A 461,373-nucleotide genomic window follows, 5' to 3' on the forward strand; every position below is an offset into this window, starting at 1 on the left:
CTTAAATATTATATGATATTTCGTCTCCAAAATCAACTGATAATAAGTATTTCGCTTTTTCTTTATCTTTATTCATTTGTTCTACTAAAGGATCTATCCCATCAAATTTAATTTCTGGTCTTAAATAATGATGCCAAAATACAGTGACACGCTCGCCATAAATATTTTCATTAAAATCAAATAAATTCACTTCTATGACTACTTGAGCTTTAGAAGGGTCATGAAATGTTGGTTTCACACCAACATTAGCCACACCTCGATAGACCTTTTTATTCGCCCCAATTTCCATACTTACCGCGTAAACACCATTTTTAGGCAAAACATAATCACCGCTAGGTTGAACATTTGCTGTTGGAAATCCAATGGTTCTTCCACGTTTTTCACCTTGCACAACTGTCCCTTTAATACGATAGAGATAATCTAATTCTTCATTAGCCTTTTGCAAGTCACCTGTTTTAAGCGATTTTCTAATTTCAGTAGTTGAAATTTTTTCAGATTCTATTTCTTGTTTACTTACCACTGTCGTATTAAATTCAGTCATTTCATTTAATATCATCATATTACCTTTACCAAATTTACCAAATGTAAAATCAAAACCAGCTACTACTTCTTTAACATTATTTTTTATAATATACTCTTCTATGAAAGTTTCAGCGGGTACATTAGCAAATTTTGAAGAAAAGTTAATAACAATACAATAATCTATGCCATAGGACTCTAATATTTCAACTTTATCTTGTATTGGTGTTAAATAATCGGTACGTTTACGTTCAGGATTTAGAACTACCGAAGGATGAGGATCAAACGTCATCACAGCTTTTTTTAAATTGGATGCTTTTGCTTTTTGCTCTAAAATATCAAATACTTTCGCGTGCCCCTTATGCATGCCATCAAAAAAACCAAAAGCCATGGCAACGTCTTCTGTTATATATTGATCTTCTTGAATTGGATGAGCTACTTCTATCACTTTCATGCGTATTTCTCCTTTAGTTAAATACCTTCTTAGGCTTAATTTCGTCAATTTTTTCAGGATGTGGCGCATAAATTGCTAAGACTTTATTGTCTGTAACATCTACCAATGCCACTATCGTATCTATTGTTTCTGTGAATTCATTTTTATAGAATTTTTGGCCATTTAAAATTTTGCTTTTTACTACTGCATCTGAAATCAAAATTTGTTTTAAACCTTTTAATCCATATTCTATAGGAAATAGCTTTTCTTGTAACGCGTCATGCTCATGTAATTCTGCAACGTCATTTAGTGTAAGACTTTCATCTACATCAAATCCACCACTTTGAATTCTAGTTAATTTTGACATATGGGCTGGAAGTCCTAAGGCTTTTCCAATATCTGTCGCTAATGTTCTGATATATGTTCCTTTGCCACATTCCACTAAAATTTCGAAATGACAACTGTTATCTTCAAAGCGTAGTTCAGATGTACGGTTAATATGCATAATATTAACTTGTCGTTCTGGTCTTTCTACTACTTCGTTATTCCTCGCATATTCATATAGTTTTTTTCCATTCACTTTTACTGATGAGTACATCGGTGGTATTTGAGTAATCGTTCCTTCAAATTGATTCAATATTTGGTCAATGTCTTGAACTGTAATTTCATCTTGCGCAATAGTTGTTCGCTCAAGAATTTCACCGGTTTGATCCTCAGTAGTTGTACTACTTCCAAGTGTAACAGTCGCTTTATAAGATTTTCCCATATCCATAATGTAATCACTGACTTTAGTTGCACCACCAATACATATAGGTAAAACGCCTGATACTTCTGGGTCTAAAGTGCCAGTATGTCCAACTTTTTTTGTTTTTAAAATTTTCCTCAATTTAAATACTACATCGTGGCTTGTTAAACCACGTTCTTTATACACAGGCAAAATACCGTTATACATCTTTACGCCACCTTTAATGCTCTTTTTTTCATTACTCTCATATTAACATGACTTAGCTTGCTTTGTGTTATGTAAAAAAGCTGAAACATAAAATCTAAAGAGATTTTGTTCCAGCTTGGTATAATAATTAATCTTTTTTGTGCAAATCTTGAATCATTCTTTCAATTTTATTTCCGTAATCAATTGATTCATCATATTCAAAATTCAATTCAGGAATAATTCGTAATCTCATTCTTGAACCTAGTTCAGATTTAATAAAACCTTTTGCCTTTTCTAACCCTTTAAAAGTATCTTCTTTTTGTTTTTCATTACCTAATACTGTTAAATAGATTGTTGCAATTGATAAATCATTTGTTAATTGCACATCTGTAATCGTTAAAAATCCGATTCTTGGGTCTTTGACTTTGTTATTAGCGATATCCATAATTTCTTGCTTCATCTGTTCGCCAACACGTTCAGCTCTCATATTCATTATATTCACCTCACACGATTTATTTGTCCGGGAAATGTTTCCTTACTTAAAGATTATATGACAGTTCATTTCATAACGTCAAACAAATTTATTATTTCAGTTGGTTATATTTTTAAAAGTTTCGTTCGAGTCCTGTACACTTTATATTGTACATTATTAACAAAAAATAAACATTTTATGACAGTTAGGCATTATTTTAATTCCTAACTGTTAACTTATGAAACATTTTTTCATTAATAGTCAATAAAATCTATTTTAAATTGCTCAAGTGTTTAATATTATGCCTAACTGTTATTTTAAGAAGATTTTTTGACATAGAAACACCTAACCTACGCTTATAAATGTTTTTTATAAAGTTTTACACATTATATAAATTGTAATGTTATACTGTAAGCCAACTTAATAATTAAGTTTATTTATTTTAGGAGTTGTGAATGATTGGAAAAACCAGAAAGACTTTTATATATTTATACCCGCTTTTTAAACGGAAAGAAACTCAATAAAGAAGAACTCGCACAGCAGCTTAACGTCAATGTTCGTTCAATTCAGCGAGATTTTAGTGATATTAACAGTTTTTTATATGAAGATAACGAATGGCATGGTATTGATGGAGAAATAATATACGATAATAACTTTGAAAAACATTGTTTAAGAATCAACAAATATAAATTTAAAAATAATAGATTACTTAACTTGTTATTTAGATTGAAAAATTTTACACCGATAATACATGAAGACACTTATAATCTTATTAGAGGGCTTAATGCAAACTCTAATTTTGCTGAAAAAATCCTGTCTAACAAGCTCTTAAGCCAGTTCAAAGTGACGTGTGAGATGAGCAAAACCACGTTAATTTTCAGACTCCAAATGGCCATTGAAAATAATAATTTTGTTGCAATACATATAAGTAATAATTTGACTATAAAAGTAATTCCAATATATACTAGATATTTTTCTAACAAATACTGGTTTACTTATTTGTATCAAGGAAAGATACACATATTAAATTTGTCTTCAATTATAAATATCGATCAACTTAATGAAGTGTTTGATAAAACTATTTTTTCAGATATTCAGTCTGTAAAGTTACTCATTAAAGATCCTCTGTGGTCAGAAATACAAAGACAGTTCATTATTATAGACAGAACTGAAAGTGATCATGGGACTATCGCACATATTATTATTTCAAAAAAAGAAAGCATACAAATTGCATATGACTATCCACAATATATTACAATTATAGAACCTCAACATTATGTAGATGAATTCAAAGCACATATCCAGACTTTGTTTAAAAACTATTACATTTAAAATTAGCCTATACTCACCTTAGATATCTTCTATGCTGAATATAGGCTTTTTATAATTAATATTTCAGTGTTGATGCTCTACATTTTTTTGCATCGCGCTAATTTTTCTATAAAAATCTGAATTACCTTTTTCTCGCTTTTCTTTTTGTTCTTTATTCCAGTTGTAATATTCTATTTTACTCAATTCTTGTTTTTTTCTTAAACGTATTTTGTGTTCTTGGTAACTTAACACATTGCATAAAGTAACATGGCGGTTTTGTTTTGAAGCAAGTACGAATAAATGATCTATTAGGTAGTCACATATTGAACTATGAGCAAAGTTCTTCAAAATCGAAATATATAATTCTTCCTCACTAACAAGATAAATGCGATGCTTATCATCGTTTAAAAGTTTCAACAACAAATTAAAACTCATTCTCTGAGAAGGTAATCCATGTTTAAATGTTAAAAAATCTTTTGGTATTCCTGCAGTATGCCCCGATTGATAAGGAAAAAAATTAAGTACCATAACTCTGTTTGGGTCAATATTAAAACGTTTTAGAGTCGAAGAAGCGTTATATAAATATTTCATAAACCATCTATGTTTATCTATATAGGGTAAAAACAGTTTCTCACCATTAAATGTTAATCTACCTTGTATATCCAATAATATTCTTTGCCGATAATCTATCACTACAGATTCTGGTATATCAGGTTCGTACATTTTAAAATCGTTTTCTGGCTGCTTTTTTAATATAACAATATCAGCTAAATCAGGGTTCCCAAAATATGGTCTAGCTATAGCAGGATTTATTTCTGCATTTTCAAATAAAATTCTTTGTCTATTTTTATCAATAATTACTTTTCCGTTTGCAAAATCTATCATTTTTTTAAATCTAGGTATTTCAGCAAAGTTATTCCCAAAATGCTCTTTAAAATATGCTAAATCCTGTGGATGTAAGAACGCTGTCGTATCATCATTTTTTATAATTTGTTCTAAAGTATTTTGATCATAAATAGAGTTATATTGCTTCAAATATTCTTGCCAAAATTCATTGATCTCCCTTAAATATTCACTCATCATTTATAACCTCCTATTTCATTTAATTGTAATTAAGTACATAGACAGCTAGTGTGAGTAAAATAGTTATCCCAAAATTTCACTATAATATTTTGACTTATTCGCAACCAAATAAATACATATGATTTACAAAACATATGCTACCCTTTTTTAATATTTAATTATTGTGAAAACTGTTTGGTTAAAGCGTTTTTATAATTTGATTTTTAAAGTAAGCTACATCATTACGAGGGGTTAAAATTTTTTGTTTCTAATTGAAGTTGTAATATTAAGTCATGTTATATTTTAATCCATAAACTAAATCGCTAGTTTTTATGTAATAATATCATTATACTTATATATTTCACTTTTGGACAGCACTTTAATATTAAAAATACAGCCATAGCATCTTTTCCAGATAAAAAGCCTCCAATAATTTGTATGCTTAAGAACGACTACATACTAATTACTATAAAGGCATTTGATTTATTTTTATATAGAAAATCATTGTTCAAATTCAGTTATATATTTTCACTACAAATATGACAATACTTTGAGCCAACTCCTGCGGCAAAGCACTAGCCAAAAACTACAGGTTGAAGCTGTGCCTGCTGAAATCGTGCATAAAAAAATGCCAACAAAGTCAGAGACTTTGTTGACACTCTGAAAGCCTCTAAATTATTGGAGGTTTTCTATCATTAAATTGGATTCATCTCCAATTATTTATCTTTTTATTTCGACCATTTCGAAAGCTTCAATAATGTCGCCTTCTTTTAAGTCATTGTATTTCTCAACTGTGATACCACATTCGTAGCCTTTAGCAACTTCTTTAGCATCATCTTTAAAACGTTTTAGAGTGTCTAATTCGCCCTCAAATTGTACAATATTATCTCTGATGACACGAACGCCAGCGTTACGCGTGATTTTACCATCTATAACATAACTACCTGCGATTGTACCAACTTTAGAAACTTTGAATGTTTGACGAACTTCTGCTTGTCCAATTATTTGTTCTTCGAATTCTGGATCTAGCATACCTTTCATCGCGAATTCAATTTCTTCTATAACACTATAAATAACACGGTGTAGACGCATATCAACGCCTTCAGTCTCAGCAGCACGTTTCGCGCCTGTATCAGGACGCACGTTAAAGCCAATAATAATACCATTTGAAGCGTTAGCTAATGTAACGTCAGATTCGTTAATTGCACCCACAGCAGTGTGAATGATACGTACATTGACGCCTTCAACGTCTATCTTCATTAGAGATGCAGCAAGTGCTTCTACTGAACCTTGCACGTCACCTTTAATAATAACATTTAAGTCTTTCATTTCACCTTGTTTCATTTGTTCAAACAAGTTATCTAATGAAACACTCTTACTTTCATGACGTTGTTGAATTACGTTCGCTTCATGACGAGATTCACCAATACGTCTTGCTTGTTTTTCATCTTTGAAAACCACAAATCGATCGCCTGCTTTTGGCACATCATGAATACCAGTAATTTCAACTGGTGTAGATGGTCCTGCAGTTTTAATACGTTGGCCTAGGTCATTGACCATAGCACGAATTCTACCATACGTATTTCCAACTACTAAAGAGTCACCAACGTTAAGTGTACCATTTTGTACTAATAATGAGGCTGATGGACCACGTGATTTATCTAATTCGGCTTCAATTACTGTACCGACAGCTTTTTTACTTGGGTTAGCTTTTAATTCTTGTACTTCAGAAGTAAGTACAATCATTTCTATTAAATCATCAATGCCATCTCCGCTTAATGCTGAGAGTGGAACAAAGATTGTATCGCCGCCCCAATCCTCAGGTACTAAACCATATTCAGTTAGTTCTTGCATTACACGATCTGGATTTGATGTTGGTTTATCAATTTTGTTAACAGCAACAATTGTAGGGACATTTGCTTCTTTAGCATGATTGATTGCTTCAATTGTTTGAGGCATAACACCATCATCTGCTGCTACAACTAAAACAGTTATATCCGTCACTTGTGCACCACGCGCACGCATTGTTGTAAACGCTGCGTGACCTGGAGTATCTAGGAACGTAATTTTTTTACCATCATTTTCAATTTGGTAAGCACCAATATGTTGTGTAATACCACCAGCTTCTGCAGCTGTTACTTTTGTATGACGAATAGAATCTAGTAACGTTGTTTTACCATGGTCAACGTGCCCCATGATTGTAACAACCGCTGGACGTTCAACAGCATCTTCATCTTCAGTTTCATCATCGAAGTAAATTGATAAATCTTCTTCATCAATAACAATTTCTTTTTCAGCTTCAACACCGTAATCATCAACGATTAACTCAAGTGTTTCTTCATCTAATGATTGATTAATATTAGCCATAATACCAAGTAAGAATAACTTTTTAACAATACCTGAAGACTCTACGTTTAATTTCTCAGCAAGTTCACCTACTGTAATACCTTCTTGATAAGTGATTTTTTCTGGAATTTCTTTAGGTTCTTCTTGTTTTATTTGTTTTGATTTTTTATTATTCTTTTTGTTGTTTTTGTTATTCGGTTTATTATTGTTTGATTTATTATTTTGGTTACCTTTGTTATTTTGATTATTCTTGTTGTTTTGGTTACCTTTATTATTTGATGATTGTTGCTTGTTTTGAGCAGTTTTTTGTTGTTTTTTCTCTGCTTCTTTTGCTTTTTCAGGTTTGTAAATTTTATCTAATGCGTGGATTTGATTATCTTCTAACGTTTGCATATGACTTGTTACCTCAACGTCCATCTTTTGCAATTCGTCGATAATATCTCTACTCTTTAATTTTAAATCTTTAGCGTATTCGTAAATTCTTTGTTTACTCATATAGTCACTCCTTACGATATTCATCAATCATTGACAATAACTTTTTAGCAAAGCCTTGATCAGTGATTCCAATGTTTACACGTTCTGCTTTACCCAAAGCCTGTCCTAATTCAGCTCTCGTTCCAAATATGCGTAATGATATATGGTAACTTTCACATTTGTTCTGCATCACTTTCATTGTGTTGTCAGAAGCATCTGTTGCAATGATTACGAGCTTTAATTTATTGTTCTTCAAATCATTTATAATGACTGATTCGCCTGTTTTCACTTTTCCTGCACGCATTGCTAATCCTAAAAAATTCACAATTTTTTCTTTTGTCATTTAGGTATCTCTTCACGATAGATAAGACGTATAATCTCTTTATAAACAGGCTCTAACGTTTCAGCATTAGATTTGAAATATCTTTCTAATGTTTCCTTTTGTTGTGCTTCTTCTACTAATTTAACATTTTTAGATACATAAGCGCCACGGCCTTGTTGTTTGCCAGTTGCATCAGCAAAAATTTGTCCGTCTTTATTAATTACAACTCTAATCATGTCATTCTTAGGGTACATTTCATTTGAAAGTATACATTTACGCATTGGAATTTTTTTCTTTTTCATAAAGTTATCACTCCAAGTTATTTTTCAGCGTCTTCTTCTTCAGTTACTGTTTCAGAAACTTCATTGACTGTTTCTTCCAAATCAACATTTTCTTCGTCAACAACATCATTAAGTTGATCTTCTGTATCTTCAACATCTACCGGATAGACACCTGCTTCTCTAGCATCTGTTTCTGATTTAATATCAATTTTCCAACCAGTTAATTTAGCAGCTAAACGGGCATTTTGTCCACGTTTACCTATAGCTAATGATAATTGATAATCTGGCACTACAACTACGGTTGATTGGTTTTCTTCATCAACAATAACTTGTAATACTTGTGATGGGCTTAAAGCATTTTTTACAAACACTTTAGGATCTTCATCCCATTGCACAATATCAATTTTCTCTCCGCCAAGTTCTTCAACAACAGCTTCAACACGACTACCTTTAGAACCTACACAAGCACCTACTGCATCGATGTCATGGTTGTCTGAGTGTACACTGATTTTTGAGCGATCGCCAGCTTCGCGAGCTACAGATTTTACTACAACTGTACCGTCAAAGATTTCTGGCACTTCTTGTTCAAATAAACGTTTTAATAAACCTGGATGGCTTCTTGAAACGTATATTTGTGGTCCTTTTGTAGTTTGTTCAACTTTGTTCACATACACTCTTATTCTTTCGTTAGGAATGTAGCTTTCATTTGGACTTCTTTCTGCTTCAGACAATACAGCTTCAGTACGCCCTAAGTTTACATATACATAACGATGATCTACTCTGTCAATAAGACCAGTCACAATATCATCTTCTTTGTCGATGAATTCATCATAAAGTATTTCACGTTCAGCATCACGTAAACGTTGCATAACAGCTTGCTTAGCTGCTTGCGCACCTACACGTCCAAAATCACTTGGTGTTACGTCTTCTTCGTAAATATCACCAATTTCATATGCTGGGTTTTTTACTAGTGCCGTACTTAAATCGATTTCTTCTCTGTTATCAAATGATTCTTCAACCACTTCTTTACGTGCGATAACATTGAATGTACCTTCATCCATATTTAATTCAACACGAACGTTTCTTGCACTTTCATAATTCTTTTTATAAGCGGTAATTAATGCCGCTTCTATAGCATCAATTAATACTTCTCTAGGAATTTTCTTTTCTTTTTCTAAGTACTCAGTAGCTAATAATAATTCATTACTTGACACGATTTATCATCCTCCTCGTCACGTTATATAATTACTGCATGACGTGCTTTAGCGATTTTACTTCTTGGTATTTCAACTTGTTTTGTTCTTGACTTATCTTTGACTTCCATAACTATTGTTTCATCATCAACTGATTGCAATATACCTAACCATTCTTTTGCGCCTTCGATTGGAGCATATAAAGAAACAAATACGGGTTTAGTCACAGCGTTGTGATAATCTTTTTCTTTTTTAATTGGTCTTTCAGCACCAGGTGAGGCAACATCTAAATAATACATCTGTTCGATAGGATCTTCTGAGTCCATTACTTCACTGATTTTTTCAGAAGCAAGCGCACAATCATTTAAATCTACGCCACCTTCTTTATCGATAGATACTCTTAAAAAATGATCGTTTCCTTCTTTTGTAAACTCAACTTCTACTAATTCAAAATTTAAGTCGTCAAGGACAGGTTGAATTATTGCTTCAACTTGCTCAGTTATTTTACTCATGCTGACCTCCTGTTTTGGCAAATAGAAAAGAGCGGGTATTATGCCCACTCTTTCTGCCTGAGTCTAATTTTTTAAGCACTGTTATTATATCATATGTTTATTTGGTAGACAAATAACTATATTTGTAAAAAGCCTATAATGACAAGTTAATTCATGCTTTTTGTTTTTTATTAAGTCTTTTCGTTCATTACATATCGAATATTGATAATTGCGCTTTATCAGGCAAATTAGGTAAAGAGCCTAATTCATCTAAGTATTCTATTACTTTTTGTGATAAACCAGCCTTTTTATTTAAATCTTCTTTAGATAAAAATGGACCTTCTTCTCGAGCTTCTACAATTCTTTGCGCAACATTTTCACCTAAACCTGGAACAGATATAAATGGTGGAATCAATGTATCGCCTTCAATAATAAACTCAAATGATTTACTTTTTTCTAAACTAATTGGCTGCATACGAAAACCACGCTGTGCCATTTCATTCATTATTTCAAGCACTGTTAAAGTATCTTTTTCTTTTTTAGCTAAATCCATATAACGTGAATACATATCATTAACAGTATTGCGAATACTTTCTTTATCTTTAATCATTGTAATTAAATCAAAGTCAGATGCACGTACCGTGAAATAACTTGCATAATAATAAAGTGGATAATGTACTTTAAAGTAAGCAATTCTTACCGCCATTAACACATAAGCTGCGGCATGGGCTTTAGGGAACATGTATTTTATTTTTCTACATGAATCTAAATACCAATCAGGTACTTCATTGTCTACCATTGCTTCAACCATATCGTCAGTCAATCCTTTACCTTTACGCACAAATTCCATTGTCTTAAAGGCAAGTGACGGCTCTAAACCGTTATACATTAAATAAACCATAATATCATCACGACAACAGATTACACTCGCTAAATCACATTTACCTGAACGTATTAAATCTTGAGCATTCCCTAACCATACATCTGTACCATGTGATAATCCTGATATTCTAACAAGCTCTGAAAATGTTGTTGGTTTCGTATCTTCTAACATTTGTCTAACAAAGCCAGTACCAAATTCTGGTACACCAAACGTGCCAGTTTTACATAAAATTTCCTCTTGTGTGACACCTAAAGGTTCAGGTGAACTAAAGATGCCCATCGTTTCTTTATCATCCACTGGAATTGTTTTAGGATCTATTCCTGATAAGTCTTGTAACATACGAATCATTGTTGGGTCATCGTGTCCAAGTATATCTAACTTCAGTACGTTATCATGAATGGAGTGGAAATCAAAATGCGTTGTCATCCAAGATGAAGACTGATCATCCGCTGGGAACTGTACAGGTGTAAAATCATATATATCCATATAATCAGGTACAACTATAATCCCACCTGGATGTTGTCCAGATGTACGTTTAACGCCTGTACAACCTTTAACAAGCCTGTCTACTTCTGCGCCACGTTTATGGATACCTTGGTCATTTAAATAACCTTTCACATAACCAAAAGCTGTTTTCTCTGCGACTGTACCAATTGTTCCAGCACGGAATACTTTATCATCACCAAATAATTCTTTTGTATAATTATGTGCATTCGGTTGATATTCTCCACTAAAGTTCAAGTCAATATCTGGTACTTTATCGCCTTTAAAGCCTAAGAATGTTTCGAAAGGAATATCTTGACCTTCTTTAATAAGGACGCTACCACAAGTTTCACATTTTTTATCTGGTAAATCAAAACCAGAGCCAACAGAGCCATCATCAAAGAATTCACTCGTTTTACATTTTGGACAAATGTAATGTGGTGGTAATGGATTAACTTCTGTGATTTCTGTCATGGTTGCTACAAAACTTGAACCTACAGAACCACGTGAACCAACGAGATACCCATCATTTAAAGACTTTTTAACAAGTCGTTGTGAAATAAGGTATATAACAGAGAAACCATTACCTATAATACTTTCTAATTCTTTTTCAAGACGATCAATTACAATTTGTGGTAAATCTTCACCATAGAGGTCTTTCGCATTAGAATAGCTCATTTCTCGAATTTCTTCATTTGCGCCTTCCATTCTCGGTGTATATAGCTCATCTTTGATTGGAACAACGCGCTCTATACGATCTGCTAGCTCATTTGTATTCTTAATGACAAGTTCATAGGCTTTTTCTTCACCCAAGAAGTGCAATTCATCTAACATTTCGTCTGTAGTTCTAAAATGCGCCTTTGGCAATGTAGAACGGTTTAATGGATTACCAGGTTGTGCAGCAATCAATATTTTACGCGCAATTGAATCATGTTCATTTAAATAGTGTGCATTGCCTGTAGCTATGACTGGAATATCGTTAACTTCACCCGCACGGATTAAACGATTATATATTTCATGTAATGTTTCATTATCACGTATCAGTTCTCTATCAATTAGGCCTTGATATAAAGCAGGTGGTTGAATTTCAATGAAATCATAGTATTGAGCTATACGTTCAACTTGAGACTGGTCTTTTTGCATTACAGCAGTAAATACTTCTCCTTCGTCACATGCAGAACCAACGAGAATACCTTCACGATATTCATCTAATAGTGAACGTGGAATTCTAGGTGTTCGATAATAATATTGAACTAAGGACGCACTTACAATCTTGAACAAGTTTTTAAGACCCTGTTGATTTTGAACAATAAGCGTGACATGGTTCGGACGTGCACGTTTGTAAGCATCTTCGTTTGATAACGATGTATTAATATCTTGGTGATTATGAACACCCAGTTCTTCTAATTGTTTAAGCATTTTAATAAACATATAAGCCGTTGCTTCCGTATCGTAAATCGCTCTATGGTGTTGAGTTAACTCTACGCCGTACTTTTTGGCTAAGAAATTCAATCCATGTTTACCGTATTCAGTATTGATTGTTCTTGATAATTCAAGTGTATCTATTACAGCGTTTGTAGACGCGCCAATACCAACATGTTCATATCCGGTATCAATAAAGCCCATATCAAAGGATGCGTTATGTGCCACGAAAATAGCGTCCCCTACCCATGCTTTAAACTCAGTAAGGACTTCTTCAATTTCTGGTGCATCAACTAACATATCATCCGTGATATGTGTCAAATTAATAATAACGTCGGATAAACGTTCATGTGGGTTACTAAAACGTTCAAACTTATCAATGATTTCTCCGTCTTTAACTTTGACTGCAGCAAGCTCGATAATTTTATCATATTGATTAGATAAACCAGTCGTCTCAACGTCAAATACAACGTATGTTGCTGTTTTCAAATCACGATCCAAAGGTTTGTATGCAATAGGAACACCATCGTCAACTAACATACCTTCCATTCCGTAAATCATTTTAATACCATTTTTTTCAGCTGCCGCATGGGCGTCTGGAAAGGCTTGAACACCATTATGGTCAGTCACTGCAATGGCTTTATGACCCCACTTTGCTGCTTGATCTACGTACGATGAAATATTTGGTATGCCATCCATTTGACTCATTGCCGTATGCAAATGGAATTCTACTCGTTTTTCTTCAGATTTATCTTGCTTCGTAGCTTTTTTAATTTCTTCAATATCTGACATCATCATCACTAAATCACGAACAAATGAATCTTCTTCTATGCGTCCTTGTGCGCGAACCCATTTACCGACGCTTAATGCCTTAAAGTTATCTAAATCATCTTTATTTTTACGAGTGAACATTTTTAATACGAGCGAATCTGTATAGTCAGTTACCTTCAACTCTACAATGTGTCGCCCACTCTTCAACTCTTTTAAGTTAATATCAAAAATAACGCCTTCAACTGCTACTTTGAATTCTTCTTCAATAATTGAATCTATCGGTTTAATATTATCAATTTGGATTGGTTTACCTATTTGACACTTAGTTACCGAACTTTCATTATTATCTTGTTGTTTTGCCTTCTCGGCTTTCATTTTTTCTAATTTTTCAGTAGCTTCACGTGCACTTTTTTCATCTTCTTCTTGAATATGTGCTTCTAATGATGCTAAGTCATCTTCGTTGCCCACACTATCCGTTTCAAAAACTATCTTACTAATATCGAATCCACACTGTTGAAAAGCTTTAACTAAACTACCATTACAGGCTTTATCAAAATGGTCTCTCTCGATATCATTTTGACAAGTTACTTTCAGTACATCCCCCGACATAATTAAGCGTTTTTGCTTTAATTGTCCTTTTACTTTAGGTGAAAGTTTTGTTTGGTCGATACAATGATTAAAATACTTTATCGCATATTCATCTTGGTTTGATTTATTATTTATCGTAATATTACATTCTACATTTGCAATTGATTTAAACTCTTCTGTAATTGCACCTGTAAAAAGCAAATAATCTTCTATTGATAGAAAGTGTGGTAATGTGATTTGAAACACCCATGTACGATCTGTTGTCTTAACATCCACACGCGTTAGTTCACTTTGCTCCAAAATTTCTGGTTCCAAATGGTTTGTTATTTTAATTTGGTCAGCTAGGATTTTAAATTTTTCCTGATTTGTCATTGCCATGACGATAACCACCTTACTATTAATTACACTGCTTTACTTGTATATGCTTACTTACATTAAATGACGGTGTATGTATTATTATTCCATTCTCTATATTATAACGGATATGTGTGAAATTCTAATAGTTAAACTTAATAACTTAAATTCATATTTTTGTGAATAACAAATGGGAGCGGAACAGAAATCAAACTTTAAAATTTGATTTCGTATTCCCGCCCCCTCTTTAAAAGTTTGAAACAAACACATTTAGAAATCAGACAACTATTGTGCGTTCTCTAATTTACACTCACTAATATAGTATGCCATATTTATGTGCCAGCCTCATGATTTTATATAAGTAACATCTACCATTTCACTTTTTAATTATATATTTGTATATAATTCATTTACATAATTAATTAAATTATCAATATGCACATCTTCACTGTCACCAGTATCGCGGCGTTTAACTTCTACAATACCTTCTGCAGCATTTTTGCCTACGACGATACGTATTGGTAGACCGATTAAATCAGCATCATTAAATTTCACACCAGCACGTTCTTTACGGTCATCATAAAGCACATCATAATTTTCTTTTAATTGCGTATATAATTGATCCGCTAATTCACGTTGATCATCTTTTTTAGGATTGATTGTGATTAAATGTAATTCAAATGGTGTGACTGATTTTGGCCAAATAATACCATTTTCGTCGTTATTCTGTTCAACGATTGCACTTAATGTTCTTGAAATACCAATGCCATAACATCCCATTAATAATGGTTGCGCTCTACCTTGGTCATTTAAGAACGTGGCGTTCATTGATTCAGAATATTTTGTTCCAAGTTTAAAGACTTGGCCTACTTCAATACCTTCTGCAAAGTGCGCTTTGTCTGAGCTATCTGCTAATAATTCACCTTCTAAAATAAATCTAAAATCTCCATAGGCTTCTACTTCAAAGTCACGACCTACATTTGCGTTTAACAAGTGATACCCATCTTCATTCGCACCAACGACAATATTATTCAAATCTTGAATGAAATTATCTGCATAAATTTTAATGTCTTTATCAAAAACTGGACCCAGTGAACCCGGTTTTGCACCTAAAATATTAATAATTTCATCTTCGGTTGCTAACTCTACATTGTCGGTACCAAAATAAGCTTTTAATTTAATATCGTTAATTTCATGGTGACCACGAATTAATACTAATATAAATTCACCATCGACATTAAATATCATAGATTTAGTAATTTCGTCTAATGGTTTATTTAAAAATGTCGCAAGCTCTTGTGCTGTATGCACATTTGGTGTTTCAATTTTTGTTAACGGTTGTGCATCTTCATGTTTTTTATTAGGATGGTAAACCACTTCAGCTTTTTCAATATTTGCAGCGTAATCACTTTGCTCACTGTACACAATCGTGTCTTCACCGATTTCGCTTAACGCCATAAACTCATGTGTATGACTACCACCAATTGCACCTGAATCAGCAACAACAGGTCTCGCGTTAATGCCTACACGATTAAAGATGCGACCATATGCATGGTACATATCTTCATACGCTTCATCTAGTGATGCTTCATCAGCATGAAAAGAATAAGCATCTTTCATTATAAATTCTCTACCACGTAATAGACCAAAACGTGGACGCTTTTCATCTCTAAATTTAGATTGTATTTGGAAAAGTGTCATTGGCAGTTGTTTATATGATTTCAATTCATCACGGACAATCGAAGTCACAACCTCTTCATGTGTTGGACCAAGCGCAAATTGACGGCCATTACGGTCTTGCAAACGCATAAGTTCTGGACCATATGCACTCCAACGTCCTGATTCTTCCCATAATTCTGATGGTTGTAATGCTGGCATTAATATTTCAACGGCATCAATACGCTCCATCTCTTCACGTACGATGGCTTCAATATTATTTAATACTCTCGCAGCAATTGGTAAGTAACTATAAATCCCACTTGTGCTTTGTTTGATTAAACCTGCTTTTAATAATAGTCGATGGCTTAATGCCTCAGCACCAGCTGGCACTTCTTTCATAGTTGGTATAAATACTTTTGATTGTTTCATTTAAATGCTTCTCTCCCTCTTATAAGAAATAACGCTGAATATCGTTCCAAGTCACTAATACCATAACGATTAATACAAATACGGCACCAATGGCGATAATTGTAGTTTCTGCTTTTTTATTTACTGGTTTTCTAAAGATTGCTTCATATATTACAAATAAAATTCGTCCACCATCTAATGCTGGTACTGGTAGTAAATTCATTAATCCTAAGTTAACACTTAGCAAAGCAGTCCATGAAATCAAGTTAATTATACCAGTTTTAACGACAGAGTCGACAGTATGATATATACCTACTGGACCATTTAACATATCAAATGAGAATTCTCCAGTGAAAATACTAGCGATCATACTTACAATTGCAGTGAAAATAATTTTACCTGCACTAAGTGTTTGTTCCACACCCGCTGCAATTGGTTTGAAAATAGTGTGTTCAGTCGTTGCACTATAACCTAATAAATATTTTGTTTCTGAGTGTGTTTTCGTTACTTTCTGTTCAATTTTTTCAGGCTTAATATCAAATGTTTGTTTGTTGCCATCACGTTCGACGACTAATTTTGTCTTATTATCTTTAATGTCTTTTACCGCTTTATCGATATCATCTTTACCATCAATATTATGGTTTCCTACTTTAACAATTGTATCTCCAGATTTAAGCCCTGCTTGTTCAGCAGGTGAATCTTTAACAACTTCATCAACTGAATTTGTTGCTGTACCTTGATAATATGCTAGACCAATAAATAATACTAATGTAAGTAAGAAATTAAACAGTGGTCCTGCGAATAAAGTTAAGAATTTTTGATAAGGTTTTTTATACGTGAATTGACGATCTCTAGGTGCAATTTGAATTAAACTACCATTCTCTACAAAGTATGATTTCTTAGCTATTGCATAGCGTTGTCTTTCTTGATCATATGATGTTACACCTTCAATGAATAAGCCATCTTTAAAATCACATTGTTTTACTTCTATTGCTTCAATTTGTTGAAATTTGTGTTGATCATCTAAAATGATGTGCGTAATTTCATCTTTGTCATTTAATTTTATTTTTACATGCATACCTGGTTGAACTGGTGGTTCTTCTAAACCATCACCAGCCATGCGTACATAACCTCCGACAGGTAATAATCTAATCGTATATAATGTTTCATTTTTTCTGAAACTAAATATTTTAGGTCCCATACCAATTGCAAATTCCGGACACATAATGCCTGCGCGTTTTGCAAAAAACATATGTCCGTACTCATGAACTGTGACAAGGACACCAAAAACGATTATAAATGAAATAATTGTTACTAGAAAACTCACTTTGCTACACCTCATATTTTCGAAATAAATTGTTTGATCATACTATATATTAATTCATACAATACACTTTCTTATGACTACTTGCTTACTTTAGATTATAAAAGTATAACACAACAATGCTGAGTGACACACGTAACTTTAATATGTCTTCAAGTCATTCACTTACATTATACTTATCATTTTGCAGTCGTAATTACACAAAGTATTTTTGCTTGTGAAAAGGAGTTAAGAAATAAAATAACTGTATTGAAGCACTCAGTTATTTTATTTCATTAACTCCTTATTTTTGTTTATATAATTGTATAGTATCACTTTGAATCGATAGTTAAGCTTGTATTAACAAGATGTTTAATAGTGGCAATACAAACATAAAACTGTCAAAGCGATCTAAAATACCACCATGGCCAGGCAAAATACGACCAGAGTCTTTCACACCAAAATGACGTTTGAAACCTGACTCAACAAGGTCACCAAGTTGTCCAAACATACTTAAAACAATCGTAACAATTAATAGTATCCACGTTGCAATATTAAAGTCTACAAACATAATCATAACAAGTGGAATAATTAAACTACAAATCAATCCGCCAACAAAACCTTCTATTGTTTTATTAGGACTAATCACAGGCCATAATTTATGTTTGCCCATTAAGCGACCAAAAATATATGCCCCTGTATCTGTTGACCATACGATTAGAAATGCAAATAGTATGTAGTGTAAGCCTTCAGACCTTGTTTCATAAAGATACATAAACCCAATACCAACATACGCAATCGTCATTAAACAAAATGCAGCGTCCATAAAACTAAATCTATTTTTAGAAAGCACTGTATAACTTAATAAAATAAAACTCATTGCTATTAATGACTTTAATTGTAAATCATTAACCCAGTTACCGGCACCTTGAGGTAACATAATAATTAAAATTCCTAGCGCACTTATGATACCTGGCACCGATAAAAACTTAATCATATTCATATTAAGCAATTCTTTTAATGCTATGAACGCTAACAAATACGAAAACAGCATTAATATAACTCCGCCCTTCAGTAAGACCGGGAGGAAAATGATAAGCGCTATGATTGCCGTCAAAGTTCTAACTTTCATACTATTCTCCTAACTACTTATAATCCCCCAAAACGCCTTTGACGAGATTGATAAATTTTAATACAGTTTATTAATTCTTCTTTATCAAAATCTGGCCATAATTTTTCATTGAATAAAAATTCACTGTAAGATACTTGCCAGATTAGGAAATTACTAATACGTTGCTCTCCTGATGTTCTAATCAAAAGATCCGGGTCAGGGTAGCAATGAGTCATTAAATGATCATTAATCATTTCTTCAGTGATTGCTTCGCTTGTTAAACCTTCAGCGGTCAATTTGTCGTAAATTGATTTCACACTGTGAACAATTTCGGCTCGTCCGCCATAATTTATAGCAAAGACCAATTTTAAGCCCGTATTATGCTTTGTTTCTTCTTTTGCTTTATCTATCGCTTTAAGTGTAGATGTTGGTAAATGCTCAATAAAACCAATCGTCTCTACTTTAACATTATTTTCTATCAACTCTGGTAGAAATGTTCTTAAAAAGTTAACTGGCAAGTTCATAATGTAATTCACTTCATTTTTAGGTCTTGTCCAATTTTCTGTAGAGAAAGTATACAATGTTAAATATTTAATTCCTAAATCACTAGCTGCTTTAGTGATTTTTTTAACAGTTTGCATACCTTGGTAGTGGCCTTTTATTCTAGGCAATTTTCTTTGTTTAGCCCAACGACCATTACCATCCATAATTATAGCAACATGTTCGGGTATATTATGTACTTCCAAATCTATATCGGATTGCTTATACTGATTTTCTTTCTTCTTTTTTAACTTTTTAAACATGGTATTTCCTCCGAGCTTGATCATCTCTGTTTATTATAATTAGATTCTAGATGCAATTAACTACCATTTTATCATAATAGATAGGTGCATTGAATAAACAAATAAAAAAACTGTACCAAAGTCTGATTTGATACAGTTCAGATAAATATATGATATACCTCTGCTTCAAGCTCTAACTATAAGTAATTATATACCTTAATGAGTGAATAGAAGTATAATCATCATTACCATGTTTATACTGACATTATATCTTTTTCTTTTTCTTCTAATAATTTATCAATTTCTTTAATTGAGTTGTCAGTTAATTTTTGTACATCATCTGTTTGTGATCTTAAATCATCTTCAGTGATATCGCCATTTTTCTCTTGTTTTTTAAGTACATCATTTGAATCACGACGAACATTTCTAACTGCTACTTTCGCATCTTCGCCAATTTTCTTAACATCTTTTACAAGCTCTTTACGGCGTTCTTCAGTTAATGCCGGAATAACAATACGTATAACTTCTCCATCACTTGAAGGATTCACACCTAAGTTAGCAGCATTGATTGCTTTTTCAATATTACCAACAGATGATTTATCATATGGTGCAATTACTAATAAACGTGCTTCTGGCACATTGATACTAGCAAGTTGTTGAACTGGTGTTGGAGCACCGTAGTAATCAACATTTACGCCATTTAATAAATTGGAATTGGCTCTTCCGGCACTAATATTAGCTAATTCTCTTGAAAGATTATCAACAGATTTTTGCATTTTTGATTTCGTATCATTAATAATGTCGCTCATTGTCATACACCTCTAATTATTTTGTTATTATTGTTCCTATTTTTTCACCCATTACTGCACGTTTAATATTACCTTCTTCAGTAATTGAGAACACATTCAACGGAATGTTGTTATCCATACAGAATGAAGATGCTGTTGAATCCATTACTTGTAAACCATCTTGTAACATTTGAATATGAGTAAGATGTTCATACTTAATAGCATTAGGGTCTACTTTTGGATCAGCAGAGTAAACGCCATCAACATTATTTTTACCCATTAAGATAACATCGGCTTCGACTTCAGCCGCACGTAAAGCTGCTGTAGTATCAGTTGAGAAGTATGGATTACCAATTCCCGCTGCAAAAATAACTACACGTTTTTTCTCTAAGTGTCTAATTGCACGACGACGAATGTATGGTTCTGCAACTTGTTTCATTTCAATTGAAGTTAAAACGCGTGTATCGCATTCTAATTGTTCAAGGCTATCTTGTAACGCTAAAGCATTCATTACCGTAGCTAACATACCCATGTAATCAGCAGTACCACGATCCATGCCTAAGTCACTACCCGTTTTACCTCTCCAAATATTGCCTCCGCCAACGATAACTGCAATTTCGCAGTCCATCTTTGCAACTTCGGCAACTTGTTCAGCCACACTTTTAATCGTAATTGGATTAATTCCAAATCCATCGTTACCTGCTAGTGCTTCGCCACTTAATTTTAAAACAACACGATCGTATTTAGAAGTTTGAGCCATTGTCTTATCCTCTCTATTGTAAAAATATGTAATTGATACAAGTAAAGAAGACACAATAGGTCTTCCAATACAAAAGTAAATCTTTCATACGGAGCACAAAGGTGTCTTCTTTCTTGTTTTAACTATGAAAAATTATTTCATTTGTCCTTTTACTTCGTCAGCAAAGTTTTCTTCACGTTTTTCCATGCCTTCGCCTACTTCATAACGTATGAAGTCAACAAGTTTTCCACCTTTTGATTTCAAGAAAGCTTCAACTGTTTGATCAGGATCTTTTACAAAGTTTTGGTCAACTGCACAAATTTCTTGTAAATATTTACGTAAACGACCTTCAACCATTTTTTCTACAATTTTCTCTGGTTTGCCTTCGTTTAGTGCTTGTTGTTTTAAAACTTCTCTTTCGTGATTAATTTCATCTTCGCTTACTTGTTCAGATGAAACATATTTAGGGTTGATTGCAGCAATGTGCATAGCTACGTCTTTAGCAGCTTGGCCATCAGTTGAACCTTCAACTACAGTTAACACACCGATACGTCCGCCCATGTGTAAATAAGAACCAAAAGCATCGTTATCTGATTTTGTTCTAATAGCAAAACGACGGATACTTAATTTTTCTCCGATAGTTGAGATAGATTCTTTAACACGTTGGTCTACTGATTTACCATCAGCTAATGTAGTTTCTAATAATGCTTCTACTGTTTCAACTTTTGTTTCTAATACTTGGTTAGCAATTTCTTTCACTAATTCTTGGAAACCTTCGTTACGAGCTACGAAGTCAGTTTCTGCATTAATTTCTACAATTGCTGCTTCATTGCCTTTTTCTTCAACATGAACTAGACCTTCTGCCGCAATACGGTCAGATTTTTTAGCAGCTTTTGCGATACCTTTTTCACGTAAGTAATCAACAGCTTTGTCGATGTCACCATCAGTTTCTGTTAACGCTTTTTTACAGTCCATCATACCTGCACCAGTTTTTTCACGTAATTCTTTTACAAGTTTAGCTGAAATTGCCATTTCATATTCCTCCATTATTTAATGAATTTTAATATATTTGTTTTTAAAAAAGGGTGATAAGCTTGAATATCTTATCACCCATTTTACATTATTCTTAGTTTGATTCAACAGAAGTGTTTTCTTCAGTTGTTCCTGCTTCAGTAGCTTCTTTTGATTCATTTAAATCAATATTTTGTTCTGCTGCTACTTCTTCATTAGATACACCTTGTTGACCTTCTAAGATCGCATCTGCCATTTTACCAGTTAATAATTTAACGGCACGAATAGCATCGTCGTTTGCTGGGATAACGTAATCAATTTCATCTGGATCACAGTTAGTATCCACAATACCAACGATAGGGATGTGTAATTTGCGTGCTTCAGCAATTGCGTTGCGCTCTTTACGAGGATCAACTACAAATAATGCTTGAGGCATTGATTTCATATCACGAATTCCGCCTAAGAATTTGATTAAACGGTCGTATTCTTTTTTAAGTTCTACAACTTCTTTTTTAGGTAATACTTCGAATAAGCCATCTTCTTCCATTTTTTCAATTTCAGAGATGCGTTTGATACGTTTAGAAATTGTTTTATAGTTAGTTAAGATTCCACCTAACCATCTTTGGTTTACATAGAATTGACCAGCACGTTCTGCTTCAGCTTTCACTGAGTCTTGTGCTTGTTTTTTCGTACCAACGAATAAAACTTTTCCGCCATCTTCTGATACTTGTTTAATGAAGTTATAAGCTTCTTCTACTTTTTTCACTGTTTTTTGTAAATCGATAATGTAAATACCGTTTCTTTCAGTGAAAATGTATCTTTTCATTTTTGGGTTCCAACGACGTGTTTGGTGACCAAAGTGAACGCCTGCTTCTAGTAATTGTTTCATTGAAATTACTGCCATAATTAAAATCCTCCTATTGGTTTATTACCTCCACAAAAAGCTCATATAAACACGATAACTAAATATCGCACCCTTTATACTTATACTTTTTATGTGCGTATTGGCTTCATAGCCGTGAATAAATATATCATATTTGTATTTATAAAGCAATACTTTCACATTACTATTTCACACATTAAAAGAACATCTAAAAGTCTTATGATTTAGACGCTCTTTTTGATGATATATTTTTAAATTCATTTACGTATTTATTATTTAATTCTTTCTAGCTCATCTAAGAATTTTTCTTTTTTCACTTTAATAAATGTACCTTTCATTCCTAAAGAACGCGATTCAATAACACCAGCACTTTCAAGTTTACGCAAAGCATTAACAATAACTGAACGTGTAATACCTACTCTATCAGCAACTTTTGATGCAATAAGTAATCCTTCTTTACCACCTAATTCTTCAAAGATATGCTCGATTGCTTCACTTTCAGAATATGATAAAGAATTAATTGCCATGCTAATAGAAGCTTTGTCTCTTGCTTCTTGTTCAACTTCACTATGTTTTTCACGTAAGATTTCCATGCCGATAACTGTAGCAGCATATTCGCCAAGAACTAAATCATTCTCAGAGAAATCTTCTTGAACACGTCCAAGGACTAAAGTACCTAATCTTTCACCGCCACCTAAAATCGGGAAAATTGTAGTTCTGCTGATTTTGAATAAATCTTTGTTTTCTGGTGGGAACACTGATAATACGTTTTCAATATCAATGTTAGATTGTGTCTCTCTAACATCCATTAGTTTATCCGTATATTCTTTAGGTATGTGTCTATTTTCAAGCATTTGTATAATACGATCATTTTTCAATAATTCATTTAAACTTGATCCTAAAATCTTTCCTTTTCTAGAAACAATAAATACATTTGTTACTGTTACACTACTTATTGTTTGTGCTACATCCTTAAAATCAACGGCAATACCTTTGTGCTTTTGCAAAAGTGTATTTAATTCTCTAGTTTTCGATAATAAGCTCATATTCCTTCTCCTTTTTATTTATATTATAAAATAAATGCACTTAAATCTTTGTTTGTTGAAATTGATTTCAACTTATCATCAACATATTGTGGTGTAATGTCTACAACCGCATTGGGCATACTTGGTGCTTCAAATGATAAATCTTCTAGCATCTTTTCAAGTATAGTATGCAAACGACGTGCGCCAATGTTATCAGTATCTTGGTTTACCTGGAAGGCAATTTCTGCCAGACGTTTAATCGCGTCATCGGTAAAGTTGACTGTCACTTCTTCTGTTTGAAGTAGCGCTTCATATTGTTTGATAAGTGATAATTTCGGTTCAGTCAAGATTCGTACAAAATCTTCTACTGAAAGACTTTCTAATTCAACACGAATTGGGAAACGACCTTGCAACTCAGGAATTAAATCACTTGGTTTAGCCACGTGGAATGCTCCAGCACCAATAAATAGCATATGTTCAGTGTTAACAGTACCATATTTCGTTTGTACCATGCTACCTTCAAGTATTGGTAAAATATCTCTCTGAACGCCTTGTCGAGACACATCTTGACCTGAATTTTGATTGTTAGTTGCAACTTTATCGATTTCATCAATAAATATAATGCCCATTTGCTCGGCAAGTTCGATTGCTTGTTGATTTGCTGATTCTTGGTCAATCAGTTCATCGGCAAATTGATCCGTTAATATTTTACGTGCTGTTTGTACAGGGACTTCTCTTTCAACTTTTTTCTTAGGCATGAGTTGTTTCATCATATCTTGCATTTGTTCATTTTGATTTGTGCCTAACATCCCCATAGCGCCTGGGTCTTGCTCTACTTTTAATCTTACTTTTTCTTCTTCCAATTCACCATTCAATAATTGTTGTTTAATTTCAGAACGCTTTGTCTTGATTTCATCTGTAGGCGTATCCTCTTCTTCTTCATTGTTTTGACCAAAGTTTGGCATCGAACCACCAAATAATGATTCTAAAGGATTATTCCCACTGTTATTCGCATTATTCGCTTTTTGCTTCATACTAGGCACTAAAAGTTTTACTAATTTTTCATTTGCTTTTTGCTTCGCTTCTTCTTCGACTAAAGCTTTCTTTTGTTCTTTAACTAGTCTAATAGCTACGTCAACTAAATCTCTTACCATGCTCTCAACATCTCGACCGACATAGCCTACTTCTGTAAATTTAGTTGCTTCTACCTTTATAAAAGGTGCACCTACAACTTTAGCCATTCTTCTTGCTATTTCCGTCTTACCTACACCTGTTGGTCCAATCATCAAAATATTTTTGGGTGCAATCTCTTGTTTAGCTTCATCAGCTAAAAGACTTCGTCTATATCTATTTCTTAATGCAATTGCTACTTTGCGTTTTGCATCATCTTGCCCAACAATGTATTCATTCAATTTTGAAACGATATCTTTTGGTGTTAATTTAATGCCAGTCGTTTCCATAAGATAAATTACCTCCGTAATTTTGATTTCAATTATTCTAAAAATTATTTTTAAATTTATTTATTATTACTATATCCTAAATTTTTACAATTATACATTTTTATTTTTCATTGCGCTTTTTTAGTTTTAACTTTTATAATTTTTCAACTACGATTTGATCATTTGTAAACACACAAATATCAGATGCAACTTTTAAACTTTCATAAGCCATTTCTTCTGCAGTTAAGTTTGTGGCATGACGTTTCAAGGCTCTTCCAGCACTCAAAGCATAATTACCACCTGAACCAATTGCTATTAAAGCATCATCTGGTGCAATCACTTCTCCTGTACCACTTACAACAAGGATTGAATCCTCATCCATAACGATTAACATTGCTTCTAGTTGACGCAGTTGTTTGTCACCTCTCCATTCCTGAGCTAATTCAACTGCGGCTCTTTCTAAATTACCACCAAATTGTTGTAGTTTAGTCTCGAACTTTTCGAATAACGTAAATGCATCTGCAACGCTTCCTGCAAATCCTGCTAAAACTTTATCGTTGTATAAGCGTCTAACCTTGCGTGCTGTTTGTTTCATAATAACTTGTTCACCAAGTGTTACTTGGCCATCACCTGCCATTGCTGAATGGCCGTTATGTTGCACTGCAAAAATCGTTGTCGCGTGAATAGATGTACTCATAATCTAATTCTCCTTTTTTGCACGAGGATGTGCGTTTAAATATACTTTTCTTAATTGTTCATTTGTAACATGTGTGTAGCGACCTGTAGTTGATAAATTCACATGCCCTAGCAATGATTGAACGGTACGTAAATCAGCGCCCTGATTAAGCATGTGTGTTGCAAATGTATGTCTTAATTTATGTGGGTGAATATCCGTGACGCCAGCTGTACGTTTTACAACATCGTTTAACACATAACGAACGCCGCGCTCTGTGATAGGCGCACCGTTCATATTTACTAATAAATAATTATGATCACTTTTGCTTTTAGGTTTAAATAATTCTAAATATCGTTCTATACTTTGTTTACAAAATTCCCCAAATGGAATAAAACGTTCTTTACCGCCTTTACCTAACACTTTTACACCAGGTGAATTCATATCTAAATCATGCTCTTTTATATGGACTAACTCCGAAACCCTTATCCCTGTTGCATAAAGGAGTTCCAAAATCACTCTATCTCTCAAACCTTTTTTCGGGTCTTTTTCAACAGTATCAAATAAAGCTTCCATTTCTTCTTCATAAAAAAAGTGTGGTAAGTATTGTTCTTTCTTGGGATGCACTAATTGAACAAATGGATTTATAACTTTTTCATCTTGCGTCATCCAATATTCATAAAAACTTCTCAGCGTAGAAATTTTACGAGAAACTGAGGTTCTTTTCAAGTTTTTCGAATATAAATAACTTAGATAGTTTCTTGCATCTTTATATTCGAATGCAGATAACTCTAAATATTCTTGACTTAAAAATACATTAAACTGTTCTAAATCATCGTGGTATGACTTTAAAGTATGCTCTGAAAACTGTCGTTCAACTTTTAGCATAAATAAATATGCCTGCTGGATTTCTTCCAATAAAAACCCCTCCATCAATATGAATTGTAGCATATTGATGAAGGGGACTGCGAAAAATAACTATTAAATTGAGTCAAACTTACAAAATTTTTAGAAAATGGTTATATCAACGAATATTTTATAAAGTTTGCTTATAATTATCTAGATATGATAACGCGCGATCTGCAAGTTTTTCATAACGTAATTTTTTATCTTTAACACGATTTTCTAAAGTTGGCAGTAAACCAAAATTCGCATTCATTGGTTGGAAATTTTTCTCGTTTTTAGCATGAGAAATATAATATGCCATACTTCCAATCATTGTTTCTCTTGGAAATACTACGCCGCCTTTACCTTTAATTTTATGCGCTACGTTGATGCCTGCTACTAAACCACTTGCTGCACTTTCAACATAACCTTCAACGCCAGTCATTTGGCCAGCAAAATGAACTTCTTCTCTACCTATCAACTCATACTTTTCCGTCAATACGTCTGGCGAGTTAATAAATGTATTTCGATGCATCACACCATATCTTACGATTTCTACATTTTCTAAACCAGGAATTAAACGTATAACGTCTTTTTGTGCTCCCCATTTTAAATGTGTTTGAAAACCTACAAGATTATATAATGTACCAGCCGCATCATCTTGTCTCAATTGTACGACTGCATATGGACGTTCGCCTGTCTTAGGATCTTCTAGACCAACTGGTTTCATAGGTCCAAACAATAAAGTTTTACGCCCACGTTCCGCCATAACTTCAAAGGGCATGCATCCTTCAAAATATTTTTCTTTCTCGAATTCATTTACTGGTGCAACTTCTGCTTCCATCAATGCATCATAAAATGTATTGAATTCTTCTTCAGTCATTGGACAGTTCAGATATGCTGCTTCACCTTTATCATAACGAGATTTCAAATATACTTTATTCATATCTATACTTTCTTTTTCAATTATTGGAGCTGCGGCATCATAAAAATACAATTGATCTTCACCAGTAGCTTCAACAATTTCAGCAGCCAATTTTTCTGTTGTTAATGGACCAGTAGCAATGATTGTATAACCTTCAGGTATGCTATTAATCTCTTCATTTAACACTGTAACATTGGGATGATTTTTTAAAGTTTCTGTAACGTAACCAGCAAAATCATGTCGATCTACTGCTAACGCACCACCAGCAGGTACTCTTGCTTTGTCTGCTGCATTAATAATAAGTGAATCAAGACGTCTCATCTCTTCCTTGAGTACACCAACTGCATTCGTTAACGCATTGCCACGTAATGAGTTTGAACAAACTAATTCAGCAAATTGATCAGTGTGATGTGCTGGTGTTTGCTTCACTGGCCTCATCTCTATTAAATTAACTTTAATCCCTCTTTGAGCTAATTGATATGCTGCTTCTGAGCCAGCTAGACCAGCCCCGATAACATTGACAGTTTGAGTCATTTAATTTCCTCCGATACATTAAAAATAGCAACTACGACATCATATCATAATTATAAATATATGCGTCTACATTATAAATATGTGTCGTTAGTTGCTTATAGAATTATTAACAATATTCGTAATGTAAGTTTGTATTACGCAATAATTAATAAATGATATGTTTGTTTATTTTTGCAGTTCTTCTTTATAATCACAGTTTGAACAAATAACCTGACTTTTACGTCCTTGTTTTTTCTCAACAAGATATTGTTCACATTTAGGACAATCACGACCTACAGGTTTATCCCATGTAACGAAGTCACACTCAGGATATTTTGAACAACCGAAGAAAATACGGTTCTTTTTAGATTTGCGTTCAACGACATCGCCCTCTTTACATTTAGGGCAAGTCACGCCAATCGTTTTGATAATGGCTTTCGTGTTACGACAGTCTGGGAAGTTAGAACATGCCATGAATTTACCATAGCGTCCCATTTTAATTACCATCGGAGATCCGCATAGTTCGCAATCTTCTCCAGCTGGTTCATCTTTAATTTCAATTTTTTCCATTTCTTCTTCTGCACGTTCAACATCTTGACTAAAGCTACTGTAAAAATCACGAATTACTTTTTTCCAAGGAATTTCGCCATCAGCTACTTTATCCAATAATGTTTCCATGTTTACAGTAAAGTCGACATCAATGATTTCAGGGAAATAATCCTTCACTTGTTCATGAACGATTTCACCTAGTTCAGTTGGAACAAATCGCTTACTTTCATTTTTTACATAATTTCTTTTTTGTATCGTATCTATTGTCGGTGCATACGTAGATGGTCGACCAATTTTCAATTCTTCCATTGTTTTTACTAAACGCGCTTCAGTATAACGCGGCGGTGGTTGTGTGTAATGTTGAGAAGGTTCGATATTAGTTGCTGTAACCATTTCGCCTTCTTCAATATTAGGTAATTTATTTTCTTTACCGCCTTCATCGTCGTCTGTAGTTTCAATGTATAGTGTCATGAAACCTTTAAACTTAATTGTTTGTCCATTCGCACGGAATTTTAAATCATTTTGTGTTAAATCCATAGCAACAGTATCAAGAATCGCAGGTGCCATTTGACTTGCGACAAAACGTTCCCAGATTAATTTATATAATCTGTGTTGATCACGCGTTAAATAATTTTTCATTTCATTTGGTGTACGCAATGTTCCAGATGGTCTGATTGCTTCATGGGCATCTTGATCGCCTTGTTGGCCTTTAGCTTTACGATTTGACGTATAGTTATTACCATACGTTTCTTCAATATAACTTTTCGCTTCAGCTTTAGCTTGATCAGATACTCTTGTTGAATCTGTACGCATATATGTGATTAAACCGACTGTACCTTGTCGTTTCAAATCAATACCTTCGTACAATTGCTGCGCAAGCATCATTGTTTTTCGTGCTTTGAAGTTCAATTTGCGCGCAGCTTCTTGTTGTAATGTTGATGTTGTAAATGGATTAGATGGATAACGTGTTTTTTCTTTTTTAGTTACTTTCGTTACCTCAAACTGGTCTCCATCTAATTGTGTTGTAATTTTTTCTACATCATCTTTATTCGTTAACTTAAATGGTTTATTTTTTAAATGAAGGAATTTGGCATTGAATTTGGATTTCTTATATCTAAATTCGCCTTCAATTTTCCAATATTCTTCTGGTTTAAAGTTTCTGATTTCATTTTCGCGATCAATAACTAATCTAAGTGCAACAGATTGGACACGTCCAGCTGATAAACCTTTTTTAACTTTTTTCCACAATACCGGCGATATATTATAACCAACTAAACGGTCTAATATACGTCTCGCTTGCTGAGCGTCAACAAGATTCATCTCTATGCCTCTAGGATGTTTAAAGCTATCTTTCACAGCATCTTTTGTTATTTCATTAAATACTACTCTATTTTCTACTGATTCTTCTAAATTTAATATGTTCGCCAAATGCCAAGCAATTGCCTCACCTTCACGGTCAGGGTCACTCGCTAAGAATATTTTTTTTGCTTTCTTAGCATGTTTTTTAAGTTCTTTAACAACTGGACCTTTGCCGCGTATCGTAATATATTTTGGCTCAAAATCATTTTCATCATCTACGCCCATTTGGCTACGTGGCAAGTCTCTAACATGCCCCATAGATGCGATAACTTTATATTTTTTACCTAAATATTTTTCAATGGTTTTAGCTTTTGCAGGCGATTCAACTATGACTAAATTTTCTGTCAAAGTAGTTACCCCCTTGCATTTCTAATTACAAAGATAAATGATAAACGGTCTATTTTGTTTTTGTCAATGTTTTTAATTTTAAGTTACCTGGATTTCTAAGAATATTGACTAAAAAAACAAAATAAATGTCATCGTAATTTCATAATTATAAAATGCCTTTTCTTTCATTAATAAACTTCCATTTAATGTCCATTAGATTCAATTAAATTTCAATTATAATCTATTAATATATCACTTGCTTTTAAAACAATTTTTGCTCCTTCTTGAGCACTTAATAAATTTCCTTCAGTCATCGGATTAAAGATAGAACCTGGTAGTATGTATACTTCTCTATTTTGTTCTAAGGCAAAATTCGTTGTAATACATGTGCCACTATTTGCTTTAGATTCTGTAATCAATACACCTTTTGACAGTCCACTTATTATTCTATTACGCTCAGGAAAATGATGCTTTTGCGGTCTTTGAAAAGGAAGGTATTCACTTACTACAAGTCCTTCGATTTCTATTCGTTTTCTAATTTCAAACGTTTCTTTTGGATAATGTTGTAAATGACCAAAACCTAGTACTGCAATTGCAGACATATTCATCGATAAAGCATGTTCGTGTGCCATTTTATCTGCGCCTTTAGCTAAGCCAGAGATTATGGTTAAGTTTTCTTTTTTAAATGAGGGAAAAAGAAAGTTCAATGCTTTTTGACTATATTCTGTCGCATGCCTTGACCCTATAATAGCAAGAGTTTGAGGAGATTGCATTAAAGATAGCTTTCCTTTATAGAAAAGAATGAGTGGCGGTTCATAGATTTCACGAAGTAATATGGGATATGTAGACTGTTCTATTGAAATGTACTTTAAATTCCATTGTTCTAACATTGTTATTATGTTTTTAACTTCTATATTTAGATATTGCTTATAAATTTCTGCTTTTCGCTTTGTTTTTAATGTACTTAAAAATTGTTTGAGTTCATGCTTTTGTTCCACTTGATCATAGTCTAAAAAACTAGGATTAGACCTTAACAGTTGATGTATTTGGTGTGTCGTTAAACCTGAAAAACGTAGTTTTAAATATTCGTGTTCTCTCATTATAATTCTCCTTTTCATCTCAATTATAATGGAAAACAGCAGTAGTTTAGATTACAAAACTACATCATTTTCTAGTGAAAAGTAACAAGATTTTAAGGAGTAATTCTCTATTTTAAATTCATTTCAAACTAGAATTTCATTATATTGTAAAGACTAAAATAAAGTTTATGTACGTATTACTTCTAACTAAGATTAGCCAAGTGCTAAAAATTTCCAATCGTTTTTCTTCTATTATAAAAGTAACTACAACAAGTGACATAAAACGATGGTTATACAACTTAAAACTTCTCTTCTGTAAATTGATTCCTTCAAATTTATAAAACTTATAAAGAAATTTTCACAACAAAAAAACGGTTGATAAGAAAAGAATATCCATGCCTATCAACCGCGAGTATTATATTACCTAAAATGTTTGAATACGTAAAATAGCACAAACTCCGACATATTTTCGGAATTTGTGCTGGGTTTGTACAATACAATTATTGTTTTACAGTTAATAATTGTTCATAGATGCCTGCTTCTTTAGCTGCATCAATTAATGTTGTACCAATTTCTGATGGTGTATCTGCAGTTTTAACACCACAATTGTTAAGTGTTTTAACTTTTTCTTCAGCAGTACCTTTACCGCCTGAAATAATCGCACCGGCATGGCCCATACGTTTACCTGGAGGGGCTGTTTGTCCTCCGACAAAGCCTACTACAGGTTTAGTCATGTTAGCTTTAATCCATTCAGCAGCTTCTTCTTCTGCTGTTCCACCGATTTCACCAATCATAACGACTGCTTTTGTTTCATCGTCTTCATTAAATGCTTTTAGCACATCAATAAAGTTTGTACCATTGACTGGATCGCCACCGATACCTACAGCTGTTGTTTGACCAATACCTTCTTCAGTTAATTGGTGTACCGCTTCATAAGTTAAAGTACCTGAACGAGATACTACGCCTACGTGACCTTTTTTATGAATGTAGCCTGGCATGATACCAATTTTAGATTCATCAGCAGTAATAACACCCGGACAGTTAGGTCCAATAACACGTGTTTCTTTACCTTCTGAGTAACGTTTAACTTTAACCATATCAATTACTGGAATATGTTCTGTAATACAGATAGCTAAATCTAATTCTGCATCTATACATTCTAAAATTGCATCTGCTGCGAATGGCGCAGGTACATAGATAACAGATACTGTAGCACCTGTTTCTTTTTGTGCTTCTTCAACTGTATTGAATACTGGTACACCTTCTACTACTTGTCCGCCTTTACCTGGTGTTACCCCAGCAACAATTTGTGTACCATATTCAAGCATCTGTTTTGTATGGAAAAGGGCAGTTGACCCTGTGATACCTTGTACAATTACTTTTGTATTTTTATCAATAAATACGCTCATGTTAGTGCTCCCATCCTTTCCTACGCTTCTTTAACAAGTTTTACGATTTTTTGTGCGCCTTCTGCCATAGTTGCAGCTGATTCAATTGCTAAGCCAGAATCTTTAAGAATTTCTTTACCTTTTTCAACATTTGTACCTTCTAAACGTACAACAAGCGGTAAAGTAAGCTCTACTTCTTTAACTGCAGCAACGATACCTTCAGCAATAATGTCACATTTCATGATTCCACCAAAGATATTAACAAAAATACCTTTTACGTTGTCATCACCTAAAATGATTTTAAATGCTTCAGTAACTTTTTCTTTAGTTGCACCGCCCCCTACATCTAGGAAGTTCGCCGGATTGCCACCAAAGTGGTTAATTGTATCCATAGTTGCCATAGCTAAACCAGCACCATTTACCATACAACCGATGTCTCCATCTAATGCAATATATGATAAATCGTACTTAGAAGCTTCGATTTCTTTTGGATCTTCTTCTTCTAAATCGCGTAATTCTAGGATATCTTTATGTTTAAATAATGCATTATCATCAAAGTTAACTTTTGCATCTAATGCCAAAACATTACCATCATTAGTTGTTACTAATGGGTTTATTTCTACAATAGAACAGTCTTTTTCGATGAAAACATTATAAAGTGAAACTAAAAATTTAGCTGCTTTATTAATTGATTCTTTTGGAATATTAATATTAAAAGCGATTCTTCTAGCTTGATATGGTGCTAAACCAACAATAGGATCAATAGTTTCTTTGAATATTTTTTCAGGTGATTCAGCAGCAACTTCTTCAATTTCAGTTCCGCCTTCTTCTGATGCCATCAAAGTAACACTGTCAGTAGCACGATCAATTACAAATCCAACATAATATTCTTTTTGAATATCGCAGCCCTCTTCTATGTAAAGGCGCTTAATTTCTTTACCTTCAGGACCAGTTTGATGTGTTACAAGCGTCTTACCTAATAATTCTTTAGCGTAAGTTTCAACTTCAGATAGTGATTTAGCGATTTTAACTCCACCTGCTTTACCTCTACCCCCAGCGTGAATCTGTGCTTTTACCACATATACTTTTGAATTTAATTCTTTTGCTTTTTCTACCGCTTCGTCAGCAGTAAACGCTACGCGTCCTTCTGGGACAGCAACGCCCATAGTACGAAATAATGCTTTACCTTGATACTCGTGGATATTCATTCTCCATCCTCCTGTTTCTTAGGTTAAGTTCATAACTAATTATATGAAATGTAAGCGCTGTTGTAAACTCATTTAGCCCAGTTATTTAAATCTTTTGTTTTTTACCATTAATTTGAAAGTGATTTAATTGGTTCAAAAGTTTTTCTGTGTTCATTTATAATGCCGTGCTGACTTATACCATTTAAATGTTGTTGAGTGCCATACCCAACATTTTTTTCGAAGCCGTAACCTGGGTGTTTAACTGCAAGTTCGCGCATATATCTATCTCTATGTTCTTTGGCTAACACACTTGCTGCTGCTATAGATACACTTTTGGCATCTCCTTTAACTAATGATGTTTGAGGAATATCTACATCTAGTGTCATCGCATCTATCAGTAAATGTGTAGGCTTAACAGATAAAGCCTCAACTGCTCTTTTCATTGCCAATTTAGTTGCTTCATAGATATTAATTTGATCAATTTCTTCAACTGTCGCCACACCATACGCGTATGCGTATACTTCTGATAATAATTGCGTTTCTAAAAAATTTCTTTTCTTTGCAGAGAGTTGTTTTGAGTCATTTAAGCCTGTGAAATGGTGATCCTTATTTAAAATGACTGCACAAGTAACAACAGGACCAGCTAACGGTCCTCTCCCCACCTCATCTATGCCACAAATTAACGCTTTGTCATCATCAGCTAGTATTTCATTTTCATAATGAGACATCACTTTATAATTTTCTAGTAATGTTTGAACTTTTTCCAATTGTTTTCTTCTAGAAACAATCGCATTTTGTACACCCTTACGATCATCGTCGTTAACAGAATGATTTTTTAAAGTTTCTAACGAGTGAATATCTTGCAACAATAATTTAATTTTTTGAATAGTTTGTTTCATAAATATTATTTACACGTCCATTTCACTAGCGATATCAAAAGTGTACGTACCGATTCTGGCATTTCTCACTTCATGTATAACTAAATCAATAACCGCTTCATAATCGACTTCATTACCACGTCTTAATAATCCACGACGACGCCCTATCGCATCAAACCACTCTAAGTTTTCTGCGTCGATTGGCACATCAACTTTGTAATGTTCTTTTAACCCTTCATAGTCATGTGCTTTCATAAATTCTAAGCCATAAATTGCTACTTCATCTAAATGCACAATACTATCTTTGATAGCTCCAGTGATACTTAATTTCTTACCAACTAATTGGTCTTCAAATTTAGGCCATAAGATACCTGGTGTATCTAACAATTGTAATGATTTCCCAACTTTAATCCATTGTTGTTGTTTCGTTACACCTGGTGTATTACCCGTTTTAGTAACAGATTTATTTGCTAATTTATTAATTAATGTTGATTTTCCAACGTTAGGGATGCCAACGATCATTGCTCTAATCGCACGTGGTTTTAATCCTTTTTGCTTTTCTTTCTCGAATTTCTCTGTTGTTGCTTTTATTGCTGCTTGCTCTACGAGTTTTAAACCCTTGCCGTGTTTTGCATCAATTGCAACAGGATAAAAGCCTTTGCCTTTAAAATAATTTTCCCATTTTACTAGCTCTTTTAAATTTGCCATATCTTTTTTATTTAAAATGACCACACGTGGTTTTTGTTGTATTACTTCATCAATCATTGGATTTCTTGAACTATACGGGATACGTGCATCTACAAGTTCAAACACTACATCTACTTTCTTTAACTCCTCGGATACTTCTCTTTTTGCTTTAGCCATATGGCCTGGATACCATTGAATTACCATATACATCACCTTTCTCTATTTACGCTCTATTTAATTAAAAGTTTTAATTATATACTTATGCTTTAATTTCGTTTTCTATTCTTTGACTTTAAAATCATAACACGTCACGTATAACGATATAAATAAAATAATGTCATTATTATCTCATTAACTTTAATTTTACAACATTATTTAGTAATATACTTCAAATTATTTTAGACACCACGTTTAAATCTCTAAAAACGATTAAAATTCGACTGTTTTTTATTTAACCTGTTTAACTTTTAAAACGCTTAAGACTTAATGAATTATATTTTTCTAAATAAATAATAGTTATTTTTATCTAAATTCATAAAATATCGTTACAATGGAATTATATTTATTACATATACAGGAGTCGTTTATGAAGCGTAAATTTTTGTACACATGTTTATTCTTATTACTGGCTGTTATTGGACACAGTTATGTTATTTATAGATTTATCCATGATGGCGTTTTATTTACAGGGCCTAATGATGGTATGGAACAAATGGTGCCAATTCAAATGTATTTATTTGATAATTGGAGTCATGGCAATTGGTTTTATGCTTCTGACTTTGGTCTGGGCGGAGACTTTTTCACTGACTTAAGTTATTACTTTTCAACAAATATTATATTTATTTTGAACGTCATTATTATTGTCTTACTTAAAATAGTCATCCCAATGGATACCTCTGATGTGATGTTTTGGATGACAAATGCCTTAGTCGTTTCTATAATTAAATCTGCTATAGCAATGATAGCAACATTTATCTATGTTCACTATATTTCACACAATCGCAAAGTGGCTGTATTAGCATCATTTATTTTTGTAATGTCACCACTTTATTTTAGATTCACTGTTTATTGGCCATTTTTTAGTGATGTTTTTATTTGGTTACCATTATTACTATGGTCAATCGAACGCTTCTTAAAAAGTGGTAAACCAGGTTTCTTTATTATTATCGTAACTATTTCTTTAATTAATAATTTTTATTTTGCCTATTATCAATTATTAACAGGACTTTTATATTTCCTAGCTCGAATGATTTTTAAACATAAAAATGATCTCGTAACTAGATTCAATGCATTTATGACATTATGTATTTCAGCATTAATTGCATTAGGTTGTAGTTTGTTTTTCTTTTTCCCAGCAATACAAAGTTACTTTAATAATAGACGCATCCCTTTTGATGGAGATGTAGACTTATTTGAACCTTTTAACCAAAACACAAATATATTTTATGACAATTATTTAATCGTCATACTTTTCTTAACACTACAAGCATTGCTATCATTCAAGTTATATAAGCATTTTTATTTCAAATTATTTTCGATTTTTACGCTGGTTTCAATTTGTGCTAGTTTTTTACCATTTGTGGATCAAGTATTTAATGGCTTTTCAGCACCACAAAAACGTTGGCACTACCTCATCGCTTTTAATTCGGCTATTTTAATAGGACTTTATGTAAAATATTTTAGAACCTTATCTTTAAAAACGTACATATTATCCTCTTTAGTCTCTTTATGTTTTGTCTTTGGAAGTGCTTGGCAATATGACAAGTTTGTTTCGTGGCTATGGTATATGCCTATAGTCAGCATGATTGGTTTACTCATACTTTTCGTTAAAGAACCTAAAATAAGAACCAAATTAACGCATTTCTTTATATTGTCTATTATGATACTTTCTGTTTTAGTGTCTGTCGTATTTATACGCAACCAAATTTATTTTGATGATCATGTTCAACGCGCAAATAGCTATTATGTAAATGCAAGTCTCTTTGACACGCCACTTCAGCAACAGTTAGTTTCTGATATAAAAAAAGGAAAATCTGAAGATGAGCGAATTGATTGGCGCGTTAATGAGCAAGATAATACACCGATGTATCAACATTTTAAAGGAATGAGTCTTTATTCAAGTATTTTTGACCACAATATACTTGATTTTTATTACGATGATTTGAAAATCAACATGAAAGAAGAATCTGTAAGTAGATACCAATCAACGAATAGCAGACAAAACATTAATAGTTTATTATCTGTTCGTTATTTAATGTTAAAAGATTACCAAAATAACGTGCCTGCACATTTCAAAAAAATTAAAAAAGATGGACAATACCAAATCTATGAAAACACTTTAAACTTGCCTTCAGTGCGTGTTTCAGATCAAGTCTTTGATGCACAAAAGCTTAAAGATCCTATAGATAGGGAACATGCAATGATTGATGGAATAATTTTAAATAATGAGGGTAAAACATACACAGATAAAGCTAAAAACTTATTAAATCAAACCGAAATCACCTATCAAAACATGAATCGTAAAACAGACAAAAAAATATATATTCCTAACAATAATAAACAGGGTCAAGTACAAATCCATGTTCCAGAAAACATTAGATCACAATATAAAGATTTTTACGTGACGCTAAAAGTTAAACGAGGCAAACCTGACAGCAATTTTTCTGTAAATATAAACGGTTATTCGAACAATCGGTTATTCAACAATTCTACTTATCGTACTGGGGTTGACACACAACTTTATAGAACACAACCAGATGAAAATGGTAATATAAACATTGCACTTAGCCCTAGTGGTAATTATGAATTTGAATTACAAAGTTTACATGGAGAAAATTATAAAAAGCTTGAAACCGCACATAGCAAACAGAACAATGTGGGTCATTATCAAGATATTAAAAATGGCATTAAAGTAACATTAGATCGCCATAAGAAAGGCATTGCTTCTATTAATATTCCTTATAGAAAAGGTATGCCTGCATACGTGGATGGTAAAAAAGTAAAACCTTTAAAAGTAAATTATATGATGACAGGTGTGCCTGTAAATAAGGATAGCAGTGAAATTACAATTAAATATAGACCACCATACTGGTATACTATGATCGCAGTTTCAGTCATAAGTTTCATCTTGAGTGTGATTTGGTGCATTCACAAAAATAAAAAACCACAGCGCAATTCAAATTAATATTTAAAAGGAGTTTGTCAGAGATGAGGTATGACTATGTTTCGTAATCTTTGGGCCCACAAAGTTACAAGATTTATTTGTATCGTTGCGCTAGGTATAGGCGTTGCTTTACTAACATTCACACCATATATCTTTCGTTATTTAACTGAAGGTATCGTATTTAGTGGGAGTGGTGATGGCTATAGGCAAATGATGCCATTTCAAATGTATTTGTATGAACATTTTAGCCAATTCAAAAGTTTTTATGATCATTCATTTGGATTAGGTGGCGATTATGTAAAAGATTTAGCTTATTATTATGCTACTTCTCCATTTACTTTGGTTAATTTTATTTTTGTTTGGCTATCAGAAGTGTTATTTAATAGTAATCCAAGTAACATAACATATTGGGCAAGTAACCAACTGATTGTTGCTTTTGTTAAAGGTGTAGTAACGTTCGTACTAGCCTTTTACTATTTTAGATATATAAAATTTAAAAACCATGCTGTTTTTCTGGCTTCTATGTTATATGGTGCCTCAACAGTAGTAATTTATTTTAATTTTACCTGGTCATATTATGGAGATTTGCTTATTTTTCTTCCACTCTCCTTATTGGCTATTGAACGATTTTATAGAGAAAAGAAAATAGGTCTATTTATTTTTGCTGTAGCTCTAACTTTATTTTCAAATTTCTATTTTAGTTATTATGAATCTCTTGTACTCTTTGCATATTACTTTTATAGATTAGTGTTCCCCCACCCGAGTGATATCGTAACTCGCAAGCAAAAATTATGGATTATTCCTGTAGCAATAGTATTAAGTACACTAGTTAGTATATGGGGATTCTATACTGGGGTTACTTCGTTTTTCAACAACGATCGAGTAAGTAATCCACATTTTAAAATAGATATGTTTACAGATTTCGCACGACAAAAGCACTTTTTTAGCAACGGCTTTTATATCACTGTTTCAATTATCGCTATGGTAGCATTGCTATCATTTAAGTTATATAGACATTATTATTATAGGTTTTTTGCAATTATGACTTGGATTATGTTAGTTGGTTCATTGACACCCTATTTTGATAGTATGTTTAATGGTTTTTCGACACCCGAACGCAGATGGGTTTACATATTTGCTTTCGCCACTGCAGCATTAATCGCGTTATTTATTCAACACATTTCAGAATTAAAACTCAAGTCTTATATCTTAGCATGTGTACCCGCCTTGCTGATTATGTCAATCATGACAATTATAGTTGAGAAAGAAAAAATGACTTGGATGCTCGCTTGTCTCATTATTATGATCTTTATTGGAATACTTTTATTTAAAAGGTCACTACTGAAAAAACGTTGGCCATTAGCCGTATTATTAGTATTATTTATCGTTCAACAAAGTATGATTCTTTCTAATCATCACTTTAATAATGTGAGGAACTATGAATCCACAAAATCAGCTATGCATGCTTCAAAATACAAAAGTCCTGCTTTATCCAAGAAAATATCTGAAATCAATCAACAGCATAATGACGATCCACTGAGTAGAATTGATTATATGTCGCAATATGGTCTTAATTCACCAATGATCTATCATTTTAATGGTATTGCTTTATATTCAAGTATTTTTGATGGTGACATATTAAAATATTATGATCAGACATTACAAATTAATATGCATACTGATAAAAATAGTACTTATCGATTATTATCAAACAGAGCGAATTTAATGGCATTATGGAACGTTAATGATCGTATACGTCGACCAGATGATTCGAATATATCTTTCGGTTTTGAACCTAAAGATACGATTCATCATTCAAAAAAAGAATCATTTATTCATTCAACAAACGAAATTAAATATCCAAGTGCTCATATAACCAACAAGGTGTATGATCCAAAAGATCTTAAATCACCGCTTGATAAAGAACAAGCAATGTTGCAAGGTGTCGTGCTCAAAGATAAAGACGCTAAACCCAACAGCCAATTTAAGGCTAATGAGAATTTATTGGGCAAAACCTCTACCTCATTAAATAATGCACATAGGGATAAAGACGGAAAGCTTATAGTGACAAAAGACAAAGGTGGCATAACTTACACCCTGCCATCCTCCATTGCAAATAAATACAAAGATATGTATATAGAAATGGATGTTGAACTATTAAGCCCTGACAAGCAACATGACGTCGGTGTGAACGAATACAATCAAGGTCGTAATGAATTGACTTATAAATATCGCCGGTTTGTCACGCCTGTTACAATGCGTGTAAAAGCAGATGAAAAACTACGAGTTAAATTGTCACAGGGTAAATATCGTTTTAATATTAAAGGCATTTACGGTGAAAACTATGAAACTTTAAATAAAGCATCTAAACAGTTAGATAATGTACAAGTGTCTGAACAACGTTCTGGTTATACAATTAAAAAAGATAAAAATGACGAAGGCTATCTTGTCTTACCGATGGCATATCGTGATGGTATGAAGGCGTATGCCAATGATAAAACACTCCCTGTAAAACAAGGCAATGGCATTATGACCGTAATTCCAGTTGAAAAAGGACAAGAAAAAATCGAACTCAAGTATACGCCACCACATACAACTATCTTGGTCGTTTTAAGTATTCTAGGTATTATATTGAGTATTGGATTCACGAAATGGATTAAACCAAAGAATTAAGCACGATAAAGGGAATGAAACAGAAATCTAATTTTTCTAACAAGATTTCGTCGTCTCACCCCGGCAAAGCTGACTGTAAAGTTGAATACAAGGGCTGAAGCACTTGCATAAGAACTACTTGTCTTCATAAATGAAGTAGTAGTTCTTTAAAAGCTTGATATAAACGCATTTTCAGTTCAGTCAGCCACTGCCAATATAATAATTGAGGCTGAGACATGTATTTTGTCTCAACCTCTTTAATGAGCTGCTTAGGTTTGCTAGAAATGTCGACTAAAATTGTATTTCTAGCAAGACAACCTAATGCAGCTTATATTATATATGTATCAAAAAAAGCGACTCCCATTGGGAATCGCTTTTTTATGTCTAATTTGCTGATTAACGAATTTCTTTAATTCTAGCAGCTTTACCACGTAATTCACGTAGGTAGTATAATTTAGCACGACGTACTTTACCACGGCGTTTAACTTCAATTTTTTCGATTTTTGGAGTGTGTAATGGGAATGTACGTTCCACACCAACACCTGAAGATATTTTACGTACAGTGAAAGATTCTGAAACTCCTCCACCACGGCGTTTAATAACTACACCTTCGAATAATTGGATACGTTCGCGAGTACCTTCAACAATACGTACGTGAACTTTTAAAGTGTCACCTGGACGGAATGAAGGTATATCTGTGCGTAATTGCGATTGAGTTACTGCTTCGATTAATTTGTGATTACTCATTATTTTTCTCTCCTTCAACCTATGTTCTTGCCTAGACAAAATATAGCAGCGGACCATAGTGATTTTCGTGTGTCGCACACTTAAAATATATTAGCATATTACTAATCTTTTTTCAATTGCTTTTTATATCTTTCTATAATTTCTTGGTCTTTTTTAGTCAGCGGATACTGTTCTAATAAATCCGGTCGTTTTTCCCATGTTCTTAAAATTTTCTGTTCATGACGCCAATGATCAATGTGGGCATGGTTGCCTGATAATAAAACGTCTGGTACATTCAAATCCTTATATATACGTGGTCGTGTATATTGTGGAAACTCTAGTAAACCATCTTGAAAGGAATCATCCATGTGAGATTGTTGATTACCTAAAACACCAGGTAAAAGTCTAACTACCGCATCTGTCATTACCATCGCTGGCAGCTCGCCACCAGTCAATACATAGTCCCCCATTGAAATTTCGTCAGTGACTAAATGTTCACGGATTCTTTCATCATAGCCTTCATAATGCCCGCAAATAAATACTAAGTGCTCTGCCTGACTGAGTTCATTAGCAATAGCTTGAGTAAATGGGCGACCTTGAGGACACATTAAAATGACCCTTGTGTCTTCTGTTCGCTCAATACTATCCATTGCATTGAATATTGGTTCCGGCTTTAACACCATCCCCTGACCGCCTCCAAATGGGTAGTCATCCACTTGATTATGCTTGTTTTCAGCAAAATGTCTAAAATCCACTGTATTTACTTGTAACAAATCCTTTTCTTGAGCGCGTTTTAAAATAGATTGATTTAAAACACCTTCAAACATACCAGGAAATAATGTTAAATAGTCGATTCTCATTAATCTAATAATCCTTCCATAGGCGTGATTTGTATACGTCTACCTTCTACATCAATTTCTTTAACCACGTCCGCGATATAAGGAATGAGGTATTCTTTGTCGCCTTTGACTACCCACACATCGTTTGCACCTGTTTCAAATATCTCAATCACACGACCAATTGGAGTATCTTCATTAAAAACGGTACAGCCAATGATATCTGAATAATAAAATTCATGTTCTCCAAGCTCTATTTCTTCATGATCACGTTCTTGTAAAAGTGTTTCACCTTTTAAGTGCTCGATATCATTAATGTTATTGATACCTTCAAACGTAAGCATATGCAGTCCTTTATGCATACGATATGAAGCAATTTTAAATTTAAGTGGTGCTTTATCTTTACGTGCTATTTCAACAATTTCCCCAGGTTGAAAACGTTTATCTGTAAAATCAGAATTAGATTTTATTTTTACTTCGCCTTTAATACCATGTGTATTAACAATTTTTCCAACTTCAACTTTCATATATGTGCCTCCGATAAATGTATCTTATAAGTGTTGTGTAATTTTTATGTATTATTTAATTATTATAACATGTATAAATCTAACATAGTAATACATTCCTCACTAGAAAATTTTCTTATTCTCAACTATTTTAAAGCACTGATTATAATATTTCTCATTAAAAAAAGAGCACCTAAAACGGTACTCTTACAAATACTATATTTGTTTAATAAGTTTAAAACTTATTTTTGGTCGTCGAATTTTTTCAAAATACCTTCTCTTGATAAGATATTGTGAACTGTATCAGTCGGTTTAGCACCGTCTTTTAACCATTTAAGTGCTAATTCTTCGTCGATTTTAACTTCTGGTGCTTTCACATTAGATGGGTTGTAAGTACCGATTTGTTCGATATTACGACCATCACGTGGTGCACGAGCATCTGCAACTACGATACGATAGAATGGATTTCTTTTTGAGCCTAAACGTGTTAAACGAATTTTAACTGCCATTTATATTCTCTCCTTTTAATTTCATAAGTATTTATTTTCTACAAGAAATAATGATACCAGTTCTTCTGATATTTGTAAAGAGGTTATCCTTTACCAATTTTAAAAAAACATTTTTTTCTCATCAATCGCCTTGTAAACTACGCGCTTTTGTCAATTTCCTCTTTTCATGCACTTTATACATCTATGATATACCTTATGTTATTTTAAGTCTCTTGACATCTATATTTAAAAACTATACATTGAGACTAAATTAAATAAACGCATGCACTAGGGGTGTTTTTAACTGAGATGAGTACAACTCAAACCCTTTGAACCTGATCTAGCTGAAACTAGCGGAGGAAAGTGTGAAAGATTTTATATCATATATTCAAGGGGCAATCTTGCCTTTTTACAATATCACTATTTTATCATTTCTAATACACAACTTTCTATAGTGAGGGTTGTGTATTTTTTTAATTTGAATTTTTTAAAATTTTAGGAGTGAAAGTTATGAATAAAACTGTTTTAGTAACAGGTAGTAGTAGAGGTTTAGGTGCAACGATTGCAAAAACATTATCGCAACAAGGGTATAATATTATAATCAATTATTACAAAAATAAATCGTTAGCAGAAGATCTTGTTTCTGATATCGGATCAGATTGTGCAATTGCTATTCAAGCTGATATCACAAATAGAGATAATATTGATCACTTAATTGAACAGGCCACTCAATATTTCGGAAAAATTGATGTCGTAATTAACAATGCACTCGTAGGTTTTAAATTTGATCCTACACAGCAAAAATCATTTAAAGATTTAACATGGGTTGATTACCAACAACAAATAGATGGTACTTTAAAAGCTGCCTTCAATGTAACACAAAGTGTCATGCCTCAATTTTTAGAAAGACAGCAAGGTACTATTATTTCTATCGGTACAAATTTATATCAAAATCCTGTTGTACCTTATCATGAATATACAACTGCAAAAGCTGGATTAATTGGTTTTACTCGTAATATTGCTGCTGAACTTGGTCAATTTGGTATTAGAGCCAACGTGGTGTCAGGAGGCCTCTTAAAAACAACTGACGCAAGTGCTACAACGACGCCTGAAGTATTTGACATGATCGCACAAACAACACCGCTTAAGCGTGTGACTTCACCACAAGACATTGCAAACATGGTTGCATACTTAGCTTCTGAACAAGCAAACGGTATAACTGGACAAAATTTCACTGTAGATGGTGGCTTAACGATGAATTAAAAAATTATAATTAGGAGGTGCTTTCTATGTCTGATAAAAATCAAAAACAACTTAATATTGGCGTTTTATTATATGCTTGTGGTCATCACCAAGCTGCGTGGCTAATGCCGAATTCTAGTGTGAATCGTATTGGTGAAATTACTTATTATCAGGAATTAGCTCAACTTGCTGAAAAAGGACTATTCGACGCAGTATTTTTCGCTGATAATCAATCTTTTCCTGCAAAATCTTCTACTGATATGCCAGCATTTTGGTTCGATCCTATCGTCAGTTTATCTGCTATTGCTCATGTGACAACGCACATTGGACTGGTCGCAACAATTTCAAGTACGTTCTCAAACCCTTTTACTGCATCTAGACAATTGCTCAGTCTAGATCATGTATCACATGGACGTATAGGTTGGAATCTTGTCACCTCTATGACAGATTTAGAAGCCTTAAATCACAGTATGGAATTGCTCCCTGATCATAATGAACGCTATGAAATTGCTGCTGAATTTGCAAAAGTGATGAATCAGTTATTCACATCTTGGGATAACGAACATTTTCTACATGATCGAAAAAACAAAAAAATTATTAATGATGATTACATTAATGCTATTAATCATCATGGTAAACATTTCAAAGTTAAAGGACCATCAACAACACCAAGCAGTCCACAAGGTCGTCCAGTAGCTATGCAAGCTGGCGCATCTTCACAAGGTATTGCCTTGGCAACTCAATATGCAGATGCAGTGTATTCAGTATCCTGGAACTTTAAACAAGCACAAGCTTTTCGAGAAAAGCTTGATCAACAATTACAATTATCACAAAACAGTAATAGATATATCAAAATTTTTCCCGGTCTAGTTACATATGTCGCTGAAACTTACGAAAAAGCCTATGCTAAGAAAGAAAAATTAGACAAAGCCTTACCTGTGGAAACTGCATTAAAACAATTAAGTTTCTTTATTCAACAAGATTGTCAAAACTGGGAGTTAGATGAATCCGTGCCTCCCCTACCTCCTGTTGAAGATTTTACAGGACCAGTTGGACGTTACGAAACAATATTGGAAATCATTCGTGATACTCATCCAACTGTACGAGAACTACTTGGTTACTTAAATGCTGGTGGTGGGCATTTCACATTGATTGGCACTCCTGAAGCTATCGTAGATCAAATGGAGTACTGGTTACTAAGTGGTGTAGCCGATGGTTTTAATTTGATGCCGCCTGTCTTTCCAGATAGTTTAGAGGATTTCGTAACATTGATTGTGCCAGAATTACAAAAAAGAAATTTATTCAGAACAACTTATAATGGTCATACTTTCCGTGATCATTTGGGGTTAGAAAAATTTTAATCATTCTACAAATAATATAGTTGACGAAAAAACCAGAACAACGATTTGGTTACAAGTCGTTGTTCTGGTTTTTTATTTATAGTTATACAAAATTTATGATTTTAGAATGGTAAATTCATACCGTTCATCATGTTTTCCATTTGTTTGCGTTTGCCTTTTTTGCCTTTGCCGCCACCGGAAAATTGTTTCATCATTTTTTTCATATCAGTGAATTGTTTCATTAATCTATTGATTTCTTGCACTGAACGTCCTGAACCTTTAGCAATACGTTTTTTACGAGAAACATTTAAAGTCTCAGGTTTGTTACGCTCATTAGGTGTCATTGATTGAATAATTGCTTTAATATGATCAATTTGTTTATCATCCATATTCATATTTTCAATGCCTTTCATTTTGTTCATGCCAGGAATCATTTTCATAATGTCATCAAGAGGCCCTAGACTTTTAACTTGATCTAATTGTTCTAGGAAATCTTCCAATGTAAACGAAGATGTACGCATTTTCTTTTCTAAGTCTTTTGCTTTATCTTCATCCACATCTGTTTGTGCTTTTTCAATTAAACTCAATACATCTCCCATACCTAATATACGAGATGCCATACGTTCAGGATGGAATGCTTCTAACCCATCTAGTTTCTCACTCATACCTACAAATTTAATCGGTTTTTGAGTAACTGATCTGATTGAAAGTGCAGCACCACCACGTGTATCACCGTCTAATTTTGTTAATGTTACGCCAGATACTTCTAATTGAGAATCAAAAGATTCTGCAACATTCACAGCATCTTGACCAGTCATTGCATCGACAACTAACATAATTTCATCTGGTTTCGTAATTTCTTTTACATCGCTTAATTCTTGCATTAACGCTTCATCAACGTGTAAACGACCAGCAGTATCAATAATAACAAAATCTAAATGCGCTTCTTTTGCATGTGCGATTGCATTTTCAACGATTTGTTGTGGCTTAACTTGATCGCCTTCACTATAAACTGGAATGTCGATTTGTTTACCTACTGTTTGCAATTGATCAATTGCCGCAGGACGATAAATATCTGCTGCTACTAATAATGGTTTTTTATTATATTGTTTACGCATTAATAATGCTAATTTACCAGCAGTGGTAGTCTTACCAGCACCTTGTAAACCAACCATCATCACTACAGTTGGCGGCTTGTTAGCCATTTTAATCGTAGCATTTTCCCCTCCCATAAGTTGGGTAAGTTCTTCTTGTACAATTTTGATGACTTGTTGCCCAGGTGTTAATGATTTCATAACATCTGAACCTAAAGCTCTATCTGATACAGTTTTGACAAATTCCTTTACCACTTTAAAGTTAACATCGGCTTCTAATAATGCTAATCTTACTTCACGCATCATCAATTTAATATCTGCTTCAGTAACTTTACCTTTGCCACGGATTTTTTGCATCGTTCCTTGCAGACGATCGGATAATCCTTCAAATGCCATATCAAATACCCTCCTTTATATACTTTTATTCTAAATCTTCAAGTGCTTGAATGTATTGTTTTATTTTTTCTGGATCATTTATGTGCTGTTTCATATGTTCATATGTTTTTTGTCTTTGTTCAAAATTTCGGTATAGCCCTAATTTTTCTTCATAATCTTCTACTAAATCGCCAGTTCTTCTTATATTATCATACACTGCTTGGCGACTCACATCAAATGTATCAGCAATCTCACTTAAAGAATAATCTTGTAAATAAAATAATTCTAAATAGTTTCTTTGTTTATTTGTTAATAATGATTGGTAAAAGTCAAACAGATAATTCATACGTATCGTTTTAATTAAATCATTTTGACTCATCTGAATTACCTTCAATTTCTACTTCATTCTGATTTGACTCAGGTGCTTCTTCGACATTTTGCTCAATCATATCAGCGAATAACCCATACACATAGCTTTCAGGATTGAATGGTTGGAGATCATCTAATTTTTCACCTAAACCTACGTATTTAACTGGAATATGAAGTTCATTACGAATTGCTAATACGATACCACCTTTAGCAGTACCATCTAATTTTGTTAATACAATACCTGTAACGTTTGTAACCTCTTTAAATGATTTTGCTTGTGACAATGCATTTTGACCTGTCGTTGCATCAAGACAAAGTAAAACTTCATGAGGTGCCTCTGGTACAGCACGTCCAATAACTCGTTTAACTTTCTCTAATTCATTCATTAAATTGGATTTATTTTGTAAACGGCCTGCAGTATCACATATTAAAATATCTACGTTTTTACTTTTAGCTGCGTTAATTGCATCATACATTACTGCAGCTGGGTCTGAACCTTCTCTTTGGCTCAACACTTCAACACCGACGCGTTCGCCCCATACTTTAAGTTGTTCAATTGCACCGGCTCTGAATGTATCTCCAGCAGCAAGCATTACTTTTTTGCCTTCAGCTTGGTAACGATGCGCTAATTTACCAATTGTTGTTGTCTTACCAACACCATTCACTCCGACCATAAGGATTACATTTAATCCTTCATTTTCTATATTCATCACTTCTGAGTTATCATCATCTTGGTGATAGATTTCAACAATTTTTTCAACAATAACTTCACGTAAATCCTCTGTTTCAGTAATATTGCGACGTTGTGCTTCTTCACGTAATTCTTCTACAAGTTGCATCACAGTATTAAATCCAACATCTGCAGTAATTAACATTTCTTCTAGTGCTTCGAAGAACTCTTCATCTACCTTACGATAACGTGCAAGTAAATTATTAAGTTGCGCTTGGAAATTCTCACGCGATTTTTCTAAACCGGCTCTAAATTTGGCACCGAGCTGTTGTGCTTCAATTTCTTCAAAATCTTCAATAGAGATTAAACCATCATCATCAAAGTCAGCTTCTTTTAATTTTTTAACTTTTTTCGCTGGTTTATCTTGAGTTTCGTCCTCTCTATCTTGTGATGCTTCACCTTGTTGTTCTGCGTCTTGTTGTTCTAATTCTTCAAGTTGTTGCTTTTGTTCTTCTGAAGGTGCTGAAAATTTATCTTTTAATCGTTTGAAAAAGCTCATGTTTGTTCCTCCTTAATCACTTCATCAATCGTATTTAAATTAACACTTACTAGTTTGGAAACTCCAGATTCTTGCATTGTTACACCATATAAGCGATCTGAGAATTCCATTGTACCTTTACGGTGTGTAATCACAATAAATTGAGTTTGGTCTGATAGATTTTTTAAATATTGTGCATAGCGTATCACATTTGCTTCATCAAGTGCCGCTTCAACCTCATCTAAGATAACAAATGGCGCCGAGCGAACTTTTAAAATCGCAAATAATAATGCAATGGCACTCAAGGCACGTTCTCCACCACTAAGTAGTGACAAATGTTGTAACTTCTTACCAGGTGGTTGCACAATGATATCTACTCCTGCAGTTAGATAGTCATCATCTGTTAAGCGGAGTTCTGCTTGGCCTCCGCCAAACAATGATTTAAATACATCTGAAAAATATCCTTGAACGGCATGAAATGTTTCTTTAAAACGATCTTTCACTTCTTGATCCATTTCTTCAATAAGTTGTTCTAAAGTTGTTTTCGCTGCTCTTAAGTCAGCACGTTGTTCATCTAAAAATGTAAAACGCGTATTAATTTCTTCAAATTGTTCAATCGCATTTAAATTAACTGGTCCTAGCTCTTCAATAGACATTTTAGTTAATTTTACTTTTTTGCGTAAAACGTCTATATCTTCATCTAAATCATATAATTCACTCGCACGCTCATATGTTAAGTGATAATCTTCGCTCAAATGATCAATCGCATAATTAATTAATACATCTAAACGGGACTGCTCTGATTTAATATCCTGATAGCGATTTTCTATAGAAAGAATATCTTGATTGGCTTCTTGAAGTTTTTGATCTGTCACTTCAATTGTATCATTCAATTCGAGTCTACGCGATTTAACGTCTTCTATGTTTTGAGATAGTTTTACTTTTTCGTCTTTACTTTGTTCCATATTATATTGAATCGTTTCAAATGCTTTTTCGCCGGTCATTTCATCTGAATTAAAGAGTTTAATTTGCTCTTCTAATTTTTGATGTTGCACAATAACATCATTGAGTTGTTTGGCAATTTTTGACTCAGTTTGTTTCTGAGTATTTAAACGTTCTTTTACAACTGCCAAATCGGATTGCTTTTGATGTAATTGTTGCTGGATTTGCGTTGTGCTTTCTTTACCTTCTTTAGAAAGTTTTGTATAAAGATTGATATCATCTTCTAATTTTTGTAGTTGTGTTTTGATTTTAGATAATCTTTGTTTTTTATCATCAAGTGTTTGCTTACTTGTTTCGCTTTGGTAACCATCATTTTTTTCAAATTCAAATTCTTCATGCTCATCTTTTAAATGCGCTTCACTTTTACGTAATCTGTCTAGTTCTAATTCATAATTATGAGCATTTTTTTTAATAGCATTATAATGTTGACTTGTATCAAAATATTTTTCGCTCAGTTGATCTGACTCATTTTTAATTTTTTGAAATTGCTTTTCAAATGCTACTGTTTGCTGTTGATAATCTTCGAGTTGAGCACGCATCGTTGATAGTTCATCTTTTTGAGCTAAAATACTTTTAGATTTACGATCTCCACCACCCGTCATGGAGCCACCAGGGTTCACGATATCCCCTTCTAAAGTCACAATACGTGTACGATAACGAATTTTACGTGCTAACTCGTTGGCGTTTTTCAATTCATCTACAATTATTGTATTACCAAGTAAATTTTGAACTACATTTTGATAATCTGATTCTACTTCAATTGCTTGTGCAGCAATATTAATAAAACCCTCACTATTTTGTGCAGTTTTCATAATTTCATTACCAATTTGGCGAGGTTGAATCACATTGAGTGGTAAAAATGTCGCTCTACCCAAACCATTTTGTTTTAGATATTGAATTGCCTGTCTACCATCTTTTTCCGAATCTACAATCACATGTTGTAGTGATGCACCAAGTGCAGTTTCGATTGCTTTAGTTAAATCGGATGGCACTTGAATTACTTCAGCAACCGCTCCACGTATCCCTGAAAGTTTATTACTTTTAGCCTTAAGTATATGTTTTACACCATTAAAGAAATAGCTATATTCTTCCTGTTGCGTGGCCAAACTATCAATACGAGATTTTAATTTATCGTTAAATCGATACGCTTGGTGCAATTTTTCTTCGTACTCAGACTGTTGCTGTTTAAGTTGTGTTAATTTTTTTTCATAATTATTGAGCTGTTGCTCAGCATTTTTCAATTCTTTTTGAGTCGTCGCGGTTTGCTTTTCAGCTTCATTAATGTCGCTTTGAATTTTCTTCAGTTGTTCAAAGGCTTCAAGTAACCTACTATCTAAACGGGATTGCTTCGTTTCATTTTCTTGAATGGTATGTTCTAAAAAGCGAATGTCATTATTTACATCGGATTGTTCAGACATAAGTTGATAATATTCATCTTTAATTGTCTCTAATTTTTCGTCATGCTGTTCATCACTGACATAGAGTTGTGATTCAAAGTATTGAATTTTTTCATTTAACTCTTTTTGTTGTTTTTTTAATTTATCTATTTGATTTTGTGCATCTATCTTTTCTTTTTTTAAGGTTTCTGTTTGTATTTTAAGACTTTCTTGTTCTTCTTCAAAACGTGCGTTCGTTTGTGATTGATTTTTCTTACGTTCTTCTAACACGTTAAGTTGTCCTGCATACTTTTCAACTTCTTCTGTCGCTTTAACAAGTTGAAAATTTAATGATTCAATATGTTCATCGAGTTGTTGTCTTTCAGATTTATATTTATTTAATGCTTGTGTATATTGTACTTTCTCTGCATCTTTTGTAGCTTGATGACTCTTTAAATTATTTAAATTATCATCAAGTTCATGAATATTTTTACTATATTGTTCAATATCATAGACCGTTACAAGTACATCACTTCTTTCCATTTCTTTGGAAAGATGTTTATATTCTTTAGCAATAGCTGCTTCTTCTCTTAATGGTTCAACTCGCCCCTCTAAATCATATAGAATATCTTGTATTCTTGAAAGATTGTCTTCTGTTTGGTCGAGCTTTTGTACGGAGGCAGCTTTGCGTTTTTTATATTTTAAAACTCCTGCAGATTCTTCTAATATTTGTCTTCTATTCACTGGTTTTGCATTTAGTATTTCATCTACACGTCCCTGCGAAATAATACTAAACGCTTCTTTTCCTAAACCTGAGTCTAGAAACAAATCAATAATATCTTTTAATCTTGCACGGTCATTATTAAGATAATACTCACTTTCACCACTTCTGTATAATCGACGTGTTACAACGATTTCTGTCGCGTCTAGTTGTAACTTGCCGGAGCTATTATCTAATTTCAATTTAACTTCTGCATAATTTTGAGCTTTTCGATGTTCTGCGCCTGAAAAAATAATATCTTCCATTTTAGCACCACGCAGTGATTTAGCTGATTGTTCACCTAGCACCCATTTTATTGCATCTGTTATGTTACTTTTCCCACTACCATTAGGTCCTACAATTGCTGTTACACCTTCATCAAATTGTACATTTGTGTGCTCCGCAAACGATTTAAACCCAAAGGCATCTATAGATTTCAAATATACCATGCTATTCTCCTTTAAAGTGTTCCTTGCTGTTTCACAGTTTAGAAATACCCATGTATTAACCTGAAGGCTAATATATTTCTTAATTAACTACATTGCTATTGCGAAGGTTTTAACAATATATGATTCACTTCTTATCATATTGTTTTATAACAAAGTTATTTAGCTTTGTTTTTCATTGATTTATATGCGCTTTCTGCTGCTTTTTGTTCGGATTCTTTTTTAGTCTTCCCTTTACCTTCCGCTACTGCAGCATTTTCTAAAATCACTTCAGAAGTAAATAAACGATGATGCGCTGGTCCTTCTTCATTAATTAAACGATAAGTGACATCACCTTTATTTTGTCTATGGACAAATTCTTGAAATTGGGTTTTAAAGTCAACAACGCCATCAAGTTCTTCATCTTCGACATACGGAAAAATAATTTGTTCTGCAAACTTCCACACAGATTCTAAACCTTGGTCTAAATATAATGCACCTACAAATGCTTCAAATGCATCTGATACGAGTGAGGGACGGGTTCTGCCACCTGTTTTCTCTTCACCTTTACCTAACAAGATAAGTTCATTGATTTGAATTTTTTTCGCAAATATTACAAGTGAAGGCTCACAAACAATTGTTGCACGCATTTTTGTTAAATTACCCTCTGGCAATTCTGGATATTTATCAAATAAATAACGTGAAACCGTCAATTCTAATACCGCATCTCCTAAAAATTCTAATCGTTCATTATGCTCTAAACGATTCATATTAAAATCATTTATAAAACTCGAATGCGAAAATGCTTGCTGATATAATTCTATTTGTTTAAAATTCAAGTCTAATTCTTGCATCTTCTGCGCAAATTTTTTTTCAAATGCTTTAACCATTTCTATTTTTTTATAATTGGTCAATCTATTTCCTCCTCAGATTTAATGCTAAAGTACTAATACCTTTATATTTTACGTGAAAATACAATAAAACTAAAGAAAAAACTGTCTACTGTATTTACCATCTATATATCTAGTAAAAATCGCTATAGCAGTATTATCTTACAATATAAATTCTGTTTAAAATCAATAAAAAATCTGAGCCGTCATCTCAACGACTCAGATATTTTTTTTATTATTTTTCGATACTATTAATAAAGTTTACTGCGTCACCAACAGTGTTGATTTTTTCAGCTTCTTCATCAGGAATTTCAGTACCAAATTCGTCTTCTAATTCCATAACTAATTCAGCAATATCAAGTGAGTCAGCGCCTAAATCATCTTTGAAAGATGCCTCTTTAGTTACTTTTTCAGCGTCAACACCTAAACGGTCAACGATGATATCTTTTACTTTGTCGAAGTTTTCCACGTCGATTCACCTCCTTTAAAAAATCTAATTATAGACTTATATATTTTCCCACTTTATCAATTGAAATACAAGTAGTATTTCGAATGATTGTACTGTATAACATTATATTAATGGATCTTATACAATCAAGTGTAGTAATGAAGTTGTGACACAATCATTTTAAATCTATACTTTATACCTTATCATAATCTCCTATGTGAGATCAGAAGTTTTATAAAACAAAATTTGTCATGCTGTGTAGCACTTACTTACATGTACATACCACCATTGACATGTATTGTTTGACCCGTAATATACTTCGCTTTGTCTGAAGCTAAAAATGCTACAGTGTGAGAAATGTCTTGATCTTTCCCAAATTTTGCTAATGGGATTTGTTCTAACATTTTTGCTTTAAGCTCATCACTTAAAGCATCCGTCATATCAGAAACAATAAAACCTGGTGCAACAGCATTTACTGTGATGTTTCTTGAAGCCAGTTCACGTGCTGCTGATTTCGTTAAACCAATTACGCCAGCTTTAGTCGCAACATAGTTTGCTTGGCCTGGATTACCCATGGCTCCAACAACACTTGATAAATTAATAATTGCACCACTCTTTTGTCTTAGCATTTGTGGTGTCACTTTTTGAATACAGTTGAAAACACCTTTTAAGTTTGTATCAATTACGTCATCCCATTCTTGCTCTTTCATACGCATAAGCAAATTATCACGGGTAATACCTGCGTTATTAACAAGGACATCAACTGAACCAAATTCGCCAACAACCGCTTTAATCATTGCTTTTACTTCATCACCATTTGCAACATTTGCTTGAATAGCAAAACTTTCAACGCCTATCGCTTTAATTTCTTCTACGACAGCATCCGCTTTTTCTTTGTTTCCCGAAAAATTCACAGCAACATTGTATCCTTCTTCTGCCAATTGAATCGCTATACTACGTCCTATACCTCTTGAAGCACCAGTTACTAATGCACTTTTAGTCATTTTCATTCCACGCTTTCATATCTTCTAATGTTTGAATTGAAGTTATTTTCACATCTCTATTTATCTTTTTAATTAAACCTGAAAGTACTTTACCAGGACCAATTTCAATAAAGTGATCTACACCTTGATCAATTAACCATTGTGTTGAATCAATGAATTGTACTGGTGAATATAATTGTTTAATCATATTATCCTTAATTACATTTGCATCTGTTTCACCTTTTGCGTGCACATTTTGAACTACAGGGAATTGCGCATCATTCCAATCAAATTGTTCAATATACTCAGCAAAATCGTCTTTGATCACTTGCATCATAGATGAATGAAATGGGCCAGACACAGCAAGTGGTAGGACGCGTTTCGCACCTAATGCTTTACCTTCTGCCACTAATTTATCTATTAATGTTTTATGTCCAGAGACAACGATTTGTCCAGGTGAATTAATATTTGCTGGTTCAATAATTTCTTCATCTGTTGAAAGTTTTTGACATATTGCATTAACATCATCAAAATCCAAACCTAATACTGCAGCCATACTTCCAACACCATCAGTAAAAGCGACGGCCATCAGTTGTCCACGCTTACGAACAATTTGAACTGCATCGTCAAATTTCAATACACCACTCGCTACTAGACTCACATATTCACCTAAACTATGACCCATTGTATAATCAGCATTTAGATTATTAAGTGCTTGTAATAAAGCTGAGCTATGTGTTAGCAACGCAGGTTGTGTATTTTCTGTTTGACCTAATTTGTTTTCTTCATCTGAAAACATTGTTTCTAAAATATCAAAATCCATTTTTGCTTGTGCTTGATTAAGAATCTTTGTTGCAGCATCATTTTGATTAAATAAATCATTTGCCATCCCGACTTTTTGTGATCCTTGGCCTGGGAAGATAATCGCAGTTTTACTCATTTACTTTACCCACCGTTTCTCTCATAGTTTCTACAATATTTTGTTCTCCAGCTATTTTAGCTTGACGGATTGCTGAATAAAAAGCTTTCGCACTAGAACTACCATGTGCTTTTACTACAATGCCATTCAATCCTAATAATACCGAACCACCATATTCTGCATAATCCATTTTTGACATCAAACCATTTAAGTCTTTACGTAATACAAGTGCGGCAATTTTATTCTTGAAACTACTTAGAAGCGTTGTTTTAAGCATTTTACCCATCGCTTTTGCAACACCTTCTAAATTTTTAAGAATCATATTACCAGTATATCCGTCTGTAACTACAACATCAGCTGCGTCATCCATTAAACCTTTTGCTTCTACGTTTCCTGTGAAATTGAAGACATTTTGTTCGTCCATCAAACTAAATGCTTTTTTAGTTAATGTGTTACCTTTAGCTGCCTCTGTACCAATATTCAACAAACCTACTGAAGGCTGTTCAACGCCCCTGATTTTTTGGGCATAAATATTGCCTAATTGGGCATATTGTAATAAGTGTTCCGGCTTGGCATCTGCATTAGCACCTACATCCATAAACACAAATCCTTTTCCAGAAATTGTTGGCAAAGTGAGGACTAATGCTGGGCGTTCAACACCCTTAATACGTCCTACTATAAATAAACCAGCAGACATCAATGCACCTGTATTTCCTGCAGATACACAACCATCTGCTTCACCAGCTTTAACCGCTTCAGCCATACGAGCCATTGAGCTATCTTTTTTACGTTTAATCGCTCTAACTGGTTCATCGTCCATCGTAATTTCTTCTGTACAATGACGTACTTCTACACGACCATGTTTGAGTGTGCATTTAGTTTGATCACCAAATAAAATTATTTCTAAATCTTTAAAATCATTCACAGCTTTTTCAACAGCTTCTAAAACGATTTCAGGTGCATCGTCTCCACCCATCATATCAATCGCTATTTTAACCATCTTGTTCATCCTCACTTGTATAATACATTTTGAATGTACCTCTAAATACCAAAGTATCTTTGACATACGAATTTACTTTTATCATATAATATTTACTTGTAATTTCAATCGCTTGTGCATCAGCACGTACTGTATCATTTAATTTCACTGTTTTTAAAAATGCTACATTACTTTCCTGAGTTAACACAACAGGTTTATGTATCAGTGCTACACACAGGGAATTCGCTTGTGCAAAAAGTACATGTCCTCTGGCAATTTTATTTCTAGTAAATACAGAATCTTCATCAATATCTATAATTGAAGTTGCGAGTTGATCAGGCTGAACATTTATTACATCGCCTATGATTTCACTACCATCAATGGATCGAATACTTTCATAATTTTTTCTTGCTACGGATTTAATTCGTTTTCTTAGTTCTGGAATATCTAAGTATGTACGATCTAACCTAATAGTTTGAATACTCACTGAAAAAAGTGTACTCAAATCTAAATCTGTAATAAAGGGGTTTTTTTCAATTTCTTTTTTAATTGCTTCGCGTCGTTCTTGTTTTTTTAACTTCATTTTATTCTAACCACCTAAATTACCTAATTTTTAGTACCAAGTCTTAAACATTCCTAACATATCATAACACTTTCTATTTCATTAGCTCAACAAAAAACATACTTCCTTAGATGTTTTTCACGTCAGATATCCAATATAAAAAATATTATAACGTTTAAAACGTTTTCCAGTCGGTTTAATTATCAAAATAAATACAAATACTAATCATTCTATATAAATATTTATTAAGATATTGAATTAAATAAAATTGAAATGTATAATTTGAATTGTTTTAAAGATGTATTATATTTATTTTTCAAAAATCATTCCATTAATTGGATACTTTATTTAGGAGGATCTAATGAAAAAAATATTATCAACTACATTACTGTCATGTTCATTATTAGCCTTCACTACAAGCTATGCTGATGCACAAGAAAGTAATAGTATTAAGCCTGAAAGTCTAGAGTCATCAAATACCCCTGCGATTAATAATGATGCAGATGTAGAACAATTTTTACAAAATAATGCACAATCTCTTGTTAATCAATCATCCAAGACTAAGCAAGAAACTATCAATAAAGAAGCTTTCAAACAATATAACGTGATAGATAAACAACAAGATAAAACTGGCGTCACACATTACGCATTGAAGCCTAAAGTAAACGACATTACATCAGACGGCACAACAATCAAAGTACATGTCAATAAAAATGGTAAAGTAACATTGATAAATGGTAATGTAGATAAACCATACATAAAAGTAGAAAATGAAGCTAAATTATCTTCTGCTAACGCTGAAAATAAAGCTTTTGAAGCAATAGGCAAAGCAAAGTCTGATGTAAAAAACATAAAAAGCTATCCTGTTGTCAGTAAAAACAATATTGATATAAATAGTGATAAGCAAAGACTTGTTTATGATATTGAACTTAATTATATTTCTCCTAAAGCAGCACATTGGAAAATCCAAATTGATGCTACTACCGGTGAAGTATTAAAAAAACAAAACGTTATTAAAAATGCAACAACTGAAGGTAAAGGGACAGGCGTTAATGGAGATGAAAAACAACCTTTAAGCGTTACAAAAGCAAATGATTCATATTCATTACTCGATACTTCTCAAGATGCAGTCATAGAAACTAAAACTGCAAATGAAACGACAAATGCCTATTCACCTATTACAAATGACAGCAATCATTTCAATAAAGAAGAACAACGCGCCGGCGTAGATGCCCATTATTATGCCAAAGAAGTCTATGACTATTTCCTCAATAAACATGATAGAAACAGTTATGATAATAACGGCGGTGACATTGATTCGGTCGTTCATTATGACAAAAACTTTAATAACGCCGCCTGGACGGGTCAATATATGATTTATGGTGACGGGGACGGCCAGACGTTTAAGGCATTGTCAGGTGCGAATGATATCGTTGCCCATGAGCTCACACATGCAGTAACAGAACGCACTGCAGGTTTAGAGTATAGTCATCAATCGGGTGCATTAAACGAATCTTTCTCTGACGTTTTTGGTTATTTTGTTGATTCAGACGATTGGTTACTCGGCGAGGATGTATATACACCGAATAAAGATGGTGATGCATTAAGAAGTTTAAAAAATCCAGAACAGTATAACCAACCTGCGCATATGGATCAATATTTACAAGGCAGCCAAGATAGCGGTGGTGTTCATACCAATAGTGGCATTCCTAACAAAGCTGCATACCTAACAATTAATGCGATTGGCAAAGAAAAAGCTGAACAAATTTATTATTTAGCACTCACACAATATTTAACGCCTAACGCTCAATTTTCTGATGCAAAGGCATCATTAAAAGAAGCTTCGAACCACCTTTATGGTACGAATAGCGAAACATCTAAAGCAATTGAAAAGGCTTGGTCTGACGTAGGCGTTAATTAACAAACATTATACATTCAATTTAAAAATGGGACCGAGACATAAATATATGTCTCAGCCCCGTTTTTTTATACTTTCTTTATTAATCAAAACTCATATATAATAAGTTTTCTTCAACAAATGTTCTCAACATTTGATATTGAGCTTCGAAAAAGACACCAGATTGAATCAATTCAGCTGCTTCATCTCTTGCTACTTCTAACATTTTATAATCTTCAACAACATTTGCGACTAAGAAGTCAGGCAAACCACTTTGTTTCACACCAAAGAAATCGCCAGGTCCTCTCATCTCTAAATCACGTTCACTTAATTCAAAACCATCTGTCGTTTGTGTCATAATATTCATGCGCTCTATACCTGTTTCTGTTTTCGGTGAAGCAATGAGTACACAATAACTTTGTTGTTCACTTCTACCTACACGCCCTCTTAACTGATGTAAAGTAGATAAACCGAAACGATCAGCATCATAAATCATCATGAACGTTGCATTAGGTACGTTCACTCCTACTTCTACAACGGTTGTAGATACTAAAACGTCTATTTCATGATTACTAAATTGCTGCATTACTCTATCTTTTTCTTCTGAATGCAACTTACCATGTAGCAATCCTACTTTTTCAGTACCATAATATATCTGTAGCGATTCATACAACTCAACAACGTTCTGCACATCTTCTAAATGCTCAGAACTTTCAATTAGAGGACAAATTACATATGCCTGCCTACCTTTTTTTAATTCCGAAGTCATTTGATTGAGTACACTTTCATAAGCTTCATGTTTGGACCATGAAGTAATAATCGGCTTTCTGCCTTTTGGTAATTGTTTAATGGATGAGACATCCATTTCACCAAAAACGGATATAGCTAATGTTCGTGGTATAGGTGTAGCTGTCATGAAAAGGACGTTAGTCATCGCACCTTTTTCTCTCAACAATTGACGTTGATTCACACCAAAACGATGTTGTTCATCTGTTATTACTAGACCTACATTATTAAATACTACATCATCTTGTATTAAGGCGTGTGTGCCGATAATACAATCAATTTCATTATTTTGTAGTTGCTCTAGTAACAACTTTCGTTTTTTACCTTTTACTGAACCTGTAAGTAAGGCCACATTCATCCTGTCGCCGAAAATTTCAACTAAACTTTCTGCATGCTGTTCTGCTAATATTTCAGTAGGCACCATCAATGCTGATTGAAATCCCGCAGTTTTCAGTGCGTACATACAGATTGCTGCTACGACAGTTTTACCTGAACCCACGTCACCTTGCAAGAGACGATGCATTCTTATTGGTGCTTTTAAGTCTCTGAATATTTCATTAACACTATGCTTTTGCGCGTCAGTGAGTTCAAAAGGAAGGCAGTCTATAAAATGTTTCACTAAATTAATATCATAATCTACTTCAATCGCTTCATCCGATGTTTTCTCTAATCGGTTTAACCATTGCATTCGTAACTCAAACATAAATAATTCTGTAAAAGCATATGTTCTACGTGCTTTAAGCAAAGATGCCTTGTCTGTGGCAAAATGCAACGCTTTAATCGTATCCTCTAATGATTCTAATTTATATTTTTGTCTCAATTCATCAGAGAGCCATTCATGTATAGTGACTTCTCCCAACGATTGTCGAATCATATCCCTCAATGGTTTTTGTTTAATGCCTTCTTTAACACGATAAACAGGTTCAAATTGTGATTTTTGAGTCTCTTGTTGATTGAAAAACATTCTACTGCCATTTATCTCTTGTTTACTTCTATTCCATTTACCTTTTACCGTAACTGTACCATGCAATTCAATTTTCTTTTTTAAATATGGTTGGTTGAAAAAAGTACATTTTACAGCAATATTATTGACCATGATATGTACGGTTAACTTAGATTTATTACGACCAAAAAAAGCGACAGTAGGCGTCGAATATACTTCTCCTACCACTGTCACTGTCGCTTGATCTTCGGCCGTATTCAAGTCAATTACTGTATTATCTTCGTAACGGGTTGGTAAATATAAAATTAAATCCTCTACAGTATGGATATTTAATTCATTTAATACGGACAACCTTTTCGGGCCCAGTCCTTTTATCTGTGATAAAGGAAAGGGACTATCTATTAAATTGACTTTTGACATTTTTAATCACCAAATATTTCTTGTTTTAGACGCTGACCTGTTGGTGTACCAGCTAAACCTCCACGACCAGTTTCACGCAATGCTGATGGCATCGTTTGGCCAATCTTGTACATTGCTTCAATCACTTCATCTGTGGGAATTCTTGAAGTTACACCTGCTAAAGCCATATCAGCAGAGACAATTGCGTTTGATGCACCTGCAGCATTTCTCTTCACACAAGGCACTTCAACTAAGCCAGCTACTGGGTCACATACTAAACCTAGCATATTCTTCAAACAAATTGCAAAAGCTTCAGCCGATTGTTGTGGCGTTCCGCCAGCAAGTTCTACGGTTGCACCTGCTGCCATCGCTGCAGCAGAACCTACTTCTGCCTGACAACCGCCTGCTGCACCTGAAATTGATGCATTGTTTGCCACTACAAAACCAAACGCACCAGAGGTAAGTAAGAAGTTCAACATATCTTTTCTTGTAGGTTCAAGGCGTGGTTTGAGTCCAAATAATACGCCTGGTACTACACCTGCAGAGCCGGCAGTAGGTGTTGCACAAATTTTACCCATTGCTGCGTTGACTTCATTTGTTGCAACTGCTTTACTCACTGCATCCAATAAAGTTGGTCCAGCTAATGATTTACCTGTCTTCAAATAATTTTTGATTAACACAGCATCTCCACCAGTTAATCCAGTAGTTGAAGTTACGCCTTCTAACCCTTCATCAAGTGCATTTTCCATCGTTTGTAAGTTTTTATCCATGCCGGCATAAATATCAGCTTCGGATAAGCCAGTTACTTCCATTTCTTGCTCTAGCATGATTTCATGAATTTTTTTATTTTCTGTTTCACATTTTTCTACTAGTTCTTTCACACTTTTAAACATGCGTTACCCTCCATTAGGCGTCGCCCATGAGTGAAACTGTCACTACACCTTCGACGTTTTTAATTTTATCTATAATTTCATCTGTCACAGATTCATCTAATTCACAAGTCATTAACGCTTGGTCGCCCTTTTCTTTTCTAGAAACTTGCATACTCCCCACATTGATACTAGAATCACCTAAAATATTTGCTACACGACCAATCGTGCCAAAAGTATCTTTGTGAAACACAAGCAGAGCTGGATAATTACCGCTTATCGCAATATTAAATCCATTAATAGCAACTACCTCAATTTTACCGCCACCTATAGAAACACCTTCAACAGAAATTTCTTTATCAGCATCTCTCATATTGATAATAGCAGTGTTAGGATGTGATCTTTCTTCAGCCATTTCTATAAAATTCACTTTCATTCCCATTTGCTCAGCTGTTTCTAAACTTGTTTGTATGCGGTCATCATCTGTATCATAACCTAGCAAACCACCAACAAGTGCTACATCTGTACCATGTCCTTTGTACGTTTCCATAAATGAACCATAAAGATAGATATCAACTTGTTTTGGCAATTGATTAAATAAATCTTTTGCTACTAATCCAATTCTTACTGCACCAGCAGTATGAGATGAAGACGGCCCCACCATTGTAGGTCCTATAATATCGAAAACTGTTTTATATTTCATAATTATACCCCACTCTTATTTTTAATGTTTCTAATGTAATGCGCTTACATTTATATGCATGCAACTCATTATAACAATTAAGCAAGACATTATAAACCAATACTGGTTGCATTATTCTCATTTAAAAGAAGAATATTGTTGTATAAGGTTTAATTAAATAAAAATGTTTACTTTCAATTTAATTATACAAATCTTTACATACAATAAAATAATTACTGTCACAAAATTTATCCTTAGTAGACTAACTCTATATTTTTTAGTTTATGAACTTTTTTCATCTAAGACGCCTGCCATGATACGAATAATCCAAAACAAATCGCAGCCTATAGGTTGAGGTCATGTCCTAGTGAAGCAAGTATGTAATATATAGTGAAGCTATAGTTCTACTCACAGAAAACGTGCACAAAAAAATTGTCAACAAAGCTTTTAGACCTTGTCGACAATTTAAAATAGCTTCCTAAAGTGGAAGCTATTCATATATACAAGTGTTCAATAAATATATTTATTCTACAGAGAATAGATATTGATATACAGGTTGTTGGCCCTCATGTTGATCTAATTCTACTTCTGGATAAGATGCTTCAAGCCAAGTTTCAATATCTGAAGTCAATGATGCATTTGCATCTTCGCCGATAATCATCGTAATGATTTCACTATCATCTTGAATCATTTCAGACAATAAACCTTTAACAGTTTCAAATTCATTTTCGTTACTCGTAACGATTTTGTCTTCAACTAAGCCCATAAACGCATCTTTTTTAATTTCAACACCATCAATTTTTGTATCTCTTACAGCATATGTCACTGAACCTGATTTCACTGCTTCAAGTGATTCAACCATGCGTGTTTTGTTAGCTTCAAGCGCATCTGATTCATCATAATTAAAGAGTGCTGCAATGCCTTGTGGTATAGATTTAGTTGGGATAACGACAGCTTCAGCACCTACGATATTTGCAGCCTGTTCGCTCGCCATCATAATATTTTTATTATTAGGTAAAATAATTGCGCGTTTACATTGTGACTGTTCAATTACTTTAACGATATCTTCAGTTGATGGATTCATTGTTTGACCACCACTAATCATATGTGTTGCACCCATTGATTTGAACAATTCAGATATACCATCTCCCATTGAAATAGCAATAACTGCCGTTTCAACTGTTTCAGGTGTTTGAGTCTCTCTTTGACCTACTTGTTCTTTTTTTACAACTTCTCGGTGTTGTTCACGCATGTTTTCTACTTTTAATTTAATAAGTTCTCCATACTGTTGACCATAATTAAACACATCACCTGGTTTTTCACTATGTACATGTACTTTAACAATTTCGTCGTCGTTTATGACTAATAATGAGTCACCATATGTACTCATATCTTCTCTGAATGTTTGTTCATCAAATACCTTTTTATTTTTCCCGAAACGTACCATCATTTCTGTACAGTAACCATAAACGATATCTTCAGTATTAATTACACCATGAAAATCATGGGCTTCATTTACTAACGAATCTTTATCTAATTTAGCTGTTTCAGCACTTACCGTTTCACCTTTTAATGCTTTAAGGAAACCAGCATAAACGACAACCAAACCTTTACCACCACTATCTACTACACCCACTTCTTTTAATACGGGTAATAAATTAGGCGTGTTTTCTAGTGAGATTTCTGCTTCTTCTAAAATATATGTCATCAATTCGATACAATCTTCAGTTTCTTCTACTTTGCGCATAGCAGCATCTGCAGCATCTCTAGCTACAGTTAATATCGTACCTTCTACAGGCTTCATAATTGCTTTATATGCAGTTTCTACACCGGCTTTGAAACTTTCTGCTAATTGCTGTGCATTAATCTCATCATACGCTTCTAAACTTTTACTAAAACCTCTAAATAGTTGCGATAAGATGACCCCAGAGTTCCCTCTAGCGCCCATTAACAAACCTTTTGAATAGGTTTTCCCTAGTTCACCGATATGCTGCGACAAGTTTTCTTCCACTGCTTCTCTTCCAGATGTCATCGTTAAATTCATATTTGTCCCTGTATCTCCATCTGGTACTGGATACACATTTAATGAATCAACCAAGTCTGCATGATTTGATAAATTTTGTGCCCCTTGTATAATCATTTCGGCAAATAATTTACCATTTATTTTGCTAACCATTCCGTATTGTCCTCCTAGTTCTTAGTGCCATTATTAACTCGAACACCTTGTACAAATATATTTATTGAATTTACTTTTACTTTTAATGTTTGCTCTAATGTGTATTTTATTGTTGACTGTAAATTGCTCGCTACTTCAGATATCTTAGTACCATAACTTACAATGATATACATATCAACATCTATAACGCCATCGCCTTCTCTTACAACAATACCTTTAGAATAATTTTCATGCCCTAATATTTCAGCAATTCCATCTCTTACTTGTTGTCTAGAAGCCATTCCTACAATCCCATAACATTCTACTGCTTTGCTACCCACAACTGAAGCTATTACTTCGTTTGAAATGTCTATACTACCATAATCATTTGTGATTTCTAATGTCATTTAAATTGGGCCTCCTAGTTTATGGTTGTTTAATTAACTATAAAATTAACAAATAATATAATTTATCTAATTAAGCAAATTTCTACATTTATCCACAGTTTATAATTATACCATAATTTGATTTTAACAAAAGTAGAATCTATGTAAATAGAAAAAATCATACTTCTTATTTACATCTATTTTTATTTGTGGTACATTATTCAAGTATGTAGTAGATGCGTGTATTTATATTTATTAAAGGAGGTACTTTCATGGGCAAACAATGTTTCGTAACAGGTCGTAAAGCTTCAACTGGAAACAATCGTTCTCACGCTTTAAATTCTTCTAAAAGAAGATGGAATGCTAACCTTCAAAAAGTTAGAATTCTTGTAGACGGAAAACCAAAAAGAGTTTGGGTTTCTGCACGTGCTTTAAAATCTGGTAAAGTAACTAGAGTTTAATAAATATAATGCACGAAAAAGACCAGTCCTTATGTGGAGGATTGGTCTTTTTTTATGCGCTCATTTAAATTAATTCATAAACTTGAGCATTATTTGTCGTTGTATTTTAATCTTTACTTCTCACCATTAATACATTACCTTCAGTAATATTCACATTACCTTCTGCTTGGTTGAGTTCGTTGGAAATCGTTAACGTAGATCCAAGTTTAAGTTGTTCCTTTTCAAGATTATATTTAAAATTATTTAACGAGATAATCGTAGGGTACGTAACTGGAATAAATGAGATATAACGATAATTGTCATTTTTCTGAATCGTATATGACCCTGTTTTTAAAAATTGAATTTCATTATTCACATCAATAAGTTTTATGACAATATTTTGCTCTGTATATTCTGGTTTTTCTAAAATTTGTAATGCACCCATAAAATGATCTAATCGACCGCCTGTAGCACCATAAACACAAATTTCTTTATAACCATTGGTCACTGCTTGATCAATACCTAAAGCTAAGTCTGTATCATTTTTTTCCGAATTAAATGGATTAATGTCAATTCTTTTTTCAACAAATGCTTTTTCTTCACTAGTAATTGAGTCAAAATCACCTACAGCGAATCGAGGTGTTATTCCTGCTTCTATCAAAAGTAACGCTCCTCGATCAACCCCAATCCAATGCGCATCTGTTTCAGTGTTTAATAAACTTTCAGGCAAATTTCTATTACCACACAATAAATTCACTTTCATTAGCTTCAGCCTTTCAATGTCTTAGTTACTACTTTGTAATCATCATGTTTGAAAAAATATGACCCCGCAACTAACATTGTAGCACCATGGTTTATAACAGTTTCAACAGTCTCATTGTTAATACCACCATCTACTTCAATTTCAAAGTCTAAATTTAATTCATCTTTGATTTTCGATAGTTGATCTAATTTATCAACAGTATCACTAATAAATGATTGACCTCCAAAACCAGGATTCACTGTCATCACTAATACAAAATCTACCATTTTTATCACTGGTAAGATTGCATCAACTGGTGTTCCAGGATTAATTACAACACCTGCTTTTACATGCTTATTCTTTATTTGTTCTATCACTCTATGAATATGAGGTGTTGCTTCTACATGCACTGAAATCATATCAGCACCGTAGTCGGCAAATAATTCGACATATTTTTCTGGTTCTTCAATCATTAAATGAACATCAATTGGCAGTTTAGTACCTTTACGTACTGCTTCAAGTATCGGTAAACCAATCGAGATATTTGGCACGAATTGGCCATCCATAACATCAAAGTGTACACCGTCTACACCTGCTTCTTCTAATGCTGTTAATTCTTCTTGTAATTTTAAAAAATCAGTTGATAATAATGATGGATAAAGTTTTGCCATTTAATATCTTTCCTTTCTATTTGCAATTTCATTAAAGAGTTGTAAGTAATGGTCATATCTAAATTGTGCAATGTTTCCTTTTTCCAACTCTATTTTCACGTTACATTTTGGTTCATTAATATGATTACAATCTCTAAATTTACATTGTTCGCCGTATTCATTGATCTCCATAAAGTAATTTTTTAATTCGTCTTTTTGGATATGTGTAAAATCTAACGCACTAAACCCAGGCGTATCAGCAATATAACCATGGCTTCGTTCAAAAAGTTCTACATGCGTTGTAGTATGGCGACCGCGGTTAAGCGCTTTTGAAATATGTTGTGTTTCAATATTCAGTTCTGGAAAATATTTATTTAATAGTGTCGATTTGCCGACACCTGATTGACCACTTAATACAGCAAGTCCTTCTCCCCAAGCAGCAAAAACAGGTTCAATATCATCATCGATACTAATAAATTGTGTTTTATAGCCCATATTTTCATAAACATTTAACAATTGTATAACTTTTTGCTGCATTTCTGCTGAGGCTAAATCTCTTTTAGTTATGAGTATACGCGGGCGCATATGATATGAATGCGCAATGACTAAAAATCTATCTAGTAATTGCGTTGAAAAATCAGGTTCTACTGCACTCATTACTAATATAAGATGATCCACATTGCTAACAAGTGGCCTTTTTAATTCATTTTTTCTATCATGAACGTATTGAATATATCCTTCGGTTATATTCTCAACTTCGAAATCAACTACATCACCAACAATCGGTGAAAATTTATTTTTTCTGAATAAACCGCGTGGTTTCGTATCGTATAGTTCCCCTTCTACATCTACACGATAAACGCCACTTAATGATTTTATAATGCGTCCTGTCTTCACTTAGACACCTCTCTTTAAAAACTATTATCTTATATATTATAGCAAAGCCTTTTTAATTTAAATATGATTTATGACTATTTCGTATAAAAATCAGTATAAATCATCTTATTACTCTCATAAAAATAATAAAACCTATAAAATAAAACACCATTTCAACAGACTTTATATCAGTTGAAATGGTGTTTACTTATATTTGTTTGACTCAAAGGTAAGTTAGCAATACTAAACTATCTTCGTTCGTTAAGTGCGAGTTCGGATCGTAAGCTTTGGCTAAAAATCATATGGAATATCTTTATCAGCGACGATTTTATCGTCAACGCGAATGGTATATCCTGCCGTCTCGCCTTTTTGAATTGTCATTGGGATTTTTACTGTTTTGTTTTCTTTTATCTTGTACGTCTGTGAAGCTGAATCGCCTTCGTCATCTTTATCTCTTACATAAACTTTGACTTCTTGGCTCTCATCATCATCACCCGTATACTGTACCTGATATGTCTCTGTATACGTCTTGTCTAGTTCATCATCTTTAGACTTAGCTTCATCTTTTTTATCAGAATCTTCTTTGTCTTTGTCCTTGTCTTCATCTTTTTCCTCAGGTGCTCCTTTAGAAACTGTGAATCCAATCGTTGAACCTTCATCAACTTCTTCACCTTTTGGTGATTGGCTGATAACGTGATCTTTTTTAACTTTGTCGTCGTCTTGCTCTTCATTAACTACAACTTTAAAGCCTTTAGCTTCTAATTCTGACTTAGCAGTTTTAAAAGATTTGTTTTCATAATCTTCGACATAAACTTGTTTTGTACCTAATGATTCAGTTAATTCGATATTACTATCATTCACTTCAACTTTATCGCCAGGTGATACGTTTTGTCCTTCGATTAATCCTTTAGCTACATTTTGGTTCGTATACGCTTGTTTTACTTTAGCGTCTTTAATGCCTAAGTCTTTCAACTTATCCATCGCTTCGGATTTAGGGATACCATAAAGACTAGGCATTTCTGCTAATTTAGGTCCTTTAGATAAAACGATATCCACCTTACTCTTCTGCTCTAAACGCTCACCTTTTTTAGGTGTTGTTTTAATAATTTTATTTTCAGAGTATTTATCGCTATATTCACGAGAAATATCACCAAGTTCTAATTTATTATCTTTTAATATTGTTTCTGCTTCTTTTTCAGTTTTACCAGATAAGTCTGGCGTCTCTAAATACTTACTCCCAAACATTCCCATAGCCATAAAACCAAATAAGCCAAATAATAAAAGAATAATTACAATAGCATAGAAAAACTTCTTTTTCTTTGAACGTTGTTTCGTTGGCATTGCATATATATGCTCTTCACTAGATTGGAATTTTTGTTGATTCACAATAGGAATTTGCATCGTTTCTTTAATATTTTTATGTTGATTTTCTGATTGTGTTTGATTAGCAATTTCTTCTTTATTTATAGGCACTGTTTTAGTGTTAGCATCATCTGAAAGATATTTCGCTTCATGCTCTCTACTTTTTGACAATGCACTATCAAGATCTTCTTGCATATCTTTAACAGTTTCATAACGTTCAGATCTATCTTTTTCTGTTGCTTTTAGCACAACATTACTTATAGCTTGTGGCACATCTGAACGATGCTCAGTAACATTGGGCATCGGGTCTTGTATATGCTTAATTGCAATACTTACTGCGGTTTCTCCTGAAAATGGAGGCTTCCCAACAAGCATTTCATACAATACTACACCGATGGAATAGATATCAGTTCCATTATCTGTAGACTCTCCTCGTGCTTGTTCTGGAGATAAATACTGTACTGTACCTAACACATGATTCGTTTCGGTCATTGTTGTTTCACTTAACGCTTTAGCAATACCAAAATCTAATATTTTTAAAGTTTTATCTTTTTCCACCAAAATGTTTTGAGGTTTTATATCACGGTGAACAATTTTAGTATCATGCGCATGCTTGATACCATCGATAATTTGTCTCGTGAAATTCAACACAGTTTCAATATCTAATGGACGATTTTCTTGAATGTATTCTGATAATGTTGGACCTTTTATGTATTCCATCACTAAAAAGAAGTTCTCTTCATTTTCTGTTACATCAAATACACTAACAATATTGTCGTGTGAAAGTTGAGTTAAGTTATGTACTTCACGCTCGAAACGTTTAATTGTTTCTTCTTTTTCACCCGATGGAATTCTAATTGCTTTAATTGCTACTTGTCGGTTGAGTATCGAGTCTTCAGCAAGATAGACAGTACTCATACCACCGCCACCAAGTTTTTTAATCACTTCATAGCGTTCATTTATTAATTTGCCTATCATACTTTATCACCTTCAATCTCAGCCAAAATTAAACTTACGTTATCATTCGTATCTTGTGATAATGCAAGTTCTATTAAATTTTGTCCCTGTGTTTCTAATTCATTATCTTGAATTAATACTTCTTGAATCATATGGTTACGAACAAAATCAGTTAGACCATCAGAATTCAACATTAAAAAGTCATAAAAATTCGTTTTTTTCACAAAAATATCTGGCGTAACTAATTTATCCGTACCCATCACTTTCGTAATAATATTGCGTTGTGGATGCGTAAACGCTTCTTCAGCGCTAATTTGGCCTATCATCATAAGATGATTCACGAATGAGTGATCGTTGGTAATTTGTTCAATATCTCTACTATTCACTAAATACGCACGTGAATCCCCAATATTTGCAACAACTACATAATTATCAAATACTAATGCACAAACACAAGTCGTACCCATACCTTGATATTTTGGATTTTCTACTGACAATTGATATAATTCACGGTTAATCGCTTTTAGTGTTGTTCTCAACCAATCTTCAGCTTGATCTGCCTCGATAAGATTTTCTTCTTCAAATCGACTTTGCAGTTCATTGGTTACAAATTGGCTTGCGACTTCACCTGCAAGATGTCCGCCCATACCATCACAGAGCACTAATAACTGTTGCTCTGTTTGATTATAAAATACGCCACCTGCATCTTCATTTTTATCACGATATTGTCCCGTGTCAGTAAAAAATTGTGCTTTTAGCATGTCTCTACCTCGTTTCTACTTTTCGTTCCTTCGCTCTTAATTGACCACACGCAGCATCTATATCTGCACCTTGTTCACGTCTAATTGTTGCATTAATACCTAAACGTTTTAATTCTTTCTCAAATTTAAATATGTCTTCTTTAGGTGTTTTAACATAATTACGTTCTGGTACGTGGTTAACAGGAATTAAATTAACATGACAATTTAAGTTTTGAATTAAATGCGCTAATTCTCTAGCATGTTCAAGTTGATCATTAACGCCACCAAACAAGCCATACTCAAACGTAATACGTCTATTTGTTGTTTCTTGATAATAATTAATAGCTTCCATTAATTTTTCAACGTTGTATGCTCTGTTAATAGGCATTAATCTAGAACGTATTTCATCATTTGCACCGTGTAAACTCACAGCAAAATTAATTTGAATGTCTTCATCTGCGAAATCATATATACGTGGAATAATACCTGAAGTTGATACCGTAATGTGACGGGCACCAATATTCAACCCATTATCGTTATTGACAATTTTTAAGAAATCCATCATTTCATCATAGTTCTCAAACGGTTCACCAATACCCATGATAACAATTTGTGATACGCGTTCTTCTGATTCATCTAGTGCTTTTTGAACAGTAAGTACTTGCGATACTATTTCACCCGCTTCTAGATTACGTTTCAATCCACCTAATGTAGATGCACAGAACGTACAACCAATACGACAACCTACTTGTGTCGTCACACATACTGAATTCCCATATTCATGTCTCATAAGAACTGTTTCAATTGTATAGCCATCTTGTAGTTCAAATAAAAATTTGATTGTACCGTCTCGGCTCTCTTGTTTAACGACTGTCGTCATAGTTGTCATTGTAAAACTTTCTTTTAAAACTTCTCTAAGTTCCTTAGATAAATTCAACATTTCGTCGATGCTATCTACGCGTTTTTCGTAAAGCCACTCAAAAATTTGTTTTGCTCTGAATTTTTGCTGACCATTTTGTATCAACCAATCTTGCATCTCGTCATATCTAATTGAATAAATGGACTGCTTTTCAAAATTGGGAAGAAACTTATTCTTTTTCTTCTTTTCTTCAGTAATCATAATTTAATTTTCCTTTCTTCTAATCCTAGTAATGAAAAAGCCATCAGAGTTGAAATCTTGAGGTAGTACTTGCATCGTTTTCACTTTTTCTCCAGTAATCGGGTGTTCAAATGTGTCAAATTCAAAATCTTTATTATCTTTTAAAAATGTATATACTACATTCTCATTTTCTAATTGTTCAATTGTGCATGTAGAATAGACTAACGTGCCACCTGGTTTTAAATTATCTTTCACATTATTTAAAATTTCCAATTGAATTTCAACTAATGATTGAATCGATTGTTGCGATTGTTCATATTTAATTTCAGGTTTGTGTCTTAGGACACCTAAGCCACTACATGGTGCATCAACTAAAATCTTATCATACACTTTACCATATTTTTCAGTCGCGTCGTGTTCAAAAGCAGAAATGTTAGACAATCGTAATTTTTTAATATTGAAATCTATCAAATCTATCTTATGTTCATAGATATCAGTTGCATCAATATGACCTGTGCCATTTAATACTTCTGCAATATGACACGCTTTTCCACCTGGCGCACTACATGCATCTAATACTTCGTCGCCCTCAGTTAATCCCATTAATTCCGCAACGAACATAGAACTTTTATCTTGGATAGAAACTAAACCATCTTTGAACATACGTGATTCGATAATTGGTTTGCCACTGATGTGCAAACATGTATCAATTTCGTTATCTTGTTCCACGATATAATCATCTTCAACTAATCTTCTAATTGCATCTTCAATTGAAATTCTTGTTAAATTTACACGTACAGTTGTCGCTACTTTTGTTAAAAATGATTCCGCGATTGCTTCAGTTTTTTCAATACCAAAGTGTGTCGACCAATGATCTACTAACCATTTTGGCAAACTGTATTCGATAGCGATTCTTTTTTTATCATCAGTGATTTCAGTGAAGTCTGGCAAATCACTGCGCATAATATTACGTAATATACCATTTACTACGTTACCGTTATGCGGTCCACCCTTACGTTTAGCAATTTCTACTGCTTCGTTTATAATTGCATGTTCAGGAACCTTGTCTAAATATACGTATTGATAAATACTCATCCATAGTAATTGTCTTACCCAACCTTTGAGCTTCGTTTGAACGAAAGGTTTTAATAGGTAATCCAGCGAAAATTTTCTTTTTAATGTGCCATAAACGAGTTCAGTAAATAATCCCTTATCTGCACGATTTAATTCATTATTAGATAAAACTTCATTAATGATGATATTGCTATAAGCTTTGTCATTTATGATGTCTTGTAAAGTTTCAAACGCTAATTGTCTTACGTTCGTGTCTATTGTCATAATAATACCTTCCCAACGAGTGGCGTTTGCACTCCACTTAAGTAATTTGCAGCAAGCATTCGTTTTTTACCTGCAACTTGTATGTCTGTTAAAGCAATAGCATCTTTGGAACCAGTCGCGACGATAATTGCTTTTTTAGTTGTTTCTATAATCGTACCTGGTTCTCCAGTTTTATCTTTTTCAATTCTAGATGCATATATTTTTAAATTTCCGTCATCCATTACTGTATAAGCAACAGGCCATGGTGACAGGCCGCGAATATGGTTATATATCTGTTCTGCTGAAAGTGTCCAATCAATTTTCTCGTCTTCACGATTAATATTAGAGGCAAATGTCGCTTCACTTTCATTTTGAGCAATACTGTCGTTCGTGCCACTTATAATAGACGGCAACGTTTCTTTCAGTAAGTTTGCACCTAAAAAACTCAATTTCTCGTGCATCGTACCTACATCATCTTGCTGTTCTATCTCGATAGCGCGTTGAGATATAATATCACCAGCATCTAATTTTTTAACCATATACATAATAGATATTCCTGTTTCCTTTTCACCATCAATAATCGCTTGATGAATTGGAGCGCCACCTCTATATTTAGGTAACAATGAGGCGTGGACATTAATCGCACCCAGTTTAGGTGATGCTAATAATGTTTCTGGTAATATTTGTCCAAAAGCTGCTGTGACGATTAGGTCTGCATTTAAATCAATAAGTACTTTTAAGTCTTCTGATTGTGCTAATTTTTCTGGCTGGTAGACCGCAATGTCATGTGCTACTGCCACTTTTTTTACAGGTGGTGGTGTAAGCGTACGTTTTCTACCAACTGGTCTATCAGGTTGCGTTACAACTGCGATTACATCATGTTCAGCAATTAGCATTTCTAAAACTTTAGTTGAAAAATCAGGTGTCCCCATAAATATTATTTTACTCATTGTCAAAATACGCCTCCATTTCAGCTTCACTTAAAAATTTACTTACGCGCTCAGTAAATAACTTACCTTCAAAATGGTCAATCATATGTAATATCATACGTGCAATATCATCATATGCGGTCATTTCAACTTCATTACCATTTTTATCATTACTTTTAACAACGATCATTTTACTTCTTGTCACTTCACCATATACGTTAGGTATACTAATAGATCCTTCTAAATCTGTAACTTTCTCATTAGATTCGCTTATTAATTGAGGATTAATCAGTTGTAACAAGCCATCTACTTCCATATCTATAATCGCTACTTTTTGCGATATACCAATTTGCGGTGCACATATAGCGGATGCACCTACGTCATACATTGTATCTTCTAAATCGAGTAACAACTCCGCTAATTGAGCGTCAAATAAAGTAACATCAGGTATTGATCTTTTTAGAATTGGGTGTTGACTCGTAACAAGCTGTTTAATTGTCATCATATTTCTCCTCACAAAAATTCATCATATCATTATAACTTATTTTGACCAAAAATGCATCATGCATTGTGCAACAGCTAATTGAAATAGCTGTACTAGCCGTTTATATTTCAATTTGAAAATATATTTCATGCGTTTCTAATACTACATATAGCTTAACAATTCCAAAGAAAAAAAAGGAAATATTTTATCGGTTTACAATAAAATATTTCCTTCGTTTTACATATACTTCGATTATATAAATTTTGATTTTCATTCTTCTAGTCCATAGACAATCTAGTTAGCTGTTTGCCAAACTCATCAAAATTATAAGGATTCAGCCATTTTTCAAACTTAATTTTATATTCATACCATTCACTTTCTATCATAGATAACCAACATGTATCTCTATTTCTATTTTTATAAATTGTATGATTTCTAAAGATACCTTCATATCTAAATCCAAGTCTTTTGGCCGCCTTAATAGAAGGTTGATTCAAAGCATCACATTTCCATTCATATCTTCTATAGCCTAATGTTTCAAATACATAATTTGCTAATAAATATTGGACCTCAGTTGCAATACGTGATTGTTTTAAAACATTTGAATAATGAATATGGCCCACTTCGATAGATGCATTTTTTTGATTTATTCTTAACAATGACAAAATACCAACCGCTTCATCCGTTTCGTTGTCAATAATTGAAAAAAAATAGGGGTCTTTCGATTTAATTTTATTATTTATGTAGACTTTAAATTGATTAAAATCTTGAGTTTGTTCATCAGGTAGATATGTCCAATTCGGCGCATCTTCTTCTACACTAAAATGATTGAATAAATCATCGATATGTTGTGTTGACAATTTTTCCAAGCGACTATATTGTCCTTTCAATGACTTTGCTTCAGGAAAACTTGGCATTTCAAAATCATTTATTATATCACCAATTGGTTGATTGTATTCATTATATACCATTGCCATATCGCCCCTTTACTCACTCGTACTATGCCGAAATTTATAGATCATTAAACACTCATTCTGATGAATTTTTAAGTCTATTTGATTCACATTAAATCTTCAGAGGTTGTATTAAAAAATTCGGCCAATATTTGTGCATCTTCATTTTTTAATTTCGTTTGCTTACTTTCTATGCGTTCAATTAATTCAGGACTTAATTTCGTATTATATAAAGATGCGATGCGATTTGATAATTCAACTATACTTAATCCTGTAGCTTCTCTCATATTCATTAAACTCATAGACAAATCCCCTTAGATATTATATTTACATGATGAAAAATACCCACCATTGTATTTTATTGTTGATTTTAAAATCTCAGACCTTTATTTTAAATAAGTTCGATATCAATTTATATTGGACTCGTTACTATTCAATATAACTGTACAAAGCATTAAATGCAAATTTTAAATTTGATATGTTTTTTATATATTAAAATTACATACATAACAATTGTTATAGACATTTTTAATTTTAAAAATAAAAAGTTAAAAAGACCTTTATAATAAATGGTAGCTCGCTATTTACTTTTAATAACATTGTTAATTTAACTTAAAGATTTAATTACATTCACTCTATGTTATTGATTTTAGTTATTCTTTTATAATATGGTTACCATATACTTTTACAAAGGATGAATAAGTTTGGATAAAGAAAACTGGTTTATAGCTATTCTAGTAATACTTATGTTTTTAGCGTATTTATTCCCCTTTATAGATGCTATTTATAATCATTAGCAATATTAATGATTTGTATTTTCCTCACAAAAACTCCTCCAATATAATATTTCACTGATGCAAATCGACGAATGCCACATATATTAACCGACATTGTAAACAATCATTCAAATATATAGCACTAAAAAAGACAAACAGTTAACTAAGACTTTAAAAACGTCTCAAGTTAAACTATTTGTCCTTTTTTGAAATTTATTTAATTATTCAAACCGCTGTAAACTTTGGATCACCTGTAGTCAATATATTCAACCAAATTACTTACATCATCATTTGGGGATTAATATCAATTTTCAATGATAGCTTGTCTTTTAAATATTGGTCATGATAATAATCATCTAAATACTTAAGCGCTTCGTGTAGCGCTGGTTCACTTTTATATTTAATTAAGATTTGGAAGCGATATTCATTATTTATCCTTGATAATGCTGCTGGTGATGGTCCTAATACTAACGCTTTGTCTGATAAATGCTGTAATAAAATTTTATGAATATGTTTCGATGCTTCCATTACTTTCTTCATATCTTTGTGTGCGATAGTGAAATTAATTAAAAAGAAGTAAGGAGGATATTTCCCTATTTTCCTATAATTCATCTCTTTGTTAAAGAAAGCTGGATAATCATTTTCTTGAACATCTTTAATCGCATAATGTTCTGGATTATAAGTTTGAATGATTACTTGTCCTTCTTTTTCGTGACGTCCTGCACGACCTGATACTTGTGTTAATAATTGGTAAGTACGTTCACTTGCTCTGAAGTCAGGAAGGTTCAACATTGTATCCGCATTGAGTACACCTACGAGTGTGATATTAGGAAAGTCTAACCCTTTCGCAATCATTTGAGTACCTAATAAAATATCACCTTTACCTGAGCCAAAATCATTTAATAATTTTTCATGCGCACCTTTACGAGATGTAGTATCAACATCCATTCGTATAATGCGTGCTTCTTGGAACACTTCTTGTAATAATTCCTCAACTCTTTGTGTACCAGTACCAACTTGTCTGATATGCTCACTTTCACAATTAGGACATTTGTTCGGTGGTGTTTCTTGATGCCCACAATAATGACACTTCAATTGATCCGAAGACTTATGATAAGTCAATGAGATATCACAATTGGGACATTGTGGTACATGACCACAATCTCTGCATAACATAAATGATGCATAGCCTCGGCGATTTAAAAACAATACAATCTGTTCTTGATTATCTAAACGAGTTTGAATGGCTTCACGTAATTGTTCTGAAAACATAGACCGGTTGCCTGAACTTAATTCAGCTCTCATATCAACGATTTCAATTTCTGGCAATGCCTGTTGATTAACTCTGTTAGGTAAAGATAATAGTTCATAAACACCCTTATCTGCGCGCGCGTAAGTTTCTAAACTTGGTGTAGCACTCCCTAATATCAATGGACACTGATGATATTGACTGCGCCACTCTGCGATATCACGTGCATGGTATCTAGGATAATCCTCTTGTTTATAAGATGATTCATGTTCTTCATCAATAATGATCATGCCTAAATTTTTAAATGGTGCAAACACACTTGACCGTGCACCAACACTTACCCGAGCTTTACCATCTCTGATTTTTTGCCATTCATCATAACGTTCACCTTTTGATAAGCCTGAATGGAGCACGGCTACTTCATCACCAAATCGTTGCTTAAACCTTAAAACCATTTGTGGGGTTAAGGCAATTTCCGGCACTAGCATCATAGCTTGTCTATCTAAATGCAAGACTTCTTCAATTGTTTGCAAATATACTTCAGTTTTTCCTGAACCAGTCACACCATGTAGTAAAAAAGTTCTCTGTTCATGTGCCTTAATATTTTTAAGTATTGCTTCAAACGCTTGCTGTTGGTCAACTGTGAGTTGTTGCTTTTCGTCTTGTTCAAATACACGCGTTTCAAAAGGATCACGTTCAACGATTGCATCGTATTTTTCCACAAAGCCTTTGCGCATCAGTGTATCAATGCTCGATTTTGAAAAGTTCATTGCTTCTAATTGTTTCAGTAATACAGTATGATGACGTTCATCAATTAAATAAGCATATAAATCATATTGCTTTTGAGACTTTTCTAAAGAACCAAGTACAGCATCATATTCAAAACCTTCTATCACTCTCACAGCACGTTGTTTCTTTTTACTGAGACTTTGAGAAAGCAATGTTACTTCACTAATATCACCTTGCTTTAACAAAGGTGATATGACAGATAAATCATCATTATATTGAGCTTCTTTATACGCATAATGCCCTTCGCTATCAAAACGACGTCGTAACTGTTCCGGAATTGCTTCATCATTTTCAATTGAAAAAACTTTTGTATATTTAGCTTTAATTGCACTCGGTAACATCACTTCTAACATAGAAATTCGCTTCGTCACAAAATAATTATTATACCAATCTGTTAACTTAATAAGTTCTTCAGTTAATTCTGGTTTAATATCTTGAATTTCTTTTATCTCTTTTAACTTAGCTATGTCTATATTTGCGTCAGGTTGTTCTGTTATTTCCATAATATAGCCTTGAATTGTTCTTGGTCCAAAAGGCACAATGACACGCATACCAACTTGTATCATAGATTGTAGTCTTGTAGGAATAATATAATCGAACGTAAAGTCCACACTTTTAGAAGGTATATCAACAATTACTTTTGCTATCATTTTATTCCCACCTTGTTTCTAAACTATCTAAGATATGCTCCGCCAATATGACTTTTTTGTGTTTTCCTAAACTAATAGGACCTCCATTTTTAAAATACATCGTATAGTCATTATCATCCGAACTAAATCCTATTGAACGATCGCCTACGTTATTAGCAATAATCACATCTGCATTTTTATGTTGCAGTTTTTTCTGAGCATATGTTTCAATATTTTGTGTTTCTGCCGCAAAGCCTACTAAGAATTGCTTTGTTTTGTGTTCACCTAGATATTTCAAAATGTCTGGCGTACGTTTAAAAGTCACAGATAATGTACCGTCTTGTTTTTTAAGTTTGTGTTCTAACATTTCAGCAGGTGCATAATCTGATACTGCTGCAGCTTTAAATATGATATCTTGTTCATTAAAGCGTGTTTTTACCGCTTCAAACATTTCCTCAGCACTTTGAATTTGAATAACATTCACATTTTCTGGAGGTGTTAGGTGTGTAGGTCCAGATACGAGTGTGACGTTCGCTCCACGCTTAGTTAGTGATTCTGCCAATGCGTAACCAATTTTTCCTGATGATCGGTTAGATAAATAACGTACTGGGTCCAACTCTTCGACGGTCGGTCCAGCAGTGATTAATGCGTTCATACCTTCAAATCGACTGTCTATCGAATAAGATGCTTGTTCGTTCTCTTTGAAAAACTGGTTTAACCTTTCAACAATTTGCAAAGGTTCTTCCATGCGGCCTTTTGCTACATAGCCACATGCTAAAAAGCCCTCACCGGGTTCAAGAAAATAATAACCATCTGAACTCAGTGTAGCGAGATTGTGCTGTGTCCGCTTATTTTCATACATATGCACATTCATCGCTGGCGCAATAAATTTAGCTGTTTCAGTAGCAAGCAATGTCGACGTCACCATATCATCTGCAATGCCATTTGCAAGTTTGGCAATGATATTTGCTGTCGCTGGTGCCACTACGATTGCGTCCGCCCAATCACCTAATGCAACATGTTGTATTTCTTCCGGATTCTGTTCTAAAAAAGTACTTGTATAAACTGGATTTCTACCAATTGCTTGAAAAGCTAATGGGGTCACAAATTCTTGTGCATGATCTGTAAGCATAACTCTAACGTCATAGTCTGCTTGCGTTAATTTACTTGTTAAATCAATTGCTTTATACGCAGCAATGCCACCTGTAACAGCAAGTAATATTCGTTTCATTGCAAATCTCCTCCAAATAATTTAAATATGACCTCTTAATAGGCTATAAATTTATGTTTATAAATAACACTAAGGTTAATTTGTTATTAAATGCTTTAAATAGATGATTAATCACCATTATACACAAAATTTTAAATTAAATAAAAAAAGGGAGCGGGATAGAAATCAAAATTTGATTTCTATTCCCGCTCCCGCAAGGCTTACTCAAAAAAGCTTGAAACAAGTACAATTAGATATCAAACAACTACTGTTCAATCTAACAATCGAGTCTGAGACATGTATTTATGTCCCAGACTCGTTTGAAAAACTTTTAATTAGCACTATGCTATTTGTTATTTATATGTTTCAAGATTAACTTTTAATTACTTAGATGGTATTTTGTAAAGTCCGTCAGGATAAACATCTCCGCCAGCGATTTCTTCTAGCGCTTTACCTACAGGTTTTTTTGCATCATATTTGCTTAACAATGCAGATTCTGGATTTTCATCTATTTCACGAGCACGTTTTGCAGCAGTAGTTGCAATTAAATATTTTGAATTAACTTTTGCTGTTAATTCGTTTAATGGTGGGTATAACATTATTTTTTTGCCTCCAATATCATTTTTCTATATTTCGCTTCAATACGTTCTCTCTTCAAATGCTCAGCTTCTACAATAGATTGAATACGTTGTTTAGCTAACTCTACTTCATCATTAACTACAACATAGTCATACAAGTTCATCATTTCTACTTCTTTACGTGCTTCATTCACACGACTTTGAATTTTTTCATCAGACTCCGTGCCACGACCGACTAAGCGTTCACGTAAATGATCTAAACTTGGCGGGGCAAGAAAAACAAACAATGCATCAGGGAATTTCTTACGCACCTGTTTCGCACCTTCTACTTCAATTTCTAAAAATACGTCATGGCCTTGTTCCATCGTATCTTTAACATATTGAACAGGCGTCCCATAGTAATTTCCTACGTATTCAGCATATTCTATAAATTCATCTTGTTTAATTAATTCTTCAAATTCTGCTTTTGCTTTGAAAAAATAATCAACGCCATCTACTTCACCTTCACGCTTACCACGTGTGGTCATTGAAATAGAATATTTATAAGATGTGGTTGGATCATCAAATATTTTTTTTCTAACTGTCCCTTTTCCTACACCAGAAGGTCCAGATAGTACAATCAATAAACCTTTCTCATTATCCATGACTTACTACCTCTCTAAGCTAATCTTCTATTATTAACATATGATACCATAAGAAACATTCAATTGTATAGCGTCCCACAACACAAACTTTGCTCATGACCTAATCTTTACGCCATGTTACAATATGTTGAATGACTAAAAATAAGGTGGCTGATAGTAATGGCATATGATGGTTTATTCACTAAAAAAATGGTGGAATCTCTACAATTTCTTGTAGGTGGTAGAATCCACAAAATAAATCAACCAGAAAACGACACACTTCTTGTCGTTGTGCGTCAAAATCGTAAAAATCATCAGCTTCTACTTTCTATCCATCCAAGTTTTACTAGAATGCATTTAACTAATAAAAAATATGACAATCCATTTGATCCTCCTATGTTTGCACGTGTGTTCCGTAAACATATTGAAGGTGGCTTTATAAAAGCAGTAAGACAAATTGGTAATGATAGACGCGTAGAAATAGATGTACAGAGTAAAGATGAAATTGGCGATACAATACATCGTACAATTATATTAGAAATTATGGGTAAACACAGTAATTTAATATTAGTAAACGAACAGCGCAAGATTATTGAAGGCTTTAAGCATTTAACACCAAACACAAATCAGTATCGTACTGTAATGCCTGGTTTTCAATATGAAGCACCACCTGCGCAAAACAAAATTAATCCATATGATATATCTGGAGAAACTGTTTTAAAATATATAGATTTTAATAGTGGGAAAATAGCTCGACAATTACTAGATCACATCGAAGGGTTTAGTCCATTAATTACTAATGAAATTGTTAGCAGAAAACAATTTATGACTGCCCAAACTTTGCCTGAAGCATTTGATACAGTAATTGAAGAAACTAAGGGCGAGCCCATACCTGTTTTCCATAAAAATCATAAAACAGGTAAAGAAGATTTTTACTTTATGAAATTAAATCAATTTTATGATGATGTTGTAGAATACGATTCACTGCATGATTTACTTGATCGCTATTATGATGCACGTGGCGAAAGAGAGCGTGTCAAACAACGTGCGAATGATTTAGTTAAATTTGTACAGCAACAACTTCATAAATATCAAAATAAATTAAGTAAATTAATTGATGAGCAAGAAGGTACCAAAGAAAAAGAATTACAGCAACTATATGGTGAGTTAATAACAGCCAATATTTATCAAATTAAGCAAGGCGATAAAGAAATTACGACGCTTAATTATTATACTGGTGAAGAAATTACAATTCCTCTTAACCCAACCAAAGCCCCTGCTGTCAATGCGCAGAATTATTATAAAAAATATAACAAGTTGAAAACAAGAGCACACGAGTTGCTCCATCAAATTGAATTAACTCAAGAGAATATTGCTTATTTTGAAAGTATTGAACAACAGCTCGCACATATCTCTGTTGATGAAATTGATGATATCCGTGATGAGCTAGCAGAACAGGGCTTTATGAAACAACGCAAACAAAACAAGAAGAAAAAGAAACAAACCATTCAATTACAAGCATATGTTTCAACTGATGGTGATACGATTCTTGTCGGTAAAAACAATAAACAAAATGATTATTTAACGAATAAAAAAGCAGCAAAAAATCATCTTTGGTTCCACACGAAAGATATACCAGGCTCTCATGTTGTGATACTTAGTGACGCACCAAGTGAAGAGACGATTAAAGAAGCGGCCATGTTATCTGGTTATTTCTCCAAAGCTGGTAATTCTGGACAAATTCCAGTAGATTACACAGAAATTAGACATGTGCACAAACCTTCAGGTGCCAAACCAGGTTTTGTAACATATGATAATCAAAAAACGCTTTTCGCTACACCAGATTATGATCACATTCAAAAAATGAAAGTAAAATAATTTGTTATTATATATTATGCTTAAGATTATCAAAACGCATAATAAAAAAGCTAGGATAAAGTCGTTTGTTTTTTCAAAAACGATTATATCCTAGCTTTTTTCATTCTCTAATTTAAATTTATTCTGGCAATGCTAGTTGAAAATTAACACCAAATTTATCTTGTATCCAAGCAAATTCTCTAAATGGTGGCATTTGTGTTTTAGGCATTAAAATAGCCCCACCACTTTTCAGATTACTGAATAAGCGTTCCATTTCTAACGCACTGTCTACAGTGACATATAATGATACGGCTGGATTCATTTCTATATCGACACCATTCATATTATCAATTGCCATAAACACTTGATCTTTCAACCTGAAAATAGCGTGTTGTACAGCACCAGTTGGTTCTTTATCACTCTCACTATATCTTACCAATGCCAATATTTCAGCATCTTCAAATGTATTAACATATAAATTAATTGCTTCTTCTGCATCTCCATTGAACATTAGAAATGTAGTTATTTTTGGTATAGCCATCATCCAACCTCCTTAATTTCTTCTTAATACTAGAATAAATGATAAATTGTAAAAAATCGAATATACAACGTTATTATAAGTAGTAAAATATTTTCAAATTCTTATTTACAAACGTTCAAAATATTGGCTTATGTTAAATTAATAAATCCACTACCTAGCACGTCACGTACATCATGTATAACTAAGAAAGCTTTGTCATCTTCTTCATTCACTAATTTTTTGACTCGCGTGACTTGAGATTGTGGCACTACAACATATAGCATACTTGTTTCTTTTTTACCGAAACCACCCTTGCCTTTAAGTAACGTTGAGCCCCTGCCTGTAAAACTGTTAATTCTATCACTAATATTTTCATTTTTATCTGAAATAATTGTAACAGCTTTTTTAGGATTAAAGCCTTCAATTATAAATGCAGTTGCACGTTCAGTAATGAATATCATAATAATCGTAAACAACACATTTTCTAACGGTAATACAAATAAGAAAGATAGCACAACTAAACCATCTAATAAAAATATGCCTTGTGACGTTTTTATATCAAAGTACTTATTCAGCATTTTAGCTACAACTGAAGTTCCTCCAATGACACCACCTGCTGCAATAACCAAGCCGATGCCCACACCTACAAACACACCACCAAAAGCAGCGTTGATTACAAAGTTATCTATACCAGTACTAAAATTTTCAGTTAAATCTAAAAATAGAGAAATTGCTGTATTTGCAATAAAAGTATATACAGCAGTTCTTGTACTTAAAAATTTCCAACCTACAATAATAACAATTGTATTAATAATTAAAGAAGTTAAAGCTGGTGACCAACCAAAAGCATATTTAAGCGCTAAAGATATACCAACTGTGCCTCCATCCCCAAGATTAGATTCTAGAATAAAGCAATTTACTGCAATTGCACTGACAAATGCGCCAATTAAACAAATAATGATATTTTTAGTATGATCACGGAATAATTGTTTCATCATTTTCATTTAAGCACCCCTTACATTTTCAAAAATTAAACCCTTTTGGTAAACGATTACGATTGGTATTTTCAATTCAGTCAGCTAAAATTAATATAACTATAGAGGCTAAGACATATATTTATGTCCCAGCCCCATAAAAATATATTATTGTAATTCTAAGTTATACATCGTATTATAAATGCAAATGTACCACAACAATAGTGGTCACACCACTTTGTATTTCTTGTAACGCTTTTAACCCATTGCATTCAAAAAATGTATAACTGTCATCTCTTTTTTAGTTGAATGACAATATCGTCTTTATTTCTTTTACTTTCTAATATTTACAGTTAGAATAAATATAAATCCAATTGGAGGTATTTCATGTCTTTTTATATTATTCCATTACTTATTGCAGCATTAGTTTTATTAGTAGGTTATATTATTATTAAAATTATGATCCGCTAATAATGACTTTACTACACAATGACACATTTTAGTTTTAAAACGGTCAGCACATATAATAAGTATTATAAATTATATTGATAAACTTTGTTATTACAAAAATAACCTTAATTTAACGAAGTTCAACAAGAAGTTTGCTATATCAAAATGATTTAATATAAAGAGGAAGGTCAAAATGAAATTCATTCTGATCTTCCTCTTTATTATGGTCTTAAATACGTCTATACATATTACATTTTATGAATTACTTAATATGTCCTTTTTGTTTAATTGTAGTCTTGGATTTCTTATATATATTTGCTTCTGATGTATTAGATAGCCATTCGTTCTTATCGTTTGAATGAGTTGGATGTCTATAATCGTCTTCTTTTTTTAAAAAATCGTTTAAATGTGCAAAGTGATTATATGCTTTTTTTGGGTTTTCTGTCATAATATCCCCTCCAACTCACATTTTAAGACAAGTTGTCTCGCCATTCAACTAATGTATCAATATCATTGTCAGAAATGTCTCCCTTTTCTTTAGCTACCTCAATTAATTCATTATAATTACTTAAAGTAAAGAAAGGTATTTGGGCTTCTTTAAATTGTTCATCCGCTTTTTTTAGACCGTACGTAAAGATAGCTACTACGCCAAGAACTTCAGCTCCTGCTTCTTTTAATGCCTCTACAGCAGTTATAGAAGATCCACCTGTTGAAATTAAATCTTCAATGACTACCACTTTTTTACCTTTGCTTAACGCACCTTCAATTTGGTTTTGTTTACCATGGCTCTTACTCTTAGAACGCACATAATTCATCGGTAAATCTAGCGCTTCAGAAACATAGGCAGCATGTGGAATGCCTGCTGTTGCAGTCCCCGAAACGATTTCGACATCCGAAAAATTATTTTTAATTAACGAACTTAAACCATCTCTAATATTACGTCGTACTGACGGATGACCTAATGTCACACGGTTATCGCAATAAATAGGTGATTTAATACCTGAACTCCATGTAAACGGATCGTTGGGCGAAAGTGAAACTGCTTTAATATCTAATAGTGATTTTGCTATTGCTTTAGCCATTCTTACTTAACCAACTCTCTTTAATTTTATGATAACTTGCGACCGGATTATCACTTTGCGTAATTGGTCGACCTACTACAATATGTGTCGAGCCTAATTGTTTCGCATCTTCCGGTGTAGTAATCCTTTTTTGATCATTTGAATGCGCATTTGCTGGTCTGATACCAGGTGTTACTTTTAAGAAGTTTTTACCGAGTTCACCTGTAAGTAATGCTGCTTCAAGCGGTGAACATACGACACCGTCTAAACCAGACGTTTTGGCTAGATACGCATAATTAAGCACTGCATCTTCTATAGAACTTTGAATGTTTTGTTCATTTCTTAACATAGATTCTGTAGTTGAAGTAAGTTGTGTAACTGCTATAATTTTAATATTTTGGTTGTGTTTTCTTAAACCTTCTAATGCGCGTGTCATCATTTCAGTTCCACCAGCAGCATGTACATTGACTAAATCAACGTTTAATTTACTTAACCCTTCCATTGCCTTACCCACAGTATTCGGTATATCATGTAATTTTAAATCTAAAAAAATATCATGCCCACGTGCTTTAATAGATTCTATAAATTGTGGTCCAGTTTGATAAAAAAGTTCCATACCCACCTTTACAAAAAGTGGCTCATCAAATTGATCTAAGAATGCATCCACCGTTTCTGATGAATCAAAGTCTAGTGCGATAATTGGTAAATTATTCATAATATGTTCTACACCTCGTATTTTAAGATCTTCTACTATATGAACTAAGATAAAATAATGTTATGCACTCGCACTGTTATTTTATCTTAGTGGTATCAAACTTAACTATTACATATTTTTCATTGTAAATGTCATGCTTTCAATCACTGACGTTAGTGCATCAGCTGTGTCTAATGAAGTGAGACAAGGTACGCCATTTTCAACTGATGTACGTCTGATTTGGAAACCATCACGTTCGAATTCCTTACCTTTCGTCATCGTATTAACTACAATTTGTACTTCACTTTGTTGAATACGCGTTAATAAATCATCTTCTTTGCCAATTTTACCAACAATTTCTGTTGGTATATGATGCTCAGCTAATTTATTCGCAGTACCTTCAGTTGCTAAAATTTTATAGCCTACTTCATTTAAACGATGTGCGATACTGACTACTTCTTCTTTATCTTTATCACTCACTGTCATCAATACAGTACCATGATCTTTTACTTCCATACCGCTGGCTGTTAATCCTTTGAATAGGGCTTTTTCCATTGTTGTATCTTTACCCATAACTTCCCCTGTTGATTTCATTTCAGGTCCGAGCGTAATATCAACATTTTTTAACTTATTAAAGCTGAACACTGGCGCTTTGACAAAAACACCTTCAGCATATGGTTGTATCCCTGCTTTATAGCCTAAGTCTACAATTTTTTCACCCATAATCGCACGCATTGCTAGCTGAGCCATCTGGATGTCCGTAATTTTACTTAAAAATGGTACCGTACGACTCGAACGTGGGTTCACTTCTAAGACGAAGACGCCATCATGAGCGATAACAAATTGGATATTAATTAATCCTATAATATTTAATCCTTTAGCTAGTCTAATCGTATAGTCTTCTAACGTATCCATTTCTTGTTGCGTTAATGTTTGTGGTGGATAGACTGCTATAGAGTCACCTGAGTGAACACCAGCTCTTTCGATATGCTCCATAATGCCAGGGATTATAACAGTTTCCCCGTCAGATATGGCATCCACTTCAATTTCTTTACCTGTCAAATAACTATCTACTAGTACCGGATGATCTGGGCTCGCTTTAACTGCTTGGTTCATGTAATCTTCTAGTTCTGCATCACTATTCACGATTTCCATCGCACGTCCACCTAATACATATGAAGGTCTTACAACAACTGGATAACCAATATTCCTTGCATTTTCTAATGCTTCTTTAGGAGACGTTGCTGTTTTACCTTTTGGTTGAGGCACATCGATTGTGTGTAATAATGCTTCAAATTCTTTACGGTCTTCAGCACGATTTAGATTTTCTAAAGATGTTCCTAAAATTTGAACGTCATGTTTAGCAAGTTTATCTGCTAAGTTGATAGCTGTTTGACCACCAAATTGTACAACCACACCCTTAGGTTGCTCTAAATCAATAATATTCATAACATCTTCTTCTGTTAATGGCTCGAAGTATAACTTATCAGAAATTGAAAAATCTGTTGATACAGTTTCTGGATTGTTATTAATGATAATTGCTTCATAACCTGCACGTTGGATTGCCCAAACTGCATGCACTGTTGCATAATCAAATTCTACACCTTGTCCTATACGAATTGGTCCTGAACCGAGTACAAGAATTTTTTCTTTATCTGTAACAATAGATTCGTTTTCGTATTCATACGTACCGTAATAATATGGCGTTGCTGATTCAAACTCTGCAGCACAAGTGTCTACCATTTTATAAACTGGCGTTATACCATTTTTTATTCTTAAATCATGAACTTCTTCTTCGGTCATATCAAAACGGTGTGCAATGACACGATCACTAAAGCCGTAATCTTTCGCAAATTTCAGATATTCGATGTCACCTTTATTAGCCTTCAAATCATGCTCAATATTAATGATGTGTTGGAATTTATTTAAGAAGAAGTAATCAATTTGTGTCATTTCATGAATTTCTTCTAATGTTGTTCCGCGACGAATCGCTTCACCTATAAAGAATAAACGTTCATCATCTTGGTCATTGATACGTGCTTTAATATAATCTAAATCATATGAATCTCCGTTAGGCAAACCAAGGTGATGTACACCATATTCTAATGAACGGATTGCTTTAAGTAATGACTCTTCGTAAGTTCTACCAATTGCCATAACTTCACCAGTTGCTTTCATTTGTGTTCCTAAAACACGTTCACCTTTTTCAAATTTATCAAATGGGAAACGTGGGATTTTCGAGATAACATAATCTAAAGTTGGTTCAAATGCCGCGTAAGATGTTTCTGTAATTGGATTTAACATTTCATCTAACGTTAAACCAACTGCAATTTTAGCTGCTAGTTTAGCAATTGGATATCCTGTTGCTTTAGAAGCTAATGCTGATGAACGGGACACACGTGGATTCACTTCAATAATATAATAATCCATAGAGTGTGGATCTAAAGCTAATTGCACGTTACAGCCGCCTTCTATTCCTAAGGCACGGATTACTTTTAATGACACGTCACGTAGCATCTGATATTCAATGTCTGACAATGTTTGGCTCGGCGCCACAACAATCGAATCACCTGTATGTATACCAACTGGATCAATATTTTCCATATTACACACAACGATTGCGTTATCGTTTTTGTCACGCATTACTTCATATTCAATTTCCTTGAAACCAGCGATTGATTTTTCAATTAAACATTGTGTTGCTGGACTATAATGTAGACCGTTCGCTACAATTTCTTTAAACTCATCATCATTATGACAAATACCACCGCCAGTGCCTCCCATTGTAAATGCTGGTCTTACGATGAGTGGATAGCCTACTTTTTCTTTAAACATAAACGCTTGTTCTACGGTGTTTACAATATCACTTTCAGGCACAGGTACCTCGAGTTCATTCATTAATGATCTGAATAATTCTCTATCTTCTGCCTGTTGGATAGATTCTAATTTAGTACCTAAAAGTTGCACATTGTTTGCTTCAAGTTCACCACTATCATGTAGTTGAATGGCCATGTTCAATCCTGTTTGTCCACCTAATGTAGGTAATAATGCGTCCGGCTGTTCTTTACGAATAATGCGAGCTATGAAATCATGTGTTAATGGTTCAATATATACTTTATCTGCAATTTCTTTGTCAGTCATAATTGTTGCTGGATTAGAGTTTACTAATATTACACGGTAGCCCTCTTCCTTTAATGCTAGACAAGCTTGTGTTCCTGCATAATCAAATTCTGCAGCTTGACCAATGATAATTGGTCCGGATCCAATAACTAAAATCGTTTCTATATCTGTACGTTTAGGCATTTGACATACGCTCCTTCGCTTTAAAATCATTCATCATATCGATAAACTCATCAAATAAGTAATTTGAATCAGATGGTCCTGGACATGCTTCAGGGTGATATTGAACTGAAAATGCTGGTAATGACTTATGTTTTAAACCTTCTACCGTTCCATCATTGATTGCAATATGTGTAATTTCTAAGTCACTATCAATTAATGAGTCTTTATCGATTGCGTAACCGTGGTTTTGACTCGTTATTGCAATTTTTCCTGTTTTGAGATCTTTTACAGGATGATTGGCACCTCTATGACCAAATTTCATTTTGAATGATGTGGCACCTTGAGATAAGGCGAAAAGTTGATGTCCTAAACATATACCAAAGAACGGAACGTGTCCTAGTATACCTTTAATCATTTCAACTGCGATTTTTACTTCTTCAGGGTCTCCTGGTCCGTTAGAAAGCATTACCCCATCTGGAGTCATTCTCATAATTGCCTCAGCTGAAGTATCATATGGTACGACGGTTACATTACAACCACGCAAATTCAATTCTCTAACGATATTCTGTTTTTTACCAAAATCGACTAATACGACACTCAAATCATAACCAGTTGAAACGTAAGGTGTTTTCGTTGATACTTCTGTCACCTCATTTTTAGGTAATTCAGTCGTTTTTAACTGTTCTACTAATGATTCAATTTCAGCTTTATTATCAGTATAAGCTGCTTTTAACACGCCGAAATTTCTGATTTTTCTGGTAATACTACGCGTATCAACACCTGAAATACCTGGAATATCATATTCTACTAATACGTCATGTAATGTCTTTTGTTTTCTGAAATTGCTTGGATGATCACTTGCTTCTTTAACAACTACACCATTTAGGGTAGGTACAAGTGATTCAAAGTCATCTCGATTTATACCATAATTTCCGATAAGTGGATATGTAAATGTAATAATTTGACCCGTGTATGACGGGTCCGATATTGTTTCTTGATAACCCGTCATTGCAGTATTAAAAACAATTTCTCCTACTGTTAATTGGTCAGAACCAAGGGGATAGCCTTCGTAATATGAACCGTCTTCTAAAACTAGATAGCGTTTCTTCAACATTATTGTTCCTCCTTAAATTTAACTTCACCTTCAACCATTGTTAATACTGGCGTACCATATACTTTATAACCTATAAATGGCGTATTACTTCCTTTAGATGCAAAATCCTCTGCTTTTATTTCACTTTCCTCATCTAGGTTAATAATTGTTAAATCTGCTAATCCGCCTTCTTCTAATGTACCATAAGGTAACTCGAAAGTCTGAGCTGGTTTAATCGTTAAATAATCTACTAACTGTTGTAACGACCAATCACCATTTTTTACAAAATGCGTATACAATAATGGGAAAGCTGTTTCGCTTCCAACAATACCAAATGGCGCTTTTGTCATAGGCTGTGCTTTTTCTTCTGTAGCGTGTGGCGCATGGTCTGTTGCAATACAGTCTATCGTACCATCTAATAGGCCTTCAATCAGTGCTTCTCTATCTTCTTTGCTTCTTAATGGAGGATTCATTTTATAAATCGCATCATCACCTGGAACATTATCTTCAGTTAATAATAAATGATGTGGTGTAACTTCTGCTGTCACATGTATCCCTGCTTTTTTAGCATCACGAATTGCTCTGACACTCTCTTTCGTAGATACATGACATACATGATAATGTGCGCCAGCCGCTTCTGCTAATAGCACATCACGTGCAATTTGTACTGCTTCACAAATATTTGGAATACCAGGAATGCCTAAAGCTTCACTGCGTTGCCCTTCATGCATAGCGCCACCATAAATTAAACTATTATCTTCACAATGTGCTACGACTGCTTTATTCACTTTTGCTGCCGCTTGCATGGCCTCATACATCATATTAGCTTGTTGAACACCAACACCATCATCTGTAAATGCAAACGCGCCGTTGTTAGCAAGTGTTTCAAAATCGACATGTTCTTTACCAGCTTGTCTCACTGTAATAGCTGCGTAAGGTAATACTCTTACTTCAGCGTTATCTTCTATTAATTGATTTAAATGATTTAAATTTTCTTCTGAATCAGGTACCGGACGTGTATTTGGCATTGGGCAGACGGTTGTAAATCCACCTCTTGCTGCTGCTTTTGTGCCCGTTGCTATTGTTTCTTTATGTTCCCCGCCTGGTTCACGTAAGTGCACATGTACATCTACTAAACCTGGAGAAACAAATTGTCCTTTAACATCTATAACTTCAGTATTTGTATCTACCTCAATTTGCGTAGCTATTTGTTTAATATGTTGTCCTTCAACTAAGATAGACACCGTTTCAAATTCACCATTTTTTAAGATTTTAGCATTCGTTAATAATTTCATTTGTTTCTGCCCCTTTCGATTGTAAAATATAATCTATAACCGCCATGCGTAAGTACATGCCATTTTCCATTTGTTTGAAAATGCGTGATTTTGATGCTTCTACAAGTGAATGTTCTATCTCCACACCTCTATTTACTGGTGCTGGATGCATCACGATTGCTTGTGATTTCAGCCTATTATATCTTTCTTGCGTTAAACCGTATTGATTATGATAGTTACTTACTTCAAATTGTGTTGTGTTCTCATCAGTATGTCTTTCGTGTTGTACTCTTAATAACATTACTATATCTACCTCATCTATAACAGTATCAATATCTTTATACGGCGCATCTAAGGAATCATCTTTCCAAGCATCTGGGCTAGAAAACATTACATTAGCACCAAGTGTTGTTAGACTTTGATAATTACTTCGAGCGACACGAGAGTTTTTAATATCACCACAAATTAAGATATTTAAGCCTTCAAAAGTTTGATATTCTTCGTAGATTGTCATGATGTCTAATAAGCTTTGTGTCGGGTGTTGCCCACTGCCATCTCCTGCGTTAATAATTGGTACGTTAAGCGATTTTAATTCGTCATAATAAGTGGTTTGTGAATGTCTTATTACCAGAACATCTGCACCTACTTGTTCTAAAGTTTTACATGTGTCATATAATGTTTCCCCTTTTTGAACAGAAGATGTATTTGTTTCAAAATCAATTAATTTCAGTCCTAATTTTTGTTCTGCTACTAAGAAACTACTTTTCGTACGTGTTGAGTTTTCAAAAAATAAATTTGCTACAAATTTATCTTCATAACGTCGAGGTTCTAGTTCACCTTTTTTTATTGCACTCGCACGTTTGACTAATTCATATATTTCATTTGTAGTTAGATGTTCCATCGACAATAAGTTATCCAATTTTTTAGCCTCCTCATAATGATCAATGCTTATTTATTCGCTGGTGTTTCCTTAGGTAAGATAAGATTGAGTATAATGCCTGCTAAAGCTGCTAATGCCATGCCTTCTATTTGCATATTGATACCGATGCCATTTAAGTTAAAGACGAGATTACCAATACCAATTACAAGGATGACTGATGCAATAACAAGATTGCGGTTACTTGCAAAATCAACTTCACTTTCGACTAGCATCCTCAGACCACTTGCTGCGATAATACCAAAAAGTAATATTGATACGCCTCCCATTACAGGTGTAGGTATAGATGAAACGAGCGCTGTAAATTTACCAACAAACCCTAAAATAATAGCAATAACTGCTGCGCCTCCGATGACGTAAACACTATAAATTTTTGTAATGGCTAAAACGCCAATATTTTCACCATAAGTCGTGCTTGGGGGGCCACCAATCAAACTTGCAAACATGGTAGAAACACCATCACCAATAATCGAACGATCTAAACCTGGATCTTTAAAAAAGTTACGCCCTACAATTTTGTTAATAACCATTTGATGACCAATGTGCTCACTTACAGTCACAAAGACAATAGGAATCAGGACAATGATTAATCCCATGTGAATGGATGGCGTATAGTCTTTAAATGGTAAATACACGTCCGGAAATTGTAACCATTTTGCTTGCGCTATTGGCGCAAAATTGACAAGTCCCATCAATGCTGAAAGGATGTAACCTGTGATAATACCAATTAATACTGGTATCAAAGATAGGAAGCCTTTGAAATAACCCTGCACTATGATTGTTACAATTAATGTGGTCATTGCTACTGCTAAATAACTTAGATTATATCCTTGCATCTCTGAGGAATTCTCAAACATTGCCATATTCACTGCCGTAGGTGCCAAACTTAACCCTATAACCATAATGACTGGTCCTACAACAACCGGCGGCAGTAAATGCATCAGCCATGCTGTTCCAGTTAATCTAATTGCTAACCCTATAAGTACATACATTACACCGCTCATAAACAACGCCATCAACATGTCACCTAAGCTATGTGAATTAAGTCCTGTAATAATGGGTGTAATAAATGCAAAGCTCGACCCTAAGTATGCTGGTATCTTCGCTTTGGTAATTAGTATGTATAACAATGTCCCTACACCAGAAGCTAATAACGCTGAAGATATAGGTAATCCTGTTAAAAATGGTACGAGTACAGTTGAACCAAACATCGCAAATAAATGTTGTGTACTCAGGAATGCCCATTGTCCTAATTTAGGTCTATCTTGCACATCTAATACTGGCTTAACTGTCCGTTCAAACATTGTTTCATTTTCCATGTCTTATGCTTCCTCTCATAAAAAAATCTCTTTACATTAAATTCATGTAAAGAGACTAAAAAGTATATATCTTGATTATTGCTAAGTTGATTTATAGCCATTGACATTTTGACTATAGATAACTCGCAATAAAACAAAGTATATGTGAAGAGGAATGTTATCAACATCGTGCATTTGACAACTATAAATGAATTGCTTACGTATCTAATGCTTAGATCGTAGCTGAAAATTTAAATCCTCTTCCCTTTTCCAGTCTCTCGTACTGAATTAAAAGGTGCTATTCAATTACTACTGCATTTCTATCATCGATTTCTTCAAGAAAAACTGCCACAGCTTCTTCCCTTGCTGTTGGTATGTTTTTACCAACAAAGTCTGCACGTATCGGTAATTCTCGATGTCCTCGATCAACTAGTGTAGCTAAGCCTATTTTCTTAGGTCTAGCGTATTGTAACACTGCATCTAAGGAAGCCCTCACCGTTCGTCCTGTATATAAAACATCATCAATGATAATTACGACTTGATTTGTAATATTAACATCAATTTCATATGCGCTTTCTTCAGCTTCGTTTATTGTCTGTTCTAAATCATCTCTAAATTGAGTGATATCAATCGTTCCAGTTGGTACAAGTTTCTCTTCTATGCGTTCAATTTTTTGTTGAATACGTCGCGCTAAAAATGCACCGCGCGTTTTAATACCTAGCAATATTAAATTATCAGTACCTTTATTATACTCTAAAATTTCATGTGCAATACGTGTCACCGTTCTTTGAATCGCTGCTTCATCCATAATAACTCGTTCTGACATTTTAGGCACCTTCCTTAATTTGATAAATATCTATCTCATTTAATACAAAGAAAACCTCATGCCTTTATTAAGACATGAGGTTTAGTTATAAGGTATCATAAACAAACAAGAGATTTATCTTCACTTAACTTAGATGCTTTCTCTACACAGGGATTTAACCGCTATGTTTCCCATTGCGCTGATAAACTTCAGCTACAACAGTGTTCATTTGTTTTCACAAACACACAATATGTTTATGTACCTTATATTAACTACATGTCTTCGAAGCCTCTCTGGACTTTCATTTAAAGACGTATGACGTTCTATTAAACTGTCACTATATTACCATGAATACAATTCACTTGCAAGCGGTCAATTAAAATTCAAGTTAATCATTAGAAGATGTTTATTTCATTCATACGGTGATTTTTCTTGCTTATAAACAAACATAAAAAAGCTACTAGGTTCTAAATATAGAATTCTAGTAGCTTGTGCTTATATATTAACTTGAAATCTTCAAAACTTTATCTTTCAAGTTCATGCTTATTATTTAGTATCACTTTTACGAATATCTTCTAATAATTGCTCAAAGTCTTCAGGGAGTGGTGTAGACTTTTCAATATATTCTTGTGTCACTGGGTGTTCAAAACCAATGATACCTGCATGTAGTGCTTGTCCACCAATATTCAGGGTTTTCTTCTGTCCATATTTTGGATCACCTACAAGAGGGAATCCAATATATTTCATATGTACACGTATTTGGTGTGTACGCCCTGTTTCTAATTCACATTCTACTAAAGTATAATTGTTAAAATGCTCTAATACATTAAAATGTGTAACAGCTTCTTTACCATCATCAACCACTGCCATTGATTGACGATCGTTTTTATTTCTACCAATTGGTGCCTCTATTGTACCGTAATCATGCGGTATATTGCCGTGAACAAGTGCTACGTATTTACGTGTCACAGTTTTCTTAACTAATTGATCCACTAAACTACGATGTGCAATATCATTTTTGGCTACCATTAATAGACCAGATGTGTCTTTATCAATACGGTGTACAATACCTGGACGTACTTCACCATTAATGCCAGATAAATTTTTCATTTGATACATTAAACCATTTACAAGTGTCCCTGTTGAATGCCCAGCTGAAGGATGCACCACAATGCCTTTAGGTTTATAGACGATTGCTACATCATCGTCTTCATAATATATATCTAAATTTAAATTTTCTGGATTGATATCTGCTTCTACAATTTCTTTTTCAGTTACTACAATATGGTCGTTTAACTTCGTCTTATAATTTGGCTTAATTAGCTTATCATTTACTTTTACAAGTGATAATTTAATCCAATCTTGGATCTGTGTACGTGACCAATCTGAATTGAATTCAGGTAATACTTTGTCGATACGCTGGCCAGCGTCATCTTTATTTTCTATTTTATACTCATGTATAGTCATGCAAAATCTCTCCTATTCTTCGTTCTTCATATCTGTTAACAAAGCGATAATAATTAACAAAACGCCTATCGTCAAACTAGAGTCAGCTACATTAAATATTGGGAAGTTATAACCAAATATATATGTGTCAATAAAGTCAACAACTTCGCCGTGCAACACGCGATCAATAAAGTTACCTAAAGCACCTGCAAATAATAAACTAATAGCGATTTGCATTAACAAACTGTGTTTTGCTTCTTTAATATAAAATACAATGAGCACTACGAGTATAATAACTGTAATTATATAGAAAAAGCCCATCTTCCCGCTCATAATACCCCAAGCGGCACCATCATTTCTGTGAGAAGTTATATTTAAAAAGTTGGGAATAACTTCAAATGTTTCTCCAACCTTCATTGAACTAGCAACAATAAATTTTGTGATTTGATCTAATATTAATATAACGATTGTTATGAATAAAGAAATACCAATATAGTACGGACGTTTCATGTCTGTACCTCCTATTCTAATCTCAGTCGCTTTTACAACATCTTTCATTATATCCTAATCAAACTTATAAAAAAAGTTACAGTTTGAATATCTGGTAAAAAAGTTACATTATTAATACTTAAAAGGCTAATATTATTCACATATACAATAAACCAATTAAAAAATCATCTACATTTAACAATCAAACGGCTCACCATGTTGCCTAGTTTTAAATGTAGATGAAATATTTTATGTTGATGTAATAACAGCATGATATAGAAGCGCCTACACCCAGCATATGTTTCAACATGAGTTGAATACTGCAAGTTGAAGTTGTGCCCGCGGAAAGCATGCACAAGTACTGTTACAAAATAAAAAACTATACAAATATATATTAAATAAATCTTGCTATTAACAACATAGACATAAGTTATCGAAAACATATTTCCTATTATTTTACTATTAAATCAAGGTAATGACTTGTGCTGACTCCTGCGGGAAAAGCAAGTGCCGAAGACTACAGGCTGAGGCTGTGCCCGCGGAAAGCATGCACAAGTATTGCCTTTAATACTATTATCTTTAAACACTTGCATTTTTCTTAGGATGGATATATTTATAATCTTTAACTTCGTCTTTCGTTATAATTCGGTTTGATATTTCAAAAGGCTTGTTATAATTCATTTCACTCACTTCTAATGAACCATTGTCATTTTGTTGTTCAATATAAGCTACATGACCATACTCACCTTCAGCAGTCTGTAAAATGCTCCCTACCTTAGGTGATTGATTTACTTTATAGTCACTTTTTTGTGCAAACGATGCCCAATACTTTGCGTCGTTCCAATTTTTCCCTATTTTCATACCATCTTCTCTTACTTTTTCAAAGACGTAGTGCGTGCATTGTCCTTTAGTATACGTATTATATTTCATTGGATCTAATGACCAAAAATGATTTGTTGGCTCAGTCATATCTTGGTTATCTAATCCTTCATATGCGGCAGCAACAATAATAATAGCACTTATCGCAAACATCGTACCAAGTCTTTTTTTCATTAATTCACACGACCTTATTATAATTAAATCGAAATTGTATACCATCTGGGCCTGTTAATAATTTGTGAGTAGTTTCAGGGTAATGAAAATCAATAATTGCTAAACCATATGTTCTATTATTTTCAATTCGTTTAATACTTGATAGCCAATTATTAACCACTAAATGTTGGTGATAACCATTAGAGGATAAGTAAAATGCGCCATCTGTTTCTAATGATGATGTTTCAAGTCCGAAATAATTATTATAGTACTGCTTTACTTTGCTTAAATCAATTGATTTTAAATTCAAATATCCAATGACGCTTTCATCTGGAATACCTTGCCATTTTTCATTTGATGTAAACGTTAATAGATTTGGCACGTTAATCGGTTGCGTTTCAAGCACTACTTTTTCATCTTCAAATAACCAGTCTTCAATTGGATTATCAACATAAAATTCTAATCCATTGCCTTCAGGGTCTTCTAAATATAATGAGGTTGTCACATCATGCTCTCCACCATGTACTGGAATACCCGCTTCACTTATTTGAACAAGCAAATCTGCAAGGTCTGTCTTTGCAGGCAACCTAATCGCCAAGTGAAATAATCCTGCTTCTGAATGTAATGGTTCTCTGCCCTGTATAACTTGATTAAAAGTCATAAAATGATTTAAATTACCAATCTCATATTGGATTGTTGAATAAGATTCATTTACTACATTCATACCTATGATGTTTTCATAAAATTGTTTCATTTCATCTTTATCTCTAACATTTAACGTAATGCCATTTACAAAATGTGCGCTTTGACTATGGAACATGTATAACACCTTTCTAAAACTCTAATAAATTCAGTATACTTGAAATCCATTTTTATACATTAAAAAAGCTCATTCAATACTATTATTCTTATTTATTTCTTCATAATTATCTTAGTAGTTCAAACATGAAAAGAGCCTGAGACAAAATACATGTCTCAGACTCAATTATTAATAATTGATGGTACTATGTTTTATACGAGTGTCTTTACAACTTCTTGACAACGCGGACATAAATCATCAAGTTCGCCAACTGAACCGAGTTCTTCACTATAATTCCAACAACGTTGACATTTTTCACCATGTGCGTGTTCAATACGGATATCACCATATTGATAAGCCACACCGTTTTCAACTGATTCCACTACTTCTGCTTGAGAAGTGATGAATAACTGCTGTAAATCAGAGAATTGTTGTAAAAATGATGTTGCATCAAAGTTCTCATTACTGCCAATTATAACTTTAGCTTCTAACGATTTACCAATTACTTTTTCACCACGTGCTGCTTCTAATGCACGGTTAACGTCATCACGTAAATTCATAAATGTATTCCATCTATCTAAAAATTCACGGTCAACTTCAGTGCGTTCTGGCATACGAGTTAAGTGAATACTTTCTTCTTCAACATGAGGAATATGAGACCACACTTCTTCAGCAGTATGCACTAAGATTGGTGCTAATAGTTTCGTCATATCCACTACAATTTGGTATAACACTGTTTGCATACTACGACGTTTATGAGAATCACGTTCTTCAATATATAAAATATCTTTACCATAATCTAAATAGAAATTACTTAGTTCTACGTTAATAAAGTTTTGAACTTCTTGATAGATGTCTAAGTAGTCATAGTTATCATAATGATCTAAAGTATTTGCTGTAAATTCACGTAGTCTATTTAATAGATATTTATCTACTTCTAATAAATCTGCTTCAGCTAATGCATCGGTAGCAGGGTTATAATCACTCACGTTCCCTAACATAAATCTTAATGTATTTCTGATTTTACGATACACATCAGAAGTTTGTTTTAAGATTTCATCTGAGATACGAACGTCAGCTAAGTAATCAACACTACTTACCCAAAGTCGTGCAATATCTGCACCTTTTTGTTTAACAATTTGATCTGGCACAATCACGTTACCTAATGATTTACTCATTTTTTTACCTGATCCGTCCATAACAAAACCGTGAGATAAGAGCATTTTATATGGTGATTTACCTCTTGTCGCAACAGAAGTTGTGATTGATGAGTTAAACCAACCACGGTATTGGTCACTACCTTCAATGTATAAATCAGCTGGATAAGATAGTTCCGGACGGCCTTCTAAAACGCCTCTGTGAGAAGAACCAGAATCAAACCAAACGTCCATAATATCTGTTTCTTTAGTAAATTCACCATTTGGACTACTTGGGTGTGTAAATCCTTCTGGTAATAAATCTTTTGCATCACGTTCAAACCAAACATTAGAACCAAATGTTTCAAATAAATCTGCAACATGATTAACAGTTTCGTTTGTCATGATGATGTCACCATTTTCAGCATAAAATACTGGTAATGGTACGCCCCATACACGTTGACGTGAAATAACCCATTCACCACGGTCACGGATCATATTGAAGATACGTGTTTTACCCCAATCTACTTTAAAATCAGTTACTTCGATTGCATCTAAGATATCTTGACGTACTTTATCAATAGAAGCAAACCATTGTGGCGTTGCTCTGAAGATAACAGGTTTTTTCGTACGCCAATCATGAGGATAACTATGTGTGATAAATTCTAAATTTAATAAAGCGTCTTTTTCTTTTAACACATCCGTAATTGCTTTATTAGCTTTGTCATAGAACATACCTTCAAATTGACCAGCTTCTTCTGTAAAGACACCTTTATCATCAACTGGGCTAATTACAGGTAATTTGTACTTCTGACCAACGATATAGTCATCTTCACCATGACCAGGCGCTGTATGAACACAACCTGTACCAGCATCAGTAGTAACATGTAAGCCATTGATAACCAATGAAACACGGTCAACAAATGGATGTTGTGTTTCCACATACTCTAATTCTCTACCTTTAAATTCTTTTTCTAATTCAAGCGTGTTTTCATCCCAGCCTAATGCTTCAACAACATCACTCGCTAAGTCTTTACCGATAATGTATTTTTTACCATTCACATTATATTGACCATAAGTTAAATCAGGATGTACTGTAATCGCTACGTTAGAAGGTAATGTCCATGGTGTTGTTGTCCAAATGATGAATTTTGCATCTGAATCTACAACGCCCTTACCATCTTTAACATCAAATGCTACGTAGATAGAAGCCGAACGTTTATCTTGATATTCTATTTCTGCTTCTGCAAGTGAAGATTCACTTGATGGTGACCAATATACAGGTTTTTTACCTTTATAAATTAATCCTTTGTCTGCCATTTCGCCAAATAAACGAATTTGCGCTGCTTCATATTCTGGTTTTAACGTGATATATGGATTGTCAAAATCACCTTTAACACCTAAACGTTTAAAATCTTTTTTCTGATTTTCAATTTGTTCTAAAGCAAATGCTTCACATTTTTTTCTGAATTCAGCAATAGATAATTCTTTACGTTTAACACCTTTTTTAGTTAGTGCTTGTTCAATAGGTAAACCGTGCGTATCCCAACCTGGGACGTAAGGTGCATAAAACCCACGCATTGATTTATATCTAATCATCATGTCTTTTAAGATTTTATTCAGTGCATGTCCCATATGCAAATTACCATTAGCATATGGTGGGCCATCATGCAAAATGTATGATGGATTCCCTTCATTTTTATCTAACACTTTTTGATAAATGTTTTGAGCTTCCCATTCTTCTTGGATCTTAGGTTCTTTATTTGGTAACCCTCCGCGCATTGGGAAATCTGTTTTTGGCATTAATAACGTTTCTTTATAATCCATTTTATACACTCCTTGTTTCGATTTTCATACTAAATTCAATTCATTCGTACAATAAAAAGAACTCTAAGTTCAATTAACAGGGACGATTAATACCGCGTTACCACCCTGATTAACTCAACTTAGAGTTCTCTCATTGTTCATATATTTTTTTAAAGTAACAGTGATATAAACATCTTACATATGAAAGGCTCTCACTGTCCCTAACTCGCTTTGATATGCAAAAAGATGCTTACGCGTCTGTTATTTATATTAATTACTATTTTTTATCTGTTTCAGTATTTGTAGCCTGAGCGTCTGCTTCTGCAGTACTATCTGCTTCTGCTTTCGCTTTCCTCGCTTTTTCTTCTTCAGTCAAATCATTTTCATGTAAATGATTAATATTCTCTTGAGTTACTTGTTCAGAATCAAGATCATAATTTAATAAATAATCCCAATCTTCGCTTTTTAGTAAATCAAGTTGAGCCTCAACTAACATACGGAAACGTGATCTAAATATTTTTGATTGGCGTTTCATGTCTTCAGTTTGGAATGAAAGACGACGTGCTTTTTCAACTGCATCATTAACGATTTTATTAGCTTCACTTTGTGCTTTAGAAACTGTTGCTTCAGCATCTTTAGTTGCAGCTAATTTTGTTTCTTCCCCAGCTTGTTTCGCATGAATTAAAGCATCACTTACAGATTGATGAACATCTTTATAAGACTGGATGTTTGTATCTTTATCTTCAATGACTTTCTCTAATTGCTTTTTGTCTTCTTTTAAACGTTCAATTTCGTTACTTAGTTGTTCTAAATAGCTTTCAACCTCAGTTGGTTCAAAACCAGTTTTTACGCGTGTAAAGTCTTTGTTTTTTATTTCATTTGGTGTAAAAGGCATGCGTTATCCTCCTTCTATAATACACTATTTTAGCACTGCTTTAAATATCTGAAATAGTGCTTTATGTCTATATTTTCTATTTTTTTATAATCATTTGTATGCATTCTTATTGATTAAAATCTAATTTGATTTGTTTATACGTTAGATAAGTATAACATTATTTGAATAAAGTTTTATACGAAATTCTTACTTTATCTTTTTTAGTTTTACCACCAATATCAGTAATCATTGCTCTACCATAACCTTGGATTGACAATAAGTCACCACTATCAAGTTGAAAATCTGTAGCGTCAATCATTGTATGATTGACCTTGACACGCTTTTTATCAATTAATTGTTTAGCAATTGTACGTGATTTGCGAATCATTTCTTTTAGGATGACATCTAAACGTAAACCACTCACAGTAGTTTCATATGTTTGCCAATGCTCTTTTGATTGTATCATATCTTTTATAGGAATAGAATTAAGTTTAACTGTAGCACCCTTAATTCTATTTAGCTCTAACATAATATAAGATTCCAATTGCTTTGTCAAAGTAAATTGAATTGAGTCATCTACAATAATATCTCCTAATTGTTCTCTTTCTATCCCTAAAGACATAATTGTTCCTAATATATGTTGATGTTGTAGCGTTACAAACTTTTGAGGATAGTCTATTTCAAGCAATACAATTTCAAACAGTTCTTCTTCTGGCACAAAATAATCAGGCGCAACAATGGCCCTTTTGCGTTCTGCATAAGGCCCACCAAAGAATGTCACTTCTAAATCACCATAGCTACCGACTATGACACTCATAATATATTGTCCACGTGGATCTAGAAATGGTGTTAGTATAGGCGCATACTGCTCATTCGCACGATTACACTTATCTATAAGTTGATCTATTAATTCATGTTCTTCTTTTCTAAAATGCTGATAAATATCGATGCTAATCACTCCACATACAAGAGAAAGCACCTCGCGTCATACAACGTTAGGTGCTTCTCATTTATTTTATACATTAGTTATAAGTAAACTTAAATTCTATTCAACGTAAATTTATTTAAGCTAAATTACTCAAAATTAGATTAAAAATACTCGCTAAACCTAATCGGAATAAGTAAAGTACAATTATTGCAACAATTGATGATATATCAATCATACCAATTGGAGGAATAATTTTACGGAACTGTTCTAAAAATGGTTCATAAATTTTAGCCAAAAATTGACCGAATTTATTTTCTCGTGCATTAGGTATCCATGACATAAAGAAATAAACAATCATTCCGTAATAATAAATTTGAACCAAGAATAAAATAAAACTAAATATACTTCCTAATAAACCTATATCCATTTATTATTACCTCTATTCACCTTGGTATTCCATATTTTCTATGTGATCTGTTATACTACCAGCTACTTCTATATTATCTGGAGTACATAAGAATATATCTGATCCTACGCGTTGAATGTCTCCACCGATTGCATAAACTGTACCGCTTAAAAAGTCGATAATACGTTTAGCAGAAACTTTATCAATACGCTGTAAATTAACTAAAGTTGCGCGACGATTTTTGAGTTCGTCTGCAATATCTTGAGTATCTGAAAAAACACGTGGTTCAAATAAACACATTTTAGAACTTTCTTCTGTAAAACCGAATTGATCTTGTTCTTGATTATTCATATTCACAACGTTCCTTGCATTATTTTTTGATGAAGTGTTATTCATTTGATACTTCCTTTCACCTGAGGATTGCTGTAATCTTGATGACTGCTTTTTGGGAACGGATTGTATGGATCTTTGTCGCTCTGTATTTTCATTATTTTTATATTCATTGAAATTCGTTTGAGACTGCGCTTGTTGCTTGTTTTGTTGTCTACCTTGTTCTTCTTCTGGTGCTTCTAATTCGTGATCTTCTTCTTCAACCACGAAAAATCCACTAAATAAATCTTTTAAAGCCACGGGGCTCACTCCTCTTTTCCTACAAGTTTAGTCCCAATTCTCACAAATGACGCACCTTCTTCAGCAGCTAAGTGGAAATCATTACTCATTCCCATCGATAACTCAGTACATGGTGCATAATTTAAATTGAGCGCTTTAATCTCATCTCTTTTATTCTTTAATGATTGAAATAAGCTTTTTATATATGACTCGTCATCAGTTAATGGAGCCATAGTCATAAGACCAACTACTTCTAAATTTTCATATTGTTCCAACGTTTCAATAAAAGTATTCACATCTTTCAATGCAACACCTTGTTTAGATTCTTCACCTGAAACATTTACTTGAACAAAACACTTTATTTTGTGTTCCGCCCTTTTGTTAATTTCTTTTGCTAATTTAAGACGATCTAATGCATGAAAGTAATCAATTTCATTAATCACTTCTTTCACCTTTCTTGTCTGTAACGAACCAATAAAGTGCATTACAATATCATCAGGTAAAGCTTCTTTTTTAAGTTGAAATCCTTCTAAACGATTCTCACCGAAATGTCTAATTCCCGCATTATAAGCATCATTAGCTCGGTCTATTGTAACATACTTTGTCACTGCAATCACGTTTGGTAACGTTGAAATATTACCTTTTTCGCAGTATGTTTTTAATTGTTTTTCAATTTGTTCTAAATTCTGTTGTACGTTCAAATCTCTACACCTCTTCATTATTGACCGATAAATGCTAACATGCGGCCAGTATTCCCTTTCTCTACTCTATATGAGAAAAATAAGGATAAATCTTCAGATGTCGCATAGTTGGTAATATAAATATTATCTTTAGGAACACCTGCATTTTCAAGTAATAAAGCATTTGCACGTTTTAAATCAATGCCATGTCTGTCATTGGCTCTTGTCTTAATGTATTCATTTATGTCTATCGGTAATGATTCAAATTTTGCTTTAATATCATCATTAATTTCATAAGTTGTAGAAGTTGCAGGTCCAATAACGATATTCAAATCATTTAAATTAAAATCGATATAGCGGATGACTTCATTCACAATTTGACCGACAGTACCCCTCCAACCAGCATGTGCTAAAGCGATGTAATGATGTTTTTCGCTATAAAAATATATAGGTACACAGTCCGCGTAACACATTGTAAGCAGAAGATCAGATTCATACGTATATAATGCATCTACACCATGTAAAGCATCCGTTAAAATATCAATATTCGTACCTCTATCTTTAGCTGTCACCTCTACAACTTTATTTTCATGCGTTTGTATAGGAAATACCCACTGTTCTCTCGGGTATTGAATTACAGCTGCAAGCTCTTCTTGGTGTTGTGTAACGTGCTGCGGATCATCGTTAATATATCTAGCCATATTAAAAGCTGATTTGGGATAGGGACTCAAACCTTCTTCTCTTGTTGTTATACCCAATTTTACATTATTTAAATGGCTATCCTCATATTTCAATATATGATTATCTTTAATAAATTTATCATGCATACTATGACCCTCCATTAATTAAAACTGCAATTTCCCGCTATGACTTCTTATAGGAGACCCGCGACAATAATTCATTCTAAAATCTCAGACAAATATATGATTAAGTTATACTCATAGATAGCAATAAAATTCAAAAAAGTCATCAGATCTTTGGACCTGATGACATCATTGTATTTATTATTGACTACTTTAAGCTTTAAGCCCTATGTACACAAGGCGAGCTAGTTCGAAAATTAACGTCTAGTTCTTCTTGAACGTCTTTCTTCTCTATTTCTGATAAAGCTTGGAATGTCATCTTCATTTGTAGTATGACTTCTGCCTTCACTAGCACTTTCTGATGGTTGAGAAGTATTTGCTGTATTTGATGCAAATGTATCTTCTTTTGTGCTGTTACTACTTGTTGCACTTGTACCGAAACCAGTATTTGAAGCTTTACGTGCTTGTGATGAAGGTTTATCTTCAAATCCAGTAGCGATAACTGTAACTACAATTTCGTCTTGTAATTCTGGATTAATTACAGTACCGAAAATCATATTTACATCTTCATCTGCTGCATCTTGTACGATATCAGCTGATTCTTGTGCTTCGAAAAGTGATAATGACTCTCCACCAGTAATATTCATAAGTACACCCTGTGCACCAACGATTGAAGTTTCTAATAATGGTGACGAAATCGCCTTTTTAGCTGCTTCTACTGCGCGGTTTTCGCCAGAAGAAACACCAATACCCATTAATGCTGAACCTTGGTTAGACATGATTGTTTTCACATCTGCAAAGTCAAGGTTTACTTCACCTGATACTGCGATTAAATCAGAAATACCTTGAACACCTTGACGTAATACGTTGTCGGCTTCTTTAAATGCTTCCATCATTGGTGTTGATTTATCAACGATATCCAATAATCTGTCGTTAGGAATAACAATTAATGTATCTACAGCTGCTTTCATTGCTTCTACACCAGCTGCTGCTTGTGTTTGACGCTTACGACCTTCAAAACCAAACGGACGTGTAACGACACCTACTGTTAATGCTCCCATTTCTTTAGCAATTTTTGCTACGACTGGTGCAGCACCAGTACCAGTACCGCCACCCATACCAGCAGTTACGAATACCATATCTGCGCCTTGGATAGCATCTTCGATCTGTTCACGAGATTCTTCTGCAGCTTTTTTACCAATGTCTGGGTTCGCTCCAGCGCCTAGACCACGTGTTAATTTTTCACCAATTTGGATTTTAGCTTCAGCTTTAGACAGGTTTAAAGCTTGTCCATCCGTATTGATTGAAATAAATTCAACATTATTCATACCATGGTCAATCATACGGTTTACAGCGTTATTACCGCCGCCCCCTACACCGATGACTTTCAACGTCGCTAAATGATTAAATCCTTGTTCAAATTCTAACATTTATATTTCCTCCTAGTTTTAATGGCCAATCAATCGAATAGAGATTTCATAAGTTTTTTGAATTTACCTTCTTCTTTGTCTTGAGGTTTACGTTCTTCATCTTGGTTGACGTCTACTTTTTCGTCGTATTCCTCAGGTGCTTCTGGTTCTTCCATTTCAGAAGCTGACGTTTGTGGCTCTTCTTGTTTGTTTGATTTTTTCTTGAACCAGTCAAATCCGCTTGATTTTGTGCTATGTTCTCTTTCATCAGATTCGATGACTTCTTCTTCGAATTCTTCACTGTCATGATTACTAATTGTAACATAATCTAACAATTCGTCGAAAGTAATGCTACTAGAAATTGTTGAAATTGCTGAAGAAAATTCAGGTTTTCTAATACCCATTTGTGATGGTGTATGAATTCTTACTTTTTCACTGACCATATCTTGTAGTAATTCTTTAACTCCTAATAAGTTTGCTGAACCACCAGTAACAACGAAACCGCCGTTAACTTTAGTAAGTCCTAGATCTTGTAATATATCAAATACATTAAAGAAGATATCTTCAACACGTGCTTCAATAATATCTGCTAAATCTTTTTGAGTAAATTGAGCTTCTTCTTCACTATCCACTTGATCCACACTAAATACATCATGATCAGAAGCAGATTCAAAGAAAGCGTGACCATATTGATGTTTAATTTTTTCTGCTGTTTCATAAGATGTGTTTAAGCCTTGCGAAATATCTTCTGTGATATCTCGACCAGCCATCTCTATTGCCTCAGCATCAACAAGCTCACCGCGTTCATAAAATGCAAGTTGTGTAATGTCTTCACCGATATCGATGATACATGTGCCTAGCTCTTTTTCAGTAGCTGATAGCACTGAACCATAGTTATACGCATCTGAATACACATCTAATACATCTACGCCACAAGATTCCACACATTTAATCATATTGATTAAAATTGATTTTTGAATTGCAATAACACCAGCTTCTACTTTCAAACCATGTCTAGCAATTAATTCTTTTGGATCTGAAACTTCATTTTCTCCATCAACAATAAATTTAATTGGGAATGCATTTATAATTTCAGTTTCTGGCACATCATTTTTTTCGCGAATACCTTCAAGCACACTTTCAATATGTGTACCATTCAATTCTGTATCTTCATGAAATTCTATTTCATTTGCTTCATCAAATACTTCAGTTCCGACTATTGGAAGTTTTAAAAATACTTCTTTAATATCAACGCCTGAAGCAATAGAGGCTTTTTTGATTGTATCTTTTATCGCTTGTTTAGCGATATCGAAATCATCAATAAGACCATTTTTAATCCCACTTGTGTAGGTCTGTCCTGTACCTATCACATTTATACCATTGTGAAATTTTTCGCCCACTATCGTTTTAACGCTTGATGAACCAATATCTATACTTACATAATAATGCTCTTCCATAGATAGGCACCTCCTGACAATAACTTATTCAAGTTCACACTATTAACAGTTTACAATACGTTTTGATGCTTGTGAACTATAAACACGTGTATTTGTCGAAATTTTTTAATTATTTTTGTCTGATTCTTTATTTATTTTGTTTAATGCGCTTTGTAACTCGTCTTTTGCAGCATCTGTTTCTGTTGTTTGTTCGTCTACATTTTTGTCACTTGCTGATTTTGTTTCATTACCACCACCATAAGGAATAAATGATGCACCTACTGATAAATCAATATATCCTGACTTTTTCAATTCGCCTGATTCATCACGTTCTAACGATTGAGACATTTGCGGATAATATTTCATTTTATTAGCAATCGTATTGAGATTACCAAGAATTTGAATGTCATCAGATGTGAATAATTTGATTTGATTTTGTAAATTTTCTTGAGGATCATATTTAATTTCTGCAATCATTCCTCTCACATTTGCTGGCATTTTTGCAAGTTCATTAATAATTTTTTCTTTCTCCTCTTTTTCAAATCCTACTAATATGGGTCCATCATCCGTTGCATTACCATCATAGTTTTTCAATTCTGTACCATTTTCTAGAATAGGCACATAATTATCTTTCTTTTTCGTCATTCCAACAATTTGATTTTCAGTGACTTCAACCGTTAATTTGTTAGGCATTTGTTTCGTAATTTTCGCGCTTTTTATCAATTTGTTGTCTTTTAATTTATCCGTCGCTTTTGAAGTGCTATATGTGTACATTCTGGAGTTGTCTTTAACATCAATCGCTTTATTGATTGCACTTTTGGAAACATTATCATTGCCTTTTATTTCCACACTGCTTATCTTACTTAAAGGCGTGAACATATATATAAGAATCAAAATGATAATAAATAACAATACACCAAATACTGAATATTGAATTTGCTTTTGTCGTTTTCGACGTTTTGCTCGTTTTTCTTTTAAGTATTCAGAGTCAAATTCACTTACTTTATTAGTCATTCATTTTCACACCCTTTAAAAAGAAGGTAAGTGCGCTTGGAAACTTTTTATAAATTTATTTCCACGCTCTTCAAAAGTATTGTATTGATCCCAACTTGCACAGGCCGGTGATAAAAGTACAACGTCATTTGGTTCTATAGCGTCTTGTATTTTATCGACTGCATCTTGTACATCAGTCGCCGTTATTACGTATTTGCCCTGACTTTCACCTAGCTTCACAAATTTACTTTGCGTTTCTCCAAATGCGACCATCACCTTGACGTTTTTCATATAAGGAATAAGTTCATCAAAATCGTTACCACGATCTAAACCACCACATAACCAAATAATCGATTGATCAAATGAATTTAATGCAAATTGTGTTGCAAGTGTATTGGTTGCTTTTGAATCATTGTAATATTTATTCGTTTTGTTCGAGCCGATATATTGTAATCTATGTTCAATACCAGAGAATGTTGTAAGACTATCAATGATTGCTCTTACTGATACACCAGCTAAAAGTGCAGCTAAAGTCGCTGCAAGTATATTTTCTAAATTATGTTCACCCGGTAAAACTAAATCATCTTTATGAATGATTCTAAATCCTTTGAACACAATAAAACCATCTTTTACATAAATACCATCAACTTCTTGTTGTGTAGAAAAGTAATAGGTTTTGGCACTTAATGATTCCGACTCAATTAAATGACGCTGGTGATAATTACAGATTAAATAATCGTCCTCTGTTTGATTTTTATAAATTTCTTTTTTAGCATTTTGATAGTTCTCTAATGATTCATGATAATCAAGATGTGCCGAGTATATATTTGTGATAATAGCAATATGCGGCTTGTATCGATCTATACCAAGTAGTTGGAATGAAGATAGTTCCGTAACTAAATAATCACTTGCTGTGACCTCTTGAGCTACTTTAGAAGCAACATATCCAATATTCCCTGATACTTTACCTGTTACTCTACTTTTTTGAAACATATCGCCAATTAATGACGTTACTGTAGTTTTACCATTTGTACCTGTGACACCAATAATAGGTGCTTCTGATATCAAATAACTCAATTCAACTTCTGTTAAGATTTTCAAGCCTTTTTCTACAGCAGCTTCAAGTAAAGGTACAGTATAGGGTATTCCAGGATTTTTAACTATAATAGGATTACTATCAAGTAAAGACAGCGGATGTTCTCCTCCAATGACTTTAATCCCTCTATTTTCTAAGTCTTTCGCATGTGAGTCTTGGCTTAAATCTTTGCCATCATTAACTATGACATTCGCGCCCAACTTATTTAACAACTTAGCTGCTTCATAACCACTTTTCGCTAAACCAATTACTAATACATTTTTATTTTCTAACCCTGTATATTTCAGCAATTTAATTCACTCCAATCCATAGGCCAATTAGTCCTGAAATCAAGCCTACTGTCCAAAATACCGTAACAACTTTCTTCTCATTCCAACCAACTAATTCGAAATGATGGTGTAATGGTGACATTTTAAAAATTCGTTTGCCTGTTAATTTATAAGATGTAACTTGAATAATTACTGATAAAGTTTCTGCAACAAACACAAAGCCAATAAAAATGAGTGATAATTCTTGGTTTAGCATAATTGAAATTGTGGCAAATATACCACCTAATGCCAAACTACCTGTATCTCCCATAAACACTTTAGCTGGGTTTAAATTGAATGGTAAGAACCCAACTAATGCAAAAATCATAATAATACAGAATAGACCGATAGATGTAGCACCTTGGAAATACGCCATAATTGCATACATAACAAATCCAATTATAGATAAGCCTGTTGCGAGTCCGTCTAAACCATCTGTTAAATTCACTGCGTTAGAGAACCCTACTTGCCAAAACACAATAAATAATACATATGCAATGGATAGTGGTATTTCTGTATTCGTAAATGGAATATGTATTCCTGTAGAAAAATCAGTTAAATTAAACGCTTGGCTCAAAATGAAGAAGATGACTGCTATCGCAATCTGTGCTAAAAATTTTTGTTTACTTGTTAATCCTTCATTGTTCTTTTTCACAACAATGATGTAATCATCTATGAAACCGATTAAGCCAAACCCTATTGTTACAAATAATAGTAAAATTATTGGGTTAGGATTTTCCATAAAAATAATTGCAAGTATCGAAGTTACAATGATACTAATCAGGAAAGTAAGTCCACCCATTGTAGGTGTGCCTGTCTTTTTCATATGACTTTGCGGGCCCTCTTCCCTGATACTTTGCCCAAATTTCATTCTTTTTAACGTTGGTATCAATACTGGGACTAATATAAAAGTGATTAAAAGTGCAATAATTGCGAGTAAATAAACCATATTATGCTCCTTTATATATTTAATTGGATTATTTCTTAGTGCTAAGTGGCTACAATATGTATAGAGGTAAGTAGCTTTACCAGTTATTTAATTAACGTCATACGCTACTAAATACTGACAAGCTACTATTTTTGAATACCTCATAATCATGAAACAAATATTCTAACATGAGTTAAAATTGAAATCAGAAGTTGTGCTAAATAAATTTATTCTTTATCTTCTTTGCTTTCTTCATTGTCTTTAGATTTTGATTCGTCATCAGCTGTTTCTCCATTTATTTCTTCAGAAGACAACGTTACTTCTATCTTATCTTTTTTACTTATCTTTTGACCTTCTGTTATAGATTGCTCAGAAACAAATCCGCTACCTTTGGTAGTTACTTTTGTATTCGTGAGCTTTTCAAATGCAATGACTTCTTCTTTAGTCCAACCGGACATATTTGGCATCGTAACATCGCCATCAGTCAATAATAGCACTCTACTATTAGGCAATACCTCTTTATCTGCAGTAACAGATTGTTTTGTGATTTTCTCACCGTCACCTATAACGATAGGTTCTAGAGATTTACTATTCACTTTGTCTTGTGCTTTTTGTGTTTCTTGACCTTCAACATCTGGCACTTTGCTGTATTTCACATCTGATTTGTCTTTAGAATTTTTATCACCAACATTCAGATATTTCAACGTGTTCTCCATAATTGGTTTAAAGGCCTTACTCACACCACTTTCATATGCTTCTTGATCATTTTTCTGAGCTAAACTCATACCAGCATAAACAACAACTTCAGGGTCATCTTTTGGTGCATCACCGATAAAGCTTACGAAATATGGATTTTCACCCTCTACGTATCCACCATTATCTGAATCCGCTACTTGTGCTGTTCCGGTTTTACCTTCTATTTCATAACCATCGATTTTATAGTTTTTAGCATTACTCTTTTCGCTGTTAACAACCTTATCCATTTCAGTACGTACTTTTTTAGCCGTATCTTTTTTGATTGGTTTACCAGCGATTTCTTTTTCACCTTTGTAGAAAGTATCATTACTTACAGGATTAGATACACTATCTATAAACCATGGTTTCAACATATTACCTTCATTATAGAACGCTGATTGCGCTTGTAACATTTGTACTGGTGTTACAGTCGTTGATTGACCAAATGCAGATGTTTTTTGTTGTGCTTCATTATCCCATGCGATGTCACCAGTAGCTTCACCATCAAACATACCGTTCGTTGATTCACCGAACCCAAATTTTTCATACCATTCTTTCATCTTATCTGAGCCAACTAAATCTTGTAAATGCATCATTAGGGTGTTTGAAGAATATGTGAAACCAAGTGACATTGGTATCTCTCCCCAACCTACTTTGTTCCAGTCGGAAATTTTCGATCCCATGACTTCTCTTGGTTCTGCCGTATATTTTTTATCTGGTTTAAATTCTCCTTCTTCAATTGCTGCCGCTAAACCAAAGTTTTTAAATGTGGAACCTGGTTCATACGTATTTTGATACAAATCATTCGCCCATTTTTTACCAAAATCTTCGCCAGTTTCTGGGTTAAACGTAGGTCGTTGACTGTATGCAAGAATTTCACCTGAGTCTGCATCCATGACTACAGCAAATAAATCTTTCGGTTTATAATGCTCAACCATTCCATCTAGTGCTTCTTCAACAAAGACTTGAATGTTGGAATCTATAGTTAAATGAACATCATCACCGCGTTGTGGTGTTTTCTCTTTTTTTGTATTTGGCGCAATGTAGCCCCAAATATCATGAATGTAAGATAACGCACCTTTTTGTCCTGATAAATAACTATCGAATATCTTTTCAACGCCCATAGCACCATTTAATTCCCCAGTATCAGGGTCTTTTTGTGCTATGCCAATAAGATGTGACGCAAAGTTACCATTAGGGTAGAAACGTTCAGTTTCTGGATAGAGCGTGACGCCAGGTAGATTCATTTTCTCTATCTTTTCTTTTTCTTGATAGGTTAAATCAGCACCTTTTTGTCCAAATTCAACTTGAAATGCTTTCTTATTATCCAGTCTTTTTTCAATATCTTCCTCAGACATATCTATCACTGTCGCTAATTTCTTCGCAGTTTCTTTTTTGTCTGTAACATGTTTCGGTTTCTCGCTGCCTTCACTCGCTTTTTTATCAACAATAGCAACGACTTTATATCTTTCTACGTCTTCTGCTAGTACTTTTCCATTACGATCATATATTTTTCCACGTTCAGGTTGCTCTTGGCTTTGGACTAAATATTTTTCGTTTGCCTTCATTATTAAATCTTCGCCGGAAGAGTGCCCTGTCAACATAATATATGAGTATCTTAAAACCAACGTAAAAAAGAGCAGTCCAAATCCGAGAACGAGTAGGACTGCCCCTATTTTACTTTGTTTAATTAGAAAGTTCGGTTTTTTAAATCTAATTTTTCGCTTCGCCATTATTACGCACTACCTTTACATTGTCGTTCTTAAGGCTCATTCCTTCGTCTTTTGCCTTATCGTAAATGCGTTCATATGAAGAGTTCTTTTTAATTTCAGATTCTATTGCGCTGTTTTCACTTGATTGTTGTTCGATTTTAGTATCTAAATCTGCAATTTTTCCTCGAGTATCATACGCATCCATTTTTAAAGATAGCATATAAATACTTATTAAAGCAATTACTGTTATAAGTCCTATGTATAACATTTTCTCAAACTTTGTAAGTTGAACTACTACTTTGCGTTTTACGGTTTTGGTTTTAGGTTGCGTTTTAGGTTGTTTCCTCGGTTGTGATTCGGGAATCTGTTGTTCTGATCCATTATAAGGTTGATAAATCTTCTCTACTGCCACTCATCATTCACTCCTTATTTCAATATTTCTGCAACACGTAACTTCGCACTACGCGCACGGTTATTTGTATCTAGATCTTCTTCAGCAGCGGTAATGGGTTTACGGTTAACGCGTTTCAATTTAGGCGTGTACGCTTCAGGTATGACTGGCAATCCCCGTGGAACATCTGGACCTTTTTCATATTCTTGAAACATCTGTTTGCATAATCTATCTTCCAATGAATGGAAAGTTATGACTGAAATTCTACCATCAATTTTTACTGCACCTATCGCTTGTTCTAGTGAATCTTCGAATGAAGATAATTCATCATTCACTGCAATTCTAATTGCTTGGAAAATCCTTTTTGCAGGATGTCCGCCTTTTCGCCTAGCTTTTGCAGGTATACCTTCTTTTATTACATCAACGAGTTCTAACGTTGTTTCGATTGGCTTTTGTTCTCTGTTCTGTTCTATACGACGCGCAATTTGTTTTGAAAATTTTTCTTCGCCATATCGATGAAAGATTCTGACTAATTTTTCAAATTGCCAATCATTTACAACTTCATAAGCTGATAACGATTGTGTTTGATCCATTCGCATGTCTAATTTGGCATCGTTATGATAACTAAACCCACGTTCAGGTACATCCAATTGTGGACTGGACACACCTAAGTCGTAGTAGATGCCATCTACTTTTTCAATATTCAAATCATTTAAAATTTCAGTTAATTCTCTAAAGTTGCTATGGACAAAGGTCACTTTATGTAAGTGTTCTTTCAAAACTTCTTTAGCATTTTCAATCGCTGTTGTATCTTGGTCGATTGCTATAAGCCTACCTTCGTCACCCAATTGATTTAATAAATAGAGGGCATGCCCTGCGCCACCTAATGTACAGTCGACATAGACACCATCTTCTTTAATATTTAAATAATCAATGGTTTCTTTAAGCATAACGCTGACATGATGAAACAAATTTAACTCCTCCTATTAAAAATCAAAATCAATCAGGTCTTCAGCAATATCTTCGAAACTATCTTCAGATTCTTCATAGAAACTGTTCCAAGTTTCTCTATCCCAAATTTCAATACGATTTGAGACACCTATTACTGTACATTCTTTGCTTAAGTTAGCGTATTGTCGCAAGTTTTGCGGAATGTTAATACGCCCTTGTTTATCTAGCTCTACTTCTACGGCTCCCGAGAAGAACATACGCATAAACTTACGTGCGTCCTTTTTAGTCATTGGTAATGTCTTCATCTTCTCTTCGATAATTTGCCATTCATCCAAAGTATAGCCAAACAAACATTTGTCGAGGCCTCGAGTGATTATAAAACGTTCATTTAAGTCATAGCGAAACTTGGAAGGCACTATCATACGTCCTTTTGTATCCAACTGATGCTCGTATTCTCCCATGAACATTTATAATCACCTCACCTTCTCATATATATAATTTACCACATCTCACCACTATCCTCCACTAATTATACAAATATAACCATAATTTCTTATTCAACGTAAAAAAACACCCGATTCATCAAAAAGATGAATCGGGTGCGCCCTTACTGTCTCTAAGGTTTTATTATAATATGATCAAAAGTGTAAGAAAGTGGTGGATAAGTGGAGGGATTGAACACATTCATCCCAAAATCATTCATAATTTGTAAAGGGTTCCATATTCTTTCTTGTAACCCTCCCATTGGATGAAGTGTACCACTTAATACTTTGAAATGTTTCATGCTAATTTCATTTTCTCGTTCAATATTTAATAAATATCTATTTATCAAATAGTCGTATTGCTTTTGATGAATTGAATTATTTTTTTCTAATAATAATGTATTATCATTGTTGCCTTTTACTTCTGCTTTTAGCGATTGATATAGTGTTTCTTGCTGTGCTTTCATTGATTCAATTTGATCAATGAATGTTTGAGATGCTTGTGCTCTAACAAATTTTTGTTTAGCATCTTCAATTCCATTTTCGATAATTTGGTTTTTATCCAGTTGATATTGTGCTATTAATTTTTCAATTCTGTGATTAATATAAGTAATTCGTAAGCGTGGTAAGACGATTGGCATTGAAACATCCAATGTTTTAAACACATCGTTTAATTCGGTCCAATACTTTATTTCACTTGGTCCACCAATAAAGGCAACAGTGTTAAATAACCATTCTTCCATAACAGGTCTTGTTACCACATTATTTGAAAACCTTTCCGGCTCTGAATCTACTATATCTAAAACCTCTTGAAGCGTCATTGTTTTATCTGATTTATTCAAATAGAATTGACCCTCTTTGAATGTCAGTAATTGTCTCATATTATCTTCGTGTAAAAACAAATGCACATTTGTATCTGTTTGAATCATTTGCTCCAAACCACTTGCTGTTGTTTGTGCTTGTGTTTTTCTAAAGGCTGCATCAACATCAAGATGGTTTTCCACAATTTTTCTGATAAACGGTTGCTCTAATCGACGTAGTTCAGGATCATTAGCGTCCAACAATAATAAACCATATGTTTTAAATACTTCATGTAGCAATGCTTTAAACATATCGGACCAACTATCATGTGCATCAATAATATTACGACACATTTCAATTAAAGGTCGTGAATGTTCAGTTTCATTCAGTTGTTGGAAAAATTGATTCAAAGTTTCCTTGAGCTCAGCTTTATCAGGATTATAATGTGAGACACTTGCTTCTGGTGGCTCCATCGTATGATATTTGACTTTATGTAACTTAGCATCTTGATTATTATATGCATAAGTATGATTTACTTCGTCAAAATCATGGTCTTCCCCTGCAATCCAAAACACAGGCACGACATGTTTATTATAATCTTTAGATAGTTGTTGACTTAGTGTAATAATAGAAAATATTTTATGGAATGTATACAAAGGTCCACCAAATAAACCTGCTTGTTGTCCGCCAACAATTACTTTTGCGCCATCACTTAATAATTTAATATTACTTTCTTGTTCCTCAGTCAAAGATAAATCACTCATATAATTTTCAATCACTTGCGTTAATGCAACTTCTCTTCCATTACTTTCACTTAGAAGTCTTTGTTTATAGTTATTCTTATCCATTGCATCTAAATGATAAAACTGAGCTAGTGTTGAATCACTTTGTTTAATTTTTGAAATAAATTGATCTTTTTCGTTAAGTTTCGTAGTCATACAATCCATTCGTAATTCTCCTTATGTTACTCTATTCCTAATCAGTATAAAGTTTATGTACTATATTGACAATTTAACGGCTTAAAATAACCTGTATTTTTTTCTTTTTAATTCAATGCACATACTATAATAAACGATTTTTGAAAAATTTTAAAAAAGTGTGTTTATGTATTTGAAATAAGCATTGTATACAGTCTACTTTAACAGTATGTTTCGTGTCGTCATTTTTGTGAAATATCATTAGAAATAAGGTATAATAAAATATAATAGTACAAAGGGGGAAGACGCTATGAGTAACGTAAAACGTCTTGATATAAATTATAAAACAGACGAATTATTCGAAGATTTTAGAAACTTCGGCAACAAAGATTTGTATATGGTTGATGAACTTCGTGGAGAAATGATAGATGCCAGTTCAGATTCACCTTTTTATGGTATTCAAATCGGAGATAGATTAGGCGCAAGAATGGCATTGTATCGTAAAGGCGATGTTGAAGAAGTCTACTTCCCTGATTTCGACGATTACAACGTATTGTGGAAATTAGAAGTATTAAACGACTTTCAGAATCGTGGTTACGGTAAAGAGTTGTTAGATTTTGCAAAAAATCAAGGACTTCCTATTAAAGTCATTGCTCGTAACCAATCTAAAGCATTCTTTATTAAACAAGGATTCAAAGATGTAAATGCAGTAAACAAAGATGGACATGATGTTCTAGTTTGGACACCATAAAAAGAGTACGAAAGATAAAACATATGTCTCAGTTGTTTTATTTTCATTAGCAGTCTGATACTAAATGCATTTGTTTTCAGCTTTAAAAAAACTACGCGTCTACCTTAATGTAGACGCGTAGTTTTTTACGACCGCTTCAACTCTTGGAATCCTGTTTTAGTTATCCGAAAAATAGCGGGGATCCGAAATCCAATTTAATTTCGTATTCCTGCCCCTTTTTTATTTCATATAAATTAATAATTCATTGAGTGATTTTATTGTATAATCTGGTTTGATATTAGTTTCATTTATTTTATTTCTAGGATTAAACCAACACGTGCCAATTTGGGCATTTTTACCACCTAAAATATCTGATGTCATAGAATCTCCGACGATTATGGCATTATCTCGTTTGTCTTCACCAATTTCCTTAAATACATAATCAAAAAATTCAGGCATTGGTTTTTGGTAACCTGTTTGTTCTGAAACAAAAACACCTTTAAATAATTGACCAAACTGTGCCTTCGCAATACGGCGCTCTTGCGTTTCTAACACACCATTCGTCACAATATATAAATCATGATTTTGTTTTAAATACTTTAAAGTTTCAACTGTGTTAGGAAAGAATTTTATTGGTGCTTTCGCTAATTCATCTCTAAATATGTGATCCGCTTCTTTACCATCCACGGTCATTTCATGTAAATCAAAATATACTTCAAATCGCTTACTTAGAACCTCTTCCTTCGTTAACTTATTAATTTGAAAAGCTTCCCAATGCGCTTGATTCACTTTCATAAAGGTTTTTAAATCGTCATGATTAGCGATCAATTTATATTTTTCTGCCATTTTGAAAAATGCATGTGATTCCGCATCATGAAAATCTACGATTGTATCATCAAAATCTATGAGTAGACTTTTAGAATTCATTTTTATTTCCCCTCTTTTTATACATATTCATTAATACAATTGAATATATTTATTGCTTTTATTCACTCAATAACAGTATACACATTTTGAACATACAAAAAAATGGCCAAGGTTATCACCTTGACCACTACTTCCTATTTTAATAATTAGAATCCAAACAATTGACCTAATAATCCGACACCGCTTGATACAATATCTACAATACTAGTCCCTAATTCTACACCATTACCTGATTGTGCTGCTTGTATAGTATTTGCGATAGCTTCTGCTAATTTAGACATAAAAATCTCTCCTCTATTTATAAGTTTTATAATTTATTTTTACTAGAATCCGAATAATTGTCCTAATAGACCTACACTGCTTGATACGATATCTACAATGCTTGCCCCTAATTTAACTCCGTCTCCTGCAATTCCTGCCTGTACTGTTTCTTTTATTGCGTTAAATAAATCTGACATATTGATTATCTCCTTTAAAGTATTATTTTTTAAAATCTACTTAGATTAAAATCCTAATGCTTGAGAAATTAATGCTGCCCCATTAGAAATGATGTCTAAAACGCCACTTCCAATTTTCATGCCATCTCCTGCAATACCAGCTTGTACTGTATTTTTAATTGCTTCAAATAAACCTTCCATTGTAAACACTCCTTATAAAATAAGATTTGCTCTGACTGAAAATTATGTTTAAAGTGATACTTATAAAATACTTTTTATTTGTGTATCACTTATTATGTATAATATAAGATAATACTTGATTATATTGTTCGAAATTCCTTACTTAATCATAAAATCGCTGTATCTGTTATTTAATTGCTAGTTTGAAACAGTTATGAATCCTTAATTGTATTTCACACAATTAAATAACTTTTCATAATGTTGGTGAATTATTAATTTTTTGTTAGAAAAGCATTGATTTTATCAGAACTTTTTAAAATTAATGTATAATCACAATTAATTTGTAGTATGCTGATATAAATAAATTCAACAGACTATCTGAATAGATTGGGAGGATCATTATGAAAGCAGTGCTTAAAATTAATAACCATCTAAGTTTAAGAGATGCTCAAGCAAGTGACATTGAAGATTATCTCTCAGTCCCTTTTAATGAAGAGCTTTTAAGAATGTATGGCTCTGAAATAAATTCAGAAACTGAAAAGCAACAATCTGGTGCTAAATTATTAATCGCGAAAATTATGGCTAACCCATATGAATGGGTTATTGACTATGACAATTTATTTATTGGACAAGCTCGTTTAACTTTAGATGAAACAAATAATAAAGCTAAGTTTGCAATAGGTATATTTAATCCACAGTTTTGGAATGGAGGAATTGGTACTCAAGTAACACATCAAATTTTGGAATATGCCTTTAATGACTTAGGTCTCCATAAAGTTTATTTAAGAGTCCTTTCATATAATTATAGAGCTATAAATTCTTACAAAAATTCAGGTTTTATAATTGAAGGTAGTGATCGTGAAGGTTCATATATAAATGGAAATTATGAAACCGACTTATATATGAGCATCTTATACGACGAATTTAAAAGTAATTTCATCAATAAAGGTAAACATTAAAAAAGAAGACTCCAAAATTGGAATCTTCTAGTAATCTCTATAAAGTCACTGTTCCTTTTCAATTTAAACCTCTTTAACAAAATTTCTATTTGCGGTTATAAATGTACCATTCATTGTTTTAAGTCGTGGCGTACCCTTTGAAGATGCCACTACTTTTTGAATAGCTACTTTTTCATTAACCTTAAGCTCTGTCAAAGCTTCACCACTAAAGTCCCTATTTTGATATTCCTTACAATCTTTTGTAATCATCACTGTTTCAGGTTTCTCATAAATATATTTATTGGCTTTACTAGTAGCAACACGATAAATAAACTTTTGATTGGCTGTTAACACTAATCCATCCACTGTGATAAGTCTTGGTGTATTCTTTTTAGTATAGCCAATGTCTTTAATTTCTATTATCTCACCTATTTCAACATTAACATCTGCGCGTTCTTTAAACTCCAGATCTTTATATAAATTGACCTTTTTCGCTATACCAATCGTTATTGGATTATAGGTGAAATATTTATTAGGCGCCTCTGTCTTTCCAGTTTTTTTATCATTCACAATAAATTCAGATTTAAAATTTTGTCTATTAAGTTTGAGCGTCTGCGTTGCGTTAGGTAAATTCATGTTAATTGTATACTTCTTATAGTTATCGTGAATTAAATTAATGTTAAAGTCAAAATTGCACTTACTTAAATCTTCAGTTTTTACGTATAATCGATGCTCATCTTCAGAGAATTCAACTTCGATTGCGTTGAGCTCATAATTAATTTCAGTAAGTAACACTTGATTAATTGTAGTTTCTGAAGCTTTATATACTCTTATAACTTCTCTTAATTCATCATCAATAAGATGCGTGCCTTCATAAACAGCGAATAGTTCTTCTTTCATTGGTAAATAATCTTTTACAGATTCAGGCATTAAAAAGTGAATTTGATTATCTTTCACATATCTATCTGCTTTTCCACCTTTTAATAGCATGCCGATAAAGTCAAAAAGTTTCTCATATTCTTTATTTATAAGCATTTGATAAATATTTTTATATTTATCACCAATGATATAATCTTCAACATTTTTATCATGTTCATTTAAAGTATCTATCATTTGTTGAAATAGACTATAGAATACATCTTTATTTTCACTTTTTACAAATCTTCTATTATTAAATAATCTAGAAACGAAATCTACTTCTACAAGTCGACTTAATGATTGAAATTCTGCTGGCTTAGGTATATCCAATTTCAACACTTCTTGTAGAACCAATAAATTAAAATGTGTTTTTTCTATAATATTTGTTTCGCCTACAAGTGATTGATTATATGAATATCTATTCACATGATAAACAGGCGTTGAATTCATAGAAGCTGTTTTACATTTAGAAATTGCATTGATAAAGAACAATTTATCTTCACCAAATTTCATATGCTTGAATTCAATATTATTATCAATAATGATATCTCTTTTAATAATTTTACCTGGTGGTCCTACAGCTCTAAAAATCTTATTAATTTCATATGGTACTAAATTATTTGCAACTTTATATGAAGTAAATCTTCCTAATTTGCTAATTGCTTTATCTGTATGTTTAATACTGTGTCCAAACGCAACATCTGAATTATTCTCTTCAGCTTGGTTTAATAGCGTCGGCAAACCAGTTGAATCTAACCAATCATCTGCATCAAGAAAAGTTATGTATTTTCCATTCGCATTTTTAATGCCTACGTTTCTAGGTTCAGCAGGACTACCCGTGTTCTCTTCTAATTTAATGAGTTTTAAAAAACTATATTTATTTTTATATCCTTCAATTATTTTTAATGAGTTATCACTAGAACAATCGTCTACAAATATCGCTTCAATTTTATCTTCATTAATATTTAATGCCCCAATTGATTCTATACATTCATTAAGAAATAATTCTTTGTTGTACACTGGTACAATGATAGACAGCAATTTTTCCAATTCCTAATTCCCCTTTTAGATGATTTAGTAATCATTATATAGTATAAATGATTACTAAAGTATTTTTTATAAAAAACAATCCCTACTTATTTCTATAAGTCGTTAAATTCTTAAATATGTATAAAAATCGTTCGTTATGTATTTATTAATATTTTAAAAACTACTACCTAAAAATAACATAAAATGGTAATACACAACACTTTAAATGGAATTATTTTAAAATACTTATCATTCAAGTATTTAATGCAATGGAAATTATAATTGAAATACGCATCCCCCTTTATATTTATAGCGTCTATTATTGTTAATTACTTTACAATATCATCTCCATAATTTGTAAAAAATCCTTTCACTCCTATTTGTTTCAAGGACTTATAGTCATTCCCACTGTTTACAGTAAATGCGTGTACTTGCATAGCATTGTTTTCAACACTTTCTATAAGCTTACGATCTATTTTTTTATGCGAAACTCCAACTGCATAACTATAACTACTTATATTTTCTAACATATTATTATCTAATTTGCTTAATTCATTATCATAAATCAATTTGACCAATGGTATGTTTTCATTCTCATTTTTAATTGTTTTCAAAGCTTTATCATCGAACGCTTGTATAACGATGTATTTAGAGTTAAATAACTTTTTATTTTTTAATTTTTCTACCGTAATATGTGCCATATTAGGATTATCTTTAGCGTTTTTTAACTCAATATAGTATTTAACATTGTTACCATATTGATCTAAAACCTCATCAAAAGTTGGAACCTCCAAATTTCGATTTTTCTTATCTCTTAACTTCAACTTTTTTAACTCTTCAATTGTATAGTCTTCTACCTTGCCTTTTCCATTTGTAGTTCTATCTATTGATTCATCATGCATAACGACTAAATTATTATCCTTAGTTATTTGTAGATCCAGTTCCAAATAGTCAATATTCATTTCATGAATCGCTTTATTATATGCTGGAAAGCTATGTTCCGGTTCATAACCACTAGCACCCCTATGAGCAATAATTAAAGGTTTCTTTTCAGTGCCTTCATACCCTTTAACTTTTGGTATGAATATTATTATAGATACTATAATAATCAGGATGATTCCAGGTAAAACATATGTATAAAATGATTCTCTCTTAATTGACATCGCCCCATTTTGTTTTAAAAAACTATAAAAAATACTTTTTTCTTAATTCTTTAATTATATTGTATTATCTATATATTTAATATACCATATCATACATTTTTACATTCATTTAGTTACATCTATAATAAATAGCCAATACAATGAGACGATTCATAAAAATTTGATTATTTATTTATATTATGGTAATTTATAGATAGAAAAAGGGCAACACACTATACGTGTATCGCCCTAGTGAGCCCGTTAAAAAGACGGTGGCTTTAAAATGATAATTTATATAAAAATAACCATTTAACCGGCCAAAGTTAGAGATGGTTATTTTTTATGTCTTAATTTAACAATTGTAATAACTAAACCTAATAAGGTAACGATGAAAGTACCGAAACCTAACATTAAGTGCAGCGCTTCTACAATTGAAACCACACAAGGCGTCTCCTTTCTAAAGATTTAAATGGCACTTTCATAAGCACCACCTCACTTTATACTGAGATTAGCCACCATCTACCCAACTCGCTCGCTCTAATTTTACTATATTTTTTATTCTACATACTATTACTTTTGTCGCCCTATAGAATTTGATTATATTTTTATATTGTGGTAATTTATAGATAGAAAAAGGGCAACACACCATACGTGTATCGCCCCAATGAGCCCGTTAAAAAGACGGTGACAGATTATTATAAGTTATTTTAAAAACAACCATCTAAACCGCCAAAGTTAGAGATGGTTATTTTTTATAGCTTAATTTAACAATTGTAATAACTAAACCTAACAAGGTAACGATGAACATACCGAAACCTAACATTAAGTGTAGCGCTTCTACAATTGAAACCACACAAGGCGTCTCCATTCTAAAGATTTTAACGGTACTTTCATAAGCACCACCTCATTTTATACTGAGATTAGCCACCATCTATCCAACTTGCTCGCTCTAATTTTACTATATTTTCTAATCACCTGACCATTACTTTTAATGACCTTTTTTCACTGCGTTATGTCAAAATATTTCAAACTGATAAGTATAGGATTAAAAAAAAACCCTGTAGCAACTATCTATTTCAACAAGTTTTATAATACCTATCTTATCGAAAGTACAAAACTTTTAGTTACTATACAAAAATCAATGTGTGATTCTAATACAGTAAGTATAAAAACTGAAAATTTATATATAGAGTCTAAAAAATACAAAAATTATCGTAAAAACTAATTGAACCCATCTATTCAATTAGGTGAGTTTAAAATGATATTTGTCTAGTCATAATAGTAAAGAAAAGCACAAAATCACCAAGGAACAACGCCATTATTATTTGTAAAAGTTATATTTTTAATATTTTTACCTTTTTCTACTAAATCAATAACTCTTTTTATACCTACATCAATTGAGTTTGCTCCCATTTGTTTAGCAGTTTCTGGGTCTAGACCTCCAAATTCCGTGGCTACCATTCCAGGATCAACTAAATCTACAGTGATATCATAGCCTTCTTTTTCTAATTCTTTTGATAATTGAATAGAATACATATTTAAAGCTGCTTTTGATGATTGATAACCAGCGACACTTGCACCATATACGATTGATTCCTTATCTAAAGCTGAATTAAGAGACCCCATCATACTAGACATATTAATGATTTTTGCTTCTTTCACTTTTTTGAGTAACGGCAATATTGCTGAAGTTACATTCATAACTCCAAAAACATTAACATCAAACTCATTTTTCACTTTAGTGACATCAAGTTTAGATGGACTTGACGCTTCTAAAGCTATACCTGCATTATTAATTAAAACATCTAAAGAGTTTATTTCTCGAGCTGCATTCTGTACAGAGTTAATATCAGTAACATCTAGTTGAACTGTAGTCACGGACAAGCCTTTTAACTTTAATTCTTTCACAATAGATTGACCATCTTGTAAACTTCTAGCACCTATGATAACATGATACCCTTTCTCCGCTAATACTTTTGAAATTTCTTTTCCCATTCCTCTAGTAGCACCTGTTACTAGTACTTTCTTTGAGTTATCCATACTTTAAAATCCCCTTTTCATATTAACGTTACAAACATTTAATAATTTCCCTTTTGAACTAAATACAAACATTATCGATTTATTGGCTTTCAGACTAAAAACTACCAACTTATTTTGTTTAGATTTGTGTATTCTTATAGTTCTCAATTTCAATGAATTTATCTTTTCTGATATTTTATTTCCACAATATCTTTCAAATTAACCTTACTTAATACTATATCTTCATAAAAATGTAATATTTGTGTGTATGCATCTACTCTGTGCATATAACCTTCTTTAGTTTAAATATAGCCATCAACAAAATATGGTAATTCTATAGATGGATCATGATACATTTTAAATATTAAAGTATCGTTTAAATCGTTCCACTGCTCATCATTTAGTATATATCTATTTTGTTTTGATCTTGTTTAAAGTGATTTAACATTTCATATTGTTCAGGCATTGTAACGAATGGTGCCCACTTAACCATGTCTTGTCCTTTGGGTATACGTGGTTTGAGATATTCTCTAGATAGATTACAGTAGTTAGATTCATATTTATATTCACCAAGTGTGTTTTGGTTCATAATCATATAAGCACCTTATGAACACAATAGAGCTTATGTTTTATTGTGTAAACAAAAATTAAACTTAATACTCTTACGATTACTATTACTTTTGCATTCGTACTTTTTCCTCCTTAAAATAAAAAGCCGACATGACTATGCCGACTTAAACAATTGATAATATTTTTGTATTGTGGTAATTTATAGATAGAAAAAGGACAACACACCATACGTGTATCGCCCAACTGAGCCCGTTAAAAAGACGGTGGCCTCTGTATCTAGTTATAGTATAACCTTCTACTGCCAGCCAAAGCGAATAGAAGGTTATTTTTTATGGCTTAATTTAACAATTGTAATAACTAAACCTAATAAGGTAACGATGAAAGTACCGAAACCTAACATTAAGTGCAGCGCTTCTACAATTGAAACCACACAAGGCGTCTCCTTTCTAAAGATTTAAATGGCACTTTCATAAGCACCACCTCACTTTATACTGAGATTAGCCACCATCTATCCAACTTGCTCGCTCTAATTTTACTATATTTTTAATCTATAGACTATTACTTTTGTCGACCTATAGAATTTGATTTAGATAAAATTTATAATTCCAGCCTTTATTTCATTATCTCGTTGCATTATTTAAAATTAAAATATACAATAAAAGTATAAAATACATTAAAATAATTAAGGAATATAAGTTGAATTAAATAGCTGGTCGTATGTTAGTTAATGAAGGACTTAATGTTGGATAAAGATAGCTACTCTTTTCATTAATAAGCAAAATCAAGTTATTAACAATACCATTGCTTTAGTCCTGTTAAATAATGCAGCATTAATTAACAAAGTCGTATTTAATAATAACACTAGAAATTGGTATCTTTTAATCCTTATTATGAGTACATCTATGTAAAAGATAATAACAACTTTAGAGTTATTGGGAGAATTGTTCTTTAATACTCAGCATATTTTATGCTTTAGTATATATTTTAGAAGCAAAGGAGCAACTTAGAATGAAACAACATCAAGAAAAAATATCTCAATCAGAATGGGAAAAATACCAAGCATTTCAGAAGTACACAGCTAGTAAAAAAAGAAAAAATTGGCTTATTGGTTGTGGAGGATCTCTAATTTTAATTGTTTTAATTATTATTGGAATTTCAGCATGTACAGCCATTTTTGTAAATAATGATGAAAAAACAACATCTAGTGATAATAGCGATAGCGATAAAAAACAAATATATAAATTAGGAGAAACTGTTAAAAATGGAAACTTAGAAGTAACAGTTAATAATGTTGAAACTGCTAAACAGGTCGGTCCTTCTATTTTACCTACAACACCTAAAGATACTTTTATCATTGTAGATGTGAAAATTAAGAATAAAGGGAATACTGCTTTAACTATTGATAGTAATATGTTTAAGTTAAAATCAGGTAAAAAATCATTAGAAGCAGATTCTCAAGCTTCTATCTCTGCCAATCAAAGCGAAGATGGATCTATACAAAATTCTTTCTTCCTTGAACAGGTAAATCCAGATAGTATCACAGAAGGAAAAGTAGTTTTTGATGTTTCTTCTGAAATTATTAAAGCTAAAAACAATAAATTAGAAGTCTCTTCTAGTTTCTTCAGTATTAAAAGCGTAATTTTTGATTTGGGTAATATTAAAGAAATCGCAATGAATAATCAAAATGAACAGGAATTAAATAATTCAGTTATGAATATATCTAATGAAAGAAATTCACTAGTCCAAACTACCAACAATAGAACCTTAGATTCTGATATAACCTCTGATAATAACTCACGTAGTCAAGTCGAAAGTCCTACCAAAAAAGAAAACAATAGTTTTAACTCAGAACTTAACTCAGAACTTAACTCACAATCAGAACAAGATAAAAATAAGACTGAAGTAGATGAACGCACAGATAATTTTTATAATCAAGAACTAGATGAAATTAACACATCATGGATTGACGAAGATACTAATTTTTATGATGATTTTCCTCAGTCGAATTATGAAAAAACAGATATGCAATCAAATGAATTAGAATAATATTTAAGGGAAGTTCTTAAATCCCTATATATTTTTATTAAAAAGCACCTAGTGATTTAAATATAAAATTAAATATGCTTGAAATATTTGATATATTATAAGTAACAATTCGTAATAACCATTCCACTTCTCACTCTATAAAGTAACTCATTTCAAATTAAATCCCACTATACCAGATGTTAATTCATCTGGTATTTTTTTGGTCATTTATCGTATCCCTATATATATATTATCTTTTTAGCTCTTTGAAAAAGAACCTAAAAAAGAACCCCGTCGCAACGGAGTTCTTTTTTGAATAATATGTAATTTATTCTCTTAGTGTCCTGGGAGACCAAAGTTAAACTTTAGAGGTTAGACGAAAAGCGCATAACTAAAGCATTTCGCTACCTTTACTTTCGGAGCAAACAGAAAGAAACCGAACTATTTTGACACGTATTTGACACGTGAGCCCATCCACCTATTCATATAAATGAGCGGGTGGGTTGTTTGTTAATATACTTTTTCATATAATTAGTATCAACATAAGAAGAACTCATTTACACGCTTTTCAAAAAAAGAAATTCGGGGGTACATAAATTTGAATAATTTAGGAACTTTATATTTTTTATCAGGGAAAATGGGAGCCGGAAAATCTACTAGATCTAAAGAAATAGAACAAACTGAAAATGCAGTTTTATTGTCTGAAGATGAATGGTTAGAAAAATTATATCCAAATCAAATAAATGATTTTGATGATTACTTAAGTTACTCAAAGTTAATAAAACCATTATTGAAAGAGCACATCCAGCGAATTTTAAAAGTCGGTAGTAATGTAGTATTAGATTTTCCAGGTAACACTAAAACTCAAAGAAAATGGCTATTAAGTGTAGCTTCAGAAATTAATGCAAATCATCAATTAATTTTTCTCAATATAAGTGATGATAAATGTTTGAAACAAATTAATATAAGACGTAGTGAAGAACCAGAAAGAGAACAATTCGATACTAAAGAAACTTTCGAATATGTTTCTAGTTTCTTCGAACCCCCTGAATTTTCAGAAGGTTTAAATATTATAGAAATCAAATAGTTAACCCCATCTATTCATTTAGGTGGGCTACTTTATATCCACTATATCCTTTAAATTTATCTTACTTAAACTAGTTTCTTCATATAAATAGAGTAATTGTGTATGAACATCTACTTTGTGTATGTAACCTTCTATTGTTTGTATATACCCTTTCACAAAATACCTAACTTCTATCGCTGGATCGTTATACATTTTAAATATCAATGTATCATTTAATATATTTAATTGGTCATCGCTTAATTCGGGCTTTTCTATTTTATTTTGGTCTTGCATATATTCTTTCAAACGCTCATGTTGTTCAGGTATTGTGGAAAATGGTGCCCACTTAACTATGCCACGCCCTTCAGGTATACGTGGATTTAAATATTCACGTGGTATATTACGATAATCGGATTCATATTTATATTCATCTGGTGCATCTTGGTTAACAATCATTTTAATCACCTCATGAATATAATAGAACACTTGTTCGCATTAATCAATTTAATATCTATTTTTCTTAAAACCAATTATAATTAATCGTTACACAAATTCAGACAATCGAGGAGAATACATATGGATTATAAAAAAGAAATTGAAAAAATAGGTTGTAACACAAGAGAAGTAGCTAATCGAGTTGAAAAAGAAAATAATAACCCAATACTCAATGTGTTTTTAAATAAATAAAAACAGCCTATCTAATCAGATAGGCTGATTTATTAAACTTTGTTAAGCGTTCCACGTCGCTTGATAATTAAATACCCCAATTTTCTTATTGGAAACAAATTATAGATAAAAAACTTATATAAATTGTAGTTCATATATCTCTTTATTTTCATAAGTATTAAAACTATCAATATGACCTTTTAATACTACTTCTTGTTTCTTTCTACTCACATTGTGATAATATGTTAGCTTAATATTCATATCTGATTCGTAACCATTATTTTGAATAGTATCATCCAATTCATCGAATACAGTTTTATTAATAGGTAACATATAACTTTCCTTACTAGGTAACATATTTATATATTTCTTCTGAATTACATTATCTTTACCTAACATAACTTCAACAGTTATATTTTTAGCAGCTCCTCCACCAAGGTTATATAACTTTAAATAATCCTCATGTTCCTCAGTGTTTGAAGTTGTATTTCTTAAATTCAAATTTTCATCTTCATCTTTCTCTAAAAGGATTTGATTAAACCCTAAAGCTGGTATAAAACTAATTTTCATTTGATAAAGTTGAACTGATACCGATACAAAATAAAATAACGCCATAATAAAAGTTCCTAGTGATCCAATTGCTGAAATAATATTTATCATATTAAATCTCCTTTTTTAATTTTTAGGAGACAGTAGTAGGGATTTAATTATAGCATTTAAGGTGACTTTTTTGTACATTTTTAACGTTTCGCCCTATCTTACGTATAAAATCATAAAAAACACCCAGTGACATGTGTGGGTGATTAGCTTAAGTATATATGAAAAAATAGGACTGATTATAGTTAATTCAAATGTTCTTGTACATGTTATTATATTATACCACAAAAAAACACCCACTAGTTGGTGAGTGTTAAGGGGATTATTCGGAAAGTAATTTTTCCATATAGTCATTTTTTATTTCATAAATCACTGGATTGCTCTTCAATTTAATAAATTTATCTTGATGATTTTTTATAACTTCGTTTATTTTATTCCTTGAGAATCCAACAATTTCTTGAAGCTCTTTTAAACTAATTCGTGAATATTTGCTACCGAACACTTTATCTTGCAATAATATAAATAATATCTTGAATTCGTATTTATTAAGTTTCTTAGATTCAAGTGAATTACCTAATCTTGTAATGACTTCAATATTATTTTCAAATGTCTCAATAACACTTTCTTGACCTTCGATAACAATACTTAGCATTTCTTCAATAAAATTAGTTAATTCACCCATATTATAAAAATTAGAAGCATTTTCAAACGCTTTGTAATATTTGTTTTTTTTATTATTTACCACATAGGAAAACGTCAATGCTGTAAATGAATCTAAATGGTCATTTAATAATTTGGCTAAAATATATCTTCCTACCCTTCCATTACCATCATAAAATGGATGTAAGTATTCAAACATAAAATGACTTGCCATAATTTTATAAATTTCTGGAGCATTGTAATGTTTAATAAATTCTAATAATAGAGTTAGATATTCAAATATCTCTGCTTCGCTAAATTCGTTTCTATGGATCCATTTTGATTTAGTTTGGTCATATACGCCTATTGATTTTTTTCGAAACATATCTCCGTCTGGTAAATCTTTTTCCTTAATTTCGTCTGAAACCATTGTATCAAATATTCTACGTATATCAGAAATTTTATTAAATTCCATTTCATTGTTTTTCAACATTAAATATTGATTTACAAGTCCATCAAAACGTTTATTAGTACCTTTATGGCTATTGATTGATGCTGCTATTTCTTTCTTTGTACTTCTGATATTCTCTGTTTCGTTAGTGCTCTGCAATTCATTAATTAATAAATGCTTAATATATGCATCATTTGCTATTCCTGGCAAACTTGATGACATTTGTTGGATTTTCGCACTGTTTTTCAAGACAGTTTCAAGTTTCAATACAAGTTCTTTAGTTATAACAAAAAACAATGGATATTTAACATTACGGTGTTGTATTTCATTCTGTATAGGATTTATAACAATATCCGTAACAAAAGAAGAATAATTATTTCTTCGCATTTCGTATTCAGTTTCCATATTGTCCCAACCATACATATGAAATAGCTTTTTTAAAGGTTTATAATCCATAACACCACTCCTTATTCATCATATATTTAAATATGATGTCTATAATAAATAATTATAACTTATAAACAATATATATGGAAGTGGTATTATTTATAACAAAAATAGGGAAAGCACATGAGTGCCTACCCTACAAATATTAAAACGTAGCTACAATATGCCTAACAACAATTGTAAATATACATTACCACATTATATTATTTATTAAACAAAAAAATAACCACCCCGAAGGGTGGTTGTAATTAGAAATAAAATTTGATAGTTGTTAAACCATCTATTTCTAGGTTAACACAAAATACTACATGGACAGAGTAGTATTTTCACATAACAAAAGGAAGCGTTGGAATGTTACACTTCTATAATATTATTTCCCATTTTATTTATATTCAAACGTTATAAAGGCAAATAAAAAAGACACCTCTTAAAGAGATGCCATAATAACACTTGGTGGGTAAATTTATGACAGAAAATACCTATTACACATATTATCAAAATATTTTGTATACTACAACCAATAATAAAAAGCCACCTCAATAAGAGATGACCTACAGTGGTTAGAATGTTTGTAAATATTTTTGGCACAAAATATCTAAGTCAACGATATCATCTATTTCCACACAATGCTACCCCAATACTTTTCATACTTAATTCTTTCTTGTTTATCTGTAATCTTACATACAGCTAAATAGAAATAACCAGCATTAGGATTAGTAGGATATTTAAACTTAATCCACCAATATCCATCCTTTTTAGTAACACTCACAAAGTCTACCCATTCATTCGCATAAATCCATGAACTAGTATCAACAATCTCTCCACTTAAACTAGGAGTACGCCTTACTTTAATAGTTGTGTTAGCAGTAAAACGCCCTGCCCAATTCCATGTTATTTTCTGGGGAACTTTAAAATTAGGGCGCACAAAGTACATATTAGGATCATAAGGATGTGTACGTTGAGTTACAGTTTCCCAACCTGTGCCCCCTTGTTCTGGACCTTCTGTCCAACCGCCACCTAACCAATTCTGTTCTAAGATAGTTAGTTGATTTAAAGTAGCTGAAATGACATAACCTACATGACCCGCACCATCTCCAAATGTATATGGGAAAATAACCATATCACCAGGTTGAGCCAAAAAGTCTAGCGTATTTTTATAAACTGTAGCTTTGTCTTTCAACATTTCTTTATTATCTATGTGTATATCTTTGGCGTAATCCCCTTGTAAAGATGTACCAGGAAATAGTTTGACCCACCCTGCGTTTGCATAATCATAGCATTGATAACCATACCAACAATCAAAATCATATTGCTTACCTATTGTATTATTTAGCCAAACTAAAAATTCATTTTTTGTCATTTCTGCATTTGCCATTATATTACCTCCAATTAAATTAAAAAGCCGACACAATGTGCCGACTTAATTCATATTTATTTCCAAGTGATAGTTCCCCAGTATTTTTCATTCTTAATTTTTTCTTGTGGATCAGTAATTCGACATACTGCACAATAGAAATAATCATCGCTTGAACCTGGTGCTACGTATTTAAAACGAATCCACCAGTAACCATCAGCTTTTATAATTTGGTCAAATGGAACATAATCGTTTTTATCATATAACCATGAGTTTTTATCGACTAATGTTCCACTTGTAGTTGGTGATTTACGTACTTTAATCCCTTTATCATTTGTAGGTTGTGGGTAATAAGTACCTGCCCAATTCCACTTCGTTTTTTCATTTGGTAATTCAACTTTTTTATAATACTTAGCTACGATATTATCTAAATTAGATGTAGCTCTACTATATCCAGCTGCTTGTAAAACGTTACCAGGGTCTTGTTTATCTGCTTGGATATCTTGGTGTCCTGGCATCTCAGTTTTATAATCAATATCCCAATATTCAGCTAAGTAAGCTAATACGCGCGCCCCATTATCTAATGCTTTTTGTGAGCGTGTTTTATTTGTGAAATAGCAAATCTCAATGCCTGCAGCACCATCATTTGCATTTACGCCATACCATGCATTGTCAGTTGGTGTACTTGGTAATACGTGATAAGCTACTTCATCTACAGGAATACAAATAATCGCTTCTTTTTCATCTACAAAAATATGCGCTGACGCAATACCTTGTTGAATGTTATGCGTATTTTCGTAATAATCTACATTATTCTGTGCTGTTGAATTTGGGTTCCCTGTATCATGGGCTACTAAAAATTCCGGTTTACCTTTTCTTAATTTCTTACCTGGGCGTCTTGTTCCTATTGTTAATAATTGGTATCTAACTGATACACCATTCCATGTTTCTGCCATATTAAATGACCTCCTAATATAATTTATGGCCATGACTACTCTGTCATGACCACATGTAATTATTGATTTGATTGTTTATTATTTTTATTTTTGAACGTTTCCCAAATACCTGTTGCCATTAAGCCACTAATTAACCCAGCTAGTAATCGACCAGCTATTGATAACTCTGTGACGATTTCAGGTATAAATATTGTGATGCCACCTATGACTATTCCAATTACCATTGAAACAATCGGTATAAAGTTCTTAGGTATTGTCTTCGTTCTTTTGATAACTTCTGTTAATGCGATTGTGATAACTGAGATAATCCCAGCAAATGCGATAATTTGTTCCATATAAAAACCTCCGTTAATTTAAAATAAAAAGCCGACTCAATGAGACGACTTAGTTGTTATTATCTTGTTTGTCATAAAATCTATTTTCAAAGTTTTCAAAACGTGAATTTAAAGTGTCAATCTTTGAACTAATTTGCAATATTATTTTAATTTCTTCTCTTTGTTGTCTTTGTTCGTCTTTCACTTCTTTAATATCTTCAGTATTTCTCGTCACTTCGGATTCAATTCGAGTAATACGATTTTCATTATCTTTCTTATCCTTACTTATCTTCCATGCAAAAGTCGCTATCGCTATAGCAATAGGCAGAACAGAGAAAATAAACCAAGTTGTTAATTCATTTTCATTCAACGTTGAACCCCCGCTTGTTATTCGTCGTTATAGTCTTGCTGATTTTTGTATGCCTCTAGCTCTCTGTAGGTTAGTTCTAAATCAGCCTGTAATTTAGTGCTACGTTGAATTTCTTCAAATAACCTACTTTGTAATACTGCTTTTTCGATATCTTCTTGATTATTGTTGTTCATTTATAATTACCTCCAATTTGTCATTTCTTTCAATTTGTTCTTTTAATGCTTTGCCTATGGTGGAAACTAGCTCATACATAGTCAATGAGTCACCATCTTGCGTGAGATGCTCAGGCGTTTCTCTTTCAAGAATGACCCCGTGACTTTTTTGAGTTACACCCTCCTCTATATCAGTTTTATAGTTATACTCATAAAACTCGGTATTCCTCAACATCTGTGTAGCGTCTGCGTTCCACGGCTCTATATTCGTTTTATATTTCTCAGAAGAATTCGACCTGTTTTCACCGTATAAAATTGATGCTCTTAAAGGCTTATAGCCATTGGTCAATAGATTATTAGTTACACGCACTTCACCTGTTGATGTACCTAAATATAGGTTGTAATCACCATTCACTCGAATAGAGTTAGCTTGAATTTTATCAGCCTGAATATCTTTATAGTTAGGATAGCCGTTGTTATAACCTCTTTTATCTGTAACTCGCAAAGCACCATCTACACAAGCGTAAACGTTCGTATTCTTGGCCAACCAATCCCCCTGAAAGCCCGCGCCGTAAAAGTAGCCACTGCCCATATCACCATTCTCGTTAGTGGCGTAAATTACTGGTAGCTCTTTGCTGAATCTGATACCTGACCCCATTCGAGTACCTGAGCCGGTCAAGTTACCATATAGCAACGCGCCGTCAGTCGCTAGTGCGCTTGGATTGTCCTTAACGTAAAATTGAAACTCATTTACGCCCATACGCGTTGATGTGAAAGGCCTCATATAAACTGAGTATTTGTTACTGCCTATGTTGACCGTATCATCTGCCTCAATGACCATTCTGTTTGCGTCTGACCTCAATGCCACTACACCTAAACCTGATTGCAGCGTCACACCACGCGCGCCACTGTCGTATGTGTAATCGAAAAACTCGAGTGTTCCTGACGCGTCGTGAGCATTACCGTCAATGTAGGTTGATATACCAAAGTCTGATACATAAATAGAGCGATTTTCATTATTATTTCTGAAACGTAAATGTCCATCTTTGAAACGGGTATACACGCCGTTTGTAGTAACATTGCCTTGCCAATCTCTTGTATAAGTACCGTATAGCGTCATTTCATCATTTTTCATAGTGATGTATTTGTCGCCATCGCCTCCGACCACATTGACAAGGTTAGCGTCTAATGTTCCACCTCTAATGTAATCAGCATTTAAGGAGCCGGCTGTAATCAAGTCAGCGTTTATCTGACCGCGTGTAATCGCGTTGTGGAACGTTTGGCCACCGTCCTTACTGACACCTAAACCACTTGAGTTTAGCAACGTCACATAGTTAGGATTGTCTTTATCCACGGCCATGATGCCTTGTTCGCTGAACGACAACTCACTTGCTGTATCCATTAACATTTGAGTTGACTCTTTGATTGCTGCAGGCAGCACTGATTCTTTTATTTTCGTACGGCCTGCCATCAAATCATTAATCGCTGACACTGCACCGGATTGATCTTTTTTATATCTGACTTCACGTCTAGGGTCGCCTACGACGATTGTCTGCTTAATGATTTTATGGTGAGCGTCACGCGTTGTTTTGATTTCTTGGATTCTTAACACTCGATTAAAATTGATAGTATCATCAATAACCGGAATCTCGTCACCAATCTCAGGCTGCGCGAAAGGGTAATTATGTCCTAACGTTACGAAATCAAGCTCAATACTCATCTTGAGTGACTGCTCAACTTGTTTCTCAAGCATTTCGTCCATAAGTTCTTTATCTGTCACACGCCCGTCAGTAACTGGAGGCGCCTCTCTAACACCGAATAACTCAATCATTGGGCTAGATTTACCTTTCGGATATTCCCTCACATGATTGGCAGCATGAATGTTATCCGCACCGTCGTAATCAAAAAAGCCTCGAGCGTAAGTATAGAAACTTGTTGCGTCCTCCTCAAAACTTATATCGTTAGCGTTTAGCTTTTTAGAAATATAGTAAGCCGGACGACGCGAAATGCGCGCGCCCAACTTGAAAGTTTTTGAGGTTGGCTCATATTGAAATTCAAAACCATAACGCTCTAACCAATTTAGGAACATTTCAAAACGTGACTGGCCATCGCCTGCGTTTTCCCACTCTTTAGCATATACGCCCTCTAGCAGCACATAACTGTAAGGTGTATCATCAAATATCAAGTTTAAGAAGTCTACGCCTGTACGGCTCCCTGTGATGTTCTCGTATACCCTGTGAGTTTCTAAATAGTCGAATTGCTCCTCTTTAGCTGTAACCTCGATATATTGTTTATGCTTAGTAGCTCTACGCTTAGCAATAACTACAACGTAAGCCTGTGATTCAGCCTGCCCTGTCACATTCTCAACACGCCACAATTTAGATATATCATTGATGAAGTGTGACGTTTGATCATTCTCAATCACATTAAATGTGAGCATACCGTCGCTGTTCATTCTGACAGTGTGGTTGGTTACTGTTTCCACTGGGTAGGCGTTACCGTCTAGGTCTTTAAGAATTAAAGCCATGTAATGCACCTCTTAACTGTATTTTTAAACTGTATCGACAATAGGCTTAAAGTTAGGGTTTTCTGATATAACATCATTTTTATAAAGAAAATAGCCTTTTTGAAAATCAGTCATAAAGTTCTCAGGCGCCACTTCGTAAGATACGAAAATACCATCGTCACCAACACCGCCCACAATTGCGAATGAAGTAATTTCATCATTCTCATTAATTCTAATGTTTAGCATGTCATTAACAACGCCGTCTGTGTCCATCTCCATTATTTAACACCTACAATCTTTGTGATACTTGCTGTCGCTGATTCTGCTGACTCATCTGTGTGGATTCTATAGAATAAGCTATTAAATATCTCATATTCCGTCGGTGTAGCACCTTGATGGCACTCTATCTCATACAACATGGCGCCGTCAGCACCTGCGAAAATACTTAAATCCTTAGCGAAAAAATGCCCGTCAATGTAAGGAGCAGCAGGGCTGATATATGTTCCGTCGCCATTTGTGCCATACACCACGAGGTATGTGTATTTTGACGGGTCATCATTTAAATTAAATTTTGAGCCGACACCTGATACTCCGCCCTCATACAGTATTATTTGAGACCCCTCTACCGGTTCCCAATCGCTCCACGTGTCATACAGTCTTTTAACAAATTTCTGTGTAGAGTTGTAAGGTCTGAACTCAATGCGTCTTAGCCCTGAATATGAATCTCTTTCTTCGACTGTTGTGAAACCTGCTGAGGAGGACGCCATTTCTATCGGTGTGCTTGTTGTGTAAAATCTACCGTTGGGCAGGCTGTGCAGCTGTTCAATATCATTATTTAGGCCAATAGTTTCACTTGCGCCTTTTTCATCTGTAAGCTTGTACTTTTGCCAATTAGATGTGTCGGTATTGTTGAAATCCTCAAGGGCTGTGATAGCTGCCTGTTTAGCACTGTCCACCTCAGCAAGTGCGGTATCTTGTTTGCTAGTAAGCTTATCCATTGAGTCGTTAAATAATGCTGTCAGCTCTGAGGCTTGTGTTGACATTTCATCACGAATAGCGCCTATGTTACTCTCAGCCTCTGTCTGCGTTTGGTTAATAGAATCATTAGCACTTTGTTTCGTCTGAGTAATACTCGCCTCAGATTGCGTCTGTGTACTTTGTATAGAGTCAATGGCTGAGGTCTTAGTATTCTGTACCTCAGTAGTGATACTCTGTATCTGCTTTTCATAAGCAGCAACGATTGCAGCTAGCTCATCTTTGAAAGGCTCGAACGGGTCGAGGTCTATCTCGCTGAAAGGTTGCCACTCACCATTTACAAAGACATAAACACGCTGCTCGTCAATGACTGTAATGAGTGACTTGTCAGCCGCCTCACTTGGCAGCTCAGCCGCTGTCTGTACTGGCTCAAGCATTTTCATCGTGTTGGCGTCTTTGATTTCTTCCCACATATCCTCCTGATACGTCTGTCAGTTTCATCAATCAGCCCGTATAACTCATCATAGTTTTCGTTATGGTTTTCAAGGTTTTTCAGGTCTAATGGTGTTGTAATTTCTTTTCTTGCCATATTGTCTGACCTCCTATAGATAGTAAAAACGACACTCGACCTCAATTGTCAGGTCATACGTGCCGTTAAACATTAATTTATTTAATCCCTCTTGTAACTCGGGTATTTTGTAATTTGTTGCATTTAAGATACTTAAGCCATTATTGAAATAACCACCCGTTTCATAAGTGATAATGTCACCTGCGCTGATATTGGCTTTTGGGCCATCAAGGTGTATGTCAGTGTCGTTAAAACCAAATTTCAAAGTGTCGTCTAAGTCTTGATTGAATTTAAGCCTTAAAATTAAATGTTGATTAAATTGGTCAATAGGTACATCACCAAAATTGAATACTTCGAATGACTGCCCTGCGCTCACATCAAAGGTGTATTGTCTGGTTGCAGGGTCATTGTTTAGCCCCATGCCATAAGACCAAATAGGGTTTTCCGTATAGTGTAATCCGTCACGCTCTAAATCTGTTGATGTGCCAATACTTTCAGCAAATGGCAGCTCTGTCGTATGAAACGTTAGCTCGCCTTTGCCTTTAGAGGTATGAGCTGATTGCTCTATCTCAGTAGCGCCTGAAAGCCTTACAAGGTAGCGTTTTCCTGTGCTGACCTCGTTCTCTGATTGCGTTTCGTCGAATACTGTATCTCTACCGTACTGATCTTGGGATACTGCATTTGAGTTCTTCACATCTTTGAATGTATAGCCTGCTATTTGCGGCCTGCGTAATTCCTGAATGTAATAAGATTCAGTGCTGGTTGTGAGTTTATAAATTAAATCTCTGAAAAGTGGATAAGAGGCCAAATTCTGACCTTGAAATGAAAAAGGCACGGTTATTTCGCGCCCTTTGTATGTTGCGCCCATGTCAAAAGCACCGTTTAGGCCTTGAATGTCACGGGTTTGTTCCTCCATTTCAATACCACTAATCACAACGTCAGTGACGTCCACACCGTACTCACCTAGTGTGAATGATTCGCCATTCTGTCTTGTGATTTTTAGGTCGATAAGTCATACCTCCTAACTAAAATGATAGTACCTCGCCATCGCGTGCGTTTACGCCGTTTACCTTAGCTGTTAGAACTTCATCATCTGTATCAAGCTGTATACGTAAGTTCATTGTGCTTGGCTCGGCCTTAACTCTCGTCGAGTGGCTAGCTGTTACGTGTCCTCGGTTAGATAGGTTGTTCAATTCGCGATTGATACCTTGAACCATAGGGCGTGCTTGCAAGTCAGGTCTGAATCCTTGTGTCATTTGTTGTGCAATTCTTCCTGTATCGCGAACAACTTTCTTGCCGCGGTCGTTTAAGCCTATCTGCATACCTTGCATTGTGTATTGTCCGATTTCTTTAAACACTTTAGACGGTGAATGTATGCCTAGTAATGACTTAGCGCCTGCAACTGCGTCGCCTACAACGCCTTTAGCTGCACTTATCAATTTACCGGCCATCTGTTTAACACCGTTTATCATGCCTTGAATCAAGTAAACACCTGCTGACACCATGTCGCCAACGAATGACTTGGCTGCACTCACTGCGTTTGATACGCCTGATGTCACTGCACTGACCACACTGCTAAATCCTGATACGACGGCGCTGATAATGCCGCTCATAGCTGATGAGATAGCACTTAGAACATTATTCCAACCGTTTGACACTGTGCTGACGATATTTGAAATGAATGAGCTGATTGTGCTGACGATAGATGACCATATGCTCGAAACCGTTGAGGCTATTGAGCTTAGGATTGATGAAATCGTACTCATCACGTTATTCCAACCGCTCGAAACCGTACTGACGATATTAGATATAAAGGACGAAATCGCACTCACGATTGACGACCAAATACTCGAAACCGTTGAGGATATTGAGCTAAAGATTGATGATGTCGTGCTTGAAATGCTCGACCATGCCGAACTAACAAAACTGACAATACTATCAACAATTGAGCTTATAGTATCAACGATAGACCCCCATATGGAGGACGCTATGACCACCAATGATGACCACATGGACGACGCTGTGCTGACAATTGACGACCATATGGACGACAATATGCCAACGAGTCCTTGAACTACGGACTGTATTCCGGAAACAATACTCTGCCAAATACTAGACGCCTGACCTTTGAGCGCGTTCCACGCTGTGACGGCGTTTTGCTTGATTGAGTCCCACAAATTCGATAGCCATTCTTTTAAAATATTAAAAATATTCTTAGCTGCCTCAACGATAGCCTGCCAAATATTCTCGCCTGCTGATTTGATAGTCTGCCACGCGCCTGACCAATCGCCTGATAAGACTTGAAGTAGCGCCGTTATAGTGCTGACGACGACCTCCATTGCGACTGTGATGACTAGTTTGATAAGCTCCCACGCAACCTGCGTCGCTGCCTTGATGGTATTCCACGCCTGCTGCACGATTGGTGAAATTAAATTTACCGCTGTTTCCACTACTGAAACTATATCGTTCCACGTTTGTTGGAAAATCGGAACTAAAGGCGCTACAATTTCTTGAATTCTAGTGATGAGCTGAGATATAAATTGAATGATTGCTTGAACGGCTTGCATCACTGCCTGCTTAATTGCCTCCCATGCTGCAATCATTTGCGTTCTTAATTGCTCTGAGCTGTTCCATAATGCAACGAAAAAGCCTATCAAAGCGACGACTACGCCAATAACTGCCCACACTGGAGCCGTCACTGCGCCAAATGCACCTGCAAGGGCTGATAACGCACCCTGAACTAATGTGCCTATACCTAGAAAAATAGAAAATTGAGAAACTAACGGAATGATCACCTGTATCACGAACTGGATTGCAGGCCATAATGCCATGAACATGCCTGCAAGTGATGCCACAACACCGATTAATATTCCGACTATAGGGTGAGTCGCTGTCAATTGTGCAAGCCACTCAGCAAATGCGTTTGCGACTTGTAGCACCTTAGCCCCTAGTGGAGCCAACGCTATGCCTATGTTGACTAATACGCTTATGATATTGCCTATCAAGCTGATAAGAATTGGCCCATTTTCTTGCACGTATTTCACGAATTGTTGGAAACCGTCCGACTCAGCGATAGTGGCGCTCCATTGCTCGAATCTGTTTGCCATTTGTGCCAATGACTCAAATATTACTTGTGAGTTAGGTGCAAATGCTTTCATCAAGTTGAAGATGCCTCTAAATGTTGAACCGAATATCTCACCTATGAGAGGTAAGTTCGTTTTTACATAGTCCGTGAAATCCTGAATGGCTGTGCTGCCCTCAACACTAGTTGCCCACTCATTGAATGATTTGCCCATGTTCTCGAAACCTTTAGACACCCATTCAGTCAGTGGTGCAAGGTTGGTAATTAAAGCAATTAAACCACTACCAAAGTTGCCTGCTGCACTTAGCATATTGTTGAAGATTCGCACGCCTGTAGTTCCCATCATGTCAAAGAAGTCTGTCGCCACTTGTGAGTTTTTAGCCCAATTCAAAGTAGCTTTACTTGCTGATTCCATGCCTTGAGCCACACCATCAAGAAAAGGCGTAAGCCCTGCAAGTGCGACCTTTGCCGTATTCACTGCATTGGCTAGCGTGTTGAATATCTCTGACTGATTCTGAGCGACAACACCCTGCCATGCTGATTTGAGGCTATTTACTGCTGAGCGGTAGCTTTCGACCTCACTCGTCACTGCAAGTGTGCCGTCCTCGACCATCTGCAATGCGCTCATCGCCATTGCTCCGAATCCCACAACACCTGCGCCTGCTGTAGCGAACGCGCCAACCATTCCGATTGCTCCGCCGCCTACTACTGCCGTTGCGTTGAGTACGGCCATAAGTGCAGGTACAACTGCAGCAATTGCAGGAACTAATGCTGTGATGCCTGAAAGCATCGAGCCTTTGAACACGTTACCTGCTACAGTTCCAACCGTTCTGATATTGCCTGCTATTGTACTTAATGTACTTTTAAAGTTATTCATTGCTGCTGTAATAGACCTAAAAGCACTGAGTGCAGGTCTGCTGTCTACGTCTAGCCGTGTACGGTGTTTGTTCGGAATTGATTTCAACATGGCTTTGAAACGAGCAATTTTAGCTGATGCTGCTGAGCTGTTCACGTCTAGTGTCGACTTAGCTCTCATGCGGCTGAATGAGTCCATTGTGTTGCTTGCTGCTCTCATCTTGGCTCTAAATCCTGACGTGTCAGCATCGACCTCTGTGTCTTTCATACTCTCAGTAGAGGCTTTGAAACGTTCAGCTATACGTTTAGCCTTATTAAAGGCGTTTCTGAATTTTGAGGTTTTAGCATCAATACTTGTACTAATCTTATAATCTGCCATGAATTCCCTCCTCTACTTTGATTTATTGTGATTTCTGATTTGTCTCAACACATCAATTGGCGGCTTGTCATCTTCTTGCTTGTCTGAGTCGCCCATCTGAACGGATTCACCTCTGTTGAGTCTTTCGAGGTTTTCCTTATAGTTGATAATGTCGTCTGCACCGTTATATTTGAATTCGTTCTCGCCTTTTTTGCCGCCTTTTTTCTTTTGCTCAGCTTTAGCATCACGAATCGCAAAGGCTAAACGGTAAATGTCATATTCTTCCTTGAGCATTTCGTATTCTCGGGCGTACATGCGATAGTTGAATTCAGTCAGTGTCATGACCTCTATTTCTTTCAGATCATATATGCCTAGCTCACTCATGCACAACACGATAACGCGGTCATAAGTGAGCGGCGGCTGCTTTTCTATTTCTTGGCTTTCTTCACTTCTCTGTATTCTTCCGGTACGAGGTTTCGGGTCATAGGTCGCTTTCCCAACTCCGTGATAACTTGTTCGGCAAACTCATCGAAACCTTGTTCGTCAGCGATTTCGTCCAATACTGCTGAGATTTCTTCGTCTGATTTAGGGGCTTTCTTGTTATGAGAAGTTGCAGCAATAATTGTGTGACCAATTGCCACTGGGTTGCCGTCTTGCAAGTTAGGTATTAACATTTGAATACCTTGACCAATGCTCATCTGTTCCATTTCCATGCCTAGTTTCTTATCAACGTCGTTCATAAATTTAAAGCCGAATGATAGCTCGATATCTTTGCCGTTATGTTTAATTTCCATATTGTGAATACCTCCGATTTTTTATAAAGAAAAAGACGGGCTATTTGCCCGCCTATGATGTTTTTCCGTCCCCTATTCAGCCGAAATCTGTACACTATTTTGAGTAGTTACTGTTTCAACATTTTGGGGCGTACTAGGGTGTAGTCTGTTCTGTGCCATCGCCTGTGCTGTCGTCAGGTTGAGGGATTGATACAAGACCATCGTCTGCAACGTCCTCAGCTGTAGTGTCATGGAATCCGTAAGCTGTTTTATTTTCTTCAACGATTGTTGGTAGCGTTGCATAGCCGCGTACTTTCTTAGCGTAAACTGCAAATTCAGTCTCGAATTCTGCAATAGAGTCAGCCTCATTTGTACGTGTAATGCTGTTCCATGTACCTTGACGGTATTCAGCTTTATACTGCCCTTGTTCATTTTTAACTTTTTTATTAATAACCCATAGCTCGTATGCCTCGCCATCTTCGGCAGCATCTTCAATCTCGTCACTTAACTCGTCATCAACGTCCATATAAGATGTGATAGTTACAGTTGACTCTAATGTGCCGCCTGAGCTAACCGAGCCGTCAATTGTTGCCTCTTGGTCTGAGTCGCGTTCTGTTTCACGCTCAAGCTCAGTAATCCACATGATTTTATTTGCCTCTACGGCCTCGCCTGCTTTACGAACTAATGCAAGTTCGTCAGTACCTTGTTTAATTGCCATAATGTCATGACCTCCTGATTGAAATATAAAAAGGCACACCTGCTATGAGGCACGCCTAGAGTGTTTGAAATTCTGAATCAATGATGCTGTGCTGCAAATGTGTGTTTGTCGTATCGTCATTTATGTCATTTGTATTGATGCTGTCCAATGAAACATGATAGGAGGGTAGCTGCTCAGTTTTCATGAGAATATCTTGAATCTGAATATAAAGCCTGTCATGCGTCTGTAGATCGTCCGCGTCGCTCCATAAGTGAATACGTGCTTTTGGCTCACCGCCATAATTGTCGAATGATTGAACTGATACAAGGTCTTGTATTTCTTCAATTGCAATGAACGGATAGCCTAACTCTGTGTATTGGTCAACTCGTCTAACGACTGGAACGCCTAGCTCGCTGAACGCTTTATAAAGATAATTAAATAGTTCATATTTTATTGATTGCTTAGCCACTGTCTTGCCTCCTAACTGTTTATGAGTCGCTCAATATCTGCTTGAATTTGTTTATCGTATTTCTGATAAATCTGATACATGAAAGTTTCAGGCTCCATGAAACGCGTTCCGTACTCAAGAAAGCCTGAGTAGTGTGCGTTAGAGGTGATGAGATAACTCAGTTTACCCTCTTTGGTGTCTTTGACCATACGGGCTAGATTGCCCGTCCAATATCCTTTGGTCATGACACGGCGTGCCTCTTTCACAGTATCAACGCGAAATTGCTCACTTCTTTTCTTGAGAATGAAATCCACATCGTCGTCAATGCTATCCTCAGCATCACTCAACGCCGCTATTAGCTTGCCTAGCCCTTTAACCTTTGCCATCGTTTACCTGCTCTAAATACATTACTGTGGCGTGTCTGTAGTAGGTGTGGCGTACGACGATATATTTGCGGCCATTCATATAGGCATGGCTGACGTTATCCATTATTTGGCCTCTCAGCCTTATGATGCTTACATCACGCTGCACATTACCGAATTCAACGGCTGTGCGCTCAGGTGATAGCGGCGACTTGTGACAAGGTATGCCTGTGTAGAAAATTTGCTCATCTTTTTCGGTCTTACCTGTGTCAGGGTTGTACCGCTTATCACCCTCATACACAAGTTTAGCGCGTTGGTCGTACCTCAATAGAATGTCACACTGCCTGTGCGGCCTTTGCCTTGTTCCGGTGGATATAGACGCTTAATGAAACTCAGGAACTCATCAAAGTCATCATCTTGAAACTTTGTCGAATGTCCGTCGAGCGTTTCTGAGGTCATACCCTCAGCACCGACACGGTTATATCTTTTGACCGCTACCTCCTCGACAATGAAATCAAGCCTTTGCGGTATAGCTTGTTCATTGAGAGGTAGGAAAGTAAGCAAACGCTTTTCAGTGTTATCTATAATTTTCTTGAGCAATTCGTCCTGCTCATTATCCGTGATGGATAACAAGGTCTTAACATCTTCAAGGTTAGCCATTCGCTATGCCTCCTTATTCAGCGTTTACGTCTGCTGTGTTCTCAGTTGTTTCAGTAGTCACGTTTTGAGGCTCAACCGGTGCGCTTTCCTTAGTAGTGAAAGCAGGAACATCAACTTTTTGTGACTCGCCTGCATCATTACTGAAAGCAGCTTGATAAGTACCTGCTGCATATTCAGTGCCTGCCTCTAGGCTGTCAATCGTAACTGACGCTGTGCCGTCTGTTGCACGTTCTGCTTGTCCTACAACTGTTTCACCTTGATAAACTTTTAAAATGTCTGCCATTATATAGCCTCCTATTTAGCTGTTATTCTGACCGATTTGATATTTGGTCTCACGGTTATGCCCTCAGGCTTAACTGGGTGTAGTTTCGCCGCCATCTGCTGCAGGTTCTTCAATAGATACTGATACAACTGCGTCAACGTTTTCAGGGAACATTGAGATTGCTGATGCGAATACTGTATCTGCTGTTAAACGGTTTGCTTGGATATCATGCAATACGCCTACAAAACCTGTTTGGTCTGATGCAAAGTTGAACGCTCTGCCCATTTCGCCTTGAGGGTTTGCGTACGCTACGTTTAAGTTTTCTGCTGTAGTCATGTACACGCTGCCTTGAGGTACGTCTGCGAATTCGATTACTTGCACACCTACATATGGTGTTAATAAGTTTAATCCGAATTGAGAACCATTTGAGTTGATGAAACCATCTGCTAAATGACCCGCTACATCGTTAGGGTTTGCTAATGCGATTGGTGTTACTTCATCATCTAATAATACTGATAAGTTAGCACGGCCTCTTGATAACGCACCTTGTAAATTCTTGCCTGTTAACACTTCTGTATTCGTGCGGTCAGGGTTGTTTACTGCGTCCTCAATAGTGTTGAAGAAGTCTGTACGGAATTTCTTCTGCACATAGCGGATAAGCTCAGCGTCTGTGCGGTTAATTGCTAGATCATAACCGTGTGACTGAATAGACTCTGCTGATGTTGATTTACGGAACTTACGGAATTGCAATTCTGTGATGTTCACAAGTTCACGTTCAACTTTAGTTAATGGAATGATGTCGCCCTCAGCAACGTCACCGTTTGGCGCCTCTGATTCAATAACGTTAAAGCGGTATTGTTTTAATGCCGAACCAACGTTCATAGGAATTTTATTCGTGATGCCTAATGCTGTGAATAATTTATTTAAGCGTTCGCCCATTTTGTTTGCGAAATCAATCGACTTTGCCTCACCTAATGCCTCAACATCAATCAAGTTAGGTTCTGCTGCAAAGTGTTGTAAGTTTAATTTAAGTTTGTTGCCGTCTGTATGTTTAATATTCATATAGATATACCTCCGAAATTTTAGTTAAAATAAATGCCTGTTCTGCGCAATGGCTTGCTGTCTTTGTGAATCATCTGCAATATTCATGATTGATTCACGTGTAACGCCGCCACTGCCGTTTGAGTAATTCTTTGGTGTGCCTTGATACAATTTAGCCTGTACCTGCTCTTTGACCATGTTATTAAGCACATCATTGAAAGCCTGCACATTGGCTTGAGTTTGGTCTGCTGTATCTGCTGTGACTAACTCAAGCAGCTCGTCATTTGGTGTAATTTCATTTTGTTTGAACACATCATCTGCATGCTTTTTCATTTCGTTGCGTGCCTCTTTAGCTTTGTATGAATCAAGCTCTTTTTGCATTTGCTCGCGTTCGTACTCAGCTTTTTGGTCTTTGTTCATCTTGGCCAATTTCTCAGCCTCTTTTACTGCGTCCTCTTTGCTTTTCTTCTCACGCGCCACACGGTCTTTTATAATTTGGTCAACATCTGCCTGTGTGAACGTTTTTTCGTTGTCGCCCTCAGGGTTTTCATTGTCTCCCTCAGGGTTTTCATTGTCGCCCTCAGGATTCTCAGCAAAGTGTTGTAATCTTAATCTTAATTTCTCTGGCATAATAAGTACCTCCGTTTAGAGTCTGTCGACTGTCGTTTTCCATACATGCTTTTAACGCCCTCAGCACGTTTTAGGCATAAAAAATAGCCACTCACAAATTAATGTGAATAGCTTAAATGAAACCTTTTGGGTCTAACTCTCTTGTGTTTTTGGGTTTATCTTCTTTTTTGGCTTGTTGGCTCGGGTTTGATTTGTTCAATATTATCAGTTCTCTGTGTATGCCGTGTAGGCTCTCAGCAATACTGGCCATATATTTAATCATTCTATTCATGAAAGGGAATCCTCCTTATAAGCCTATTTGTTTAAGCATTTGTTTTAATAAGTCAATTTTGATTGAGTAACTTTTAGGTAATGATTTTCTGTTGATATATTTTTGCTGTTTGTCTAGTAAATCATAAAACTTCGATGCTGACTTATTATCTTTGACTTTATCAAAAGTTTTCTTAAGCTTTTTAGCTCTACGTTTGCCTATGCCATCTTCGAGACTGACGATAATATTATTCACGTCAGTTCTCAGGTCTTCTAGGCTTTCAGTATCAATACTCTCATCGGTGTTCGTTGATTGCTCAAGGTTTTCATTTATATACTTACCCTCACGCTCTTTGAAGAAAGCCTCTAGCTCGTCCTCAATCTCATCAACTGCAGGCACTGTTGTCGACCTGCAATAAGGGTGGAGCGGTGGAACGTTCACGCCTACAACCATTTCAGATACTTTAATCTTATTGCCGTCAGCGTGTCTGCACTCATCGGACGTGCGGTCGTCTAGCTTAGCCACAAACTCAATTGTAGCATCACCGCCGATTGTTTCCATATAGTGCAGCTTTTGTGCCTCTGTCTGAACTCTAGCCGTTTCTGTGATAAGCAATCGTTTAGCATCTGAGGTCGTAACACCTAATTTCTTTTTAAGCTCAGGAACAAATTCATTTGGGTGGCGTCCACGTAAAAGCGTATTTTGTACTGTCTTGAGTACGGTCTTTCGTGTCTGTTCCATATCTGCCCAAAGTCTATTGCTCCACGTTTCACCGTGGAAATCAGCGTTTACGATAGCCCTCACACCATTCGGATTGATGAGTGCTGATTCGCCTAATATGCCGGCTTGTCGTTCGACTTCTCTATCAACTGATTTACTCAGATATTTGTTCAACTCGACCTCAGTGAGTGCTGTGCCGTTCACCATGATGGCTGAAAGCTGCTGCAATAACATGCGTTCACGGCTTACATACATTTTAGTGTTGTACTGTCTGAGTTCAGCATTGGCTTTCTCGCTGAAATCTTTATTCTTAACATACTGAGCGACTCTATCCTCAAACTCTTTAATATCAGTCTTTTGTATTTTCTTCTTAGCCTCAGCAACAGTTAAGCCCTCAGCTTTTGCGTATTTAGCATAGAAACTGTATATCTCATTTGCTAACTGGCTCATCGTCGAGCTTGTAATCTTACGGACTTCTTCAATGACTTCATCATCTTTTTTAGCCTCAACTGCTATGATGCGCTCTGCACGTTCACGCCAATATTTTTTACTTGTTAGGTCTGCCATTTAATCACTCTTTCGGTTCGTCGTCGAAACTGTATTCGCGATTGTCCGCACGTGTGAGCTGTTCGTCCTCCTCTTGCTGCAGGCGTTCAATCTCAGCATCAGGGTCGTCAATGAAGTCCAATAATCCTAAACGTGTTTTTTCTGATACCGTACCTGCTAGCAAGTTGACTACTTCCACATTATCTTTCATGGATTTAGGCAGGTTAGGCGTAAAGGCTATGTCTATTTCTTCATGATCATGCGTCTTAGTGCCTAGAATGTTTAAGTTATTGAATAGCAGCTTGTAGCGTTTAGATAATCCTTTTTTAAATAAGCGCTCCTTAACAGCTCTAGCTTGTTCTAATCCGAATAACTTATATTTCATAGCCTCACCGGATTGCGTACCTGTGAAATTCTCATCTGTCAGGTCAGGCGTGTTGGTGAACTTGTGAATATCATTCTGCAATCTTGTTTTATAGGCCTCTGAGCCTTGTACATCGTATTGCTTGTAGATGTATTTCACATCGGCTTTGCCCTCGCCACCGTTTGCATTCATTTCAGGCTTAACGTGAATCATGTTTGCGTCTTTAAATTTCTGTGCATCGTCGCCGTCCATTTCAACATTACCGACCACTGCAAGCATTGCATCGTTCGTATCAGTCATATAGTTCGCTGTGTCTGACTGTGCGACATCATACAAATCAATTAAGCTGAGGACGTTCTCGAAATCACCTTGCTTAAATTTGTTATTCAGATACTCAATGATTGGCACATCGTTGTAATGATGCTCAATGTCCTGTACGCTGCTTAGCTCACCTTTACGGATTACATAGCTGTGCAAGTGTGTTGCTGTGTACAACTCAATATGATTGACTCTGTACCCCTCAGCGTCCACTGTGTCGTAATATCGTACGCCTGCAATGATTTTCTTATCAATGTCATGATTGTAAATTACAAATGTGTTCTTAGGGTCGAGTGTCAGGAATCTATCTCTGTTGAACTCGTCTCTGAATACAATCTCATATGCACGGCCATATATGCTTAAGTCAAGCGCAATATCGCTATTGACTGCATCTGCATCGTTTAAATCGTTTAAGTCGTATATGGCTTGCTGTGTGCTGCTGTCATCGTGTGTGAATGTCAGCGGATTGCCTGTCAGGTATCCGACAATAAACTGTGAAATGTATTTCGCAAAGTTATGCACTGCACGGTGGTCAGCTTTCTCAGCATCTTTTCTGCGCTCACCGGTTAATATGTTTGTGTTATCACTTAGGAAATACTGCTCTAACATTATAAGGCGTGATGCCTGCTCTGTTTTATGCTGATTAACTAAATTCTGTAGCTTAGTATAGTCGCCAACAATCTCGTCTGCATCTTCCGCCAATATATCAGCATTTGCCCTCGGGCTAAACTTCTTTTTCATTTCACTCAAGTGCTACACCTCCTAGAATAATCGTCTCATTTTGCGTAAATCGTTCGCATCTTTTTTATCTTCACGGTTCTGAATCATAAGCTCCTCAACTGCATATCTTAGTGAGTCAATACAGTGATTGTAGGTATCAACTGGCTCGTTGTAATACTCATCTGTTTGCTTATCCTTTTTCCACGTGTAATTGTCTAGCTCCTCAATTGTCTTGTAGCAGCGCTCATCAACTATGATGTCAAACTGGCTTATGAACTGTATGCCGGCCATGATGCTGTCCTTGCCTTTCATTGATGGCTTGATGCGCTCAATGCCCTCACGTTTCATTTCAGCAATGGATTTCTTCTCAGCACTGTCTGCTGTGATGCGTTCCTTAGCATAGCCTAGCTGCTTGATGACATTTGCTAGCTCATCGTTTAACATGCCTGTCTTAACATATTCTTCTAATATATAGAGTTTCTTATTTTTCTTATCTACTTTGACATGTATAAATGCACTCGGGTCATTCACATAACCATAATCAAGCGCAAAATAAGAGGGTATGTACCTTAAATCTTCTTTATTGAGAATCCCAACTTCATATTTAGGTAATACGCGCTTGTCGAGTGTCGCAAACTCACCTAATGCGTATATTTTGTAATAGGCAGGGTTCCTGTTTGCTAGATCTTCAAGGTTATCTCTTGTCATTTCATCAAGAAACTTATTATCTTTATAACTTGATTGCTTAATTAATGTATTTTTGTGTGGCTCGCCTGCAAAGAAATATTTGTATACCCAATTCAATTTGCTCACTGGGTTAAACATCAAATAAATCTGTTTGTAGAGGTGTTTCTTCTCTCTCAGACGTAAAGTAAGCTGTGTGTAGTCATTCAGATTGAACTCTGATGCCTCCTCCATCACAACGTCACTGATGCCTTTGATTGATTTAATCTTCTCTGAGTTATCCATGCCCTTGAATAGGAACACGGCACCATTTGGCAGTGTCACACGATTGTCTGTCTTGTTCCATTCGCAAAGCTCCCACACCTTAAAGTCGATTAAGGAACCTTTCACATCTTGGAACAAACTATCTGCAATCGTTGCACCAACTTTTCTGAGCCACAATATCTTTCGGGGGTGGTTCCAATCCTGCAGCGCTTTGAGTACCACCTTTTGCACAACGCCGTGTGACTTGCCACTTGAGCCGCCACCATAATGCACCTCTGTAAAATGGCTATAATCTGTCAGCACCTCAAATATGTTGCGGTTAAATACTCTGTGAGGCTTTGAGATGTTCAGATTAACTGTCGCTGTCGTCATCATACTCACCTATATTTATATCAATATTGCGCTGTGTTACCTCTTGTTTATCGGTCCACATTGTATGTCGCTTACCTAATAATTCAGCAGCTTTAGTTCTTGCGGTAGTATCAGAACGTTTCTCTATTTCTTCTACTTCCATTTCGCCACGTCCTACTTGTATAGGTATCAACTCTTGGTCTGATACTTCACCACGCATTACAGAAGTTAGATATTGAAGTATCTCATCTTGGTCTGCAATTGTAGCTTTCCTATGTTCTTCCAGTCGCTTATCTAAAGCTTGTTTCAAACTAGGTTTGACTAGGGCTTTATGAACATCTACTTTTGCATAACTATCACTATAACCTGCGTTTTTTGCAGATTGATAAGCATTTCCTGTTTTAATGTATTCATCTACTAATCTCTGCTGTTTCAATGTAAGTTTCATCGTATATTACCACCTCATTATGCTAATAGCTTGTTAAATTTGTGTATAAAAATAGCACCTCAACGGGAATGGGTGCTGGGTAAAGATTTCTAATTAATGCTTATATTCTAATTCTTTATCAAAATTTTTAATATAAGATTCTACTTGGTTCTCAATATTTTCATCTTTGTCTAACGGAAACATAATTTGATTTTTATTTTCTATGATAATAGCGTACTTTTTGCCACAAAAGCGACTATATTCCTCTGGATTGATAATAAACACGTGATATAATCTGTTTTCGTACAATTTAAAATAATCTTCGTTAATATCTAATCTATCCATAACAATCCCCCATTTTTATTTTGATTAATATTTTATCATAAAAATAGCCGACTGAGTTAGCTCTCAGCCGACCTAAAGGAGTAAAAATGCGTCAATACTAATTGTAGAAAAGGAAAATTCCATGCACTAAAGAATTGTAACCACCAGTAAAAGAAACGTATGTTGTTCAATTAAGAACATAATATCATATTACATCGGTTTCACGTGGACTTCAACAGCAGTAAAAGTCCAAATTTAAACGTAATTAATTTCTTGTGACAATTTTTCTAATTGAACATCTCTGTATCTCAACATACTAGATTTACTTGTGTAATATCTATCTGCCACCTCATTCCATGTATTACAATCATATGGTTTATCCCAATATATCAGTCTAAATATTTCAAGAGTTTCATTATCACATTGCTTTAAGAACCTTTGTGTCCCTTCAACAATATCTTTTAATTTCTTATACTTAGGATCTTGTTCACACTTTATGACTTGTCGTTCAACTGGATTGCTAATTAGATTTGCTTTTCCACCTTCTTGATTTTCAGAATCATGATTGCTTAACAGTTCATACTCTCTGAATTTCAAATCTTTTTTATATTTATTGATATGCTCAAGATAATCTTCTAATTTAGCATAATCTATTCGCTTCAACTCTTGCATGTTCATCCCCCTATAATATTAATGAATATATATTTTGTATACCTAAGATCATTAAACCTAATATGATTGTGCTTATACCTACTACAATAGCTGTGAACACAGTATAAATAATAAATTCGATTACTTTTCTATATGCTTTCATTCTTTACGATACGCTCCTTTAAAAATGACATCCTGTGACACCATAATGACTTCATCATAGGAATATATTATACTTTGATATATTTCTTCTATATCTTCTTGGCTTGCTTTCTTCTGAGGTGCAATAAAAGCTATTTTGTTTGTTTCATCTACATACACTTTGATTTGTTTATTGCGTTCTTTCTTTAAAAGAAATCCATCTATAACTGGATGCAAAAGAAACAGAAAACTTATCGCGTAAATACTTATCATTGCAGTTATCATTACAAACCAACCTCCTTAACGTTTTTTAGCTACCTTTTCAGCTTCTTCCTTACTATCTGCACTCACAATCTCGTAACACTCATTCTCACGTGGCTTAATAACTTCTACAAACGGATGACCTGTAGAGTCGGTTATGTGTCGGATTAAATAATTAGTCACGCTGTAACACCTCTTTAACTTTTTGTAAAATGTCTATATCTTTACAAGTCTGATTCTTTGATGAACGTTCCATTGATTGTCTTTCCTTTTCTTCCTTTGATTTCGTCATACGCGTACTGTAAACACTCCTCTAATGTCATTCCATGTTGTTGTGCCAATATAATTAAAGTTACGACTGTATCGCCTATACCGTCTTTTAGATCATCCATCTTGTTACGTGATAATGCTGCACCAACTTCGCCAGCCTCTTCATAGAATTTCAATGCTTGTCTATCTGAATTACCTTTGTGTAAGTTTTTACCTATACTCCATTGTTCTACCAATTTGATTAGTTCATTCATGTTATTTGTCCTCCCTGATTTTCGTTTTTATAATATTATTGACTTCATTGCTGGACTATTTTAAAATTACTTTCTTGATTCTATAAAAGGGGTTGAATCTATGAGTGACGAAATTAAGGGATTTATTTATGTGTTATTTACAATATTATGCTTCATGGCTTATCTTGCACCTTTCATTTCAGCTATTTTCGGTTAATAAACTGATTTAGCTTTTTTCTCTTTTCTCATCAATGTTCATCCCATGATGTTGTCATCATCTAATCTATCTATATATTTTATTGTGGAATCATTGTTACATTCAGTATTTTTTATAGCTTTACAAATATGATTAGTTCCTAATGTTATCGCTGCAACTATCAGTAAAGTATCGAATTTAAAATCGTGAAATTTACTCATTCCTTCTTTGAGGCTGGCATATACATTTTCAAGTTCTAATAAAGAATACATTTACTCGTCCTCCTTAATTTCCAACGCGTCCAACTTCGCTCTAAAATACTTATACGTGCTGCTCGATGGTTTGTTGCCGATGTGTTGGGAGAATTCGGATAGAAGGGTTTTATATTCATCACTGTCTCCCTTGTACATGTCCGCATATCCTTTTAATTCCCAATTGAGTGTCAATTTATTAGCGTTCTCAATTTCCAAAGTCTTTACACCATCTGTCAACCTATCGTTATTTTCTTCCAACCTACTAACCTTTGCTTTATACCAAGATAGATCGTCGATTAAAGTATCTCGTTGTTTTGTCATATCATGCAATTGACCTTCCAATTTATAGCCACATTCGCATTCTTTATTGAGCATTTTTTCGAATTTGTCACGTTCTGCTTTTAGCTTTTTATTTTCTTGTTCTAAATTATTGCAAGTAACTGCCCAAGCTAAAACATCATCTTTCAATGTATCTCGTTCTGCTTTGTAATCACGTTGTTCTCCGAAGTCTACATATTCATAACTCACTCGCCATCACTCCTCATAATTTCTTGAGTTCCAAATATTAACTAGTTTATTTACACTATCTGTTTTTACATATAACCATGTAGAAGGTTGTAGTTTACACTTTGTATTTGTACACTCAATCAAAGCTTTGTCAAAACTATATCTCATATCTGCTTGACCACCACAAAACGGACAGGGTTTTAATAATTTCACTCGCCATCACTCCTTATTGATTTAAAATACGTTCATACTACCCCGCATCATAATGGTTATCTTCTATATCAGATTCTACTTTTTCCCAATCTACATCTGCTTTAAATTTAGGTCGAAAATCTCCATCACCATCTGAGTAGATAGAAACATCTCTGGAAGCTCCTAAATTACCGAGGTGTTCCATTTTATTTAACATCGACATAAAACAATCAATCCATCTTTCTTCCATTTCAACTTCAATTGTAAATTTCTTCTTCACCCTCACCACTCCCTTACATAGTTGTCCACATTATCAATAGCACGATTGTCAGTATGATTACGACTGCTAGCCAAACTGTGAATTGTTTCATATGCGCAAATCCTCCATTATCTTCCTGTTCCGTTTTATATCCTCACGTGGTACTGCTACGATTACATTTCTATCATTCGAAGATATTACGAATCCTTTAACACCTTTATCACGTAGTAACTTTGCAATTTCATGTGTCTGTAGCCCACATGTATTTAATTTATATTTAGCTTTTATAGTATCTGATAGGATCATATCGCTAGCTCTTTCTCTATCTCAGATATCAATACTTTCTCTGCTATTAACCTAATGCTATTCGGTCTGTTACTATTCGCTGCACGTCTCTTATTTACACCAGAAGATAAGAAACCAACTGTCTGTTCACTAACCTCTAGCTTCTCGGCACATTCTTTACGTGTGCCAGCACATATAATTTCATCACCCTTGTATATCACGTATTCATAAAGTTGTTTCTGCCCCATACTGTTCACCTCTTAACACGTTCAGTCTTATTAGCAATGTAATCTTTCCATAGTTCAAAATTGTTATCTTCTGTAATTTCATATTGATGTTCAGGTATAGATTCTATAATTGCACTCTCAATCTCTTTGTCGAAGTTGTAACGTAATTCAATCACTTTACCTATCACTCTCATACCATAGCTATATTCACTTTTACCTAAGTCATGTACAATAATGTATTGTGCTTTGTTAGGATCTAATTCTCTAATCTTCATCTACTTCACCACTTTCGGAAATATACTTGTATTCATTAAATACTTGCACCACTTCCCTCTATTGTGTTTTTGTGGGGTTCCATCATAAAGCCAAGGTCTATCATTTCTATGTTTCTCTTCCGAATATTTTTCTCTACCTAAATCAGTATCATAATTAATAGCTTTCAATTTTTGTTCAGTTCTGAAATCATCTAATCTACCACCTTTCGGAACTTGACAAGCTTCATGCAATGTCCAACCTTTAGTTAATCGATTTCTCAAAGTAGTGTGATTTAATCCGTATCTCTCAACGCATTTTAAATTTTCTCCTAATATGTCGTAATCTTTACCAAATACATGTATTGTTATCATCGTTATGTCCTCCTAGAATCCTCTATCTATAATTGTCGGTTCTTCAAATCTAATCACTTTTGCATCTGTATATTCATCTTCTTTAGTCGGCATTTCATAGTAGATCTGTTCCTCTATCTGACAATCCTCATGATTAGCATGTGCTAGAACTTTTAACGACTTCTCGTATGTCACGTTGTATCTAATCTTGATTGTTTCTTCATTCATCGGGATCACCTTCTATATCTAAATGCATGATTATCTTTGGTTCTTCTGCATACTTCTTAAAGCTTGTAATCTCTACTATTTGATTATCGTCATTCCATAAGTGACCATTAGCAGCATCTAACACTGTTTTGATTAAGTTATCTATATCTGGTTTCGTACGTTTATACTGTCCAACCATCGCCACATGTTTCTTCTTACTCCATGACTTCAACAATGGGAAGTGAAACTCTATTGTTAGTTTGATTGGTTCATCTATCATTAACATTGGCATTTGCCACTGTAAGTCTTTTTTATGGTCTGTATACTTCTTAGGCATGTATGTCTGTACAAACTTGCCAGTGTTCCTAAATCGTGGTCTAGGTGATGACATAGGCGCATCAACTTTTAACTCGATTGTTTCCATGTCCTCACTCCTGTATGAAATCAAATATACTTGTTTGATCTACTCTAGTTAAATTGAAATGTTTCTTTATTTTTTTAACCTGTTATCTGTAACGATGAATTCATCTAATCCATATCGTTTATACAATCCAAATAACCTATTCGTTTTATTGTTAAGTGGTATAACAGAACCAACTACTTTACTTGTACTATCTTTCAAATCATATTCAGTGCTTAATCCCAATTACCTTACCTCCACAATAGCCACTCGTCTTTGGCGTTCATTCAACTTTTGGATAAATAGGTTATACAATGTATTATTGTCTCCCTGTGACGCTTCAATAAGTTTCTGAGCATATATATCAGAACACTCAAGTTTTTGTTTGATAAATTTCTTAGTTATCAAAATTTGATACCTCTCATTCGATAATCTTCACCGTTCATTTTGATTAATGTTGTGTTAGACATCATTCGGCTAAATATACGTTGTGCGTCTTTATTCTTGCTTAGTTCCTGTGCATTTAAATTAGTAGTATATATGTTATGTTTGCCAACTCTTGATTCAATAAGTTCAAACATCTTACCTGTAGCAAACTCATTCATGTTAATCCCGAAATCATCAAACACCATTAAATCTACTTCACTAATAATTCTGTTTAAGTCTTGTTCGGTTAGATTAGTATTTTTGTTATAAGTTCCTTTGATAGTTGATATTAATTGTGGAACGTTCATGTAAAGGACTGAGTATCCTTTTTCTCTCACCGTCTTGATAATAGACATGGATAAATGTGATTTACCTGTACCAAAGGAACCTTGCAGCAGTAGTGACTGTTTATTATCAAGTGTGAAGTTTTCTACATATCTTTCACATAATGCTTTAGCTCGTGCTAATTCTTCATTAATTGCTTTATAGTTATCAAAGGTACATTGTGATAGATCATCATTGATAATTGATTTCTTGAATATGCTATTAGCTTTAGCTAATTTGTTACGCTTATCAAACTCTGCTTTCTTTTGTTTAGCTAGAGCAATCATTTCGCAGTCACAACCATCTTTAACTATTTGGCCATTATCAAATTCATAGTAATCATAAGTACGTCCACACTTTTCACATTTCAACTCATTCTCTTGTTTAACTATCTTGTTCTTAAATCCTACTTTACTTGCGATATTCTCAAAGGGATTCATTTACTCACTCCCTAAAATAGATTTGCATAAGGGTTATCATTTGATTCCTTATTGCTTACTTGTTGATTACGGTAACCTTCGAATTTAGTTCCGAATAGTGTTTCTGGTCTTAAGTACTTATCTTGTTCGGTACCTTTCCATTCTGCTACTTTTACATCAACAACTTTTTTAAAGTCATCTTCTCTAAAATCTTCATTCCATCTAGCTTCTATAAATGACTTCGTTTTTTTAGTTGTATGTTTGTAATGTTTACCAGTCTTTTCGTTTAGATATTTAACGATTGATTGATAAGGTATAGTCGGGTTGCCCGACAATGTATTATCATTATTAGTATTGTTATTATTAGTTAAATCATTCTTAGTTCTATTATTATTAGTAGGGACGGATTCTCCGTTACCGGTTTTTCCGATGTTGGATTTTCCGTTGTCGGATAATCCTAGGTAGGAATTTCCGCTCTGGATAGGGTGCTCATATACTAAGTATTCGTAACCGTTAAGATGCCCTTTATCATTACGTTTTCTAGTTCTTACTACATATCCTATTTCTTCAAGTTCTTTAATGCCTGATTTCAAGCTATCCTTACCATCATTAGTATGTTTTAATATTTCAGATTCATATATCTGCCAATCATCCGGTCGACTCAATAAATAAAGTAGAATCCCTTTAGATTTGAACGTAAGATTGCTATCGTGAATAAAGTTTTTGTGTACTGTTACGAAATTGCCACTTTCTTTTATAGCTCTAAATGTTGCCATTCTTCTCACCTTCTCCATATAACAGCCATTTAAGTGTTATATTGAATATTTGTTCCATCTGTCTCAACCTGTCCATACTAGGTAAATGAATACCTCTTTCCCATTTGCTTACAATACTTTTATTTGCTTTGAATATATTTGCGAATTCTTCTTGGGACCAATCATCACCTGCTCTAAGTGATGCGATTCTATATCCTATAGCTTTTCTGTCTATTGGTTTAATCATTCTAGGCATCATCATTGTTTTTCACCTCGTAACATACTGTTTAACTTGTCATCTACTGATATCCAACTATTGTGTAAGTGATATAAATCATCGAATGATTTAACACCTATCGAGTGCTGTTGATTGTGGTGGCGCCTGCATAATGCAAGAACATGTTTACCGTGATGATCCATTGTTTTACGGTTCATGCCACGACCTACTGATTCATAATGTGCGAGGTCTGCTTTCTGCTCCCCACAAATTACACAGTTGCGATTAACAGTTGCCCAATACAACATCGCTTTATCACCTTGTAATAGTTTGCTTGTTTCAATTCTCATTGGTATTTGATTGTGGAATATGAAAGTTATGATTAGTTCGATTAATTCACCAGCTATCTTCCTTGTGCAGTCACTTAAACTAATACGTTCATAGCCATTCATAATTTCTAATTCACTTTGAAATCTTTGTCTCAATGCTTCAACTGGTTCTCCCCAGTGCAATTCAATATCTCTACACATCGCAAATATCTTTTTACGTTGGTCAATTGAAATCAATTTATTGTCTGGTACAGTTACATCAGCGTTTAGATTGTATCCATTTTCGATTAATTCAATATGGCTATTTTCTAATTCAACACCAGTGGCAACGACGGAATAAGTGCCGTCGTTATCCAATTGGTATCTAGTAATTTGTTGCATTTCATCACACCCTAGAATGGAAGGTCATCATCATTTATATCAATAGGACCATTAGCATTTGCGAAAGGATTACTTTGATCACTTAATGAATCTTTTTGTTGTCCTTGTCCGTTCGCTTGTTGTTCTTCACGTTTCATTTCGTCAGTTTTAGGTACTGGTTTATTAACTACTTCATCGCCTTTATTCCAAACTTTTACGAATGAAAGTCTTACAAAATATTTACCTTGATCTTCATTTAATTTACGTTTTAAAACTATAGTTCCTGCCTTATTAATTAATTCATCTGTGTTAAAAGATAAGTCTGGTAAGTTTAATTTGATACCTAGTCTACTTAGGAACTCTACATATTGTTTTTCTTGGAAATCTTGTTGGAATGGTGGTACAAACTGATTGTGTTTATATTGCTTACCTTCAGCATTTTCAAATACAACTGTAAAATATCTGTTTTGACTATCATTAAATTCAACGTCTTTAACTTTAACTGTGAACTCTCCAGCTCCTAAGAAGTCGCCGCCTTTTAAAAATGCCTCTTGGTTAGTTTCTTTAATGTGTTTAGCTTGTCCTGTAATATTCATAATTTATATACCGTCCTTTTAATTTTTAGTTTAGTTTCCGTTTCTAATTGCTTGTACAACATCGTTAATACTTGGGTTAATAAATCGTTTGTCACTTATTGTCACGTTTTGTGAATGTCTAATTTTTGTTTCATATAAGCTTGATGGTTCTGCATTCAGTACATAATCAAATTGCTTTTGACCATCTTGTTCAGTTTCTTCTATAGTCATCCTTGCTAGTACATCTGATTGGCTTACTACTGCTTTTTTAATCTGTTCTTGCGCTTCAATTGTGATAGTAGGATTAATTGTTCCACCCTCATCATCTTTGTCCTTATTGATGCCTTCATGACCACTAATAGCTAAATGGAATTGGTATTGTTCTTGTAGCTTAGAAATGTATCTATACATACTTACTATTCGAGTAGCTGTTTCACCCCAATCATTGAATGTGGCTTTACGTGTCTTACCAGCCATTACATCGTCCATTGTTATATCTCTAAGTTTTTGTATTGTTTCAATAACTACTACATCAATTTGCTTACCATTATTTCTAAGCTGTTCTAATATCTGGGGAATCATTCTTATTACATAAGAGAAATGTTTATAATTCTTAACCGCCACTACTGCACCATCCTCTGAAACTGTCGTACCATCTTCGTTAATATCAAGTACAAGTGCGTTGTTATCTTTAGTTAAAAAAGTAGTTTTCCCAGTTCCAAACTTTCCGTATATCGCAAACTTATAAAACTTATTCGCATTCTGTTGGCTAATATCCTTAACACCTAGTTGAGTTAAAAGATCTACTTGTTCATTGTTTTGTTCAGTCATTTATCTCAACCTTAAACTTTGAGTTTGTTTAATTTCCACACCATCAACATCGTTGTTTTCTTTAATGTGTTTCAATAATGATTTTTTATCTAACTTAGGCGCTTGTGAAAGCCAAAAGTCACTTGGTATGTGTTTTTCTTCAATTACATTTAAAGAAGGTGGATTGTTTTGAATGTTGTAACTGTTCAATGCTGTTTTAAATTTAGTCTTACCTGTTGATTCCATAGACTCTTTCAATGATTTTTTCAAGCGATCAATACCATTCTTGTTAGTTGTCTTACGTTGTTGTAGCCTTTTGATTTCGTCATCTATGGCTTTGTTGTCACTCTCTAGTGATTTAACAACTGATACATAACCATCTGCCTTATCTTCTAAAGCGTCGTTTATGCTATCTAGTGTGTCGTTTAATAGTTGTTCATCACCTTGTTCTGCTATTAAGTCGTAAACTTGTTTATAATTGTCAGTTAGATTAAATAATGTACTCATTTATATTCCTCCTACCATGTCATCACAGCGCTCATTACTCTATCTGCTTCATCTGTGTTCTCATCTATCCATTTGAATACGGATTGTTCTAAGATTTCTCTTGCAGTGTTTAAGCCTAGTTCTTCATCAGATACTAAAATTTCATCTATAAATAAGTTGTCTAATGTTTCAACAGATATATTCGCTTCAAATTGAGTCTTCTTTCTAACACGTAAGACGAATTGGAATCCTTGAACATTGATTACCTTCTTGTTTTCATCATTGATTCTGTAATACATTTGACTACCTCCGTTATTTAGGTGTATATTTAAGTTGTATATTTTGTTAATCGTTCCTGACTGTTACTTGCTGGTACAAGTTTCAGTCTTTTTTTCTGTCTTTAGATAGTTAATCCAACTGTCCCAAGCCATGTAGCTAAAGCAAACGGCTATCCAATAGATTAGAAACAAGTGGATAAAGTCTTTCGTGAATATCAAAGCTATGAAGAATACGACTATAGCAGTTGACAATGCTAGTAAACCTCTCATTTAATCCCTCCTTATAAATTAGTTTCTTTAATGAATATTTTCTGTTCTATAAAATCGATTGCTGGTCTTACTTTGATGTAACGTTTGTTTCCTTTTCCAAATCGGTACATACATGCTTCTTGGAACTCTTTGTTTGGATATACTTTATCTTCAAGGTCGTCCCTAGAAATACCACTGATATTTATAAACTCTTTTGCATCTGCAAATCCGATATATTCCATTTAAATCGACTCCTTTCTGGTATAATTTATTTATCTGTGTGCAAAGGTGGTGAGAAATATGAAAGCAAAAGATAAAGTTTCTGCATTTGGTGAATTTTTTTTAGAAGCTTACGAAAGTGATAGTGATTTGTTTTTAATTGTTAATGGTTCATTTGTTACAGGTGCACCTTACCTGACAACCGAATCTGATAATTCGCTTCAACGTGAATTACATTCATTAACAGATGATTTAGTTAATGATGAAGAACCGTTTCAAGGTTTACATTTAAAAAATGTAACTGTAACCTCTGGTTCTACAACATTCCCATTAGATCACTTGTTTGTTTATTTCGATTCGATTGATGCTTTTTCTTTGATGGAAAAAGAAAGTTAATATTCACTTCACGTTCAAGCAATTGTTCTATTATTGTTACGGCAGTATATAGTATGATTGCTGTTTTTATTGTGTTTAATGTGTTCATTCCGTTTCCTCCTATTGTTCGATTGTTGGTAATACGTCATTTTCTTTTAGCAAGTTGTAAATGAACAAACGCCCTTTTTGCGTCCACTTAGTATTCATTCTCACTGATGTACTTCCATCTTTATGTTCAATTTCTGTAGTAGATGAATGTGTATAACCTTTATCATGTAAATTTGAGTAAAGCAGCCACTGTCCAGATTGTTTGTACTGTACTTTTAAATCGTGAAGTAGTTTGTTCAATCCTTGTGCAGACATGCCATAATCCTTAGCTATCTGTCCTACTGTTACTAAACTCTTATTTTGTAAAATTGAATCAAGGTATGATGCTTTAGGTTCAAATTCTGCAATTTTTTGTTTACTCATATTGTTTTCAAGTTGTAACTTTTCGTTTTCTTCAACTTTCACCAGTAATTCAGTTAAAGCTTCTTTATAAGATCCTGGCAATTTGTTTTGAATTTGTTCTTCCATTTCGTTAAAACGACTAACGTAAGCCAACTTGAAATCGTTATGACCTTGAATGTTAAACATATATATTGTGAAACCATCTTTAGTTAAAAGGTATTCTTTATAACTTCTTCTTTGTCCCTCAACTTTGTAGCTGCTTGGTATAATTAGAGAACGAACATTTCCGTTTTCTAAAATCATTGTTTCCAAACTGTCTATTACATCACCGTGTCTTCTTCCTAATTCTTCTGCTACTGTTCTACTTGAAACTACTGGACCTAATTCTGAATTACTTTCGATATTGATTGTTTGTAATTCTTGCATTTGTTTTCCTCCTATTAAGTTGATTGTTTTTCTTTTGAAAACAGGTATTCTATTTCGTACTCTGGAAAAAATTGGTTCTTAATAAGTAACGCCTCTCCAAACTTAAAATCTGAAATTCCGTTAATCTTATCTGAAACTGTTTGATATCTTACTTCTAATAAATCAGCGATATCTACCAGAGATACTTTTTTTTGTTTTCTGACATCTTCTAAGTTCGACAACATAGTACCTCCTCCTTAATACGAATTTTCGTACTAAAGTTTAAAAATTTTAGCAACCTTGTCGATTGCTTAATTACAATATATACGAATTTTCGTACTAGGTCAATACTAATTTTCATATTTTTATTCAAAAATTGACTTGATATACGATTTTTCGCATGTTATTATATAGGTACAAATTAGAAATGAGGTAAACGAATATGACTAAAGAAAAAGATTTGAAACGTCTAATGGAAATAAAATCAGGTAGTGTGAAGGCTTTTTCAGAAGAAGTCGGTTTAGCTTATACAACAGTTAGATCTATTTTAGAAAGAGGAGTATTTAACGCTAAAGTAGAAAACGTCATCAAAATTTGTAAAGGATTAGATATTAAACCAGAAGATTTAATGGGAATTGAAAAACCTAAAGCAGAGTCTTCAATAGAAACTTTACCAGTTAAGAAAATTCCAGTTGTATCTCAAATTTCTGCTGGACTTCCAATATATAGTGAAGAAAATCTAATTGATTACATATACTTTGCAAAAGATAAAATCAGTTTAGATAAAGAAGAATTTGGATTGAAAGTTTCTGGAGATAGTATGAATAAGATTTTCGATGAAGGAGACGTTGTAGTAATCGAAAAAGATTCAATTGTAGAAAATGGTCAGCTAGGAGTAGTAATGATTAACGGATATAACGCGACGGTTAAAAGAATAAGATATAACAAAGATCAAATTATCTTAATACCTGAATCTAACAACCCCAATCATTACCCACAAGTATATAGCGCAAAAGATGAAGTTAAAATAGTTGGTAGAGTTGTAGCGAGTCAAAAATTATTCTAATACTAGCGACCTTCGTGGCGCTTTTATATAAAAGTTATTATTAAGGAGAGTGTATGATGGACAAAGATTTGAAAAATTTAAATAGTTTGAATAATTCGAGTTATAAAATTAAATGGTATGAACGTAATTGGGTAATAATTTTAGCGCTCATATTCATCTATCCAGTAGGTATTGCTTTAATGTGGAACTTTAAAAAATGGTCATTTTGGTTAAGAGTGCCTATTACCGCTTTATTTGTAATAATTTATTTTGTTAGTTTTGGAGGTGCCGATGAAACCAATGATGAAACTAACGATGAAGATTTAAAGACAGAACTAGAAGCAACTAAATCTGAAAACAGAGATTTAAAGAGTGATATAAAAGATTTAGAAGATAAAGAAAATGATACAACTAATATAGATGAAGAAACTAGTGAAGAACATAGTCAGCAAGAAGAAGTAACAACGACTGAAGAATCAAAAAATGAAAATGATACAGAAAAAGATACAGGCAAAGCTAGTCGTGAAGAAAAAGCAGCTTTGAATTCTGCTGAAACATATTCAGATATGATGCATATGTCAAAAGCAGGTATCTATGACCAATTAACTTCTTCTGCTGGTGATAAATATCCTAGTGATGCAGCGCAATATGCAGTTGATAATTTAGAAACAGATTATGAAGAAAACGCATTGAAATCTGCTGAAAACTATATTGATATGATGGATATGTCAGATGATGAATTATATAATCAACTTACTTCAGATGCTGGAGACAAATTCACAGAGGAAGAAGCACAATATGCAATTGATAATATAGAAGATTAACTTCACGGGCAGTCACCACTGCGCTATATATTTTTGTCTAAAATTTGATATTGTTTTTTATAAACTGAAGTTATTATTTAGAATTTCAATATAAATGATTAGGAGAAAGTAAAGTGAAGAATAAAGATAACAGTGCAAAAGCTCTTCTTATCATATTACTACTTGGTATTATAACTGCTTTTTTTGTATAAAGAATATTTAATATTAATAGATCGACTATTAAAAATCATCCTATAAAATCTTTAATTTAAAAATTACGCTAGACGTGCAAACTACCTTATTACGCATAATTATAGAAACATATCATTATAAAATAAGTAATTCACATAAATTATCAAAACATGTCGAGTTAGTTGAAAAGTAAGTATTTAAAGTTATAAAGTATTATAAAAAGCAGTATGTAATCAAATTCTAACTATTGGAATTTTTCAACATCATAATGTAGTTTGATACAGCTTAAATTATAATAATTATTAAGGAGAATGTATGATGAGAAGAAATGAAAAGGAATATTTGAAAGAGCATTTTTCAGAAGCAGATGAATTCATTGAAATATCTATGCAAAATGGAAAAGAAACTGTATTAATTATTGAAGATAAGGCATTTAAAATCTTTAATTTATTCATAAAAAAAGATAAAATAAAACAAAAATATGTTGAAACACACGAAATAATCGATGAATTTATATTAATCCCTAATGAGAAAGTTGTAAAAGATGATTTTGTCTTATCTAGCAAATATAATTCAAACGGAAAAATAATTCGTATTACTAGCAAAGAAAGCCAAAAAAAATTCGAAGAAATTTTAGAAAAAAATGGAAATATTATTGAAAATACAAACAGAAGTTTCTTTAATAAAATTATTGGGTTTAGAACTAAAAATATTGGAAGATAGTTATTACTAGTATCACATATTTAATATTAATAAAAAACAAGAAACTGCTACTAAATAAGAAAAAATAGTTAAAGAAGACGATTTAGACAAGTCAAAATTCGGTTTAGATATGGCTAACTTAGGGCATTTAACTATGCCCTATATATTTTTATCTTTTTTAGGAGGAAAGTAATGAAAAAGTCCATAAATATAAACTTTGAATTGCCAGATGATTATTTAATAATAACTAAAGATGAATATGATTATCTATTAGGGAAAAATAAAATTACAAATAAAACTTGGTGGAATATGGAAGACTTGATGTACGAAACCAATGAGAGTAGAAAGTGGCTTATGAACAACTTAATCAAAAACGAGGTTATTTGGCCAGAAATAGAACCATTCACTTATCTACCAAAGCACAACAATGAGGAATACAGGTTTATAAGTCGTGAGATGCAAACTTACTTAATAGAAAATTTCAAAAGATTAAAGGAGGATTAAGTAAAATGGCAACTTTTACAGTGACAAAACGAAAAAATAAAACGTCTACTTCGTGGCAATACGATGTGAAAGATTCAAGTTTTAAGTCGGGTAAAAAACGTAAGTCTGGCTTTAAGACCAAGGCAGAAGCTACTTATGCAGCGCAACAATTGATTAGAGATATTGAAGACGGGAATAATATAGAGGATAACAAAAGGTTTGAAGAATATTATAGAGATTGGTTGTTAGCGAATGGGAAAAATAAACTTGGTGAGAAACAACAATATTGGTATGATCATGCACTTGATTTATTTCTAACTCATTTTGGTGAAGATATTCTAATTAAAAACATTACTAGAAATGAATATCAAAAGTTTATTTCTAATTATGCAAATGGCAGAACATCAGAAACAGTTAGAAAAGTACATTTGTATATATCTAGTTGTATTAAAGATGCTATATATGATGGCTATTTGAAGAAAGACCCAACTTATAAAGTGAATTACAAAGGTACTAAATTACCTAAAAAAGAAAGTGTTAAGTTTCTTACAATATTAGAGTATGAGCAGTTAAGAAAATATTTCAAAAGGAAAGATGATAAAAGCACACTTGTGTTATATATTCTTTTGATAACTGGTGCGAGGTTTTCAGAAGTAAATAGAATGACTTATAAGGACTTATATTATAAACCTGGTTTAATTCATTTGCCTGGAACTAAAACAGAAAACGCAGATAGAGAAATAGAAATATCTGACATTGATTTAAGCTACATTAAAAAAGCAATTTCAAAACAACCACAAAAGATTAATGGTGATTTATTTGGATTATCTCAAACTGCTATATCTAAAGTGTTTAAAAAAGCAAAAAACGAATTTAATATCAAAGATGAAATCACACCTTATTCATTAAGACATACGCATGCTAGTTACCTTATTAGTAAAGGAATATCGATTGAATATATTAGTAAAAGATTAGGACACGCAAGCATAGCCATTACACTTGATGTTTATACACATTTACTTGATGAACATAAAAAAGAGCAAGGTCAACGTGTCAGAGAATTATTCTCTTGACACATATTTGACACTCACTCTCTTGAAACGTTGTCACAACAACGGGTTATAGTGTCCTGGGAGGGATTCGAACCCCCGACCGATGGCTTAGAAGGCCATTGCTCTATCCAACTGAGCTACCAGGACATAATCTTTTTGAACACAAGAATAATTATATCTAACTTAGCCTAATAAAGCAATACTCCAAGCATTAAAAATAAATATGATTTTTCACTATAATAAACCTTTTATCTCATTTTCATACTTTTTTTGAAATTTAAATTAAAACAACCGCTGAAACTGCCATATTAATTATTTATTCTTTTTAATAATATATAGGAGCGCATATCCATAATGACTCGAATATGCGCTAATCATATTATATACTAAATGTTTCACTATCAATTATATCGTGATTTCGATTACGGAAATTTAATTTTGCGCTTTGTTCTTCTTCATTGATCAATAGCTCTGCATAAGTTTCTTCAACTCGGCTTCGTGATTGTGAAATACTACCAGGATTGATAACATGAACGCCGCCAATATTTTCATATTTTGCTACATGTGTATGACCATAAAAAGCAAATTTACAACCTAGCGCCGTAGCCTTTTCAGCTAATTTCATTCTTGTACGATTAACGCTATATAGATGACCATGCGTGGAGAAAGCATGAATGCCATTTTTTTCTATTTTTTCTTCATTTGGAAATTCTGGAGAAAAATCTGTGTTTCCTTTCACTCTATGAAAATGACTTAGTTCACTATCATCATAAGCAAATTCAGAATCGCCTAAATGCAATGCAACATCTGCATCTTCATGATGATTGATGACATCAAAAAGCACGCCTTGTTCAGTGTGATTGTCACTGACTATAATCCATTTTGTCATTAAGCATCACCTTCTAAATAGTGTCGTAACTTCTCTATTGCTCTACCTCTATGACTTATTTCACTTTTTTCCTCAACAGTGAGTTGAGCCATTGTTTTATTCTTGTCATCTATATAAAATATCGGATCGTAACCAAATCCATTTTCTCCAATTTTATTTAATGTGATTTCTCCTTGTACTGTGCCTTTAAATTGAACTGTTTCTTCATTCGGCGTACTCATGCTAATTACACATACGAACTGTGCACTACGATCTGTTTCCCCGCCTAATTTGGAAAGCACTTTCTCTATATTAGCATCATCATCTTTAGCTGTGCCAGCATATCGAGCCGAATATACACCTGGCTCTCCATTTAAACTAAATACTTCAAGTCCACTGTCGTCTGCAATCACACGTTTGTTTAATGCTTTTGCCGCTGCTTCTGATTTTAATTTTGCATTGGCTTCAAAAGTATCGCCAGTTTCTTCTACATCAAAATCTTCAATAATTTCAGAAATACCTATGACATTAAAATCTGGGAAAATAACTTTAAAATCATTTATCTTACCTTTATTATTTGATGCAATTACAATATCTTCCACTATGATGTTCCCTCTTTCTATACTTCTATTTTTTCTACTTTCGTTTCCATATTTAACCATTCTTCAATTATACGCTCGATATGCTCTGTTTCACCAGTAGCAAAAAATCTATGCTCTGGGTGGGCTGTATAAGCAGCATGTTCATTACTAAACGTTAATAGTGCACTTACTTCACGTGCTGTCTCTAAACCAGAAGAAATTACCACTTTTTCGCCACCAAAATAATCGTTTATTGGCTGATAGAGTAACGGATAATGCGTACAACCTAATATAACAGTATCTGCATTACTATTTCTCCAATGTTTCAATGTTTGATGCACGATAATACTTGTTATTGTAGGATCTTTATAACGCATTTCTTCAACTAAAGGAACAAAGCCAGGACATGCGATACCAGAAACCTCTACATTAGGATTAATATTTTTAATATGATATCTATAAGCCTCAGATTTAATTGTACCTTCTGTACCTAAGATTAAAACATCATTATTTTTCGTTGTCATAATTGCCGTTCTCGCACCAGGCTCAATGACACCAATGACTGGAATAGCTAATAATTTTTGTAAATGTTTTAAAGCAACTGCAGTAGCAGTATTACAAGCAATAACAAGCATTTTTATATCAAATTCCATCAGCTTTTCAGCTAATTCTGTTGTGAATTTCCTAACTTCTGCGCCTTCTCTTGGGCCATAAGGGCAACGTTTAATATCACCCAAATAATAAATTGTTTCGTGTGGTAGTTGGCGCATGATTTCTTTTGCTACTGTTAATCCACCGACACCCGAGTCTATTACACCAATTGGTTTCTCCATATTCAATTACATCCTTATTCATTTGCTTGTCCTTTATTGTAGCATAGCCTTGATTTCAAAATCATTTATCAAGACTGAAATACAATATTATTTTTTGTTATACAGATATAATTATAAGATTAGTAATGATCTGACCACTCGTAGAATAATATGAACGAGAGATAAAAGACTCTAGCCATATTCCATGTTTTTTCAAAATCCGAAGATTCTTAAAATAAAAAAGACTTAACATCTGTTTTAAATAGATGCTAAGTCTCTTGTTTATATTATATGTTATTAATTGACTTGGTGATCTGAACCAAAGAATGATTTAAACATATGGAATGATGTTTCTCTATTTAATGCTGCAATCGATGTTGTTAAAGGAATACCTTTAGGACATGCATTTACACAGTTTTGAGAGTTACCACATGCTTGTAAGCCACCGCCACCCATTAAGGCTTCAAGACGTTCATCTTTTGTCATTGAGCCTGTTGGATGTAAATTAAATAATCTAACTTGTGAAATTGCTTGTGCGCCAACGAAATCATTACTACTTGTAACGTTAGGACAAACTTCTAAACATACACCACATGTCATACATTTTGATAATTCATAAGCTGTTTGACGTTTTTTCTCAGGCATACGAGGTCCAGGACCTAAATCGTAAGTGCCATCAATTGGAACCCAAGCTTTCATACGTTTCAAGTTATCGAACATTCTAGTACGGTCAACTTGTAAGTCACGAACAACTGGGAAAGTACTCATTGGTTCTAATTTAATAGGTTGTTCTAATTGATCAACAATTGCAGAACATGATTGTCTTGCTTGTCCGTTAATCACCATTGAACAAGCACCACATACTTCTTCCAAACAGTTCATATCCCAGATAACCGGTGTTGTTTTTTCACCTTTACTGTTAATTGGGTTACGTCTGATTTCCATTAAACATGCTATAACGTTTAAGTTTTCTCTATAAGGAATTTCAAACTCTTCCTCATAAGGTTTTGATTCTTCTGTATCTTGACGTTTGATAATTAATTTGATTGATTTTTGGCTTGGTTGTTGGTTTTGTTCTTCTTGCGCTGCTGTTTCATTTACTTCTTTTGTATCTGCCATAATTATTTACCTCCTTTAGACGTCGTAGAGTAGTCTCGTTTACGAGGTGGAATTAAGCTTATATCAACATCTTCGTAAGTGAATTTAGGCGCTTCTGTTTTTCCTTGATATGTTGCTAAAGTAGTTTTTAACCATTCTTCATCATTTCTATCAGGGAATTCTGGTTTGTAATGTGCACCACGAGATTCATTTCGGTTGTATGCACCGATTGTAATTACACGGGCAAGTACAAGCATGTTCCATAATTGACGAGTGAAGAATACTGCTTGGTTACTCCAAGTTTGAGTATCTTCGATATCAATATTGTTATAACGCTCCATTAATTCTAAAATCTTTTTATCAGTTTCTAATAAAGTTTTATTTTCACGAACAACGGTTACGTTGGCTGTCATAACTTCTCCGAGCTCTCTATGCAATTTGTACGCATTTTCTGAACCTTGCATATTGAGTAATTTATCAAATTTCTCTTGTTCTTCTTTCACGCGTTTTTCAAAGATACTATCATCTAAATCAGTGTAAGAAGATTCGATATTAGAAATATATTCGATAGCATTTGGACCTGCAACTGTGCCACCATAAATTGCTGACAATAATGAGTTGGCACCTAAACGGTTACCACCATGTTGTGAATAATCACATTCACCAGCTGCGAACAAGCCTTTGATGTTTGTCATTTGGTCGTAATCTACATAAAGTCCTCCCATTGAGTAATGTACCGCTGGGAAGATTTTCATTGGAACTTTACGAGGATCATCACCTGTGAATTTCTCGTAAATCTCAATGATACCACCTAATTTTACATCTAATTCATGTGGATCTTTATGTGATAAATCAAGGTATACCATGTTTTCACCGTTGATACCTAATTTTTGGTTAACACAGACATCAAAGATTTCACGTGTAGCAATATCACGCGGAACAAGGTTACCATAATCCGGATATTTCTCTTCTAAGAAGTACCAAGGTTTACCATCTTTATAAGTCCAAATACGTCCACCTTCACCACGTGCTGACTCACTCATTAATCTGAGTTTATCATCACCTGGAATTGCTGTTGGATGGATTTGAATAAATTCACCGTTTGCATACATTGCACCTTGTTGATAAACAATTGATGCTGCTGAACCAGTATTAATCATTGAATTTGTAGTTTTACCAAAGATAATACCTGGTCCACCTGTAGCCATGATAACTGCATCAGAACCAAATGATTCAATATCAGAAGTCGTTACGTTTTGAGCAACAATACCTCTAGCCATGTTGTCATCATCTTTAACTATGCCTAAGAATTCCCAGCCTTCGTACTTAGTAACCAAACCATCTACTTCAAAACTACGAACCTGCTCATCTAAAGCGTATAGTAGCTGTTGACCAGTCGTTGCACCAGCATATGCTGTTCTGTGATGCATTGTTCCACCAAAACGTCTGAAATCTAATAAACCTTCATTCGTTCTGTTGAACATTACACCCATACGATCTAATAAATGAATAATTTGAGGTGCTGCATCTGTCATCGCTTTAACTGGCGGTTGATTTGCTAAGAAATCTCCACCATATACTGTATCGTCTAAGTGGACTGTTGGTGAATCGCCTTCACCTTTTGTATTTACTGCTCCGTTGATTCCACCTTGTGCGCACACAGAGTGTGAACGTTTAACAGGAACAAGTGAGAACAAGTCGACATGTGCGCCTTGTTCTGCTGCTTTAATTGTTGACATTAGACCGGCAAGTCCTCCACCGACAACAATTACTTTTTTCTCTGCCATAAATAGTCACTCCCCTAAATATAAATCTGAAACTTATTTTTTTATCTTATAAAAACGCAAGAATAGCACTTATACCAATGTATGAAACTACGATAAATACCACTAAAGAAACCCATGTGAAAATTTGTTGCGATTTTTGTGATTGTAATACACCCCATGTTACTAAGAATGACCATAAACCATTCGCAAAGTGGAATGTAACAGCTAATAAACAGACAATATAGAAAACTAACCAAAATGGGTTAGTAACGATGTCATGTACCATGTCAAAGTTGACCTCATGGCCTAACGCACGTTGAATACGTGTTTGCCATACATGAATAGCAACAAACACAAAAGTGATAACACCTGTTATACGTTGTAGTAGGAACATCCAGTTTCTAAAAGCTGAATAATGTCCTACGTTCTCTTTTGCCGTAAAGGCAATATGTACACCATAAACTGCGTGATACAGAATTGGAATGTAGATCAATACAAATTCCAATACAATTAAGAAAGGTAAGGATTCAATGAATCCAGCCGCTTGGTTAAATGCATCTGCACCTTTCGTCGCTTGGTGGTTTACGAGTAAATGGAATATTAAAAATCCACCTATAGGTATGACACCAAGTAAAGAATGTAAACGTCTTAAATAGAATTGATTTTTCGAGTATGCCAAAAGGAAGTTCCCCCCTGTGAAACAGTTGATTTTTTTGAAATTCTTTCTTAGAAATATATAAAGCGATTACATAATTTCTTTCGAAAACAAACGTACAACACTAAATTATAATATTATATGTTTGTTGCAATATAATATTATGCCGTATAATTCTAAACATTTAAGTGAATCCTTAATTGAATATTACTCATTGTTTAAAAGGTTTGATTTCAAATGATAATTTTTCTCAATTAGAAAACGCTTCCACATAATTTTAAAAAAAGAATTCCTCTTATTTGCTATTGTAACACTAATTAAAAACAATTTGGGCATGAGAATGATTCTCATGCCATAAACATTTTATTTTTTATTGTGTAAGGCTTGATGTAAATTTTGGGCTACATTTTGTGGTAAGCCTGATGCTTTCAAATCATCAATACTTGCTTCTTTCATTTTCTTTATTGAACCAAACGTTCGCAACAATTTCGTTTTACGCTTGGCACCAATACCATCTACTGTATCTAATACTGATTGCAAACCTGTTTTTTGGCGTGTTTGTCTATGGAATGTAATAGCAAATCTATGCACTTCATCTTGTATCCTTTGTAACAGATAAAATGCTTGGCTATTTTTTTTGAGCGGAACGATTTCAGCACTTTCTCCATATAATATTTCTGACGTTTGGTGCTTATCATTTTTACGAAGACCTGAAACAGGGATATCTAATCCTAATTCATTCTCGAGTACATCTATTACACCACTCATATGGCCTTTACCACCATCTACAATAATTAAATCTGGCAATGGTGTGCCTTCATTTAGGACACGCGTATAACGTCTACGTACCACTTCACGCATCGATTTATAATCATCTGGCCCATCTACTGTTTGAATTTTATATTTCCGATAGCCTTTTTTATTTGGTTTACCATCAATAAACGAGACCATAGCAGAAACTGGATTCACACCCTGTATATTAGAATTATCGAACGCTTCAATTCTAATTGGTGTTTGAATACCCATACGGTCACCAAGCTCTTCAATTGCTTTAACTGTTCGGGACTCGTCTTTTGCGATTAACTCGAATTTATTTTCAAGCGTCACTTCAGCATTATGATTTGCTAAATCTACCAATTCTTTCTTTTTACCTTTTATAGGTTGCACAATTTTTGTATCTACCACCGAACCAACCATAGCTTTATCTAGATGTTGGGGAATGTGCACTTCTTTAGGTAACAAATGTTGATTCAAATCATAAAATTGCCCGATAAAAGTATAGAATTCTTCTTCTTCTGTTTGTTGTATTGGTATCATCGTCGCATCACGTTTAATCATATTACCTTGGCGTACGAAAAACACTTGTATACACATCCAACCTTTAGATACGCTATAGCCAAATACATCTCTAATTGTATAATCTGATGTTGTGATTTTTTGTTTTTTAGTTAAATTATGAATATGTTGTATTAAATCTCTATATTCTTTTGCTCTTTCAAAATCCAATGTTTCACTAGCATCTTTCATATTTTGTTCTAAATTACGCAAAATCGTTTTATCTTCACCATTTAAGAAATCTGAAACCTCTTTAGTCATTTCTGCATACTTTTCTAATTCAACTGGATAGACACATGGCCCTAAACATTGACCAATGTGATAATATAAACACAATTTGTCAGGCATTTTATCACATTTTCTAAAAGGATAAATACGATCAAGTAATTTTTTAGTCTCTTGTGCAGAATACGCATTAGGATATGGTCCAAAATACTTACCAGTGCCTTTTTTAACTGTTCTTGTAACAATTAACCGTGGATATTTTTCTTTAGTAATTTTAATAAATGGATAACTTTTATCATCTTTTAATAAAATATTATATCTTGGTTGGTATTGTTTGATAAGGTTAAGTTCCAATAACAGTGATTCTGTCTCACTAGACGTGACAATAAATTCGAAATTTCGGATCTCTCCAACTAAACGTGTTGTCTTTGCATCGTGAGCACCAGTAAAATAAGACCTTAATCTATTTCTTAATTTCTTCGCCTTACCGACATAAATAATTTGGTCATTACGATCTTTCATCAAATAACAACCTGGTTCAGTTGGCACAACTGTAAGCTTCTGTTTGATTTGTTCTTGATACGTCTCCACGTTAATGTCTCCTCCTTTCACTTCATATTCCCTTTAAATCTATATAATATAACGACATGAAAGTAAATATACATCATGTTTCAGTTAATAATTTTTAATCATATATACATCTCATTATTTGAGTTTTAAATATTACCTACAAACTATTATAAATAGTACCAGCGCATTAAACAATCTATTGAAACGCTAATAAATTGAAAACTGGGACATTAAATAAATTAATGTCCCAGCTTTGCTAATGATTTACTATAAATGTTTCTCGATTACTTCTGCTAAGTTTTCTTTAGGTTGGAAACCTACTACTTTATCTACTGGTTCGCCATCTTTAAATACGATTAAAGTTGGGATACTCATAACTTCAAATTTAGCAGCTGTTGATGGATTTTCATCTACATCAAGTTTTAAAATATTAGCTTTGCCATCATAGTCACCAGCTAATTCTTCTAATACTGGAGCAATCATCTTACAAGGGCCACACCATGTTGCCCAAAAATCTACTAAATTTACACCTGATTTGATGTTTTCATCAAAGTTTGAATCTGTTGCTTTTACGATTGCCATAACTGCCAATCCTCCTTAAATTTCAAATGATGAAGAAATTATAACAGACTTTATAACATTCTGCATATCTCTTGCTCACGTTTATTTTAATTCTGCCACGGTAACGCCAAATCCACCTTCACTTGGCATTCCGTTTCTATATGATGACACACTTTTATGTCGTTTTAAATGTTTTTGCACACCTTTTTGCAAAGCGCCTGTTCCTTTACCATGAATAATATAAACTTGTTCATAATTACTCAACACAGCTTGGTCTAAATATTGATCCACAGCCACCATTGCTTCATCATATCGATAACCACGTAAATCGAGTTCCATTTTAATACTTTGTCGATTTTCTCGCTTAATCATCTTGGCAGGAGCTTCTTTGGTTTTCTTCGTTTTTTCTAAATCTTCTAAGGGTAATTTCATTTTTATGATACCCATCTGTACTACAGCTTCTTTATCACCAATAAGTTCTAACACTTCACCTTTTTGGCCATATGTCAGGACTTTTACTTCGTCTCCAGCCTTAATCTCGTCCCATTTTTGCTTTTGGACATTTTGTTTCAGTGACTTAGCTTCGTACTGATCTTCAAGCTGTTTCTTCTTATCGATTAATTCATGCTCTTTAACATCGGCGCCTTTTTTATCTCTAAGTTCACGTAGCTCTTTAAGAATGTCATCTGCTTCTTTCGTAGCTGATTTCACACGTTGATTTGCTTTCTCTTTGGCTTCGCTTAAAAGTTGTTTTTCATAATTCTGATATTGTGCGTACTGTTTAGCAAGTGCGTCACGCGATTCTTGTGCTTCTCTTACTAATTGATCTAATTCGATACGCTGTTCGTCAACTCGTTTAGAATTATTTTCTAATGATGCAATCATTTCATTAATTTCTTGTTCATCTTGTCCAATCATAGATTTGGCTTTTTGAATCACTTGCATATTAAGTCCTAATTTTTTAGAAATATCAAACGCGTTTGACCGTCCAGGAACGCCCATTAATAATTTATAAGTCGGACTTAATGTATTTACATCAAATTCCACACTGGCATTCATTACGCCTTCCCTATTAAAGCTGTATGCTTTTAATTCAGGATAGTGTGTCGTAGCCATTACAAGTGAACCAATTTCATGTACATGATCTAATATACTCATTGCTAAGGCGGCACCTTCACTTGGATCTGTTCCGGCGCCCAATTCATCAAATAAGATTAAACTATTTTTAGTCGCATTTTGAAGTATTTCAACAATAGTTTTCATATGTGAAGAAAACGTTGATAATGACTGTTCAATGGATTGTTCGTCCCCGATGTCACAATACACATTTTCAAAAATACTTAATTTACTGCCATCAAGTGTAGGAATTAGCATACCTGATTGAGCCATAGCTATAATTAACCCCAGTGTCTTGAGGGTCACCGTTTTACCACCCGTATTTGGCCCTGTTATAATCACAGTTTCTATATCTTGAGCAAATTCAATCGTATTCGCAACAACAGAAGTTCTATCTAGCAACGGATGAAATGCTTTCGGTAAATAAACAGTTCTATCCGTAGTAAATTCTGGTTTCGTGCCTTTAATTGAACGTGCATAACGTGCTTTAGCTGTTAAAAAATCAATTTGACCCATAATAGATTCTGAAATCAAACAAGCGTCTGCTTCTTCAGCAACTTGTATAGTTAGTTCAGTCAATATACGTTCACGCTCTACAGCTTCATCATTACGGAAACTACTAATTTGATTACTCATTTCTACTATTGAAGAAGGTTCAATATACAATGTTTGACCAGATGCAGATTGGTCGTGCACAATCCCGTTGAAATCTTGACGATACTCTGCTTTCACTGGTATAACATTACGATCGTTACGCACTGTCACAATTGCATCAGATAGTTTTTTTTGATTGCCTTGATGCTTTACAATTTTATCTAAATTTTGTTTTATGCGTTGCGTTGTTTTAGAAATCTTACTTCTAATACCTTGTAATTCGTAACTAGCATCATCAAATAAATCATAGGCATCACATTTTTGATGTATATTTTGATACAAGTCTGATAAAACAGGTAGTTGTTCCATTCTATCGTTTAGAATTGGGTAATTAATTTCTTCTTCTTCGTTCAACAAACTATTATAAAATGTTTTATATTGATTTTGTATTTGTATTAAGCGTTTAATTACATTTAATTCGCTAACATTGAGTACGCCACCAATTGTCGCTCTATGAATAAATGAAGATATTTTTGCTAAACCACTTAAACTTGGCATGCGATGCTTATTATAGATTTGAGCTATTTCATCTGTTTCATTCATTTGAAATTCGACGGTATTAAAATCAGTTGCTGGTGTCATCGCTATAACTTTTTCTTTACCTAAATCACTTATTGTTTCATTCTCTACAAGTGCTTTTATTTTGTCGAATTCCAGGACATTTAATGATTTCTGCCTCATATAATCCCTCTATTTCTTCAATTTAATATTATTTTCTATAAGCGATTTAAACGCCTCTCGTGACATCGTATTGATTACTCTGTCTTTTTTTACGAACCCTTTTTGTGCAGTCGCCACACCGTACTTCATGAATTCAAGATGATCTACATGATGGGCATCCGTATTAATAGTTAATTTAACATTCGGATGTTTTTTAACTGTTTCGGCATTTAAATCTAACCGTTTAGGGTTTGCATTAATTTCTAAAATCGTGTTTGTCTCTTCAGCAATTTTACATAATCTATCAATATCTGGTTCATAACCTGGACGTTTACCAATAATACGACCTGTTGGATGTGCAATATGTCTGACATATGGATTGCGACATGCGTTTTCTAAGCGTTTCATAATGTCTTCCTGTGATTGATTAAAACTTTGGTGTATTGCTGCAATGACATAATCTAATTGCGCCAACACTTCGTCATCATAGTCTAAACGACCATCAGGAAGTATGTCCATTTCAATACCTGAGTAAATATCAATTTCTTCATATTTATTATTCAAAGCTTTGATTTCTTCATTTTGGCGTAATAGGCGCTCAACTGACAAACCATTAGCAACTTTTAAGCTTTGAGAGTGATCTGTAATCACCATAAATTGATGACCTTTAGCAATGTTTGCTTCTATCATTTCTTCAATACTGAATGCACCATCGCTATACGTCGTATGCATATGAATATCTCCATTAATGTCATCTAATTTAATAATATCTGACAGGTCTTTATCGAACTCACTTCCATCTTCACGCATTGCTGGGTCAATCCAATTCACACCGAAATGTTCATAAATTTCTTTTTCACTTTGATATTGAAGCAATTCGCCATTTGCTTGTTCGATACCATATTCACTCACTTTTTCATCATTTTCTTTAGCTAACTGACGAATACGAATATTGTGATCTTTAGAACCAGTGAAATGCTGTAGTGTGTGATAGAAAGCTGAAGGTTCGATTAACCTGAAATCTACACCTATTGTTTCATCATCATAAGTTACTTCTAATGATACTTTTGTTTGACCAACAGCTACTTCTTTAACTTTATTAGGAATATCAAGTAATGCTTGTTGTACCTTTGTCGGTTCATTTGTACTTATAATATAGTCTAAATCTTTACTCATTTCTTTAAATCTTCTGTAACTACCCGCTACTTCGTATTGTTCAATATCTGCAATTGAGGCTAAATGTTCGTTAATTTCAATGTTTAAGCCTCTCATTTGGTCAATCGGGTATTTATCTTTTTTCGCACCAAGCGCTTTAACTGCCTCTAAGATATTTTGCTCGGTTTTTTTAGCAAAGCCGCTTAATTCACTCACTTCACCTGCTTCACAAGCTTTTTGTAATGCTTCTTTGCCATCTATATTTAATTCTTTATAAAGTTTAGCTATTTTCTTACTGCCTAATCCTTGTATTTTCAATAAAGGAATTAACCCTTCTGGCACTTCCTCTTGTAATGACGCTAAAGTCGAAGAATTCCCCTCTTGACGATATTCTTTAATTACATCTCCTACACCTTTACCAATGCCTTTTAATTCTGTAACATCCTCAATTTGATCAAGCGGACGTTCATCTATTTCAAGGCTTTGTGCGGCTTTTCTATACGCTGAAACTTTAAATGTGTTTTCACCTTTTAATTCCATATAAGTAGCTATTTTTTCTAATAATTGAATAATATCTTTTTTTGTCATTACTTTCACTCCATAAAAAAAGGTCAAGACAGATTACTGTTATGCGTTCATCAGTAAATTGGTTATGCCCTGACCTCCTGTATTTTAAAAATCTATATATTTTACGAAAATTATGCTAACTATATGTTTAATACGAATGTCGATACATAAGTAATATGTAATAACATATATTCGGCAATCATCGAGCTTGAGAGTTGCTGTTGGATAAATTCTAATGGATAAAGTGCTGCACTATACAATAATGTTGTGCAAATAATAATTGAAGATATTATTCCCATTAACATACCAATAAATCGACTTATTAAATTGAGCCCTTGGTATTGAATCACTTTATCAAAGACTACAATAACCCCATAGCAAAGCATTTTGGTAATTGTCGCTACGATTAAAAATGCAATAATGTGGTCGAATCGCTGTTGTAGATTATCAAATTGAAAAGCATAATTCAAATCGTAAGCCTGTGTTTTAGGAAAAGGTATAAATAATTCCAATCGTTGAGATATTTGCAAATAAAATCGTTGTGCTACCCATAATGAAAACAGCGTAGCACCTAGATGCAATGCACTTAACCATACACCTCTTCTAAATCCAATCATTCCTATGTATATAAAAACAATTACTATTAGTATATCAAAAATCATTATTCATCACTGTTTTTCAGTTGTTTTATTTCTTGTTGTAGACGATGATTTTCCTCTTCTAATTGTACTTTTTCATGCATGATATTTACCGCTGTTAATATTGCTTTTCTTGTCGTGTCTAGACCTGCACTTTTACTGCCCAATTCCTTAATCCTTTCATCAACGAGATGTGCTACATAACGGATATGCTCAGGATTGTCCTCTCCGACAATTGTATAGCGCTGATCATTAATAGTGACGTTAATCCGATTTTTAAACTCTCCCATATAATAACTCCTGACTTTTGTTTATATTTCCGAATTCCTTCTCTAATTGATTCTTTTAAGTGTTTAATTTAGTAATTCATACTATTTATTACGAACCATTATACACGACAAAATATTATTTTGTAAGAGGTGTGATTTGTAATATTTGAAATATTTGTTATTTATAACATTTTTGACAATGTAAACGAAAATGCCTCTACATAAACTTTTAATAGATGGTACTTTCACAGGTAGCTCGGTTATTTATACTTGTGATATGATGTTCAGTGTCGAAATATAAATATTAGCAATCCATATAAAGTGAGGCCAAAAAACATGACAAATGTTGTACTTAAATTAACAAATCAAGAAATCCAGCAATTAATGTCTAAAATTCAATTTGATACATCGAATGTTTCTCAGGGAATGAAAGGCAAAACTAAATATAAAAGCACTTCAATTTCAATTTATAATTCAAATAAAGTCATGTTTCAAGGTAAAGATGCAGATAATATAGCATCCCAACTCTTACCTAATACAGCTAAACCTGCAACATCTACAACGAATTCAGCCAAAAAAACTTCTAGCACTAAGCAAACTATTCGATATAACAATTATCAATGTATTGGTAGTGATGAAGCAGGCAGTGGTGACTATTTCGGACCACTTACTGTGTGTGCGCGTATGTTTCTAAGAAAAATGTTCAAATTTTAAAAACCCTTGGCGTCGATGATTCTAAAAAATTGACTGATGCAAAAATCGTAGAATTGGCTGAACAGCTTGTGACTTTTATCCCTCATTCTTTGTTAACTATGCACAATGAAAAATATAACGAAAAACAAAAATCTGGCTGGTCACAAGTTAAAATGAAAGCAGTATTACATAACGAAGCAATCAAAAATGTAACGCAAAAGATAGATACTGATGAAATAGACTATATTGTCATTGATCAATTTGCTGAAGCTGGTGTATATAAACGCTATGCGCTAACCGATTTACCCTTCAGCACTAAAACAAAATTCGAAACAAAAGGTGAATCTAAATCTATAGCAATTGCGGCAGCCAGTATTATTTCACGTTATGCCTTTGTTAAAAATATGGATAGCCTCTCCCGTGCTGCTAAAACAGAGATTCCTAAAGGCGCTAGTAATAAGGTCGATCTTGCAGCAGCTAAAATCATTGAACGCAAAGGCATTGATTACCTAGACTCTATCACTAAAAAGCATTTTGCCAACCGTGCCAAAGCAGAAAAATTAGTACAAAAGAAACATCGTTAGAAAATAAAAATCTTGATAGTCCATTTGCGATGATCTACCAAAATTTCATAACGAGACAAACCAATTGCCATAAAAGCATTTGGTTTATTTTTTTATAAGTATTTATCATTGAGACAATCTTTGTTTAATAATGAAATTATTATTGTTTAAATAAAGTCAGTGATTTGTGCCGACTCCTGCGGTAAAAGCGCTAGCCTAAATCTACAGTCTGAGCCTATGCTCGCGGAAAGCGTGCACAAAAAACTGCCACCACATGGACTTTATCGACAATCTAAAAACCTTGGCAGTCCATAATAATGGTCTACCAAGGTTTTTAATCACACTATTTTATCTAATTGTTGCACCTTCTGCTTGTAAAGCAGCTAAGATGTCTTCATGTACTGCATTTACTTTGTCATCTGTAAGTGTTTGCTCTGTATCTAAATAAGCTAAACGAATTGCAATTGATTTCTCATCTTCAGCAATATGTTCACCCTCATAAACATCAAATACTTCGGCATTTTGTAAAATATCTCCACCATGGTTTTCAATGACTTTCACTAATTTTGCTGATGGTATTGTACGGTTGATAACTAAAGCAATATCTCTTGATACACCTGGGAATCTAGGGATAGGTTGATAATTAATATATCCTACTGTGACAGCCATCAATTTTTCATAATTTAATTCAAAAACGTATGTGCGTTTTAAGTCATGCTCTTTTTCAACTTGAGGATGCAATTCACCCACAAAGCCAATGATTTCATCGTTTAATTTAACCATAGCTGTTCTACCAGGATGTAAGCCATCAATTTCTCCAGACTCATAGTCAAATTGGATATCTAATTTTTCAGCAATGCGATCTACGATTCCTTTGACAACAAAGAAATCAATTTCTTCTTTCTTACCTTGCCAAGCATTAACTGTGTAATCACCTGTTAAGATACCGCTTAAATATTCAACTTCATCTGGTAATTCACCTTCACCATTACCAAAGAATACGCGACCTAGTTCATACAAGCGCACATTATTATTTTTACGTGCGACGTTATAAGAAACTGCATCAATTAAATGAGGTACCAAACTTTGTCGTAAAGTAGCATGCGCTTCACTCATCGGCATTAATAAATCAATTGTAGCGCGTTCTTGTAGCGCGAAATCTTGTGCTCTTTGTTTGTCTACCAATGAATAGTTAATTGCTTGGCTTAATCCAGCGCCTTCTAGTGTTGCTTTCACGACACGAGACTTACCTTGTCTATCAGTTAAAGCACCATGTGTGACTTCCTCAAACACAGGTAATGTTGATGGGATTTCGTCGTAACCATAAATACGTGCAATTTCTTCAATTAAGTCTTCTTTTATTGTAATATCTTTACGACGAGAAGGTACCCTAACAGTTAAGATATCTTTATTTCTAGTTGTTTCAAAGCCTAATTGTACAAAAATCGCTTCAATTTCTTCCGCTGATAGTTCAAAACCTACTGTTTTATTTACTTTATCTATAGAAATTTCAATTGGAGTAACAAATTGACCTAAATCACCTTCTGCTACACGACCTTGTGTTACTGAACCGCCCGCATAAGTTTGAAGTAAATAACACGCTCTATCCACCGCTTCATCTACAAATTCTGTAGCAATGCCTTTTTCGAAACGACTAGAAGCTTCACTTCTTAAGTTTAATCTTCTTGAAGTATGTCTAATAGAAACAGGGTCAAAAATTGCGCCTTCAATCACAACATTCGTTGTTGATTCAGTCACTTCTGAGAAATCGCCACCCATTACACCAGCAATTGCTATTGGATTTGTGCCGTTTGTAATAACGATATCACTGTCTTTCAATGTTCTTTCTTGATCATCTAGTGTAGTCATTTTTTCATCAGCATGAGCTTGACGTACTTCTATTTGACTTGAACCTATTTGATCTTTATCAAACATGTGTAGCGGTTGTCCGTATTCTAAAAGTACATAGTTTGATATATCTACGACGTTATTGATTGGACGAATACCTGCTTTGATTAAACGCATTTGCATCCACTCTGGAGATGGTGCGATTGTTAGACCATTCACTACTCTTGCACTATAATATGCAACTTTATCTTTATTTTGAATGTTCACGCTGATTTCATCTGATGCTTGTCCAGAAACCTCTTTACTATTTGTTTTTGGTTTCTTCATCGACACATTGTATAATGCTGCTGTTTCATAAGCTGTACCAATCATACTTAGTGCATCAGCTCTGTTTGGTGTTAAATCAAATTCCATCACTTGGTCATTTAAATATAACGCAGTCATAGCATCTGTACCTGGCGTCACTTCTGATGAAAAGACATAAATACCATCTTCAAATTTTTTAGGGACAAGATTGCTTGGCACACCAATTTCTTGAAGCGAACAAATCATACCCTCTGAACGTTCTCCACGTAATTTAGCACGCTTAATTTTTATGCCGCCAGGTAATCTACCACCTACTGTTGCAACAATGACTGTCTGACCAGCATCAACATTAGGCGCACCACACACGATTTGTACCGGTTCTGCTTCACCAATGTCTACTAAACATATATTTAACTTGTCAGCATCTGGATGAGGCGCTTTAGATTGTACGTAACCGACAACTAAATTTTTAGTTTCTTTTGTATAATCTACAACATCATCTACTTCAATCCCAGTACGTGTAATTCTTTCTGCAAGTGCATTTACTGGTTCATTAATATCTACGTAACTTTCTAACCATTCTTTTGAAATAAACATTACTTTTCACCTCTATCTTCTACAGCTTTAAATTGATCTAAGAAACGTACATCATTTGTATAGAAATGACGTATATCCTCAATACCATATTTCAACATTGCAATTCGATCAGGCCCCATACCAAATGCAAAGCCAGTATATTTATTTGAATCGAAACCTGCCATTTCTAATACATTAGGATGTACCATACCAGCGCCTAGAATTTCTATCCAACCTGTTTGCTTACAAACATTACAGCCTGCACCTTCACATTTGAAACATGAAACATCTACTTCTACTGAAGGTTCAGTAAATGGGAAGTAACTTGGACGTAATCTAATTTCTCTATCTTCGCCAAACAATTGTTTAGCTAATAATTCTAACGTACCTTTTAAATCGCTCATTTTAATATTTTCATCTACAACTAAACCTTCAATTTGAGTAAATTGATGACTATGCGTTGCATCATCAGAATCGCGTCGATAAACTTTACCGGGGCATAAGATTTTTACAGGACCTTGACCATTGCGTTCTTCCATCGTTCTCGCTTGCACAGGAGAAGTGTGTGTACGCATTAATATTTCATCTGTAATATAAAAGCTATCTTGCATATCTCTTGCTGGATGTGATTTAGGTAAGTTTAACGCTTCAAAGTTATAGTAATCTTTTTCTACTTCAAAACCATCAACAATTTCGTAACCTAAACCTAAGAATAAATCTTCAATCTCTTCAATCGTTCTTGTTAAAGGATGTTTAGAGCCTATTGAAATTTTACGGCCAGGTAATGTGACATCAATTTGTTCTTCTTTTAATTGTTGTTCTAATTGTTCATGAGCTAAAAGTTCTTGACGTGATTCAATTTCACCTTCAATGGCTTGTCTCACTTCATTCACTTGTTGACCATAGGCTGGTTTTTCTTCGTTTGATAAATCTTTCATATGTTTCATTAAACCAGTAACTGAACCTTTTTTACCTAAATATTTAACTTTTACGTCTTGTAATTCTTTTTCATTTTGAGCTTCATTAATATCAACTAATGCTTGCTGCTTAATCTCAGTCATCGCTTCTGTTTGTGCCATACATAGTCCTCCTATATTAAAATCTAAATGTATAATGATTGTTTGTAAAAATGCAAAAAAAGACTTTCATCCCTTGAAACTGGGACGAAAGCCTTCCGTGGTACCACCCAAATTTATGCCTAAGCATACACTTGTTGTCATTGATAACGGAAATGAAGTCCGACTTAAATTTCTTTAAGTAACCAAAAAGGTGAAAAAAACTAAATACAGTGGATTATCTTGCAGTCTTAGGATAATCTCCCTTAAGCAACTGTATGAAAATAGTCTACGTCTTTTTAAAGGTTAATATTTATTTTGTAATATCATTAACTATATTATATACGATAATTGATTAAAGGGTCAACCTTTCAAGTGATACATCACGATACTACCAGCTATTGCTACATTTAAGCTTTCAGCCTTGCCATATATAGGTATTGTTAAATTTTGAGTCGTTTTACTCAACAATTCAGGGTTTACACCTTCACCTTCATTACCTAAAAGTAACGCGAACTTTTCTTGGCTTTGTATTTGATTATAGGCTACTGCATTATCCAACGCAGTACCATACACTTCACCTTCAAATTCATCAATAAATTCACTTAAATCTTGTGACACAATTGGAATATGAAAGACACTGCCTTGACTCGCACGCATAACTTTATCTTGATAAGGGTCTGCTGTGCCTTTTTCAAGAACAATTAAATCTAATCCTGCAGCATCAGCGGTACGGATTAGTGTTCCTAAATTACCTGGGTCTTGAATACAGTCTATTAATAGCACTTGTTGGGCTTTCCGTGTTTCATGAACAGGTTTTTCAATCACTGCAAAGAACCCTTGTGGCGTAACTGTACCTGATAATGCTTCAGCAACTTTTAAATTGATTTCAAATACTTCTTCAGCATAATTAATCATATCATCATCGAGTCTTTCAATATCAACGACATACAATTGTTCAATTTTTAAATTGCTCTTATAAGCCTCTTCAATCAAATGATAACCCTCGATAAGTGCACGTCCTGTTTTATCTCTTTCACGTTTCTTTTTTAATTTAATTGCATTTTTAACTTTACTATTTTGAGCCGAAGTAATCATTTCCATAGCATAGCCTCTTTATTTTAGTATTTTTAACTTTTAAATTTATGTTTAATATTTGTACTAATATTTTTAAAAAATGTAGAAAAATGACTTTCACTTTCCACTAAAATATTATCTCCTGTATATGTTACTATATCACCTTTGACTGGGGAAGCGTTATTGAGAAATCTAATTTTCAACGTCTGAGTTGTTTGTATGTTTTTATGATTCATCACTTGAAAATGTACATGTGGTTCAGCAGCATTTCCAGAATTACCTACATTTGCGATATGTTGTCCACGCAACAACGTATCTCCTTTGTTAATTTTAAATGAATCCGGTTTGATATGTGCTATCATACTATATTCATTACGTCCGTGTTTAATAATTATATAATTACCTTCAGGATGCATTGTATTATATTCACCAGGTATGCAATCAGGAATCCCGTCTACAATTTCTTCTACTACTCCGTTTGCTGGAGCTAAAATAGGCGCATTATAACTAAAATAATTCTCACACAGCGTAGGATCACCATTATATGTAAAACCTTCAATTACTTTCACAAAATCAAAAGCATTGCGTTGGTTTTTATATCGATAGTGATGATTTAATAATTCATTCGAGCCACCAGTATGAACAAGCCAATCTTCTTGTAAAGGGATGGTATAGCTACATTTAGAGAACTTAATCAAATGTGATTGCTTAATCGGAATTAGCGCCATTCCAATAATTTCTTGATATTTATTTAAAATGACACTTGCACCTGATTCCATATTACTGTCAAACCAAATGTACTCATCTTGACGATTTATATGTAAATGTTTATACAACCTGTTTGTTCCTCTGATACCATTATATGCACTCAACAATTTTTTGAATTCTTTATAAGAAGAAACGTCTTGAAAATAATCACTAAAATGCTCATAAAGCCAAATCGCATCACTATTTTCTATTTTATCTATAATTATTTGTGCATTCATTGTTTCCATAATTTTACACAACCTATCAGTTGAATATAAATACTATCTATCTCTAACATAAAAAATCGCTCAAAAATTATCAAGTGAATAATTAGTGAACGATTAGAATAGGCTATTATTAAGCCATTTAATTAAATGAAATTATTTTGATACAACGTCTTCGCCATTGTATGAACCACAGTTCTTACAAACGCGGTGAGATAATTTATATTCTCCACAACTTGGGCACTCTGTCATACCAGGTACTGAAATTTTGAAATGCGTACGACGTTTATTTTTTCTTGTTTTTGACGTTCTTCTTTTTGGTACTGCCATGATATATCCTCCTTATATTCAAACACTAAATAGAAATTTTCAGATTCAATAATCCATTATACTATAGATTATTAAAATCCGCTATTACTCTTCGTCATATAATTGTTGTAGTTTTTGAAGCCTAGGATCAATTTGCTTAGATTCAGATTCTTCCTTATCTTTTGCAAGCTCAACCGCTTCTTCTTCGTCAATAACTTCCCAACCATTGCCTTCACTTAACATCTGATCGCTTTCGCTTGAAAAAACACGCATTGGCTTTCCAATGATAACTAGTTCTTCAGTAATATCTTTTAGATTTATCATACCGTTTGTTGCATCATGGTAATGTTCATCTTTATCTTCGCCATTACTATACTCATCATATCCTTCTAAATCAAAAATCTCTTGAGATTTAATATCTATAGGAGTTTCTACAGGAACTAACGTACGTGCACATGGCATCGTATACGTTCCGGTTATATGCATATCTGCAATGACTTCATTTGATCTGACGGTTAATTCACCTTCAACATCAATATCAGATAGATCTATTAAATCTAATGATTTTACTAAATGATCAAAATTAACCGTTTGATGAAATTCAAATGGTTTATCTTGGAATTTTCTTAATTGTGTTATTGACCATTTCATAGGGCTTCACCTCTAACAAGCACAAAATTTATTTTAACTTTATAGACATAAGTTGTCAAGATTTTTTCTTAACACATTTACATCTGTTACAATATATATAATGAATTCTGAAAGGAAGAATTGCAAATGAAAAGCGTTGCACTAGTCACAGAATATAATCCTTTCCACAATGGTCACTTATACCATGCCCAGAAATCAAAGTCAATTACCGAAGCTGAAGTTTCTGTCGCAATTATGAGTGGAAACTTTGTAATGAGAGGCCAACCAGCAATTTATAATAAATTCACTCGAACACAAATGGCGTTAACCGCTGTTGACTTAGTTATTGAATTACCTGCCTACTCTGCTATATCTGCAGGACAGTATTTTGCAGAAACTGCAGTTCAAGTAGCAGATTATTTAAATATTAATCATTTATCATTTGGTAGTGAATCTGGTGATATAAATGCATTTCTATCACTTGCTCAAGAAATGAATAAAGTAGAAGATTCCCCACAATTTTCTGAGAAATCTAAAGAAGGTAAAAGCTACCCACGAATAATTAGTGAACTTATCTCTGATCATTCGTTACTTTCATCACCTAATAACACTTTAGGGATATCATATGTGCGTGCGATTCAAAAATGGGCACCATGCATCCAACCTTGGACGATACCTCGAGAACAAAGCGCTCATCATGATGATTTGATTTCAAACTTTGCTTTTGCGAGTGGTACTTCGATTCGTAAATCGATTCAAACAGGTGATGAACAATGGAAAAAGGTTGTTCCTGAATCTACTCAAGCACTTTATGGAGTGCCTCACGTCTCAATTGAAGACACCTTCACTTATATAAAATACGCAATTTTAAGTCAAGATGTGCAAGCTTTAGAACAAATCCACTTAATGAGTGAAGGCTTAGAACATCGTTTAATACATTTAATCAATGAAGCGACTTCTTTTGAACATTTAATGAAATTAATTAAAACGAAGCGTTATACATATACGCATATCCAACGTTTACTTATGAACATTTTACTGAATTTCAAACAACAAGATAAACCTTCAACAATTAAAGCCGTTAGAGTATTAGGCATGACACAAAAAGGACAGCAATATTTAAAATATTTAAAAAACGCTTTTCCAGAACGTAATTATATAACACAAGTCAATAAACAAAACGCACATTATTTTACGAATGAAATACACGCCACTCAGATTTATAATTTTCTTTCTAATAGCACCGCTACCGACTTCAATACACCTGTGATACGTGTTTAAGACAGTATATATTAACCATAAATTAAAAAGGGCTGACCGCATACCTAAAAGTATGAAGTCAGCCCTTTTTAATTATCCATTTGCCTATTTGCCTAGATACAGTTCAACGATTTTGTATACAGTCTAGAACCACTATTCAATTTGTTAAGTATCGGTTCTTTATAGTTATTTTCTAAATTTTTTGTTCAATGCTTTTTCCACATGTACTGGGACGAAGTCTGAAACATTTGCCTTATATGCAGCAACTTCTTTAACTACACTTGAACTAATAAACGAGTAATTTGTACTTGTCATCATATACATTGTTTCTACATCACTATTTAGCTTCTTATTCATTGAAGTCAGTCTCAATTCATATTCAAAGTCACTTACAGCTCTCAAACCTCTAATTATTGTCTGTGCGCCAATATCGTCACAAAAATCAACAAGTAAACCATTAAAGTGATGAACTGTAACGTTATCCAAATGTTTCACTGATTCTTTAATCAATTCTATGCGTTCTTCAATTGAAAATGTTCCTGCTTTACTACTGTTTTTTAAGACACAAATGTGAAGCTCATCAAAGCGATCAGCACTTCTATCTATAATATCTATATGCCCATATGTAATTGGATCAAAACTTCCGGGAATAACTGCTTTAGTTGTAGACATTTTAATCTCCTTTTTCTAATAACAAAGTGTCTGTCAGTCCATAATGATAACGCTTTATCACATGGAAAGGGTCTGTATTAATTTTTTCGTGATGATTGAACTCACAAACGATAATACCACTTTCTTTTAATAAATTAAACTTTGCGATTTCTTCCAACGCTTCATCTATAAGTCCTTTTTCATATGGTGGGTCCAAAAAAATTACATCAAATTGAATATCACGTTTCGAAAGTGCTTTCAACGCACGGTCTGCATTGTTTTTATATACTTCAGTTTGCGATTCTATATTTAAATTTTTTAAATTTGCTTTAATCACTTTAACAGCTTTAAAATTTTGATCTACAAAAATCATTTTATCAATACCACGAGACAAAGCTTCGATACCTAAAGACCCACTACCTGCATATAAATCTAAACCTATACCTGAAACTTCATGAAGACTATTAAAAATACCCTCTTTCACTTTATCCATCGTAGGTCTTGTATTGCGCCCTTCTAAACTCTCTAGTGCTTTACTTTTATGTATTCCTGAAATCACTCTCATATTATTAACACTTCCATTCTTAAATCAAATTTTATATAATGCATACTGCACGATAGGAGGTTACAATATTGAAACAATCATTTATAAAATTAGGCGAAGGCCTCACAGACTTATTCGAATTTAACACTTTAATAGCATATAATTTCAAACGTATCGACCATATTGTGTATTTCCACACTGCTACTTTCGAAAAAAAGCCTTCTTCAGTAGCAATCATTATGCATCCTACAAGTGAAAATCACTTCCAAGCTATGTATATCATGGTTAATGCTTTAAATTATCCCTATCCTAATTCAAACAAAAAGTTTGAATTAATCAATGAGCAAGCAAGACTATACAATATAGATATCAAAGAGGTAGATGTACAACCAAGTGACACTTTCCACGACATCGATTTATATTTTAATTACTTAATCAGCGTTTTAAGACTGCAACGATGGATTCCACCATTGCAATAATTGAATAAAACAAGCCACTGTAGACTATAATTGTACTATTGTGGCTTGTTTAACTGCCCTATATTAAGTCATTAGCTAGATTTCTATCGATTGGATACAAAAATAAAGCTTTTAAAACTTTTGAATCAAGATATTTCATGCTGTTCTTTTTCATAAACCTTTTTTAAATATTTATAGGGCGAACCTTCAATATTTTTCACATATTTAAGCTTCATTAATTTCTCAACAATTTGATCCGCTTCTTCTTCATTTATATACATTACGACATAGCGTTGTTGTCTATTTACACTTACGATATGACCAAATTTCCTTACTTGTCTTTCGTGTTTCATATGTTTTAAATAAATTATCAAACTTGTTCTAGCTATAGTGTTCATTTTTTTCACTCCAATTATTAGCCATTATATAATATCATGTCTTTTTCTTTTTATAAATAACAATTATTTTGATGTATCACAAACATTTGCTATATTACTTTATATACTCAAAACTGAGGAGGATTGCTCGTGACAAAAATTAATAAATTAATTAAGGGCGGATTTTTAAGTACGCTAGGTTTAGTCGGTAGCGTGTTATTAATTACTAAATATAAAGCTAAACCGAATAATCAAAGTATACCATCTTTCTTTTCTAAACCTGCACCATATATATTTGCCCATCGTGGTGGTATGGCTGTAAGACCAGAGCAAACTAAACTTGCTTTTGATAATGCAGCAGCACACGGGATTGATGGATTTGAAACAGATGTGAGACTTACAAAAGATCGAAAACTCATCGTTTTCCATGATGTAGATGTGGATCGTACGACTAACGGTTCAGGTAAAGTATCAGAACATACTTTAGCAGAGATAAAACAGTTAGATTCAGGATATCATTTTGTAGATATAAACGGTCATAAACCTTATCGAGGTCACAAAGATGCTTATATTTTATCTTTTGATGAATTACTTAAATTATATCCAAATCAATTGATTAATGTTGATTTAAAAGACGATCCTGAAAGTGAACATGGTCATCTTGTACCAGAAATTATATTTGAGGATATTGTTGCTAATAATGCTCAAGATCGCGTATTAGTAACAAGTTTCCACGGTAAACAAATTGAACGGTTTAATATAATAAGTAATGGCACTGTAGCTATTGGCGCAGGCCAAAATGAAGTGGCAGAAGGCTTCTTAAAGTTCTATTTAGGTCTAGGCGATACCTTTCAGCCACGTGCGCACACTTTCCAAATGCCTGTTTCTTTCAAAGGTATTAAACTAACTTCACCAAAATTCATTCAGTGGCTTAACACGCGTGATATCATCCCAGGTTATTATGGGGTGAATAATCTCGACTTAATGAATGATTTGATTTTTAATGGTGCGCATACACTTGTTACTGACAGACCCGATTTAGCAGAACGATTTAAACATACTTATCAGTAGCAACGCATGCGTCATAATAAAGCTGGGAAACCTCAATGAGGCGTCCCAGCTTTTTCAATATTTATTATTAATGACTCTAAAAATTCAGCTTAAAGTGAACAGCTACATGATCCACCTGTAGCACAGCCACTTGCATCTTTTTGGAAAAATGGATTGCCTGTTTCAATTTTTACATTTTCAGAAACAGCGTATGCAATTTTAACAATCACCTCATCTATTAAATCCTGTAATAAGACTTCTTTTTGTTTAAAATCCATTACAACTGGCAGCATTTCATAAGCCCGTTTACGTTTACGTGTATCTAGCATCACCGTTTGGTAATCAGGGTGGTATTTACCAAAACGCATAATTTCATCATACTTATCTTTTGATTTCAAAAATGCTTGGTATAGTAAATGTGCTTCATCATTATCCGCTAACTGTTGTTCAGCCTCTTTATATTCTTTATATAATCTTGATTCAAGTATTTTATCACTAAGCGCTTCAATTTCATCAAGCACTGTTAATGTTTCTTCAGTAATCATCGTTACAAATCTCCTTTCTATTTATCTTCAACAAAAATAATTGTGTAGTAACCATTTGTTACTTCGCCACCCATTTCATTATATTTAGAGTTTAACATCCTTGATCTATGAATATCTGAGTTGAGCCAACTATGTATTAACGTTGGCACTTCGTTGAAGTCATAGCCAACATTTTGACTAGCAGATACAAATGGCACCTCTTGCTCATTGAGCTGTTGTTTTAAAGCATCTTCAGTAAATTCAACACTATCAGTACCAATTGCTTCATACAAGTTAAATGAGGCAATATGCGTTAAATGATTATTAACTTTTAATGGCTTGGCATCTTTTAACTTTCTCATTTCATTTGTAATTTCATAAAGTGTTGTCAGCTGATTTGAGTTTTGCTCATAAGTGATATTACTATATTTACTTTTAACCTCTTTATCTTCTTTGGTAGATAACATTTGATAGGGTTTAAATGCTGCCAGAGCTTCACTATCTAAATATCTAACTGCTACAACCTCATTAGATTGTTGATCTATGTAAACTTGCGCATACATATCTTCAAATTTAATTAATGCTTGTGTTTTCATATCTGAATCAGATAGCTCTAATTCATATTGCTTACCATTAACAGAAATCGTTGGTTCTGGATTAATACTATATTTTTCAAAAACGTGTGACGCATCGTCCTGTATTTTTATTGGATTTACATTAGCATCTTTACCTGTTGCATAAACAGATTTAATGATCCCTTTTTTAGTAGTAATCAAATAATATTTATCTTTTTGCTTAAACACATAGTTTTTAAAATTATTTTTATATGGATAAACTCGATCAGCTTGACCATATTTATCAGTTAATTCATCTAAGCTTTGACCAACCCACGTACTCACACCCTTTTTAGGTTTCGGGTTTTCAGCGTTTGTCTCAGTTTTTTGAGCATCCTTATTTTGTGTCGTTTTAGTTGAATCTTTATTAGGATTTTCGAGTACGTCAAACTTTAAACGCGGTGAGTAAAATAGATAAATTAAAAAACAAATTAATAATAATACACCAATAATTTTAATTATTAGTTTTTTCATCGCTCACCCACCTATATATTACTTTCATTTATTGTACATGTTTCATTATGTCACAAGCAAGGTATGTCGTTGTAAATTCTTTGTTAAGATTAGCACAGGTCATTCAAAATACACATTTTTACGATTCAGCGATACAAGTGATACATCATCTTTTTTCGGGTATAGTTATAATTGAGAGGTGAAAGTCATGACAACAATTCGTATTCACGGCGCAAAGCAAAACAATTTAAAAGATATTTCTGTCGATATACCAAAGCATCAAATAACGGTTTTTACTGGTCGCTCAGGTTCAGGAAAATCTTCATTAGTATTTAATACAATTGCTGCCGAGTCAGAACGTCTTTTAAACGAGACATATTCTACATATATACAACATCAATTAACTCAATATTCAAAACCAAAAGTAGATTTGATTGAACACCTACCAGTTGCGATGATTATCAACCAAAAACGACTAGGTGGTAATTCACGTTCAACAGTAGGAACAATATCTGATATATACGCTTCAGTGAGATTATTATGGTCTCGAATCGGAGAACCTTTTGTGGGTTACTCTGACATATTCTCATTTAACAATCCTAAAGGAATGTGCGATACATGCTCAGGTCTAGGATATGTGGAGGACATAGATTTAAATGAGTTGTTAGATTTTAATAAATCTTTAAATGAAGATGCGATACGATTCCCCTCTTTTAGACCAGATAGTTGGAGAGGAAAGCGTTATTTATATACAGGGTTATTTGATAATGATAAAAAATTAAAAGATTATACACAAGCAGAACTTGATACGTTGCTGTACACAAAGCCTACTAAACTGAAAAACCCGCCTGATAATTGGCCTAAGACAGCCAAATTCGAAGGTTTAATTCATCGCTTCAGACGTTCTTTTTTACTCAATGATAATTTTGAAAAAAATAAATTTAGAGAAGCCATAGATCGTGTCGTGACTTCAAAAGAATGTCCGAAATGTCATGGAAAAAGATTACATCCAGATATTTTAAAATGTAAAATTAATGATTTTGACATCGCAGATTTCACTCAATTATCCATTGATGATGCATTAGATTTCATTAAAAACATTCATTCAGATAAAGCGCGTGTCATCATTAAACCACTACAACAACAGTTACAATCTTTAAGTTATATTGGGCTTAATTACTTAACTTTATCTAGAGAAACTACCACGCTTTCAGGTGGTGAATCACAGCGCATTAAATTAATAAGACACCTTAATAGCCCTTTAAGTGATTTAGTGTACATTATAGATGAGCCTAGTGTTGGTTTACATCCTGATGACATACAACGTATAAATGAAATCATACAATCTTTAAAAGACAAAGGTAATACTGTGTTGGTCGTTGAACATGACCCTGATGTTATACGTATTGCTGACCATGTCATAGATTTAGGCCCACTTGCTGGAAAAAATGGTGGCGAGATTACATTTACTGGGTCTTATAATGCTTTATTAAAATCAACTACCAGTACAGGCGTTGCCTTACGAAGAATGCATAAGCTTAAATCACAACCTAGAAAGCGCCAACATTTTATTAAGCTATCTAATATATCTCGTAATAATTTGAAAAATATTTCAACTCAAATACCAGAAGAGGCTATGACTGTAGTGACTGGTGTCGCAGGTTCCGGCAAAAGTTCTTTAATTCATGAAGGATTAGAGCAGTTACAAGACACTATTTTTATTGATCAAAAACCTGTGCATGCTTCAAGTCGTTCTAACTTACTCACTTATTTAAATATATTTGATGAAGTTCGAAGCTATTTCAGTGAAGAAACAGGATTAAAAAAATCTATGTTTAGTTATAATTCAGAAGGCGCTTGTCCAGAGTGCCATGGTAAAGGTATTTTAAAAACCGAACTTGCATTTATGCCAGATTTCACTCAAACGTGTGATGTTTGTAACGGACTAAGATATAAACCAGAAGTGCTTGACGCTAAAGTAGCAGGTTATTCCATCGCAGATATTCTTGCGCTAACTGTAGATGAAGCAATTGAATTTTTCCATTCAAAACACAATATCTCAACACCTTTGAATGCTTTAAAATCCACAGGTCTTAATTATATGACATTAGGTCAAACGTTAAATACCTTGTCAGGTGGCGAAGTTCAACGTGTGAAACTAAGTAAATATTTAACACGTACTGTAAATCACCACACTTTTGTCTTCGATGAACCTACAACAGGATTACATGAAGATGACATACCTATATTATTAGACTGTTTTAATCAACTCATTGATGACAACAACACAGTAGTAGTTATAGAACATAACCTAACCATGATGACGCATGCAGACTGGATTATTGATATCGGTCCTTATGCTGGTGGCCAAGGCGGACAATTACTATATGAAGGACAACCAAAAGGATTATTAGATACTAAAGATTCTGTAACTGCTAAACACTTAATACGATACTTGAATAATTAGACTGAATCTCTAGTATTATTGTTTATTAACTATATCACTGTAACTAAAAAAATGGTAAGCAATCAAAATTTGATTGCTTACCATTTTTATTATATGCCGAAAATCTTTCCGTAAAATGACTAACAGTCATTTAAACATTAGTTATAATCCAAACGTTGCTTTGATTAGCGATGTTGTTTCTCCGCCAGGATAGATTACATAAAGTAATGCGTATACTGCTAAACCAGTGATTGCAGTGAAGAACCATACAATTGATGCAATTGGACCGACAAATCTATGCACTTTAAATTTCTCTTTAAAGGCCGTGATAATTTGTGATACACCTAAAATTGCGCCAATTGTTGCTAAGTTGATATGGAATACTAAGAATATAGTGTAATAAATCTTCATTGAATCAGGACCGCCGAAAGCAGTGTTACCAACGAAAATCGTTCTCGAAGCATAAATGATAAAGAACGCGAGTGCAAAAAATGCCGCACTTAGCATTACTTTTTTATGACTTTCGATTTCTCTTTTCCAAATTTTGCGCCAACCTATTGCAACTAAGATAGCACTAATAACTATAAAACTTGTACTTAAAGTAGGTAAAATTGGTAAATTCATATATTACATCCTCATTATTAATTATTAGAACATTTGAATTAATGACACGACGACAACGAGCACAAAGAATACTACTAAATAATTCAATGAATAAACGAACATTTTTGTCGCCCATTTCGTTTGATCTAAATCTTTCTTAAAGCTTGTTAACCACATATATACCCAACCTAAATTTAACAATGTTGCTATCACAATAAACGTTGTGCCTAATGTGCTAAGTAAAAATGGTAGTGGTAGTAAGAATACAAGCCATATAAACATGCTCACTCTCGTACGGCTAAACCCTTTAACAGATGGTAGCATTGGGATATTTGCTAATGAATATTCATCTTTACGTTTAATTGCTAACGCATAAAAATGAACTGGTTGCCAACAGAATACTACTAAGAATAGTGCTACTGCTACCAAACTGAGGTTTCCTTCGATTGCAGTCCAACCAATTAATGGTGGCACTGCACCTGGAAAACTACCAATGACTGTATTCCAAACTGTATGACGTTTAGACCAAATAGAATAAAATGAAACATACCCAACGATGCCTATCAAGCCAATTACTCCCGAAGGTATGTTTAACGCAAATAGTAATGCCTCCCCTATAAGCATCATTCCAAAACTGAGAATCAATAAATTTCTTTCTGAGATTCTCTCATTAACTGTTGGTCTCTGTTGTTTACTTGGCATGATACTGTCAATATCTTGATCATAGTAATTATTTAAAGCACATGCGCCCCCCATAATTAACGTAGAGCCCACCAACATCATTAAGATTTGTGGTATTGACGAGAGGAAGGAATGATTCGCCAACACAATTGCAAGCCATGAACCAGCAAATGCGGGTAGTAAGTTTCCTTGTACAAGCCCCATTTTGATGATTTGCTGTAACTCTTTAAAAGTTACACGACTAGAATTATGTGACAAAGTTTGTTCTTTGTTCATAATTTCCCTCCTATTTTTTTCATATAATACAATGATATATTAAATTTGTGTTATTGACTACATTTATGTAAAGTTATTTGTGACACTTTAACGACTTTCACAAATAGTCATTTTTGTGACACAATTTAATCTATATTTCTTGTTATAATGTTAGTTAAGATTTATTTAAATTTTATAAGTATGTCTTTTCGAGATTAATAATTACAATAATTACGACAAATGATGTTACAACTGAATGTAATTTAGTGTCTCAAGAGTTTTACATATAAGTGGGGGGTTAATTCTTGTTTAGCAAAAAAAACCTAAAATGGTTATCTGTTTTAGCAACACTCATTATGGCTTTTGTTCAATTGGGTGGTGCCTTAGTTACCAAGACTGGTTCAGCAGATGGATGTGGCTCTGACTGGCCATTATGTCATGGTGCATTTTTACCTCAAAATTTACCAATTCAAACGTTGATTGAATTAAGTCACCGTGCAGTTTCAGGCATATCCATGCTTGTTGTCTTATGGTTAGCGATAGTTGCTTGGAAACATATTGGTTATATTAAAGAAGTAAAACCGTTAAGTATTATAAGTGTTGGATTCTTAGTCATCCAAGCGCTTGTTGGTGCAGCAGCAGTAATGTGGCAACAAAATTCTTATACGTTAGCTTTACACTTTGGTATTTCATTGATTTCATTCTCATCAGTGTTTGTCTTAACTTTAATTATTTTTGAAATTGATCGAAAATATGAAGCTGATGAGCTATTTATCAGAAAGCCATTAAGAATTTATACATGGATTATGGCAATTGTTGTATATTTAACTATATACACGGGAGCACTAGTAAGACACAAAGAAGCCAGCTTAGCATATGGTAAATGGCCACTGCCATTTGACGATATCATACCGCATAATGTACAAGACTGGGTAAACTTTACGCATAGAGGTATGGCTTTAATTGCTTTCATTTGGATATTACTTACATTTATCCATGCAGTAAAAAATTATAGCCATAATCGTACAATACGTTTTGGTTATACAGCTGCCTTTGTCTTAGTCGTTTTACAAGTTATTACAGGTGCTTTATCTATGATGACAAATGTTAATCTATTCATTGCTTTGTTACATGCGCTATTTATTACTATATTGTTTGGCTTAATCGCATACTTTATAGTACTAATGCTTCGAACAATTCGAAGTGGCGGATAAATAATTTTTATTGGTTAATAAACAAAAAAGTACTTAGACAAACCAAATGCTGAAATGGCATTTGGTTTTTTTTATAGATATTATTCATTAAGTACACCTTACTGCATTGATATCAATATCTATTCCTTCTTACAAATAGCGTTTTTTCATTAATTGCGTTACATATATTTATTTTTATTTGTGCTTACATTTTAAAAATTCCAACATAAAACAGCCGTCAGATTCCTATTTAGGGGAACCTGACGGCTGTTTAATTGTACAATAATTAATTTAATCTACTGGTTCTTTTTCAATTTCAATCAATAAGTCACCTGTTTGGATTGCTTCTCCACTTTGAACTGTAACCTTCTTAACCACACCATCAAATGGTGATTGGATTGTTGTTTCCATTTTCATTGCTTCTGTAATTAATAAAGCTTGACCGCTCGTAACAGATTCGCCTTCTGAAATTTTGACTTCAGTAACTGAACCTGGCATCTGAGCTCCGATATGATTTGGATTTAATTTATCTGCTTTTGGTTTCACACTTTCACTTGCCTTGACGTTTTCATCTTGAATGAAGATACGACGTGCTTGACCATTCATATCATAGAAAATTGTACGAATACCTTTTTCATCTGGCTCTGTAATCGTCTTAAGTGTGATGATGAGTCTCTTACCTGTATCAATTTCAATTTCTACCGTCTCGTTAGATCTCATACCAAAGAAGAACGTTGGCGTATCTAATAATGATACATTACCAAATTGTTCTCGCGTTGAGATAAACTGTTCATAAACTTTTGGATATAACACATAACTGATTATATCTTGTTCTGTAACTTCTCTTTCTTGTTTCTCTTCTAATTCTTTTCTAACCGCTTCAAAATCAACAGGCTCTAGGTATTCACCTGGTCTATCTGTTAAAGCTGTTTGACCTTTTAAGATGACTTTTTGCAATTGTTTATTAAAGCCACTTACTGGTTGGCCAATTTCCCCTTTAAAGAACGATACAACAGATTCAGGGAAATCTAATTTATAACCATCATCGATGATAGTTTGTTCATCTAAATCATTTTGTACCATGTATAGAGCCATATCACCTACTACTTTAGAAGAAGGTGTTACTTTTACAATATCGCCAAATAAGAAGTTGACACGTTTGTACATTTCTTTCACTTCATTAAATCTATTGCCCAGCCCTAAACTTTTAGCTTGTTGACTTAAGTTTGAATATTGTCCACCTGGCATTTCGTGTTGGTAAATTTCAGTATTAGGTGATTTAATATCACTTTCAAAATCACTATAATACTGACGCACTGTACCCCAATAATGAGATAATTCTTCCATGCCATCAATATCTGCACGCACATTTCTACCAAAACCGTTTAATGCATAATATAACGAATTAGAACTTGGTTGACTTGTTAAGCCACTCATTGACGCTACAGCAGTATCAATGACATCTACGCCGCATCTATCGCTTGTTTGTAAACAAGTATGCCATTGCCACTTGTATCATGTGTATGCAGATGGATAGGTAAATCTACTGCAGCTTTTAATTCTCCAATTAACTCGTTCGCAGCTTTAGGTTTCAATAAGCCGGCCATATCTTTAATCGCTAAAATATGGAATCCTTCTCTCTCAAGTTCTTTCGCCATATTCACATAATATTCTAACGTGTACAGGTCAGAACGATTCGGATTCAAAATATCGCCTGTATAACAAATTGCACCTTCCGAAATTTTACCTGCTTCTTGTACTGCTTCGTTTGCTATTTTCATTTGATCTACCCAGTTTAATGAATCAAATATGCGGAATACATCAATTCCAGCGTCTGCACTCTCTTTGACAAACTTTTTAATTACGTTGTCAGGGTAGTTTTTATAACCAACTGCATTAGAAGCACGTAGTAACATTTGGAATAGTACATTTGGAACAGCTTTTCTCAATCTTTCCAATCTTTCCCACGGGTTTTCTTTTAAGAAGTTAAATGCGACATCGAATGTTGCACCACCCCACATCTCTAATGAAAAGCTATCTTTCATTACATCTGCAGTTTTAGAAGCAATGTTCATCATATCTTTCGTACGTACACGAGTAGCAAGTAATGATTGATGTGCATCTCTAAATGTTGTGTCTGTAATTAATACGTCTTCTTGTTGTTTTAACCAATCTGCAACTGCTTTAGGTCCTTGTGCGTCTAATAGTTGCTTAGTACCTTCTAATTGATCAACTTCTTTTTTAGCAATCTTCGGAATTGGAGATACTTCGTAAATTGGCTTTGGTCGTTTTTCGACATTAGGGAAACCATTTATTGAAACATTACCTATATATTCTAGTGTTTTTGTACCACGGTCAAGTGTTGGTGCTATATCAAAAAGTTCTGGCGTTTTCTCGATAAATTTCGTTGTATAATCGCCTGTTTTAAATTGTTCATGTCTCATCACATTAATCAAGAATGGCACATTGGTTTTAACGCCACGTATTCTCATTTCTTGTAACGAACGATCCATTTTTTCATTTGCTTGTTTAAATGACATCGCATGCGTAGATAGTTTCACAAGTAATGAATCATAATATGGTGAAATTTCTGCACCTTGGAAACCATCACCAGCGTCTAATCTAACCCCAAAGCCGCCACTTGAACGATAAGCTATAATTCTACCCGTATCAGGCATGAAATCATTTGTAGGATCTTCAGTAGTAATACGACATTGTATAGCGTATCCTAACGTTTGAATATCTTTTTGTTTTGGCATACTAATTTCATCATCAAATAATACTTCGCCGTCTGCTACAAGTATTTGAGTTTTAACAATATCCACACCTGTAACCATTTCAGTAATTGTATGTTCAACTTGCACACGTGGGTTCACTTCTATGAAATAGAACTCATCTCCTGATACTAAGAATTCTACAGTACCTGCGTTAACATATTTTATATTTTCCATAAGTTGGATCGCAGCATCAGAAATTTGTTCTCTTAAATCATCAGACAATGCAACAGAAGGCGCTACTTCCACTACTTTTTGATGACGTCGTTGCACAGAGCAATCACGTTCATACAAGTGTACGATATTGCCATGTTCATCTCCGATAATTTGAACTTCTATATGTTTTGGATTATCAATGTATTTTTCAATATATACTTCACTATTACCGAATGATTTTTCAGCTTCAGACTTAGCACGGTGGAATGCGTCCTCTAATTCATCTTCTGCATGGACGATACGCATGCCTTTACCACCGCCACCACTTGTTGCTTTAATCATAAGTGGATAGCCTGCTTCATTTGCAAAAGCTATAGCATCTTTTTGATTATCAATCGGTCCATCAGTACCTGGGATAACTCTTAAATCTGCTTTAATTGCTGTTGATCTTGCTTTAACTTTGTCCCCAAACATATCTAAATGCTCCACACGAGGCCCAATAAATTTGATGCCTTCTTCCTGACATCTGCGTGCAAATGTTTCATTTTCACTTAAAAAACCATAACCAGGATGAATTGCATCTACATCGGCACGTTTCGCCACTTCTAAAATGCGTTCAATATCTAAATATGATTCTGCAGGACCTAAATCTTCGCCTACTAAGTATGATTCATCCGCTTTATATCTATGTAAAGACCCTTTATCTTCATTTGAATAAATCGCAACTGTTTGTACATTTAACTCAGTTGCTGCTCTAAAAATCCTTATTGCTATTTCTCCACGATTGGCTACCATAAGTTTATTTATTTTTTTCACAACATGGTCCCCCTTAAAATTTGAATTTTCTAAAAAGTTTGATATAGAAACCATTATAGCAAAATGCGAACAATGTATACAAATAAAAGTTTGTTCGTATATTCTAGAATAACTACTTAAACGGTTGAATTGTGATCACTGATAGATAAAATTTTATCCGTCTGTGATAGTCTCTAAACACTGTAGTATACGCGCATTTCTATGGAATTATATCATAGCTTAACTATAATAAAAAATTATTAAAATTGATAACTTTTTATTATCATTAACTTTAAAAACACTAAGTTTTTCAAAATTAAGATGTCTAATTATAAAAATAAGCAAACGTTTTCAACATTTTACTGTTGTAACGTTTGCTTTTACAAATTACATTTTTTATATCATAACTACCATAACAAACTAACTTATGATTTTCTGGAGATCCCTGGATTATTGTTAATTTTATTTGCTTTTTTCTTTCTTAATTCTTCGATTTTAATTTGTTTCGCTGTAATTAGCAGTAGACCCATAGCGATACTTAAACTAATCATTGAAGAGCCACCAAAGCTTATGAATGGTAATGGCACACCTGTTAACGGAATTGTACCTGAAATACCACCTAAGTTAACAAATGTTTGACTACCGATATAACTTGCAATACCTACACAAACCAACTTGTAAAAGTAAGAGTTAGTTTTATTTGCTAGTTCAAATGCTCTGTAAACTATAAAGAATAGTAAGCATATCACGACGACGCAGCCTACCAAGCCTAACTCTTCAGCAATAATCGAAAAGATAAAATCAGTATGTGGCTCTGGTAAGTATCCTAATTTCATAATACTATTACCTAACCCTCGTCCAAACAGTCCACCATTTCCGATTGCAATCAAGGAGTTAGAGATATGATACCCAGTACCTTCTTCATTACTAAATGGATTTGTTAATGTACTAAAACGGGCAGTCAAGTAATCTGGAACTAATCCTAATAGTAAGAACAGTGAGCCTATAATAACTACACCGAACAAAATCATCAAACCATATTTGAGTGATTTTTGAACACCAATACCTGCATAAAATATGATTGAAAAGAAGATAATTAAAATTAATAGCGTTTGTCCTACATCTCTTTGTAAAAGTACAAGTGCTATACAAATTGATGCCAAAATAATCGGTGATGCTAATATTTTTGGTTCTTTAAAAACTTTCGGTCGTTTCTTTTCTATCATATAAGGTATATATACAATGATTGCAATTTTCAATAGTTCCGAAGCTTGTAGGTTCATAAAACCTAAATTGAGCCAACTTTTCGAACCATTAATATTACTTCCTACAAGTAAAGTGGCTAAGAGTAAACCAACCATTATCATCATCATCCATTTCTGAAATCTGATGGATTCAAGGAATTTGACATTCATAAAGAATGCCATGAAAAAGACAAGAATTAAACTCATGATTACATACATTAATTGTCTTGTATAAAAGTAAGTCCCAGTCACTGGAACGCCACCTGTCAATGAACCTTTTGTAGCTGCAACCATACTTGCGCTATATACCATTACTAAGCCTATTAGACATAATAAAATATATGTAATTACTAACGGATAATCAATAAATTTGGCATTTCTACCAATATATCGAAAAAATTGTTTTATGTTATTCATTTGACATATCATCCAATTCTAATTATTAATATCATTTATCATTACCAGCTCAAATTCGTAACTTTAAAACGATATTTATTGTTGTAAATCGTCTTAAGATATTGGGTCTGTTTCATAAAAAATAAATTACACTTTTAACATTATATCAAACATTACTCTAATATTTCGAACAAATATAACACTAAATACCATTATTTTAACCATTAATTTCGTCATTTGTCTATTTTAAACAAAAGAAAATGGCTGCGATGCAATCAACAATATATTGATGTCCCAGCCACTCTGAAATATGTTATGTAGTTTTGAAGTTACTACTTATACAAGTTGTGTGTAATTTTAAAGCTGGTTAAACTCTTTCCAGCTAAAAATTCTATTTATTTAACCATATTAAACATTAGTAAATGCGTCATGCAATTTAGAAAGTTCTTTTTCTAATCGTAGCATTAAATCTTTGCCCACTTCTATATCGACTAAACCGAGTTGAACAGCAAAATCTACTTCTTTTTGCAATCCAAACATTTGAGTATCGAGTACTTCTTCATATAACGGGCATTGAGGTAACGTCAGATTATCCATTTGTACTTTTATAAGTTGGAGAATCCTATCAGCATCTTTATTCAATTGGTCATATGCCGCACTGTTCATTTTTTGGTTCTTTACCATGACATACTCCCCCCTATCAATTGTAACTTTATATGTAGAAGTGTATCTTACTGATTCATAAAAAGCAAGTGAATTCCTTAATATACTAAACCGTGTTATTTGTGATAATATTGATATTAAAGAAATCTTTATCTCAAATATATTTATTTATGGAATCGTCAGCCTGCTGGCATCTGTTGTGTAAACGTTTTATTTCAACACGAATTTTATAGTACAATGCGTATATGAAATGTTCACTTACAAGTGAAAAATATTCACAAAAAATTCATTTTTACATATTTTTGTTATAAAGATAGATAAGATATACAAATAGGAGTGGGACTATGATTCAAATTAAGGGCGCAGTTAAATTTCCAATATCATTAGATAGTACAACTTGGATTTTTGATGATAGAAAAGTACAAATTGAAGATTTAGAAAAAGGTGTATTTGACGGTACAAAACCAATCAATTTTGACGATAACCGTGAATGGAATCGTGCAATTTTGGAAGGTCAAACTAATCCACCAACTTTAAATTCTGAAATAAAATATAAAAGACGTGCAGTATTGGAACAATCATTTGTTATCAATATGGCACCTTTTTTCAAAAATGCTGAACCACATGATTCGGCAAAAGCAATCCGTTTATATAATGAAAATGATGCTATCGAGGTTCCGATTGACTTATTACCTTACCTCTTTTTCCAATTCGCTAAAGATGGTAAAAGATTATATGATGACTATAGCGTAGATAGCTTTGTTTACATTCCAAATGAAGGTTATTCTTACCAATTTGCATATGTTACTCATATTGAGGTGATCTAAATATGAAAAAAGTTCAATGTATTATTTGTGATATGGAAGTATTTATCGATCAAAATACATTAGAAGCGAAAAGACTTAGAAATGATCCGATGCACACATTTATGTGTGATGAGTGTAAAAGTAGACTTGATACACCTAAACAGCGCAATCAAGTAACGACTTATAATCATCTTTAACACATAGTTTTCTATCACATCAATTTAATAAACTAACTTTATAATTATAATAGCTAATTATTCAATAATTATGAGCCGTAACAAAATGCAGCTCAAATTGTTAAATGATTAGCTATTTTTATATGTTATAAAACATCATGTACATATGTTGTTAGTAACAATATATATTTAATTTACTTAATCGTGGTATCTTAGATGCCAATTCTAAAATAAAAGAACCAAACTAGAAATTATTATCTAGTTTGGTTCTTTTATTAAATCTTATTTAATTATTCATTATCTTGCATCATTTGTTTGACACGTTTAGATTCTTTTTCACGTGCTGATTTTTCTAGAACTGTTTTTCTAATACGGATATTTTCTGGTGTAACTTCTACAAGTTCATCGTCATTGATAAATTGTAATGCTTCTTCTAAAGTTAAAATTCTTGGGCGTTTCATACTTACAGTTTGGTCTTTATTAGCAGAACGTACGTTTGTTTGGTTTTTTTCTTTTGTAACGTTAACTGTTAAGTCATTATCACGGTTATGTTCACCAACAACCATACCTTCATATACTTCAGTACCAGGTTCCATGAAGTTTGTACCACGGTCTTCTAAGCCCATAATTGCATAAGCACTAGCTTTACCTTGATCAAGAGATACAAGTGCACCGTTTCTTCTGCCACCGATACGACCTTTAACACGTGGTCTGAATTCTTCAAATGTATGGTTAATAATACCATAACCACGAGTTTGAGACATAAATTCTGTAGTATAACCAATTAAACCACGAGCCGGAACCATAAAGAGAATGCGTGTTAAGCCATTATCTGTTGTAACCATATCAAGCATTTCACCTTTACGTTGGCCTAATGACTCGATTACAGGACCTGTATACTCTTGCGGCACTTCACATTGTACACGTTCAAACGGTTCACATTTCACACCATCAATCTCTTTTAAAATAACTTGAGGTTTAGATACTTGTAATTCAAAGCCTTCACGTCTCATGTTTTCTATTAAGATTGATAAATGTAATTCACCACGACCTGCAACAATCCATTTATCTGGAGTTTCAGTAGGCGTAACTTTTAATGAAACGTCTGTTTCTAATTGTTGATCAAGACGTTCTTGAATTTGACGAGATGTTACATAATCACCTTCACGGCCTGCAAATGGTGAATTGTTAACTCTAAATGTCATTTCAAGTGTTGGTTCATCAATTCTTAATACAGGAAGTGCATCTTGGTGGTCACTTGGCGTTACTGTTTCACCAACGTTAATATCTTCCATTCCTGAAACAGCAATTAAATCGCCGCATATGCTTCCTCAACTTCTTCACGTTTTAATCCGAAGAAACCAAAGATTTTTGTTACACGGAAGTTTTTAACAGTTCCGTCTAATTTAATTAAAGATACACTGTCACCTACACGCATTGTTCCTCGGAACACACGACCTACACCAATACGTCCTAGATAATCACTATAGTCTAATAGCGCGATTTGGAATTGTAATGGTTCGTCTCTGTTATCAACTGGTGCTGGTACATAATCGATAATTGTTTCGTATAAAGATTGCATGTTTTCATCTTGTTTTTCTGCATCTAAACTTGCAGTACCATTTACAGCTGACGCGTAAACGACTGGGAAATCTAATTGTTCGTCAGAAGCTTCTAACTCGATAAATAGGTCTAATACTTCATCTACTACGCCTTCTGGACGTGCTTCTGGTTTATCAATTTTATTTACAACTACAACTGGTTTTAAGTTTTGCTCTAATGCTTTTTTCAATACGAAACGTGTTTGTGGCATCGTTCCTTCATAAGCATCTACTACAAGTACAACACCATCAACCATTTTCATGATACGCTCTACTTCTCCACCGAAGTCAGCATGTCCTGGTGTATCTAAAATATTAATTCGATTGTCTTTATAATTCACTGCTGTATTTTTAGCAAGGATTGTGATACCGCGTTCTCTCTCAATATCGTTAGAATCCATTGCTCTTTCATCTACTTGTTCATTTTCACGGAATATTCCTGATTGTTTTAATAACTCATCTACTAGTGTTGTTTTACCATGGTCAACGTGAGCGATGATAGCTATATTACGAACGTCTTCTCTTCTATTAGTCATTTATACAAATTCCTTTCTCGAGTAAATTCCCACTTTTCTTTGCAACTTTTTTATTATATCATATAATTGGTTAAAGAAAACTATAAAGGTGTGGTAGTATGCAACAAAAAAAATCGAAAGCAATATTCTGGGTACTTGCTGTAGTAGCTGTAGTATTCTTGCTTTTATTTAGCTTTAGTTTAGCTGCAACAAATGTTCCATTGATGATTTTAACACTTATATTATTCATTGCAACATTTGGTTACGGTTTCACTTTAAAAAAGAAATATCGCGAAAACGATTGGCTATAATCGAGTCAAATTTTATATACAATCTATAAAAGCGTCTCAATTCTAACAAATAGGATTGAGGCGCTTTTCATAGGTTGTTTTTTCTTCTAAAATGCTCTTTTATTATTTGTTTTTTAAACGTTGTTGCAATAATCCAATGATTTCATTATTTTTTTGAAAATGTTGTTCAATGAGTTCAGCATGCAATTGTTTATTCGCCATTACAATCGAACTAGGTTCATAAATTGATAATGCGTCTCCCATTAAATCTGTACCTTTTCCACCTACTTCATTTAAGACAATGAGTCCACCTGCAAAATCCCAAGGTTGTAATCTAGGTGTAATATATCCAGCTAATTTTCCAGTTGCGACATGAATAATTTCTAAAGCAGCTGATCCATAAGCTCTGGCACTCCTGGATTCTTCTACTATAGGTTTAAATAATTCTCCTAAACGTGGTTTGGTTAGCCAGTTAGGATTGATACCGATGATACTTGTACTTAAAGGCGTCGATTTTATTTCAGGAAGTCGATTTTCATTTTCGAATGCTCCTTCCCCAGTCTTAGCATGATATAATGCATCGTTCATTACATCATATACAAATCCTGCATAAGGTTGTCCATCATTATAAATACCAATGGAAATTGCGAAATTTTCTTTTTGATGAACAAAATTCAATGTGCCATCAATTGGATCTACTACCCATACAACACCTGACACATTATTCAGGTCATGGCCATGACCTTCCTCACCAATAACGTGGTGGTGAGGATATGTCTGTAAAATATTTTCAAAAATATAGTTTTCTGTAGCTTTATCTACATTTGTCACTAAATCATTAGGATTTGATTTCGTTTCTATTTCTATATCTTCTTTCATTATTTTTTTTACATTATTCCCTGCCTCTAATATGAGACCTTTAGCAAACTCGTAAACAGTCATTGTATCAGCTCCTTATTCACTTCTCATTATACAGTAATTAATACTCAAAAAGTTAATGCGCAACTTTTCTATTTTCTAATAATAATATGTATAAAAATATATTTTGAATATTTTATGGTTTCTTACATGTATACCCTATTTTATCTTTTATACACGCGCACTATAAAGTTATGTTTTAGGTGCACATAATGGGCAAAGACAATGTTAATCCAATTATATTATGCTACAATACAGACGTATATAATGTTTACAGGAGGCCCCAATGACTAAGTACATATTTAAACCTAGAGATTTCAAAGCATTCACAGTTGATGGTCTTGATGCAAGAATGGAAGCGTTAAATGAACGTATCCGACCACAGCTGAATGAATTAGGTGATTATTTTGCACAATATTTAGAAACAGTAACCGGTGAAAAATTTTATCCACACGTAGCTAAACATGCGCGTCGAAAAGTTAATCCACCAAAAGACACATGGGTCGCATTCGCTACAAATAAACGCGGTTATAAAATGCAACCACATTTTCAAATAGGTCTGTTTGAAAATCAATTATTTGTCATGTATGGTATCATGCATGAAACAAAAGACAAAGCACAACAAATAAAAGCTTTCGAGGACCAATTTGAAACACTTAAAAATTTACCAAATGACTATAGCATTAGTCCTGATCATATGAGCCAAGAAAAAATTTACATTCATGAAATGTCAGATGAAGACATTACAAAAGCGCTCAATCGCGTTAAAGAAGTTAAAAAAGGTGAGTTCTTTGTAGCTCGTACATTGTCACCAAATGCCGAACAATTAGAAAGCGACAAAGTCTTTTTAAACTTCCTCGAAGAAACATTCGAACAATTACTCAAATTCTATAAATAATTCATCTGAATATCTAAAAAGCACGCGACTTAAAATGAATTTAAGTCGCGTGCTTTTTCTATTATTACTTATTTATCTTTATAAATGATTGCCAGGAACATTTAATAAATGTACGGGTCATCATCTTTTTTTCGTTTCATTTCTGCCTCAGGATCCATGTCTTGCTGCTGGGGCTTTTGTTTTTCTTTTTCGTTATTATAAATATTATAATTTGGCATCTGATTAATTTGATTACCTTGTTTCGTGTTATCTTTTTTCGCAAATAACATAATACCTACAATTAACCATAAAATCATTGCGATAAAGTTTCCACCAGATATACCAATAATAGCCGAAACAATAAATAAACATCCTGCTAGTATGCGATTACCTTTAATTGTAAAGACCGCAATAATAGCCAAAATCGTTGAAATAAGTGTAAAGATACCTTGTAGTACGATAGAAGCTTTAAAAGCTCCTGGGGTAATTTCTGTCCCTTGTTGTTGGTTCATTTCATTAAATACTTCTTTAAATTCTGGTACGTTGATGAAATTATATGCAATAACCATAAATAATAAGTATATTAAACTAAGACTAATTGCTATCCATGCTAGGGTACGTTCTGCTTTCCTACTCATATGCTTCCTCCTATAAATTCATTAATTACATCATAGCAAATTTATGAATAATTAAAAATAACCACGACCTATCGCTAAATTATATTGTATTAGAGCGATATAAATAAAAACCCGATTGTCTCACATTATGTGAGCAATCGAGTCTAGTAGTTGAATACCAAATTGAATTATTATAAAACAACACAACTTTTATTATGATTTGTCTTTTGTTTCAGAATCATTTTGTTCTTCAGATGTTGTATCTTGTGTTTCTTCAACATCTTGTGAAGTCATTTTCTTACGTTCTTCAAAATTCTTTCTACGCTGATTTGCTGCACTCGGTTGTTGTTTACGTTTTTCTTTTTCACGTTTTCTGCGTTCTTTTTTCTCTTGTTTAATACGTGCTTTTTCTTCAGCTTTTTCTTGCTTCAATCTAGCAGCTTCTTCAGCCTCTTCTTGTTTACGGCGTTGTTGTTCTTCTTGCTCAGCTTGTTTTCTTTGTTGCGCTTCATACGCTTCTTGTTTACGGCGTTGTTCTTCTTCCACTATACGTTGATTTTCTAATTCTGTTTCTTTAGCTTGTTGTTCTTGTTGCTCCTTCGTTACTGCATCTTTGCTACTTTGATCTTCGTTGGCAACTGCTTCACCATCTTCATTATATACATTGCTAACTTGACCGAAATCATCTTCTGTACTTTGACTGTCATCATCAACATTATTGTGTTTTCTTTGCTTATAATTATACTTTGCTTGTCTAGAAAGTACTTGTGGTTCTTCATCAGATGCATTGTTTTCAGAGTTTACTTTTTCTGCAACTTCAGAGCTATAACCGCCTCTTCTTAATTGATTATCATTACTTTGTTGTTCTACGTCAGAAGTTTGTTGCTTTTCAATATATTGAGGTGAGTTTGGTTCTGATTGTTGCTCATAGTTTGAATAACGCCCTTGGTACCCTTCTGCATAATATGCAGGCACTGTTTCTACTTTTTCTTTTCGTGCAAACATCATGATTGCCACGATTAAAAATAGGATAGGAATAATTAATGGTACAAATAGCAACACTAATGGCAACGTCACTATCGTTGCGATTAAGAATAAGAATCCTGATAAAATTCTTATATTCATTGAAATTAAGGCTAAAAATGATAAAAGCAAGCAGACAATGAAATATACTATAATCGCCCACACGCCATTTTGTAGCCAAATTACAAATTGGATTGTGTTTAATCCATTATTCGCTAATATTTGTTGAACAAAATCATTGCCATTCAATGAAGTCTCCAAATTTTGTATTGATGCTTCACTACTAAAAGATACTAGTGCAATAAACATCGTAATAATGGTTAGTAATAATAAGAATATCCAACTCAACCAACCTAATACTTTTTCTGCTAGTCGACTCACCGGACGTCTAACTTGAGTATATTGCTCTCCTGACATGTCTTTACAACTCCTTATATTGCTTGTCAAACTATTATATCGAATTAACGATCAAATAACTACTAACTATGACTTATTTTAATGACATTTTAAAATTTAAAAATCTTTCATTATATTCACTTAACGCCTCTTCACCTAAATCTTTATAAACTTCTAAATTGGCTTGTTCTTCCTTTGTTGGATAAAACCGTTCATCATTTTTTATGCTTTCAGGCAATTGAGTTCTTGCTGCCTTATTAGGTGTCGCATAGCCCACCCATTCTGTATTTTGTTTACTATGTTCAGCATCTAATAAAAAGTTCATAAACTTATAGGCACCTGCTTTATTTTGTGTGGTCTTAGGTATAACCATATTATCAAACCACAGATTTGAACCTTCTTTTGGAACTACATAATCAAACTCTTCATTTTGTTGTACAATTGGAGCTGCAACACCGCTCCATACCACTGCAATATTTGCTTCATGCTGTTCTAACATCATTGAAATTTCATCACCTACCACGCCTTTAACATTAGGTCCTAAACGCGTTAAATCTTTCTCAGCTTCTGCTAAATATGACGAATGCGTCTCATTTATACTATAACCTAATTTATTTAAAGCTACACCTATCATTTCTCTCGCACCATCTACTAATAATATATCATTTTTATATTTTGCTTTATAAAGCTGATTCCATGACTCAAAATTATCATTTGGATATACATTTTTATTGTAAATAATACCTACAGTACCAAAAAAATAAGGTATTGAATACGTATTATCTTCATCAAATGGCATATCAAGATAATCTGCATCAAGATTTTTCATATTAGGTAGTTTCTCATGATTTAGAGGTAATAACAATTGTTGTCTTTTCAATTTTTGAACTGTATAGTCACTCGGAAAAGCAACATCATAATGAGTGCCACCATTTTTAATTTTGGCTTCCATCGCTTCATTTGAATCAAATGTTTCATAAACGACTTCTATTCCTGTTTCCTTTTGGAATTGTTTTAATAAACTAGGATCAATATATTCTCCCCAATTATAAACATAAATTTTTTCACCAGTCTCAGAGTGCTGCTTTGAAGTGAATCTTTGGCTGATAAATAAACATATCAAACCAACGACAATAGAAATTATAATTAACTGTAAAAAACGTTTCATTATAATATACCCCGTTTCACTTGTTTTTTATGCTTAAGTATTTTTTTAATAAAATAATACCCTAGTATACTTAACATAATACCAACAAATAAAATGGTAGATATTGCATTAATTTCCATGCTAATACCTTTTCTTGCCATTGCATAAACTTCTACGGAAAGCACACTAAATCCATTACCAGTAACAAAGAAACTGACAGTGAAATCATCTAATGAATAGGTCAACGCCATAAAAAAGCCCCCGGTAATTGCTGGCATTAAATGAGGCAACATTACCTTATTCAATACTTGAAACTCCGTGGCACCTAAATCACGAGCCGCGTTTAATGTATGATTATTCATTTCATACAATTTAGGTAACACAATGATTACCACAATAGGAACACAAAAAGCAATGTGTGAAATAAGTACCGTTATCAACCCAAGACCTATACCAGTAAAATGTCCTATAGCAGTAAACATAATTAAAAATGAAGCGCCAATAACAACATCAGAAGATACCATTAAAACATTATTTAATGTAAGTAATGAAACTTTTAATTTCTTGTTTTTTAAATGATATAAGCCAATTGCACCTAATGTTCCTATTACAGTAGCACATCCAGCGGCTAATAATGCTACACCAATCGTATTAAAAATGACAGACATTAATCGGTCATTATTGAATAACGATTGATAATGTTCCAAAGTAAAGCCATCAAAATGAACCATATTACCAGCAGCATTAAACGAATAAACCATTAAAAATAATATTGGAGCATATAAAATAGTAATTAATATACCGATATATAATTTGCCATACCATCTCATATGATTCACCTTTTCCTATTCGTAACATTAGTATTCGTAATAATTAAGATGAACGCCATAAATACGATTAAAAACAACGCAATCGTTGAACCCATTCCATAGTTTTGTATCACTAGAAATTGTTCTTCTATGGCTGTCCCAATATTAATCACTTTATTACCTGCAATAAGTCTCGTAATCATAAAAAGCGACAATGCTGGTATAAACGTGACTTGAATTCCTGTCAGTACACCTTGCTTCGTAAGTGGTAGGATGATTTTTCTAAATGTTGTTAGCTTATTCGCACCTAAATCACTTGAAGCTTGCAAAATATTTTCAGGAATATCCTTCATACTATTAAAAATAGGTAAAATCATAAATGGAATATAAATATAACTTGCTACTATTAAAAAAGCAGGAACAGTAAATAACAATTCCATTTTAGGCAAATGTAAAAAATTCATTATTTGATTGATAATACCATCATGACTGAAAATGCCTATAAATGCATAGGTCTTCAGTAGTAAATTAATCCAAGTTGGTACGATGAGTATAAGTAACCATATATTTTGATGTTTAGATGAACTTATAAAATACGCAGCTGGATAGCTTATAAGTAGCGTTATACACGTAATTGCTGCAGCAAAACATACCGAGTCCCAAATCATCGTGAAATATTTCAATGAAATCATCTGTTTATAATTTTCCAATCCAAAATGCCCTTGCATATCAATAAACGAGAAATAAACAAGAAGCATCACAGGAACAACGATAAATAAAACCATCCACATTATATAGGGTATAAATAAAAATATATTAATCTTGCGCATAATCGATTTCCTCGTAACTTTCAATACGCTTATCAAATTCAGCTTCACTTTCACCTGGTACCATAATATGAATTGCTTCTGGTTCAAAGTATAAACCAACTTTACTATTAAGTTCTGCTTTTTTAGTAGAGTGAATCAGCCATTCGTAACCTTTACTATCAATGCAATTGATTTCATAATGTACACCTCTGAAAAGCATAGAAACAACTGTCACTTCGAATAAACCTTGCTCCAGTTGAATCAAGGATATATCTTCCGGCCTAATCACTACTTCTACATGCTGTTGTGATGGTATACCCATGTCTACACATTCTAAATCTTGACCGTAAATATTCACAATATAGTCCTTTATCATTGTGCCTACAATAATATTTGATTCTCCTATGAAATCGGCAACGAAACGATTTACTGGTTCGTCATATATATCAGTTGGCGTGCCAAATTGTTGTATTTTACCATTTTTCATTACAAATATATAATCACTAAGCGCTAACGCTTCTTCCTGATCATGTGTAACAAAAATAAATGTTATACCTAATCTAGATTGTATTTCTCTTAATTCATACTGCATTTGCGTTCTTAATTTTAAATCAAGTGCTGATAAAGACTCATCTAATAATAATATTTCTGGCTCATTCACGATTGCACGTGCAATTGCAATACGCTGTTTTTGCCCCCCACTCATACCTTCAATTGTTCTATTTTCATAGCCAGTGAGTTTAACAAGATTTAATGCTTCTTTCACTTTTTTATTAATGGCACTTTTGTTCATTTTCTTTAATTTTAATCCAAAAGCAACATTATCATATACATTTAAATGCGGAAATAATGCATAGTCTTGAAATACTGTATTCACCTTGCGTTTGTTTGCTGGTATATGATTAATTGACTGATTTTGATATATAATATCGCCTTCATCGGCTTGTTCAAATCCTGCGATAAGTTTTAAAATTGTTGTTTTACCACAACCAGAAGGCCCAAGTAATGTATAAAAATGACCTGACTCAATATCTATATTAATTTTATCTAATATGGGTGTATCATCATAAGCTTTACTTACAGCATTAAACGATAATAACGGATTCATTTGTGCTTCCTCCTATAAATATGATGCGGTTGCAACAATCATAACTCGAGCTTCATTTGGTGTAGAATTAATTAATCTATGTTCTTGCTTTGCTTTAAAATAAAGCGCATCTCCCATTTCAGCATGAAACGCATTACCACCTAACATTAATGTAACTTCACCCGCTAAACAATATATAAATGTATCCGAATTTGAAGGTTCAAAATTTTTATATGCAGTATTTCCATTTAAAGTAATTATAAGTGGTTCCATTTCAAACTCATTAGATTGCGAAATTGGCCAATGAAGTATATAGCCTTTGTCATGTTCATCATAAGTAACTTGTGATGCCTTTTTATATAATACTTTCGGTTCTTCAGGCTCTTTGAAAAAATCACTTGCGCTTGTACCTAAAACATCTAAAATATTCAAAAATGTTTCCATACTTGGTGAAGCATATTGATTCTCAATTTGAGAAATATAGCCTTTTGATAAATCTGTGCGTTCAGCTAAGTCTCCTTGAGTGAGATTTTTTATTTGTCTTAGTGTTTTAATCTTCTTACCTATATTCATCATGACATCCTTTATATAAATTAACTTTTTAGGATTATACGGCATTTTATGATGTGCACTACACTAAAATTTCGCAAAAATAAAAAAGCTATATACTGTTTACTTTTATCAAACATTTTATTTAATGCTTAATAAAAATATCAGAATATAGCTTATATGACAATAGTTATTTTTTAGTTGCACTAAAAAACTTTTGACTGTTGTCAGTTTGAACTGTTTTTACTGCTTGGTAACTATTATATCCACTACTTTTTTCGAATTCTTTAAAAATCTGTTTTTCTTCTGCTTTTCCAGGAACGATTGTTTTGAATTGTCTGTAACGATCTAATAATAATTTACCTTCTACTTTTGATTCATAAAAAGATTCTACAGCATTGAAAAATGATACAACTTGCATCATTTCATCATTTGACCAATCAAGGTCTATCGGATATTGATACTCCATATAAGTATCCCTCCTACTTTTCATCAAATATTTTAGTTTCTTTTAGATGTTATATTTTAAAATAAAAAAAGGGAGCGGGACAGAAATCAAAATTTGATTTCGTATTCCCGCCCCCACAAGGCTATCGTTATATCTGTTACAACAATGAAATTACATTGTGTGTACTGGTAAACCTATAGCTTTTTCAGCAGCTTCCATAGACATTTCACCTAACGTTGGGTGAGCGTGTACAGTTAATGCTAAATCTTCAGCATTCATTCCAGCTTCGATTGCTAAACCTAACTCAGAAATAATATCAGAAGCGCCAGTACCAACTACTTGGGCACCTACTAATGTATTATCTTCTTTAAGCGTAATAAGTTTAACAAAACCAGTAGTGTCATCTAATGATAACGCACGGCCGTTAGCTGCATAAGGGAATTTAGAAGCAGTAATTTTTAATCCTTCTTCTTTAGCTTGAGCTTCTGTATAACCTACTTGAGCAAGTTCTGGCTCAGTGAAACATACAGCAGGCATACCGATGTAATCTACTTCTGATGCTTCACCAGAGATTACTTCAGCTGCTACTTTAGCTTCATAGCTTGCTTTATGCGCAAGTGGTAAACCAGGAACGATATCACCAATTGCAAAAATGTTTTCGATTGAAGTACGGCTTTGTTTGTCTACTTCGATTAATCCACGTTCTGCAAATTTAAGACCTAATTCTTCTAAGCCTAATTCATCAGTGTTAGGACGACGACCTACAGTAACTAATACATAATCAGCATCGATTGTTTGTTCTTCGCCATTTACTTCGTAAGTTACTTTAACGCCGTTTTCAGTTTCTTCAGCAGATTTAGCCATAGCTTCAGTTACAATGTCAACGCCTTTTTCTTTCATACCTTTTTTAACAGGTTGCGTCATTTGTTTTTCAAAACCGCCTAAGATATCTTTAGCGCCTTCTAAAATAGTAACTTCTGAACCAAAGTTTGCAAAAGCAGTTCCAAGTTCAGAACCAATATAACCGCCACCAACAACTACTAATTTACCAGGAACTTCTTGTAAATTTAGAGCGCCAGATGAATCAATTACACGATTTCCAAACTCGAAGTTAGGGATTTCAATTGGTCTTGAACCAGTTGCAATAATCGCGTTTTTAAAGTTATATGTTTGAGCACTTTTCTCATCCATAACACGTAAGCTATTGTTATCAACAAAGTAAGCTTCGCCTTTAACGATTTCTACTTTATTACCTTTTAACAATCCTTCAACGCCGCCAGTTAATTTTTCAACTACTGATTGTTTGAATTCTTGAACTTTATTAAAATTAAGTGAAACACTTTCAGCAATAACACCTAAATTTTCTGAGTTCTTAGTTTCATCATAACGGTGTGAAGCGTGTAACAATGCTTTAGAAGGAATACATCCAACATTAAGACATACGCCACCTAATGTGCCTTTTTCAACGATTGTTACTTTTTGACCTAACTGTGCTGCACGAATTGCTGCAACATAGCCTCCTGGTCCTGCTCCGATTACAATAGTGTCTGTTTCAATTGGGAAATCTCCAACTACCATATTTTACCCCTCCATTAATAATAATTCTGGATTATTCAATAAACGTTTGATATGATTCATAGCATTTTGGCCAGTAGCACCATCAATTTGTCTGTGGTCAAAGCTTAATGATAATGATAATACTGGTGCAGCTATTATTTCTCCATCTTTAACAATTGGTTTTTGTGCAATACGGCCAATGCCTAATATAGCTACTTCTGGGTGATTGATTACTGGAGTGAACCATTGTCCACCAGCAGAACCGATATTACTAATCGTACATGTAGCATTTTTCATTTCATCTGCAGCTAATTTTCCGTCACGTGCTTTAACAGCAAGTTCGTTAATTTCGTCTGAGATGCTGAACATTGATTTACGGTCTGCATGTTTAACAACAGGAACTAATAATCCTCTGTCAGTGTCTGCAGCAATACCGATGTTCCAGTAATGTTTGTGTACAATCTCGCCAGCATCTTCGTTAAATGAAGTGTTAAGCGCTGGATATTTTTTAAGTGCAGAAACAAGTGCTTTAACAACATAAGGTAAGAAAGTTAATTTAGTACCTTGTTCAGCTGCAACTTCTTTGAATTTTTTACGGTGATCCCATAATTCTTGAACATCAATTTCATCCATTAATGTTACGTGAGGCGCAGTGTGTTTTGAGTTAACCATTGCTTTACCAATTGCTTTACGCATTGCAGGTATTTTCTCAGTTGTTTCTGGGAATTCGCCTTCTGTAGAAACTGGTGTTGATTGTGCTGCACTTGAAGTTTCTTCAGTTGTTGTAGCTGCACTTTCATTTGAAGCTGCTTCTCCGCCACCATTTAAGTATGCGTCCACGTCTTCTTTAGTTGTACGGCCATTTTTACCTGAACCTGAAACAGCTTTAATGTTAACGCCATTATCACGAGCATATTTACGAACTGAAGGCATTGCTTTAACACGTTTGCTTTCATCTATTTCTTCGTCTTTAGAAGCTTGTGCAGGTGCTTCTTCTTTAGTGCTTTCTTCTGCAGGTACTTCTGTTTCTTCACTTGCTGAATCGTCACTTTCACTACCTTTGAATTGCATTTCTTCTGCATCTGGTGAATCGATTTTTACGATTGTGTCACCAACAACTGCTACAGTACCTTCATCTACTAGTACTTCTTCAATAGTACCTGAAACAGGTGATGGGATTTCAACAACTGATTTATCGTTTTGTACCTCAGCTAAAATATCGTCCTCTTCAATTGTATCTCCAGATTTAATAAACCATTTTACAATTTCACCTTCGTGGATACCTTCACCAATGTCGGGTAATTTAAATTCAAATGCCACGTTATTATCCTCCTAAAAATTCATATTAAGTCAAAAATTAGAAATTGAGCGATGAACAATTAAGTCACTATCTCATGCTATAAATATAAATTTGGATGAAGTAGGTGTATCAACTAAACTGATATCATCCTACTTCATTAAATATATATATTAAAATTCTAAAGTTTCTTTCGCTTTTTCAATGATGTCGTTTTTGTTTGGTAACCAAACATTTTCAGCTTGTGTAAACGGATAGACTGTATCTGCCGCTGCAACACGAGCGATTGGCGCTTCTAATGAAAGAATAGAGCGTTCTGCTAATTCAGAAACAACTTGTGCTCCAACACCAGCTTGACGTTGCGCTTCTTGGATTACTACAGCACGTCCTGTTTTTTCTACTGAAGCAACAAGCGTTTCGATATCGATTGGTTGAACTGTACGTAAGTCAATAACTTCTACTGAATAACCATCTTTTTCTAACTCTTCTGCTGCTTTTAATGACTCTTGTACCATTGCACCATATGCAATAAGTGTAATGTCATTACCTTCTTGTTTCACACTTGCTTTACCAATTTCGATTGTGTACTCTTCTTCAGGTACTTCATCACGGAAAGAGCGGTATAATTTCATATGTTCTAAATATACAACTGGGTCATTACTTCTGATTGCTGAGATTAATAATCCTTTAGCATCATACGGATTAGACGGAATTACAACGTGTAAACCTGGTGATTGAGCTAAAAGACCTTCTAAGTTGTCAGCATGCAATTCTGGTGTATGAACGCCACCACCAAATGGTGCACGAACAGTAACAGGTGATTGTTTAGAGTTACCAGAACGGAAACGCGTACGCGCAATTTGTCCTGCTATAGAGTCGAATACTTCAAATACAAATCCTAAGAATTGTACTTCCATTACTGGACGGTATCCTTGAGTAGATAAGCCTAAAGCTAGACCACCAATACCAGATTCAGCTAAAGGTGTATCAAATACACGGTCTTCACCGAATTCTTTTTGTAAACCTTCAGTTACACGGAAAACACCACCGTTAACACCGACGTCTTCACCGAAAAGTAAAACATTTTCATCGTTTTGTAATTCGGTTTTAAGCGCGTTGTTAATCGCTTGAACCATTGTCATTTGTGCCATCGGTTACTTCGACTCCTTCTCTTTATAGATTTCATATTGCTCTGCTAAATGTTGAGGCATTTCTTCATACATGTTTTCCATCAAGTCAGTAACTTTTTGTTTTTCAGTATTATCTGCCTCTTTAATAGCAACTTTAATTTCAGATTTTGCACGTTCGATAACTTCATTTTCTTTATCGCCAGTCCATAAACCTTTATTTTCAAGATATTTTCTGAAACGAACTAATGGATCCTTTTTCTCCCATTCAGAATCTTCATCAGATGTTCTGTATTTCGTTGGGTCATCTCCAGCCATAGTATGTGGACCATAACGATAAGTGATTGTTTCAATTAAAGTTGGACCTTCACCATTAACAGCACGATCACGCGCTTCTTTAGTTGCTTGGTATACTGCTAAAGCATCCATACCATCAACTTGAATACCTGGGATACCAACTGCAATAGCTTTTTGAGCTAATGTAGTAGCAGCAGTTTGCTTGCTACGTGGCGTTGAAATCGCATAATTGTTATTTTGTATAACGAAAATTGCAGGTGCTTTATATGCAGAAGCAAAGTTAATACCTTCGTAGAAATCACCTTGTGACGAACCACCATCACCAGTATAAGTAATTGCTACAGCACTTTTACCACGTTTTTTAATACCAAGCGCTACACCAGCAGTTTGAACATACTGTGCACCGATAATAATTTGTGGGCTTAATGCGTTAACGCCTTCAGGCATTTGATTACCTTTAAAGTGTCCTCTTGAGAATAAGAAGGCTTCAGTTAAAGGTAAGCCTTGCCAGATTAATTGTGGAACATCACGATAACCTGGTAATATAAAATCTTCTTGTTCTAAAGCGTATTGTGAAGCTAATTGCGAAGCTTCTTGTCCTGCTGTAGGAGCATAGAAACCTAATCTCCCTTGTCTATTTAATGAAATAGAACGTTGGTCAAGAATACGTGTCCAAACCATTCTCTCCATTAATTCAACTAATTGCTCGTCTGATAAATCTGGTACTAGATCTTCATTAACGATGTTACCATCTTCATCCAAGATTTGGATCATTTCAAATTGAGATTCAGTATCTTTCAATACTTTCTCTGCATCGAATTGGGCTTTTAATTTCGGAGCCATTCAATTCACCATACCTTTCCCGTATAATAGAAACTTATTTTATCCTTCAATATTGTACCACAAAACTGTTACACTGTTAAATAATTTGAAAAAGTTCTGTAATACTTAAGACAAGTACAGTTTTTAATCTGTACCACTGTTTTTCATAGCGCTGTACTACTCCAAAACCGAGTCACTATAAAGTAATTTCCTTAAAATTGTAAGCGCCCTCATATCATATGCTATAACGTAGCTATTTAAAATTCAAATTTATCGCTTTTAAATTTAAGAAAGATTGTCTACATCTTCTTTTTCTTTGTTCACTTTATTCATTGCATCCGAGTATTTTTCAAATGATTTATTCATATTTTTATATGATTTCGAAACCGCTTCTGCTTTATTGTCTATTTGCTCTTGACTCACTTCGTCACCCGAAGTGTATCCAAACATATCTTTTTCCTTATTCAAAATGTTTTTATATGCTTTGGCGTATTCATCATGTGCTTTGTATTTATCTTTAAGCGCTTGATTCAATTGTGTCACTTCTTTTTTCTTATCTTCATCGCTTATATTATCAACATGCTTTTCAGCTTTTTTAAATGCTTTTTCTGAGTTATCTAAAGCTTCTTCTTCTTTTTTAAATGTTTTTTCTCTTTCTTCAACATTGTCCACGACTTTTTTCGAGGTATCTTTCACTTCTGCTTGGTCTTTACCATTAATTTGCTCAACTAATTTTTGCTTGTCTTGTTCAAGACTATTTAATTTCTTCCCTACTGAAGATACAGGTTTCTCTTCATCAAATGCTTTTTGTACTTTTTCATTATAATCTTCTATTTCACCTTTGTCTGTTGTACACCCCGCTACTAACATTGTAGAAGCGAGTATTGCACCGATGCTATACTTTAATTTCATTTTTTGAGAAATCCTCCTTTATTTGTGTGTTATATTATATAATATTTTATAAGAAATCAAATGTATCACTGTATTTTAAGCGTTAAACTTTGGTATATTTTATATTAAGGAAGGTGTATGAACAAAATGATAACAATGAAAGATATTATCCGAGATGGTCACCCCACACTTCGTGAAAAAGCAAAAGATGTAACAATACCGCTTTCTGACGAAGATCGTGAAACTTTAAAAGCTATGCGCGAATTTTTAATTAATAGCCAGGATGAGGAAACAGCTAATAAGTATGGACTTCGCTCAGGAGTTGGACTTGCTGCTCCACAAATTAATATTGCCAAAAAAATGATAGCAGTTTATTTACCAGATGATGGTGATGGCAAAAGTTATGATTTAGCATTAGTTAACCCTAAAATCATGAGCCACAGCGTTCAAGAAGCTTATTTACCAACTGGCGAAGGTTGTTTAAGCGTAGATGAAAATATTCCAGGACTCGTCCACCGTAAATATCGAATCACGGTAAAAGCTACAGATATAGATGGTAATGACGTGAAATTACGTTTAAAAGGTTACCCAGCTGTTGTCGTTCAACATGAGATAGACCATATTAATGGCGTAATGTTTTATGATCATATTGATCCAAACAACCCACTTACGCCACATGAAGATGCAGTAGAAGTTTAAGCTATTAAAAATAATATGCCGTTAGCACATTGAGGATTTCTCAAAGCTAACGGCATTTTTTACATAAAGTCATCTCTTCGTTCAGTAAATGGTATATCTAATTTTTTGAGTTCTGTCTTTAAATCGTTTAATTCTTTAATGTCTATAAATTCTGGGTCATGATTATGTTTAACGTAATTTTGATCACCATTTACAGTATCAATTATTTCATTATAATTAAAAAACATGATTACTTGTTCTGTACGGATTTCAAAAGTGATATCTTGAAATATTTTATCGTTTCGATTTTTTTCTTTTTTAACATCTTCTATAATTCTATTCACTCGATCCATTTCTACCACCCTTACCCATCTATCGTTTCTATAATTTAATATATTACTCTATGAAATATTAAATAATAACTCTCTTTCATCATAATTAACTTTCAACGCACACTCAAGTTTTATGATGATTTATTACAGTATTTTACATAACTAAAGATTTGAATTTGCTGATTAAATATTAATTATAATAAAAATGAAATTATTTGTACTTATTAAAAGAGGCACTAAAGATAAAACTGCTTTATTTATTCTACTACATCATGTAAAATGAGAAATAACTGAAAACATATGAAACATAAGTGTTTGTAGTTTTCTAAACGAACGAACTGAAGATCTCCCTAGAAACATACTGGGCAAAAAAACTAGTATGTTCTATTTATATACAGTATCAGCGTCCATGCATAATTAGAAGTGCAGTTAATTTCAAATAACCAATGGATACTTAACACTTTTATATTACTAGGGTTTTACTATACAAAATTAAAAATCACACATGATTTTAGGAGGAAATATATAAAATGGCAGTATTTAAAGTTTTTTTTCAAAAAACAAAAGAAGAAGTAATAGTACGTGAACACACACAAACAATTTACGTTGAAGGACAAACAGAAGAACAAGTAAGAAGATATTTAAAGGATCGTAACTTTAACATTGAATTTATTACTAAATTAGAGGGCGCACATTTAGAATACGAAAAACAATCAGATCACTTCAATGTGGAGCAAGCTGAATAATGAAACAAATTCACAAAAATGAAGTTGCGGTTTATGCGCTTGGTGGCTTAGGCGAAATTGGTAAAAATACTTATGCCGTTGAGTATCAGGACGAAATCGTTATTATCGATGCAGGTATCAAATTCCCTGATGATAATTTATTAGGTATCGACTATGTCATTCCTGATATTACTTATTTAGAACAGAACCAAGATAAAATTGTTGGTCTGTTTATCACTCACGGACATGAGGACCATATAGGTGGTGTGCCCTACCTATTAAAGCAAATTAATGTGCCTATATATGGTGGACCATTAGCTTTAGGTTTAATCAGAAATAAATTAGAAGAACATCATTTATTAAGAACTGCAGAACTTATTGAAATTGATGAAAGCAGTGTCATAAAATCTAAGCATTTTGAAGTTTCATTCTATCTAACTACACATAGTATTCCAGAAGCATATGGTGTTATCGTTAACACGCCAGAAGGAAATATTGTGCATACGGGTGACTTCAAATTTGATTTCACACCAGTTGGTGAACCTGCAAATATAGCTAAAATGGCAAAATTAGGTGAAGAAGGCGTACTTTGTTTGCTTTCTGACTCTACTAATTCACTTGTACCAGACTTTACGCTAAGTGAACGTGAAGTGGGTCAAAATGTTGAAAAGATATTCCATGATTGTAAAGGTCGAATCATATTTGCTACATTTGCATCAAACATTTACCGTGTGCAACAAGCAGTTGAAGCTGCAATTAAACACAATCGTAAAATTGTTACATTTGGTCGTTCAATGGAAAACAACATTAAGATTGGTATGGAATTAGGCTATATCAAAGCACCACCAGAAACGTTTGTTGAGCCGAATAAAATCAACACCGTACCTAAGCATGAATTATTGATTCTATGTACAGGTTCTCAAGGTGAACCAATGGCAGCATTATCTAGAATTGCCAACGGGACACATAAACAAATTAAAATCATCCCTGAAGATACAGTTGTATTTAGTTCTTCACCTATTCCAGGTAATACGAAAAGTATTAACCGCACAATAAATTCACTTTATCGTGCAGGTGCTGAAGTTATTCATAATAAAGTATCTAATATTCACACTTCTGGCCATGGTTCTAAAGGCGATCAACAATTAATGTTACGTCTGTTACGCCCTAAGTTCTTTTTACCAATCCATGGTGAATATCGTATGCTAAAAGCACACGGTCAATCAGGTATTGAGTGTGGCGTTGAACCAGATAATGTGTTTATCTTTGATATAGGTGATGTCTTAGCATTGACACATGACTCTGCTAGAAAAGCTGGTAGAATTCCATCAGGTAATGTATTGGTTGATGGTAGTGGTATTGGCGATATCGGTAATGTAGTCATTCGTGATCGTAAATTATTATCAGAAGAAGGTTTAGTGATTGTCGTTGTAAGCATAGACTTCAAAACAAATAAACTACTTTCTGGACCTGATATTATCTCACGTGGTTTCGTATACATGCGCGAATCTGGACAATTGATTTATGATGCACAACGTAGAATCAAAACGGATGTTATTTCAAAATTAAATCAAAATCCAGAGATTCAATGGCATCAAATTAAATCATCAATCATTGAAACGTTACAGCCTTATCTATTTGAAAAGACTGCACGTAAACCAATGATCTTACCAGTCATTATGAAAGTAAATGAAGATAACAACCAATCATTTGCTAAGAAACCTAGCCCTAAAAATGACAAACCTAAAAACAACAACACGAAAGCACCAACAAAAAATCCAAAGCCTAACAATCAAGACAAGAAAAAAAACAATAACAATCCAAAACCTAAACCTAAAAAAGATGAAACAAATCAATCATCCGAATCATAGGTATTATAAAACAGTCCACACAATGTTTTGACATTGTGTGGACTGTTTTGCTATGACTAATCTATTTTATACAAATTGATTATTTTGCTGTGTAAAAGAGTTCTATAATTTCGACTGCTTAAGATGGTACTTTTTAAGTCTTGTACCATTGATTAACATACCTCGTTTAATTAATAGTATTTTAATGATTCTGCAACCGAAAAAGTATTGTTTTGTATTTGTTTTACATTAGAAAACGATAGCATTTCTATATTATCTCCTACGCAATAGGATTTTTGAGCATGCTTGAGTAATTCAAAATCATTTATATCATTTCCGTATGCTATATATGGTTTTGAACTAATAATCTTTATTAAAGTTGTATACTTGTTTATTTCTTTAGCTGTTATATCGATGTTATTTTCAACATTATGATAATTTATAGATAAACTATCCTCATATTTTTTCAATTGTATTTTTAAACATTCAAATAGTTTATCTGATAATCCAATTAAGATAATCTTAATTGGATTATCTATTTCACTCATCTTTAATCTTTTTGCCATTCTATCGGGATCTAACTGTTTAAATATTTTGCTATTTTCATTTACATTTGCAGCGTAATCAAACGATCCATCAATTATATAATTCAAACTATTTTCATTAATCATATTTTTTAAATGTTCGTACTCATTAGAGGGGATATGTTTGATTACTGAGATGATTTTATTCTGAGAAATAATTGACCCATTACCACCTATTAAAGTTTTATTTTCAAAACCTCTAACTACAGGTAGTAAATCTCTAATTGGACGAGCAGATGCGAATATTATTTGATGCCTTTCTTCTAACCTTTTTAATTCACTACGTATGTCTGTATCTATATCACTACCATTAAAACAAATTGTTCCATCTACATCCATGACAATAATCATATGCACACCTCCTATATTTTCGATAATATATTACCATATAACACCCTTTTATTAAAAAGAATTTATTAAAAAAGAATTTTTTCCATTTCTTAGTTTACTCAAATAAATTACTTATTATGCATCAACTAAGCAGTATAATAATCGAAACAATAAAAAAGAAGCCTCCTGTTTTGGAGACTTCTTCAATATTACTTATTTATCGAACCACTTTTTTCTCAAAACGATTTAAGTCATTATCATGCCCTATCATAATTAATATATCACCGATTTCAATACTAATATTAGGGTCAGGAGAAACTAATATTTCTTTACCTCTTTTTATAGCAATAATACTTATCCCGAATTGTGCTCGAATATCTAATTCTATAATGGTTTGGCCAGCCATTTTTTCGCTCGCTTTAATCTCTACAATTGAATGTTCATCTGCAAGTTCTAAATAATCTAACACACTTGCACTTGCGACATTGTGAGCAATTCTTCTTCCCATATCTCTTTCAGGGTGAACAACCGTATCCGCACCAATTTTATTTAAAATTTTTGCGTGATAATCATTTTGCGCTTTAGCTGTTACTTTTTTTACACCTAACTCTTTTAAAATTAAGGTTGTTAACGTGCTTGATTGTATATTCTCACCTATAGCTACGATGACATGATCAAAATTTCTGATACCTAAACTTTTCATAACAGCTTCATCTGTTGTGTCAGCAATGACAGCATGTGTCGCAATATCACTATATTCGTTTACACGTGCTTCATTCATATCAATTGCCATAACATCCATATCTAATGCGTTAAGTTCTCTTACTATACTGCCACCGAATCGACCTAAGCCGATAACCACATACTCTTTGTCCATATGCGTCCTCCAATTTAAAAAATCACGGATAAGATAGCTATTCATCAGTCTAGACGAACTAGTGAATAACTATCAATACCTCATTTTAAAAAATAATTTATTTTTTTTCCTTCGACATAATCTTTGTCGAAAACAAATAATCTTAATAATAATATTAACGATGGAATGAGTAAAAGTAAACCTAAAACAAATGCAATAATTAAAGCAATGGCCATGCTACTATTAACAACGCCTTCATCTATACGAACATATGGGTATAGAATGTATGGCATTTTGCTGGCACCATATCCGAAAAATGCAAATCCCATTTGTAGTATAACAAGGATAAATGCAAATCCGTGCCATTTTTTCATTAACGTAAGTACCATAACACCTATAAAGCTTATAAAGCTTAGTAGGAACATCCACCAATAATCAGTTACTGCGCTTAAGAAATGCGCTTCGTTTTGTAGTCTTAACGATACAAATACGAATAATGAAATTGCAATCATCGGTGGCCCCCAGAACAAGAACCAATATCTTAATAAATCATATGCTGGTTTGTCTTTAGCTTTTGAAGCATAGTACGTAAGGAAACCTGAAGAAATGTATAGCACTGATATAACAGCTAAGAATACGACAGACCATGAATAAGGACTCAAGGCTAATTCAAGCCAGTCCAAATCTATATTATCACCTGAACCTGTGATAAAGCCCCCTTCTGATATTGTTAGCGTTGTAGCAAGCGCTGCAGGTATAAATAATCCTGACAAGCCGTACATTGCTAACCAAATGAGTTTTGAATCAGGTCCATAATTTTCAAATGCGTAAAAACTACCTCTAATTGTTAGTAATATTAATGCTATTGAAGCCGGTACGAGTAGTACCGTACCAAAGTATTTCGCCGCATCAGGGAAAAATCCTACGATGCCAACGAAAAAGAATACAAAGAATACGTTTGTTACTTCCCACACAGGATTTAAATAACGACCTATTAAATGGTTTATTTGTTTATCTTGTTTAGTTACTTTTGCGTGAAGTGTAAAGAACCCAGCACCAAAATCAATAGAGGCGATAATAATATAAGAGAATAAAAATATTCCAAGTACTGTAATACCTATATAAGCAAATATCATTACTCATCACCTCTTTCTGGTGTATTTTCTTCTACATCTTTATATGCTGGTTTATTTCTGAACATACGAATTAATACATATGCGGTAGTCACGATTAAAATCATATATAAGATACCGAATAATATTGTCACGAGTGTTAAACCACCTGCTTGAGTTGCAGCATCAGCTACTTTAAGGTAACCACGAACCAACCATGGTTGACGACCTTGTTCAGTTAAGAACCAACCAGCTTCTATTGCAATCATTGCTGCTGGTCCAGTTAATAATGCACCATACAATATTGGTTTTGAATAAGTGAATTTGCGTAACTTCTTAAATATAAGCGTTAATATAAACGCACCTGATATAATCAAGCAGAATACACCCATTGAAACCATAATATCAAAGTAATAGTGTACAATCATCGGTGGATGCAGTTCTTCTGGAAACTCATTTAATCCTTTCACTTCAGTGTTTGTATTATTGTCAGCCAAGAAACTGAGTATACCAGGTATTTTTATGGCACCTGATACTTCTTGTGTTTCTTCATCTAAGCTACCAAAGAATATTAAATCTGCATTGGACTCTGTTTCAAAGTGCCATTCATAAGCAGCAAGTTTTTCTGGTTGCTCTTGATGTAGAAACTTAGCTGATAAATCTCCAGCTAACATAGAACCTAAAGTAAATACTACGCCAAGAATCATTGTTAGTTTCAATGCTTTTTTATGATATTCTGTATCTTTCTTGAATTTGTTTTTCAATAATTTAAATGCAGCAATTGCAGCAAGTACAAATGCCATCGTCATAAGTGCTGTAGCAACAACGTGGAACGATCTAATTAAGAACGATTCGTTAAACATTGCTGCCCAAGGTTGGACGTTAACCATTTTTCCATCTTTCATATCGAAGCCAGCTGGTGTATTCATAAATGAATTGACCGCTGTAATGAAAAATGCTGAGAATGTACCACCTATAATGACGGGAATACTAATAAGGAAATGGGTCCATTTACTCTTAAATCTATCCCATGTATATAAATAGATACTTAAGAAAATTGCTTCAAAGAAGAAAGCAAATGTTTCCATAAATAATGGTAATGCAATAACGTGACCACCCATTTGCATAAATGTTGGCCATAATAGTGATAATTGCAGTCCAATAATTGTACCTGTCACAACACCAACAGCTACCGTAATGGTATATCCTTTAGACCATCTTTTGGCTAATGTTATATATTTTGGATCATTTCTTTTTATACCTAAAAATTCAGCAACAGCAAACATTAATGGCACGCCCACACCAATCGTTGCGAATATGATATGAACCGCGAGTGTCATCGCAGTTAAAAAACGGGCTAATTCAACTGAATCCATAATATCACCTTTTTTATTTATTTGTGACAAAAATCACAACGTTTATTCATTATAAACTGCTTTACGTTGTATTGAAATAAGTTGCGTTCAAAATATAGTGACAAATTAATGACCACTTGCATGTAAGTCAAAGATTTGTAATAATTTAAAAAGTTTCTTATATTAAAGTATATCGAATTTAAAATAGGAAGGATGAGTTTTAATGGATCAAATAATTATTTATACGCAAAATGAATGCCCACCTTGTACTTTTATTAAAAACTATTTGTCAGATAAAGGCGTGTCATATAGCGAAAAAAACATCTCAAATTCCAAATATAGAAATGAAATGATAGACTATGATGCTTTCGCCACACCTTTTATCTTGTTGAATAATGAGCCGATGTACCAAATTGACATTGATAAAATCAACCATACTTTAAATATAGAATAATCATCAAGCAATGTAGCTATTCTACATTTGAATGAGTAAATCTTTCACTTCCTAAACTATATGATTTTTAGTGTTATTACAAAGTTACTGTTTAACAACATGCAATGACTTACTACGTTAATTCTTAATTTTTTTAATTCATAGCAAAATAAAAAAGCTGATAGCGCCACTATAAATGGTCTATCAGCTTTTTTCGAACTCAAATGTTCAATTATTATTTATTATTTAGCATATTGCTCAACTAGTTCTTGTACTTCTTCAGAAGTTGCACAATTAATTGCTCTTTGTGACAATTCTTCCATTTCATTTTGGCTTAAACCTTTGATTTGACGACGCGCTTTAAGTACTGATGTAGCACTCATTGAGAATTCATCTAATCCTAAGCCTAATAGTAATGGAATAGCGATTTCGTCGCCTGCCATTTCGCCACACATACCAGTCCATTTACCTTCTTTATGTGATGCTTCGATCACTTGTTTTACTAAACGTAAAATTGAAGGATTGTATGGTTGATACAAGTATGAAACGCGTTCAGACATGCGGTCAGCCGCCATTGTATATTGAATTAAATCATTCGTTCCAATACTGAAGAAGTCAACTTCTTTTGCGAAGACATCTGCTAATGCAGCAGTTGAAGGAATTTCAACCATGATACCTAATTCAATATCATCAGAAACTTCTGTACCTTCTTGTTTTAAGTTTTCTTTTTCTTCAAGTAATAATGCTTTAGCATCACGGAACTCATTGATTGTTGCAACCATTGGGAACATGATATTTAATTTACCGTAAACAGATGCACGTAATAATGCACGAAGTTGCGGTCTGAAAATATCAGGTTGGTCTAAACATAAACGAATCGCACGATAACCTAAGAATGGATTCATTTCTTCAGGTAGATTCAAATATGGTAACTCTTTATCGCCACCGATATCTAATGTACGTACAACAACACGTTTATCTTCCATCGTTTCTAAAACTTTTTTATAGGCTTCGAATTGTTCATCTTCAGTAGGCATTTCATCTCTACCCATATATAAAAATTCCGTACGATATAAACCAATACCTTCTGCACCATTTTCAATAACACCTTTTAAATCATTAGGTGTACCGATGTTTGCAGCTAATTCAGCATGTTTACCGTCAATTGTTTTTGTTTCTTCATTGCGCAATTTTTGTAATTCTTTTTTATCTTCGAAGAAACGTTCACGTTTATTTTCATAAGCGATCACTTCATCATCTGTAGGATCAATAATTACTTCACCAGTTAATCCATCAACGATAATCATATCGCCTTGTTTAACGTCTTTAGTAATAGATTTTGTACCTACAACTGCAGGAATCTCTAAAGAACGGCTCATAATTGCTGAGTGTGATGTTCTTCCACCAATATTTGTTACAAAGCCTTGCACGAATTCTTTATTTAACTGAGCAGTATCTGAAGGTGTTAAATCGTTTCCGATTATAACAACGCTTTCATCAATGATACTTGGGTTTGGTAACTCTACACCTAAAATATGTGCTAACACACGTTTAGAAACGTCACGGATATCAGCAGCACGTTCTTTCATGTATTCATTATCCATATTTTCAAATATAGTAATGAATTGTCCAGTTACTTCAGATAATGCAGTTGGTGCGTTAACTTGGTCATTTTTAATCTTGTCTTCAATCGGTTGAATTAACTCTGGATCATCTAAAACTAATAAATGAGCATCAAAAATTGCTGCTTTATCAGCACCTAGATTTTTTTCAGCGTTATTTCTTATTTTTGTTAATTCAACTTTAGATGTTTCGATGGCATCATTGAACTTAGCAATTTCAGCGTCGATATCTGTAATCTTTTCACTATTATATGAAAGATCTGGTTCAACTAATAAATATGCTTTGGCAATCGCTACACCATCAGATGCAGCAATACCATTTATATAGTTAGACATATTATTTAGTTAATCCTTCTTTAGATAAAATCTCAGTGATTGCTTCGATTGCGTCTTTTTCATCGCTACCATCAGCGTAGATAGTGATTTCAGCATCTTTACCTACACCTAAACTCATAACACCCATGATTGATTTCAAGTTAACTTTTTTACCGTTATATTCTAATTGAATATCTGAATCAAATTTTGAGGCAGTTTGAACAAGCATTGTCGCTGGACGAGCGTGAATACCTGTTTCATCGATAATTACATATGATTTTTGTTCCATAATTTATTTCTCCTTCGTATAGTTAGAATCGTTAGTTTATTATAAAACCTAACATAGTTTTATATAATAAGATTACCAAATTATATATATAAATTCAATTCCTTGCACCCATGTCATGACAATATTCAGCGATTATTTAACAATTTGTGAAAACGCTGTAGTTTTACACGAGTGATTTAACAACTTTTTCACATTTTTGGATATGATCATTGCCTATTTTTTTCATGAAATAATAACTTATAGAAGCAGTGATTGCTTGACCTACTACTGGGAACCATTTCGTTTGTTTTGCTGCAGTACGTTTCGCTACATCACGAATAACTACTTTGAGGATAGCACTAGATACTTTTTTACCGATAAATTGGCTACCTTGAATTGCCGCCGTAGTTAGCACACGTTCTTTCATGTCGTCTCCCATTGTATTAACTTGTTTATGATCAAGACCATAAATCTTATTTACGTCTTCAATAACATCTTTCATAAGTTTAATATCTACACTGAAGCCTAAACCTGGAATAGGTACTACACTTACGCCAGATGATAGCATTGATTTTTTTCTCACTAAAGCCTCTGCACGTTGGCGACGCTCTTCAATTTCGTTATATGTTGTTGGTATACTACCTTTATTTTTTATATCTTCTATATTTAAAACTTTGTTTCCTACTTTTTGTGTAACGTTATTTGTGATTTTATTTTTAAAACTCATTATATTCACTCCTTAGTAATTTCTATACACTAAGAATAATACCCGTTTTTTCACACTTTACTGTATTTTTACAAAAATCGCTTTTAAATATTTTGAAGGTTTGTAGTGTGCATGCGTTTTAAAATCTTTTGGTAAGCCCATGACATCAATGATTTCAAAGTCCACTTCTTCTTTAGTTAACGTTTCCGTAACTACATTTTTAAATGCTTTTAATGAAAATGTACTGTTGTTTGTACATAATAGTAATGTACCTTCAGGACCTAGTATATCCAGTGCACCAACGATTAATTTATCGTAGTCTTTTAAGACAGAAAATGTTTTTTTCTTGTTTCTCGCAAAACTTGGTGGATCAATCACAATTGTATCGTAGAAGAAATCATGACGACGTGCATAATTATAGAAATTAAAAGTATCCATAACATAAATATATTGTGACGCCGGGTCTATAGAATTTAAACCGAAATTACTTTCAGTAAGCGCACGAGAGCGGTTAGCTAAATCAACACTTGTTGTCATCTCTGCATTATCTGCAGCTACAACTGAGAATGCCCCTGTATAACTGAATAAGTTTAGTAAATTTTTATCTTGCGCGTATTGCTCTTTTAATTTCTTTCTTACTTCTCTTTGATCTAAAAAGATACCTGTCATAGGTCCATCGTTTAAATGTACATTGTAAAATGTGAAGTTTTCTTCGATGACAATTGGAAATTCTGGTGCATCTCCGTCAACGAAGCCACCTTCTACAGCGGCATCTTTAAAACGTAATTTTTCAAAAATTGACGTATAACCGAATATTGCTTTCAGTGCACTCAAAATATTATAACGGAACTTATAGATTCCTTTAGAATACCATTGAACTAAGTAATGACCATTGTAGTTGTCGATTGTGAGACCACCAACACCATCACCTTCGCCGTTAAATACTCTAAATGCATTTGTGCCCTCTACATTATAAAAATATTCACGTTCTTTTTTCGCAATATCAAATAATTTTTCAAAAAATTGTGTATTAACCACTTCATCACGTGAGTAACTCAATACCCAACCGATGCCTTTATGTTGACGTCCAACATACGCAGTTGCGATATACTGATCTTTATCATTTAGTAGCTGAAATAAATCTCCTTCATGTAAGTGATCATGTGCGTAAATATCATCTTCACTTACCAATGGATATTCATTTAAATATTTTGTTTCTTTACCTCTATTTAATGTGGCAGTTTTCATAAAATTATGTCAGCCTTTCTACTATTTTTTTATATTTATCTGTCGCTTACCTATTTTATCATTTCAAGTACATCGTAACATCATTAATATTCATTTAACTCAAACGTTTTGACTAAGTATTTGTCATTCTTAAACTTTCTTAATAAAAAAACCTATCTTCCAACCGATTGGAAGATAGGTTCGTCAAACAACATTATTAAGTTTTTAATCTCTAGAAGGTTCTCGTAATTTAATTATAAACGCTACTACAACTGCAATTAACATCATAACTAAAATCGGTGTAATGAAAATTGAAAGCAATAATCCGTGAACCATGATATTCATAAATTCAGTAAATAATTTAAAGAATAATAAACTTACCATAAATAATTGTAGATAATAAAATCGGCCTTTCAAATAATTCGTCAATGTCGTTAAAATATAAATAATGATGATAATCATTAAGATGAACAACGTTATCCATTCAATGACATATTGCGTTTGGCCAATCTCCCAATTACCAGAAACAAATAATGAATTTCTATTATTAAATTCAATCAATGTGAAGAATAATAAAACCGCGCCACAAAATAATTCTACATAACTAGGTTTAATCCATTTTGGTTTCTTCATCCAATTTGGAACATCATCATCTTGTATATCAATAATATTCTTCCATTTTTCAATAAATTTATCTTTCTTATCTCTTGCTTTCTGAATATCTACACTTCTACGAGTCTTACGCGTAAATTCTGTCGTTTTGTCTTGTAAAGTTTTCCAACGTTCCATCGTTTGGTTCGTTACAGTGTCTTTACTCGTTCTAGATAATTCTGGTTCTTCTTCGCCTAATTCCTGTTTTGTTAATGGTAATGATCTTCTTAAGAATAAGAAATTCCAAATTGACATTTGTCCCAGTAACCACATAATTATGAAAAATGTGTTAACGCTTAAGATGTCAATTGGTATAATTTCATCACTCTCAATTCTTCCATATAACACCAATTGTGTTATCAAATAACTAAACCCATAACTGAAAATAATCCATAAATAATGATATTTTCTATGTTCTTTATTTAACTCATCTTTATAAACGATATAACCAATGTGAATCACAAATGGTATTACGAAAATAATAGCGAAAAAACTATAAACTTGGGTCATCAAGATTAGCGTTATGATAAAGAAGAGAATACCAATAACTAAAAAGAATATTGAAATATCGTAGTCATATCGTGTTGTTCTAAATAAAGTCATTCCTAGCATAATTAATCCAATGCCAAATATAATTATTAAAATGGCGCTAACTACTGGAAAATTCCCTATGTAATTGCTCATTACCCTAATTATTTCAGCAAAAAATGCGTTTATAAAATCCCATACATTATGAATGTGTAAATCAATTTTACCTTTGCCATTTAATTTATGAATCATTGGTAAATTAATTAAAATGATGAGACCTGTGAAAAGCGAAACGATGCCTATAATATAACTATATAATATCTCAGCGTGTTTCTTCATAAAAGACATACCATTCACCTCAAAGTTATTATATATTAACATTTAGCTCTTGTCTTTAATAATCTCAATAAATAAGTCTATAGTATGATATAAATTAGTTGTATAGTCAAATTTCCACATATACCTTTACTCTAAACAATTTATTTAATATTACTTTTAATTTTACAGTTTTCTCCTCCATTTTTTAAGTACTTTTGTTTAGCCCTTTGCTCTTCGTGGTATTTAGGTTGTATAGATGATTAAACATGAAGGAGTGTTTTGTTTATGAGTAAAGAAGAATTAAATAAAAAAGCAGCTGAAAAAGCTAAAGAAACTGAAGATAAATTAAAAGATGAAAAAGATTCATCTGAAAAAAATAGCGAAGAAACGCAAAAAAATATTCAAGATACTTTTGATTAATAAAAGTATCACTTAGACATAAATACCTGTGTCAGGCTTAATTATTATACTAGTAGTAGCTATTTGATAGCTATTCTACTTTGTGGGAGCGAAAATGCAGAATCAAATTTTTGATTGCTGTTTCGCTCTTTTTTTAGTTTTCTGCCATATTCCCTCACTTTCCGCCTAACATGAAACATATAGCTATTTTAATATAGTAGAAGGCTAAATATATCTTGAAATACATAATATTTTTTATTAGCTTCATTTACAACCTTGACAGAAGTGATTAAAAATCATACATTAGAGTTAAATTAAATAATCATTCGCACTAGGGGTGTTTAGTGACTGAGATGAGGTATACCCTCAAACCCTTTGAACCTGATCTAGATTAAACTAGCGTAGGAAAGTGTACTGCGATACTTATTAAAAAATGGTATCCGTATGCCTGTATTTAACGCGCACCTTTCTAGAAGGTTGTGCGTTTTTTTATATAGGAGGAGTATATATGTCAAAAGGATTAAAACTTTCTGAGATACTAGTAACTGTATTAATAGCAGTAGTTTTCGCCGTCATTTATAACATTTGGAATTTTGTCTATAAAGCACTACAAGTTACAGGGCTTCATTTTGAAGAACTAACTTACGGAGCCTGGTTTATGGCAGCTATTGTAGCTTATCTTATTATTCCAAAAGCAGGTATCGCTATTTTAGCCGAATTTGCTGCAGGTGCTGGTGAAACGATTGTCATGGGCCGTTTTGATATTGCTACAATGGTTTATGCTTTAATACAAGGATTAGCATGTGAACTCATCTTTGCGCTTTTCAGATATAAATCTCGCTCAGCAATGGTTGCAATGTTAGCCGGTTTCTTGGCTTCAGTATCAACATTGCCATTAGATTTTGCTTATGGTTATCTCGGTGAAATAGCTGGTTGGAACCTTACATTATATATAGTATTTAGACTTATAAGTGGAATTGTCGTAGCAGGCCTTTTATCTTACTATATTGTGAAAGCCTTAGATCAAACTGGTGTCACTAAATTATTCAGACCTGCAACTCAGAGCGATTACGACAATTTATAAGGAGCAATAAACTTGATAGTCACAAAAAATTTACGTTTAAAATACCCTAACGGTCATAATAAAATATTTGATAATTTAACACTTCATATAAAAGACAAAGAAAAAGTATTGCTCTTAGGTCCTTCTGGTTCAGGTAAAAGTACGTTATTAAACGTTTTAAGTGGTATCGTTCCTAATCTTATAGATTTACCTATGAAATATGATGAATTACAAATTGATGAGGATTGTGGCGTTATTTTTCAAGATCCAGACACTCAATTTTGTATGCCAAAAGTATATGAGGAACTTGCTTTTGTTTTAGAAAACTTGCGTGTACCACGCGATGAAATGGAAAGCCGTATTCAATCTGCCTTAGCAGCAGTAGATTTAAATGTCGATGAAAATCAACATATTAATCAATTAAGCGGTGGAATGAAACAAAAATTAGCAATTGCAGAAACTTTGTTACAACAAGCAAACACCCTATTCTTAGATGAACCAACAGCAATGCTAGATGTGGATGCAACTGCGGATTTATGGCAAAAAATAAAAGCATTGTGGCATGACCAAACTGTATTAATTGTAGAGCACAAAGTAGAACATATTTGGCAACATGTTGATCGTGTCATTCTATTAAATTATGATGGTGCCATAATAGCCGATGCACCTCCTAATAAGATATTGCATGACTATGAGCATCTATTAACGGAATATGGTGTGTGGCATCCTAATGCTTGGCAATCCGCCCCACCATCATTAAAAACACAACATGTTTCAACTACACAACAATCAGATGATACCTTTAAATTTAAAAACGGCTTGATTAAACGAGGTAAACAGCAACTAATCAACATATCAGAATTAAACATTTGTGCTGGCGAATGGATCACCATCACTGGCTCAAATGGTAGCGGCAAAACTTCCTTAATAGAATCGATGATGCAACTCATTAAATATGATGGTAAAATGTATTTTAACAATCATGCATTATCAAAAATTAAAACTGCCGCAAAGCATATGTATTTAGTTTATCAAAACCCCGAATTACAATTTATTACTCATTCTGTATATGATGAAATTTATATTCAATATAAGAATAAAACACGTTCAACTGTTGAAGCTGAGCGAGAAACACAGAATATGCTTGAAATACTTAATTTACAAGCAGTTAAAGCACAACATCCATATGAACTGTCTATGGGTCAAAAAAGACGTCTAAGCGTTGCAATTGCACTAAGTTCATCTTCTGACTTTATTTTACTTGATGAACCTACCTTTGGTCTCGATAGTCATAATACATTCAACCTTATTAAATTATTCCAATCACGTGTACAAAATGGACAAACGATTGTAATGGTAACGCATGATTCAGAAATTATTGCACGGTATCCAACCCGAAGACTTCATGTCAATCAACATCAATTAACTGAACTAAAGGGTGATACTTATGTTTGAGATATGGAAAAAACACTATTCATTTGTTGACGACGTCAACATTATTACTAAATTAGCAATGGCAGTCATTTTGTTTTTCTTTGTTATCTTTGTACATCAATTTGATTACATGCTCTATATAATGTTATTAATGTTGATATTTTTACTTTTATTTAATGGATTGCAATTCAAAATCACTTTTATTTTCATACTCTTTACTATCACTTTTAGTTTGATATCTGCTTTATTCATGATTTTCTATGGTGATGGCACACATACAATATTTAAATTAGGCTTTATTCAAATTACTACCGAAAGTTTATATCGTGGTTTGCACTTAGCAATGCGTACGACAACTATTTCTCTTTTTGGAATTTTAATTGCCTTCACATCACAAATTGTCATGATTTTTTATAGTCTTATGCAACATCTTAAAGTTAAACCTAAAATAGCATATGCATTTATGGCAGCAATTAGAATGGTTCCTTTAATGTTCACTTCATTATTTCAACTCAGAAAATCATTGAAAATGCGCTATCAAATGATTGATTCACGTAATTACAGAGGCTTTAAACGTTTAAAACATCTTGTAATACCACTACTAAGTCAAAACATTAGAAAAGCGCATCAATTATCAGTTGCTATGGAGAAGAAAGGATTTAAAGACGGACCTAGAACATACTATTATTATGCACCTTTCTCGTATAAAGATCTTTTATTAATCGTAGTTGTAAGTTCTATTTTAATTGTTGCATATTTCCTAGCACAATATGTTCAAATCACAGGAATTAATGATGTGCGTATTTCAAGTATTTACTAAATTACATTACTGTCCATGTAATTTAAACACAAAAGCGTTAAGACAAAACTTAAACCACTTTGTCTTAACGCTTTTTTGATAACTTATTCAATTTATATAATTCAAAATATCTATATATAAATTACTTTAATTGTTATATAAGTGCTTTATCACTAATGTCCTTTCGATAAAACAATGCATTGCTTTTGATTTTATCGACCGCCTCATATGCTTTAGCTTTAGCACTTGCAATATCTTTGCCTTCACCTAAGGCCAGAATAACACGCCCACCAGATGTCACATATATATCTTGTTCTTTTTTTAATCCACTCACAAAGTATTGACCATCTAAATCGAAACCTGAAACAGTTTTACCCTTTTCATATTTTGCTGGATACCCTTTAGATGCAAGCATAACGCCTACTACAGAATCGGCTTTCCATTGAAAATGAATTGGTTTTTTAGCTTCTAAATCTAAAATATGCTGCATTAAATCACTTTCCATACGTGTTAAAAGTACTTGAGCTTCAGGATCACCAAAACGGGCATTAAACTCAATTACTTTTGGTCCTTCATCAGTAATAATTGCTCCAATGTATAGTACACCAAAAAATGAATAGCCTTCACTAACCAATGCTTTGGCAATAGGCTGCGCAATTTCTTCATTTGTTCGTTTGATAATAGCATCCTCAATGTGAGGCACTGGACAATACGCACCCATACCTCCGGTGTTCGGACCTAAGTCACCATCAAATGCCCGTTTATGGTCTTGCGCTATACAATCAAATGGCACAGCATAGTCATTATTTACGAAAGTCATTAACGAGAATTCTTCACCCTCAAGAAATTGTTCGAAAACCACAATGCCTTCTTCTTCCGGGTAAAGTTCTTCTACACCTGATAATGCTTCCTCATAGCTTTCCGCAATGATAACCCCTTTACCTGCTGCTAATCCATCTTTTTTCAATACAACTGGATACTCACATGATTGAATATAAGCTAATGCATCTTGCTTATTTGTAATTTCTGTATATTCAGCAGTTGGAATACCATATTTTTCCATTAATTCTTTAGCAAATAATTTTGAACCTTCGATTTGTGCAGCTGCTCGATTAGGTCCAAATACTTTTGTTTGTCCAGCTTCTAATTTGTCAGCTAATCCATCTGTTAAAGGTTGCTCAGGGCCAATGATTGCCCATGTAATATCATGTTGTTGTGCAAATGCTACAATTTGTTCATGTTCTGTTTCTGCTATTTCACTATGTACCTGTGCAACATTCGACATTGCGTCATTACCTGGGATTGCAAATATTTCATTAACAAGTGGTGATTGCTTCAATTTGTGCGCTATAACGTGCTCTCTGCCACCTGCACCAATTACGAGTACTTTCATAAAGTTTATTGCCTCCAATTCCCTTAATGTTTAAAGTGTCGAACGCCTGTAGTTACCATTGCAATACCATATTTATTTGCCATATCTATAGATGCTTGATCTTTAATTGAACCGCCTGGCTGAATAATCGCTTTGATACCTGACTTAGCTGCTAATTCAACTGTATCATCCATTGGGAAGAAACCATCTGATACCATTGCAACTTGATCATTCATTTCTATCGCACGTTCTATGGCGATTTCTGCTGACCCAACACGGTTCATTTGTCCTGCGCCAATTCCGACTGTTTGTTTCGCATTACTGAGAATGATTGCGTTACTTTTCACAGATGCAACCACTTTCCATCCTAATAACATTGCATCCCATTGCGCTTCGGTAGGTTCAACTTCTGTGACTACTTTCATATCGTCACGTGTTAATTTCACATTATCTTTATCTTGTATTAAATAGCCACCTGAAACAGACACGACTTCTTGTTCACTGTTATCAATCGTCATATCAATTTCTAAAAGTCGTATATTTTTCTTTTTACTTAAAATGTCTAATGCTTCTTGTGTGAATTTTGGAGCAATAATAACTTCTAAGAATATTTCATGTAAAGTTTCTGCCAACGTGCTATCTACAGATCTATTTAAAGCGACAATTCCACCAAAAATAGATTGACTATCCGCTTCAAAGGCATATTGATAAGCATCATTAATTGATTCTCCAACACCTACACCACAAGGATTCATATGTTTTACTGCTACTGCCGCTGGTTGTTCAAATTGCTTAACAAGTGATAAAGCTGCATCTGCATCTTTAATATTGTTATAGCTTAATTGTTTACCATGTAACTGTTTGGCGCCTCCAAGTGTGTGCGCTGCAGTAGATGTACGAATAAACTGTGCTGATTGTTGTGGGTTTTCACCATAGCGTAGACTTTCTTTATTATCTTTAAAGAATTCAACAATTGCTGCATCATATTGATTTGTGTGATCAAACACTTTGATCATCAGTGACTTACGGTATGCTTCATCCAAATCGTCATTTTTCAGTTTTTCAATAACTTCATTATAATCTGCTGGATGTACGACTGTCGTGACATGTTTAAAGTTTTTAGCTGCAGCACGTAACATAGTTGGTCCACCGATATCGATGTTTTCGATTGCATCGCTTTCTGTAACATCAGGATTCGCTACAGTTTCTTTAAATGGATATAGATTAACTACCACCATATCTATAAGATCAATATGCTGCGCTTTTAATTGTTGCAAATGTTCTGGCTTATCTCGATCAGCTAGTATACCTCCATGAACAGATGGATGTAATGTTTTAACTCTTCCATCCATAATTTCTTCAAATTGTGTTAATTCTGAAATTGATTTTACTGGAACATTCGCTTCGACTAAAGCTTGCATCGTGCCACCTGTAGAATATAACTCATACCCTAATTCGTTTAAGGATTGGGCAAATGCCACAACACCACTTTTATTAGACACACTTAAAATTGCTTTTTTCATTTTGTATTGGCACCTCTTATTTAATGATTTTGGATATCACTTTCGGATATAATTCATGTTCCATCACTTTAATTCTTTCTTCTAGTTGTTCTTTCGTATCGTCCGGGTATATATCACATGTCCATTGTTCGATAATTTCTCCTGTGTCCATCCCACTGTCCACATAATGCACTGTTGTACCTGTAATCGTATCACCGCTCTCCAGAGCTTGGCCTACTGCGTCTTTACCTTTATATTTAGGTAACAGTGAAGGGTGTATATTAATAATACGTCTATTGTATGCTTTTAATATATTTTCACCGATCAGCTTCATATAACCTGCTAGAACAATCCATTCTACTTGCTCTGAAGTAAGCCATTCGATAATTTTACGCTCATAATCTGCTTTAGAAGGAAAATTTTTAAGTTCATTGATGTGAACATCTAAATTATATTTTCTAGCACGTTCAATACAATAAGCACTTACTTGGTCTGTGTATAAGGCAGTGACTTCTATATGAGGTAAATTACCTTCTTCGATTTGAGTCATGATGCTTTCAAAGTTACTACCTGATCCTGACGCAAAAATAGCTATTTTAGTCACAGTTATACCCCCAATAATTGAATTGGTTGATCACCTTTAACGATTTCACCAATTTGGTATGCCTTAACTTGTTGTTGTTCCAATATATTCAACACTGCTGCTTCATTTTCTTTGTCTACAATTAATGTAAAGCCAATGCCCATGTTAAAAACATTATACATTTCTTCAGTTGAGATTTCCCCTTGTGTTTGTAACCAGTCAAATATTTGCGGTGTTGGGAATTTTGACACATTAATTTTTGCTGTAACTCCTTCAGGTAATGCTCTAGGAATATTTTCATAGAAACCTCCACCAGTAATATGCGTCATTGCATGGATTTTCACTGCATCTTTTACAGCAAGCACTGGTTTAACATATAAACGTGTAGGTTCTAAAAAGACATTTAAGAATGTGCGTTGTTCATCAAACTTATCATTTAAATTAATTCCTGATTTGTTAATTAAATTTCTAACTAAACTATAACCATTTGAATGAATACCACTAGATTCAAGACCTATAATAACTTGTCCTGGTGCAACTGAAGTGCCATCGATATATTCATCTTTTTCTACAGCGCCTACAGCAAAACCTGCTAAATCATATTCTCCTTCGTGATACATTTCTCCCATTTCAGCTGTTTCTCCACCAATAAGTGCAGTGTTTGTTTCTTCACAGCCATCGCTTACCCCTTTGACAATCTGTTCAACGACTTCTGGAATTACTTTATGTGTTGCAATATAATCTAAGAAATAAAGTGGCTCTGCACCGGTTGTTAAAATATCATTCACACACATTGCAACGGCATCGACACCTATTGTATCGTGCTTATTGTTATCTATAGCTAATTTTAACTTTGTTCCAACACCATCAGTTCCTGAGACAAGTAAGGGCGCTTTCATATTCAATTGCGACAAATCAAATGTTGCACCGAAACCGCCAAGTCCACCAAGTACTTCCTTACGCATCGTTCTTTTAACATGACTCGACATACGTTCTACCGCTTCATAACCTGCGTTAATGTCGACACCTGCTTGTTGGTATGCTTTAGACATTTAAATTCCCCTCTTTATCAAAGTATTGTGTATGATTTGCTAAATATTCTTTTTGACGTTCACTTAAATGCTCTAGATAGTCTGACTCATAGTCATAAAGTCCAGCTGGGTAATCTCCAGTAAAACTTTCTACACATAAACCACTGTAAGGTGCATCTTCATTCAGACCAATAGATTGAATAAGCCCATTGACAGTTAAGTATGCTAAAGAATCTGATCCAATATGGTCACTAATTTCTTGAGGCGATTTATTCGCAGAAATCAGTTCAGCTGTTGTCGAGACGTCTATGCCATAAAAACTTGGAAACATAAACTCTGGCGAAGCAATACGAACGTGCACTTCATTAGCACCTGCGTCTTTTAGCATTTGTACAATGCGTCTACTTGTCGTACCTCTTACAATGGAATCATCTACAAGTACAATATTTTTATTATGAACGATATCTTTAACTGCAGACAGCTTAACACGTACGCCCTGCTCTCGTAATTCTTGTGTAGGTTGAATAAATGTACGCGCTACGTATTGATTTTTAACAAGTCCCATCTCATAAGGTAATCCGCTTTCCTCTGCGTAACCTGAAGCCGCAGATAGAGAAGAATTAGGCACACCAATGACCATATCCGCATTGTCAGCTGGACTTTCTTGAGCAAGCTGTTTACCTGATTGTTTTCTAATTGCATGAACATTTTTACCAGCAATCGTAGAATCAGGTCTTGCGAAATAAATATATTCCATTGCTGAAATTGCAGTTGTCGTATGTCTTGTATAAGACTCTACTCTAATACCCTCGTCATTAATCACAACATATTCACCTGCATGAATATCTTGCACAAATTCTGCACCTAGTACATCAATCGCACATGTTTCACTAGCAATGATATATGCACCAGTCTTCATTTTGCCTACAACTAACGGGCGAATTGCATTAGGATCAACTGCACCATACAACGCATCTTTTGTTAATAATGCGAAAGTAAAGCCGCCTTTGATTTTTCTCAAGCTTTCTTGAAGCGCATCTTCAAAGGTTGGCGCCTTACTTCTACGTATTAAATGCATAATTACTTCTGTATCTGATGAAGAATGGAAAATAGACCCCTGATGCTCTAACGATCTTTTTAAACTTTGTGCATTAATTAGATTACCGTTATGACAAACTGCGGCACTCATATCATAAAAATGATATAAAAATGGTTGGATATTTTCTATTCCTTTATTACCAGAAGTGGCATAACGTACATGACCGATTGCATGTTTATAGGATTTAAAAGATTCAAGTTGGGTATCTGAAATTGCTTCAGTAAGTAAACCCATACCGCGTTGCCCAACAAGTGATTCGCCATCCGAACACACGATACCAGCGCCTTCTTGGCCACGATGTTGTAAACTGTGTAACCCCATATATGTTAACTGTGCAGCTTCTGGATGATCCCAAATTCCAAATACACCACACTCTTCATTTAATCCACTGTAGTCATACATTTAGGAATAGCCCCTTCCCATAATTCATTCAGATTTTTAACTTCTCGCGTTACTTGAACTTCCTTGTTTGATACGAGGAATTGGCCGTCTTGAGTTAACTTACCAATTTCTACTGCGTTTTCTACATCGAACGATTGACCTTCTTTAACTGCAACAACATAACGTCCTTGAGTTTCACTGAAAAGTTGTTCGTTTGTAACATCTAAATTAACGTTCATACCTAATTGATGATATGCACTTATCCGTGCCAATGTCACTAATAATCCACCCTTACCAACTGTTTGTACGTGTGACGCAACACCATTACGAATTGTTTGTTTAATAGCTTCGCCTTTACGTACTTCATCTGATAAATCAATCGTTTCAAACTCATGATTGACCTCTTTGTAAAGTAGTTTCTCAATTTGACTTCCGCCAAAATCATCTTTTGTTTCACCAACAATGTATAAAGTATCTCCTGCATGCGGCGTAAATTCATTTAGATATTGAATATCTTCAATTAATCCAACCATACCTACAACAGGTGTTGGGAAAATAGATGCTTCTCTATTTTCGTTATATAATGACACGTTACCAGACACGACAGGGGTGCTTAAAACTTCACAAGCTTCTGCCATACCTTTTGTTGAGTCTGCAAGTTGTTGATAGATTTCTTTATTTTCTGGAGAACCATAATTCAAACAATCTGTCATAGCTAATGGTGTAGCACCTACAGATATTAAATTGCGATATGCTTCAGCAACGACCATTTTCCCGCCTTCATATGGATTATTAAAGACGTAACGTGCTTCGCCATCGATTGTTGATGCGATAGCTTTATTTGTACCTTCAACACGTACTACAGATGATTGTAAACCTGGTTTAACAATAGTATTTGCACCGACTTGTTGGTCGTATTGTTCGTATAAATAACGTTTTGATGCAATCGTAGGATGTTGTAGTAATTGGTCAAACACATTTTCTACATCAATATTGCTATAATCATTTTTTGCTGTATTATATTCTGGCGCTTCACCTTCTAGAGTGTATACAGGTGCTTCGTCTGATAACGGTTGTACTGGTATGTCAGCATATACTTCGCCTTCATAAGTAAGAACAAAGCGATCTGTATCTGTTACCTCACCAATTACTGCGCTATCTAGTTCATGTTTGTCGAATAATTCTAAAAATTTATCTTCTGTACCTTTTTCAACAACAAGTAGCATACGTTCTTGTGTTTCAGAGAGCATCATTTCATATGGTGAAATGCCTTCTTCTCTAGTCGGTACATTTTCAAGTTTAAGATGTAAGCCACTGCCACCTTTTGCTGCCATCTCTGAAGATGAGGACGTAAGTCCGGCTGCGCCCATATCTTGTATCCCTACAAGTTCATCAAATGTAATTGCTTCGAGCGTTGCTTCCATTAATTTTTTACCAACAAATGGATCACCAATTTGAACAGATGGTCGTTTACTTTCACTATCATCACTTAGTTCTTCAGAAGCGAATGTAGCACCATGAATACCATCACGGCCGGTTTTTAATCCAACATAGATGACTGGGTTGCCTTCACCTTTAGCAGTCCCTTTTTGAATCATATCGTGGTCAATAACACCCACACACATAGCGTTAACTAAGGGGTTACCATCATATCTACTATCGAATTCAATTTCGCCTGCAGTAGTCGGGATACCAATACAGTTACCATAACCGCCAATACCAGCGACAACACCACGTAATAAACGACGATTTTGTTTCTCTGTTAATTCACCGAAACGTAAACTATTTAATAAATTGATAGGTCTTGCACCCATAGAAACAATATCTCTAATGATACCGCCAACACCTGTAGCTGCGCCTTGGTAGGGTTCTACTGCTGAAGGATGATTATGTGATTCAACCTTGAATACTACTGCTTGATCATCGCCAATATCTACAACACCAGCGCCTTCACCTGGTCCCATCAATACATGTTTACCAGAAGTTGGAAATTGTGTTAAAAATGGTTTTGAATGTTTGTATGAACAATGTTCACTCCACATTACAGAAAAAATACCTATTTCAGTAAAATTAGGTTCACGTCCTAAGATTTCACAAACTTTATCGTATTCTTTATCAGTTAAACCCATATCTTTATATAAGCGCTCTAATTTAATTTCCTCTGAACTTGGCTCTAAAAATTTAGACATTTTGTTCCCTCCAACTATTTACCATTGCTTCAAATAATTTCACTCCACTATCAGTGCCTAAAATTGACTCAATTGCGCGTTCTGGATGTGGCATCATACCGCACACATTTCCTTTTTCGTTAATAATTCCGGCTATGTCATTATACGAACCATTCGGATTGTCCAGATATTTTAAAATAATTTGATTGTTGGTTTCTAATGCTTCATACATTTCTGGCGTACAATAATAGTGACCTTCACCATGTGCAACTGGATAAATTACTTCTTCATTCGCTTCATATAAATTGGTATACATCGTTTTATTATTTACAACTTTTAAAGTTTCATTACGGCTAACAAATAAATGAGAATCGTTATGCAATAATGCACCTGGTAACAATCCAATTTCAGTCAAAATTTGAAAACCATTACATACACCTAAAACCGGTTTCCCTTCATTTGCAAAACGTTTAACTTCTTCTGTAATCGGTGCAACACTCGCCATCGCACCTGAGCGTAAATAGTCCCCGAATGAGAAGCCACCAGGTATAAGTACACCATCAAACCCTTCTAAAGAAGTATTTCTATAATCTACAAATTCTGCTTGGACACCAGATTTCACTGCCGCGTTATACATATCTCGGTCACAGTTTGATCCTGGAAATTTCAACACTGCAAATTTCATTAAGCTTTCTCTCCTTCATCCAAAACTTTGTAACTATATTCTTCAATTACAGTGTTAGCAAATAATTTTTCACTTAGTGTTGTAATTACATTGTGTACAGCTTCGTCAGTTGCTTCATCAATTGTCATATATAAAACTTTACCTACACGAATATCGTTTACTTGTTTATATCCTAAATCATGTACTGCGCGGTTTAACGCTTGTCCTTGTGTATCCAGTACTTGCGGTTGTAAAGTGATGTGTAATTCGATTGTTTTCATTTTTATAATGCCTCCAATTTATTTAAGAAAGTTTGATATGTTTCAATAATTGATCCCGTGTCCTCACGATATACATCTTTATCAAAATTTGTATCGCTATGTTTATCCCATATGCGACAAGTGTCTGGTGAAATTTCGTCAGCTAATATTATTTGACCATCTGTCGTACGCCCAAATTCGATTTTAAAGTCTACTAATCTTAAATCCATTTTATCCATTAATTGAACAAGTATCGCGTTTATGTCTTTAGCCACTTCTTTTAAAATAGCAATTTCATCATCTGTTGCTATGTGTAATAACTTAATATGATCTTCAGTAATCAATGGATCATTTAAATCATCATTTTTATAGAAAAACTCTACGAGTGGAGCATCAAATTCATGGCCTTTTTCAAAACCTAATCTCTTTGTTATAGAACCAGCTGCAATATTTCTTACTACTACTTCCAAAGGAATAATATCTACCGATTTCACAAGTTGTTCAGTTTCAGAAGTTTGTTCAATAAAGTGACTATTCACGCCTTGAGCTTTTATAAAATTAAAAATTCTAGAAGTAATTTGATTGTTTAATCGTCCTTTACCTTCTATGAAATCTTTTTTAGCCCCATTTCCAGCTGTCACTTCATCTTTATATTCAATGCGTAGTATTTCAGGTTCTCCAGTTGAAAAAATTCTTTTCGCTTTCCCTTCATATAACAAAGACATTAGTTGTATCTCCCTTCAAATGTGTTTAACAATGTTTCTTCAGAACGAGTCACATCATCAGTTAAAACTGTTAAATGACCCATTTTTCTATCTGCTTTACGTGTGTTTTTACCATATATATGCACATGCCAGTCTGGATGATCAGCAAATTGATCTTCTAAAAGATCTAAATCTCTACCTAATAAATTCATCATTACTGCAGGTTTTAGCAATTCAATAGATTGCGGTAATTTTTGTCCTGTAATCGCTAATATATGTGTGTCAAATTGAGAGTAATCACATGCTTCTATAGAATAATGTCCCGAATTATGTGGTCTCGGTGCAATTTCATTAACATATAAATGATTCTGTGCATCGATAAAGAATTCCACTGTAAATGTGCCTACAAAATGGATGTGGTCAATAATTTTTTTAACTTCATTTTGTGCTGCCTGTTCTTTTTCGTTATCTGTACGGGCTGGTACAATTGTTTTAAATAGTATTTGATTTTGATGTTCATTTTCTTGGAGTGGAAAGTACATGATTTGGTTATCATTGCCAATCGTCACTGTAAGTGAAACTTCTTTTTTTAAGTCTAGAAATTGTTCGGCTACACATTCTTGTTTATCAACAAGCAACTTTGCTTCATCAATATGAGTTGCGTCTTTAACCAAAACTTGGCCTTTCCCATCATAACCACCGAAACGTGTTTTTACGATAAATGGATAACCAATGGTTTCAATTGCTTGATTCAAATCACTTGGTTCAGATAATTGAACGAATGGTGCAATTTGAGTTTGTGCTGCTTGCAATGTTTGTTTTTCAGTCAATCGGTCTTGTAGCAACTGAATTGCTTGATAGCCTTGAGGAACATTGTATTTTGAGACTAGTGTTTGCAGTTGATTAGCTGAAATGTTTTCAAATTCGTAAGTAATGACGTCCGATGATTCACCAAGTTGATTTAAAGCTTCTTGATTATCATAAGCGGCATTAATAAATTCATGGGCAACATATTGACATGGGCACGCTTGATCAGGATCAAGTACAATAACTTTAAACCCCATTTTTTGTGCAGATTGTGCCATCATTTTACCCAGCTGACCTCCGCCAATAATACCAATAGTGGAACCGAATTTTAATTTACTGAAGCTCATGTTGCATTTCACTCACTTTCTCAACTAATGATTTTTCGAAATTTTCCAAATTCTTTTCGACTTTTTTATTGCCAATGCTTAAAATCCTAGCCGCTAACACGCCTGCATTCTTGGCACCAGCTTTGCCTATTGCAGTTGTTGCTACTGGTATACCTCCAGGCATTTGAACGATAGATAATAGCGAATCTAATCCTTTTAAACTTTTTGACTCGATTGGCACCCCAATCACAGGTAATGTTGTCATTGATGCTACCATACCTGGTAAATGTGCTGCACCACCTGCTCCAGCAATAATGACGTCGTATCCTTTGTCTCTTGCTTCTTTAGAAAATTCAAACATTAATTGTGGCGTACGATGCGCTGAAACTACTTTTTTATCGTAAGGAATTTCTAATTGATCTAGCATAAGACAACTTTCTTTCATTGTCTCCCAATCTGAAGAACTCCCCATTATAACTACCACTTTCACAATGAACACCCTTTCAGAAATTTGAAATGTTACTACTATTAGATGTATATTACAGATATAGCATAACAACTAAATGATGGTTTTTCAATCAAAAATCGAACTTTAAATCAAAAAAATGATTCAATCTACGTCTTTTGGTTGTTATTCATCAAGTTTTTTATGTTAAAGTTAAGTAAAGTACACACATTGGAGGAGGATTTTTTCATGGTCGCTAAAATTTTAGACGGAAAACAAATTGCAAAAGATTACAGACAAGGTCTTAAAGATCAAGTTGAAGCATTGCAATCTAAGGGTTACACACCTAAATTATCTGTAATACTTGTAGGCAACGATGGTGCAAGTCAAAGTTATGTAAATTCTAAAAAGAAAGCAGCAGAAAAAATTGGTATGATTTCTGAAATCGTACATTTAGATGAATCAACATCTGAAGAAGACGTTCTAAACGAACTTAAACGTTTAAATGATGATGATACTGTGAGCGGTATATTAGTGCAAGTACCTTTACCAAAACAAGTAAGCGAACAAAAAGTTATAGAATCTATAGATCCAGCAAAAGATGTGGATGGCTTCCACCCTGAAAATATTGGTAAACTTTATATAGACCAACAAACTTTCGTTCCATGTACACCATTAGGTATTATGGAATTATTGAATCATGCTGACATTGATTTAGAAGGAAAAGATGCAGTTGTTATCGGACGTAGTCATATCGTAGGACAACCTGTATCTAAATTATTATTACAAAAAAATGCTTCTGTTACGATTCTTCATTCAAGAACTAAGGATATGCACAGTCATTTAAAAAATGCTGATGTCATCGTTAGTGCTGTCGGTCGTCCAGGATTAGTTACAAAAGAAGATGTCAAAGAAGGCGCAGTTGTGATTGATGTTGGTAACACGCCAGACGAAAATGGTAAATTAAAAGGTGATATTGCTTACGATGAAGTAAAAGAAGTTGCAGGTGCAATTACTCCAGTTCCTGGTGGCGTTGGCCCAATGACTATTACTATGGTTTTAAATAATACACTTATGGCGGAAAAAATGCGTAGAGGCATTGAATAGTCGTTCGAGAATGATTAGTGCGTATTGTTACTATTAATATATGAATAAAGAGAGGTTAGATTGCACTTTGTGATATCTAACCTCTCTTTTTTATATAATATTCAAGATTCAAATGCTTCAACTAAATAATACTTACACAGCAACAATTATTTTAGGTATAAATAATTCAACATGTATTTTCGATTCATCGACGTCTATTTATCGTAAAGTTGTGATAATAGATTTCAAGAAAAAGCTTCCTCTATATATTTCTAAATCTCTTTAAAAAAACTATTTCAGTTAAAATTTTGCTATATAACCTTGTGCAGTTTTGTTAAGAATAATATATTCAACTTTTTCTTCCACTGCTGCTATGCTTTCTAACTTACTATTCATTTATTATGGTGTAGATAAATGAATAAAGTCATTTTCATTAAGCCCATCATATATTATTGAAGAAACTTCACATTCATAATCTCTATTATCATCTCTTTTGACAGTATAAGTAAGTGATTTAAGTCATCTCCTACTATTAAATAGTGTCTATTACATGATAGTGTCTATTACATGACATTCCAATTTTCCACTTTCTACAATAATATATCGCTTCAATCACTTCGATAAAAAATTAACTGAGATTTTCCGACGATATCTTTTCATTTTCAATTAAACCCCCTACGCTACTTTTGAATAAAATTTAATATCATTTGAAGTTTGTTATGTCAAAATTCTCAGAACGTTCAATTTACTAAATGTTAACTGAAAATTACAGCTAGATTCAAAGTCATAAGTTATATTAGGACTATAGTACGATGTATTCTAAACTCATTTAAAGTATAGTATAGTTGAATAAAACAAATGACGGTCATACGGAGGTTAACGTTATGAACAAACTAATACAGTCATTATCAGCCATAGGCGTATCTGCTACACTTGTGTCACCTAACTTAAGTGCAGAAGCTACTGATAATTCAACACCAGAACTAAAAGGTACTAATGATACAATCATCGAAAAAGGTGACGATTACAATTTACTTAATGGTGTAAGTGCCTTTGATAAAGAAGATGGCGATTTAACTCATAAAATTACCGTTGATGGAGATATAAATACAAATAAAACTGGAAAGTACAAAGTTGAATATAAAGTTGAAGATTCAAATGGCGCTATAAAAAAATCAATACGTTATGTTGAAGTTAAGTAACACATAGATTTCATACATAGTCTCAAGAAATCGTAAATGATAACGATTATCACAGTTTTTAAGACAAAATTACTCTTTCGACTTAATTATGACACTTTTCACAAAATGTACACATAATTTTAACAAATCTTTAAAAGCCCGTCAGACATTGGTTCTGTTGGGTTTCTTTTAATTTTACAATAATTTTTTTCGCACAAACACTTGTAATAATTGCGTAATATCTTAAAATTGATGTTAAGCCCTACAATTGTAGTATTAGGAGGTCAAAAAAGTGTCAAAATTTAAGTCTTTGCTTCTACTCTTTGGCTCGCTAATTTTACTTAGTGGTTGTGAGAATGTAGAAGTTTTAAACCCAAAAGGGCCAATGGCAAGTGATACGAAGTTCTTGATTATCTATTCAATCATCTTCATGCTTGCTATAGTTGTCGCTGTAATTCTCTTGTTCACAGTCTTTCTATTCAAATATAGAATGGGCAAGACAGAGGAAACAGGAAAAATGCATCATAGTTTTTTACTTGAATCGATCTGGTTCATTATTCCAATTCTCATTGTAATTGCTATAGCCATTCCAACGGTGAAATCACTTTACATGTATGAGGAAACACCAGACAAAGAGGATGATCCAATTGTAGTTTATGCTACAAGTGCTGGTTACAAGTGGTTCTTTAGTTATCCTGAAGAAAAAATTGAAACTGTTAATCACTTAACAATACCGAAAGATCGTCCAGTTGTTTTCAAACTCCAATCAATGGATATGATGACAAGTTTCTGGATACCACAACTTGGTGGTCAGAAATACGCGATGACAGGTATGACGATGGACTGGACATTAACATCCAGTGAAGAAGGTACGTTCCGTGGACGTAACTCAAACTTCAATGGTGAAGGTTTTTCTCGTCAAACTTTCGATGTTAACTCAGTAAGTCAAAGTGAATTTAATGATTGGGTCAAAGATGCTCAAAGTAAAAAAGAGTTAGATCAAGATACATTTGATAAGCAACTTTTACCAACTACTGAAAATGAAGAATTAACTTTCAGTGGTACCCATCTAGCATTTGTTGATCCTGCAGCAGATCCTGAGTATATTTTCCACGCTTATGATCGCTACAATTACGTACAAAAAGATCCGAACTTTAACACTGAAGAAGAATTAACTGAAGATGTGTTAGATGAACCTGATCAACCTGCACGTAAACCGCAAATCACAAATGCGAACTATGAGAGACATGGTATGAAAGCCATGATTCTTGGCAACGATGAACCATACAACAGTGAATTCAAAGACGAGGAAACACATAACGTCGAGGAAATGGACAAAATCTCTAAAGGTGCTAAAGACGAAAAAGTATCTGAAATAGAGAAAAAAGAGCATGAATCTGGAGGTGGACATTAATGAATTTTCCATGGGATCAATTACTTGTTGAAGGTTCTTGGATGATTACAATGGCACAAATCGGTGCTCCATTTGGAATCATTGGACTAATCGCAGTAATTACTTATTTTAAATTATGGAAATATTTATACAGAGAATGGTTCACATCTGTCGACCATAAGAAAATCGGGGCAATGTACTTAATCTGTGCTGTATTAATGTTCGTTCGTGGTGGTATTGACGCATTAATGATGCGTACACAATTAGCGATTCCTAACAATACGTTCTTGGACTCAAATCACTATAACGAAGTTTTTAGTACACACGGTGTTATCATGATTATCTTTATGGCAATGCCTTTCATATTTGGTTTATGGAATGTCATTGTACCTTTACAAATTGGTGCTCGAGACGTTGCATTCCCTGTATTAAATAGCGTAAGTTTCTGGTTATTCTTCTCAGGTATGATTTTATTCAACTTGTCATTTATAATCGGAGGCTCACCTGCAGCTGGTTGGACTAACTATGCACCACTCGCAGGCGAATTCAGTCCCGGGCCAGGTGTCAATTATTACTTAATTGCAATACAGATTTCTGGTATCGGTACACTGATGACAGGTATTAACTTCTTCGTAACTATACTTAGAATGAAAACACCTACAATGAAATTTATGGAAATGCCAATGTTTACGGTTACTACTTTCATTACAGCTTTAATCGTTATCTTGGCTTTCCCAGTACTAACAGTAGCATTAGCACTATTTACAACCGATAATATATTCGGTACAGCATTCTTTACAGTTGCTAATGGCGGTATGCCAATGCTTTGGGCTAACTTCTTCTGGGTATGGGGGCACCCCGAAGTATACATCGTTATCCTCCCGGCATTCGGTATATACTCTGAAATCATTCCAACGTTTGCGCGTAAACGCCTATTTGGTCACCAAAGTATGGTTTGGGCGACTGCAGGTATCGCATTCTTAAGTTTCTTAGTTTGGGTTCACCATTTCTTCACAATGGGTAATGGTGCATTAATTAACTCATTCTTCTCGATTTCAACAATGCTTATTGGTATACCAACCGGTGTTAAAATATTTAACTGGTTGTTCACGCTTTACCAAGGTCGTATTACCTTTGAATCACCAATGCTATTTGCATTAGGATTCATACCTAACTTCTTAATTGGTGGGGTAACTGGTATTATGCTTTCTATGGCAGCAGCAGATTACCAATACCACAACACGTACTTCTTAGTAGCCCATTTCCACTACACATTAGTAGCGGGGGTTGTATTTGCCTGTCTAGGAGCTTTAATATTCTGGTGGCCTAAGATGACTGGATTTAAGTTGAACGAGAAATTAAATAAATGGTGTTTCTGGTTCTTTATGATCGGTTTCAACATTTGTTTCATACCTCAATTCATACTAGGTCTTGATGGTATGCCACGTCGTTTATACACTTACATGCCAGAAGATGGTTGGTGGTTACTAAACGTAATCTCAACTTTCGGTGCCCTATTAATGGCATTAGGCTTTATGTTCTTAGTCGCAAGTATTGTATACAGTTTCTTCAAAGCACCACGTGAAGCAACTGGTGATAACTGGGATGGCTTAGGTCGTACATTAGAATGGTCAACTGCAGGAGCAATGCCACCTAAATACAACTTTGCTATCACGCCAGACTGGAACGACTATGATACATTTGTTGATATGAAAGAACATGGTCGTCATTATTTAGATAACCATAATTACACAGATATCCACATGCCGAATAATACGCCAGTTGGTGTGTTCATGGGAATATTCTTCACTATTGGTGGTTTCTTCCTAGTATTTGAAACAATGCTACCGGCTATTCTTTGCTTAATTGGTATCTTTGGCACTATGATTTATCGTAGTTTCCAAGTAGATCACGGTTATCATATACCAGTTTCTGAAGTAGCTGAGACTGAAAAACGTTTACGTGAAGCACGTATAAAAGAAAAGGAGGCTGTAAGTCATGAGTCATGATGCAAACACAATTGATCAACGTTCGCATGAAGGTGAATTAAATAAGCTTGGCTTTTGGATTTTCCTTACAGCTGAATTCTCATTATTCGGGACGTTATTTGCAGCGTTACTAACACTGCAACACGGTGGCGATTATGCTGGTAAAATGACTACCGAGTTATTTGAATTACCGCTCATATTGATAATGACATTTGCTTTATTAATTAGTTCTTATACATGTGGTATTGCAATTTACTACATGAGAAAAGAGAAAGAAAAATTAATGATGATTTGGATGATTATCACTGTATTATTAGGTATCGTGTTCGTAGGTTTTGAAATCTATGAATTCACGCACTATGTACATGAGGGTGTTAATCTTTCTATTGGTTCTTATTGGTCTAGTTTCTTTATACTATTAGGAACACATGGTGCCCACGTATCGTTAGGTATCGTCTGGATTATCTGCTTATTAATTCAAGTAGCCATGCGAGGATTAAATAAAGACAATGCTCCTAAATTATTTATAGTAAGTTTATATTGGCACTTTTTAGATGTTGTATGGATCTTCATCTTCACTGCCGTATATATGATAGGGATGGTGTTTAGCGGATGAATACAATAGTAAAACACACAGTAGGTTTTATTGCCTCAATCGTTCTGACAATATTAGCAGTGTTTGTAACTTTATACACATCTATGGAACTTAACGTTAAGATTACCATCATTTTTGGTTTTGCTTTTATACAAGCTGCAGTTCAATTATTAATGTTCATGCACTTAACTGAAGGTAGAGACGGAAACTTACAAGCATTTAAAGTTATATTTGCGATTATCATTACTTTAATTACTGTTATTGGTACTTATTGGGTAATGCAAGGTGGACACTCAGCTCACTTATAATCCAAGAAAAGACTTCTCTTTTAGAGAAGTCTTTTTTTTATTATTAATTAAATGATAGAAGTTAGTTCCCGTTAAATTTTATGTTTCTTCCCTACTTTTATGCTCAATATAAATACACATTAATTTATATACAACACTTTTAAAAGAAAACAATGTAAAATGGATCCATACAATAACAAAATGATTTAGGAGGACTTAACAATTATGAAACAACCAATCATTATAGATACCGATCCTGGTATTGATGATGCCGCTGCTATAAGCATTGCGCTGAATCACCCTAACTTTGATTTACGAATGATTACGACAATTAATGGTAATGTTGGAATTGAAAAAACAACAGCGAATACATTGAAACTTAAGCAATTTTTTGCAAGTGATGTACCCGTTCATAGAGGTTCCTCTCAACCATTACTTTCCGATATTGTAAATGCAAGCAAAGTTCATGGTGAGTCAGGTATGGATGGTTATCCATTTCCTGAAGCAAATGAAAAAGATTTAGCTTCAACACATGCTGTCGAAGCAATGCGAAAAGCTTTATTAAATAGTGAAATTCCTATAACACTTATACCTATAGGTCCATTAACGAATATTGCCTTATTACTTTCTACTTATCCAGAAGTAAAAGATTATGTTAAAGAAATTGTGTTAATGGGAGGAAGCGCAGGACGTGGTAATGTCACCCCTTTAGCGGAATTCAATATTTATTGTGACCCTGAAGCTGCACAAATTGTTTTTAATTCTGGTTTGCCTTTAACTATGGTAGGACTTGATGTAGCAAGAAGTTCAACTTTAAGCCATTCATTTGTAAATAATCTCCAAACACTAAATGAAACTGGTGATATGTTGCATCAAATCTTCAAGCATTACAAAGGCGATGATTTTGAAAAAGGGATTAATGTATACGATGCATATACTGTGCTTTATTTGCTTCATCCTGAAAAATTCAATGTACAGGAAGCTGATGTACAAATAGAAACGAGTGGTACCTTTACAAAAGGTGCAACAGTAACTGATTTCAAATCTCGCTTCCCTAATTGTTCAGTGGTCATGTCCATTCATCCAGATACGTTTGAGGACATGTTCGTCAATGCACTAAAATACTGTAAATAAGTTGAATATGATTTGTAGCATAATATGACTATTATTTATACTTAAGAAAAAACACTCCTAATACTGTCATCAAGTTAAAGGTTATACCTTTACACTTTGCAGTTAGGAGTGTTTTAAATTACTTCACTTTAGGTTACTACAATAATCAAGTAATTAATAACGTTGCCCTACTATATTATAAGGCTTGTCTTGTTTTAGTAATTTATTAAAAATGTGTTTTATCTTTTCCTCATTATTCACATCATTATCTTCATAATTTGTCCCAAGCACCACAATATAGTCGTCATTAAAATATGCCGTAAATACTTGTCCAAAAAAACCACCATTAATTCGATTTTTATTAGGAAGTGAATAAAAACCATAACGATACGCTTTTGGATAACGTGGCGTTAAACTTTCATGTAGTAAAGGCGTTGTTATATTATCTTTGAACAGTTCGTTGTTTTGTAGAGTTAATATCAATTTCCCCATATCATGAGGGGTCATATATAAATTACCAGCGCCGTAATATTGGTTTAAAACATTAGGCTTCTGCTTAACCGGTTCACCTGTATTTTCATCTTTTTTATAGCCTTCCGCCATATCTTTTTTGAAAGTTTCATCATTAAAAAATGCCGTATGCTCCAATCCGTATGGCTTTGATAATCTGTTTTCGAAATTCTTTGAAAAAGATTCACCAGTTACTTCTTCTATCACACGAGATAAAACTAAGTAATTAGCATCATTATATCTATTTTTATTATAAAATTTAGGCTCAATCCCTCTCTACTGTATTGACTGTACTGCACTATCTAAATTTTTATAAGAGGTTGAAGCTTTATATTTATATAAACCGCTTTGATGAAGCATAAGCTGATTTAATGTAATAGGTTTAGATGTTTTGAACCATGGCAAATATTGATTAACCACATCATTCATATTAATTTTTTGCTCATTTTCTAATTGCTTAAGCATTAATCCTGTGGTGAATTTTTGAGAAGATCCGATTAAATATAATGTGTCTGCCCTATTCTTTTCATCTGTTTCAAAATTTTTGAAACCATAGCCTTTATTTAATTTAAGTTGACCACGTTCAAAAACAGCTACAGTGCCGTTAAAATTAACTTTTTCTAAATATTGATGAATCGCGTTTATTTGTGGGTTGTTTTTATCCATTACTGTTTTTAAATTATTCGTATGAATACTTTGGTATTTCGTGTCTTGTTTATTATCTTGATAATATCTGTATCCAATTGTAAAAGTGATTATTGTTAAAATAAAGATTAAAAAAATCATAAGTTGTTTTAGTTTTTTTGATGTCATCTTGCTGCCTCTACATAAATTAATCTATATTTTGAATATAGTCTTTTTCAAATTGATCTGTAATTGCATCTATATCTTCTACATTCAGAGAGAAATAGAGTTTAATTTTTGGCTCTGTTCCAGATGGTCTAAGCGCGATAAATCCATTATCAAAAATAAATCTAATTAAATCCGTTTTCGGTAACGTTAATGCTTCAGTTGTACCCTCTATAACATTTCTATTTTCACCTGTATGATAGTCTTCTATTTGTTTTACATCCATACCACAAATTGAGAATATATCGTTATTTCTAAATTGACTCATTATATTCGAAATCTTTTCTACACCTTCGGCTCCTTCAAATGACGGTGCGAGTGTTCTATCTTTAAATGCACCAATATTTTGATAAATATCTTCCATAGTGTCTTTAAATGTTAAACCATTTTTAGATAATAGATTTTTATATTTAACTAATAAAGGTACCATTTGAATTGCATCTTTATCTCTAGAAATTGATTTCGCTAAATAGCCGTGGCTTTCCTCAAATGCGAGTAATAATTGCGTCTCATTGTCTGCACCTTTTTGCTCAATTAAATCAGAAATATATTTAAATCCAGTCAGCACATTATTAACTTGTACATTTAACGCTAATGCTAATCTTTCTGCTAACTCACTTGTGACGATAGATTTAATAATGTAAAGTGGTGCGCCTGCTTCAACTAATTCTTGGAATCTCAATTTCATAAACAGTAACCCAATTTCATTACCATTAAAATATCTATATTCATTTTTTCCATAACGCTCAATAAAACCAAATCTATCTGCATCAGGGTCTGTAGCTATGATCAGTTGTGCATCTGTTTTTTCTGCAAGTGCTAGGCCGTAATTAAAAGCAGTTTCATCTTCAGGATTAGCAATTTCTACAGTTGGGAAATTACCATCCGGTGTAGATTGCTCTTCTTCTATCACAAAATTTTGGTAATCCAATTCTGTTAATATATTTGAAACTAACGGTAAACTTGTACCATGTAAACTGGTTAATACTACTTTTGCACCTTTTTCATCAATCGAACCTACTAAATCTTTAACTTCACTTTTATATTTTTCAGTTACTTCACTAGTAATATATTTAATTCTATTATTTTCTTTTAATACTTCAAAATCGCCCTTTTTAATCGATAATGGAGATTCTATCGTATTAATATAATTACTAAGTTGTTCGGATTCATCAGGTAATAATTGGCCGCCTTTTTCATCATAAATTTTTATACCATTATAATTTTTAGGATTATGACTAGCTGTTATCATCACACCTGCATCTGCATTCAAATGTCTAACGGCAAATGATAACTCTGGAGTAGATTTATAATCTTCTGACAAAATAGGTATAACATTATTATTAGCTAGCACACTAGCCATTTCTTGTGAAAATGCTTTAGATAAAAATCTCGTATCAAAGTGTATTACTACAGTTGGTGAATCAATTTTACTTCTTAAAAATTGAGCTAAACCTAAAGCCACTTTGCGAATTGTAAATGCATTTAATCTTCCTGGTCCTAAGCCAAAAGTGCTTCTAATACCTGCAGTTCCAAAAGCTAAACTTCCTTTGAACCCTTCTTCTTTTTCTGTTTCTGTTTGTATTTCATAAAAATCTTTCACTAAACTCTCATCTATTTTATCTAACCATTCTTGCTTCATACTCGCTTTTCCTCCTCATATCTTTTGCTAAAGATATATCCATTTCAATTATTATTTTAAAAATATTTTATAGAAAGCATTGTTCTTAAATTATAACGTAGCAAAGCCCTTTTTTCTTATATTTATAATTATTTTGTCATTTCCTTGAAACACAGTTATTGTTCACAAGATGATATTTCTATTATATATTATAGCTCATGTATCGCTATAAATCATTTCTAAGCAAATGACAATTTTGTTAGTTTCTACTGATAAATTCCAATATATAAGCATTATACTTCACATACCCTGATTTAATTTTACTTTAAACTTGAAAATAACACATTCATAGTTGATATTTACTAGCTATAGTAATAAAATTATAAGTTATAGTACATTTTCTTCTTTACAAATATTTAATATAGTTAAAAGAGCTATAACATTTAACGATAATATAGTAACATGTACAAAATCATATACATGGGGAGCTTCAAACATGAATAAATTTTTAAAATATTTTTTAATATTTCTATCTTTAGTTCTTGTCGTTGTTCCGGTTATATTTGCTATCATTCTACTCAAATCATCTCAAGGCGCTTTTGAGAATTCTTTTAACGATGGTGACTCCTCTAGGAAATCAAACATTCGTGAATCTAAAGTCGATCCTTCTAAAGATCCTATTTCTATCTTATTTTTAGGTATTGATGGAAATAGTGGACGAGAAAAAAATGGGCAAAGTACTGAACAATCAAGAACCGATGCAATGATTCTTTCAACATTTAATTCCGATAAAGAACAAATAAGAATGCTAAGCATTCCACGTGATACAATCAGTTATATTCCAAAAGTAGGTTATTACGATAAAATCACGCATGCACATGCTTATGGTGGACCTACAGCTTCAATGGATTCTGTAGAAGCTACTTTAAACGTACCGGTTGATTATTATGTACGTATTAATATGGATGCATTCGTAGATGCGTTGATGAACTTGGTGGCATTGAATATAATGTCCCTTATGACATCAGTGAACCAAATACTGATGACAGTGGCAAAATAAAAGTTGAAAAAGGACATCAAAAACTAAATGGCGACGAAGCATTAGCAGTCGCTAGAACACGACATCATGATTCTGATTTAAAACGTGGTCAAAGACAAATGGAGTTAATTAAAAAACTCTTTGCTAAGGCACAAAATGCTGGTTCCTTTAGTAAACTAGATGATGTTATTGAAATAGTTGGGAATAATTCAAAACATAATTTAAGCTATGATGAGGTAAAAGCTCTTGCAACATCTTATTTAAAAGATGATGTTGAAATCAAAAGTAAACAACTTGAAGGTGAAGATGATTACTTAAATGGAATCTATTATTACAATCCAGATATTAATAGTATTCAAGACACTTCAAATTTACTACGTGATGATTTAAATTTACCTAAGATTGAAGATACAAGTGATTTCTTAAATCAACGTGTCACTGATTTTTATGGTACACTCGTACCACAAACAGAGTTAGACAGTAGCCTACTTAGAAAAAATCAAAATGATACTACCAATGATGAAGATGAAGACAATTCATCTGAATTAAATAACACTGAAAACAACGATAATTCACAACAACAGAATAGCGACCAGCAACAGACTGATCCTAATCAACAACAAGTAGACCCTAACCAACAACAAAACAATAATAATCAGCAACAACAGAATAACAACATGCAACAAACTGATCCTAATCAGCAACAGGTAGATCCTAGTCAACAACAAAATGCTCAAGAAGTACCAACTAATCAATATTAACTGTGGAGAGGAGCTCACTATATGTCACGCAAAACATACGAAAAACTTGCTCATGTAAACGGAATGTTTAATGTTTTAGAACAACAAATGATACACAGCAAAGATATGGCGCTTTTTAGAAATGAATTTTTCTATGTCAATCATGAACACCGTGAAAACTATGAAGCTTTACGCATATACTATAAAGATAGTGATAACAACCCTATCATCGATGGTGCATGTTATATTGTTGGACTTCCAGAAATATTCGAAAAAGTTGATGTTTTTGAATCAGAATTACCGTTTTCGTGGGTTTATAATCAAAATGGTATAACAGAAACAATGAAAGAAATTAGCGTACCTATCCAATATCTTATTGCGGCTGCATTAGAGGTTACAGATGTTAATTTATTCAGACCGTCTGGTTTTACTATGGGTATGAATAATTGGAATATTGCTCAAATGCGAATTTTTTGGCAATATACTGCGATAATTAGAAAAGAAGCACAATAATCAATAAATTAACGCCCTATCATATTAAACTTTGATAGGGTCTTTTTTTAACCAAAATAAATGAAATGAGGAATTGTTATGTTTAAAATTGTTACCACGCCTTCCATGATGGAAGATGCATACAGTGTTCGAAAACAAGTATTTGTTCTTGAACAAGGTGTACCGTTAGAAAATGAAATAGATCAATACGAAGCTATTGCTACGCATATCATTGGATATGATGAAAACAACATCCCCTTCGCCACTGGTAGATTTCGTCCTTATGACAATGCCGTTAAAATAGAAAGAGTTGCTATTATTTTATCTCATAGAAAATCTGGATATGGCAAACTACTCATGCAATTTTTAGAAGAATCCGCTAAAAATCAAGGCCATCATTCCTTAATGCTAAATGCACAATGCCATGCTCAAACTTTTTATGAATCTCTAGGATATAAACCTTTTGGAAAGATTTTTATTGAGGAAAATATTGATCATATTGCTATGACAAAATCAATTTAACCCAATTTAATATGTTTTTGTATTTATATTGCAACTATCTTTTGTAATATTTCGATTTGTGTAATATTTCAATATTTTCAAAATTAAGCTTTATAACGCATTAAATCAGATGTTATAACTTTTCCAAAACTTAATTAGATTAATTTTATATTACAAATCAGTAAAAAGTAAACCACTCCTCCAAAAGTCGTATTATAATAGACATTAAATTATATAGTTAAAGGGGCAGTTTAATGACTAAGAAAAAGTTTACTTATAAAGTACCGTCGATGGTAGCACTAACGTTAGCAGGTACAGCTTTAACATCTCATCAAGCACAAGCTGCAGATGACGTACAAAATAAATCTACAAACGAGAATGTGTTAGATGATAAGAATACACTTAAACAAAGTGAACAAATCAAATCTGAAGTTAGTAAACCTACCACTAATATTTCAGGTACACAATCATACCAAGACCCTACACAAGTTGAACAGACCTTAGCAAACGAAGTTAATACTTACGATGCAGAATTAGATGAGTTGAACTCTGAGCAAACACCAAGTCAAGATACATACAATCAACAAACTTCAGGCCAAGAAGACCAAGCGAATACGCAATCTGAGGCTAATGAAGTAACTGAAAACACTCAGGATTCTGAAGATGCTCAAAGTATTGAACAAGAGCCCGCTCAAAACAATACTTCTTCTGACCTAAACCAGCAAGATTCCGAAGAGACTCAACAATCTGTAGAAGATACTTCTAATCAAAATATTCAACACAACGAAGGCAATTCAACTGATGATGCAACTACTGCAGTTGATAACAGTCAAGCTGTTGAAAATACGCAAACTACTGAACAAAATACAGCTCAGGACAACACTTCTTCTGACGTAAACGAACAAAGTTCTAAAAATGCTCAACAATCTGAGGAAAATACTAATGTTCAAAATAATGAAGATAATTCAACTGATGATACAACAACTCCAATTAATAACAATCAAACTGTTGAAAATACGCAAGCTACTGAACAAAATACAGCTCAAGATAACACTTCTTCTGATGTAAACGAACAAAATTCTGAAGATACTAAAGCTACTGAAGAAGACACTTCTAATAAAGACGTTCAAGACAATCAAGCTAATCAAAATTCTGAACAAAATAAAGAGGACAACACTTCTTCTGATGTAAACGAACAGAATTCTGAAGATGCTAAAGCTACTAAAGAAGATGTTTCTGACAAAGAGGTTCAAGATGATGAAACTAATCAATCTACTGAACAAAATAAAGAGGACAACACTTCTTCTGACGTAAACGAACAGAATTCTGAAGATGCTAAAGCTACTGAAGAAGATGTTTCTAATGAAGACGTTCAAGATGATGAAACTAGTCAATCTACTGAACAAAATAAAGAGGACAACACTTCTTCTGACGTAAACGAACAGAATCCTGAAGATGCTAAAGCTACTGAAGAAGATGCTTCTAATGAAGACGTTCAAGATGGTGAAACTAGTCAATCTACTGAACAAAATAAAGAGGACAACACTTCTTCTGACGTAAACGAACAGAATCCTGAAGATGCTAAAGCTACTGAAGAAGATGCTTCTAATGAAGACGTTCAAGATGGTGAAACTAGTCAATCTACTGAACAAAATAAAGAGGACAACACTTCTTCTGACGTAAGTGAACAAGATTCTGAAGATACTCAACAGTCTGAAGAAGACGCTTCTGATAAAAACGTTCAAGATGATGAGGATGCTACAGCTTCTGAAGATAATAAAGAAGACAACACTTCTTCTGACTTAAACGAACAAGATTCTGAAGACGCTCAACAATCTGAAGAAGATACTTCTTCTGACTTAGACGAACAAGATTCTGAAGATACTCAACAATCTGAAGAAGATACTTCTGATAAAGACGTTCAAGATGATAAGGATGCTAAAGATTCTGAAGATAATAAAGAAGACAACACTTCTTCTGACGTAAGTGAACAGAATTCTGAAGATGCTAAAGCTACTGAAGAAGATGCTTCTAATGAAGATGTTAAAGCTTCTGAAGATAATAAAGTAGATGCCTCTTCTGACGTAAGTGAACAAAGCACAAGCGAAGATAGTAAGGCAACATCAACTGCAACTAAGCCTAGTACGCCAAGTACTACTGCGACAACAGTAAGTACAGAAGCTACTCCTAAATTAAGAGTAGCATCAGCTAATGTAAATAATACGCTTTCAACGCGTTCTGCAATAACAAGAGAAGCAGGCACAACAAGTTCTCTACCAGCATATAGTCCACAAGTGAGTTCATCACTTAATAACTATATTCGTAACAATAACTTCCAAGCTCCAAATTATGAACAAGATATTGCAAGTTATTTACCGCAATATAATTATCGTTATGGTAAACCAGAAGGTATCGTTTTACACGAAACTGCAAATGATAACTCAACTATTACTGGTGAAATTAACTACATGAAGAATAATTATAATAGTGCTTTTGTTCATGCATATATTGACGGTAATCGTATTATTGAAACTGCAAATACTGACTATCTTGCTTGGGGCGCTGGTCCAGCTGCAAACGATCGATTTATTCATGTTGAGTTAGTTCATACACATGATTATGATTCATTTGCACGTTCAATTAACAATTATGCTGATTATGCAGCAACAAACCTACAATATTATGGTCTTTCACCAGATAGTGCTGAGTACGATGGACAAGGTACAGTTTGGACTCACCAAGCCGTTAGTACTTTCCTAGGTGGTTCTAATCATACGGACCCTCATGGTTACTTAGCTTCATATAACTACAGTTATGATGAATTATATGACCTAATCTATGAAAAATATTTAATTAAAACTGGTCAAGTAGCACCTTGGGGAGCAACATCTTCAGGTAGTACTAGTGGCAAAGACGAATCTACAAATACAGATGGTTCTAGCAATACTGGTGGCTCAGGTAGTACGGGTGGTTCTAGTAACACTGGTAGTACTGTTACCCCACCAAAAACAGGTTCATTAACAGTAGAAGCTAATAATGGTGTTGGCCGTATTAATACTACGAATGATGGCTTATATGCAACAGTTTATGACCACCAAGGTAAAAAAACTGATCGTACAAATCAAACACTAAAAGTTACAAAATCAGCCAAAATAGGCAACGAAAATTTCTATTTGGTAATTGATTATAATAAAGGGAACTTAATTGGTTGGGTTCACCAAAATGATGTGGATTATAATACAGCTAAACCTGTTACTGCGATAAATAAAACTTATAATATTAAACCAGGCGAAATTTTATATACAGTCCCTTGGGGTACTAGCTCTCAAAAAGCTGGAACTGTTTCAGGTAACGCTAACCAAACATTTAAAGCAACGAAACAACAACAAATTGGTAAAACAAACTATGTTTATGGCTCTGTAAATGATTTATCTGGTTGGGTAAGTTTAAGTAAGTTGTCTTCACCAAGTTCAACTGTTGCCCCACCTGCAAATACAGGTCAATTATCAGTAACTAATCTTACTAACCAACAAGGTACTGTAGCCAAAACAAATCATGGTGTCTACACTTCAGTTTACGACAAACAAGGTGTACAAAAACCATATGTGAATGGCAATACTTATAAATTAAGTAAAAAAGCTACACTTGGAAGTAATAGTTTCTACTTAATAACAGATAACAAAACGAATAGTAATATAGGTTGGATGCAAACCGGTGATATTACAGTTAATGAAGCTGCTACTAAAAATACAGCAAACCCAACTCAATCAGTAAGTAAAATTGGTCAATTAAATAATACAAATTCTGGTATTAAGACTAAAGTTAATGATACAAAAGCCAAAGATGCATCTAAATTATCAGGCCGTACATTTAACGTTACAAAAAAACGTACACAAGGCGATAACACTTACGTATTAATTCAAAATTCTAACCAAAACACACCATTAGGTTGGGTTAATACAAAAGACATCAATACACGTGATTTAAGTAAAACATCTGCTAAAAATGGTCAATTCACAATTAAATCTACAAATAATGGACTTTATGCAGTACCTTGGGGTACAAAAGCTCAACAATTAGACTCATTAAAAAATGTGAAAAACAATCAATTTAATGCTTCTAAATCAGTTAAAGTGGATAAAGATGAATACGTGTACGGTAATGTTAATAACAAGACTGGATGGATTGCAGCTAAAGATTTAAATACAAATACAAATAATAAAGTTGCAACCGAAACTCAAACATCTGACGTAACTAAATCGGCAGTTACACCTTATAAATTTGATTATGTTATTTATAATGCTGATGGTAGTTATTACTTAGATCCAACTTCTAATCAACCAGCAGGCTCATTAAATGATTTCTATGAAAGTATCTTTACAGTATTCGAGAAACAAGTTGTCAATGGTGTGACTTGGTATCACGGCAAACTATCTAATGGCCAAATGGTTTGGATTAAAGAAGAAGACTTACGCAAAGAGTTAATCAAATATTATCAATCTGGTCTAACGCTAGATGAAGCTGTTGCAATTCAAGCAGGTTTAAAAACCAAACCTCAAATTCAACACACACCAGGTAAATGGGAAGATGCTACACCTATCGAAATAAAAAATGCTATGGATACTGGTAAATTAGCACAAGACCCTACTCAAAAATATCAATTCTTACGTTTAGATAAATCTCAAGATATTGCTTCAGCAGATTTAGATAAACTTTTAGTTGGTAAAGGCATTTTAGAAGGTCAAGGCGAAGCATTCAGTGAAGCAGCTAAGGCTTACAATATAAATGAAGTTTATTTAATCTCACATGCTCTATTAGAAACAGGCGATGGTACTTCAAAACTTGCTAACGGTGGCGATGTAGTAGATGATAAAGTCGTAACAGATGGTCCAAACAAATATTATAATATGTTTGGTATCGGAGCAGTTGATAGCGATGCAGTTAAACAAGGTTTCGCTACTGCCAAATCTAACGGTTGGGATACAGTTAAAAAAGCAATCGTTGGTGGCGCTAAATTCATCTCAAGTTCATACATCAGCCAAGGTCAAAATACACTTTATAAAATGCGTTGGAACCCTGAAAATCCAGGTGAACATCAATACGCAACTGACGTAAGATGGGCAGAGCACAATGCCACACGTATTAAAGGGTTCTATGATTCAATGGGTAAATTAGGTAAATATTTTGATGTAAATACTTATAAAGCTTAATTTACACCTACAATACTATATTTTCTTTTATACAATTAAAATAAGAGTACATGATCACTCAACAGATATTTTCTATGAGTGATACATGTACTCTTAAATTTTTATTTATTGGTGCTTTCATATAAATTAATCAGCCCCAATAATCTAACGTAAATAAGCATGACGAACGTTTAATTTATATAGCAAATGGTTTAAGTCTTCTATATCTTGTGAAGTTAAATTTTGGCAGCGCGCTTCAATTAAAGCTACCCTTACCTCATTAATTTGTTGTACAAGTTCCTTTGTCTTATCCGTTACCATTAAATCTTTACATCTCAAATCTTTATTAGATTGTTTACTAGTTATGTAACCCATTTGGCAAAGTTTTTTTATCCAACGTGATACAATTGATTGTTCTTTATTAATTTTCATAGTTAAGTCATATTGAGATAAAACTTCATAATTGTATAAAATTCTTAACATTTCTAATTGCTCTGAAGTTAAATCTGTACGTTGGCCAAACCTTCTACTTACTAAGTTCAAATCGTTACTCGTCAGTGTAATTAATTGTTCTAGTTGTTTGTACATGTTGCTTCATCTCCACTATGTTAATTTACTTGTTACTACCAATCAAATGACACTATTATATTTCTTAATATTATAATGTCATTCTACATAATATACAATAATAAAATACAAATCGATCTATTTTGTTGCATTTCTCATATGATTTATAATAAATTAGTATCAGTGATTATAAAATTCACCCGGCACTTTTAAAGGAGAAAAAGCATGGCACAATTAAAAAAGAGAGATTACTTTTTTGACAATGCAAGAGCAATATTGATTTTTCTTGTTGTCTTTGGGCATTTATTACAACCTTACAATGAAGCGAGTACATATCTATCGTCGTTGTACTTAACAATATACAGCTTTCATATGCCAGCATTTTTATTTATTTCTGGTTACTTTGCAAAAAAAGCAGGAGAAGCTGGTTATTTAGAAAAAGTCTCTAAAAAACTATTAATACCTTATATTATTTTCTTTGGTTTTTTCTCTATATATTATTATTTAACTGGTAAAGAAGATAGCGTTCAATTCGATCCTTTCGATCCAGTGTTCGCACTTTGGTTTTTACTTACATTATTCTTCTTTCATGTGATTTTAGTAATTGTTAAAGACTATAAACCTTATTTTGTCTTACCAATAGCAATCATTTTTTCATTATTTGCTGGTTATTCTGACAATATTGATAATTATTTGAGTTTTTCAAGAACGATTATGTTCTTTCCGATATTTTATTTAGGTTATTTATTTACAAGTAAACATACTCAAATTTTACGAAATAAAAAGTTCGTCCCTATTGCTTTTATAATTTTAGTGACTTTCTATATAATCTATACCATTCATCCAATCAATTCAGACTGGTTGTTAGGTGATTCGCCATATATGTCATTAGAAGGGAAACAAGATCTTTACAGTCCGTTCAAAAGATTACTCCTTTATTTTATTATTTTAGCAACAATGTTTTCTTTCTTGAATTTAATACCTGAAAAAGAAAAATTCTTTACTTATATAGGACGTAGAACAATGCATATCTATTTATTACATGGTCTTGTAATCGGAGTGGTTCGTGGTTTCGGTCTTCATCCGTTTAAAGATGAAATATCTGTTTTAACTTATATTTATCTTTTAAGTGCAACATGTTTCATTGTTTATATTTTATCGACACGTTTTGTATCAAAATGGACAAACCCAGTTATTAATTTGCAGTCACCTTCTAAATTCAAAGGTTAATAAAAGCTTTTACCGAATTGTATTTATTTTAAATATGTTATGATAGAAATAATTTGATGATATCTATTAATCATACATATAAAAATACAATTCGGTATTTTTAATCTCGAGGTGAAATAATCAATGAAACTTTCTTTAAACAATAATGCTAAATATTTAAGCGCACCAAGCATACGTCAATTTTCAAGTCGTATTAAGAACATTGATAACTGTATCAATTTAACAATTGGCCAACCAGATTTTCCTATGCCAGATGTAGTTAAATCTGCATATATTAATGCGATAAATGAAGATCAAACAACCTATTCGCATAATAAAGGATTATTTGAAACAAGAAACGCTGTAAGTGAATATTTTGAGCAACGCTATCATTTTAAGTATAGTACTGAAGAAATTATTATTACTAATGGCGCTAGTGAAGCATTAGATACAGCATTACGAAGTATTATTAATCAAGGCGATGAAATTATTGTTCCTGGCCCTATTTATGCAGGATACATTCCTTTAATTAAAACACTGGGTGGCGTTCCAATTTTCATAGATACAACTCAGTCTCAGTATAAAATCACTCCTGAGGCCATAGAAGCTCATATTACGAACAATACAAAAGCAATATTACTTAACTATCCAACTAACCCTACTGGCGTCATATTATCGTATGATGAGGTTCAAGCAATCACTGAGACCTTGAAAGATAAAGAGATATTCATAATTAGTGATGAAATTTATGCTGAAAACACATTTAGTGGAAAACATACTTCTTTTGCAGAATTTGATGCTATCCGCGATCAACTTTTACTCGTAGGTGGTTTAAGTAAATCACATTCTGCAACTGGTATCCGTATTGGATTTTTAATTGGACCTGAGTACTTAATTGAAAAGTTAACATTTATGCATGCTTATAATTGTATTTGTGCAAATGTACCAGCACAAATTGCTTGTATTGCTGCTTTAAATGAAGGCTTAGAAGCACCACAATATATGAATAAAGCTTATATTGAACGTCGTGATTTTTTAATTCAAAAATTAGAGTCTCTCGGATTTGAACTTGATGCTAAGCCAGAAGGTGCTTTTTATATCTTCCCTAGCATCAAAAAATTTACTGATGACGATTTTGAATTTTGTATTAATGTACTTGAAAAAGCACATGTAGCAATGGTACCAGGTTCAGCTTTTACTGATTTAGGTAAAGGTCATGTACGTATATCCTATGCTTATGAACTTGACGCCTTAAAAGAAGGTATGAGAAGACTTGAAGAATTTCTTAAGAAATACTATCAACAATAATTTTTTATTATAGACACAAAAGCACCCGCTAAATGTTGAATTATCTTCAATGTTTAGCGGGTGCTTTATATTTATAAATCTTCATTTTTCTTAAAAACATTTTTCTCAGCAAACGCTTTTAAAATTTGATAATAAGTAACTGACTCTTCACCTTCCATATCAAATTGTTGAATAACATCTTCGGAGATTTTGCTGAATTCTTCTTTAAGTTTCAAACCTTTTTCTGTTAATCTCACTTTAACTCTACGTTCATCTTCTTCTGTTCTGATTCGATTAATTAGGTCTTTTTTTTCTAAACGTTTAATTATAGGGCTTATAGTACCAGAATCTAAATAGAGTTCATCACATAACGTTTTAATATAAACATTTTTATCGTTTTCAATATAAAGTAATACAATATAGTTAGGAAAGCTTATATCATACTGTTTTAAGTAGCGATTAAAACGATTTACAACTTCTTTACTCGTAATATAAAATAAGTAGCACATTTCTTTTCGTATTTGGTCGTTAGCGTCTGATGCCATTGTTCTCCCTCATTTCTTTTCATTATAATATTAATATATTTTTAAATTATAGTCAAATATATTATAACTATTAAAAGAGTTTTTTAAACAACGTATTTCTAACTATAAATTGATACACTATCTTATTTTTATATAAAAATAAAATCTATGTAATGATTCCAGTTATTCATCTTTTTTATTCTTTTACTATGGGCAAAATCACTGAATAAAGTCACAATAATGGATCGAAATCATATCTTAGATAATTCCGTATAAAGATACATAGTAAAGTCGAAGTTGTACTTGCGCAAAAGCGCAAAAAAAATGTCGACAAAGTCTGATACTTTGTCGACAGTATATGTTAACCTCTCAATAACGGTTAATATAATAATTCCTTACGGGAATTTAGGGAATTGATCAAAATCAGGATCACGTTTTTCTTTAAACGCATCTCTACCTTCTTTTGCTTCATCCGTTGTATAGTAAAGTAATGTTGCATCTCCAGCCATTTGTTGAAGTCCAGCTAAGCCATCTGTATCTGCGTTCATAGCAGCTTTTAAGAATCTTAAAGCAGTTGGTGAATGTTTCTTAATATCTTCACACCATCTAACAGTTTCATCTTCTACTTCGTCTAGAGGTACTACTGTATTAACTAATCCCATATCTAATGCTTCTTGTGCATTATATTGGCGACATAAATACCAAATTTCACGTGCTTTTTTATGTCCTACGATACGAGCTAAATAACCAGAACCGTAACCAGCATCAAATGATCCTACTTTTGGTCCAGTTTGACCAAAGATGGCATTATCTGCAGCAATTGTTAAATCACATACAACGTTTAATACATTGCCGCCACCTACTGCATAACCTCTTACCATTGCGATAACTGGTTTTGGAATTACACGAATAAGTCTTTGTAAATCTAATACGTTTAAACGAGGAACTTGATCTTCACCTACATAGCCACCGTGGCCACGTACTGACTGGTCTCCACCAGAACAAAATGCTTTATCTCCCTCACCTGTTAAAATAATAACAGCAACACGTTGATCATCACGTGCTTTAGTAAATGCGTCCATCATTTCTTGTACCGTGTTTGGTGTAAAAGCATTACGCACTTCAGGACGATTAATTGTTACTTTAGCGATTCCATCGTAATATTCATACTTAATCTCTTTATATTCTTTAATTGTTTCCCACTGTCTAGTCATTTTGCTCCTCCTTTTGAATAAAACCTAATACTATTCTATCAAATTCTGCCATTTCTTCCACATGAACAGTATGTCCACTCTGTGCTATTTCAAAAAGTTCAGTTTTCGGTATAATTGAAACTATTTTTTGAGCAATTTCACAAAATTTACCATCTAAAGTTCCAACAATAATACATGTCGGGATTTGTATTTGATTCAATTCCGACCATAAATTAGGCATGTTGCCAGTACCGTAATCTCTCAAAGCTTTTGCTAATCTTGATGCGTCTTGGCGCATTCTCATGTTACGAATACTTAATTTAGTAATCTTATCTAAGTCATGTTGTGTATAAAATAGTGGCAGTTTTTCCCAATCATTAACAAAAACTTCTAATCCTGCAATTTCTAATACTTGGGCACGTGCATAATCAACTTGTTGTCTTTCTATCTGTGCTGTTTGATCTTCAATGCCTGGAGATGTACTTTCCAAAACAAGACCTGTCAATTTAGTGTTGCCATGAATTGCATGATACAACGCTATTCTACCACCCATTGAATAGCCATGTAAAAATAATTGATATGCACTAAACACTTCTAGCGTTTCATCTAACTGTTGGCTAATAAAAGGAAAGTCCCATTCTTGATTAAATGGAGATTCATCTACACCATGTCCAGGCAAGTCAATTGTTACGATATTTACGCTTTCTTTCAACATTTGAATATGATTATCAAATGCGTGCTGATCACTAATAAATCCGTGTAGCATCACTATTAATTGATTGGTTGATTGATTCGCTCGATGAAATTTATAATGTAACATTGATAATATCACTCAACTTTTTATAGAGTTTAAGATGTTGTTGTAGGTTATCTTCTCTATGCGTCATAATTTCATAAATATGTGCGCCAAATTTGGATAACTCAGTGTATTTAAATGCTTCAATAGATTCAAATCGTTTAAATGTAAAGTCGTAAAGTAGCGCAGTATGTTCAAAATCCAATCCTGTTGGTGTGCCAAATAATCTTTCGAAATATGCATCAGCTGTATCTTTCTGTGGTAAATATGAAAAGATTCCCCCACCATCATTATTTAATAACACTATATTCAAGTTGATATCATTTAATTTAGACATGAGTAAGCCATTCATATCATGATAAAAGGCTAAATCACCAATCAACAATGTCACTTTCTTGTGCACCGCCATGCCTAATGCTGTTGAAGTAACACCATCGATACCGTTAGCTCCACGATTTGAATAAATCTCTGCTTCACAGTCAGTAAACAAATTATCTACATCACGAATTGGCATACTATTACTCACAAATAATGCATCAGCTGTTGTTAGTTTGTCTAGTACATTTGCTACGTAAGCCGCTTCATCTGTCGCAGTTCTCACATAATCTTTAATTTCAACTTTGGCATGTTTCTCTAATGATTGCCATTTTTCTAACCATTGCTTCCGTTCAACTGTCGTCGTCTCAGATAATTGTCTAAAGAAATCATTTGCAGACATCTCGTAAGAAACATGAGGTGTTATTGGAAATGCATCTGGTCTATCGTTATTCTGCACTAAAATTTGAAATGCCTTCGTCTCTTTTAACCATTGGTTTATTTTTTTGGAAATAACTGGTTTACCTACTCGAATTATAAAATCAACATCCACTTCCAACCCTGCTCTAAATAAAAGATCATAGGTTGTTATTACATTAGGATGATGCTCACGACGTAATTGACTTAGTGGGTCAGCAAGTATAGGCATATCATGTATCGTCGCAAATGTGAGTATTTGATCTACATCTTGATGCTGCATATCGCCAACGATAATAAGACCTTTGCGTTTTTTAACAATTACATTTATTTCATTGAGACTCGTCGTTTTTTGGTAATGTGGCATAATCTTCGTATCTGAAGTTAACCATTCAACTTTTTCTAAATCAGGTGTCAGTGGCTCTCTAAATGGTAAATTCAGATGAATTGGACCTCGATGCGGGCCATATAAATACTGACTCGCTTTTTGTAATTGGAATTTAACTGTATTCGTCATAAAGTCTTGGTCATCATTACTATCAGCAATTGGGAAATCAAATTGATATTGTGTATAATTTGCAAACATATTTGTTTGATCTATTGCTTGTGGTGCCCCAATACCTCTGAGTTCATGTGGACGATCACTTGTTAGTACCACAAGTGGTAAATGACTCAAGCTACTTTCAGAAATGGCTGGTGTATAATTCGCAGCAGCGCTACCAGATGTACAAAGAATCGCAACTGGTCGCTCACTGCCTTTCATTAATCCCATCGCAAAGAAAGCGGCACTACGTTCATCTGGATGAATCCAAGATTTCATTTTAGGGTGTGCTTCAATTGCAATTGCCATTGGTGTTGAACGAGATCCTGGACTTATCACTATTTCTCTTATTCCGTATGCATATAGTTCTGAAACAAAAGTAAATACCTGTTTTGTTAATGCAGTTGTATGGTTATTCATATTTCTCGACTCCTAATGCTTTCATCATTGGGCTAAATTTAACAGCAGTCTCTTCTACTTCACTATCCGCATCAGAATCACTTACAATTCCACAACCAGCAAATAATGTTGCTTGATTTTTCTTAATCAACATAGATCTAATTGCAACGATAAATTCACAATTATCATACATGTCAATATAGCCAACTGGCGCGCCATAAAGCCCACGTGTTCCAAACTCATTTTGTTCAATATATTCAATTGCTTCCTCTTTTGGGTAACCTCCAAGTGCCGGCGTCGGGTGAAGATTATCTAATAAACCAATGTAAGATTCACTAATCAATTGTCCTTTAATTTTCGTATACAAATGATACAAATGATCATTTGTTAAAATTTGTGGCTTTTCATTGTAAGTAATATCTTCTACATACAATTCAATGTCATTCAATATGCTATCTACTACAAAGCGATGTTCATTTAAGTTTTTTTCATCATTTAAAAATGCATTTATATTTTCATTATCCACATCATCTTGATGTGTACGTTTAATCGTACCTGCAACTGCTTTTGTAGATAATATTTCATCATTAATTTCCATTAATTGTTCAGGTGTTTGTGAAAAGAATACACTGTCTTGTGATTCTAATACAAATAAGTAACTATTATGTTCACCTTGTGTTGCTTGGTTTAAGATATAAGGGATGTTTATATTTTTATCAAACATAATCAATCGTTTTCTTGCAAGCACAATTTTTTTGTTTTCATCTAATATATCTATTGTATCTTTAACTAAATCACGCCACTCATCTTTATAAATATCCTCAATGCGTTTAATTTCACCTTTTTCAAAATCTGGGCTAACATTTTCTTGAGTTAACTTATCTATAATCGTTAAAAATGAGTCAATTTCAAATTGATCTGCTTCTACAGTATAGGTAATATACGTGTTTCCTTCTTCCATAGTTACCAATACTTCAGGTAATATAAAATGATTAATACCAAATTCACGCCACTCATCTCCAGATTTATGTGTTGAAAATTGAAATCCGCCACAAATTTTTAAATGATGTCGTTCTGAATTTGGATGAATTAAATCAATATCACTTTTATATTTTTCCCATTCTCGGAAAATAGATTGTTTACTTTCAAAGTCATTTTTAAATCTTTTAATAGCATGATAGCCAAAGAATGAAGTTTTGTTGTCATTTTTTTTAAAATAAAAACGGTCTCCTGCACTGTCTTCCGTAACATGGAATAATACAGTAGGATCTAATTCATAATTTAATTTTGCTTCTACAGAAACCCAAGTATGATTACTTTCGTATACCGCTTCGACAATTTCACTTTCCTTGACGTCCAAAGTCATCTATTTCACTTCTTTCATTTATCAGTTTGCACTCATTATAATATTGTACCACTTTTCACAATATGTGTATGGTATCTAGCCTATTTCATTTATATAATTTTCACGTTATTTGACCTTTACAAGTTCTTCCATTAAAATAAATTTGATAAAAAATATTTTAATATAAAAGAATTCGAGGTATAAAATTTTATGGCATCTCAATATCAACAATATTCTACTGTCAGAAAATACTGGCACTTAATGAGACCACATACTTTAACCGCTGCTGTGGTACCAGTACTTGTTGGTACTGCTACTGCAAAAATATTCCTACTCGGTAGTGAAGATCATCTAAGTCTTGCTTTGCTTTTAGCCATGTTAATCGCTTGTTTATTAATTCAAGCTGCAACAAACATGTTTAATGAATACTATGATTTCAAAAAAGGATTAGATGACCACACTTCTGTAGGAATAGGTGGTGCAATCGTTCGAAATGGCATGAGTCCTAAGTTAGTCATGAATATAGCCATTGCATTTTATGTCATTGCTGCTTTACTAGGTCTATTTATAGCCATCAACAGTTCGTTCTGGCTCATACCAATTGGACTCGTGTGTATGGCAATCGGCTATTTATATACGGGTGGGCCGTTCCCAATTTCTTGGACTCCTTTTGGTGAAGTATTCTCTGGAATTTTCATGGGTATGATTATTATTTTAATTGCATTCTTCATTCAAACAGGTAATTTACAAAGTCTAGCTGTTTGGATCAGTCTTCCAATTGTTATAACAATCGGTTTAATCAATATGGCTAATAATATTCGTGACCGTGTTAAAGATAAAGAAAGTGGTCGTAAGACATTACCTATTTTATTAGGTAAAAATAACTCTATACGCTTCTTAGCATTAATGTACATTGTCGCGTATGCATTAGTTATCTATATTACGTTCTTCCAACCTGGTGGTTCAATTTTCTTTTTACTTGCTTTACTGTCATTCCCGCTACCTATCAAGGCTGTACGTAGATTCAAAAAGAATGACACGCCAGCAACTATGATGCCAGCAATGGCTGCAACAGGAAAAACGAACACATTCTTCGGTCTACTGTATGCACTTGGTATTTATATTAGTGCTCTGCTCGGTGGTATTTAATATATTTCTCAACAAACAACTTTAACCAAGCAATCAAATAAAGTAAGTATTACTTTTTCGATCTTCATACTCATGAAGATCGATTTTTTTACTTTTTAAACGAATAAAAATAAAAGCTCAGGCTTTTACATGAACCATGTGATAATGCATATGACCATATAAATCAAATTCACTTGTAGGTTGGAACCCTAATTTTTTATAAACATGTAACGCTCCATCATTGAGTAAATCACAATTTAAGCTCCATTTTTCTTCTGGATACGTCTCTAATACATGTTTAATTAATTTAGTAGCGACACCTTGCCCTCTGAATTCTGGAAAGGTAGCAACAGTTTCTATATACCATTCATCATCATTAGCTTCTTTCATTGGCATCGGCGTTCCATAAACTCTAATATCTTCATCTAATTCCATATCTAACCAAGCCTTTTCAAGCTCTAACTCTTTATCACCAGGGTATGCAATTAAGCAACCTGCAATTTCACCATCGATTTCGTATATCCAAGTGTTACTATAATGGCCTCTATATTGTACATCCACCATACTTTGTTCCATAATTTTTAGTAATCTCTCTTTTTCAGTATATTCCACTAAGTCAATGTCTAATTGACTCCAAATGATATAACATAATTTTGCAATTTCATGCTTATCGTTAGGTTTAGCTTTTCTAATCATTTGTATGCTCCTTATTATGTTTATTTAACTATATTATATATGAATTAAATAAAAAGTTCGAAACAATAATTGGCTTTTTACGAGAATTCGTTTTTCATTAATTGTTTTCGATTGTTGAATCGCTTAATATAAGAGATAATTAAGATAATAATTTTAAAATGAAAGGACTAGACATATGAAAGTAAATAAAGTCATTTACGTTATACTTGCATTTATACTCGGTTGGTGTGGCATTCATAAATTTTACTCAAATCAACTTTTACAAGGTATTGTACATTTAGTGTTCTTTTGGACAGGCATTCCATACGTTATCGCTATCATTAGTGGTATCATTACGATTTTCTTTAACAAAGCAGATGAAGACGGTCTTATTTCTTTTGGAAAATAAGCATTATTTTATTAAAAGTTAAAAATTTTTCTATTTTCTCCAATATTCCATCGAAAATTGGGTAAAGAAACTATACAGCAAATTAAGGAAATTTGAATTGTAACTTAGGAGGATTAATAATGAAAAATATTATATCACGTGTTTTCAGATCTGTAGTAGTAGGCTTTATTATAAAAGGAATCAAAAACTTAATAAGTAAAAAATAGATTTCACATACATTGAAGTTTACGAAAAAATAAAAAAAGCTAATCGTTTCTAAAATAGAAAACGGTTAGCTTTTTTATTTGTACAAAGACGTATCAATATTATCAAAATTTAAAAAACACCCACCAAATGGTGAGTAACAGAGTGTCGACAAAATCTATGACTTTGTTGGCAGTTTTTTGTGCACGCTTTCCGCGGGCACTGTCTCAGCCTGTAGTCTTCGACTAGTGCTTTCCCGCAGGAGTCGGCCCAAATCACTACTGTTTTTAAAACAAAAACAATATCATCAATTACAATTATTCATTGACTGCATTCATATAAAAGCAAAAACACAAAATAAATATATAATTGAAGTAGAAAAAATATTTATTCCATTTCATGTAAGAATTAAACAATGAAATGAATGAACAAATATCCCCTCAAGGAATAGTATCTATTAAAAAAACCAAATGCTTTATAGCAAATGGTTTGTCTAAGTACTAACACCCACCAAATGGTGAGTGGTTATATACTATTTTCTAATTGCTTTCATAATAAGTGAAACAATTAGGATTAATACGATTGCCCCGATTAATGCTGGTAAGATTGGAACGCCACCTAAAACTGGACCCCAAGTGCCTAATAATCTACTACCTATAGCTGAACCGATTAAACCTGCAATAATATTACCAATAATTCCACCTGGAATATCTTTACCTAAAATTGCGCCGGCTAACCAACCGATTAAACCGCCTACTATAATCATAATAATAAAGCCCATATATATCTCTCCTATTTTCTTAATTTACCACATTGCATAGCTTACCACTTTTTTTGTTTGTATACAACATCACAAACAATATTTATTGTAAAAACAAAAGAATTTTGCAACACTTTCCATAAATGACCTATCTTCAAATCTGCTATAGAGGCGTTTTATAATATTTTTATGTTTTTTTTACAACATCAAGTATATTAATCATGCAATATCTTGAGTTAAAATCAAAAAATTATTGCCTCGTATTATTGGTAAAGATCTAAGCATATCTAATTTTTATAATCTTATTGCTTATAATATACTTTTTCCCTAGTTAGTTCTTAAAAAACATTACTATTATTTAAAACTTAAATTCCTATCTACTGTAATTATTAATACATCGCTATTTTGACATAAAAAAACTTCAAAGTTTTCACTTTTAGTGTCTACTTTGAAGGTTTTTATTATTTTTCTGATTTATTTCATACTCATTTTTAAGTTTTTCATTTAAAAATAACAAAATAAATTTAAATGCTTATAGTTCATTAAATCGTTTAATTGTATCGCCTATTTCATCTCTTACACGTTGAAATTCTGACCATGCTTTACCTGCTGGATCATCAAAGCCCCAATGTTCTTTTTTTACATTAGGTGGGATAACTGGACAATTATCATCAGCATCACTACAAAGTGTAACAACGAGGTCCGACTGTTTTAAAATATTACTATCAATCATATCGGATGTATGATTTGAAATATCAATGTTTACTTCTTTCATCGCTTCTATCGCCTTGGGGTTTACGCCATGCGTTTCGATACCTGCTGAGTAAACATTCCATTCTTCGCCGAGTATTTCTCTTCCCCAGCCTTCAGCTATTTGACTACGACAAGAATTACCAGTACATATAAAGTAAATTGTTTTTTTATTCATCTATTACTACCTCTCTTTTTAGAAAATAATTAGTGTTAAATATAAACCTAATAGGGTTACAAATAAAACAGGGATTGTGATAATAATTCCTGTTTTGAAATATACACCCCAAGATATTTTCACTCCTTTTTGAGTTAACACGTGTAACCAAAGAAGTGTGGCTAAAGAGCCGATTGGTGTTATTTTAGGTCCTAAATCAGATCCAATAATGTTGGCATAAATCATGCCTTCTTTTAATAATCCTGTGGCACTCGATTGACCAATTGCTATTGCATCTATTAATACAGTTGGCATGTTGTTCATAATGGATGAAAGAAATGCAGCTATAAAGCCCATGCCCATGATACTACTAAACAAACCGTAACTTGAAACATTTGTTAGTACATCTCCAAGTAAAGTCGTAATGCCGACATTCTTCAAACCAAAAACGACGAGATACATACCAATGGAGAATAAAACAATATTCCATGGCGCACCTTTAATTACTTGTTTCGTATGTACCGCTTTAGATTTACGCGCTAATAATACAAATATTAAAGCAATGATACCAGCTATAATAGATACTGGAATATTTATAAACTCGCTTATTAAATAACCAACGAGTAAGAAAGCAAGTACGATCCACGAGATGTTAAAAAGTTTTTTATCTTTAATCGCTTCTCTTGGTTCTCTGATATTTACTTCGTTAAATTTGCCAGGAATAGATTTTCTAAAATACAACCATAAAACAAGAATGCTTGCAATTAACGAGAATAAATTAGGTATGATCATTTTACTGAAATATTCAATAAAACCTATATCGAAATAATCCGCAGAAACTATATTAACTAAATTACTAACAATAAGTGGTAATGAGGTTGTATCTGCAATAAAACCACTAGCAATGATAAATGGAAATATTGCTTTTTTATCAAAGCCTAAATTACGTACCATTGCTAATACAATAGGTGTAAGTATTAAAGCTGCACCATCATTTGCGAAGAAGGCTGCTACAACTGAACCCAAGAGCATGATAAAGATAAACATCTTCAAGCCATTACCCTTTGATGCTCTAACCATATGTATAGCAGACCACTCAAAGAACCCAATTTCATCTAATATGAGTGAAATTAGAATAACAGCAACAAACGTTAAGGTCGCATTCCAAACGATTCCAGTAACTTCCAGTACATCTGAAAAGCTCACAACGCCGGTGATTATAGCAACTACAGCACCTATTAATGCAGTAATACCAATATCTAAACCTTTAGGCTGCCAAATAACAAAAATTAACGTTAATACAAAGATTGTGATTGCTAATATCGTCATCATTAACACTCACCTGACTTCATATCTTTACAAACACATAATTCATTTGTAGTATTTATTAGATTTAAACTTTGATTAATTTGTTCAAATACATCGTGGTTAAGCTGATACATGCGCTTATTCCCCTTTTTTCGTGTAGTAATTAACTCACACTCTACTAACGATTTCATATGATGACTTAACGTTGGCTGAGAAAATTGAAAATGTTCCAATACATCACATGCACATAACTCACCACAAGAAAGTAAATCCAAAATTTCTAACCTACTAGGGTCAGATAAAACTTTTAATACGATCGATATTTCTTTATATGACACGTTTATCTCCCCTCTCACAAGTACATAGAATATCATCTATATAGATGGTTGTCTATATGATATTAATAATGTTATAAATTGAAATTTGAAATAATCGTCATGATATATTATAATTAATACATCAAAAAAAATTGATTAATTAGAAAGGTGTAACTTATGAACATTATAAAAAATACGAATCATTTAAATGAAGATGACAAATTAACCTATTATGAAAATATGTTCAACGCACTCGCTGACAAAAACCGCTTAAAAATACTTAATCAAATTAGTCAGAGCCCTAATAAATCACTATGTGTATGTGACTTAGAAGCGCTATTAGATTTAAAACAATCTAAACTTTCTTATCATTTAAAAAAATTAGTCGATGCACAGATTTTAATTCTTGAAAAGCACGGTACATGGAACTACTACAAAATCAACGAAGCACAAATCCAAGTCGTATTAACTGAAGATACTTGCTGTAACATATTGTAGTTTTCACCTTATTTCACATTGTATTAATCAACTTTTTTTGATTAATACATCAATAAAAGTTGATTAATATATTTAGAGGAGCTTCACTAATGACAGAGTTAATCTTTGAATTCATCAAAACATTTTTAATGTTATTTTTTGAATTGTTATCACTATTTATAATTGTAAGTTTTATCGTAAGTTTAATTCAACAACTCGTTTCGGAAGATAAAATACGAAGACTGTTGAGCAAACCTAACAAAGCAACAAACTATGTATTGGGTATGGCTTTTGGAGCTATTACACCGTTTTGTTCTTGTTCCACTATTCCTATTCTTGCCGGATTATTAAACTCAAAAGTTCCATTTGGTCCAGCTATGAGTTTCTTAATCGCTTCCCCACTCATGAATCCACTCATGATATTTATGCTTTGGCTTCTATTAGGTTGGAAAGTTGCTGTTGTTTATTTTATTGTCTTAGCATTTTTCAGTATTTTAACAGGTCTTGTATTTTCAAAAATGAATCTGGCAGAGAGTTATAAAGGCGTTACTGTTAAAGGCGATGGTTTCTTCTCAAATAAATCGGGATCTCGTGTTAAGCAAGCGTTAAATGATGCTTGGGCTTTCCTATATCCAATGTTGCCTTATTTAATTATTGGTGTATTTATAGGAGCATTTATTTATGGATTTATTCCTGAAGCATTTATAACTCAATATGCAAGTGGCGATGGTATTATCTCAGTTGTTATTGCTTCTGTTATTGGTATTCCAATGTATATCAGACCAGAAACAATGCTGCCTATAGCTGAAGCATTAGTATCTAAAGGCATGTCATTAGGTACGGTGGTGGCGTTAATTATAGGTGGTGCAGGCGCAAGTATTCCTGAAGTCATATTGTTATCCAAATTATTTAAAAAGAAATTTGTAATATCTTTTATTATAGCAATTTTAGGCGTAGCAATTGCTACTGGTCTAATTGTTAACTTAATTATTTAAGGAGGTGTAGTAATTGGGTATCAAAGATGCATTAAAAAAATTAAAACCACAAGAACAATCATGTTGTTCAGTAGAAATTGAAGAACATACGGATAAAAAAGAAGAAAATAACGAAAAAAAAGAAGAAGACAATAAAAATTGTTGCTAGTTTTCTCAAGTTTTAAAAATTAAAAAAACGTACACCCAAGGAATCTTCCATAAAATCAGAAGATTCCTTGGGTTACATATATCTATTACTCACTTTAATATTATTAAATAATAATTTATGGATTTACAAATTTTAAAGTTTCAAAACAAAAAATACCGAAATCCTGTTAAGGACTTCGGTATTAAAAATCTTGTTTTTATTAACGGAAACGGAGAGATTCGAACTCTCGCGCCGCTTGCGCGACCTACACCCTTAGCAGGGGCGCCTCTTCAGCCAACTTGAGTACGTTTCCAATGGCTCCACAGGTAGGACTCGAACCTACGACCGATCGGTTAACAGCCGATAGCTCTACCACTGAGCTACTGTGGAATAATTGATATCTCAATCAAGCACAAATACTATTATATCAACTACAGAGAAATTTTCAAGTACCTTTAGCAAAAAAATATGCGGAATATTTACACTAAATTAATATAATATTCCACATATGACATTTTTACATTTATATTTCAGAAATGTTTTGCTATTTATTTTCAAATAGAGAATATTTTGCTAATGCTTCATAAATATTTAATTGTGGTTTCGTATAGTCTATAGGAGATTCAGGATCAAAAGTAGCCACCCTAGCTGCTCTATCCATCATATAGTAATAATATATGCCATTTAAGTATTGATGATGCATACTGTGCGCTGAAATATTAACAACTATAGTTTGGTTATCGACAAATGTGACTTTACATTTTTTATCTTTTAAAGCTCTTATCGTTTGTACATAATGAATATTAATCCAAGTGTTTTCTTCTTTTCGGTCTGAATGTGTAGGAAAAAAGTAAGTAGGAAATAATGGAGTGAATAAAATTGGGGGTTTACTATTAATGCCAGTAATTCTCATTGTGTCTTCTTTTTTAAATACATAACTACTACCATAAAATCTACATGAACGATCTATAATTTTATGTGTCCGTTCCTTTACGATATCACGCTCCTCTTTGTACTTTAATACACAAGTACCTTCATTTAGTCCTATAGATAAATTACATGGTTGAAGAACCATATCACCTTTTTTAATAATGTATTGTTGAATCATAGCTGACGCCTCCTTAAAACTTATGGTGATACTCAAATAATATAACACAAAGATTTTAAAATCAACTTATATAATAAAATATTTTATAAGTTTCCTACAATTGATTTTCAGTTATTATACTTTTGCATTTTCTTATTTTTTGAAAAGTTGCAAATTACACTTATATTTTCGGAAAAGTCTGACTATTTATTGATTTCAAAAATAAAAGGCTGTATACTATATGTAAATATAGATAGAGGGGCTGTGTTGAAAATGAAAAACAATACAAATGTTAAATACAATTCATTAGAATCTTTTGTATCAACGATTAATGATTTAGGTATTGAGTTAATCATTGATGAGTCGTTAAGAAATGTCCGTAAACAGCAGTTAGAACACCTCATTGACCACGCACTTAAGAATAAAAACGAGCAGGATTTCAAACGATATACTGAAGAATACAGAAACCTGGAGGAATTTCTCGTTGGATAATTTAATAGATTGTTATTTAAAATAAGGTCTATTCCCTACTTACACCAATAAGTTAGAGAATAGACCTTTTTGAGTTTTATGCTTATTAATAACACTTACTTATGACATTAATCTAATGAGTTCATGGCGGTCGATATCGCCAAAATAATGATAAATATCGTAGTTTGAAAATGCTTCTTCAATACTATCAAATTCGTGTAACGTACCTTCTAATGCTTTTTCAAGTTCTGTAATATCACCTTCACCAAAGAAATCTCCAAAAATTCTTGCATGCTCAATACGACCTTGTTTAACATCTAATTTAATTTGAACGAAGCCTTTTTCAAACTTCTCTTCTCTTTCAAAGTTATATTTTGGATTTCTACCATAATTCCAATCCCAAGTACGATATTTCTCGTTACTCAATTTTTCAATATTTTTCCAATCTTCATCTGTGAGTTGATACGTTTCGACTTGATTTGCTTCTCCAAAAATAGTTTTTAAGATAATTTCTTTAAAGTCATCAATATCAATAGGTTCTTCAAGAAATTCTGAAATATTTGCGACTCTACTACGTACAGATTTAATTCCTTTAGATTTAATTTTTGCAGGATTTACTTTTAATGCATTCTGAACTTCGCTCAATTCACTATTTAACATTAATGTCCCATGGCTAAACATACGCTCTTTCACTTTTACCATAGCATTACCTGAAATTTTAGCTTTACCTACTTGAATATCATTTCTACCAGTCATTTCAGCATCAACACCCAACGATTTTAATGCTTCAACAATTGGTTCAGTGAATTTTTTGAAATTATGGAAACTGTTACCATCATCATCTGTTATGAAACTGAAGTTTAAATTACCTTCATCATGGTAAACAGCACCCCCACCTGAGATACGTCTCACAACATCAATATTATGTGCATCAATATATGGTTTGTTAACTTCTTCAATCGTATTTTGGTTTTTACCAATTATAATAGACGGTCTATTCACATAAAATAGAAAATAGCTGTCGTCTTTCGGCATATTTTTTAAAACATATTCTTCCATTGCTAAATTTAATGTTGGATCTGTAATATCATTATTATTAATAAACTTCATCTATTGCACTCCTTTTCCCTATAAATATACCCTTATCTTATTTATGCTATATTTCCTCTAAAAATGCCAATCATTTACTTTAAATATGATAAAAAGTTTCAAAATCGGCTTATATCACACAATTTAATGGTTATTTGTTTATTTGTCCTAATTTTTTTTGTATAATACTATCTAGTTAGCATTTCTAGGGAGGACTAAAAATGACTGTTGCAGAAGTTGGAAATATAGTAGAATTTTATGATGGTTTAAAAGGCCGTGTAGAAAAAATTAATGATAATTCAGTAATTGTTGACTTAACAATTATGGAAAATTTCAATGATTTAGACTTGCCTGAAAAAACCGTTATTAATCATAAGCGATATACAATCGTTGAACAAGAAGGATAGTAAAAAATGCATAGAATTTCAAAGGCTTTAATCTGGTTTCTTTTAAGCTTTATTGTATTCCACATCATCCTCTTCATTATGTGGGGAGAAAAACAAGAGTATTGGTATTTATATACTGGCATTATGCTTATAGCTGGTATTAGTTATATCTTTTATCAAAGAGATATAGAATCTAAGAGATTACTTACTTCTCTAGGTGTTGGAATTATTACTGGTATCGTATTAATTATTATTCAGCTGATTATTGCAGCAATTTCTTCGGATATAAAATATCTTGAATTAATTAAAGAATTAACACGAACTGGCGTATATTTTAAATGGCAAATGTTAATAACATTAGTCTTTGTTATACCTTGTCATGAACTCTATATGAGAACAGTTTTACAAAAAGAATTGATTAAATTAAACATACCAAGTTGGCTTAGTATTATAATTACGGCGCTTTGCTCGGCTTCATTATTCTACTATCTAGATAATTTATGGATTGTTTTCTTCATCTTTATCGTACAAATTGCACTCTCAATAAGCTACTTTTATACGCGTAGAATTGCTACCACTGTAATAGCACAAATCGTTGCAGTAGTAATTCTATTAATATTCCATGCTTAACTTATTGTGGAACTTTATACGTTCTATTAAAAATTAAAAACTGGAAGATGCTCATTAAAACAATGGTCATCTTCCAGTTTTTTTGTATTATATGAAATAAATATATTAGCAGAGTAAGCATTTTCAATAATTTCAACACTAAGCCATACAAACGCTAGCCGAACAATACAGGCTGAGACTGATGCCTGCCTTATACTAGCGCGTACGAAGTCGTATTTATATTACAATCTTTCAAACTATGTTATTACATTAAAGCTTTGTTTTTGATTTATCTTATACTGCTCATTTTTCAAATTCCTAGATATTAATTCTACCATTGTTATTTCGCCAGTTTCATGAATAACTGCATTTTCTAAATACTGTCTATAATTTCTATAACAATAATCTGTCATACTTACACGATACATATGATTCAGTCTAATGTTTTTTAAATTAACACGGTTAAATGGTGCAGCATTCATATCAATAGTGTAATCCACGCCTTGCCAAAACGTACATAATGTTTCATCAATAATCGTTAAACTGAGTTCACCCTGGCTAAATTCTATATGTGAATAACCATATTCTAGAATATCTTTAATCTGCTGTCCTTTTATAGTTAAATCGACTGGCACGTCAGGATGTGGGTACGCTTTATATAATGCTTCATTGGTTACTGTTGCCTCTAAGCCCTCTTCTCCACTGGTAGGTAGATGTACACATGAAATATCATAATCAAACTCTGAGCGAATACCGTCGTGTAAAAGTTGTGTGAAAGGATGAGGTTTTGTAATAACATCTCCTAAACCATTTACTTGAGCAGAAACAGGTGTAACATTTAAAACTTCTTTGCCCCAATGTTCAACAGTTTTTCTATCATAAAATGTTAAGTTTAATAAATCCTCATCTTCCTTATACTTATTTAAATCAACAATTTGTGACTCCACATCGTCTAACTCATAAGAGGTAGTTCTTTGCTTAAAGTTAATTTTCACATGAACTAATTGTTCCGCATTTTGACCTGCTTGCACATACAATGTTTGATCATCTCTACCAATAAAGGTTTGATGTTGATGACCAGTAATCAGTAAATCAATCACACCTAGCGATTGCATAATTTTTTCCGCTTCATTCACGTTTTGCTCGCGTTCATTTGCGGATTTATTAAGTTGGTTTATACCACCATGATATATGACTATGAGAAAATCCGGCATTTCAGTTTCATGAATAAAACGAATCCACCTTTTAGAAGCCACTAAAGTTTTATCAATTTGCAGCTCATTCTCCATTTCAAAGTGTTCGCGGTTCATCAATCCGTCCGAAGTCAACCCAACAATAGCTATCTTGACGCCTTCTATCTCTTTTATCGTATATGGTGTAGAAAAATAAGGTTCTCGTGTACGCTTATATTCAATATTCGCTGATAGCCATGGAAACCTAGATAAAGAGACTGCTCTTGAAAAGAAGGATAAACCGAATTTAAATTCATTAGGACTGATACCACTTGCATCATATTGCATAGCATTCATCAACTTTATCATAGGGTGACGCTTATACGGCGCAACAACAGCATAATAAAATGCAGCCAATGAGCCTGCCAAACTACCGCCACTATCTAACAAAATCACATGTTCATTTTCTTTTCGTTTCGTTTTAACGTAAGTACCTGCTCTATATATATTAGAACCATGATCCCCGTTTAGAAAATGACTGTGCATATCTGAAGTTGTGATAACATCTATTGTAATTCTCTCGCTTTTTTTCATATGCCTCTCCCCTCATTTACCTAAGTTTAACATGTTTCTAAATACCCATGATAGCAAAAGGAAATATTACATTCTAAGAATTTTAATAATTAAAAACCCCTCTCTTGCACTATCGTTACAAGAAGGGGTTAACTTTATATTTAATCATCATACAATTATCAAAATGGAGTTTTAGCCAATTTGAATGCGTTCTTTCGGATAATGGTATTTGTCTGGCTCTCTACGGCCACCAATCATAATAATGAAACTAATAAGCCCTACACGACCAATAAACATCAGTATCATCAATACGACCTTACTCATCCCGCTTATATCATCAGTAACGCCTAACGATAGTCCACATGTTCCAAACGCTGACATCACCTCGAAAAATGCTTGTAGAAATGATAGTTTGCCATTTTCAACTACAAGTATCGTAATCGTACCTGCAAATGTAAGGATTCCTGCCATTGTAAAAACAGCAAATGAGCGTTGTACATCTGTCGTATGAATTTCACGATTAAATGCTTTAATCGAAGTTTTTTCATTATTATTGCTAAAGTTCAATAAGAATAAAATTAAGATTGCGAAAGTAGTCGTTCTGATACCACCGCCTACTGAACTCGGAGAAGAACCAATAAACATTAAGATACTCATAATTACATTCGTACCTTCTCCAAAATCACTTACATCAATAGTTTGTAACCCAGCACTTCTCGTTGTTGCAGATTGGAATAGCGCATAAAATAACGATTTATGCCATGTCATATTTTGAAAAGCATGATTATGTTCAAATAATAAAATAATTATTGCGCCAAATACAAACAATACTAAGTAAGTCATTGTTGTAATTTTTGCAAATAATGAAAATCTAAAATTAGGAATTCTATTTTTAATATATGCTTTAACTTCAATTAATACTGGAAAGCCTATAGATCCTAAAATGATTAAAAACATAACTATAGTTTGAACAAAATAATCATTGGCATAAGGAATTAACGATTGTCCTGTAATGTCTAAACCGCCATTTGTCGTTGCAGATACAGCTACAAACATGCCCTGCATAATTGCATATTGCAAATCTGGATTATCTCTATAAAAATAAAATGCTAATAATGAGGCACCAACAAGTTCTATAATTAAAATTGTACGCACAATATCTAGAATCAGTTTAACTGTACCGCTCATAGTATCTTTATTATTATCAAGCATAATAAGCTGACGTTCACGCATACCAATATGTTTTCCTAAAAACACCCATAGCATTGTACCTATGGCCATGACACCAATACCACCGATATTTAGAATAATCATAATTATGATTTGTCCAAAAGTAGTATACGTTTCGACGATATTAACAGGTGATAAACCAGTCACACTCACGCCTGAAACTGCTACAAACAAGGAATCAATCGGGTCAACATTAACCCCAGATTTATGAACAAATGGTAAATTAAGCAATAAAAATGCTACGATAATTGCAACAATATAATACATCACTATCCCTTGTTGAGGGCTTGATTTTTTTAACAATTGATTGAAAATGGACAACGTTTATTCACCTCAACGCTACTTCAATTTAATCTTGATATCCTTAAGCTTACCGTCTCTGTATATTTTAGCTGGTAATGTATCCAAATCATCTTTATGTTTAAAAATAATTTGTCTATATCTTAGATTATCTTCTAATTCTTTACCATCTAATTCTACTATGACATCATTTTTTTGCAACCCAGATTTTTCACCTGTTGAGTTTTCTTTAACATCACCAATTAATACACCTGATTTCACATCTTCAGGTAGTTGTAATGATTGACGTGTTTCATCATCGATATCGGCAACATTCATGATACGAATACCTGTATTAGGATATTTGACTTCACCCTTAGCTTCAAGTTCTTTTGCTATTGATTCAGCTTGATTTACTGGAATTGCAAATGCAATACCTTCTACATTATCCATATCGATCTTCAACGATGCAATACCTATTAATTTACCATCTCTATTAATCACGCCGCCACCTGAGTTACCAGGGTTTACCGGCGCATCGATTTGAAATGCATCCATTAACACATCATATTGTTCATCTTTATCAATATCTACAGGTATATGACGATTAAGACCTGAGACGATACCTTCTGAAACGCTACCTTTAAAATCAACACCCAATGGATTCCCTACAACGATAATCGGTTCCCCTAATACTAAAGTGCTTGAATCACCCATTTTGATTGGTTTAACGTCGCTCCCAGACTTAACTTTGGCTTTAACTACTGCAATATCAGAGTATTTGTCTGTGCCAATGACTTTTCCTATTGAGTAGTCTCCATTGCCATATGTAATCTTCTGTTCTTTCTTGTCTCCTACTACATGCGCATTTGTCATGATAAAAATAGAGTCGCCTACTTTTTTGTAGACGACACCTGAACCTAGCTCATTTTCTTTACCTGCTTCTTGTGTCTCTTTCTCTGCAGAAGAACCTTTGTTGCTTGTATCATTCTCAACCGTTACTACTGATTTTGTAGCACTATTTGCGCTCTTCATCGTTGTTGTATATGACTTTTCTTTATCATTATTACTTTGGAAAATACTATCTTTATCATTACCGTTTTGATCAACGTTAGTAAATATTGCGTTCATCAAAGTTAATAATACTATAACTGCAATAACGATAAGTACTTTCGGCCAATGTTCCTTAAAGAAATATTTAACTTTATCAACACCACTTAATTGTCCATTTTGATTGGCGTGACTTGGTTCTTGTTGTTGAGTTGCATGCTTATTACGTTCTGTTGTTTGCTCTTTTTCCTGTTCTTTTGCATCTGCATCTGCATTTTGATTTGAATTTACATCTTCATCTTCAACGTATGCTTCAACTCGCGATTGTTGTGCTTCTTCTGAATAAAAATTATCTTCTTCATCAATTGTTGACGACTGATCGTTTGATAATGTGCTCTGGTCAGTAACCACAGTATCATTTTCTTTATTGTCTCGACGATAATCAGTATCTTGCTCAGACTTACTTTGAGAATGATAATTAGCATTTTGCTTCTGTGGGTAGCTTGAAGACTGTTCGATATCTGATGCCTGTTTATCACTTGATGTATCTATATCTTCTTTAGAACCACTTTGTTTAGCCATCAAAGCCTGTTGTTGCTGTATCTCTTCTTGTGTTAGCTTTTCGATACGTGCTTTTCTTAAATTTTCTTTCACACGTTCCTCATTATTTTTGGCTAATTTTTGCGCTTTTTCTTCACGCTGTTCTCTGGCCTCATGCTCTAAATGTACACGTTGTTCACGTTCTTCATTATGAAAAAACTCACGTCGTTTACGTCCGTATTTTTCTTTAGGAATGACGTGTTTTTTATTTTGAGTCACCTTAATTCCCCCTAATCTTACATAAATCTTCACACTCTATTATGACATATCATAATAGATAATTCTTCTTTATTTTGTTTTATAAAAATAGATACATTCTGATTATAATCACTTTCTTACAAAATTTCTAACTTTAAATGATATTATCAAATTTTTTGACATATCCTTGCTCAATTTTAGTAAACGACACTATTAAAATTCCAAGAAAATACCTTATTGTCTCCACATATTTTTCCATAAAAAAACTGGAAAAACTCTATGAGCTTTTCCAGTTACATTAATATTTACTTTTGTTTTTCTTTTTTCTTGTTATTTCTTAATGAAGTTAACCAACCAATAACTACTAATAATATCATGACAGTCCAGAAAATAGATTGCCATAACGTACTATGTGGGAAGTGTTCAGGTAAAACAGCGATTTTTTCATGTGCGAGCACCATAACCACCAATTTAATTCCTACCCAACCAACAATAGCAAAAGCAGCGCCTTCTAAACCTGGGTATTTGTTTAATAAATTTACAAACCATGTTGCAGCGAAACGCATAATTACAACTCCCAACATACCACCTATGAACATAACAGCAAACTGACCTAAGTCCATGCCGCCGAAGTGGATGCCAACTGCAGGTAATGTCACTGCAATTGCAAGAGCAGCAAGCATTGAATCAATAGCAAATGCGATATCTGCGAATTCAACTTTTAATACAGTGCCCCAAAACGCTTTAGGACTTGCGTGAATCTCTCCACCATCTTCATCAAAGTGGTGGTCATCTCCAGCTTCTTGTTCTTCTTTGTCTTTATTTTTAAAGAAGGATATTAAATTGCTAATGGACATGTATAGTAGGTATAGCGCACCAAGTGCTTGTATCCACCAAAGATTTGCGATAATACTGATTAAGAATAAAGAAATAAAACGGAATACTAATGCACCTAACAAACCATAAAACAAAGCTTTTTTACGTTGCTCAGGCGGTAAATGTTTAACCATAACTGCCATAACTACGGCATTATCTGCAGCCAATAGTCCTTCTAAAAATACTAGAACAACGAGCACCCATAAATAAGGTAAAATCATACTTGGATCCATATAGGACAACTCCTTAATTTTTTAAACATAAAAATAGAGACCTAAGCTAAGTTAGTGTATTGCCGCTATTTAATTTAGTTCACTTAGTTTTTTACACTAAAGAACAAATCGATCGCGTTATTCACTATTAGCAAAGGTCTCACTCGACAGTTTGTATCTGCCCATTTTACCGGAAGCAATTAAGCTTCGTAATGACGATAAAATGACTATGTTAAAAAGATATATAAAGTATTTTCCTTAAGCATATAAATGCATGCTTCATATATCTTTTTAATAACAGTTGAGTTACTCCCCTCTGACTACAAAGTCATAGGTATTCTATTAATATCGTTATTATACACAAATTATAGTTTTATAACAAACCATATAATTTAATTTCTGGAAACTTCTCTTCAAACCATCTTGTTGCAAATTCATTATCAAATAAAAATACATAATTTTCATAAATATCTTTAACTAAAATTGAACGCGATGTACTCATCTTATCTTTAACTTCTTCTTCATTTTCTATCCAACGTGCAATTTTCGGACCGACTGCCTCCATGACAACATCGACGTTGTATTCATTTTTCAAGCGATGTTCGAACACTTCAAATTGTAACTGCCCTACTGCCCCAATAAGAATTTGGTTTGTGTGTAGTGCTTTATAATATTGAATCGCACCTTCTTGAACTAATTGTTCAATACCTTTATGGAAGTGCTTTTGTTTCATAACGTTTTTAGCTGAAACTTTCATAAATAGTTCTGGTGTAAATTGTGGCAGTTCTTGGAAACTAAATTTTTGATTACCGCCGACTAACGTGTCACCAATTTGGTAATTACCAGTATCATACAAACCAATGATATCTCCAGCTACCGCATGGTTTACTGTTTCTTTATCATCAGCCATAAATGATGTTGAACGTGTGATTTTTTGTTTTTTCTTCGTACGTTGTAATGTAACGTCCATGCCACGTTCAAATGCACCACTCACTACACGCATAAAGGCAATACGGTCTCTATGTTTAGGGTCCATGTTCGCTTGGATTTTGAAAATAAATCCTGAAAAATCTAAATCATAAGGTTTTACTTCAACTTCCTCTTTTGTTTGACGACTATGCGGCATTGGTGCATGATCCACATAAGCGTTTAAGAAGTTTTGAACTCCAAAATTAGCTAATGCCGAACCGAAAAATACGGGCGTTAATTCACCATTTAATAATGCTTCATTATCAAAGTCTTCTCCCGCTTCTTCTACTAGCATCAATTCCTCAATAGCTTGAGAAAACGCGCTATCATTTTTCATCTTGTGATCTTCTTCTAATTCAAAATCATCATTTAAGTGCAGTGTATTTTCTTCATCTCTAAAAGGTTCAATTGTATGTGAATCGCGATCAATAATACCAAAGAAATTTTGTCCCATTCCTATCGGCCAATTCATTGGATATGTTTCAATTTCTAAAGTAGATTCAATTTCATCTAATAATTCAAAAGGTTCTTTACCAACACGGTCAAGTTTATTAATAAAGGTAAAGATTGGAATACCTCTCATTTTACACACTTTGAAAAGTTTTAGTGTTTGTGGCTCAATTCCTTTTGCACAGTCAATTACCATAACAGCACTATCTACTGCTAAAAGTGTTCTATATGTGTCTTCTGAAAAATCTTCGTGTCCTGGTGTATCTAAAATGTTGATTTTATAGTGATCATAATCAAACTGCATCACTGAACTTGTAACTGAAATACCACGTTCTTGCTCAACTTTCATCCAGTCACTTGTTGCAAACTTCCCACTTTTTTTACCTTTAACAGTTCCTGCTTCTCTAATCGCACCACCAAATAATAATAACTTTTCAGTTAATGTGGTTTTACCAGCATCAGGATGAGAAATAATTGCAAAGGTTTTTCTAGATTCTACTTCTTCCTTTATACTCATTTTTAATCTCCTTTAATCCTCAAGTATCAATCTGACAATGTCTGTAGCAACCTTAGTTGCTGTAGACTCATCAAGTAACGTAAACAAGTGTATCACAAGTTCATCATTGATATCATCTTCATTTAATGTTGTATCTATTTCTAATGACCAATTTAATTCTGGGAGCGCAATTAAATAAATTTCCGCTTTCGTATCTTCATAAATATATAAATTTGAATGCACATCATTACAATTTATATTGCTAATCTTCAACGGACCCACCACCAAATTTTTTATATGCCGCTTCTAAACCAATTAAATCATCTCTATGAGGTACTTTTACATGGCCAGGCATAATTTGATACGGTTCCCTACCTTTCGAAGCTAACACTACGGTATCTCCAGGCTCGGCGATATCAATCGCATGGCGTATTCCTTCTGCACGATCCTCAAATTCGATGTAATTATGATGTGTCGCACCTTGTGCCAGTGCTTGTGTTAACACTTTAGGATCATCGTTAGCTGGATTATCTGGTGTGAAAATCACATAATCTGCACGGCATGCAATGCGTCCCATTTCAGGCGCTTTGCCCATATCTCTTTCTCCTGCCAAACCACATAAGAAAATTAATTTTTGTGAAGTAAAGGGCTGAACCGCATCGATTAATTTATCCATACCATCTGCTGTATGTGCATAATCAATAATCAAATCAATTGGTAGCGCTGGGTCTAATACTTCAAGTCTGCCTTCCACTGGTTCTAAGCTTTCAACTGCTTTTACAATTTCACTTAGCTTAACACCCTTACTCCAAACAGCAATCATTGCGGCCATAATATTAGAAACATTAAAGCGTCCAACATAAGGTGATTTCACATAAAAATTACCCTCTGGTGTTACGAAATTAAAAGTCACACCTTGTAATGATTCATTTATATCTTCAGCCATAAATTGTGCTTTATTATTAATGCCGTAAGTAAACGCTTCAAACGGTGATACTGATGCAAGATATTCAGAAAATTCATCATCTTGATTTAACACAACAAATTTTTCTTGAGACAAATCTTGGCCAAGTTGACTAAATAATAGTGATTTTGCATGTCCATATGCTTCCATTGTACCGTGAAAATCCAAATGATCTTGTGTTAAATTTGAAAAAATTGCCACATCGAAGTTAACACCGCTTAAACGCCCCAATGACAAACCATGGCTTGAAACTTCTAAAGTCATAGCCTCTGCTTTCTTTTCAACAGCCTCATTGATTTTTTTAGTTAAAGCTACAGTTTCTGGTGTAGTATTAGAGCCTTTTGATTTATCTTCATTAATCTGAAAACCATTTGTGCCTAAGTAAGCACTGCCTTTACCTAATTTTCTATAGATATGGTGTATCATTGTAGCGATTGATGTCTTGCCATTTGTTCCCGTGACACCATAAGTTACAAGTTGTTTGCTTGGATAATTAAATAACTGATTTGCTAATAGACTTGCTGCGCGTAAAGTATCAGGTACTATGATTTGTGTCACGTTACCGTCTAATGCTTGCACCTGACTTACAACGACGATTTGGCAGCCTTGGTTTACTACGTCTTGACAGAATTTGTGACTATCAACGGTATAACCTTTTGATGCTACAAAAACGCTGCCTTGTTGTGCAGTACGAGAATCAGTTGTGATATCTGTTACATCTCTCTCTAACGTACCGACAACCTGTTTTACTCTAATTTTTTCAAATAACAAATTTGCATCCAACATTTATCGCTCCTTTATTTCCAATACTTCTATTATACACATTTTTCTTTGATTTTATAGAATCTAATATCTAGATTTTAATAATTTCTTCCTATTATATGTGTGTTTTTATAATATGAAAATTACATGATTTTTTTGAGTTTAAATTAGCTTTAAATTGCTTTGTTAATTTTATGTAACACGTTTGTTAATATTTTTTATATATTCGCTTAATTTTTGCTTTTCAAGCATACATTATATTAAGCGTGGTAATGTATTAATATACAATGACTTAATTTTCTGCATACACATTTCTGAATTCAGTATGAATCATTTCATATCAGTATGTAAAATGATATAATCTTTTGTAATTATGTTTTTTCTTTCGCATGTCAAGAAAATGCGTTAAACTTAGCATGAGCTAAATTTATACTATTGGAGGGTGGCTTAAATGGTTACTCAAAACAAAAAAATACTAATCCTTACTGGATCCTTTGGTAATGGTCATTTACAGGTTACTCAAAGTGTAGTGAACCAGTTTAACGAAATGAATCTAGACAATTTAACAGTTATTGAACATGATTTGTTTTTAGAAGCTCACCCAATACTGACTTCTATATGTAAAAAGTGGTACATTAACAGTTTTAAATATTTCAGGAATATGTACAAAGCATTTTACTATAGTCGTCCCGACCAATTAGACAAATGTTTCTATAAATACTATGGACTTAATAAATTAATAAATTTACTGTTAAAGGAAAAGCCTGATTTAATCTTACTTACTTTCCCAACACCAGTAATGTCTGTTCTGACAGAACAATTTGACATGAACATTCCAATTGCAACTGTAATGACAGATTATAGAATGCAAAAGAATTGGATAACTCCCCATTCTCAAAGATATTATCTAGCTACTGAAGATTTAAAAGAGGAGTTTGCTAGCATAGGTATTCCTAAATCGCATTTAAAAGTTACTGGAATCCCTATTGCAGATAAATTTGAAGAGGATATTGATAAAACATCGTGGCTTCGTCAAAATCACTTAAACCCTGACAAACCAACTATACTCATGTCTGCAGGTGCCTTCGGGGTATCAAAAGGCTTTGATCAAATGATACAAGAGATATTAAATCGAAGTCCACACTCTCAAGTCGTAATGATTTGTGGTAAAAATAAAGAATTGAAACGTACGTTATCTGCGCAATTTAAAAATTACGACAACGTGCTCATCGTAGGTTATACTAAGCATATGAATGAATGGATGGCTTCAAGCCAATTAATGATTACTAAACCAGGCGGCATCACAATATCCGAAGCCTTGACACGTCAGACCCCAATGATTTTCTTAAATCCTGCTCCAGGTCAAGAATTAGAGAATGCAAATTACTTTGAAGAAAAAGGATTTGGTTTGATTGCTGACACACCTGAAGAAGCAATACAGCAAGTTGCAACATTAACAAATACACCATCAAAAATAGCAGAAATGACTCAGTCTATGAATGAATCTCGAATTCCATATTCAACTTACAAGTTGTGTAATGACTTGTTAAATTTACTAGATCATTCATCTCGCTATGAAGAAGTTTACGGAAAGGTTCCTTTATATGCAAAGCTCTTCGTTAAATAAAGACAATTATCATTCAAATAAAAACTTTATAATCTTGTTAGTAATTTTGTTCTTAATGGAATTTGCCCGAGGTATGTATATATTAAGTTACTTAGCATTACTTCCAACAGCAACCTCAATTGCGGTAGGTGTCACATCTATCGCTATTTCTGCTCATTTTATAGCTGATGCAACAACCAACTTCGTGATTGGTTTTTTACTTAAACGATTAGGCACAAAACTCGTACTCACATTAGGTTTCCTACTTGCATTCGGTAGCTTATTCTTAGTCATTTGGTTCCCGACTTCTCCGATTGTTCTAATTATCAGTGCAGTACTACTCGGTATAGCAGTTAGTCCTATTTGGGTCATTATGCTTGCAAGTGTTGATGAAAAAAATCGTGGCAAACAAATGGGTTATGTTTATTTTTCATGGCTCCTCGGTTTACTTGTCGGCATGGTTGGCATGAACCTTATCTTCAAGTTCCACCCGACGAAATTTGCGTTTATGATGTCATTGGTTGTACTTATTGCTTGGATTTTGTATTACTTCGTGAAGATAAGACTGACGAATTATAATACGCGACCAGTCAAGCAACAATTAGGCCAAATCGTAGACGTTTCAAAACGTCATTTGATTTTATTCCCAGGTATTTTGTTACAAGGCGCTTCAATCACGGCATTAGTACCTATCCTACCTACATATGCAACGAAAGTTGTCGGAGTATCTACTGTAGAATATACTATGGCGCTTGTCTTTGGGGGTGTTGGTTGTGCGATCTCGATGCTCTTCTTATCAAAAATCATTGATAGACATGGCACATTATTTATGTACAGCGTCATTTTTGGTGGTTTTCTACTATATACGATAATGATATTTGCTTTATCACTGATTACAGATATTACACTTGTATGGATATTGGCAATCTTTATTGGTCTGATGTATGGTATATTACTACCTGCATGGAACACATTTATGGCAAGCCATATACATATAGATGAGCAAGAAGAAACTTGGGGCGTATTTAACAGTGTACAAGGTTTTGGTTCAATGATTGGCCCACTTGTCGGTGGTTTAATTACTCAATTCACAGCTTCTGTAAATAATACATTTTATTTCTCAGCACTATTATTCTTATTCTTAGCTATATTCTATGGTTTGTATTTTATTAAAAAAAGAAAATATTATCTAAACTCATAATATTTTCAATGAGATTATAGCCACAAAATAGGGAGCCTGGGACATAAATATCCTATTCTCAAATTAAAACAGCAATCTATTAGTTTCTAATGGATTGCTGTTTTTCTATGTTAAAATCTCCGATTTTGAAAGCGCATGCTTGCCTGGGGTATGGGAGTGGGACAGAAATCTAATTTTTCTAATAAGATTTCGTCGTCCCACCCCGCCAAAGATGACTAGAAGTGAAACAAGCTTAATATTATGCGCGTTTTCACTTCAGTCATCTACTGCCAATATAGCAATAGAGTTGAGATATTATTTGTTTTACAAACTCATACTATTCCCCTAGGCGTCAGCGCTTTACAAAATCGGAACAATTATATAAATTTATACAAAAAAATAAGCCACTTCGTATAATAAAGCTACTCTAACATAATTTTAAAACGAGGTGTCTTATGTATAAAAATTATAATATGACTCAGCTAACACTACCAATGGAAACTGAAATTTTGATTCCTAACAATGATATCGCACACGCAGTTAATCAAATTGTTGAAACAATTCCAGAAACAGAATTCTACGAATTCAATCACTTAAATGGTGCATCCTCTTATCACCCTAAAATGATGTTGAAAATAATTCTTTATGCTTATACACAATCCATATTTTCTGGACGATGAATTGAAGCTGCACTTTCAGATAGTATTCGTATGATGTGGTTATCTCAAAATCAAAAACCATCATATAGAACAATCAATCGTTTTAGAGTACATCCAATCATGGATAAATTATTAAAGTCCCTATTTGTTAATTATAGAACCCAACTTATAGAACAAAAACTCATTGATAATGAGTCCATATTTATTGATGGTCTTCCATTATCAAGACAATATTTGTCTTCGACAAGTTCATAAATGAAATTTAAATCCAATATATTATCTACTCTACGTAATAAGTGATTACTAGGAACTAATTCCAATATTGAAATCATTTCATATTGATCTCTCTTATCGATTGATTTATCCAACATTACAAACACCACCACTGTTTAATTTAAATATATTATATTATTTTTGTTTAAAAAATGGCAGTAATTTGTGCCGACTCCTGCGGGGAAAGCACTAGCCGAAGACTACAGGCTGAGGCTGTGCCCGCGGAAAACGTGCACAAAAAAGCGCCAACAAAGTCGGAGACTTTGTCGACACTCTGTAAGGAGTCACTAACAACTTGTTAGTGACTCCTTTTTTTAATTCCATTTTTTATCGTAAGCAACCATAGATGCTACTAATGGGCATTGTTTAAGCTAAGTTAAAGTTATCTAATACTTTCCATTTTTCATCTTTCTCATCGTAATAAACTAAAGAAAGTTGTTCAATTGTTTCTTTATAATCAATACCCGCTAATTTCAATTGTCCATAAATATCTTCGAACTCTTGGCTTGTTAGTCCTTGCGCAATTGTGAAATGTGGTACAAATGAATGATCTGGCACGCCATGGAAATCACCATTGTTAAATTTGTAGAATAATTTTTCTAAAGTTTCAGTTTTTTCAACTTTAAAATAAATGACATTGGTAATCGGCGCGAAGTTCGATGCTTTTGTTGCATGAACATCAACGGCTGGTATACCCTCAAGTCTAGATTTAATTGTCTCTTTGACAGATTCTAAATCGCTATCGTTTATTTTAAATTGCCCCTTAATCGTGATATGCGGCATAATTGACGCATAATGAGCATCATAACGCTTACGATATGCATTCACTTCATCTTGAAACGCTTTTGACGGAATTAATGCTAATCCTAAAATCATTTAAATTCCTCCTTTGTTTAACATAATTACATTATATCAAATTTCTGAAAAATTCGTTACTTTAAACTAAATTTTATTCAGATTATTAAAATGAAATATTATCTGACAAAAAATACTTTAGCAAATCATCGAGTAAATGCTTCCATGATTTCCATCTATGGCCGCCTTCAAACTCTATGTAATGGTGCGTGAAGTTATTTGCTTCAATAATCGATTTCAGTTCACGGTTAGGCGTTAGAAAATCTGCACGCTTACCATTTGTTGGTAACTCAAAGTCTGCTTCTTCTAAACCAACCGCATGCCATATTGTTAACTGTTCTTGAAATTGACATCGTTCAATTAAAGTTTGAATCACTTCATCATGTTGTGGACTTAATAAACCAACTTGACTAAAAATTCTTGGATACGATAAAGCTGTCATTAAAGCTACGCTTCCAGCTAAACTATCTCCAAGTACTATACGCGCATTACCTACTTTATATGTAGGAAACGTTCGATCAATAAAAGGTAAAATTTCGTTCGCTACTGCTTTAACTGTTAAATGTGTACGCGCACCTTGTGGATGAAATTCTGCACGTCGTTTATCAACGTCTTCATAATGAAAGCCAACAAAGATTGCTTTTTCAATTTCATTCGCTTCACGTAGACTTTCATAACTTCTATGAATTCTTCCAAAACTAAAAAAATCTAAACCATCAAAACAAAATACAACTTTATACTTAAATAATTCTGAAAAATCTTTTGGTAAATAAATAGATAATGTGACATCTCGTTCTAATAATTCGCTAGGAAAACTAATTTTATTAATTCTTCCTGGTTGAAAATCATACATAAATAATGCGCCCCCTAGTAGTCTTAATGACATTGTACCAAGAGACGCATTATTTTAAAATATTTCAACTTAATTTTTTATAAAATGAATACTGAGTTATTCCTCAAACTTTTCTTCTTTTAGTCGTTTAGGATAATCTTTATGCCAAAAGACAGCATTAGGCAACTTCTTAGGATCTGGTTTATAAATTGCTTTTTTACCTGATCCAAGGTCTTTCTTCTGTTTCTCATAATCTTTCAACGCGTTAATTGCAGGCTTATGCAATATCCAAATTGCAATGATATTTAGCCAAGCCATCATACCTACACCTAAATCACCCATCATCCATGCTACATCAGCAGTTTTCACTGCCCCATACACTGTAGCTGCAATGAGAACAATTCTAGTGATATTAATATAAACAAAAGTCATTTTTTTCGAACTTTTTCTAGTTAAATACGTAATATTGGTTTCAGCAATATAGTAATATGCCAATATTGTTGTAAAGGCAAAGAAGAATAGTGCAATCGCAATGAAGTATGACCCTATTCCTGAGAATGCAAGATCGAATTGATAACCACTTCCTTGGAATGCTTTATCAATACCAGCTTGCGCGTACATTGCTGTACCAGAATAATCTTTATCTCCATTCGACATCTCTACAAAAATACCACTATCTTTAATTAAACTGCCTTTACCATCTGACATGTCAGCATTACCAGTGACATTATATGTACCTGAAAGTAAAATGATTAAACCTGTTGCCGTACACACAAAAAGTGTATCAATATATACTGAGAATGATTGTACTAACCCTTGTTTAGCTGGATGAGATACTTCTGCTGCAGACGCAGCATGTGGTCCCGTCCCTTGACCTGCTTCATTGGAATATAGACCTCTTTTAACACCAATTTCAATCATTGCCCCAACGATCCCACCAAATGCTGCTTCAAACCCAAATGCAGATTTGAATATTAAAGCAAATAGCGCTGGAACTTGTTCAATATTAATAAATATAATAACAACTGCCATTAAAATATATAAAATTGCCATAAACGGAACAACTGCAGTCGCAGCGTTTGCAATCCATTTAATACCACCGAATATAATTAAAGCAATTATTACTGCCAAAAATGTTGCGACTATCCAAGGTTCAAAACTGAACGCATTTTTCATTGAACTAGAAATTGCATTGGATTGAACACCTGGTAATAATAAACCTACTGAAATTACTGTTACTACAGCAAAGATTAAACCATAAATTTTACCGAGTTTACCTTTGATACCATATTCGATATAGAATGCTGGTCCACCTCGATACTGCCCCTTTTCTTCCCTTTTATAAATCTGACCGAGTGTAGATTCAATAAATGCACTACCAGCTCCTAAAAACGCTGATGCCCACATCCAAAATATCGCACCAGGACCACCAATGAATATGGCAGTCGACACACCTACAATATTACCAGTACCTACACGACCTGCTAATGATAGTGCAATCGCTTGGAAACTGGATATACCTGTGGGTGATTTCTCCCCTTGAAACATTAGACGTATCATTTCTTTAAAATGTCTAACTTGGAAAAAGCGCATCATAAATGAAAATAATACCCCTGTAAGTAACAAACCATAGACTAAAGGCTTGCTCCATACAATATCATACAACCACGTAAGTAAACTCTCTAACATAACGTATCCCCCTTGTTGTACCATTATGTATAATGATATTTTTTATCATTATACACATATAAAATATTCCGCGCAACGCATTTCATAAGTTATCTTTTTCACAATTTATATATTTCTAATTGCGAATTAATAATAAAAATTTTTAATAACTTAAATTTTCCAATGAAATAATTTTACACTATTTAATGCATTATGTAACTTTAGTTAATATTCTATAAAGTTATTTGAATCGATTTCATTATTCATCGAATTGACATCAATTTTTATCTTTTGTTCTGTAGCTATTTGAGATATACTGAATAGTACTTCAAATACGATTTTTAGGAGGAAAAGTCCTATGCTTAATAAGGTTTGGTTTAGAACAGGCGTTGCCTTACTTATCCTGTTTTTACTAATCAAATTAGTAATGGAAGTCCATAGTGTCTTCACACCATTTATTGTTATTATTCAATCAGTATTGTTACCACTGTTACTTAGTGGCTTCTTATTCTATATCTGTTTACCTTTTCAAAAAATACTTGAAAAAAACAAAGTTCCACGTTGGGGTAGTATAACAATTATCTTGATTGCGTTAGTTATTATTATAAGCAGCTTTGTAGGTTATATTGCACCGCTGATAATAGAACAAATTTCAAGATTAATTAAACAAATCCCAACGCTACAAAATGAAGTTCAACACATTGTTAATTTTGCTTTAGATCAAATGGAAAGATTGCCAGCAGATGTAACAGATAGAATTAATAATATGATTAAATCAATGAGCGATGGCGCTACTAGCATATTATCTAATTCATTAGGATTCGTGACATCATTTATTTCTACTATGTTTCTACTCATCATGGTGCCATTCTTCCTAATTTATATGCTAAAAGACCACGAAAGATTTATTCCTTTTATTGCAAGATTGTTTAAAGGGGATAGAAAAGTATTCGTAGTTGAATTATTAAAAGACTTAAACGAAACAGTTAAATCTTATATTCAAGGTCAAGTAACTGTAAGTATTATTTTAGGTGTCATTTTATATATTGGTTATTCTATTCTAGGACTTAACTATACATTATTACTTGTTATGTTTGCCTGTCTTGCCAATATGATTCCATTCCTAGGCCCTTGGATGGCATTTGTGCCTGCTGGAATCATTGGCATTATACAAAGTCCAACGGTATTTATTTGGGTCTGTATCATTACACTGATTGCACAACAGCTAGAAGGAAATGTCATTACACCAAACGTTATGGGTAAATCTTTAAACATCCATCCATTAACAGTCATTGTTGTGATTTTAGCAGCAGGTAACCTTGGTGGTTTTGTACTCATCCTTGTTGCTGTGCCACTATATGCTGTTATTAAATCTATCGTCCGTAATGTATTCCGGTATAGACAACAGCTTATTGAAGCAGCTAATAGTGACGTCAAAGATTAGCTCGTTTATAAAAATTGTTATTTAACTAAAAAAGCTGAAAGATCCTTTACATTAATAAGGATCTTTCAGCTTTTTAGTTTGTCATCATAGTGCCACTTTTTATAGTTTTTAAAAAATACCTCTAACGTGCAATGTTAATTACTACACATTGCGTATTAGAGGTGTTTGGATTATTATTTAACGATATGATAACCACTGTCAACATGAATGTTTTCACCAGTTACTCCACTAGAGAAATCACTTAATAAGTATGCTGCAGTTTTACCTACTTCTTCTTGATCAACATTACGTTTTAATGGGGCACGTTCTTTTATCTCATTTAAAATCGTATTGAATCCGCCTACGCCTTTTGCACTTAAAGTACGTATTGGACCTGCTGAGATTGCATTTACACGAATATTGTCTTCACCTAAATCTAATGCTAAATAACGGACATTTGCTTCTAAACTTGCTTTAGCAACACCCATAACATTATAATTTTGAACAGCAAATTCTCCACCTAAGTACGTTGTAGCTACGATACTACCACCTTCAGGCATCAATTTTTTAGCTTCACGTGACACGATTGTTAATGAGTATGAACTTATGTCTTGCGCTAATAAAAATCCATCGCGAGAAGTATCTATGAAACGACCACGTAAATCTTCCATGTTTGCAAAAGCGATTGAGTGATAAACACCATTAATGTTTCCAACTTCTTCGCCAATTTTAGCAAAACCGTCGACAACATCTTCATCTTTTTGAACATCAATTTGATACATATGATGTGTTTCTTGATTCAATTGTTCTACTAATTTTTCTAACTCTTTTTTACTTCGCTCTTTACGATATGTAAATACTAATTTTGCACCTAATTCATCTAATACTTTAGCTACACCAAATCCGATACTACGTTTATTAGCAATACCCATAATGACAAACGTCTTATTTTCTAAATTAAACATGAGAATAACTCCTTTATTAAAGTTTTCATTTCAAACCGGTTCGAGAAATCATCAAAAAGCTTTGACTCATTGACTCGATTCCAATTCCAATATCCCTTATTTTAACATTGGTTTGATTGTTTAAACAGTTTTTTTACTATCTATAATCTATTTAATTAATATCTACGCTTTCTATCAAATGAAAGTCATTTTAAACCTAATTATAAAAGTAAGCGTCAGAGGTACATAAAAATCATTTTTTTAACTTAACGCTATACTCGTTGCTAATAATAAAATTCTAATTCACGTTTCAATTCATCTACATATTCTTTAGAGCCAGTTACAATCACTCTATCTCTATAACGTAATTGTGTATCACCATGAGGCACGATAGACTCATTATTTCTAATGATACGTACAAAAATAATATCACCATCGAATGGGAAATTACGTAATTGAATTTGGTCATATTGATGATTTAACATTGCGATTTCATATAATGAAGTTTCAACATTACTTAAAAGATTAAGCATGTTTGGTGTTTCAATTAAACCTTTCAGTAATATTTTGTTACTCAAATAACTACTGAATACTTCTATGCCTTCTTTTTGTAGTTCAACATCACTAGAGCTTGATTCTAACCTACAAATTACACGTTTAACACCATGTGCTTTAGCCATCAAAGCAACTTTTCGGTTAATATCATCATCATTAGTTGAACAGACTACAATATTTCTTTCAAATAACCCTAATCGTTCCAATAACTCTTCTTCATAATCAGCAATTTCAATCATAGAAATGGCATCAGATAGCTTGCGTTTATCACTTAAATCATTTCTATAATAAAGTGAAACTTGATAAAGCTGTGAAGTTAAATTCTGAGCGATAGGTATTGTTAATTGGTTTTTACCGATTAAGCTAACTTCAATTTGTCTTGTTGCTTCATCTGGCATTGGGAACATCTTTTTAAAGACAATAGGTACAAATACACATGTAATAACTGAACTTAGTATTAAAATACCTGATATTTCACTAGAAATAGTACCTAATTGTTCAGCGATTTTCGCCGATGCGATTACTAAAGATAGTGTTGAAGTTAGTAGAAAGGCTGAAGAAATCGTTGTTTTCATATCGAACCATCTACGTATGTAAAACACAGGAACTAATTTCGAAATTAAAAATGCTAATATTAAAAAGGGTATAATTAATAATAACGATGGTTCTTTAATTAACTCTGGAATATTTAAATCTACCCCTACCATTATAAAGAATATAGGAATAAAGAAACCATAACCAAATGAATCTAATTTCTCTACCATATCTTCATCTGGACCTAATAATGATACAACGACACCTGCTAAGAATGCCCCAAGTATATTTTCAGCTCCTACGCCTTCTGCTAATGCTACTAACAAAATGATCAATGCAAAGACTGCACGTATTCCAATTTGTGTCGTACCATCCATCAACATTTGCAGGAACTGCGCTTTCTTGAAGATACCTCCTAAGAAATAAAAGATAAGTGTAAATACAACTAAACTACCAATTAACCAAAGTGATGTGCTGCCAGAAGCATGCATCGCGCCATAACCTGTAAGAAGTATCATTGTCACTAAATCTGCTAGTACAGCAACAAGTAGGATAAATTGTCCTATTGTAGTGCGCATAATGTTCATTTCTTTTAAAGTTGGTACTACTACACCTAAAGAAATTGTGGAAATAATAATTACCATAAGTAAAACATCATCTATTAATCCGAACCATTTAAACATATAAGCAAATACAATTGAAATAATCATAATAGCCATAAATACAATAACTGCTAATTGTAAATGCCCAGGTTCTTGTTTTTTAGATTTTTCTTCTTGTGTAGTCGAACTTTTATCTTTTTTAAATGCTTTAAAATCTATTTCTAAACCACTTAAAAACATTAAAAAGATAAATCCTAAAGTGGATAAAATATTAAGCATCGCATCGCGTTCTACTAAATTTAAAAATGAGTGACCAATAACGATACCCATTAATATTTCAGCAACTACGACAGGTAAAAAACTAACACGTAGTCTATTGACTAAAATTGGTGTTAAAAATGCCGCTAATACAACGACAACAAGCGATAGAAATTCCATATAACCCTCCTACGTTAAATAAGACATAAATGACGTTGCTAAACCAAAATAAATTAACATACTTACGATATCATTAATTGTTGTAATAAAAGGGCCACTCGCCACTGCGGGGTCGATTTTCAATTTATCCATAACTAACGGAATCATTGAGCCTACTAATGTACCGACTGTCATTGCTATCGTCAAACTAGCGCCTACAATCACTGCTAATATCGGTTGACCATAAAGTATCATTATAATTAAAAATAGCAATATTGAGCAAATTAAACCACTTAAAAACCCACTTCCAGTTTCTCTCAGTGCTACTTTGAATTTACTTTGCTCGTAAATTTCACCAGTTGAAATATTACGCACAGAAACGGCAAGCGATTGTGTACCAGAATTACCTGACATCCCACTTATAATTGGAATAAAGGCAGCTAATAATGCCACTTGCGATAAAGTATCTTCGAAAGAGCCTAAAATTGTGGCAGTAATCATACCTAGAAATGTTAATATAATTAACCAAGGCAAGCGTTTTCTAGCTGTTTTTATAATGGAATCGTTCGTCGCATCAACATCTGACACACCGGCTAAGCGTGAGTAGTCTTCGCTAGCTTCTTCATCCATAACATCTAAAATATCATCGATAGTTATAATACCAAGTAAATGATCTTGATAATCTACTACAGGCATCGCAATAAAATCATAATCTCGCATTTTTTGAGCAACGTCTTCTTGATCATCTGCCGCATTTGCACTGATTACACGTTCACTCATAATATCTTCAATATATGCATCATTTTCAGCCACAATTAAATCTCTTAACGAAAGTACGCCTGCAAGTTGTTTATTATCATTTACTGTGAAAATAACATAAATTGTTTCGGCATCTGGTGCTTGTTCTTTTACGTGCATCATTGCTTCTTTAACTGGCATTGTCGCTTTTAAAGAAATATACTCTGTCGTCATGATACCACCAGCAGTATCTTCTTCGTAGTGTAGTAATGCTTTGATTTCTTTAGCATCTTCACGTTTCATTAATGTGAGTAAGCTAACAATTTTTTGCTTAGATAACTGATTCATTATATCTACAGCATTATCATAAGACATGTCTTCTAGCACTTTACTCGCATATTCGGCATCCATAGTGTCAAAAAGTGATTCATATTCATCTTCGTCAATTTCTAGTTGTTCAAAGAAATCAGCTACTTCTTCAGGTGATAATACTTCAAATATTCTTTGTCGAATTTCTTCATTGCTGTCTTCAAAGTATTCACTTTGTTCATATGTATGCATCGCTAAAAATTCATTTCTAAATTCATCGATATGGTTTTCAAGCAACAAATTATCTAACAACGCTTGATCATATACTTGTTCGTCCTCTAAAGTGATTGAATCCTTTTCATTAGCCAATGGCCCCACCTCCATGAATGTTAAAAATTATATCATATTAAATATAGATTCTATTGCGCTATACTCATCATTTATCTCAATCTTTTTATACGTGATTGGATGAATAAAAGTTACGCGTACACAGCGTAATAATTGATGTGTATATATTGGGTGCTTTTCTCCATATAAATCATCGCCCACGATTGGATGTCCTATATGTTGAAAATGCACACGTATTTGATGTGTTCTACCAGTTAATAAATGTACTTCGCTCAAACTATAATCTTCAGAACGTTGCAGGCATTTAAAACGTGTTCTCGCTTCTTTACCCTTTACGTTAACTTGGCGTTGAATAATACTAGATGGATCTCTTGCAATAGGTGCATCAATCAAGCCTTCATCTTTCAAACTCCCATGGCATATACATAAATATCGTTTATCAACCTGTGTCTGAGACATTAAATGATGGATAAATCCATGTTTGGTAAATAGAACGATGCCAGATGTATTACGATCTATCCGAGTAACGATATGAGGGGTAATTGAGAGAGATGACTGTTTAAAATAGCCTAATACTTGCTCGACTAAGCTCAAATGTTTATGATCTCTCGAGGGTGCACAATTTTGAAGTGCAGGTTTCGATACAACAAGTAAATATTCGTCTTCGTATAAGATATTCAATCTATCCGTAAAAGGCAGCAAATTCGAACTTGGCGTTTCATGCCCTAAATGAACTTGAAGCACATCGCCAATTTCTAACTGTTTTCTAACTGTAACTGGCTGTCCGTTAACAACTAAAGCGCCATTATGTTTAATGGCGCTTATAGTCCGCTTAGAATAATGGTTTTTTTGTAAAAATGTTCTTACCATTTCTGGACATTCAATATCATATGTGAATTTCATTACTCATCTTCCCCACTAGAGATAAAGGAATCATGTACTCTTTTCCAGAAAGGAAATGGTCTAAATCTAGCAAACCTTACTTTTTCATTAGCTACTCTAAATTGTATAGCATTAACATTTTTATGTTTAATACTTACATGATCAATAGTAGTTAATATCGTGTCATGGTTAACAGGTGTTATCAAACAGGTATGGTGTTTAGGCAATACTAAAGGCGAGCCTACTGTTCTAAACACTCTATTATTAATTGATGCAATTTCTGCAATTTGCATTGCTTCTAGAGATGGATGAATTAACGCGCCACCTAAGGCTTTGTTATACGCCGTTGAACCTGATGGTGTAGATACACATAAACCATCACCTCTAAATCGTTCAAATTGATTACCTCGTATGTTCACATCGACCACTAAAGTAGAACCATTTTCTGTTTTCATAGTTGCTTCGTTTAAAGCTAAATATCTTGTTTCGTAACCATTATCGTTATAACGCACAATAATTTCTAACAAAGGATATTCTATGACTTGGAATTCTGAATTATTAATTTCAATAATTAACTTTTCTACTTCATGTGGTAACCAGTCCGCATAAAATCCTAAATGACCAGTATGTACCCCTACAAACGCACAACGAGATAGCATGTGGCTATATTGATGGAAAGCTTGTAACAATGTCCCGTCACCGCCCACTGATATAACTATCTCAGGATTATCTGGGTCTTCAACCATTTGAAAATCCTTCATATGGTTAATCATTTTATGTTTCAGTGCATTCGATTTCGAATCACCTTTAGATAGTATCGTATAACGCATGATTACACCCCCTAATCATTATTATGTTTCTTAGAGCGTTTTTTAGAATAATATTTTTGTGCTTCTTGAATTTCTTCTTTAATTTCTGACATTTCTTCATCAAGTAAAAACGCTGCTTCTGCTGCCCGTTCAAGGCGATGTTGAATCTCAGGTGGGTAATCTCCATCATATTTATAACGTAATGTATGTTCAACAGTGGCCCAAAAGTTCATGGCTAGCGTTCTGATTTGAATTTCTGCTAATATTTTCTTTTCTCCTTTTAGTGTTTCAATAGGATATTCAATAATAACATGGAATGAACGGTAACCACTTTGTTTGGTATTACTAATGTAATCTCGTTCTTCCACAACTTTAAAATCTTCACGTTGTCTTAATAAATTAACTACAACTTCAATGTCATCAACAAATTGACACATTAAGCGTAACCCTGCAATATCATACATTTCTTCATGTAATCGATCAAAAGAAATTTGACGCTTATTTGCTTTATCAATAATGCTAGTCATTGGTTTGACACGGCCAGTTACGAATTCAATTGGCGAAGCATTGTCTTCTACTTCATATTGTTTTCTAAGGCCTTTTAATTTAATTTTCAATTCGTCCACCGCTTGTTTATATGGAGATAAAAATTGATCCCATTGATTCATAATGCCTCACTCCGCTTCACTCTAGTTCGAAAGTATCTTCTACAACGGAAACAAACGCTTTACCATAATTTAAATTACCTTGTATGTTATCCAATATGTAATTAAATTCCCTTTCGAACTGCTGTAATTCTAATTTATCATTTATTATTATTTTCTTACCTTTATTTTCATGTAGCATAGACCAAGTTTCTTGAACAAAAATTAAATATGAATACGATTGTCCATCATCCAAGATGTAGGCAAAACTATAATTATCACTGTCAACAAGCATTTGTCCTGCTTCTTCTAGACCTTCTGTAGACGCTTCTGTATAACAATTAATACTATCTTCTGTTACTTTAATTTCATTTACATAAATACGCATGCTTGTTCCTCCTTATTCTCCCTCATTTTAACATAATTCTATCGCACATAACACGTTACAAGGCTAATGTTACGACAACAATTTAGCATAATACCTAAAGTATTTTAAATTTTAAAATGCAGTTCAATTTAAATTATGTCGTAAGTGTTTTAGAATAAATCATTATATGCTTTAAAGGAGTGTTTCTCGTGGCAACTAACAATGAAATTGAATTCAAACAATTATTATCTCAATCACAGTACCAATCTATATATAATAAGTATTTCCCAGACATGGAACCCTTCAGTCAAACAAACTATTATATAGATACTGAGCAATTTGATTTACGCTCACATAAGTCTGCACTAAGAATACGCGTAAAAGATGAATACTATGAAATGACCTTAAAGATACCTGCCGAAGTTGGCTTAATGGAATATAATTTTGAAACAGATGTTATACCCGAATTAAATAAAAAATTAGTCGCGAATGATTTACCATTAGAAATCACCGAACAATTAACTAAAATGAATGTTGACATTAATCAGCTTGTTATTCTTGGTGCTTTGACTACTTCGCGTTTAGAAAAAGAAATCCAAGGCAATTTACTCGTTTTAGATAGAAGTGACTATTTAAATTATCAAGATTATGAATTGGAATATGAAGTTGAAGATTATGATGATGGTTTAATTCAATTTGAAATGATTCTTGAAACATTCGACATTAAACACGAAACACCCGAAAATAAAGTACAAAGATTTTTCAATCGCAAATCAAATTTGAACAACAACTAATTGCGCACAAGTTTAAAAAGTCGAATTACTTCCAAATGTAAATATTCGTGTTATATTAGTTATATATTAAGAGAATATGGTGATAAAATGACACAGACACCTTACGAAATCATTGGACATGAAGCATTATATAAGATGATTGACCATTTCTATTTTTTAGTGGAAAAAGATGACAGAATTAACCATTTGTTTCCTGGAGATTTTCAAGAAACAAGTAGAAAACAAAAACAATTCTTGACTCAATTTTTAGGCGGACCAAGCCTTTATTCAGAAGAACATGGTCATCCAATGTTAAAAAGACGTCATATGGAGTTTATAATAACAAACAACGAACGCGACGCATGGCTTGAAAATATGTATAGTGCTATTCAGCATGCAGATTTCCAAGCAGGTGTCGGCGATTATTTGTATGAAAGATTGCGTTTAACAGCGAATCATATGGTTAATACCGAAAACTAATTGTAGGTGAAATGTACATGACTGAAGAATTAAAATTAATACATGCTAATAGTCGTGAAGATGCGAATCTTTCACCTGTGAGTAAGATAGAAATTTATTCTTTTTTCGACCCATTCAGTAAAGATTGCTTCAAATTATCAGCAATTCTCTCTAAATTGCGTATAGAGTATAAGCAATATATCAGTATAAGACATATATTAAATCCATCTTTACGTGTCTTAACAAAATGCCAAGCGCAGAGCACATCGGACTTAGATAATATTGCACTCGCATATAAGGCTGCTGAACTTCAAGGACGCATACGTGCTGAACGTTTTATACACCTTGTACAAAATGAAATTATACCAAAAAGAGATATAATCACTGAATCAATGGTCAATAATTGCATAAGTAATGCAGGGTTAGATTATGAAGTCTTTAAAGAAGATTTGCATAGTAGCTATTTAAAAGAAAGCTTACAAGTAGACTTGCATATTGCACGAGAAATGGAGATTGAAGAAGCGCCTTCACTTGTATTCTTTAATGAAGACGTTCACGAAGAAGGATTGAAAGTTGAAGGTCTCTATCCTTATCACATCTATACGTATATCATAAATGAACTAATTGGAACACCTATTGAAAAAAAATTACCGCCTACACTCGAAGGTTATATACAACAACAGCAATTAGTTACTAAAGAAGAGTTACTTACCATTTATGAATGGCCTGAAAAATTAATGAATAAAGAACTTAAAAAATTAGCACTGCAACAAAAGATAGAAAAACTTAAATCTCCAGATGGAAAATTTTGGAGATCTAAAATTTGAATGTGAAATAAACAGATAACCACACTTTTTAACAAATAAAAAGATAGCCCTAAAGGCTATCTCAGAATGCCAACAAAGTCACAGGCTTTGTTGGCATTTTTTGTGCGTACTTTTCGCTAGTACAGCTTCAATCTATAATCTTCTTCTAGTACTTTTCCACAAGTATCGGTCCAAATCACTATTTATATTTCAGGGTTGAGACATAGTCTCATCTTACTAAAGTTTTCATTATTATTTTATTTCGCAAATACTGCAAAACGTTGTTGGATATGTTGTGCATCTACTACTTCATCTACCATTGCTTGAGCAAAATCTGCATAACTTACATTTGAACCAATAACTTCGTCTGCACTCAATTTATATTCTCCAGTTTTCTCACCATTATATTGAAAATCTGGCGCAGGACAAACAAATGTCCATTTTACATCTTTTCGTTTTTGTATTTCTTCTAGTGTTTTGATTTGTGCTTGGCTAATCTTTTTAAATTGGTCAGGAAAATCTGGTGCGTCTATCAACTTCAGCGTATGTGCTTCATCTACATACAAACTACCTGCCCCGCCAATAATTAACAAACGCTTGCTGCTGTTACTTACTAAATCACCTAGATGTTTCATTGATTTACTATGTTCATCTAATTTATTTTCATCAGGTTGTCCAAAAGCATCGATAACTACATCAAATTCTGCAATGTCAGCCATTGTTAAATAGAATAAATCTTTTTGAATCACTTGATCTGCTACTGTTTTATTTGAACTTCTTACAATGGCAGTCACGTCTAGCCCTCTATCATAGGCTTCTTTTGTAATGAGTTGCCCTGCTTTACCATTTGCTGCTACAACTGCTAATTTCATCTATACAACCTCTTTCTTGTATTTATTTTAAGTACAAGTTAATTCTATAACTTTAATTTTTTAAAGTCAAACGAATAGTTATTCATATTTTTGAATTTAATTAAAAAAGGATATAAAAAAACGCCGTGTCTGATTACACGGCGCTAAACAAAGGGGATGGGAGAAATTTTCTCACTTCAAACAAAGGGGTATGTTTGTTATGTGATTAATTTCATGTTTATAATATAACACGCTAAAATGCGTCTTTCAACCTTTTAGTTTAAATAAAATCACTTTGTCACAAACTTGTCATATTGAAAACGAATACATTCACACTAAGCTTTCATAAGCTTTTCAAAAGCGTCTAATTTTTGTTCGAATACTTGGCAAGCTTGTTCAATTGGTTCAGGAGTTGTCATATCTACACCTGCATTTTTAAGTATTTCAATTGGGTAATCTGAGCTACCTTTTTTCAAGAATTCATTAATATATCTGTCCACTGCTGGTTGGCCTTCAGCCAAAATTTGACGACTTAAACTTTGAGCCGCACTATATCCAGTTGCATATTGATACACATAATAATTCATATAGAAGTGAGGAATTCTTGACCACTCTTTACTAATATCTTCATCTGTTTCGACAGAATCACCAAAGTATTGTCTATTCAATTCTGCGTATTCTTCATTCATACGATTTGCTGTAAGTGGTTCTCCTGCCTCTTCGATTTGATGAATCTTATGCTCAAATTCAGCAAACATTGTCTGTCTAAATAATGTTGCACGGAAACGTTCAAGTTCTTGATTAAGTAATAATAGTCTACGTTCATCATCTAAATGTTTGTCCATATAGTCGCTTAACAATGCTTCATTACATGTAGAAGCTACTTCTGCTACAAAAATTGTATAACCACTTGAATTGGCTGGTTGGTTTTGACGACTGAAATAACTATGTGCAGAGTGACCAAATTCATGCACTAATGTATATAAATCACTCACTGTATTGGACCAATTTAATAATATAAAGGGATTAGTTAAATGCGCACCTGAAGAATAACCACCTGAGCGTTTACCTTTATTTTCGTATACGTCTACCCAGCGATGATTTAACCCTTCTTCAACAACTTTCATATATTCTTCGCCCATAGGTTGTAAAGCTTTTACCATCCAATCTTTAGCTTCTTCATACGGCATTTCAAATTTCACATCTTTAACTAAAGGTGTATAAAGATCGTACATCTTCATATCTTCTAAACCTAATAAGTCTTTACGTAATTTCGTATAGCGATGTAATAATGGTAAGTAGTTATGCACAGTTTTAACTAAATTATCATATACTTCTTCTGGTATATGATTATTACTTAATGCTGCTGCTCTTGCAGTTTCGTAATTATGTGTTTTGGCATTAAACACATTCTTTTTCACTTCGCCAGCTAAAGTTGCGCTTAATGTATTGTTAAATGCGCCATAGGCTTTATATAAATTTTCAAATGCAGATTTACGTAAAATACGATCATCTGATTCTAAACATTTTATAAACGTACCTTGAGTTAATGAATGATGATTCCCATCTTTATCAATTGCATCTTCAAATTCTAAATCAGCGTTACTAAACATACCATATACATTATCTGATGTTGCTAAAGCATCTTGTGCCTCAGTAAGTAATTTTTCTTTATCTGCACTTAAAACATGAGGTCGTTTTTCATTAATCAGTTTCAAATCAAATGCATAACGTTTTAAATCATCATTAGATTCAATGAAATTTTGGATTTGTGCTTCATCAATTTGTAAAATTTCTGGAACTAAGAAACTCCATCCAGAACTAAATTTAATAATAAGTTGATGTGCACGTGACTCGTATCCCGTGTACTTATCATTTGCAGTATCTTGATCTTGTTTTAGATGAGCATATACGTATACTTTTTCTAATTGAGAACCCAGTTCGTCTTCTAAAGCTAATGCGTTATAAAGTGTTTCTGCACTATCAGCTAAATGACCTCTAAATTGTTCTTCTTGTCCTATGTTATTTTCCACTTCTTTAAATGCTGCTTCAAAAGCTTCATCTGATTCGAAAATAGTAGTTAAGTCCCAAGTATATTCAGGGTATTTACGTTCTTGTTCTTCTCTTGTTAATTGTTCAGTCATAATATTAAGTAAACCTCCTATAAAGTTCATTATTATAATTTTCTCACGTAACAATCATTTTTGCACGTTATTACGTCCAATGCTATAATTCAATTTCTGAAATTTTCTAACCATTTCCCTAGCAATTTCTTCCTTATTAACATCCCCTGTATAAAATTCATTATACTCAATTAATTTTATAAAATCACTTAACTTATATTGTACATGCTTTAACATAAATAGAAGTTGTAATTGCCAATATACTGGATGAGATTTAACATATAATTGTTCTGGGAAAATGATACCAAGATGTTTACTTACCCATGACTCTGATAATTGTAATTGGTACATAACGCTAAGACTCGGCTCAAGTACCGAACGCCTATTACGACAATGCTTCAAGTATTTAATAATTGCAGTTTCACTTAACTTTAATGTTAAATTGTTATATTGCATATCTACATGAGTCGAGGTATGTACCAAAGCATCATTTGAAACAATCTCTCTTTTCGCAACATATCGTTTGCCACCAAGATATTGTAATATCTTATATTTGTACAGTTCTTGTGTGTAATCATTCCAAGCAAATAAGTGGTGCTCTTTTAAATTAATATAAGTCCGTTCACAAGTTGTAAGCATTAAAATTTGTGTTATCTTATCATAACTTGGATTATTAATAACCCACACAACATCTAGCCCACATTTTTGTAAGGATATACTGCGTTTTTTTATATTTGATATCGTAATTCGTGAAAATTGTATTTCAATTGCTACACTGTGATTTATGATTAAATCAGGATATTGATAACATCCTGTTATATAAGGTTCTATGGCAACATTATAATTATATTTTTCAAACCATTGAGCAAGTTGGTATTTAAGACAATAGTGTTCATAAGTTTCTCCTTTATTGCATGTAAGCATCCTTTTACTTACATGAGCAAAATGTGGTGCAATGAATTGGCCTTTTTTAAATATAACTTTATTATTACAATGCGGACACGTATATTGATGTCCTTTTTGAGCAATCATTGCTGATATGATTTGGTTACTTTCATTTCTTGCACATAACATAATTTTACCACCTCATTTTATTACACTGTTACAAATGAATCATTACTTTTAAAATATAGTAATGATAGCAAATGATTTATATACCACTGGTAATTGAACATAAATAAAATAAGGCACACAAAAAGACCTGCTGAAAATTAAATTTCAACAGGTCTCAATTTTAAATTAAAAATTTTATATTATTCTGTCGCACTTGGGAAATAACGACGTACTTGTGACGCAACATTATGACTCATAATAATTTTTGCATAGTCGTTTAAATATACTTCTGATTTGTCAGTAGGATATGCGAATTCAAGTAATTGACTATAACTATCATTAATTGATTCTTGATCCACTGTTTCATCAAAATGAACAGCATAGTAGTATATATTATTAAAACTGTATAATAAATCTTCAAAGTCATCTACTGATTGATTGTTGTGGTGTGCATAATCAATCACTTCTTCTAAATCGTTAAATTTAACAATTACTGTACGTGTGCTTTGTTGTTTATGGTCATTATTATCTTGATTGTGGTTGCTTTCTTTTTGTTGTTGACGTTGTTCAAATAAATCTTCTAAACTATCATCTTGATCAAACGTCTGTGATAATAAATCGTTCACTTGATAATCAAGTTGTTCGTTATCACCATTCTCTGACATATTAATAAGGTCTTCATTTTTAGATTTAGATATCGTTACTTCAACACCTTTTTCAAAAGCATGTACTTGTATCCATAAAGGACCTTCAACTACAAAATCTTCTTCTTCGTTGATTTCTTCCATCATGTTCCAAAAGAACTCTTCACCACGCTTACGATTTGTCCACAAATCCTCACGTTTAAAACCTCTAGCCTCTATATCACTATATGTTATAAATAATTTAACAGTAGTATCGTCAACACGCTCTATTCTCATATCATCTCACTCCTTACAGTCGATGAATAGTAATCATTATTGTATTAGAACGTAGTAATAATTACAATTGATTTGTTTCATTAATTTTTACTATTTCCTAATTGGTCTCTTATATTAACACATACCCTAACATAAGCCAAAAAAACAGCACTAATTACCAAGTGCTGTTTCACTTTTATCATTCTTCAATCAAATGGCTCATTGTTTTTAAAAGTCTTGAACTATAAAATAATCGGTTCATTTGACTTCACTCTGAGTCTATTTGTTATGCTAAATATAATAAAGCCACAAAGCAACATCATAAACATGCTACTTTATGGCCAATATTGTAAATTATGATTTGTTTTAGTCAACCATACGTTGCGCTTCTTGTAATTGGAACGTACGTACTTTTCTTGGTAAGAAACGTCTGATTTCGTCTTCGTTATAACCAACTTGTAAACGTTTTTCGTCTAAAATAATTGGACGACGTAATAAACCAGGATTATCTTGAATAATTGAATATAAATCTTGAAGCGGCAATGCGTCTATATCAACGTTTAGCTTTTGGTAAGTCTTAGAACGTGTAGATATAATTTCATCTGTTCCGTCTTCAGTCATTTTTAAAATTTGTTTGATTTCGTCAATTGTTAAGTGTTCTGAAAAAATGTTACGCTCCGTATACGGAATGTCATGTTCTTGTAACCATGCTTTCGCTTTACGGCAAGATGTGCAACTTGGTGAAGTAAATAATGTTACCATACATCTCACTCTCCTATTTTTCATGAATTTAAATTCATTAGATTTCAATATTTATATGATTAAGAAACTTTCAAGTAAACTTCGTCTTCCTTAACCTTACAATCAAAGTATACCCTTTCAACATTAAAATTAAATGAGAATTCTTTAATTTTTATCAAAAAATTTAAAATAAAAGCAATTCTCAATAAATTCGGATAGAAATATTGATATGTCTATAGTTTAACATAAATTACAAATGATTGAAATACTGTTATAATGTAGGTAATATGTATTAAATTAAATTTTAGAAGGTAGGCATCTAAAAATGGAAACATTATTTTCAGGTATCCAGCCCAGTGGTATTCCAACACTTGGTAATTACATTGGTGCATTGAAACAATTTGGTGAAGTCCAAGACGATTACAATTGTTTCTTCTGCATCGTGGATCAGCACGCAATTACTGTTCCACAAGATCGTTTGAAGTTACGTAAACAAACAAGACAGCTTGCAGCGATTTATTTAGCCTCTGGTATCGACCCAGAGAAATCCACATTATTCATACAATCAGAAGTACCAGCGCATATACAGGCGAGTTGGATGCTCACTTCGATCTCTTCTATTGGAGAATTGGAACGTATGACACAATTTAAAGATAAAGCTACTAAACAGACTGAAGGCGTTCCAGCAGGTTTACTTACATATCCACCGTTAATGGCCGCAGACATCATAATCTATAACACGAATATTGTCCCTGTGGGCGACGACCAAAAGCAACACATGGAATTAACAAGAAACTTAGTAGATAGATTTAATTCTCGTTTTAACGATATATTAATTAAACCCGAAATACGCATACCAAAAGTGGGTGGTCGTGTGATGAGTTTACAGGATCCAACTAGAAAAATGAGTAAAAGTGATGATAATCAAAAGAATTTCATTTCCTTACTTGACCAACCAAATACTGCTGCTAAAAAAATCAAAAGTGCAGTAACTGATTCAGATGGTATTATAAAATTTGATAGAGAGCACAAGCCAGGTATTTCTAATTTATTATCCATTTATTCTAGTTTAACGGATGAATCTCTAGAATCATTACAACTTAAATATAAAGACTCTAATTATGGTGTGTTTAAATCAGATTTAGCAGAAATCGTAAAAACATTCTTAACAGATTTTCAAGAAAAATATGAGTACTACTTTAATTCAGATGAATTAGATACTATTTTAGATAATGGTAGAGATAAAGCTCAAAAAGTTTCTTTCAAAACATTGAAGAAAATGGAAAAAGCTATGGGCTTAGGCCGTAAAAGATAATTATAACGGGCACATTCTATTTAATTAGAATATATTAAAATGCCAACAAAGTCAGTGACTTTGTTGGCATTTTTTGTGCTTGCTTTCCACAATTACAGTCTCAGCCCGTAGTCTTCAGCCAGTGCTTTAAATACATGTTTAACTAATTGAGCAAGAAATGTTTTCTCAATTTCATATAGTACTAACTAGTTTAGTTTAATATGAAAAATAAACAGCACACCAACCTTATGTTGATGTGCTGTTTGTAATATTTATTTTATTTTTCAACCTATACTAACTATTCTTTCTTTTCACCAGTTTCTCTATCAATACTCTTATCTATTCTCACATTTTTCAGAGATGTATCTCCTCCAATTTGGTGATAGATTAAGCCTTTAACTTGTGGATTTGTTAAGTGCGCTTCCCCTTTTTGATATATCGGTGCAACTGGTGCATCTTCCAACATCATTTCTTCTGCTTTCTTCATAGCAGCATTACGTTCTTCCGGTTTTTTCAATAATTTGCCATTAGCATCTTCAATTAATTGATCATATTCTTTACTACCCCAGCCAGTATTATTCTGAGCAGCACCTGTTGTCATAATACTTAAGAATGTTAATGGGTCTGGATAGTCTGGTCCCCAACCAGATAATGAGGCTTCGTGTGTTTCAGAAGACTCTTGATTCAAACGTTGTTTAAATGGTAATTGTTTAATTTTCATTGTGACACCAGGCAACGTTTTTTCTACTTGAGCTTTGATATACTCAGCTGAAATTTTTGAACTTGGTGTATCTTCAGTATTCATCGTGAATGTCAGATCTTTGATACCTAAATCTTTTTTAGCTTTTTCATAATGTGCTTTAGCAGCTTCTGGGTTATATGATAATGGCGAATCAATCGTTTCCGCAAAATCTTTACCATCAGGTGTTTCTGCTGTTAATTTAGATGTGAAACCGTCTGTTGCTTCCGAACCATCATTTTTAACAGCATCTACATAGCCTTCTTTATTAATTGCTTGTGAAATTGCTAGTCTCATATCTTTATTTTTAAATGCTGGTACAGTTTTTTGATTTAATTTGATATAAAATGTACTTGCTAATAAACGTTTTTTCAAACCTGCATTATCTTCATATTTATCAACCTGATCCGCTGTAATAACAGTATCATCAACAGAGCCTGTATCATATAAAGACGCACCTGCTTGTTGGTCTTTTAATACTTTATAATTAACGCGATCTAAATGAACCGCTTCTTTATCCCAATAATCTTCGTTTTTTACAAGTTGAATTTTATCTTCAACCCTCCATTGATCTATCTTGAAAGGTCCATTAAACACTGTTTTATCAGCTGTAGTACCATATTGCTGACCATGTTTTTTCACAACTTTTTCATTTTGTGGCATAAATGTACCAAAAGCAAACATTTCATTAATATACGGGATTGGTTTATTTAATTCCACCTTCAACGTATGATCATCTAGTGCTTTTACACCTAATTCATCTACATCTTTTTTACCCATATTAATAGCTTCCGCATTTTTCAAATCGTACATAATATAGGCATACTCAGATGCTGTTTCAGGATTCACTACGCGCTTCCAGGCAAACTCGAAGTCATGCGCAGTAACTGGATCCCCATTCGACCATTTTGCGTCTTTACGTAATTCAATTGTTAAAGTTTTACCGCCATTACTTTCTTTAGGCAATGCTTTAGCCACACCTGGTTGCGCTTTATCATCTTTATCTAATGTATATAGACCTTCATAAATTTGGTTATACATATCAAATGACACTGTATCCGTTGCCAATGCTGAATCCAATGACGTAATATCTTGCGATAATACTTTTCTGAATACTTGTCCTTTATCTGAATATATACCTTCAGCACTACCACAACCTGCTAATACTACTGTCAGCGCAATAAGTATCGTAAATAACTTAATTTTTTTCATCGTAATCCCCCTTTCCCCTTTTATACAGACGTTTCATGTGTTTCAGATTGCAGTGCTTCCGCTTCTTCATCTGTTGTAAATACATAATGGTTTGGTCGTACTTCATGCAATGAACGTTTGTCATTGTTTTCTGCGTCTTCTTTAAAAACTGTTCTCTTTCTCACTCTTTCACTTTCAGGGTCTGGCTGAGGTACAGCAGAAAGTAAAGATTTGGTATAAGGATGCATAGGATGATGATAAATTTCATCAGCACTACCTAACTCAACGATTTTACCGAAATGCATCACTGCAATTCTGTCAGAAATGTATTTCACCATTGAAAGGTCATGGGCAATGAATAAGAATGTAATACCTCGCTCTTTCTGTAATTTTAATAACAAATTTACAACCTGTGCTTGGATAGAAACGTCTAATGCAGATATCGGTTCATCAGCGATAATAAACTCTGGCTGAACTGCTAATGCACGTGCAATACCAATACGTTGACGTTGTCCCCCAGAAAATTCATGCGGGTAACGGTTGGCATGCTCTTTACTTAAACCTACTGTTTCCAATAAGTCATAAACACGTTTCTTACGATCTTTAACACCGGAAGCAAGTTTATGTATATCAATACCTTCAGCTACGATATCCATAACTTTTAAACGTGGATTTAATGATGCATAGGGATCTTGGAAGATCATTTGTATTTTTTTATTAAATTTCAATGAGTCTTTACGATTTTTAATCTTTTGAATATCTACGCCTTCATATAGAATTTCTCCATCTGTAATATCATTCAATTTAATAATGGCTTTACCTGTAGTTGATTTACCACAGCCTGACTCTCCTACTAAGCCAAATGTTTCCCCTTTAAACACATCGAAAGAAATATTTTCGATGGCTCTAACTTCATTTCGCTTACCTTCATTAAAATATTGTTTTAAGTTTTTCACTTGTAATAGCACATCTTTATTATTCTCCATCGAACGACACCCTTTCTACTTGTTGAGGTTTATCGTAATTATTCGGCATTTTACGTAAACGCTTTTTCACCATTTCTGGTGGCTCGACATGAGGGGAACGTTCGTCCAACAACCACGATTTCACAAAATGTGTAGGCGATACTTGAAACCAAGGAGGTGGCGTCTTAAAATCTATATCTAATGCAAATTGACTACGCTCTGCAAAAGCATCTCCTTTAGGTGGATGTAATAAATCTGGCGGTGTTCCTGGAATAGCTAACAATTCTGTTTCTGAACCTGTAGTTAAATCTGGCATTGATGATAATAATCCCCAAGTGTATGGATGTTTAGGATCATAGAATATTTCATCTACATCTCCGGTCTCTACCATCTGACCACCATACATTACTGCGACACGATCTGCGATATTCGCAACCACACCTAAGTCATGTGTGATGAATATAATTGATGTACTAATTTTATCTTGGAGCTCTTTCATTAACTCTAAAATCTGTGCCTGCATCGTTACATCTAAAGCAGTTGTTGGTTCATCAGCAATTAATACTTTAGGTTCACATGCAAGTGCTGTTGCAATAACGATTCTTTGTCTTTGTCCACCTGAGAATTGGTGCGGATAAGCAGAGAAACGTTTTTCTGCATTGGGTAAACCTACTAAATTTAATATCTCTAAAGCACGTTTTTTCGCATCTGTTTTATTATAATTTCTATGCTTCATCAATGGTTCCATAACTTGTTTGCCAATCTTCATCGTTGGGTTTAAAGAAGTCATTGGATCTTGGAAAATCATAGATATATCTTTACCTCTAAGTTTAATTAATTCTTGTTCTGATTTCTTTGCTAAATCTTCACCTAAGAAATTAATTTCACCTTTTTTAATTCTCCCTGCATCACCTTGAAATAATTTAGTGATTGCTTTCGTTGTTACTGATTTCCCCGAACCAGATTCACCAACAATTGCTAGCGTTTCACCTTTATCGACAAAGAAATCAACACCTCTAACCGCTTGCACTTCCCCAGCGTCGATATCAAAGGAAACATGCAAATTATTCACTTCTAATACTCGTTCTGACATAAATGTTGCCCCCTTTTATTATCTGCGCATTTTAGGATCAAATGCATCGCGTAATCCATCACTAAATAAGTAGAAGAATAAAATTAATAAACTTAATACTACTGCTGGTATAAATAATTCATGCGGATGAATTAACAGCATTGCTCTACCTTCATTTACTAACGAACCTAATGACGTCTTAGGTGCTGGTACACCAATACCAATGAAACTTAAGAACGCTTCGAAGAATATGGCATTTGGCACTGTAAACATTGAAGTTACTACGATAACGCCAAGTGTATTAGGTAAAATATGTTTGAATATTAATTTTAATTTTGATGCACCTAATGTTGTAGATGCCAAGACAAATTCTTGTGTTTTTAACTTTAAGAATTCACCACGTACCACACGACTCATACCAATCCAGCCGGTAAGTGCCATGGCTAAAATGATGGTCCAAATAGATGGCTCGAAAATTAATACGAATAAGATAACCACAATCAGTGTAGGTATCGAAGCAACTACTTCTATAATACGCTGCATGACATTATCTATCCGTCCGCCAAAGAACCCTGATATTGCCCCGTACACAACACCTATAAATATATCGAGCAAAGCTGCTACTACACCTATAAATAAGGATACTTGCGCGCCTTGCCAAGTTCTTGACCATAAATCTCTACCTAACTGATCTGTACCAAACCAAAAGTTTTCTGTAACGCCTGCTTCTTTATAAGCATCGACACCTTTTGCGCCTTCACCATCAAATGGCAAGAATGGTATTTTATCTAGCACAGGTATTTTAGCTGGTAAGTTACGTCTATCTACATCTTGTTCAGCAAAATCGTGTGAACTTATTAAAGGCCCAATTAATGCGAGTAGTACGATAAGGATTAAACCAATCATCCCAACTACCGCTAGTTTATTTCGTTTCAATTGCGTCCATGCATCTTGCCAAAAGTTTTTACTTTCTCTTTGCATTTCCGGTTCTTTTTCAATGTCATTCTTGCTTCTAATAAAATCAGATGCTGGTATACCTTCTGAAGTATGTGTCATAACTGCATTTGAATGATCATCTGTTAATTTTTCATCTCTTTTATCAGCCATTATTTTTTACCCCCTTGTACACGGATACGCGGATCAATTAAACCGTATAAAATATCTACAATGAAAATGGAGACAATAAACAATGTACTGAATAAAATTGTCGTCGCCATGATAACTGGGAAGTCATTCGTAGTGATTGATCTCACGAATTGGTCCCCTAACCCTGGCACACCGAAAATATTTTCAATTGTCAAAGTACCAGTTAAGATACTTGCTAACATCGGCACAATAATCGTAATAACCGGTATCAATGCATTCCGTAATGCATGTCCAAATAGTACTCTCATTGTTGAATTACCTTTTGCACGTGCTAACAAGATATAATCCGAACTTAAAACTTCTATCATCTCTGCTCTTATGTATCTTGCCACCGTTGCTAATACTGCTGCCGATAGTGCTAATGATGGCAGTATCGCGGTCGATATGCCTTCCCAACCTGCAACCGGTAACCACTGTAATCTAACTGCAAATACGTATTGTAGCAATACTGCTAAAACAAATGATGGTACTGATACTGCAATAACCGAAATGACGGTGGCTGTATAGTCGACCCAACTGTTTTGCCGTACTGCTGCTATAACCCCTAAAATCAACCCTAATATCACACCAATAACCATAGCTGTCAGTCCCATTTCAAGCGATGGTAATAATCTTGGTTTTATTAAGTCCCACACAGGTTGGTTATCATATTGGAATGAGTTACCAAAATCCCCTGTAACGACATTCTTTAAATAACTTGCATACTGTACTGGTACAGGTTCATTCAAACCATACTTTTCATTTAAAATTTGCTTCTGCTCTTCATTTAATTTTTCATCATTAAATGGTGAACCTGGCATAAGCTTCATTAAGAAAAATGTAATCGTAATGATTATGAATAATGATAAAATCATATATCCCAAACGCTTTAAAACATACTTAAGCATATTTTATCCCCCTTTAAATTCAGAATAAACATTCCCTTTAAAATATTCAGAATATTTATTAACATTATACTTTTCCTTTACGCGTAAAGCAATATTGTTTTGCTTTACATTATTAAAGAATTTTTAAACAATTTATTTTATAGTCTTATACAAGTGTTGATATAATTGAATTTATAGAAGTTTATATTCATTTTTTAGGTTTATTAAGTTACAATAAATTTATTGTATAATTGGAGGAGTTAATATGAAATACATAAGAAGTTTACTGATTTGGGTTATTTTTACACCTATACTCTCTTTATTAGTCTGGTTATTTACTTCACATACGTTAGTACTTTATATCAATACCTTTTTCTATATTTCCATTGCATTGGCTATCATCTTCTTTATCGTTATCGTTGTTCAAGAAGGTATTTTAGATCCTACAAGTTATGGTTTTAGAAGACTAAAATATCAACTTACTAACAAAAAACATAAAGACACACTCGAAAATGATGAGTTTTTCAAACCGACGCAAGCAAAAAAAGAAAATTATTTTGTTACGCCATGGGTTAAAATTGCATTTGTATGTAATTTATTTTATTTATTACTCTCTATCGGTATTTCTTTTGCAATATAAAAGACTGCATTAGATATTGTTCATTTTTCCACAATACTCTAATACAGTCTTTTTATTATCTTGTTTCTATATTGGGGTTAAAGAATAAAGCATAGTAAAGTAAAACAAAACCGATTAATACAACTACTGCAACATAGACTGACATCATCCATGGCAGTAAAAACGCACCCAAAATTAATCCGAATCTAGATAATACATTGGCACCATAATATGAGACCATACCAAATGTAGAATACGTACTGCGCTTGTCATCAGGTATCATTAAAAAGCGTTGCGCATTTTGAATTGGTGAATAAATTAATTCTCCTAACGTGGCAATGATTGCAAATAAACACAATATCCAAAACGCACTGGCTGACGTCAATACACTATAACCAACCGTATACAATACTATACCGATGATAAAGACCGCTCTTTTAGAAGTTTGCGCTATAAGTCGATTCACTGTAAAAGTTAACGTCGCTACCACGATCGTATTGATAATCATAATGACAGTAAACATCCTTACGCCATCTATGTAAAATCCTAAAAAATGAAAGGCTTCAAACTCATCTTTCAATCTTACTACGACATACGAATTTAAACTGAGTTCTGCCATAAAAACCAGCATCATTCCTAAATTAAAAATCATATAGTATTTATCTTTTAGCACAACATGATAACTATTCACAAAATGTTTAAAGCGAGAGGTCAGTGGCTCTTTTTTATTATAAATTTGTTCTACATCATAATATTTTTCAAATAAATACCAACTCACTAACATAGCGAAGAAGAACATAATAAATAATAAATGCTTGTGACCTAAGTATAGTAATGCACCTAACATCATTCCTATCGCCGTACTAATATTAAACATCCAATAATTAACTTGATATACATATTCCCTTACCTCTTCGTATATCGCATCCATGATAGCCGCTTCAAAAATAGGTTGACTCGCCGCAAATAAAATTTCAAAAATAAATACAGTAGCACAAAAAATAATTAAACCGATACCGTCCATAGTTACAGTTATACTTAATATAATTAAGCATATAGCATATAAGAAATGTATATAATTAACGACTCTCTTCCTATTATAATTGTCTCCTAAGTATCCACCTAGAAAAGACACGAAAAAACTAACAACAATATTTGTCATTAAAAAGGCACCGGCAAAAACCGCATTTGTTTTGCTCGTTAGATATAAAGCCATAAAGGGTAAAATCGCTTGACTTGCTACATTCAAGATGAAATCCGCTATTAGTCTTGTTTTCAAAGTGATTGATAACGTCATAAATTTCTTCAAATCTCATCCCTCCTGACTCCGAAATTATTCCTATTATACATTAATTGTTTGTTGTGTACATACAATTTTCAAAATCAATATTTTTTCATCATAAAGTTAATAATGATAAATATGTATTCTAAGTGCAATTATCGGAAACATATTAATACTGAAAAAATAAAAACTAAACCTAAAAAAACAGCCAGAATTTTAAATTCCGACTGCTTTCATTAATTTATATATATCTTGGACATATTCATTTTAACTCGTTTAAAATGAAAGTTTATAGATTTAATCAGCAAACTTTTTCAATACGATTACGGCATTGTGTCCACCGAAACCTAAACTATTACTCATTGCATAATTAATTTCTAAGTCTTCCGCTTTGTTTGGTACAATATCAAGATCACATTCTGGATCTGGAGAATCTGCATGAATTGTTGGCGCTATGCGACTATCTCTAATAGAAAGTGCAGAGAATATCGCCTCTAATCCACCTGTCGCACCAAGTAAATGACCTGTCATAGATTTCGTTGAACTTATCTTTAATGATGCAGCAGCTTGTCCAAACGTATTTTTAATTGCTTGGATTTCTGTTAGATCTCCAACTGGTGTACTTGTACCATGTGCATTAAGATATTGCACTTCCTTAGCTTCTATACCAGCATCATCTAAAGCAGCTTGCATTGCACGTGAACCACCTTCGCCCTCTGGTGAAGGTGCAGTAATATGATGTGCGTCGCCACTTGAACCATAACCTACAACTTCAGCATAGATTTCTGCGTCACGCGCTTGAGCTGACTCTAGAGATTCAAGAACTACGACACCAGCACCTTCGCCCATAATAAAACCATCACGACCTTCTTGGAATGGTCTACAAGCTGTTTCTTTATCATCATTTGTAGATAAGGCACGACTTGCACTGAAACCTGCTAACGCCATATGCGTTATAGGTGCTTCAGCTCCGCCTGAAATCATTGCGTCTGCATCACCACGTTGTATAACTTTAAATGCTTCACCAATTGAATTCGTACCTGTCGCACATGCAGTCACTGTCGCACCATTAGGTCCTTTAGCACCTAAATCAATTGATACTTGTCCTGCTGCCATGTCTGGAATAAGCATTGGTACAAAGAAAGGACTCACGCGTCTAGGGCCACGGTTTAATAATTGGCTATGTGAAATTTCAAATGTTTCCATACCGCCAATACCAGACCCAATCCATACACCTATTCTATTAGCAGTTTCTTCGTTAATAACTAATTTAGCATCTTGTACTGCTTCTCTAGCTGCAACCACTGCGTACTGTGTAAATCGATCCATGCGTCGTGCTTCTTTTTTAGGCATATGGTCTTCTATATTAAAATCTTTTAGCTCACTCGCTAAATGAACATTATAATCTGTTGTATCTACACGTGTAATCGTATCAATACCACTTACACCGTTTAGAGCATTATTCCATGATGTTTTTGCATCATTACCAAGAGGTGATAATGCTCCAACTCCTGTAATTACAACACGTTGTTCTTTGGTCATATTTTATCCTCCTATTTTCCCCATCTTAAAGTTACAGCGCCCCATGTAAGACCGCCACCAAATCCTACTAATACTAGAACATCATCATCTTTAATCTTGCCATTTTCTAATTCTTGAGAAATGCTTAACGGTATTGAAGCCGCTGAAGTATTCCCATATTTATCTACTGAAACACTCATTTTTTCTTTTGGAATGCCTAAGCGTTCTCGCGCTGATTCCATAATTCTTATATTTGCTTGATGTGGTACAAACATGTCAACGTCTTCAGGAGTTAAATTTGCTTTGGCTACTGCATTGTTAGACGCTTCACCCATAATTCTTACAGCAAATTTAAATACCTCGCGTCCGTTCATGGATATTTTTCCATTTTCAGGATTTAAATATAGATACTTACCACCTGAACCATCTGAACCTAATTCATAGCTTAAAATACCACGTCCTTCAGATACTTCTCCAATTACAACTGCACCAGCACCATCACCAAATAAAATTGCAGTTGAACGGTCTGTAAAATCAGTGATCTTAGATAATTTATCTGCACCAACAACAAGTATATTTTTATAGTCTCCTGATTGAACAAATTGCTTAGCATTTATCATGGCATACATAAACCCACTACATGCTGCAAGTTGATCCATTGAAGCAACTTTGCCAACGCCTAATTTTTCTTGTAATATGTTAGCAACTGTAGGAAATGGAAAATCCCCAGTTGATGTTGCAACGATAATCATATCAATTTCTGATGCTTCGATATTCGCATCTTCTATCGCTTTTAAACTTGCATGATAAGCTAAATCTGAAGTTTCTTCATCTTCATCTGCCCATCTTCTTTCTTTAATGCCAGTCATTTGTGAAATCCATTTATCTGAAGTTTCTAAAAATGATTCAAAATAGGTATTGTCTACAACATTTTTAGGTGTGTATGCACCAAAACCTTTAATACCCACGTCCATGGTTGTACACCTTCTTATTTTTGATTTTAATTTTAATACCAGGTATTAATTTAACATAATACACATTTCAAATACAAGAACAACAGCTAACTTATAAGATGTTTTACAGATTAATTATAATTTAAACCTTCTATTATAACAATGTAAAACTATGAATCTAACTTTGCTACTATACAAATAGCGCTTTCTTATTTATAATGAACTTATATATATTATATTGGAGGCATTACATAATGAAATACCTCGCAACTTTATTTTGGTCTATTGTCTTATTGCAAATGATTAACTTTGTGCTTAATAGTTTAGCAGGTGGTGGCGAGCTTAACCTCATCACACCTATTGTAGGCGCGATATTTTTCACTATTATTATTGTTTTATTTGAAATGGTTATTAAAGGCAATAATGATGATACAAAGGAACAACATTAGAGCGCGTCTATAATTAGACTCGTATAAAATGCCAACAAAGTCAGAGACTTTGTTGGCATTTTTTGTGCACGCTTTCCACGGGCACAATCTCATCCTGTAGTCAGCAGTCGCATCAAATCACTGTCAGCTTTTAAATCTTGATTGCTAATTTCTTCATTCATCTCTAATTTGAGCTTAGGTAAAATCTCTGTTTGTATGAGTTCTTCATAAAGTGATTTCGACTTTTCAATCACATTTTTATACTTCTTATACATAAGACACCTCGTTTTAAAGTTATGTTAGAGTAACTTTATTATACGAAAGTGGCTTATTTTTTTGTATGAATTTATATAATTGTACCGATTTTAACATAGAAAAGCAGCAATCCATTAGAAACTGAACTGCACCCAGTCAAGTAGACAAGTAAATAATTAAATTTTAGGTTGATCTCGTATTAAGCGAGATCAGCCATTTTTAATGTGATGCGCTCATTATTAAAAAAATGAATATAATCATCTATAATAATTTTAGCTCTTTCTATATTCTCAAATAAATAATGTTTATTTCCTCTATAAATCTCACTTTTAATAATCCCCCAAACACTTTCCATTGGTCCATTATCTATACATCTACTAACACGCGACATACTTTGAATTACGCCAAAGCGATTTAATTTATCTCTAAATCGCCTAGATGTGTATTGGTACCCTCGTTCACTATGCAAAAGAATACCTTCGGTAGAGTCCATATTACATACTGCTTTATCAAAAGTGTTAAATACGAGTTGATTATTATTTGAAGCACTTGTTTCATAACTAACTATTTTATTTGTACCTAAATCATAAATAGCACTTAAATATACTTTGTTTCCAGCTTTAAGTCGAAACTCAGTTACATCAGTTAACCATTTAACGTTAGGTTTATCTTCTTGAAATTCACGATTCAATATATTTTCAGCTGTGATTTGAGGCGTTGAACGTTTATATGGTGTTCTCTTACGACGTATGACAGCAGTTAGCCTCAGTTTTTTCATTAATCGATAAATACGCTTCTGATTCACTTTTTTACCTAATTTAATTCGAATATAAATGTAAATACGTCTGTAACCATAAATGCCTTTATATTTATCATATATTTCTTGTATGTCTTCCATTAAAGATTCGTTTTCTACATCTCTTTGTGTAGGTACGCGATGAATCCATTTATAATAACTGGATCTTGAAATTCCAAGCGTTTGGCATAGTTGTTGAACAGGATATTCTTCTTTTAGCGTTTGGATCGTTTCGTATGCCGTGATTTGTTTGATTTTTGATTCATCATCTCTCTTTCTATTTCTTGATATTTTTTTAAAACTTTATTTTCCATTTCTAAAATTTTATTACGTTCTTTTAATGCTTTAATTTCAGCTTCATTAACTTCTTCAGAAGTTAATATTGATTGAGGTTTACCTTTACCTCGACCATCGATTAGACCGTCAGCCGCCATGCTCTTTATATTTTTGTATCCATTGGTACACTTGACCGTAAGTAACATTAAATCTTTGGGCTATTTCTTTGTAACTTAATTCATTATCCAGATAAAATTTAACGATATTTAATTTTTCTTCATAAGTCGTTTTTTTCGCTTTCATTATATACACCTCAGATATTGAAGAATAATTTTGGTTCTCTTTATCCTCAGTATAACGTTTTGTCCAATTAATTATAGTCTTATGTGATGGCACGTTGTATTTAATCGCTAAATCTCGATAAGATAACTCACTATGAAAATATTCATCAACAACGTTCATTTTAAATTCTTTTGAATAACTATTGTTATTTGATTTTGGAATCAACGATTCCATACCTTTATCTAAATATTGATAGTATTTATCTCTTAATATACCTGTATGAATATCTAGGTTTAATTCATCTACAATATTCGCAAAACTCATGCCTTCTTCATATTTGTCAAAGGCAATAAGAAGTGAATTTAAATCTACTTTAAGTTTTTGAGACACAAAAAAACTCCCTTCAAAGTTTTTACTTTTTAAGTGTCTACTTTGAAGGGAGCATATCAAACTAATAGATTGCTGCTTTTAATTTGAGAATGGGATATTTATGTCTCAGACTCTTATCTACGTGCTACACCATTCCTGTTATTGGGTTCGTATTATTATTTTAAGGTGACGCTCTATTTAAATGTTTTACTTATCAGAAGCTTGTTAATTAAAATTATACTTATTCCGTGTCTGGTTTAATTTCTTCAAATGTCAAACCATCATCCGATAAGTCTATGTTTACTTTCGTGCCTTCTGTTAAGTTTTCTTTAATCATTTTACGTGCCAATGGTGTTTCAATTTGTCTTTGAACAAAACGTTTCAATGGTCGAGCACCAAATTGTGGTTCATACGCTTCTTCACCTAGCCATGCTTTTGCTTTATCAGACACATCAATTGAGAGTCGTTGTGACATAAGTCTGATGTTCAATTGTGCTAATATTTTATCTACAATTAAACTCATATCTCCAATTGTTAATGGTTTAAAGAGTACAATATCATCCATACGATTGATAATTTCAGGTTTGAAGTATTGGTTTAAGCTATTCATCACAGCTTTTTCAGTTGCATCTGTGATGACACCTGCATCCTTAACGTTTTCTAATAGCACTTGAGAACCTATATTACTTGTCATAATAATAATTGTATTTTTAAAATCAACTTCTCGCCCTTTAGAATCCGTTAAACGACCTTCTTCTAATATTTGTAAAAGCACATTAAATACATCTGAATGCGCTTTTTCAATTTCATCTAACAATATCACTGAATATGGATTACGGCGAACAGCTTCTGTTAATTGTCCACCCTCATCATGACCTACATAGCCTGGAGGCGCACCAATTAAACGTGAAACTGAGTGTTTTTCCATATATTCACTCATATCAATACGAATCATATGTTTTTCAGAATCAAATAACGTTGATGCTAATGATTTAGCTAGTTCTGTTTTACCGACACCTGTTGGACCTAAGAATAAGAAACTACCGATAGGTCTATTTGGATCTTTAATACCTGCACGTGCTCTTACAACAGCATCTGCAACTAAATCTACTGCTTTATCTTGTCCTACTACACGTTCATGTAAAATATCGGATAGATTTAATAATTTTTCTCTTTCAGTTTCAACAAGTTTAGATACTGGTATACCCGTCCAAGAACTAACGATATCGCCAATTTCTTCATCTGTTACTATTTCACGAATAATGCGATCATTATCACCGTTTTGTTCGTTTTGGAATGCATCTTCAAGTTCACGTAATTCTTTTTCTAATTCTGGAATTTTACCATGTTGTAATTCTGCTGCTTTTTCTAAATCATAATTGTTTTCAGCATCTTCTAATGCTTTTCTACTTTCATCTAACTCTGTACGTTTTTCTTGTAGTTTTGCTATTTTACTTTTTTCTTCTTCAACACGAGATTGTATCGCATTTTGTTTTTCTTTTTCATTAGATAATTCTTGTTGCAATTCTTGTAAACGCTGTTTACTTAAATTGTCAGATTCATTTTTTAAGGCACTTTCTTCTATTTCTAATTGCATCACTCGTCTATTGACTTGATCTAGTTCAGTAGGATTAGAACCCATTTCAGTACGGATTGTTGCACAAGCTTGATCCACTAAATCAATCGCTTTATCAGGTAAGAAACGATCTGTGATATAGCGATCTGATAATTCTGCAGCTGCTACGATTGCTTTGTCTTGTATACGGACACCGTGATACACTTCGTAACGCTCTTTTAGTCCACGTAAAATTGAAATTGTGTCTTCTACATCAGGTTCAGATACATTTACTTTTTGGAAACGACGTTCTAAAGCCGAATCTTTTTCAATATATTCTCTGTATTCATTTAACGTTGTTGCACCAATACAATGTAATTCACCGCGTGCAAGCATAGGTTTCAACATATTACCAGCGTCCATAGCGCCTTCTGTTTTACCCGCACCAACAAGCATATGGATTTCATCAATAAATAATAAAATTCTGCCATCTGAATCTTTCACTTCTTTTAATACTGCTTTCAAACGTTCTTCAAATTCACCACGATATTTGGCACCTGCTACAAGTGCACTTAAATCTAATTCAAAAATCGTTTTATCTAGTAAAGATTCAGGCACATCTTTACGTACAATACGTTGGGCCAGACCTTCAACAATAGCTGTTTTACCAACACCAGGTTCACCAATCAATACTGGGTTGTTTTTTGTTTTTCTACTTAAAATTCTGACTGTATTTCTAATTTCTTCGTCACGACCAATGACTGGGTCCATATTACCTTTACGTACTTCTTCAACTAAATCGCGACCATATTTTTCTAATGCTTCATAATTTGATTCTGGATTTTGTGACGTCACGTGATTACCCCCTCTTATTTTTTTAATAATTTCTTCGATGACCTCTTTTTTGTTACCGATAAACTGTTTTGTTGTTTCATCAATTTCCATGGCAGAAAGTATAAGATGTTCCATAGATATATATTCATCTTCATAGGACTTCATATAAGATTCTGCTTTATTTATAAGTTCATTTGCTTTAGGACTGATGTATTGCCCATATTGAATGTTTTCTCCTTGAACCGATGGATAACTTTTTAATTTTTCATTATATGCTTTAACAAGTTGTTCTGTATCAATATTTGCTCTTTCTAGAACACTTTTAAATAAGCTTTCATTTTCTTCAAGTGCTGCTTTAAGCACAGCTTCAATTTCTATATTTTGATTCTCATTTTCTTTTGCCAATTCAACTGCTTTTTGTAAAGCACCTTGAACTGCATAGGTCATTTGATTAATATCCAAAATGATTCACCTCACCATTAAGAGTTTGATCAAAACAAATCAAGTTTGACTTTGACTTTCTTTGACCTTAATTTAATTATAGTCCTTTTCATTTAAATAATCAACAAATTAGTCTACATTTTAAAATTTATTTTATTCTTTTATAAGTCAGTGTATATCAGTGTTTTGCCCATTTTCTACTACGCTTAAACACTGTTTTTATACTTTTAAATGACATTGTAAAAATTGGATTAAAATATATACTCTGCTAGACTGCTTGTAACTTTACAATAAAGGATGTGTCCAAAATGACCGAAGAAATGAAAACGCCTGTGCCACCTTTCAATGCGCAGACCGCCTTACAAAAAGTGAAAATGGCAGAAACTGCATGGAATACTAGAAATCCAGAACAAGTGTGCTTAGCATATACAGAAGACTCAGTTTGGAGAAATCGTAGTGAATTTTTCGAAGGTCGTGAGCAAATAAAAGCATTTCTTTATAGAAAATGGGATAAAGAACTAGATTATAAATTAATGAAAGCATTGTGGTGCTATACTGACAATCGTATATCTGTTAGATTTGAATACGAATGGCGAGATGCAAGTACAAATCAGTGGATGCGTACACATGGTAATGAACATTGGAAATTTAATGCCAATGGCCTCATGACAAGACGTGATATGAGTGCGAATGACTACCCTATTCATAAAGAAGATAAAAAATATTAAAGAATAAAGGTGCAATTAATCATATTGCTACTTTACGACCACTCTTGACTAGTAAATACAGCAATAGACAAAGACTACAGTTTGAAGCTATTGCCTTGGAAAACATGCATAAAAATGTCGACAAAGCATAAGAATTTGTTGATATTCTGAACGTCCTCAAAAATTGGGGGCGTTTTTATATACTTTTAATCACAAACTTTCACATATTACTTTCTACATTATGCATAATTTTTTAGATAGTATATGTTTTAATATTTCATCAGTCATAGCTTCAATACCTGACTTTTCTAAATGAATACCATTTGGTGCAAAGTATTCAGAGTGACCCTCAAAACGTTTGTACCAATCGATGAGCGTGACATTATCATGCTTTTCAGCTGCATTATTCATCGACACATTAACGTGTCTCTCATACTTTCTTAGTACACGCGTGTTTTTCAAATAAACTTTAGCGCTACTAAAATTACCAATTAATTCATCTAATTGTTCTTCAGATGGTATGGTATGTACTAAATTTTTCTCAATTTTTACTGTATTAAAAGTTGTTTTTTATTAGAATCTGTATTTTTACCTCAATGTTCAAAGGTTCCTACAAAAACGAATAGCGTTGGAATCAAAATAATAATCAATATTACAGTTCTAATAAATATACCCTTGTTAAGCTTATTTAACGTAAATATTTTGAAACCATTCTTTCTAAACGGTGTCTTAATATAACGATAAGATAATTCTGCGTAGCAACCTATTACCACAACACTTTTAATGAATTGAACAATATAAAAATAAATACCTTAAATTGCTCAAAGTTTTCAAACAAAAAAACTAGCCTAAGTGAAAGTACATTTAAAAACGTACTTACTAGACTAGTTTTCATTCTAAATATTAAAGCTTAGCTTACACCTAAAGCAATTTTAGCGTAACGAGACATCTTATCTTTGCCCCATGGTGGACTCCAAACGATATTAATCTCTGTATCCTTAACTTCCGGAACTTCAGCTAATACTTCTTTCACTTGATTCATAATCTGCGGCCCCATTGGACAACCCATAGAAGTCAGTGTCATATCTACTGTGCATAAGCCTTCATCATCAACATTCACATTATATATTAAGCCTAAGTTCACAATATCAATTCCTAACTCAGGGTCAATTACCATTTCTAAAGCACCTAATATGCTATCTTTTAAATCTTCCTCCATAAATTTCACCTCTTCGTATTTAATCTTATTAACAATATATCAAATATCTTACAAAACGCCAATAAAATGCTATGATATTCATACATCAATTATCAAAGATTAAGGAGATTTACATGAAACCTTATTTAATTTGTCTAGATTTAGACGGAACACTTTTGAACGATGAAAAAGTGATCACACCATATACCAAAGAAGTACTAACAACTTTACAAAATCAAGGTCACAAATTAATGATTGCTACTGGTCGACCTTACAGAGCAAGCCAAATTTATTATCATGAACTTAATATGAATACACCTGTCGTTAACTTTAATGGCGCATTTGTACATCATCCAAAAGATGATCAATTTGAAACAATGCATGAAAGATTAGATTTTGATTTAGCTCGAAATATTATTCAATCTTTAAATGATTTTGGCGTTACTAATATTATTGCAGAAGTGAAAGATTATGTATTTCTTAATAGCTATGATCAAAAATTATTCGATGGTTTTTCCATGGGTACGCCAAAAATTGAAACAGGCGATTTACTTACTTGTTTAAATGAATCACCGACTTCAATTTTAGTAGAAGCAGAAGAATTTATGATCCCTAGAGTTAAACAAATGCTTACACGATTCTATGCAGAAAATATTGAACACCGTAGATGGGGTTCACCTTTCCCAGTTATAGAAATTGTAAAACAAGGTATCAACAAAGCACGCGGTATTGATTATGTTAAAACACATTTAGACATTGATAGAAATCATATTATCGCATTCGGCGATGAAGATAATGATTTAGAAATGATTAAATACGCAAAACATGGTATCGCAATGGAAAATGGCTTGGATGAGTTAAAACATATTGCAAATGAAATCACGCATTCAAATAATAATGATGGTATTGGTCGTTACTTAAATGATTACTTCCAATTAAACATTCCGTATGAAGTAACTGTAAAATCTTATATTTAATATGAGATTTACTCACTAGGAGGCAATTTATTATGAATAAAATCGTAGTCGTTGGTGCTGTTGCTGGTGGTGCGACCGTTGCCAGCCAAATAAGAAGATTGGATCAAGAAAGTGAAATCGTGGTCTTCGAAAAAGATCGTGATATGAGTTTTGCGAACTGTGCATTGCCCTATTATTTAGGAAATGTCGTAGCATCAAGAGATCAAATATTAGAAGCAACACCAGAATCATTTTACGATGCTAAACAAATTGTAGTGAAACCTTATCATGAAGTAACCTCAATCAATGATACTTCACAAACCATAACTGTTTACGATTACGTACAAGATAAAACCTTTGAAGAACGATATGACACATTAATTCTAAGCCCTGGTTGTAGCGCTAATACGTTAAACTTAAACAGCGATATGACATTCACTTTAAGAAATATGGAAGATACAGATGCAATTGAATCCTTTATAGAAGCAAACCAAGTAAAAAAAGCACTCGTAATCGGCGCTGGCTATATTGGTTTAGAAATTCTAGATAATTTATATGAAAGAGGTATCGCACCTACATTAGTCCATCGTTCAACACATCTCAATAAATTAATGGACGAAGACATGAATCAGCCAATTATCGATGAAATTGAGAAAAGACATATAGACTATCGTTTAAATGAACAAGTGTCCAAAGTCATTGGTAATGAAGTACACTTTGAGTCAGGTAAAGTCGAAGATTACGACCTTATAATAGAAGGTATCGGAGTCAAACCAAATTCAGCATTTATTGAGTCATCCAATGTCATTCTTGATGACAAAGGCTATGTGCCAGTGAATGATCAGTTTCAAACTAACATTCCTAACATCTATGCTTTAGGCGATATTATCACTTCACATTATCGCCATGTAGATTTAAATGCACATATCCCGTTAGCTTGGGGTGCTCATCGTGGTGCAAGTATCATTGCAGAACAATTAGCCGGTGACCCATCTATACAATTTAAAGGCTATTTAGGTTCAAATATTGTGAAATTTTTCGATTATACATTTGCAAGTGTCGGTGTATCTCCACAAGAACTTTCGAACTTCGACTATGGAACTGTTGAAGCCAAACAAGGAGAACATGCCGGTTATTATCCAGGTAATTCAAAGTTACATTTACGCATTCATTTTGACAAAACGAACCGACGTATTTTACGTGCGGCTGCTGTTGGAAAGAAAGGTGCAGACAAACGTATAGATGTGCTCTCTATGGCAATGATGCATAAATTAACTATAGACGAACTAACAGAATTTGAAGTTGCTTATGCCCCGCCCTATAGTAGACCTAAAGATATCATTAATATGATTGGTTACAAAGCGCGTAATAAATAGCACTAATGATTCAAACTAAAAAGGGATCTTCCAAAATTGGAAGATCCCTTTTTAATTGAACTTGATTTATGTTTTAAATTTTTTATAAACCAAATAGTTGCGTAATTGGTCCCCATGGCAAGATAACACCTAAAAGCATAGTAATTAAAATAACAATAATCGTTGTCCACAATAAACTATGACTTGATTGACCTTTTTTACGTTTTGCAAGTGACACTTCCATGAGTGCAACTACTGCTACGCCACCAATCATTTTCAATGTAAGTAACATATGCCCACCAGCGTTACCAGATGAAAATGCTTGAATCCACGTCCAAAAACCTGAAATTAAAACTAATACCATAAACACTCTTAAGAGCATATGAATCGGTTTAAAGTAAGGTGATGCGCCTTGTTTTACTGAAAAATTAAAATAAGCAGCAAAGAACAAGATTATTAATAACACCCAACTTGCAATATGCATGTGTAACATAATATATAACCCCCACACAATTTTTACTTCAATAATATGTAAAACAGAAGTATGTTGCACCTTTTAATTAGTAAAATAAAAGGTGCCTTTCTTAATCATACTCAAAATAAGTATATTTTTCAAAAAAGAAATTCTGCACTACTTATTTTATTTGAATATGCCCATTATTGCAATGTTAATTCTATTTTTCGCATATTAAAACCGGGCATCACATACGTTAGCCCGGTTAATATATATCGTTTATTTTTCTGCGATAAAATTAGTCAGTGTACCAATGTTATCAATTGTAACTTTAACTTCATCACCTGGTTGTAAAAATTGCGGAGGATTCATTCCTGCGCCTACGCCAGCAGGTGTGCCAGTTGCAATAATGTCACCTGGATGTAAAGCAACATATTTAGAAATTTCTTCAATTAATTCATCTATTTTAAGAATCATTGCACTCGTATTACCATCTTGACGAATATCATTGTTTACTTTTGTAACAATATTTACGTCTTCAGGTGTAGGTAATTCATCTTTAGTTACGATGTAAGGTCCAACTGGGCATCCGCCAGTTAAACTTTTAGATAAGAATGCTTGATCTTGTGCATCTTGAGCTTTACGGTCTGTAATATCATTAATAATTGTATAACCGTAAATGTAATCTAATGCTAAGCCTTTTGGTATTTTTTCACCAGATTTTCCAATAACAATACCTAATTCCCCTTCATAATCTAATTGATCTGTAATATCTTTATGATTAGGAATTGTACTATTATCTCCAGTTAATGAAGAAGCGGCTTTAGTAAATACGTACAAGCGTTGAACTTGGTGATTTAATTCGTTAGCATGATCTTGATAATTACGTCCAAAGGCAATGACATTATTAGTTGGTGTTACTGGTGGTAAAAATTCAATGTCAGCAAATTGTACTTTATAATCTTCGCCTTTACCACTATCCTCTGCAGCAACAACTGCTTTACGAACTTCTTCTTGAAAATCTACGACTTGGTTTTGTTGAAGGCCGTCTAATAACGTTTTAGGATGGAATGTGCCCTCAGAAAAATCTGCAAAAACTTTTTGTAAGTCCCACGCAGCTTCTTCACGTTTTACTTTCACACCATATGATGTCTGTCCTTCATGTCTGAATGATAGGAATTTCATTCAATATCAGCTCCTCATCTATATCTTATTACATATTATAACTATATTTACTACTAAATAACAAATAAATAACTAGAATTTTCAAAATTCTATTGTTTTGTCTCTAATGTGTCTTATTTTAAGTAAGTAATTTTTCGCCATAACCACTCGATGGGTCCATATTTAAAGAATTTCAAATAATAATAACAAGCTAAAAGTTGCAAACTATATACCACTACTACAATAATATAAGATTGATAGAGCGGTAACTTGTTGTATAAACTTAAGCCTACGTCATAATAAATGAATGTGAAAATGATACTTTGTGATATATAAACTGATAAACTGAGTTTTCCAGGATATTTAAAAATGTCTAGTACTTTCGCAGTTTTGGCATATTGACATAAACGAACAAAGATCAAAATGTATCCCATCGCAAGAATCGGACCGCCAACCATTGAACTTATGATTGAAAATGTATTGTTTGCATAATCTAAAGCAAATGGAAGTTTAATAAAATAACCGATAATAAATAAAGTACTGCCCCAAGTCATGGCACTGCGTGGGTTGTTTTGAATCTTAGTTATTAAACTTAATTTTTGTGCGGCAATACCTATAAGTATGTAAGGTAAAAGATCAAGATATGCAGCTCTTGTAACAATATCTATAACACTATATTTACTTTCCAATCCATTAACTTGTAAGAATTCAAAGTAATGACCGTTTTGTTTGATATCAACCAATTGTGCGAGTGACTTACCTGAATAATTACTCGCTTCATGTCGTCCTTTATTCCAGTACGCTAAAGAAATTGGAATCACCAATATGACAATTTTCATTATAAATAAACCAACAGCTGATTTAATTAAAGTCTTAGGTTTCAATTTGATAAATAACACTGCAATCATACCGGTAAAACCATAACCAAATAAAATATCTCCATTAAATAAAAAATAGCCATGTAGTACACCAAAAATAATTAAAACTACTAATCTTCGATATATAAAAGGATAATAAGACATCCCTCTACGTTTACTATTTTCATACATAATGGCTAATCCATATCCAAATAACATTGTAAATATTGGATAAAATGAACTGATAACGAAAAGTGTAACAACGCGGAATAGCCATTCATCGGCGCCGTGCAATACTCCAGGTAGATATGTTTCCTCATAAGGAAAACTAAAAACTAAAATATTCATTAATATGATGCCAAACAAACTAAAACCACGTAATGCATCTAATTCAAATAATCTGCGTTGCGGTGACACAATATAGCACCTCTTTTGGAAATTTAAGTATCAATTGTAAGTTGACCAAATTTAAAGAAATATAAATATCCTTTAACTTCGGTTTTTAATATTGTTTCTAGTGTGGTGCGGTAATATTCCATCTGTATCTTATAACGCTGTCTTAATTGAGCACCAATTTCTTCATCTGACATATTTCGACGTCTATTAAATGCGTCTGTCTTATAATCTACAAAATAATATTGATTATCTTTTAAAAATATAAGGTCTATCATACCTTGAATGATTGAAGCATCTTCGTCAACTGTTTTTAAATGATCCACATTGGATTGATTCACAACGAATGGTAATTCACGATATATTTCATCACTGGATGCAATGGTTGCATAGAGTTTACTATCAATAAAAGTGTAGATATCCTCATAGCGAATATCGTCTTTCGCATCTTCCGGTATGATATGTTTTTCAATCATGTGATCAATATGTGCATGTAATTCACTTTGTGATAGGCCGTCGCGTTTAAATGGTAGATGTTGCATCACTGTATGCATCAGTGTACCAACTTCATTTGCTTTCCTTTTAGAGCTATGACTTAAAAAGCCAGGTCTTTCATAAGACGATGTTCCTATACGATATTGTCTCACTCTATCATAATTTGTATCTGCTTGTTCCGTGTCTAATTGACGTTTTAATTCAGATACGGACTGCTTCGAAGGTTTATCGATAGCATCTTGATACGGATACGTATAGCTCAGCTGTTGATGAATTTGTGATTTAATTGCTTCATCATTCGTATTCATTGTCTCAATATCTTCTATCGTGCGACGTTCACTTTCTTCTACTACCGCTTCTGATGCAATATCTTGATAAAAATCTGTATTCAATTGAACATAGGGTTTCATCGTTGCATCGATGTCACCAATTGAGCGTTCAAAACGCAATTCAATCGGTAAAGCAGACGACTGATGTTTTGACAATATTGGGTAAATCATATCAATCGGTCTTTGCGCAGTTAGTCGATAACTTACAGGCAAATGGGTATCCGACACAGAAACTTGTTCAAACTGAGTTAATTCCTTCTCATCCTTAACACGTCCAATTAAAAATAATTGTTCTTTTGCACGTGTGAGCGCAACGTATATGAGTCTCATTTCTTCAGAGACCATTTCTTTTTCTGCAATGGCTTTATACGTAACGGATGATAGCGAAGGGTATGATAAGTTACTTTCCACATCGTAATAAGTCATTCCTAAACCATAAGTTTGATTTAAGATCACTGGTCTATGTAAATCATCTCTTCTGAACTTACGAGATAACCCAGAATATATTACAAATGGAAATTCTAACCCTTTACTACTATGAATCGTCATCATTCTAACCACATCATCATTTGGACCAATAACGTTTTCTTCTCCAAAATCTTTACCACGTTCTATTAATTCATCTATAAAACGTATAAATTGATATAAACCACGGAAACTGGAATTCTCAAATTCTACTGCTTTATTAAATAACCCATATAAATTGGCGCGACGCCCTTTGCCTCCAACAATTCCACTAAAATATTGAATCACATAATGATCATTATAAAACTTATCAATCAGCTGATAAACTGGATGACTTTGGCTATAATGTTGATACATCTCTATATCTTTTAGAAACGCATTTAATTTTTTTACCAATTTTTTATTTGCAACATCATTTGCCATATAATTTTTAATTGATTGATAAAAATAATCATCATTAGGACTAAATACGCGAATATTTGATAATTCATCTTCAGTGAATTGATAAATCACAGAACGCATTAATCCTACTAAATAGATATCTTGTAATGGATTATCAACTGTTCTTAAAAATGATAATATCAACCGTATTTCTACTTGTTCAAAATACCCTTCCTTACTATTCACATGGAACGGTATATTGTGGTCTTTAAACGCCTGTTGAATCTTACGCGCCTGGCCATATGAACGTTCAAGTATCACGATGTCTTTATAGCTTGGTTTACGATATTGCTCTAATTTCATATCATATATTTCATGTTTAGCCATTATTTTTTCAACTTGCTGAACGATATACTCAGCTTCTTGTTCTGCACCGTTTAAATCAGACTCAGCATCTTCTACCAACATATTCATCTGAACATCATGAGGCTTATCATCGTAAGGGGCGCCATAATACAATTGTGCCGCATCGTCATATACAATTTCCCCTACTGCTTGATCCATCATATGTTTGAATAAATAATTAGTCGTTGTCAGTACTTCTTCTCTTGAACGGAAGTTTTGTGATAAATCAATTCTCATACCATTTTCTAAGCCATCTAATGAAAAACGATTATATTTTCCTATAAATAAACTTGGATCTGCCTGTCTAAATTTATAGATAGACTGTTTCACGTCACCGACCATGAATAAGTTGCCATCTGATTCATTACCTCGTTTAATACACGATAATATTTTCTCTTGAACTCTGTTCGTATCTTGATATTCGTCAACAAGAATTTCTTCAAATTGTTGGCGGTACATGTCCGCAATTTCTGAAGGCGTACCGTCATTATTCATTAATACACGCAACGCAAAATGTTCATAATCAGAAAAATCCAAGAGATTTCTACTTCTTTTTTTCGAATTAAATTGCTTTATTACATCTGCTGTCACTTGTGTTAGATATGATACTCTCGGTGCTAAGCGTTGCATATCATGTTTCAATTCTTCAGCTTCACGTGAAAAATAATCTTCCTGAACTTTTGAGACCAATGCTTTATATTGATCATAGTGTTTTTTACCATCATCATATGCATCAAGCATCATCTCATTCGCTTCTTTAATCTTCTTGTTCTTAGCTGGAAAACGCGCTTCAAATTGGTGTTCAGCAATGACTTGCGTATTCAATTGACCGCCTTCCATCGCTTGATTTAAAAATTGTCGTTCCTTCTCTAATACAGCTACTTGTTTATCTACTTCTTCTAGCATCATGAATAAATCATAACTTTTATTCAACGCTTCTAATGCTGAATTCATAAAAATCATTGCTAAATCATTCAGTAATTGTAGTAAATCATCTTGTTGCTCCGCATCATAATAAGGGGTAGCTAAATTTTGCAACCAAGTTATGGGATTTGGATTCGCCACGCTAAAATAAAACATTTGTTTAATCGTATTTCGTAGTTGATCATCATTTCGATCAGATGATAACTGTTCTGTTAAATCTACGAAACTTGGATCTAACACATCATAATGACTTTCCAATACTTCATCAATCGTCTGTTCAAGCAGTAAAATATTTTCCGCTTCACTGCTTGTTCTAAAGTTAGGATCAATATCCAAAACATCGTAATGATGTTGTATTAATTTCAAACAAAAACTATGGAGTGTAGAAATTTGTGCTTGATGAATTTTGATACGCTGATTTTTCAAATGTGCATTATCAGGTGATGCTATGGATGCTTCTTGAATACGTTGATCTACACGATGTTTCATTTCACGTGCACTTGCGTTTGTAAAAGTCACTACAAGTAAGCGATCAACATCTATTTCATCTTTGATAATTCGCTGAATAATACGCTCAACTAAAACAGCTGTTTTTCCTGATCCTGCAGCCGCAGCTACAAGTACATCTTGTCCTTTGGCATAAATACTTTTCCATTGGTTATCAGTCCATCTTGTATCAGCTGGCTTTGCTGAGATTTGACTCATAATTCATCTTCCTCGCTTTCTAACTCGACATTTTGCACTGCTTCTAACGGATTAATCGACTCATCTACAGTACGATAACGTTTGCTATCAATCGCACCATCTACATGACATACAGATTTATAATTACAAAATTCACAAGGCAACGTTTGATTATATTTCATCGGTGCAACTTCTGTATGGCCATCCATAATACTGGATGCAGTTTCAATAAAGTTCTTTTTATTATGCTTTATTAATTTATAAATTGTTTCTTCATCAGCAACTTTACTGTTACTTTTAATTCCTCCGTCTTTTTTCAATCCAAGTGGTACAATATCAGAATTATAACTTGGTTCTAATCTTGTATCAAAAGCGTCTAATACAGAGTCATCACTATTTAATAACCCACTTAATTTAAATGAATTTATAAACTCTGTATCTCGTTTATCTTCGTTTAATTGGTTCCACGCCAATTTAATACGCGGTTCATGTACATGAAAATATAAAAGCCCTCCTGGTTTAGTCATCTCTGTTAAACCTAGACGTGATTTATTTTGTAACACGATATCCATATACGTCATCATCTGCATTTGCATACCATAATAAACTTTAGTTAAATCCAGTGTTCCACCATATTTTGAAGACTTATAATCAATAATATTCACAAAACTTTGGTTACCATGCTGATATGTATCAATACGGTCAATTTGTCCACGAATGTTGATTGGAACACCTTGTGTTGTCTTCAATGGCTCAGCTAACAATTCACTATTATCACGTGGCTTTCTTCTAAACCCTGCTTCAAAACGTTGTGGCGTGAATTTTGTATGACTGCCTTGATATTTGAGCGCAGTCAATGTTGTCTCAACTATAGCACCGATACGTTGTGATAAATAACGGTAGTAAGCCGTTGAATTCAACAAGTTAAATTGAACTTCAGGTAGTATTTCAGATAAAGCCTCTACTGTTAATTTATGAATTTGCTTCGTGTTTAAGTTTTTAAAATCACCATTCACTTTTTCTGAAATGAATTTCAACACTTGATGGAAAATATCGCCTAATTCAAAATTTTCAAGTTTGTATTTTGTACGTTCGTTAAGTCGTAAGCCATGTGATGCGAAATGTTTAAATGGACAGGCCTGATACCCTTCAAATCTGGATACACTTGCATTAATCGTCTTACCATATAAATCTGTAGACAATGATTCACTTAATTGTACTGTTTCATTATCATACGTTAATGCCGACAATAAATAACTCAAACCATCGTTTAAGTTATCATCGTCTCTCATCACTTGATATGTGTCTAACCATGTGTCAGCGACAATTTCATCATCTAACCATGCTTTTAATGATTCAAATAATGCAATTTTAGTTTGATGTGGATGTTCCATTAATGACAATGGGTTAGCTTGGTGTTGATGATGAATATTTTCAATGTCTAAATTTGTGTATAACTGTTGAATTTGATTTAAAAATGGGCTCGGTTCTTTTTCATCTCCACTTGTGCTCATCAAAGAATAAGAAAATGTTACAGCTGCACGGCTTCTTGTCATAGCAATGTAGCACACAAATGCTTCATCCATTTGTAATATATCTGCCGTTGGACTCAATTCTATCGTTGACTGTTCTTGGAAGTATTTCTTTTCATCGTCTGTAATCAAACTCGATGATGAAACGGTTTGTGGCATGACCCCATCATTTACACCGACAAGGTATACATGCACTTTGTTATCAACTTTAGCTAAATCCATTGTCCCTATGCTCACTTGATCAATCGTTTGTGGTATCATCACAAATTCTAATTGCTCTAATCCAATATCAAACAATTCTAAAAAACGTGTCTGAGTCATAGTCTGTTCGCCAAAAACAGTAACTAAATCGTCCAATGTTTGAATAAAACCATTCCATATCTGGTCAATTTCTTCTGCTTTTTTATGTTCACCCTCAACATCTAATGTGTCTCGCTCTGTCATCAATTGACTTGGTAAATCAAATGCTTCTATCGCTTCATAAAAAGCTGTCGCAAATTCAATTGCAGTTGTAGCAGTATTCATTTTTTCTTCAAACATCATCACTTTATCAATAACATCTGTTTTCATTTGAATTACACGTTCAAACGTTTCACGTTCTTCATCAGTTAATGGTTGGCGTTTTAAGCCCATTTTCCTAAATTGTTCAACATGGAAGTATTTTTCATCAATCCAACGTTTGCCATAGATACCCCGTTCAAGTACAAAGTTTTCTAAAATATCAATAAGATAATGACTATCTTTAAACTTTTTAGATAGTATATTTGTCTTAAATAGACGCATGAGTGGATCAAAATTCCAATTCGTTTGTATAACTTCAATGAGTGAGCGTATCATTTCCATAATAGGGTGATGCGTCATAGATTCTTTAATGTCTATATTGTATGGAATATCGTATTGCGGCAAAATCGATTCCATTAAATATGCATAAGATTCATCTCTATATAAAATTGCGATATCTTGAAAACGTCGACCTTGTTCGCGGTTTTCTCTCAATATACGACGCGCTACTTCATTAATTTCTTCACGCATTACAGAGGCCTCTAGAATTTCAATATTACCTTGTACCTGGATTGGCTCGAATTGCAATGCATTAAAGTTATGCTCTAAATGTGTTAAATCATTATTGTTAAAACGCTTTGTTTCGTTAAAATGTTTAGTATTCACCTTAATATTTAAGTCATTAGCGATGTCTTCAATATGCGTTAAAGATTCAGATGGTTTTCTAAATAAACTAAACGTATCTTTGTCTCCATCTGTAGTTAACACCACGGTAACCTTTTTCGCATAACTTACTAAGCTTCGAATAATTTGATATTCTAACGTCGAAAAGTTATGAAAACCATCGATATATATTTCAGCTCGCTTCAACCACTCAGATTGATCCATCATCGTTATAAAGCGTTGAAGAGAATCCTCAGTTGATACATATTCACCATTTATTCTATCTTCTAAATGTTTATAAATGAGCGCAATGTCCTGCAATTTATGTTTCGTGCGTGTTTGTAAGTGATTTGCAGCTATATATTCCTCTAATTGTTCTGGAGAAACTGCATATTTTTTAAAATCTTGTATTTGTTCATAAAGTTTTTCACTAAAACCATAGTATTTAACTTGAGAGCGATAAAGTTTCAACTCTGTTTGATGTTGTTGGATGATATCATAAATCATCATCTCTGTACCTGCTTTTGATAACTGTTGTTCCATCAAGCCACCGACTTCTTGAAACACGCGGTAACTCAAACGTTCAAAGTGTAGCACTTCTGTTCTAAGACTACCACTTAGTTCAGGATCGTTTACAAATGCTTGTTCGAGTTGAAAAGTATTTTGCGTAGGAGCAATTAATACAATGGGATCACCTAGTGGATCTTGTTTCATTTTACTTTTAATTTCTTCAATGATTTCATGTGACTTCCCTGTTCCTGCTCTTCCAATATAAGCATTTAATTCCATGGCAAACTTCCACTCCTTTGATTCACATTTTAACATAGAAAAGCTTGTACATTGTGAATCTTTCACCTGATTTCTCCAACTCTGTTAAGTATGTGAACCAGTTGTTTATAAAAACAAAATGAACCTTCATATGTATTTTCAAATTCCCTAATCATCTCTGATTTAAATTACCACTACACCGATGAATGAAACTTATTTAATGTCATAGATTTTTATATAAAAAAAGTGCTAATCCATTAAATTAACAGATTAGCACTTTTTTATTATATTAGGTATCTATGCCTTAAATTCGGTTATTATTTATTTTGATCTGTATCAGGATCAAAACCAAATTTCATTTCATTAAGTGGCCAGAAACTAAATGATACTTTACCAACGACTTGATCTTCATCTATTAAACCAAATGAACGGCTATCTTTACTTACTTCACGATTATCACCGAGCACAAGTAGCTTGTCTTCAGGAATTTTATTTTTTCCATCTACTTGGTTTAAATCTTTTGTTTCAAAGCTACCTGTAATATATTCATATTGTTTATTTTTTTTGTTTGAATCTAAATATGGTTCTTCTACTTCTTTACCATTTACAAACAATTTATCTTTTTTATATTCAACGTTATCGCCTGAAGTACCGATAACGCGTTTAACATAGTCGCTTTCTTTATTTGCATGAAAGACAATGACGTTACCATTTTTTATATCGCCAAATTTATAACCAAACAAATTGACCATGACACGTTCGCCGTCTTTTAGCGTAGGATCCATGGAATCACCTTTAACAGTATATGGTTTTGCCACAAAATTTACAATTAGTAATACTAACGCTACTGCAACGACAATCGACACAATCCATTCCAATATCTCTTTTTTCAATTTTTACACCTCGTCTATTTAATTAAAGTTCACTGTGAATTTTTCAAATGGAAAATATCTCAAACTCACATTTCCAATAATATCTTCTTTCTGTATAAATCCAGTCGTTCTAGAATCTTGTTTATTTTCACGATTATCATTGAGTACAAAATAAGCATTCGGGGGAATGATATCTCCTTCAGATTGCTTAATATTTCTAAGTGATAAATCATTTATACTACTGCTCGCATAAGGCTCATCAACTGTCCTGTCATCTCTATATAACGTCCCGTTCTTATACGCAATAGATTGCCCAGGTTTGCCGATAATTCTACTAAATTGAATTTCATCGCCTTCACGATACATTATAATATCATTATTATCTAATAAGTTAAATGTAGTTTTAATCTTATTTACAATAATTCGATCATCTTGTTTAAGGTTTGGTGCCATCTTATCATCCTTTATGACAGCACCTGTAATTACAAACGCTTGTATCAATAGTACAATAATAATCGCAAATATTATGGAAATCAAATGTTTTAATATAAATCGCACGCTGTCACTCCTCTGAAGAATGCATAAAATGTTTCTCTATTTTTCGTCCTACAAACCATACTATTAAAATGACGATGATGATAGTTATCAATCTTATAGGACTTGTGAATAAGGTTGTAATATCATTCCCCAACCAACCTACAAGCCCAATCATAACGAATTTTGAAGCTATAAGAACGGTCAAATAGGCATGTGCTTTAATATGCGATAAACTTGCGACAATATTGACTAGTGCACTTGGTGTAAATGGAAAACACATTAAAATAAAAATTGGAAGGACACCTTTTCTATCAATGAAATGTATCAATCTCTGAACAGATGTACGTTGTTGTATTTTCTTCATATAACGTGTATGCGTAAGCCTTCTAAAAAATAGGAACACAATATAACTACCAGCTACTGTGCCTATCCAAGCCAATAAAGTTCCGATGATAAAACCGTAAGCATTCACGTTAACAATGACAAATACAATGATTGGCAAAATAGGAATAAAGGCTTCAATAAATGGCAGTAAAAAACCTACAATATATCCTAAGTTTCCGAATAAATCAAACCAATATTGTACTTGTTCTTCTGTCATCTAACCCATCTCCATCATTTCTATTGATTATAATTATAAGTGTAACATCCTGTTTTTAAAACTATAAAGTACTAGATTTAATATAAATCAGTCTCAAGAACGAAAAAAGCATCATGTCAGAGACTTATAGTATTGATGACCATGATATGCTTGAAAAATTATAGCTAATTATTATACATTTTAGCGTTATAAATATAGAAAAGACCCATTCCAAATTTATCTTTGGAATGGGTCTTTCATTAAAGCATCGTTTTAATGCAATAATTTATTGTATTATAAACGTTTTTCTAATTCTGCTTTTTTATCTTCAAATCCAGGTTTACCTAATAAAGCAAACATATTTTGTTTGTATGCTTCAACGCCTGGTTGATTGAATGGATTCACGCCTAATTGGTAACCACTCATTGTACAAGCCAATTCGAAGAAGTATACGATATAACCAAATGTTTCTTCATCTAAACGAGGAATATCAACAACAATATTTGGAACGCCACCATCTGTATGCGCTAATAGTGTACCTTCAAAAGCTTTTGTATTCACTTCATCTATTGTTTTACCTGCTAAGTAATTTAATCCATCTAAATTATCATTATCTTCTTCTATAGTAATGTTTTGTTTTGGATTATTTACTTTTACTACTGTTTCAAATAAGAAACGACGTCCTTCTTGAACATATTGGCCAAGAGAATGTAAATCCGTTGTATAGTTTGCACTTGAAGGGTAAATACCTTTGAAGTCTTTACCTTCAGATTCGCCAAATAATTGTTTCCACCATTCATTGAAATATTGCATTGAAGGGTCGTAGTTGATTAACATTTCAGTGTCATAACCTTTTGCATATAAAACGTTACGGATTGTTGCATATTGATAAGCAATATTGTCTTCTATGTTTTCTGATGACAATTCTTTACGTGCTTTAGCCGCACCTTCCATCATTGCTTTAATATCAATTCCAGCAACCGCAATTGGTAATAAGCCCACTGCAGTTAATACTGAATAACGGCCACCAATATCATCAGGCACAACAAATGTTTCATAGCCTTCGTTTGTAGCTAATTCTTTTAATGCACCTTTTTCTTTATCTGTAGTTGCAAAAATACGTTTTTTCGCTTCATCTTTGCCATATTTATTTTCAAGTAATTGTTTAAACAATCTAAATGCAACTGCTGGTTCAGTTGTTGTACCAGATTTTGAAATTACATTGACTGAGAAATCTTTTCCATCTAAATAATCAATTAACTCTTGTGTATATGTTGAAGATAAATGATTACCTACAAAGACGATTTCTGGATACTCATCACTATTTCTAAATGAAGAAGTTAACATTTCAATAGCTGCACGTGCACCTAAATATGAACCGCCGATGCCAATTACTACAAATACATCTGTATTCTCTTTAACACGTTTAGAAGCTTCTAAAATACGTGAAAACTCTTCTTTATCATAATCAACAGGAAGGTCTATCCAACCTAAGAAATCACTACCAGCGCCTGTTCCTTCATGAATTGTTTTATGAATTGATTTAACGATATCTTTTTGTTGTTGTAGTTCGTGTTCTCCAAAAAATTCTAAAGTTTTACCATAATCTAATTGAATATGAGTCATTTGATATTGCCTCCAGTGTTTTTAGTTTCAATATAATATTACTAAGTTTATTTTGACTATTCAAACAACTAGCCTATAATCAGTCATAAATTATGACAATTTTGCTAATTATCTTTAGCGCTCCAATTTTTTTATTCATTATTATATACATATAGATAAAACCCTTTAATTAATGTTTTTCCAATATTCATAACATAAATGCTTCCTTTTATGAATAAGATCTTCTGAATGTTTTTGCATATTTATGTATAAAAGTGGTTTTATTTTCATTGGACATCTGCTATACTATTCAATATCAAATAAAAAAACAAATTTTAAAAATATCAATTAGAGGTGGAAATTATGAAAGAGAAAATAGTATTAGCATATTCAGGCGGTTTAGATACAAGTGTTGCAGTAAAATGGTTATTAGATAAAGGTTACGACGTTGTAGCTTGTTGTTTAGACGTAGGTGAAGGTAAGGATTTAGACATCGTTCATCAAAAAGCATTAGATATGGGTGCAAGTGAATGTCACATTATTGATGCTACTGAAGAATTCAGTCAAGATTTCGTATCATATGCAATTAAAGGTAATTTAATGTATGAAGGTACTTATCCATTAGTATCTGCATTATCAAGACCACTAATTTCAAAAAAATTAGTAGAAATTGCTAGCAAAACAAATGCAGTTGGTATTGCACATGGTTGTACTGGTAAAGGGAATGACCAAGTTCGTTTTGAAGTAGCAATTAAAGCTTTAGATCCAGAACTAAAAGTATTTGCTCCAGTTAGAGAATGGGCTTGGAGTCGTGAAGAAGAAATAGATTATGCAATTAAACATAATATTCCGGTACCAATTCAACATGATTCTCCTTATTCAATTGACCAAAACCTATGGGGTAGAAGTAACGAATGTGGTATCCTCGAGGATCCATACGCTACACCACCAGAAGATGCATATGACTTAACTAACGCATTAGAAAACACACCTGATGATTCAGATGAAATTGTACTTTCATTTGAGCAAGGTATCCCTACTGCTTTAGACGGTCAATCATATAAATTAAGTGAACTCATTTTATATTTAAATAAATTAGCTGGTAAACATGGTATTGGTAGAATTGACCATGTAGAAAATAGACTTGTAGGTATTAAATCAAGAGAAGTCTATGAAACACCTGCAGCAGAAGTAATTGTAAAAGCGCACAAAGCACTTGAAACAATTACCCTTACAAAAGATGTAGCACATTTCAAACCTGTAATCGAAAAACAATTCTCAGAACAAATTTATAATGGTTTATGGTTCTCTCCATTAACAGATAGCTTAAAAGTATTCGTCGATAGTACGCAACAATATGTTACAGGTGATGTACGTATTAAATTATACAAAGGTAATGCAATCGTTAATGGCAGAAAATCACCACATACACTATATAATGAAAAATTAGCTACTTATACAAAAGAAGACGCGTTTAATCAAGAATCAGCAGTTGGCTTCATCGATATCTTTGGCCTACCTACTAAAGTAAATTCTATGTTACATGGTGGATATAACGATGAGCAGTAAAGCTTGGGGTGGTAGATTTAGTGAACAACCAGAAGCATGGGTCGATGAATTCAATGCTTCTATCCACTTTGACAAAGCATTAATTGAATACGATGTCCAAGGTAGTATTGCCCACGCAACGATGTTAGCCAAACAAGGTATTATTTCTGATTCAGACTGCGAACAAATTATAGATGGTTTAAACGCTATTTTAGCTGATTATGAACAAGGTAATTTAAACTTAGATGTCTCTTTAGAAGATATTCACTTAAATATCGAGCATGAATTAATTAAACGTATCGGTGATGCAGGCGGTAGATTACACACTGGCCGTAGTAGAAATGATCAAGTTGCTACTGATATGCATTTATATACAAAAGAAGAAGTTAACTACTTAATTGAATCCATCACTGCTTTCCAACAAACAATTGTAAAAGTTGCCGAAGCACATGTCGATACCATCATGCCAGGTTATACGCATTTGCAAAGAGCACAACCAATATCGTTTGCACATCATATATTGACGTATTATTGGATGTTAGAAAGAGATAAATCACGTTTCCAAGATAGCTTGAAGCGTATCGATATCTCCCCTCTTGGTGCAGCTGCATTAAGTGGCACGACTTATCCTATTGATCGTCATGAAACGCAAGCTTTATTAAACTTTAGCGCACTTTATGAAAATAGTATGGATGCTGTAAGTGATAGAGATTACATTGTTGAAACGTTACACAACATTTCATTAACTATGGTTCACCTTTCTCGTTTTGCTGAAGAAATCATTTTTTGGTCATCAGCAGAAGCAAATTTCATAACTTTATCTGACGCATTTTCAACTGGTTCTTCCATCATGCCGCAGAAGAAAAATCCTGATATGGCAGAATTAATTAGAGGTAAAGTTGGACGTACGACAGGTAATCTTATGAGCATGCTTATGACACTTAAAGGTTTACCGTTAGCATACAATAAAGATATGCAAGAAGATAAAGAAGGACTCTTTGATGCTGTGCATACACTTAAAGGTTCCCTACGTATCTTCGAAGGCATGATCGATACAATGACGGTGAATGTGGATCACTTACAAGAAACTGTCTACAATGATTTCTCAAATGCAACAGAACTTGCAGATTACTTAGTCAACAAAGGTGTGCCTTTTAGAAATGCACATGAAATCGTTGGTAAAATTGTGCTTTGGTCTATACAACATAACGTTTATTTATTAGACGTTCCGTTAGAAGAATATCAAAACGCACATGCCAGTATCGAAGCGGATATTTATGATTACTTAAAACCTGAAAACTGTGTAAGTCGTAGAATCAGTTATGGTTCAACGGGACAAGAAGCAGTAAAACAACAAATCAATATAATAAAGCAACAACATTAACAAAAAGAACTGGAAATCGTGCTTAAATAAGCGGTTTTCCAGTTCTTTTTTATTACATATTTTTAAGTCGTTATAAACACCGGTGTAGTGCTCTATGACGCAATGACAGTATTACTAGTTAATAACATTCTAATAAGGAGAAACGCTTCTGAGAAACAACTTGTATAAGCTCTACAAGGTACAGTAACATGCTTCTATTTGTAATTTTTTATTATAAATTGTAATTATACGTTAAACATTATTTAGTTTGAATAAATATGTTGTAAATCCTATTCTTATTTCTGATTTTATTTTGTACTATGAGATTACAGTTCAGATTAAGGAGTGACAACATTATGAAACACGTCAGTAAATTTATCATTTCAAGTATTGCGGTAACATCATTATTGAGTCTTGGTGCATCTCCAGACATTCAAGCCAGTGGTAAAGGCAGCCAGATGGAAAATCAGAATGCTTCTCATTCACAACAAAGCCCTCAATCAAACGGTATAAATAATAAGCAGAACGAATTACATAATTTAACAGGTGAAAAATTCACAACAATCGCTCACAGAGGCGCAAGTGGTTATGCACCAGAGCATACACTAGCAGCTTATGATAAGAGCCATAATGCTATAGGCGCATCATATATAGAAATTGATTTACAAATGACTAAAGATGGTCACCTCGTCGCAATGCACGATGAAACTGTTGATAGAACTACAAATGGTACAGGTAGAGTCGATCAATATACACTTGAAGAACTGAAAAAATTAGATGCAGGCAGTAAATTTAATGCGACAAATCCTCAATATGCAAATTCAAATTATGAAGGTGTCCAAGTGCCGACATTAGATGAGATTTTCCAACGCTATGGTTCAGATGCCAATTATTATATTGAAACTAAATCGCCCGATGTTTACCCTGGCATGGAGGAAAAACTTCTAGACACATTAAATAAACACAATTTACTTAATAGTGAATCCCTTGAAAATGGACATGTTATGCTTCAATCCTTTTCACAAGAAAGCTTATTAAAGCTACAAAACCTAAACCCTAATATCCCTCTTGTACGTTTATTAGATAAGGGTGAATTACCTAGTATGACACAACAAGACTTTAATGCGATCAAACAGTATGCAGTTGGTGTAGGTCCCGAACATACAGATTTAACAAAACAAAATGTGCATAACCTCAAAAAAGCAGGTCTTTTAGTGCATCCGTTTACTGTTAATGAAAAAGCAGATATGCAACGACTAAATGATTATGGCGTACATGGCGTCTTTACAAATTATCCTGATTTATATAAGCAAGTAATTAATGAAAATGAAGCACAAGTAAAATAAAACTTTTTATTAACAATAACAAATGCCTATATTAACAACCATAATAAAAACCATCCTGTAAAATGTTATGTTATTTACTATAGTGATGAATTAGTTTATTATTGATAATAGCTATCAATAGGAGTGTTTTTTTGAAATATTTTTTAATTATTATTGGTGTGTTATTTACAGTCATTGGTTTTGCTGGCGTTTTATTACCATTATTACCAACTACACCATTTTTATTAGTTGCAGTACTTTGTTTTTCTAAAAGCTCTGATAAATTTGAAAAATGGTTAGTACAAACAAAAGTTTATGTGAATTATGTTGAAAGTTTTAAAGAAAACAAAGGCTATACTTTGAAGGATAAGTTCAAACTTTTGTTGAGCCTTTATATAGTTATCGGCTTTTCAATTTTCATGATAGACCACCCTTATATAAGATTGGGTTTGTTAATAATGGTAACGTTGCAGACGATAGTTTTATTTACTTTTGTGAAAACATTACCAGCAAATTTTTATGACAAAGAATAATTTGCTGGTAAAAATATCAGTGTTGAAGAAAATATCATTATATAATAACCATCCCATTACTGGATATATGGTTTAACTATTGAATTTATTAAAATCATTTACTTAAAAAGTTAGTTTTTAAATTAACTTTTTAGTGTGTGCCGACGAAGCCTGTGACTTTGTTGGCATTTTTTTGTGTACGCTTTTCCTGTGTAGGACATCCTCAACCTGTGGTATTCGGCTAGTGCTTTATTAACGAGTAAGGAACCTGTACAATAAACTGCCCTTTCTCAAAAGAAAATAAATTAATATATGTACTGTATCAACAAATAGAGATACCCTGAATTTTCAAAAAGAATTAAGTAATAATTTTCATAGATATAGAGTGTTTCGAGGATATAATATCTATAAAAAAACAAATCAAAAGCTTTTCTAGCAATTGATTTGTCTGTTTTTTAAAACATTAGTTTAAAATCTAAGTTTTTTATTTGTGAGCTTCGGTAACTATAATCTTCTGAAAAATTTAGTTTTTAATTGTTATATTCAGATTTAAGCAAGCTAAATACATAACTATCAACGAATTTTCCATTCAATTTTTCATCTTCTCTTAAAATGCCTTCTTGTTTAAACCCTAATTTCCGAGGAATTTTTTGACTTTTAATATTTTTAGTCGCTGTTTGTATTTCAATTCTGTTCAAATTTATTTCATTGAAACAGTAATCAATTAAAAATTTTGTGCATTTTGTCATTATTCCTAAATTTTCGTAATTTTGATCAATATAATAGCCTATAGATGTTTTTTCATTCAACCAATTTATATAATGTAATCCGATGACACCAATCAATTGTTCGTTGTACCAAATGCCACAGTGAAACCCATCATTTTCTATAAACTGATTTAACCCAGATTTTATAAATTGCTTAGTATCTTCACTCGTTTTCGTGAATTTTACAAAGGGAAGCCATTCATTTAGATAGTCTCTTGAATTATCAACTATATTAAAAAGTGCTTGAGTATCTCTTTCTTCTAAAATTTTAAGGCTTAAATTGTCATTAATCTTTGTTTTAAACATAGAATCCCTCCTTTTAAAATCATATAAGTGTGTTTATGTTTTGATATTTTATTTAGGTGTAAAACAAATAATAAATGTATTTTCCTTTTCATTTATTATAGATTACTCAAATATCCTTTCTATTTATAATCAGAATAATCGAAGATATAAATAGTAGTGTTGCAGCTAAGATAAATGTGAATCTCACACCAAATAAGTCGGTCAAATTACCTAAAATCAGAGAGGAAACCCCGAAAATTGCAGTTATTAAAGCGTCTTTTGCTGAGTAAATATTAGGTAAAAGTCTATGAACCACACTCTTCTGTATCAAGGTCTCTTGAGCAACATCCTTAATTTGATTTACCAAACCAAATAATAAGGATAATACTAATGCCATCCACGGAGTTGACGTTAAACCAAACATTAGAGTTGTTAAACTAGCTAAGAAAGCTCCAACTAAAATAACTTTACTGGAAAGTCGATCTACTAAATGTGACCATTTCAAACTTAAAAATCCACCTATCATTAATCCAGAGAAGAAAGTCGCGTTTATATACCCCCACCATTGTTCTCCAGTTTGCAGAGCTTGATCTACATACACGTACATAATTGCAGCTACCCATACCACATTTGCAATAGATTCAAAAAATTCTACAATACTAATAGTACGTAAAGTGGGTGTTTGCCAAATAGTTACCCATCCTTTTTTTAATACTTCCCAATTTGATAGTTTTATTGATTGTTCATCGCTCACTATATTTTTATCAATACTAGGAATTAAAAACATCATAAAAGTTGATGTTACAAACAAGAAAAATGTAAACCAAAGAACGTTTACTCCCCCTATAATAGCAACAAGCATTCCTCCAACTGCCCATCCTCCTAAACGAATTGTTTGATCAAGAATAGCAAGAAAACTATTAGCTTTCACCAGAGCATTTTGTTCGACTAATATTGGAATAAAAGCATTTCTCGCTGGATTTGCCCATCCGTCTAAAAAGGAAATGGTAATTACAAAGAAAAAAATTAAAAAAGATGTGTTAAAAGAAGAAAAAACTTCTATATAACCTATAAGTATAATTGTAGCTATTGTTTTACCCAATTGGGAATAAGCTAAAAGTACCTTCAACCTGACTCGTTCAATAATTAAAGGAGCGACGATGCCACTTACAAACCTTGATGCCGTTATAAAAAAAGGTACAAAAGCCATATAAGTTACAGAGCCTGTTAATTCGTATATTATTGCTATTAAACCCACCATATAAAAAACGTCTCCGCTATTTGCGAGAGATTGACCAATCCATAAAAAACGAAACGATGATTTATTCATCAGATATTACTCCTTGAATTAATTTATTATTTAATTTTTGTTTTAAATTAAAGATAATCTTACATCGGCTCGTCATCCTTTTCTTTATATGGTTTATAAGGTGGAGTTTATTATTTAGCGATTAATATTCTTTTTTACAATAGCATAACTAAAAAAGTTAGACAAGTCTGATAATTCAGAAAATAAATACCATAGCGCTATAAATTAAATCAATATTAATAACAACTATAAGCTTAATATATATTCCATGTGTAACATACAAAAAACTTCAAGGTTTTCACTTTTTAAATGTCTACTTTGAAGAGAATATAAAGTACAATAAGTGATTATTCATTAACCGAAAGATGAGTAAAGTTTCTACTAGTACTCACAGCCTTAGAAAATGGGCAATCGAATATCAAGAAATAGATTATTAAATCATATATACTAACCAAAAAATGTCGACAAACTCATAAGACTCTGTCGACATTTCAAAAGGAAGTTTCTCTTAAAAAATAACTTGTAATAAATAGAAAGTACCCACTATTAAAAATTAATAGTGGGTACTTTTTATTGTATCTAAATCAATAACTATTCAAACCATTTATACTCTATTCTACGTTTTATGCCCAACCACGGTAACGTGCTGCCTCTGCAGTACGTTTAATACCAACGATAAACGCAGCTAAACGCATATCAATTTTTCTATTTTGTGATAATTCATAAATTGTATCAAAAGCAGTTATAAGTTTTTCACGTAATTTAGTGTTTACTTCTTCTTCTGTCCAATAATAACCTTGATTATTTTGTACCCATTCGAAGTATGAAACAGTTACGCCACCAGCACTTGCTAATACATCAGGAACAAGTAGAATGCCACGTTCAGTTAAGATACGTGTTGCTGCGGTGTAGTTGGACCATTAGCAGCCTCAACCACGATATCAGCTTTAATATCTGCTGCATTATCTTCAGTAATTTGATTTGTAATTGCTGCCGGAATCAGCACATCACAATCAAGTTCGAACAATTCTTTATTTGAAATTGTTTCTTCAAATAAATTAGTTACTGTTCCAAAACTATCTCTTCTGTCTAATAGATAGTCAATATCTAAACCTTCTGGATCATGTAATGCACCATAAGCGTCTGAGATACCAACAATTTTCGCACCCATGTCGTACAAGAATTTCGCTAAGAAACTACCTGCGTTACCGAAACCTTGAATTACCATACGTGCACCTTTTAAATCTAGTCCTCTTCTTTGTGCAGCTTGTTCAATAGCAATTACTACACCTAAAGCTGTTGAACGATCACGGCCTTGTGAACCGCCTAAAACAATTGGTTTACCAGTAATGAAACCTGGTGAATTGAATTTGTCTAATGAACTATATTCATCCATCATCCATGCCATAATTTGAGAGTTTGTAAATACGTCTGGTGCTGGAATATCTTTAGTTGGTCCAACGAATTGAGAAATTGAGCGCACATACCCACGAGATAGACGTTCTACTTCATGAATGCTCATTTGTCTTGGATCACAAATGATTCCACCTTTACCTCCGCCGTACGGTAAATCCACTATGCCACATTTCAATGTCATCCACATTGATAGGGCCTTAACTTCTTCTTCATCAACATCTGGATGGAAACGAACTCCACCTTTTGTTGGTCCAACAGCATCATTATGCTGTGCACGATAACCAGTAAATGTTTTAACAGTACCATCATCCATACGGACAGGAATTCGAACTTCAAGGAATCTTAAAGGTTCCTTTACTAAATCATACATACCATCGTCAAATCCCAGTTTATGCAATGCTTCTTTAATAATTTGTTGCGTAGAAGTAACTAAATTATTATTCTCAGTCATGATTCATTTCGCCTCTTTTTCGTAACTAATGATTTCGCTTTCATGATAATTGTAACATAACATTTTGCTTTTTAAAGAGTTTTCAAAACTTATATTTTTTTACTATAAATTTACTCGAAAACGCTTCTCACTTTGTCTAATGCAAAGTCTAATTCTTCTTTTGAAATAATAAGTGGTGGTGCAAAACGGATCACAGTGTCATGTGTTTCTTTACATAATAAACCTTTTTCTTTTAATGATTCACAATAAGGTCTCGCATCTTCATTTAATTCAATTCCGATAAATAAACCACGACCACGAACCTCTTTAATTGCAGGATGATCTATTTTTTGTAGTTCAGATTTGAAATAATTCCCTAATTCTAATGAGCGACCAGGTAAATCTTCATCGATAATAACATCTAATGCAGCATTTGAAACTGCACAAGCTAATGGATTACCACCAAATGTAGAACCGTGAGATCCAGGTGTAAACACGCCTAATACTTCTTCATCTGCTAATACAACTGAAATTGGTAATACGCCGCCGCCTAATGCTTTACCTAAAATGTATACGTCTGGTTTAACGTCATCCCAGTCTGTTGCAAATAATTTACCTGAGCGACCTAAACCAGCTTGAATTTCATCGGCAATAAACAAGACATTGTGTTCATCACATAATTCTCTGATTGCTTTTAAGTAACCTTCTGGTGGAACATTGATTCCAGCTTCCCCTTGGATTGGTTCAATTAAAATTGCAGCAGTATTTTCATTGATAGCGCCTTTAACAGCTTCAATATCTCCAAAATCAACTTTATTAAATCCTTCTAATAATGGACCATATCCACGTTGATATTCAGGTTCTGATGATAATGATACTGGTGCCATAGTACGACCATGGAAGTTACCATTGAATGCAATTACTTCTGCTTTATCTGGTTCAATATTTTTAACATCGTAAGCCCAACGACGTGCAGCTTTTAATGCAGTTTCAACCGCTTCAGCTCCTGTGTTCATTGGCAATGCTTTTTCTTTACCTGAAAGTTTACAAATTTTTTCATACCATTCGCCTAGATTATCACTATGGAATGCACGAGACACTAAAGTAACTTTATCTGCCTGGTCTTTCAATGCTTGAATAATCTTTGGATGTCTGTGACCTTGGTTTACAGCTGAATACGCAGATAGCATATCCATATATTTGTTACCTTCTGGATCTTTAACCCAAACACCTTCTGCTTCCGATATGACGATTGGAAGTGGCACATAGTTTTGTGCTCCGTAATGATTTGTTACTTCTATGATTTCTTTTGATCTTGACATGATATCTCCCCTTTGAAATATTTTAAGAGTCTTTTTAAACTCTAAAACGATACTTGTTCATAGCATAACGTATTTAGAGTTCAACTGAAACCATTTTCTAAAACTGCTCCCTTGATGCTACTTATAAGCCGATACATCAACATAAATCAAGCTTTAACATATCTATAAACAACTCAATTTCTATGTAAGCCCTTACATATATAATGACATAATTCACTACGTTTATACAAGATAATTTTGTCTGATTTAAAAAATAAAATATCCTTTATTATTTTTACATAAAATTGTATATTCAATCATCAATTCATGCATTATAGCAAAGGATGAATTAATAATTATACACTGTTATTTACTCGTAATTATATATAATTACGAGTGAATAATACCTAGCACAATATCTACTAATCTAACAATTCCATAATAATTATTATTAATCTATAACTTTTTTAGATTTTTTTCGTTTTATTTCATCTAATAACTGCTATTCTTTTGTTTTTATTTGTAAATAAAAAAAGTAGTATAACTATCACAATATTTTAAAATAATTGTGATAATACACTACTTGTTAAACTATACGCTATTTATTATCTGTTCTTGGAAGTGGATAGAATCCTTTATTAAACTGTTCCCATAATTTTGGTGGCAGATGATGCTTATCTTTTCTATTTGGATCAAAGTGAGAAATAATTTGATCTTCTTCGCCATTTTTAATTTTACTAACAAAATTGTGATCTAATAAGATTTCTCTGCCTAAAGCTACAAGTTCTACATTTGTTGATTCAATCGCTTCAATTGCTTGTTCCGCTGTAAAGATTGAACCAATACCAACAAGTGGCATACGACCATTAATCCATTGTAGTAATAATTTGATACGTTCTTGACCTTTATATTGTCCTTCACGTGTTTTCGAATGAATATCCATCAATGAAACGTGTAAATAGTCTAATGGTTTTTCACTTAAATGGTTTACTAACGTTTCTGTAATTTCCATGCTTATTCCTGGTGACTCTGCTTCTTCAGGGGAAAATCTATATCCAACGATAAAATCTTTATTCCCGTGACGTTTAACTGTTTCTGTCACTTCATCAACAACTGCATTCGCGAATTTATAAGGATCTTCGCCCCATTCATCATTACGACGGTTGTAATAAGGTGAGACAAATTGATGGATTAAATAGTGGTTAGCGCCGTGAATTTCTACGCCATCGAAGCCAGCTTCAATCACTCTTCGTGTCGCTTCACCAAACGCTTTAATTGCTTCTTCTATTTCTTCAACAGTAATTTCGCGTGCATGGTGTTCTTCCTGTTCTCCAAAACTTTTTAATGAAATGGGACTAGGTGCAACAACATCTCCATTAGGCGTTAAATTAGGTAATGCTTGGGCACCACCATGATGAATTTGAACAATAGCTTTTGACCCATTTTTCTTCATTGCCTCAGCTAAACGTTTCAACCCTTCTAAGTTTGAATCATGTGCTACAGAAGGTTGTCCAGGAAATGCTTTTCCTAAATCTGTTACATTACTAGCAGCAGAAATAGCTAATCCCACATCTTTTGAACGTTGTTCCATATATACTACTTCCTCATTTGAAATCGAGCCATCATCATTTGAAGATACATGTGTTAGCGGTGCTAAAACGAATCTATTATCTAATACAACTTTATTAGGTAATGTAAGCTTTTCGAATAACGGTTGAAATTTTTTATTCATTACAATTAATCCTCCTAAGTAAAATACCTTATCACTTTTTCCACACTATTTAAGTGCTTGTTTATTCTAACTATCTTAACTATAAAGATAAATGAATATGCTCACGCATGTAATTTTTGATTATCTCCTCTTCACAATAAAAAAATACTGACATTTCTTATCGAAATGTCAGTATCTTGTTAAAGATGTTTTTTCATCTTTAATCGCGTTTTTGGACTGTTTAATCCAAACCGGCAAGCGTTCTTTAATTGTTTGAAACCCATATTTTTCGGTTTCTTTAATTTCATCTAACACTGATTGCTTTTCCTTCTTACGTTCATAATTTTTAAAATAGTCATTATCTTTTAAAGAAAGATTCAGTTTACCTTCATCATCAATTGAAATCACTTTCGCTCTTACAATTTGTCCTTCTGATAAAAACTTTTTCAAATTATGGACGTAATCATCCATAATTTCGGATATGTGGATTAATCCCTCAGCATTGTCCGGGGTTTCTACAAAAGCGCCATACGGTTGAATACCAGTCACACGAACTTTGATATGTTGACCTACTGTATAGTGATTATTCAACGTGATAACCCCTTATTTCGTTTTACTTAACACTATTATAATAGCATAAATTATAACTTGGTACTAACATTTAATAGAAAAATTTCACATTTTATAGATTTCATACAATAATTTAACAAAATAAAAATGTTAATCTTATATACATAGCAAGTTTCAACTCTCATTTCGCACTTGAAATTACTAGACTAGAACAATTTTTATACATAAGTATGGGTCTAGCTATTTTCACTACATTTAATTACATTGTTAATTTTTAAGCTAGTCTCAATAAAAAAAACAGGCTCAACTGCACACTCAACATAAATTCACTAAATTGGGTGTTCGATTGAACCTGTCTTACATATATTATATTTTACGTGCTACTTATAATTGCAATACTACCATTTTATATTCGCTTAATTTTGTTTTTCTTCGATATCAATTGAATCAATTTTAATATCATGTACTGGTTTATCTTGAGGACCTACTTTTGTATTTGCAATATCTTCTAATGTTGCTTTACCATCAATTAATTGACCGAAAACTGTATGTTTTTGATCTAACCAAGGTGTACCACCATTTTCACCATATGCTTTGACAATCGGTTCTGGCCAACCACCATCAGCTAATTGACTAAGCATTGATTCAGGTACTTCTGTCATTTGTACAATGAAGAATTGAGATCCATTTGTATTTGGACCAGAGTTTGCCATTGATAAAGCACCATATAAATTAAATGCTTCAAGTGAGAACTCATCTTCGAATGCACCACCATAAATACTTTCGCCACCCATACCAGTTGCTGTTGGATCGCCGCCTTGTACCATGAAGTCGTTAATTACACGGTGGAAAGTCACACCATTGTAATAACCATTTTTAGCATGTGTTACAAAGTTTTCTACTGTTTTTGGTGCCACGTCAGGTAACAATTTAAATGTCATATCGCCTTTATTCGTGTGTAATACCATTTTAATTTCGTTACCGTTTATTTCTGAATTTAACTGAGGATAGTTCGTCATTTTTATTCTCCATTTCATGTTAAGATGATATATGTATTCTAACACAAATGAAGGGATGTATTGAACTATGTTATATCGTTTTGCACATAAAACTGGAAGCTACGGTGTCATAATAAAGGAAGAAGATGAAAATCAAGTCTTAGTTCAAGTGGAACAAGTAATCAAACACCCAAAACAAGGTGATTTACATAGCCCAAGAGAAACTGAAAATGTATTTTTTCATGAGCGTAAAGCGTTAAGTCATTTTGAAAAACGCTATACAACTAAATCGCATCTTAAACCATTTACTGATGATGAATTGCCTTATGAGCAATCATTACAACAAGCAATCACTAAATTGGAGATTAAATTAAAAGATCAAGATACATTACATGCAAAGAAATCACTCGACAATTTACAGCAACTTAAGAAGGATTACGCAATTCAATATAAACAAAATTTTGAATAAAAATACTGCGTTTCTTCTTATTTAAATAAACATTTAATTCATGTGTTTCATGGGTTAGCCATGTTTTTCAGAATAGTCTAATTCATGTATAATAACCTTATACTATTTTTAAAGGAGGATAAAATAATGAGTTTGTTACATATAGCGGTTCTTCTACCGTTAATATTTGCACTCATTATTCCATTTGTATATCGGTTTCATAAACGAATACATTTAGGATGGTTTGTGTTACCTATCCCCGTCGTCTTATTTATATATTTCCTCTCATATATTTCAACAACCATGTCAGGAAATACCGTAATGCAGAGAGCAAACTGGATGCCTCATTTTGGTATGAATTTCGATTTATACGCGGATGGTCTAGGATTACTATTCAGTTTGTTAATCACTGGCATTGGTAGTTTAATTGTACTATATTCTATAAGTTATTTAAGTCGACAAGAGCAGTTAGGAAATTTTTATTGTTATCTGTTGCTCTTTATGGGTGCAATGTTAGGTGTTGTTTTATCTGATAATATTATTATGTTATATCTATTTTGGGAGTTAACTTCATTTTCTAGTTTTCTACTCATTTCATTTTGGCGTGACAAACAAGCATCTATTTACGGTGCTCAAAAATCAATGCTTGTCACTGTATTTGGTGGCTTATCACTTTTGGGTGGTCTTATTTTACTATCACTCGCAGGTGGCTCTACAAGTATTCAAGAACTTATTGGGAATGCATCTGAAATCCAAACAAGTCCGTATTTCATTTTATCAATGATATTTGTATTAATTGGAGCGATGACAAAATCTGCTCAAGTTCCATTTTACGTTTGGTTACCAGATGCAATGGAAGCGCCAACGCCGGTCAGTGCCTACTTACACTCAGCTACGATGGTTAAAGCGGGTCTTTACTTAGTAGCACGTATGACACCCATCTTTGCACTCTCACAGGGTTGGATTTGGACAGTAACTGCTGTCGGTTTAATCACTCTGTTTTGGGCGTCATTAAATGCTACAAAACAACAGGATTTAAAAGGTATATTAGCGTTTTCTACCGTTTCACAACTTGGTATGATTATGTCTATGTTAGGTATAGGTGCAGTAAGTTATCATTTTGAAGGTGCTGAAAGTCAACTTTATGTTGCTGCGTTCACCGCTGCTGTGTTCCATCTCATTAATCACGCTACATTTAAAGGTGCGTTATTTATGATTGCTGGTGCCATTGACCATAGTACAGGTACTCGTGATGTAAAAAAATTAGGTGGATTGCTAACAATAATGCCTATTTCTTTTACAATTACCATAATCACCTCACTCAGTATGGCAGGTGTGCCACCGTTTAACGGTTTCCTTTCTAAAGAGAAGTTCTTGGAAAGTATGATTGAGGTCACAAACGTTAACCTATTTAGTTTAAATACGCTTGGCTTATTAATTCCAATCGTAGCAATTATTGGTAGTATATTTACATTTGTATATTCTATAAGATTTATAGGCCAAATCTTCTTAGGTAGCCATAAATCAGATGCTTTACCGAAAAAAGCACATGAAGCTTCTATACTAATGTTGGTTTCACCAGCTATTTTAGCAATATTAGTTATTGTATTTGGGTTCTTCCCTTCTATATTAACGGGATCAATTATTGAGCCTGCTGTTAATTCAATCAGTCAAAGCACTGGAACGCATGCAGAATTCCATATGTTCCATGGTTTTACACCAGCATTTTTCTCTACCATTGGTATATATATTGTTGGTATATTACTGATTTTATCGTTTGGCTATTGGATTCGCTTATTACGCGCACATCCTACAAAACTTACAATCAATTACTGGTATGATAAGTTCGGTAACGATTCGCCAGGTTACTCAAGTAAGTTCACAAATGCTTATGTGACTGGTTTTACGCGTAACAACTTAGTAATTATATTTATTTCTTTAATTTTAATTACTTTAGCTACATTATTAGTAACACCATTTAGTATTAACTTTAAAGACGTGAGTGAAGTACGTCCATTTGAATTAATCATTGTAGTACTTATAATTACATCAGCTTCTATGATTATATTTGCACGTTCAAGACTGTTCAGTATCATTATGGCAAGTGCTGTAGGTTATTCTGTCGCTATCTTCTTCATATTCTTTGGCGCACCAGATTTAGCCCTTACACAATTTGTAGTTGAATCAATTTCTACAGCGTTATTCTTATTGTGTTTCTATCACTTACCAAACTTAAACAGACATAAAGAGACGCGTTCATTCAAACTTGTAAATGTTTTAGTTTCAGTTGGTGCAGGTGTGGTTGTTACTGTGCTTGGACTAATTACTTATGGTAATAGACACTTTGGTTCTATCGCTGAATTCTATAAAGAACATGTATATGATTTAGCACATGGCACTAATATGGTAAACGTCATACTTGTCGATTTCCGTGGTACCGATACTTTATTCGAAGCCTCTGTCCTCGGTATTGCAGGTTTGGGAGTTTATACAATGATTAAACTCCGTACAAATAATAAATCAAATGATGAAGGAGGTAAAAACGTTGAAAAGACAGAAGAATAATATCATCTTTCAATATTCAGCAGTTCTTATCTTCTTCCTCATCGTAATGTTTGGACTTTCATTATTTTTAGCAGGACATTACACGCCAGGTGGTGGCTTCGTAGGTGGCCTATTACTATCTAGTGCCCTAGTCATCATAGCTGTAGCTTTTGATATTAAAACTATGAGGAAAATCTTTCCTTGGGATTTCAAATTATTAATAGGTGTTGGTTTGCTATTTTGTATAGCAACACCTATGGCGAGTTGGTTTTATACTAAAAACTTCTTCACGCACACACCGTTTGAAATACCTTTAGGAATTTTACAACCGATGGAAATGCATACGGCAACGTTCTTTGACTTAGGCGTAATGTTTGCGGTTATCGGTACAGTAATGACTATAATTTTATCGATTGGAGAGAATGAGTAATGGAAATAGTGATGATTTTTGTTTGTGGTATTCTCACAGCAATGAGCGTCTATCTCATTCTTTCTAAGAGTTTGATACGCATCATTATTGGGACTACTTTGCAAACACATACAGCCAATTTATTTTTAATTACAATGGGTGGATTAAAAAAAGGAGAAGTACCGATTTATGAAAAAGGTATATCTTCCTATGTTGATCCAATTCCACAAGCGTTAATTTTAACAGCAATTGTAATTTCATTTTCTGTAACAGCGTTCTTCTTAGTACTAGCCTTTAGAAGTTATAAAGAATTAGGAACTGACAACGTAGAAAGTATGAAAGGAGTGCTAGATGATGATCGAGAGTAATCTCATTATTTCACTACTCGTCATACCAATGTTGACTATTATTGCACTTGTATTCATTGGTAAGCGCCCTATTATTAAACGATACGTTGCACTAAGTGGGACAGCTGTCACATTAATTTTTGCATTTATTAACTTAAACAACGTATTAAAGCATGGGATTATAACTTTAGAACTTGGTTCATGGGAAGCACCATATAGTATCGTATTAGTGCTCGATATATTTAGTATCCTTCTCGTGATTTCAAGTTTAATCGTAACAATGCTGATTATTTTATATTCTTATCAATCAGTGGGCATAGAACGTGAAACGTATTATTACTACTTCGCAGTAATGTTCATGCTAACAGGTGTCATAGGTTCATTTATCACGGGTGATATTTTCAACTTATTCGTATTCTTCGAAGTATTCTTACTGGCATCTTATATTCTATTAGTTATCGGTGGTACAAAAGTACAATTAAGTGAAACGATAAAATATGTACTTATAAATGTTACATCATCCGCATTCTTTGTTATTGCGGTAGCAATGCTCTACTCTGTAGTTGGTACGTTAAATTTAGCCGATATTGGTGAAAAATTAGGACAACTACCTGCTGCAGATACTGGGATTGTAAATATCATATTCATCATGTTTATCTTTGTATTTGCAACGAAAGCCGGCGTTTTTCCAATGTATATTTGGTTACCAGGTGCTTATTACGCCCCACCAATTGCAATCATTGCCTTTTTCGGTGCATTACTAACAAAAGTTGGTGTCTATGCAATTGCTAGAACATCAAGTCTTTTTATTCATGATACATCAAGCTTTCCGTTCTATATTATTCTTTTCTTAGCACTACTAACCATTATCTTTGGTTGTGTAGGTGCAGTCAGTTATTTTGATACTAAGAAAATTATTATCTACAATATAATGATTGCTGTCGGCGTTATTTTAGTCGGTGTAGCTATGATGAACCAAACTGGCATGATGGGCGCAATTTATTACACGTTACATGATATGTTAATTAAAGCAGCACTATTTTTCTTAATTGGTGTTATGTACAAAATTACTAAAACCCATGATTTACGCAAATATAGTGGTCTCATTAAAGACTATCCAGTTTTAGGTTGGTCATTCTTTATTGCGGCACTTAGCTTAGCTGGCATACCGCCACTCAGTGGTTTTTATGGTAAATTTTATATTGTACAGGCTACCTTCGAAAAAGGTTTCTATTTGAGTGGTATTGTCATACTACTTTCAAGTCTTGTTGTACTTTATTCAGTCATTCGCATATTCTTACAAGGATTCTTTGGCGAATCAAAAGGATATAAAGTAAATCCTAAATTACAATATAAAGGGATACTGGCGATTGCTATGATCTCAGTTGCAATTTCAGTAGTTTTCGGATTATCTGCTGACTTTCTACATCCAATTATAAAAGATGCTGCAGAGGCATTCTATAATCCTAGTGTTTATATTGATGGCGTATTGGGGGGAAAATAATATGGCAGTCCAAATATTAGTAAATTTACTTTTATCTGTTTTTTGGTTGTTTGTAACAGGGAGTTATACTTTTAATAACTTTATACTAGGCTACTTATTTGCCCTATTATTAGTATACCTAATGCGTGGTATTTTACCTGGAAGATTTTACATTATTACAGTTTATAAAATAGTTAAACTCTTCTTCGTTTTCATCATAGAATTAATAAAAGCCAACGTCGATGTGATACGCATTATTGTTAAGCCAAAGATAGACAATGAACCAGCATTTTTCACTTATAATACAGATTTGAAAACAGACTGGGAAATTGCGTTATTATCTAACTTAATTACCTTAACACCTGGTACAGTCGTGTTAGGCATAAGTGATGATCGTACTGAAATTTATATACATTGCATTGATTTTAGTACTAAAGAGGAAGAAGTGGAAGGTATTAAATCTTCCCTTGAAAAAGTCGTTAGAGAGGTAGGCGAAAAATGATGAACTATAATATAATTTTAATTATCGCATTAGTCATCGTAGCGTTGTCTATGCTAGGTATGCTTGTACGTGTAATCATAGGCCCTTCTCTAGCTGACCGTGTTGTTGCACTTGATGCAATTGGTATTCAACTTATGGCCATCGTCGCATTATTTAGTGTGTTCTTAGGTACTAAATATATGATGGTCGTTATTCTAATGATTGGTATTTTAGCTTTCTTAGGTACAGCAGTATTCGCGAAATATATGGATAAAGGTAAGGTGATTGAATATGATAACGACAATCGTCATTAGTATCGCACTTATTTTAATTATCCTTGGTTCACTTATTAGTGCACTTGCAGCGATTGGCCTTTTACGTTTAGACGATGTCTATTCAAGAGCACATGCTGCTGGTAAAGCAGCAACATTAGGAGCGATGTTATTAATTAGTGGCGTATTCTTGTTCTTTATTGGACGTGAGGGTTACGCAAGTATGCAATTACTTATCGGTATATTATTTATCTTAATCACCGGTCCACTATCAAGTCACCTTATTATTAAAGCTGCATATAATTTAGATACACCCGCTTCAAAACGAACAAAACGTAACGATTTAAAAGATGAGTTAAAAGATACAAAAATCTAATATAAATTGCTTTTCCTACATTATGAAACACTCAGCTATCATTAAATAGCTGAGTGTTTTTTATTCTTTATAGACGGAGACTAAGATATTTTGACCAGTATGTTTATTTCTATTTGTCATAAGTTAAATTTAATGATATATTAAATCGTAATCATTTCGTTTTAAAAGGAGTTTGAATGCTTATGACAACTTGGACAATTATCGGCGGTGGTTTACATGCAGCTACAATAGCTATCAAATTAAGATCGAAGGGGTTAAAAAGTGACCATTTAAAAATCATAGACCCTCATCATAATCTCTGTGAACAATTCAATAATTATACTAAACGTATAGACATGCCCTATTTACGTTCTCCATGCGTACATCATGTCCATCCTAATCCATTTCATTTGAAACAATATGCTAAGAAAATGCACTATACAAACCCAGCCTATGGGCCATACAAACGACCAAATCGTGACATGTTTATGGATCATACACATGATCTTATTCATTATTTTGAATTAAACCAAAGTCATATACAAAGTTATGTCAATAAAATTGAAAAGGACGACAAGCAATGGTTAATACAATTAAGCAATAGTGAATGGATACATACAGATAATTTAATTATTGCTTTTGGCTGTAATCATGATACATACACGCCTGAACTATTTGCACAACACCCCGATATATCCCATGTGTTCGATGACGATGGATCTTATGATCCAGAAACCTCACATGTCGTTGGTAGTGGTATATCAGCTGCACATTTATGTTTAAGACTATTAAAAGAAAATAATACTAAAATTCACTTGTGGACGAATAAACCCATAGATGTACATGATTTTGATGCAGACCCAGGATGGCTCGGTCCTAAAAATATGACGTCTTTTAATGCGATTCAATCTTCTGAACAAAGATTTGATATTATTAAACGCGAGCGACATAGAGGGTCTATGCCTAAAGAACTCGAATTAAGGCTTAAAAAGTACATCAAACAAAACAGATTGAGTATACATGTCAATGAACTTACAAATATTCAACAGCATCACATTTGCACTGAAAATGATTGCTTACACTATGACCGCATTTTATTAGCTACAGGATTTAAAGAATCAATCATGCAACAGCCTATTATTAAGCAACTCACAGATCACTTCCAAGCACCTATAACATCGTGTGGCTTGCCATTTATCTCATCAATCTTAGAATGGTTACCTAACCTGTTTGTCACAGGCGGTTTAGCTGATTTAATGCTTGGTCCATTTGCGCGTAATATTATGGGTGGACGAGAAGCTGCACTTCGAATTGCAGAAGCTTATGATGAAATTGAAAGTAAAAGTAAAACAAAAAGAGCGATATAAAGTTATTTAACTTTATATCGCTCTTTTTATTTTTATTAACGTTTCAAAGGCTTTATAGCAATTGTTCCGCGCATAACACAAATTAATCTATCTGTATCGTCTTTAATATCTATATTCCATACCTGTGTTGTCTTACCTTCATGTATGATAGATGCCGTTGCGTAAATTGTGCCCTCTGTGGTAGAACCAATATGATTTGCATTCATTTCTAATCCTAGTGGTACATATTGATCCGTATCGATTAAATATGCTGCACCCATAGAACAAGCTGTCTCTCCTAATGCTAAACTTGCGCCACCATGTAAATAGCCAAATGGTTGTTTAACTTGATCAGTTACTGGCATTGACATAATTAATAAACCCTGTGCTTCTTTTTCTATTTTCATGTTTAACGCTTCTAACATATTAGTCATTGCTGTCACTCCATTTTCACTTAATAGCTTTATAGTACCATAGCAGCAATTGTACCGAAAATAATTAATGGTATATTGTAAAACATAAAGTTAGGAATACACGTATCTCTAATATGATCATGCTGACCATCAACATCTAAACCTGCAGTTGGGCCTAATGTTGAATCACTTGCTGGCGAACCAGAATCACCTAATGCACTTGCTGTACCAATTAAAGCTATAAGCGCCATCGTGCTTAATCCTAATGATTCACCTAAAGGAACAAATAATGTAGCTATAATAGGTATCGTAGCAAATGAGGAGCCAATGCCTAACGTGACAACTAATCCAATCAAATACATTACGATAATACTTATAAGTTTGTTATCTCCTATCACACCACTAATACCGTTCACTAATTTAGCAATATCTCCTGTTTCATTCATTACACCCGCAAAACCATTTGCAGATAAAATAACGACACCGATAAAGGACATAATTTGTATACCATCTACAAATTTTTTGTCTAATTCAGTCCATTTATATGCTCTAGAAATAAAGAATACTAGGACACCTGCTAATGCACCAAAGATCATTGAATCTGTAAACAATTGTACAAGGAATGTTGCAATGATTGAAACTACTGTAACTATAAGTATATAAGGTTTAATTTCAGTTTGAGTTGTATCTTTTACTTCATCACGCTGAATATATTTTCTTGGTTTTCTATAATAGTATATACCTGCAATCAAGCCGACAATATACCCTAGCGACGGGATGAGCATTGATTTCCATATCATACCCATTTCAATTGGGTGGCCTGCTTTTGAAAAACCACTTTGAATAATTTGATGGAAAATTTGACCAAAACCAAATGGCATAAGTACATAAGGAAAACATAAACCAAAGCCTATAATAATCGCTATTTGTCTTCTATCGATATTAAGTTCATTAAACAAACTAATGAGTGGTGGTATAACAATTGGAATAAATGCAATATGTACAGGAATTAAGTTCTGACTCATTATACTTATCGCTAATAATGCAACAATAATAATAATTTTCACTTTTATTCGTGACATTTTACTATTTTCAGCATGGATAGCATCTATAATTTTATTCACTAAATAATCGGTAATGCCACTATAAGAAATAAGTGCTGCAAAACCACCTAACAAAGCATAACTAAGTGCTACTTCAGCACCATCTACTATATTTTTACCAAAGACGGACACAATTTCAGTGATATTCATTCCTGAAATTAAGCCACCTACGAGCGCACCAATAAATAAACTTATCACTACATTTAATCTACATAAACATAGGACAATCATCAGTACGACTGCTATAACTACTGCATTCATCACAAAGCATAACTCCTTTACCACGTTATCGAACTAAAGCATTACGAGATTTATAATATCAATATCTACTTCAATTGTCAATGACATTTACCCAAAGCGTTCTCATATTTTTCAACAAATTAATCATTCATCACCTGTCGTCAAATGATTGTTGAATGTTCTTTTCATATTATAAATAAAAAAATGGAAAACCCTATAAAATGATTTATGAGTTTTCCATTTTAATAATAACAAAAATATTTAAATTACTTTAATGTACGCAACCATTGAACAATGGTTGGTATTAAATAGCCTGTCGGTCCTTTTGGTCCTTTATGTGTGTTGCTATGAGTTGTTGCAGGGCCTGCAATGTCAAAATGTAAATGAGGTGTTTCACCTGCAAAATGATTAATAAATGTAGCAGCAAACAAAGCTTTTCCATGACCATTCGTATGATTAACTAAATCTGCGACTTCACTTTTACGGATTAAACTTTGTTCTGTAGCAGTCATTGGTAATTCAAAAACATATTCGTCTACTAATTGTGCTTTAGCCAATATAGCCTCAAGTTGTTGTTCTGCATTATGTTTAAACACTGCAGCTTTATCTTCACCAAGTGCGGCTACAGCTGCGCCAGTTAAAGTTGCAAAATCAAGAATGACTTGCGGTTGAAATTGCTTTGCATAAAATACCGCATCTCCTAATACTAAGCGTCCTTCAGCATCCGTATTTAATACTTCAACAGATTCACCGCTTAACGCTGTATAAACATCGTCAGGTTTCATAGCTATTTCATTCACCATATTTTCAGCGGCTGCAATAACCCCTACAATATTTACTTTAAGTTCTAATTGACGTGCCGCTTCAATCATTGCAATCACATTCGCAGAACCACACATATCATACTTCATTGTTTGCATACCTATTTTAGGTTTAATAGAATAGCCACCAGAATCGTAAGTGATACCTTTACCTACAAGTGCGATAGGCTCAGCATCCGCATTGCCTCCATTATATGTAAGTGTAATAACTCTAGGGCCATGCTTTGAACCCTTACCAACTGCATGTATCAATCCAAATCCTTCACGTTGTACCGTATCGCTATCTTTAATATCGACAGCAACGTCTGTATCTTTAAAGTGGTTTTGAATGCATTCAGCATAATAACCTGGTGTTAATATATTAGGCGGTATATTACTATAATCGCGCGCTAAATTAATCGATGAACCAATAATTAATCCTTGCTTAACAAATGTGTGCACTGTTGAACTTTCTGTATGTATATCTAAGTCAAGTTGATAAGGCGGCATTTTATTCGTTTTATAACCATCAAATTGATACGTTGCTTGTTCACTTTGCTGCCCTAAAATTTCTGCAACCGTATCTATCGTGATTACCTGAGAGCCAAACGTATCAAATAAGAGCGAAGCCTGAGTAATTCTGTCTTTTTTTAAATATTGGAATAAGTTACCAAATACTTTTAAAAAATCACTATAGTTCGTTGTTTTTAAATTGCCTAAACCAACTGTGATGAGTTTTAATTTTTTACCATTTAATGAAAACAGTGTACTAGAAATTGTCCCAACATTTGTATTAATAATTTGATTACGTTTTAGTTCTTCTAATTTTTCAATTATATTTTCATCTTCTACAGTTAACTCGCTAATTTGATTCAAGTGTTCCGGCACACCAACTACTAAAGTTTTATTGTTAATATTAGTATTGCTTTGCATTGTTACTTCCATTGCGCATCCCTCTTTTTAAATTAAATTTTTAATGTGTCATTGTCTAACAATTATTTTATTAAAAATGATACTACAGTTTATATGGCTTAATGCTTTTTCATTTAATAAAAAGACCTATCTATTTACTAGACAGGTCTTTTTAAGTACAGAATCACATAGTGCATGCGCCTGTATTATTTAATTGATATATTAAAATTTACCTTTTTTAAATGCTAAGCCGACACCGCCAAGTTTGTATACTGCACGTGTATCGATAACTTTTTTCATGAATGCAGCTTTTTTACCTTGGATATCTTTACCGTAAACAACGCCTACACCATCATTAGAACCTAATGAACATACAGTACCACGATCAACATATTCAAATTCTTGAGTTGGTTGACCTTCTAAAATATTTTTAATATTTTTAGCAGTTTGTTCACCTTGTTGCATAGCAATTTGTGCAGTTGTTGGTAATGGACGTTCTTCACCAGCTGGGATAAATGCAGAAACATCACCAATTGCAAAGACATCGTCATAACCTTCTATAGTTAAATCTTGTTTAGTAACGATGCGTCCACGTTTAACACCTTCAAATGATTCTTCCATTAATTTGCTACCACGAACACCAGCAGCCCATACAACTGTATTAGCTTCCAATTGTTGCTCTTCATCGTTAACTTTTACTACGAAACCTTTTTCGTTAGCTGCAACGATTGGAGTACCAATTTTGAATTCTACGCCTCTATCTTCTAAGTAACTTACAGCATGGTTAACTAATTCATCAGAGAACATTGGTAACATTTTTGGAGCAGCTTCGACACAAGTTATTTTTACTTTGCCTTGTTCTACACCATATTTATTACATAATTCAGGGATGCGGTCAGTTAATTCACCTAAGAATTCCACACCAGTAAATCCTGCGCCACCAACAATAATAGCTAAATCCTTGTCATCTTTTTGTTTAGAAGATGCATAGTTAGCAAATTTGTCTTCGATATGACGAGATAATTTACGAGCAGTTAAAACGTTTTCAATTTGGAAAGCATGGTCTTTCATGCCTTTGATACCAAATGTTTCAGTTTCGAAACCTAATGATACAACTAAGATATCGTAATCAAAGATACCAGCGTCAGTTTCTACTTTTTTAGCATTGCGGTCGATTTTTGTAACTTCTGCTTTAACAAAGTTAACTTTGTCTTTGTTTACTACACTTTCAACTGGATATAGTAAATCTTCATAGCTAATCGTACCTGCTGAAGCTTCATGTAACCAAGTAGCTTCATAATGGTAATCATTTTTATTAATTAATGTAACTTCAGCTTCATCTGCTGAAATTTGCTTTTGTAATTTTGTAATAGTTTGTAAACCTGCATAACCCGCACCTAAAACTAATACTTTTTTACGATCTTGAGCCATTTCATTCACCTAAGCTTTCATAATTTTTTTGTTGCCATAGTCTTTTGCTATACCCTATATTTTAATTAGTAATTCACAAAAAAGACATTTTTTACCCAATACTAATTTTATAGTTTTTATAGCTTATTTTCAAGCGCTAATGCCCATATTGTTTATTATTTCACATAAACTTATAAAAGGCTATAGTTCACCTTGGATATTATGCGAACTATAGCCTTTAAATTTTAAAAATCAAATTAACAATCTTCTGGAGAACCAGCAACTTTGGCTGTTCTAAATGAACTACCACAACCGCAAGATGCAACTGCGTTTGGATTATCAATTTGGAAACCGCCACCCATAAGTGACTGTTTGAAATCAATTCTAGTACCATCTAATACAGGTTTGTCATATTTTTCTACAAGTATTTTCAAACCGTGGACTTCCAATACTTCATCGTTGTCACCTGGCTCTGCTTCAGCTGACATGCCATAAGTAAGGCCTGTACAACCGCCACCATTTATTTTAATTTTTAAATAACCATCTGCCATATCATTTTGTTGTAACATGTCTTTTACTTCATATGCTGCTGCTTCAGTTATTTCAACTACTGCCATTATAATTACCTCCTAAAAAATCCATGTTTCTTCTATATGTGCGTAAATTTTTTGTAATAAGTCATCTGGCGATTCACCTTCAACGATATCACCATTCACTAGTGCGTACAACCCACTTGAACATAGTCCACAATTTTGTAGACATCCATATTCTAATACGTCTACTTCAGGGTCATTTTCAAGTTGATTATATACGTAGTCCCCGCCTTTCGCTAAATTCGAAATGCAGAACTCAATTATTGGATTCATAATACACCCTCTCATAAATTATCAGTTAAACAATTATAACAAATACTGGACATATTTGACTACATACTAGCTTATAATATCTACACTTTTAAACTGACTTATCGAACAGAATAAGCAGTTGATTATAGATATATAATAACTCTGTTAAACATATTTATTTATCAAATAGATCACGTCAAAACAAGCCGTTATTACTTAAGTTGATGAAATAATAAATTCTGTTTCAAATTAAATGTAATTACAAATAATAAAGTATCTACTTTATTTGTAGAAGTATTCAAAAAGGCTTATAATATATCTAAGTAAGCAGATTATAGAAAATTGGTATATCGATGAAAGACGAAATATGATTTAACCACATTATATTTAATAACTTACATTGACGAGTTTAATATAAAATACATCTCATTTTATCTTATTGCTCAATACAATTTTTACTAGAGGGGTATCACAAATGAAAAACTTAGTATTATTAGGTGGCGGTTATGGAAATATGCGTATTATGTCACATATTTTACCATCTGCACTTCCTGAAAATTATTCGGTCACATTAATTGACCGTATGCCTTACCACTGTTTAAAGCCAGAGTTTTATGAGTTGGCTGCTGGTACTAAATCTGATAAGGATGTTCGTATGAATTTTCCTGATTCTGATCGCATCAACAATGTTTTTGGCGAAATTAATGATATTGATTTAGAAGATCAAATTATTTCCGTTGGCAATACGAAAGTAGATTATGATGAATTAGTAATTGGTTTAGGCTGTGAAGATAAGTATCACAATGTTCCAGGTGCTGAAGAATACACACATAGTATTCAAACGCTATCTAAATCTCGTGAGACATTCCACCATTTAAGTGAATTACCAAATGGTGCCAAAGTAGGTATCGTTGGTGCTGGATTAAGTGGTATCGAATTAGCAAGTGAATTACGTGAAAGTCGTGAAGATTTAAAAATCTACCTCTATGACAGAGGCGAACGTATTCTACGTCGTTTTCCTGAAAAGTTAAGTCAATATATTGAAAATTGGTTTAAGAAAAATGATGTAACTGTAGTACCAAACTCTGATATTAACCGAGTGGAACCAGGTCGTATCTATAATAATGATGTACCTGAAGAATTAGATTTAATCGTGTGGACAGCAGGTATTCAACCTGTTGAAGTAGTAAGAAACCTTCCAATAGACATTAGTAAAGGTGGCCGTGTTATTTTAAATCAATATCACCAAGTGCCTACCTATAAAAACGTCTATGTGGTAGGTGACTGTGCAGAATTACCACATGCACCAAGTGCACAGCTCGCTGAAGCACAAGGTGATCAAATTGCAGATGTTATGAAATTACAATGGCAAGGCAAAGCACTTCCAGAAAAAATGCCTGAAATTAAAGTTCAAGGTTTCCTTGGCTCACTTGGGGATAAAAAAGGTTTTGCTTATATAATGGACCGAACTGTTACCGGGCGCTTAGCTTCTATTTTAAAATCAGGCGTACTATGGTTATATAAATACCATAACGGTTAAATAGCCCTCTCTTCTCAATTTCACTATTAAGAAAAATAAATTTGGACAATAAAGCGCTTAAGACATTATAATTAAATGTCTCAAGCGCTTTATATTTTTTAAAAACGTAATATTAAATGAAAGACTAAACAGTAAATGATTAATGCGAATCCATAAATTTCGTGATATCTTTTAATTGAACATAACCATCTGATACATATGCTTCATTTATAGTAACTAATGGATAGAATAATTCATCTTCTTGAATGCGTTCAATGTACTGTTGATCATGATCTGTTAAGTTCTCAGTATCTTTTTCAATATCAATATATGTGAATTCAAACTGAATATCTGGATACTTCCTTTTTAACAATGGTTGTAACCAATCATAAGTATTGCGTGCTGTTGGTGCATTAACACAACTTGCACAAACAATATCTGCACCATAAACGATTACACTAGCTTTATTCATTTTAACATTCCCCTTTTGTATCGATTGATAGATTTTTCCTTACATTTCTATTATAATAAAAAGATAAGTAGAATATGAAATAACTCACTTGAAAGGAGGCATTTCCATGCCAACTGAAAACGTAACAATGTTTGATCAAGTAGCAGAAGTAATTGAAAAACTGCGTCCCTTCTTACTACGTGATGGCGGTGACTGTTCACTCGTTGATGTAGAAGATGGTATTGTTAAACTACAATTACATGGCGCTTGTGGTACATGCCCTAGTTCAACAATCACTTTAAAAGCAGGTATTGAACGTGCTTTGCATGAAGAAGTACCAGGAGTAATCGAAGTAGAACAAGTATTCTAATTGATATATTCATATATAGATAACATCTAAAGATCAAGTTTCTTTCGAGCACTTTAATTAACTATTTCACTTTTGCAATGCGAATAGTTTCAAAGCATAGACAAGCTAAACGAATAACATCGTTTAGCTTTTTTGTTTTGCTAAAATTACAAGTGCTTTAATATAGATGTATGCTTTGTCATAATATCAATTTTCTGACTGATTATACAATATTACGGACTTTTTTCACCGTGACTCTCTAATAAATGCATCCTAAAAATAGTATAGGGAATACGAAATCAATTTCTGATTCGCATTCCCTATCTCATAATAACTATTTGTCTTTATAAATGGAGAAGTATTTTTTTAAAAACTTAATATAAATACATGCTCAGTTTAGACATCTAATCTACTGATTTATCAATTTGGTCGGAGACTTGTTAATAAAGCGCTAAATTATTCTTGTAAGTGTTGATTAATTCTTTCGCTTATATACACCCAGCCTTTCCAGCCAATATGTACTGCATCACTTACAACATATGGTTCATAATCTTTATCTGACATATCATAAACTTCCCCGCCATGTTCTACAATTGTTTGATTGATTTTTTTATAGATACCTTGTCTTCTGTGTTTATCAATACCAATATAATCATACCACTTACCATTAGATGGTAAGATTATATATTCAACATCAGCACCAGCTTCGTTGAGTGTATCTACTAACAATGCTAAATCATTAAACTCAGGCGAGTTAATATTGAACTCATAATCTCTATTTATTTTACGTTTATGGCTTTTTATTAAATCCCAATATTCATCTCTAATACCAAACTCATTTGATTTTGTTCGTGCTTCTCCATATTTTTCTGCTTGCTGTTGAATATCTTTCCATGACTGGCCTTCTTGAGTTACAGGTTTAACTTGCGATAATGGAGAGGAAGTTAACGGAAACATAGCTTTTATTAATTCAATTTTTTTAAATTGATTATCTTTGAAAGATGAAATATAAGCATCATTAACATTTTGGGGTTGTTGAGCTATTTTTTCCAAGTACGACTTATTTTCAGCATCTTTAAACTGTAACAACCTTTTAGCAAATCGTTGTTTAAGTTCAGGGCTTAAATTATTTTGTTTAAACAGTTGATTTAACTGCGCTTTAGAAATACGTGCTTTAAAATTTTCAGAGGTTAAACCATTATTAGTAAACCATTGTGGTGATACAATAAAGGCCATTTTTTTACCTTTAAGATTATCATATTGCGAACCAAGTTCTACTGCGTTAACTAAATCTGTTGAACCACCCGTTCCAATTAAAAATGGTTTGCCAGAAATATTTTTATCATTGTTTATTAATATAGCTGGGTTAAAAGGATCATCTTTTTCAAGTTCACTCGAACCGTAAATTGAATAATATGCATCAGATTCATACATTTTATCTTGAATTAACGTTCCTTTTAACACTTGATCTGATAATGATATACGTTGTGCTTCTAACGTTTTTGAATTGACCAATCCTGTAAACCAATTCACTGGTATAGCTAAGAAAATCCCAAACAATATAAGACTTACGATAATTGGTATAAATGGCTTTAATTTCATCTTAATTCTTCTAAAACCGCTACAATTTTATTTGGTGTTTCCCATTCGTCTCTATCAAAATCCATGATTGAAACCTCAATATCTAATTTGTTTTGTATTTCTAGTAAAAGCCCGACTGTTTGAAATGAGTCTATTATGCCTTCTTCAAATAACTCAACATCTGGATTCTCTTTAACAATACTATTTTCAGCTACTTCTTCTAATAAATCTAAAACTTGCTCTCTAAATTCCATGAAAATTCCTCCTATTTTTTAAAACAGTTTTCCTGAAAATATCAGAAAACCAAATGTCACAAAATGAAATGTGATAACGATACTTAACATTGTGGTAAATTGATTTTGCCATCGAGGTGGGTGGTTTTTCCGCCACTTTTCATAATAACCGTAGCCAATAAAGAGTGCCGCATGATACAAACCATATAAAATATAATGAAATTCAATACCATGCCACACACCCATGATTAAAAAGTTAAGTGAGAACGCAATATTCGACATCGTAAATTGGCTTTTCAATAATTTTTTCTTTGACATAAAGAATAAGGCCCTCATATATATACAATCTCTAAACCAAAACGATAAAGACATATGCCATCTATTCCAAAAATCCTTAATATTTTTAGCTTTAAAAGGTTGCTTAAAGTTTTGAGGCGTTTGTATGCCATACAAATAACTAAATGCAATTGCAAACAACGAATAGCCTGCAAAATCAAAAAACAAATATAAACTGTAGGCATACATATACAACCATTTTGCAGAAAATCTCGTAAAATCTAACATAAGTGGATTGATTGCATACATTTGGATTAAGTAAGCAATAATATATTTATACAAAAATCCTAGCATTATAAAATGAATTGCTTTAACTAATAGTTCACGATAACGCTCACTATTAGGTACCTTATTATCATCTTTTACAAATCGTTTATATCGATCAATAGGCCCTGATGAAATGGTTGGAAAGAATGAAATAAATTGTATGACTTTCCAACTTTTTATTTCTTTAATTGAGCCGTCACGTATTTCCATCAATAATTGAACACTTTTAAAAGTTACATATGAAATACCTAAAAATCCTATGAACTCTATTACTTTATTTTCGTGAAGTTTCAGCTGTGCAGTTCCAAACCAAGAACTTTGCATCACTTTCACAATAATTAACGGTAATATAGATAATGTGATTACCATAAAAAATTTGTTAAATGTATTATTTTTAGCTCTAGATTTCCAATAATACATAATAATTACGACTTGCCAAATCGTATAAAGCACAAAATTTATAACCTGAACACTTAAATAATCCAGTCCAAATAAATTGTGCTTTTCAGATGAGAAAATAAGTACAATCATTATCGCAGTACTCACACCATTATATATACGACTTCTTTTACCCATAAGACCAAGAATAATGACCGGTATTAATACTATAATTGCTATGAGAAAAAACATAAATGTGCCATATGGAATCATTACATTACATCCTCAGCAATCTTTTTACGATCTAATTTACCATTTACTGTTAGAGGCAATTTATCTTGGAATATAACTTTCCTTGGTATCATATATTCTGGTATATGCTGTTTTAATTCATATTTGATGCCATGAATTGCTTCTTGTTCATTTTCAACACGGTCCGCTTCATTTACTACGATTACCGCATTTAAATGTATGACTTTATTACCTTTGTATATTGGCACTACTATAGCTTCCTTGATACATGCTATTTGGCGTAATTGAAATTCTATTTCTTCTAATTCCATTCTGTAACCATTTAATTTAATTTGAAAATCTATGCGACCATTAATAAACCACTGGTCATCTCTTAATTCTGCCTTGTCACCAGTGTAGTATTGTTTTTTATTATTATTTATTTTAAAAACTTCATTAGAACGCGCCTCATCTTTGACGTATCCTTCGCTTACACACTTTCCAGAAATAACAAGCTCGCCTTTATCTGTAAGTGACAAAAATGTACCTGGTCTTGGCACTCCTACCGGTAAAGGATTATATTGCTTAATTACCGCTTCAGTAATCAATATGCTTGTAACAGCTACAGTTGCTTCTGTAGGACCATATGTGTTGTATATATAAGCAGATGGAAAACGCTGTAATAACATTTCGGCAGTTCTATGCGTCAAAATTTCACCACAAAAGAAAAATTCTTTTAAACTCGTGTATGTTGTCTCAGATAAATTAGGTAGCATTAAACACATCTCCATAAAGGATGGCGTTGAAACCCATATATTTATGTTTGAGTGCTCCAGCATCTCATTTAATAGTTTAGGTTTATTAATCATCGTTTTATCTACTAAATTTAATGTGCCTGCGGTAGCGATACATGGATACACTGCCATTACTGATAAATCAAATGAAAATGGTGCTTGATTCAACCATTGTTGCTTATAACCTAATGCATTAAGGTCAACCATCCATTCAGTGAATTCATTTAAACTTTCGTAGCTTATTTGAACTCCTTTAGGCTCACCTGTTGAGCCAGATGTAAATATCGTATAAGCAATATCCTCACCTACCATTTTAGAATCAAATTGTTTCATGTTTAATGTACTTATTATCATACTGTGATCTATCACATCAATTTTCTTTATATTTATATCATTGTCAGTTGTATTGAATATAAATTGACCTTCTATTTTTTCAATAATGGACTGAATACGATCTTTAGGGATAGATGTATCGAGCGGTACATAACCACAACCTGCTTTAATACTTGCTATCATGCCGACAATCATAAATGGAGACATGTGGCCATATAAAATGAGCGGTCGCTTCGAATCTTTAATAATGTCAGCGAGTATATTTGAATATTGGTTTAATTCACGATACGTCAAACTTTCATTATTATGTTGAATTGCTTTATGATCAGGGTGATTTTGGGCATTTTCAATTAGTGAATGTATAATATCTTTCATGCTTCTCTCCTCTATTAAAATTCATTATAAATAAAGTTGTTATGAGTATCGCCAGTACCATATATGAGATACAACGCTATAAAAATAGCAAAATAAAGCAGCGTTATGAGCCAGGGTTTTAACTTATGAAATAATGAATCTTGTTCTATTTTTTTACTCATTGTTCACCTCTTCTGTTTCAATTCAGACTATACTATAATCAAATTATGTAATAAATAAAATTTTATTAACCTAAGCAATTTACATTGCGTTAACATTTTACTAATATATTATACATTTTTTACCACCGCTTGACAATTGAATAAACAAATTTATATATAACAAAAATGTTATATTGAATGACGCATAAAAAGAGAGGAATTAATTTTTATTAAATATTGATATAACAAAATGAGCCTCATTAAAAATTAATGTTCTGTTATTTTATGTATTTAAACTTACGAATGTTCATCGTTTATTAAAAATGAGTATTTATTACCTCATTTTTATAATCAATTCAAATTTGAGCAAAAAAACTGCTAACAAAGTCAATGACTTTGTTAGCAGTTCTGAAAAACATGTAATTTAATTTTATGAAATCGGTGTTTTAGCATTTTTATGACTTAACACTAAGCGTATATTATCGACGCAAAGTTGAATCATACGATTTCTCGTTACTACAGATGCACTACCAATATGCGGTAAGATGACTGCATTTTTCATTGATAACAATGGATGCGTCATTTCAATCGGTTCTTGACGTAAGACATCCAAGCCACATGCAGCAATTTCTCCATCTTGTAAAGCATTGACAAGTGCTTCCTCATCAACAACTGCACCTCGTCCAATGTTAATGAATATTGCATCATTTTTCATCTTTTTAAATGCATCAGTATCAAATTTATTTCTTGTATCTTCAGTAAGTGGTGCTGTACAAATAATAAAATCACTATGCTCAAGCAATGTATCAAACGGCACGTACAAAGCGCCTAACGCTTCTTCAGCGTCTTTATGTCGTGATCTATTGTGATACATAATATTTGCATTGAATCCTTTCAAGCGTCTCGCAAAGGCTTTACCGATATCACCCATGCCGTAGATACCCACCTTAGCATTATATAAATCTTTACCTGCCAAAAGATATGGTCCCCAACTTTGCCATTCACCCTTTTGTACGTATTGTTCCGCTTCAACAATGCGTCTTGCCACGGTCAACATCAAAGTGAAGCCCAGTTCTGCTGTTGTCTCAGTTAACACGCCAGGCGTATTCGTAACAACTATCCCTTTACTTTGTACAAGTTGCACATCTATATTATCAAAACCAACTGCCATATTTGCAATCACTTTCAAATGAGGCGCTGCTTCTATAACTTCTTCGTCAATTTTTTCACTTAAAGTTATAAGACAAGCAGTTGCATCCTTTAAAGAGTCCAAAAATTTATCTCTTGGCATTGGTGTATAAGATTCGTTCCAAACTTCTACATCCGCAAGTGTTTCTAATTGTTCTATAAATGACTTAGGTATTTTTCTACTAACGACTATTTTATTCATACAATCACCCCTACATTTTGAGTTCTTTGATCACTTCATTCAAATCTTTAAACGTATAAGTCGGCGGTATTTCTTTTAGTACGATTTGTTCCTTAGTTGTGACGCCAGTTTGTACATGTATCGTATCAATGCCCACATTAATTCCTGAAAGAATATCCGTATCATATAAATCTCCAACCATAGCTACTTCTGAGCGCTCTAAATCTAAAATTTCTAATGCTTTTTTCATAATAATAGGTTCAGGTTTACCGATAAATGTCGGTTGAACACCTGTAGATACTGTTACAACACTTGTAATAGCTCCGTTACCTGGTAAAAAGCCTCGTTCTTTAGGTATCGATACATCTTGATTCGTTGATATAAATTTTGCACCATTGCGTACGCCTAATGTTGCAGTGGTTAATTTTTCATAAGTCACTGCTTCATCTAATCCAATTACTACGTAATCAACAAACTCATCGTCTTTCAATATTAATCCATGACTAGTGAGTGCTTTTTCAAGGCCGCTACCACCTAACATATAAACAGTAGCACCTGGTGATGCTTCTGAAATGTATTCAGCAGTTGCAAGTGCTGAAGTAACTACTTCATCAGCCTTTGCATCTATACCCATTGTATGTAATTTAGAAGCTACTTCTTCTGGTTCTTTCGTAGAATTGTTCGTTACATATAAGTGTGGAATTTGTTGTTGGTTTAGATATTCTATAAATTGCGTTGCACCATCAATCGTTTCATTACCTTTATACATCGTGCCATCTAAATCAATAAGATAAGCTTTGTAATTTTTCATTAATACTTACTCTCCTTTTTTACCAAAAGCTGTAACTGGCACATCTTCACTTTTTAAAAAATGTATGACTTCTTCAATAAATTGTTGATAATAAGGCACTGCCTCATCAAAAAGTGGTATAAGACTGGCCGTATCAAGTTCATCATAATAGTGGACAAACTGCTTTCTTACATCGACCGTTTCATTGATGTGAACTTGTGTGTCTTTAGAAATCACTTTTTCTAATTCTAAAATATCGATAACATCTTTATAGTTACCTGGGTCTCTTAATATAAAGCCATCAATTACCATATTTCCAATATCTACAGCTGACTCTATAAACATTTGTGCAATACGTTCAAACGCATAGTGATTATCTTTATTTTGAGGATAATCTGTAATTAATTGTTGTAAATAATTTAACTTTGTATTCAATTTTTCTTTATTAACAAAATACATCATCGTCACCCCTATCACTCTAATCATACCATACCTTTGCAGTCGAATTCATTTATCGTTATACTGTGAATTAAGACTTTTTAACCATAGAAAATATATTAACTACTGCATTATATTATAAGTCACACGCTACGAGGAGTGTAATAAAATGATTGATATGTATCTATATGACGACGACGAATCAGCTCAAGTCCAATTTGTCGGTTTTGTAGGCGAACATAGTCGTTACGATTTGATGTTAGTCCAAACCAATCGCCATTTTGGTAAAACTATCGTATTAAATATGCAAACAAATAAATTTGGGATTATCGGCACAGATGATTTAGAAGAAGAAGGTTACATCTCGTACATACTTGGTGTTAATGAAGATGAAGGAAATGAAATCACCGAATATTTAAATGAAGTCATTCAATAGTTATTAACTGTTGGAAAAGTTCATCGTTCTTTTTATATCACTTTTTCATACGAAAGGCCTGATGAAACAATGCGAGCAAGAACTACAGTTCCAATCCGTATTCCTGAACATGAACAATCAACATATTTTAATATAGCGAAAGGGGAGTGGGACAGAAATCTAATTTTTCTAATAAAATTTCGTCGTCCCACCCCGGCACAGCTGACTAGAATTGAAAAAAGCTTGATATAAGCGCATTTTCAATTCAGTCAGCCACTGCCAATATAAAAAAAGGAGGCTAAGACATGTAATATGTCCCAGCCTCCTTTTTAAATTGGGAGTTTTAGGTTCTGCTCCCGTTTTATTAATCAATATTTATTTTTCTGTATCTTGAATACTTGGCTTAATCTTTACATCTTGCAATTTATTTTCTTCAAAATCAGGATCAGCCTCTTCAGTTTCATCTACATGTGCTTTAAGTTCCTGTTCCGGAATACGTCTCAAGATAAAATATGGGCAACCAAAATTACAGTATTCTAATAAATAATCCTGTATTGTCGAAAAACGTTTGCTCAACTCTGCCTTTTTGTTTTTATCAGTATAAAAACCTTTTAATCTTAATTGTTCGTAACCAAAGTCACCTACGATATAATCATACTTATCTAATATGTCAGAATAACGATTTGCGAATGTTTCCTCGTCAAAACATTCTCTATACTCTTCTATGATTTCAAAGTAGTGTTCATTCACTTTTATCATTTCATTCACCTAATCTAAGTATACTATCCATGCATTCAATGAACACCAAACTGCTATAGTCAGTCTCATGTGATGTATATATACTTTATATTTCTAATAAAGACTTAGTCCATAAAGTGAAGCTAAAATAAGCACACTTAACAAATGAACTAAGTCTTTTTCGCTATTAAATCTTTGTATCAGTACCCAATTTTTCTTCACCAATACGATGTCTTTCTTTTGCTGCTGCATTCACTTGCTCATCTGCATGATATGAACTTCTTACAAGCGGTCCAGCTTGGCAATGTTTGAAACCTTTATCCATCGCAATTTTTCTTAATTTACCAAATTCTAATGGTGTATAGTATTTTTCAACTTTTAAATGTTTACGTGAAGGTTGCAAATATTGACCTATTGTTAAGATATCTACATCATTTGCTCGTAAGTCATCCATTGTTTCATAGATTTCTTCATGTGTTTCACCTAAACCTACCATTAAACTTGATTTAGTCGGAATATCGGGTTGCAACTCTTTTGAGCGTCTTAAGAACTCTAACGTACGATCATACGTTGCTCTTGCACGAACTGTCGGCGTTAATCGGCGGACTGTCTCGATATTGTGATTTAAAATATCTGGTTTTGAAGCCATTAATGTTTCTAATGCTTCAAAATCTCCACCCATATCTGATGGCAAGATTTCTATTGAAGTAAACGGATTACGTTCACGTACCTTACGTACCGTCTCAGCATAAACATTTGAACCAGCGTCTCTTAAATCATCGCGTGCTACTGCTGTTATAACAACATGTTTTAAGTTCATTAATTCAACAGATTCAGCCACGCGTTCTGGCTCATCTAAATCTAACTCGTTAGGTAATCCTGTCTTAACTGCACAGAAACGACAAGCACGTGTACATACTGCACCTAAAATCATAAATGTAGCAGTACGACGTTCTCCCCAACATTCATGTATATTGGGACACTTTGCCTCTTCACAAACTGTATGCAAATTCTTTTCGCGCATCATTTTCTTCAGTCCAGTGTAGTTCTCATTAGTGTTTAGCTTTATTTTCAGCCAATCTGGTTTACGTAAAATTTCTTCGTTTTTAGTAGCCATATCCGCACAATCCTCCTGAGTTTGAAATCTGTAATCATTATAACGAAATTTTCAATAAATTTAAACGTATATTGTTAGTTTTTAAAATTCTAGTAATTTTTCCTTGAAGATATCTCTTAAAAATTCAGGCATTAAGTAATCTATAGCCTCATCTTTTAACATTGGGAAATAACGGCCGAATGTATACATATCAACCGTTCCTAGAATGTAAGTCGCTTCATCATCAATTTCTTCGCCGTTAATAAAGTAACGTGATTCAGACTCAATAAAACCTAAATTATATAATATATATCCACCAAATATATTACCTCTAAAGCCTAATCCTTGTGCATGCTCATGAATATACTCTTGTTTTTGGCTTTTTATTATAACGTTTTTCAATTCTTGACCACTTAATTTAACTCGTACTGCATTAATTGGATGAGGTAGCATCTGATGAATATCATATTCAGTGACTTGATCAGCAATGACACCTTTAACGATTAATCCAGCATTGATAATCGTACAGTCAGCATTCGTAAATTCAAATATACTTTCAGCAAGCATATACGATGTTTGTGTAATAACATTTGTTCTGCGTGGTAGCTCTATTTGTCGATCGATAATAGGATCACTTAAAAGCGCCTTACCTTCCGCTTCAAAATTTGTCTCAACTTCAGGCAAAGTTTCTACTGGATATATCGTAGCTTCTTTTTTAACGACTTGTTTGTTTTCAATTTCAAGGGTAACTTCACCTAAAAAATTACCGTATTTGCCTGCAGCTGCCATTAATACACCATTATTCATTTCACCATTTTCAAAATAATGATGGGTATGACTACCTAAAATAAGGTCAATTTCAGGAATTTCTTGGCATAACTTTTCATCGAAGAAAACACCAACATGACTCATAATAATTAATAAATCATACTCGCCTTCATTTGCACTAATTTCATCTTTAATGGCTTCTAAAGGATTAGTTACTACCCAATCAAGTGCTCTATAAAAAGGCGTGAATGGTGCAGTAGCTGCAATAAATAAAATGCGTACACCATCTATCACTTTAATTAAAGATGGTGATAGATGATTCGGTAATTGTCCTTGTTCATCAAAAACATTTGCACAAGTCACTTCGAAGTTCGCATCATCATAAAGTGTATTTAAAGCTTCATGTGAAATTGTCATGCCTTCATTATTGCCAATCGTGGCAATATCACATTGTGCCTTATTTAACAATTCAACATTTTTTATACCCATCGTCGCCTCAGTAACTGGCGCAGATAAATCAACATGGTCGCCAATATCTAAATAGAGTGAGGGATGATTTAGTTTCGGTCTATCTTCGGCTAAATATTTTGAAATTCGTGCATATTCATGTAAATGACTATGTATATCATTTGTATGATAAATCGTTAGTTTCATCTATATTTCCCCTCCTCTTACTTTATAGGAATGATTTTATTATTAAGTATATACCCATAATTAACATAAATGTACGTAATAAAAAGACTACTGTATCTGATTTTATGGATTGATTCACTTTCACGCCTAGTTTAGCGCCAAAATAACTTGCAATAATTAGAACAATAGCATACGACCATGCTACATGGCCTTGTACAATGTGTCCTGCTGAACTCATTATACTTGTGAAAAATATCATCATCATACTTGTACCGACTGCCACATGGGGCGGGAACCTAAATACAATAAGCATTAATGGTGTCATTAATGCACCGCCACCAATGCCGAATAATCCAGTTAAAGTACCAATAAATAGCGTCGCAATAAATGCTACTAGCGGCGGTACACTATAATGATATTTTTTACCATTACCATCGACATAACTGCGCTCATATTTGGGTTTATCAAATATTTTAAATGGCTTAATCTTATTTCTTATAATAAGTAAGATGGCTACAATGATTAAGAATATACCGAAATATAAATTAAAGGATTCTAACGTTAAATAGCGACTTAGTAGTGCTCCAATTAAAGAACCAGGCAATAAGCCAAATAAAAATATTGATCCGTTCTTCACATCTACTTGCTTTGTTTTTAAATAACCTAACGTTGAAGTTAAACCCGTAACTATTAAAATAACGGAAGATGTTCCTATAGCGATTTGAGGCGTAATACCTTCTAATAGGTTATTCTCTACCCCAAGATATATTAATGTTGGCACGATAATGATACCGCCACCGATACCCACAATAGAGCCTAAAACTGCTGATAACCCTCCAATTAAAATCAATAATATAATTGTAAACATGTAATCTCTCCTAGAATAATTTTAATTGTTGCGGCGCTAACCCTTGATAATCTATGCCTAATATTTTTTGATAAGTTTTTGCATTTTGAGCAGCATGGCCACCAGAATTATTATTAAAAACAACATAAATGTTTTTAGCTTTGTGTTCTAATACTTTCACTTTATTTACTAAATCTTTTAATTCTTGTTCATTATAATCATATAGATACCTTACATCTCTCCACGCTTCATCGGTCATGTCTTTTTTAGTCCAGCCGTGAACATTTCTCCCATGATACCTAACAAATGCAGTTTCATGCGTAATGCGATTAACTAACGGAATCGAACCTTGACCTGCTTGCGGTTCATCACATACAGAATGAATTATTTGTTGCTGCGTTAAAAAAGCTAATGTTTCTTCTTTATACGCGTCATTAAACCATGATCGATTACGAAATTCTACACACATAGGAAATGCTTTGAGTTGCTCACGAATATAACGTATATATGTAATATTTTGAACTGTACAATCAAACCATGGTGGAAATTGCACTAATACCATAGCAAGTTTATTTTCGTCTTTTAATGGTTGTAACATCGCTTTAAATTGATCAAATAATGTTTGTCTGGTTTCTGCATAATCATGATAATCAGCATGTAAAGTTAATGCTTGATGTATCTTTACGACAAATTCAAAACGTTCAGGTGTTTCTCTTATCCATTTTCGTATATTTCTTTCAGGTTGAATTGCATAATAAGTAGCATCTAATTCTACTGTCGGGAAATGACTTGCATAGGTCACTAGTTTATCTGTCTTTCGTTGCAAGTCTTCATATAATGAATCATGATCGCCCCAACCTGTTAATCCAATATTTATCATAGTATCACCAATGTAATGATACCATATATGTTTTATTGGATTCACTTGATTAAATTTAATTTACTATAACTTTAAAAAGTAAGAGATTGCTATATAATACAGAGTTCACTTAGCCTATTTTACTCATTCCTATATTATAGAAAAACGATTGCTCATAATGTAAGGATACGAGCAATCGTATAGCGTGAGGCATCTATATTATTGATATAACAATTTAACTATTCAATAGTGCTTTTGATTCATTAATTATACGTTGAATTAACAACGTAGCGGAAACATTTTGAGCAAGTCGTGGACTTTGACCGCTCCATAAGTGTGTCCACTGTGCGTCGCCTTTTTGAGCTGCTTCTTTACGAATCGCACTCGTTAACTGGTTTTGAATTGGATAATCTGGTATATCATCGTCATATTCATCCATTTTATGGATAAAATCATTATCAATACCTCGAGCGAACTTTCCAGTGAATACATTAGTCACAACAGTATCTGTTTCTTTACTTTGTTGTATCATATTTTTATATAGTGATGATGCGCCACTTTCTTCAGTAGTTAAAAATGCAGTTCCCATTTGAACTGCTTCTGCACCTAAAACGATACTTGCAACAAGTCCACGACCATCCATAATACCGCCAGATGCAATAATTGGTATATCAATTGCATCAGCAATCTGAGGGACAAGTGACATCGTTCCAATTAATGGCGTCTGATTACTTCCAGTCACAGTAAACGAACCTCGATGACCCCCTGCTTCACTACCTTGTGCAATAATAGCATCTACCCCTGCACTTTCATTAGCAATCGCTTCATCTACAGAAGTTGCAGTACCCATAATGGTTATATCTCTTTCTTTTAATTTTGCAATCGTTGTTTGATCAGGTATACCGAAAGTAAAAGTAACCACCGGCACGCCTTTTTCAATAACAATATCAATCGCGTGATTAAATTGATGTGTTTCATCCATATTCAATACTGGCTCTTCAAGGTTAAACGCACGCCGATACGGTTTTAACCAAGCATTCATATGCTCTACCTTATCTGGAATATATAATTTCTGACTAGGTACAAACAAATTAACTGCATACGGTAAATCAGTCAGTTGTTGTACATAGGTAATTTCTTTTTCAAGTCTTTCAGGTGTGAAATAACCTGCACCGATACTTCCCAATCCTCCACTATTACTCACAGTTGCTACTAATTCAGGCGTTGTGTTACCTGCCATGCCTGCTTGCAAAATAGGAAATCTAATACCTAAAATCTCAGTAATTCTAGATGATAATTTCATTTAGCACGCCCCTTTTCAACACTTATGTTTAACTGCAAAATGAGTATGAAAGTATTGTAAAATGTTATTTCTTGTTGTATGCTTTCATTTGTTCTTCGATTTTTTCATTTTCTTCTTCATCCATTTCATCTTCGATTTCCATACCTAACATTTCTTCAATAAGATCTTCATAGGATACAATTCCATCTGTGCCACCGTATTCATCTAATACAATCGCCAAATGTTTACGCGATACAGTCATTTTTCTTAACACCCACTCAGCCCTATTATGCTCATTTACAAATAAAGCTTCAGAAGTATATTGTGACATATTGTTATCAGTCTCACGGCTCCATGCTAATAAATATTTCGAATGGAAAACACCTATAACATTATCTATATCTTCATCATACACAGGATAACGGGTATATGGGTTTGAAACAACTGTATCATATGCCTCTTTATAGGATACATCTGATGAAAATGCTGTGACATTTATTCGAGGTGTTGTATCAATATCTTTAATTTTTAATTTTTCAAAATCCATAACTCCTTGTATACGGTTACGTTCCATTTCATTAAAGGCACCTTCACTACCGGCAATCGAAACCATCTGTCTGATTTCCTCTTTTGAAAATCGTTGCTGGTCTTCGTTGCCTTTGGAAAGAAACTTATTTATTGCGTCAGTCATACCATTTAAAACTAACGTTATTGGTTTAAATATCATAATAAAGAATGAAATCGGTGTATAAACTAAACGTGAGATCCTATCAGGGTACGTTGCGGCAATCGATTTGGGGATGACTTCAGATATTACAATAATTGTTACTGTTGTCACTACTGTTGCAATACTAACACTTATGCCTAAATCTACAGCTAAAATCGTTATTAATGTAGGTAAAACAATATTTGCTATATTATTACCAATAAGAATGGTGGTAATAAATTGACTTGGTTTGGTTAATAATTTCGATATCTTTCCGGACTTTTTATCGCCCTGTTGTGCTTCCGTTTGCATCTTCATCTTATTCGCAGCTGTTAATGCGGTTTCGCTGCCTGAAAAGAAAAATGAAGCAAACAAAAGTATGATTATCGCTATAATCATATATGCATTACTCCTTTAGTAAAATTTATAATAAAAAAATTTATAAGTTGTACTTTAATTCCCTTCTTTCATAATTTATAAACGTTACAAAAGGATTAGTATTTTGAATCATCTAATTGTGAAGCATTAACTAAATTAAATTTTAAATAAGTTAATTAGCAAATATCATCCTTTAGTACTATTTCTTTTCATTTATATATTATGAATTTTATAGCTATGCTAGAATTAAACTAAGCGTGACACTTAGGTACGCTAAATTTGGGAAACTCTTCACAAACTCACTTTTATTAGTGAGTTTTTTAAGCTAACTCTACAAGGAATGTTTTATTTATGGGAAATTTAATGATGTATACGGCTTTTGCCTTTTTCTGTATATTATTCTTAATAATAATTTTCAGTATCCTATTTGATATTAGCAAACTCGGAAAATGGATTATTATTTGTACAGTAATGATACTGCTCTTATCAATTATCGTTTTGTACAGAACAGGTGCAGACCTGAGAAGAGAAAATATCAGTACACTCCAATACGGCACTATCTATACATAAAAACAAGTGCCCGACCAATTCATATGGCTGGGCACTTGTTTTCTTATCCTTCTTAAAATTCATCAAACCATCACTCTATGAACGGTGAAATATTTGAAATATACCTTAACTTTATTCTATTTTCCAAGAAAATATTTCACGAATAGTATGATCGATGTATACCTATGCTATAAACTTCCCTTGTATTTATTGAAATTTTGATAGCCCATAAAGTTGTTTCTTCATTAAAGGGGTGTTTTTTTATTAAGTACTATATGACATTAGTTTCTGCCTTTGCTACATTAGTCGCCTATTTCATACCTATATTATCTTTTAACAAAGTATTTAATGGCAACTTATATTTTTATAGCGGCTTTTTTATCATCATAATATTAATTATGATTAATATTATTTCAGCTATTAATGGTGATCGCGTTGTAAATAGCATACTGTGTTTATTAACATTGGTAGCACTACTTATTTTCATTTTTCCAATATGGAAAGTTTTAATTTTCTAAAATCATGCATAAAAAAGCACGAGATGATACGCATGCTTCGATAACATTTAAAGAATAAATGGTATTGAATTTGTATCTCTCGTGCTTTTATTTTATAAGAAATTGTTGAATCAGTAGCTATGATTAGCCAATTGATCCTTCCATTTCGAATTTGATTAAACGGTTCATTTCAACAGCATATTCCATTGGAAGTTCTTTTGTAAATGGTTCAATGAAGCCCATTACAATCATTTCAGTCGCTTCTTCTTCTGAAATACCACGACTCATTAAATAGAATAATTGTTCTTCTGAAACTTTAGATACTTTTGCTTCATGTTCTAACGAAATATTGTCATTAAATACTTCATTATATGGGATAGTATCTGAAGTAGATTCGTTATCTAAAATTAACGTATCACATTCAATGTTTGAACGTGCGCCTTTTGCTTTACGGCCAAAGTGCACGATACCACGATAAACAACTTTACCGCCATCTTTAGAAATAGATTTAGAAACAATTGTAGAAGATGTGTTTGGCGCTTTATGAATCATTTTCGCCCCAGCATCTTGTACTTGTCCTTTACCAGCAAATGCGATAGATAACGTACTACCTTTAGCACCTTCGCCTAAAAGTACACAGTTTGGATATTTCATAGTTAACTTAGAACCTAAGTTACCATCAACCCATTCCATATTACCATTCTCATATACTAAAGTACGTTTTGTAACTAAGTTATATACGTTGTTCGCCCAGTTTTGAATCGTTGTATAACGCACATGTGCGTCTTTGTGTACAATGATTTCAACAACAGCTGAGTGTAACGAGCTTGTTGAGTATACTGGTGCCGTACAACCTTCTACATAGTTCACAGATGCGCCTTCATCAGCAATGATTAAAGTACGCTCAAATTGACCCATGTTTTCAGAGTTAATACGGAAATAAGCTTGTAAAGGTGTATCTAGTTTAATGTTTTTTGGAACATAAATAAATGATCCACCTGACCAAACAGCTGAGTTTAACGCTGAGAATTTATTATCTGCAGCAGGTACTACTGTTGAGAAATACTGTCTGAATAAATCTTCGTTTTCTCTTAAAGCACTGTCTGTATCTTTAAAGATGATACCTTGGTCTTCAAGTTCTTTCTCCATGTTATGGTAAACAACTTCTGATTCATATTGTGCTGAAACACCAGCAAGATATTTTTGCTCAGCTTCAGGAATACCTAATTTATCAAACGTACGTTTAATTTCTTCAGGCACTTCATCCCATGAGCGTTCTGTATTTTCTGATGGTTTAACATAATAAGTGATATCATCAAAGTTTAATTCTGATAAATCCCCACCCCACTGTGGCATAGGCATTTTGTAGAATTGTTTCAATGATTTTAATCTATAATTAAGCATCCATTCAGGTTCACTTTTCATATTCGAAATTTCGCGGACAATATTTTCTGTCAAACCGCGTTCTGATCTAAAAATGGAAACATCTTCGTCGTGGAAACCATATTGATAATTCCCAACATCAGGTGCTTTTTTAGCCATTTAAATCACTCCTTTTATATATTAAAAACGACTTACGTGCAAGTTCATTTATTGTATTATTCTCTTTAACTGTCTGCTATAAGAATAATGATTTCATCTATATACATTCATGAAATTTCATGTTGTTCATACTAGTTTGAATGGGATTTTACACAATGTCAATGCTTCGACTCGAATTAGTCTTCTGCATTGCCTTCCTTTTCAACTGTACCCTTTTCTAAGGCTTTCCAAGCTAACGTGGCACATTTAATTCTTGCAGGAAATTGTGAAACACCTTGCAGCGCTTCAATATCCCCCATGTCTTCACTGATTTCATACTCTTCGCCAAGCATCATTTTCGAGAATTCTTGACTCATTTTCATGGCATCAGCTAAAGAATTGCCTTTAACCGCTTCGGTCATCATTGAGGCGCTAGACATTGAAATAGAACAGCCTTCTCCATCAAATTTAGCATCTTTGATAAAACCATCTTCTATATCAAACGTAAGATGAATACGATCCCCACACGTTGGATTGTTCATGTCTACTGTCATAGAGCCATTATCTAAAGTACCTTTATTTCTAGGGCTTTTGTAATGATCCATAATTACTGAACGATACAACTGATTTAAATTATTAAAATTCATATGAGAAAAACTCCTTCGTTTGTTTCAAGGCTTCAACTAATTGGTCAATATCTTCTGTCGTGTTATAAATATAAAAACTTGCACGGGCTGTAGAAGATTGTTTTAACCATTTCATTAGTGGTTGAGCACAGTGATGCCCCGCGCGAACAGCTACACCTTCAGTATCAACTGCAGTTGCAACGTCATGCGCATGAACATCAGTCATATTGAAAGTAATGATACCAGCACGACGATCTTTTGCCGGACCATATATCTCGATACCTTCTATCTCTGACATTTTGTCATAAGCATACTGTGTTAATGTCGCTTCATGTTGATGAATTGCTTCGAATCCTAAATTTTGTAAATATTTTATAGCCTCTGCAAAGCCAATCGCTTGTGCAATAAGTGGTGTACCTGCTTCGAATTTTGTTGGCAAATCTGCCCATGATGCTTCATATTTATCAACAAAGTCTATCATATCTCCACCAAATTCAACTGGCTCCATGTTATTTAGCAATGTACGTTTACCATATAACACACCAATACCCGTTGGACCAAGCATTTTGTGACCACTAAAACTATAAAAATCAGCACCTAAGTCTTGCATATCTATATCCATATGAGGGGCAGCTTGCGCACCATCCACACTGATAATTGCACCATGTTCATGCGCAATTTCGGTAATAGCTTTGATATCATTTATAGTGCCCAATACGTTAGAAACATGAGCAATCGCAACTATTTTAGTTTTTTCATTAATAGTCGCTTTAACGTCCTCAATCGCTAATTCTCCATCTTCAGTTAAGGGAATAAATTTCAATTCTGCTTTTTTACGCTTCGCTAATTGCTGCCAAGGTACAATGTTGGCATGATGTTCCATTTCAGTAACAACAATTTCATCACCTTCAGAAACATTCGCATCGCCATAGCTATGTGCAACAATATTAATCGCTGCTGTCGTGCCACGTGTGAAGATAATTTCTTCAAAATATTTCGCATTTATAAAACGTCTTACCGTTTCACGTGCATTTTCATAGCCATCTGTTGCTAATGAACCGAGTGTATGAACACCACGATGTACATTAGAGTTATATCGTTTGTAGTAATCATCAATCGCATCAATCACTTGGATAGGCGTTTGACTTGTTGCTGTAGAGTCTAGATAAGCTAGTCTATTACCATGTACTTGCTGCTCAAGAATTGGAAAATCTTTTACAATTTCACTAACATTTAATGATTCGGTCAATTTATCCACAGACCTTTCTTAATTAAAAATCTATAATCAGACCTTAGTAAAGTTAGGAAGACTCGTTTAATTCAAATTTAAAACGTACTTAATAAGAATCATTCGCTTTCCTAACACTTGAATTACTACTGTCCTTAACGTAATTAATTTCGTTAATTATTTATTAATTTTAAGTTCAATTACTTCACGTAATTTGCGTTTTACATCTTCAATCGGTAGTTCACGAACTACTGGATCTAAGAAACCGTGAATAACTAAACGTTCAGCTTCTCGACGTGAAATACCACGACTCATCAAGTAGTAAAGTTGTTCTGGATCTACACGGCCTACTGATGCTGCATGTCCTGCTTCTACGTCATCTTCATCTATTAATAGAATTGGGTTCGCATCCCCACGTGCATTTTCAGAAAGCATAAGTACACGTGATTCTTGTTGCGCGTTTGATTTAGTACCGCCATGTTTAATGTAACCAATACCATTAAATATTGTTGAAGCACTTTCTAACATAACGCCATGTTTTAAAATATATCCATTTGTTTCTTTACCGTATTGTACGATTTTAGACGTTAAATTGATTTTTTGACTACCCGTACCAACGACAACAGATTTTAATTCACTTTCTGAGCGATCACCAATTAAATTAGTAGTATTATCGATAATTTGACTACCTTCATTCATTAGTCCTAATGCCCAGTTAATTGTTGCGTCTGTTTCTGTCATACCACGACGAATAATGTGACCAGTAAAGCCTTTGTCTAAATAATCTACTGAACCATAAGTGATTTTCGAGTTTGCACCAGCACTTACTTCTGAAACGATGTTAAGTTGGTTACCTTCACCGCTTGCATTTGACAAGTAGTTTTCAACATACGTTACTTCTGCACTTTCTTCAGTAGTAATGATAACGTGATTATAGAAACTTGCATTAGCATCGTCATGTAAAACAACGTATTGAATTGGATGTTCAACCACTACGTTTTTAGGTACATATACAAACATACCACCATTAACAAGCGCTGTGTGTAATGCTGTTAATCTATGTTCATCAACAGTTACTGTGTCATTCATAAAATATTTTTTCACTAAATCAGGATGATTCTTCAACGCGTCTGATAATCCTTCAATGATTACGCCATCGTTTTTTGCAGAATCAGAAACCTTTGTAAAAGCAAGTGTATTATTATGTTGTATTACTAAGTTCTCAGTGTTTTCTACATCAATAATTTCTTTTACTTCTGCAGGTAGGTCTTCTATTGATTCATAAACATTACCTACTGTTTCATGTTGTTTAAATGAATCAAAATCCCATTTGTTAATTTTTGTTTTATCTGGTTTTGGCATTTCTAAAGTTTCAGTTAATTTCAACGCTTCTCTACGTAATTCAGTTAACCAAGAAGGTTCATTATGGGCTTGTGAATATTCAACAAGTTGAGCTTCAGAAATGTTCAAAGTTTCAGTCGTCATACTATTTTTTCCTCCCATTTGATGATTGTATGATTTAATTCATTGGTATAAATCAAAACCTTAAATCTTCATCTAAATTAATGTTTTCATATGATTTGAGACTTATTATTGAGCGTTGAACTCTTCTTTAACCCATTCATAGCCTTCTTCTTCTAAACGTTTTGCTAATTCCGGTCCACCTGAAGTAACTACTTTGCCCGCATACATAACATGTACATGGTCTGGAGTAATGTAGTTTAATAGACGTTGATAATGAGTGATAATTAATGCACCGAATTCTTCGCCACGCATTAAGTTGATACCTTTAGATACTACTTTTAGAGCATCGATATCTAAACCAGAGTCAATTTCATCTAAAATTGCGAATTTTGGTTCTAACATCATTAATTGAAGAATTTCATTACGTTTTTTCTCGCCGCCAGAGAATCCTTCATTTAAATAACGTTGTGCCATATCTTGATCGATATCTAAACGATCCATTTCTTTATCTAATTTTTTGATGAATTGCATCAAATTAATTTCATTACCTTCTCCACGTTTAACATTAATTGCTGAACGTAGAAAATCTGCAGTTGTTACACCAGTGATTTCTGATGGATATTGCATTGCTAAGAAAAGGCCTGCTTTTGCACGTTCGTCAACTTCTAGTTCTAATATGTTAACGCCGTCTAATAAAACTTCACCTTTCGTTACTTCGTAGCTAGGGTGTCCCATGATTGCTGATGATAATGTTGATTTACCAGTACCATTTGGTCCCATTACAACGTGTATTTCGTCTGTGTTAATTGTTAAGTTAACACCTTTAAGAATTTCTTTATCTTCAATAGACACATGTAGGTCCTTAATTTCTAATGTTGATGGCATACATATTCCCTCCGTATTATATGATATGTTTTTCTTATCTAGTTTATAATAATTTTAATCTACAGTCAAAAGACTGAGCCTTTGTTACATCTTCTAATTATAACGTAGTTATATTTGAATATAAACCTTTTCAGGAGCTAAATTAAAATCGTTATTAAAACACAATCATTTTCGATAGGGATTCTTAGGTTTTCGTAACTGATAATAATATCATCGTTGTTCTCAATGCCTATAATCTTTTTAAAAAAGAGTCAGTGTTCATTTATATGTGATAAACAATATTTTTTTTACATTGATTTTAATATTCTCATGCTCACTTTTATGCTATTATCATTTATATATTTTCAATCCAAAGGAGACTATCATGTCAAAAATAAAATGGTCAAATATTAGTAAAGGGTTTGCTATGGGAACAACTGATTTAGTTCCAGGAGTGAGCGGAGGCACTATTGCCCTCTTACTTGGTATTTATGACGACTTTATTCGTTCTATCAGCGGTCTTTTTTCTAAACGCTTTTGGGAAAGTTTAAAATTTTTAATACCAATTGGTTTAGGAATGGTCCTAGCTATAGGCTTATTAAGCAAAGTTATCAATTACTTACTGAGTGAACACACAGTACCCACGATGTTCTTTTTTGTTGGTTTAATTGCAGGCATCATCCCATATTTATTAAATACTTCTCGCTTTAAACAAACTTTTAATATTAAACACTATTCACTTCTTGTGTTGGGCATCATTATAATTGTTGTCATTACTTTATTAAATAACGGCGACAAGCATGCAGGCGAAACACTAGAGCTTTCAACTGGTCTTTTCATTAAGTATTTTATTGCTGGTGCGTGTGCCTCTAGTGCTATGTTGCTTCCAGGTATATCAGGTTCATTTATGTTATTGGTGTTTGGAGTTTACGGTACAGTAATGTATGCACTCTCAGAATTTATTTCGCTAAACTTTAATGCCATTCCTGTATTAATTTCAGTTGGTTTAGGTGTTATTGCCGGTTTCTTATTTTCCAGTAAAATTATCCAACACTTACTGACTTACCATACTTACTTAACCTACGCATTAATTATTGGTTTCGTAGTAGGTTCACTATACGCGGTATTTCCTGGCCTCCCACATTCTATTTTAATATGGATTATTTCAATCATAACGTTGGTTTGTGGTTTTATTATTAGTTATAAATTAGGGCGCACTACAAAAGATTAAAATCAAATATATAAATTTTAAATGCCATCGATAATGCTCGATGGCATTTTTAAAGTCCGTTTTCCACAAATTTTCCGGCGGCACAAAAAATAAATTTAGTTTTTTTAAAATATGTAAATCTTGACAGTGGATAACTACACTCATTTTTTATATAATAAGCTTTCAATCTTTTTTAGATTGAATCAGAAAATATTGGAGGAATTAATTAATATTTGGGAACCCTTATTAGTTTAATCACGTTTATTATTTTATTAATACTTACTGCATTCTTTGTCGCTTCTGAGTTCGCAATAGTCAAAGTTCGAACATCGAGAATCCACTCGCTTGCAACAGGTAATAATAAAAATGCACTTTCAGCACAAAAGGTAGTAACACACTTAGATGAATACTTGGCTGCCTGTCAATTAGGTATAACAATTACCGCTCTAGGCATCGGTATGGTCGGCGAATCGACTTTTGAGTTTATGTTACACCCGCTTTTCAGTAGTTTAGGTTTATCAGATTCGATGATACATGTCTTCACTTTAATTGGCGCTTTCGTAATTGCAACCTATTTACACGTTGTAGTCGGCGAAATGGCACCTAAGACAGTTGCGATTCAAAAAGCCGAACAAATTACATTAATCATAGCTAAGCCAATGATCATGTTTTACAAATTATTTTATCCATTTATATATATACTTAATGGTTCAGCGCGATTAATTTTAAAGATGTTTGGTATGCAACCTGCTAAAGAAAGTGAACTCTACCATTCCGAAGAAGAATTAAAATTATTGATTAAAGAAAGTCATGAAGGCGGAGAAATCTCTGAAAATGAATTAACGCATATCAATCGTGCATTTGCTTTTGATGAAATGACGATTAAAGATGGTTATATTGCTCTCGATAAAGTTTCAGTTATTGATATTAAAAGTGATGTAGATGAAACAAAAGCTTATATAAATAATGCGAATTACACAAGATTCCCTGTATTTAGAGATAAGCCAACTCAAATTGTTGGTTATCTACATGCTAAGGACTTTTTAAATGATGATTTAACGACCCTTGAAGATATTACAAATGATATTCTAAAAGTAAGTCTTAATACTAAATATCATCATGTACTAGAGCTGATGAAATCACATCAAATCCACATCGCACTTGTCGAAGATGAAAATCGTAATCCTATTGGTATGATTACCATGGAAAATATTTTAGAAAATATAGTTGGCGACATTAAAGATGAGCATGATTTAGTCTAAATATGTACTTTAATTAAAACAGTATTTCAAACGTAGACAAACCACCGACGAAGTTAAGCAACTTTGTCGGTGGTTTTTTGTAGTTCTTTAAGTACAATCTTATTATTTTATATCTCAGAAGCGTTCAGCTAAGACACGGTTACTGTCTTTCGTATTGAAGTATTCTGCAAGCACTATATTAGTCCCATCTGGTCAAGCGTCTTGTAAGAATCAAGATAAAAGACGAAAAAATAACCCGGAAGTATATGTCCCATTACTTTTAAATCATTTAATGATATAAAAGCATCCCATAACCTCCGAGCTATTAAATAAAATATCAACAGCGAAAGTGATATTTTAGTGATTCTATATATAATCAATACATAAACCTTCCATTATTATAGAAAGCTTACCATTAATTTGTTAGTTCTCCCATTGAAAATGAAACTGATTTTTTCTCAATCAATCTATTTCCATTCTTTTATTTTACTCACCTGAGATCACTATTTCAAATATATGAGATAAGTATGCATCGCATGTTTCAATTTTTTATTACAATTCGCTTTATAAATTCTTTACACAGCTATAGTTAGTTTCCACATTCTCTTGTGGCTGCTATATTATTTTTAAATCTGTCATTACTGTTTTCAAGTTAACCACAACAATATTTTATAGTTTTTTATTTATGCTTTATATTGTACGAACGTCAAAAGTACATACCCTTGCAATTATATATTTTGACAATCGAATATATAATTTATGATATCCTTAAGAAAAAAGGAGATTTATTATGGGTTTACTAGCTGCTATTGTATTAGGGATTATTTTCATACCTGTATACGCTTATTTTTGGGCTTTTATATTTCGTTGGGAAAATAATAGAAGAGTTAAGCGGAACAACTTTACCCCCATGACTGATAAACAGTATTATTTACTTTTAATCTTACATGGAATATTTGCTACATTTCTAGTTATCTTTGCAATATACATAAGTTACTTTAAATGATGTGTGCCCTATTTCATAATAATAATGTCCCCTACACTCATATTCTCATCTTTAATTTTTACTATCGAATTAATTAAAAAACAAGAAAGAGTCAAAGTGGAATGACAATTATTACCGAAATAGCAATTTTGTGTTAACGAATCACAAAGGCAATCCTATACAACTTAGACGCTTTTACATACTTTTAAGAACGACTGTTAAATATGTAAGGATTATAAAAGAAGTATCTTCACAAATATTAAGTCATAGCCATATCTTTAAAAAGTGTTATAGAACAATTATCTAAGAAAATGATGAACAAACTTGAACAAGTAAAACTTGGTTAATGCGTCCAAATTTGGGCGTATTTTTCATGCTTTATATTCGATAATTTGTACACACTACCCTTTTCAATTCTTACAACCATAAAAAAGAATCCTCAAACCGTTGTCGTTAAAGGATTCTTCATGAAATTTGATGTTATTTTGCTGGTACGACTGCACCATCGTATTCTTTGTTGATATAGTCTTTAATTTCTTTAGATTGGAGTACATCAACTAACGCTTTGATTTTCTCGTCATCTTTATGACCTTCTCTTACGCCAATTAAATTCGCATAAGGATTGTCTTTTGCTTTCTCTAGAACAATCGAATCATCTTTAGGGCTTAAATCTTGATCAATTGCAAAGTTTGAATTAATAATTACAGCATCAGCATCTTCGTTTTGATAAATTTTAGGTAGATACTCTGCAGATTGTTTATTATTAAATTTGATATCTTTTTTATTTTCTACAATATCATCAAACGTAGCGTCTTCTGTTTTAACGCCATCTTTTAATTTAATAAGTCCTTCATCTACGAAGAATTTTAAGAAACGTCCTTCTTCAGCTGGATTATTCGAAACGTATACTGTTGCGCCTTTTGGTAAATCTTTTAAACTTTTATGTTTTTTAGAGTATACTGCCATAGGCTCCAAGTGAACGTTTCCTGCTGATTCCACTTTATAGCCTTTGTCTTCCTTCTCTGTTTTTAAATATGGTGTATGTTGGAAGAAGTTCGCATCAATTTCACCTTTATCTAATAATTTATTCGGTGTTGTATAATCATTAATCGTTTTGATTTTTAATTTATAACCTTTATCTTCTAACAATGGTTCGGCTTTTTCTAATATTTCTGCGTGCGGTGCTGGCGAAGCTCCGACTGTAATTGTCTTATCTTTTTCATCTCCGCCACCGCCACATGCTGCTAATAAAAGTGCTAAAGCTGCTACAGAAACTAAACTTAATATTTTTTTCATATAATAAAGTCCCCTTTTAAAAATTTATCGTTTATCTATTTTATTTGTAGACCAGTCACCAATAAATTGAATGATAAATACAATAATTAGTATTAAAACTGTTGATACAAATATGACGTCATTTTGATTTCGTGTGAAGCCAGTTAAATACGCTAAGTTACCTAAACCACCTGCACCAATTACACCCGCAACTGCTGTTGATCCAACCAAAGCAATTGCAGTAACTGTAATACCAGATATTAAAGCTGGCATTGCTTCTGGTAAAAGGACTTTTTTTACTACTGTCCATGTATTTGCACCCATTGACCAAGCCGCTTCGATTACGCCTTTGTCGATTTCTTTAAATGCAATCTCTACTAATCTTGCATAGAACGGTGCAGCACTAATGATCAATGCTGGTAAAGCCCCAGTTGGTCCACTGATTGTTCCTAATATTAAACTTGTGAATGGAATCAACAAGAGTATGAGAATAATGAATGGTATCGCTCTGAATAAGTTTACGATAAATGAAACTACACTATAAAAGACTCTTGCAACTGGTGATTTACTTTTAGCTGATAAGAAGAGTAAAACACCTAAAATCAGTCCTAAAACAAAAGCAAATGCTGTTGCTATTACAGTCATATAAATTGTTTCATATGTTGCTAACCAAACTTCGTCCCAACTGATATTTGGCATAGTAACCATCTCACGGAGTATGTCACCAAACGAATTACCCATGCTTTAACACCTCCACTGAAACGTGTTGCGCTTCTAAATCGTTTTTGAACTTTTCGAATTTTTCTGAATTTACTGTTGGTAAATGTACTACTAAAAAGCCGATTGAACCATCTTTCGTATGTTTAATATTAGCTTCCAATATATTTACATCAATATTATGCGTCTTAGTTATGTATGATACTAACGGCTCCGTAGTATTGCTTCCTGTAAAATTCAAGCGAACTACATAATCATTTTCCTTTAATGATATTAAATCTGTGATAGATTCATCAAAATCATCGTCTAAATCATCTTTCACAAAGCGTTTTGTTACTGCATGTTGTGGGTTTTCAAAGACAGTTGTAACCTCGCCTTGTTCAATTACACGGCCACTTTCCATAACAGCGACTTCATCGCAGATACGTCGAATGACATGCATTTCGTGTGTAATGATTACGATTGTTAAATTTCGTTCTTCTTTAATCTTTAATAATAATTCTAGAATTTCATCGGTCGTTTGAGGATCTAACGCACTTGTTGCTTCATCACAAAGCAATACAGTAGGTTCATTAGCTAATGCACGCGCAATACCGACACGTTGCTTTTGACCACCTGACAATTCCGATGGATATGCATTTTCTCTTCCTTTTAGTCCTACCAATTCCACTAATTCTAAAGCACGTTGCTTCGCTTCACGACGCGAAACACCAGCAATTTCTAGCGGGAATGTAATATTATTTAATACATTTCGTGACCACAGTAAATTAAAATGTTGAAAAATCATGCTCACTTTTTGACGTTTTTTTCTTAAATCTGATTTAGATAAATCACCAATCTTATCTCCATCAATAATTACGTCACCTGAAGTAGGTTGCTCGAGATTGTTCAAGAGTCTTACTAAAGTACTTTTCCCCGCTCCTGAAAAACCAACCACTCCAAAGATTGAGCCTGATTGAATGCTTAAATCAACATGATCTACAGCTAGTACGTCGTGTTTTTTTGTTTTGTACCTTTTGACTATTTGATTTAATTCAATCATCACACTTGCCTCCTTGTATTACACTATCAATTAAAAAATGCTTCCCCTTTTATGCAGTGAAGAAAAGAGAAAGCATTAATCGCTTCTCTCATCTCCCAAAGTTAATTATAACTTCATGTGAATTGGCACCATTTCTGATTCAGACGGTTGCCGGGCTTCAAAGGGCACATCCCTCCACCACTCTTGATAAGAGTATCATTTATTTAATTATTTTTAATCCTATCATCGCACTCATGTTTCGTCAATAACTATTTTAAATTTTCTAACAAATAAGGAACAGATTGAAATGCGTAAATTCTTTTCTGTTCTTTACCTTTAGACATCAGCATGAGCACAGGTACAGATTGTATTTCTTGCGCTTGGCTAAAATCAGGATGAAAATTCAAATCTATTTTCGTAATTGGTAGCTTCAAAATTTCATTTGCTATATCTAACATGCGTTCTGAAACTTTACAAGTTCCACACGTTGGTGTATAACCAAATATTAAATATTTTTCTTTTTCTTCATGTTCGTGCACATCTGCACGGTGTTCACTTGTTACATTCATGTTAATAAACTTACCCTTTCAGCTATATAATCTAATTTTGCTTTAGCTACTTTTTCTGCATCTTTTACAGAAAAACCATGTTTTCGCAGTACTCTGGATAAATATGGTTTAGGGCATCTAGCAACCTCACAATATTGTCTATCTATGCGTATATGTTTACTTTCACTGAGATATCGTTTGAACCATTTCCGTATCTTTTCACCTTCTTTATCTGAATCCACAAGAATATACACTTGTTTATCATATAAAGTTTCAACCATTTCATCGATTTTATCAATGCCCATAGTACCGTTCGTACATATGATATCAATTGGCTGATCAATAACTTGCTTTACCCGTTTCTTGTCTGACTTGCCTTCGACAATGATCACTTGGTTTAGTATCGTCATGACATCCACCCTCTAAATGTTGATAGTTGTTCAATCTACTTAGTTCTTCACAATACTTAGCGACTATAAACATAATTTACATATTCCTAATCTTATCTTATTATTGAAAATGATTTTTGTCATTTAAAGACATCTAATCAGATGATCTTTTTCTTATATAATATCTGTTCTTTAGTTCTACTAAGCTAGGCTCTACTATAGCTCACTTTATACATGTTTATTTTTGACAAAAAGCATATAAAATAAATATTCTTATTAAAAAAACCCCAAGATAATCAATATCATGGAGTTCGCACTTTATTTTTTATTCACCAATCATTTCTGAGTATTGCTCAGCAGATAATAATTCATCTAATTGACTTTGATCGCTTAATTCAACTTTTACCATCCATGCTTTATCGTATGGTGATTCATTTACGAATTCTGGGCTGTCTTCTAATTCTTCGTTAGACTCGACAACTTTCCCAGTAACAGGTGCGTAAAGTTCTGAAACTGTTTTTACCGATTCAACACTACCAAAAGTTTCACCTTCGTTAATGTCATCGTCGACTTCTGGTAATTCAACGAATACGATATCTCCTAATTCACCTTGAGCATATTCAGTTATACCAATTGTTACTGTATTGCCTTCAATTTTAACCCATTCATGTTCTTTAGAATATTTAAATTCACTCGGTACTGCCACAAGAATCCCCTCCTAAATGATTTTACATATTAATGATGCCATATGAAAAGCTTTCAAGCAACTATTTCTCGATAACATAATTCAATCAAATCTTTTTCATAGCAATAGATGAAGCGTTTACACAATCACTATTATAACCACTTATTTAATTATGAAATTAAAATTTATTTTATAACCAAGTTTCCTTATATTGGTCTTCTTTAAATCCAACTGTAACTTTATTTCCTGAAATAGCTAGTGGTCTTTTAACTAACATACCATTTGAAGCCAATAAATCTAACTTTTCATCATACGTTAAATCTTTCAACTTATCTTTCAATCCAAGCTCACGATATTTTGCGCCATGTGTGTTAAAGAGTTTGTTAACATCAATTTCTGTCGCTTCAATAATATCTTTAAACTCGTTTTTAGTAGGTGTATGTTGAACGATATCAATAGGTTCAAAACTAACACCATACTCCTGTAAGAACTTAGCGGCCTTCTTACAAGTTGTACAATTAGGATACTGGTAAAATTTTATCATTATGCTGTACCTCCTATGTCTAGTTAACACTAATATATCAAATTTCTACGTAAAACGCTCTTAATTTCAGGCTGATTTTTTTAATAATGGTTAATTGTCAGTTATAATAGGGCTAATAATATCTAAAACAAAGGAGTTATACTATGCAATCAATAAATACTACAGACAATTTTAAAGAAACAATACAAAGTGATAATCCTGTGATCGTTAAATTTGAAGCAGGCTGGTGTCCAGACTGTAAAGCTATGGATATGTGGATCGACCCAATTACTGAAAAATATAATGATTACCAATGGTTCACAGTAAACCGTGATGAATTAGAAGACGTAGCGTCTGACAATGATGTAATGGGTATTCCAAGCTTGTTAGTTTTCAAAAATGGAGAAAAATTAGCTCATTTACATTCAGCAAATGCAAAATCTCCAGAACAAGTTGAATCATTTTTAGCAGAAACATTCAAATAAATCATACAGTGTTGCAGATGATAATCTGAGACATACATTTCAAAGATAAATAAAGGCCGCATTGAATTCTAATTTCAATGCGGCCTTTATTTATCTCAACAGTCGTTTAAATGACTACTTACTTTACTGCAATTTTTATATGATAGTTAAAATTTATCAATTATATTATTAACGTGACGTTCTCTATGCGGTACTTCATCTTCTAAATCAGTTAGATACAAAAAGCCAACTAAGCTCTCATCATCTTTCACTCCAAATAACGCACGCATTTCAGGTTGAAATATATATGCTGGCGTTTTCCAACAGGTACCAATACCAACTTCATGTAAAAGAAGCATTAAATTTTGAGTAAAAGCTCCAAATGCCATATAATTTTCTAAATTTTGTTTTTGTCTTGGATCTTCTTTTAAGACTAGCGCTAGCATGCCACCAAGATTTGTAGCTACATTATAATGATCTTCTTGTTTTTTCTTCAGATTAGGAAAAGCAATTTCTGTAAGTTGTTTACTCATATCTCCTAATCTATCTTTAGCAATATGAACAACTCTCCATGGCTCTCTCAAACCGTGATTAGGTGCATCAGTAGCTTGTCGAATAGCTTGATATAAAGCTGTATCATTTATCTTCATATCTCTTTTGAACACTTTAATACTACGACGTTGTGCTATTGCATCTTGCAGTTCCATATAATATCGCCCTTTCACTATTGATAATTATTTTCAATTATAAGATAGGTCACGATTATTTTCAAATTACTCATATAACTTTAATTGTTGTTTTAGCGCTTCAACATGAATTTGACCTGGCGCTTTAGGACTATCAAGACAGCCATACGTTACAGTGCCTCCAAATAACCCCTGTGCAGTTCTAGATATTAGACCTAATTTTGACATTGCAATGCCAATCACTTGTTGAGGAACTGAATCAGACGTTTCTGACATCGCACTTAATAAATTCAGCACATCTTGTTTACCAAGAGGCATTACTGCAACTTTTAAGTAATCTGGTCCAAGTTGGTGCATTTTAAAGTAAAGATGCTTTAAAGCTTCCAGTGCTGGTGTTTTTTTAAAGTCATGATAAGACAATACTACTTGGATTTGTTTGCTTTTAGATTGTGCAATTAAATCTATCAAAGGTTGTGCTGATTTCCCAGGTTCAAATTCAATATCAACTAAATCAACATGTGTTAAATTTATTATTTCAGCTAAGGCGTTCAAATATGCTTCATATGGTAACGTGCCCTCTCCACCTTGTGAAGAAGTACGATAAGTGACGAGTATCTTTTTCCCTAAATTTAAATTATAGATATTGTCTACTACTTTAGACACTTGGTTCACATCAAAATCCGCCCACTGATCTATTCTAAATTCAATGATTTCTATTGAATCTTGAAATTTGATTAAGTCTTCTATAGTAGATTGTGAAAGTTCTTTTTCTGGCGCTATCGTAACAGCTATATCAACTTCAGTCATTTTTAATACTTCCTTTATTTATTGTGATTAAAATAATTGTATAACAATTTTCAAAAATAAAACAATCAATATACATTAACTTATAAAATGACAGTATTAATCAAAGAGTGAATTTTATATGATTTAAAAATTATTCTACGGGTATACAGTAATAGTAAGTCATTAAGGAGGTAATAAAATGGCAGTAAATTATGAAACTAAAGCAACAAATACAGGTGGCCGTAACGGACACGTTCAAACAGATGATAAAGCAATTGATGTAGCGGTTATTCCACCAGCACAAGCTGACGCTGAAAAAGGTACAAATCCTGAGCAATTATTCGCAGCAGGTTATGCTTCATGCTTTAACGGTGCATTCGATTTAATCTTAAAACAAAACAAAGTGAGAGATGCTGAACCAGAAGTAACTCTAACTGTGCGTTTAGAAGATGATCCAGATGCTGAAAGTCCTAAGCTAAGCGTTTCAATTGATGCTAAAGTTAAAAGCGTATTATCTCAAGAAGACGCTGAAAAATATTTACAAGACGCGCACGAATTTTGTCCATATTCAAAAGCTACACGTGGCAACATTGACGTTGATTTAAACGTAGAAGTTGTTGACTAGTATTTAATATATAAAATTTAACCCCTAGACTCTATCTCGAGTCTGGGGGTTATTTTGTGCTTTGATGTTTCTGCCCTCTTATTTCTTGATGTCTTTAGTATTCTCTGTCTGGGTATTTAATTGTCATCATCACTAAATTGAGTGAAAAAATAAACAACTAAAATTGCAAAAGAAACCAGGATAAGTGCTGTCAAAGAAACAATAATTATAATTAATGCCTCCAAAAGTCTTGCCTCCACTTTAGTATATACCACTATATTATATCATAATAGGTCAAATCAATTTCAATTCATTAAAATTCAAATTTAATTTACAGAGAAAATTTATAGTGATGAATTTATTAATCATAGGAATTTTAAGTTAATTATATTTTTGACATAAGTAAATGGAAAAGTTGCCCAATCATTTCTTTTACTATAGTATTATAAACAAAATGTCAGAATATTAATTATTTTATTATATACACTTTGTACAGTTTAGGAGGCATTCAATGACAGATATACGTTACTTAACAAGTGAAGATTCATCTATTTATCGTGCTTTTTTATTAAAGGGCATCCACAAAGAACTTGAAGTATTTGCATGGAAATTGCAAAATGAAAAATGCTTAATTGAATTAAATATAGAAAAATTACTTTCTTCACAAACATCTGATTATGCAGTGCTTGGTGCCTTTGAACAAGATGAATTAGTTGGTGCAGCTACTTTAATTCACAGACAAAAATATAGCTTATCTCATAAAGCAATAATGGAAAACATGTGTGTCCAAGGTCATGACGATGATTCAAGAGATCACATTTCTAAATTATTAATGCGTCATATTTTCCAAATATGCCATGACAAAGAAATAGAAATCTTATTAACTTCACTCATTTCAAATAACATTAGTGGAAAAGTATTTTTCAGCAACCTCAATTTTGATACACTCTTTTTAGAAGAACATGCTAGAAAATATGAGAACTATTACGTCGATGAACATTGGTTAATATATTACTTTAAAGACAATGATTTAGAATTATTCAATTAAATTGTTGATACCTGTATATGAAATAATGTTATATTTATTTCATATTCACAATAGCTCGCTCTATGTAACAAAACCATCGAATTAAGGCAATTTTTCAAAAGTTTTCCTATAATGGCTTGCAATCAAAATCATTTAGAAATATTATTTTAATAAGTTATACTTACAATCAACATATGCACATTAATAGACTATCTTTCCAATTATAGAAAGGACTGAGCAAATTGAAATATGCTACTACATTACTATCTTTGTTCTTATCATTAATTACTTTAGCTACACCTTTACTAGCTGTTAACAAAGTGATCGAAGGTGATATGGCAATATTAGCAGGCGCTTTATTTATCTTAGGTGTTTTCTTATTTAACTTATACGCTTGTATACGTGGCGATCGTGTAGCTAATATCTTTGCTATGTTCGTATCCATCTTCGCATTCATTCTAATGAGTTATCCAATGTGGAAAACATATGTAATGGGCTTTATAGGTTAGCTTCCTTCTTATACATAACTTCATCTTTTTTCTATCAAGTGCATCTATTGATTAATTTAAATTGATCAATAGATGCACTTTTATTTTAAAATTAACTTTTCTAAAAAAGTTTATATAAGTTTCTATTTTTCATTTTACAAATCAAATGAAAGCGCTATAATTGGACAGATAGGGGGGGATTCAAAGATATGAATTTAGCTTTATTAGGTTTCATTATGATTATCGTTTTCTTGATATTAATCATGTCACGTAAAATGTCAGCATTAACAGCATTAATTGTTGTACCAACTGTTTTTGCTTTGATTGGCGGTTTCTACTCTGGTCTTGGCGAATATATGCTCAAAGGCATTGAAACAGTTGCACCAACAGGTATTATGCTCACGTTTGCCATTTTATATTTTGGAGTTATGATCGATGCTGGGTTATTCGAACCTGTCATTAATCGAATTATTAAAGTAGTTAAAGGGGATCCAGTTAAAATTGCAATGGGTACTGTTGTCTTAGCTTCAATGGTCGCGTTAGATGGCGATGGCACTACTACATTTATTATAACTGTAACTGCAATGATGCCATTATATAAAAAAATTGGCATGAGCTTATATACACTTTCAACCTTAGCACTACTATCAATTGGCGTTATGAACATGTTACCTTGGGGTGGCCCGACAGCACGAGCAATTTCATCTTTACAGGTTACCACTGAGGAAGTTTTCATACCTATTATTCCTGCAATGATTGCAGGTATCGTTTTTGCTTTTGCCGTAGCATACATATTAGGTAAACGTGCAAAAAAATACATTACTTCTAATACAAATATTGATTTAGATGATGTAAGACCTACAGATACGAAAGAAGAGTCATTATTAAAAAGACCTAAAATGCTTATACCAAACGCAATTTTAACGATTTCATTAATTGTTTGCCTTGTTATTGGACTGATGCCGATTCCGGTTATGTTCATGCTTTGGTTCGGTGTTGCAATCGTACTCAATTATCCAAACCTAAGTATTCAAAATTCAGTAATTAAAAAACATGCTGGTGATGTACTATCAGTAATCAGCCTTGTTTTTGCATCTGGTATCTTTACAGGTGTTATGGATGGGACACACATGGTTGATGAAATGGCAAATACATTAGTGCAAATTATTCCTGATGCTTTAGGAAATCACTTTGCTTTAATTACTGCCCTACTTAGCGGGCCATTCACTTACTTTATGGCTAATGATCCATTCTATTATGGCGTATTACCAATCCTTGCTGAATCAGCACAACAATTTGGTATATCTAAAGTAGATATGGCCAGAGCTTCAGTATTAGGACAACCGCTTCACGTATTAAGTCCATTGTATGCTGCCGGTTACTTACTGGTTGGTATGCTAGATATTGAATATGGACAAAACCAACGTATTGTTATCAAATGGGCAATAGGATCTAGTTTGTTTATGATTCTAGTCGCTTGTATTCTAGGTATTATACCTTGGTAGAATTATTTTTGGACGCGTATAACAACGTTTGAAATTAAAAGAGCTTGGGACATAAATATCCCATTCTCAAATTAAAAGCAGCAATCTATTAGTTTCTAGTGGATTGCTGCTTTTCTATGTTAAAATCTTCCGATTTTGAAAGCGCATGCTTGCCTGGGGTATGGGAGTGGGACAGAAATCTAATTTTTCTAATAAGATTTCGTCGTCCCACCCCGGCAAAGATGACTAGAAGTGAAACAAGCTTAAGATTATGCGCGTTTTCACTTCAGTCATCTACTGCCAATATAGCAATAGAGTTGAGATATTATTTGTTTTACAGACTCATACTATTCCCCTAGGCGTCAGCTCTTTACAAAATCGGTACAATTATATAAATTTATACAAAATAATAAGACGCTTTCGTATAATAAAGTTAACCTAACATAACTTTAAAACGAAGTGTCTTATGTATAAAAATTACAATATGACTCAGCTAACACTACCAATGGAAACTGAAACTTTAATCCCTAACAATGATATCGCACATGCAGTTAATCAAATTATTAAAACAATTCCAGAAACAGAATTCTACGAATTCAATCACTTAAATGGTACATCCTCTTATCACCCTAAAATGTAGATAAACCAATTGCTATCAAAGCATTTGGTTTATTTTTATATTTTTTCGTTGATATAATCTTTGTAATTAATTCATTTACCTTCATTAGTATCTATATTGGCCTTTATATAAGTTCAATCAATGAATAATCTATCGTTTTGTTTTTGTTTAAAAATGGCAGTGATTTGGGCTGACTCCTGCGGGAAAGCACTAGTCGAAGACTACAGGCTGAGGCTGTGCCCGCGGAAAGCATGCACAAAAAGCTGCCCATAAAATCGTAAATTTTTTCAACGCTATGACTGAAAACACTCTTTTGAGTGCTTCCAGTTTTTTTATTTAGTAATATTTATATTTTTTGATTAACACACACTAAAAAGCGGGTATATAAAAAGAAAACGCATAACCCATTGCGTTACACGTCATCAAGCATTATTTATTTGAATTACTTGTTTATTAACTTTAAAATTATATGGCTACAAAATATGATTAAATTTCATTTATTTCACAATTATCGTTTCACCCATCTCATACATGGGTAAAACTTAATGTCGGATTTACAATATTAAGGAGTGTTATTTATGAATCAGCTCAAAGAGTGTAATTATATTAATCCTTCGAAAGTTTCACTTGATTGGGAATGCTTTGTCGTCAGTAAGACTGATATGGAATTAGATGGATTACCTAGAGAGCTTATTAATTCATGGATGGCTCAAAGTATACTTGAACCATACTCTATTAGAAATAATGAAATTAATTTTAAAACAAAAGATATTAAAGATGCCTTAAACAAACAAAACTGGTATTACGAAACATAGATTGCTAAATATATTTAGGCTATGCTTATATTATTAAGATATAAACTCAGCGCCCGTTTAGCAGAAGCTAACATTTCATGATCTATATAATTACTATAAAAATACGAGTTTAATTCATTATAGCCAGTTGCATCTTTAGGGAAGTTATTATCCCTTTTAATTTTGTGAGCGAGTTGTCCAAGTGGTGTATCGTCTTCTATAAAACTAATTACAAAATCATAAAATGTCATAAGCATTACCTCGATTTTATATATTTTTAATCGTTACATGATTTACCATATCTTACTTTTGTCTAATCATATCAAATATAAGATATTTGTCTACCACGATTCTTTTTATTATTTAAAAAATTAAAAAGAATTGTTGTTATAGCTATATTTAATTCGAAAATGTAAACTTTATAAAGTTTTTTTAATTTAAAGTAAACATTATAAACTGCCTACAAAACTGTGTATTTTGTAGGCGTTTTTTTAATTTAAACGATAAATAGCGACTTTTTATGATATGCCGTAACTTACAGTTAACACTGTTTTACGTCCAGTAAACTCATATATTTTCGAACGAAAAAATGGCTGTTAGATTTCCGTAGAATTCTAACAGCCATTTAAAAAGTCTAGGACATAAATACACGTCTCAGATTTATTATATTTATAATACCTATACTAAAACATTACCGTTCTGATCAGCTGGTTTCAATAACGTAAGGATAGCACCAATAATTGCTAATATTTGAGGAATACCTGTCCAACAAAATATTAAGTATAAAATCCCTACGCCTGTTTTTCTAGCGTAGAATTTATGAATACCAAAGCTACCTAGAAACACTGCTAATACAATGTAAATCACTTTATTTACTTCATTCATAGTTAAATCTCCTCGCTTATTTAATTTAATTTCATTATACATCAAACTACTTAATTAATTAAATAATATTAATTATGGTTATATAATAGTTCAAAATACGACCGCTCAATTGTCAAAATTTCACTATATTCATTTGGCATAATTTCATTACTTAACTCTATTAATTCAGTCAAAATATAGTCCATCAATTTAGCTTTTATTTTAGAATCATCAAAGTGTGCTTTCACTTGCTCAATCATTGTATTTTCTTCCATAAGTAATAATGCACGACCATATACTTTATCAACTTTGCCCCGTTGAAAAGTCGGCATTAAATAATCAATAACTTTATCCACATTGTCAAATTCATCAAAGGCTACTTGTATATGCGAACTAAGTTTACTCGCTATTTCTTTGATACGTTCATCTTCTTGTTTGTTATCAGGCATTAGCTTATTTCGTATATAGTCTTTTTGTTTTATAATTTTGGCTTCAGTTTCATCATATTGTCGTTTATTATCAGAGAAATTCTTGGTCTTTAAACTATTAACTGCTTCTTTAGTTTCTTGTAAGTTCACATTCATGTTTTCCAATGTCTAACCACCCCTTTCAGAAAATCATTATTTAAATTGTATAGTATTATCTTTCCTAATTTTAACTTTTGAAACTTTTAATTAATCAAACGTTGTTCATCCATTTAATTGTGACTCAATATATTGTATATCAATATTTACACTATTGCTGTTAAGTATTTAGTGATAAACTGATAATGTTATAATAAAAAATTATATTTACTACATTTAAAATTACAAAAAGCAATTATATTATGTCTTAAATCATTGGCAATTTAACTTTTATATTAAAGGAGGTCTAGTGCTTTGAGTCTACATTTCATGATTATATTCTGGTTATCATTAGTTTTTCTAGTTTGTGGTATCGTGTTACTCATCACTTACAAAAACAAAAAGTCTCAGCAAGCTAAAGAATCATTACTTGGAGCAACATTTATGTTGATCCTTTTAGGTGTCGCTGGTATTTTATGCTCAATTATATTCAGTTAATCAAATTAAGTCCTAATCACAACGCGAATAATCCTTTAAAGATTATTTTATGTCGTGGTCAGGACTTTTTTAATTTCTCATAAAATTGTAAACCTAAATTACATGTACAATTACAAAACTAAATTTTTGAAATAAATCGGATGTAATCGTAATTAATCAGTAAGAAAATGATAAATTGTTAACATAGCAATTCCTAAAATAAAAAAGTATATAAAGCGTTTATACGCTCTCCTTTTCTCATGACGAACCTCTTCACTTGAATGGTTAACATTTTCGTGCAACCTCGTATTTATAAATAAAAATGGCATTGTTCCTAAAAATGCGAATACAAGACTTAATATTATTCCTATCAAAATATTCATAACATCACCTCTATTAAACAATTTCTTCAATATTCTTATTCCCTGTAATTAACATTTTAACTAAATGAGTCACATTTACTTTCAGTTGTGTTTAATACCATTTTCAGCAATATAGTTTATAATGTAAATTAAATAATAACTTTTGAAAAATAAAAATTAGGAGGGTTGATTTTGAAGTTAACATACTTACCTCAATGGGAGGTTATTAATCAAAGTCAGAAACAATTTGTAATACAGGAAGATGCCAATTCTATTTCACTAGTTAGTCCAATCAATGACTATGCAATGGGTATCTTAAGCCAAGTCCATTTTTCTATACAAAATGGTGAAGTGATTAGCACTACTGTAGAAAATAATAGTAAAAATCTAAAAATAGAAATTAATGAAACACAATCACAACTTAAAATCATCGACATTTAATTTTTAGGCCAAGCCCTTTCTACAATGTGTGTGAAATTTTATTTACAATATTGTAGAAAGGGTATTATATAAATAAGACAATTACGCATTAAAAATGTGTTGTGATATTTAAGTCGTTTTAATAAAGACGGGTGAGTGATAATTATGAAATTATTCAAAAATTTACTTTTACTAGTTACTGGGGCACTTATAGTACGAGCGTTATTATTAAGTGTAGACAACTCAACTGACGAAAAGGTCGAAAATAAAGTTAGCATACAAGATAAACAAAAATCTTAATATGTAAATTAACTGTACTCATAATCGCTATTGATTTAGCTTAGCGATTATGAGCTTTTTTATGTTAAAATTTAAACTTTTTACTTTAAAAACATAATAGTATTTTGGGAATAGGACAGAAATCTTTTTTTAGCAAGATTTCGTCGTATGAACCTGGCCCGGCAAAGCTGACTTTAAAATGAAATACAAGAGCTGAAGCGCTTTTTCAATTCAGTCAGCCACTACCAATTTAATAATTGAGGATGAGACATGTATTTTGTCTCATCCTCTGTTTGGAGATTAAAAATTAAAAAAACAACAAAACCCATAAGGCTTTGCTGACCATTTAAAAAACCCCTAATTAAAGGGGCTTTTGACTATAACGGGAGTTATGAATCTTCACATGTCAAAGGACACGTAGAAAACCCATCTCCGTTAAATTCTATCATGCCCTAAGACATGCCTTGGTTATTATATCAAAATAAAAGTTGCCAATACAAACAAAAACTTATTATATCGTCAAATGCGTATATTAAATTTCATAGCGCAGCACATTAAGTTATAATTAATGTGTATTTATTTTCTAAAAGCGAGGTCATTATGCAACACTTTAAAAGTAAAATTGAACATTATCAAATTTATATATATTTTGTAGCACTTATACTGGGTATGTTAGCTGGTTTAACATCACAAATATTTTCTGTTTTTCTAGAGTCTGTGATCTCAATTTTTATTGGCATTTTAATGTTTAGCATGTTTTCACAAATTCCTTTTTTCAATATTCGCCAAAACCTTTTTAACATGAAATATATAATTGCCTTAATTTTATCTAACTTTATAATCATACCTATCTTTGTTTATGCCTTGATACAACTATTTGATGTTAGTTCTGCTCCAATATTAATTGGACTTTATCTTGTACTGTTAACACCGTGTATTGATTACGTTATCGTCTTCACTGCATTAGGCAAAGGAAATGCGCAGTATATGCTTATTTCTACACCTATATTATTTGTATTACAAATTATTCTACTGCCCCTTTATTTCACTATTTTTTTACATAATGAAATATTATCAATCATTGATATAGGACCATTTATTAATGCTTTTTTCACATTCATCATTATCCCATTAATACTGGCATTATTATTACAACTGCTCAGTAAAAAATCTAGCTCTATAAATCGCGTCTTAAATCTTACTGCATGGTTACCGGAACTCTTCATGTCACTTGTGCTTTTTTCAGTCGTAGGTTCACAAATAAACAAAATCACAAATGATTTAAATATTGTATTAAGTGTTGTACCCATTTATATCTGTTTTATGATTATTGCACCTATAATAGGCTTTTTTTGTGGAAAGTTATTTCGTTTAGATATTCCAAATATAAGAACATTAGCTTTCAGTTCTAGTACAAGAAACGCATTGGTGGTGTTACCCCTCGCTCTTTCCTTACCAGATCATTGGGTAACCATCACTACAACGGTCATTATTACTCAAACATTAACCGAACTCATCGGTGAACTTGTTTACATTAAAGTTCTTCCAAAGATTATAAAATAAACAGCTAAAATTGAAAATTTGTATCTCAAATCCCCTCATTTATATATTGAGCAATTCATTTTTTTGGTATAATTATTAATAATATTCTCAAATTAATCATATATATTCGTTTGTTCGGATTGCTGTATGGTAAACTATCTAACAAAGAGGAGCTTGATGTTATGAAAAAAATTGCATTAGTCTTATTAGGTGTTGTTTCATTTGCACTATTAGTAAAATCTATATTAAGTACATCTACTGATTACGGAACAGATGAATATATTGTTGAAGAAGATAGAACAAACGATCAATTTTAATCATTGTTTAACACTGCAATTCTATCAAATCATTTTAGAAATAGATAAAGCTAGGCTGAGTTCATATACACATTGCTCAGTCTTTTTAAAATCCAATTATTTCCTATTTAATCGAAAATGCTTTAATATAACCATTAGGTAACATTTTACACTAGAAAGTTTTTGGTTTCCCCTTTCTTGCACTTTCGTATTTCTATTTGATGAGGTGATAAGATGCAAATTTTAAGAAAAGTATATGAAAATAAGGCACCTATTTATCATATAAAGACAAATTTAGGTCTATTAATTAAAGTCAAAACTGATGACACATCGAATAAAACGGAAATAACTCACTTATTAACTGCCGTTGCTAAAGATATGGATGAGAAATTAAAAAATAATATTGAATAATGGGTAAGCTATACACCACTCGTATTTATTCAAATAAAATACAGTCCAATAAATTGAATTTAATTCAACTTATTGGACTGTATCTTTATATATATTAATTCATAACAACTATAATAAAACCTACAAATAATATAAGCATAGATAATCTAGGTTTTTGCTTTCCTACTAATCCACTAAGTAAGACTAATGATAGCCCTACAATCAGTAATTGACCATTAAAAGTTGTAATACCCATGGCATCACCAACCATCATAATCACACCATAAACAATTATCAATGCTATAAATATGCTACAAACCAATGATAGTATATTGAGTAACTTCATCTTTTACATCCTTTTAATTTAAATGATACTATTAATATAACTTATCGCCATTATAAAAGAAATGGGAGTGGGACAGAAATCTAATTTTTCTAATAAAATTTCGTCGTCCCACCCCGGCACAGCTACTGTAAAATGGAATACAAGCGCTTCAGCGCTTGCATAAGAACTACTTGTCTTCATAAATGAAGTAGTAGTTCTTTAAAAGCTTGATATAAGCGCATTTTCAATTCAGTCAGCCACTGCCAATATAAAAAACTGAGGCTAAGACATGTGATATGTCCCAGCCTCGAAATCTCGAATCGAAAATATATTCCACACTAAAGTTTGGAGGACTTCTTGTGCTTAGTTATATTTACCCGCTTTTATATAATAAAAACCTAAATAACTAAATTTTGTAAATCGTTCTCAAATTATTTATTTAAACTTATAATTGATTTATCAATAAAGAATATAGCGATATATGTAAATATTAATAAATTTAAATAAAATTAATCATACTGTTGGAAATGAATCCAACAAAAAGTTATCCTATAGTTAAAGCATTAATAACTAGCAATTTATTTTATAAAAATAATTGCAAGTTATGATAACAACTCAATTCTTTATTTTTAACCATTATGTGTTACTAATTACATAGAATTGTTTCAGATAAAAAAGGGTGATGAAATGGAAGTACTACGTAAAGTTTATAAAGATGACGAGCCTATTTACCATGTCAAAACAGATAAAGGTTCTGTTATTAGAATTAAAGGTTCTGATGATTTAACGGACTCTGAAACTGAAGAATTATTAATGTTAGTTTCTCAAGATATTGATAAAATGAAAAAACAATAAATCAGGAGCTTAACAATATACATTTAATTTAGTGTGTATCGACTATAGACGTTCTCATAAACATTAAGGGGCTATCACATTTGTTTGAAAAGAACGGTTTTCTAAATGATTTTATTGTAAAGACGATGAGTTCAAATAGAACTAAATTACATCTGGGTAAAATCCTAGTTAAATTAAAAAAGTAGTTTCCATTTTGGAAGCTACTTTTTTTAAAATCTATCTAATCAGGTTTGTCTTAATTTAAAACGGTTCCAATGCACTTCGTTTATTAAACCTACTTATTATCTTGCTATCATTTCGAATGTAATATGAGGAATATTGTCTTCTAAATAAATATCAGAAACACCTTTAAAACCAAATGATTCATAAAATGATTTTAAATAGGCTTGTCCGGAAATGCTGATTAATGATCCATTATATTTTTCATTTATAATATCTATTGTTTTCTGCACAATATTACGTCCGTAGCCTCGCATTCTATAGTTTTGTGCCACTAGCACCCTTCCGAAGCTAATATGCGACTGGCGATCTACAATACGTGTGTATGCAGCAATGTGGTTTTCGTCCTTCAACATGATATGTAACGCTTCTTCATCGTCTTTATCTATTTCTTGGTATGCACATTTTTGCTCTACTACGAATACTTTTATTCTTTCTTCTAAAATATGTAATAGTTCAATATTTGATAGATCTTTTGTCCGTTTAACTACTAATTCCATAAAACACCTCCTATAATTCTTAGAAAATAAACTAAATTCATATTAACGATAATAGTTCAGTAGTTGGTTACAGTCTGTTCCTACGTATATTATTGTTCTATAAGCTGAATTAAGTTACCACAAGTATCATTTATAATCGCAAGTTTAGTGCCATCAACTTCCTTAGGCTCAGTATGAAATTCGACACCTAAATTAACTAAACGCTCATGTGATGCTTCCATATTTTCAACCCCAAACATAGTTACGGGTATACTAGCACTATATAAACCTTCTTGATAATTTTTAGCAATCTCACTCACATTAGGTTCTAACACTATTTCAACTGGATTATTAGAGTTATTTTCTTTTACGGTCAACCATTTAAATTCTCCACCCATTTCAATATCGTGTTTCAGTTCAAACCCTAATTTTTCTGTGTAAAATTGTTTTGCTTTATCTTGATTATCAACAAAAATACTCATAGCAATAATTTTCATATGAATCCACCTTATCTCTCTTTTTCGAATTTTATATTATTAATACATTTTAATGCTTCTCTTATTTAGCAAGCTAATTTGCATAATACCAGTATATGATAACGCCTTTATAAGTTCACTAATTTGAAAATAAGTAGTGTGTATACTACAATTATATACGGATTTTATTACAACTCGTTTGGGAGTGATTAATTGTGAAAGTACTAAATGAATTACGCGAAAAATATAATTTAAGTATCTCCAAATTAGTTATCAATTTAAATAATAACTATGACAAAGATTTTAGAATTTGCCAGATTTGGGATTGGGAAAATGGATACCGTAGTGTTTCAGAGAACGATGTTGCTATTCTCGCAGATTATTTTAATGTTTCTAAACAAACATTTAATGCATAATAATACTACGATATTAAACTAAGTACGCATTAAGGGACTGAAATTCATATAGTTGACTTAGTTATAATAAAGTGGAAAACGATAATCGTTTTCCACTTTATTTTTTAAATACAATCGTAATAAAATAATCTACGCCTTCTATACTATTCGTAACAGATGGTGTAACGCTCACAAGCTCCCAGTGTTGCTTATCATTAACTTCTTGTAGGAATTCGTTTACACGTTCATCGAAAGCTTCAAAACCCTCTTCATATTGCATGTGTAATGTTTTTATCATCATAAATAAATTTCCTCCATAATCATGACTTCTACCATCTATTGTAAAATGTTCAATAGTTCAAAACAAACATTTCATAATAGTTAATAAAGCATGAAACACTAATATCGATGTATACTTAAAATTCTAAAACTATTTTAGTTCATAATTTAGCCAATCTACAATTTCATTAAATATACTTTTGTTATAAGAAGATTCGTTAAATATTTCGTGTTGTAACCCGTCATAAATATGAATAGATTTATGCTCAGAGCCTATTTCATCATATAATTGAATTGAGTCCTTATAGCTAACTAAACCGTCTTCTTTACCATGTAAGATTAATATATTATCCTTGAACTGCTTTGCGTTATTTTTTAAATACTCAACACCATCAAGTATTGTATAAACGAGCCCCATGGATATTTTTTCAGCAATTAAATCATCTAATTTATACTTTTCAACAACTGTTTGGTCAGAACATAATCCATCACCTAATGCATTTTCTATATATTCATGTGGAGACATACTTCTATCTGGCTCACCAAATAATTTAATATTATAACGTGTTAACGCTCCCGAAGTGATTATCCCATCTACTGCATTTGGATATTGTGTGCCAAATAATGTCACTGTATATCCTCCCATACTATGGCCAACCAAATATAATTTGCCCTCAAAATTTGATTTCACGTAATTAATAACTGTTGATAGATCCTCCACTATTTCATTCATATTATTATAATACGTTTGAGGACCTTCCGAGCGTCCATGCCCACGTTGATCATATCGGATGACATTGAATCTATTTGAATTTAAATGCATTGTTAATTCATCATAGCGATCTAAATGTTCTCCTAAGCCATGTACTACAATAATATTTGCTTGTGCGTTTTCAACATCATTAATCTTAGTATAAATTCGGGTATTGTCTTGAGAATTTAAATATTTTATATAATTCATAAAATCCACCTTTTCATTTAAATTATTTCGCCTCAACAATTTTATTCTAACGGCTCTCTAAATCAAAATGACTATTTGGTTATTCACTTCCGTATGAGCATTAATATATTATATCTATACCCCTAATTTTCTAATATATTTTATATTAATAAAGATAAATATATTTAAATTTCAACCATGGTATCTCATCTTTCATGATATATAAAAGTATATGAATAAAAAATGCCAACAAAGTCAGAAACTTTGTTGACACTTTGAATTAAAATCTTATTTACAGAGACCATTTGAATACTCTGGGTTATCTTTATTTAGCAACCAATTGCCAGTATTTAAATAGCTGGCATAACTAGACCAAATAACATAAGGGAAAAGCAAGATACCTGAAATAGGTTTGTTTTTAAAAAATACAACAACGTTAGTCGTTACTGCTATTAATAAAATAAAACTCTCAATCAAGGCGATGCCCCTTACTTTCTTTTTAAAATACAGTAATGACCACAGAAAATTCAAACTAAGCTGAGTATAATGCGTAACAGTTGCTGCTTTGGTATTTGTTCCGTTACCTTTAACCAAATTATAAGCTACGCCCATACATAAATATAATATTGGCCAAACAATAGGAAACGCATATCGTGGTGGAGAATACGGTGGTTTTTCAAATTTACCATAATCTTTTGGCGCTTCTTTTGCAGTAATTTTACCTATAATATTGCCGCCCACAAAAGGTAATAATGTTCTCGTTAATATTTTTATCATTTCCATTATTATTTCTCCTATTTCAAATTTTTTATAATTGAAGATTGCTTTATATAATCAACGTTGTAAAAATCAGCCATACTTTTGAGAAATTCTAAAAGATAAGTTTCATCTATATTATGTTGTTGAAATTGATATTTCAAAGCTTTCTGGAATTCATTTTCTGATGAACTACGTATTTTTTTAAAATACCCCCACATATGATCATAAGCATTGATGATAGAACCTTCAGTTGGCTTTAGTGTTAAAGCATATGAAATCAAAGATGCTATATCTCCATATGTCGGATTTTCTTTCATTATTTCTCTAATATTATTGTAACTATTTTGATCGTGCCACAACACTTCATATTTATATCGACGCCATAACTGTTCAATTTTATAACGTTGTGCCATGTTTATCTGTCCCTTTTTTAATACCACATCTTGCCGGTATTTTATCTTCTTTCCATTTATTGAATAATAATATTTGATATAACTCAAATGCATCTTCTCCGTATACTTTACGATCACCAAAAACATAAAATGGAGGTAGCATTTCATGTGAAAAATATTTTTGATATTCTTCTTTATAAACAATTTCACTCAAACGCTCTATATCATTATTAAAATCAACAGAACGTTTTCCTCCACGGCGAATATGCTCTTCGTTCATACTTTCTAAAAGCTTAAAAGTATCTATAATGTATGGTTCTCCATTGTTATAAACATGAGCAACGATGGGATGATTAATATAATTGCTGTTTACATCAACAAGGTTTAACTTTGCTAAACATACTCTAATAATTTGATATAATTCTAATACTTGCTTTGATAGCCTTCTATTATCTAAAAAACGTGCACTTTTCTTATGGTCTGAGCTTATTCTGAAAATTTGCATATGCATCTTCCCTTACTTTTACAGATTATGAACTCTCTAACAAAGTCATTTTTTAAATCCCTACATACAGTATTCACTTTTAAATATTTATATGCAAACGAGAGCTATTTTCCCCAATTTAAATTACCTCTAAAATGAATTAAGCTTGAGTAAATAAAATGCTAAATTAAATGCTTTGTATATTTTTCTTAAATAATCGCTCTAAATTCGTCTAATATCAACCTTTGTCCAACTTTTAATTCACAGTTAATGATATGCTTATACAGGAGGCTGATATTAATGTCAAAATATATATTGTCGTATAATTTGAATTCTATTTCGTATGGTTATGAAAAATTACCTGCTAAATTAAATGCCTTAGGTAATGCTTTGTATATTTATAGAGGATTATGGCTTTTAAAAAGTGATCTAGATAGAAATGAAATATACGAAAGTATTAAAAATTCCTTTAATTCAAACGATGATTTTTTAATATTTAAATTCGAAGAAAGTCCATTAGGTATGTTGAGCGAACAAAAATACGATGAAATCTTACAAATACTTAATGACTAAACACATCCCAAATTACTGATGTGTTTTTTATTTACATAAATTTCATGTAATAATTATTGCTAGTAAATCATATTAATACGATTTTAAAGTGCATGCTTGCCTGGGATATGGCTCGAGCCTGTAGTCTTTCGCTCATATTATTCCCCTAGGCGTCAGCACTTTATAAAATCGCTACTATCCCAGTTATATACACAAAATAAGTAAATCCTATAAATATTAATTTATAGGATTTACTTATTATTATTCATTAATTATAAAATATCTTCATCTAAATATTTATTAACATCACTTATTTAATCGTATTACCACCATCTAATACAATGGTTTCTCCGGTCATAAAATTGGTCGCGTCACTTGCTAAAAATAAAGCGATTGCTGCTACTTCCTCAGGTTCACCAAATCTTCCTAAAGGGATACCAGCTAAAGCGTCTTCTCTTGCCTTGCCTACCCATGCTTTATCAGACAATTCTGTTGCAACAATTGTTGGCGCAATAGCGTTAACGTTAATATTAAATTTTGCCCACTCAAATGCCAAGCTCTTAGTTAAATTAACAATTCCAGCTTTTGTTACTCCATAAGCAGTATGTTTATCTAATGCTATTAAAGCATTTTGGCTTGCCATATTAATAATTTTTCCACCTTCACCTTGTTCAATAAATACATTTCCAACTTTTTGAGCCATTTTGAATGAGGCAGTTAAATTTAAATCAATTTGTTTTTGCCAAATCTCGCTAGACATTGTTTCCGCTTTATCTAAAAGCGCAACACCTGCAGAATTTACCAATATATCAATACGGCCAAAAGTCTGCTTTGTTAAATCAATCGCATTATCTATATCTTGTTCATTTGTTATATCACATTGAATACCTAGAATGTGATCACCTTTCAATTCATTTACACTATCTTTTATATCTAATACTGCAACTTTAGCCCCTTTTTGTATGTAAAAATCGGAAATTGCTTTACCTATACCACTGTTACCCCCAGTAATAATAGCTACTTTATCTGTAATATTAAAATCTTTATCAAATCCTTTATAATTTTGCATAATATCCGCTCCTTTTACTATATATTAAGTATACTAGTTAAATTAAGCGCTTACAAAATAATCCTCTTATACTTTTCTAAATATTTATTATAATTTATTGTTATTAATTCTTTTAACTTTTAATTTTAAACGCAAAAAAACACCCACCCCGTAGGGTGAGTGTTAAAGATAATTTAATATTTTAAATTATGCTTTGTTAACGTTAGCAGCTTGTTTACCACGGTCGCCATCAACGATGTCGAATTCAACTGTTTCGCCTTCTTCTAATGATTTGTAACCTTCAGAATTGATAGCTGAGAAATGTACGAATACGTCGTCGTTATTTTCTACTTCGATGAAACCGAAACCTTTATCTGCATTGAACCATTTTACTGTACCTTTATTCATATGAAAACCTCCGTGTGCTTTAGCACATATATTTGTAACTTGTTATTAAAAAATCCAAAGGAGTAAAATTCAATGAATAAGACTACTTTTAAAATTTCCGAATTAAAAATTACTTGAGTACAAATATACTATGGATATAACGCTTTGTCAACATCTTCTATAAAAGTTTGTATTTCTACATTTTAATTAAACTATCAGGTTTTTGTAAATATAAAATTAAATTAGCTTTTATTACCTTTTTTACAACAAAATAACTTTATATGTAGTACAATTAGATATAATTAGTTATACATCGTTCAAAACAATTAAAAAGTCACAAAAAATTACGAACGCCTTCATTGTATAATAAATATAAATTCAATTTCCGAGGAGAAATTTATGCAAATTATTAATTATAATATCAATCTTGACCACGTCACTTACACTGTTGAAACTAAAAATGGTCATGTATTCACTCACAGTTTACCGAAAGATACTACTTCAAATAATATATATCGCTATTTAGAAATTTTATCAAGTAACGTAGATGGAGCTAACTCATAAATGGGCATATTAATCACTATTACTTTCATAATTAGTTTAATTCTATTGATCATTAGTTTATTTTCATTTTATGAATTTAATAATGAGCGCAAAGTCATCAGCGAAAAAAACTTAGACAATAATCATGAGCTAGGTATTCAAAAGCAATCTAGAAAACTAGTATTTTTTGGTGCTATCTTATTTATTTTATCAGCCGTGTTTTTTGCACTTTCTATAATTTTATTATAAAATATAAATTAACAATAAACATTCCAAGCATTTATTTTAGAACATAAACACACCATTTGTTATAAAAGCATTTGGTTCTTTTTTATGAGCAATTTCTTTATAATGCGACGTTAATAGCGAATATTCCAATTTTGAAAGGACACATCATGATCAATAAAACCTTGAATTTCACTGGTTTAATTTTCATTATTTTACTTTTTTTATATACTTCTATTAATTACAATAGTTTGCCAGAGAGAGTACCTGTGCACTTTGATTTATATAGTAACCCAGATGCGTGGGGATACAAAAAAGAAATATTCATTCTTCCAATAATAATTTTAGCTTTATGGGTTTTCATGTATCTCTTATTTAAGTATTACGTAAAATTCGAAAATTTTAGATCCAGTTTTGAGAATAAAACAATATCCAAAGACGCTATAAATTTCAATAGAAGATTCATTACTATACTAAATTTCGAGTTATCCACGCTTCTATCTTTCATGGGTATTAAAGACGTATATAACGCTACTGGCGGAAATATTGATATAGGTATATTTCAATTTGTCATCATTTTAGTAGTCATTTTTTCTACAATTATTTTGTACCTCTACATGTGCTATAAACACAAATATTTCTAAAGTTTACTACTTATAGTAGAACACCACTTAAAAGAGTCATTCCTCGCCCTTTAAGTGGTGTTTATATTATTATATAAAATCTTTCTGAAATGCTATGAGGCATTGTTTTACAAAAATACAGTCTTTATCTTTAAAATAGATGGCTGCTTCATATTGGATAGGCAAATTATTTTTTAACGTTTTAACATTTTCTTTCATTAAATTTGTCTTGCCTCCATTAATCCTAATATCATCATTCAAACAATCTGGTGCTGTGAGGACACTTCGACCTATATCCCACGCACTAAGTAAATTATAGAATGATTCTGTATCTAAACTTTCTAGAAAATTTAGCCCTTCACTTTTCGTTTCAGGGTTTTTAATAAACAGTGCAATTATTTTATCTACGCTGTTTCTTCGTTTATCACCATTACTTGTTGCGGAAGCTTTCGAGAGTATTACTTTATAGGCGTTTATGACATTATTTAAATCCATAGCTATCAAACCTCTCTACATATCTCATTTAAATTAACTTTACTATATCCATATAGCAAATACAAAAGTATCCATTCACTATTTTTATAAAGTATAAATTTCTGCGCATACTTTTAAAAAAACGCTTAATCCCTAAAATGATATATCAATTTCTCCTACATAAACTGCATTGCCAGTTATTTCGATTTCGTTATTTTCTGCAACATTCACTATCATTTGGCCATCCTTCTTCATTTCTTGTCCTTGCTCTACAATAAGTTTCATAGAAGTATGATCCTCTTTTTTTATATACTTGGCAAAATACGCCCCCATGACACCTGAAGCAGTGCCAGTCACCGGATCTTCTATTGTTCCTGAAAAAGTTGAAGAAAAATGGCGGCCATGCATATCCGCTTCTTCATGATAACTTTCAAGGCAAAATGGATGTATAGATGCGTTTGGTATTTCATTTAAAATTGAAGAAAATACCTTATTATTTGGTTCCATTTTATTAAAAATATCAAGTGACTTTATAGGTATTAAAAGTGTCCATGCCCCAGTGCTACCGTACATTATGGGTAGCTCATCATCAAAATCCACTTCTTCAATGCCTATTGCCTTTGCTAAATCATATCGGGATCCTTCAAATTTTTCAAATTGTGGTAATGCTTGTTTCATTGTTATAAGTATTTCATTTTGCTCATTCGTTGTAATACGTATCGATAAGACCCCTACATTTGTTTCAATAGTTAGTTCTGTTTTATTTTCTAACCATCCGTTTGTCTTTAACGCATAAATTGTTGCCATTGTTGCGTGTCCACAAAGCTCCATCTCTTGTTTTGGTGAAAAATAGCGTATTCTAAAGTCTGCTTTATCAGATGCTATTGGAAAAGCTGTTTCATTAAAGCCTACTTTAAAAGCAACGTCTTGCATCTCCGTTTCTGTTAAGGTGTCTCCATTTATAACAACACCAGCAGGATTACCTTTATTGGGCTTTTTACTAAAAGCATCATAGTGATACACTTTTATCGATTTCATCTATAATCCTCCACTTTTTCTATAACTTAATAGTTTTTATAAGCGTATCATGTATCCAAAAAACTGAAAATCAGAAAATGAAAAAACACTAGGTATTTATGGCTACCTAGCGTTTAACTTTATATCTATATTAATATTGCTTAAAGCAATGTATTTTAAATCATTTTTAGATATTAATAGCATTAACCACATTAAAAGAATGGAATTGTTTTACTCGCTTTCATAATATCTTTTGTAAAAAAGAATTGCCTACCTTCTCCAGTATATGCAGGGTTCAGTATCATGTTCGCTTTAGCGCTATATAACCATTCAGGATTAATGCCAGAATTTAGTATTTCTTGGAATTCTTGAAAATCTTTTTTCCAATTTAAATTTGGCTCCATATTTATCACCTCAAAGATATAATAGAACACTTGTTCTTGTTTGTAAACAAAAAAGAAGCCACTGTTACAACAGTTAACTTCTCCCTTATCACACTTAGATCCCAAGAACATAAATAGAGTATCAAGTTCAAACGTAGATACATGAAACCAAGTAAAATTTGTTTGATTCACTGGATTACGCTCTATTTATGTTCTTATCAATCTATTTAGTCTCCCTATTATGTCTTTTTTCATACAAGAAAGAAATGAAACTTCCAAAAAAACCTAATAGTGACATAATCACACTACCAAGCAGTTGATCTTTCCCTGTGCCTATAAGCATTAATAAGAAGATTAAAATCCCAATCAAGATGCTCATCCCAAGAGCCTTAACATATACCAACATTTAGAATACCTCACTAAATCCCCAAAATACCATACTAAACCATTCTATTATTTATATTTAGTATCGTAAACCACCTTTTTACACTTTTTAGATATAAAAATAAGGCTAACGCAACGCTGCGCCCGCCTTAAATTATAATCTGTTAACTTTTTATTAATTAAATAAGCATGAGTAATTGATTAAGTGCTATATGCATCGTCAATCCTTATAGAAGTAATCTTGTCTACATTTACATAACTATCACAATCTTTTAGATAAAAGTAATTATGCTTATGAATGCCTTTTTCAAATCTTTTAAGTGCTAATGCCTTATCAATTTTCCATATATTCTCTACATACTCACGGTAAACATTGCCATCGCTACATTCTATTATGAATACATATACTTCACTCATGTGTGGTCACCCTAATTAATATTTTATGATTCTCATACGTTAACTCTATTATCCACCTAATCAGTTATGGTTGCAACACAATGTGCAGCTATTTATTTATCAAGACCCTCTTTTCCACAATTTTGATTTACCATTCCAATAGTAAACAAACATATAAGTCATGAAGTAATTTATTGAGCATAATGAGGTCTTATAAACCACATTTCAGTTTCATAATCATGTACTACTCTGTGAGCTACTTCTGTTTTTTCAGCGCCACCGCCGTCCCAATTTTGATCTAATGATTCAAATTTATCACTAGCGCCATTATAATTACCTTCCGTAACGATTGCTGTGTGACCTGCACCACTGCCAAATTCATCATTGAATACAACGATATCTCCAGCTTGTGCTTGGAAGCCCTCATGATTTTTATATACCGTGGCTTCACCCTCAAAGTTATTTTTAGTTGGAATTTCTTTTGCATAGTCACCTTCTAATCCATGACCATACAAATAATCCCATTGCTCATTCACTAAATCAAAACATTGCCAGCCATATTCATCATCATAATCCCATCCCTTACCTTCTAACGTGTTCATATGACTTATAGCTTCCTCTTGAGTTGCAGTCGTCGCAGCAGAAGCAGTGTTCAAATGTGTAAGTCCTAATATGCTTAAAACACCTATAATAAAAAATGTAAAAATTTGTATGTAACGTTTAATTATAAATCGTCCCTTCTAAGTGTTATTTTACTGAATAAACTATACAAGCAATATTGTCATTAACTTGTAAGCTAAAGTGTAAAATAATTCAATCTTAGAATAATATATCATATGGTTTTTAATTGCCGATTACACTAATATTAATTCCATTTTAATTTTTTTGGTTAATCTGTAATATTCAAATTAATTTCATTATGAAGTTATCTCGATAGTCAAAAAAAGACCCCTTAATTTAGGCGTCTCAGAGTGTCCGACTTTGTCAGCGTTTTTTGTGTATGCTTTTAGCAATTACAAAAACTGCCTGTAGTCTGCGGCTAATACTTCATCAACTCGTTAGGTATCAGACTAAACCACTGCAATTTCTGTAATAATTTAAAAACAATCCATAGCAATTTTAGATTTAAATGCCGTTCTGTTCCACATTCATTCTAAATTGTTCAATTTCTTTAATACTGGTTAAAACAAATACGTTTTTATCGTTTTTATTTTCCTTAATTTTTTGTAATAAATATGGTTTTCTGTGCTTAGGAAAATTCCAAATATATTTTAAAAAAGTGAGATTGATTCTTTCTTTGCAATCTTTGCCCATATCAATTCTAGTCTTACCAATATTTTTAAACAATCTCTTAAAAACTCTATAAAAACAAATTTTTCTTGGCAAATCTAAAAGTATCACAGTATTTGCAGCATTTAATCTTTCATCTAAGATACCAGTATAACTTCCGTCAATAATCCATTTCTTTTTTTGCAATAATGTTTTTTGAATTACTTTTTGTTCATTAGAACTTGTCATAACCCAATTAGGTTTCCAAAATAATACGTCTAAATGATAAACAGGTATATCTAAAGCACGACCTAGTTGTCTTGATAACGTTGATTTTCCAGAACCCGAAGACCCGATAACCATTATTTTCTCCATATATTTACCACCTATCTATTTAAATGAGTTTCATTCACCATACAATAATTTAATTGCTTTCATTCCTACGCGTTACTCATATTCATTACAGTATGAGTCATGTGGTTTATTGATTAAATCATATGTAAAACGCTCAACTATTTAAATTTAACATTACCACTGATACATAAGTAGTGAAATACAAAAATGAAATTCAACAAATATTATCACTTAAAAAATATTTTAATTATCACAAACTCTTTTATATATAGTACAATCAAGTTAATTAATTATTTTTTGGGGGTCAATAAATGAAAAAAGTCTTATTTTTATTGTTATCAAGCTTTCTAATATTAGCTGCATGTGATAATGAACAGGAAAGTAAACTAGATGATAAAAAAGAAACAAAATCATCAGATAAAGAAAGTAAGAAAGATAAGCAGCCAAATGAAGTAAAGAAATCAGGTGATAAATCTAATGAAGTAGCAACACAAGATACAAGTACTGAGCAACCTACACAATCACAAGAGCAAGTAAAAAAGCAAGAACAGCAAAATACGCAGCAACCTGTGCAATCACAAGAAAAACTTAATACACAAGAACAGCAAAACAATAATTCCCCTGTTCTGTCACAAGAAACAAATAATAATAGAAATCAACCAAATGTACCAGCTGGTGATGCTATGTTTGGAGAATACAAAAATGATGGTACATATTGTACTGTTGGTGGGTGCTTAACTCCACAACAACAAAAAGAACAAGAAGAAGCAAATTATGAAGAAATGGAAAATCAAGGTTATTCTCGAGAAGAATATGACGCTATTCAAAGTAAAGGGGCACAGTTACAACAACAAAAGAATAATGGAGGAATATCTACTGAAGAATTTACAGACCAATATCTCGAGCTATACGATTAAATCTATTTCAAAATATCAAACTGAGTAATTGAATTTCCAACAATTTATAAAAAACAAAATTATAGAAGGAGCAATATATAATGCAAAAAAATAATAATGAACTAACTAACGATGAGTTGTTGGCAAGACAACAACAACAATTTGAAGAGTACAAAGAAAATCAGAAAAAAGGCAAGAAAAAGAAATGGTTCTGGGGATGTGGTGGTTGCTTAGTTTTGCTTATTTTAGTAGTACTTGGTGTCACTGCTTGTACAGCTAGTTTTTCTGGCTCTATAGATAATGGAACTAATAGCACAGAAGAATCTAATAACAATAAAGATAGCAATGCAACACGTCAACAAAAATCAGCTTTAAACAAAGCTAAAACATACTCTGATAGTATGAACATGTCTAAAGCTGGTATATATGATCAACTAACTTCAGAAGCAGGCGAACAATTCCCAGAAGAAGATGCTCAATATGCTATTGATAATTTAGAGGCTAACTATAAGGAAAACGCTTTACAGAAAGCCAAAGATTACGCTGACCAACAAAGTATGTCTAATGATGCAATCTTTGATCAACTTACATCTTCTTATGGTGAAAAATTCACTGAGGAAGAAGCACAATATGCTATTGATAATTTAGAAGAATAATATATTTTTATTTATACCAATATAAAAAAAGGGCTTCGCCATTGTGGTTAAGCCCTTTTGATATGAAGTTAAGAAATTATATATAAATAGCGTCATTAAACCTATTAATTCTCACTAACTGAATAAATTTTGAACACTTAAAACACATATTAATTTCGTTAACTAAATTTTTTTATTCAACCAATCTCTCAGAAACTATATTTCGCCTCAACTTAATAAAACACAGTTATACGTTAAATTAACAAAAGAATTAATCACTGAAAATAATAAATAGAAAGATTTATGTTATTAGAAAATTAACTAAAGAATTGTTTTCACTGGTATACTTAATGTTGATAGCACTATCAACTGACAAATAATATTCTAATAATCAATTAGTCCCAGATACTGAGTTATTCAATAACAATTCAGTTCATTATAAAATAAATGAATCATTCATCAGGTATTTAATTTACCCTATTATTGTTAGAATTATGTAGAACGTTGTTTCTTAAAAGAGGAGAATATTTATGAATTTAAACGAATTTCAAGCACATATAGAAGATAAATTACCAGCGTTAGATAGCTTTTACGACAGAGCTATCAACTTTCAACTAGAAAAGGATAAAAGACGTCCGCCGAAAAAACGTTGGTCAGAGGCAAAAATAGAAAGAGCAGCAAATGCGATGTATAAAGATTTGATGAAAGGTATTTATGAAAAAATTAAATCTTTAGTTGAAGAAAGAGAGAAGAAACCGAATGATGTATGGATTGATTATTTAGAAAAATATGAGCTGTACGAACAAATAAACGAATCATTATACGAAATAGAATTTGATTAAAGAATCACAGTTCAACTTACTAGGGAGTGGGACAGAAATCTATTTTTTAACAAGATTTCGTCGTATGAACCAAGCCCCGGCTAAGCTGACTGTAAAATAATTGAGGCTGAGACATGTATTTTGTCTCAGCCTTTTTGCATAATGTTCATTCCCTATTAATTTTATTCAACTTCTTTTATTAAATTTAATGACTGTATATATAAATATTGGAATTAAAATAATAAATTCTAATGTTCCTATAACGAAAATGAGCACTTCAATGTTAGCACTAACTATTTCATTACTTAATATTAGAAAATCCCATAAACAGTGATATATAATAAGTGGTATAAAGCTCTTTAAATTTATTGAGAGACAAGCATACACTATTCCACCTAAAAATACCCCAATCATTTGGTTTATCACTTCACTTATTGATGCTCCGCCAAAAATATTAACTGCGTGAAATAAGGAAAACAATATCGCACTAACTAAAATAGCTGTTACTATTCCACCTTTTTGTAAAAATGTTTGCAACACTATACCTCTAAATACTACTTCTTCACTAACACCAACTAAAAGTGTTGTTACTAATATTAAAGAAACAATCGGTATTTTGCCGGTAAAATCTCCAATTATAAAAAATGCAACCAATGTAATGATGATCAAAATAATAAAAGGTAAAAACCAAAAAGAAAGCCGCATGTTAAATAATTTTTGTGTTGAGAAAAGCTTTTGATACATAAATATGGAAAGCACACTCATAATAATTTCAAAGTAAATCAATACTTTAACCATTTCAGAATTCTCATAATTATACCCAAAAATATAATGCATTGTTGACATAGCTAATGCCATAATTAACGTAATGATCAATACAAAAAGTAAAGCTTTCTTTCTTTTGTTTTTCATTTTATTCATCTCTCTCATTAGTGTGATTTTCAACTCCAGTCTATTTTTTTATCACGCTAAACCATTTCCAATAAGTTCCCATTCTCCATATATATTCCAATGGTCCATATTTAAAGTATTTCAGCCAAATACTTGTGAATAACAATTGTAAAATATAGATCACAATACAAATCCATAAAGTATCCATATAATCTACTTGATCACTATCCACACATAATATAACCAACCAAATTAATAAAGTTTGTCCTACATAATTTGTAAGCGCCATTCTTCCATATAATTGTAATGGGCTTAAGATTTTACCAAAGATTCGTACTTTTATAATTAATAATAATAGTGAGACATAAAATAATGCTATAAATGGACTATTAATAATTATTAAATGTTCATACATTTCTTTATTTTGAATATATTTATTAATCAATTCATTGTTCGAAGTATCTTCTAAAAATTTATATGTAGGAAATACATATGACTTGTTTAGCAAAATCCAACTTAATGCAGATATCACTCCAGAAATACTTGCTATTACAATTAACGCTTTAGTCTTAATGTTCTCAAAGATATTAAATTGACCTGCTGCAAGTCCTAATATGAAATATGGTATCGGTAATATTGTTTTACTACCTATATATATACAAATAACTAGCAATATTAAGCCAATGATTAAATTGATATATTTTTTGAAATAAAAACAAGGTATTAAGATTAAACCAATGATTGAATATAATAATAATGCTTCACCTGGTTGAAGCAATTGATGTAATAAACCAAAACACGCTAAGATTACTAATCTTCTTATAAATACGATATTACTATTTAATTGTTTTGCTTGAGCATTGCGAATAAATATATAAAATCCGACACCAAATAAAAATGAAAATATTGTAAAGAATTTACTTTCAACAAAAAAATCAATGAACTTTAAGTAACTAGCCTGATCATAGTTACTGGGTACTGGCAAAGCAAATATTGAAATTATATTAGTAAGAATTATTCCTAGTAAGGCAAAGCCTCTCATATAATCTAATTCTGAAATTCTATTGTATTTTACGCTATCGTTCATATTATCCTCCTAAATTAAATCATTATTTTTAAAGTTGACCTTCATGAAGCCAAAGATAATTTTAACAAAGGCGCGTATTAATACAACTTACATTATTGTCACACTTTATTTTATTAAATTTAAAAACACCTCACTTATGTAGCATCTAGCTTATTTTACTGACGTCACCGTACATTTAAAAACATATATTCTACAATATTAAATCAACACAAACTAAAAAAGGCTAAGCCACATTGGCTAAGCCTTTTAATATATCGTCCGCGGGTATTCATTAAATCATTTTCATACTTGTGTTAGATAACTACTAAAAAGTGACATTACCTTCAAATTTAAGTACAGTTTCTATTTTAACAACATGATTTAAATTAATTACTTTGTTTTTTGGTTTTGTCACAAACAATAAATTTTCGGATGATTTATCAACATCAATTTCCTTAGCTCGTTCTAATTTACCTGTTACCAATAATAAATCTATACTCACAACATTTTCTTCTTTCAATAAATCAGTCACTATATTTATATTCATTTTATAAATCTCCTTTTCAACATTATCTTCATTATACATCAAAATGTAATTTTTTACTTGATAATCAAACTTTATTATTAATTATACAATTTAATTGTTATATAATCGTATGACAATTAATGATTTTCACAGTAATTAAGGGTGCCAAATTGCAACAGAAATTAAAACTACCCCACTACACTTATAAAAATACTTAACTTAATCTTAACAATTTATTTTCACTATTAAATTTTAAGTGTAGTACAATTAAGTTATATAATTATTTTTTAAGGGGAATGTATAAATGAAGAAGATATTGTTTTTAATACTAACAAGCTTTTTAGTATTGGCTGCGTGTGGGAATGACGAAGAAAGTAAGTTAGATGACACAAAAGAAACCAAATCTGAAGATAAAGAAAGTAAAAAAGATGATAAAGAATCTGATGAAGAAAAAGATAAGTCAGATGAAAAACAAAAATCTGACGACAAATCATCTGAAGAAGTAGCAGCACAAGATGAAAGTACTGAAGAAGCTCAATCGCAAGAACAAGTAAATACACAAGAGCAACAATCTACACAATCACAACAACAAACACAACAAGCACCTGTTCAGTCACAAGAACAAGCACAACAAACACCTGTGGCTGATGAACAATCGACTGCAAATACAGAAACGAATTCTAATGAATCATCGGAGAATCCATATTTAAATATGCCAAATCAAGAATGGAGAAATAATACAAGTAACGGCTTATCCTCTGGAGAAATGCAAACAAGAAATGAAATACTAAAAGGCAGTTATGAAGGCGAAGATGCTGACCAAATACTAGAAGCAATTAATCATTACGAACAGGAATATGGAAAATAAGCATTATATAGTAGAGATGTAGTATGAAAAAAATCTTGTTTTTATTATTAGCAAGTTTCTTAGTACTAGCTGAATGTGGTAATGAAGAAGAAAGTAAGAAAGATGATAAGGAAAAAGAATCAAACAAAGAAAAATCAGATGATGACTCTAATGAAGGAGTAGCGAAACCAGATAAAAATGCTAATCAACTCCAAGAACAAATTAATACGCAGGAACAGCAAAATACAAAACAATCTGTGCAATCGCAAGAACAACAAAGAAGAGAAATTGATTTAAACAGATTACCAGGTGGCGATTTCACTACTGAAGGCATGTCCAAAGATGCTCAAATTCAAATAGAAGAATTAACTAGACAAAAAGATTTTGAAAGATTACCACAAAAAGAGTACAACGATCAAGTATCTACAATTATGAATAGTGAAATGAATTGATTCAACTTATACTTAATACTCATAGACAAAAAAGGCTTAGCCACAATGGCTAAGCCTTTTGATATGGAGACGGCGGGAGTTCATTATACCGTTTATGTATACATTTAAAAATCGTTATAAGTATTGTCATATCAACGTTTACATTGTCTTACTAAGTTAGTGTAAAATGTTAAAATTGCAAAAACAACATAAATTTGTGCACTCTGAACATTTTCATTCCCGTATGCGTAAGTCTTTTATTTTCTATTAATTTTTAAAATGTAATTCACACGATTTACAATACAACTTATCTTTTGGTTCTTGGCCAAATTCTTTTTTTAAGTATGTAACTAATGTTATGATACCGATAAGAATTAAAAAAGCAGGTATTACACTCAAAGGTGCTTTTGTAATACTACCAGAAAAAAACCAACCTAGTATTGAAATGCCAGTAATAAAATACATGAATAGAAGTAAACATCCCATACAACTTGTTCCCCTAGAATTTATAACAACAGCTCCTGAATTACATCGCGGACATCTGCACCAACCCATTATTAAAAACCACCTTTTATATTTAATTTTATATCACATTTATTCTTTTTACAATATAATTTTTTCAACATTGCAAATTTCAAAATTGAAATCGTCTAGATTTGTAGACAACTGATACTTTAGTTCTCTATATAATTAGACGTCCAATCACCTGCCGTAACGTTTCGTTACATTAGCTTATGACCTCGTGTTTCACGCCCCTATTTTATGACTGAACGAATCATTCACCCTATATCACATCGCTCTTAAGAATTGCTCATAATTATCAAATATTCCACTCTGACATTCACTCTGTGCTGCATCGAGAAATCAATTTACGTATAGTTTTTCGTTTGATGTTAGTTAGATAATATAGTTATACATTTATAAATTTGAATATTACTTAATTCTTATTTTTCATATTTTTAGCAATATCTATTAAATCTTTTTCTGTGAATCCTTCTTCTATATGTATACCTTCTACTTCAAAGGGATGTTCTGGATAATACCAATTAAATAACTCTGTACCTTTTATAAATGTAGGGCCTTCTACTTGCATAGCAGGGTAAAATTCATTTAATTTATTTAATAATACTGCTTCTAATCCATCTAAAGTTTTTCTTAAATCATCAGAAGATTTCAAGGCTTTATTAACATATTGAATGATTTTGTCATTATTATTTCTATGATTTTTTACATGTTTTAAAATTTGAATTTCTATAAAATCATTTAAAAAGTATAGCTCATTATATGATCCACCAATTAAAATAGTAGTATCTGTTTCTCCAAAATAAGAATATAGAACAGAAGTGTCTTTTTTTAATATATGAAGTCCTTCTTTTATTTCAAAATGCTTATTTATAAACTTAGCTAATTTAATATTTTCTATTTTACTATTCTTATTTTTCAAACTCTCTAAATCAAGCTTAATTTCATAAAGCATAGCAATAGATTTCATTAATGTTGAATAACTAAGCCTTGTAAATTTATCCACTAATTCTAACAACTCTTTTTTATCATTTAGCTCTTCTATATATTTTTGATTTTCAATTTCCATTTCTTTCTTACTTTTGTCGATATATATTTTATAATTAGTTTCAAAATTTTTAATTCGTTTATCTTCTTCTCTAGTTTTTCTTTTCCATACAAATAACCACATTATATTAATAATCGTTACTATACTACTAATAATTGCTATAACTGTGGCAATGAGTGTTATTAAATTCATAACTCAATCCTCCTAATCAATATATTTTTCTAAAGTTTATCAATTTGATAAATCTCTCAGTCTTGCTCTATGTTACATAGTAAAATGAATAAATGTATGGTTTTATTCATGCAAACCATCTTTTTTAAACTCTTATTTTAATTATAATTATATATAAAATTTCATATGCGGCTTTTCTTCTTTATAATAATCTAACCTATCTTGTAACGTACCTGTATGTAATTCTAACTTGTGGCCGTCTGGATCAGTAAAATATATTGATTGTTTATCTCTTACATCTCTATTACGTCCTTCTAATATATTAACATTGTTATCCTTTAACCATTGATACCATTCTTCAAATTCACTTTCATCAATTGTAAACGCCATATGTGTATATGAGTATTGAATTTCATTTCTAGGTATATCTTTTTCTTCATTCAAAGCTAACCACAGACCACCTAATGTGAAATACGCTGTTTTGCTACTCTCTACTAAAATTTCAGCTTTTAAAATGTCTTTATAGAAAACAATAGACTTACTAATATCTGCTACTGAATAAGTTACGTGGTTTATAGATTGAATCATTAAAAAAAATCCTTTCATATTATATAATCACTTCAATTTTTTCTCCATACGATAATTTGTAGTTTCGAAACCCATTTTATTATATAAAGATACAGCTCGTTTATTGTGTCCGAATACATGCAAAGCAATGCTTTCTACTCTTTTATTTTTGCAGTATTCTTCTATACATTCCATCGTTTTTGTACCTAAACCTTGCCCTCTATATGTATCTTTAATTTTAATATCATAAATAAAACATTTCTTTTTTTCTTTAACAGCAAATATATGGAGCCATAGGTATCCTATATCCACACTATTATTTATCACAGACAGTAAATATTGATTGCTTGTATTTAACCCCTCAGGCAGTAAATTTTCAAATTCTCTACGCGCTCTTTCAATTGACCCATCCTTCTCCCAATCACCACTTTTAACATGTTCTGCAGCATATTCAATTATACTTTCCTCATAAAATACTTTGAAAGTTTGCTGATTCATGTTTTCTATGTAAAGACTCATATTTAATTCCCCCTTAATCTAATAAATACTTTGAATTATATGATATCATTGTTTCAATTGATCGAATATTCAAATAATAGAGGTTAGGGCGTATTAAATTTATGATAAAAGGAATTTTATTTGATTTAGATGGAACAATTTTAGATAGACCTTCTTCGTTAAATAAGTTTATGGATTATCAATATGACAAATTCATTAATTACCTAAACCATATTGATAAAAATACTTTCAAAAGTAAATTTATTGAGTTAGATCAAAATGGTTATGTTTGGAAGGATAAAGTTTATACACAATTAATAGATATCTTTAATATTAATCATATAACCGCTGACATTTTACTAGATGACTATATCAACAATTTCAGAAAACATTGTTTACCGTATCCAAATCTAAAAGAATTGTTAGATATACTCGTCTCAAAGAATTACAAAATAGGTATCATCACAAACGGAAAATATCCTTTCCAATACAATAATATTAAAGCATTAAAAATCGAACACTACATGGATGTCATTTTAATTTCTGAAAAGGAAAACATCAAAAAACCTGATCCTCTTATTTTTGAAAAAGCAGCTAAAGAATTAGAAGTAGATTTATGTGAGTGTATTTTCATCGGTGATAGTTTTAAAAACGATTATGAAGCATCTAAGTTAGCAGGAATGCATAGTATATACAGATTAAATGGAGAAAATGATATTCATAATGTAACTGATAGTATTCAAAATTTGTATGAACTAACTGGTATTATTAAAAAATTCTAATAAGACCATATAAATTATTCGTTAATATTATATATTTATAATTAAAATACAATGAAAAGGTGGATACGTATGGAATTCAGAAAAATTCAAAGTGAAGATTATAATAATTGTGCTAAAAACTTGGTTTCAGCTTATAAGGGGCCCCCATGGTATAATGATTGGTCTGAAAAAGAAGCGTTACTTAGAATTGAAGCTACAATGAGCGGCTTTAATTCTAGAGGTTATGTCATTGAAGAAAATCATAAAATAATAGCCATGTGCATAGGTAGAATAGACTATTATTTTAGTGACATGAGCCAATTTTGCATAGACGAATTTCATGTCGTCCCTGAATTCCAAAACAATGGTATAGGTAAAAATTTAATGAATTCTGTCTCTAATTCACTCAAACTTAGTGGAATATATAAAATTTTTCTAATTACAGGTGGAGAACCAGCAGCAAAATTTTATACAAAAAATGGATTTATAAAAACAAACGAAGGAATCATGATGGAACTCGAATTATGATTAAAAAAACAGGTACAATTAGAATTAAAATAAACGATATCAATTACGTGCAGCAGTGAGATTTGAAATATGTATCAACTTAAATACAAAAAAGGCTTAGCCACAATGGCTAAGCCTTTTGATATGGAGACGGCGGGATTCGAACCCGCGTCCAGAGGTCCTGATACAGATCTTTCTACGTGTGTAGTCTATCATTGAGTTTCGCATAATGGTAAGTGATAGACGGCCATCATTATGCTAGTTTGATTAATCTCTTCTAGGCAGACTTCAAACGGCAGTGCCTAGCGTATCCTACTAAAGGTTGAATCGCGGTTAACAGCACATAGGAGATGCCGTTAGGCGATGCAGAGTGCTATTACGCAGCTACTGCGAAATTATTGTTTTCTTTGCCAGTTATTATAACTGTGTGTGTTAGTGACGGAGACAACCCTCCGACACGCTTAACCTGCTCATGGTACCCCTGTCGAATCCAAAAACGCCCCCTAAATAGTATAAAATGCACTTCCTGTCCACTTCACGCTTATCGCTCAGCTTTTTAGAAAGCACATATTATATTACCAAAGATCAGGGTCTTTGGCAATATATCCGCTTAATAACGGTCTTTCATCGCTCTATCCATGTCACGTTTTACTGCTTTATCTTTCAATGCTTGTCGCTTATCGTAATTTTTCTTACCACGTGCAACACCCAGCAATACTTTACAGTGTCCATGTTTTAAATAGAGTTTCAATGGCACAATCGAATAACCCACTTCTCTCGTACGCTCACCTAATTTTTCAATTTGACGTTTGTGCAATAAAAGTTTACGTGAACGGCGAGGATCATGGTTAAAGCGATTGCCTTCTTCATACGGGGCAATGTGCATATTATTAAGATACATTTCACCGCGATTAACTTGCGCATAACTATCCTTAAGATTGGCACTGCCACGACGAATTGACTTAATCTCAGTCCCTTGTAACACAATGCCCGCTTCAATCGTATCTTCAATGACGTAATCATGTCTGGCTTTACGATTTTCAGCTAGTGTTCCTGGTGATTTTTTCTTTGGCATTGAGTTTCACCTCTTTGTTGAGTTATTTTTTCTTCTTACGTGCTTTATTTTTCACATTTTTATCTTTATAAAATGGTTTGTGTTTTGTATTACCACTATTTGATTTATCGTTGTTACGTTGATTTTTACCTCGACGTTGTTTGTGTTTCGTTTTATCCTTGCTATCATCTTTAGATTTATCTGATGATTTACCACGAGGATTCGCTTGGATTGTCTTACCACGTGAAGGTCTTTGACTACGTTCATTTTTAGGTAATGGCATACCAACGATTTGGAAATCGATCATGCGCTCATCTACGTCTACGTTGATGACTTTAATTTGAACTGGGTCGCCTATACGGAATACTTTAGCCTGACGTTCACCAATCATTGCCATTTGACGTTCATCGAAATGGTAAAAATCGTCTGTCATATTCGAAACGTGTACCATGCCTTCAATCGTATTTGGTAATTCAACGAACATACCAAAATTAGCAACTGAACTTATAATACCTTCGAATTCTTCGCCAACATGTTGTACCATATATTCTGATTTTTTAAGTTCATCTGTATCACGCTCTGCTTCAATCGCTCTACGTTCTCTTTGAGATGTATGATCAGCAATTTCTGGTAACAGTGCTTCCCATTTTGACTTCTCTTTATTGTTCATAGATTGTTCTACAATATATTTACGTATTAATCTATGTACGATTAAATCAGGATATCTACGTATTGGTGACGTGAAATGTGTATAGTATTCAGCTGATAAGCCAAAGTGTCCTAAATTCACATCATCATAGCGTGCTTGTTGCATTGAACGTAACATCATTGTTGAGATAACCATTTGTTCTGGTTGGCCTTCAACTTCTTGTTGAATCTTTTGTAATGTTGAAGGATGGATTTCTTCTCCTGTACCTTGAATCATTAGTCCAAAATTCGTAATAAAATCAAAGAATTTACGTAAACGTTCTGATTTTGGTTGTTCGTGAACACGATATATGAATGGTACTTCTAAGTGATCGAAGTGTTCTGCTATCGTTTCATTTGCTGCAAGCATAAATGACTCGATTAAGCGTTCCCCTTCGCCACGTTTTCTCAATTCTACATCTGTTGGGATACCTTCTTCATTAACGATTACTTTTGCTTCACTAATATCGAAGTCGATTTCACCACGACGTCTTCTCATGTTAACTAAACGCTGTGATAGATCTTGTGCTAAGTCTAGCATTGGTGTGACTTCACTGAATTTTTCACGTGTGTCTGCATTTTGATCTGTAATAATTTCATTCACTTCATCATATGTCATACGATAATTTGAATGTATCACACTATCAAAAATCTCATGCTTAACGACTTCTCCACGTTCATTAAATTCCATGCGACAGCTCAATGTTAAGCGATCAACATCTGGGTTTAAAGAACAAATACCGTTACTTAAGCGGTGTGGAATCATAGGAATCACACGGTCAACTAAATAGACACTTGTAGCACGACTATA

At 33.1% G+C, this 461,373-nt stretch carries 459 protein-coding genes, 3 tRNA genes, 1 other RNA gene, 12 pseudogenes and 3 riboswitches (1 of these 478 only partly in view); of the genes and pseudogenes, 113 read left to right on the plus strand and 362 right to left on the minus strand.

Annotated features, from left to right (window positions below; all coding sequences use genetic code 11):
- Nucleotide 1: 1 nt before the first annotated feature.
- The 3 genes from ribF to rbfA all read right to left on the minus strand — a co-directional run bounded on the left by ribF (nucleotide 2) and on the right by rbfA (nucleotide 2,379).
- Nucleotides 2–973 (minus strand): riboflavin biosynthesis protein RibF, encoded by a 972-nt coding sequence (gene ribF / locus AAA453_RS09865; protein WP_427704731.1) that lies wholly within the window; start codon nucleotides 971–973, stop codon nucleotides 2–4.
- Nucleotides 974–986: 13 nt separating this feature from the next.
- Nucleotides 987–1,904: a tRNA pseudouridine(55) synthase TruB gene (truB, locus tag AAA453_RS09870; RefSeq protein ID WP_427704733.1), complete on the minus strand. Its 918-nt coding sequence runs from the start codon at nucleotides 1,902–1,904 to the stop codon at nucleotides 987–989.
- Between the two features lie 127 nt (nucleotides 1,905–2,031).
- Complete coding sequence (rbfA, locus tag AAA453_RS09875; protein WP_031265894.1) at nucleotides 2,032–2,379, minus strand: 30S ribosome-binding factor RbfA; 348 nt, start codon at nucleotides 2,377–2,379, stop codon at nucleotides 2,032–2,034.
- 435 nt (nucleotides 2,380–2,814) lie between these two features.
- Between rbfA and AAA453_RS09880 the strand changes: the two genes are divergently transcribed.
- On the plus strand, nucleotides 2,815–3,687 hold the full coding sequence (locus tag AAA453_RS09880) for a hypothetical protein (protein ID WP_427704735.1): 873 nt from the start codon (nucleotides 2,815–2,817) through the stop codon (nucleotides 3,685–3,687).
- Nucleotides 3,688–3,750: 63 nt separating this feature from the next.
- Here the strand turns inward: AAA453_RS09880 and AAA453_RS09885 are convergent, their stop codons facing one another.
- The 26 genes from AAA453_RS09885 to ylqF all read right to left on the minus strand — a co-directional run bounded on the left by AAA453_RS09885 (nucleotide 3,751) and on the right by ylqF (nucleotide 36,138).
- Nucleotides 3,751–4,746, minus strand: a complete 996-nt coding sequence (locus tag AAA453_RS09885) for a hypothetical protein (protein ID WP_427704738.1) — start codon at nucleotides 4,744–4,746, stop codon at nucleotides 3,751–3,753.
- Between the two features lie 702 nt (nucleotides 4,747–5,448).
- Nucleotides 5,449–7,569, minus strand: a complete 2,121-nt coding sequence (infB, locus tag AAA453_RS09890) for a translation initiation factor IF-2 (protein ID WP_427704741.1) — start codon at nucleotides 7,567–7,569, stop codon at nucleotides 5,449–5,451.
- A 4-nt stretch (nucleotides 7,570–7,573) separates the two neighbouring features.
- Complete coding sequence (locus AAA453_RS09895) at nucleotides 7,574–7,891, minus strand: L7Ae/L30e/S12e/Gadd45 family ribosomal protein (protein WP_002507846.1); 318 nt, start codon at nucleotides 7,889–7,891, stop codon at nucleotides 7,574–7,576.
- Complete coding sequence (rnpM, locus tag AAA453_RS09900) at nucleotides 7,888–8,172, minus strand: RNase P modulator RnpM (protein ID WP_069816016.1); 285 nt, start codon at nucleotides 8,170–8,172, stop codon at nucleotides 7,888–7,890. Before rnpM ends, AAA453_RS09895 begins: the two co-directional genes overlap by 4 nt.
- A gap of 17 nt (nucleotides 8,173–8,189) precedes the next feature.
- The gene (gene nusA / locus AAA453_RS09905; RefSeq protein WP_069816018.1) at nucleotides 8,190–9,365 is read right to left on the minus strand and encodes a transcription termination factor NusA; all 1,176 of its coding nucleotides are present in this window, start codon (nucleotides 9,363–9,365) and stop codon (nucleotides 8,190–8,192) included.
- Nucleotides 9,366–9,388: 23 nt separating this feature from the next.
- Nucleotides 9,389–9,856, minus strand: a complete 468-nt coding sequence (gene rimP / locus AAA453_RS09910) for a ribosome maturation factor RimP (RefSeq protein ID WP_069816020.1) — start codon at nucleotides 9,854–9,856, stop codon at nucleotides 9,389–9,391.
- Nucleotides 9,857–10,043: 187 nt separating this feature from the next.
- The gene (locus tag AAA453_RS09915) at nucleotides 10,044–14,360 is read right to left on the minus strand and encodes a PolC-type DNA polymerase III (RefSeq protein WP_069816022.1); all 4,317 of its coding nucleotides are present in this window, start codon (nucleotides 14,358–14,360) and stop codon (nucleotides 10,044–10,046) included.
- Nucleotides 14,361–14,723: 363 nt separating this feature from the next.
- Entirely contained in the window at nucleotides 14,724–16,424 is a 1,701-nt protein-coding gene (locus tag AAA453_RS09920) for a proline--tRNA ligase (protein ID WP_069832869.1), read from the minus strand.
- Between the two features lie 19 nt (nucleotides 16,425–16,443).
- Nucleotides 16,444–17,730 carry an RIP metalloprotease RseP gene (gene rseP, locus AAA453_RS09925; protein WP_427704745.1) on the minus strand — a complete coding sequence of 429 codons (1,287 nt, stop codon included), beginning with the start codon at nucleotides 17,728–17,730 and terminating at the stop codon, nucleotides 16,444–16,446.
- A gap of 325 nt (nucleotides 17,731–18,055) precedes the next feature.
- Nucleotides 18,056–18,838: a phosphatidate cytidylyltransferase gene (locus AAA453_RS09930; RefSeq protein ID WP_069816029.1), complete on the minus strand. Its 783-nt coding sequence runs from the start codon at nucleotides 18,836–18,838 to the stop codon at nucleotides 18,056–18,058.
- A 17-nt stretch (nucleotides 18,839–18,855) separates the two neighbouring features.
- Complete coding sequence (locus tag AAA453_RS09935) at nucleotides 18,856–19,620, minus strand: isoprenyl transferase (protein ID WP_069816031.1); 765 nt, start codon at nucleotides 19,618–19,620, stop codon at nucleotides 18,856–18,858.
- A gap of 233 nt (nucleotides 19,621–19,853) precedes the next feature.
- Entirely contained in the window at nucleotides 19,854–20,408 is a 555-nt protein-coding gene (frr, locus tag AAA453_RS09940; RefSeq protein ID WP_069816033.1) for a ribosome recycling factor, read from the minus strand.
- A gap of 16 nt (nucleotides 20,409–20,424) precedes the next feature.
- Nucleotides 20,425–21,147, minus strand: a complete 723-nt coding sequence (gene pyrH, locus AAA453_RS09945) for a UMP kinase (RefSeq protein WP_021338738.1) — start codon at nucleotides 21,145–21,147, stop codon at nucleotides 20,425–20,427.
- 132 nt (nucleotides 21,148–21,279) lie between these two features.
- The gene (tsf, locus tag AAA453_RS09950; protein ID WP_427704748.1) at nucleotides 21,280–22,158 is read right to left on the minus strand and encodes a translation elongation factor Ts; all 879 of its coding nucleotides are present in this window, start codon (nucleotides 22,156–22,158) and stop codon (nucleotides 21,280–21,282) included.
- Between the two features lie 94 nt (nucleotides 22,159–22,252).
- On the minus strand, nucleotides 22,253–23,041 hold the full coding sequence (gene rpsB, locus AAA453_RS09955) for a 30S ribosomal protein S2 (RefSeq protein WP_069816037.1): 789 nt from the start codon (nucleotides 23,039–23,041) through the stop codon (nucleotides 22,253–22,255).
- Nucleotides 23,042–23,292: 251 nt separating this feature from the next.
- Complete coding sequence (codY, locus tag AAA453_RS09960; RefSeq protein ID WP_002507859.1) at nucleotides 23,293–24,066, minus strand: GTP-sensing pleiotropic transcriptional regulator CodY; 774 nt, start codon at nucleotides 24,064–24,066, stop codon at nucleotides 23,293–23,295.
- A 23-nt stretch (nucleotides 24,067–24,089) separates the two neighbouring features.
- A complete protein-coding gene (gene hslU, locus AAA453_RS09965; protein WP_285323071.1) occupies nucleotides 24,090–25,505 on the minus strand; it encodes an ATP-dependent protease ATPase subunit HslU in 1,416 nt (471 codons plus the stop codon).
- A gap of 133 nt (nucleotides 25,506–25,638) precedes the next feature.
- The gene (gene hslV, locus AAA453_RS09970) at nucleotides 25,639–26,181 is read right to left on the minus strand and encodes an ATP-dependent protease subunit HslV (protein ID WP_002507861.1); all 543 of its coding nucleotides are present in this window, start codon (nucleotides 26,179–26,181) and stop codon (nucleotides 25,639–25,641) included.
- Nucleotides 26,182–26,184: 3 nt separating this feature from the next.
- Complete coding sequence (gene xerC / locus AAA453_RS09975; protein ID WP_427704751.1) at nucleotides 26,185–27,075, minus strand: tyrosine recombinase XerC; 891 nt, start codon at nucleotides 27,073–27,075, stop codon at nucleotides 26,185–26,187.
- 118 nt (nucleotides 27,076–27,193) lie between these two features.
- A complete protein-coding gene (trmFO, locus tag AAA453_RS09980) occupies nucleotides 27,194–28,501 on the minus strand; it encodes an FADH(2)-oxidizing methylenetetrahydrofolate--tRNA-(uracil(54)-C(5))-methyltransferase TrmFO (protein WP_427704754.1) in 1,308 nt (435 codons plus the stop codon).
- Nucleotides 28,502–28,666: 165 nt separating this feature from the next.
- Nucleotides 28,667–30,736 carry a type I DNA topoisomerase gene (gene topA, locus AAA453_RS09985; RefSeq protein ID WP_285323068.1) on the minus strand — a complete coding sequence of 690 codons (2,070 nt, stop codon included), beginning with the start codon at nucleotides 30,734–30,736 and terminating at the stop codon, nucleotides 28,667–28,669.
- 209 nt (nucleotides 30,737–30,945) lie between these two features.
- A complete protein-coding gene (gene dprA, locus AAA453_RS09990) occupies nucleotides 30,946–31,815 on the minus strand; it encodes a DNA-processing protein DprA (RefSeq protein WP_427704757.1) in 870 nt (289 codons plus the stop codon).
- A gap of 479 nt (nucleotides 31,816–32,294) precedes the next feature.
- Entirely contained in the window at nucleotides 32,295–33,203 is a 909-nt protein-coding gene (gene sucD / locus AAA453_RS09995; protein ID WP_065367410.1) for a succinate--CoA ligase subunit alpha, read from the minus strand.
- Between the two features lie 20 nt (nucleotides 33,204–33,223).
- Nucleotides 33,224–34,390 (minus strand): ADP-forming succinate--CoA ligase subunit beta, encoded by a 1,167-nt coding sequence (sucC, locus tag AAA453_RS10000; RefSeq protein ID WP_069816048.1) that lies wholly within the window; start codon nucleotides 34,388–34,390, stop codon nucleotides 33,224–33,226.
- Nucleotides 34,391–34,497: 107 nt separating this feature from the next.
- Nucleotides 34,498–35,268, minus strand: a complete 771-nt coding sequence (locus tag AAA453_RS10005; protein ID WP_427704760.1) for a ribonuclease HII — start codon at nucleotides 35,266–35,268, stop codon at nucleotides 34,498–34,500.
- Nucleotides 35,269–35,277: 9 nt separating this feature from the next.
- Nucleotides 35,278–36,138, minus strand: coding sequence for a ribosome biogenesis GTPase YlqF (gene ylqF / locus AAA453_RS10010; protein WP_002507869.1), 861 nt, complete (start codon nucleotides 36,136–36,138; stop codon nucleotides 35,278–35,280).
- A gap of 382 nt (nucleotides 36,139–36,520) precedes the next feature.
- Between ylqF and AAA453_RS10015 the strand changes: the two genes are divergently transcribed.
- Nucleotides 36,521–39,118 (plus strand): YfhO family protein, encoded by a 2,598-nt coding sequence (locus AAA453_RS10015; protein WP_427704762.1) that lies wholly within the window; start codon nucleotides 36,521–36,523, stop codon nucleotides 39,116–39,118.
- 36 nt (nucleotides 39,119–39,154) lie between these two features.
- A complete protein-coding gene (locus AAA453_RS10020; protein ID WP_427704764.1) occupies nucleotides 39,155–41,770 on the plus strand; it encodes a YfhO family protein in 2,616 nt (871 codons plus the stop codon).
- Nucleotides 41,771–42,145: 375 nt separating this feature from the next.
- On the opposite strand, the gene rplS is transcribed toward AAA453_RS10020, so the two are convergent.
- The 4 genes from rplS to rpsP form a co-directional block, all read right to left on the minus strand.
- On the minus strand, nucleotides 42,146–42,496 hold the full coding sequence (gene rplS, locus AAA453_RS10025; RefSeq protein ID WP_002507872.1) for a 50S ribosomal protein L19: 351 nt from the start codon (nucleotides 42,494–42,496) through the stop codon (nucleotides 42,146–42,148).
- A gap of 101 nt (nucleotides 42,497–42,597) precedes the next feature.
- Nucleotides 42,598–43,335: a tRNA (guanosine(37)-N1)-methyltransferase TrmD gene (gene trmD, locus AAA453_RS10030; RefSeq protein WP_069816057.1), complete on the minus strand. Its 738-nt coding sequence runs from the start codon at nucleotides 43,333–43,335 to the stop codon at nucleotides 42,598–42,600.
- The gene (gene rimM, locus AAA453_RS10035) at nucleotides 43,335–43,838 is read right to left on the minus strand and encodes a ribosome maturation factor RimM (RefSeq protein ID WP_427704766.1); all 504 of its coding nucleotides are present in this window, start codon (nucleotides 43,836–43,838) and stop codon (nucleotides 43,335–43,337) included. Before rimM ends, trmD begins: the two co-directional genes overlap by 1 nt.
- Before the next feature lie 221 nt (nucleotides 43,839–44,059).
- The gene (gene rpsP, locus AAA453_RS10040) at nucleotides 44,060–44,326 is read right to left on the minus strand and encodes a 30S ribosomal protein S16 (RefSeq protein WP_069816061.1); all 267 of its coding nucleotides are present in this window, start codon (nucleotides 44,324–44,326) and stop codon (nucleotides 44,060–44,062) included.
- Between the two features lie 259 nt (nucleotides 44,327–44,585).
- A riboswitch (TPP riboswitch) is annotated at nucleotides 44,586–44,684 on the plus strand.
- Between the two features lie 131 nt (nucleotides 44,685–44,815).
- On the opposite strand from rpsP, the gene AAA453_RS10045 reads away from it, so the two are divergent.
- A complete protein-coding gene (locus tag AAA453_RS10045; protein WP_427704769.1) occupies nucleotides 44,816–45,568 on the plus strand; it encodes a 3-oxoacyl-ACP reductase in 753 nt (250 codons plus the stop codon).
- A 26-nt stretch (nucleotides 45,569–45,594) separates the two neighbouring features.
- Nucleotides 45,595–46,908 (plus strand): LLM class flavin-dependent oxidoreductase, encoded by a 1,314-nt coding sequence (locus AAA453_RS10050; protein WP_427704771.1) that lies wholly within the window; start codon nucleotides 45,595–45,597, stop codon nucleotides 46,906–46,908.
- 101 nt (nucleotides 46,909–47,009) lie between these two features.
- Here the strand turns inward: AAA453_RS10050 and ffh are convergent, their stop codons facing one another.
- The 10 genes from ffh to fapR form a co-directional block, all read right to left on the minus strand.
- Entirely contained in the window at nucleotides 47,010–48,377 is a 1,368-nt protein-coding gene (gene ffh / locus AAA453_RS10055; RefSeq protein ID WP_069816067.1) for a signal recognition particle protein, read from the minus strand.
- A gap of 25 nt (nucleotides 48,378–48,402) precedes the next feature.
- Nucleotides 48,403–48,735, minus strand: a complete 333-nt coding sequence (locus AAA453_RS10060; protein WP_285323055.1) for a putative DNA-binding protein — start codon at nucleotides 48,733–48,735, stop codon at nucleotides 48,403–48,405.
- Nucleotides 48,722–49,954 (minus strand): signal recognition particle-docking protein FtsY, encoded by a 1,233-nt coding sequence (ftsY, locus tag AAA453_RS10065; protein ID WP_427704774.1) that lies wholly within the window; start codon nucleotides 49,952–49,954, stop codon nucleotides 48,722–48,724. The genes AAA453_RS10060 and ftsY overlap by 14 nt, the downstream gene beginning before the upstream one ends.
- Nucleotides 49,951–53,520, minus strand: a complete 3,570-nt coding sequence (gene smc, locus AAA453_RS10070; RefSeq protein ID WP_427704776.1) for a chromosome segregation protein SMC — start codon at nucleotides 53,518–53,520, stop codon at nucleotides 49,951–49,953. Before smc ends, ftsY begins: the two co-directional genes overlap by 4 nt.
- Nucleotides 53,521–53,675: 155 nt before the next feature.
- Entirely contained in the window at nucleotides 53,676–54,386 is a 711-nt protein-coding gene (gene rnc, locus AAA453_RS10075) for a ribonuclease III (RefSeq protein WP_370736906.1), read from the minus strand.
- Nucleotides 54,387–54,621: 235 nt separating this feature from the next.
- Nucleotides 54,622–54,855 (minus strand): acyl carrier protein, encoded by a 234-nt coding sequence (locus AAA453_RS10080; RefSeq protein ID WP_002507883.1) that lies wholly within the window; start codon nucleotides 54,853–54,855, stop codon nucleotides 54,622–54,624.
- A gap of 248 nt (nucleotides 54,856–55,103) precedes the next feature.
- Nucleotides 55,104–55,838, minus strand: coding sequence for a 3-oxoacyl-[acyl-carrier-protein] reductase (gene fabG / locus AAA453_RS10085; RefSeq protein WP_069816075.1), 735 nt, complete (start codon nucleotides 55,836–55,838; stop codon nucleotides 55,104–55,106).
- Complete coding sequence (gene fabD, locus AAA453_RS10090) at nucleotides 55,831–56,757, minus strand: ACP S-malonyltransferase (protein ID WP_427704779.1); 927 nt, start codon at nucleotides 56,755–56,757, stop codon at nucleotides 55,831–55,833. The genes fabG and fabD overlap by 8 nt, the downstream gene beginning before the upstream one ends.
- Nucleotides 56,750–57,736: a phosphate acyltransferase PlsX gene (gene plsX / locus AAA453_RS10095; RefSeq protein WP_427704782.1), complete on the minus strand. Its 987-nt coding sequence runs from the start codon at nucleotides 57,734–57,736 to the stop codon at nucleotides 56,750–56,752. The genes fabD and plsX overlap by 8 nt, the downstream gene beginning before the upstream one ends.
- On the minus strand, nucleotides 57,729–58,298 hold the full coding sequence (gene fapR / locus AAA453_RS10100; RefSeq protein WP_069832882.1) for a transcription factor FapR: 570 nt from the start codon (nucleotides 58,296–58,298) through the stop codon (nucleotides 57,729–57,731). The genes plsX and fapR overlap by 8 nt, the downstream gene beginning before the upstream one ends.
- 340 nt (nucleotides 58,299–58,638) lie before the next feature.
- Between fapR and AAA453_RS10105 the strand changes: the two genes are divergently transcribed.
- Entirely contained in the window at nucleotides 58,639–60,198 is a 1,560-nt protein-coding gene (locus tag AAA453_RS10105; protein ID WP_069816083.1) for a M4 family metallopeptidase, read from the plus strand.
- A gap of 79 nt (nucleotides 60,199–60,277) precedes the next feature.
- Here AAA453_RS10105 and recG read toward each other — a convergent pair whose 3' ends face one another.
- The 5 genes from recG to AAA453_RS10130 form a co-directional block, all read right to left on the minus strand.
- Nucleotides 60,278–62,323 carry an ATP-dependent DNA helicase RecG gene (gene recG, locus AAA453_RS10110; RefSeq protein ID WP_427704784.1) on the minus strand — a complete coding sequence of 682 codons (2,046 nt, stop codon included), beginning with the start codon at nucleotides 62,321–62,323 and terminating at the stop codon, nucleotides 60,278–60,280.
- Nucleotides 62,324–62,325: 2 nt separating this feature from the next.
- Nucleotides 62,326–63,195: an L-serine ammonia-lyase, iron-sulfur-dependent, subunit alpha gene (gene sdaAA, locus AAA453_RS10115; RefSeq protein ID WP_057511997.1), complete on the minus strand. Its 870-nt coding sequence runs from the start codon at nucleotides 63,193–63,195 to the stop codon at nucleotides 62,326–62,328.
- Between the two features lie 13 nt (nucleotides 63,196–63,208).
- Nucleotides 63,209–63,874, minus strand: a complete 666-nt coding sequence (sdaAB, locus tag AAA453_RS10120; RefSeq protein WP_069816087.1) for an L-serine ammonia-lyase, iron-sulfur-dependent subunit beta — start codon at nucleotides 63,872–63,874, stop codon at nucleotides 63,209–63,211.
- A gap of 502 nt (nucleotides 63,875–64,376) precedes the next feature.
- Nucleotides 64,377–66,029: a fatty acid kinase catalytic subunit FakA gene (gene fakA, locus AAA453_RS10125; protein ID WP_427704786.1), complete on the minus strand. Its 1,653-nt coding sequence runs from the start codon at nucleotides 66,027–66,029 to the stop codon at nucleotides 64,377–64,379.
- A 14-nt stretch (nucleotides 66,030–66,043) separates the two neighbouring features.
- Nucleotides 66,044–66,415, minus strand: a complete 372-nt coding sequence (locus tag AAA453_RS10130) for an Asp23/Gls24 family envelope stress response protein (protein ID WP_069816091.1) — start codon at nucleotides 66,413–66,415, stop codon at nucleotides 66,044–66,046.
- 251 nt (nucleotides 66,416–66,666) lie between these two features.
- Here AAA453_RS10130 and rpmB point away from each other — a divergent pair, with 251 nt between their 5' ends.
- Nucleotides 66,667–66,855 carry a 50S ribosomal protein L28 gene (rpmB, locus tag AAA453_RS10135; protein ID WP_002507894.1) on the plus strand — a complete coding sequence of 63 codons (189 nt, stop codon included), beginning with the start codon at nucleotides 66,667–66,669 and terminating at the stop codon, nucleotides 66,853–66,855.
- 106 nt (nucleotides 66,856–66,961) lie between these two features.
- On the opposite strand, the gene AAA453_RS10140 is transcribed toward rpmB, so the two are convergent.
- From AAA453_RS10140 to gmk, 15 genes are all read right to left on the minus strand, one after another.
- Nucleotides 66,962–67,597 (minus strand): thiamine diphosphokinase, encoded by a 636-nt coding sequence (locus AAA453_RS10140; RefSeq protein WP_069816093.1) that lies wholly within the window; start codon nucleotides 67,595–67,597, stop codon nucleotides 66,962–66,964.
- A 5-nt stretch (nucleotides 67,598–67,602) separates the two neighbouring features.
- Complete coding sequence (gene rpe, locus AAA453_RS10145) at nucleotides 67,603–68,247, minus strand: ribulose-phosphate 3-epimerase (RefSeq protein ID WP_069816095.1); 645 nt, start codon at nucleotides 68,245–68,247, stop codon at nucleotides 67,603–67,605.
- Nucleotides 68,248–69,123, minus strand: coding sequence for a ribosome small subunit-dependent GTPase A (rsgA, locus tag AAA453_RS10150; protein WP_427704788.1), 876 nt, complete (start codon nucleotides 69,121–69,123; stop codon nucleotides 68,248–68,250).
- 270 nt (nucleotides 69,124–69,393) lie between these two features.
- Nucleotides 69,394–71,442: a Stk1 family PASTA domain-containing Ser/Thr kinase gene (gene pknB / locus AAA453_RS10155; protein ID WP_427704790.1), complete on the minus strand. Its 2,049-nt coding sequence runs from the start codon at nucleotides 71,440–71,442 to the stop codon at nucleotides 69,394–69,396.
- On the minus strand, nucleotides 71,439–72,182 hold the full coding sequence (locus AAA453_RS10160) for a Stp1/IreP family PP2C-type Ser/Thr phosphatase (protein ID WP_069816101.1): 744 nt from the start codon (nucleotides 72,180–72,182) through the stop codon (nucleotides 71,439–71,441). The genes pknB and AAA453_RS10160 overlap by 4 nt, the downstream gene beginning before the upstream one ends.
- A gap of 4 nt (nucleotides 72,183–72,186) precedes the next feature.
- Nucleotides 72,187–73,281: a 23S rRNA (adenine(2503)-C(2))-methyltransferase RlmN gene (gene rlmN, locus AAA453_RS10165; RefSeq protein ID WP_002512298.1), complete on the minus strand. Its 1,095-nt coding sequence runs from the start codon at nucleotides 73,279–73,281 to the stop codon at nucleotides 72,187–72,189.
- A gap of 3 nt (nucleotides 73,282–73,284) precedes the next feature.
- On the minus strand, nucleotides 73,285–74,592 hold the full coding sequence (gene rsmB, locus AAA453_RS10170) for a 16S rRNA (cytosine(967)-C(5))-methyltransferase RsmB (RefSeq protein WP_256092382.1): 1,308 nt from the start codon (nucleotides 74,590–74,592) through the stop codon (nucleotides 73,285–73,287).
- A 2-nt stretch (nucleotides 74,593–74,594) separates the two neighbouring features.
- Nucleotides 74,595–75,527: a methionyl-tRNA formyltransferase gene (gene fmt, locus AAA453_RS10175; RefSeq protein WP_069816484.1), complete on the minus strand. Its 933-nt coding sequence runs from the start codon at nucleotides 75,525–75,527 to the stop codon at nucleotides 74,595–74,597.
- A complete protein-coding gene (locus AAA453_RS10180) occupies nucleotides 75,520–76,008 on the minus strand; it encodes a peptide deformylase (protein ID WP_056935551.1) in 489 nt (162 codons plus the stop codon). Before AAA453_RS10180 ends, fmt begins: the two co-directional genes overlap by 8 nt.
- Before the next feature lie 260 nt (nucleotides 76,009–76,268).
- Nucleotides 76,269–76,961 carry a GNAT family N-acetyltransferase gene (locus AAA453_RS10185; protein ID WP_427704793.1) on the minus strand — a complete coding sequence of 231 codons (693 nt, stop codon included), beginning with the start codon at nucleotides 76,959–76,961 and terminating at the stop codon, nucleotides 76,269–76,271.
- A gap of 89 nt (nucleotides 76,962–77,050) precedes the next feature.
- The gene (locus tag AAA453_RS10190) at nucleotides 77,051–77,245 is read right to left on the minus strand and encodes a helix-turn-helix domain-containing protein (RefSeq protein WP_069816107.1); all 195 of its coding nucleotides are present in this window, start codon (nucleotides 77,243–77,245) and stop codon (nucleotides 77,051–77,053) included.
- A 753-nt stretch (nucleotides 77,246–77,998) separates the two neighbouring features.
- Nucleotides 77,999–80,407 carry a primosomal protein N' gene (gene priA, locus AAA453_RS10195; protein ID WP_427704796.1) on the minus strand — a complete coding sequence of 803 codons (2,409 nt, stop codon included), beginning with the start codon at nucleotides 80,405–80,407 and terminating at the stop codon, nucleotides 77,999–78,001.
- A gap of 1 nt (nucleotide 80,408) precedes the next feature.
- Nucleotides 80,409–81,617: a bifunctional phosphopantothenoylcysteine decarboxylase/phosphopantothenate--cysteine ligase CoaBC gene (gene coaBC, locus AAA453_RS10200; RefSeq protein ID WP_427704798.1), complete on the minus strand. Its 1,209-nt coding sequence runs from the start codon at nucleotides 81,615–81,617 to the stop codon at nucleotides 80,409–80,411.
- Nucleotides 81,618–81,979: 362 nt separating this feature from the next.
- Nucleotides 81,980–82,195, minus strand: a complete 216-nt coding sequence (gene rpoZ, locus AAA453_RS10205; protein WP_002507908.1) for a DNA-directed RNA polymerase subunit omega — start codon at nucleotides 82,193–82,195, stop codon at nucleotides 81,980–81,982.
- The gene (gmk, locus tag AAA453_RS10210; protein WP_069816237.1) at nucleotides 82,195–82,818 is read right to left on the minus strand and encodes a guanylate kinase; all 624 of its coding nucleotides are present in this window, start codon (nucleotides 82,816–82,818) and stop codon (nucleotides 82,195–82,197) included. The genes rpoZ and gmk overlap by 1 nt, the downstream gene beginning before the upstream one ends.
- A 159-nt stretch (nucleotides 82,819–82,977) precedes the next feature.
- Here gmk and AAA453_RS10215 point away from each other — a divergent pair, with 159 nt between their 5' ends.
- Nucleotides 82,978–84,675 (plus strand): Rqc2 family fibronectin-binding protein, encoded by a 1,698-nt coding sequence (locus tag AAA453_RS10215; protein WP_427704801.1) that lies wholly within the window; start codon nucleotides 82,978–82,980, stop codon nucleotides 84,673–84,675.
- Nucleotides 84,676–84,793: 118 nt separating this feature from the next.
- Here the strand turns inward: AAA453_RS10215 and AAA453_RS10220 are convergent, their stop codons facing one another.
- The 32 genes from AAA453_RS10220 to bshC all read right to left on the minus strand — a co-directional run bounded on the left by AAA453_RS10220 (nucleotide 84,794) and on the right by bshC (nucleotide 120,239).
- On the minus strand, nucleotides 84,794–85,195 hold the full coding sequence (locus tag AAA453_RS10220) for a VOC family protein (protein WP_002507911.1): 402 nt from the start codon (nucleotides 85,193–85,195) through the stop codon (nucleotides 84,794–84,796).
- 128 nt (nucleotides 85,196–85,323) lie between these two features.
- A complete protein-coding gene (locus tag AAA453_RS10225) occupies nucleotides 85,324–86,178 on the minus strand; it encodes a YitT family protein (RefSeq protein WP_427704804.1) in 855 nt (284 codons plus the stop codon).
- A gap of 682 nt (nucleotides 86,179–86,860) precedes the next feature.
- Nucleotides 86,861–87,046 carry a hypothetical protein gene (locus AAA453_RS10230; RefSeq protein WP_427704806.1) on the minus strand — a complete coding sequence of 62 codons (186 nt, stop codon included), beginning with the start codon at nucleotides 87,044–87,046 and terminating at the stop codon, nucleotides 86,861–86,863.
- Between the two features lie 22 nt (nucleotides 87,047–87,068).
- Nucleotides 87,069–87,680: an orotate phosphoribosyltransferase gene (pyrE, locus tag AAA453_RS10235; RefSeq protein ID WP_427704809.1), complete on the minus strand. Its 612-nt coding sequence runs from the start codon at nucleotides 87,678–87,680 to the stop codon at nucleotides 87,069–87,071.
- Nucleotides 87,673–88,374, minus strand: a complete 702-nt coding sequence (pyrF, locus tag AAA453_RS10240; RefSeq protein WP_427704811.1) for an orotidine-5'-phosphate decarboxylase — start codon at nucleotides 88,372–88,374, stop codon at nucleotides 87,673–87,675. The genes pyrE and pyrF overlap by 8 nt, the downstream gene beginning before the upstream one ends.
- A gap of 108 nt (nucleotides 88,375–88,482) precedes the next feature.
- A complete protein-coding gene (carB, locus tag AAA453_RS10245; protein ID WP_427704814.1) occupies nucleotides 88,483–91,656 on the minus strand; it encodes a carbamoyl-phosphate synthase large subunit in 3,174 nt (1,057 codons plus the stop codon).
- Nucleotides 91,649–92,749, minus strand: a complete 1,101-nt coding sequence (locus tag AAA453_RS10250) for a carbamoyl phosphate synthase small subunit (protein ID WP_021338704.1) — start codon at nucleotides 92,747–92,749, stop codon at nucleotides 91,649–91,651. The genes carB and AAA453_RS10250 overlap by 8 nt, the downstream gene beginning before the upstream one ends.
- Entirely contained in the window at nucleotides 92,749–94,023 is a 1,275-nt protein-coding gene (locus tag AAA453_RS10255; RefSeq protein ID WP_427704817.1) for a dihydroorotase, read from the minus strand. Before AAA453_RS10255 ends, AAA453_RS10250 begins: the two co-directional genes overlap by 1 nt.
- Complete coding sequence (locus AAA453_RS10260; RefSeq protein WP_427704819.1) at nucleotides 94,001–94,921, minus strand: aspartate carbamoyltransferase catalytic subunit; 921 nt, start codon at nucleotides 94,919–94,921, stop codon at nucleotides 94,001–94,003. The genes AAA453_RS10255 and AAA453_RS10260 overlap by 23 nt, the downstream gene beginning before the upstream one ends.
- A gap of 29 nt (nucleotides 94,922–94,950) precedes the next feature.
- On the minus strand, nucleotides 94,951–96,258 hold the full coding sequence (locus tag AAA453_RS10265) for a uracil-xanthine permease family protein (RefSeq protein ID WP_427704822.1): 1,308 nt from the start codon (nucleotides 96,256–96,258) through the stop codon (nucleotides 94,951–94,953).
- Between the two features lie 277 nt (nucleotides 96,259–96,535).
- Complete coding sequence (gene pyrR / locus AAA453_RS10270) at nucleotides 96,536–97,063, minus strand: bifunctional pyr operon transcriptional regulator/uracil phosphoribosyltransferase PyrR (RefSeq protein ID WP_002507921.1); 528 nt, start codon at nucleotides 97,061–97,063, stop codon at nucleotides 96,536–96,538.
- 525 nt (nucleotides 97,064–97,588) lie between these two features.
- Nucleotides 97,589–98,509 (minus strand): RluA family pseudouridine synthase, encoded by a 921-nt coding sequence (locus AAA453_RS10275; protein WP_426428843.1) that lies wholly within the window; start codon nucleotides 98,507–98,509, stop codon nucleotides 97,589–97,591.
- Between the two features lie 12 nt (nucleotides 98,510–98,521).
- Nucleotides 98,522–98,998, minus strand: a complete 477-nt coding sequence (gene lspA, locus AAA453_RS10280) for a signal peptidase II (RefSeq protein ID WP_002507923.1) — start codon at nucleotides 98,996–98,998, stop codon at nucleotides 98,522–98,524.
- A 558-nt stretch (nucleotides 98,999–99,556) separates the two neighbouring features.
- Complete coding sequence (locus AAA453_RS10285; protein ID WP_427704824.1) at nucleotides 99,557–100,030, minus strand: CHAP domain-containing protein; 474 nt, start codon at nucleotides 100,028–100,030, stop codon at nucleotides 99,557–99,559.
- 4 nt (nucleotides 100,031–100,034) lie between these two features.
- A complete protein-coding gene (locus AAA453_RS10290) occupies nucleotides 100,035–100,829 on the minus strand; it encodes a VOC family protein (RefSeq protein ID WP_427704827.1) in 795 nt (264 codons plus the stop codon).
- Nucleotides 100,830–101,020: 191 nt separating this feature from the next.
- The gene (ileS, locus tag AAA453_RS10295) at nucleotides 101,021–103,771 is read right to left on the minus strand and encodes an isoleucine--tRNA ligase (RefSeq protein WP_427704829.1); all 2,751 of its coding nucleotides are present in this window, start codon (nucleotides 103,769–103,771) and stop codon (nucleotides 101,021–101,023) included.
- Nucleotides 103,772–104,027: 256 nt separating this feature from the next.
- Complete coding sequence (locus tag AAA453_RS10300) at nucleotides 104,028–104,645, minus strand: DivIVA domain-containing protein (protein WP_427704832.1); 618 nt, start codon at nucleotides 104,643–104,645, stop codon at nucleotides 104,028–104,030.
- Between the two features lie 157 nt (nucleotides 104,646–104,802).
- Nucleotides 104,803–105,582 (minus strand): RNA-binding protein, encoded by a 780-nt coding sequence (locus tag AAA453_RS10305; protein WP_069832905.1) that lies wholly within the window; start codon nucleotides 105,580–105,582, stop codon nucleotides 104,803–104,805.
- Between the two features lie 106 nt (nucleotides 105,583–105,688).
- Entirely contained in the window at nucleotides 105,689–105,979 is a 291-nt protein-coding gene (locus AAA453_RS10310; protein ID WP_426428849.1) for a YggT family protein, read from the minus strand.
- A gap of 12 nt (nucleotides 105,980–105,991) precedes the next feature.
- Nucleotides 105,992–106,588, minus strand: a complete 597-nt coding sequence (locus AAA453_RS10315) for a cell division protein SepF (RefSeq protein ID WP_427704834.1) — start codon at nucleotides 106,586–106,588, stop codon at nucleotides 105,992–105,994.
- Between the two features lie 5 nt (nucleotides 106,589–106,593).
- Nucleotides 106,594–107,268 (minus strand): YggS family pyridoxal phosphate-dependent enzyme, encoded by a 675-nt coding sequence (locus AAA453_RS10320; protein ID WP_069832906.1) that lies wholly within the window; start codon nucleotides 107,266–107,268, stop codon nucleotides 106,594–106,596.
- Between the two features lie 17 nt (nucleotides 107,269–107,285).
- On the minus strand, nucleotides 107,286–108,074 hold the full coding sequence (gene pgeF, locus AAA453_RS10325; RefSeq protein WP_285323019.1) for a peptidoglycan editing factor PgeF: 789 nt from the start codon (nucleotides 108,072–108,074) through the stop codon (nucleotides 107,286–107,288).
- Between the two features lie 233 nt (nucleotides 108,075–108,307).
- On the minus strand, nucleotides 108,308–109,480 hold the full coding sequence (gene ftsZ, locus AAA453_RS10330) for a cell division protein FtsZ (protein WP_069816271.1): 1,173 nt from the start codon (nucleotides 109,478–109,480) through the stop codon (nucleotides 108,308–108,310).
- A 29-nt stretch (nucleotides 109,481–109,509) separates the two neighbouring features.
- Nucleotides 109,510–110,916, minus strand: coding sequence for a cell division protein FtsA (gene ftsA, locus AAA453_RS10335; RefSeq protein ID WP_285323018.1), 1,407 nt, complete (start codon nucleotides 110,914–110,916; stop codon nucleotides 109,510–109,512).
- Nucleotides 110,917–111,021: 105 nt separating this feature from the next.
- Nucleotides 111,022–111,909: a cell division protein FtsQ/DivIB gene (locus AAA453_RS10340; protein WP_069816274.1), complete on the minus strand. Its 888-nt coding sequence runs from the start codon at nucleotides 111,907–111,909 to the stop codon at nucleotides 111,022–111,024.
- A 15-nt stretch (nucleotides 111,910–111,924) separates the two neighbouring features.
- A complete protein-coding gene (murD, locus tag AAA453_RS10345; protein WP_285323016.1) occupies nucleotides 111,925–113,274 on the minus strand; it encodes a UDP-N-acetylmuramoyl-L-alanine--D-glutamate ligase in 1,350 nt (449 codons plus the stop codon).
- A gap of 1 nt (nucleotide 113,275) precedes the next feature.
- On the minus strand, nucleotides 113,276–114,241 hold the full coding sequence (gene mraY / locus AAA453_RS10350) for a phospho-N-acetylmuramoyl-pentapeptide-transferase (RefSeq protein WP_069816284.1): 966 nt from the start codon (nucleotides 114,239–114,241) through the stop codon (nucleotides 113,276–113,278).
- 206 nt (nucleotides 114,242–114,447) lie between these two features.
- Nucleotides 114,448–116,688 (minus strand): penicillin-binding protein, encoded by a 2,241-nt coding sequence (locus tag AAA453_RS10355; RefSeq protein ID WP_427704836.1) that lies wholly within the window; start codon nucleotides 116,686–116,688, stop codon nucleotides 114,448–114,450.
- The gene (gene ftsL, locus AAA453_RS10360; protein WP_021338689.1) at nucleotides 116,669–117,079 is read right to left on the minus strand and encodes a cell division protein FtsL; all 411 of its coding nucleotides are present in this window, start codon (nucleotides 117,077–117,079) and stop codon (nucleotides 116,669–116,671) included. Before ftsL ends, AAA453_RS10355 begins: the two co-directional genes overlap by 20 nt.
- A gap of 14 nt (nucleotides 117,080–117,093) precedes the next feature.
- Nucleotides 117,094–118,029 carry a 16S rRNA (cytosine(1402)-N(4))-methyltransferase RsmH gene (gene rsmH, locus AAA453_RS10365; protein ID WP_069816290.1) on the minus strand — a complete coding sequence of 312 codons (936 nt, stop codon included), beginning with the start codon at nucleotides 118,027–118,029 and terminating at the stop codon, nucleotides 117,094–117,096.
- 15 nt (nucleotides 118,030–118,044) lie between these two features.
- Entirely contained in the window at nucleotides 118,045–118,476 is a 432-nt protein-coding gene (gene mraZ / locus AAA453_RS10370) for a division/cell wall cluster transcriptional repressor MraZ (protein ID WP_427704838.1), read from the minus strand.
- A gap of 149 nt (nucleotides 118,477–118,625) precedes the next feature.
- Complete coding sequence (bshC, locus tag AAA453_RS10375) at nucleotides 118,626–120,239, minus strand: bacillithiol biosynthesis cysteine-adding enzyme BshC (RefSeq protein WP_427704841.1); 1,614 nt, start codon at nucleotides 120,237–120,239, stop codon at nucleotides 118,626–118,628.
- Nucleotides 120,240–120,519: 280 nt separating this feature from the next.
- On the opposite strand from bshC, the gene AAA453_RS10380 reads away from it, so the two are divergent.
- Nucleotides 120,520–120,960 carry an N-acetyltransferase gene (locus AAA453_RS10380; RefSeq protein ID WP_285323010.1) on the plus strand — a complete coding sequence of 147 codons (441 nt, stop codon included), beginning with the start codon at nucleotides 120,520–120,522 and terminating at the stop codon, nucleotides 120,958–120,960.
- A 219-nt stretch (nucleotides 120,961–121,179) separates the two neighbouring features.
- On the opposite strand, the gene AAA453_RS10385 is transcribed toward AAA453_RS10380, so the two are convergent.
- The 4 genes from AAA453_RS10385 to AAA453_RS10400 form a co-directional block, all read right to left on the minus strand.
- Nucleotides 121,180–121,866, minus strand: coding sequence for a YjjG family noncanonical pyrimidine nucleotidase (locus tag AAA453_RS10385; protein WP_427704844.1), 687 nt, complete (start codon nucleotides 121,864–121,866; stop codon nucleotides 121,180–121,182).
- A 146-nt stretch (nucleotides 121,867–122,012) separates the two neighbouring features.
- The gene (locus AAA453_RS10390; RefSeq protein WP_069816297.1) at nucleotides 122,013–122,147 is read right to left on the minus strand and encodes a beta-class phenol-soluble modulin; all 135 of its coding nucleotides are present in this window, start codon (nucleotides 122,145–122,147) and stop codon (nucleotides 122,013–122,015) included.
- 42 nt (nucleotides 122,148–122,189) lie between these two features.
- On the minus strand, nucleotides 122,190–122,324 hold the full coding sequence (locus AAA453_RS10395) for a beta-class phenol-soluble modulin (RefSeq protein WP_427704846.1): 135 nt from the start codon (nucleotides 122,322–122,324) through the stop codon (nucleotides 122,190–122,192).
- Nucleotides 122,325–122,369: 45 nt separating this feature from the next.
- Nucleotides 122,370–122,504 (minus strand): beta-class phenol-soluble modulin, encoded by a 135-nt coding sequence (locus AAA453_RS10400; protein ID WP_069832914.1) that lies wholly within the window; start codon nucleotides 122,502–122,504, stop codon nucleotides 122,370–122,372.
- 380 nt (nucleotides 122,505–122,884) lie between these two features.
- On the opposite strand from AAA453_RS10400, the gene AAA453_RS10405 reads away from it, so the two are divergent.
- Complete coding sequence (locus AAA453_RS10405) at nucleotides 122,885–123,442, plus strand: GNAT family N-acetyltransferase (protein ID WP_285323006.1); 558 nt, start codon at nucleotides 122,885–122,887, stop codon at nucleotides 123,440–123,442.
- 63 nt (nucleotides 123,443–123,505) lie between these two features.
- Here AAA453_RS10405 and AAA453_RS10410 read toward each other — a convergent pair whose 3' ends face one another.
- From AAA453_RS10410 to AAA453_RS10440, 7 genes are all read right to left on the minus strand, one after another.
- A complete protein-coding gene (locus AAA453_RS10410) occupies nucleotides 123,506–125,389 on the minus strand; it encodes a DUF5776 domain-containing protein (RefSeq protein ID WP_427704848.1) in 1,884 nt (627 codons plus the stop codon).
- A gap of 308 nt (nucleotides 125,390–125,697) precedes the next feature.
- Nucleotides 125,698–126,531: a glycerophosphodiester phosphodiesterase family protein gene (locus AAA453_RS10415; protein ID WP_427704851.1), complete on the minus strand. Its 834-nt coding sequence runs from the start codon at nucleotides 126,529–126,531 to the stop codon at nucleotides 125,698–125,700.
- Nucleotides 126,532–126,843: 312 nt separating this feature from the next.
- A complete protein-coding gene (locus AAA453_RS10420; protein ID WP_427704854.1) occupies nucleotides 126,844–126,951 on the minus strand; it encodes a putative holin-like toxin in 108 nt (35 codons plus the stop codon).
- 304 nt (nucleotides 126,952–127,255) lie between these two features.
- The gene (locus AAA453_RS10425) at nucleotides 127,256–127,363 is read right to left on the minus strand and encodes a putative holin-like toxin (RefSeq protein ID WP_427704856.1); all 108 of its coding nucleotides are present in this window, start codon (nucleotides 127,361–127,363) and stop codon (nucleotides 127,256–127,258) included.
- A gap of 446 nt (nucleotides 127,364–127,809) precedes the next feature.
- Nucleotides 127,810–128,550, minus strand: a complete 741-nt coding sequence (locus AAA453_RS10430) for an SDR family NAD(P)-dependent oxidoreductase (RefSeq protein ID WP_427704858.1) — start codon at nucleotides 128,548–128,550, stop codon at nucleotides 127,810–127,812.
- Between the two features lie 379 nt (nucleotides 128,551–128,929).
- Nucleotides 128,930–129,118 carry a hypothetical protein gene (locus AAA453_RS10435; protein WP_427704860.1) on the minus strand — a complete coding sequence of 63 codons (189 nt, stop codon included), beginning with the start codon at nucleotides 129,116–129,118 and terminating at the stop codon, nucleotides 128,930–128,932.
- A gap of 303 nt (nucleotides 129,119–129,421) precedes the next feature.
- On the minus strand, nucleotides 129,422–129,529 hold the full coding sequence (locus AAA453_RS10440; protein WP_081328144.1) for a putative holin-like toxin: 108 nt from the start codon (nucleotides 129,527–129,529) through the stop codon (nucleotides 129,422–129,424).
- 578 nt (nucleotides 129,530–130,107) lie between these two features.
- Here AAA453_RS10440 and AAA453_RS10445 point away from each other — a divergent pair.
- Nucleotides 130,108–131,145 carry a DUF4352 domain-containing protein gene (locus AAA453_RS10445; RefSeq protein ID WP_427704862.1) on the plus strand — a complete coding sequence of 346 codons (1,038 nt, stop codon included), beginning with the start codon at nucleotides 130,108–130,110 and terminating at the stop codon, nucleotides 131,143–131,145.
- Nucleotides 131,146–131,722: 577 nt separating this feature from the next.
- A complete protein-coding gene (locus AAA453_RS10450; RefSeq protein ID WP_081324772.1) occupies nucleotides 131,723–132,211 on the plus strand; it encodes an AAA family ATPase in 489 nt (162 codons plus the stop codon).
- Nucleotides 132,212–132,238: 27 nt separating this feature from the next.
- Here the strand turns inward: AAA453_RS10450 and AAA453_RS10455 are convergent, their stop codons facing one another.
- The 55 genes and pseudogenes from AAA453_RS10455 to AAA453_RS10725 all read right to left on the minus strand — a co-directional run bounded on the left by AAA453_RS10455 (nucleotide 132,239) and on the right by AAA453_RS10725 (nucleotide 166,479).
- Nucleotides 132,239–132,646 carry a YolD-like family protein gene (locus tag AAA453_RS10455; protein WP_427704864.1) on the minus strand — a complete coding sequence of 136 codons (408 nt, stop codon included), beginning with the start codon at nucleotides 132,644–132,646 and terminating at the stop codon, nucleotides 132,239–132,241.
- Nucleotides 132,647–132,991: 345 nt separating this feature from the next.
- A complete protein-coding gene (locus tag AAA453_RS10460; protein WP_427704867.1) occupies nucleotides 132,992–133,516 on the minus strand; it encodes a hypothetical protein in 525 nt (174 codons plus the stop codon).
- 259 nt (nucleotides 133,517–133,775) lie between these two features.
- Entirely contained in the window at nucleotides 133,776–134,999 is a 1,224-nt protein-coding gene (locus AAA453_RS10465) for a Fic family protein (protein WP_411039096.1), read from the minus strand.
- 604 nt (nucleotides 135,000–135,603) lie between these two features.
- Nucleotides 135,604–136,365 carry a CHAP domain-containing protein gene (locus AAA453_RS10470; RefSeq protein ID WP_427704869.1) on the minus strand — a complete coding sequence of 254 codons (762 nt, stop codon included), beginning with the start codon at nucleotides 136,363–136,365 and terminating at the stop codon, nucleotides 135,604–135,606.
- Nucleotides 136,366–136,421: 56 nt separating this feature from the next.
- Nucleotides 136,422–136,724 (minus strand): annotated as a pseudogene (locus tag AAA453_RS10475) (SH3 domain-containing protein); the annotation flags it as partial.
- 150 nt (nucleotides 136,725–136,874) lie between these two features.
- Nucleotides 136,875–137,333: pseudogene (locus AAA453_RS10480) on the minus strand (peptidoglycan recognition protein family protein); the annotation flags it as partial.
- Between the two features lie 26 nt (nucleotides 137,334–137,359).
- Nucleotides 137,360–137,635 carry a holin gene (locus tag AAA453_RS10485; protein ID WP_411039098.1) on the minus strand — a complete coding sequence of 92 codons (276 nt, stop codon included), beginning with the start codon at nucleotides 137,633–137,635 and terminating at the stop codon, nucleotides 137,360–137,362.
- Between the two features lie 49 nt (nucleotides 137,636–137,684).
- On the minus strand, nucleotides 137,685–137,984 hold the full coding sequence (locus AAA453_RS10490; RefSeq protein WP_411039099.1) for a DUF7365 family protein: 300 nt from the start codon (nucleotides 137,982–137,984) through the stop codon (nucleotides 137,685–137,687).
- Nucleotides 137,985–138,001: 17 nt separating this feature from the next.
- Nucleotides 138,002–138,157, minus strand: coding sequence for a hypothetical protein (locus AAA453_RS10495; protein ID WP_411039100.1), 156 nt, complete (start codon nucleotides 138,155–138,157; stop codon nucleotides 138,002–138,004).
- The gene (locus tag AAA453_RS10500; RefSeq protein WP_427704871.1) at nucleotides 138,144–140,663 is read right to left on the minus strand and encodes a DUF7643 domain-containing protein; all 2,520 of its coding nucleotides are present in this window, start codon (nucleotides 140,661–140,663) and stop codon (nucleotides 138,144–138,146) included. Before AAA453_RS10500 ends, AAA453_RS10495 begins: the two co-directional genes overlap by 14 nt.
- A 24-nt stretch (nucleotides 140,664–140,687) precedes the next feature.
- Nucleotides 140,688–140,921, minus strand: a complete 234-nt coding sequence (locus AAA453_RS10505) for a DUF2977 domain-containing protein (RefSeq protein ID WP_253345325.1) — start codon at nucleotides 140,919–140,921, stop codon at nucleotides 140,688–140,690.
- Nucleotides 140,921–142,090 carry a hypothetical protein gene (locus AAA453_RS10510; protein WP_427704874.1) on the minus strand — a complete coding sequence of 390 codons (1,170 nt, stop codon included), beginning with the start codon at nucleotides 142,088–142,090 and terminating at the stop codon, nucleotides 140,921–140,923. The genes AAA453_RS10505 and AAA453_RS10510 overlap by 1 nt, the downstream gene beginning before the upstream one ends.
- Nucleotides 142,057–142,206 carry a hypothetical protein gene (locus AAA453_RS10515; protein ID WP_427704877.1) on the minus strand — a complete coding sequence of 50 codons (150 nt, stop codon included), beginning with the start codon at nucleotides 142,204–142,206 and terminating at the stop codon, nucleotides 142,057–142,059. The genes AAA453_RS10510 and AAA453_RS10515 overlap by 34 nt, the downstream gene beginning before the upstream one ends.
- 13 nt (nucleotides 142,207–142,219) lie before the next feature.
- Nucleotides 142,220–143,194, minus strand: a complete 975-nt coding sequence (locus AAA453_RS10520) for a phage tail domain-containing protein (protein WP_368501879.1) — start codon at nucleotides 143,192–143,194, stop codon at nucleotides 142,220–142,222.
- A 16-nt stretch (nucleotides 143,195–143,210) separates the two neighbouring features.
- Complete coding sequence (locus AAA453_RS10525; protein WP_427704880.1) at nucleotides 143,211–146,501, minus strand: phage tail protein; 3,291 nt, start codon at nucleotides 146,499–146,501, stop codon at nucleotides 143,211–143,213.
- A 12-nt stretch (nucleotides 146,502–146,513) separates the two neighbouring features.
- Nucleotides 146,514–146,822, minus strand: coding sequence for a hypothetical protein (locus AAA453_RS10530; protein WP_411039105.1), 309 nt, complete (start codon nucleotides 146,820–146,822; stop codon nucleotides 146,514–146,516).
- 86 nt (nucleotides 146,823–146,908) lie between these two features.
- The gene (locus AAA453_RS10535) at nucleotides 146,909–147,274 is read right to left on the minus strand and encodes a tail assembly chaperone (RefSeq protein ID WP_411039106.1); all 366 of its coding nucleotides are present in this window, start codon (nucleotides 147,272–147,274) and stop codon (nucleotides 146,909–146,911) included.
- A gap of 133 nt (nucleotides 147,275–147,407) precedes the next feature.
- Nucleotides 147,408–147,971 carry a phage major tail protein, TP901-1 family gene (locus AAA453_RS10540; RefSeq protein ID WP_255156772.1) on the minus strand — a complete coding sequence of 188 codons (564 nt, stop codon included), beginning with the start codon at nucleotides 147,969–147,971 and terminating at the stop codon, nucleotides 147,408–147,410.
- A 55-nt stretch (nucleotides 147,972–148,026) separates the two neighbouring features.
- Nucleotides 148,027–148,419: a hypothetical protein gene (locus tag AAA453_RS10545; RefSeq protein ID WP_046465238.1), complete on the minus strand. Its 393-nt coding sequence runs from the start codon at nucleotides 148,417–148,419 to the stop codon at nucleotides 148,027–148,029.
- Nucleotides 148,420–148,430: 11 nt separating this feature from the next.
- Nucleotides 148,431–148,784: an HK97-gp10 family putative phage morphogenesis protein gene (locus AAA453_RS10550; protein WP_411039107.1), complete on the minus strand. Its 354-nt coding sequence runs from the start codon at nucleotides 148,782–148,784 to the stop codon at nucleotides 148,431–148,433.
- A 300-nt stretch (nucleotides 148,785–149,084) separates the two neighbouring features.
- Complete coding sequence (locus AAA453_RS10555; protein ID WP_411039108.1) at nucleotides 149,085–149,420, minus strand: phage head-tail connector protein; 336 nt, start codon at nucleotides 149,418–149,420, stop codon at nucleotides 149,085–149,087.
- A 13-nt stretch (nucleotides 149,421–149,433) separates the two neighbouring features.
- Complete coding sequence (locus AAA453_RS10560) at nucleotides 149,434–149,703, minus strand: fibronectin type III domain-containing protein (RefSeq protein ID WP_411039109.1); 270 nt, start codon at nucleotides 149,701–149,703, stop codon at nucleotides 149,434–149,436.
- A 69-nt stretch (nucleotides 149,704–149,772) separates the two neighbouring features.
- On the minus strand, nucleotides 149,773–150,744 hold the full coding sequence (locus AAA453_RS10565; protein WP_411039110.1) for a capsid protein: 972 nt from the start codon (nucleotides 150,742–150,744) through the stop codon (nucleotides 149,773–149,775).
- A 24-nt stretch (nucleotides 150,745–150,768) separates the two neighbouring features.
- Nucleotides 150,769–151,353 (minus strand): DUF4355 domain-containing protein, encoded by a 585-nt coding sequence (locus AAA453_RS10570; RefSeq protein WP_411039111.1) that lies wholly within the window; start codon nucleotides 151,351–151,353, stop codon nucleotides 150,769–150,771.
- A gap of 112 nt (nucleotides 151,354–151,465) precedes the next feature.
- Nucleotides 151,466–151,624 carry a hypothetical protein gene (locus tag AAA453_RS10575; protein ID WP_411039112.1) on the minus strand — a complete coding sequence of 53 codons (159 nt, stop codon included), beginning with the start codon at nucleotides 151,622–151,624 and terminating at the stop codon, nucleotides 151,466–151,468.
- A gap of 15 nt (nucleotides 151,625–151,639) precedes the next feature.
- The gene (locus AAA453_RS10580) at nucleotides 151,640–152,890 is read right to left on the minus strand and encodes a minor capsid protein (RefSeq protein ID WP_411039113.1); all 1,251 of its coding nucleotides are present in this window, start codon (nucleotides 152,888–152,890) and stop codon (nucleotides 151,640–151,642) included.
- A 4-nt stretch (nucleotides 152,891–152,894) separates the two neighbouring features.
- A complete protein-coding gene (locus tag AAA453_RS10585; RefSeq protein WP_427707060.1) occupies nucleotides 152,895–154,292 on the minus strand; it encodes a phage portal protein in 1,398 nt (465 codons plus the stop codon).
- A gap of 21 nt (nucleotides 154,293–154,313) precedes the next feature.
- Nucleotides 154,314–155,591, minus strand: a complete 1,278-nt coding sequence (locus tag AAA453_RS10590) for a PBSX family phage terminase large subunit (protein ID WP_427704882.1) — start codon at nucleotides 155,589–155,591, stop codon at nucleotides 154,314–154,316.
- Nucleotides 155,572–156,018, minus strand: a complete 447-nt coding sequence (locus tag AAA453_RS10595) for a terminase small subunit (RefSeq protein ID WP_411039115.1) — start codon at nucleotides 156,016–156,018, stop codon at nucleotides 155,572–155,574. The genes AAA453_RS10590 and AAA453_RS10595 overlap by 20 nt, the downstream gene beginning before the upstream one ends.
- 93 nt (nucleotides 156,019–156,111) lie before the next feature.
- Nucleotides 156,112–156,342: a hypothetical protein gene (locus tag AAA453_RS10600; protein ID WP_056935523.1), complete on the minus strand. Its 231-nt coding sequence runs from the start codon at nucleotides 156,340–156,342 to the stop codon at nucleotides 156,112–156,114.
- A 234-nt stretch (nucleotides 156,343–156,576) separates the two neighbouring features.
- Entirely contained in the window at nucleotides 156,577–156,993 is a 417-nt protein-coding gene (locus tag AAA453_RS10605) for a transcriptional regulator (protein WP_103169997.1), read from the minus strand.
- A gap of 10 nt (nucleotides 156,994–157,003) precedes the next feature.
- Nucleotides 157,004–157,135, minus strand: a complete 132-nt coding sequence (locus AAA453_RS10610) for a hypothetical protein (RefSeq protein ID WP_277583628.1) — start codon at nucleotides 157,133–157,135, stop codon at nucleotides 157,004–157,006.
- Nucleotides 157,132–157,398 (minus strand): hypothetical protein, encoded by a 267-nt coding sequence (locus AAA453_RS10615; protein ID WP_002512144.1) that lies wholly within the window; start codon nucleotides 157,396–157,398, stop codon nucleotides 157,132–157,134. Before AAA453_RS10615 ends, AAA453_RS10610 begins: the two co-directional genes overlap by 4 nt.
- 15 nt (nucleotides 157,399–157,413) lie before the next feature.
- Nucleotides 157,414–157,557: a DUF1381 domain-containing protein gene (locus AAA453_RS10620; protein ID WP_141714480.1), complete on the minus strand. Its 144-nt coding sequence runs from the start codon at nucleotides 157,555–157,557 to the stop codon at nucleotides 157,414–157,416.
- A 41-nt stretch (nucleotides 157,558–157,598) separates the two neighbouring features.
- Complete coding sequence (locus AAA453_RS10625) at nucleotides 157,599–157,898, minus strand: MazG-like family protein (RefSeq protein WP_002512142.1); 300 nt, start codon at nucleotides 157,896–157,898, stop codon at nucleotides 157,599–157,601.
- A 234-nt stretch (nucleotides 157,899–158,132) separates the two neighbouring features.
- A complete protein-coding gene (locus tag AAA453_RS10630) occupies nucleotides 158,133–158,345 on the minus strand; it encodes a hypothetical protein (protein ID WP_002512140.1) in 213 nt (70 codons plus the stop codon).
- A complete protein-coding gene (locus AAA453_RS10635; RefSeq protein ID WP_103170000.1) occupies nucleotides 158,346–158,855 on the minus strand; it encodes a hypothetical protein in 510 nt (169 codons plus the stop codon).
- A 6-nt stretch (nucleotides 158,856–158,861) separates the two neighbouring features.
- A complete protein-coding gene (locus AAA453_RS10640; RefSeq protein ID WP_069812647.1) occupies nucleotides 158,862–159,047 on the minus strand; it encodes a Lar family restriction alleviation protein in 186 nt (61 codons plus the stop codon).
- A gap of 37 nt (nucleotides 159,048–159,084) precedes the next feature.
- Nucleotides 159,085–159,306 carry a hypothetical protein gene (locus AAA453_RS10645; RefSeq protein ID WP_040762774.1) on the minus strand — a complete coding sequence of 74 codons (222 nt, stop codon included), beginning with the start codon at nucleotides 159,304–159,306 and terminating at the stop codon, nucleotides 159,085–159,087.
- A 281-nt stretch (nucleotides 159,307–159,587) separates the two neighbouring features.
- A complete protein-coding gene (locus tag AAA453_RS10650) occupies nucleotides 159,588–159,818 on the minus strand; it encodes a hypothetical protein (protein ID WP_056935517.1) in 231 nt (76 codons plus the stop codon).
- 5 nt (nucleotides 159,819–159,823) lie between these two features.
- Nucleotides 159,824–160,072 (minus strand): hypothetical protein, encoded by a 249-nt coding sequence (locus tag AAA453_RS10655; protein ID WP_056935516.1) that lies wholly within the window; start codon nucleotides 160,070–160,072, stop codon nucleotides 159,824–159,826.
- Nucleotides 160,073–160,423, minus strand: coding sequence for an SA1788 family PVL leukocidin-associated protein (locus AAA453_RS10660; RefSeq protein ID WP_046465223.1), 351 nt, complete (start codon nucleotides 160,421–160,423; stop codon nucleotides 160,073–160,075).
- Between the two features lie 12 nt (nucleotides 160,424–160,435).
- Entirely contained in the window at nucleotides 160,436–160,630 is a 195-nt protein-coding gene (locus tag AAA453_RS10665) for a hypothetical protein (protein WP_046465222.1), read from the minus strand.
- Nucleotides 160,623–161,033, minus strand: a complete 411-nt coding sequence (locus AAA453_RS10670) for a RusA family crossover junction endodeoxyribonuclease (RefSeq protein ID WP_046465221.1) — start codon at nucleotides 161,031–161,033, stop codon at nucleotides 160,623–160,625. The genes AAA453_RS10665 and AAA453_RS10670 overlap by 8 nt, the downstream gene beginning before the upstream one ends.
- Nucleotides 161,034–161,099: 66 nt before the next feature.
- The gene (locus tag AAA453_RS10675; protein ID WP_427704885.1) at nucleotides 161,100–161,255 is read right to left on the minus strand and encodes a hypothetical protein; all 156 of its coding nucleotides are present in this window, start codon (nucleotides 161,253–161,255) and stop codon (nucleotides 161,100–161,102) included.
- Nucleotides 161,256–161,417 (minus strand): hypothetical protein, encoded by a 162-nt coding sequence (locus tag AAA453_RS10680; protein WP_046465219.1) that lies wholly within the window; start codon nucleotides 161,415–161,417, stop codon nucleotides 161,256–161,258. It lies immediately after the preceding gene.
- The gene (locus AAA453_RS10685) at nucleotides 161,414–162,199 is read right to left on the minus strand and encodes an ATP-binding protein (RefSeq protein WP_277583727.1); all 786 of its coding nucleotides are present in this window, start codon (nucleotides 162,197–162,199) and stop codon (nucleotides 161,414–161,416) included. The genes AAA453_RS10680 and AAA453_RS10685 overlap by 4 nt, the downstream gene beginning before the upstream one ends.
- Before the next feature lie 11 nt (nucleotides 162,200–162,210).
- Nucleotides 162,211–162,954: a conserved phage C-terminal domain-containing protein gene (locus AAA453_RS10690; protein WP_427704887.1), complete on the minus strand. Its 744-nt coding sequence runs from the start codon at nucleotides 162,952–162,954 to the stop codon at nucleotides 162,211–162,213.
- Nucleotides 162,941–163,195, minus strand: a complete 255-nt coding sequence (locus tag AAA453_RS10695) for a helix-turn-helix domain-containing protein (RefSeq protein ID WP_427704890.1) — start codon at nucleotides 163,193–163,195, stop codon at nucleotides 162,941–162,943. The genes AAA453_RS10690 and AAA453_RS10695 overlap by 14 nt, the downstream gene beginning before the upstream one ends.
- Nucleotides 163,192–163,860 carry a putative HNHc nuclease gene (locus AAA453_RS10700; RefSeq protein ID WP_427704892.1) on the minus strand — a complete coding sequence of 223 codons (669 nt, stop codon included), beginning with the start codon at nucleotides 163,858–163,860 and terminating at the stop codon, nucleotides 163,192–163,194. The genes AAA453_RS10695 and AAA453_RS10700 overlap by 4 nt, the downstream gene beginning before the upstream one ends.
- 11 nt (nucleotides 163,861–163,871) lie before the next feature.
- The gene (locus AAA453_RS10705; protein WP_427704894.1) at nucleotides 163,872–164,435 is read right to left on the minus strand and encodes a single-stranded DNA-binding protein; all 564 of its coding nucleotides are present in this window, start codon (nucleotides 164,433–164,435) and stop codon (nucleotides 163,872–163,874) included.
- A 30-nt stretch (nucleotides 164,436–164,465) separates the two neighbouring features.
- Nucleotides 164,466–165,245, minus strand: a complete 780-nt coding sequence (locus AAA453_RS10710) for an ATP-binding protein (RefSeq protein WP_427704896.1) — start codon at nucleotides 165,243–165,245, stop codon at nucleotides 164,466–164,468.
- Nucleotides 165,246–165,731, minus strand: a complete 486-nt coding sequence (locus tag AAA453_RS10715; RefSeq protein WP_427704899.1) for a siphovirus Gp157 family protein — start codon at nucleotides 165,729–165,731, stop codon at nucleotides 165,246–165,248. It lies immediately after the preceding gene.
- An 11-nt stretch (nucleotides 165,732–165,742) separates the two neighbouring features.
- Nucleotides 165,743–166,009: a DUF1108 family protein gene (locus AAA453_RS10720; RefSeq protein WP_427704901.1), complete on the minus strand. Its 267-nt coding sequence runs from the start codon at nucleotides 166,007–166,009 to the stop codon at nucleotides 165,743–165,745.
- Between the two features lie 260 nt (nucleotides 166,010–166,269).
- The gene (locus AAA453_RS10725) at nucleotides 166,270–166,479 is read right to left on the minus strand and encodes a hypothetical protein (RefSeq protein WP_427704903.1); all 210 of its coding nucleotides are present in this window, start codon (nucleotides 166,477–166,479) and stop codon (nucleotides 166,270–166,272) included.
- 58 nt (nucleotides 166,480–166,537) lie between these two features.
- Here AAA453_RS10725 and AAA453_RS10730 point away from each other — a divergent pair, with 58 nt between their 5' ends.
- A complete protein-coding gene (locus AAA453_RS10730) occupies nucleotides 166,538–166,852 on the plus strand; it encodes a hypothetical protein (RefSeq protein WP_427704906.1) in 315 nt (104 codons plus the stop codon).
- A gap of 99 nt (nucleotides 166,853–166,951) precedes the next feature.
- On the opposite strand, the gene AAA453_RS10735 is transcribed toward AAA453_RS10730, so the two are convergent.
- Nucleotides 166,952–167,707 (minus strand): phage antirepressor KilAC domain-containing protein, encoded by a 756-nt coding sequence (locus AAA453_RS10735; protein WP_427704909.1) that lies wholly within the window; start codon nucleotides 167,705–167,707, stop codon nucleotides 166,952–166,954.
- Nucleotides 167,708–167,721: 14 nt separating this feature from the next.
- Entirely contained in the window at nucleotides 167,722–167,931 is a 210-nt protein-coding gene (locus tag AAA453_RS10740; protein WP_427704911.1) for an XRE family transcriptional regulator, read from the minus strand.
- A 197-nt stretch (nucleotides 167,932–168,128) separates the two neighbouring features.
- Here AAA453_RS10740 and AAA453_RS10745 point away from each other — a divergent pair, with 197 nt between their 5' ends.
- The 5 genes from AAA453_RS10745 (at nucleotide 168,129) to AAA453_RS10765 (ending at nucleotide 171,984) form a co-directional block, all read left to right on the plus strand.
- Nucleotides 168,129–168,752 (plus strand): helix-turn-helix domain-containing protein, encoded by a 624-nt coding sequence (locus AAA453_RS10745; protein WP_427704913.1) that lies wholly within the window; start codon nucleotides 168,129–168,131, stop codon nucleotides 168,750–168,752.
- Nucleotides 168,753–168,808: 56 nt separating this feature from the next.
- Complete coding sequence (locus AAA453_RS10750) at nucleotides 168,809–169,555, plus strand: Ltp family lipoprotein (RefSeq protein ID WP_427704916.1); 747 nt, start codon at nucleotides 168,809–168,811, stop codon at nucleotides 169,553–169,555.
- Nucleotides 169,556–170,044: 489 nt separating this feature from the next.
- Nucleotides 170,045–170,449: a hypothetical protein gene (locus AAA453_RS10755; protein WP_427704919.1), complete on the plus strand. Its 405-nt coding sequence runs from the start codon at nucleotides 170,045–170,047 to the stop codon at nucleotides 170,447–170,449.
- A gap of 171 nt (nucleotides 170,450–170,620) precedes the next feature.
- Nucleotides 170,621–170,932, plus strand: a complete 312-nt coding sequence (locus AAA453_RS10760) for a DUF771 domain-containing protein (protein ID WP_427704921.1) — start codon at nucleotides 170,621–170,623, stop codon at nucleotides 170,930–170,932.
- A gap of 5 nt (nucleotides 170,933–170,937) precedes the next feature.
- Entirely contained in the window at nucleotides 170,938–171,984 is a 1,047-nt protein-coding gene (locus tag AAA453_RS10765) for a tyrosine-type recombinase/integrase (protein WP_427704923.1), read from the plus strand.
- A gap of 52 nt (nucleotides 171,985–172,036) precedes the next feature.
- Here the strand turns inward: AAA453_RS10765 and AAA453_RS10770 are convergent.
- From AAA453_RS10770 to zapA, 13 genes are all read right to left on the minus strand, one after another.
- A tRNA-Arg gene (locus AAA453_RS10770) sits at nucleotides 172,037–172,110 on the minus strand.
- 232 nt (nucleotides 172,111–172,342) lie between these two features.
- Complete coding sequence (locus tag AAA453_RS10775; protein ID WP_069816314.1) at nucleotides 172,343–172,852, minus strand: YfcE family phosphodiesterase; 510 nt, start codon at nucleotides 172,850–172,852, stop codon at nucleotides 172,343–172,345.
- A complete protein-coding gene (locus AAA453_RS10780) occupies nucleotides 172,852–173,433 on the minus strand; it encodes an XTP/dITP diphosphatase (protein WP_427704926.1) in 582 nt (193 codons plus the stop codon). Before AAA453_RS10780 ends, AAA453_RS10775 begins: the two co-directional genes overlap by 1 nt.
- Nucleotides 173,434–173,450: 17 nt before the next feature.
- Complete coding sequence (racE, locus tag AAA453_RS10785; protein ID WP_069832458.1) at nucleotides 173,451–174,245, minus strand: glutamate racemase; 795 nt, start codon at nucleotides 174,243–174,245, stop codon at nucleotides 173,451–173,453.
- A gap of 276 nt (nucleotides 174,246–174,521) precedes the next feature.
- Nucleotides 174,522–175,343, minus strand: a complete 822-nt coding sequence (gene sdhB / locus AAA453_RS10790; RefSeq protein ID WP_285322995.1) for a succinate dehydrogenase iron-sulfur subunit — start codon at nucleotides 175,341–175,343, stop codon at nucleotides 174,522–174,524.
- Between the two features lie 2 nt (nucleotides 175,344–175,345).
- Nucleotides 175,346–177,109, minus strand: a complete 1,764-nt coding sequence (gene sdhA / locus AAA453_RS10795) for a succinate dehydrogenase flavoprotein subunit (RefSeq protein ID WP_069816323.1) — start codon at nucleotides 177,107–177,109, stop codon at nucleotides 175,346–175,348.
- A gap of 46 nt (nucleotides 177,110–177,155) precedes the next feature.
- Nucleotides 177,156–177,767, minus strand: coding sequence for a succinate dehydrogenase cytochrome b558 subunit (locus tag AAA453_RS10800; RefSeq protein WP_065337764.1), 612 nt, complete (start codon nucleotides 177,765–177,767; stop codon nucleotides 177,156–177,158).
- A gap of 339 nt (nucleotides 177,768–178,106) precedes the next feature.
- Complete coding sequence (gene uvrC, locus AAA453_RS10805) at nucleotides 178,107–179,894, minus strand: excinuclease ABC subunit UvrC (protein ID WP_427704928.1); 1,788 nt, start codon at nucleotides 179,892–179,894, stop codon at nucleotides 178,107–178,109.
- A 246-nt stretch (nucleotides 179,895–180,140) separates the two neighbouring features.
- A complete protein-coding gene (trxA, locus tag AAA453_RS10810) occupies nucleotides 180,141–180,455 on the minus strand; it encodes a thioredoxin (protein WP_002507961.1) in 315 nt (104 codons plus the stop codon).
- Nucleotides 180,456–180,536: 81 nt separating this feature from the next.
- Nucleotides 180,537–182,885, minus strand: coding sequence for an endonuclease MutS2 (locus tag AAA453_RS10815; RefSeq protein WP_427704930.1), 2,349 nt, complete (start codon nucleotides 182,883–182,885; stop codon nucleotides 180,537–180,539).
- 9 nt (nucleotides 182,886–182,894) lie between these two features.
- Nucleotides 182,895–184,607, minus strand: coding sequence for a DNA polymerase/3'-5' exonuclease PolX (polX, locus tag AAA453_RS10820; protein ID WP_427704933.1), 1,713 nt, complete (start codon nucleotides 184,605–184,607; stop codon nucleotides 182,895–182,897).
- A 119-nt stretch (nucleotides 184,608–184,726) separates the two neighbouring features.
- Nucleotides 184,727–185,248, minus strand: a complete 522-nt coding sequence (locus tag AAA453_RS10825; protein ID WP_427704936.1) for a CvpA family protein — start codon at nucleotides 185,246–185,248, stop codon at nucleotides 184,727–184,729.
- The gene (gene zapA / locus AAA453_RS10830; RefSeq protein ID WP_002507965.1) at nucleotides 185,248–185,514 is read right to left on the minus strand and encodes a cell division protein ZapA; all 267 of its coding nucleotides are present in this window, start codon (nucleotides 185,512–185,514) and stop codon (nucleotides 185,248–185,250) included. The genes AAA453_RS10825 and zapA overlap by 1 nt, the downstream gene beginning before the upstream one ends.
- A 315-nt stretch (nucleotides 185,515–185,829) precedes the next feature.
- Between zapA and rnhC the strand changes: the two are divergent.
- Nucleotides 185,830–186,770 (plus strand): annotated as a pseudogene (gene rnhC, locus AAA453_RS10835) (ribonuclease HIII).
- 327 nt (nucleotides 186,771–187,097) lie between these two features.
- On the opposite strand, the gene pheT reads toward rnhC, so the two are convergent.
- The 6 genes from pheT to AAA453_RS10865 form a co-directional block, all read right to left on the minus strand.
- Nucleotides 187,098–189,500 (minus strand): phenylalanine--tRNA ligase subunit beta, encoded by a 2,403-nt coding sequence (gene pheT, locus AAA453_RS10840; RefSeq protein WP_427704938.1) that lies wholly within the window; start codon nucleotides 189,498–189,500, stop codon nucleotides 187,098–187,100.
- Nucleotides 189,500–190,558 (minus strand): phenylalanine--tRNA ligase subunit alpha, encoded by a 1,059-nt coding sequence (pheS, locus tag AAA453_RS10845; protein ID WP_069832452.1) that lies wholly within the window; start codon nucleotides 190,556–190,558, stop codon nucleotides 189,500–189,502. Before pheS ends, pheT begins: the two co-directional genes overlap by 1 nt.
- Nucleotides 190,559–190,897: 339 nt before the next feature.
- The gene (locus AAA453_RS10850) at nucleotides 190,898–191,638 is read right to left on the minus strand and encodes a TrmH family RNA methyltransferase (RefSeq protein WP_427704940.1); all 741 of its coding nucleotides are present in this window, start codon (nucleotides 191,636–191,638) and stop codon (nucleotides 190,898–190,900) included.
- A 26-nt stretch (nucleotides 191,639–191,664) separates the two neighbouring features.
- The gene (locus AAA453_RS10855; protein ID WP_427704943.1) at nucleotides 191,665–192,606 is read right to left on the minus strand and encodes a M23 family metallopeptidase; all 942 of its coding nucleotides are present in this window, start codon (nucleotides 192,604–192,606) and stop codon (nucleotides 191,665–191,667) included.
- A gap of 132 nt (nucleotides 192,607–192,738) precedes the next feature.
- A complete protein-coding gene (gene rpmF, locus AAA453_RS10860) occupies nucleotides 192,739–192,912 on the minus strand; it encodes a 50S ribosomal protein L32 (protein ID WP_002507971.1) in 174 nt (57 codons plus the stop codon).
- 84 nt (nucleotides 192,913–192,996) lie between these two features.
- Nucleotides 192,997–193,542 (minus strand): YceD family protein, encoded by a 546-nt coding sequence (locus AAA453_RS10865; RefSeq protein ID WP_057511870.1) that lies wholly within the window; start codon nucleotides 193,540–193,542, stop codon nucleotides 192,997–192,999.
- 126 nt (nucleotides 193,543–193,668) lie between these two features.
- On the opposite strand from AAA453_RS10865, the gene AAA453_RS10870 reads away from it, so the two are divergent.
- Nucleotides 193,669–194,802 carry a nucleotidyltransferase gene (locus AAA453_RS10870; protein WP_427704945.1) on the plus strand — a complete coding sequence of 378 codons (1,134 nt, stop codon included), beginning with the start codon at nucleotides 193,669–193,671 and terminating at the stop codon, nucleotides 194,800–194,802.
- A gap of 165 nt (nucleotides 194,803–194,967) precedes the next feature.
- On the opposite strand, the gene coaD is transcribed toward AAA453_RS10870, so the two are convergent.
- Nucleotides 194,968–195,453, minus strand: a complete 486-nt coding sequence (coaD, locus tag AAA453_RS10875) for a pantetheine-phosphate adenylyltransferase (protein ID WP_002507974.1) — start codon at nucleotides 195,451–195,453, stop codon at nucleotides 194,968–194,970.
- 1 nt (nucleotide 195,454) lies between these two features.
- Nucleotides 195,455–195,997, minus strand: a complete 543-nt coding sequence (rsmD, locus tag AAA453_RS10880; RefSeq protein ID WP_427704948.1) for a 16S rRNA (guanine(966)-N(2))-methyltransferase RsmD — start codon at nucleotides 195,995–195,997, stop codon at nucleotides 195,455–195,457.
- Between the two features lie 68 nt (nucleotides 195,998–196,065).
- On the opposite strand from rsmD, the gene AAA453_RS10885 reads away from it, so the two are divergent.
- On the plus strand, nucleotides 196,066–196,455 hold the full coding sequence (locus AAA453_RS10885) for a DUF7147 family protein (protein ID WP_285322980.1): 390 nt from the start codon (nucleotides 196,066–196,068) through the stop codon (nucleotides 196,453–196,455).
- A 125-nt stretch (nucleotides 196,456–196,580) separates the two neighbouring features.
- On the opposite strand, the gene AAA453_RS10890 is transcribed toward AAA453_RS10885, so the two are convergent.
- A complete protein-coding gene (locus AAA453_RS10890) occupies nucleotides 196,581–196,832 on the minus strand; it encodes a YlbG family protein (RefSeq protein ID WP_065337752.1) in 252 nt (83 codons plus the stop codon).
- A gap of 129 nt (nucleotides 196,833–196,961) precedes the next feature.
- Here AAA453_RS10890 and AAA453_RS10895 point away from each other — a divergent pair, with 129 nt between their 5' ends.
- The gene (locus tag AAA453_RS10895) at nucleotides 196,962–197,882 is read left to right on the plus strand and encodes a glycerophosphodiester phosphodiesterase (protein ID WP_427704950.1); all 921 of its coding nucleotides are present in this window, start codon (nucleotides 196,962–196,964) and stop codon (nucleotides 197,880–197,882) included.
- 89 nt (nucleotides 197,883–197,971) lie between these two features.
- On the opposite strand, the gene AAA453_RS10900 is transcribed toward AAA453_RS10895, so the two are convergent.
- Together AAA453_RS10900 and AAA453_RS10905 are read right to left on the minus strand one after the other, a co-directional pair.
- On the minus strand, nucleotides 197,972–198,406 hold the full coding sequence (locus tag AAA453_RS10900; RefSeq protein ID WP_002507979.1) for a YlbF family regulator: 435 nt from the start codon (nucleotides 198,404–198,406) through the stop codon (nucleotides 197,972–197,974).
- A gap of 17 nt (nucleotides 198,407–198,423) precedes the next feature.
- Nucleotides 198,424–199,473 carry a CAP-associated domain-containing protein gene (locus tag AAA453_RS10905; RefSeq protein WP_427704953.1) on the minus strand — a complete coding sequence of 350 codons (1,050 nt, stop codon included), beginning with the start codon at nucleotides 199,471–199,473 and terminating at the stop codon, nucleotides 198,424–198,426.
- Between the two features lie 187 nt (nucleotides 199,474–199,660).
- Between AAA453_RS10905 and AAA453_RS10910 the strand changes: the two genes are divergently transcribed.
- Nucleotides 199,661–201,919 (plus strand): ATP-binding cassette domain-containing protein, encoded by a 2,259-nt coding sequence (locus tag AAA453_RS10910; RefSeq protein ID WP_427704956.1) that lies wholly within the window; start codon nucleotides 199,661–199,663, stop codon nucleotides 201,917–201,919.
- Nucleotides 201,920–202,060: 141 nt separating this feature from the next.
- Here AAA453_RS10910 and AAA453_RS10915 read toward each other — a convergent pair whose 3' ends face one another.
- Together AAA453_RS10915 and cyoE are read right to left on the minus strand one after the other, a co-directional pair.
- Nucleotides 202,061–202,522 (minus strand): DUF420 domain-containing protein, encoded by a 462-nt coding sequence (locus tag AAA453_RS10915; protein ID WP_069816359.1) that lies wholly within the window; start codon nucleotides 202,520–202,522, stop codon nucleotides 202,061–202,063.
- Nucleotides 202,523–202,546: 24 nt separating this feature from the next.
- Nucleotides 202,547–203,458, minus strand: a complete 912-nt coding sequence (gene cyoE, locus AAA453_RS10920; protein WP_069816361.1) for a heme o synthase — start codon at nucleotides 203,456–203,458, stop codon at nucleotides 202,547–202,549.
- A gap of 284 nt (nucleotides 203,459–203,742) precedes the next feature.
- Here cyoE and AAA453_RS10925 point away from each other — a divergent pair, with 284 nt between their 5' ends.
- Nucleotides 203,743–204,651, plus strand: a complete 909-nt coding sequence (locus tag AAA453_RS10925) for a COX15/CtaA family protein (protein WP_427704959.1) — start codon at nucleotides 203,743–203,745, stop codon at nucleotides 204,649–204,651.
- A gap of 270 nt (nucleotides 204,652–204,921) precedes the next feature.
- Here AAA453_RS10925 and AAA453_RS10930 read toward each other — a convergent pair.
- From AAA453_RS10930 to AAA453_RS10940, 3 genes and pseudogenes are all read right to left on the minus strand, one after another.
- Nucleotides 204,922–208,376, minus strand: a pseudogene (locus tag AAA453_RS10930) (pyruvate carboxylase).
- Nucleotides 208,377–208,780: 404 nt separating this feature from the next.
- Nucleotides 208,781–210,016: a cell division peptidoglycan polymerase FtsW gene (gene ftsW, locus AAA453_RS10935; protein ID WP_427704961.1), complete on the minus strand. Its 1,236-nt coding sequence runs from the start codon at nucleotides 210,014–210,016 to the stop codon at nucleotides 208,781–208,783.
- A gap of 387 nt (nucleotides 210,017–210,403) precedes the next feature.
- The gene (locus tag AAA453_RS10940) at nucleotides 210,404–210,679 is read right to left on the minus strand and encodes a YlaN family protein (protein ID WP_069832442.1); all 276 of its coding nucleotides are present in this window, start codon (nucleotides 210,677–210,679) and stop codon (nucleotides 210,404–210,406) included.
- A gap of 323 nt (nucleotides 210,680–211,002) precedes the next feature.
- On the opposite strand from AAA453_RS10940, the gene AAA453_RS10945 reads away from it, so the two are divergent.
- Both AAA453_RS10945 and AAA453_RS10950 read left to right on the plus strand, forming a co-directional pair.
- Complete coding sequence (locus AAA453_RS10945) at nucleotides 211,003–211,485, plus strand: hypothetical protein (RefSeq protein WP_285322970.1); 483 nt, start codon at nucleotides 211,003–211,005, stop codon at nucleotides 211,483–211,485.
- Nucleotides 211,486–211,487: 2 nt separating this feature from the next.
- A complete protein-coding gene (locus AAA453_RS10950; RefSeq protein ID WP_081325282.1) occupies nucleotides 211,488–211,661 on the plus strand; it encodes a DUF2197 domain-containing protein in 174 nt (57 codons plus the stop codon).
- Nucleotides 211,662–211,930: 269 nt separating this feature from the next.
- Here AAA453_RS10950 and typA read toward each other — a convergent pair.
- A pseudogene (gene typA / locus AAA453_RS10955) lies at nucleotides 211,931–213,777 on the minus strand (translational GTPase TypA).
- 98 nt (nucleotides 213,778–213,875) lie between these two features.
- Here typA and AAA453_RS10960 point away from each other — a divergent pair.
- Complete coding sequence (locus AAA453_RS10960; RefSeq protein ID WP_002507991.1) at nucleotides 213,876–214,067, plus strand: DUF5325 family protein; 192 nt, start codon at nucleotides 213,876–213,878, stop codon at nucleotides 214,065–214,067.
- 102 nt (nucleotides 214,068–214,169) lie between these two features.
- Here the strand turns inward: AAA453_RS10960 and AAA453_RS10965 are convergent, their stop codons facing one another.
- Entirely contained in the window at nucleotides 214,170–214,988 is an 819-nt protein-coding gene (locus AAA453_RS10965) for an inositol monophosphatase family protein (protein WP_427704963.1), read from the minus strand.
- 262 nt (nucleotides 214,989–215,250) lie between these two features.
- Between AAA453_RS10965 and AAA453_RS10970 the strand changes: the two genes are divergently transcribed.
- Nucleotides 215,251–215,862, plus strand: a complete 612-nt coding sequence (locus AAA453_RS10970; RefSeq protein ID WP_427704966.1) for a YktB family protein — start codon at nucleotides 215,251–215,253, stop codon at nucleotides 215,860–215,862.
- 101 nt (nucleotides 215,863–215,963) lie between these two features.
- Here the strand turns inward: AAA453_RS10970 and AAA453_RS10975 are convergent, their stop codons facing one another.
- The 13 genes from AAA453_RS10975 to AAA453_RS11035 form a co-directional block, all read right to left on the minus strand.
- Nucleotides 215,964–216,479 (minus strand): DUF4064 domain-containing protein, encoded by a 516-nt coding sequence (locus AAA453_RS10975; RefSeq protein WP_427704969.1) that lies wholly within the window; start codon nucleotides 216,477–216,479, stop codon nucleotides 215,964–215,966.
- A 192-nt stretch (nucleotides 216,480–216,671) separates the two neighbouring features.
- Entirely contained in the window at nucleotides 216,672–217,898 is a 1,227-nt protein-coding gene (gene auxB, locus AAA453_RS10980) for a lipoteichoic acid stability factor AuxB (protein WP_427704971.1), read from the minus strand.
- A gap of 73 nt (nucleotides 217,899–217,971) precedes the next feature.
- Nucleotides 217,972–219,045 (minus strand): ABC transporter substrate-binding protein, encoded by a 1,074-nt coding sequence (locus AAA453_RS10985; protein WP_427704973.1) that lies wholly within the window; start codon nucleotides 219,043–219,045, stop codon nucleotides 217,972–217,974.
- The gene (locus AAA453_RS10990; RefSeq protein ID WP_285322965.1) at nucleotides 219,045–219,854 is read right to left on the minus strand and encodes an ABC transporter permease; all 810 of its coding nucleotides are present in this window, start codon (nucleotides 219,852–219,854) and stop codon (nucleotides 219,045–219,047) included. Before AAA453_RS10990 ends, AAA453_RS10985 begins: the two co-directional genes overlap by 1 nt.
- A gap of 5 nt (nucleotides 219,855–219,859) precedes the next feature.
- On the minus strand, nucleotides 219,860–220,663 hold the full coding sequence (locus tag AAA453_RS10995) for an ABC transporter permease (RefSeq protein WP_427704976.1): 804 nt from the start codon (nucleotides 220,661–220,663) through the stop codon (nucleotides 219,860–219,862).
- A complete protein-coding gene (locus tag AAA453_RS11000; protein ID WP_427704978.1) occupies nucleotides 220,650–221,750 on the minus strand; it encodes an ABC transporter ATP-binding protein in 1,101 nt (366 codons plus the stop codon). Before AAA453_RS11000 ends, AAA453_RS10995 begins: the two co-directional genes overlap by 14 nt.
- 12 nt (nucleotides 221,751–221,762) lie before the next feature.
- Nucleotides 221,763–222,302 (minus strand): helix-turn-helix domain-containing protein, encoded by a 540-nt coding sequence (locus tag AAA453_RS11005; RefSeq protein ID WP_427704980.1) that lies wholly within the window; start codon nucleotides 222,300–222,302, stop codon nucleotides 221,763–221,765.
- A 166-nt stretch (nucleotides 222,303–222,468) separates the two neighbouring features.
- Nucleotides 222,469–222,747 carry a UPF0223 family protein gene (locus AAA453_RS11010; protein ID WP_427704983.1) on the minus strand — a complete coding sequence of 93 codons (279 nt, stop codon included), beginning with the start codon at nucleotides 222,745–222,747 and terminating at the stop codon, nucleotides 222,469–222,471.
- A 150-nt stretch (nucleotides 222,748–222,897) separates the two neighbouring features.
- Complete coding sequence (lpdA, locus tag AAA453_RS11015; protein ID WP_069816402.1) at nucleotides 222,898–224,304, minus strand: dihydrolipoyl dehydrogenase; 1,407 nt, start codon at nucleotides 224,302–224,304, stop codon at nucleotides 222,898–222,900.
- A 3-nt stretch (nucleotides 224,305–224,307) separates the two neighbouring features.
- On the minus strand, nucleotides 224,308–225,603 hold the full coding sequence (locus AAA453_RS11020; protein ID WP_427704985.1) for a dihydrolipoamide acetyltransferase family protein: 1,296 nt from the start codon (nucleotides 225,601–225,603) through the stop codon (nucleotides 224,308–224,310).
- A 150-nt stretch (nucleotides 225,604–225,753) separates the two neighbouring features.
- On the minus strand, nucleotides 225,754–226,731 hold the full coding sequence (locus AAA453_RS11025; protein WP_057511840.1) for an alpha-ketoacid dehydrogenase subunit beta: 978 nt from the start codon (nucleotides 226,729–226,731) through the stop codon (nucleotides 225,754–225,756).
- A gap of 3 nt (nucleotides 226,732–226,734) precedes the next feature.
- Nucleotides 226,735–227,847, minus strand: a complete 1,113-nt coding sequence (gene pdhA / locus AAA453_RS11030; protein ID WP_285322956.1) for a pyruvate dehydrogenase (acetyl-transferring) E1 component subunit alpha — start codon at nucleotides 227,845–227,847, stop codon at nucleotides 226,735–226,737.
- Between the two features lie 264 nt (nucleotides 227,848–228,111).
- Nucleotides 228,112–228,738: a YkyA family protein gene (locus tag AAA453_RS11035; protein ID WP_069816410.1), complete on the minus strand. Its 627-nt coding sequence runs from the start codon at nucleotides 228,736–228,738 to the stop codon at nucleotides 228,112–228,114.
- Nucleotides 228,739–228,864: 126 nt separating this feature from the next.
- Here AAA453_RS11035 and def point away from each other — a divergent pair, with 126 nt between their 5' ends.
- Nucleotides 228,865–229,416 carry a peptide deformylase gene (gene def, locus AAA453_RS11040; RefSeq protein ID WP_057511837.1) on the plus strand — a complete coding sequence of 184 codons (552 nt, stop codon included), beginning with the start codon at nucleotides 228,865–228,867 and terminating at the stop codon, nucleotides 229,414–229,416.
- 59 nt (nucleotides 229,417–229,475) lie between these two features.
- Here def and AAA453_RS11045 read toward each other — a convergent pair whose 3' ends face one another.
- Nucleotides 229,476–229,748, minus strand: a complete 273-nt coding sequence (locus tag AAA453_RS11045; protein WP_285322953.1) for a hypothetical protein — start codon at nucleotides 229,746–229,748, stop codon at nucleotides 229,476–229,478.
- 509 nt (nucleotides 229,749–230,257) lie between these two features.
- Here AAA453_RS11045 and AAA453_RS11050 point away from each other — a divergent pair.
- Both AAA453_RS11050 and rnjA read left to right on the plus strand, forming a co-directional pair.
- Nucleotides 230,258–230,473, plus strand: coding sequence for a DNA-dependent RNA polymerase subunit epsilon (locus AAA453_RS11050; RefSeq protein WP_002508008.1), 216 nt, complete (start codon nucleotides 230,258–230,260; stop codon nucleotides 230,471–230,473).
- Nucleotides 230,473–232,323: a ribonuclease J1 gene (gene rnjA / locus AAA453_RS11055; protein ID WP_285322952.1), complete on the plus strand. Its 1,851-nt coding sequence runs from the start codon at nucleotides 230,473–230,475 to the stop codon at nucleotides 232,321–232,323. Before AAA453_RS11050 ends, rnjA begins: the two co-directional genes overlap by 1 nt.
- 170 nt (nucleotides 232,324–232,493) lie before the next feature.
- Here the strand turns inward: rnjA and AAA453_RS11060 are convergent, their stop codons facing one another.
- From AAA453_RS11060 to AAA453_RS11075, 4 genes are all read right to left on the minus strand, one after another.
- Nucleotides 232,494–233,237 (minus strand): HAD-IIB family hydrolase, encoded by a 744-nt coding sequence (locus AAA453_RS11060; protein ID WP_427704987.1) that lies wholly within the window; start codon nucleotides 233,235–233,237, stop codon nucleotides 232,494–232,496.
- A 196-nt stretch (nucleotides 233,238–233,433) separates the two neighbouring features.
- Nucleotides 233,434–234,093, minus strand: coding sequence for a potassium channel family protein (locus AAA453_RS11065; RefSeq protein ID WP_002508010.1), 660 nt, complete (start codon nucleotides 234,091–234,093; stop codon nucleotides 233,434–233,436).
- Nucleotides 234,094–234,173: 80 nt separating this feature from the next.
- Entirely contained in the window at nucleotides 234,174–235,208 is a 1,035-nt protein-coding gene (locus AAA453_RS11070) for a cytochrome d ubiquinol oxidase subunit II (protein WP_427704990.1), read from the minus strand.
- Entirely contained in the window at nucleotides 235,208–236,560 is a 1,353-nt protein-coding gene (locus AAA453_RS11075; RefSeq protein ID WP_285322950.1) for a cytochrome ubiquinol oxidase subunit I, read from the minus strand. Before AAA453_RS11075 ends, AAA453_RS11070 begins: the two co-directional genes overlap by 1 nt.
- 202 nt (nucleotides 236,561–236,762) lie before the next feature.
- On the opposite strand from AAA453_RS11075, the gene AAA453_RS11080 reads away from it, so the two are divergent.
- Entirely contained in the window at nucleotides 236,763–236,993 is a 231-nt protein-coding gene (locus AAA453_RS11080) for a glutaredoxin family protein (RefSeq protein ID WP_285322949.1), read from the plus strand.
- A 221-nt stretch (nucleotides 236,994–237,214) separates the two neighbouring features.
- On the opposite strand, the gene ptsP is transcribed toward AAA453_RS11080, so the two are convergent.
- The 5 genes from ptsP to auxA all read right to left on the minus strand — a co-directional run bounded on the left by ptsP (nucleotide 237,215) and on the right by auxA (nucleotide 242,637).
- The gene (ptsP, locus tag AAA453_RS11085) at nucleotides 237,215–238,930 is read right to left on the minus strand and encodes a phosphoenolpyruvate--protein phosphotransferase (RefSeq protein ID WP_285322948.1); all 1,716 of its coding nucleotides are present in this window, start codon (nucleotides 238,928–238,930) and stop codon (nucleotides 237,215–237,217) included.
- 1 nt (nucleotide 238,931) lies between these two features.
- Nucleotides 238,932–239,198, minus strand: a complete 267-nt coding sequence (locus tag AAA453_RS11090) for a phosphocarrier protein HPr (protein WP_069816423.1) — start codon at nucleotides 239,196–239,198, stop codon at nucleotides 238,932–238,934.
- 163 nt (nucleotides 239,199–239,361) lie between these two features.
- A complete protein-coding gene (locus AAA453_RS11095) occupies nucleotides 239,362–239,904 on the minus strand; it encodes a DUF697 domain-containing protein (RefSeq protein WP_069832427.1) in 543 nt (180 codons plus the stop codon).
- 57 nt (nucleotides 239,905–239,961) lie between these two features.
- Nucleotides 239,962–241,131, minus strand: coding sequence for a class I SAM-dependent rRNA methyltransferase (locus tag AAA453_RS11100; RefSeq protein WP_285322947.1), 1,170 nt, complete (start codon nucleotides 241,129–241,131; stop codon nucleotides 239,962–239,964).
- Between the two features lie 204 nt (nucleotides 241,132–241,335).
- Nucleotides 241,336–242,637, minus strand: a complete 1,302-nt coding sequence (gene auxA, locus AAA453_RS11105) for a lipoteichoic acid stability factor AuxA (protein ID WP_427704992.1) — start codon at nucleotides 242,635–242,637, stop codon at nucleotides 241,336–241,338.
- 255 nt (nucleotides 242,638–242,892) lie between these two features.
- Between auxA and graF the strand changes: the two genes are divergently transcribed.
- The 4 genes from graF to AAA453_RS11125 all read left to right on the plus strand — a co-directional run bounded on the left by graF (nucleotide 242,893) and on the right by AAA453_RS11125 (nucleotide 246,323).
- Nucleotides 242,893–243,027 carry a glycopeptide resistance-associated protein GraF gene (gene graF, locus AAA453_RS11110; RefSeq protein ID WP_218086511.1) on the plus strand — a complete coding sequence of 45 codons (135 nt, stop codon included), beginning with the start codon at nucleotides 242,893–242,895 and terminating at the stop codon, nucleotides 243,025–243,027.
- Between the two features lie 302 nt (nucleotides 243,028–243,329).
- Nucleotides 243,330–243,431: riboswitch (TPP riboswitch) on the plus strand.
- 83 nt (nucleotides 243,432–243,514) lie between these two features.
- Complete coding sequence (locus AAA453_RS11115; RefSeq protein WP_069832424.1) at nucleotides 243,515–244,090, plus strand: ECF transporter S component; 576 nt, start codon at nucleotides 243,515–243,517, stop codon at nucleotides 244,088–244,090.
- A gap of 12 nt (nucleotides 244,091–244,102) precedes the next feature.
- On the plus strand, nucleotides 244,103–245,524 hold the full coding sequence (locus AAA453_RS11120; RefSeq protein ID WP_427704995.1) for an ABC transporter ATP-binding protein: 1,422 nt from the start codon (nucleotides 244,103–244,105) through the stop codon (nucleotides 245,522–245,524).
- Entirely contained in the window at nucleotides 245,517–246,323 is an 807-nt protein-coding gene (locus AAA453_RS11125; RefSeq protein ID WP_427704997.1) for an energy-coupling factor transporter transmembrane component T family protein, read from the plus strand. Before AAA453_RS11120 ends, AAA453_RS11125 begins: the two co-directional genes overlap by 8 nt.
- Nucleotides 246,324–246,456: 133 nt before the next feature.
- On the opposite strand, the gene purD is transcribed toward AAA453_RS11125, so the two are convergent.
- The 11 genes from purD to purE are packed head-to-tail and all read right to left on the minus strand — an operon-like array spanning nucleotide 246,457 to nucleotide 257,689.
- A complete protein-coding gene (gene purD, locus AAA453_RS11130) occupies nucleotides 246,457–247,695 on the minus strand; it encodes a phosphoribosylamine--glycine ligase (RefSeq protein ID WP_427705000.1) in 1,239 nt (412 codons plus the stop codon).
- Between the two features lie 23 nt (nucleotides 247,696–247,718).
- Nucleotides 247,719–249,197 carry a bifunctional phosphoribosylaminoimidazolecarboxamide formyltransferase/IMP cyclohydrolase gene (gene purH / locus AAA453_RS11135; RefSeq protein ID WP_427705002.1) on the minus strand — a complete coding sequence of 493 codons (1,479 nt, stop codon included), beginning with the start codon at nucleotides 249,195–249,197 and terminating at the stop codon, nucleotides 247,719–247,721.
- Between the two features lie 16 nt (nucleotides 249,198–249,213).
- Entirely contained in the window at nucleotides 249,214–249,780 is a 567-nt protein-coding gene (gene purN, locus AAA453_RS11140; protein ID WP_069816441.1) for a phosphoribosylglycinamide formyltransferase, read from the minus strand.
- 2 nt (nucleotides 249,781–249,782) lie between these two features.
- The gene (gene purM / locus AAA453_RS11145; protein ID WP_427705004.1) at nucleotides 249,783–250,811 is read right to left on the minus strand and encodes a phosphoribosylformylglycinamidine cyclo-ligase; all 1,029 of its coding nucleotides are present in this window, start codon (nucleotides 250,809–250,811) and stop codon (nucleotides 249,783–249,785) included.
- Nucleotides 250,804–252,291 (minus strand): amidophosphoribosyltransferase, encoded by a 1,488-nt coding sequence (purF, locus tag AAA453_RS11150; protein ID WP_069816445.1) that lies wholly within the window; start codon nucleotides 252,289–252,291, stop codon nucleotides 250,804–250,806. The genes purM and purF overlap by 8 nt, the downstream gene beginning before the upstream one ends.
- Nucleotides 252,270–254,459 (minus strand): phosphoribosylformylglycinamidine synthase subunit PurL, encoded by a 2,190-nt coding sequence (gene purL / locus AAA453_RS11155; RefSeq protein ID WP_427705007.1) that lies wholly within the window; start codon nucleotides 254,457–254,459, stop codon nucleotides 252,270–252,272. Before purL ends, purF begins: the two co-directional genes overlap by 22 nt.
- Nucleotides 254,452–255,123 carry a phosphoribosylformylglycinamidine synthase I gene (gene purQ, locus AAA453_RS11160; protein WP_427705010.1) on the minus strand — a complete coding sequence of 224 codons (672 nt, stop codon included), beginning with the start codon at nucleotides 255,121–255,123 and terminating at the stop codon, nucleotides 254,452–254,454. The genes purL and purQ overlap by 8 nt, the downstream gene beginning before the upstream one ends.
- Complete coding sequence (purS, locus tag AAA453_RS11165; RefSeq protein WP_057511817.1) at nucleotides 255,123–255,383, minus strand: phosphoribosylformylglycinamidine synthase subunit PurS; 261 nt, start codon at nucleotides 255,381–255,383, stop codon at nucleotides 255,123–255,125. Before purS ends, purQ begins: the two co-directional genes overlap by 1 nt.
- Nucleotides 255,384–255,385: 2 nt before the next feature.
- The gene (gene purC, locus AAA453_RS11170; RefSeq protein ID WP_427705013.1) at nucleotides 255,386–256,087 is read right to left on the minus strand and encodes a phosphoribosylaminoimidazolesuccinocarboxamide synthase; all 702 of its coding nucleotides are present in this window, start codon (nucleotides 256,085–256,087) and stop codon (nucleotides 255,386–255,388) included.
- A complete protein-coding gene (gene purK, locus AAA453_RS11175) occupies nucleotides 256,087–257,220 on the minus strand; it encodes a 5-(carboxyamino)imidazole ribonucleotide synthase (RefSeq protein ID WP_427705015.1) in 1,134 nt (377 codons plus the stop codon). Before purK ends, purC begins: the two co-directional genes overlap by 1 nt.
- Nucleotides 257,207–257,689 carry a 5-(carboxyamino)imidazole ribonucleotide mutase gene (purE, locus tag AAA453_RS11180; RefSeq protein ID WP_427705018.1) on the minus strand — a complete coding sequence of 161 codons (483 nt, stop codon included), beginning with the start codon at nucleotides 257,687–257,689 and terminating at the stop codon, nucleotides 257,207–257,209. The genes purK and purE overlap by 14 nt, the downstream gene beginning before the upstream one ends.
- Nucleotides 257,690–257,893: 204 nt before the next feature.
- Here purE and folD point away from each other — a divergent pair, with 204 nt between their 5' ends.
- The 7 genes from folD (at nucleotide 257,894) to rihC (ending at nucleotide 265,308) form a co-directional block, all read left to right on the plus strand.
- A complete protein-coding gene (gene folD / locus AAA453_RS11185) occupies nucleotides 257,894–258,751 on the plus strand; it encodes a bifunctional methylenetetrahydrofolate dehydrogenase/methenyltetrahydrofolate cyclohydrolase FolD (protein ID WP_427705021.1) in 858 nt (285 codons plus the stop codon).
- Between the two features lie 863 nt (nucleotides 258,752–259,614).
- Entirely contained in the window at nucleotides 259,615–259,932 is a 318-nt protein-coding gene (locus tag AAA453_RS11190; RefSeq protein ID WP_427705024.1) for an immunoglobulin-like domain-containing protein, read from the plus strand.
- A 271-nt stretch (nucleotides 259,933–260,203) separates the two neighbouring features.
- Entirely contained in the window at nucleotides 260,204–261,325 is a 1,122-nt protein-coding gene (qoxA, locus tag AAA453_RS11195; RefSeq protein WP_427705027.1) for a cytochrome aa3 quinol oxidase subunit II, read from the plus strand.
- Complete coding sequence (qoxB, locus tag AAA453_RS11200; RefSeq protein ID WP_069816462.1) at nucleotides 261,325–263,313, plus strand: cytochrome aa3 quinol oxidase subunit I; 1,989 nt, start codon at nucleotides 261,325–261,327, stop codon at nucleotides 263,311–263,313. Before qoxA ends, qoxB begins: the two co-directional genes overlap by 1 nt.
- Nucleotides 263,303–263,908, plus strand: coding sequence for a cytochrome aa3 quinol oxidase subunit III (qoxC, locus tag AAA453_RS11205; protein WP_065337699.1), 606 nt, complete (start codon nucleotides 263,303–263,305; stop codon nucleotides 263,906–263,908). Before qoxB ends, qoxC begins: the two co-directional genes overlap by 11 nt.
- Nucleotides 263,905–264,195 (plus strand): cytochrome aa3 quinol oxidase subunit IV, encoded by a 291-nt coding sequence (gene qoxD, locus AAA453_RS11210; protein WP_002508041.1) that lies wholly within the window; start codon nucleotides 263,905–263,907, stop codon nucleotides 264,193–264,195. Before qoxC ends, qoxD begins: the two co-directional genes overlap by 4 nt.
- Nucleotides 264,196–264,399: 204 nt before the next feature.
- On the plus strand, nucleotides 264,400–265,308 hold the full coding sequence (gene rihC / locus AAA453_RS11215) for a ribonucleoside hydrolase RihC (RefSeq protein ID WP_427705030.1): 909 nt from the start codon (nucleotides 264,400–264,402) through the stop codon (nucleotides 265,306–265,308).
- 153 nt (nucleotides 265,309–265,461) lie between these two features.
- Here rihC and AAA453_RS11220 read toward each other — a convergent pair.
- Together AAA453_RS11220 and AAA453_RS11225 are read right to left on the minus strand one after the other, a co-directional pair.
- A pseudogene (locus AAA453_RS11220) lies at nucleotides 265,462–266,610 on the minus strand (serine hydrolase domain-containing protein).
- A gap of 19 nt (nucleotides 266,611–266,629) precedes the next feature.
- Nucleotides 266,630–268,288 (minus strand): phospho-sugar mutase, encoded by a 1,659-nt coding sequence (locus tag AAA453_RS11225; protein WP_427705032.1) that lies wholly within the window; start codon nucleotides 268,286–268,288, stop codon nucleotides 266,630–266,632.
- A gap of 475 nt (nucleotides 268,289–268,763) precedes the next feature.
- Between AAA453_RS11225 and AAA453_RS11230 the strand changes: the two are divergent.
- The 4 genes and pseudogenes from AAA453_RS11230 (at nucleotide 268,764) to AAA453_RS11245 (ending at nucleotide 276,249) form a co-directional block, all read left to right on the plus strand.
- Nucleotides 268,764–270,067: pseudogene (locus AAA453_RS11230) on the plus strand (LCP family protein).
- Between the two features lie 21 nt (nucleotides 270,068–270,088).
- Entirely contained in the window at nucleotides 270,089–270,559 is a 471-nt protein-coding gene (locus tag AAA453_RS11235; RefSeq protein ID WP_427705034.1) for a DUF2538 family protein, read from the plus strand.
- Nucleotides 270,560–270,637: 78 nt separating this feature from the next.
- Nucleotides 270,638–271,060 carry a GNAT family N-acetyltransferase gene (locus AAA453_RS11240; RefSeq protein WP_427705036.1) on the plus strand — a complete coding sequence of 141 codons (423 nt, stop codon included), beginning with the start codon at nucleotides 270,638–270,640 and terminating at the stop codon, nucleotides 271,058–271,060.
- A 233-nt stretch (nucleotides 271,061–271,293) separates the two neighbouring features.
- The gene (locus AAA453_RS11245; RefSeq protein ID WP_427705038.1) at nucleotides 271,294–276,249 is read left to right on the plus strand and encodes a GW dipeptide domain-containing protein; all 4,956 of its coding nucleotides are present in this window, start codon (nucleotides 271,294–271,296) and stop codon (nucleotides 276,247–276,249) included.
- Between the two features lie 144 nt (nucleotides 276,250–276,393).
- Here AAA453_RS11245 and AAA453_RS11250 read toward each other — a convergent pair whose 3' ends face one another.
- Nucleotides 276,394–276,816, minus strand: coding sequence for a MarR family transcriptional regulator (locus AAA453_RS11250; protein WP_002508050.1), 423 nt, complete (start codon nucleotides 276,814–276,816; stop codon nucleotides 276,394–276,396).
- A gap of 204 nt (nucleotides 276,817–277,020) precedes the next feature.
- On the opposite strand from AAA453_RS11250, the gene AAA453_RS11255 reads away from it, so the two are divergent.
- Together AAA453_RS11255 and AAA453_RS11260 are read left to right on the plus strand one after the other, a co-directional pair.
- On the plus strand, nucleotides 277,021–278,025 hold the full coding sequence (locus tag AAA453_RS11255; protein WP_021339521.1) for an acyltransferase family protein: 1,005 nt from the start codon (nucleotides 277,021–277,023) through the stop codon (nucleotides 278,023–278,025).
- Between the two features lie 123 nt (nucleotides 278,026–278,148).
- Nucleotides 278,149–279,312: an aminotransferase class I/II-fold pyridoxal phosphate-dependent enzyme gene (locus AAA453_RS11260; RefSeq protein ID WP_427705041.1), complete on the plus strand. Its 1,164-nt coding sequence runs from the start codon at nucleotides 278,149–278,151 to the stop codon at nucleotides 279,310–279,312.
- A 71-nt stretch (nucleotides 279,313–279,383) separates the two neighbouring features.
- Here AAA453_RS11260 and AAA453_RS11265 read toward each other — a convergent pair whose 3' ends face one another.
- From AAA453_RS11265 to AAA453_RS11285, 5 genes are all read right to left on the minus strand, one after another.
- Nucleotides 279,384–279,836, minus strand: a complete 453-nt coding sequence (locus AAA453_RS11265) for a MarR family winged helix-turn-helix transcriptional regulator (protein WP_002508053.1) — start codon at nucleotides 279,834–279,836, stop codon at nucleotides 279,384–279,386.
- A 374-nt stretch (nucleotides 279,837–280,210) separates the two neighbouring features.
- Entirely contained in the window at nucleotides 280,211–281,029 is an 819-nt protein-coding gene (gene menB / locus AAA453_RS11270; protein ID WP_002508054.1) for a 1,4-dihydroxy-2-naphthoyl-CoA synthase, read from the minus strand.
- Nucleotides 281,022–281,828, minus strand: a complete 807-nt coding sequence (menH, locus tag AAA453_RS11275; RefSeq protein ID WP_069818229.1) for a 2-succinyl-6-hydroxy-2,4-cyclohexadiene-1-carboxylate synthase — start codon at nucleotides 281,826–281,828, stop codon at nucleotides 281,022–281,024. The genes menB and menH overlap by 8 nt, the downstream gene beginning before the upstream one ends.
- Nucleotides 281,815–283,497: a 2-succinyl-5-enolpyruvyl-6-hydroxy-3-cyclohexene-1-carboxylic-acid synthase gene (menD, locus tag AAA453_RS11280; protein ID WP_069818228.1), complete on the minus strand. Its 1,683-nt coding sequence runs from the start codon at nucleotides 283,495–283,497 to the stop codon at nucleotides 281,815–281,817. The genes menH and menD overlap by 14 nt, the downstream gene beginning before the upstream one ends.
- Nucleotides 283,490–284,842 (minus strand): isochorismate synthase, encoded by a 1,353-nt coding sequence (locus AAA453_RS11285; RefSeq protein ID WP_069818227.1) that lies wholly within the window; start codon nucleotides 284,840–284,842, stop codon nucleotides 283,490–283,492. The genes menD and AAA453_RS11285 overlap by 8 nt, the downstream gene beginning before the upstream one ends.
- Before the next feature lie 189 nt (nucleotides 284,843–285,031).
- On the opposite strand from AAA453_RS11285, the gene AAA453_RS11290 reads away from it, so the two are divergent.
- Nucleotides 285,032–285,970: a 1,4-dihydroxy-2-naphthoate polyprenyltransferase gene (locus tag AAA453_RS11290; RefSeq protein WP_285322911.1), complete on the plus strand. Its 939-nt coding sequence runs from the start codon at nucleotides 285,032–285,034 to the stop codon at nucleotides 285,968–285,970.
- A gap of 117 nt (nucleotides 285,971–286,087) precedes the next feature.
- Here the strand turns inward: AAA453_RS11290 and AAA453_RS11295 are convergent, their stop codons facing one another.
- The gene (locus AAA453_RS11295; protein ID WP_427705044.1) at nucleotides 286,088–286,645 is read right to left on the minus strand and encodes a GNAT family N-acetyltransferase; all 558 of its coding nucleotides are present in this window, start codon (nucleotides 286,643–286,645) and stop codon (nucleotides 286,088–286,090) included.
- Between the two features lie 175 nt (nucleotides 286,646–286,820).
- Between AAA453_RS11295 and AAA453_RS11300 the strand changes: the two genes are divergently transcribed.
- Nucleotides 286,821–287,033, plus strand: a complete 213-nt coding sequence (locus AAA453_RS11300; RefSeq protein ID WP_427705046.1) for a TM2 domain-containing protein — start codon at nucleotides 286,821–286,823, stop codon at nucleotides 287,031–287,033.
- A gap of 715 nt (nucleotides 287,034–287,748) precedes the next feature.
- On the opposite strand, the gene AAA453_RS11305 is transcribed toward AAA453_RS11300, so the two are convergent.
- The 4 genes from AAA453_RS11305 to AAA453_RS11320 all read right to left on the minus strand — a co-directional run bounded on the left by AAA453_RS11305 (nucleotide 287,749) and on the right by AAA453_RS11320 (nucleotide 290,529).
- A complete protein-coding gene (locus AAA453_RS11305; RefSeq protein ID WP_069818224.1) occupies nucleotides 287,749–287,997 on the minus strand; it encodes a GlsB/YeaQ/YmgE family stress response membrane protein in 249 nt (82 codons plus the stop codon).
- A 511-nt stretch (nucleotides 287,998–288,508) separates the two neighbouring features.
- Complete coding sequence (gene arsC, locus AAA453_RS11310) at nucleotides 288,509–288,904, minus strand: arsenate reductase (thioredoxin) (protein WP_427705048.1); 396 nt, start codon at nucleotides 288,902–288,904, stop codon at nucleotides 288,509–288,511.
- An 18-nt stretch (nucleotides 288,905–288,922) separates the two neighbouring features.
- A complete protein-coding gene (gene arsB, locus AAA453_RS11315) occupies nucleotides 288,923–290,215 on the minus strand; it encodes an arsenite efflux transporter membrane subunit ArsB (RefSeq protein WP_427705051.1) in 1,293 nt (430 codons plus the stop codon).
- On the minus strand, nucleotides 290,215–290,529 hold the full coding sequence (locus AAA453_RS11320) for an ArsR/SmtB family transcription factor (protein WP_427705053.1): 315 nt from the start codon (nucleotides 290,527–290,529) through the stop codon (nucleotides 290,215–290,217). Before AAA453_RS11320 ends, arsB begins: the two co-directional genes overlap by 1 nt.
- 156 nt (nucleotides 290,530–290,685) lie before the next feature.
- Between AAA453_RS11320 and AAA453_RS11325 the strand changes: the two genes are divergently transcribed.
- The 3 genes from AAA453_RS11325 to AAA453_RS11335 all read left to right on the plus strand — a co-directional run bounded on the left by AAA453_RS11325 (nucleotide 290,686) and on the right by AAA453_RS11335 (nucleotide 292,128).
- Nucleotides 290,686–291,006, plus strand: a complete 321-nt coding sequence (locus AAA453_RS11325) for an ArsR/SmtB family transcription factor (protein ID WP_285322905.1) — start codon at nucleotides 290,686–290,688, stop codon at nucleotides 291,004–291,006.
- An 89-nt stretch (nucleotides 291,007–291,095) separates the two neighbouring features.
- Entirely contained in the window at nucleotides 291,096–291,980 is an 885-nt protein-coding gene (locus AAA453_RS11330; RefSeq protein WP_427705056.1) for a permease, read from the plus strand.
- 13 nt (nucleotides 291,981–291,993) lie between these two features.
- Nucleotides 291,994–292,128: an alcohol dehydrogenase gene (locus AAA453_RS11335; RefSeq protein WP_069832168.1), complete on the plus strand. Its 135-nt coding sequence runs from the start codon at nucleotides 291,994–291,996 to the stop codon at nucleotides 292,126–292,128.
- 203 nt (nucleotides 292,129–292,331) lie between these two features.
- Here the strand turns inward: AAA453_RS11335 and AAA453_RS11340 are convergent.
- The 3 genes from AAA453_RS11340 to AAA453_RS11350 form a co-directional block, all read right to left on the minus strand.
- A tRNA-Ser gene (locus AAA453_RS11340) sits at nucleotides 292,332–292,420 on the minus strand.
- A gap of 2 nt (nucleotides 292,421–292,422) precedes the next feature.
- Nucleotides 292,423–292,497: transfer RNA gene (locus tag AAA453_RS11345), tRNA-Asn, on the minus strand.
- A 154-nt stretch (nucleotides 292,498–292,651) separates the two neighbouring features.
- Nucleotides 292,652–293,215 (minus strand): competence protein ComK, encoded by a 564-nt coding sequence (locus tag AAA453_RS11350; protein ID WP_069818213.1) that lies wholly within the window; start codon nucleotides 293,213–293,215, stop codon nucleotides 292,652–292,654.
- A gap of 252 nt (nucleotides 293,216–293,467) precedes the next feature.
- Here AAA453_RS11350 and AAA453_RS11355 point away from each other — a divergent pair, with 252 nt between their 5' ends.
- The gene (locus tag AAA453_RS11355; protein ID WP_069818212.1) at nucleotides 293,468–293,686 is read left to right on the plus strand and encodes an IDEAL domain-containing protein; all 219 of its coding nucleotides are present in this window, start codon (nucleotides 293,468–293,470) and stop codon (nucleotides 293,684–293,686) included.
- 99 nt (nucleotides 293,687–293,785) lie between these two features.
- Here the strand turns inward: AAA453_RS11355 and AAA453_RS11360 are convergent, their stop codons facing one another.
- On the minus strand, nucleotides 293,786–294,775 hold the full coding sequence (locus AAA453_RS11360; protein WP_285322898.1) for a lipoate--protein ligase: 990 nt from the start codon (nucleotides 294,773–294,775) through the stop codon (nucleotides 293,786–293,788).
- A gap of 200 nt (nucleotides 294,776–294,975) precedes the next feature.
- Between AAA453_RS11360 and AAA453_RS11365 the strand changes: the two genes are divergently transcribed.
- Nucleotides 294,976–295,161 (plus strand): YkvS family protein, encoded by a 186-nt coding sequence (locus AAA453_RS11365; RefSeq protein WP_002508073.1) that lies wholly within the window; start codon nucleotides 294,976–294,978, stop codon nucleotides 295,159–295,161.
- Nucleotides 295,162–295,167: 6 nt separating this feature from the next.
- Entirely contained in the window at nucleotides 295,168–295,770 is a 603-nt protein-coding gene (locus AAA453_RS11370; protein WP_065337672.1) for a CPBP family glutamic-type intramembrane protease, read from the plus strand.
- 236 nt (nucleotides 295,771–296,006) lie between these two features.
- Here AAA453_RS11370 and AAA453_RS11375 read toward each other — a convergent pair whose 3' ends face one another.
- The 7 genes from AAA453_RS11375 to AAA453_RS11405 all read right to left on the minus strand — a co-directional run bounded on the left by AAA453_RS11375 (nucleotide 296,007) and on the right by AAA453_RS11405 (nucleotide 305,601).
- Entirely contained in the window at nucleotides 296,007–297,515 is a 1,509-nt protein-coding gene (locus tag AAA453_RS11375) for a bifunctional metallophosphatase/5'-nucleotidase (RefSeq protein WP_427705058.1), read from the minus strand.
- Nucleotides 297,516–297,686: 171 nt separating this feature from the next.
- A complete protein-coding gene (locus AAA453_RS11380) occupies nucleotides 297,687–299,045 on the minus strand; it encodes a TrkH family potassium uptake protein (protein ID WP_285322894.1) in 1,359 nt (452 codons plus the stop codon).
- 18 nt (nucleotides 299,046–299,063) lie between these two features.
- Nucleotides 299,064–300,872, minus strand: coding sequence for a S1C family serine protease (locus tag AAA453_RS11385; RefSeq protein WP_427705061.1), 1,809 nt, complete (start codon nucleotides 300,870–300,872; stop codon nucleotides 299,064–299,066).
- Between the two features lie 284 nt (nucleotides 300,873–301,156).
- Complete coding sequence (locus AAA453_RS11390; protein ID WP_069832162.1) at nucleotides 301,157–301,960, minus strand: TerC family protein; 804 nt, start codon at nucleotides 301,958–301,960, stop codon at nucleotides 301,157–301,159.
- A gap of 352 nt (nucleotides 301,961–302,312) precedes the next feature.
- Nucleotides 302,313–303,875 (minus strand): peptide chain release factor 3, encoded by a 1,563-nt coding sequence (locus AAA453_RS11395; RefSeq protein ID WP_069818206.1) that lies wholly within the window; start codon nucleotides 303,873–303,875, stop codon nucleotides 302,313–302,315.
- 12 nt (nucleotides 303,876–303,887) lie between these two features.
- The gene (locus AAA453_RS11400; RefSeq protein WP_427705064.1) at nucleotides 303,888–304,127 is read right to left on the minus strand and encodes a YueH family protein; all 240 of its coding nucleotides are present in this window, start codon (nucleotides 304,125–304,127) and stop codon (nucleotides 303,888–303,890) included.
- On the minus strand, nucleotides 304,117–305,601 hold the full coding sequence (locus tag AAA453_RS11405; RefSeq protein WP_427707062.1) for a UDP-N-acetylmuramoyl-L-alanyl-D-glutamate--L-lysine ligase: 1,485 nt from the start codon (nucleotides 305,599–305,601) through the stop codon (nucleotides 304,117–304,119). The genes AAA453_RS11400 and AAA453_RS11405 overlap by 11 nt, the downstream gene beginning before the upstream one ends.
- A gap of 430 nt (nucleotides 305,602–306,031) precedes the next feature.
- Between AAA453_RS11405 and AAA453_RS11410 the strand changes: the two genes are divergently transcribed.
- The 3 genes and pseudogenes from AAA453_RS11410 to AAA453_RS11420 form a co-directional block, all read left to right on the plus strand.
- Nucleotides 306,032–307,207: a diglucosyl diacylglycerol synthase gene (locus tag AAA453_RS11410; RefSeq protein WP_069818204.1), complete on the plus strand. Its 1,176-nt coding sequence runs from the start codon at nucleotides 306,032–306,034 to the stop codon at nucleotides 307,205–307,207.
- Entirely contained in the window at nucleotides 307,185–308,387 is a 1,203-nt protein-coding gene (gene ltaA, locus AAA453_RS11415; protein ID WP_427705066.1) for a lipoteichoic acid biosynthesis MFS flippase LtaA, read from the plus strand. The genes AAA453_RS11410 and ltaA overlap by 23 nt, the downstream gene beginning before the upstream one ends.
- Nucleotides 308,388–308,821: 434 nt before the next feature.
- A pseudogene (locus AAA453_RS11420) lies at nucleotides 308,822–309,238 on the plus strand (transposase); the annotation flags it as partial.
- On the opposite strand, the gene AAA453_RS11425 reads toward AAA453_RS11420, so the two are convergent.
- The 4 genes from AAA453_RS11425 to AAA453_RS11440 all read right to left on the minus strand — a co-directional run bounded on the left by AAA453_RS11425 (nucleotide 309,178) and on the right by AAA453_RS11440 (nucleotide 312,674).
- A complete protein-coding gene (locus tag AAA453_RS11425) occupies nucleotides 309,178–309,396 on the minus strand; it encodes a hypothetical protein (RefSeq protein WP_427707079.1) in 219 nt (72 codons plus the stop codon). The pseudogene AAA453_RS11420 and the gene AAA453_RS11425 sit on opposite strands and share 61 nt — an antisense overlap.
- Nucleotides 309,397–309,664: 268 nt before the next feature.
- Nucleotides 309,665–310,174, minus strand: coding sequence for a YjcG family protein (locus AAA453_RS11430; RefSeq protein ID WP_002508084.1), 510 nt, complete (start codon nucleotides 310,172–310,174; stop codon nucleotides 309,665–309,667).
- Between the two features lie 85 nt (nucleotides 310,175–310,259).
- Nucleotides 310,260–311,006 (minus strand): esterase family protein, encoded by a 747-nt coding sequence (locus AAA453_RS11435; protein ID WP_069818049.1) that lies wholly within the window; start codon nucleotides 311,004–311,006, stop codon nucleotides 310,260–310,262.
- Nucleotides 311,007–311,102: 96 nt separating this feature from the next.
- Complete coding sequence (locus AAA453_RS11440; protein ID WP_427705069.1) at nucleotides 311,103–312,674, minus strand: alanine/glycine:cation symporter family protein; 1,572 nt, start codon at nucleotides 312,672–312,674, stop codon at nucleotides 311,103–311,105.
- A gap of 337 nt (nucleotides 312,675–313,011) precedes the next feature.
- Between AAA453_RS11440 and cozEa the strand changes: the two genes are divergently transcribed.
- Nucleotides 313,012–314,097 carry a lipoteichoic acid biosynthesis protein CozEa gene (gene cozEa, locus AAA453_RS11445; RefSeq protein ID WP_427705071.1) on the plus strand — a complete coding sequence of 362 codons (1,086 nt, stop codon included), beginning with the start codon at nucleotides 313,012–313,014 and terminating at the stop codon, nucleotides 314,095–314,097.
- Nucleotides 314,098–314,270: 173 nt separating this feature from the next.
- On the opposite strand, the gene fabI is transcribed toward cozEa, so the two are convergent.
- The 7 genes from fabI to AAA453_RS11480 all read right to left on the minus strand — a co-directional run bounded on the left by fabI (nucleotide 314,271) and on the right by AAA453_RS11480 (nucleotide 321,246).
- Nucleotides 314,271–315,041, minus strand: coding sequence for an enoyl-ACP reductase FabI (gene fabI, locus AAA453_RS11450; RefSeq protein WP_285322885.1), 771 nt, complete (start codon nucleotides 315,039–315,041; stop codon nucleotides 314,271–314,273).
- 263 nt (nucleotides 315,042–315,304) lie between these two features.
- On the minus strand, nucleotides 315,305–317,149 hold the full coding sequence (locus AAA453_RS11455) for a monovalent cation:proton antiporter family protein (RefSeq protein WP_069818045.1): 1,845 nt from the start codon (nucleotides 317,147–317,149) through the stop codon (nucleotides 315,305–315,307).
- A 9-nt stretch (nucleotides 317,150–317,158) separates the two neighbouring features.
- On the minus strand, nucleotides 317,159–318,544 hold the full coding sequence (gene mgtE, locus AAA453_RS11460) for a magnesium transporter (RefSeq protein WP_426406540.1): 1,386 nt from the start codon (nucleotides 318,542–318,544) through the stop codon (nucleotides 317,159–317,161).
- Nucleotides 318,545–318,571: 27 nt separating this feature from the next.
- Nucleotides 318,572–319,426 (minus strand): RluA family pseudouridine synthase, encoded by an 855-nt coding sequence (locus AAA453_RS11465; protein WP_427705073.1) that lies wholly within the window; start codon nucleotides 319,424–319,426, stop codon nucleotides 318,572–318,574.
- Nucleotides 319,426–320,235, minus strand: a complete 810-nt coding sequence (locus AAA453_RS11470; RefSeq protein ID WP_069818042.1) for an NAD kinase — start codon at nucleotides 320,233–320,235, stop codon at nucleotides 319,426–319,428. The genes AAA453_RS11465 and AAA453_RS11470 overlap by 1 nt, the downstream gene beginning before the upstream one ends.
- 11 nt (nucleotides 320,236–320,246) lie before the next feature.
- Nucleotides 320,247–320,882: a GTP pyrophosphokinase gene (locus tag AAA453_RS11475; protein WP_002508093.1), complete on the minus strand. Its 636-nt coding sequence runs from the start codon at nucleotides 320,880–320,882 to the stop codon at nucleotides 320,247–320,249.
- A gap of 16 nt (nucleotides 320,883–320,898) precedes the next feature.
- Complete coding sequence (locus AAA453_RS11480; protein ID WP_069818041.1) at nucleotides 320,899–321,246, minus strand: hypothetical protein; 348 nt, start codon at nucleotides 321,244–321,246, stop codon at nucleotides 320,899–320,901.
- Between the two features lie 188 nt (nucleotides 321,247–321,434).
- Here AAA453_RS11480 and AAA453_RS11485 point away from each other — a divergent pair, with 188 nt between their 5' ends.
- The 3 genes from AAA453_RS11485 (at nucleotide 321,435) to yjbH (ending at nucleotide 323,284) form a co-directional block, all read left to right on the plus strand.
- The gene (locus AAA453_RS11485; protein ID WP_285322879.1) at nucleotides 321,435–322,019 is read left to right on the plus strand and encodes a CYTH domain-containing protein; all 585 of its coding nucleotides are present in this window, start codon (nucleotides 321,435–321,437) and stop codon (nucleotides 322,017–322,019) included.
- 87 nt (nucleotides 322,020–322,106) lie between these two features.
- Nucleotides 322,107–322,478 (plus strand): truncated hemoglobin YjbI, encoded by a 372-nt coding sequence (locus AAA453_RS11490; protein WP_427705075.1) that lies wholly within the window; start codon nucleotides 322,107–322,109, stop codon nucleotides 322,476–322,478.
- A 17-nt stretch (nucleotides 322,479–322,495) separates the two neighbouring features.
- Nucleotides 322,496–323,284 (plus strand): protease adaptor protein YjbH, encoded by a 789-nt coding sequence (gene yjbH / locus AAA453_RS11495; RefSeq protein ID WP_069833067.1) that lies wholly within the window; start codon nucleotides 322,496–322,498, stop codon nucleotides 323,282–323,284.
- Between the two features lie 236 nt (nucleotides 323,285–323,520).
- Here the strand turns inward: yjbH and AAA453_RS11500 are convergent, their stop codons facing one another.
- The 5 genes from AAA453_RS11500 to spxA all read right to left on the minus strand — a co-directional run bounded on the left by AAA453_RS11500 (nucleotide 323,521) and on the right by spxA (nucleotide 328,951).
- On the minus strand, nucleotides 323,521–324,135 hold the full coding sequence (locus AAA453_RS11500) for an NAD(P)-dependent oxidoreductase (RefSeq protein ID WP_427705078.1): 615 nt from the start codon (nucleotides 324,133–324,135) through the stop codon (nucleotides 323,521–323,523).
- Nucleotides 324,136–324,449: 314 nt separating this feature from the next.
- Complete coding sequence (gene pepF, locus AAA453_RS11505) at nucleotides 324,450–326,258, minus strand: oligoendopeptidase F (RefSeq protein ID WP_277575799.1); 1,809 nt, start codon at nucleotides 326,256–326,258, stop codon at nucleotides 324,450–324,452.
- Between the two features lie 54 nt (nucleotides 326,259–326,312).
- Nucleotides 326,313–327,311, minus strand: a complete 999-nt coding sequence (locus AAA453_RS11510) for a competence protein CoiA (RefSeq protein WP_427705081.1) — start codon at nucleotides 327,309–327,311, stop codon at nucleotides 326,313–326,315.
- 179 nt (nucleotides 327,312–327,490) lie between these two features.
- The gene (gene mecA / locus AAA453_RS11515; RefSeq protein ID WP_285322872.1) at nucleotides 327,491–328,210 is read right to left on the minus strand and encodes an adaptor protein MecA; all 720 of its coding nucleotides are present in this window, start codon (nucleotides 328,208–328,210) and stop codon (nucleotides 327,491–327,493) included.
- 345 nt (nucleotides 328,211–328,555) lie between these two features.
- Nucleotides 328,556–328,951 (minus strand): transcriptional regulator SpxA, encoded by a 396-nt coding sequence (gene spxA, locus AAA453_RS11520; RefSeq protein ID WP_002483765.1) that lies wholly within the window; start codon nucleotides 328,949–328,951, stop codon nucleotides 328,556–328,558.
- Between the two features lie 304 nt (nucleotides 328,952–329,255).
- Between spxA and trpS the strand changes: the two genes are divergently transcribed.
- Nucleotides 329,256–330,245 (plus strand): tryptophan--tRNA ligase, encoded by a 990-nt coding sequence (trpS, locus tag AAA453_RS11525; RefSeq protein WP_427705084.1) that lies wholly within the window; start codon nucleotides 329,256–329,258, stop codon nucleotides 330,243–330,245.
- 277 nt (nucleotides 330,246–330,522) lie between these two features.
- On the opposite strand, the gene AAA453_RS11530 is transcribed toward trpS, so the two are convergent.
- The 5 genes from AAA453_RS11530 to opp3b are packed head-to-tail and all read right to left on the minus strand — an operon-like array spanning nucleotide 330,523 to nucleotide 336,224.
- Complete coding sequence (locus AAA453_RS11530; protein ID WP_427705086.1) at nucleotides 330,523–332,175, minus strand: peptide ABC transporter substrate-binding protein; 1,653 nt, start codon at nucleotides 332,173–332,175, stop codon at nucleotides 330,523–330,525.
- Between the two features lie 20 nt (nucleotides 332,176–332,195).
- Nucleotides 332,196–333,140, minus strand: a complete 945-nt coding sequence (locus tag AAA453_RS11535; RefSeq protein ID WP_427705089.1) for an ABC transporter ATP-binding protein — start codon at nucleotides 333,138–333,140, stop codon at nucleotides 332,196–332,198.
- Nucleotides 333,130–334,212, minus strand: coding sequence for an ABC transporter ATP-binding protein (locus AAA453_RS11540; protein WP_427705092.1), 1,083 nt, complete (start codon nucleotides 334,210–334,212; stop codon nucleotides 333,130–333,132). Before AAA453_RS11540 ends, AAA453_RS11535 begins: the two co-directional genes overlap by 11 nt.
- Nucleotides 334,213–334,230: 18 nt before the next feature.
- The gene (opp3C, locus tag AAA453_RS11545) at nucleotides 334,231–335,298 is read right to left on the minus strand and encodes an oligopeptide ABC transporter permease (protein ID WP_427705095.1); all 1,068 of its coding nucleotides are present in this window, start codon (nucleotides 335,296–335,298) and stop codon (nucleotides 334,231–334,233) included.
- Nucleotides 335,298–336,224 carry an oligopeptide ABC transporter permease gene (opp3b, locus tag AAA453_RS11550; RefSeq protein WP_057512701.1) on the minus strand — a complete coding sequence of 309 codons (927 nt, stop codon included), beginning with the start codon at nucleotides 336,222–336,224 and terminating at the stop codon, nucleotides 335,298–335,300. Before opp3b ends, opp3C begins: the two co-directional genes overlap by 1 nt.
- Nucleotides 336,225–336,468: 244 nt before the next feature.
- Between opp3b and AAA453_RS11555 the strand changes: the two genes are divergently transcribed.
- Nucleotides 336,469–336,843 (plus strand): DUF3899 domain-containing protein, encoded by a 375-nt coding sequence (locus tag AAA453_RS11555; protein ID WP_427705097.1) that lies wholly within the window; start codon nucleotides 336,469–336,471, stop codon nucleotides 336,841–336,843.
- A 55-nt stretch (nucleotides 336,844–336,898) separates the two neighbouring features.
- Here AAA453_RS11555 and AAA453_RS11560 read toward each other — a convergent pair whose 3' ends face one another.
- From AAA453_RS11560 to AAA453_RS11570, 3 genes are all read right to left on the minus strand, one after another.
- Nucleotides 336,899–338,131 (minus strand): MFS transporter, encoded by a 1,233-nt coding sequence (locus AAA453_RS11560; protein ID WP_427705100.1) that lies wholly within the window; start codon nucleotides 338,129–338,131, stop codon nucleotides 336,899–336,901.
- 270 nt (nucleotides 338,132–338,401) lie between these two features.
- The gene (gene fabF, locus AAA453_RS11565) at nucleotides 338,402–339,646 is read right to left on the minus strand and encodes a beta-ketoacyl-ACP synthase II (protein ID WP_427705102.1); all 1,245 of its coding nucleotides are present in this window, start codon (nucleotides 339,644–339,646) and stop codon (nucleotides 338,402–338,404) included.
- 11 nt (nucleotides 339,647–339,657) lie between these two features.
- Complete coding sequence (locus AAA453_RS11570) at nucleotides 339,658–340,599, minus strand: beta-ketoacyl-ACP synthase III (RefSeq protein ID WP_069818025.1); 942 nt, start codon at nucleotides 340,597–340,599, stop codon at nucleotides 339,658–339,660.
- A gap of 233 nt (nucleotides 340,600–340,832) precedes the next feature.
- On the opposite strand from AAA453_RS11570, the gene AAA453_RS11575 reads away from it, so the two are divergent.
- Nucleotides 340,833–341,027, plus strand: a complete 195-nt coding sequence (locus AAA453_RS11575; RefSeq protein WP_002508112.1) for a DUF2929 family protein — start codon at nucleotides 340,833–340,835, stop codon at nucleotides 341,025–341,027.
- An 89-nt stretch (nucleotides 341,028–341,116) separates the two neighbouring features.
- Here the strand turns inward: AAA453_RS11575 and AAA453_RS11580 are convergent, their stop codons facing one another.
- The 3 genes and pseudogenes from AAA453_RS11580 to clpB all read right to left on the minus strand — a co-directional run bounded on the left by AAA453_RS11580 (nucleotide 341,117) and on the right by clpB (nucleotide 345,835).
- Nucleotides 341,117–341,281, minus strand: coding sequence for a hypothetical protein (locus AAA453_RS11580; protein ID WP_427705105.1), 165 nt, complete (start codon nucleotides 341,279–341,281; stop codon nucleotides 341,117–341,119).
- A gap of 179 nt (nucleotides 341,282–341,460) precedes the next feature.
- Nucleotides 341,461–343,062, minus strand: a pseudogene (locus AAA453_RS11585) (IS3 family transposase).
- Nucleotides 343,063–343,225: 163 nt separating this feature from the next.
- A complete protein-coding gene (clpB, locus tag AAA453_RS11590; RefSeq protein ID WP_427705107.1) occupies nucleotides 343,226–345,835 on the minus strand; it encodes an ATP-dependent chaperone ClpB in 2,610 nt (869 codons plus the stop codon).
- A gap of 287 nt (nucleotides 345,836–346,122) precedes the next feature.
- Here clpB and AAA453_RS11595 point away from each other — a divergent pair, with 287 nt between their 5' ends.
- Nucleotides 346,123–346,542 carry a nuclear transport factor 2 family protein gene (locus AAA453_RS11595; protein WP_427705108.1) on the plus strand — a complete coding sequence of 140 codons (420 nt, stop codon included), beginning with the start codon at nucleotides 346,123–346,125 and terminating at the stop codon, nucleotides 346,540–346,542.
- A gap of 213 nt (nucleotides 346,543–346,755) precedes the next feature.
- Here AAA453_RS11595 and AAA453_RS11600 read toward each other — a convergent pair.
- Together AAA453_RS11600 and AAA453_RS11605 are read right to left on the minus strand one after the other, a co-directional pair.
- Nucleotides 346,756–347,034: pseudogene (locus AAA453_RS11600) on the minus strand (acyltransferase family protein); the annotation flags it as partial.
- Between the two features lie 397 nt (nucleotides 347,035–347,431).
- Entirely contained in the window at nucleotides 347,432–347,740 is a 309-nt protein-coding gene (locus AAA453_RS11605; protein WP_002508116.1) for a metal-sulfur cluster assembly factor, read from the minus strand.
- 113 nt (nucleotides 347,741–347,853) lie between these two features.
- Between AAA453_RS11605 and AAA453_RS11610 the strand changes: the two genes are divergently transcribed.
- A complete protein-coding gene (locus AAA453_RS11610; RefSeq protein ID WP_427705110.1) occupies nucleotides 347,854–348,696 on the plus strand; it encodes a Cof-type HAD-IIB family hydrolase in 843 nt (280 codons plus the stop codon).
- A gap of 32 nt (nucleotides 348,697–348,728) precedes the next feature.
- Nucleotides 348,729–350,051 carry a CoA-disulfide reductase gene (locus AAA453_RS11615; protein ID WP_069833052.1) on the plus strand — a complete coding sequence of 441 codons (1,323 nt, stop codon included), beginning with the start codon at nucleotides 348,729–348,731 and terminating at the stop codon, nucleotides 350,049–350,051.
- A gap of 82 nt (nucleotides 350,052–350,133) precedes the next feature.
- Here the strand turns inward: AAA453_RS11615 and AAA453_RS11620 are convergent, their stop codons facing one another.
- The 9 genes from AAA453_RS11620 to AAA453_RS11660 form a co-directional block, all read right to left on the minus strand.
- The gene (locus AAA453_RS11620) at nucleotides 350,134–350,523 is read right to left on the minus strand and encodes a YisL family protein (protein ID WP_069833051.1); all 390 of its coding nucleotides are present in this window, start codon (nucleotides 350,521–350,523) and stop codon (nucleotides 350,134–350,136) included.
- 240 nt (nucleotides 350,524–350,763) lie between these two features.
- Nucleotides 350,764–351,669 carry a fumarylacetoacetate hydrolase family protein gene (locus AAA453_RS11625; RefSeq protein ID WP_069833050.1) on the minus strand — a complete coding sequence of 302 codons (906 nt, stop codon included), beginning with the start codon at nucleotides 351,667–351,669 and terminating at the stop codon, nucleotides 350,764–350,766.
- A 113-nt stretch (nucleotides 351,670–351,782) separates the two neighbouring features.
- Nucleotides 351,783–352,922: a DUF418 domain-containing protein gene (locus AAA453_RS11630; protein ID WP_069833049.1), complete on the minus strand. Its 1,140-nt coding sequence runs from the start codon at nucleotides 352,920–352,922 to the stop codon at nucleotides 351,783–351,785.
- Between the two features lie 23 nt (nucleotides 352,923–352,945).
- Nucleotides 352,946–356,602 (minus strand): helicase-exonuclease AddAB subunit AddA, encoded by a 3,657-nt coding sequence (gene addA, locus AAA453_RS11635; protein WP_427705113.1) that lies wholly within the window; start codon nucleotides 356,600–356,602, stop codon nucleotides 352,946–352,948.
- Nucleotides 356,599–360,066 (minus strand): helicase-exonuclease AddAB subunit AddB, encoded by a 3,468-nt coding sequence (gene addB / locus AAA453_RS11640; RefSeq protein WP_427705115.1) that lies wholly within the window; start codon nucleotides 360,064–360,066, stop codon nucleotides 356,599–356,601. Before addB ends, addA begins: the two co-directional genes overlap by 4 nt.
- Nucleotides 360,067–360,362: 296 nt before the next feature.
- The gene (gene lepB / locus AAA453_RS11645) at nucleotides 360,363–360,938 is read right to left on the minus strand and encodes a signal peptidase I (protein WP_069818014.1); all 576 of its coding nucleotides are present in this window, start codon (nucleotides 360,936–360,938) and stop codon (nucleotides 360,363–360,365) included.
- Between the two features lie 18 nt (nucleotides 360,939–360,956).
- Nucleotides 360,957–361,475, minus strand: a complete 519-nt coding sequence (lepB, locus tag AAA453_RS11650) for a signal peptidase I (protein WP_427705118.1) — start codon at nucleotides 361,473–361,475, stop codon at nucleotides 360,957–360,959.
- A gap of 4 nt (nucleotides 361,476–361,479) precedes the next feature.
- Nucleotides 361,480–362,055 (minus strand): TVP38/TMEM64 family protein, encoded by a 576-nt coding sequence (locus AAA453_RS11655; RefSeq protein ID WP_069818012.1) that lies wholly within the window; start codon nucleotides 362,053–362,055, stop codon nucleotides 361,480–361,482.
- Between the two features lie 273 nt (nucleotides 362,056–362,328).
- A complete protein-coding gene (locus AAA453_RS11660; protein WP_069833045.1) occupies nucleotides 362,329–363,660 on the minus strand; it encodes a glucose-6-phosphate isomerase in 1,332 nt (443 codons plus the stop codon).
- Between the two features lie 342 nt (nucleotides 363,661–364,002).
- Here AAA453_RS11660 and AAA453_RS11665 point away from each other — a divergent pair, with 342 nt between their 5' ends.
- The 4 genes from AAA453_RS11665 (at nucleotide 364,003) to AAA453_RS11680 (ending at nucleotide 368,408) form a co-directional block, all read left to right on the plus strand.
- Nucleotides 364,003–365,208, plus strand: coding sequence for an argininosuccinate synthase (locus AAA453_RS11665; protein WP_427705120.1), 1,206 nt, complete (start codon nucleotides 364,003–364,005; stop codon nucleotides 365,206–365,208).
- Nucleotides 365,198–366,571 (plus strand): argininosuccinate lyase, encoded by a 1,374-nt coding sequence (gene argH, locus AAA453_RS11670; RefSeq protein ID WP_069833043.1) that lies wholly within the window; start codon nucleotides 365,198–365,200, stop codon nucleotides 366,569–366,571. The genes AAA453_RS11665 and argH overlap by 11 nt, the downstream gene beginning before the upstream one ends.
- 335 nt (nucleotides 366,572–366,906) lie before the next feature.
- Nucleotides 366,907–367,896 carry a glycerophosphodiester phosphodiesterase gene (locus AAA453_RS11675; RefSeq protein WP_427705122.1) on the plus strand — a complete coding sequence of 330 codons (990 nt, stop codon included), beginning with the start codon at nucleotides 366,907–366,909 and terminating at the stop codon, nucleotides 367,894–367,896.
- Between the two features lie 131 nt (nucleotides 367,897–368,027).
- Nucleotides 368,028–368,408 carry a YbaN family protein gene (locus tag AAA453_RS11680; RefSeq protein ID WP_069818007.1) on the plus strand — a complete coding sequence of 127 codons (381 nt, stop codon included), beginning with the start codon at nucleotides 368,028–368,030 and terminating at the stop codon, nucleotides 368,406–368,408.
- A gap of 509 nt (nucleotides 368,409–368,917) precedes the next feature.
- Here the strand turns inward: AAA453_RS11680 and AAA453_RS11685 are convergent.
- The 7 genes and pseudogenes from AAA453_RS11685 to AAA453_RS11715 form a co-directional block, all read right to left on the minus strand.
- Nucleotides 368,918–369,460, minus strand: a complete 543-nt coding sequence (locus AAA453_RS11685) for a GNAT family N-acetyltransferase (protein ID WP_427705125.1) — start codon at nucleotides 369,458–369,460, stop codon at nucleotides 368,918–368,920.
- A gap of 106 nt (nucleotides 369,461–369,566) precedes the next feature.
- Nucleotides 369,567–370,769 (minus strand): MFS transporter, encoded by a 1,203-nt coding sequence (locus AAA453_RS11690; RefSeq protein WP_069833040.1) that lies wholly within the window; start codon nucleotides 370,767–370,769, stop codon nucleotides 369,567–369,569.
- Between the two features lie 602 nt (nucleotides 370,770–371,371).
- Nucleotides 371,372–372,615, minus strand: a pseudogene (locus AAA453_RS11695) (Glu/Leu/Phe/Val family dehydrogenase).
- 110 nt (nucleotides 372,616–372,725) lie between these two features.
- Nucleotides 372,726–373,916 (minus strand): ornithine--oxo-acid transaminase, encoded by a 1,191-nt coding sequence (locus AAA453_RS11700; protein ID WP_069833038.1) that lies wholly within the window; start codon nucleotides 373,914–373,916, stop codon nucleotides 372,726–372,728.
- Nucleotides 373,917–374,493: 577 nt separating this feature from the next.
- Complete coding sequence (locus AAA453_RS11705; RefSeq protein ID WP_069833037.1) at nucleotides 374,494–375,627, minus strand: NADH-dependent flavin oxidoreductase; 1,134 nt, start codon at nucleotides 375,625–375,627, stop codon at nucleotides 374,494–374,496.
- 168 nt (nucleotides 375,628–375,795) lie between these two features.
- Entirely contained in the window at nucleotides 375,796–376,197 is a 402-nt protein-coding gene (ygs, locus tag AAA453_RS11710) for a S1 domain-containing post-transcriptional regulator Ygs (RefSeq protein WP_002508137.1), read from the minus strand.
- 395 nt (nucleotides 376,198–376,592) lie between these two features.
- Nucleotides 376,593–377,195 carry a peptidylprolyl isomerase gene (locus AAA453_RS11715; RefSeq protein ID WP_069833036.1) on the minus strand — a complete coding sequence of 201 codons (603 nt, stop codon included), beginning with the start codon at nucleotides 377,193–377,195 and terminating at the stop codon, nucleotides 376,593–376,595.
- Between the two features lie 67 nt (nucleotides 377,196–377,262).
- On the opposite strand from AAA453_RS11715, the gene kapB reads away from it, so the two are divergent.
- The 9 genes from kapB to AAA453_RS11760 all read left to right on the plus strand — a co-directional run bounded on the left by kapB (nucleotide 377,263) and on the right by AAA453_RS11760 (nucleotide 384,880).
- Entirely contained in the window at nucleotides 377,263–377,643 is a 381-nt protein-coding gene (kapB, locus tag AAA453_RS11720) for a sporulation phosphorelay system protein KapB (protein ID WP_069833035.1), read from the plus strand.
- A 126-nt stretch (nucleotides 377,644–377,769) separates the two neighbouring features.
- Nucleotides 377,770–380,187: a Na+/H+ antiporter subunit A gene (locus AAA453_RS11725; RefSeq protein ID WP_427705128.1), complete on the plus strand. Its 2,418-nt coding sequence runs from the start codon at nucleotides 377,770–377,772 to the stop codon at nucleotides 380,185–380,187.
- Nucleotides 380,168–380,596, plus strand: a complete 429-nt coding sequence (locus AAA453_RS11730) for a Na(+)/H(+) antiporter subunit B (RefSeq protein ID WP_141714378.1) — start codon at nucleotides 380,168–380,170, stop codon at nucleotides 380,594–380,596. Before AAA453_RS11725 ends, AAA453_RS11730 begins: the two co-directional genes overlap by 20 nt.
- On the plus strand, nucleotides 380,596–380,943 hold the full coding sequence (gene mnhC1, locus AAA453_RS11735; RefSeq protein ID WP_057512733.1) for a Na+/H+ antiporter Mnh1 subunit C: 348 nt from the start codon (nucleotides 380,596–380,598) through the stop codon (nucleotides 380,941–380,943). The genes AAA453_RS11730 and mnhC1 overlap by 1 nt, the downstream gene beginning before the upstream one ends.
- A complete protein-coding gene (locus tag AAA453_RS11740) occupies nucleotides 380,930–382,426 on the plus strand; it encodes a Na+/H+ antiporter subunit D (protein WP_427707064.1) in 1,497 nt (498 codons plus the stop codon). Before mnhC1 ends, AAA453_RS11740 begins: the two co-directional genes overlap by 14 nt.
- Nucleotide 382,427: 1 nt before the next feature.
- Entirely contained in the window at nucleotides 382,428–382,907 is a 480-nt protein-coding gene (locus AAA453_RS11745; protein WP_069817996.1) for a Na+/H+ antiporter subunit E, read from the plus strand.
- Nucleotides 382,907–383,200, plus strand: coding sequence for a Na(+)/H(+) antiporter subunit F1 (locus AAA453_RS11750; protein ID WP_427707066.1), 294 nt, complete (start codon nucleotides 382,907–382,909; stop codon nucleotides 383,198–383,200). The genes AAA453_RS11745 and AAA453_RS11750 overlap by 1 nt, the downstream gene beginning before the upstream one ends.
- Nucleotides 383,178–383,534 (plus strand): Na+/H+ antiporter subunit G1, encoded by a 357-nt coding sequence (locus AAA453_RS11755; RefSeq protein ID WP_069817995.1) that lies wholly within the window; start codon nucleotides 383,178–383,180, stop codon nucleotides 383,532–383,534. The genes AAA453_RS11750 and AAA453_RS11755 overlap by 23 nt, the downstream gene beginning before the upstream one ends.
- 182 nt (nucleotides 383,535–383,716) lie before the next feature.
- Nucleotides 383,717–384,880, plus strand: a complete 1,164-nt coding sequence (locus AAA453_RS11760; protein ID WP_427705131.1) for an NAD(P)-binding domain-containing protein — start codon at nucleotides 383,717–383,719, stop codon at nucleotides 384,878–384,880.
- Between the two features lie 35 nt (nucleotides 384,881–384,915).
- On the opposite strand, the gene AAA453_RS11765 is transcribed toward AAA453_RS11760, so the two are convergent.
- The 6 genes from AAA453_RS11765 to AAA453_RS11790 all read right to left on the minus strand — a co-directional run bounded on the left by AAA453_RS11765 (nucleotide 384,916) and on the right by AAA453_RS11790 (nucleotide 390,603).
- Complete coding sequence (locus AAA453_RS11765) at nucleotides 384,916–385,293, minus strand: hotdog fold thioesterase (protein WP_065339144.1); 378 nt, start codon at nucleotides 385,291–385,293, stop codon at nucleotides 384,916–384,918.
- Between the two features lie 29 nt (nucleotides 385,294–385,322).
- Nucleotides 385,323–386,639, minus strand: coding sequence for a Na+/H+ antiporter family protein (locus tag AAA453_RS11770; RefSeq protein ID WP_069833032.1), 1,317 nt, complete (start codon nucleotides 386,637–386,639; stop codon nucleotides 385,323–385,325).
- Nucleotides 386,640–386,881: 242 nt separating this feature from the next.
- Nucleotides 386,882–388,360 carry a M17 family metallopeptidase gene (locus AAA453_RS11775; protein ID WP_427705133.1) on the minus strand — a complete coding sequence of 493 codons (1,479 nt, stop codon included), beginning with the start codon at nucleotides 388,358–388,360 and terminating at the stop codon, nucleotides 386,882–386,884.
- 189 nt (nucleotides 388,361–388,549) lie between these two features.
- Entirely contained in the window at nucleotides 388,550–389,758 is a 1,209-nt protein-coding gene (locus tag AAA453_RS11780) for an NAD(P)/FAD-dependent oxidoreductase (protein ID WP_069833030.1), read from the minus strand.
- A gap of 236 nt (nucleotides 389,759–389,994) precedes the next feature.
- Entirely contained in the window at nucleotides 389,995–390,354 is a 360-nt protein-coding gene (locus AAA453_RS11785) for a HesB/IscA family protein (protein WP_069817990.1), read from the minus strand.
- A gap of 12 nt (nucleotides 390,355–390,366) precedes the next feature.
- A complete protein-coding gene (locus AAA453_RS11790; RefSeq protein WP_002512218.1) occupies nucleotides 390,367–390,603 on the minus strand; it encodes a YuzB family protein in 237 nt (78 codons plus the stop codon).
- Between the two features lie 454 nt (nucleotides 390,604–391,057).
- Here AAA453_RS11790 and AAA453_RS11795 point away from each other — a divergent pair, with 454 nt between their 5' ends.
- Complete coding sequence (locus tag AAA453_RS11795; protein WP_069817989.1) at nucleotides 391,058–392,122, plus strand: NAD(P)/FAD-dependent oxidoreductase; 1,065 nt, start codon at nucleotides 391,058–391,060, stop codon at nucleotides 392,120–392,122.
- Nucleotides 392,123–392,261: 139 nt separating this feature from the next.
- Here AAA453_RS11795 and AAA453_RS11800 read toward each other — a convergent pair whose 3' ends face one another.
- Nucleotides 392,262–392,573 carry a YuzD family protein gene (locus AAA453_RS11800; protein ID WP_069817988.1) on the minus strand — a complete coding sequence of 104 codons (312 nt, stop codon included), beginning with the start codon at nucleotides 392,571–392,573 and terminating at the stop codon, nucleotides 392,262–392,264.
- A gap of 106 nt (nucleotides 392,574–392,679) precedes the next feature.
- On the opposite strand from AAA453_RS11800, the gene AAA453_RS11805 reads away from it, so the two are divergent.
- A complete protein-coding gene (locus AAA453_RS11805; RefSeq protein ID WP_002483816.1) occupies nucleotides 392,680–392,922 on the plus strand; it encodes a NifU family protein in 243 nt (80 codons plus the stop codon).
- A gap of 435 nt (nucleotides 392,923–393,357) precedes the next feature.
- Here AAA453_RS11805 and dltD read toward each other — a convergent pair whose 3' ends face one another.
- From dltD to AAA453_RS11845, 8 genes are all read right to left on the minus strand, one after another.
- A complete protein-coding gene (gene dltD / locus AAA453_RS11810; protein WP_427705135.1) occupies nucleotides 393,358–394,503 on the minus strand; it encodes a D-alanyl-lipoteichoic acid biosynthesis protein DltD in 1,146 nt (381 codons plus the stop codon).
- Nucleotides 394,500–394,736, minus strand: coding sequence for a D-alanine--poly(phosphoribitol) ligase subunit 2 (dltC, locus tag AAA453_RS11815; RefSeq protein ID WP_057512747.1), 237 nt, complete (start codon nucleotides 394,734–394,736; stop codon nucleotides 394,500–394,502). Before dltC ends, dltD begins: the two co-directional genes overlap by 4 nt.
- Nucleotides 394,737–394,754: 18 nt before the next feature.
- Entirely contained in the window at nucleotides 394,755–395,969 is a 1,215-nt protein-coding gene (dltB, locus tag AAA453_RS11820) for a D-alanyl-lipoteichoic acid biosynthesis protein DltB (protein ID WP_069833028.1), read from the minus strand.
- Nucleotides 395,969–397,429, minus strand: coding sequence for a D-alanine--poly(phosphoribitol) ligase subunit DltA (gene dltA / locus AAA453_RS11825; RefSeq protein WP_427705138.1), 1,461 nt, complete (start codon nucleotides 397,427–397,429; stop codon nucleotides 395,969–395,971). The genes dltB and dltA overlap by 1 nt, the downstream gene beginning before the upstream one ends.
- Nucleotides 397,430–397,443: 14 nt before the next feature.
- Nucleotides 397,444–397,590 (minus strand): teichoic acid D-Ala incorporation-associated protein DltX, encoded by a 147-nt coding sequence (locus tag AAA453_RS11830; RefSeq protein WP_069833026.1) that lies wholly within the window; start codon nucleotides 397,588–397,590, stop codon nucleotides 397,444–397,446.
- 409 nt (nucleotides 397,591–397,999) lie between these two features.
- A complete protein-coding gene (locus tag AAA453_RS11835; RefSeq protein ID WP_069833025.1) occupies nucleotides 398,000–398,959 on the minus strand; it encodes a 2-hydroxyacid dehydrogenase in 960 nt (319 codons plus the stop codon).
- 10 nt (nucleotides 398,960–398,969) lie between these two features.
- Entirely contained in the window at nucleotides 398,970–399,749 is a 780-nt protein-coding gene (locus AAA453_RS11840; protein WP_069833024.1) for a TIGR01457 family HAD-type hydrolase, read from the minus strand.
- Between the two features lie 6 nt (nucleotides 399,750–399,755).
- Entirely contained in the window at nucleotides 399,756–400,187 is a 432-nt protein-coding gene (locus AAA453_RS11845; protein WP_069833023.1) for a DUF86 domain-containing protein, read from the minus strand.
- 148 nt (nucleotides 400,188–400,335) lie between these two features.
- Between AAA453_RS11845 and AAA453_RS11850 the strand changes: the two genes are divergently transcribed.
- A complete protein-coding gene (locus AAA453_RS11850; RefSeq protein WP_002508165.1) occupies nucleotides 400,336–400,602 on the plus strand; it encodes a DUF3055 domain-containing protein in 267 nt (88 codons plus the stop codon).
- A 354-nt stretch (nucleotides 400,603–400,956) separates the two neighbouring features.
- On the opposite strand, the gene AAA453_RS11855 is transcribed toward AAA453_RS11850, so the two are convergent.
- The 12 genes from AAA453_RS11855 to sufC all read right to left on the minus strand — a co-directional run bounded on the left by AAA453_RS11855 (nucleotide 400,957) and on the right by sufC (nucleotide 414,658).
- Nucleotides 400,957–401,340: a YutD family protein gene (locus AAA453_RS11855; RefSeq protein WP_069833022.1), complete on the minus strand. Its 384-nt coding sequence runs from the start codon at nucleotides 401,338–401,340 to the stop codon at nucleotides 400,957–400,959.
- 166 nt (nucleotides 401,341–401,506) lie between these two features.
- A complete protein-coding gene (lipA, locus tag AAA453_RS11860; protein WP_069833021.1) occupies nucleotides 401,507–402,436 on the minus strand; it encodes a lipoyl synthase in 930 nt (309 codons plus the stop codon).
- Nucleotides 402,437–402,517: 81 nt separating this feature from the next.
- Nucleotides 402,518–403,837 carry a bifunctional metallophosphatase/5'-nucleotidase gene (locus tag AAA453_RS11865; RefSeq protein WP_427705141.1) on the minus strand — a complete coding sequence of 440 codons (1,320 nt, stop codon included), beginning with the start codon at nucleotides 403,835–403,837 and terminating at the stop codon, nucleotides 402,518–402,520.
- 22 nt (nucleotides 403,838–403,859) lie between these two features.
- A complete protein-coding gene (locus AAA453_RS11870) occupies nucleotides 403,860–404,684 on the minus strand; it encodes a sulfite exporter TauE/SafE family protein (protein WP_069833019.1) in 825 nt (274 codons plus the stop codon).
- 10 nt (nucleotides 404,685–404,694) lie between these two features.
- Nucleotides 404,695–405,543, minus strand: a complete 849-nt coding sequence (locus AAA453_RS11875; protein ID WP_427705144.1) for a DUF72 domain-containing protein — start codon at nucleotides 405,541–405,543, stop codon at nucleotides 404,695–404,697.
- Nucleotides 405,544–405,757: 214 nt separating this feature from the next.
- Nucleotides 405,758–406,825 carry an NAD(P)H-dependent flavin oxidoreductase gene (locus AAA453_RS11880; RefSeq protein WP_427705147.1) on the minus strand — a complete coding sequence of 356 codons (1,068 nt, stop codon included), beginning with the start codon at nucleotides 406,823–406,825 and terminating at the stop codon, nucleotides 405,758–405,760.
- A gap of 64 nt (nucleotides 406,826–406,889) precedes the next feature.
- The gene (locus tag AAA453_RS11885) at nucleotides 406,890–407,909 is read right to left on the minus strand and encodes a hemolysin family protein (protein WP_427705150.1); all 1,020 of its coding nucleotides are present in this window, start codon (nucleotides 407,907–407,909) and stop codon (nucleotides 406,890–406,892) included.
- 1,169 nt (nucleotides 407,910–409,078) lie between these two features.
- Nucleotides 409,079–410,476, minus strand: a complete 1,398-nt coding sequence (gene sufB / locus AAA453_RS11890; RefSeq protein ID WP_069817972.1) for a Fe-S cluster assembly protein SufB — start codon at nucleotides 410,474–410,476, stop codon at nucleotides 409,079–409,081.
- Between the two features lie 176 nt (nucleotides 410,477–410,652).
- Nucleotides 410,653–411,102 carry a Fe-S cluster assembly sulfur transfer protein SufU gene (sufU, locus tag AAA453_RS11895; RefSeq protein WP_069817971.1) on the minus strand — a complete coding sequence of 150 codons (450 nt, stop codon included), beginning with the start codon at nucleotides 411,100–411,102 and terminating at the stop codon, nucleotides 410,653–410,655.
- Entirely contained in the window at nucleotides 411,092–412,330 is a 1,239-nt protein-coding gene (locus AAA453_RS11900) for a cysteine desulfurase (protein WP_069818051.1), read from the minus strand. The genes sufU and AAA453_RS11900 overlap by 11 nt, the downstream gene beginning before the upstream one ends.
- Nucleotides 412,331–412,486: 156 nt before the next feature.
- Complete coding sequence (sufD, locus tag AAA453_RS11905) at nucleotides 412,487–413,794, minus strand: Fe-S cluster assembly protein SufD (protein ID WP_069833012.1); 1,308 nt, start codon at nucleotides 413,792–413,794, stop codon at nucleotides 412,487–412,489.
- Between the two features lie 105 nt (nucleotides 413,795–413,899).
- A complete protein-coding gene (sufC, locus tag AAA453_RS11910) occupies nucleotides 413,900–414,658 on the minus strand; it encodes a Fe-S cluster assembly ATPase SufC (protein ID WP_069817969.1) in 759 nt (252 codons plus the stop codon).
- A 364-nt stretch (nucleotides 414,659–415,022) separates the two neighbouring features.
- On the opposite strand from sufC, the gene AAA453_RS11915 reads away from it, so the two are divergent.
- Together AAA453_RS11915 and AAA453_RS11920 are read left to right on the plus strand one after the other, a co-directional pair.
- The gene (locus AAA453_RS11915) at nucleotides 415,023–415,868 is read left to right on the plus strand and encodes a DUF368 domain-containing protein (protein WP_069817968.1); all 846 of its coding nucleotides are present in this window, start codon (nucleotides 415,023–415,025) and stop codon (nucleotides 415,866–415,868) included.
- 212 nt (nucleotides 415,869–416,080) lie between these two features.
- Nucleotides 416,081–417,109: a hemolysin family protein gene (locus tag AAA453_RS11920; protein ID WP_427705152.1), complete on the plus strand. Its 1,029-nt coding sequence runs from the start codon at nucleotides 416,081–416,083 to the stop codon at nucleotides 417,107–417,109.
- 1,444 nt (nucleotides 417,110–418,553) lie between these two features.
- Here AAA453_RS11920 and AAA453_RS11925 read toward each other — a convergent pair.
- From AAA453_RS11925 to AAA453_RS11955, 7 genes are all read right to left on the minus strand, one after another.
- Nucleotides 418,554–419,369: a MetQ/NlpA family ABC transporter substrate-binding protein gene (locus AAA453_RS11925; protein WP_427705155.1), complete on the minus strand. Its 816-nt coding sequence runs from the start codon at nucleotides 419,367–419,369 to the stop codon at nucleotides 418,554–418,556.
- Between the two features lie 24 nt (nucleotides 419,370–419,393).
- Nucleotides 419,394–420,089 (minus strand): methionine ABC transporter permease, encoded by a 696-nt coding sequence (locus AAA453_RS11930; protein WP_002508186.1) that lies wholly within the window; start codon nucleotides 420,087–420,089, stop codon nucleotides 419,394–419,396.
- Nucleotides 420,082–421,107 carry a methionine ABC transporter ATP-binding protein gene (locus tag AAA453_RS11935; RefSeq protein ID WP_069833006.1) on the minus strand — a complete coding sequence of 342 codons (1,026 nt, stop codon included), beginning with the start codon at nucleotides 421,105–421,107 and terminating at the stop codon, nucleotides 420,082–420,084. The genes AAA453_RS11930 and AAA453_RS11935 overlap by 8 nt, the downstream gene beginning before the upstream one ends.
- A gap of 85 nt (nucleotides 421,108–421,192) precedes the next feature.
- Nucleotides 421,193–421,300: riboswitch (SAM riboswitch) on the minus strand.
- Nucleotides 421,301–421,355: 55 nt separating this feature from the next.
- Nucleotides 421,356–421,655 (minus strand): thioredoxin family protein, encoded by a 300-nt coding sequence (locus AAA453_RS11940; protein ID WP_021339857.1) that lies wholly within the window; start codon nucleotides 421,653–421,655, stop codon nucleotides 421,356–421,358.
- The gene (locus tag AAA453_RS11945; protein WP_056935399.1) at nucleotides 421,652–422,044 is read right to left on the minus strand and encodes a toprim domain-containing protein; all 393 of its coding nucleotides are present in this window, start codon (nucleotides 422,042–422,044) and stop codon (nucleotides 421,652–421,654) included. Before AAA453_RS11945 ends, AAA453_RS11940 begins: the two co-directional genes overlap by 4 nt.
- A gap of 304 nt (nucleotides 422,045–422,348) precedes the next feature.
- Nucleotides 422,349–422,729: a glycine cleavage system protein GcvH gene (gene gcvH, locus AAA453_RS11950; protein WP_069833005.1), complete on the minus strand. Its 381-nt coding sequence runs from the start codon at nucleotides 422,727–422,729 to the stop codon at nucleotides 422,349–422,351.
- Between the two features lie 169 nt (nucleotides 422,730–422,898).
- Entirely contained in the window at nucleotides 422,899–423,252 is a 354-nt protein-coding gene (locus tag AAA453_RS11955; RefSeq protein ID WP_069817961.1) for an arsenate reductase family protein, read from the minus strand.
- Nucleotides 423,253–423,395: 143 nt separating this feature from the next.
- Between AAA453_RS11955 and AAA453_RS11960 the strand changes: the two genes are divergently transcribed.
- The gene (locus tag AAA453_RS11960; RefSeq protein ID WP_427705157.1) at nucleotides 423,396–423,716 is read left to right on the plus strand and encodes a thioredoxin family protein; all 321 of its coding nucleotides are present in this window, start codon (nucleotides 423,396–423,398) and stop codon (nucleotides 423,714–423,716) included.
- Nucleotides 423,717–423,862: 146 nt separating this feature from the next.
- Here the strand turns inward: AAA453_RS11960 and AAA453_RS11965 are convergent, their stop codons facing one another.
- Complete coding sequence (locus AAA453_RS11965) at nucleotides 423,863–424,402, minus strand: nitroreductase family protein (protein WP_427705160.1); 540 nt, start codon at nucleotides 424,400–424,402, stop codon at nucleotides 423,863–423,865.
- Nucleotides 424,403–424,468: 66 nt separating this feature from the next.
- The gene (gene aroD / locus AAA453_RS11970; RefSeq protein WP_427705162.1) at nucleotides 424,469–425,188 is read right to left on the minus strand and encodes a type I 3-dehydroquinate dehydratase; all 720 of its coding nucleotides are present in this window, start codon (nucleotides 425,186–425,188) and stop codon (nucleotides 424,469–424,471) included.
- 178 nt (nucleotides 425,189–425,366) lie between these two features.
- Here aroD and AAA453_RS11975 point away from each other — a divergent pair, with 178 nt between their 5' ends.
- From AAA453_RS11975 to AAA453_RS12000, 6 genes and pseudogenes are all read left to right on the plus strand, one after another.
- On the plus strand, nucleotides 425,367–425,792 hold the full coding sequence (locus AAA453_RS11975; RefSeq protein WP_002508195.1) for an organic hydroperoxide resistance protein: 426 nt from the start codon (nucleotides 425,367–425,369) through the stop codon (nucleotides 425,790–425,792).
- 490 nt (nucleotides 425,793–426,282) lie between these two features.
- Complete coding sequence (locus AAA453_RS11980) at nucleotides 426,283–426,819, plus strand: GNAT family N-acetyltransferase (RefSeq protein ID WP_069833002.1); 537 nt, start codon at nucleotides 426,283–426,285, stop codon at nucleotides 426,817–426,819.
- A gap of 221 nt (nucleotides 426,820–427,040) precedes the next feature.
- Complete coding sequence (locus AAA453_RS11985) at nucleotides 427,041–427,307, plus strand: hypothetical protein (RefSeq protein ID WP_069817957.1); 267 nt, start codon at nucleotides 427,041–427,043, stop codon at nucleotides 427,305–427,307.
- Nucleotides 427,308–427,495: 188 nt separating this feature from the next.
- Complete coding sequence (locus AAA453_RS11990) at nucleotides 427,496–428,791, plus strand: CitMHS family transporter (protein ID WP_069817956.1); 1,296 nt, start codon at nucleotides 427,496–427,498, stop codon at nucleotides 428,789–428,791.
- Nucleotides 428,792–429,236: 445 nt separating this feature from the next.
- Nucleotides 429,237–429,407 (plus strand): annotated as a pseudogene (locus tag AAA453_RS11995) (IS5/IS1182 family transposase); the annotation flags it as partial.
- 560 nt (nucleotides 429,408–429,967) lie between these two features.
- Nucleotides 429,968–430,204, plus strand: coding sequence for a hypothetical protein (locus AAA453_RS12000; RefSeq protein WP_427705165.1), 237 nt, complete (start codon nucleotides 429,968–429,970; stop codon nucleotides 430,202–430,204).
- Between the two features lie 14 nt (nucleotides 430,205–430,218).
- Here the strand turns inward: AAA453_RS12000 and AAA453_RS12005 are convergent, their stop codons facing one another.
- The 3 genes from AAA453_RS12005 to AAA453_RS12015 form a co-directional block, all read right to left on the minus strand.
- Nucleotides 430,219–430,434: a sterile alpha motif-like domain-containing protein gene (locus AAA453_RS12005; protein WP_069817955.1), complete on the minus strand. Its 216-nt coding sequence runs from the start codon at nucleotides 430,432–430,434 to the stop codon at nucleotides 430,219–430,221.
- Nucleotides 430,435–430,861: 427 nt separating this feature from the next.
- Nucleotides 430,862–431,068, minus strand: a complete 207-nt coding sequence (locus tag AAA453_RS12010) for a TM2 domain-containing protein (protein WP_069817954.1) — start codon at nucleotides 431,066–431,068, stop codon at nucleotides 430,862–430,864.
- Between the two features lie 68 nt (nucleotides 431,069–431,136).
- Nucleotides 431,137–431,631 carry a hypothetical protein gene (locus AAA453_RS12015; protein ID WP_427707068.1) on the minus strand — a complete coding sequence of 165 codons (495 nt, stop codon included), beginning with the start codon at nucleotides 431,629–431,631 and terminating at the stop codon, nucleotides 431,137–431,139.
- Between the two features lie 294 nt (nucleotides 431,632–431,925).
- Here AAA453_RS12015 and tsaT point away from each other — a divergent pair, with 294 nt between their 5' ends.
- The 6 genes from tsaT (at nucleotide 431,926) to vraX (AAA453_RS12045) (ending at nucleotide 435,397) form a co-directional block, all read left to right on the plus strand.
- On the plus strand, nucleotides 431,926–432,108 hold the full coding sequence (gene tsaT / locus AAA453_RS12020) for a type II toxin-antitoxin system toxin TsaT (RefSeq protein ID WP_057512784.1): 183 nt from the start codon (nucleotides 431,926–431,928) through the stop codon (nucleotides 432,106–432,108).
- Between the two features lie 533 nt (nucleotides 432,109–432,641).
- Nucleotides 432,642–432,890: a hypothetical protein gene (locus AAA453_RS12025; protein ID WP_057512786.1), complete on the plus strand. Its 249-nt coding sequence runs from the start codon at nucleotides 432,642–432,644 to the stop codon at nucleotides 432,888–432,890.
- Nucleotides 432,891–433,034: 144 nt separating this feature from the next.
- Nucleotides 433,035–433,169, plus strand: coding sequence for a hypothetical protein (locus AAA453_RS12030; RefSeq protein ID WP_256092404.1), 135 nt, complete (start codon nucleotides 433,035–433,037; stop codon nucleotides 433,167–433,169).
- 579 nt (nucleotides 433,170–433,748) lie between these two features.
- The gene (locus AAA453_RS12035; protein WP_069832999.1) at nucleotides 433,749–434,711 is read left to right on the plus strand and encodes an arsenic resistance protein; all 963 of its coding nucleotides are present in this window, start codon (nucleotides 433,749–433,751) and stop codon (nucleotides 434,709–434,711) included.
- Nucleotides 434,712–434,872: 161 nt separating this feature from the next.
- Nucleotides 434,873–435,007 (plus strand): hypothetical protein, encoded by a 135-nt coding sequence (locus AAA453_RS12040; RefSeq protein WP_256092403.1) that lies wholly within the window; start codon nucleotides 434,873–434,875, stop codon nucleotides 435,005–435,007.
- Between the two features lie 213 nt (nucleotides 435,008–435,220).
- On the plus strand, nucleotides 435,221–435,397 hold the full coding sequence (gene vraX, locus AAA453_RS12045) for a C1q-binding complement inhibitor VraX (protein ID WP_176721528.1): 177 nt from the start codon (nucleotides 435,221–435,223) through the stop codon (nucleotides 435,395–435,397).
- Nucleotides 435,398–435,491: 94 nt separating this feature from the next.
- On the opposite strand, the gene AAA453_RS12050 is transcribed toward vraX (AAA453_RS12045), so the two are convergent.
- On the minus strand, nucleotides 435,492–435,722 hold the full coding sequence (locus AAA453_RS12050; RefSeq protein WP_021339902.1) for a hypothetical protein: 231 nt from the start codon (nucleotides 435,720–435,722) through the stop codon (nucleotides 435,492–435,494).
- A gap of 666 nt (nucleotides 435,723–436,388) precedes the next feature.
- Here AAA453_RS12050 and vraX (AAA453_RS12055) point away from each other — a divergent pair.
- The gene (gene vraX, locus AAA453_RS12055; RefSeq protein ID WP_002508212.1) at nucleotides 436,389–436,556 is read left to right on the plus strand and encodes a C1q-binding complement inhibitor VraX; all 168 of its coding nucleotides are present in this window, start codon (nucleotides 436,389–436,391) and stop codon (nucleotides 436,554–436,556) included.
- Between the two features lie 281 nt (nucleotides 436,557–436,837).
- On the opposite strand, the gene AAA453_RS12060 is transcribed toward vraX (AAA453_RS12055), so the two are convergent.
- Both AAA453_RS12060 and AAA453_RS12065 read right to left on the minus strand, forming a co-directional pair.
- Entirely contained in the window at nucleotides 436,838–437,275 is a 438-nt protein-coding gene (locus AAA453_RS12060) for a GNAT family N-acetyltransferase (RefSeq protein WP_285322806.1), read from the minus strand.
- Nucleotides 437,276–437,364: 89 nt separating this feature from the next.
- On the minus strand, nucleotides 437,365–437,751 hold the full coding sequence (locus AAA453_RS12065) for a VOC family protein (protein ID WP_427705167.1): 387 nt from the start codon (nucleotides 437,749–437,751) through the stop codon (nucleotides 437,365–437,367).
- 194 nt (nucleotides 437,752–437,945) lie between these two features.
- Between AAA453_RS12065 and AAA453_RS12070 the strand changes: the two genes are divergently transcribed.
- A complete protein-coding gene (locus AAA453_RS12070) occupies nucleotides 437,946–438,146 on the plus strand; it encodes a helix-turn-helix domain-containing protein (protein WP_069833371.1) in 201 nt (66 codons plus the stop codon).
- A 97-nt stretch (nucleotides 438,147–438,243) separates the two neighbouring features.
- On the opposite strand, the gene AAA453_RS12075 is transcribed toward AAA453_RS12070, so the two are convergent.
- From AAA453_RS12075 to AAA453_RS12095, 5 genes are all read right to left on the minus strand, one after another.
- Nucleotides 438,244–438,426: a hypothetical protein gene (locus AAA453_RS12075; protein WP_427705169.1), complete on the minus strand. Its 183-nt coding sequence runs from the start codon at nucleotides 438,424–438,426 to the stop codon at nucleotides 438,244–438,246.
- Between the two features lie 129 nt (nucleotides 438,427–438,555).
- Entirely contained in the window at nucleotides 438,556–439,365 is an 810-nt protein-coding gene (locus AAA453_RS12080; RefSeq protein WP_427705172.1) for an alpha/beta hydrolase, read from the minus strand.
- 267 nt (nucleotides 439,366–439,632) lie between these two features.
- On the minus strand, nucleotides 439,633–440,127 hold the full coding sequence (locus AAA453_RS12085; RefSeq protein WP_427705174.1) for a TspO/MBR family protein: 495 nt from the start codon (nucleotides 440,125–440,127) through the stop codon (nucleotides 439,633–439,635).
- Between the two features lie 11 nt (nucleotides 440,128–440,138).
- Nucleotides 440,139–440,516: a DUF1722 domain-containing protein gene (locus tag AAA453_RS12090; RefSeq protein ID WP_427705177.1), complete on the minus strand. Its 378-nt coding sequence runs from the start codon at nucleotides 440,514–440,516 to the stop codon at nucleotides 440,139–440,141.
- On the minus strand, nucleotides 440,500–441,000 hold the full coding sequence (locus tag AAA453_RS12095) for a pyrimidine dimer DNA glycosylase/endonuclease V (RefSeq protein ID WP_427705180.1): 501 nt from the start codon (nucleotides 440,998–441,000) through the stop codon (nucleotides 440,500–440,502). Before AAA453_RS12095 ends, AAA453_RS12090 begins: the two co-directional genes overlap by 17 nt.
- A 279-nt stretch (nucleotides 441,001–441,279) precedes the next feature.
- Between AAA453_RS12095 and AAA453_RS12100 the strand changes: the two genes are divergently transcribed.
- Complete coding sequence (locus tag AAA453_RS12100) at nucleotides 441,280–441,552, plus strand: hypothetical protein (protein ID WP_057512797.1); 273 nt, start codon at nucleotides 441,280–441,282, stop codon at nucleotides 441,550–441,552.
- 289 nt (nucleotides 441,553–441,841) lie between these two features.
- Here AAA453_RS12100 and AAA453_RS12105 read toward each other — a convergent pair whose 3' ends face one another.
- Both AAA453_RS12105 and AAA453_RS12110 read right to left on the minus strand, forming a co-directional pair.
- On the minus strand, nucleotides 441,842–442,600 hold the full coding sequence (locus AAA453_RS12105) for a GolD/DthD family dehydrogenase (protein ID WP_069833366.1): 759 nt from the start codon (nucleotides 442,598–442,600) through the stop codon (nucleotides 441,842–441,844).
- Nucleotides 442,601–442,786: 186 nt separating this feature from the next.
- Nucleotides 442,787–442,987 carry a cold-shock protein gene (locus AAA453_RS12110; RefSeq protein ID WP_002508223.1) on the minus strand — a complete coding sequence of 67 codons (201 nt, stop codon included), beginning with the start codon at nucleotides 442,985–442,987 and terminating at the stop codon, nucleotides 442,787–442,789.
- A gap of 378 nt (nucleotides 442,988–443,365) precedes the next feature.
- Here AAA453_RS12110 and AAA453_RS12115 point away from each other — a divergent pair, with 378 nt between their 5' ends.
- Together AAA453_RS12115 and AAA453_RS12120 are read left to right on the plus strand one after the other, a co-directional pair.
- Nucleotides 443,366–443,530 carry a hypothetical protein gene (locus AAA453_RS12115; RefSeq protein ID WP_176723025.1) on the plus strand — a complete coding sequence of 55 codons (165 nt, stop codon included), beginning with the start codon at nucleotides 443,366–443,368 and terminating at the stop codon, nucleotides 443,528–443,530.
- Between the two features lie 374 nt (nucleotides 443,531–443,904).
- Nucleotides 443,905–444,378 (plus strand): DUF1648 domain-containing protein, encoded by a 474-nt coding sequence (locus AAA453_RS12120; RefSeq protein WP_427705182.1) that lies wholly within the window; start codon nucleotides 443,905–443,907, stop codon nucleotides 444,376–444,378.
- Nucleotides 444,379–444,447: 69 nt separating this feature from the next.
- On the opposite strand, the gene AAA453_RS12125 is transcribed toward AAA453_RS12120, so the two are convergent.
- From AAA453_RS12125 to AAA453_RS12150, 6 genes are all read right to left on the minus strand, one after another.
- Complete coding sequence (locus AAA453_RS12125) at nucleotides 444,448–444,852, minus strand: hypothetical protein (protein WP_277575786.1); 405 nt, start codon at nucleotides 444,850–444,852, stop codon at nucleotides 444,448–444,450.
- Between the two features lie 132 nt (nucleotides 444,853–444,984).
- Entirely contained in the window at nucleotides 444,985–445,869 is an 885-nt protein-coding gene (locus AAA453_RS12130; RefSeq protein WP_427705184.1) for a PhzF family phenazine biosynthesis protein, read from the minus strand.
- Nucleotides 445,870–446,060: 191 nt separating this feature from the next.
- Nucleotides 446,061–446,252 (minus strand): hypothetical protein, encoded by a 192-nt coding sequence (locus AAA453_RS12135; RefSeq protein ID WP_031266130.1) that lies wholly within the window; start codon nucleotides 446,250–446,252, stop codon nucleotides 446,061–446,063.
- A gap of 564 nt (nucleotides 446,253–446,816) precedes the next feature.
- Entirely contained in the window at nucleotides 446,817–447,032 is a 216-nt protein-coding gene (locus AAA453_RS12140; protein ID WP_069833360.1) for a hypothetical protein, read from the minus strand.
- Nucleotides 447,033–447,202: 170 nt separating this feature from the next.
- Nucleotides 447,203–447,667 carry a CHAP domain-containing protein gene (locus AAA453_RS12145; RefSeq protein WP_427705187.1) on the minus strand — a complete coding sequence of 155 codons (465 nt, stop codon included), beginning with the start codon at nucleotides 447,665–447,667 and terminating at the stop codon, nucleotides 447,203–447,205.
- Between the two features lie 469 nt (nucleotides 447,668–448,136).
- On the minus strand, nucleotides 448,137–448,655 hold the full coding sequence (locus tag AAA453_RS12150; RefSeq protein ID WP_427705189.1) for a DNA topology modulation protein: 519 nt from the start codon (nucleotides 448,653–448,655) through the stop codon (nucleotides 448,137–448,139).
- Between the two features lie 290 nt (nucleotides 448,656–448,945).
- On the opposite strand from AAA453_RS12150, the gene AAA453_RS12155 reads away from it, so the two are divergent.
- From AAA453_RS12155 to AAA453_RS12165, 3 genes are all read left to right on the plus strand, one after another.
- Nucleotides 448,946–449,551: a hypothetical protein gene (locus AAA453_RS12155; protein ID WP_427705192.1), complete on the plus strand. Its 606-nt coding sequence runs from the start codon at nucleotides 448,946–448,948 to the stop codon at nucleotides 449,549–449,551.
- An 80-nt stretch (nucleotides 449,552–449,631) separates the two neighbouring features.
- Nucleotides 449,632–450,186 carry an Ltp family lipoprotein gene (locus tag AAA453_RS12160; RefSeq protein ID WP_427705194.1) on the plus strand — a complete coding sequence of 185 codons (555 nt, stop codon included), beginning with the start codon at nucleotides 449,632–449,634 and terminating at the stop codon, nucleotides 450,184–450,186.
- Between the two features lie 509 nt (nucleotides 450,187–450,695).
- Complete coding sequence (locus AAA453_RS12165) at nucleotides 450,696–451,007, plus strand: hypothetical protein (protein ID WP_069817933.1); 312 nt, start codon at nucleotides 450,696–450,698, stop codon at nucleotides 451,005–451,007.
- A gap of 165 nt (nucleotides 451,008–451,172) precedes the next feature.
- Here AAA453_RS12165 and AAA453_RS12170 read toward each other — a convergent pair whose 3' ends face one another.
- The 3 genes from AAA453_RS12170 to AAA453_RS12180 all read right to left on the minus strand — a co-directional run bounded on the left by AAA453_RS12170 (nucleotide 451,173) and on the right by AAA453_RS12180 (nucleotide 453,490).
- Entirely contained in the window at nucleotides 451,173–451,898 is a 726-nt protein-coding gene (locus AAA453_RS12170) for a CPBP family intramembrane glutamic endopeptidase (RefSeq protein ID WP_427705197.1), read from the minus strand.
- Nucleotides 451,899–451,938: 40 nt separating this feature from the next.
- The gene (locus tag AAA453_RS12175; RefSeq protein ID WP_427705200.1) at nucleotides 451,939–452,964 is read right to left on the minus strand and encodes a DUF418 domain-containing protein; all 1,026 of its coding nucleotides are present in this window, start codon (nucleotides 452,962–452,964) and stop codon (nucleotides 451,939–451,941) included.
- Between the two features lie 304 nt (nucleotides 452,965–453,268).
- Complete coding sequence (locus AAA453_RS12180; RefSeq protein WP_021339885.1) at nucleotides 453,269–453,490, minus strand: hypothetical protein; 222 nt, start codon at nucleotides 453,488–453,490, stop codon at nucleotides 453,269–453,271.
- 283 nt (nucleotides 453,491–453,773) lie between these two features.
- Between AAA453_RS12180 and AAA453_RS12185 the strand changes: the two genes are divergently transcribed.
- Together AAA453_RS12185 and AAA453_RS12190 are read left to right on the plus strand one after the other, a co-directional pair.
- Complete coding sequence (locus AAA453_RS12185; RefSeq protein ID WP_427705202.1) at nucleotides 453,774–454,337, plus strand: hypothetical protein; 564 nt, start codon at nucleotides 453,774–453,776, stop codon at nucleotides 454,335–454,337.
- A gap of 23 nt (nucleotides 454,338–454,360) precedes the next feature.
- Nucleotides 454,361–454,768, plus strand: a complete 408-nt coding sequence (locus AAA453_RS12190) for a hypothetical protein (protein ID WP_427705204.1) — start codon at nucleotides 454,361–454,363, stop codon at nucleotides 454,766–454,768.
- Nucleotides 454,769–455,014: 246 nt separating this feature from the next.
- Here the strand turns inward: AAA453_RS12190 and AAA453_RS12195 are convergent, their stop codons facing one another.
- The 4 genes from AAA453_RS12195 to AAA453_RS12210 all read right to left on the minus strand — a co-directional run bounded on the left by AAA453_RS12195 (nucleotide 455,015) and on the right by AAA453_RS12210 (nucleotide 457,574).
- Nucleotides 455,015–455,233: a hypothetical protein gene (locus AAA453_RS12195; RefSeq protein ID WP_427705207.1), complete on the minus strand. Its 219-nt coding sequence runs from the start codon at nucleotides 455,231–455,233 to the stop codon at nucleotides 455,015–455,017.
- Nucleotides 455,234–455,684: 451 nt separating this feature from the next.
- A complete protein-coding gene (locus tag AAA453_RS12200; protein WP_427705209.1) occupies nucleotides 455,685–456,509 on the minus strand; it encodes a hypothetical protein in 825 nt (274 codons plus the stop codon).
- A 147-nt stretch (nucleotides 456,510–456,656) separates the two neighbouring features.
- Nucleotides 456,657–457,076 carry a FosB/FosD family fosfomycin resistance bacillithiol transferase gene (fosB, locus tag AAA453_RS12205; RefSeq protein WP_427705212.1) on the minus strand — a complete coding sequence of 140 codons (420 nt, stop codon included), beginning with the start codon at nucleotides 457,074–457,076 and terminating at the stop codon, nucleotides 456,657–456,659.
- Between the two features lie 27 nt (nucleotides 457,077–457,103).
- Entirely contained in the window at nucleotides 457,104–457,574 is a 471-nt protein-coding gene (locus AAA453_RS12210) for a GNAT family N-acetyltransferase (protein WP_427705214.1), read from the minus strand.
- 101 nt (nucleotides 457,575–457,675) lie between these two features.
- Between AAA453_RS12210 and AAA453_RS12215 the strand changes: the two genes are divergently transcribed.
- Complete coding sequence (locus AAA453_RS12215; RefSeq protein WP_427705217.1) at nucleotides 457,676–458,335, plus strand: HAD family hydrolase; 660 nt, start codon at nucleotides 457,676–457,678, stop codon at nucleotides 458,333–458,335.
- Between the two features lie 69 nt (nucleotides 458,336–458,404).
- On the plus strand, nucleotides 458,405–458,842 hold the full coding sequence (locus AAA453_RS12220) for a GNAT family N-acetyltransferase (protein WP_427705220.1): 438 nt from the start codon (nucleotides 458,405–458,407) through the stop codon (nucleotides 458,840–458,842).
- 121 nt (nucleotides 458,843–458,963) lie between these two features.
- Here the strand turns inward: AAA453_RS12220 and ssrA are convergent.
- The 3 genes from ssrA to rnr form a co-directional block, all read right to left on the minus strand.
- Nucleotides 458,964–459,325: a transfer-messenger RNA gene (gene ssrA / locus AAA453_RS12225) on the minus strand.
- A 106-nt stretch (nucleotides 459,326–459,431) separates the two neighbouring features.
- Complete coding sequence (gene smpB, locus AAA453_RS12230) at nucleotides 459,432–459,896, minus strand: SsrA-binding protein SmpB (RefSeq protein ID WP_002508246.1); 465 nt, start codon at nucleotides 459,894–459,896, stop codon at nucleotides 459,432–459,434.
- 22 nt (nucleotides 459,897–459,918) lie between these two features.
- Nucleotides 459,919–461,373, minus strand: the 3' portion of a protein-coding gene (rnr, locus tag AAA453_RS12235; protein WP_069833349.1) for a ribonuclease R. The gene runs 924 nt beyond the window's last position; 1,455 of the gene's 2,379 nt are visible here — the last part of the coding sequence; its start codon lies off the right edge, out of view; the stop codon is at nucleotides 459,919–459,921.

It is taken from the genome of Staphylococcus parequorum (assembly GCF_039237145.1).
GTDB lineage: Bacteria > Bacillota > Bacilli > Staphylococcales > Staphylococcaceae > Staphylococcus > Staphylococcus equorum_A.

Bases quoted from the DNA above. Each gene is read 5' to 3' on its own strand.
- ribF (WP_427704731.1), bottom strand. From the start codon at position 973: ATGAAAGTGATAGAAGTAGCTCATCCAATTCAAGAAGATCAATATATA.
- truB (WP_427704733.1), bottom strand. From the start codon at position 1,904: ATGTATAACGGTATTTTGCCTGTGTATAAAGAACGTGGTTTAACAAGC.
- AAA453_RS09885 (WP_427704738.1), bottom strand. From the start codon at position 4,746: ATGAGTGAATATTTAAGGGAGATCAATGAATTTTGGCAAGAATATTTG.
- infB (WP_427704741.1), bottom strand. From the start codon at position 7,569: ATGAGTAAACAAAGAATTTACGAATACGCTAAAGATTTAAAATTAAAG.
- AAA453_RS09895 (WP_002507846.1), bottom strand. From the start codon at position 7,891: ATGACAAAAGAAAAAATTGTGAATTTTTTAGGATTAGCAATGCGTGCA.
- rnpM (WP_069816016.1), bottom strand. From the start codon at position 8,172: ATGAAAAAGAAAAAAATTCCAATGCGTAAATGTATACTTTCAAATGAA.
- rimP (WP_069816020.1), bottom strand. From the start codon at position 9,856: ATGAGTAAAATAACTGAGCAAGTTGAAGCAATAATTCAACCTGTCCTT.
- AAA453_RS09915 (WP_069816022.1), bottom strand. From the start codon at position 14,360: ATGGCAATGACAAATCAGGAAAAATTTAAAATCCTAGCTGACCAAATT.
- AAA453_RS09920 (WP_069832869.1), bottom strand. From the start codon at position 16,424: ATGAAACAATCAAAAGTATTTATACCAACTATGAAAGAAGTGCCAGCT.
- AAA453_RS09930 (WP_069816029.1), bottom strand. From the start codon at position 18,838: ATGAAAGTTAGAACTTTGACGGCAATCATAGCGCTTATCATTTTCCTC.
- AAA453_RS09935 (WP_069816031.1), bottom strand. From the start codon at position 19,620: ATGTTTAAAAAGTTAAAAAAGAAGAAAGAAAATCAGTATAAGCAATCC.
- frr (WP_069816033.1), bottom strand. From the start codon at position 20,408: ATGAGCGACATTATTAATGATACGAAATCAAAAATGCAAAAATCTGTT.
- pyrH (WP_021338738.1), bottom strand. From the start codon at position 21,147: ATGGCTCAAACTTCTAAATACGATCGTGTTGTTTTAAAATTAAGTGGC.
- tsf (WP_427704748.1), bottom strand. From the start codon at position 22,158: ATGGCAATTTCAGCTAAACTTGTAAAAGAATTACGTGAAAAAACTGGT.
- rpsB (WP_069816037.1), bottom strand. From the start codon at position 23,041: ATGGCAGTAATTTCAATGAAACAATTACTAGAAGCAGGCGTTCACTTT.
- codY (WP_002507859.1), bottom strand. From the start codon at position 24,066: ATGAGCTTATTATCGAAAACTAGAGAATTAAATACACTTTTGCAAAAG.
- hslU (WP_285323071.1), bottom strand. From the start codon at position 25,505: ATGGAAACGACTGGCATTAAATTAACACCAAAAGATATCGTTTCAAAA.
- hslV (WP_002507861.1), bottom strand. From the start codon at position 26,181: ATGAGTACATCTATTCACGCGACAACGATTTTTGCAGTGCAACATAAC.
- trmFO (WP_427704754.1), bottom strand. From the start codon at position 28,501: ATGACTCAAACTGTCAATGTTATCGGGGCTGGTCTAGCTGGCTCAGAA.
- dprA (WP_427704757.1), bottom strand. From the start codon at position 31,815: ATGAGAGAACACGAATATTTAAAACTACGTTTTTCAGGTTTAACGACA.
- sucD (WP_065367410.1), bottom strand. From the start codon at position 33,203: ATGAGCGTATTTATTGATAAAAATACAAAAGTAATTGTACAAGGTATC.
- sucC (WP_069816048.1), bottom strand. From the start codon at position 34,390: ATGAATATCCACGAGTATCAAGGTAAAGCATTATTTCGTACTATGGGC.
- AAA453_RS10005 (WP_427704760.1), bottom strand. From the start codon at position 35,268: ATGAAACAAACTATTCAAAAAATTAAATTATTGTTGCAAGATATTCAC.
- ylqF (WP_002507869.1), bottom strand. From the start codon at position 36,138: ATGGTAATTCAATGGTATCCAGGCCATATGGCTAAAGCAAAAAGAGAA.
- AAA453_RS10015 (WP_427704762.1), top strand. From the start codon at position 36,521: ATGAAGCGTAAATTTTTGTACACATGTTTATTCTTATTACTGGCTGTT.
- AAA453_RS10020 (WP_427704764.1), top strand. From the start codon at position 39,155: ATGTTTCGTAATCTTTGGGCCCACAAAGTTACAAGATTTATTTGTATC.
- rplS (WP_002507872.1), bottom strand. From the start codon at position 42,496: ATGAGTAATCACAAATTAATCGAAGCAGTAACTCAATCGCAATTACGC.
- trmD (WP_069816057.1), bottom strand. From the start codon at position 43,335: ATGAGAATCGACTATTTAACATTATTTCCTGGTATGTTTGAAGGTGTT.
- rimM (WP_427704766.1), bottom strand. From the start codon at position 43,838: ATGAAAGTTGAAGTTGGAAAAATTGTTAATACACATGGTATTAAAGGC.
- rpsP (WP_069816061.1), bottom strand. From the start codon at position 44,326: ATGGCAGTTAAAATTCGTTTAACACGTTTAGGCTCAAAAAGAAATCCA.
- AAA453_RS10045 (WP_427704769.1), top strand. From the start codon at position 44,816: ATGAATAAAACTGTTTTAGTAACAGGTAGTAGTAGAGGTTTAGGTGCA.
- AAA453_RS10050 (WP_427704771.1), top strand. From the start codon at position 45,595: ATGTCTGATAAAAATCAAAAACAACTTAATATTGGCGTTTTATTATAT.
- ffh (WP_069816067.1), bottom strand. From the start codon at position 48,377: ATGGCATTTGAAGGATTATCCGATCGTCTGCAAGGAACGATGCAAAAA.
- AAA453_RS10060 (WP_285323055.1), bottom strand. From the start codon at position 48,735: ATGAGTCAAAATGATTTAATTAAAACGATACGTATGAATTATCTGTTT.
- ftsY (WP_427704774.1), bottom strand. From the start codon at position 49,954: ATGAGCTTTTTCAAACGATTAAAAGATAAATTTTCAGCACCTTCAGAA.
- smc (WP_427704776.1), bottom strand. From the start codon at position 53,520: ATGGTATATTTGAAATCTATAGATGCCTTTGGGTTTAAATCGTTTGCG.
- rnc (WP_370736906.1), bottom strand. From the start codon at position 54,386: ATGGTTAAAGCATTTGAAAAAAAATTTGCGCAGAAGATGCAAGAATTA.
- fabG (WP_069816075.1), bottom strand. From the start codon at position 55,838: ATGACTAAAAGTGCATTAGTAACTGGTGCTTCAAGAGGTATAGGACGT.
- fabD (WP_427704779.1), bottom strand. From the start codon at position 56,757: ATGAGTAAAACTGCGATTATCTTCCCAGGCCAAGGATCACAAAAAGTC.
- plsX (WP_427704782.1), bottom strand. From the start codon at position 57,736: ATGGTTAAAATAGCGATTGATATGATGGGTGGAGACGATGCACCTGAA.
- fapR (WP_069832882.1), bottom strand. From the start codon at position 58,298: ATGAAGTTAAAAAAACAAGAACGACGCGAAGCAATTAAAAAAGAAATT.
- AAA453_RS10105 (WP_069816083.1), top strand. From the start codon at position 58,639: ATGAAAAAAATATTATCAACTACATTACTGTCATGTTCATTATTAGCC.
- recG (WP_427704784.1), bottom strand. From the start codon at position 62,323: ATGTCAAAAGTCAATTTAATAGATAGTCCCTTTCCTTTATCACAGATA.
- sdaAA (WP_057511997.1), bottom strand. From the start codon at position 63,195: ATGTTTAAAAGTGTGAAAGAACTAGTAGAAAAATGTGAAACAGAAAAT.
- sdaAB (WP_069816087.1), bottom strand. From the start codon at position 63,874: ATGAAATATAAAACAGTTTTCGATATTATAGGACCTACAATGGTGGGG.
- fakA (WP_427704786.1), bottom strand. From the start codon at position 66,029: ATGGTTAGCAAAATAAATGGTAAATTATTTGCCGAAATGATTATACAA.
- AAA453_RS10130 (WP_069816091.1), bottom strand. From the start codon at position 66,415: ATGACATTAGAAATCACAAATGATTATGGTAGTATAGACATTTCAAAC.
- rpmB (WP_002507894.1), top strand. From the start codon at position 66,667: ATGGGCAAACAATGTTTCGTAACAGGTCGTAAAGCTTCAACTGGAAAC.
- AAA453_RS10140 (WP_069816093.1), bottom strand. From the start codon at position 67,597: ATGAAAGTGAATTTATTGTGTGGTAATAGAAATTTGCCTGAAAGTTTA.
- rpe (WP_069816095.1), bottom strand. From the start codon at position 68,247: ATGGCAAAACTTTATCCATCATTATTATCAACTGATTTTTTAAAATTA.
- pknB (WP_427704790.1), bottom strand. From the start codon at position 71,442: ATGATAGGCAAATTAATAAATGAACGCTATGAAGTGATTAAAAAACTT.
- AAA453_RS10160 (WP_069816101.1), bottom strand. From the start codon at position 72,182: ATGCTAAAAGCACAATTTTTTACTGACACGGGACAATATCGTGATAAA.
- rlmN (WP_002512298.1), bottom strand. From the start codon at position 73,281: ATGATTACTGAAGAAAAGAAGAAAAAGAATAAGTTTCTTCCCAATTTT.
- fmt (WP_069816484.1), bottom strand. From the start codon at position 75,527: ATGAGTAAAATAATATTTATGGGGACACCTGATTTTTCAACTAAAGTT.
- AAA453_RS10180 (WP_056935551.1), bottom strand. From the start codon at position 76,008: ATGACAATTAAACAGCTTGTTACGAGTCAACACCCAATTCTAAAAAGA.
- AAA453_RS10185 (WP_427704793.1), bottom strand. From the start codon at position 76,961: ATGGTATATAATGAATACAATCAACCAATTGGTGATATAATAAATGAT.
- AAA453_RS10190 (WP_069816107.1), bottom strand. From the start codon at position 77,245: ATGAGTTTAATGAATATGAGAGAAGCTACAGGATTAAGTATAGTTGAA.
- priA (WP_427704796.1), bottom strand. From the start codon at position 80,407: ATGATAGCAAAAGTAATTGTTGATATACCTTCTAAAAGTGTGGACTTT.
- coaBC (WP_427704798.1), bottom strand. From the start codon at position 81,617: ATGAAACGAATATTACTTGCTGTTACAGGTGGCATTGCTGCGTATAAA.
- rpoZ (WP_002507908.1), bottom strand. From the start codon at position 82,195: ATGTTATACCCACCATTAAACGAATTAACAGCAAAAGTTAATTCAAAA.
- gmk (WP_069816237.1), bottom strand. From the start codon at position 82,818: ATGGATAATGAGAAAGGTTTATTGATTGTACTATCTGGACCTTCTGGT.
- AAA453_RS10215 (WP_427704801.1), top strand. From the start codon at position 82,978: ATGGCATATGATGGTTTATTCACTAAAAAAATGGTGGAATCTCTACAA.
- AAA453_RS10220 (WP_002507911.1), bottom strand. From the start codon at position 85,195: ATGGCTATACCAAAAATAACTACATTTCTAATGTTCAATGGAGATGCA.
- AAA453_RS10225 (WP_427704804.1), bottom strand. From the start codon at position 86,178: ATGAAAATGATGAAACAATTATTCCGTGATCATACTAAAAATATCATT.
- AAA453_RS10230 (WP_427704806.1), bottom strand. From the start codon at position 87,046: ATGACAGAAAACCCAAAAAAAGCATATAATCACTTTGCACATTTAAAC.
- pyrE (WP_427704809.1), bottom strand. From the start codon at position 87,680: ATGGCTAAAGCAATAGCAAAATCACTATTAGATATTAAAGCAGTTTCA.
- pyrF (WP_427704811.1), bottom strand. From the start codon at position 88,374: ATGAATAATTTACCAATTATCGCACTAGACTTTGATTCATCAGAAACG.
- carB (WP_427704814.1), bottom strand. From the start codon at position 91,656: ATGCCTAAACGTACAGATATAGAAACGATTTTAGTTATTGGATCCGGA.
- AAA453_RS10250 (WP_021338704.1), bottom strand. From the start codon at position 92,749: ATGTTGAAGAAACGCTATCTAGTTTTAGAAGACGGTTCATATTACGAA.
- AAA453_RS10255 (WP_427704817.1), bottom strand. From the start codon at position 94,023: ATGAAATTATTAACGAATGCTAAAATCTTAAAAAATGGTGAATTTGAA.
- AAA453_RS10265 (WP_427704822.1), bottom strand. From the start codon at position 96,258: ATGGAAAATGAAACAATGTTTGAACGGACAGTTAAGCCAGTATTAGAT.
- pyrR (WP_002507921.1), bottom strand. From the start codon at position 97,063: ATGTCAGAACGAGTTATTATGGATGAAGCAGCGATTCAAAGAACGGTG.
- AAA453_RS10275 (WP_426428843.1), bottom strand. From the start codon at position 98,509: ATGACTATACATGAGTATAAAATAGAAAATAAAGATGACGCTGGCCAG.
- lspA (WP_002507923.1), bottom strand. From the start codon at position 98,998: ATGAAACGTCCGTACTATATTGGTATTTCTTTATTCATAACAATCGTT.
- AAA453_RS10285 (WP_427704824.1), bottom strand. From the start codon at position 100,030: ATGAAAAAAAGACTTGGTACGATGTTTGCGATAAGTGCTATTATTATT.
- AAA453_RS10290 (WP_427704827.1), bottom strand. From the start codon at position 100,829: ATGTTCCATAGTCAAAGCGCACATTTTGTAAATGGCATTACGTTAAAT.
- ileS (WP_427704829.1), bottom strand. From the start codon at position 103,771: ATGGATTATAAAGAAACGTTATTAATGCCAAAAACAGATTTCCCAATG.
- AAA453_RS10300 (WP_427704832.1), bottom strand. From the start codon at position 104,645: ATGCCTTTTACACCAAATGAAATAAAAAACAAAGACTTTACACGCGTA.
- AAA453_RS10310 (WP_426428849.1), bottom strand. From the start codon at position 105,979: ATGGATATAGGTTTATTAGGAAGTATATTTAGTTTTATTTTATTCTTG.
- pgeF (WP_285323019.1), bottom strand. From the start codon at position 108,074: ATGCATGATAAATTTATTAAAGATAATCATATATTGAAATATGAGGAT.
- ftsZ (WP_069816271.1), bottom strand. From the start codon at position 109,480: ATGTTAGAATTTGAACAAGGATTTAATCATTTAGCGACGTTGAAAGTC.
- ftsA (WP_285323018.1), bottom strand. From the start codon at position 110,916: ATGGAAGAGCATTATTATGTAAGTATAGATATTGGTTCATCAAGCGTT.
- AAA453_RS10340 (WP_069816274.1), bottom strand. From the start codon at position 111,909: ATGACTAATAAAGTAAGTGAATTTGACTCTGAATACTTAAAAGAAAAA.
- mraY (WP_069816284.1), bottom strand. From the start codon at position 114,241: ATGGTTTATTTACTCGCAATTATTGCACTTTTAATCACTTTTATATTA.
- AAA453_RS10355 (WP_427704836.1), bottom strand. From the start codon at position 116,688: ATGGCGAAGCGAAAAATTAGATTTAAAAAACCGAACTTTCTAATTAAA.
- mraZ (WP_427704838.1), bottom strand. From the start codon at position 118,476: ATGTTCATGGGAGAATACGAGCATCAGTTGGATACAAAAGGACGTATG.
- bshC (WP_427704841.1), bottom strand. From the start codon at position 120,239: ATGGATTGTATGACTACGAAACTTAACGAAAAAGATCAATTTATTTCA.
- AAA453_RS10380 (WP_285323010.1), top strand. From the start codon at position 120,520: ATGAGTAACGTAAAACGTCTTGATATAAATTATAAAACAGACGAATTA.
- AAA453_RS10385 (WP_427704844.1), bottom strand. From the start codon at position 121,866: ATGAATTCTAAAAGTCTACTCATAGATTTTGATGATACAATCGTAGAT.
- AAA453_RS10390 (WP_069816297.1), bottom strand. From the start codon at position 122,147: ATGTCTAAATTAGCAGAAGCTATCGCAAATACTATACAAGCAGCACAA.
- AAA453_RS10395 (WP_427704846.1), bottom strand. From the start codon at position 122,324: ATGTCAGATTTATTTAACGCAATAAAAGAAACAGTACAGGCAGGAATT.
- AAA453_RS10400 (WP_069832914.1), bottom strand. From the start codon at position 122,504: ATGGAAGGTTTATTTGAAGCAATTAAAAATACAGTACAAGCTGGTATT.
- AAA453_RS10405 (WP_285323006.1), top strand. From the start codon at position 122,885: ATGAAAGCAGTGCTTAAAATTAATAACCATCTAAGTTTAAGAGATGCT.
- AAA453_RS10415 (WP_427704851.1), bottom strand. From the start codon at position 126,531: ATGTCAATTAAGAGAGAATCATTTTATACATATGTTTTACCTGGAATC.
- AAA453_RS10430 (WP_427704858.1), bottom strand. From the start codon at position 128,550: ATGGATAACTCAAAGAAAGTACTAGTAACAGGTGCTACTAGAGGAATG.
- AAA453_RS10435 (WP_427704860.1), bottom strand. From the start codon at position 129,118: ATGAACCAAAACACACTTGGTGAATATAAATATGAATCTAACTACTGT.
- AAA453_RS10445 (WP_427704862.1), top strand. From the start codon at position 130,108: ATGAAACAACATCAAGAAAAAATATCTCAATCAGAATGGGAAAAATAC.
- AAA453_RS10455 (WP_427704864.1), bottom strand. From the start codon at position 132,646: ATGATTGTTAACCAAGATGCACCAGATGAATATAAATATGAATCCGAT.
- AAA453_RS10460 (WP_427704867.1), bottom strand. From the start codon at position 133,516: ATGATAAATATTATTTCAGCAATTGGATCACTAGGAACTTTTATTATG.
- AAA453_RS10465 (WP_411039096.1), bottom strand. From the start codon at position 134,999: ATGGATTATAAACCTTTAAAAAAGCTATTTCATATGTATGGTTGGGAC.
- AAA453_RS10470 (WP_427704869.1), bottom strand. From the start codon at position 136,365: ATGGCAAATGCAGAAATGACAAAAAATGAATTTTTAGTTTGGCTAAAT.
- AAA453_RS10485 (WP_411039098.1), bottom strand. From the start codon at position 137,635: ATGGAACAAATTATCGCATTTGCTGGGATTATCTCAGTTATCACAATC.
- AAA453_RS10495 (WP_411039100.1), bottom strand. From the start codon at position 138,157: ATGAACAACAATAATCAAGAAGATATCGAAAAAGCAGTATTACAAAGT.
- AAA453_RS10500 (WP_427704871.1), bottom strand. From the start codon at position 140,663: ATGGCTTTAATTCTTAAAGACCTAGACGGTAACGCCTACCCAGTGGAA.
- AAA453_RS10505 (WP_253345325.1), bottom strand. From the start codon at position 140,921: ATGGAGATGGACACAGACGGCGTTGTTAATGACATGCTAAACATTAGA.
- AAA453_RS10510 (WP_427704874.1), bottom strand. From the start codon at position 142,090: ATGTGGGAAGAAATCAAAGACGCCAACACGATGAAAATGCTTGAGCCA.
- AAA453_RS10515 (WP_427704877.1), bottom strand. From the start codon at position 142,206: ATGGCAAGAAAAGAAATTACAACACCATTAGACCTGAAAAACCTTGAA.
- AAA453_RS10525 (WP_427704880.1), bottom strand. From the start codon at position 146,501: ATGGCAGATTATAAGATTAGTACAAGTATTGATGCTAAAACCTCAAAA.
- AAA453_RS10530 (WP_411039105.1), bottom strand. From the start codon at position 146,822: ATGACACTGACTGAATTCAACTATCGCATGTACGCCCGAGAATACGAA.
- AAA453_RS10535 (WP_411039106.1), bottom strand. From the start codon at position 147,274: ATGGAAATTAAACATAACGGCAAAGATATCGAGCTATCATTCGGCTTT.
- AAA453_RS10540 (WP_255156772.1), bottom strand. From the start codon at position 147,971: ATGGCAATTAAACAAGGTACTGACGAACTTGCATTAGTTCGTAAAGCA.
- AAA453_RS10550 (WP_411039107.1), bottom strand. From the start codon at position 148,784: ATGGCAAAGGTTAAAGGGCTAGGCAAGCTAATAGCGGCGTTGAGTGAT.
- AAA453_RS10555 (WP_411039108.1), bottom strand. From the start codon at position 149,420: ATGGCTAACCTTGAAGATGTTAAGACCTTGTTATCCATCACGGATAAT.
- AAA453_RS10560 (WP_411039109.1), bottom strand. From the start codon at position 149,703: ATGGCAGACATTTTAAAAGTTTATCAAGGTGAAACAGTTGTAGGACAA.
- AAA453_RS10565 (WP_411039110.1), bottom strand. From the start codon at position 150,744: ATGAATATTAAACATACAGACGGCAACAAACTTAAATTAAACTTACAA.
- AAA453_RS10570 (WP_411039111.1), bottom strand. From the start codon at position 151,353: ATGCCAGAGAAATTAAGATTAAGATTACAACACTTTGCTGAGAATCCT.
- AAA453_RS10575 (WP_411039112.1), bottom strand. From the start codon at position 151,624: ATGAATAGAATGATTAAATATATGGCCAGTATTGCTGAGAGCCTACAC.
- AAA453_RS10580 (WP_411039113.1), bottom strand. From the start codon at position 152,890: ATGGCAGACCTAACAAGTAAAAAATATTGGCGTGAACGTGCAGAGCGC.
- AAA453_RS10585 (WP_427707060.1), bottom strand. From the start codon at position 154,292: ATGAAAAAGAAGTTTAGCCCGAGGGCAAATGCTGATATATTGGCGGAA.
- AAA453_RS10590 (WP_427704882.1), bottom strand. From the start codon at position 155,591: ATGACGACAGCGACAGTTAATCTGAACATCTCAAAGCCTCACAGAGTA.
- AAA453_RS10595 (WP_411039115.1), bottom strand. From the start codon at position 156,018: ATGAAACTTACATTGAAACAGCAGAGATTAGTAGATGAATACATTAAA.
- AAA453_RS10600 (WP_056935523.1), bottom strand. From the start codon at position 156,342: ATGGATAGATTAGATATTAACGAAGATTATTTTAAATTGTACGAAAAC.
- AAA453_RS10605 (WP_103169997.1), bottom strand. From the start codon at position 156,993: ATGCAAGAGTTGAAGCGAATAGATTATGCTAAATTAGAAGATTATCTT.
- AAA453_RS10610 (WP_277583628.1), bottom strand. From the start codon at position 157,135: ATGAAAGCATATAGAAAAGTAATCGAATTTATTATTTATACTGTGTTC.
- AAA453_RS10615 (WP_002512144.1), bottom strand. From the start codon at position 157,398: ATGATAACTGCAATGATAAGTATTTACGCGATAAGTTTTCTGTTTCTT.
- AAA453_RS10625 (WP_002512142.1), bottom strand. From the start codon at position 157,898: ATGAATGAACTAATCAAATTGGTAGAACAATGGAGTATAGGTAAAAAC.
- AAA453_RS10630 (WP_002512140.1), bottom strand. From the start codon at position 158,345: ATGTATTCTTTATTAGAACTTGAAAATGTATATGCCAGCCTCAAAGAA.
- AAA453_RS10650 (WP_056935517.1), bottom strand. From the start codon at position 159,818: ATGGGGCAGAAACAACTTTATGAATACGTGATATACAAGGGTGATGAA.
- AAA453_RS10655 (WP_056935516.1), bottom strand. From the start codon at position 160,072: ATGAAGATTAGAGAATTAGATCCTAACAAAGCACAATACATTATTGTA.
- AAA453_RS10660 (WP_046465223.1), bottom strand. From the start codon at position 160,423: ATGATAACAATACATGTATTTGGTAAAGATTACGACATATTAGGAGAA.
- AAA453_RS10665 (WP_046465222.1), bottom strand. From the start codon at position 160,630: ATGAATGAAGAAACAATCAAGATTAGATACAACGTGACATACGAGAAG.
- AAA453_RS10670 (WP_046465221.1), bottom strand. From the start codon at position 161,033: ATGGAAACAATCGAGTTAAAAGTTGATGCGCCTATGTCATCACCTAGA.
- AAA453_RS10685 (WP_277583727.1), bottom strand. From the start codon at position 162,199: ATGAATCCCTTTGAGAATATCGCAAGTAAAGTAGGATTTAAGAACAAG.
- AAA453_RS10690 (WP_427704887.1), bottom strand. From the start codon at position 162,954: ATGGCAACATTTAGAGCTATAAAAGAAAGTGGCAATTTCGTAACAGTA.
- AAA453_RS10695 (WP_427704890.1), bottom strand. From the start codon at position 163,195: ATGATGATGCCTAGAATGATTAAACCAATAGACAGAAAAGCTATAGGA.
- AAA453_RS10700 (WP_427704892.1), bottom strand. From the start codon at position 163,860: ATGCAACAAATTACTAGATACCAATTGGATAACGACGGCACTTATTCC.
- AAA453_RS10705 (WP_427704894.1), bottom strand. From the start codon at position 164,435: ATGAATATTACAGGACAAGCTAAACACATTAAAGAAACTAACCAAGAG.
- AAA453_RS10710 (WP_427704896.1), bottom strand. From the start codon at position 165,245: ATGACTGAACAAAACAATGAACAAGTAGATCTTTTAACTCAACTAGGT.
- AAA453_RS10715 (WP_427704899.1), bottom strand. From the start codon at position 165,731: ATGAGTACATTATTTAATCTAACTGACAATTATAAACAAGTTTACGAC.
- AAA453_RS10720 (WP_427704901.1), bottom strand. From the start codon at position 166,009: ATGTATTACAGAATCAATGATGAAAACAAGAAGGTAATCAATGTTCAA.
- AAA453_RS10725 (WP_427704903.1), bottom strand. From the start codon at position 166,479: ATGGAATATATCGGATTTGCAGATGCAAAAGAGTTTATAAATATCAGT.
- AAA453_RS10730 (WP_427704906.1), top strand. From the start codon at position 166,538: ATGAAAGCAAAAGATAAAGTTTCTGCATTTGGTGAATTTTTTTTAGAA.
- AAA453_RS10735 (WP_427704909.1), bottom strand. From the start codon at position 167,707: ATGCAAGAATTACAAACAATCAATATCGAAAGTAATTCAGAATTAGGT.
- AAA453_RS10740 (WP_427704911.1), bottom strand. From the start codon at position 167,931: ATGTTGTCGAACTTAGAAGATGTCAGAAAACAAAAAAAAGTATCTCTG.
- AAA453_RS10745 (WP_427704913.1), top strand. From the start codon at position 168,129: ATGACTAAAGAAAAAGATTTGAAACGTCTAATGGAAATAAAATCAGGT.
- AAA453_RS10750 (WP_427704916.1), top strand. From the start codon at position 168,809: ATGGACAAAGATTTGAAAAATTTAAATAGTTTGAATAATTCGAGTTAT.
- AAA453_RS10755 (WP_427704919.1), top strand. From the start codon at position 170,045: ATGAGAAGAAATGAAAAGGAATATTTGAAAGAGCATTTTTCAGAAGCA.
- AAA453_RS10760 (WP_427704921.1), top strand. From the start codon at position 170,621: ATGAAAAAGTCCATAAATATAAACTTTGAATTGCCAGATGATTATTTA.
- AAA453_RS10765 (WP_427704923.1), top strand. From the start codon at position 170,938: ATGGCAACTTTTACAGTGACAAAACGAAAAAATAAAACGTCTACTTCG.
- AAA453_RS10775 (WP_069816314.1), bottom strand. From the start codon at position 172,852: ATGACAAAATGGATTATAGTCAGTGACAATCACACTGAACAAGGCGTG.
- racE (WP_069832458.1), bottom strand. From the start codon at position 174,245: ATGGAGAAACCAATTGGTGTAATAGACTCGGGTGTCGGTGGATTAACA.
- sdhB (WP_285322995.1), bottom strand. From the start codon at position 175,343: ATGGCAGATACAAAAGAAGTAAATGAAACAGCAGCGCAAGAAGAACAA.
- sdhA (WP_069816323.1), bottom strand. From the start codon at position 177,109: ATGGCAGAGAAAAAAGTAATTGTTGTCGGTGGAGGACTTGCCGGTCTA.
- trxA (WP_002507961.1), bottom strand. From the start codon at position 180,455: ATGGCAATCGTAAAAGCAACAGATTCAAACTTTGATGAAAACATCAAA.
- AAA453_RS10815 (WP_427704930.1), bottom strand. From the start codon at position 182,885: ATGAGGCAGAAATCATTAAATGTCCTGGAATTCGACAAAATAAAAGCA.
- polX (WP_427704933.1), bottom strand. From the start codon at position 184,607: ATGACAAAAAAAGATATTATTCAATTATTAGAAAAAATAGCTACTTAT.
- AAA453_RS10825 (WP_427704936.1), bottom strand. From the start codon at position 185,248: ATGATTTTTGATATACTAATAGTAATTGTTTTTATATACATAGGAATG.
- zapA (WP_002507965.1), bottom strand. From the start codon at position 185,514: ATGGGAGAGTTTAAAAATCGGATTAACGTCACTATTAATGATCAGCGC.
- pheT (WP_427704938.1), bottom strand. From the start codon at position 189,500: ATGTTTATTTCAAAAGAATGGTTAGAAAGTTACGTAGATATTAATGAA.
- pheS (WP_069832452.1), bottom strand. From the start codon at position 190,558: ATGGCACAAACAGAAGCGATGACTGAGATTAAGCAGCAAGCATTAGTT.
- AAA453_RS10850 (WP_427704940.1), bottom strand. From the start codon at position 191,638: ATGGAAATGATTACTTCGGCTCAAAATAGTAAAGTTAAAAATGCAATT.
- AAA453_RS10855 (WP_427704943.1), bottom strand. From the start codon at position 192,606: ATGGAAACAATGAATGCACAAATAATTATAGATAAAATAGAAAATAGT.
- rpmF (WP_002507971.1), bottom strand. From the start codon at position 192,912: ATGGCAGTACCAAAAAGAAGAACGTCAAAAACAAGAAAAAATAAACGT.
- AAA453_RS10865 (WP_057511870.1), bottom strand. From the start codon at position 193,542: ATGAAATGGTCAATAACACAATTAAGAAAATTCCAAGATAAACCATTT.
- AAA453_RS10870 (WP_427704945.1), top strand. From the start codon at position 193,669: ATGAAAAGCGTTGCACTAGTCACAGAATATAATCCTTTCCACAATGGT.
- coaD (WP_002507974.1), bottom strand. From the start codon at position 195,453: ATGTCTACAACTAAAGCAGTTATTCCCGGAAGTTTTGATCCAATTACA.
- rsmD (WP_427704948.1), bottom strand. From the start codon at position 195,997: ATGAGAGTGATTTCAGGAATACATAAAAGTAAAGCACTAGAGAGTTTA.
- AAA453_RS10890 (WP_065337752.1), bottom strand. From the start codon at position 196,832: ATGAACACTATAGCTAGAACAAGTTTGATAATTTATTTAAAACATATG.
- AAA453_RS10900 (WP_002507979.1), bottom strand. From the start codon at position 198,406: ATGATTACTGAAGAAACATTAACAGTGCTTGATGAAATTGAAGCGCTT.
- AAA453_RS10905 (WP_427704953.1), bottom strand. From the start codon at position 199,473: ATGAAAAAACTAATAATTAAAATTATTGGTGTATTATTATTAATTTGT.
- AAA453_RS10910 (WP_427704956.1), top strand. From the start codon at position 199,661: ATGACAACAATTCGTATTCACGGCGCAAAGCAAAACAATTTAAAAGAT.
- AAA453_RS10915 (WP_069816359.1), bottom strand. From the start codon at position 202,522: ATGAATTTACCAATTTTACCTACTTTAAGTACAAGTTTTATAGTTATT.
- cyoE (WP_069816361.1), bottom strand. From the start codon at position 203,458: ATGAACAAAGAACAAACTTTGTCACATAATTCTAGTCGTGTAACTTTT.
- ftsW (WP_427704961.1), bottom strand. From the start codon at position 210,016: ATGAATAACATAAAACAATTTTTTCGATATATTGGTAGAAATGCCAAA.
- AAA453_RS10940 (WP_069832442.1), bottom strand. From the start codon at position 210,679: ATGGTAAAGAACCAAAAAATGAACAGTGCGGCATATGACCAATTGAAT.
- AAA453_RS10945 (WP_285322970.1), top strand. From the start codon at position 211,003: ATGATTCAAATTAAGGGCGCAGTTAAATTTCCAATATCATTAGATAGT.
- AAA453_RS10950 (WP_081325282.1), top strand. From the start codon at position 211,488: ATGAAAAAAGTTCAATGTATTATTTGTGATATGGAAGTATTTATCGAT.
- AAA453_RS10960 (WP_002507991.1), top strand. From the start codon at position 213,876: ATGCAACAAAAAAAATCGAAAGCAATATTCTGGGTACTTGCTGTAGTA.
- AAA453_RS10965 (WP_427704963.1), bottom strand. From the start codon at position 214,988: ATGACTGTTTACGAGTTTGCTAAAGGTCTCATATTAGAGGCAGGGAAT.
- AAA453_RS10970 (WP_427704966.1), top strand. From the start codon at position 215,251: ATGACTAAGTACATATTTAAACCTAGAGATTTCAAAGCATTCACAGTT.
- AAA453_RS10975 (WP_427704969.1), bottom strand. From the start codon at position 216,479: ATGAGTAGGAAAGCAGAACGTACCCTAGCATGGATAGCAATTAGTCTT.
- auxB (WP_427704971.1), bottom strand. From the start codon at position 217,898: ATGTCAGGAGAGCAATATACTCAAGTTAGACGTCCGGTGAGTCGACTA.
- AAA453_RS10985 (WP_427704973.1), bottom strand. From the start codon at position 219,045: ATGAAACGTTTTTTACAGTTAATTATAATTTCTATTGTCGTTGGTTTG.
- AAA453_RS10990 (WP_285322965.1), bottom strand. From the start codon at position 219,854: ATGAGATGGTATGGCAAATTATATATCGGTATATTAATTACTATTTTA.
- AAA453_RS10995 (WP_427704976.1), bottom strand. From the start codon at position 220,663: ATGCGCAAGATTAATATATTTTTATTTATACCCTATATAATGTGGATG.
- AAA453_RS11000 (WP_427704978.1), bottom strand. From the start codon at position 221,750: ATGAATCCGTTATTATCGTTTAATGCTGTAAGTAAAGCTTATGATGAT.
- AAA453_RS11005 (WP_427704980.1), bottom strand. From the start codon at position 222,302: ATGAATATAGGTAAGAAGATTAAAACACTAAGACAAATAAAAAATCTC.
- AAA453_RS11010 (WP_427704983.1), bottom strand. From the start codon at position 222,747: ATGGAGTATCAATATCCGATAGACCTTGATTGGTCAAATGATGAAATG.
- lpdA (WP_069816402.1), bottom strand. From the start codon at position 224,304: ATGGTAGTTGGAGATTTCCCAATTGAAACAGACACTATTGTAATCGGA.
- AAA453_RS11025 (WP_057511840.1), bottom strand. From the start codon at position 226,731: ATGGCACAAATGACAATGGTTCAAGCGATTAACAACGCGCTTAAAACC.
- pdhA (WP_285322956.1), bottom strand. From the start codon at position 227,847: ATGGCTCCGAAATTAAAAGCCCAATTCGATGCAGAGAAAGTATTGAAA.
- AAA453_RS11035 (WP_069816410.1), bottom strand. From the start codon at position 228,738: ATGAAATTAAAGTATAGCATCGGTGCAATACTCGCTTCTACAATGTTA.
- def (WP_057511837.1), top strand. From the start codon at position 228,865: ATGATAACAATGAAAGATATTATCCGAGATGGTCACCCCACACTTCGT.
- AAA453_RS11045 (WP_285322953.1), bottom strand. From the start codon at position 229,748: ATGGATCGAGTGAATAGAATTATAGAAGATGTTAAAAAAGAAAAAAAT.
- AAA453_RS11050 (WP_002508008.1), top strand. From the start codon at position 230,258: ATGGCAGTATTTAAAGTTTTTTTTCAAAAAACAAAAGAAGAAGTAATA.
- rnjA (WP_285322952.1), top strand. From the start codon at position 230,473: ATGAAACAAATTCACAAAAATGAAGTTGCGGTTTATGCGCTTGGTGGC.
- AAA453_RS11060 (WP_427704987.1), bottom strand. From the start codon at position 233,237: ATGATTATTGTCATGGATGTAGATGGAACAATTTGTTTTAATGGTAGT.
- AAA453_RS11065 (WP_002508010.1), bottom strand. From the start codon at position 234,093: ATGGACAAAGAGTATGTGGTTATCGGCTTAGGTCGATTCGGTGGCAGT.
- AAA453_RS11070 (WP_427704990.1), bottom strand. From the start codon at position 235,208: ATGATATTTGCTTATATAGGTATTACAGTACTTGGAATATTTTTATTC.
- AAA453_RS11075 (WP_285322950.1), bottom strand. From the start codon at position 236,560: ATGGATTCAGTTGAATTAGCCCGTTTTTTAACTGCGATGACACTCGCG.
- AAA453_RS11080 (WP_285322949.1), top strand. From the start codon at position 236,763: ATGGATCAAATAATTATTTATACGCAAAATGAATGCCCACCTTGTACT.
- ptsP (WP_285322948.1), bottom strand. From the start codon at position 238,930: ATGTCTAACTATATAAATGGTATTGCTGCATCTGATGGTGTAGCGATT.
- AAA453_RS11090 (WP_069816423.1), bottom strand. From the start codon at position 239,198: ATGGAACAAAAATCATATGTAATTATCGATGAAACAGGTATTCACGCT.
- AAA453_RS11095 (WP_069832427.1), bottom strand. From the start codon at position 239,904: ATGAGTTTTAAAAATAAAATCACAAATAACGTTACACAAAAAGTAGGA.
- AAA453_RS11100 (WP_285322947.1), bottom strand. From the start codon at position 241,131: ATGAAAACTGCCACATTAAATAGAGGTAAAGAAACAAAATATTTAAAT.
- auxA (WP_427704992.1), bottom strand. From the start codon at position 242,637: ATGTCTTTTATGAAGAAACACGCTGAGATATTATATAGTTATATTATA.
- graF (WP_218086511.1), top strand. From the start codon at position 242,893: ATGAGTAAAGAAGAATTAAATAAAAAAGCAGCTGAAAAAGCTAAAGAA.
- AAA453_RS11115 (WP_069832424.1), top strand. From the start codon at position 243,515: ATGTCAAAAGGATTAAAACTTTCTGAGATACTAGTAACTGTATTAATA.
- AAA453_RS11125 (WP_427704997.1), top strand. From the start codon at position 245,517: ATGTTTGAGATATGGAAAAAACACTATTCATTTGTTGACGACGTCAAC.
- purD (WP_427705000.1), bottom strand. From the start codon at position 247,695: ATGAAAGTACTCGTAATTGGTGCAGGTGGCAGAGAGCACGTTATAGCG.
- purH (WP_427705002.1), bottom strand. From the start codon at position 249,197: ATGAAAAAAGCAATTTTAAGTGTGTCTAATAAAAGTGGTGTTGTGGCA.
- purM (WP_427705004.1), bottom strand. From the start codon at position 250,811: ATGTCTAAAGCATACCAACAAGCAGGTGTCGACATTAACGCAGGTTAT.
- purF (WP_069816445.1), bottom strand. From the start codon at position 252,291: ATGTATGACTACAGTGGATTAAATGAAGAGTGTGGTGTATTTGGAATT.
- purL (WP_427705007.1), bottom strand. From the start codon at position 254,459: ATGTCTAAATTTTTAGAGCCAAGTTCAGAGGAAATTAAATTAGAGCGC.
- purQ (WP_427705010.1), bottom strand. From the start codon at position 255,123: ATGAAATTTGCAGTGTTGAAATTTCCAGGATCAAACTGTGACCGAGAT.
- purS (WP_057511817.1), bottom strand. From the start codon at position 255,383: ATGAAAACAATCGAATTACACATCACTTTACAACCGCAAGTACTGGAT.
- purC (WP_427705013.1), bottom strand. From the start codon at position 256,087: ATGTCTTTGTTATATGAAGGGAAAGCGAAAAGAATTTTTTCAACTGGA.
- purK (WP_427705015.1), bottom strand. From the start codon at position 257,220: ATGAGCTTCAGTAAATTAAAATTCGGTTCCACTATTGGTATTATTGGC.
- folD (WP_427705021.1), top strand. From the start codon at position 257,894: ATGGTCGCTAAAATTTTAGACGGAAAACAAATTGCAAAAGATTACAGA.
- AAA453_RS11190 (WP_427705024.1), top strand. From the start codon at position 259,615: ATGAACAAACTAATACAGTCATTATCAGCCATAGGCGTATCTGCTACA.
- qoxB (WP_069816462.1), top strand. From the start codon at position 261,325: ATGAATTTTCCATGGGATCAATTACTTGTTGAAGGTTCTTGGATGATT.
- qoxC (WP_065337699.1), top strand. From the start codon at position 263,303: ATGAGTCATGATGCAAACACAATTGATCAACGTTCGCATGAAGGTGAA.
- qoxD (WP_002508041.1), top strand. From the start codon at position 263,905: ATGAATACAATAGTAAAACACACAGTAGGTTTTATTGCCTCAATCGTT.
- rihC (WP_427705030.1), top strand. From the start codon at position 264,400: ATGAAACAACCAATCATTATAGATACCGATCCTGGTATTGATGATGCC.
- AAA453_RS11225 (WP_427705032.1), bottom strand. From the start codon at position 268,288: ATGAAGCAAGAATGGTTAGATAAAATAGATGAGAGTTTAGTGAAAGAT.
- AAA453_RS11235 (WP_427705034.1), top strand. From the start codon at position 270,089: ATGTCACGCAAAACATACGAAAAACTTGCTCATGTAAACGGAATGTTT.
- AAA453_RS11240 (WP_427705036.1), top strand. From the start codon at position 270,638: ATGTTTAAAATTGTTACCACGCCTTCCATGATGGAAGATGCATACAGT.
- AAA453_RS11245 (WP_427705038.1), top strand. From the start codon at position 271,294: ATGACTAAGAAAAAGTTTACTTATAAAGTACCGTCGATGGTAGCACTA.
- AAA453_RS11250 (WP_002508050.1), bottom strand. From the start codon at position 276,816: ATGTACAAACAACTAGAACAATTAATTACACTGACGAGTAACGATTTG.
- AAA453_RS11255 (WP_021339521.1), top strand. From the start codon at position 277,021: ATGGCACAATTAAAAAAGAGAGATTACTTTTTTGACAATGCAAGAGCA.
- AAA453_RS11260 (WP_427705041.1), top strand. From the start codon at position 278,149: ATGAAACTTTCTTTAAACAATAATGCTAAATATTTAAGCGCACCAAGC.
- AAA453_RS11265 (WP_002508053.1), bottom strand. From the start codon at position 279,836: ATGGCATCAGACGCTAACGACCAAATACGAAAAGAAATGTGCTACTTA.
- menB (WP_002508054.1), bottom strand. From the start codon at position 281,029: ATGACTAGACAGTGGGAAACAATTAAAGAATATAAAGAGATTAAGTAT.
- menH (WP_069818229.1), bottom strand. From the start codon at position 281,828: ATGTTACATTATAAATTTCATCGAGCGAATCAATCAACCAATCAATTA.
- menD (WP_069818228.1), bottom strand. From the start codon at position 283,497: ATGAATAACCATACAACTGCATTAACAAAACAGGTATTTACTTTTGTT.
- AAA453_RS11285 (WP_069818227.1), bottom strand. From the start codon at position 284,842: ATGACTTTGGACGTCAAGGAAAGTGAAATTGTCGAAGCGGTATACGAA.
- AAA453_RS11290 (WP_285322911.1), top strand. From the start codon at position 285,032: ATGGCATCTCAATATCAACAATATTCTACTGTCAGAAAATACTGGCAC.
- AAA453_RS11295 (WP_427705044.1), bottom strand. From the start codon at position 286,645: ATGATTAGAAAAGCTAAACCTAACGATAAGCATGAAATTGCAAAATTA.
- AAA453_RS11300 (WP_427705046.1), top strand. From the start codon at position 286,821: ATGAAAGTAAATAAAGTCATTTACGTTATACTTGCATTTATACTCGGT.
- AAA453_RS11305 (WP_069818224.1), bottom strand. From the start codon at position 287,997: ATGGGCTTTATTATTATGATTATAGTAGGCGGTTTAATCGGTTGGTTA.
- arsC (WP_427705048.1), bottom strand. From the start codon at position 288,904: ATGAATAAAAAAACAATTTACTTTATATGTACTGGTAATTCTTGTCGT.
- arsB (WP_427705051.1), bottom strand. From the start codon at position 290,215: ATGATGACGATATTAGCAATCACAATCTTTGTATTAACGTTAATTTTT.
- AAA453_RS11325 (WP_285322905.1), top strand. From the start codon at position 290,686: ATGAACATTATAAAAAATACGAATCATTTAAATGAAGATGACAAATTA.
- AAA453_RS11330 (WP_427705056.1), top strand. From the start codon at position 291,096: ATGACAGAGTTAATCTTTGAATTCATCAAAACATTTTTAATGTTATTT.
- AAA453_RS11350 (WP_069818213.1), bottom strand. From the start codon at position 293,215: ATGATTCAACAATACATTATTAAAAAAGGTGATATGGTTCTTCAACCA.
- AAA453_RS11355 (WP_069818212.1), top strand. From the start codon at position 293,468: ATGAAAAACAATACAAATGTTAAATACAATTCATTAGAATCTTTTGTA.
- AAA453_RS11360 (WP_285322898.1), bottom strand. From the start codon at position 294,775: ATGAAGTTTATTAATAATAATGATATTACAGATCCAACATTAAATTTA.
- AAA453_RS11365 (WP_002508073.1), top strand. From the start codon at position 294,976: ATGACTGTTGCAGAAGTTGGAAATATAGTAGAATTTTATGATGGTTTA.
- AAA453_RS11370 (WP_065337672.1), top strand. From the start codon at position 295,168: ATGCATAGAATTTCAAAGGCTTTAATCTGGTTTCTTTTAAGCTTTATT.
- AAA453_RS11375 (WP_427705058.1), bottom strand. From the start codon at position 297,515: ATGAAAAAAAGCGAGAGAATTACAATAGATGTTATCACAACTTCAGAT.
- AAA453_RS11390 (WP_069832162.1), bottom strand. From the start codon at position 301,960: ATGGATCCAAGTATGATTTTACCTTATTTATGGGTGCTCGTTGTTCTA.
- AAA453_RS11395 (WP_069818206.1), bottom strand. From the start codon at position 303,875: ATGAGTATAAAGGAAGAAGTAGAATCTAGAAAAACCTTTGCAATTATT.
- AAA453_RS11410 (WP_069818204.1), top strand. From the start codon at position 306,032: ATGGTTACTCAAAACAAAAAAATACTAATCCTTACTGGATCCTTTGGT.
- ltaA (WP_427705066.1), top strand. From the start codon at position 307,185: ATGCAAAGCTCTTCGTTAAATAAAGACAATTATCATTCAAATAAAAAC.
- AAA453_RS11425 (WP_427707079.1), bottom strand. From the start codon at position 309,396: ATGTTGGATAAATCAATCGATAAGAGAGATCAATATGAAATGATTTCA.
- AAA453_RS11430 (WP_002508084.1), bottom strand. From the start codon at position 310,174: ATGATTTTAGGATTAGCATTAATTCCGTCAAAAGCGTTTCAAGATGAA.
- AAA453_RS11435 (WP_069818049.1), bottom strand. From the start codon at position 311,006: ATGTATGATTTTCAACCAGGAAGAATTAATAAAATTAGTTTTCCTAGC.
- AAA453_RS11440 (WP_427705069.1), bottom strand. From the start codon at position 312,674: ATGTTAGAGAGTTTACTTACGTGGTTGTATGATATTGTATGGAGCAAG.
- cozEa (WP_427705071.1), top strand. From the start codon at position 313,012: ATGCTTAATAAGGTTTGGTTTAGAACAGGCGTTGCCTTACTTATCCTG.
- fabI (WP_285322885.1), bottom strand. From the start codon at position 315,041: ATGTTTAATTTAGAAAATAAGACGTTTGTCATTATGGGTATTGCTAAT.
- AAA453_RS11455 (WP_069818045.1), bottom strand. From the start codon at position 317,149: ATGGAATTTCTATCGCTTGTTGTCGTTGTATTAGCGGCATTTTTAACA.
- AAA453_RS11465 (WP_427705073.1), bottom strand. From the start codon at position 319,426: ATGAAATTCACATATGATATTGAATGTCCAGAAATGGTAAGAACATTT.
- AAA453_RS11470 (WP_069818042.1), bottom strand. From the start codon at position 320,235: ATGCGTTATACGATACTATCTAAAGGTGATTCGAAATCGAATGCACTG.
- AAA453_RS11475 (WP_002508093.1), bottom strand. From the start codon at position 320,882: ATGAATCAATGGGATCAATTTTTATCTCCATATAAACAAGCGGTGGAC.
- AAA453_RS11480 (WP_069818041.1), bottom strand. From the start codon at position 321,246: ATGCGTATTTATGTAAATGAAATTAAAGTAACAGAAGATAGTATTAAT.
- AAA453_RS11490 (WP_427705075.1), top strand. From the start codon at position 322,107: ATGACACAGACACCTTACGAAATCATTGGACATGAAGCATTATATAAG.
- yjbH (WP_069833067.1), top strand. From the start codon at position 322,496: ATGACTGAAGAATTAAAATTAATACATGCTAATAGTCGTGAAGATGCG.
- AAA453_RS11500 (WP_427705078.1), bottom strand. From the start codon at position 324,135: ATGAAATTAGCAGTTGTAGCAGCAAATGGTAAAGCAGGGCAACTCATT.
- pepF (WP_277575799.1), bottom strand. From the start codon at position 326,258: ATGACTGAACAATTAACAAGAGAAGAACAAGAACGTAAATACCCTGAA.
- AAA453_RS11510 (WP_427705081.1), bottom strand. From the start codon at position 327,311: ATGTTATGTGCAAGAAATGAAAGTAACCAAATCATATCAGCAATGATT.
- mecA (WP_285322872.1), bottom strand. From the start codon at position 328,210: ATGAGAATAGAGCGTGTTGACGATACTACTGTTAAATTATTTATAACA.
- spxA (WP_002483765.1), bottom strand. From the start codon at position 328,951: ATGGTAACATTATTTACTTCACCAAGTTGCACATCTTGCCGTAAAGCG.
- trpS (WP_427705084.1), top strand. From the start codon at position 329,256: ATGGAAACATTATTTTCAGGTATCCAGCCCAGTGGTATTCCAACACTT.
- AAA453_RS11530 (WP_427705086.1), bottom strand. From the start codon at position 332,175: ATGAAAAAAATTAAGTTATTTACGATACTTATTGCGCTGACAGTAGTA.
- AAA453_RS11535 (WP_427705089.1), bottom strand. From the start codon at position 333,140: ATGGAGAATAATAAAGATGTGCTATTACAAGTGAAAAACTTAAAACAA.
- AAA453_RS11540 (WP_427705092.1), bottom strand. From the start codon at position 334,212: ATGTCAGAACGAGTATTAGAAGTGAATAATTTGCATGTTTCCTTTGAT.
- opp3C (WP_427705095.1), bottom strand. From the start codon at position 335,298: ATGGCTGATAAAAGAGATGAAAAATTAACAGATGATCATTCAAATGCA.
- opp3b (WP_057512701.1), bottom strand. From the start codon at position 336,224: ATGCTTAAGTATGTTTTAAAGCGTTTGGGATATATGATTTTATCATTA.
- AAA453_RS11555 (WP_427705097.1), top strand. From the start codon at position 336,469: ATGAAATACATAAGAAGTTTACTGATTTGGGTTATTTTTACACCTATA.
- fabF (WP_427705102.1), bottom strand. From the start codon at position 339,646: ATGACCAAAGAACAACGTGTTGTAATTACAGGAGTTGGAGCATTATCA.
- AAA453_RS11570 (WP_069818025.1), bottom strand. From the start codon at position 340,599: ATGGACGTGGGTATTAAAGGTTTTGGTGCATACACACCTAAAAATGTT.
- AAA453_RS11575 (WP_002508112.1), top strand. From the start codon at position 340,833: ATGAAATACCTCGCAACTTTATTTTGGTCTATTGTCTTATTGCAAATG.
- AAA453_RS11580 (WP_427705105.1), bottom strand. From the start codon at position 341,281: ATGTATAAGAAGTATAAAAATGTGATTGAAAAGTCGAAATCACTTTAT.
- AAA453_RS11595 (WP_427705108.1), top strand. From the start codon at position 346,123: ATGACCGAAGAAATGAAAACGCCTGTGCCACCTTTCAATGCGCAGACC.
- AAA453_RS11605 (WP_002508116.1), bottom strand. From the start codon at position 347,740: ATGGAGGAAGATTTAAAAGATAGCATATTAGGTGCTTTAGAAATGGTA.
- AAA453_RS11610 (WP_427705110.1), top strand. From the start codon at position 347,854: ATGAAACCTTATTTAATTTGTCTAGATTTAGACGGAACACTTTTGAAC.
- AAA453_RS11615 (WP_069833052.1), top strand. From the start codon at position 348,729: ATGAATAAAATCGTAGTCGTTGGTGCTGTTGCTGGTGGTGCGACCGTT.
- AAA453_RS11620 (WP_069833051.1), bottom strand. From the start codon at position 350,523: ATGTTACACATGCATATTGCAAGTTGGGTGTTATTAATAATCTTGTTC.
- AAA453_RS11625 (WP_069833050.1), bottom strand. From the start codon at position 351,669: ATGAAATTCCTATCATTCAGACATGAAGGACAGACATCATATGGTGTG.
- addA (WP_427705113.1), bottom strand. From the start codon at position 356,602: ATGAGTCAAATCTCAGCAAAGCCAGCTGATACAAGATGGACTGATAAC.
- addB (WP_427705115.1), bottom strand. From the start codon at position 360,066: ATGGAATTAAATGCTTATATTGGAAGAGCAGGAACAGGGAAGTCACAT.
- AAA453_RS11655 (WP_069818012.1), bottom strand. From the start codon at position 362,055: ATGACAGAAGAACAAGTACAATATTGGTTTGATTTATTCGGAAACTTA.
- AAA453_RS11660 (WP_069833045.1), bottom strand. From the start codon at position 363,660: ATGACTCATATTCAATTAGATTATGGTAAAACTTTAGAATTTTTTGGA.
- AAA453_RS11665 (WP_427705120.1), top strand. From the start codon at position 364,003: ATGAAAGAGAAAATAGTATTAGCATATTCAGGCGGTTTAGATACAAGT.
- argH (WP_069833043.1), top strand. From the start codon at position 365,198: ATGAGCAGTAAAGCTTGGGGTGGTAGATTTAGTGAACAACCAGAAGCA.
- AAA453_RS11675 (WP_427705122.1), top strand. From the start codon at position 366,907: ATGAAACACGTCAGTAAATTTATCATTTCAAGTATTGCGGTAACATCA.
- AAA453_RS11685 (WP_427705125.1), bottom strand. From the start codon at position 369,460: ATGTTTAAAACAAAGATTAATGACAATTTAAGCCTTAAAATTTTAGAA.
- AAA453_RS11690 (WP_069833040.1), bottom strand. From the start codon at position 370,769: ATGAATAAATCATCGTTTCGTTTTTTATGGATTGGTCAATCTCTCGCA.
- AAA453_RS11700 (WP_069833038.1), bottom strand. From the start codon at position 373,916: ATGTCAAGATCAAAAGAAATCATAGAAGTAACAAATCATTACGGAGCA.
- AAA453_RS11705 (WP_069833037.1), bottom strand. From the start codon at position 375,627: ATGAATAAAAAATTTCAACCGTTATTCGAAAAGCTTACATTACCTAAT.
- AAA453_RS11715 (WP_069833036.1), bottom strand. From the start codon at position 377,195: ATGACGAACTATCCTCAGTTAAATTCAGAAATAAACGGTAACGAAATT.
- kapB (WP_069833035.1), top strand. From the start codon at position 377,263: ATGTTATATCGTTTTGCACATAAAACTGGAAGCTACGGTGTCATAATA.
- AAA453_RS11725 (WP_427705128.1), top strand. From the start codon at position 377,770: ATGAGTTTGTTACATATAGCGGTTCTTCTACCGTTAATATTTGCACTC.
- mnhC1 (WP_057512733.1), top strand. From the start codon at position 380,596: ATGGAAATAGTGATGATTTTTGTTTGTGGTATTCTCACAGCAATGAGC.
- AAA453_RS11740 (WP_427707064.1), top strand. From the start codon at position 380,930: ATGATCGAGAGTAATCTCATTATTTCACTACTCGTCATACCAATGTTG.
- AAA453_RS11745 (WP_069817996.1), top strand. From the start codon at position 382,428: ATGGCAGTCCAAATATTAGTAAATTTACTTTTATCTGTTTTTTGGTTG.
- AAA453_RS11750 (WP_427707066.1), top strand. From the start codon at position 382,907: ATGAACTATAATATAATTTTAATTATCGCATTAGTCATCGTAGCGTTG.
- AAA453_RS11755 (WP_069817995.1), top strand. From the start codon at position 383,178: ATGATAACGACAATCGTCATTAGTATCGCACTTATTTTAATTATCCTT.
- AAA453_RS11760 (WP_427705131.1), top strand. From the start codon at position 383,717: ATGACAACTTGGACAATTATCGGCGGTGGTTTACATGCAGCTACAATA.
- AAA453_RS11765 (WP_065339144.1), bottom strand. From the start codon at position 385,293: ATGACTAATATGTTAGAAGCGTTAAACATGAAAATAGAAAAAGAAGCA.
- AAA453_RS11775 (WP_427705133.1), bottom strand. From the start codon at position 388,360: ATGGAAGTAACAATGCAAAGCAATACTAATATTAACAATAAAACTTTA.
- AAA453_RS11780 (WP_069833030.1), bottom strand. From the start codon at position 389,758: ATGGCTCAAGATCGTAAAAAAGTATTAGTTTTAGGTGCGGGTTATGCA.
- AAA453_RS11785 (WP_069817990.1), bottom strand. From the start codon at position 390,354: ATGGCAGTAGTTGAAATAACTGAAGCAGCAGCATATGAAGTAAAAGAC.
- AAA453_RS11790 (WP_002512218.1), bottom strand. From the start codon at position 390,603: ATGAATCCAATAATTGAGTTCTGCATTTCGAATTTAGCGAAAGGCGGG.
- AAA453_RS11795 (WP_069817989.1), top strand. From the start codon at position 391,058: ATGAAAAACTTAGTATTATTAGGTGGCGGTTATGGAAATATGCGTATT.
- AAA453_RS11800 (WP_069817988.1), bottom strand. From the start codon at position 392,573: ATGAATAAAGCTAGTGTAATCGTTTATGGTGCAGATATTGTTTGTGCA.
- AAA453_RS11805 (WP_002483816.1), top strand. From the start codon at position 392,680: ATGCCAACTGAAAACGTAACAATGTTTGATCAAGTAGCAGAAGTAATT.
- dltD (WP_427705135.1), bottom strand. From the start codon at position 394,503: ATGAAATTAAAGCCATTTATACCAATTATCGTAAGTCTTATATTGTTT.
- dltC (WP_057512747.1), bottom strand. From the start codon at position 394,736: ATGGAATTTAGAGAGCAAGTTTTAGATTTATTAGAAGAAGTAGCTGAA.
- dltB (WP_069833028.1), bottom strand. From the start codon at position 395,969: ATGATTCCATATGGCACATTTATGTTTTTTCTCATAGCAATTATAGTA.
- dltA (WP_427705138.1), bottom strand. From the start codon at position 397,429: ATGAAAGATATTATACATTCACTAATTGAAAATGCCCAAAATCACCCT.
- AAA453_RS11830 (WP_069833026.1), bottom strand. From the start codon at position 397,590: ATGAGTAAAAAAATAGAACAAGATTCATTATTTCATAAGTTAAAACCC.
- AAA453_RS11835 (WP_069833025.1), bottom strand. From the start codon at position 398,959: ATGAATAAAATAGTCGTTAGTAGAAAAATACCTAAGTCATTTATAGAA.
- AAA453_RS11840 (WP_069833024.1), bottom strand. From the start codon at position 399,749: ATGAAAAATTACAAAGCTTATCTTATTGATTTAGATGGCACGATGTAT.
- AAA453_RS11845 (WP_069833023.1), bottom strand. From the start codon at position 400,187: ATGTATTTTGTTAATAAAGAAAAATTGAATACAAAGTTAAATTATTTA.
- AAA453_RS11850 (WP_002508165.1), top strand. From the start codon at position 400,336: ATGATTGATATGTATCTATATGACGACGACGAATCAGCTCAAGTCCAA.
- AAA453_RS11855 (WP_069833022.1), bottom strand. From the start codon at position 401,340: ATGATAAAAGTGAATGAACACTACTTTGAAATCATAGAAGAGTATAGA.
- lipA (WP_069833021.1), bottom strand. From the start codon at position 402,436: ATGGCTACTAAAAACGAAGAAATTTTACGTAAACCAGATTGGCTGAAA.
- AAA453_RS11865 (WP_427705141.1), bottom strand. From the start codon at position 403,837: ATGAAACTAACGATTTATCATACAAATGATATACATAGTCATTTACAT.
- AAA453_RS11870 (WP_069833019.1), bottom strand. From the start codon at position 404,684: ATGTTTACAATTATATTATTGATTTTAATTGGAGGGTTATCAGCAGTT.
- AAA453_RS11875 (WP_427705144.1), bottom strand. From the start codon at position 405,543: ATGATAAATATTGGATTAACAGGTTGGGGCGATCATGATTCATTATAT.
- AAA453_RS11880 (WP_427705147.1), bottom strand. From the start codon at position 406,825: ATGAAATTATCATCTAGAATTACTGAGATTTTAGGTATTAGATTTCCT.
- AAA453_RS11885 (WP_427705150.1), bottom strand. From the start codon at position 407,909: ATGATTATAGCGATAATCATACTTTTGTTTGCTTCATTTTTCTTTTCA.
- sufB (WP_069817972.1), bottom strand. From the start codon at position 410,476: ATGGCTAAAAAAGCACCTGATGTTGGGAATTATCAATATGGTTTCCAC.
- sufU (WP_069817971.1), bottom strand. From the start codon at position 411,102: ATGAATTTTAATAATTTAAATCAGTTGTATCGTTCAGTAATTATGGAT.
- sufD (WP_069833012.1), bottom strand. From the start codon at position 413,794: ATGACGACTGAAACTTTGAACATTTCTGAAGCTCAACTTGTTGAATAT.
- sufC (WP_069817969.1), bottom strand. From the start codon at position 414,658: ATGCCATCAACATTAGAAATTAAGGACCTACATGTGTCTATTGAAGAT.
- AAA453_RS11915 (WP_069817968.1), top strand. From the start codon at position 415,023: ATGTCAAAAATAAAATGGTCAAATATTAGTAAAGGGTTTGCTATGGGA.
- AAA453_RS11925 (WP_427705155.1), bottom strand. From the start codon at position 419,369: ATGAAAAAAATATTAAGTTTAGTTTCTGTAGCAGCTTTAGCACTTTTA.
- AAA453_RS11930 (WP_002508186.1), bottom strand. From the start codon at position 420,089: ATGGGTAATTCGTTTGGTGACATACTCCGTGAGATGGTTACTATGCCA.
- AAA453_RS11935 (WP_069833006.1), bottom strand. From the start codon at position 421,107: ATGATTGAATTAAATCAAATAGTCAAAAGGTACAAAACAAAAAAACAC.
- AAA453_RS11940 (WP_021339857.1), bottom strand. From the start codon at position 421,655: ATGAATGTAACAAGTGAACACCGTGCAGATGTGCACGAACATGAAGAA.
- AAA453_RS11945 (WP_056935399.1), bottom strand. From the start codon at position 422,044: ATGACGATACTAAACCAAGTGATCATTGTCGAAGGCAAGTCAGACAAG.
- AAA453_RS11955 (WP_069817961.1), bottom strand. From the start codon at position 423,252: ATGATAAAATTTTACCAGTATCCTAATTGTACAACTTGTAAGAAGGCC.
- AAA453_RS11960 (WP_427705157.1), top strand. From the start codon at position 423,396: ATGCAATCAATAAATACTACAGACAATTTTAAAGAAACAATACAAAGT.
- AAA453_RS11965 (WP_427705160.1), bottom strand. From the start codon at position 424,402: ATGGAACTGCAAGATGCAATAGCACAACGTCGTAGTATTAAAGTGTTC.
- aroD (WP_427705162.1), bottom strand. From the start codon at position 425,188: ATGACTGAAGTTGATATAGCTGTTACGATAGCGCCAGAAAAAGAACTT.
- AAA453_RS11975 (WP_002508195.1), top strand. From the start codon at position 425,367: ATGGCAGTAAATTATGAAACTAAAGCAACAAATACAGGTGGCCGTAAC.
- AAA453_RS11980 (WP_069833002.1), top strand. From the start codon at position 426,283: ATGACAGATATACGTTACTTAACAAGTGAAGATTCATCTATTTATCGT.
- AAA453_RS11990 (WP_069817956.1), top strand. From the start codon at position 427,496: ATGAATTTAGCTTTATTAGGTTTCATTATGATTATCGTTTTCTTGATA.
- AAA453_RS12000 (WP_427705165.1), top strand. From the start codon at position 429,968: ATGAATCAGCTCAAAGAGTGTAATTATATTAATCCTTCGAAAGTTTCA.
- AAA453_RS12005 (WP_069817955.1), bottom strand. From the start codon at position 430,434: ATGACATTTTATGATTTTGTAATTAGTTTTATAGAAGACGATACACCA.
- AAA453_RS12010 (WP_069817954.1), bottom strand. From the start codon at position 431,068: ATGAATGAAGTAAATAAAGTGATTTACATTGTATTAGCAGTGTTTCTA.
- AAA453_RS12015 (WP_427707068.1), bottom strand. From the start codon at position 431,631: ATGAATGTGAACTTACAAGAAACTAAAGAAGCAGTTAATAGTTTAAAG.
- AAA453_RS12030 (WP_256092404.1), top strand. From the start codon at position 433,035: ATGAAATTATTCAAAAATTTACTTTTACTAGTTACTGGGGCACTTATA.
- AAA453_RS12035 (WP_069832999.1), top strand. From the start codon at position 433,749: ATGCAACACTTTAAAAGTAAAATTGAACATTATCAAATTTATATATAT.
- AAA453_RS12040 (WP_256092403.1), top strand. From the start codon at position 434,873: ATGAAAAAAATTGCATTAGTCTTATTAGGTGTTGTTTCATTTGCACTA.
- vraX (WP_176721528.1), top strand. From the start codon at position 435,221: ATGCAAATTTTAAGAAAAGTATATGAAAATAAGGCACCTATTTATCAT.
- AAA453_RS12050 (WP_021339902.1), bottom strand. From the start codon at position 435,722: ATGAAGTTACTCAATATACTATCATTGGTTTGTAGCATATTTATAGCA.
- vraX (WP_002508212.1), top strand. From the start codon at position 436,389: ATGGAAGTACTACGTAAAGTTTATAAAGATGACGAGCCTATTTACCAT.
- AAA453_RS12060 (WP_285322806.1), bottom strand. From the start codon at position 437,275: ATGGAATTAGTAGTTAAACGGACAAAAGATCTATCAAATATTGAACTA.
- AAA453_RS12065 (WP_427705167.1), bottom strand. From the start codon at position 437,751: ATGAAAATTATTGCTATGAGTATTTTTGTTGATAATCAAGATAAAGCA.
- AAA453_RS12075 (WP_427705169.1), bottom strand. From the start codon at position 438,426: ATGATGATAAAAACATTACACATGCAATATGAAGAGGGTTTTGAAGCT.
- AAA453_RS12080 (WP_427705172.1), bottom strand. From the start codon at position 439,365: ATGAATTATATAAAATATTTAAATTCTCAAGACAATACCCGAATTTAT.
- AAA453_RS12085 (WP_427705174.1), bottom strand. From the start codon at position 440,127: ATGGAAATGATAAAAATATTAACGAGAACATTATTACCTTTTGTGGGC.
- AAA453_RS12090 (WP_427705177.1), bottom strand. From the start codon at position 440,516: ATGGCACAACGTTATAAAATTGAACAGTTATGGCGTCGATATAAATAT.
- AAA453_RS12095 (WP_427705180.1), bottom strand. From the start codon at position 441,000: ATGCAAATTTTCAGAATAAGCTCAGACCATAAGAAAAGTGCACGTTTT.
- AAA453_RS12100 (WP_057512797.1), top strand. From the start codon at position 441,280: ATGTCAAAATATATATTGTCGTATAATTTGAATTCTATTTCGTATGGT.
- AAA453_RS12105 (WP_069833366.1), bottom strand. From the start codon at position 442,600: ATGCAAAATTATAAAGGATTTGATAAAGATTTTAATATTACAGATAAA.
- AAA453_RS12110 (WP_002508223.1), bottom strand. From the start codon at position 442,987: ATGAATAAAGGTACAGTAAAATGGTTCAATGCAGATAAAGGTTTCGGT.
- AAA453_RS12115 (WP_176723025.1), top strand. From the start codon at position 443,366: ATGCAAATTATTAATTATAATATCAATCTTGACCACGTCACTTACACT.
- AAA453_RS12120 (WP_427705182.1), top strand. From the start codon at position 443,905: ATGATCAATAAAACCTTGAATTTCACTGGTTTAATTTTCATTATTTTA.
- AAA453_RS12125 (WP_277575786.1), bottom strand. From the start codon at position 444,852: ATGGATTTAAATAATGTCATAAACGCCTATAAAGTAATACTCTCGAAA.
- AAA453_RS12130 (WP_427705184.1), bottom strand. From the start codon at position 445,869: ATGAAATCGATAAAAGTGTATCACTATGATGCTTTTAGTAAAAAGCCC.
- AAA453_RS12135 (WP_031266130.1), bottom strand. From the start codon at position 446,252: ATGGAGCCAAATTTAAATTGGAAAAAAGATTTTCAAGAATTCCAAGAA.
- AAA453_RS12140 (WP_069833360.1), bottom strand. From the start codon at position 447,032: ATGAGTGAAGTATATGTATTCATAATAGAATGTAGCGATGGCAATGTT.
- AAA453_RS12150 (WP_427705189.1), bottom strand. From the start codon at position 448,655: ATGGAGAAAATAATGGTTATCGGGTCTTCGGGTTCTGGAAAATCAACG.
- AAA453_RS12155 (WP_427705192.1), top strand. From the start codon at position 448,946: ATGAAAAAAGTCTTATTTTTATTGTTATCAAGCTTTCTAATATTAGCT.
- AAA453_RS12160 (WP_427705194.1), top strand. From the start codon at position 449,632: ATGCAAAAAAATAATAATGAACTAACTAACGATGAGTTGTTGGCAAGA.
- AAA453_RS12165 (WP_069817933.1), top strand. From the start codon at position 450,696: ATGAATTTAAACGAATTTCAAGCACATATAGAAGATAAATTACCAGCG.
- AAA453_RS12170 (WP_427705197.1), bottom strand. From the start codon at position 451,898: ATGAAAAACAAAAGAAAGAAAGCTTTACTTTTTGTATTGATCATTACG.
- AAA453_RS12175 (WP_427705200.1), bottom strand. From the start codon at position 452,964: ATGAACGATAGCGTAAAATACAATAGAATTTCAGAATTAGATTATATG.
- AAA453_RS12180 (WP_021339885.1), bottom strand. From the start codon at position 453,490: ATGAATATAAATATAGTGACTGATTTATTGAAAGAAGAAAATGTTGTG.
- AAA453_RS12185 (WP_427705202.1), top strand. From the start codon at position 453,774: ATGAAGAAGATATTGTTTTTAATACTAACAAGCTTTTTAGTATTGGCT.
- AAA453_RS12190 (WP_427705204.1), top strand. From the start codon at position 454,361: ATGAAAAAAATCTTGTTTTTATTATTAGCAAGTTTCTTAGTACTAGCT.
- AAA453_RS12195 (WP_427705207.1), bottom strand. From the start codon at position 455,233: ATGGGATGTTTACTTCTATTCATGTATTTTATTACTGGCATTTCAATA.
- AAA453_RS12200 (WP_427705209.1), bottom strand. From the start codon at position 456,509: ATGAATTTAATAACACTCATTGCCACAGTTATAGCAATTATTAGTAGT.
- fosB (WP_427705212.1), bottom strand. From the start codon at position 457,076: ATGATTCAATCTATAAACCACGTAACTTATTCAGTAGCAGATATTAGT.
- AAA453_RS12210 (WP_427705214.1), bottom strand. From the start codon at position 457,574: ATGAGTCTTTACATAGAAAACATGAATCAGCAAACTTTCAAAGTATTT.
- AAA453_RS12215 (WP_427705217.1), top strand. From the start codon at position 457,676: ATGATAAAAGGAATTTTATTTGATTTAGATGGAACAATTTTAGATAGA.
- AAA453_RS12220 (WP_427705220.1), top strand. From the start codon at position 458,405: ATGGAATTCAGAAAAATTCAAAGTGAAGATTATAATAATTGTGCTAAA.
- smpB (WP_002508246.1), bottom strand. From the start codon at position 459,896: ATGCCAAAGAAAAAATCACCAGGAACACTAGCTGAAAATCGTAAAGCC.